This window comes from Streptomyces sp. NPDC039465 (assembly GCF_055639315.1).
This window is the reverse complement of sequence record NZ_JBVKAP010000005.1, coordinates 1-445605: the sequence shown is the minus strand read 5'-3', so window position 1 is coordinate 445605 and position 445605 is coordinate 1. Positions and strand designations below refer to the sequence as shown.

Here is a 445605-nt window from a genome sequence, read left to right as displayed (position 1 = left end):
AGGCGCCGTGGCACAGGGCGGTGTGGACGTACTCGTCGAGGTCGAAGGTGGTGACGACCACGACCCGGGTCTCGGCGGCGAGCAGGCGGGTGACCTCCAGGCCGTCGAGGCGGGGCATCCGGATGTCGGCGAGGACGACGTCCGGCCGGAGCGTGCGGGCGAGTTCGACGGCGGCCGTTCCGTCCGCGGCCTCGCCGACGACGGTCATGTCCGGCTGGGAGTCGAGGATCAGCCGGAAGCCGTTGCGTATGTCGTCCTGGTCGTCGGCGATCAGGATGCGGGTGGTCATGGGGTCCTTCCGGGAGCGGGGCCGAGGGCCGGGAGGGTGGCGGTGGTCCGCCAGTGGCCGTCGGCGGGGGCGGCTTCGAGGGTGCCGCCTAGTGCGCGGACCCGTTCGGTGAGGGCGAGCAGTCCGCTGCCGCCGCGCGGGCGGGTGGGTGCGGGGCCGGGCGGGATGTCGTTGGTGACGTCGAGCCGGACGTGGTGTCCCTGCCGGACGAGCGTGACGTCCACGCGGGCCGCGCCGGGGGCATGGCGGCGTACGTTGGTGAGCGCCTCGGTCACGATCCGGTGGACCGTGGCGGCGGCCTCGCGGGAGAGGGCGTCCGCGGCGTCCGGGGCGATGGTGAGCCGGGCCTCGGTGGCGCCGCTGTCACCGAAGCGCCGTACGAGGTCGTCGAGTTCGACGACGGTGGGCAGGGCCTCGCGGGCCGCGGGGGTTCCGGCGGCCCGCAGCATCGTCACCGTACGGTCGATCGACTCCAGGGCGGCGAGGCCGGCCCGCTCGATCCGTTCGAGGGCGGGCAGGACGGCGGCCGGGTCGTGTGCGGCCACGAAGCGGGCCGCCTGGGCCTGGGCGACGATGCCGCTGATGTCATGGGCGACGAAGTCGTGCAGGTCGTGGGCGAGGGTGAGTTGCTGGGTGCGGCGGGCGTCGTACACGGCCAGGCGTTCGCGGCGCTCACGCAGCCGGGGGTAGCCGCCCACGACGGCGGCGCCGAGCGTGGGCAGGGTCCAGAACGCGCCCATGCCGACGCGTTCCAGGAACGTGACGCCGGGCAGCAGGGGCTGAGTCCACAGCGCGAGCGCGGTGGCCGCGAGGCCGACGCCGAGACCCGCCTCCCGTATGGGAGCCCAGCGGAAGGCCGCCGCCTGGAGCGCGAGGAGAGCGGTGGCCGCCCCGAACAGCCAGCGCGAGCCGTCCTCGCCGGCGCCCTGCGCGTAGCCGAGCGCGGTGACGGCGAGGAGCGCGGCGGCCGCGGCGGCGCAGGCCCGGCCCGCGTGCCGGCGCCAAGCGCGGGGCCCGGCCGCCCCTGCGAGCAGAGCCGCGGCGGCGAGCGCGGCGGGCACGGCCACGTACGAACCGGCCGCGGCCACCCCCGCGCACGCGACGACGACCGCCGCCGTTCCCACCACCACGTCACGTCTCATCGGGCCAGCGTAGAGAGCGGGGCGCGGGCGCGGGCATCCGCCGATCGGCAGAGGCGGGCGCGCCGGGGCGCGCGGGGATCTGCCGGTCGGCCGATGGTGGCGCACCCCGCCCCCGGCGGAAGCTGATCACGTCAGAACGACAGCAGGAACCGCAGGTCAGCGACGAGCAAAGGGAGTTCGGCCGATGCGTCACTCGAAGATCACCTGGGGAGCGGCTCTGGGGACGGCCGCCATGGTGGGACTGCTCGCCTTCGGCGGCACCCCCGCGACGGCGACCCCCGCCGAGCCGACGGCGGCCACCGCGCGGAAGGCGGTGAAGGAGGCGAGCCTCACCGGCTCCGCCACGATGGACCGCGGCAAGGGCGGCGATCTCGTCACCTTCGCCTTCGACGCCCGTGGGTTCGCCCCGATCGAGGCCGGCGGCACCTCACGTGGCACGTTCCGCTTCAGCCACCACACCGCGGACGGCAAGAAGGGCGCGTGGTTCGAGGGCCGTATCGACTGTCTGCTCACCGGCGGCCCGGTCGCCACCGCCACCGGGGTCATCGAGCGCACCGACCATCCGGACCCGCGGATCGTGGGCAAGCGGGTCGGGTTCACGGTCTACGACGGCGGCAAGGGCGGCCGGCACGACCGGGTCGGCTACAGCTGGGCCATCGAGGACATCCCGGACGCGAACGTGCCGGTGTGTCTGAGCGCGGCGCCCTACGAGACCGCCAGGAGCGGCGACTTCACCGTCCGGCACGTCCTGCCGCCGACCCCGAAGGCCGACCGATGACCGCTCCTCACACCGGGCCGGAGCCGCCGCGCTGGGTCGTCCGTACGGCACAGGCGACCGCGCTGACCGTGCTGCCGAGCGGACTGTGGCGCCTGGCCGCCGCGTTCGGCATCGACACGGGCTTCACCGGCGGCTGGATGGCCGACGTACGGTTCGGCAGCTGGTTCTCGCTCTACATGATCGCGCTGACCCTGGTCGCCGAGGGCCTCGGGCTGCTCGCCCTCGGTCTGGTGCGGCCCTGGGGGCAGGTCTTCCCCCGCCGACTGCCGCTGGTGGGCGGGCGGCGGGTACCGACGGCGGTCGCCGTGGTCCCGGCGACCCTGGGAGCGAGCGTCCTGACCGTGCTGGGGGTGATGGGCCCCCTCGGCTGGAACGGCCCGGAGACCATGGGGCACCCCGACTCCCCCGACGGCATCGCGTACTGGGTGATGACCCTGTGCTATCTGCCGCTGGTGGCCTGGGGCCCGCTGCTCTTCGTGGTCACGTGGCACTACTGGCTGCGCCGCCGGCCCTCGCGCGGCCCGGCGGCGGCGTGACGCCGACGACGGTGCAGCAAAAAGGCCCCCGGGACGATCCGGGGGCCTTCTCATGTTCGTGTCGCCGTCGCTCAGACCGCCGAGCCGGCCTTCCACTGCGACCAGCTCATGTTCCAGCCGTTGAGGCCGTTGTCGGGCTTGATGGTGGCGTCCTTGGAGTTCTTGACGATCACGACGTCACCGACGATCGAGTTGTCGTAGAACCAGGCGCCGGGCTGGTTCGGGTCGTTGGCGCCCTTGGCGTCGTTCAGACCGACACAGCCGTGGCTGGTGTTGGTGGAGCCGAAGATCGAGTCCGGGCCCCAGTAGTTGCCGTGGATGAAGGTGCCCGACGTGGACAGCCGCATGGCGTGCGGGACGTCCTTGATGTCGTACTCACCCTTGCCGTCGTCGTCGGTGAAGCCGACGGTGGCGCCGTTCATCCGGGTCTCCTTGAACTTCTCGGAGATCACCATCTGACCGTTGTAGGTCGGGTTCTCCGGGGAGCCGGCGGAGATCGGGATCGTCTTGATCGTCTTGCCGTCCTGGGTGACCTTCATGGTCTTGGTGGCGACGTCGACGGTGGAGACCTGGTTGCGGCCGATCTTGAAGGTGACCGTCTTCTGCTGGACACCGAAGACGCCCTTGGCGCCCTCGACGCCGTCCAGGTTCAGCTTCAGCGTGACGGTCGAGCCCTCGGTCCAGTACTGGTCGGGGCGGAAGTCGAGCCGCTGGGAGTTGAACCAGTGGCCGACGACCTCCTGGCCGGTGCTGGACGACACCTTGATGCCGCTCTGGACGGCCTTCTTGTCGGTGATCGCCTTGTTGAAGTTGATCGACACCGGCATGCCGACACCGACGGTGGAGCCGTCCTCGGGCGTGAAGTTACCGATGAAGCTGTTGGCCTTGGAGACGGTGGTGAAGGAGGAGTTCTCGTGGGCCTCACGGCCGTCGGAGTCCTTGGCGGTGGCCGCGATCTTGTAGGCGGTGGCGCGGTCCAGCTGCTCGCTGGGCTTCCAGCTCTTGCTGTCGGCGGCCATCTCACCCTTGACGCTCTTGCCGTCGGCCGTGGTCATGGTGACCTGGGTGAGGGTGCCGTCGCTGACGGTGACCTTGGCGTCGTTGTTGATACCGGCGTTGTCGGCGCCGTTCTTGGGCGAGATGACTATTCGGGCCTTGGAGGTCTCCTGGGCGGCCGCCTCGTCGATCTGCGCCTGTGACTGCTTCGAGGCGTCGGCGGCCGCACTGCCGCCCTTGTCGCCGTCGCCCGTACAGGCCGAAAGCACCATCACGCCGCCGAGCAGCGCGGACGCGGCCACCAGGCCCCGCCGCTTGCTTGCCGTCATCACACGCTTCTCCATCGCTGCCGATTCCCTGCCATCTCTTTCCAACAACACCCATAACAACCCGAGCGGTTCCACATCTGGCCGAGATGTGGGGAACACCACTGAGCGACGCGCCCGTGCACCGGGGGGTTCCCGGTATACGCGCGGGGATGCCGAGGGAGCGGACGGGTCCCGGGCCGCGGCGCACCGCGGCGGGCCGGTGGGGCGCCCGGGGCCCGCCGCGGGTCGGCGTCGTGCCCTAGGAGCGGCCGGGATCCACGATCCCTTCGCCCTCGTCCTCTTCCTCCTCCTCATCTTCCTCGTCCAGGTCCCACTCCTGGGCGTCGGGGTCGTACTCGATCTGCTCGCTGCTCCAGGACGCCTGGGCGAGCTCGATCCCCGGCACCTCGCTGACCAGGTCGAACGGCTCGATCAGGTAGGCGAGCGCCTCCGCCTCGTCCTCGCGTACGGCGGAGCGGGCATGGGACCGCTCCTCCTCGGGCATGAAGTCGTCGTCCTCGATCCGGCCGATGGCGGCGGCGGTCAGCGCCTCGGTGTCCTCGATCTCGAGGACCACCTCCACCCGAAGCCGTACATAACGTGATGTCTCAGAAGTGCTCATACGTCGGAGCGTAGGCCGCGCGACGGTCGCGACTTTCCTGCGACCCGCTGAGTTCATTAGCATCGGCGGACACGCCAATTCCCGGTTGCCGTAAAGGGGATCGAATCTGTGTCTGTCGCTCGACGCCCCCTGTTGACCGCCACCGCCGCGGGCACCCTGCTCTGCGCCCTGTGGTTCGTGCCGTCGGCCAACGCCACGGACGAGGCCCGGACCGGGCATCAGCCGCGGACGGCGGCCGCGAGCGGGACGCAGCAGCTGAGACTGGCGGAGACGGGCTCGGTGAGCACGACCCCGTATCTGATCGGCGGGACCGCGTTCCTCGGGGTGGGAGCGGGGTTCGTGACGCTGGCGATGCGCCGGGCCGGCCGCCAGAGCTGACCGTACGAAGACGGCGAAAAGGGCCGCCCCCGGAGATCCGGGTGCGGCCCTTTCACGTCGGCGCGGGCGGCTCAGGCCAGTGGGCCGGTGACCGGCTCCACGGCCGCGAGCAGCTTGCCCTCCCGTACGAAGGCCTCGGCGGCGGCCAGGTCGGGGGCGAGGAAACGATCCGGCCCGGGGCCCTCGACACCGGCCGCGCGCAGGGCGGTGACGACGGCCTGGGTGGCGGGCGCGGGGGTGAGGCCGCGGCGGAGCTCGACGGCGCGGGTGGCGGCGTACAGCTCGACGGCGAGGATCCGGCTCAGGTTGCCGACGGCGGTACGCAGCTTGCGGGCGGCGGACCAGCCCATGGAGACGTGGTCCTCCTGCATCGCCGAGGAGGGGATGGAGTCGGCGGAGGCCGGGACGGCGAGCCGCTTCATCTCGCTGACCAGGGCGGCCTGCGTGTACTGGGCGATCATCAGGCCCGAGTCGACACCGGCGTCGTCCGCGAGGAACGGCGGCAGGCCGTGGCTGCGGTTCTTGTCGAGGAGCCGGTCGGTGCGGCGCTCGGCGATCGAGCCGAGGTCGGCGGCGGCGATGGCGAGGAAGTCGAGGACGTACGCGACCGGGGCGCCGTGGAAGTTGCCGTTGGACTCGACGCGCCCGTCGGGCAGGACCACGGGGTTGTCGACCGAGGAGGCGAGCTCGCGCTCGGCGACGAGGCGGGCGTGGGCCATGGTGTCCCGTCCGGCACCGGCGACCTGCGGGGCACAGCGCACGGAGTAGGCGTCCTGGACCCGGGGGGCCTCTTCCTCCTGGAAGTGGCCGGTGAGGCCGGAGCCCTTGAGGACGGCGAGCATGTTGGCCGCGGCGGCGCCCTGGCCCGGGTGGGGGCGGATGGCGTGCAGCTCGGGGCGCAGGACCTTCTCGGTGCCGAGGAGGGCTTCGAGGGTGAGCGCGGCGGTGACGTCCGCGGACTTGTAGAGGAGCTCGAGGTCGGCGAGGGCCATGATCAGCATGCCGAGCATGCCGTCGGTGCCGTTGAGGAGGGCGAGGCCCTCCTTCTCGCGCAGTTCCACGGGCGCGATGCCGTGGGCGGCGAGCAGCTCGCCGGCGGGGCGTACGGTCCCGTCGGGGCCCTCGGCGTCGCCTTCGCCCATCAGGGTCAGCGCGCAGTGGCTGAGCGGGGCGAGGTCGCCGGAGCAGCCGAGGGAGCCGTACTCGTGCACGACGGGCGTGATCCCTGCGTTGAGGACGTCGGCCATGGTCTGGGCGACGCTCGGGCGGACGCCGGTGTGGCCGGAGGCGACCGTCTTGAGCCGCAGGAACATCAGCGCGCGGACGACCTCGCGCTCGACGCGGGGGCCCATGCCCGCGGCGTGCGAGCGGACGATGTTGCGCTGGAGCTGGGCGCGCAGCTCGGGGCTGATGTGCCGGGAGGCGAGCGCGCCGAAGCCGGTCGAGACGCCGTACACCGGCTCGGGCTTGGCGGCGAGCGCGTCCACGATGCCTCGCGCGGCGGCGAGCGCGTCGAGGGCCTCCGGGGAGAGCTCGACCCGGGCGCCGTGGCGGGCGACGGCGAGGACGTCCTGTGCGGTGGTGCCGGTCGTCCCGAGCACAACTGTGTGCATATCCATATTCAGCAGCGTACGGATTGAATCCCAACGTGTCACTAGGTGTCCGTGTCACAAGTCCTTCAGCTGACGGACCCTTACGGCCGGACGGCCTTACGTCCCCGGCTCGCGCGGTCCGGGCTCAAGCGGCTCCACCACCGCGTCGCGGAAGCGGCGCCGGTCGCGGTGGGGCGGGGCGTCGGCGAGCCGGACGACCGAGCCGTCGCGGCCGGCCACCACCGGCTTCGAGGAGCGGGCGGCCTTGGCGCGGTACTGCGCCGCGTCCGCGAGGCGGAACAGCCGGCGGGCCGAGCGGAGCGGGCCGATCGGGTCACCGGTCGAGGCGATCCCGCAGGCCACCCCCTCACCGAGCTCCAGCTCACCTGCCCGTACGCACAGTTCGTCGGCGACCTTGACCACCTCGTCCGAGCTCGGGCCGACCGAGAGCAGGCAGAACTCGTCGCCGCCGAGCCGGGCCGCCAGCGCGCCCGGGAGCATGGCTCCGCACCGCGAGAGGACCGAGCCGAACCGTTCGAGCAGCCGGTCGCCGACCGCGTGGCCGTGGGTGTCGTTGACCCGTTTGAGGCCGTTCAGGTCGCAGACGACCAGGCTCACCACGGAACCGTCCGCGCGGTAGCGCTCGATCGCCTCGTCGAGCCGGGTGTCGACCGCGCGCCGGTTGGCGAGCCCGGTCAGCGGATCGGTGAAGGCGAGCCTGCGGACCTCCTCCAGGCGCTCGGCCTGCGCGATCCCGGCCGCGACCACGGACGCGAGGACGGTCGCGAAGTCCGCGTCGGCCCGGTCGAACACCGGCGCCCCGGCCGGCCGGGCCACGTACAGTTCGCCCCACGCCCGCCCGTGCAGCACGATCGGCGCGACCACGCAGCAGCCCCGGCCGCGGCGGCGCAGTGCAATCACGCGGTACCGGTCCAGGTCGCCGTCGGCGGTCTCCACCCAGGCGTCGGGCTCGCCGCCGCCGGCCCACTGCTCGTGCAGAAACTCGGTGATCTCGGGGAACTGATGCACCGGATAGGTCTCGGAGTCGGGGAACTCCTCCTCCCCCACCGCCCGCTCGCCCGCGTTGACCAGCACCTTCAGCCGGCCGAGCTCCCGCTCCCAGACGGACAGCGCCGCGAACGTCCCACCCAGCGCGTCCCTGGCCCCGAGCGCCGCGGCGCGCCAGAACTCACGCGGCGTGTGCGCCGCGGCAGTCGCCTGCGCCAGCGCCACCACGGCCCGCAGCCGAACATCCTCGCCCATTCCTACAGCTTAGGGAGGTTTCACCCGTTTTCCCTCGCGGGACGTCACCGTCCGCACCCAGTCACGGACAGTGACGCCGACACGGGCGGCTACGGGAGCGGGCTCACTCCCCCGGCCACTGCGGCTTCCGCTTCTCGTTGAAGGCGGCCACACCCTCCGCCCGGTCGCCCGAGAAGGCCACCGACCGCCAGGCCGCGTCCTCGACCTCGAGTCCGGCCCGCAGATCGAGCCCCTGCCCGAGCCGCATGGCCCGCTTGGCGGCGCGCAGCCCGACCGGGGAGTTGCCCGCGATCCGGCCGGCCAGTTCCAGCGCGGCGCTGCGGGCGTCCTCGGCGAGCTCGTCGACCAGGCCCAGCTCACGGGCCTCGGCCGCGGCCACCCGGCGCGCGGTGAAGACGAGTTCGGCGGCGCGCGCGGCCCCGACCCGGCGCGGCAGCAGCTGGGTGCCGCCGCCGCCGGGGATGACACCGACCGACACCTCGGGCAGTCCGACCACCGCGGTGCCGTCGGCCACGATCACGTCGCAGGCGAGCGCGAGCTCGAAGCCGCCGCCGAGCGCGAAGCCGTGCACGGCCGCGACGGTCGGCATCGGCAGTTCGAGGACGCCCGTGTAGGCGGAGCGCGCGGTGGGGCGCTGACGCACGAGCTCGGCGTCCGTGAGGGAGTTGCGCTCCTTCAGATCCGCGCCCACGCAGAACGCCCGGTCGTTGGACGAGGTGAGGACCGTGACCCGGACCGAGGGGTCGGCCGCCAGCGCGTCGCAGGCGGCGCCGATCGACCGGGCCATCTCGGTGGAGACCGCGTTCATCGCCTTGGGCCGGTCGAGCACCAGCTCCGCGACATGCCCGTCCCCGTGACGCCGTACCGCGACGAACTCACCAAAGCGCTGCTCGGACATGACCTCAGACCCTCCCGGTTAACGATGGTTCACCGGAAGCAGATCCTAGGTCGGCCGCCTCGTCAACAGCCAGGGCTCCACGACACCCAGTCCACGCACGGGCCGCTGCCACATCGGCTGGAGCGCGAAGCGGTACGAAGGGGGCGCCTCGCCCTCCTTCTCGGCCGCGGCGGCCTCCTCGGCCACCTGCGCCTCCGAGACCGGCGCGTCACCCGTGCGGGAGAGCTCCTCGGCGAACGCCCCGTCCACCAGGACCGCGTCCTTCGGCGCTATCGAGGTGAGCCGGCTGGCCAGATTCACGGTCGTGCCGAAGACATCGCCCATCCGGGTCGTCACGGTGCCGAAGGCGATGCCGACGCGCAGCGCGGGCATGGTCTCGTCGTGGGTGAGCGTCTCGATCAGCCGCAGCGCGATCTCGGCGGCCGTACCGGCGTCGTCGGCGCAGTACAGCACCTCGTCGCCGAGGGTCTTGATCAGCCGCCCGCCGTGCGCCGCGACCAGGTCGGCGCAGGTGGTCTCGAAGGCCTCGACCAGTTCGCCGAGCTCCTCCTCCTCCAGGCGGCGGGTGAGCCGGGTGAAGCCGACCAGGTCGGCGAAGCCGACGGCGAGCCGGCGGTCGACCATCTCCTCGTCGTCGGCGGCCTGCACGACCCGGCCGGTGGCGGCGGCGAGCTGGCGCCGCCACACATAGACCAGGAACTCCTCCAGCTCGGGCAGGAGCAGCTCGACCAGCGGATAGGTGACCTCGGTGCGGGTCATGCCGGGCTCGGGCGGCTCGGTCAGGCCCTCCAGGAACGAGTCGATCTGCCATTCGGCGAGCCGGGCGGTGGTCTGGCCGGTGGACCGGGCCACCTGCACCGCCATCGGCTCGCTCAGCAGTCCCGCCTCGACCAGACCGGCCAGCCGCCGCAGAGCCAGCACGTCGGCCTCGGTGAGCGCCTTGGCCTGGCCGATGTCGGCGAAGCCCATCGCCCGCCAGAACCGCGACGCCAGCTCCATCGAGACCCCGGCCGTACGCGCGGCCTGGAACGGCGTGTAGCGGCGCTCGGCACCGAGGATGAGCTGTTCGAGACGGATCGCCAGAGGGTCGTCCGTCGGCTCGGCCGTATGGTCGACAACATGGTGGGGGGTGGGATACGAGGGTGGCTCAGCCCCGCCCGAAGTCGTGTTGTCGACGGTCACCGGCCGCCTCCTGCCCGTTCCCTGCGCACTGCCCTGCCGATCTGTCGTGGATCGTCGTCCACGATACGGCAGGTGTGCCCTAGCTCACGTCCTGGTTCACCGCTCACATCCCGGTTCGGGCCACTGTGCGGCTGTGCGCGCACGGCCGGTCTCAGCCCTCCGCCCGCAGATGGACGATGTCGCCCGCGCCGACCGCCTCGGTGCCGCCGCCCTCGGTGGCGACGACCAGCCGGCCGTCCCCGTCGATGGCGACCGCGTCGCCGACCAGGGCGCGCTCCCCGGGCAGCTCGGCCCGCACGGCCCGGCCCAGGGTCGCGCAGCCGGCCGCGTACGCCTCCTGGAGCCCGGAGGCCGCCGGGTCGCCGTCCGCCGCGCTCCACTTCTCGTACCAGTGCTCCAGGGAGCGCAGCACGGCCCGCAGCAGGGTGTCGCGGTCGGTGGAGACGGCGTTCGCGAGGAGGAGGGAACCCGCGCCGGGGACGGGCAGCTCGTCCTCACCGAGGGTGACGTTGATGCCGAGGCCCACGACGATGGAGTCGGCGCCGACCCGCTCGGCGAGGATGCCGCCGGTCTTGCGCTCCTGGTCGCCGACGGTCACCAGCAGGTCGTTGGGCCACTTGAGGGTCATGTCGACACCGGCGGCCTTGGCGAGGCCGGCCGCGGCGGCCACTCCGGTCAGCAGCGGCAGCCAGCCCCAGCGGTCGGCCGGGACGTCGGGCTTGAGCAGGACGGAGAGGAACAGCCCGGAGCGCGGCGGCGAGACCCAGTCGCGGTCGAGCCGGCCGCGCCCGGAGGTCTGCTCCTCGGCGACCAGGACGGTGCCGTGGGCGAGCTCGTCGGCGCGTGCGGCCAGGTCGGAGTTGGTGGAGCCGGTGGTGGTCACCAGGTCGAAGGAGCTCCACAGTCCGTCCGGGCGGATCAGTGCGCGGCGCAGCGCGGAGGCGTTCAGCGGGGGCCGGTCGAGGTCGGACCAGCGGCTCTCGGGCGCATTCTGTGGCGTCATGCAAGCCAGCCTAGGTGTGGCAAACACCGCACTGCCGAACCGTATCCGCGCCACTACGCTACGGGTCAGTAGGCCATTCGTAGCCATCGAACCCCCGTGACCAGGCAGGGAGCCGCATCCCGATGTCCGAGCCGGCAATGCACCAAGAGATCGACATTCACACGACCGCGGGCAAGATCGCGGACCTGGAGCGCCGTATCCACGAGGCGACACACGCCGGCTCCGAGCGTGCCGTGGAGAAGCAGCACGCCAAGGGCAAGCTCACCGCGCGCGAGCGGATCGATCTGCTGCTCGACGAGGGCTCCTTCGTGGAGCTGGACGAGTTCGCCCGGCACCGCTCCACCAGCTTCGGCCTGGAGAAGAACCGTCCGTACGGCGACGGTGTCGTCACCGGCTACGGCACGGTCGACGGCCGTCCGGTGGCGGTGTTCTCGCAGGATTTCACCGTGTTCGGCGGAGCGCTCGGTGAGGTCTTCGGGCAGAAGATCATCAAGGTGATGGACTTCGCGCTGAAGACCGGCTGCCCGGTGATCGGGATCAACGACTCGGGCGGCGCCCGGATCCAGGAGGGCGTCATGGCCCTCGGTATGTACGGCGAGATCTTCCGCCGCAACACCCACGCCTCGGGCGTGATCCCGCAGATCAGCCTGGTGGTGGGACCGTGCGCCGGAGGCGCCGTCTACTCCCCCGCCATCACCGACTTCACGGTGATGGTCGACCAGACCTCGCACATGTTCATCACCGGCCCCGACGTCATCAAGACCGTGACGGGCGAGGACGTCGGCTTCGAGGAGCTGGGCGGCGCCCGGACGCACAACACCACCTCCGGTGTGGCGCACCACATGGCGGGTGACGAGAAGGACGCCATCGAGTACGTCAAGTCGCTGCTGTCGTACCTGCCGTCGAACAACCTCTCCGAGCCGCCGGCCTTCCCCGAGGAGGCCGACACGGCGGTGAGCGACGAGGACCGCGAGCTGGACACGCTGATCCCGGACTCCGCCAACCAGCCGTACGACGTGCACACGGTGATCGAGCACGTCCTGGACGACGGCGAATTCCTGGAGACGCAGGCGCTGTTCGCGCCGAACATCGTCACCGGCTTCGGCCGGGTCGAGGGCTTCCCGGTCGGCATCGTCGCCAACCAGCCGATGCAGTTCGCGGGCTGTCTGGACATCAACGCCTCGGAGAAGGCGGCGCGTTTCGTGCGCACCTGCGACGCCTTCAACATCCCGGTGCTCACCTTCGTCGACGTGCCCGGCTTCCTGCCCGGTGTCGACCAGGAGTACGGCGGCATCATCCGGCGCGGCGCGAAGCTGATCTACGCGTACGCGGAGGCGACGGTCCCGCTGATCACGGTCATCACGCGCAAGGCCTTCGGCGGCGCGTACGACGTCATGGGCTCCAAGCACCTCGGCGCGGACCTCAACCTGGCCTGGCCGACCGCGCAGATCGCGGTGATGGGCGCGCAGGGCGCGGTCAACATCCTGCACCGCCGCGCCATCGCCGAGGCGGGTGGCCCGGAGGAGACCGAGGCGACGCGGGCGCGGCTGATCCAGGAGTACGAGGACGCGCTGCTGAACCCGTACACGGCAGCCGAGCGCGGCTACGTGGACGCGGTGATCCGCCCGTCGGACACACGTGCCCAGGTGGTGAAGGGGCTGCGTCAGCTGCGGACGAAGCGGGAAAGCCTGCCTCCGAAGAAGCACGGCAACATCCCCCTGTAATCCGTCCCCCGCGGGCCTCCCGCAAAAGGCCCTTCTCCGGTGAGGAGTCGTTGTGATCAAGGTCGTTCGAGGTAATCCGACCCCGGAGGAGCTGGCCGCCGCACTCGCGGTGGTTCAGGCGCGGGCCGCGGCGACGGCGTCGTCCGCGGCCGGGGCGCCCGAAGTGCCGCAGGAGTGGTCGGCGCCCGCCCGGATCGCGCGGTACACCCGGCCCAGGCCGGGTCCGAGGTCATGGGCCAGGTCCTACTGGCCGGTCTGACCGATCGACGAAAAAGGAGGCCGGGCCCCGTGTGCGGGGGGCCCGGCCTCCTGGCCGTTCCGGAAGCGGCTCACAGGAGCGGGGCCACGGCCTCGGCCATGACGCGGTAGCCGGCGTCGTTGGGGTGCAGCCCGTCCTCGTAGGCGTAGGCGGGGTTGAGCGCGTCCGGGTCGGCGGGGTCGGCGAGTAGCCGGTGGAAGTCGACGACGGCGTCGAACTCGCCCGATTCCCTGATCCAGTCGTTGACCTCGGCGCCGGTCTTGGCGGAGTGGTGGCCCCAGTGGGTGGTGCCCTTGAAGGGGAGCACGGTGGCGCCGACGATCCGTACGCCGCGCGCGTGGGCCTGCCGGATCAGGGTGCGGTAGCCGGCGATCAGCTGCTCGGCGGTGACGACCGGCGCGGGCTTGTACGTGGGCTGGTCGTGGGCCTCGCTGTAGCCGAGGTCGTTGAGGCCTTCGAGCAGGACGACGGTGGAGACGCCGGGCAGGTCGAGGGCGTCGCGGTGGAAGCGGGCCGATGAGCGTTCGCCGTACCAGGCCGAGTCGTTGAGGACGAGGTTGCCGCCGATGCCGGCGTTGAGCACGGGCCGGTCGGTGAGGGCGGCCAGCGCGTCCGAGTAGCGGCGGTCGGCGCCGGGGGTGGAGCCGAAGCCGTCGGTGATCGAGTCCCCGAAGAGGACGACCGCGTCGGTACGGTCGGCGCCGCTCACGTCGATGCCGGCGAGGTAGTACCAGGACTGGGTGTGCTCGGTGAAGGGCTCTCCGGTGGTGTCGGCGAGCTGGTCGCCCTCGGCGCGGAAGGTGTCGGTGAAGCCCTGCGCGTGGAAGGTGGCGGGGCCGGTGGTGCCGTCGAGCTGGAGGGTGACGGTGACGGCGTCGAGGCGGGCGACGGGCAGGGCGACCGGGTCGCTGGTGAGCTGGCCGTGGGCGCCGACGGAGGCGGTGGTGCGGCCGCCGAAGGTGAGGGGGCGCGCGCCGGTGACGGCGGCGCCGCCCGCGCTGTGGCCGACGGTGGCGCCGCTGATGTGGAGGGGCGCGGTGCCGTAGGCGTTGGAGAGGCGGATACGGAGCTGGTCACCGGCGGCCGTGACGCGCACGATCTGGCGCAGGGTGTGGTCCGAGAAGCCCTCCTGGGACCAGTTGGGGGTGAAGCCGGTGGAGGGCAGCTGGGGGGACGCGGTCCAGGCGGCGGTCCAGGTGTTCATGTCGAAACTCCCTAATGGGTTAACTTTCCCGTTAAGATGGTTGGGACGCTAGCAGAGGATTCCGCTTTAACGGAACTGGAGACCCATTTGAGTGCATCGAAATCGGCCACGCCGGGGACGGTCCGCCCTGGTGGCCGTACCGCGAAGGTCCGCGCGGCGGTCCTCGAGGCCACCAGGGACGCCCTGGTGGCGCACGGCTTCCACGCCCTCCACCTGGACCGGATCGCGGCGGCGGCGGAGGTCGGGAAGACGACCGTCTACCGGCGCTGGGGCTCGCCGGTGGGCCTGGTCGCCGACCTCCTGCGGGACATGGCCGAGCAGTCCGTGCCGGCCTCCGACACGGGCTCCCTGGAGGGTGACCTGACCGCCAACGCCGACCTGGTGCGCCGCACGCTCACCGACCCCGCCTCGGCCCCGCTGTTCCACGCGGTGATCGCGGCCGCGGCCTGCGACGCCGACTGCGCGGCGGCCCTGAACGGCTTCTACACGACCCGCCTGAAGGAGTGGGCGCCGGTGGTCACCCGCGCCGCCGAACGTGGCGAGATCCCGGCGGCCACGGACGCGACGGAGCTCCTGCGGGCGGTCGCGGCGCCGCTGTACTACCGCTTCGCGATCAGCCACGAGCCCCTGACGGAGGACTCCGCCACCCGGGCGGTCCGGGCGGCCCTGACGGCGGCCCGGGCGGGTGTGTACGCCACGGGTACTACGCCGTGATTAGTCCCTTGGCACCGGTGCGCCTGAGTACGGGTACTCAGGCGCACCGGGCGCGCCGCCAGCAGGATCGATCACATGCTCTGGTCCGACCCGAAGAACGAGCCGCCGAAGGACATGCGCGACATGCAGGCGATGATGCGCCGCGCGGGCATCCTGCTGGCTTTGGCGATGGTGGTGGCGATGTTCGTGGCGGGCGTTCGCTGACGCGTCCGGCATTCGCCCGCCGGGCCGGTCGGCGGAACGGCCGGCCGAGGGGCCGGCAGCTGGGCCGCGGCCTTCGAAACCGTCACCCCGACGCCCTGGCCGCCCGCGCCGGGGCCTTCAGGCCCCGCGCGAACGCCGCCACCCGCCGTCGGCCCTGGTGCCGATTCCGTCGGCGGCCCGGGCCTGGATACCCTGCCTGACATGACTGCCGCCGCCCGCCGCCTCGTGCTCGCCTCCGCCTCGCCCGCCCGACTCGGTCTGCTGCGGCAGGCCGGGCTCGCACCCGAGGTGATCGTCAGTGGGGTCGACGAGGACGCGCTCTCCGCTCCGAGCCCGGCCGAGCTCGCGCTCGTCCTCGGTGAGGCGAAGGCCGCCGCCGTCGCCGCACGGCCCGAGGCCGCCGGGGCGCTCGTCATCGGGTGCGACTCCGTCCTCGAACTCGACGGTGAGGCGCTGGGCAAGCCCGCCGACGCCGAGGAGGCCACCGCCCGCTGGAAGTCGATGCGCGGGCGCTCCGGGGTCCTGCGGACGGGGCACTGCGTGATCGACACGGCCACCGGCCGCCGCGCCTCCGCCACCGCCTCGACCACCGTCCGCTTCGGCGAACCGACCGACGCCGAGATCGCCGCGTACGTCGCCAGCGGCGAGCCCCTCCACGTGGCGGGCGCCTTCACCCTCGACGGCCGCTCGGCCCCCTTCGTCGACGGCATCGACGGCGACGCGGGCAACGTGATCGGTCTGTCCCTGCCGCTCCTGCGGCGGCTCCTGGCCGAGCTGGGGACCCCGATCACCGATCTGTGGGTCTGAGCCCCGCTCAGACCCGGCGCGGCCCGGCCACGTCCAGCGCGTACAGGGTGCGCCCCTGCGCCACGTACAGCAGATCGCCGTCCAGGACCGGCCCGTGGACGGGTCCGCCGGGCATGGCGTGCCGCCAGACCATCTTCCCGGAGCGGCCGGCCAGGGCGTAGAGCGTGCCCTGGTCCGTGCCGAAGAGCAGCAGGCCCCCCTCCTCCTCGCCCGTCGGCGCCGTGGAGAGCCTCCCAGTGATCTGGCCGTCGGCGACGAACTTCCAGAGCCGGCCGCCGAACTTCCTGTTCACCGCGTAGAGCGCCTCCCCATACCGGAAGATCACCTGCTCCTCGACGATGGTCGGCGGCTCCTGGTCGACGTTCACGCTGTCGCCGTCCGCGGCGAACTCCCACCGCTCCCCGTCCGCGGTGAGCGGCTCGCACGCGACGCCGCGACGCGTGTGGAAGTAGAGATGCTTGTCAACCTCGGTGGCGGCGGAGGCCGTTCCGGCCGGCAGGGTGAGCGACGCCGACTCCTCGCCGTCCGGTACGGACAGGGTCCAGCGCTCCGGTCGCCCGCTCGGCGTCGCTTCCCCCAGGCCGTACAGCGCCACGGCGTCGCCCTCGTCCCACGCCAGGGCGGCGCCGTTCGGGTGTTTCTGCATCAGCTCGAGACCGTTGGCGCTCACGGCCGTGACCTTGTCGACGCCCGGGGCGCCGGTGACGACGAGGACGCGGCCGTCTCCCCGCTGGGGGAGCAGCCTGACGTCTTCTCCGGTGAACAACTCCGACCAGCGCTTCTCCCCCGACTCCCGGTCCAGGCCGTGCAGCTCCTTGTCCTCGGTCAGCGCCAGGACGATGTCGTCCTTGCGCTGCCGGGTCCGCCCCACGGCCACAGGCACCTGGGCCGGACCCACCCCGTCGCCGAGATCGACGGCCCATTCCAGTTCCTGCGAGTTCTGGCCCACCAGCGCGACCCTGCCCCGCTCGTCGCCGAAGGCGACGAAACCCCGCCCCGGCGCGGGCGGCGTGACGAGCGCGGCGTCGTGCGTGTACGTCCATGAGGGCGCCCGAAGCTCCTGGCCGGCGCGGCCACCGAGGCCCTGCCTCAGGGCCCAGGCCCCGCCGAGCAGCGCCGCCGAGAGGCCGACGCCACCGCCGAGCAGCGCCCGCCGGCTGATCCGCCTGGCCGGAGGGGAGGCGGCGGGCCGCGCGGGAGCGATCCGCGTCGGGGCGACCGGAGGCATGGGGGCCGTGGGCGCGGGGGCGGCGGGCGTCAGCACCCGCGTCGCCGCCTGGGACGACAGCGCCCGCAGCCTCCCCGACCGGCGCGTGACGTCCGCCAGTACCGGTCCCGGCAACCAGCTCTCCGCCCCGGCCGGACCCTCGCTCACCAGTTCCCGCGCCTCGGGCCGGTCGGCCGGATCCTTCGCCAGCATCCGGTGCACCACCCCCGCCAGCCGGGGCGGCAGACCCTCCAGGTCCGGTTCCTCGTGGACGACGCGGTACAGCAGCTCATATCCGGCCCCGGAGCCGAACGGGCCGCGCCCCATGGCCGCGTAGGCCACCACCGCCCCCAGCGAGAAGACATCGCCCGCCGACTCGACGGTCCGCCCCGACGCCTGCTCCGGCGGCATGTAACCGGGCGAACCGATCACCACGCCCGTACCGGTCAGCACGGTGTCGTCGGCCGCGCGGGCGATCCCGAAGTCGATCAGCAGGGGTCCTTCGGCGGCGAGCAGCACATTGGTCGGCTTGACGTCCCGGTGCACGAGTCCGGCGGCGTGGACGGTGACCAGCGCCTGGGCAAGACCGCCCAGCAGGCGGCGTACGGCCTCTTCGGGCAGCGGGCCGTGGGCGGCCACGGCGGCGCCCAGCGACGGCCCGGGGACGTACGCGGTGGCCAGCCAGGGCAGCGGCCCCTCGGTGTCGAAGTCGACGACCGGCACCATGCCCGGCCCGCTCACCGCCTGGCAGGCCCGCACCTCACGAGCGAACCGCTTCCTGAACCCGGGGGCGTCCGCCAGGTCCGGCCGTACGGTCTTGAGCGCGACGGCCCTTCCGTCGGCGGTCAAGGCGAGATACACCACCCCCATGCCGCCCTCACCCAGGCGGGCGAGCAACGGAAACGGGCCTATCTCCGCGGGATCCCCAGCACGCAGTGACTCCACAACACCCCCATGTGTCACCCTGGTTCTACCGCATGGAGGCGCAGCCCACGCCGCCTTCTAGGCGGGAGCGGCCCCCTCGGCCGCGGGGGGCGTCGATCCGGACGCCGGGCCGTCGTGGTCCGCGTCGGTCTCCCCGTACGCCACCAGGGTGAGCACGATCAGCCCCAGCACGACCATCATGAACGCGAAGGCCGCCCAGCCCACCAGCCCCACCGTCACCGCGCCGAGGATGCCGTGCACCACCGCGCAGCCGATCAGCAGTGCGCGGCTCGGACGGCCGGGACGGCGGTCGCGGACCCCTGCGAGCAGGCAGACCAGCGCGCACAGGGCGAGCAACACGCCCGAGACGATGCCGAGCGCCCAGGTGCCCGTCACCATCGCGTCGGGATCCAGGCCGTCGAGGGACATCGACTGGATCTCGACGAACCGGGCCATCACGGCGTTGAGGGCGACGATGCCCACCGCCTCAAGGAGCAGCACGAGCGCCGCCACGAGAGCTATCGGTCTGCGGGCCACGTGGGCCACCCCCTGAAACCTGCGTTACCAGCAGTACGGACGACAGCGCGCAGGCTACTAACGGGTAAACCTTGGGGCAAGGGTCCTGCGCGGCGCGATCCGATCGCCCTACGCTGGCAAAGAATCATTCGGCCATTCGTAGGGACTCCACAAAGAAACAGGAACGCCCGCTGGACGCCGCGACAGAGACCTTGGCCACACCGCAGGGTTACTGTGCCGTGCAGGAACCCTGCGTACCGTGGTGTGACAAGGGGTTTCACGAACGTGGCAAGCCGTGAATCACGCTCCGTGTGGGCAAGCTCACCATTGGGGACGGGTCGAAAGGCCGTGTCGGCAGTCCCTAAACTCAGCGTGTTCTGGGAAGTCATCGGCGCGGTGACCCGTCGAGCACCCTGGCTCGGGTGGATCCGGCCGGGGGTCCGGGGGCACGCCCCCTGGAAAAACACTGCAAGGAGGGAGCCATCGTGCGCAAGGTGCTCATCGCCAACCGTGGCGAAATCGCTGTCCGTGTCGCCCGTGCCTGCCGGGATGCCGGGATCGCCAGCGTAGCTGTCTACGCCGACCCGGACCGGGACGCACTGCATGTACGCGCGGCCGACGAGGCGTTCGCCCTGGGCGGTGACACCCCGGCGGCCAGCTACCTGGACATGGCCAAGGTGTTGCAGGCCGCGAAGGACGCCGGGGCGGACGCGATCCACCCGGGTTACGGATTCCTGTCCGAGAACGCCGACTTCGCACAGGCCGTGATCGACGCGGGTCTGACCTGGATCGGCCCGCCGCCGCAGGCCATCCGCGACCTGGGTGACAAGGTGGCGGCCCGTCACATCGCCCAGCGCGCCGGCGCGCCGCTGGTCGCGGGCACCCCCGACCCGGTCTCCGGCGCCGACGAGGTCGTCGCCTTCGCCGAGGAGCACGGCCTGCCGATCGCGATCAAGGCCGCGTTCGGTGGCGGTGGCCGCGGTCTGAAGGTCGCCCGGACCCTGGAAGAGGTGCCGGAGCTGTACGACTCGGCGGTCCGCGAGGCCGTCGCCGCCTTCGGCCGTGGCGAGTGCTTCGTCGAGCGGTACCTGGACAAGCCGCGCCACGTCGAGACCCAGTGCCTCGCCGACCAGCACGGCAATGTCGTGGTCGTCTCCACCCGTGACTGCTCGCTGCAGCGCCGCCACCAGAAGCTGGTGGAGGAGGCCCCGGCGCCGTTCCTCTCCGAGGAGCAGAACGCCCAGCTCTACGCCGCGTCCAAGGCCATCCTCAAGGAGGCCGGATACGTCGGCGCGGGCACCGTCGAGTTCCTCGTCGGTCTGGACGGCACGATCTCCTTCCTGGAGGTCAACACCCGTCTCCAGGTGGAGCACCCGGTCACCGAAGAGGTCACCGGCATCGACCTGGTCCGTGAGATGTTCCGGATCGCCGACGGCGAGGAGCTCGGCTACGACGACCCGGCCATCCGGGGTCACTCGTTCGAGTTCCGCATCAACGGCGAGGACCCGGGCCGTAACTTCCTCCCGGCCCCCGGCACCGTCACCACCTTCGACGCGCCGACCGGCCCGGGTGTCCGGCTGGACGCGGGTGTCGAGTCCGGTTCGGTCATCGGCCCGGCGTGGGACTCGCTGCTCGCCAAGCTCATCGTGACCGGTGCGACGCGTGAGCAGGCGCTCCAGCGGGCGGCGCGGGCGCTGGCCGAGTTCAAGGTGGAGGGCATGGCCACGGCCATCCCGTTCCACCAGGCCGTCGTCGTGGACCCGGCATTCACCGCGGACCCGTTCCGGGTGCACACGCGCTGGATCGAGACCGAGTTCGTCAACGAGATCAAGCCGTTCTCCACCGGTGCCGCCGAGGCGGAGGAGGACGAGGCCGGCCGCGAGACGATCGTCGTCGAGGTCGGCGGCAAGCGCCTCGAGGTGTCGCTGCCGTCCTCGCTGGGGATGACCCTGGCCCGTACGGGCCTGGCGGCCGGTGCGAAGCCGAAGCGCCGCGCGGCGAAGAAGTCCTCGTCGGCGGCTTCCGGCGACACGCTGACCTCCCCGATGCAGGGCACCATCGTCAAGGTGGCCGTCGAGGAGGGCCAGGAGGTCAAGGAGGGCGACCTGATCGTCGTCCTGGAGGCCATGAAGATGGAGCAGCCGCTGAACGCGCACCGCGCGGGCACGGTCAAGGGCCTGTCGGCCGAGGTCGGCGCCTCGGTCAGCTCGGGCGCCGCGATCTGTGAGATCAAGGACTGACGGTCGTAGCCGAAATACGCCGAGGGGCCCGTGGACCTGACCGTCCGCGGGCCCCTCTGCGTAGGGGCGATGGCATCCTGGAGGAGCCGGCGGGAGGAGGTCGGAACGATGACGGGTACGACAGGTGCGGCAGGCGCCGTGGCCGCGGTGCGGCCGATGCGCGCGGACGCCCGGCGTAATTACGAGCGTCTGGTGGACGAGGCCCGGGCCGCCTTCGCCGAGCACGGCACGGACGCGTCCCTTGAGGACGTCGCCCGCCGCGCGGGGGTCGGCATCGGCACGCTCTACCGCCACTTCCCCAACCGCCACGCGCTGATGAACGCCGTCTTCCAAGAGGCCCTGGCGTCGCTGGTCGAGCGCTCCCACGCACTGGCGGGCGCGGGCGAGCCGTGCCGGGCCCTGGTGGAGTGGCTACGCGACCTGATCACCCATGCAGGTGAGTACCGCGGCCTGGCCCCGGCGCTCATGTCGGCGTCGTACGACGAGAGTTCGGCGCTCTCGCAGTGCAGTGTGCCGCTGCGCGCGGCGGGCGAGCGGCTGCTGGCCCGGGCGCAGGAAGCGGGTGCCGTACGCCCGGACGTCTCGATCGGCGATCTGCTCCAGCTGACCAACGCGATCGCACTGGCGGCCGAACAGAACCCGGACGACCCGGCGTTGGCGGACCGGCTCCTCACCCTGACCCTGCGCGGCCTGAAGACCTGACCGTACGGCCCCGGCCGGTCCCGGCGCTCAGCGCCGCCGCAGGTCCGCCACCCGTACGGCGCCGCGGTCCTGGGGCGAGCCGTCGGCCAGGGTGGAGGCCGTGCTTCTGAGGGCGCCGGGGTGGCGGGCGCGCTGGCCCGGCAGCGGGACGTCCCGGCGGGGCTGGCGCCCCGGTGGGGCGGCGTCCGCCGGGCCCGTACCGGCGACCGCGATCTGTACGCCCTGGTCGGCCAGGGCCTGCAGTTCGGTGGCGGCGCGGTCGTCGTGGGCGGGAGGCTCGTCGGTGACCAGGCGGGTGATCACATCCGTGGGCACCGTCTGGAACATCGTGTCGGTGCCCAGCTTGGTGTGGTCGGCGAGGACCACGACCTCCGCGGCCGCCTGGACCAGCGCCCGGTCCACGCTCGCGGAGAGCATGTTGGACGTGGACAGGCCGCGCTCGGCGGTGAGCCCGCTCCCGGACAGGAAGGCCCGGGTGACCCGCAGGCCCTGCAGGGACTGCTCGGCCCCGCTGCCCACCAGCGCGTAGTTGGAGCCGCGCAGGGTGCCGCCGGTCATGACGACCTCGACGCGGTTGGCGTGGGCGAGGGCCTGGGCCACCAGCAGGGAGTTGGTGACGACGGTCAGTCCGGGCACCCGGGCCAGCCGCCGGGCCAGCTCCTGGGTGGTGGTCCCGGCGCCGACGACGATGGCCTCGCCCTCGTCGACCAGGCCCGCGGCGAGGTCGGCGATGGCGGTCTTCTCCGCTGTCGCGAGATGGGATTTCTGCGGAAAGCCGGACTCTCGCGTGAATCCGCCCGGCAGTACCGCACCGCCGTGCCGGCGGTCGAGGAGTCCTTCTGCCTCCAGTGCCCGCACGTCCCGCCGTACGGTCACTTCGGAGGTCTGGACGACGCGGGCGAGCTCACGGAGCGACACGGCCCCATTGGCTCGCACCATTTCGAGGATCAGTTGACGACGTTCTGCAGCGAACACGAAACTGACAGTAACCCCAGCAGCCGATACTTTTCAGCACTATGCGCCGAATAGGAGAAGTTATGCACAGCCGGGGCCGCCAAGTGGTATGGGCGACCCCGCACTTGTCCAGACTTGCCGGGGGTTCGTCGGGTTTTATCCGACGGTCACGCTTCCCCGGTCGCCTTACGGGTGTGCAACTGCCGTGCCACTTCCGCGATCGAGCCCGACAGGGAGGGGTACACCGTGAAGGCGTTTGCGATCTGCTCGACCGTCAGATTGTTGTCGACCGCGATCGAGATCGGGTGGATCAATTCGCTGGCGCGCGGCGCCACGACACAGCCGCCGACCACGATCCCCGTGCCCGGCCGGCAGAAGATCTTCACGAAGCCGTCCCGGATGCCCTGCATCTTGGCGCGCGGGTTGCGCAGCAGCGGCAGTTTCACGGACCGGGCCTCGATCTTGCCGGCGTCGACGTCGGCCTGGGTGTAGCCGACGGTGGCGATCTCCGGGTCGGTGAAGACGTTCGAGGACACCGTCTTCAGGTTCAGCGGCGTCACGGCGTCGCCGAGGAAGTGGTACATCGCGATCCGGCCCTGCATCGCCGCGACCGAGGCCAGCGCGAAGACACCGGTGACGTCACCGGCTGCGTAGACGCCGGGGGCGGTGGTGCGGGAGACCTTGTCGGTCCAGATGTGGCCCGAGTCCTTGAGCCGGACCCCGGCCTCCTCCAGGCCCATCCCGGCGGAGTTCGGGACGGCGCCGACCGCCATCAGGCAGTGGGTGCCGGAGATGACCCGGCCGTCGGAGAGGGTGACCTCGACGCGGTCGCCGACCCGCTTGGCGGCCTCGGCGCGGGAGCGGGCCATGACGTTCATGCCGCGGCGGCGGAAGACGTCCTCGAGGACGGCGGCGGCGTCCGGGTCCTCGCCCGGCAGCACGCGGTCACGGGAGGAGACGAGGGTGACGCGCGAGCCCAGCGCCTGGTAGGCACCGGCGAACTCGGCGCCGGTGACACCCGAACCGACCACGATGAGCTCCTCGGGGAGCTCCGCCAGGTCGTACACCTGGGTCCAGTTGAGGATCCGCTCGCCGTCGGGCCGGGCGTCCGGCAGCTCGCGCGGGTGGCCGCCGGTCGCGATCAGCACGGCGTCGGCGGTGAGGGTCTCCTCGGTGCCGTCGGCGGCGGTCACGACCACCTGGCGGGAGCCGTCCATGGCCTGCCGGCCCGACAGCCGGCCCCGGCCGCGCAGCACGCGTGCCCCCGCGCGCGTGACGGAGGCGGTGATGTCGTGGGACTGGGCGAGCGCGAGCCGCTTCACCCGTCGGTTGACCTTGCCGAGGTCGACACCGACGACACGGGCCGCCTGCTCCACATGGGGAGTGTCGTCCGCGACGATGATGCCGAGCTCCTCGTAGGAGGAGTCGAAGGTGGTCATCACCTCGGCCGTCGCGATCAGGGTCTTCGAAGGTACGCAGTCGGTCAGGACGGACGCTCCGCCGAGGCCGTCGCAGTCGACGACGGTCACCTCCGCGCCGAGCTGGGCGCCCACCAGGGCCGCCTCGTATCCGCCAGGTCCGCCACCGATGATCACGATCCGGGTCACGTGGGTTACGCCTCGCGCTCTCGTTCTGCCGGGGAGTGACCCCGCTGGGCGTGCAGTGCGTACTCCATTGTCCCGCACGCTTCAAGTGATCACGCCCCGGGGCCTCCATACGGGCCCGGCGGGCTTCGGCGAGCACCGGTCCGCCTCCCGTACCCTCGATCCCATGTCGCTCTACGCCGCGTACGCCGGCAACCTCGACGCGCGGCTGATGAGCCGCCGCGCACCGCATTCGCCGCTGCGCGGCACAGGATGGCTCAACGGCTGGCGGTTGACGTTCGGCGGCGAGCAGATGGGCTGGGAGGGCGCGCTCGCCACGATCGTGGAGGCACCGCGTTCACAGGTCTTCGTCGCGCTGTACGACATCGCGCCGATGGACGAGGACTCGATGGACCGCTGGGAGGGTGTCGGCCTCGACATCTACCGCCGGATGCGGGTCCGCGTGGACACCCTGGACGGCGAGGAGCCGGCCTGGGTGTACGTCCTCAACGGCTACGAGGGCGGGCTGCCGTCCGCCCGCTACCTGGGCGAGATCGCGGATGCCGCGGACTCGGCGGGCGCGCCCCACGACTATGTGATGGAGCTGCGCAAGCGGCCCTGCTGAACCGGGTCCGTACCCCCTACACTCGCCCCGGAAGCAGGGCGGAGGGAGCATCATGCCCACGTACCAGGTGTTCTTCACCGAGCAGGCGGCCGCGGCCCGTGACCGGCTCGACGACGAGCAGCGCGCGGCGTTCGACAAGGGCATCTCGCTGCTCGCCCGAGACCCGTTCCTGGACCTCTCCCGGCCCATAAGCGCCACCGGAGACGACCGCACGATCCGGCTCACCCAGAACATCCTCGTGGAGTACACGGTGAGCATGGGCCGATTGCTGATCTTCATCGTCGAGGTGTTCAACGACAAGGACGTCCTGGTCACGGACGCCAACGGCTGATCCCACCCGAGGTGGCGACGGCGTTCGTCGGATGCGACAAGACAACGATCGCATGTCCGTGGGCATCGTCATCTACGCGCGTAGGCATTCTCGGGCTACGCTCTTGCGCGTACAAAAAACCTCCCGGGGCCGACCCCGGGCCCCGGCCGGACCGATTCCGGGCAGGCCGGGACCACGCTCCTTCCCGAGGCGAGAGACTCAGTGAACGCATCTGCCACCCCGGACCACACCCTCGGCGACCCCCACGCCGCCGCCGACGCCGCCGCCGCGCGGCTGCGCGAGCTGACCGGTGCCGAGACCCACGACGTCGCCCTGGTGATGGGCTCCGGCTGGGCTCCGGCCGTCGACGCGCTCGGCGCACCCGAGGCCGAGTTCCCGGTGACCGAGCTGCCCGGCTTCCCGCCGCCCGCGGTCGAGGGCCACGGCGGCAAGATCCGCTCGTACAAGATCGGTGAGCGGCGCGTCCTGGTCTTCCTCGGCCGTACCCACTTCTACGAGGGCCGCGGCGTCGCCGCCGTCTCGCACGGCGTCCGCACCGCCGTCGCCGCCGGCTGCAAGACCGTCGTCCTCACCAACGGCTGCGGTGGTCTGCGCGAGGGCATGCGCCCCGGCCAGCCGGTGCTGATCAGCGACCACATCAACCTCACGGCGACCTCGCCGATCATCGGCGCGAACTTCGTCGACCTGACCGACCTGTACTCGCCGCGCCTGCGCGCGCTGTGCAAGGAGGTCGACCCCACCCTCGAAGAGGGTGTCTACGTGCAGTTCCCCGGCCCGCACTACGAGACCCCGGCCGAGATCAACATGGTCCGCGTGCTCGGCGGCGACCTGGTCGGCATGTCCACCGTCCTGGAGGCCATCGCGGCCCGTGAGGCGGGCGCCGAGGTGCTCGGCATCTCCCTCGTCACCAACCTGGCCGCCGGTCTGACCGGCGAGCCCCTCAACCACGAGGAAGTCCTCCAGGCCGGCCGCGACTCGGCCGCCCGGATGGGCGAGCTGCTCACGCGGGTTCTCGACCGCATCTAGCCGCACGCACGGCGACATACGGGGTACGGGTTACGGGGCAGGCCCCGCAAGCCGTACCCCGTACCCCTTCCCCGCACCACACCAGAGAGGCAGAACACCGTGCAGCAGCAGGACCTCATCGCCCGGGCCGAGGCGTGGCTGGCCGAGGATCCGGACAGCGAGACCCGCGAGGAGCTGGCCAAGCTCATCGAGTCCGGGGACACGGACGAGCTGGCCGCCCGGTTCAGCGGCACGCTCCAGTTCGGCACCGCCGGGCTGAGGGGCGAGCTGGGCGCCGGGCCCATGCGGATGAACCGTTCCGTCGTCATCCGGGCCGCCGCCGGTCTCGCCGCGTACCTCAAGGCGAAGGGGCAGACCGACGGGCTGGTCGTGATCGGCTACGACGCCCGCTACAAGTCGGCCGACTTCGCCCTGGACACCGCCGCGGTGATGGTCGGCGCCGGACTGCGCGCCGCCGTCCTGCCCCGCCCGCTGCCGACGCCGGTCCTCGCGTACGCCATAAGGCACCTGGGCGCCGCCGCCGGTGTCGAGGTGACCGCCAGCCACAACCCGCCGCGGGACAACGGCTACAAGGTGTACCTCGGCGACGGCTCGCAGATCGTGCCGCCCGCCGACGCGGAGATCGCCGCCGAGATCGACGCGATCGCCTCGCTGAAGGACGTGCCGCGCGCCACGGAGGGCTGGCAGACCCTCGGCGACGAGGTCCTGGAGTCGTACCTGGAGCGTACGGACGCGGTCCTGTCGGGCGGCTCCCCGCGCACCGCCCGGGTCGTCTACACGGCCATGCACGGCGTCGGCAAGGACGTCGTCCTCGCCGCGTTCGAGCGGGCCGGGTTCCCGGAGCCGGTGCTCGTGGCCGAACAGGCCGAGCCGGACCCGGCCTTCCCGACGGTCGCCTTCCCGAACCCGGAGGAGCCGGGCGCGATGGACCTGGCCTTCGCCAAGGCCCGCGAGGTCCGGCCGGACATCGTCATCGCCAACGACCCGGACGCCGACCGCTGCGCGGTGGCCGTCCCGGACAACGGCGACTGGCGGATGCTGCGCGGCGACGAGGTCGGCGCGCTGCTCGCCGAGCATCTGGTGCACAAGGGCGCGACGGGGGTCTTCGCCGAGTCGATCGTGTCGTCGTCGCTGCTCGGCCGGATCGCGGAGGCGGCCCGGCTCGGCTACGAGGAGACTCTGACCGGCTTCAAGTGGATCGCCCGCGTGGAGGGCCTGCGGTACGGCTACGAGGAGGCGCTGGGCTACTGCGTCGACCCGCAGGGCGTGCGCGACAAGGACGGCGTGACGGCGGCGCTGCTCGTCACCGAGCTGGCCTCGGAGCTGAAGGAGCAGGGCCGTACGCTCCAGGACCTCCTGGACGACCTCGCGGTGGCCCACGGCCTGCACGCCACGGACCAGCTGTCGGTGCGCGTCGAGGACCTGACCGTCATCGCGAACGCCATGCGCCGCCTGCGCGAGCACCCGCCGACGGCCCTGGCCGGCCTGACCGTCGTCACGGCGGAGGACCTGACCAAGGGCACGGAGACGCTCCCGCCGACGGACGGCCTGCGCTACTACCTGGAGGGCGACTTCAAGGCCCGCGTGATCGTCCGCCCGAGCGGCACGGAGCCGAAGCTGAAGTGCTACCTGGAGGTCGTGGTCCCGGTCGCCGACGCGAGCGAACTGGCCACGGCCCGCTCGACCGCCACAACGGTCCTGACGTCCGTCAAGCGCGACCTGGCGGCTGCGGCGGGCATCTGACGGCTTGGTCCCGCTGCCGCGCGCTGCGTGCCCGTACGGAGGGGTTCCGTACGGGCACGCGTGCGTGAAGGGGGGTGGCGGCGCGAGGGCGGGGGGCCTGCGCGGCCGTGCCTGCGCGGCCCCCGGGGCCGGTGGCGCCCGCGAGCGGCACGCGCGCGTGGGGCGGCGGGACGGCCCCCGGGCGCCCGTGCGGGCTTCCCTGCGCGGCCCCCTCAGGGAAGCCCCGCTGTGGGACGGGTGACGGCCCGTCCGGGCGCCACGCTCCCTCGGGCCGCGCGGCGACGGGCACGCGCGCGCCCGGACGGCGGGGCCCGCCGGGGACCGGCCGGCGCCACGCCCGCGAGCGGCACGCGCGCGTGGGACGGCGGAAGCGGCCCCCGGAGCGCCGCTCGTGGCGCCCTGGGCGGCCCCCGGCGGGGAAGCTCCGGCGCCGGGCCGACGGCCCGTCCCGGCGCCCGGCCCGTCAGGCCGCGCGGCGGGCCCGTACGCGACAGCGCTCGCGCGCGTTCGGGTGAGTGGGGGACGCCCGTGTGGGTGGAATCGCTACGGCAGGTGCCGCAACGCTTCGTGCGGCGTCCAGGGGGGCGCGTCAGGGTGACTCCCGCCCTTCGACGCCGAGTCCCTGGAGCCGCCTCCGTGACGCCGGTCATCACGCTCCGCCCCACCGTCCCGGCCTCCCGCAGGCCCGTGCCCCCGGGCGACGGCGGGGGCGGTGGCACGCCGGTCCGGGCGGTGCGGGGGGCGCTGCGGCACGCCGCGCCCGCGCTGCTGGGGTATCTCGCCGTACGGGCCCTGGGGCTGCTCGTGCTCGCCCGCTGGACGCATCTCAAGGGCCACGGCGTCTGGCCCGCGCTGGCCACCTCGTGGGACTCCCGCTGGTACCTGGAGATCGCCGACCGCGGCTACCAGGCCCACCTCGGCACCCTCCTCGACGACAACAACCTCGCCTTCTTCCCGCTCTACCCCGCCCTGATCAAGGCCGTCGCCGCCGTCACCCCCGGCTCGCGGGCCTCCGTCGGCCTGGTCATCGCGGTCGTCTGCTCGCTGGCCGCCGCCTGGGGGATCTTCGCCGTCGGCGACCGGCTGCACGGCCGCCGTACGGGGACGGTCCTCGCCGTCCTGTGGGGCGCCCAGCCGGTCGCCCTGGTCCAGTGGATGGGCTACACCGAGTCGCTGTTCACCGCCCTCACCGCGTGGGCGCTCTACGCGGCCCTGGACGGCCGCTGGCACGCCGCCGGCGCCCTCGCGGTCGCCGCGGGGCTGACCCGGCCCACCGGGATCGCCGTGGCCGCGGCGGTGACCGTCGCCGGGCTGCTGGCGGCGGCCCGCGGCGGCGGCCGCGCCCCGCTCCTCGCCGCGCTGCTCGCCCCGGTCGGATGGTTCGGCTACATCGGCTGGGTCGCCCTGCGCGTCGGCCGCTGGGACGGCTACTTCGCCGTCCAGAAGCTCTGGCGCAACGAGTGGGACGGCGGCACCCGCACCCTGCGCGAACTCCGCGACCACCTCGTCTACGGCCGCGATCCACAGCTCTTCCTCGCCATGGTCTCGCTGGTGCTGCTGGGATCCCTGTGCCTGTACGTACTGTGCCTGGCGGACCGCCAGCCCGCCGCGCTGCTGGTGTTCGGCGGGGTGCTGCTGCTGGTCGTCGTCGGCAGCGGCGGCGTCTACTTCCCCCGCGCCCGCTTCCTGCTCCCCGGCTTCCCGCTGCTGCTCCCCCTCGCCGTCGCCGTCGCCCGCGCCCGGCCGCACGTGGCGGCGCTGGTCCTGGGCGTGGCGGCGGTGACCTCGGCGTGGCTGGGCGGCTACATGCTGATGGTGTGGCCGGGGCCGCCGTGAGCGCGCTCCCGCGCGACCAGGTCGGGCGGCCCGGTCAGCCCGTGGCGAGGAGGACGACCAGCACCACCACGCCGGCGACCGCCGGGCCGATGACCTCGTACGCCCAGCGGATCTGCGCCTCGCCCTGCGCCTCGGGCCGCGAGGCGCTGCGCTCGGCGAGTTCGCGCAGGTCGGCGACGGCCCGGTCGGCCGGCGCCATCCGGGAGGCCGCGTCGGTGACGTCGACGTGGACGGACGTACGGCCGTGCGGGTCGTCCTGGGCGCGCTGGGTCTGCTTACGGGCGGCCCGCTTGCGCTGGCGCAGGGAGACCGGGATCGACCAGAGCTGGTACTTCTTGCCGTCCCGGGTGAGGACCTCGCTGGAGTATCCGGCGCGGACGTCGGCGACGGCGGCCCAGGGCAGCAGGATGTTCCGGAAGGGGTTGCGGATCCGCAGCCGGTCGTCGTTGGCGTAGACCGCCGGCCGGAGCGTGAACGCGACGATCAGCGGCACGACGATCAGCAGGACCGCGAGTGCGTGCCAGGGCGTACGGCCGTCGCCGCGGAGGAGGGCGTCGCCGCCGATCCAGGCACCGAGGGCGAGCAGCAGCACCCCTCCGGCGATCCCGAAGGGCGACCGGAAGACGCGGTCGGCGTGGGCCGGCTCGGAGGGCTGGGAGCTGGGCTGGGAGCTGCTCGTCATGCTGCCGATTCTGCCTCACGCCCCCGGGGGGACGAGATCGGCGTACAGGATGATGTTGTCGGGCCGGTGCCCGTCGACCAGGTCTCCGCCGCAGGTGATGAGCCGCAGTTCGGGGCGGGTCGTGTCGCCGTAGACCTTCTGGGTCGGGAAGGCCTTCTTGTCGACCTGCTCCAGCTCGCGGACGCGGAAGACGGCGGTGGTGCCGTCGGCGCGGCCGACGGTGATCTCGTCGCCGACCTTGATCCTGGAGACGTTCTTGAGGACGGCGGGGCCCTTCTCCGTGTCGAAGTGGCCGATGAGGACCGCCGGGCCGGTCTCGCCGGGCGTGACGCCCTTGTCGTACCAGCCGATGCGGTCGGCGTCCGCTACCGAGGGCACCTCGACGGTCCCGTCGGCGGCGAGCCCGAGGTCCAGGACAGGCCCGGTGTCGACCCCGGCGGCCGGGACCCGTACCCGTACCGGCTTCGACCTGGCCATCGGCGCGGCCGCGGCGGGCCGGGCCTTGGGCGGCGACGCGGAGGCGGTGGCCGCGATGTGCGCGGGCGGGGAGCTGGGCGCGGGCGCGGTCCCGGAACCGCAGGCGGTGAGGGAGGCCGTGGCGGCGAGGATGAGCGACGCGGCGGCGAGGCGGTACCTCATGGAGGGCTCCTGTACGAGCGGCGGGCCGCCGCAGGGATGCGACGGCCCGCCGGGGGTGGGGTGAGGGTGGTGCTCCTGCTCGGGTCAAGGGGCAGGCGGCGGGGCGCGCCCCGGGCCGGTTGGGGCCGACCGGGACGCGTGCCCCGCCGAGGGGGCCCGCGGCGGGGAGGGGAGTCCGTCACCGCGGCCCGACGGGGTGGGAGCCCGCCGGTTGACGGCGGGAGGGGAGCCCGCCGGTTGACGGCGGGAGGGGATCCCGCCGCCGGGGGTCCGGAAGGGCGCCGCGCCCTGCCGGGTACGGAAGGGTGCGGGAGCCCCGCCGGGGGTTCGGAGGGGCGCCACCGCCCTGCCGTGGTTACGGAAGGTCGGGAAGCCCCACCGGGGTTCGGAGGGCCCACCGTCCCGCCGCGGGTACGGAAGGGACGGGAGCCCCGCCGGGGTTACGGAAGGGGCGCGCGGCCCCTTCCGTACGTCCGATGCGTCAGCCGCGCGTGGCGGTCGCGCGGCGGCGCAGGGCGAGGAAGCCGAGGCCGGCCGCCGCGAGGGAGGCCGCGCCGGCGCCCGTGGCCACGAGGGCCGTGTTGTCGCCGGAGTCGGTGAGCTCGGCGCCCGCCGCGACGGCGCCACGCGGGACGACGGAGGTCTGGACGGCCGTGGTGGTGCCCTGGGCCGCGGTCTGGGTGGTCTTGGTGGAGGTGTTCTTGGCCGGGGCGCCCGCGCCCTCGGCGGACAGGTAGACGGCCGGGGCCTGCTTGGCCGCGGTGGTGACGTAGTTGCCGAACTTCTTGCCGTCGGGGGACAGGATCACCAGCGCGCCGCCGCCGAAGTCGAGGACCTGGTGCCGGCCGTTGCCCTTCAGGAACGGGTTGGCCACGGCGTCCGTCGCCCGCTTGCCGTCGTTGACGCCCCAGCGGCCGCCCGCGTCCTTGGCCAGGCGCACGTCCTTGCCGTTGGACAGGGCGTAGATGCCCGCCTTGCCACCGACGCTGTTGACGGCCCAGACGTGGGTCTTGCCGGCCGGGGTGAGCAGGAAGTACTCGCCGCCGTACACGGCCGCGCCGTGGCCGCCGTTGGCGTCGACGGTGCCGATGGAGGCGCCGTTGACGAAGGCGACCGCGCGGAACCCGGCGGTGCCGTTCTCGTAGACCTTGAGGACCGTGCCGTCGGCCATGTGCTCCGTGCCGACCAGCGCGCCCATGCCGCCGTGCAGCTGACGGGCGATCACCCGCGCGTCGGCCAGCAGGCGGATCTCGACGTTGTTGTAGGTCTTGATCTGACCCACCTTCAGCGAGAAGAGCTTGCGCTGGTCCTTGTGGATGTCGGCGCGCAGCTCGCCGGTGCCGCGGTCCTTGAAGACCTTGGCGCGCATGCCCTCCAGGAGGTCCTGCTCCTTGAAGAGCTCGTAGCCGCCCGGCTGCGGCTTCGCCGTGACGTCGCCGTCGCTGTTGATCGTGACCCACAGGCCCTTGTGCGCCTTGCCCTCGCCACCGCGCAGGGTGAAGATCACCGCGCCGCCCTCGATGATCTCGGCGAGGTAGTCCGGACCGTCGACCAGGTACACCTTGGCGGACAGGCCGTGGCCCAGGTTCACCTGCTTGACGAAGTTCCGCCCGTCGGCGGGCTTGGTCTCACCGGGCTTGGTCTCACCGGCCGTCTGCGCCGGCTTCTCGGCGGCGAACGCGGTGGCGGTCGTGGCCATCGGAGTCAGGGCGACGCCTGCGACGACGGCGGTGGCGATGGCGGTACGGAGGGCGAAACGCATGACGACTCCATGAAGCTCAGAAGTGGAAGGTGGTGGAGAGCCGCATGCCGCTTTCTCGTTCGGGTGGGGCCGGTGAGTTCGGCGGGCTGCACGAACAAAGTTATGGATCTTGTGTGTGGGCGGTGTCCGTGAGATGTCACAGGCGTGTGACAGGGCTCACGGAGGCCGTTACTCCGCTTCTGACCTGCCCGATCTCCCCTCCCGGACCGGCCGCCCACCTGCGGACCCGGGTGCACAGACGAGCACGGGGCTGTACAGGTCGCTACGCGCGTAGATATGCTCGACTGGTGACCATGCCCACCACTGCAACCGCAGCACATGCATTCGCCGACGTGACCGCGTCCGACAGTGCGCTGCGCCGCTTCCTCCACGGGCTGCCCGGCGTCGACGCCGTCGGCCTGGAAGCGCGCGCCGCGTCTCTCGGCACCCGCTCGATCAAGACGACGGCCAAGGCCTACGCCATCGATCTGGCCATCTCAATGATCGACCTGACGACGCTCGAAGGCGCGGACACCCCGGGCAAGGTCCGGGCGCTCGCCGCCAAGGCCGTCCACCCCGATCCGACCGACCGTACGACCCCGACGACCGCCGCCGTCTGCGTCTACCCGGACATGGTGGCCACCGCCAAGGCCGCCCTGAACGGCTCGGACGTCAAGGTCGCCTCCGTCGCCACGGCCTTCCCGGCCGGCCGCGCCGCGCTGCCCGTGAAGCTCGCGGACACCCGGGACGCCATCGCCGCCGGCGCCGACGAGATCGACATGGTCATCGACCGTGGCGCCTTCCTCGCCGGCCGCTACCTGGAGGTCTTCGAGCAGATCGCCGCCGTCAAGGCCGAGTGCGGGGACAAGGCCCGCCTCAAGGTGATCTTCGAGACCGGTGAGCTGTCGACGTACGACAACATCCGCCGCGCCTCCTGGCTCGGCATGATGGCCGGCGCCGACTTCATCAAGACCTCGACCGGCAAGGTCGCGGTCAACGCCACCCCCGCCAACACGCTCCTGATGCTGGAGGCCGTGCGCGACTTCCGCGCCCAGACCGGCGTCCAGATCGGTGTGAAGCCGGCGGGCGGCATCCGCAACACCAAGGAAGCGATCAAGTTCCTGGTGCTGGTCAACGAGACCGTGGGCCCGGACTGGCTGGACAACCACTGGTTCCGCTTCGGCGCCTCCAGCCTGCTCAACGACCTGCTGATGCAGCGTCAGAAGCTGGCGACCGGCCGTTACTCCGGCCCCGACTACGTGACGGTGGACTGATCGATCATGACTTTTGAGTACGCACCCGCGCCCGAGTCGCGCTCGGTCGTCGACATCGCGCCGAGCTACGGCCTCTTCATCGACGGCGAGTTCACCGAGGCCGCCGACGGCAAGGTCTTCAAGACCGTCTCGCCGTCCACCGAGGAGGTCCTCGCCGAGGTCGCCCAGGCGGGCGCCGAGGACGTCGACCGCGCGGTGAAGGCGGCCCGTAAGGCGTTCGAGAAGTGGTCGGCGCTGCCCGGCTCGGAGCGCGCCAAGTACCTCTTCCGGATCGCCCGGATCATCCAGGAGCGCAGCCGTGAGCTGGCCGTCCTGGAGACCCTGGACAACGGCAAGCCGATCAAGGAGACCCGCGACGCGGACCTTCCGCTGGTCGCGGCGCACTTCTTCTACTACGCGGGCTGGGCCGACAAGCTCGACCACGCGGGCTACGGCGCGAACCCGCGTCCGCTGGGCGTGGCCGGTCAGGTCATCCCGTGGAACTTCCCCCTGCTGATGCTGGCGTGGAAGATCGCCCCGGCGCTCGCCACCGGTAACACGGTCGTGCTGAAGCCGGCCGAGACGACCCCGCTCTCCGCGCTGTTCTTCGCGGACATCTGCCGTCAGGCGGGTCTGCCGAAGGGCGTCGTCAACATCCTCCCCGGGTACGGGGAGACGGGCGCGGCGCTGGTCGAGCACCCGGACGTGAACAAGGTCGCCTTCACCGGCTCCACGGCCGTGGGCAAGGCGATCGCGCGCCAGGTGGCGGGCACGTCGAAGAAGGTCACCCTGGAGCTGGGCGGCAAGGGCGCGAACATCGTCTTCGACGACGCGCCGATCGACCAGGCGGTCGAGGGGATCGTCACCGGCATCTTCTTCAACCAGGGCCAGGTCTGCTGTGCGGGCTCGCGCCTGCTGGTGCAGGAGTCGGTCCAGGAGGAGCTGCTCGACTCGCTGAAGCGGCGCCTGTCGACGCTGCGGCTCGGCGACCCGCTGGACAAGAACACCGACATCGGCGCGATCAACTCGGCCGAGCAACTGGCCCGTATCACCGCGCTCACCGAGCAGGGCGAGGCGGAGGGCGCCGAGCGCTGGTCCCCGGCGTGCGAGCTGCCGACGTCCGGCTACTGGTTCGCCCCGACGCTCTTCACCAACGTCACCCAGGCGCACACGATCGCCCGTGACGAGATCTTCGGCCCGGTGCTGTCCGTGCTGTCGTTCCGTACGCCGGACGAGGCCGTCGCCAAGGCCAACAACAGCCAGTACGGCCTGTCGGCGGGCATCTGGACGGAGAAGGGCTCCCGCATCCTCGCGGTGGCGAACAAGCTCCGTGCCGGTGTGGTGTGGGCCAACACGTTCAACAAGTTCGACCCGACCTCGCCTTTCGGCGGCTACAAGGAGTCGGGCTTCGGCCGCGAGGGCGGCCGTCACGGTCTGGAGGCCTACCTCGATGTCTGATGTGACTCGCCTCGGCGTCTTCAAGACCTACAAGCTGTACGTGGGCGGGAAGTTCCCGCGATCCGAGAGCGGCCGGGTGTACGAGGTGACCGACTCCAAGGGCAAGTGGCTGGCCAACGCCCCCTTGTCGTCCCGCAAGGACGCGCGTGACGCGGTCGTCGCGGCCCGCAAGGCCTTCGGCGGCTGGTCGGGCGCGACCGCGTACAACCGCGGCCAGATCCTCTACCGCATCGCCGAGATGCTGGAGGGCCGCCGCGAGCAGTTCGTGCGCGAGGTGGCGGACGCCGAGGGCCTGTCCAAGTCCAAGGCGGCGGCCGTCGTGGACGCGGCCATCGACCGCTGGGTCTGGTACGCGGGCTGGACCGACAAGATCGGCCAGATCGTGGGCGGCGCCAACCCGGTCGCGGGGCCGTTCTTCAACCTGTCGACCCCCGAGCCGACCGGTGTGGTGACGGTCCTGGCCCCGCAGGAGTCGTCGTTCCTGGGCCTGGTCTCGGTGATCGCCCCGGTGATCGCGACCGGCAACACGGTCGTCGTCGTCGCGAGCGAGAAGTCCCCGCTGCCCGCGCTGTCCCTGGGCGAGGTGCTGGCCACCTCCGACCTGCCGGGCGGTGTGGTCAACGTGCTGTCGGGCCGTACGGCGGAGATCGCCCCCTCGCTGGCGGCGCATCAGGACGTCAACGCGATCGACCTGACGGGGGCGGACGAGGCCCTCGCCAAGGAGCTGGAGATCGCGGCGGCGGACAATCTCAAGCGCGTGCTTCGTCCACAGCCTGTGGACTTCACCGAGGCCCCGGGCACACACCGCCTGACGGCCTTCCTGGAGACGAAGACGGTCTGGCACCCGACGGGCTCGCTGGGCGCGTCCGGCTCGGCGTACTGACCGGGCGTGAAGGCGCGAGAAGGCCCCGCGGGCGCTGCCCGCGGGGCCTTCTCGCGTCCGAGCGACGGACGGGCCGGGGACTGCGGCTGAACTGCCCCGGCCCGAGCGCGAGAGGGTCTACCCCAGCAGACCCGTCACCCCGCCCACCACGGGCAGGTCCTTGACCGCCGCACCCTCGGAGACAGGGCCGGTCGCCAGCGCCGTGCCGAGCGGCTGGAAGTCGGCGATCTGGGTGCTCAGCGTGTTGTCCAGCGGGTCCACCCCGGTCCTCGTCAGCGGGTCGAGCTGGAGGTCGGTGAGCGGACGGGTCACGTGCTGGACCGTTCCGGTCAGGGCCTGGCCGGCCGCGGTCGGGTCCACGCTGGTCAGCGGGGCGCCCGCCCCCTCCGCCGGTCCGGCGGCCTGCGGCTCGGCCTGGGCCCCCGCCGCGCCCAGGCCGAGGACCACACCGGCCGCCGTCACCATGAGGCCGGCCCGCAGCAGAGCGCGGGACGGGGGGTCGAAATACGCGTGACGAGCCATCAGGATCCTGTCGTCGAAATGCCGAGCGCTCGGTAATCGTGCGCACACCGAGAGTAGTTGAGGTGTGATGCTCGATACCAACCTTCCTCCGGAGGGGTCCCCTGCACGGGTCAATGGTTCACACTGGTGTCCCGTGAGTTCCCAAATCGCCCCGACCCGCGTCGTGCTGCTCGCGGGCCCCTCCGGCTCCGGAAAATCGTCGCTCGCCGCCCGCAGCGGCCTGCCGGTGCTTCGCCTCGACGACTTCTACAAGGAGGGCGCCGACCCGACGCTCCCTCAGGTGGAGGGCAGCGGCGACATCGACTGGGACTCCCCCGCGTCCTGGGACGCGGACGCGGCCGTCGCCGCCATAGCCGAACTGTGCCGCACGGGACGGACGAACATCCCGGTGTACGACATCGCCACCAGCTCGCGCGTCGGGCAGGAGGTGCTCGACATCGCGCGCACGCCGCTCTTCGTGGCCGAGGGCATCTTCGCCGCCGAGATCGTCGGGCGCTGCCAGGAGCTGGGGCTCCTCGCCGACGCGCTCTGCCTGCGCGGCCGCCCCTCCACGACCTTCCGCCGCCGGCTGCTGCGGGATCTGCGCGAGGGCCGCAAGTCGGTCCCGTTCCTGCTGCGCCGCGGCTGGCGCCTGATGCGCGCCGAGCGGGCCATCGTGGCCCGGCAGACCGCCCTCGGCGCCCACGCCTGCGCCAAGGAGGAGGCCCTGGGCCGCCTCGCCGCGGCCGCCGCCGGCCGCCACCGTACGCCCGTGGCCCGCTGAGCCCGGCCGCCGCACCGCGCACGACGCACGAAAGCGGGGCTGAACAGGTCCCCCCGGCCCGTCCAGCCCCGCTGTCGTTCTTCCCCCGTGTTTCCCCCGTGGGGATCCCCCGTGGGCCCGGCTCCCCCGTGAGCCCGGTCCCCCGTCGCCTCAGGCCACCAGCTCGCCGAAGGACTCTTCCTCGTCACGGCCGAAGCTGAGCACCTCGTCCTCGCGCAGCCGCCGCAGCGACCGCCAGATGCTCGACTTCACCGTGCCGACACTGATGTCCAGGATCTCCGCGATCTCCGGATCCGTACGACCCTCGTAGTAGCGCAGGACCAGCATCGTCCGCTGCAGTTCGGGAAGGCGGGCCAGCGCCTGCCAGAGCACCGCGCGCAGCTCCGTGCCACGCATCGCGTCGGTGTCGCCCGCCGTCTCCGGCAGCTCCTCCGTCGGGTACTCGTTGAGCTTGCGCCGCCGCCACGCGCTGATGTGCAGGTTCGTCATCGTGCGGCGGAGGTAGCCCCCCACCGCGGCCTTGTCGCTGATCCGGTCCCAGGCGCGGTACGTGGAAAACAGCGCGCTCTGGAGCAGGTCCTCGGCCTCGAAACGGTCACCGGTCAGGTGGTAGGCGGTGGCATACAGGGAGGCGCGCCGTTCCTGGACGTAGGCGGTGAACTCCGCCTCCGACCGGCTCGAACGCTCCCCCTGGACCTCCCCGTACGCCGCTCCCCCGTCAGTCACCGCGACCATGTAGGGCGCCTTGTACTGACGCCCGGCGCTGCGAACGCACCCCCGCCCGTTCACCGCGCCGGACTCCTTGGTGCTCCGGTTGACGTCGTGGAGACGCGTGACAACTGCGCTTGAGGTGGTGCTGTGCAGTGCGTTCATCTCGCGCCCCCCGTCGGTTGGAGTCTGCTTCGGTCCCTGTGCCAAAAAGCTTGCCCCGGGCAGTTCATAGCGGTGTCCGTCGACTGTCACAGACCTGTCACAGGGGGAGGTGTCGTGAGCACGTCGCTCCCTCAGTCGAAAACCGGCTCCCCCATGGGCCAGAATGGCGCTCGTGCCTTTCCTGTTGCTGATCGAGGACGACGACGCCATCCGCACGGCCCTCGAACTCTCCCTGTCCCGCCAGGGCCACCGTGTGGCCACCGCGGCGACGGGCGAGGACGGCCTGAAACTGCTGCGCGAGCAGCGGCCGGACCTGATCGTGCTGGACGTGATGCTGCCCGGCATCGACGGCTTCGAGGTGTGCCGTCGTATCCGGCGCACCGACCAGCTGCCGATCATCCTGCTCACCGCCCGCAACGACGACATCGACGTCGTGGTGGGCCTGGAGTCCGGGGCGGACGACTATGTCGTCAAGCCGGTGCAGGGGCGCGTCCTCGACGCGCGGATCAGGGCGGTGCTGCGGCGCGGCGAGCGGGAGTCCACGGACTCCGCGACGTTCGGGTCGCTGGTCATCGACCGGTCGGCGATGACGGTCACGAAGAACGGCGAGGACCTCCAGCTCACGCCGACCGAGCTGCGGCTGCTGCTCGAACTGAGCCGCCGGCCCGGCCAGGCCCTGTCGCGGCAGCAGTTGCTGCGGCTGGTGTGGGAGCACGACTACCTCGGCGACTCGCGTCTGGTGGACGCGTGTGTGCAGCGGCTGCGGGCGAAGGTGGAGGACGTGCCGTCCTCGCCGACCCTGATCCGTACGGTCCGTGGCGTGGGATACCGGCTGGACGTGCCTGCGTGAGCGCTGGTCCCGCCAAGAAAGGCATACTCGCGGGCCTCCGTTTCACCAGCCTGCGCCTGCGGCTGGTCGTGGTCTTCGCCCTGGTCGCGCTGACCGCCGCGGTCTCCGCGTCGGCGATCGCGTACTGGCTCAACCGGGAGGCCGTGCTCACCCGCACGCAGAACTCGGCGCTCAACGACTTCCGGCAGGAGATGCAGAACCGCGCGGCCACGCTGCCGGCCCGGCCCTCCGAGGACGACCTGCGGCGCACCGCCGAGCAGATGGCGGGCGACAGCGCGGGCTACAGCGTGCTGCTGCTCGGGGAGCGGGACGCCGGGAAGCCGATCATCGCGGCCTCGAACCCGGACGTCTTCACACTGGCGGACGTGCCCAAGGCGCTCCAGGACGCGGTGGAGACCAAGCGGGAGGTGACCGCGGCCAACGCGTACGAGTACCACCTCTTCTGGCTGCGCACCGAGCGCGGCAGGACGCCCTACCTGGTGGGCGGGACGCGGATCATCAACGGCGGCCCGACCGGCTACATGTTCAAGTCGCTGGAGCCGGAGCAGAAGGACCTCAACTCGCTCGCCTGGTCCCTGGGGATCGCCACCGGTCTCGCGCTGCTCGGTTCGGCGCTGCTGGCGCAGGCCGCGGCGACGACCGTGCTGCGGCCGGTGCACCGGCTGGGCGAGGCGGCCCGGCGGCTCGGCGAGGGCGAGCTCGAGACCCGGCTGCGGGTCTCCGGCACGGACGAACTGGCCGAGCTGTCCCGTACGTTCAACAGCGCCGCCGAGTCGCTGCAGAAGAAGGTCGCGGACATGAGCGCGCGGGAGGAGTCCAGCCGCCGGTTCGTCGCCGACATGTCGCACGAGCTGCGCACCCCGCTGACCGCGCTGACCGCTGTGACCGAGGTGCTGGAGGACGAGCAGGACAGCCTCGACCCGATGATCGCGCCCGCCGTGTCGCTGGTCGTCAGCGAGGTCCGGCGGCTCGGGGACCTGGTGGAGAACCTGATGGAGGTCACCCGCTTCGACGCGGGCACGGCCCGGCTCGTCCTGGACGACGTGGACGTCGCCGACCAGGTCACCGCCTGCATCGACGCGCGTGCCTGGCTGGACGCGGTGGACCTGGACGCCGAGCGTGGGATCGTGGCCCGGCTCGACCCGCGCCGCCTGGACGTGATCCTCGCCAATCTGATCGGCAACGCACTCAAGCACGGCGGGTCGCCGGTGCGCGTGTCCGTCCGTACGGAGTCCGTCGAGGGCGGCGAGGACGAGCTCGTCATCGAGGTACGGGACCACGGGCCCGGCATCCCCGAGGACGTACTGCCGCATGTCTTCGACCGGTTCTACAAGGCGAGCGCGTCCCGGCCGCGCTCGGAGGGGTCCGGGCTCGGCCTGTCCATCGCGATGGAGAACGCGCTGATCCACGGCGGTTCGATCACGGCGGCCAACTCGCCGGACGGGGACGGCGCGGTGTTCGTCCTGCGGCTGCCGCAGGACGCGTCCGGGATCGAGCGGGGCCTGCAGACCCGCAGCAGCCAGGGGGAAGAGGAAGGGGAGGCGCGGTGATCGCCCGTCGGGTCCGGCGTGGGGCCCTCGTACTGGCGGGGGCGGCCGTGTGCGCCGCCGTCGCCACCGGGTGCGGCATCAGGACGACGTCCGTACCGGTCGACGCGGGGGCGGCCCCGTCGCGGGTGCCGTGCAGCCTCTCCGGCAAGGAGATCGTCGCCCAGTCCCGCTCGGGGGTGCCGGTGCGGATCTATCTCGTGTGCGGCTCCCAGCTGGAGGCGGTGGAGCGGACGACGCCGGTGGGCGAGGAGCAGGCCGACAAGACCGCCCGGGGGCGGCTCGGGCTCGCCCAGGCGCTGATCGACGAGCTCCGCGCGGAGCCGTCGGACACCGAGCGCGAAGCCGGTTTCACCTCGTCGGTGAAGGGGTCGCTGACCGTCTCCCCGGGCCGCAAGGGCGATCCGGCGGGCACGCTGCGGCTGAGCCGCCAGCCCGAGGACCTGCCGCCCGCCGCGCTCTCCCAGATCGTCTGCACCCTCGCCGAGAGCACCGCGGTCACCGTGCGCAGAGCGGTCGTCCTCGGCGGTCCGGGCGACTACGCCCCGAACGGCTACGCCTGCACGCCCGCCCTGAAGGAGAGCCCGGAATCGGCGGCCCCGATGGTGAGCATGTCGCCGTCCGCGGCCCCTTAGGGGTGCGGCGGGCGGTGCGTGGGGCGTCACCCGCCTCTTACGGAACCGATCCCGCCGGTCGGCGCGTCTTGGGGGTCGTGCAGCGTCAAGGTTCGGGCGGCAGCGCCGTCATTCACTACCGCGTGGCGGGGTCCGTCCTCCTCCTCGCGCATCTGCTGCTCGTCGCCTGGCTGACGCTGCGCCCACTCGACGTCGCCTGGGTGGCGGGATCCAATCTGGAGCCGCTGGCCGGTATCAAGGCCGATCTCGCGCTGGGGCCGGTGGTGGCCGCCCGGCGGATCGGCGAGGGGCTGCTGCTGCTCGCGCCGCTCGGGGTGCTGCTGCCGCTCGCCGGCGGACGGCTGGACGTGTCGCCGTGGAGCTCGCTGACCCGGACCGTCGCGGCCGGGGCGCTGGTGTCCCTCGGTATCGAGCTCCTGCAGACCGGGGTGCCCGGGCGGGTCGTCGACGTGGACTCGCTGCTCCTGAACACGGCCGGGGTGGCGCTGGCGCACCTCGCCGTCGTACCCGCGTGGCGGAACCGGATGCGCCGCAGGGCCGTGCGCTCCTCCGCGGGGACCAGGCGGCGGCGTGGGACCGCCCTGCTGCGGGAGGAGTCCTCTCAGGGGTCGACCCCGACGATTCCCAGGGTCGGAATCGCACCGTAGAGCGACGCTTTGTCCGGGGCGCCGGAGCGAGTATGGAGTCATCGGGAGCCCGACGGAGCGGCTCCCGGACACTCGTAGAAGGAGCCCACCATGGCCGCACTTGTCCGCCCTCGCGAGGGACGAATGATCGGCGGAGTGTGCGCAGCGCTGGCCCGGCGTTTCGGCACCTCCGCGACGACGATGCGGGTGATCTTCCTGGTGTCCTGTCTGCTGCCCGGCCCGCAGTTCGTGCTCTACCTGGCGCTGTGGCTGCTGCTGCCCGCGGAGAAGAGCGCCTCGGCCGCCTGGTGACGCCCGGTGGCCGCGGGCAGCCGGAGGGGCACACGTCCGGTGTGACGTGTGCCCCGGTGGCCGGCTTGTGGCCGGTCAGCCGCCGAGCGGGAGACCGCCGAGCGGGAGACCGTTGAGACCGTTGGAGACCAGGCCGTTGATCGGCAGGCCGCCGATCAGCTGCTTGACCGGGCTGTTGGCGAGGGTCTGCGGCGCCGACTCGGCGAGCTGGCCGACCGCCCCCGGGAGAGCCTGGGCGCCGCTGTCGAGGGCGCCCTTGCCGGCGAGCAGGGAGTCGGGAGCGCCCGCGGGCAGCTTCTCGAGAATCTCGCCCCCGACGGGCAGGTTCTGGGTCACACCGCCCAGCGTGGAGGTGACGTCGGGCAGGGACGCGGCGTTGGCCGTGCCGGCGGCGGTGGCGGCGAAGGCGGCACCGAGGGCGGCGACACCGAGCGTCTTGGCGGCAGACTGCTTCATCGAGATTCGTCCTTGGGGGAATTCGGGGAATGATGAGCGGCTCAGCAAGCTAGTCAGCCCGTGGCCGCCCCGCAAACACCCTGAGGCGGCCGGGAGTCGTGTCTTCCGGCCGCCTCATTTGTTTTCTCCTCCGCCAGATCAGCCCAGGTCGGTGGTGGAAGCGCTGGTCGCAGCGGTCTGCCGGAACAGCCATTCGGATTTCAGCTCGGCGTAACCCGGCTTGATCACGTCATTGATCATGGCGAGGCGTTCGTCGAAAGGAATGAACGCTGATTTCATCGCATTGACTGTGAACCACTGCATGTCGTCGAGTGTGTAGCCGAACGTCTCGGTCAGCAGCTCGAACTCGCGGCTCATGCTGGTGCCGCTCATCAGCCGGTTGTCGGTGTTGACGGTGGCCCGGAAGTGCAGCCGGCGCAGCAGGCCGATGGGGTGCTCGGCGTAGGAGTCGGCGGCGCCGGTCTGCAGGTTGGAGGTGGGGCACATCTCCAGCGGGATGCGCTTGTCGCGTACGTACGCGGCGAGCCGGCCGAGAGTGATCGTGCCGTCGTCGGCGACCTCGATGTCGTCGATGATGCGGACGCCGTGGCCGAGGCGGTCGGCGCCGCACCACTGGAGCGCCTGCCAGATGGAGGGCAGGCCGAAGGCCTCGCCGGCGTGGATCGTGAAGTGGTTGTTCTCGCGCTTGAGGTACTCGAAGGCGTCGAGGTGGCGGGTGGGCGGGAAGCCCGCCTCGGCGCCGGCGATGTCGAAGCCGACGACGCCGAAGTCGCGGTAGCGGTTGGCGAGTTCGGCGATCTCCAGGGCGCGGGCGGCGTGCCGCATGGCGGTGAGGAGGGCGCCGACGCGGATGCGGTGGCCGCTCTCCCTGGCGCGGCGTTCGCCCTCGCGGAAGCCTTCGTTGACGGCTTCGACGACCTCTTCGAGGGTGAGACCCCGCTCCAGATGCTGTTCGGGGGCGTAGCGCACCTCGGCGTAGACGACACCGTCCTCGGCGAGGTCCTCGGCGCATTCGGCGGCGACGCGGACGAGGGCCTCGCGGGTCTGCATGACGGCGCAGGTGTGCGCGAAGGTCTCCAGGTAGCGCTCGAGCGATCCGGAGTCGGCGGCCTCGCGGAACCAGACGCCGAGCTTGTCGGGCTCGGTCTCGGGCAGGCCGTCGTAGCCCGTCTGCCGGGCGATCTCGATGATGGTGCCGGGGCGCAGTCCGCCGTCGAGGTGGTCGTGGAGCAGCACCTTCGGGGCGCGGCGGATCTGGTCCGCGGTGGGGATGTTGAGGGTCTGGCTCGTCATTTCGGCACTCTAGCCCCTACGCGCGTAGAGCGCCCCCTGTGGCGCAACTTGTCGATACGCAACAGTGACCAGGCGGACGGGTGGCGTACACCTGCGCTTCTGAGACTGTTCTGCCATGGCGCACTACGCACTCGTGGGGACGGCCGGGACGCGAACGCCCCGGCTGGGAAGGGCCGTACGGGCGGGCTCCCAGGCCGACGCGGTCGGCGGGGTGGTGCTGGTGCTCCCGGACGGCGAGACGGCCTCGGCGCGGCGGGCCTCGCCGCTGGCCCACGCGGCGGCGCTGCCGCTGGCCCGTTCGCTGGCGCGGGCGGGGGCCGCGGAGGGGCTGGTGGCGCATGTGGTGCGCTACCGGGGACGCGGCTGGAACGGCGCGGACGCCCAGCTCGCGGCGGACGCGTCCTGGGCGGCGTCGGAGGTGGTACGGCGCTACGGCGACGTGCCGCTCTGTCTGGCGGGGCACGGGATGGGGGCGCGGGCGGCGCTGCGGGCGGCCGGGCACACCGCAGTCAACTCGGTGCTCGCGATGGCGCCTTGGCTGCCGGAGGACGACGTGGCGGCGGAGCCCGAACCGGTGCGGCAGCTGGTGGGGCGGCGCGTGCTGGTCGTGCACGGCACGAACGACGCGCGGACCGACCCCGAGCTGTCGTTCCGCCTCGCCGAGCGGGCGAAGAAGGCCAATCGCGACACGTGCCGCTTCGAGGTCCACTCGGACGGCCACGCCTTGCGCCAGCACCACACGGAGGTCCTCGCCCTGGCCGCCGACTTCGTCCTGGGCGCCCTCTTCGGCCGGCCCTTCGCCCGCCCGGTGGCGGACGCCTTCGCGGCGCCGCCCCCGCTGGGTCTGCGCATGCCGCTGGCGGCGGGCTTCGGGCGGGCGCTGCGGCCGTAGGGTCCGCTCGGCCGGCCTCAGTCCGGGAGCAGCGTGCCGCGCTTGGAGAGCAGGAACTTCTTGAAGGCGGCCACCGGCGGGGTGTCGGGGTGGCCGTCGAGCCAGGCGACGCCGATCTCGCGGACCGCGCGGGGGGCCGTGACCGTCAGCTCGACGACGCCGGGGCGGGGGACGGCGGGCGGGGGCAGGAGGGCCACGCCGAGGCCGGCCGCGACCAGGCCGCGCAGGGTCTCCGCCTCCTCGCCCTCGAAGGCCACCCGCGGGGTGAAGCCCGCTTCGGCGCAGAGGTCGTCGGTGATGCGGCGCAGGCCGTAGCCGGGTTCCAGGGTGACGAAGGCTTCGTCGGCGGCCTCGGCGAGGCGGACCCGCTTGCGGGTGGCGAGGCGGTGGTCGTCCGGGACGACCAGGCGCAGGCGCTGTTCGTCGAGGCGGCGGGCGACCAGGTCGGGGGCGTCGGGCACCGGGGAGGTCAGGCAGAGGTCGAGGTCGCCGGCGCGCAGCCGTTCGATCATGGCCTCGCCGTAGTTCTGTACGAGCGTGAAGCGGATCCGGGGATGGTCGACCCGGAAGGCGCGGATGAGGCCCGGGACGGTCTCGGAGCCCATGGTGTGCAGGAAGCCGAAGGCGACCTTGCCGGCCGCCGGGTCGGCGTCGGCCCGTACGGAGTCGGCGGCCCGCTCGACCTCGGCGAGGGCGCGTTCCACGGAGGTGAGGAAGGTCCGGCCAGCCGGGGTGAGAGCAAGCGTGCGGCCCTTGCGGGCGAAGAGGCTGACCCCGAGGTCCTCCTCCAGGCGGACCATGGCGCGCGAGAGGGTCGACTGCGGCACGCCCATCTCCTGCGCGGCCCGGGTGACATGCTCGTGCCGGGCGACTCCGGCGAAGTAGGCGAGGCGAGGCGCGAGCAGCAGCCTCATGTCTTCTTCGTTACTGTTCGGTGACAGCCACTCCTGTGACCTGTACTCATGCGCCATGGGAACGATTAAAGCCGTTCCATGCATTGGACGCATCAGAATGCGGTGCCTACGGTCGACGTATGCCTGCTGCCAGTACCCAGGCGTCCACCGGCACGACCGTGGGCGCCGACCTCCGTCTTTCCCCCGGCCGCCCCGGCTACCGCCGGATGAGCTTCGCGCTCTTCGCCGCGGGGGTCGCCACCTTCGCCCTTCTCTACTCCACGCAGGCCCTGCTGCCCGCCGTCTCGGCCGAGTTCGGCGCGAGCGCGTCGGCGGCGTCCTGGACGGTCTCCGCCGCGACCGGCGCCCTGGCCCTGTGTGTGCTGCCTCTGAGCGCGCTGTCCGAGCGGTTCGGGCGGCGCACGCTGATGACCGCCTCGCTCGCGGTCGCGGTCGCCGTCGGTCTGCTGGTCCCGTTCGCGCCGAGCCTTGAGTGGCTGGTGGCGCTGCGCGCGGTGCAGGGCGCGGCGCTGGCGGGTCTGCCGGCCTCCGCGATGGCGTACCTCGCCGAGGAGGTGCGTCCCAAGGCGCTGATCGCCGCGATCGGGCTGTTCGTGGCGGGCAACTCCATCGGCGGGATGAGCGGGCGGATCGTCACGGGCTGGGTGGCCCAGCTGTGGGGGTGGCGTGCCGCGCTCGGCGCGGTGGGTGTGATGGCGCTGGTGTGCGCGGTGGTGTTCCGGCTGATGCTGCCGCGGGCCCGGCACTTCGCCCGGGGCTCGCTGAACCCGATGGCGCTGGTGCGGACGGTGCGGACGCATCTGGCCGATCCGCTGCTGCTGCGGCTGTACGCGATCGGCGCGCTGTTCATGACGGTGTTCGGCGCGGTGTACACCGTGATCGGCTACCGCCTGGTCGAGGCACCGTTCAACCTGCCGCAGGGCGTGGTCGGTTCGATCTTCCTGGTCTATCTGGTCGGTACGGTCTCCTCGGCCGCGGCCGGGCGGCTGGTGGGCCGGATGGGCCGGCGCGGAGCCCTCTACCTGGCCGTGGGCACCACCGCGGGAGGTCTGCTGCTGTCGCTGAGCGACGCGCTGGGGGCCGTACTGCTGGGCCTGGTCCTGATCACGGCGGGCTTCTTCGCCGGGCACGCGGTCGCCTCGTCCGCGGTGAGCCGGACGGCTACCTCGGGGCGCGCGCAGGCGTCGGCGCTCTACCAGTCCGCGTACTACCTGGGCAGCAGTGTGGGCGGCACGCTCGGCGCGGTCGCCTTCCACACGGGCGGCTGGGGCGGCACGGTCGCCCTCGGGCTGGTCGCGGTGGTCGGCGTCGTCTCGCTGACGCTGTACGGAACGCACGCCGCGCGGGTGCGCGAGCGCCGGCTGATGCCGGTGACCGCCGCCCGCTGATGCGGGGCCGGGTGGCCGGGGGGAATTCCGGCGTAAATCCCGCCTCGGCTACAACCATCCACCCCCTGTGCGCGTCCCACGCTCAGAGCGTCAACGCTCGCCGTGCACAGGGGAGTTGATCATCATGAACGTGATACGCCGCCGGGCGGGTGTCGCGCTCGGCCTCGCCGGTCTGGTCGTACCGCTGACCGTGGCCCTCGGCGCCGCACCCGCGCAGGCCGCTTCGTGCAACCTGTCGACGGGGCCGTACCAGAAGCAGGTGGAGAAGTTCCTCGGCCGGACGGTCGACGGGCGGCAGTCGGCCGCCGACTGCCGGGCCATCCAGTCCTTCCAACGGACCCACGGCATCACCCCGACCATGGGCTACGCCGGGCCGCTGACCTGGCAGACCATGAACACGATGCTGGCCCAGCGGGCGGCCGGCTCGAACCCCAACAAGGCGCGGGCGTGTCCCACCAACCGCGGCCGGATCGCCTGCGTGGACCTGACCCGGCAGCTCAGCTGGGTCCAGGACGGGGCCCGGCTGACGTACGGCCCGGTGCCGGTGCGTACGGGCAAGGACGGCACCGAGACCCGCATCGGCTCCAAGAAGATCTACTGGCGCAACATCAACCACTGGTCGACCATCTACAACGTACGCATGCCGTACGCGCAGTTCTTCGACGGCGGGCAGGCCTTCCACTCCACCACCAAGTCGATGTGGAACCCGCCGGGTTCCGGCGGCTGTGTGAACATGCGCGCGGCGGACGCGAAGGCGTACTGGAACCTGCTGCGCAACGGCGACGACGTGTACGTCTACGGGCGCAAGCCCGGCACCTGAGCGCCGTTGTCAGTCCCCTGCGGTAATTTCCCCTCACCGGTGCCGAGCGGCCGCCGGTGAGGGGCGACAGGGGTGACCCATGAGTGATCTGGCAACGTCCGCGGACCTTGAGTCCCAGCTGGAGAAGTACCGCACCGAGCTGACCGGTTACTGCTACCGCATGCTCGGCTCCGCCTTCGAGGCGGAGGACGCGGTGCAGGACACGATGGTCCGGGCCTGGCGAAGCCACGAGAAGTTCGAGGGGCGCTCCAGCCTGCGCTCGTGGCTGTACCGCATCGCCACCAACGTCTGCCTGGACGCGCTGAACGCGGGAAACAAGCGGGCCCGCCCGGTCGATCTGAGCGGCCCCTCCCCGCTGGCGCAGGCGGCCCTCAACCCGCTGCCGGAGAACACCTGGCTGGAGCCGGTCCCGGACGGGCGGGTGCTGCCCACGGTGGCCGACCCGGCGGAGACGGCGGTGGCCCGCGAGTCGGTCCGGCTCGCGTTCGTCGCGGCGCTCCAGCACCTGCCGCCCAAGCAGCGGGCGGTGCTGATCCTGCGCGAGGTACTGGCCTGGAAGGCGGCCGAGGTCGCCGAGCTCCTCGGCACCACGGTCGCCTCCGTGAACAGCGCCCTCCAGCGGGCGCGGGCGACGCTGGCCGAGACGGAGGGCCAGGTGCCCGACACCGCGGACCCGCTCGACGAGGAGCAGCGGCGGCTCCTGGAGCGGTACGTGACCGCCTTCGAGGGGTACGACATGGCGGCCCTGACCGCGCTGCTGCACGAGGACGCGGTGATGACGATGCCGCCGTTCGACCTGTGGCTCCAGGGGCACGACGACATCACCGGCTTCATGGTCACCTTCGGCGCGAGCTGCGCGGGGTCCAGGCTGGTGGCGACCGTGGCCAACGGCACGCCGGCGTTCGCGCACTACAAGCCGGACCCGGAGGGACCGGGTTTCGTGCCGTGGGCGCTTCAGGTCATCGACATCCGGGAGGGCGCGATCACCGGCATGCACTGCTTCCTGGACACCCAGCGCTGGTTCCCGCTCTTCGAGCTGCCGGACCGTCTGGAGGGCTAGGTGTATTGATCACGAGCGTTGTTGACAGTCGCGGGTCTTGATCATGGCGAAGACCTCCGGTGTGGTGGAGGTGTCTAGGCTCCACACCACACACGGAGGTCTTCGTGTCCCACCGTAATGCCCGGCTGCCCGTTCACGGGAGACGGATCCTGGTCGAACGTGTCCGCTCTGGCCGTCCGGTCGCGCACGTCGCGGCCGAAATGGGCATCTCACGGGCCACCGCCCACAAGTGCATGCGACGGTGGAAGGCCGAAGGCGAGGCCGGGCTCGTCGATCGCTCCAGCCGGCCACGCACGACACCGCACCGCACGTCCGATGTCCTCACCAGCAACACCGAGCGGACCGAGGCCCTGGCAGACTTCCTCCACACCTACAACCACCACCGCTGCCACACCGCACTGGACGGACACCCGCCCATCAGCCGCGTCAACAACGCTCCGGGTCAATACACCTAGGGCGGGTCCTGGAGCAGCAGCTCCTCCAGTCCGACGAGCCCGAGGATCAGCCTGAGACGCCCGTCGGCGCCGCGCAGCCGCAGGGTGTGGCCGAGGCGCTGGGCGGTCAGGCGGAGCCTGGCCAGGGCGTCGACGGCGGCGAGGTCGGCGTGCGTGAGCCCGCCGACCTCGCACACCACCTCGGTCGGATCACGTCCGGAGAGCCGGGCGGCGAGGTCGGCGCAGAGTGCGGGCACATCGGCGTGGGTGATCCGGCCGGAGAGCTGGAGAACGATCGGTTGTGTGGCTTCCACATACGGGAGACCCGCGCGAGGGCCGGAACTCATCGCGGGTGAACGGGACCGGGGCGGGTCCACCGGTCCCGTTCACCCGGGAGCCGAGGGCGTACGCCGTCAGGCGATGCGGTCCAGGACGATCGGGTTCGGGGTGAACGCCGTGCCCGCCGGGGCGACGTCGTAGGCGCCCTCCAGGGACTTCAGGGCGTAGTCGAACTTCTCCGGGGTGTCCGTGTGCAGGGTCAGCAGCGGCTGACCCGCGGTGACCGTGTCGCCCGGCTTGGCGTGGAGCTCGACGCCCGCGCCCGCCTGGACCGGGTCCTCCTTGCGGGCGCGGCCGGCGCCCAGGCGCCAGGCGGCGATGCCGACGTCGTAGGCGTCGAGGCGGGTGAGGACGCCCGAGGCGGGGGCGGTGACGACGTGCTGCTCGCGGGCGACCGGGAGGGCCGCGTCCGGGTCGCCGCCCTGGGCCGCGATCATCCGGCGCCAGACGTCCATCGCGGAGCCGTCGGCGAGCGCCTTGGCCGGGTCGGCGTCCTTGATGCCGGCCGCCTCCAGCATTTCGTGGGCGAGCGCGACCGTCAGCTCGACGACGTCGGCGGGGCCGCCGCCGGCCAGCACCTCGACCGACTCGCGGACCTCAAGGGCGTTGCCCGCGGTGAGGCCGAGCGGGGTGGACATGTCGGTGAGCAGGGCCACCGTCTTCACGCCGCTGTCGGTGCCGAGCGCGACCATGGTGGAAGCCAGCTCACGGGCGTCCTCGATGGTCTTCATGAAGGCGCCGGTGCCGACCTTGACGTCCAGGACGAGCGAGCCGGTGCCCTCGGCGATCTTCTTCGACATGATGGACGAGGCGATCAGCGGGATCGCCTCGACGGTGCCGGTGACGTCGCGCAGCGCGTACAGCTTCTTGTCCGCCGGGGCCAGGCCGTCGCCCGCCGCGCAGATCACCGCGCCGGTGGTGTCGAGCACGTGCAGCATCTCCTCGTTGGAGAGCAGCGCGCGCCAGCCGGGGATGGACTCCAGCTTGTCCAGCGTGCCGCCGGTGTGGCCGAGGCCGCGGCCGGACAGCTGCGGCACGGCCGCGCCGCACGCGGCGACGAGCGGGGCCAGCGGAAGGGTGATCTTGTCGCCGACGCCGCCGGTGGAGTGCTTGTCGGAGGTCGGGCGGGAGAGCGAGTCGAAGTTCATCCGCTCGCCGGAGGCGATCATCGCCGCGGTCCAGCGGGCGATCTCGGTGCGGTTCATGCCGTTCAGGAGGATCGCCATGTTGAGGGCGGCCATCTGGTAGTCGGCGACCTCGCCGCGCGTGTAGGCGTCGATGACCCAGTCGATCTGCTGGGGGCTCAGCTCGCCCCGGTCCCGCTTGGTACGGATCACGGAAATGGCGTCCATGGCATTCCTTCCGGCAATGAAGTACGTGCGTGCGCGACTCTACGCGCATAGAGGAGAAAAGGACCGGCGGCCCTTCCAACGGAGCGGAAGGGCCGCCGGGTTACTACCTGAGGTGATCCGGACCGAAGGCCTGCGGCAGCATCTCCGCCAGCGGCAGGATCCCCTTGGGGGTGTCCACGAGGAGTTCCGGGCCGCCGAACTCGTACAGCAGCTGCCGGCACCGCCCGCACGGCACGAGGATCTCGCCCCGGCCGTCCGCGCAGGTGAAGTGGGTCAGCCGGCCGCCGCCGGTGAGCTGGAGCTGCGAGACGAGACCGCACTCGGCGCACAGCCCGATGCCGTACGAGGCGTTCTCGACGTTGCAGCCGGTGACCGTCCTGCCGTCGTCGACCCGGGCGGCGGCGCCGACCGGGTAGCCCGAGTACGGCGCGTACGCCCGGGACATGGCGTCCCGCGCGGCCTCCCGCAGGGCCCCCCAGCCAGCGTCCGTCATTTGCCTTGGCCCTTCCGATACGGCAGACCGTCCGCCTTCGGCATCCTCAGCCGCTGCGCCGACAGGGCGAGGACCAGGAGCGTGGTGACGTACGGGGCCGCGTCCACGAACTGACTCGGGACCTGGTCGGTGAAGGCGTACCAGAGGTACAGACCCGCGGCCACGACCGCGGAGATCGCCGCGGCGAAGTACTTCTTCTTGTAGAGCTGCCACAGGACGACCAGCGTCAGCAGGATCGCGATCAGCAGCAGCATCGCGTGCACGTTCTCCGCGCCACCGCGCAGCTTGAGGCTGTCGGTGAAGCCGAAGAGCCCGGCACCCAGCGCCATGCCGCCCGGCATCCAGTTACCGAAGATCATCGCGGCGAGACCGATGTAGCCGCGGCCGCCGGTCTGGCCCTCCTGGTAGATACCGGTGGCGACGATGGCGAGGAACGCGCCACCGAGACCGGCCAGCGCACCAGAGACGGTGACGGCGATGTACTTGTACTTGTAGACGTTGACGCCCAGCGACTCCGCCGCGACCGGGTTCTCACCGCAGGAGCGCAGCCTCAGGCCGAAGGCCGTACGCCACAGCACCCACCAGGTGCCCGGGATGAGCAGCAGCGCGACCACGGTCAGCAGCGAGAGGCCGGTGACCAGACCGCCGAGGACCCCGGCGATGTCGGAGATCAGGAACCAGTGCTTGCTCTGGAGATCGGCGAGCCATTCGGACAGGCCCGGGATGGTGATCTCGGTGATTGCGTCGATGCGCGGGGACTGCTTGGAGGAACCGCCCTCGGCGTCGGCGAAGGTGAAGTTCGACAGGTAGCGGGTGGCACCGACGGCGAGGATGTTGATCGCCACACCGGAGACGATGTGGTTCACGCCGAAGGTGACGGTGACGATCGCGTGCAGCAGACCGCCGAGCGCGCCGCCGATGATGCCGAAGACGACACCGGTCCACGGACCCCACTGGAAGCCCGCCCAGGCACCGAACCAGGTGCCGAGGATCATCATGCCTTCGAGACCGATGTTGACCACGCCCGCGCGCTCGGCCCACAGACCGCCCAGACCGGCGAGGCCGATCGGCACGGCGAGTTCGAGGGCGCCGGAGACCTGGCCGACGGAGGTGAGGTCGTCGGCGCCGCTGATCACCCGGACCAGCGAGACCAGGGCGAGGCCGCCCGCGATGATCAGCAGGATCCAGGGCAGGGTGAGCTTGCGGCGGCCGCCGCCCTTCTTGGGCGCGGCGCTGGTCACCGAGACCGTGCTCGTGCTCTCGCTCATGCCGCAACCTCCTTGTCGGTCTTGATGGCGCCGCCGGCGGCCAGCTCCTCGCCGACCTTCTGCTGCTGGCGGCGGAGCCCGTAGCGGCGGACGAGTTCGTACGACACGACGACGGAGATCACGATCAGGCCCTGCATGATCGTGGCGATCTCCTTCTCGTAGCCGTGCTGGTCGAGGGAGGCCGAGGACTTGTCCAGGAAGGCGATCAGCAGCGCGCTGAAGGCGATGCCGATCGGGCTGTTGCGGCCGAGCAGGGCGATGGTGATTCCGGTGAAGCCCACGCCGGCCGGAAAGTCCAGGCTGTACGTGTGGGTCTCGCCGAGCAGCGTCGGCATGCCGGCGAGACCGGCGACCGCGCCCGAGATCAGCATCGAGGTGAGGATCATCTTCTTGGCGTCGACACCGCTGGCCTGGGCCGCGGACTCGCTGGCGCCGGTGGCGCGCAGGTCGAAGCCGAAGCGGGTGCGGTTGAGGACGAACCAGTAGAGGACACCGAGGCCGATGGCGACGAAGGTGAAGCCGTAGATCTCCCCGGCGCCCTCGCCCATCGACAGGCCCGGGAACCAGCCCGACTCGGCGATCTCGCCGGTGGTGAGGTTGTTGGAGCCCTCCGGCTGCTCACCGAAGTTCTTCGGCAGGATCAGATAGGCCACGAGCGCGGTCGCGATCGCGTTGAGCATGATCGTCGAGACGACCTCGCTGACGCCGCGGGTGGTCTTCAGGATGCCCGCGATACCGGCCCAGAACGCACCGACCAGCATGGCGACGAGCACGATGAGCAGGATGTGCAGCGGGCCCGGCAGCTCGATCGAGGCACCGACGAGCGCCGACAGCATGGCCGCGAGGCGGTACTGGCCGTCGACACCGATGTTGAAGAGGTTCATCCGGAAGCCGATGGCCACCGCGAGCGCCGCCAGGTAGTAGATACCGGCCTGGTTGACGATCAGCACCTGGACGTCGGTGTAACTGACCTGCTCGAACATGATGCGGTACGGCTCGATCGGGTTGGTTCCCGAGACGAGCAGCACCACGGTGGTGAGCGCGATGGCCACGACCAGCGCGACCACCGGGCCGGCCAGGCCCAGAATCAGCCGGTCCTTGTCGAATTTCTTCATCGGGCGTCACCGTCTTCCGGGTGCTCGAGGTGACCGGTGGCGGCGCCGGTCATGGCCGAGCCCAGCTCCTCCGGAGTGATCGTGGCGGGGTCCGCGTCGGCGACGAGCCGGCCGCGGAACATCACCCGCAGGGTGTCGGACAGGCCGATCAGCTCGTCGAGGTCGGCGGAGATCAGCAGGACCGCCAGGCCCTCGCGGCGTGCCTCGCGGATCCGGTCCCAGATCTGCGCCTGCGCGCCGACGTCGACGCCGCGCGTCGGGTGGGCGGCGATCAGCAGCTTGGGGGCGTGGCTCATCTCGCGGCCGACGATCAGCTTCTGCTGGTTGCCGCCGGAGAGGGAGGCCGCGGTGACCTCGATGCCGGGGGTGCGGACGTCGTACTCGCGCACGATCCGCTCGGTGTCCTTGCGGGCGGCCTTGAGGTCGAGGACGCCGCGGCGGGAGTTGGGCCGCTCGGTGACGTGGCCGAGGATCCGGTTCTCCCAGAGCGGGGACTCCAGGAGCAGGCCCTGGCGGTGCCGGTCCTCGGGGATGTAGCCGACACCGTCCTCACGCCGCTTGCGGGTGGAGGCGTGCGAGATGTCGTCGGTGTCGAGGGTGATGACACCGCCGTCGGGGTCGCGCAGGCCCATCAGCGCGTCGATGAGCTCGGTCTGACCGTTGCCCTCGACACCGGCGATGCCCAGGACCTCGCCCTTGTGGATGGTGAAGTTGATGCCGGCGAGGACCTCGCGGACGACTCCGTCGGGGTCGGTGGCGGTCAGCCGCAGGTTCTCGACCTTGAGCATCGGCACGTCGGTGACCGTCGACTCGCGGGTCTCGGGCGAGGGCAGCTCGCTGCCGACCATCAGCTCGGCGAGCTGCCTGGGCGTGGTGGTCTTCGGGTCGGCGGTGCCGACCGTCGTACCCCGCCGGATGACGGTGATGTCGTCGGCGACGGACAGCACCTCACCCAGCTTGTGCGAGATGAAGATGACGGTGAGGCCCTCGGCCTTGAGCTCGCGCAGGTTGTCGAAGAGCGCGTCGACCTCCTGCGGGACGAGCACCGCGGTGGGCTCGTCGAGGATGAGGATCTTGGCGCCTCGGTAGAGAACCTTGAGGATCTCCACACGCTGGCGGTCTGCGACGCCGAGGTCCTCGACGAGCGCGTCGGGGCGTACCCCGAGACCGTACGCATCGGAGATCTCAAGGATCTTCTTACGGGCCTTGGCGCCGATGCCGTGGAGCTTCTCGCCGCCGAGAACGACGTTCTCCAGGACGGTGAGGTTGTCGGCGAGCATGAAGTGCTGGTGCACCATGCCGATGCCGCGCTCGATGGCGTCGCCGGGGGTGGCGAAGGAGACCTGGGTGCCGTCGACGGTGATGGTGCCCTCGTCCGGCTTCTGCATGCCGTAGAGGATCTTCATCAGGGTCGACTTGCCGGCTCCGTTCTCACCGCAGAGGGCGTGAACGGTGCCCTTGCGCACGGTGAGGTTGATGTCGTGGTTGGCCACGACGCCGGGGAATCGCTTGGTGATGCCGTGGAGTTCTACGGCGGGGGGGCTGCTGGACGCGTTGATGACGCACTCTCCTTGGCCGAAAGGAGTGGGAGCGGGGGCAGGGCGGGGCGAAGTTATCGTGCCGGAGGAACGTCTACACGCGTAGCGCTGCCGGAATGTGAAAAGCGGGTGCGGAATGGGGCCGGGGCCCGGCTGCGGTGGAGTGCCACCGTGGCCGGGCCCGCGGGCTCAGGTCGTGACCTGCGTGTCCTTACGGAGCGGTCTTGACCTTGATCTTGCCGGCGACGATCTCGGCCTTGGCCTTCTCGACGGCGGCGATCAGGTCGGTCATCTTCTGGTACTCCGGGTTGGAGTTGGCCAGGCCGACGCCGTCCTTGTCGAGGCCGTAGCGGACCTCACCGGACTGCGGCTTGCCCTTCTTGACCGACTCGATCAGGTTGAAGACGGAGTCCGAGACGTCCTTGGTGACCGAGGTCAGGATCTTGGCCTTGTACTTGGCCAGACCCTTCTGGTTGTACTGGTCGGAGTCCACGCCGATGGCCCACTTGCCGGCGGTGGCGGTGGCCTCGATCGCGCCGGAGCCGGCGAGGCCCGCGGCGGCGTAGATCACGTCGGCGTTCTTGTCGAGCATGCCCTGCGCGGCGGCCTTGCCGAGGTCCGGCTTGGCGAAGCCGTCGAAGTTCGGCGGCTGGGTCAGGTACTGGGTGAGCACCTTCGCCTTGGGGTTGGTGTCGGTGACGCCCTGCTTGAAGCCCGCCTCGAACTTCTTGATCAGCGGAACCTCGACACCGCCGATGAAGCCGACCGTGCCGCTCTTGGACGCCTTGGCGGCGGCGACGCCGGCCAGGTAGGAGCCCTGCTCCTCGTTGAAGACGAGGTTGGCGATGTTCGGGCCGGTCTTCGAGGTGTCGTCGATCAGGCCGAAGGTGGTCTTGGGGTACTTCTTGGCGACCTTCTCGATGGCCGGCGCGTAGGCGAAGCCGACGCCGATGACCGGGTTGTTGCCGGCGCGGGCCAGCTCGGTGAGGCGCTGGACCTTGTCCGCGTCACCCTCGCCCTCGGACGGCTCGGCCTCGGCCCCCTTGATGCCGAGCTCGTCCTCGGCCTTCTTCAGGCCGGCGTAGGCGGCGTCGTTGAACGACTGGTCGCCACGGCCGCCGATGTCGTACGCGATGGCCGCCTTGGCCTGGCCGTCGGACCCGGCATCCGAGGAGGTCTTTCCGCCACAGGCGGTAGCAGTGAGGGCAAGCGCCGCGGAGGCGATGCCCACGGTCGTGATCCTGGTGATCCGGCGCAAGGGGAGGCTCCTTCAAACCTGACCGAAGCGCCTCTTCCGGCGCTGGTTTCGCGTGGATCGTAACGCGCGTAGATGTCAGATAAAGCCCCGTACGGAAGCTGTTATCGGATCGTCGCGAACGGCAGGTGTCAGAAATGTGTCGTGGCTGATTACCAATCGTTCACCGTTGGTCGCTGTCGATCAGCGCCGCCGCCGTGAAGAGCTCGACGCCCACCTTGATGGCGCGCTCGTCGGCGTCGAAATCACCGCAATGGAGGTCCCGCCGGGCCGTGTCGCCCGGCCTGCGCACGCCGAGCCGGGCCATGGCGCCGGGCACGTGCTCCAGATACCAGGAGAAGTCCTCGCCGCCGAGGCTCTGCTCGGTGTCCTCGATGGTGTGCGGCCCGCGCCGGGCGGCCATGGCGTCGCGCAGCAGCTCGGTGACGGCCGGGTCGTTGACGACGGGCGGGACGCCCCGGATGTAGTTGATCTGCGACTTGGCCTTGTGGAGGTTGGCGATCTCGTCGATGGCGGCGTGCACCAGGTCCGGGGCCTCGTGCCAGGCCGCGAGGTCCAGGCAGCGGACGGTGCCGGAGAGCTCGGCGTGCTGGGGGATCACGTTGCACGCGTGGCCGGCCTCGATCCGGCCCCAGGTCACGGCGAGGCCGGCGCGGGTATCGACCCGGCGCGACAGCAGGGCGGGGACCTCGGTGGCGACCTTGGCGGCGGCGGTGACGAGGTCGGTGGTCAGGTGCGGGCGGGCGCTGTGGCCGCCGGGGCCGTCGAGGGTGACTTCGAGCCGGTCGCAGGCGGAGGTGATGGCGCCGGGCCGCAGCCCGATCCGCCCGGCGTCGACCCGCGGGTCGCAGTGGACGGCGATGATCCGGCCGACCCCGTCGAGGACACCCGACTCGATGGCGTCGGGCGCGCCACCGGGCAGGACCTCCTCGGCGGGCTGGAAGATCAGCCGCACGGGGTGCCGGAGCAGCCCCTTGCCGTGCAGGTCGGCGAGGACGAGTCCGGCGCCGAGGACGGTGGTGGTGTGGATGTCGTGCCCGCAGGCGTGGGCGCGGTCCGGCATGGTCGAGCGGTACGGGGCGTCCGTCTTGGTGTCCGGGATGGGCAGGGCGTCGATGTCCGCGCGCAGCGCCAGCATGGGCCGCTCCCGGTCCCAGGTGCCGATGTCACACATGAGCCCCGTACCCGTGGCCAGAATCCGCGGGGCGAGCCCCGCGGCCTCCAGTCGGGCCTTGATCGCGGCGGTCGTACGGAACTCCTGGTTGCCGAGCTCGGGGTGCATGTGCAGGTCCCGGCGGAAGTCGATCAGCTCGGTGAGCAGGGGTTCGGTCAGGGTGCCGGTCAGGGGTGTGTCGCCGGGCAGGCCGGCGTCGGGCTCGCGGGACATCAACTGGTTCACCTGTTGAAGGGTACGGCGGGTCGGGGGCCAACTGTCCGTCGATCAACAAAAGTTCAGCCCGATAGGGGAAGAAAAGCGGTCGCGGGACGCATGACTTTCTCGCTGGGTGGGTACGCTGCCCCGACTTCGGCATCTTGCCCTGGACAGCGCGGCGTCCCTCTGTGCGCCTACCCCGTCCGCCTCGGGGCACCCACGACCTCCTTGGCCGCCAGGCGGTGTACATCTTGTGCCGCGGTGCCGGTGACTCCTTCCAGGAAGCCGCGTGCGCGGGGGGAGGCGGTGTGGCGTAGCCATTCGGGGGCGATTTCGCAGACCGCGATCCGTACGCCGGTGCCTTCCAGGGCGAGCGGGAGGGTGTGGACGACGGTGGAGGGGAAGCTGAGCACGGTGTGGCCGACCGGGCCGCGCCGGGCGATCAGTTCCAGGGGGAGTTCGGGGCGGACGATCTCCAGTCCGGTGTCGACGGCGATCCGGTGGAGTTTCTCCACGCCTTCGCGGCGGTGGGCGAAGTAGCGGGTCGCGCCGTGCGCCTTGGCGAGGGCGGCGACGGCGTCGGCGTACCGGTCGGGGTCGACGACGCCGGTCTCGACGAGTGAGGTGCCGACGAGGTCCGCGCCGCGGGTGAGGCGGGGTGGTCCGAAGCGGGCGCGGGTCCAGCGGAAGCCGTTGCGGGTGACGGTGGTGCCGGGGGGCGGCTCGACGGGGAGGGCCGTGAAGATCTCGACGGTGCGGCGGCGGCCGGGGGTGAGGCGGCGGCGGGCGAGGGCGCCGACGGGGGCGAGGGCGAGCTCGCGGGGGCCGCGGCTGCCGCGCCGGTGCCAGCGTACGAGCCGTTCGCGGCGGGCGAGCTGGCCGGCGAATTCCATGGTGGCGGTGCCGTCGTCGACGACGGTGATCCGGGTCGTACGGACGAGGGTCAGCAGGAGCTGGACGTAGCGGGAGAAGGGGTCGCCGATGACGATCCGTTCGGCCCGGTTCAGCTCGGGGACGAGCGCGCGCAGGGTGCGCAGGACGGCGCCGGTGCCGCCGCGGGCTTCCTGCCAGCGCACCGTCACGCCCTCGGCCCGGGCCAGCTCGGCCATGCGGCGGAGCTGGCCCCGGGACATCGGGTCGGTGGGGGGAAGGACCACGACGGTGATGTCCCGGCCGGGGGACGAGGGGGTGCGCTGGGCCGGGATGGCGGGGAGTGTCGAGGTGTGGGCCCATTCCAGGACGTTCAGGAGCTGGACGGGGCTCTCGACGAACGCCAGCTGGCCGGTCATGCCGCCACGAGGCCCTGGACCCGGCGGAGCTTCTTCATCGGGCCGAGCTCGGAGTCGTACACCTTCTTGATGCCGTCGCCGAGGGCGGTCTCGATGGTGCGGATGTCGCGGACGAGGCGGGTAAGGCCGCCGGGCTCGACGGAGGCGGCCTGGTCGGAGCCCCACATGGCGCGGTCGAGGGTGATGTGGCGCTCGACGAAGCAGGCGCCGAGGGCGACGGCGGCGAGGGTGGTCTGCAGTCCGGTCTCGTGGCCGGAGTAGCCGATCGGGACGTTCGGGTACTCCTCCTTGAGGGTGTTGATCACCCGCAGGTTGAGCTCCTCGGCCTTGGCCGGATAGGTCGAAGTGGCGTGGCAGAGCAGGATGTTGTCGCTGCCGAGGACCTCGACGGCGTGCCGGATCTGGCGCGGGGTCGACATGCCGGTGGAGAGGATGACCGTGCGGCCGGTGGCGCGCAGGGCGCGCAGCAGCTCGTCGTCGGTCAGGGAGGCGGAGGCGACCTTGTGGGCGGGGACGTCGAACTTCTCCAGGAAGGCGACGGCTTCGGTGTCCCAGGGGGAGGCGAACCAGTCGATGCCGCGCTTGCGGCAGTGCTCGTCGATCTTGAGGTACTCCTCCTCGCCGAACTCGACGCGGTGGCGGTAGTCGATGTAGGTCATCCGGCCCCAGGGGGTGTCGCGCTCGATGTCCCACTGGTCGCGGGGGGTGCAGATCTCCGGGGTGCGCTTCTGGAACTTCACCGCGTCGCAGCCGGCGTCGGCGGCGGCGTCGATCAGGGCGAAGGCGTTGCCGAGGTCGCCGTTGTGGTTGATGCCGATCTCGCCGGTGATGTAGACGGGGCGGCCGGGGCCCGCGGTTGAGGAGCCGAGGGTGCGCAGACGGGAGGTCATGGATCCGGGTTCCTTACGGGGTGTGGACTACAGGGGGGTGGGGGTGTGGGGGGTCAGGGGGCGGAGGAGGTGCTGAGGGTGGGTCCGAGGAGCCAGCCGGCGATCTCGCGGATGGCGCCGGCGCCGCCGGGGGTGACGGTGACGACCCGGGCCGCGGCCCGTACGGCGTCATGGGCGCTCGCGACCGCGACGGGCCAGCCGACCAGGGAGAAGCACGGCAGGTCGTTGACGTCGTTGCCGGCGTAGAGCACCCGCTGCGGGTCGACGCCGTACTCCTCGCACCAGTGCTTCAGGGCGAGGTCCTTGCGGTCGATGCCGTGCAGGACGGGGATGTGCAGCTTGCGGGCGCGGGCGACGACGACGGGGTTGCGCTCGGTGGAGAGGATGAGCAGGTGCAGTCCCGCGCGGCGCAGTGCGGCGATCCCGAGACCGTCGCCGCGGTGTACGGAGACCAACTCGCGGCCGTCGGAGTCGATGAGGACGCGGTCGTCGGTCTGGGTGCCGTCGAAGTCGAGGACGACCGCGTCGATGTCCTCGCGGGTCGGCGTCGCGGTGTGCGCGGGCCCGTCGAGGAGCGGGGCGAGGGCGCGGGCGCGCTCCAGGTCGTGCGGGTCGTCGATCTCCAAGGCGCGCGCCGGGTCGGTGGCGACCAGGGCGGTGCGGCCGAAGAAGCGGTGCTCGTGGCTGCGGAAGCCCTTGGCGTCCATGGCGTAGGCGGCGCCGGTCTCCAGGAAGTCCTGGGGGCGGTCCTGGCGGCGGGGGCGGTGGGCCTTGTCGTGGTTGACGCCGTGGGCGCCGTCCTCGGGCCGGCGCCAGACGAAGCCGTGGAAGGGGGCGACGGTGACGGCGGTGTCGGCGCCGTGCTCGGCGACCTCGGCGGCGACGCCGTCCACGTCCTCGCGGGTGAGGAAGGGGCTGGTGCACTGGACGAGGAGGACCACGTCGACCGGGCGCTTGTGCAGCGCCTCGAAGGCGTCCATGGCGTGCAGGACGGCCGACTCGCTGGTGGAGGTGTCGGTGGCGAGCTGGGCGGGGCGGTGGACGGCCTCGGCGCCGGCCGCGCGGGCGGCCGCGGCGATGGCCGGGTCGTCGGTGGTGACGACGACGTCGGTGACCAGGCGGGCGGCCCGGCAGGCGCGGACGGCGCGGGCGACGAGCGGGATGCCGCCGACGGGGGCGAGGTTCTTGGCGGGGACACCCTTGGAACCGCCCCTCGCGGGGATCACGGCGAGCACGGTCGTCATCAGAGTTCTCCCAGGCGGCGGATGAGGGGGGCCACGCGCTGGACGCCGTGCCGGTACGCGCCGCGTGCCAGGTCCCGGACCATGCGGCGTACGCCCGATGCGGGGGCGGCCGGCGTGGCGGCGTCGAGGCGGTGGCGGGCAAGGATGCCGGGCAGATAGCCGGGGGCGGTGGCGGGTGTGTAGTACGGGGCGAGCGGCGGCAGTTGGCCTTGGCCGCGCAGCTGGGCGACGCGGGCGCGGGCCGCGTCGAAGGCGGTGGCGTACGAGCCTTCCGCGGCGACGCCTTGGCGGGCGAGCCAGTCGGGGTCGGGCTCGGGGCGGTGGCCGCCGTCGAGCCGGTCCCAGGAGGTGAGCAGTCCCGAGCCGAGGAAGTGGTGGTTGCCGAGCGGCTCGCGGATCCCGAGGTCGGTGAGGATCGCGGTGGGGATGCGGCGGTGCAGGGCTTCCAGGGCGGCCGTGGAGGAGACGGTGACCAGCAGGTCGGTGCGGTCGAGGACCTCGCCCATGTGCCCGTAGACGAGGTGGAAGTTGGGCGGGGCCGCGATGCCTTTGACGAGCCGCTGGTAGGGGAGTTCCTCAAGATGCGTGGTGTGCTCGCCTGGCCTGGAGCGGAGTTTGAGGAGCACCTCGCGGTGCGGGTGGAGCCGGGCGTGCTCGACGAGGCGGCGCAGCAGGTACGTACGGTCGGCGCGGGATTCCGGTACGGACGGCTGCGCGGCGAAGACCACGGTGTCCCGGTCGGCCTTCGGGGCGTACGGGTCGCCGCCGAGGAAGGGCAGCGCGGCCTCGACGACCGAGGAGGCGTCGGCGCCCACGCCTTCGTACACCGCGCGGAAACGCTCGGCGTCGTGGCGGGAGTTGGCGAGGACGACGTCCGCGCCGTGCCGCAGGAGGAGTCCGTCGGCGAGCTTCTCGTAGACGACGCCGACATAGCCGGTGACGATCACGGGCCGGCCCTCGACGGGCTGTGCGGCCAGGCCCTGGAGCATGGCCTGGACGGTGCCGCCGACGAGGGCGAGGACCACGACGTCGTATCCGCCGTCCCGTACCGCGTGCAGGAACTCCCGCCCGGTCACCTCGCTCGGCGCCGCGACACCGGCCGCGACCTCGGCGAGCTGACGCGTGGTCGGGGTGGCCCGGCCGCGCAGCAGGAAGCCGGTCACCTCCGACTCCTCGGGGGCGATACGGCGAGCGGTGAGGGCGCCCCATTTCCACCGGGTGTCGGAGTCCGCGAGGACGGCGATCCGTGCGTGTTCGCTGGTACGTGATGGCACGTCGAGGACGTTAGAAAGGCATTCCGCTTCCTGGCCCAACTCGCCCACAACAAAGGATGAACAGCATCACTACACACCCTGAAAAAGCCAGGGATTCGCCCTGGAGTTCGCGCGGAACAAACGGGTTAACAGGTTCGACGCTCCGTATTCACCCACCATCCCTTTTCCGGTCAGGGTGAATGCCGGGGGGCGGCCTAGCGTCACGCGGGTGGTCAAGCTCTCCGTCGTCGTGCCGTTCTACAACGTGCAGACATATGCCCCCGACACTCTGCGAAGTCTGCGGGCCAACGCCCGCGACGACTTCGAGTTCCTGCTGGTCGACGATTGTTCGACGGATGGAACACCCGAACTCCTGCGGCGCGCCGAACGGGAAATCCCGCGCGCGGCCTTGATCAGACACGAGCGCAACGGCGGCCTGGCCACGGCCCGCAACACCGGGCTGGACGCGGCCCGCGGGCAGTACCTCACCTTCCTGGACGGCGACGACTGGCTGGCCCCCGGCCACTACGACCGGCTGGTCGCCGCCATGGACCGGCTCGGCTGCGACTTCGTCCGTACCGACCATGTGCGGTGCAAGGGCAGGGCGCGTACGGTCCATCGCGCCCCGGTGGGGCGGCGCGGCGAGGTGCTGGACCCGCGGGAAGCGATACTGCCGGCGCACCGCACGACCTCGGTGGACTACCCCTACGCCTGGGCCGGGATGTACCACCGGCGCCTCCTGGAGCGGGGGCTGCTGCACTTCACGGACGGGCTGCGGACGGCGGAGGACCGGCCGTGGATCTGGCGGCTGCACCGCGAGGCGGAGTCGTTCGCGGCGGTCGGCACGCTCGGGATCTTCTATCGCCGAGGGATCTCCACATCGCTCACACAGATTGGCGACATACGTCAGCTCGATTTCATCCGGGCATTCGACCAGGTACTCGAAGAAACGTCGCGGGATCCTGATTCCGAACGGCTGATGCCGAAAGCTGTGCGCACGTACTGTGCGATTATCGCCCACCATCTCGGGATGATGGACCGATACGAGCCGCAGGTGGCGAAGAAATTGCGGTCGTGGAGTGCGTCGGCGTTGAAACGGATGCCGCAGGACGCGCTGAAGGAGGCGCTGGCCGCGATGGACGCGGAGCGGGCGGCGAGGCTGCGGAAAGTGCGGCGCAGAGCGGTTTCGGCGGAGATCGCGGCATGAGTGCGGGGCCCCGGACGGAAATGATCACCGGCCGGCGGACGGACGGAAAGACGGACGGAAAGGCGGCACCACGGATGAGGACGACGCAGATCTTCTTCGCCTCCACGCTGTACGGCGCGGTCACCCTGGCCGCCGCGCTGGACAGCGGCTGCTTCGCCCCCGCCGACCGCCGGATGCTGCTGGTCAGCACCAACGGCCCGGTGCCCGAGACCGCCACCCCGCTCGACGAGATGCCCGGCTTCCAGCGGCTGCGCGGCCGGTTCGACACCGTCGTCTCGTGGAACGACACGATCGCGCCGCTCCATCCGTCGGGCTGGTCGCCGCGCCCGGACGACATCCCGCTGTGGGAGCGGCAGCTGCGGCTGCTGTGGGGCCTGGGCGACGACCGGGTCGAGCTCGCGGTGGAGTCCCTCCAGGTCGCCCCGGCCCTGTCGGTGGCCCAGCTCTTCCCGGACGCGCCGCTCGACGTGTATGCCGACGGTCTGATGAGTTACGGCCCCACCCGCAACAAGCTCGCCCCGCTGGTCGGCGAGCGGGTGCGGCGGGTGCTCCACCTGGATCTGGTGCCGGGCCTGACCCCGCTGCTGCTGGGCGAGTTCGGGGCGGTCCCCCGGCTCGTGCCGACCGAGGCCTTCACGAAGGTCGTCGCCGAACTGGCCCAGGACGAGGAGGAACGGGGTCTGGACGCCCCGGTCCTGCTGCTCGGCCAGTACCTCTCGGCGCTCGGCATCCTCTCCCCCGCCGAGGAGGAGGATCTGCACCTGCGGATGGTGCGCGGCGCGGTCGTCCTCGGCCACAGCCGCCTCCTCTTCAAGCCGCATCCCTCGGCCCCGGCGGCCTGGTCGAAGACGCTGGAGCGGGAGGCGCGGGCGCTGGGCGCCGAACTGACGGTCCTGGACCGGCCGGTGCTCGCCGAGGTCCTCTACCGTCAGCTGCGCCCCGCGCTGGTCGTCGGCTGCTTCTCGACGGCCCTGCTGACGGCGAGCACCTTCTACGGGATCCCGGTGGCCCGGATCGGCACGGGGATGCTGCTGGACCGGCTCACCCCGTACCAGAACAGCAACCGCGTCCCGGTCACCCTCGTGGACGCCCTGCTGCCCGATCTCAACGACCCGGCCGCCGTCACCGACTGGGCGCCACCGTCCGCGGCCCAGGTGCAGGAGCGGGTGGCGGGGCTCGTCGCCGCGGTCGGCTTCGCGATGCAGCCGCAGATCCGGGCGGATCTGCGCGGGGTGGCCGAGCGCCATCTGTCGGAGCGTCCGACCCCGCACACCTGGCGCTACTTCACCCGCCGCCGACTGACCGTCCTCGGCCTGCCGGGCGGCCTGCCGGTGCCGCGCCACGCGGCGGTCCGCAGGATGGCCCGCCGGGCGAGACGGCTGAAGAAGGCGGCGCTGGGGTAGAGGGGTCGGGGCCTGGCGTGAAGAGGGGCGCCCGACCTCGTGGCCGGGCGCCCCTCTGGTGTGCCTCAGGTCAGGCGCGGACCACCGGTTCCTGGAGCTCCGTCACCCACTTGGCCGGGTCCTCCGCGAACTCCAGGCAGAGTTCGCGGGCGTATCCAGCCGAGCGGTAGCCGTTGGTGTCGATCCAGGTCGCCAGGGTCTGGGCGGTCGGCAGGACGTCGTCCATCGACCCCCGGTGGACCACGGTCGCCGCCTGCTCGATGCCGGGCAGGACGACGACGTCGAAGTCCCCCTCGGCGCCCTCGGCGACCTGCAGACCCGCGTGGACGGTGATGCCACCGTCCGGGGCGTCCTCGTAGTACGCCAACCCGTTGCCGGTCGGGGTCACCCCGGCGGCCTCCAGGCGGCGGCACAGCTCCTCGTACAGCGGACCGATCACGGGCCCGACGTCCTCGGGCTCGTAGCTGGCGGCGAGCCCGGTCAGCTCGGCCAGCCGTACCGGCGGAACGCTCTTGATCACGACGTCGGTAGCGGACATGTGTCCCTCACTCTCGATCGCACGGAGCCTCGCCTCGACCTGGGCGAGCCCGGCGGCCGCGGCCGCCATCGCCGTCTCAAGCTCGGCGCGGCGCAGCCGCAGCATCCCGCGCAGCTCGTCCACGCCGAGCTCCTCGTCGAGGATCGACCTCACCTGCTCCAAGGTGAAGCCGAGGTCCTTGAGGGCGATGACGCGGTTGAGCCGGGCGAGCTGCCCCGCCTCGTAGAAGCGGTAGCCGGTGCGGGGGTCGCTGTGGGCCGGGCGCAGCAGTCCGATCGCGTCGTAGTGGCGCAGCATGCGGACCGACACACGGCCGTGGCGGGCGAAGTCTCCGATGGTGAACATGACGACTCCTACTGCACGGCCTCACACGGTGTGAGGGTCAAGCACCGGCCGTCGAGAGTTTGACGGCGAAGCCGAGGAAGAGGGCGCCGGCGGCCGTGGTGGCCCCCGCCGAGAGCCGCTTGCGGCTGCGGAACGCGGCCGCGAGCCGCGTCCCGCCGAAGATCAGCGTCGTCAGGTAGAGGAAGCTGCCGAGCTGGAGCAGCGTGCCGAGCAGCAGGAAGGAGAGCGCGGGGTAGGCGTATCCGGGGTCCACGAACTGCACGAAGAAGGAGATCAGGAAGAGGATCGCCTTCGGGTTGAGCAGGCTGATGATCAGCGCCCGCCGGTAGGGGCGTTCGACCCCGCCGGTGGCGGTCTCCGCGGGCTGCTCGCTCGCGGGCTCCGCGCGCCGGCGCCACATCGCCCAGGCCGCCCGCAGCATCCCGACGGCCATCCAGGTCAGATAGCCGGCGCCCGCGTACTTCACGATCATGAAGAGCAGCGGGGTCGTCTGGAGCAGCGAGGCCGCGCCCAGCGCGGCCAGGGTCATCAGGACCGTGTCGCCGGTGAACACCCCGGCGGCGGCCTTGTAGCCGGTCCGGGTGCCCTTGCGGGCGGCGACGGACAGTACGTACAGGGAGTTCGGCCCCGGCAGCAGAATGATGAGGACGAGGCCCGCGAGATACGTCGGCAGATCGGTGACACCCAGCATGGCCGGAGTCTCGCACAGGGCTCGGACAGCGCGCCGCCGTATTCCGCGATGCGGAATCCAATGACGCCGCGTCAGGAGGCACTGCCGGGATCCGGCTGGTCAGAAGGCGTCGCTCGGGACGTACGTGCCCCACACCTCCCGCAGCGCGCCGCACACCTCCCCCACCGTCGCCCGCGCCTTGAGCGCGGTCTTCATCGGGTACAGCACGTTGTCCGTGCCCCGCGCCGCCTCCTTGAGCGCCGCCAACGCCGCGTCCACGGCCGCCTGGTCGCGCTCGGCGCGCAGCCGTGCGAGCCGCTCGGCCTGCTGCGCCTCGATGGCCGGGTCCACCCGCAGCGGCTCGTACGGCTCCTCCACATCCGTGAGGAAGCGGTTGACGCCGACCACGACCCGCTCGCCGCTGTCGGTCTCCTGGGCGATGCGGTAGGCGTTGCGCTCGATCTCCTCCTTCTGGAAGCCGCGCTCGATCGCCGCGACCGCCCCGCCCAGGTCCTCGACCCGCGCCATCAGCGCGAGCGCCGCCGCCTCCACGTCGTCCGTCATGCGCTCGACGGCGTACGACCCGGCGAAGGGGTCGACGGTGGCGGTGACGTCGGTCTCGTACGCGAGGACCTGCTGGGTCCGCAGGGCGAGCCGGGCGCTCTTGTCGGTGGGGAGCGCGATGGCCTCGTCGAAGGAGTTGGTGTGCAGCGACTGGGTGCCGCCGAGGACGGCCGCGAGGCCCTGGACGGCCACCCGCACCAGATTGACCTCGGGCTGCTGGGCGGTGAGCTGGACCCCGGCGGTCTGGGTGTGGAAGCGGAGCATCAGCGACTTGGGGTCCTGGGCGGCGAACTCCTCCTTCATGACCCTCGCCCAGATCCGCCGGGCGGCGCGGAACTTGGCGACCTCTTCGAGCAGGGTGGTGCGGGCCACGAAGAAGAAGGAGAGGCGGGGCGCGAAGTCGTCGACGTCCATACCGGCGGCGACGGCCGTACGGACGTACTCGACGCCGTCGGCGAGGGTGAAGGCGATCTCCTGCGCGGGCGAGGCGCCGGCCTCCGCCATGTGGTAGCCGGAGATCGAGATCGTGTTCCACTTCGGGATCTCGGCCCGGCAGTAGCGGAAGATGTCCGCGATCAGCCGCAGCGAGGGCGAGGGCGGGAAGATGTACGTCCCGCGCGCGATGTACTCCTTGAGCACGTCGTTCTGGATCGTGCCGGTGAGCTTGTCCGCCTCGACGCCCTGCTCCTCGGCGACCAGCTGGTAGAGCAGCAGGAGCAGCGCCGCGGGGGCGTTGATGGTCATCGAGGTGGAGACCTTGTCCAGCGGGATCCCGTGGAACAGGATCCGCATGTCGTCGATCGAGTCGATGGCGACCCCGACCTTGCCGACCTCGCCGTGCGCGAGCGGGGCGTCCGAGTCGTGACCCATCTGGGTGGGCAGGTCGAAGGCGACGGACAGGCCCGTGGTGCCGTGGGCGATGAGCTGCTGGTAGCGGGCGTTGGACTCGACGGCGGTGCCGAAGCCCGCGTACTGACGCATCGTCCAGGGCCGACCGGTGTACATCGAGGGGTAGACGCCCCGGGTGAAGGGGTAGCCGCCGGGCTCGCCGAGCTTCTCGGCGGGGTCCCATCCCGCCAGGTCGCCGGGTCCGTAGACCGGTTCGACGGGCAGTCCCGACTCCGATTCGCGTGCCATGTAGCCTGCCTCCGCTCGCCACCGCTGCTGTGTCCGACCTGTTACTCAGCATGGGGCGCGGAGCGCAACCAAGCACGCCCGGCGAGCATCACTACGTACACACCGACCGTCCCGGGGGGGCACTGATGTACCGCAAGTCCGTCATGAAGAGAGCAGTCCTGGCCGCGGCAGCGGTGGCTCTGGCCACCGGCTGCACGGCGCAGGCCGCCGGCTCCACCGGCACGCCCTCGGCGTCCTCACCGGCCACGCCGCCCTCCGCCGCCGCGTCGGCCGAGTCCTCCGCGTCGCCCTCCGCGGAGCCGTCGGCGGAGCCCTCCGACGACAAGCCGTCCGCGTCGCCGTCGAGCGCGACGCCGACGCCGCAGTCGAAGGTCCTGATGAAGGACGGCGACGAGAGCGAGAAGGTCCGCGAGCTCCAGGCCCGGCTGCGCCAGATCGGCTACTTCGACCGCAGCCCCACCGCCTTCTACGGCTCGATGACCGGCGGCGCGGTCAAGGCGTTCCAGAAGAAGCGGGAGCTCCCGCAGACCGGTTCGGTGGACGAGATCACCTGGCAGAAGCTGCTCGGGATGACCCGTAAGCCGACCGCCGACGAGCTGAAGCCGTCCACCACCAACAAGCTGGACAAGCCCGACCCGCGCTGTCTGACCGGGCGGGTGCTGTGCATCAGCAAGGAGAGCCGCACGCTGGCCTGGATGATCGACGGCAAGGTCGTCTCGTCGTTCGACGTGCGCTTCGGCTCGGAGAACACCCCCACGCGTGAGGGCACGTTCAAGGTGGACCGCAAGGAGCGCACCTGGAAGTCGACGCTGTACCACACGCAGATGCCGTACTCGATGTTCTTCAGCCGGGGCCAGGCGGTGCACTACTCGGCGGACTTCGCGGCCCGTGGCTACGCCGGCGCCTCGCACGGCTGCGTCAACGTGCGGGACATGTCCAAGCTGGCGGAGGTCTTCAACCAGGTGAAGGTCGGCGACAAGGTCGTCGTCCACTGGTGATCTGAGCCAAGAGAGAGGGCGCGGGCGGGACCGGGGGAACGTGTCCCGCCCGCGCCATATGCGCGGAGCCGAAGGTACGGGGGGAACCTCGGCTCCTGCGCGGCCGATGACCAGTCGGCTCACTCAGTACTGCGTCACGGGGCGGAAAAACGTCACACCTCGTTGGCCAGAAAGTCGGCCGAATGTGAGCCGGGCAGGAAAACCGCAGGTCAGGCGCCGGAAGAGTGGCTCAGAAAACTTCCGCGGTGCTCGGCGCGGGGGCGATCGACGCCAGGGGCTCCTCGACCTCGGCCGGGACCTCCTGCGGGACCGGCTTGAAGGAGACCGCGGGCGCGGCGCCGCCGGTCCCGTCACCCTTCTCGCCGTCCGTGCCGCCGTCCGTGCCGCCGTCGCCCTTGCCGTCGTCGCCGCCGGTGCCGCCGGTGCCGCCGTCATCCTTCGTGGCGCCGAGCACCCGGTCGCAGAAACGTTTGACCGACTCATTGCCGGCCGCCGCCCTCAAATGGCGCCTGCGGTCGCCGTCGAGCTGGCCGTCGCGGAAGTCCTTGCAGGCCTTGACGGTCTTCCTGGCCACGTCGGCGTCGTCCCGGCCGCGCGTCGGCGACGACGTCCCCGGCTCGGGCTCTGCGGTCTTCCCGGTGCCGGTGGGGTCGTCCCCGCCCTGCTCCGGCCGTCCGGGCGAACCGGACGCGGACGGCGTGACGCTGTCGATGCCCGGCGGCTCCGGGGCGCGGCTCGGCCCGCCGGTGGGGTCCTGTGCGCCGACCGGCGGCGGCGTGGCCGCCGAGGACACGGAGGTGGCCGGCGCCCGCTCGCCGCCGAACGGCGTCGGCAGCACACCGGTGCTCGCGGCGACCGCGACACCGCCCACCGCGATTCCGGCGAGCGACGCGGCGAGACCCCAGCGCAGCGGGCGGGCCCAGCGCACCGGCCGCTCCGTACGGGCGGGCGGGGTGAGCTCGACGGCACCAAGGTCTGGGGCGCGGCCCGCGGCCGGGGTGCGGCCGCGGGCGGCCGATGCCGCCCGGAAGGCGGCCAGCGCCGCCCGCTCACCGGGGAGTTCCCCGGCTTCGACGATGTCGGGGCGCACCGCGTCCAGCGCCCGGGCGAGCCCTTCGGCCTGGTCACGGGCGTGGTCGTCGACGGGGTCGACGGACTCACCGCGCAGCAGCCGTTCTGCCGCGTCCTGGTCGAGCCATCTGTACCGCTCGTCGGCCATCACATGTCCTTCTGCGTCCGCGCCCGCGAATGCGTCACACCACCGGGGGCGGTGGCGCGCGCCCGGCGGCCGCGCTGCGATGGTACGGCTTCGAGCGCGGCGGGCTGCTGGCCGTCCGGGGCGGAGGGATCGGCCCCGAGCAGTTCGGCCAGCCGCTTCAGGCCCCGATGTGCGGCGGTACGTACGGCTCCGGGCCGTTTGCCCAGGGTGTGGGCGGCGCTCTTGGCGTCCAGGCCGACGACGACCCGCAGGACGACGGCCTCGGCCTGGTCCTGGGGCAGTTGGGCGATCAGATCCATGGTGCGGCCGGTGGCCAGGGCTTCCAGGGCCTCGTCCGCGGTGTCGGACTCGGCGGGCTTGTCGGTGAGTTCGGTCTCGTCGCCGCCGACCGCGGGGCGCCTGCCCCGCATCCGTATGTGGTCGAGGGCGCGGTTACGGGCGATACGGGCCGCCCAGCCGCGGAACCGGTCCGCGTCCCCGCTGAACCGGTCGAGGTCCCGGGCTATCTGCAGCCAGGCCTCGGAGGTGACGTCCTCGGCGTCCGCCTCGCCCACCAGCGTGCGTATGTAGCCGAGGAGCCGCGGGTGCACGGCGCGGTACACAGTACGGAAAGCGTCTTCGTCCCCGTCCTGTGCCGCGAGCACCGCGGCGGTCAGCTCCGCGTCGTCCCCCAGCACTCCCACAACCTGTCCGTCATCGCGGCTGGTCACCACCGCCGCGCTGCCCAGCGCGCAGCAGCACGCTACGTCCTTTCCGGGCGTCACGTCCATGTCTAGTACAACCTGCAACCTCGACCTGCCCCTGGGCGGTGTGACAGAAAACGCATCCATGGCGCTGAGTGGAGTACGGGGCCGTGCTGCGGCTCTGACGGATGGCGACCGGGGCCTCTCCTGTGGGGGGTGGCGGCCCCGGTCGTCTTCCATGAAGGCCCATTTCTGGAAAGACGCACCCCTAAACGTGATCCGCGCCACATTTGGCGTGTGAAGCGTGACGTAAAAGGCCCGTAAAACGCTGGGTGGTTCGGGGGCACACGCGAGGCGTGTGCGCCGGATACCAACTCCGTTGAAGGGTGGGGCATTTGAGCCCGCGTCGCAGGTCTCATGCGTACCGACCGCTCAGTCTGAAAAGACGCGCCTGGCTGACGCTGGGTGCCGTCGTGCTCGGCGGCGCCGGTGTGGTCACGGTCGCCATCGCCAGTCCGTCCGACGAACCGGTCGCGCAGGCGCCGTCCCCGCGCAAGGGCCAGGTCTTCGACTACGCCCTGCGCGGCAGCGGCGCCGAGCGCGAGCTGCCGTCCACGGAGACCAAGACGTTCTCCATGGTGGGCATCACCTGGGACTCGGTGAAGGCGAAGTTCGACGGCGAGGCGGAGGTGCGCACTCGGTCGATCGAGACCGGTGAGTGGACCGAGTGGAAGCAGCTGGAGAAGGCCGCCGACCTCACCGAGGGCGCGCCGGCCGGCGCGCGGGGCGCCACCGAGCCCGTCTGGGTCGGTCCCTCCGACGCCGCCGAGGCCCGGGTGATCGACGCCAACGGTTCGCGGATCCCGCTGCCGAAGGGCCTGGAGCTCACGCTGGTCGACCCCGGTCTGACCCCGCAGGAGGCCAAGGCGCCCGACGCGGTGACCGGCGCCGCCGAGGGCATGGAGCCCGCCGCGTTCGCCATGGAGGAGACGTCCACGCCGGCCGCGTCGCCGACGGGCTCGGCCACCGACACCCCGGCCGCGCCTTCCGCGTCGGAGGCGCCCGCCGCCGAGGCGTCCGCATCCGCTTCCCCGACCGCCTCGGCGTCCGCGACGGCGACCTCCTCGGCCCCGGCCGAATCGCAGGAGGAGCCCGCGCCGCAGGTTCCGACGGCTCTGCCGTCCACGACGGTCAAGCCGCCGATCATCTCGCGCGCGCAGTGGGGCGCCGACGAGACCAAGGTCGAGGACCCGGCGGAGTACATCGACAAGATCCAGGCGGTGTACATCCACCACACCACCGACAGCAACAACTACAGCTGCTCCCAGTCGCCTGCGATCGTCCGCGCGATCATGCTCTTCCACATACAGGGCAACGGCTGGAACGACCTCGGCTACAACTTCCTGGTCGACAAGTGCGGCCGGATCTTCGAGGGCCGGGGCGGCGGCACCGACCTGCCCGTCCGGGGTGCGCACACCTACGGCTTCAACTCGTACTCCACGGGCATCGCCCTGATCGGCAACTTCGAGGAGGCGAAGCCGACCAAGGCCGCGCTGGAGTCGGCCGCCCGGGTCGCCGCGTACAAGCTGGGGCAGTACGGCGTCTCCCCCACCGCCAAGGTCACGCTGACCCGGATCGAGACGAACCCGGACGGCACCACCTCCGAGGGCGCGGACGTCACCTTCAACACCATCTCCGGGCACCGCGACGCCTTCGCCACCGCCTGCCCGGGTGTGAACCTCTACAGCAAGCTCGGTGCGATCCGGGACTTCGCGTCCAAGCCCGGCCGCAACTCCGCGATCCCGACCACCGACTTCAACCGCGACGGCATCACCGACCTCGTCGCCGGTCTGCCGAAGACCGCCACCAGCTCCGGCCGGGTGACCGTGCTCCCGGGCACCACCGACGGCCCGAGCCACGAGGTCAAGAAGAACCTGGACCAGAACAGCGAGGGCGTCCCCGGCGCCTCGGTCGCCGGTGACCTCTTCGGCACCGGCAGCGCCTGGGGCGACATCAACGGCGACGGTTACGCGGACCTGGTCGTCGGCGCGCCCGGCAAGCGGCTCACCAGCACCCAGAAGAACAACGGCTCGGTCACCGTCCTCTACGGCCCCGGCCTGAACACCGGCGGGTACTACGGCATCCCCACCTCGCTGCGCATCGGCGAGGAGCGGCTCGGCACCGCCGTCACGGTCGGCGACTTCAACGCCGACGGCAAGGCCGACATCCTCGGCGTCGCACCGGGCAAGCCGGGCCGCTGGTGGGCCTGGAACCTGGCGAGCGGCCAGGTGCAGTACGGCTACCTGAACACCGCCGCGTACACCGCGGGCGTCGCCTACGCCTCGGCCGTCACCGGCGACTTCAACAAGGACGGGTACGCCGACGTCGCCGTCAACTACCGCGACCTCGCCTTCAAAGGCAAGCTGCTGTGGCTGAAGGGCTCGGCGACCGGCCTCCAGCGGGTCGGCATCCTGGACGCGCCCGGCGGCCGCGCGCTCGCCACGGGCGACGTCAACGGCGACGGCTACGCGGACGTGGTCGTGGGCCAGCCGTCCGGCGCCGAGTCGGGGCACGCCTTCACCGGCGGTGCGGTCACCACGGTCTTCGGCTCGTCGACGGGTCTCACCTCGCCGACCCGCAAGACCCTCGGGCAGGACTCGGCGAGCGTTCCCGGCGCGGGGACGGCCGGTGACGACATGGGCGCCTCGGTGTCCGTGGGCGATGTGAACCTCGACGGGTTCGGCGACATCCTGACCGGCGTTCCCGGCAAGGAGATCGTCAAGAACGGCACGCAGAAGGACGCGGGCTTCGTGATCCTCCTGCGCGGCGCGTCCACGGGCCCGACGGCGACCGGCTCGACCGCCTACGCCCAGGGCGCGGGCGGAGTCCCGGGCACGCCGGAGGCCGGCGACCGGCTGGGCTCGTCGGTGTCGCTGACCGACCTGTCCGGTTACCTGCGGGCGGACATCGCGATCGGCGCGGAGGGCGAGGACACGGCCAGCGGCACGATCCTCCAGATCGACAACAGCAGCGCGAGCGGCATCGTCACTTCCTCCGGCCGCTACTACGGCGCCCCGGAGCTGGGCGCCCCGACGGGCGTCCGCATCGGCCAGACGCTGATGCCGTAACCCACGGGCGGCGGCACAAGCAGTACGGCGAAGGCCGGGGTCCCCAATCGGGGGCCCCGGCCTTGGTCGTACGGGCCGGTCGAAAGGCCGGGCGTTGCCAGGCCGGGCGACGACGGCCGGCCGTGGGGGCGCGGCGGGGCGGCTGCGCGTCCGGCACGCCACCCGCGGCGCGCCGGCGCGTCAGGCCGTCCGCGCCCGGCGGGAGACGACCGCGCGGAGGACGCGGCGGCCCTCGACGGAGAGTTCGCGGGCGCGGCGCAGGCCGGTGGGGCCGTGGGCGACGGCGTCAAGGACGGACTGCTGGCGGCGGAGTTCGCCGGCGAGCAGCGGGCCCGCGGCGGCGCTCTCACCCGAGCGGCAGCGCTCGACGAGCGCCTCGCGCTCCTCCTCGGGCCCGGCGTCGAAGCGGGCGTGCAGCCCGAGCGCGGCGGCGGAGCAGCTGTCGGCCCATTCCCGCAGCGGCTCGGCCGCCCACGCGGCGGGCGCGGCGCCCAGCATCTTCCGTACCAGCGCGGCGCACTCACCCTCCCCGTCCCCGGACAGCGCGGCGCCCGCCTCGGTGAGGGTCTCGGTCCAGGCGGGCCCGCCGCCCCGGGCCACGGCCGCCCAGACGGGCCGCAGCACATCGGCGGCGTCGAGGTCGAGCAGGGGCAGGCAGCGGTCCAGGCAGGCGAGCCCGGAGGCGGCGAGACTCCGCTCGTCGGCCTGTGCGATCAGTTCCAGCAGGCTTCGGCTCGTTGCCGACGTCATGGGACGCCTCCCGTCGCGGACGCAGTACTTCCTCTTACTGCGCCGCGTGGCCGGAATGTGTCACAGCGTGGCCGGAACGGCACCTCCGGTCGCCTTGGTGTGCTGCATGGCCGGAAAGTTCCGGACCCTCACCCTCAGCGGACCCGGTCCGCCAAGGCGTCGAACTGCGACCAGCTCAGTGCCGGCTTCCGCGGATCCCACACTTTCTGGGAGAGCGCGGCCAGCGGCTTACGGATGCCCGCCGCCACTTGGTCCTGGGTCTGCGCCTGGGAGAGGTCGCACCAGACGGCGAGCCGGCCGCCGAGGATCTGGTCGGAGTAGCTCGCCGGGACGGCGGTGGTGCCGCGCAGGACCAGCGGGGTCCACTGCTCGTAGATGCGCCGACCGGTGGGGTAGGTGAACTCGTTGGGCTCGCCGAGCACGTAGTAGAGGTACTCGTCGTTGAGGTTCACCACCTGCCGGCCCTCGCGCAGGTACTCCAGCGGCGGCCGCGCCCCTATCTCCTTGCCCGTCCAGTACTCGACCTCGATGCCCTTGTCGGCGGTGACGACACCGCCGGGGAAGAAGCCGTCGTTCCAGGCCTTGGCCTTCTTGCCGGTGTCCGCGACGACGGCGGCGCGGTCGTTCAGCCAGCCCTCGGCGAGGTCCTGGACGCGGGCCTGAGCGCCGTACTTCTGCCGGGCGGCCTGGGCGAGCTGGGGGTAGGAGGCCTGCGGGTCGCGCACGGTCAGCGCCTGGTACTCGTCGGCGCCGACGTGGAACCAGCCGCCCGGGAAGAGTCCCGCGTACTCCCGCAGCAGATCGTCGACGATCCGGGCCGACTCGGGCTTGGAGATGTCGATGGCGCCCTGCCGCGGGGTGCCCTGGACGTTGCGCAGCTGGAGCTGGGGGTGGGCCTTGAGGACGGCGCCGAGGTGTCCGGGCGAGTCGATCTCCGGTACGACGGTGATGTGCAGGCTCTGGGCGAGGGCGAGGATCCGGCGGACCTCGGCCTTGGTGAGGTGCTGGGCGGAGACGACCTCGGGGTGGGAGTCGGAGGCGATCCGGAAGCCCTGGTCGTCGGAGAAGTGCAGACCGAACTGGTTGAGCTTGAGGTCGGCCATCTCGCGCAGCCGCGCCTCGATCCAGTCGGCGGTGAAGTGCTTGCGCGCGATGTCGAGGTTGAGCCCGCGCTGCGGCCGGTCGGGCCGGTCGGTGACGACGCCCTCGGGGACGGTCGCGCCCGACTTCAGGGCCTGCTTGACGGTCCGGGTGCCGTAGAAGACGCCGGCCTCGTCGGGACCGTTGATCCGGACGCGGTTGTCGCGGGTGGTGAGGGTGTACGACTCCGCGGGGCCGCCGCCGGAGGGGGTGAGGGCGAGCTCGACGTCACCGGCGCGGACGGGTTCGGCGCCGCGGTAGTCGATCTTGAGCTCCCGGGCGAGCAGCCGCCCCTCGTCGGCGAGCGCGTCGCTGCCCTCGGCCACGACGACGGCGCTGGTGGGGCCGGGCTTCCAGCCGGGGCCGCGGGCGGCCTCATGTGCCCGTACGGCCGGAACGGTGGCCGGGGCCTGGGAGAGGGCGTAGGTCCGGGTGGGGGTCGGAGTCGGGGTCGGGGTGGGCGTCGGAGACACCTGGGGCGAGGCGGGCGGGGCACTGGTGACACCGGCCGGCGGCGTACCGGCCCCCGCCGGGCCGCCGGAGCCGTTGCCGCAGCCCGTTGCAGTGACGGCGATCAGCGCGGCCGTCGTGACGGCCGCGCCGCATATTCGGCCGGTTCGCCGATGCGCGGAGTTCCACATCACTCGAAATACTCCCTCATCGGGCGATTGATCACCAACGGGCGATATACGCACGCATGGGGCAGGTGAACGTCCATTGCGGGGATCGAAACTCTCCCTTCCGGGTGAAAATCACGCATCCGTCGCACACGCGCTCCCGCCCGCCGATAGCGTTGCGGCACACTCACCCCACCCTTCCCAGCCGTTCAGCGGTTCGAGGAGCCCACGCTGTCCAGCGAATCCCACGCCGGCCACCTCTCCGGACCCCGTACCGGAACCGCCGCTCCCACGGCCATACCCAGCCAGACGCGCGGCGCCACCTCCCGTACCGGACTCGAACGGTTCAACACCGCCCCGCCCGGCGCCGCCGAGGCCGCCCTGCTCGCCTGCTGCGGCAGCCGCCGCTGGGCCCAGCGGCTCGCCGCCCACCGCCCCTACCCCACGCTCGATGCACTGCTCGCCGCCGCCGACGAGGCCAGCTACGACCTCTCGGCGCCCGACCTCGACGAGGCCCTGGCCGACGAGGCCTCCGCGGCCCCGCCCCCCGGCATCCCGGCGGCCGCGCTCACCGCGCTGCGCGCCGCGCACGCCGCGTACGAGAGCAGCTTCGGACACGCCTTCGTGATCAGCCTCGACGGCTACGCGCCGGACGAGCACCTGAACCAGGTGCTGGCGGGGATCCGATCCCGGCTCGGCAACGAACGGGACGAGGAGCGGGCGGTCGCCGCCGACGAGCTGCGCCGCCTCGCCCGCGCCCGCCTCGCCCACCTGGTCGCCGACGCCACCGGCCCCGGCGCGCCGGATAGCCCGTCCGTGCCTGTTTGATTGCCTGTTTGATCACACCTGTCGACCCCGAGTGAGCGAACCGACAACACGTCGCTACGATGGCCGGGGCCGGTGGACCGTACCCGGCCGGGCCAGACCGACAGAGAAGCCGGCCGGCCCTGATCCCCGCTCCCGGAGGGTTCTTCCGTGCCGGCTGGAACGCTGTACCGCGGCCGGGAAGGAATGTGGTCCTGGGTGGCTCATCGAGTCACCGGCGTCCTCATTTTCTTCTTCCTGTTCGTACACGTGCTGGACACCGCTCTCGTCCGCGTCTCCCCCGAGGCCTACGACGAAGTGGTCGCCACCTACAAGACGCCGATCGTCGCGCTCCTTGAGTACGGCCTCGTCGCCGCCATCCTCTTCCACGCTCTCAACGGCCTGCGCGTGATCGCCGTGGACTTCTGGTCCAAGGGCCCGCGCTACCAGAAGCAGATGCTCTGGACCGTCATGGGCATCTGGATCGTGCTGATGGCAGGTGCGCTGTACCCCGTGCTGGGCCACGCCGCCGCTGAAGTCTTCGGGAGCTGAGGCCAGACATGTCCGCTGACACCTCTTCCGCGATCGGGCCCGTCGAGGGCTCCGTCTACGACGTGGACAACCCCGCGCCGTACATCGAGGCCCCGCGCAAGCGCACCAAGAAGACCCCGCGCTCGACCCGCGGCAACTTCGAGATGGCCGCGTGGCTCTTCATGCGCCTCTCCGGCATCGTCCTGGTCGTCCTGGTCATCGGCCACCTGCTGATCCAGCTCGTCCTCGACGGCGGCGTCTCCAAGATCGGCTTCGCCTTCGTCGCCGGCCGCTGGGCCTCGCCGTTCTGGCAGGTCTGGGACCTGCTGATGCTGTGGCTGGCAATGCTGCACGGCGCGAACGGCCTCCGCACGGTCATCAACGACTACGCGGAGCGTGCCAACACGCGTCTGTGGCTCAAGGGCCTGCTGTACACCGCCACGGTGTTCACCATCCTTCTGGGCACGCTGGTGATCTTCACCTTCGACCCGAACATCCGCTAGGCACGGGGCTGAGGTAATCCACGTCATGAAGATCCACAAGTACGACACCGTCATCGTCGGCGCCGGTGGCGCCGGCATGCGCGCCGCCATCGAGGCGACGAAGCGCAGCCGCACCGCCGTCCTGACGAAGCTCTACCCCACCCGCTCCCACACGGGCGCCGCGCAGGGCGGCATGGCCGCCGCGCTCGCCAACGTGGAGGAGGACAACTGGGAGTGGCACACCTTCGACACGGTCAAGGGCGGTGACTACCTGGTCGACCAGGACGCCGCCGAGATCCTGGCGAAGGAGGCCATCGACGCCGTCCTCGACCTGGAGAAGATGGGCCTGCCGTTCAACCGGACCCCGAACGGCACCATCGACCAGCGCCGCTTCGGCGGCCACTCCCGCAACCACGGCGAGGCCCCGGTCCGCCGGTCCTGCTACGCCGCGGACCGCACCGGTCACATGATCCTCCAGACGCTGTACCAGAACTGCGTCAAGGAGGGTGTGGAGTTCTTCAACGAGTTCTACGTCCTCGACCAGCTGATCACCGAGGTCGACGGCGTCAAGAAGTCGGCCGGTGTGGTCGCCTACGAGCTGGCCACCGGCGAGATCCACATCTTCCAGGCGAAGGCCGTCATCTACGCCTCGGGCGGCACCGGCAAGTTCTTCAAGGTGACCTCCAACGCGCACACCCTGACCGGTGACGGCCAGGCGGCCTGCTACCGCCGCGGTCTGCCGCTGGAGGACATGGAGTTCTTCCAGTTCCACCCGACGGGCATCTGGCGCATGGGCATCCTGCTGACGGAGGGCGCCCGTGGTGAGGGCGGCATCCTCCGCAACAAGGACGGCGAGCGCTTCATGGAGAAGTACGCGCCGGTCATGAAGGACCTCGCGTCCCGTGACGTCGTCTCGCGCTCCATCTACACGGAGATCCGCGAAGGCCGTGGCTGTGGCCCCGAGGGCGACCACGTCTACCTGGACCTCACCCACCTGCCGCCGGAGCAGCTGGACGCCAAGCTCCCGGACATCACCGAGTTCGCGCGGACGTACCTCGGCATCGAGCCCTACACGGACCCGATCCCGATCCAGCCGACCGCGCACTACGCCATGGGCGGCATCCCGACCAACGTCGAGGGTGAGGTCCTGGCGGACAACACCACCGTCGTCCCGGGTCTGTACGCGGCCGGCGAGGTCGCCTGTGTCTCCGTGCACGGCGCCAACCGTCTGGGCACCAACTCGCTGCTCGACATCAACGTCTTCGGCAAGCGGGCCGGTATCGCCGCCGCCGAGTACTCGGCGAAGTCCGACTACGTCGAGCTGCCGGAGAACCCGGCGGCGTTCGTCGCCGAGCAGGTCGAGCGGCTGCGCAACTCCACGGGCACGGAGCGGGTCGCCGAGCTGCGCCGTGAGCTGCAGGAGACGATGGACGCCAACGTGATGGTGTTCCGTACCGAGCAGACCATCAAGACGGCCGTCGAGAAGATCGCCGAGCTGCGCGAGCGCTACCTGAACGTGTCCATCCAGGACAAGGGCAAGCGCTTCAACACGGACCTGCTGGAGGCCATCGAGCTGGGCAACCTGCTCGACCTGGCCGAGGTCATGGCCGTCTCGGCCCTGGCGCGCAAGGAGTCCCGCGGCGGTCACTACCGCGAGGACTACCCCAACCGCGACGACGTCAACTTCATGCGCCACACCATGGCGTACCGCGAGGTCGGCGACGACGGCTCCGAGACCGTCCGTCTCGACTACAAGCCGGTCGTCCAGACCCGCTACCAGCCGATGGAGCGTAAGTACTGATGGCTACCCCCGTACTGGACAAGGTGGAGAAGGACTCCGCAGCCTCTCCGTACATCACGGTCACCTTCCGGATCCGCCGCTTCAACCCCGAGATCTCGGACGCGGCGGTCTGGGAGGACTTCCAGATCGAGATCGACCCGAAGGAGCGCGTGCTCGACGGTCTCCACAAGATCAAGTGGGACGTCGACGGCACGCTGACCTTCCGTCGCTCGTGCGCGCACGGCATCTGCGGCTCGGACGCGATGCGGATCAACGGCAAGAACAGGCTCGCCTGCAAGACGCTGATCAAGGACATCAACCCCGAGAAGCCGATCACGGTCGAGGCCATCAAGGGCCTCACGGTCCTCAAGGACCTGGTCGTGGACATGGAGCCGTTCTTCCAGGCGTACCGGGACGTCATGCCGTTCCTGATCACCAAGGGCAACGAGCCCACGCGTGAGCGGCTCCAGTCGGCCGAGGACCGCGAGCGGTTCGACGACACCACCAAGTGCATCCTGTGCGCCGCATGCACGTCGTCCTGCCCGGTCTTCTGGAACGACGGCCAGTACTTCGGCCCGGCCGCGATCGTCAACGCGCACCGCTTCATCTTCGACTCGCGTGACGAGGCCGGCGAGCAGCGGCTCGAGATCCTCAACGACAAGGACGGCGTGTGGCGTTGCCGCACCACGTTCAACTGCACGGACGCCTGCCCGCGCGGTATCGAGGTCACCAAGGCGATCCAGGAAGTGAAGCGCGCGCTGATCACGCGTCGTTTCTGACGGGTTGTACGGCCGGAAGCCCGCTTCTGTACGCTCAGCGTCCAGAGGCGGGCTTTCCCGCGCTCGGACATCGGAGATCGGGGAGAAATGAGCGAGCCGAACCCGTACGCCTCGGACGGGGAGTACAAGTGGGGACCGACCCAGCCGCCCGGTACGCCGGGCTACGGCTACCCCAACCCCAGCCCCAACCCCGTGCCCGGCTACGGCTATCCGCAGCAGCCCGCGCCGCTGGGCCCCGGGGCCGGAGTTCCGGCGGCGGGCGGGGGGCCGCTGCTCTCCCTCGGTGACATCACCGTCATGGGCGACTCGATCGTCACGCCCGCGGGCACGATGCCGCTCAAGGGCGCGGTGTGGAACGCCACGGACATGTCCCGTACCGAGGAGAAGATGCCGACGGTCGCCATCGTCCTGGCCGTCATCTTCTTTATCTTCTGCCTGCTGGGTCTGCTGTTCCTCCTGATGAAGGAGAAGACGACGACGGGCTTCATCCAGGTGACGGTGACCAGCGGCGGCCGGCACCACTCGACGATGATTCCGGCGACCGGCCCGGACACGATCCACTGGGTGATGGGGCAGATCAACTACGCCCGCTCGCTGAGCATCTGAGACCTGAGACTGGGCCCTGGCAGGTCCTCAGGGAAGGTCTCAGGGCAGGTCTCAGGGGCGCCTCGGGGGTGCTCCCGGGTTCGCCGGGGGTGATCCCGGATGGGCCGGCGGGGTGATCGGCGGAAGACTTGTCGGCATGACGAACTCGCTGAGTCTTCACGCCCGTTGGGGCATGTTCGCGGCGGCCGGGGCCGCGCTCGTCGGTGTCGTGGGCACGATGGTCCCGGCCACCGCGGCGCCCCGTACCCCCGTCGCCGTGGAGTCGCCCCGGCACGACCGCCTGGACCGGGCGGCCCTGCGCGCCTCGATCGCGGGGCTGCCGACCCGGGTGGTGACCGGCGCGCTGGTGTCCGTGAGCGGCCGGGACGGACACTGGCGCGGGATCGCGGGCCCTTCCGTCCCCTCCCCGGACGCGCATGTACGCATCGGCAGCATCACCAAGCTGTTCACCTCCACCATCGCCCTCCAGCTCGTCGGCGAACGGAAGTTACGGATGGACTCGACGGTCCGGGAGGTGCTGCCCGGCGTCCTTCCGGCGGCATACGAGCGGGACATCACCCTGGAGCAGCTGCTCAGCCATACGAGCGGCATTCCGCAGCCCTCGTGCGTGGTCGAGGGCCCGCCCGAGGAGGTGGTGGCGGCCTCGCTGCGGTGCGGCACGCCGACGGAGCCCGGCAAGACCACGCAGTACAACGGCATCAACTACTACCTCGTCGGGATGATGATCGAGCGGGTCACGGGTCGTCCGTACCGGCAGGAGCTGCACGAGCGGATCCTGCGGCCGCTGCGGCTGCGGGACACCTCCCTGCCGGAGGCGCACGACACCTCGCTGCCCGCGCCGTTCTCCCGCGCCGCCGTCGTGCGCAGTCCGGACGACACGGAGCTCACGGACATCTCCGAGAAGATGAGCCCGTGGCCGTGGGCGGAGGGCGGCATGGTCTCCAACGCCCCTGATCTGACCCGGTTCATGACCGCGCTGATACGTGGCCGGCTGCTGCGGCCGGCCGAGCAGAAGCTGCTGTTCGAGATGCCTGAGGCGGCGGGGGCCAGGTTCAGCAAGGCCGGGATACAGCGGGCGCCTGTGGGCGGTGCGGTCGCCTGGGGCAAGTCGGGGTCGTACGGCGGGTACACCAACGGGGTGTTCGTGACGCGGGACGACAGCGGGGCGCTGGACCGGGTGCTGGTGTATTCGATGAATCCGACGGGCCGCGCGCCTCAGGGGAAGGAGCACTCGGAGCTGGACCACGTGATGAGGATCGCGGAGGCGGCGTTCCGGCGGCCGGGGCCTAGCGGAGCCGGGACTAGATCGGGCCGTGGCGGCGGTCGTCCTCCTCGGCCAGCAGCATGATGCGCCGCAGCATGGCGTTGAGCTGGGCGCGTTCGTCCCGGTCGAGGACGCCGAGCAGCCGTTCCTCCTCATGACCGAGGACGTCCATGGCGCCCAGCCACGTCGAGCGGCCGGACTCGGTGAGTTCGACGACGACCCGGCGGCGGTCGTGGGTGGACTGCGTGCGGCGCACGAAGCCGCGCCGCTCCAGGGCGTCGAGGCGGCCGGTGACGGAGGCGGGTGCGAGGTCGAGGTCGACGGAGAGTTCGGAGGGGGCGGCGCTGCCGCCGCGGCCGGCGAGCTTGTGGAGGGTGTCGAACTCGTGCCGCTCCAGGTCGAAGTCGGCGAGGGACTGTTCGCGCACGCGCCGCAGATGGACGGAGAGCTTCTTCATGCGGGTGACGGCGCCCTCGACGTCCGGGTCGAGGTCGGGCAGAACCGGCTTCCAGCGCGCCACGTGCTCGTCGGTCCAGTCGCGCGGGCCTTCGGTCTCCATGGATCCGATGGTACGTCGGGGGTCCTGGCGGGTGACGTACTTCGACACCGAATATTTCGTTGACGAATCATTTGGTAGCGAAATACTTTTGCCGCCATGCCGTCCACCACCGCACACCCGGTGCGTACCCGCCCCTTCCAACTCCTGCTCGCCGGGCGCACCCTCTCCCTCCTCGGCGACGCCGTCATCCCCACCGCGCTCGGCCTCGCCGTCCTGGAGGCCACCGGCTCCACATCGGCCCTCGCGCTGGTCCTGGCCTGCGCGATGGTGCCCAAGCTGCTCCTGCTGCCGCTGGGCGGGGTGGTCGGCGACCGCTTCAACGCGCGTACGGTCGCGCTCGTCACCGATCTCGTCCGGTGCGCCTGCCAGCTCCTGGTCGGCGCGCAGCTGCTCTCCGGGGCACCGGACCTGCGGGTGATCGCCACGGCCGGGGCGGTCGGCGGCGCGGCCGGGGCCTTCGCCATGCCGACGGCCTCCCCGCTGCTCAAGGGGGTCGTCGCCGAGGGGGCCCTCCAGCGGGCCAACGCGGCGATGGGGGTGGCCGAGAGCGCCACCCGGCTGGGCGGCCCGGCCTGCGCCGGGCTGCTGATCGTGACGGCCGGGCCGGGCTGGGCCTTCGTCCTGGACGCGGCGACCTTCGCCCTCTCGGCCGCGCTGCTCGTGGCCGTACGGGTCGAGCGCGTGCCGATCCCCCGCCGGTCGCTGGCGGCCGATCTCACCGAGGGCTGGCAGGAGGTCCGTGGCCGGGACTGGTACTGGACGAGCCTGATCGCCCATGCCGCGTGGAACGGCGCAGCGGCCGTGCTGATGACCCTCGGGCCGGCCCTTGTGCTGGCCGAACTCGGCGGTGAGACCACCTGGGTGGTGATGCTCCAGACCGGTGCGGTGGGCCTGCTGGCCGGTTCGCTGCTGGCCGGCCGGGCCCGCCCCCGGCGACCGGTCCTGACGGCCAATCTGGGCCTCGCGCTCTACGCAGCCCCGCTGCTCCTGCTGGCAGTCTCGGCCCCGGCGCCGGTGACGATCGCCGCGTACGGCCTCGCACAGGCCGGTCTCGGCTTCCTCTCGCCGGTGTGGCAGACGGCGGTGCAGCGCGCCTTCCCGCCCCACGCGCTGGCCCGCGTCACCTCCTACGACTGGCTGCTCTCCCTGGCGGCCATGCCGCTTGCCTACGTCCTGGCCCCGGCGGCCGCCTCGGCCTGGGGCCCGGAGGTGCCGCTGGCGGCCGCCGCGGTCCTGGTCGGCGGCTGCTGCCTGGCGACGGCCCTGGTGCCGGGGGTACGGCGGTTCGGCACCGGGTGATCCCTACGGGGCGGCGGGAGCGGCGAGGAAGTCGAGCAGAAGGGCCGTGGTCTCCTCGGGGCGCTCCAGGGAGGGGAGATGGCCCGCCCAGGGCAGCTCGACATGGCGGGCGGCAGGGAGGGTGGCGGCGAGGGTCTTGGCGATCTCACGGAAGTCGGAGGCGTCGTACGCGCCCGCGACGGCGAGGGTGGGGGCGGTGATGCGGGTGAGGTCGACGGCGGGCGCCACCTCCGCCTCGGCCTCAGGCTCCGGCTGCTCACCCTGCCGCTCCTGCGCCTCGGCGTCGGCGGCGAGCTGGATGTCGAAGGCGTGACGCTGCATCACCCGGACCTTCGCGCAGGCGTCGGCGTCCGCGTCCGGGCCGAGCCAGGTGTCCAGGTTGAGTTCGACCGCGCCGGACACGTCGTCTGCGTCGAAGAAGGCGTTCTCGCGGGCGTCGAAGGCGAGGAGCTCCGGGCCCGGTTCATGGCCGGGCATGCCCGCGCAGAGCAGGGCCAGGGCCGTCACCCGCTCGGGGTGGCCGGCGGCGAACTCCAGGGCGACCCGGCCGCCGAAGGAGGAGGCGACGACGGCCGCCCGGTCGACGCCGAGGGCGTCCAGCAGCTCCCGTACGTCCTCGGCGTCGCTGTAGTCCCCCGCGTCCGCGGGCGTTTCGCCATGGCCGCGGAAGTCGCAGCGCACCACGCGGTACCCGGCGTCCAGGAGGGGCTGCCACTGCGGGTCCCACATCCCGCGGTCGCAGACCGAGGAGTGCAGGAGGAGGACCGTGGGGCCGTCGCCGGCCATGTCATGAGAGAGCGTCACGCCCGTGATCGTAGGTGCCCGGCATCCGCCGGCGCCTGCGCTTTTCCACCCCGGCACCCCCGGACTTGAACACGTTCAAAGGAGGGTCTACAGTCAAGCACATCAACCTTTTGAACGCGTTCAAGGGAGGGTGGGGCATGGACCTCACTGTCGTCGCGTACATCGCCTACCTGCTCATCAGCGTGGCGTTGACCATCTGGGTGGCCCGGACCCTGAGCAGGAACGGCAAGATCTTCCTCGCGGATGTCCTGCACGGGAACGAGAAGCTCGCCGAAGCCGTGAACCACCTCCTGGTGGTCGGCTTCTACCTCGTCAACTTCGGCTTCGTCGCCCTCTACCTCAGCCAGGACGAGACGGTCGCCGACGCCCGCGGTCTCTTCGAGGCGCTGTCGGTGAAGCAGGGCGTGGTCCTGCTCGTCCTCGGCGTGATGCACCTCGGCAACGTCTACGTCCTCAACAAGATCCGCCGCCGGGGTGTGATGGAGCGCGAGCAGGTGCCGCCGGTGCCCCCGCAGGGCTGGACCGGTACGGGCCAGGGCCCCTGGGCCGCCCCCACCACCGGCGCGTGAGACAGCCGTGACCACCATGGCCCCGGGGACACCCGTCACGCCCGTCACCCGGCTCACGGTGCTCTACGACGCCCAGTGCCCGCTCTGCGTGCACGTGCGGGCCTGGCTGCTGCGGCAGCACCAGCTCGTCCCGATCGAGCTGGTGCCCGCCGGGTCCCAGGAGGCCCGCCGCCGCTTCCCCGGCCTCGACCACGACGCCACCCTGGCGGAGATCACGGTCATCGGCGACGCAGGCCAGATCTACCGGGGCACGTCCGCCTGGATCGTCTGCCTCTGGGCACTGGCCGAACACCGGCCCCGTGCCCACTGGCTGGCCACCCCCGCCGGGGCCCCGTTCGCCCGGGCGTGTGTGCTCGCCGCCGCCAAATGGCGCCAGGCCACGGCTCCGAGCTGCGCGGACGGGCGGTGCGGAGCACCGGCCGGGCACGGCTAGGCTCGGGCAGCGTGAAGGAAGAGAAGGAAGTGAAGGCGGCGGCGGCCGACAAGCCCGCCAAGGCGCCCAAGAGCGAGCAGACCCGCACCCTCATCCTCGAAACCGCGCTCCGGCTCTTCAAGGACCGCGGTTACGACAAGACGACCATGCGGGCCATCGCCCAGGAGGCCGGAGTCTCCGTCGGGAACGCCTACTACTACTTCTCCTCCAAGGAACACCTCGTCCAGGGGTTCTACGACCGGATCGCCGACGAGCACCAGGCGGCCGTCGCCGGAATCCTGGACAGCGACGAGAAGGACCTCGCGGCACGCATCCGCGGGGTCCTGCTCGGCTGGCTCGACATCGCCGAGCCGTACCACGAGTTCGCGGCGCAGTTCTTCAAGAACGCCGCCGACCCCGACAGCCCCCTGAGCCCCTTCTCCCCCGAGTCGGAGGGGCCGCGCGAGGCCGCGATCGACGTCCACCGCCGGGTCATCTCCGGCGCGTCCGTCAAGATCGATCCGGAACTCGCCGAGGCGCTTCCGCAGTTGCTGTGGCTCCAGCAGATGGGCCTGGTGCTGTTCTGGGTGTACGACCGCTCCGAAGGGTGCACCAACAGCCGCCGCCTGGTGGAGCGGCTGGCGCCGGTCTCGGCCCGGGCGATCTCGCTCTCCCGCTTCCGGCTGCTGCGGCCCCTGGTCAAGGAGACCCACGAACTCCTCGCGGACTTCATGCCGACGGCGGCGGGCATGGCGGCCTCCGGCAAGCCCAAGCGCTCCACGAAGAAGGCCTGACGGACCCGACGGCCCGCGTGCGTACGGCCCCGCTCACGTCTGGCGGGAGGCCAGCTCCACGAGCGTGATGTCGGACGGCGCCCCGACCCGTACGGGCGGCCCCCAGGCACCGGCGCCCCGGGACACGTACAGCTGGGTGTCGCCGTACCGCTCGAGTCCGGCGAGGGTCGGGTTGGCGAGATCGGCGATGAGATTGCCGGGCCACAGCTGTCCGCCGTGGGTGTGACCGGAGAGCTGGAGGTCGACGCCGTGGCGGACGGCGTCATGGATCACCACCGGCTGGTGCGCGAGCAGGACGGAGGCACGCGCCCGGTCCCGGTCCCCGAGCGCCTTGCCGAAGTCGGGGCCCTTGCCCTCGCTCTCCCCCGCGATGTCGTCGACCCCGGCGAGGTCGAACCCGCCGAGCTCGACCCGGTCGTTGCGCAGGGGCCGCAGCCCGAGCTCCCGGACGTGGTCGACCCAGGCGTCGGCGCCCGAGAAGTACTCGTGGTTGCCGGTGACGAAGTACGCCCCGTCCTTGGCCCTGAGCTGCGCCAGTGGCTCGGCGGCGGGCCCGAGGTTCTCGACGGTCCCGTCGACGAGGTCGCCGACGACGGCGATGAGGTCCGGCTGTGTGCCGTTGATCGTGTCCACGATCCGCTGGGTGTGGGCCCGCCCGAGGATCGGTCCGATATGGATGTCGGAGACCACGGCGATGCGGTAGCCGTGCACCCCGCGCCCGATCTTCGCGAGCGGCACGGTCACCCGCTTGACGCGGGGGCCGCGCAGCACCCCGTACGTCCCGTACGCCACGGTCCCGCCTGCGACGGCGGCGGCGCCCCCGCCGACGACCCGGGAGACGAAGAGCCGCCGGGAGAGGTGGGGCCGGGGGGAGTCGGACTCGGGGGCCGGGTCGGGGGCGGGGGCGGCCGGCTGCTCCGGTGGCGCCGGCGCTTCGGCGAGAGCCGCGGCCGGGCCGCCCGCGGTCGCCACGGAGGCGTCCGGGGCGGTGGGCGCCGCGACCACGGCGGAGGAGGTGACGGCGGCTTCAGGGCCGTCGGACCGCGACGGCACCGCTGCGCGCTCCGCCGTCGGCGCGCCCGCCACGGCTGCGGCCGCCGTCCCCGTCCCGGCTGCCGAGGCCCGGCGGTGGAGCCACCAGGTCAGGAGCGGGCGGACCGCCTCCCCCGCCACCAGGGCGAGGACCACGTACAGCAGCAGGGCGAGCCAGAGGTACCCGGGCCAGGCCACCGTCTGCTGGAGCCAGAAGGGGGCGCCCGCGCGGGCCGAGGTCAGCGCCGCGAGGGACAGCAGGGGCAGCACGATGACCGCGACCGTCCCTGCCTTGCGTGCCACGCTTCCGCGCGCCGTGACATCGCGCACCAGACGGCGCCAGACATACCAGTGGACCCCCGCCAGCAGGGCGAGCACCACGAGCAGCACGAGCAGGAAGAGCAGCACGTCCCGACACCCCTATCCGCGTTCGCGTCGTTCGCGTCGCAATGCGAGCACGCCACGCAACCCGATCACGCCGATCCCCGTCCCCAGGAGAAAGGACGTCACGGCGAGCAGCAGATGGACCCAGAAGTACCCGGTCGGGTCACCCGCGTCGTCGAAAGCGAGCCCGCTCCCGTTGGCCCACAGGTTCTTGACGAAAGTGATCCAGATGAACCAGCTCCACACCCCGAATGCGAGCAGGAACCAGGCGACGGGACGGGTGAGCTTCATGGGTTCAGTATCACCGGCCGGTGCGGGTGGGGTGCGGCGGGGTCGTGCGCCCGGCGCGTGCCCTGCGCCCGAGGGAAGTGGAGCCCAGACGTCCGCCACATACCGCCCCGCGGGGTTCGGTTCTTTGATCTCTCCCTGTACGTTCTCGACCGTGTCTGCCTTGAAAAAGACCGCTGTGACGGTCACCGCCGCCGCGCTGCTGCCTCTTCTCACCGCCGCGCCCGCCCTCGCCAGCCCCACGAAGCCCGGGGGCCCGGAAGACAAGCAGCCCAAGCCGCCGGCGGTCATGTCCACGGTCGGCGGCAAGCTCCTCGGGAAACCCGGCACCCAGGTGAATCTGGCCCCGGGCGTGCCGGTGCTGCCGAAGGAGCTGTCCGGCCGTTCGTGGATCGTCGCGGACGCCGAGACGGGTGACGTCCTGGCCGCGCACAACGCGCACTGGCGGCTGCCCCCCGCCTCGACCCTGAAGATGCTCTTCGCGGACACCCTGCTACCCAAGCTCCAGAAGAAGCAGACCCATACGGTCGCCCCGGCCGAGCTCGCCAATCTGGGCCAGGGGTCCAGCCTCGTCGGGATAAAGGAGAAGCTCTCGTACACCGTCCACGACCTGTGGCTCGGTGTCTTCCTGAAGTCCGGCAACGACGCCGTGCACGTCCTGTCCGCCATGAACGGCGGCGTCCCCAAGACGGTCAAGGAGATGAACGACCACGCCGCCGAGCTCCAGGCGCTGGACACGCACGTCGTGTCCCCCGACGGCTACGACGCCCCCGGCCAGGTCTCCTCCGCGTACGACCTCACGCTCATCGCCCGCAGCGGGATGCAGAAGCCGGACTTCCGGGAGTACGCCGCGACGGCGCGCGCGCAGTTCCCCGGGGAGCAGAAGCCCGGCAAGAAGCGCGAGACGTTCGAGATCCAGAACACCAACCGGCTGCTGACCGGCTCCCACGGCGTCGCCCCGTACCAGGGCATCGCCGGGGTGAAGAACGGCAGCACCACGCACGCCGGATGGACCTTCACCGGCGTGGCCGAGCGCGGCGGCAAGGTGCTGCTGGTGACCGTCATGAACCCGTCGTCCAAGGAGTCCTCCGCGGTCTACAAGGAGACGGCCCGCCTCCTCGACTGGGGCTTCGCGGCGTCCGGGAAGGTGAAGCCGGTCGGCGAGCTGGTGCCGCCGAAGTCGGCCCGTACGGGCGACGCCTCCAAGGGACCGGCGAAGGACGGCGACACCGCCCTGGCGAAGGCCTCGGCGGCGGAGAAGTCCGGCGGGATCGGGATCGCGCTCGGGATCTTCGGCGGGGTGCTGGTCGTCGTGGCCGGGGCGGTGCTGCTGGTCAACCGGAAGTGGCCGCTTCGCCGGGGCCGCTAGCGGTACGGGGCTCCTTGCGGTCCGTGGAGGAGCCCCCCTTGGAGGGCTCTTGGCCGCCCTCAGGGGGCCCCTGGCCCGCGGGGCTCTCCTCGGCGGTCTCCGCCCGTCCTGTGGCCGTCCACGCCGCGCAGAACAGCAGCAGCTTCGCGGTGAAGTTGATCCACAGCAGCAGGGCGACCGGCACGCCGAAGGCCCCGTACATCGACTTCGCCGCGACGCCCCGCATGTAGCCGCCGAGCAGCAGCTTCAGCAGTTCGAAGCCGACGGCGCCGATGAGCGCCGCCACCACGAGCCGGCGCCGCTCGGGATGGACGCCGGGCAGCAGCGTCAGGATGTAGAGCAGCATCAGGAAGTCGGCGAGGACGGCGACCAGCAGCGCGGCGATCTGGAGCAGGACGCCGCCCGCGCCGCCGCCCCCGATCCCCAGCCGGTCGGCGGTCCAGCCGACGGCGGTCGAGCCGAGCGCGGAGGCGGCCAACGAGGCGAGCGCGGTCGCGCCGAGCCCGACGAGCACGACGGCGTCCTTGGCCTTGCGTACGACCGGATTGCCCTCGTCCTCGTCGTCCTTGTCCCACACCGCGCGCAGACAGTCCCGCATCGAGCCGACCCAGCTGATGCCGGCGAAGAGCAGCACGGCACCGGCGACGAGGCCGACGGTCCCGGCGTTGGCGACCAGCGCGTCGATGTCGAGCTGTTCGGAGATGCCGGGCACCTGCTCGCCGATCTTCTGCTCGATGTCCTTGAGCTGGGCGTCGGTGAGCAGGGCGGCGCCGACGGCGGCTCCGACGGTGATCAGCGGGAAGAGGCCGAGGAAGCTGATGAACGTGATCGCGGCGGCGAGCCTGGTCCAGTGGACCCGGTCCAGGGTCTCGTAGGAGCGCCACGCGTGCGTGCGCATCAGCCGGGTGACGAGGGGTCCGACGACGGGGAGCTTGGTCAGCCAGTCCATGACGTACGCGTACCCCCTGTGCGGAAGACCAGTGTGCGGGTACCCCAGAATCGCAGGCAGGTGGCGAGTGCCATGCCGATGCCGAGTGCGGAGACCGTGTCGGCGCGGGCCGAGGTGAGGCCGAGGGCGTGGCGCGAGACCCCCAGGCACAGGAGCTGGACAAGGGCGCCGGCGGCGTTGACGCCGAAGAAGACGGCGTACTCCCGCAGGGCGACGTGGCGGCGCCGGTAGGTGCCGAGGGCGTTGCCGAGGTACGCGACGGTGCACCCGGCGAGGAAGGAGACGGCCTTCGCGGCGTACGGGTCCATGCCGAAAGGTCCGCGGAGCCAGACGAACAGCGCGAGATCGACTCCGTACGCGCACAGCCCCGTGGCGGCGAACCCGGCCACTTCACGCGCGCGTGGGGCTGCCCGGGCGTTTTCCGCCCCTTCACGCACGCGTGCCCCCGCCCGGCTGTGGGCCGCCCCTTCACACGCGCGTGCCGTCACAGGTCCGCGACCGCCATGCCGTACATCGCCGCCCACGCCACTCCGATGACGGCGATCGGCCGGTCGCGCAGGACGACGTCCTCGGGGGCGCCCGCGGTGCCCCGGTCGGCGAAGACGGCGTAGCGCAGCACGGCGAGGATGAAGGCGATCACCGACAGCTGGCGCCAGGGCAGCAGCGAGCCGTTGGCGGTGCCGCCGCTCTCCAGCGCCCACAGGCAGTAGCCGAGGACGGCGACGCCTGCGGCCAGCTGCCAGACGAAGCGGAGGTAGCCGGTTGTGTATTCGGTGAGCAGGGCGCGGGTGGCGCCCTTGTGGGAGGCGAGCTGGACGGCCTCCGAGTAGCGCTTGGCCGCGACCATGAACAGCGCGCCGAAGCCGGTGGTGATCAGGAACCAGCGGGAGAGCGGGATGCCGAGCGCCACACCGCCGATCATCGCCCGCATGAGGAACCCGGTGGTGACGACGGCGAGATCGACCACCAGGACGTGTTTCAGGCGGACGCAGTAGGCGAGTTGCATGACGAGGTAGCCGGTGAGCAGCGCGGCCGTCATGGGGTTGCACAGGACGGCCGCGGCGGCCGTGGCCGCGAGCCCGAGGAGCGCGCCGGTGGTGTACGCGAGGGGTACGGGGACGGTGCCGGCGGCGACGGGTCTGCGGCGTTTGACCGGGTGGGCGCGGTCGGCGTCGGCGTCCCGGGCGTCGTTGACGAGGTAGACGGCCGATGCGGCGGCCGTGAACAGGACGAACACCAGACCCAGTTGGCGTGCCGTCTCCAGGGATGCCAGTTCTCCGGCGGCTGCGGGCGCGGCGACGACGAGGGTGTTCTTGACCCACTGCCGGGGCCGGGCGGTGCGCAGCAGGCCGAGGGCGAGGGCCGCCGGGCCGCGCCGGGGCGGGTCGGGGTGGACGGCCCGCCGGGCGGGCCCGGAGGCTTCGAGCAGCGCCGTGCTGCGCTCAGACATGCGCGCCCCTCCCGCCGCCGTGCAGCCAAGGCCTGCCCAGGCCCGCGAGCGCGCCGCCCAGCAGGGCGCCGGCGGCCACGTCGGTCGGGTAGTGGACGCCGACGACGAGGCGGGAGAGGCACATCGCGGCGGCGAGCGGCGGGGCCAGGCGGCGGCCCAGCGGGCTCAGGGCGCCGAAGGCGACGGCCGCGGCGGCCGCCGAGGTGGCGTGCGAGCTGGGGAAGGAGTGGTGGCCGGCGGTCCGTACGAGGGGCTCGTAGGCGGCCGGTTCGGGGCGCGGGCGGCGTACCACCCGTTTGACGGCCATGCTGGTCAGATGCGCCGCGCCGATCAGGGCGGTGCCGCGCAGCCAGGCGGTTCGCCGCTCACCCCCGGCGGCGGCGCCGATCAGTCCGGCGCCGATCCACAGCGCCGCGTGCTCGCCGCTGAGCGACAGCGCGCGGGCGGCCGCGGCCACCTCCGGCCGCCGTCCGCAGCCGCGCAGCACGACGAGCAACCGCCGCTCGCGATCCGCGTACCGCATCTGCCACCCCTTCCGTCCTGTCGGCGTCCGGTGCGCGCCCAGGGACAGGGGCGAGAATGGCGCGGGTGCCCGCTCGCGGCACGGCTATCTTTCCTGACACTCCTTTAATCACCCATTTCGGCGAGCCTCGGGGCAAACCCGGCAATTACCTCAGTCATGCCGATACGGTCGCAACCATGGCTGCCGACACCCCTTCCGACGCGCTCCTGGACGCCGTCGAGGTCACCGGCTGGGGCCGTACGGCCCCCACCGTCGCCCGCGTCGTCCGCCCCCGCAGCTACACGGAGGTCGCGGCCGCCGTCCTCGCCTGCGGGGCCCGCGGCGGCATCGCCCGGGGCCTGGGCCGCGCCTACGGCGACGCCGCCCAGAACGCCGGCGGATCCGTCCTCGACATGACCGGTCTCGACCGCGTCCACACCATCGACGCGACCACCGGCACGGTCGTCTGCGACGCGGGGGTCAGCCTCCACCGGCTGATGGAGGTGCTGCTGCCGCTCGGCTGGTTCGTGCCGGTCTCCCCCGGTACGCGCTACGTCACCGTCGGCGGCGCCATCGGCGCGGACATCCACGGCAAGAACCACCATGTCTCGGGCTCCTTCTCCCGCCACGTACGCTCGCTCGACCTGCTCACCGCGGACGGCGCCGTCCGTACGGTCGCCCCCGGCACCGACCTCTTCGACGCCACCACGGGCGGCATGGGACTGACCGGTGTGATCCTGTCGGCCACCCTCCAGATGCACCCCGTCGAAACGGCGTTGATGTCGGTCGACACCGAACGCGCCACCGACCTCGACGACTTGATGGCCCGGCTCACCGCCACCGACCACCGCTACCGCTACTCGGTCGCCTGGATCGACCTGCTCGCGCGCGGCAGCGCCCTGGGCCGGTCGGTGCTCACCCGGGGGGAGCACGCGCCGTACGCCACGCTTCCGGCGCGCGCCCGGCGCGCTCCGCTCGCCTTCCGCACCGGCCGGCTGCCGTCCGCGCCCTCCGTCGTCCCGGAAGGACTGCTCGGCCGGACCACGGTCGGGCTCTTCAACGAGCTCTGGTACCGCAGGGCGCCCCGGCTGCGGACCGGGCAGCTCCAGCGGATCTCGACCTTCTTCCACCCCCTCGACGGCGTCCCGCACTGGAACCGCGTCTACGGCCGCGGCGGCTTCGTCCAGTACCAGTTCGTCGTCGGCCACGGCCAGGAGGAGACGCTGCGCCGGGTCGTCCGGCGCATCGCCCGCCGCGGCTGCCCGTCCTTCCTGGCCGTACTGAAACGGTTCGGCGCGGGCGACCCCGGCTGGCTCTCCTTCCCCATGCCCGGCTGGACCCTCGCCCTGGACATCCCTACGGGGATGTCGGGACTCGACTCGTTCCTCGACGAACTCGACGAGGACGTCGCGGGCGCGGGCGGCCGCGTCTATCTGGCGAAGGACTCGCGCCTTCGGCCCGAACTGCTGCACACGATGTACCCGAAGCTGCCCGCGTTCCTCGCCCTGCGGGCCGAGGTGGACCCGCGCGGGGTGTTCCGCTCGGACCTGTCCCGGCGCCTCGCCCTGTGACCCCCGAGATCCGGCTCTGTGAAGGAGATCCGCCGATGAAGGACGCCTTCGGCGCCCCCCAGTCCCTGCTCGTCCTCGGTGGCACGTCCGAGATCGGCCTCGCCACCGCGCGCCGGCTGATCGCCCGGCGCACCCGCACGGTCCTGCTCGCCGGGCGCCCCTCCCCCGCCCTGGAGTCCGCGGCCGAATCGCTGCGCGCCCTGGGCGCCGAGGTCCGCACCGTACCCTTCGACGCCCTGGACACCGCCGCGCACGAGGAGACCCTGGGGAAACTCTTCACCGACGGCGACATCGACATGGTGCTGCTCGCCTTCGGGGTCCTCGGCGACCAGGGCCACGACGAGGCCGATCCGCCCGCGGCCGTCCGGGTCGCCCAGACCAACTACACGGGCGCCGTCTCGGCCCTGCTGGTCTGCGCGCAGGCCCTGCAGGCGCAGGGGCACGGCTCGCTGGTGGTGCTGTCCTCGGTCGCCGGGGAGCGCGCCCGGCGGGCCAACTTCATCTACGGGTCGTCCAAGGCGGGCCTGGACGCCTTCGCCCAGGGCCTGGGGGACGCGCTGTACGGCACGGGGGTGCACGTGATGGTCGTCAGGCCCGGTTTCGTACGGACCAGGATGACCGCCGGTCTCGACGAGCCGCCGCTGACCACCACCCCGCACGCGGTGGCCACGGCGATCGAGCTGGGGCTGCGGCGCCGCTCGGAGACCGTCTGGGTGCCGGGGGCGCTGCGGGCCGTGATGTCGGCCCTGCGGCACGTGCCACGGCCGCTGTTCCGCCGGCTGCCGCTGTGAGGTGCCCGGCCCGCGGTCGCTAGGAGGCGGCGGGTGCGGGCGCGTCGACCGGGGAGCCCTGCGCCGGGACGCCCCCGGGGCGGCCGCCGCCGAACGCGTACGTGTGGAGCTTGCGCCACACCCCGTCCGGGCCCTGCTCGTAGAGCGCGAAGGAGGTGACCGACCAGGCGGCCTCGAACTCCGCCAGCTCTTCGTACGCCCGGTCCATCGCCTCCTCGGCGATGCCGTGCGCCACCGTCACATGGGGGTGGTACGGGAACTGGAGCTCGCGCACCAGCGGGCCGGAGGCGTCCCGGACCCGCTTCTGGAGCCAGGTGCAGGCCGCCGCGCCCTCGACGACCTGGACGTAGACGACGGGCGACAGCGGCCGAAACGTGCCCGTGCCGCTCAGCCGCATCGGGAAGGGCCGGCCGGCGGCCGCGACCGCGGCGAGGTGGGCCTCGATCGCGGGCAGGTCCGCGGCCGCCACCTCGGTCGGCGGCAGGAGGGTGACATGCGTGGGGATGCCATGGGCGGCGGGATCCCCGAAGCCCGCGCGCCGCTCCTGGAGCAGGCTGCCGTAGGGCTCCGGGACCGCGATCGAAACGCCGAGCGTTACGGTCCCCACGTCATTCTCCTCAGTGTCGGATGTCTGCGCAGCCGCCAGTGTGACGGCTGCGGCGCTCTTCCCGCCAGAGCCCTCGGGCCCGGCGCCGGACTCAGTGCTTGGCGGGCAGGAAGCCCACCTTGTCGTAGGTCTGCGCGAGGGTCTCGGCGGCGACCGCGCGGGCCTTCTCGGCGCCCTTGGCCAGGAGGGAGTCCAGCGTCTCCGGGTCGTCCAGATATTCCTGCGTACGGGCCCGGAAGGGGGTGACGAACTCCACCATGACGTCGGCGAGGTCCGTCTTCAGCGCACCGTACATCTTGCCCTCGTAGCTCTTCTCCAGCTCCGGAATCGTCGTACCGGTGAGGGTGGAGAGGATGGTGAGGAGGTTGCTGACGCCGGGCTTGTTCTCCGCGTCGAACCGGATCACGGTGTCGGTGTCCGTGACCGCGCTCTTGACCTTCTTGGCCGTCACCTTCGGCTCGTCGAGCAGGTTGATCAGGCCCTTGGGCGTCGACGCCGACTTGCTCATCTTGATCGTCGGGTCCTGGAGATCGAAGATCTTCGCGGTCTCCTTGACGATGTACGGCGCCGGGACGGTGAAGGTCTCGCCGAAGCGGGCGTTGAAGCGCTCCGCGAGGTCGCGGGTCAGCTCGATGTGCTGGCGCTGGTCCTCGCCGACCGGGACCTCGTTGGCCTGGTAGAGCAGGATGTCCGCGACCTGGAGGATCGGGTACGTGAAGAGGCCGACGGTGGCCCGGTCGGCGCCCTGCTTGGCGGACTTGTCCTTGAACTGGGTCATGCGGGAGGCCTCGCCGAAGCCGGTGAGGCAGTTCATGATCCAGCCGAGCTGCGCGTGCTCGGGGACGTGGCTCTGGACGAAGAGGGTGCAGCGCTCGGGGTCGAGACCGGAGGCGAGGAGCTGCGCGGCGGCGAGGCGGGTGTTGGCCCGCAGCTCGGCGGGGTCCTGCGGAACCGTGATCGCGTGCAGGTCCACGACCATGTAGAAGGCGTCGTGGGTCTCCTGCAGCGCGACGTACTGACGGATCGCACCGAGGTAGTTGCCGAGGTGGAACGAGCCCGCCGTGGGCTGGATTCCGGAGAGCGCGCGAGGACTGTCAGAGGCCATGCCCATCATTCTCTCAGGTACGGCGGACGGTTCGGGAACGGATCCCGGCCGACCGGTGTATCAAGAGTGTGAGGACGCGGGAGGGGGGCCTGATCGTCGATGAGGCCGCGGTGATCGCACGGGTACGCGCCGGGGAGCCGGAGGCGTACGCGGAGTTGGTGCACGCCCATACGGGCGTGGCGCTGAGAGCGGCCGTGGCGTTCGGGGCGGGGGCGGACGCGGAGGACGTGGTGCAGCAGGCCTTCATCAAGGCGTACTGCTCGCTGGGCCGGTTCAAGGACGGGTCGGCGTTCCGGCCGTGGCTGCTCCAGATCGTGGCCAATGAGACGAGGAACACAGTGCGCTCGGCGGCCCGCCGCAGGGCTGTCGCGGACCGGGAGGCGGGGCTGCTCGGCCCCGAGCCGCTGATACCGGAATCGGCGGATCCGGCGGTGGCGGCGCTGGAGCGGGAACGGCGGCTGCTGCTCACGGCGGCGCTGGAGGAGCTGGGTGAGGACCAGCGCCAGGTGGTGATCTACCGCTATCTCCTGGAGATGGACGAAGCGGAGACGGCGCAGGCGCTGGGGTGGCCGCGGGGCACGGTGAAGTCACGGCTGAGCCGGGCGCTGAAGAAGCTGGGCGGGCAGCTCGGCACCCTGAGGCCGGAGAGGCCTGAGGGGTCCAAGGGGTCGGAAGGGGGTGATGAGCATGGATGATCTTCCTCAGGAGCTGCGGGAGCTGGGGCGCCGGATGAAGGTGCCCGAGGTGTCCGGGGAGTCGATGGCCGAGCGGGTGCTGGCGCAGATACTGGCCGACGCCCTGCCGGCGCCGGTGGCGGAGCCGCCGGGGCGGTACGAGCGGCTGCGGCGCTGGGTGCGCCGGCGGTGGCGGGCGCTGACGGTGACGGTGTCGGGGGCGCTGGTGGTGCTGGTGCTCACGCCTCCGGTGCGGGCGACGGTGGCGGACTGGTTCGGCTTCGGCGGGGTGAAGGTGCGCTACGACCCGTCGGCGCCGCCGGTGCCGGGCGCGGCGGTGCCCGGCTGCGAGGACCCGGTGCCCTTGCGGGAGGCCGCCGCGCTGGCCGGGTTCGAGCCTCGGATACCGGCCGTGCTGGGCGAGCCGGACGCCGTGTCGGTGGCCCGGTCGGCGCCGGGACGGTCCGTGGTCGGCCTGTGCTGGACCGAGGGCGGCCGGACGATACGCCTGGACCAGTTCCCGGCGGAGCTGGATCCCGGCTTCGTGAAGACGGTGCGGGTGCAGCCGGAATGGGTCCGGCTGAGCGACGGCGGCACGGGCTACTGGTTCGCCGAGCCGCACCGGCTGGTCATCCCCATGACGGATGCCCGCGGTGAGATATGGACCCGTACGGAGCGGCCGGCGGGGCCGACGCTGCTGTGGACCGGGCCCGGTGGGGCGGGGCCGACGCTGCGGCTGGAGGGTGAGGAGTCGCTGGAGCGGGCGCGGCGGATCGCCGAGTCGGTCCGCTGACGTGCGGAGAGCCCGGCCGACGGCCGGACTCCCCGAGGGCGGCTAGGCCGGCAGGCCCGGGGCCGGGAAGGCGGCCATGAGGTCGGCCACCTCGGCGCGGATGGCGGCGATGGCCTCCTCGTCGCCGGTTCGGGAGGCGGTGACACCGCGGTCGATCCACTCCGCGACGGTCTCCATGTGGGCGGTGGTCAGACCGCGCGAGGTCAGGGAGGGGGTGCCGATGCGGATGCCGGAGGGGTCGAAGGGCTTCCGCGGGTCGTAGGGGACGGTGTTGTAGTTGACGACGATTCCGGCTCGGTCCAGGGCCTTGGCGGCGACCTTGCCGGGGACGTCCTTGGGGGTGAGGTCCATCAGGATCAGATGGTTGTCGGTGCCGCCGGAGACCAGGTCGAAGCCGCGGGCGAGGAGCGCGTCGGCGAGGGCCTTGGCGTTGGCGACGACGGAGTGGGCGTACTCCCGGAAGGAGGGCTGGGCCGCCTCGTGGAGGGCGACGGCGATCGCGGCGGTGGTCTGGTTGTGCGGGCCGCCCTGAAGGCCGGGGAAGACGGCCTTGTCGAGGGCCTTGGCGTGCTCCTCGCGGCACATCAGCATGGCGCCGCGCGGGCCGCGCAGGGTCTTGTGGGTGGTCGTGGAGATCACGTCGGCGTGGGGCACAGGTGAGGGGTGGGCGCCGCCCGCGATCAGTCCGGCGATATGCGCGACGTCGGCGACGAGGACCGCACCGCACTCGCGGGCGATCTCCGCGAAGGCCGCGAAGTCGATGGTGCGGGGCAGTGCGGTGCCGCCGCAGAAGATGACCTTCGGGCGCTCCTTGACGGCGAGTTCCCGGACCTCGTCGAAGTCGATCAGACCGGTGTCCTGGCGTACGCCGTACTGCACGCCGCGGAACCACTTGCCGGTGGCGGAGACGCCCCAGCCGTGGGTGAGATGGCCGCCCATGGGCAGGGCCATGCCCATGACGGTGTCGCCGGGCTCGGCGAAGGCGAGGTAGACGGCGAGGTTGGCGGGTGAGCCGGAGTAGGGCTGGACGTTGGCGTGGTCGACGCCGAAGAGGCTCTTGGCGCGCTCCACGGCGAGGATCTCGACCTGGTCGATGTTCTGCTGGCCCTCGTAGTAGCGGCGGCCGGGATAGCCCTCGCTGTACTTGTTCTGCAGGACGGTGCCGGAGGCTTCCAGCACGGCGTGGGAGACGTAGTTCTCGCTGGGGATGAGCCGCAGCGTCCGGGCCTGGAGCTGCTCCTCGGCGACGACGAGAGCGGCCAGCTCGGGGTCGGCCGCGGAGAGGGCGGGGTGCGCGGGCGGGGTGCTCATGGCGTTCCTCCGGGCGTGTCGGCGGATCCCGGGGCGCGGCGGTGAGTGCGGCGCCACGCGGGACAGGGTGCGGTCCCGCGGTGCCCAGGCGGGCGGCACCTCGTGTGGTCTGCCGCGCACGGCTCCCCCGGGGTCGCTTCCCCGTACGCCAGTCGCCGTGCGTGTTTCCAGCCTAGCGGGCGTGCCGTCACCGAGGTTTCTTCGTCCGGCATACGAGCGACGATAAGAAGTGGGCACCACATCCGCCCCAGGCCGCAGGATGAACGGAGATCCCGTGTCGAGAACAGAAGACGCGATCGCTTCGGCGGAGGCGCACAGCGCGCACAACTACCACCCGTTGCCCGTCGTCGTCGCGTCCGCGGAGGGCGCGTGGCTGACCGACGTGGAGGGGCGACGCTATCTCGACATGCTCGCCGGGTACTCCGCGCTCAACTTCGGGCACCGCCACCGCCGGCTGATCGACGCCGCCAAGGAACAGCTGGAGCGGGTGACGCTCACGTCGCGGGCGTTCCACCACGACCGGTTCGCCGAGTTCTGCGGGCGGCTCGCGCAGCTGTGCGACATGGAGATGGTGCTCCCGATGAACACCGGGGCGGAGGCGGTGGAGACCGCCGTGAAGACCGCCCGGAAGTGGGGCTACCAGGTCAAGGGAGTGCCGCCGGGCCAGGCGAAGATCGTGGTGGCGGCGAACAACTTCCACGGCCGCACGACGACGATCATCAGCTTCTCCACCGACCCCGAGGCCCGCGCGGACTTCGGCCCGTACACGCCGGGCTTCGAGATCGTGCCGTACGGCGATCTGACTGCGCTCGGCACCGCGATGAGCGCGAACACGGTGGCCGTGCTGCTTGAGCCGATCCAGGGCGAGGCGGGGGTGCTGGTGCCGCCGCCCGGCTATCTGGAGGGCGTGCGCCGGCTGACCCGTGAGCGGAACGTGCTGTTCGTCGCGGACGAGATCCAGTCGGGTCTGGGCCGGACGGGGAAGACGTTCGCGTGCGATCACGAGGGCGTCGTCCCGGACATGTACGTCCTGGGCAAGGCGCTGGGCGGCGGGGTCGTGCCGGTGTCGGCCGTGGTGTCGAGCGCCGAGGTGCTGGGGGTGTACCGCCCCGGTGAGCACGGGTCGACGTTCGGAGGCAATCCACTGGCATGCGCGGTGGCGCTGGAGGTGATCGCGATGCTGGAGACGGGTGAGTACCAGCAGCGGGCGGCCGAGCTCGGCGACCATCTCCACCGGGAGCTGGGGCTCCTGGTGGGCGGCGGGGCGGTGGAGGCGGTGCGCGGCCGTGGCCTGTGGGCCGGTGTGGACATCGCGCCGAGCCGGGGCACCGGCCGGGAGATCTCGGAGAAGCTGATGGACCGTGGGGTGCTGGTCAAGGACACCCATGGCTCGACGATCCGGATCGCGCCGCCGCTGGTGATCAGCAAGGAGGATCTGGACTGGGGCCTCGACCAGTTGAGGTCGGTCCTGGGCGGCTGAGTCCGCCCTGCCCGGCGCCCGCGCCGGGCAGGCAGGGCGGCCGGCTCATCCGTGGGCATGTACACGGGGGTTGGTCTTGACCCGGCCTGCGGCCCGCCCAGCTCAGGGACTACGTCAGAGAATGACGTGCGGCAGGAAGCGGGCGTATTCGTCCGTGACCGGCCCCGCCGACTCCCTGATGCCGAGCCCCGCCGCCTCGTCCTCGACGACCCACGCGCCGAGCACCACACGGTTGCCGTCGAAGTCGGGCAGCGGGGCCAGCTCCTGGTAGCAGCAGGCCTGTTCCCGGACGACGGGGGGCGCGCCGGCCTCGTGGAGGGTGACGCCGGCGCCCTCGCGGCCGAGCAGCGGCTTGGCGACGTAGCCGCCGGTCGCGGCCAGTTCGCGCGGGCCGTCGAGATAGGCGGCCAGCAGGTTCGGGTGGCCCGGGTAGAGCTCCCAGAGGATCGCGAGGAGCGCCTTGTTGGACAGCAGCATCTTCCAGGCGGGCTCGATCCAGCAGGTGGTGCCGGTGCCGCCGCCGTTGTCGAGGGTGTCCAGGACGTACGGGCCGAACCGGTCCGTGGTCAGCCACTCCCACGGGTAGAGCTTGAAGCAGCTGCGGATGAACCTCAGCCGCTCGTCGACGAAACGGCCACTGAGCTTGTCGAAGCCGATCCTCTCGACCGAGAGGGCCTCGGTGTCGAGCCCGGCCTGTTCGGCGGTCTCGCGCAGATACGCGACCGTCATCAGGTCCTCGCCGAGCTCGTCGCTCTCGGAGTGGACGAAGTGGACGGGCCCGGGCGGCAGCAGCGCGGCCTGCCGCTTCCAGGCGTCGACGAGCCGCTCGTGGAGGGAGTTCCACTGGTCGGCGCCGGGGAAGCGTTCCTCCATCCAGAACCACTGCGGGCTGGCCGCCTCCACCAGCGAGGTGGGGGTGTCGGCGTTGTACTCCAGCATCTTGGCCGGGCCCGTGCCGTCGTAGCGCAGGTCGAAACGGCCGTAGAGGGAAGGCACTTCGGCCCGCCGCCGCCAGGACTCGGCAACCAGCGAGGCGAGCCGCGGGTCGGTGATGCCGAGGTCGGCGAAGCGGTCCCGCTCGACGATGTGGGCGGCCGCCGCCAGACACATCACGTGCAGCTCCTCGACGACCTCCTCCAGCGCCTCGACCTCGGGGAGGCTGAAGGAGTAGTACGCGCTCTCGTCCCAGTAGGGACGCAGGGAGCCGTCCGGGTAGCGGGTGAGGGGGTAGACGAGCCCCTGCTCCTCGACGGTCTGCTGCCAGCCGGGACGGGGCTCGATGGTGTGCCGCTGCATCGGGGGTCGCTCAGCCGCCGCTGCTGCCGGAGCTGGAGCAGCCGAAGCCGCCCCGGTCGACGGCCTCCTTGTCGAAGCTGCCGCCCGAGACGGTGCCGCCGCTGTGGGAGCCGCCGTAGTAGTACCGGCCGGAGCTGCCGGAGCTGCTGGAACTGCTGGAACTGCTGTCGTCACACTTGTAGCTGGGCAGCACCTCGTACGAGAGAGGGTCCACGCAACGCTTGTCGGGCTCGGAGCCGCACGACGTGATCGTCAACGCGAGCATGCCCATTCCGCCGAGCACCACCGTGCTCGACCTCAGCCTGCGCATCTTCCGTGCCTCCCCGTCCCAGCGCCATCGAACGCCGGACAGACTAGAGGGCGGCTCCCGAAGCCGTTAACCCCGGTCCACCAACCCTTCACCAGCGACGCCGTTTCAGACGGCTTCGTGCGGTTTGCTCACCGCGGTGGCCTGATCAGCGGCTCGTCGTGCGCTCCGGGCTCCGGCGCCGCGAGGCCGCGCCCGCAGCCGGCCCCGCGTCTGCGGCCGGGGACCTCGGCAGGGCCAGGGCCAGGAGTGCCCCGAGGACCGAGGCGGCGCCGGCGAGGATCCCGGCGATGCGCAGGCCGTCGACGAGCGCGCCGGGGCCGGGGGATTCCCCGAGGCCGGCGTTGGCCACGGCGACCAGGACCGCGAGGCCGGCCGCGCCACCGATCTGCTGAGCGGTCGTGGCCAGCGCCGAGGCGACGCCCTGCTCGTGCGGGGCGACCCCGGAGGACGCCGCGACGAAGAGGGCCGGGAAGGCCGCCCCGCCGCCGATGCCCCACACGGCGATCCCCGGCAGCAGGGCCCAGAAGGATCCGCCGACCGACATCCCGAAGGCGAGCGCCCCGATGCCGGCCCCGTTGAGGACCATGCCGAGGAGCAGGGTCGTACGGACTCCGAACCGGCCCATCAGGGCGGGCCCGGTCCGCAGCCCGGCGATCACCGAGAGGACGGTGACGGGCAGAAAGGCGAGGCCGGCCTCGAGCGCGTCGTAGCGCAGGACGTTCTGGAGGTAGGTGGTGAAGAGGAAGTAGACGCCGTTGAGGGCGCTCTGGAACACGAGGATCACCAGCATCGAGGCGGCCTGCGCCCGGCGGGTGAGCAGCCGCAACGGTACGAGCGGGTCGCGTGAGCGGTGCTGGACCAGCAGGAACAGCCCGAGGAGGAGCACTCCGGCGAGGACCGCACCGCCGCCGGTCACGGTCGTCCAGCCCTCGTCGGGGCCGACGACCAGGCCGAGGACGACCAGCACGGAACCGGCGGTGGCGAGCAGGGCGCCCAGGACGTCGAACCCGCCCCGCTCACCGCCCTGGCCGTCGCGCGCCAGGAGGCCGAAGGCGGCGAGGAGCGCGGCCACCGCGGGCGGCGCCATCACGAAGAGCACCCAGCGCCAGCTGCCGTACTCGGTCAGGACACCACCGAGCAGCGCCCCGGCGGCCAGGCCGGCACTGCCGCCGGCCGCCCAGAACGCCAACGCCCTGATGCGGGCCGGCCCTTCGGTAAATCCGCTGGTGACCAGGGAGAGCGTGGCCGGGGAGACGAGTGCGGCGCCGAGCCCCTGGACCGCACGCGCAGCCACGAGCGTGCCCGGATCGCGGGCCAGGCCGCCGAGGACGCAGCCGGCGGCGAAGACGGCCAGGCCGAGGGCGAACATCCGCCGCCGGCCGAACCGGTCGACGGCCCGGCCACCGAGCAGCAGGAAGCCGCCGAAGCCGACGGCGTAGGCGCTGATGACCCACTGGAGGGAGCGCGGGGTGAAGCCGAGGCCCGACCCGATGTCGGGGAGGGCCACGTACACGATGTTGAAGTCGAGGGCCACCAGGAACTGGGTGAAGACGAGCAGGGCCAGCCTCAGCCCGGCCCGTGCGTCTGAAGCGGAATGCGTGGAAGCGGCGGACACGCCGAAGCACCTCTCAAGCACGACGGATCGATGTGAGTTCACAGCGATTTTCACGGCGTAGATTTACTACACGCCGTTCAGTAAAGGCACGCCGAACAGTAGCGCAACGCTGTAAGGTGTCAACCGTGGAAGATCAGGAAGTCCGCAGACCCAGTCGCCGGGAACGCCTGCGCGCCGAAACCGCCGCCGAGATCAAGGCTGTCGCGTTGCGGCTGATGGCCGACGGCGGACCGGACGCGATCACCCTGCGGGCCATCGCCCGCGAGATGGGCATGACGGCCGGCGCCATCTACGGCTACTACGCGACCCGGGACGACCTGGTCACGACGCTCGTCGCCGACGTCTACACCGCACTCGTCGACTCCACCGAGGCCGCCGCCCACGCACTGCCGCCGAGCGACCTGGCCGGCCGGATCCTGGCCTGGGCCACGGCGTTCCGCACCTGGAGCCTCGCCCACCCCGAGGGCTTCCGGCTGATCTACGGCGACCCCGTCCCCGGCTACCGGCAGCCGGCAGACAGTCCGGCGGCCGACGCCGGACGGCGCGCCTGCACCGGGCTCACCGGGCTGGTCGCGGGCGCCTGGCCGTACGCGGAGCCGCTGCAGGGCGACGGCGGCGCCGAGTGGGCCGACTTCCAGCCCGAGTTCGCGGAGTCGGTCCGTCACGACTTCCCCGACCTGCCGGCCGCCGCCGTGGCCCTCGCGATGCGGGTCTGGGGACGGATGCACGGCCTGGTGTCGCTGGAGATCTACGGGCATCTGCGCCCCCTGACGCACGAGCCCGCCTCGCTCTACGAGGCGGAAATGCGCGACCTCATCCGGTCCTTGGGCCTGACACCGGCCGGCTGACACCAGCCGCCGGTACGACGGCCCCTGCCGCCCGCCTACGGCCGGCGCCCCACACGGTCACGGCAGCACCCGGCACAGCGCGTCCAGCGCGCCCGCCCAGGCGCTGTCCGTCGGAGTGCCGTAGCCGACCACCAGGCGGTCGCGGTCCGGCGGGACCGACGGGTGGCGCAGCCGGTTGCAGCCCATCAGGGCGAGCCCCTGCCAGGCGGCCGCCTGGATCACGGTCCGCTCGGTGCCGGGAGGCAGCTCCAGGACGGCGTGGAGGCCCGCGGCGATGCCGGTGACCCGGATGTCCGGGGCGCGTCGCGCGAGGGCCGCCACGAGCTCGTCACGGCGGCGGCGGTAGCGCAGCCGCATCCCGCGTACATGGCGGTCGTACGAGCCCGAGGCCATGAACTCCGCGAGCGTCAACTGGTCCAGCGCGCTCGACATCCAGTCGACGCCGCCCTTCGCCTCCAGGACCTCCCCGACCATGCCCTCCGGCAGCACCATCCAGGCCAGCCGCAACGCCGGTGCGAGCGACTTGCTGGCGGTGCCGAGGTAGACGACCCGCTCCGGGTCCAGGCCCTGGAGCGCGCCGACCGGCTGGCGGTCGTAGCGGAACTCGCCGTCGTAGTCGTCCTCCAGAATCAGCCCGCCCGCGCCGCGCGCCCAGTCGACCGCGGCCGCGCGCCGGTCGGGGTGGAGAGTGCTGCCGAGCGGGAACTGGTGGGCCGGGGTCATCAGCACCGCGCCCACGCCCTTCATCGCGCCCAGTTCGTCCGTGCGGGTGCCACGCGCGTCGAAGGACAGGGCGGGCAGCCGCAGCCCGGCCTCGGTCAGGAGGTTCCAGTGGACGTCGAGGCCGTACGACTCGACGGCCACCTCCCGCACCTTCCGCGCCCGCAGCACCTTGGCCATCAGCGTCAGACCGTGCACGAAACCCGAGCAGAGGACGATCCGTTCGGGATCCGCGTGGACGCCGCGGGCCCGGGCCAGGTACTCGGCGAGGACCGTGCGCAGTTCGATCCGGCCGCGCGCGTCGCCGTAGCCGAAGGCGTCGTGCGGGGCGCTGGTGAGGGCCCGCCGGGACGCCTTGAGCCAGTCGGTGCGGGGGAAGGAGCCGACGTCGGGGAAGCCGGGGCGCAGGCTGTACGTGGGCCCGCCGGACGCCGGACGCGAACGGGGCGCCTGGGCCGCGGGCCGACGGGGCGCGGCGCGCGGGGCGACCCGGGTGCCGGAGCCCTGCCGGGCGGTGAGCCAGCCCTCGGCGACCAGCTCCGCGTACGCGTCGGCGACGGTGTTGCGGGCCACCCCCAGATCGGCGGCGAGGGAGCGGGAGGACGGCAGGCGGGTGCCGGGCGCGAGACGGCCGTTGCGCACGGCCTCGCGCAGGGCGCCCATCAGGCCCTTGCGCAGTCCCGGTCCGCGCAGTTCCAGATGGAGGTCCGCCCCGAAAGTGGCCCAGTCGTTTGCCATGGAAGTGGACCATACCCCTGAGCCACAACGCCCGTACGGTCGTGACCATGACGACGACGGAAACACGGACGTACGCCCCCGAGCACTCCCCCCGCCTTCCCCTCGCCCAGCTCGCCCCGGAGTTCTACCGGGCCATGGTCCGCCTGGAGGCGGCCGCGGCGAAGGGCCTCGACCCGGTCGTCTACGAGCTGGTGAAGATCCGGGCCTCGCAGATCAACCACTGCGCGTTCTGCCTCGACATGCACACGAAGGACGCGCTGGCGTCCGGTGAGTCGGTGGAGCGGATCGTCCAGTTGTCCGCCTGGGAGGAGTCGGAGCACTTCTACACCGAGAAGGAGCTCGCGGCCCTGGCGCTGACCGAGGCGATCACGGTCCTGACGGACGGCTTCGTACCGGACGAGGTGTACGCGCGCGCCGCCGCCCACTTCGAGGAGGCGGAACTGGCCCAGCTCATCGCCGCGATCACCACCATCAACGCCTGGAACCGGATCGGGGTCAGCACGCGGACGGTGCCGGGCCACTACACGCCGGGCATGTACAAGAGCTGACGCCCCGGCAGCCGAGACCAACGGAACGACACACACCGACCGAGAGGCCACGCACCCGTGCCTGCCCGAACCGACCGGCTGAGCGCCGACGTCTACCACGCGCTGGCCGCCGCGAGCACCGCGGCCAAGAAGGGCCTGGGCGACCCGGTCCTCGTCGAGCTGGTCATGCTCCGCGCCTCGCAGATCAACCGCTGCGCCTTCTGCGTGGACATGCATCTGACGCTCGCCCGCAAGAACGGCGTGAGCGAGCGGCGCCTGGATCTGCTCCAGGTCTGGGAGGAGACCGACGGCGTCTTCACCGCCCCCGAGCGGGCCGCGCTCGCGCTCACCGAGGCCGTCACCGTCCTCACCGACGGCTTCGTACCGGACGAGGTGTACGAGCAGGCCGCCGCCCACTTCGACGCGCCCGGCCTCGCCCATCTCATCGCCCTGATCACCGTGATCAACAGCTGGAACCGCATCATGGTCAGCCGCCGCACTCCTCCCGGGGAGCTGGTGTGGCAGTGACCGGTGTCGAGACGTTCCGCACGCTGCACCACGACCGGGCCCCCGGGGACCCGCTGATCCTGCCGGGCCCCTGGGACCCGCCCAGCGCACGCACCTTCGTGGCCGCCGGCTTCCCGGCCCTCGCGGTCCCCAGCGCCGGGGTCGCCGAGGCGCTCGGTTACGAGGACGGCGAGACCCCCGCCGACGAGATGTTCGCGGCCGTCGCGCGGATCGTCCGCGCGGTCGCCGTACCCGTCTCGGCGGACCTGGAGGACGGATACGGCCTCGCCCCCAAGGAGCTGGTGGAACGGACCCTGGAGAGCGGCGCGATCGGGATGAACCTGGAGGACTCCCGGCCCGGCGGGATCCTCAAGGAGCCGCGGGCGCACGCCGAGTGGCTCGCCGAGGTCCGGGCGGCGGCCGGTGACCGGCTCTTCCTCAACGCGCGCGTGGACACCTTCCTGCATGGCGGGAAGGACCCGGACGAGGCGATCGAACGGGCCCTGCTGTACCGCGCGGCCGGCGCGGACTGCGTCTACCCGATCATGGCCCCGCCGGAGCACTTCACCGCGCTACGGGCGGAGACCGACGTCCCCGTCAACGCCTTCACCCGGTCGAACGGTCCGACCCCGGCCGAGCTGGGCCGGCGCGGCGCCACCCGGATCACCTTCGGGCCGGGCCTGCTGCGCCGCTCGATGGTGGCACTCGGCGACATCGCCCGCGGCCTCGGCGGCGCCTGAGGGCGAGCCGGGGCCGCGCGTCCGGACATCCGGGGATCCGGCGCGTCCGGGCCGGGCTCAGTCCTCCTCGGGCTCGTCCTGGACGCGCAGCCCGCCGACCCACAGCGGCATCAGCCAGTGCGCGACGAGTGCCGCGAACAGGACCGGGAAGACCAGGCTTTCGACCCGCAGGCCGGCGAAGAGCGTGACCGCGCCGACGCCGACCGCCGTCCCGGCCAGCAGCCAGGTCATCACCTTGTGGGCGCGCGCCTGGACCGCGTCGCGCTCGGCGAGCTGGCGCTCGTCGAGGATCCGGCTGCGCAGTTCGAGCAGCCCGCGGGTGGCGCTGTTGAGGGCCCCGGTGAGGAACACCCACCCCACCATGCCCGTGAACAGGACGGCCAGGGACGGCACGAGGAGGACGTCGTACACGACACCGAGCCAGGCGGCGGCCGTCACCGCGGTCAGCAGGACGTGGGCGGCGACGACGGCCCGGCGGCGGGCGGCGGTGGCGTACAGGGGCGCCGCCGCGGGGTTGTTCATGAGCGCGTACATGCGCCGGTCGAAGCGCGTGGGCGTGTTCGCGGTCGTCGTGCTGGTCGTGGTCGTGGTGATCGTCATCGAGGTCTCCCCGTTGTGCAGCTACTCGCTTATGTATAAGAAGTACTACATCCGAGGGTAGGGGCGCAACAAAAGGCGCCGCCCCCGGCAGGCGGGGGCGGCGCTGAACTGCGCTCAGACGTATGCCCGATGGCGGTACGTCAGGATGCGACGGTGGATCAGATGAGGCCGAGGCCGCGGACGGCGTCGCGCTCCTCCACGAGCTCCTGCACCGAGGCGTCGATGCGGGTGCGGGAGAACTCGTTGATGTCCAGGCCCTGGACGATCTCGTACTTGCCGTCCTTGCAGGTGACGGGGAAGGAGGAGATCAGGCCCTCCGGGACGCCGTAGGAGCCGTCCGACGGGATGCCCATGGAGGTCCAGTCGCCCTCGGCGGTGCCGTTGACCCACGTGTGGACGTGGTCGATGGCGGCGTTGGCGGCGGAGGCCGCCGAGGACGCGCCACGGGCCTCGATGATCGCGGCGCCGCGCTTGGCGACGGTCGGGATGAAGGTGTCGGCCAGCCACGCCTCGTCGTTGACGACCTCGGCGGCGTTCTTGCCGGCGATCTCCGCGTGGAAGATGTCCGGGTACTGGGTCGCCGAGTGGTTGCCCCAGATGGTGAGGCGCTTGATGTCGGAGACGGCGGCGCCGGTCCGGGCGGCCAGCTGCGAGATCGCGCGGTTGTGGTCCAGGCGGGTCATCGCGGTGAACCGCTCGGCCGGCACGTCCGGGGCGGCGGCCTGGGCGATCAGGGCGTTGGTGTTGGCCGGGTTGCCGACGACGAGGACCTTGATGTCGTCCGCGGCGTGGTCGTTGATGGCCTTGCCCTGCGGCTTGAAGATGCCACCGTTGGCCGAGAGCAGGTCACCGCGCTCCATGCCCTTGGTGCGCGGGCGCGCGCCGACGAGCAGCGCGACGTTTGCGCCGTCGAAGCCGACGTTCGGGTCGTCGGTGATCTCGATGCCGCGCAGCAGCGGGAACGCGCAGTCGTCGAGCTCCATGGCGGTGCCCTCGGCGGCCTTCAGGCCCTGCGGGATCTCGAGGAGGCGCAGCTTGACCGGCACGTCCGCGCCGAGCAGCTGGCCGGAGGCGATGCGGAAGAGCAGCGCGTAGCCGATCTGGCCGGCCGCGCCGGTCACGGTGACATTCACGGGAGTGCGGGTCATGGCGATCTCCGTAAGACAGCTGGCGATGGGGGTCCCTGCCCCTGGTGCTGGACTCTCTCCTGATCGATCGGTGTCTCGACGTGAAGAGATATCCAGCGGTCAGGCTATCCGACCCGGGCCCTGTCCAACCCCCACCCCCTTGTGGGACGGCTCACTGCCGCCCGCTCCTTCACTTACTCGGCCGTGCATCCGCGTACGCCGGTGCTCAGCGTCGCGCAGGCCCGCGCCTGGGCGCCGGACGTCACCGCGACCATCGGGGTGTACGCGTCGGTGTCGCCGTCCACGACCCCGCTCTGGGTGCTGCGACCGGCGGTGATCCGTACGGTGTCGCCGGGCGCGGCGAGAGTGATACGGGCCCACGCGGCGCCACAGGTGCCGCTGTGCCGGACCTCGATCCGGGCGGGGCCCACGCGCGCGCTGCGGACGGTGGTGGCGAAGGCGCCGCCGCAGCCCATGTTCTCGGGGTCCTGGCCGGCGCAGTCGGGGCCCGCGCACTTGACGCCGGCCGGGAGTCGGGGGCTGGTGGCGGGGGCGGGCGAGCTGGGCGGGGCGGCCTTCGCGCCGCCGCGCGGGGCGCCGCCGAGGTCGGTGAGGAGGACGGCGGCGGCGATGACGAGAAGCGCGCCGACGACACCCGCGAGGAACATGGTGACCTTGCGGCGGTGTTGGGCGGCCGGGTCGGGGCGTGGCTGTGAGGCGGGCTCTGGGGCCGGGCCGGGGCCGGGGGGCCGGGCCGAGGACTCGGTGGAGACGGAGGGCGAGGGGAGGGGCGGCGGGGGCGGGGGCGGGCCGGGGAGCGACGCCGAGACCGTGGCCGCGGACGGGGAAGGGGAAGGGGAAGGGGAAGGCGACGGGGAGTTGGACGGGGATGCGGCGGCCGACCGGCTCCAGGCCCGTTCCGCGAGCTCCCACATGGTGCTCAGATGTACGGGGTTGGTCCCGGCGACCTCGGCGAGGGCGACGATCGCGGCCTTGGGCGGGAAGAGACGGCCGTTCAGATACCGCTCCCACGAGGTCCTGCTGTGCCCCGTACGGTCCGCCACGGCCGCCAGGCTCAGTCCGGTGCGGTCGACGAGCCTGCGCAACTGGCTCGCGAACTCCGTCACCTGTGGGTCGAGTTGCTCAGGCAGCGCTTTCCAACGAGGCATCGCTTCCCCCTGTCACCACCGTCACCGGTTTCGGCCACAGGATGACAGCCACGGACGCGGGCGCGCACCGGCGCATTCCGGCACAGGTTCCCGGAACGGTCACTTCCGTGCCACAGGGAGCTACGGACCTTGAAGCCAGTTGGCGCGTGCATGACCCTTGATCAGGACGGCGCCCGTCCTTCCTCGGGGGAGAGGACGGGCGCCGTCACCCAGGAGGGCGGACGTCAGGCTCGGGCGGCCAGCTTCCTCCGTAGACCGAGGTCAAGCGCGTCCAGGAACTGTTCCGTGGTCAGCCAGGGCGCGTCCGCCGCGATCAGCCGGGCCAGGTCCTGGGTCATCTGACCGCCTTCGACGGTCTCCACGCACACCTCCTCCAACGCCCGCGCGAAACCGGCCACCTCCGGTGTGGAGTCGAGCGCGGCGCGGTGCGCCAGCGCGCGGGTCCAGGCGAAGACCGAGGCGACCGGGTTGGTCGAGGTCTCCCGGCCCGCTTGGTGGCGGCGGTAGTGGCGGGTGACCGTCCCGTGCGCGGCCTCGGCGAGCAGGGTGCGGCCGTCGGCGGACATGAGGGTGGCGATCATCAGACCTGTGGAGCCGAAGCCGCGGGCGACGGCGTCGGACTGGACGTCGCCGTCGTAGTTCTTGCACGCCCAGACGTATCCGCCTTCCCAGGTGAGGGCGGCGGCGACCATGTCGTCGATGAGGTGGTGCTCGTACGTCAGCCCGCGCGCCTCGAAACCCTCGCGGAACTCGGCGTCGAACACCTCCTGGAAGAGGTCCTTGAACCGCCCGTCGTACTTCTTCAGGAGCGTGTTCTTCGTGGAGAGGTGGACGGGGAAGTCACGGGCGAGGCCGTAACGGAAGGTGGCGCGGGCGAAATCGCGGATGGAGTCGTCGAGGTTGAACATGGCGAGCGCCACGCCCGGTTCGGTGAACTCGTGTACCTCCGTCTCGACCGGCTCGGAGCCGTCCTTGGGGGTGAAGGTGAGGGTGAGCGTGCCGGGGCCGGGGATCTTCAGATCGCTGGCGCGGTACTGGTCGCCGAAGGCGTGCCGGGCGACCACGATCGGCCGCGTCCAGGCGGGTACGCGGCGGGGCACGTTCGCCATGATGATCGGCTCGCGGAAGCTGACCCCGCCGAGAATGTTGCGGAGCGTGCCGCCGGGGACGCGGTACATCGCCTTGAGGCCGAACTCCGCGACGCGGGTCTCGTCCGGGGTGATCGTGGGGCATTTGACGCCGACGCCGTACCGCTGAACGGCCGCGGCGGCGTCGGTGGTGACCTGGTCGCCGGTGGCGTCGCGGTTCTGGATACCGAGGTCGAAGTGGTCCAGCTCGACATCGAGGTACGGCAGGATCAGCCGGTCCCTGATGAACTGCCAGATGATGCGGGCCATCTCGTCGCCGTCCATCTCGACGACGGGCTGGGCGACCTTGATCTTGAGCATGAGGCGGTACGTCCTCTCGCGCTGCGGCTGGTACGGCAGCGAGCGGTCCTCCTCCGCCCCTGAGGCGTCAGGTCACCGTCACATGGAGGGCGTCCTCCAGGAAGGGGATCTCCAGCCAGGGCCGCGGCTGCACCATCAGCGAGAGCAGCACGATGATCACGCCCAAGAGCCCGTACGTGACCATGTCGGTGAAGCGGGAGCGGACCGCGAGCATGCCGACGGACGGCAGGGTACGGCGGAGTACGGCACCGGTGAGGAGAGCCACACCGATGAGCATCGTGCCGATCCGGAACGCCTGCGGGAAGGGAGAGGTCCCGACGATCAGCAGCCCGAGCGCGGTCATCCCGAGCACGGTGAGCAACGGCCACTGCCGCGCGGGCGCGGGCGCGTCCCCCGGGGCGGCCCGCCCGCCCCCTTCGGGCCGCGCGGTATCGGTCGTCACCCGCGGCGGCCGCCGCGACCGCCCCACGGCGCTGGCCCCGGAGGGCCGGGTTGCGCCACCGGCGGAGCCGTTGGCCCGGGAGGCGGCCCGAGCGCGCGCTTCGGCGGAGCCGCTGGCCCCGGAGGCGGCGCCCGCCTGATCGGTACCGGGCTCGCCGCCCGCGCCTGCTTCGCCGGTACGGGCGGAGGACGGGCCGCCCCCGGGGCCCGGGGCTGAGCCGCTGGCCCGGGAAGCGGCGCCCGGGCGCGGGGCGGGGCCGTTGGGGTGCACGGGATCGCCCTCGGCCGGAGCCGAGCCGCCGAGACGGTCCGCACCCGGCTCTTCCGCCTCCGGCGACCCGTCCCGGCCCGAGGCACTGGCCCCGGCGCTGTCGCCAGGCCCGCCCGACGCGGCGGCGTCGGTGTGGCCGTCACGCGCCGCGCCGGCCGCAGCCGAACTGTCGACGCCCTCCGCACCCGGCTCTTCCGCCTCCGGCGACCCGTTCCCGGACTCGCCGGAACGATTCCCGCGCGCCGCGTCGCCCGCGGCCGCAGCCGCAGCCGAACCATCCACCGCACCCGGCTCCGCCGCCTCCGGCGAGCCGTTCCGGCCCGAGGCACTGGCTCCGGCGCTGTCACCAGACCCGCCCGGCCCGGCGGCGTCAGTACGACCGTCGCGCACCGCGTCGCCCGCCTCGGCCGAGCCGTCGTCGCGACCCGCACCCGGCTCCACCGCGCCCGCGCCCTGCTCCGTCGCGCCGCCGCCGGGCAGCGCGCCGTCCCCGTCCTCGTTCGGCCGTACGCCCATCACGGGCACCCTTTCCGATTCAGCTCGCGGCAGCGGCCGCGCGCTCCGCCGCCTCGACGACGTTGACCAGGAGTTGCGCGCGGGTCATGGGGCCCACGCCGCCCGGGTTGGGGGCGACCCAGCCGGCCACCTCCGCGACGCCGGGGTGGACGTCGCCGACGATCTTGCCGTTCTCGTCGCGGCTGACGCCGACGTCGAGCACGGCCGCGCCCGGCTTGATGTCCTCCGGCTTGATCAGATGCGGCACACCCGCCGCCGCGACCACGATGTCCGCCTGCCGCAGATGCGCGGCGAGGTCGCGCGTACCGGTGTGGCACTGCGTCACCGTCGCGTTCTCCGACTTCCGCGTCAGCAGCAGCGGCATCGGCCGCCCGATCGTGATGCCGCGCCCGACCACGACCACATGCGCCCCGGCGATCTCCACACCGTGCCGGCGGAGCAGCGCCACGATCCCCGCCGGGGTGCACGGCAGCGGCCCGGTCTGGCCGATCACCAGGCGGCCCAGGTTGGTCGGGTGCAGCCCGTCCGCGTCCTTGGCCGGGTCCATCAGCTCAAGGACCCGGTTGGTGTCGATGCCCTTGGGCAGCGGCAGCTGCACGATGTAACCCGTGCACTGCGGGTCCTCGTTGAGCTCCCGGACGACCGCCTCGATCTCTTCCTGCGTGGCGGACGCGGGCAGTTCGCGCTGGATCGACGCGATACCGACCTGCGCGCAGTCGCGGTGCTTGCCCGCCACGTACTTCTGGCTGCCGACGTCCTCCCCGACGAGCAGCGTCCCGAGCCCAGGCGTGACGCCCCTGGCCTTGAGGTCTGCCACACGGGCGGTCAGATCGGACTTGATCGCGGCGGCGGTGGCCTTGCCATCGAGAATCTGGGCGCTCATACCCCCATACTCCCGGAAGACCCCCGCCTACTTCCAATTCGCCGTCACCGGACGGCACAGCCGCCCCGCCCCCAGGCGGAACGTGAGGTTGCACTTGCACAACACCGCGTCATATCGACTGGACAAAAAGTCGACGATAAGACCACGATGAGCGGCGCAGTGCCGCGGGCAGTGCCGGGGGGCAAACCGTTCAATTCTGTAAAGATCCTCCGCGCGGGCCGCGTCGTCCCCGCACAACCCACGGAGGAATCCAGCCATGAGCTTCGGCGACCCGAACAACCCGTACGGCCAGCAGCAGCAGCCGCAGCAGCCCGGTTACGGCTACCCCCAGGGCCAGCAGCCTGGCTACGGCTACCCGCAGGCTCCCCCGGTCCAGCAGCCGTACGGCGGCGGCTACCCGGGCGGCGCCATGGAGATGCCGGGCGGTGTGAAGGCGACGCGCGTGATGCTCTGGGTCATCGCGGCCTTCCAGATCCTCGGCGCGATCCTCGCGTTCGCGGGCGGCGCCATGGTCAAGTCCGAGCTGGAGAACTCCGGTGCGGGCGCCGATGCGGAGAACCTCGCCACCGGCCTCGTCGTGTTCGTCGGCATCCTGGCCCTGATCTTCGCCGCGATCTCCGTCACACTGGCGCTCAAGGTCAAGTCGGGCGGCAACGCCACCCGTATCTGCACGATCATCTACGGCGCGTTCATCGTCATCGGCGGCATCTTCCAGCTGCCGCTGGGCATCGTCTCCATCGCGCTCGGCGTGCTGATCATCGTCTTCGTCGCCAAGTCCGACGGCGCCGCCTGGTTCCAGCGCCCGCGCTACTGAACCGACGCCTCGCACGGCTGACACCGGAGGCCGTAACCCACCGCTCTGGGGCGGGGGTTACGGCCTCCGGCTTTTGTGCGTCCGCTCAGTGGAAGAAGTGGCGCGTACCCGTGAAGTACATCGTCACGCCCGCCTTCTTCGCCGCCTCGACCACCTGCTCGTCGCGGACCGAACCGCCCGGCTGCACCACGGCCTTGATCCCGGCCGCGGTGAGGATCTCCAGGCCGTCGGGGAAGGGGAAGAACGCGTCGGAGGCGGCGTACGAGCCGCGCGCCCGCTCCTCGCCCGCCCGCTCGACAGCCAGCTTCGCCGAGTCGACGCGGTTGACCTGGCCCATGCCGACACCGACCGAGGCGCCGTCCTTGGCGAGCAGGATCGCGTTGGACTTGACCGCGCGGCAGGCCCGCCAGGCGAAGGCGAGCTCGGCGAGCTCGGCGGCGGACAGGGCCTCGCCGGTCGCCAGCGTCCAGTTCGCCGGGTCGTCGCCGTCGGCCTGGAGGCGGTCGGTGACCTGGAGGAGCGCGCCGCCGTCGATCGGCTTGACCTCGACCGGGGCGGACGGGGCGCCCTCGGCGCGCAGGACGCGGATGTTCTTCTTCTTGGCGAGGATCTCGACCGCGCCGTCCTCGTAGCCGGGCGCCACGATGACCTCGGTGAAGATCTCGGCGACCTGCTCGGCCATCGCGACGGAGACCGGGCGGTTGACCGCGATCACTCCGCCGAACGCGGACAGCGGGTCGCAGGCGTGCGCCTTGCGGTGTGCCTCGGCGACGTCCGCGCCGACCGCGATGCCGCACGGGTTGGCGTGCTTGATGATCGCGACGCAGGGCTCGGAGTGGTCGTACGCGGCCCGGCGCGCGGCGTCGGTGTCCGTGTAGTTGTTGTACGACATCTCCTTGCCGTGCAGCTGCTCGGCCTCGGCGAGGCCGCCGGTGCCGTCGACGTAGAGCGCGGCGCCCTGGTGCGGGTTCTCGCCGTAACGCAGCACGTTCTCGCGCGTGTAGGTGGCGCCGAGGAAGTCGGGGAAGCTGCTGGTGTCGGCGGCGGCGTAGTCGTCGGCGAACCAGGCGGCGACGGCCACGTCGTACGCGGCGGTGTGCTGGAAGGCCTTGGCGGCGAACAGCTTGCGCAGCTCCAGGGTGGTGCCGCCCTCCTTGACCGCCTGGAGGACCGCGGCGTACGCGCCCGGGTCGGTGACGACCAGAACCGACGGGTGGTTCTTGGCGGCGGCGCGGACCATCGACGGGCCGCCGATGTCGATCTGCTCGACGCACTCGTCCGGGGTCGCGCCGGAGGCGACGGTCTCGCGGAACGGGTAGAGGTTCACGACCACCAGGTCGAAGGGCTCCACACCCAGCTCGGCGAGCTGCTCGCGGTGCGAGTCGAGGCGCAGGTCGGCGAGGATGCCGGCGTGCACGCGCGGGTGGAGGGTCTTGACGCGGCCGTCCAGGCACTCGGGGAAGCCGGTCAGCTCCTCGACCTTGGTGACCGGGACGCCGGCCGCGGCGATCTTCGCGGCGGTGGAGCCGGTGGACACGAGCTCGACGCCGGCCTCGTGCAGCCCCCGGGCGAGCTCCTCCAGCCCTGTCTTGTCGTAGACACTGATCAACGCGCGACGGATGGGCTTATTCACCGACATGAACCTTTCGTCCCTCAATGCGGTAGCCGTGCTGGGCCAGACGCCCCACGACCTCGACGAGCAGCGAGCGCTCGACTTCCTTGATGCGCTCATGAAGAGCGGCTTCGTCGTCCTCGTCCCGTACCTCGACCACGCCCTGGGCGATGATCGGTCCGGTGTCGACTCCGTCGTCGACGAAGTGGACTGTGCATCCGGTGACCTTCACGCCGTGCGCGAGCGCGTCCCGCACTCCATGGGCACCGGGAAAACTGGGCAGCAGGGCCGGGTGCGTATTGACGATCCGGCCGCCGAAGCGGGCCAGGAATTCCTTCCCGAGGATCTTCATGAAGCCGGCCGAGATGACGAGGTCGGGCGCGTACGCCGCGGTCGCCTCGGTCAGCGCGCGGTCCCACTCCTCGCGACTCGCGTGGTCCTTCACCTTGCAGACGAAGGTAGGCAGCCCGGCGCGCTCGGCGCGCTCCAGACCGGCGATGGCGTCGCGGTCGGCGCCGACGGCGACGATCTCGGCGCCGTACCCGTCGGGGTCGGCGGCGATGGCGTCGAGGAGGGCCTGCAGATTGGTACCGGACCCGGAGACCAGGACGACAAGGCGGGCGGCGGCCACGTGAACTCTTTCCGTGAAACGGCGACGTTGCGCGGTCGGACAGTGCGCGCTCGGGTTTCGTGTTTTCGTACGAGCGAATCGAGCCCCTCGATACGGGGAACTCTACGAACGGCCCGACCGTCAGCAACGATACCGGCACACCGAACGGCCCCCACGGGACGGGGGCCGGGCCGAGGGGTAGCGTCTGGGGGCAGGGCCGTTCCTGTACGGACGGACACGACGACACGAGACCCGGGTTTGCGCGGGGTCTGAGGGGAAGACGTTCACCACATGCCGGACCGACGCCGGGAACGCCAGTCCACGGACGACAACAATCCGTTCGCGCCGCCGCCGGAGGGGCAGCCGGACCAGCCGTGGCAGCCGCGGCGCCCGCAGGAGGGGGACTCCACGCAGCAGGGCTCCGGTGGGGGCCGTGGCCGCTGGAGTCCGCGCCAGCCGGGCCGCTCGTCCGACGGCTTCGGCCGCCGTCCGGAGCGCCAGGACCAGGGCCCCGGGGGCAGCCCCGACGGGCCCGGGCTGCGCTGGGACCCGACTGACCCGGCCCAGCGGCGGGCGCGGTACGCGCTGCTCGCGGGCATGTGGGCGTTCTTCTTCGCGATCTTCGACCTCTCGGAGATCGCGCTGCTGCTCGGCGCGCTCGCCCTCTACTGGGGCATCAGCTCGCTGCGCGCCAAGCCGAAGCAGCCGGCCGCCGCGGTCACCACCCCGCCTCCGCCGCCGGGCGGGACGCCCACGACGGCCCGCCCGCAGCGCACCGCCGCGATCAGCGGCCTGGTGACGGCGGGCCTGGCCCTCGCCATCGTGGCGGCGAGCTTCACGGTCCACATGGTCTACCGCGACTACTACACGTGCGTGGACGACGCCCTGACCAAGACCGGCCAGCTCTCCTGCAACGAGCTGCTCCCCGACCCGCTGCAGGACGTCTTCGGCGTCCAGGAGTAGGCGGGTACGGAGGCGCTCGCGGCGAGGGTCAGGGCGCCTCGGAGGGCTCCTGTGGGGGCTCCTCCGGCGGCGCGGGGAACTCGGGAGCCTCCGTCGGCGGTCCGGCCTGTGGCGGCTCGGACGGCTCCGGGGGCGCCTCCCACTGGGTCGGCAGGAAGCCGTACGGCTCGAAGGCCGGGTCCAGCTCCTCCGCCGTGAGCTCCTCCTCCCCCAGTCCGGCGAAGGGGGCGGCGAACGGAGCGGCGTACGCCCGCGCGTAGGGCGGGGAGCAGGCGGGGGCGTACGGCGGGACCGGGGGCGCGCCCGGCGCCGCGGCGGGCGCGGGGACCGGCGTGGGAGCCGCGAGGCGGCGCCGCAGACGCCGGCGGCGCCAAGCGTGCACGCAGAGCGCGCAGGGCAGGCCCACGGCCAGCGTCCACGCCGTCGCCGCCGCCCCCGTCTGCCACCACACCGGGCCGAAGGACGCGAGGCTCTGTCTGCCCAGCGGGCCGCCCGCCAGCGCTGCCGCCAGGGACACCGCCGCGCCGCACAGCACGGCGCCAAGCAGTGCGGCGAGCGCCGTCTCGCGCAGCTTGCGCGCCGGGGCGGCGGCCGTACGGTGGGCGAGCACCAGCCCGGCCGCGACCGGGATCCCGAGGGCCGCCCAGTGCTCCCAACCGCCCGGGCCGGGCCCCGGTGCGGCGGCGAGGAGCGGGAAGAGCGGAAGCGCCGGGGTGCCGCTCACGCCCAGCGGGGTCGCGACCGCGCCCGTACCGAGCGCGAAGCCGGGCCCCAGGCCGTACGCGGCCGCCCATACCGCCGCGTTCGGCAGCAGGACGAGACAGAGCAGCACCACCGCCACCCGCCCCGGCCAGTCCGCGGCGAGGGTGTCGAACGACGCCCGCGTCTCGCTCGCGTGCCACACCAGCGAGACGGCGACCAGCAGCGCACCGCTCGCGACCAGCGTCGCGAGGGCCGCGCCCGCGCCCCGTACCGCCGCCGTCATCCAGGTCCGCGCCAGGCCGACCCGCAGCCGGTGCGGGATCCGGCCGGGCAGCGGCCCCTGAGGCCGGCCGTGCGCGGTCCACACGCCTGTCGCGGCCGCCGCCAGGGTCACCAGGGGCAGCCTGAGAGCCGCGGCTGGCAGGTCCGGGGTTAGCGCCCCGCCCATCGCGTACACGACCGCCGCGGCGGCCACCAGCAGATACCCGGCGGACACCGCCAGCAGCGCCCCGCCGGTCGGCGGCCGGGGCCGCCCTTCGCCCGGGTCCAGGGAGTCCCGCGCGGCCCGGTGGGCCAGCCAGATGGGCAGGGCGAGCAGGAGCAGCGGAACGATCCCGAGTGGCGTGGGCGCGCCCGAGAGCGTGTCGGCCCGTACGAGCGTGACGCCATGGGCCAGCAGCCAGAGGGCCGCGGCGGCGCGCAGGGCCTCGCCGGGGCCGCTGTCGGGGTACGGCGAGCTGATCCACAGCACCGTCGCGACGACGGCCAGCGCACCGAGACCGAGCCCGGCGGCGATGGCGCCACGGACGAAGGACACGGCCAGCGCGGCCGAACGGCCGCCCTGCACCACGGGGTTCGGCGACAACGACGGGCTCTGTTCGGTCACTTGGCTCACGCGGACATGCTGCCAACGACACGCGCTTTTCTCCCGTAACAGGCAAACACCCGTTGTGTCGCTCAATATACGGTTATGTACTTTTTCGCCCAGTGCATCGCCGTGGGGAGCCGTCCATGAGCCGGACCCGTCCCTCCTCCTCCGCCCGCTCGCTGCCCTCCCCGAAGGAGCGCCGTCGACTGCGCGAGGCGAAGGCGTTGAGCGAGGAACAAGTGGCCGAGGCGGTGGGTGTCACCTGTGCCACGGTCCGGTCCTGGGAGACCGGCCGGACCACGCCCCGAGGCCGCAAGCTGCAGCTGTACGCGAGGCTGCTCACCGACGCCACCGTCGAGCCGTCAGAGCGGCAGCGTGATCGCTCCGACGGGCAGCCTGACCGTGCGAAACCGGCCACGGAGCCGTCCGTACCCGCGGCGGAAAGGACCCCCGCGGCGGAAAAGACCCCGGAGACCGCCGCCGAACCTACTGCCGAACCGACCGTCGAAGCCCCCGCCGTCAGCCCCTCCCCCGTACAGCCCCCGCCGCCGTCCCATCCGCCCGCACCGAAACCCGTGGCCGCCGCCCCGCTGCCCGAGGCGCGGGCCGCCGAGGTGCCCCGGCTCACCCCCGAGGAGGCCTTCGACGCGCTCTACGCACATGTCGCCCCCGGCCTCGTCCACCAGACCTTTCTGCTCACCGGCCGCCGCAGGCTCGCCCGGGAGGCCGTCGAGCACGCGTTCCATCTCGCCTGGCACCACTGGCCGGAAGTCGCCGTCGACCGCGACCCGGCGGGCTGGGTGCGGGCGGCCGCGCACGAGTACGCCATGTCCCCCTGGCACAGCTTCCGTCGCAGCCAGCGCCACCCCGACGCCGCGCCCACCGCCCCCTTCCGGCGGGAGCTGCTCGCTGCCCTGCTCGACCTGCCGCCGTCCTACCGCCGCACGCTGCTGCTCTACGACGGCCTCGGCCTGGATCTGCCCGACACTGCGGCCGAGACGGAGGCCAGCACCCCCGCCGCCGCGAGCCGACTGATCCACGCGCGCGAGGCGGTCGCCGAGCGGCTTCCGGAGCTAGGCGACCCGAAGGCGCTCCAACGGCGGCTGACGGCTCTGGTCACCGAGGGGCCGACCGCGACGATCGCGCCGCCCCGGAAGGTGCGCACCACCAGTGAGCGCAGGACCCGGATGTGGACGCGGGCCGCGATCGTCCTGACCACCGTGATCATCGGCGCGACGGGGTTCACCGTGACCACCGCGCCCACCCGGTACGTGCCGCCGCTGTCACCGGGTGCGACGGTCGGCGGCGTCCCGGTCCGCAGCGGCCCCGACCGGCTCACCTCCGAGGACCTCCAGCTGCGGGAGAAACTCCGCTCGGAGCCGATGAACGGCCCGGAGCGGCTGATCCCCGACCTCCAGTAGCCGTATCGGCCCAGGGCAAACGTGAGTGGGCCCGCACCCCGGTCTCCCGGGGCGCGGGCCCACTCACGTACGTCTCAGGAAGCTCAGCCCGCGAGGATCTCGCGCGCCAGCTTGGCCGTCTCGGTCGGCGTCTTGCCGACCTTGACGCCCGCGGCCTCGAGGGCCTCCTTCTTCGCCTGCGCGGTGCCGGAGGAGCCGGAGACGATGGCGCCGGCGTGGCCCATGGTCTTGCCCTCGGGGGCGGTGAAGCCCGCGACGTAGCCGACGACCGGCTTGCTCACGTTGGCCTTGATGAAGTCGGCCGCACGCTCCTCGGCGTCGCCGCCGATCTCGCCGATCATGACGATCAGGTCGGTGTCGGGGTCGGCCTCGAACGCCGCGAGGGCGTCGATGTGCGTCGTACCGATGACCGGGTCGCCACCGATGCCGACGGCGGACGAGAAGCCGATGTCACGGAGCTCGTACATCATCTGGTAGGTCAGCGTGCCGGACTTGGACACGAGACCGATGCGGCCGGGCTTGGTGATGTCGCCCGGGATGATGCCGGCGTTGGACTGGCCGGGGGTGATCAGACCCGGGCAGTTCGGGCCGATGATCCGGGTCTTGTTGCCCTTCGACTTCGCGTACGCCCAGAAGGCGGCGGAGTCGTGGACGGCGATGCCCTCGGTGATCACGACGGCCAGCGGGATCTCGGCGTCGATGGCCTCGACGACCGCGGCCTTCGCGAAGGCCGGCGGCACGAAGAGGACCGAGACGTTGGCGCCGGTCTTCTCCATGGCCTCGGCGACCGTGCCGAAGACGGGGATCTCGTGACCGTCGATGTCGACGGTGGTGCCGGCCTTGCGCGGGTTCACGCCACCGACGATGTTGGTGCCGTCACCCAGCATGAGCTTGGTGTGCTTCATGCCCGTGGCACCGGTCATGCCCTGGACGATGACCTTGCTGTCCTTGTTGAGGAAGATAGCCATGGCTGTGGTTTCCCCTGTCCCTTACTTCGCAGCCGCGAGCTCGGCGGCCTTGTCGGCCGCGCCGTCCATGGTGTCCACGCGCTGCACCAGCGGGTGGTTGGCGTCCGACAGGATCTTGCGACCCAGCTCGGCGTTGTTGCCGTCCAGACGGACGACCAGCGGCTTGGTGACCTCTTCGCCCTTGTTCTTCAGGAGCTCCAGGGCCTGCACGATGCCGTTGGCAACCTCGTCACAAGCGGTGATGCCACCGAAGACGTTGACGAACACGGACTTGACGTCCGGGTCGCCGAGGATGATCTCCAGGCCGTTCGCCATCACCTGGGCGGAGGCGCCGCCACCGATGTCCAGGAAGTTGGCCGGCTTCACGCCACCGTGGTTCTCACCGGCGTACGCGACGACGTCGAGGGTGGACATGACCAGACCCGCGCCGTTGCCGATGATGCCGACCTGGCCGTCGAGCTTGACGTAGTTGAGGCCCTTGGCCTTGGCAGCAGCCTCGAGCGGGTTGGCTGCGTCCTTGTCCTCGAGCGCCTCGTGCTCCGGCTGGCGGAAATCGGCGTTGGCGTCCAGGGACACCTTGCCGTCCAGGGCCAGGATGTCACCGGAGGCGACCTTGGCGAGCGGGTTGACCTCGACGAGGAGCGCGTCCTCGGCGATGAAGGTCTTCCACAGGGTCACCATGACCTCGGCGACCTTCTCGGCGACCTCGGCCGGGAACTTCGCCTGGGCGACGATCTCGCGGGCCTTCTCGATGCTGACGCCCTCGACGGCGTCGACCGGGACCTTCGCGAGGGCCTCGGGGGTCTTCTCCGCGACCTCCTCGATGTCCATGCCGCCCTGGACGGACGCCATGGCGAGGAAGGTGCGGTTGGTGCGGTCGAGGAGGTACGAGACGTAGTACTCCTCGAGGATCTCCGGAGCAGTCTCCGCGATCATCACCTTGTGGACCGTGTGGCCCTTGATGTCCATCCCGAGGATGTCCGTCGCGCGGGCGACGGCCTCGTCGGGGGTGGAGGCGAGCTTGACGCCGCCGGCCTTGCCACGGCCGCCGACCTTCACCTGCGCCTTGACGACCGACTTGCCGCCCAGCCGCTCGGTCGCCTCGCGGGCTGCCTCAGGCGTGTCGATGACTTCACCGGCCAGCACCGGTACACCGTGCTTGGCGAAGAGGTCCCTCGCCTGGTACTCGAACAGGTCCACGCGCGTCCGTCCCTTTTCAGTGGTATCGCGGTTCGTTGTCTGCGTGGGCGTGCCGCGGAGGGCAACGTGACTGCGCTGTCACTGAGGGAGGCGTACACGGTGTCCGTGGACGCGGCATGTCCGTCTCGCAGGTTATCCCCGTGGGCCGTAGGTCCCTAAATCGCAGATCACACCTGAGCGGTGATACCTGTCACAGATCATGCCGACGGCGGCGCCCCGACACCGCCGCGCCTGCGTGACCCCGGCCACAAAAGGTGGTACGGAATCCGTGCCGGAGGGGCCCGGCGCCGCCGCGGTTACGGATTTCGCAGCGCGTCGTACGGCATGTCCTGCCGGCGTGTCCTACTAATGAGTAGCCATGTCCGGAATGGGCAGGGGCCGCTTCTCGATCGCCGCCGCCATCACCTCGGGGAAGAGATCCGGGGTGCAGGCGAAGGCCGGCGCCCCCAGAGCGGCGAGGGCGGCGGCGTGCTCGCGGTCGTAGGCCGGGGCGCCTTCGTCCGAGAGGGCGAGCAGCGCCACGAACTGGACGCCCGAGGCCTTCATCGCCGCGACCCGCTTCAGCATCTCGTCGCGTATGCCGCCTTCGTAAAGGTCGCTGATGAGGACGACGACGGTGTCGGCGGGACGGGTGATCTGGGACTGGCAGTAGGCCAGCGCCCTGTTGATGTCCGTGCCGCCGCCGAGTTGGGTGCCGAACAGCACGTCCACCGGGTCATCCAGCTGGTCGGTGAGGTCGACGACGGCCGTGTCGAAGACGACGAGCCGGGTGGCGATCGAGCGCATCGAGGCGAGGACGGCGCCGAACACCGAGGCGTAGACGACGGAGGCGGCCATCGAACCCGACTGGTCGATGCAGAGGACGACGTCCTTCTTCACCGACTGCGCGGCCCGCCCGTATCCGATCAGCCGCTCCGGCACGACGGAGTGGTACTCGGGCAGGTAGTTCTTGAGGTTCGCCCGGATCGTGCGGTCCCAGTCGATGTCCCGGTGGCGCGGTCTGCTGACCTTGGCGCTCCGGTCGAGGGCGCCGGTGAGGGTGGCGCGCGTGCGGGAGGCGAGCCGCTTCTCCAGGTCCTCCACGACCTTGCGTACGACGATCCGGGCGGTCTCCTTGGTCGTCTCGGGCATGGCCTTGTTGAGCGAGAGCAGCGTGCCGACGAGGTGGACGTCCGCCTCGACGGCCTCCAGCATCTCCGGCTCCAGCAGGAGGGTGGACAGGCCGAGACGGTCGATGGCGTCGCGCTGCATGACCTGCACGACGGAGCTGGGGAAGTACGTACGGATGTCGCCGAGCCAACGGGCCACGGACGGGGCCGACGCGCCGAGCCCGGCCGAGCGGTCCCGGCCGCCCTGCCCGGTGCCGCCCCGGCGCTCGCCGTAGAGCGCGGTAAGCGCGCCGTCCATCGCCGCGTCCGTCCCGGACAGTGCGCGGCCCGTGCCGTCGGCCTCTCCCCCGCCGAGCACCAGCCGCCAGCGTCGCAGCCGCTCGTCCGGTCCGGTCATCGGCCCACCCCCACCAGGTCGTCGTCATCCATGTCGAGGTCATCCATGTTGAGCAGAAGCCGCAGCACCGGCAGGACGCCGTCGGCCCGTTCCTCGTCCAGGCCGGGCCCGAAGCCCGGAACACCGGCGGACGTACGGGCGGAGCCCGCGCCGGTGGCCGGGCCGCGGGCGACCAGCTCGCCCAGCGTCCGGCGGACTCCGGGCTCGTACGACGAGAAGGTGCGGCGCAGCAGCGGCAGTACGTCGGTGAACGCGTGCGCGGGCACGCCGGTCAGCCAGGCGTCGACGAGGCCGAGCAGGCGCTCGTCGTGGACCAGGAGCATGCCGCCGCCGGAGGCGCCACCGACGAAGCCTTCGATCCAGGCCGCCGCTTCGGCGGGCGGGGTGCCGGGCGAGAGGGCGAGCCCCATCAGCCGGGTGGCCTCGTCCTCGGCGAGGCGCCCGTCGTCCAGGAGCAACCGCGCCGCCCGGCCCCGTATCAGCCCGGGGACGCTGTCCCGGCCGGCGAGCCCGCGCAGTACGGCTCCCCAGCGGGCGGCGAGCTCGGCGCTGTCCGGCAGGAGTCCGATGGCGGTGTGCACGCCTTCCAGATGGCCGCGCATGTCGGCGGCCGCGTCGGTGTCGAGTGCGGTGCAGGCGGGGGGCAGTCCCACACAGATGCGCTGGGCGAGCCCGGCGGCGACCTCGGCGAGCGCGGCGGTGTCGGTGGACCGTACGTCGCCGTAGCGCAGGGAGCGGGCCAGGGCGGGCAGGGCCTGGGCGAGGTGCGCGACGTCGGTGTCGAGGGCGGCCCGGTCGGCGAGCGCGCGCATCACGACGGGCAGCGCCTGGGTGAGTTCGGCGAGCAGGCAGCGCTCGGCGAGGGCGGTGATGTCGGCGAGGGCGGTCGCGGAGGCGGCATCGGATGCCGCCTTGGCGGTGGCGGCGGAGAGCACGGTGGTGCCCCAGGCCCCGGCTTCGGCGATCTTCACATGGAGCTCCGGCTCCCAGCGCAGCCGCCAGCTCTCCCGGAAGGTGCCGGTGGAGCCGCGTCCGGCGGAGGGCTCTCCCCAGCCGACGCCGAGCAGTCGCAGCCGGTGCAGCAGCCTGCTGCGGGCGGCGTCCATGTCCTTGCGGAGGTCGAGGTCGAGCTCCTTCTCCAGGGCCTCCGGCTTGAGCCGGAGGCTTCGCTGGAGCCCGGCCAGATCGCGCTGGAGCGGGACGGCCGGGGCGTCCGGGGGCACTTCGCCCAGGACGTCCCCGATGATCAGCCGGTCCCGGACGAGATCGAGCGGCACGTCGGAGCCGTCGCACATCACGGCCCGTACGGCGTCGAGGGTCTCGCCGAGCCCCGCGAGGGGGCGGCCGCGCATGGTGGCGAGCGTCTCGGCGAGCCGTACGGCCTCGATGACATGGGCGGAGGAGACGAGCCGGTCCTCCTCGCGCAGGAGGCCGGCGACCTTGGTCATCCAGCGTTCGACGGGGCGGTCGGGGGCGGCGAAGAGATGGCCGTACCAGCCCGGGGAGTCGATGCCCGCGCCGTAGCCGGAGTGCCGGGCCAGCCTGCGGTGGGTCCAGGGGACCCAGGTGGTCTCCGCCTTGACCTTGGGCAGGCCTTTGAGCAGCGCGCGGTCGGCCGTGACCGCGGTGCGCCCGGTCAGCGCGGGCACGTGCCAGGCGCCGCAGACCACGGCGACGTCCTCGTCGCCGAACTCCTTGCGGGCGCTGCGCAGTTGGATCCGCATATGGGCTTCGCGAACGAGATCGCGCTGGTGGCCGCCGTGGCCGTAGGCCTCGCGGAGGGCTCCCATGGCGTCGGCGAGCGCGTCGAAGGGGGAGCCGGCGTCGCCGCTGCCCCGGTGTTCGATCACGTCCTCCCACCAGCGCTCGGGGTCGTCGTATCCGGCGGTCTCGGCGAGGACGCCGATCGGATCGATCCGTACGCCCTGGTCGGCCACCTCGTCCCCCTCCCCGTCGCCCCAGGTGGGGTCGAGGGCGAGGGAGTGGGCGGCGGGCAGGTCGATGAACCGTACGGCGGCCTTGTGGTCGAGCGCCCAGCGGATCGCCACCCATTCGGGGGAGAACTCTGCGAGCGGCCAGAACGCGGCCCGTCCCGGGTCGCCCACGGCGTGGGCGAGGAGCGCGACGGGCGGGCGCATCGCCTCGTCGGCGGCGAGCGGCAGCAGCGCGTCCCCCTCGGGCGGGCCTTCGACGAGGACGCAGGCGGGCTGCCGGGCCTCCAGGGCGGCGCGCACCGCGCGGGCGGAGCCGGGACCGTGGTGGCGGACCCCGAGGATCAGCGGCCCGGTGCGGCCGTCGGCGGCGGCCGTCATGCGCTCACCTCGCGGCAGGCGCGGTAGAAGTCCTTCCAGCCGTCGCGTTCGCGGACCACCGTCTCCAGATACTCCTGCCAGACGACCCGGTCGGCGGCCGGGTCGCGGACGACGGCGCCGAGGATGCCGGCGGCGACGTCGTCGGGCCGGAGGACTCCGTCGCCGAAGTGGGCGGCGAGCGCGAGGCCGTTGGTGACGACGGAGATGGCCTCGGCTGTGGACAGCGTCCCCGAAGGGGACTTGAGCTTGGTGCGGCCGTCGGTGGTGATGCCGTCGCGCAGCTCGCGGAAGACGGTGACGACCCGGCGGATCTCGTCGGTGCCCTCGGGTGAGGTCGGCAGGTCGAGCGAGCGCCCGAGCTGGTCGACGCGGCGCGAGACGATGTCGACCTCGGCATCGGGGGTGGCGGGCAGGGGCAGGACGACGGTGTTGAACCGGCGGCGCAGTGCGCTGGAGAGGTCGTTGACGCCGCGGTCGCGGTCGTTGGCGGTGGCGATCAGGTTGAAGCCGCGGACGGCCTGGACCTCCTGGCCCAGCTCGGGGATGGGCAGCGTCTTCTCGGACAGGATCGTGATCAGGGTGTCCTGCACGTCGGCGGGGATGCGGGTGAGCTCCTCGACGCGGGCGGTCATGCCTTCGGCCATGGCGCGCATGACGGGGCTGGGGACCAGGGCGTCGCGGCTGGGGCCGTGGGCGAGCAGCTGCGCGTAGTTCCAGCCGTAGCGGATGGCTTCCTCGGGGGTGCCGGCGGTGCCCTGGACGAGCAGGGTGGAGTCCCCGCTGACGGCGGCGGCGAGGTGCTCGGAGACCCAGGTCTTGGCCGTGCCGGGCACGCCGAGCAGGAGCAGGGCGCGGTCGGTGGCGAGTGTGGTGACGGCGACCTCGACGATGCGGCGCGGGCCGACGTACTTCGGGGTGATCACCGTCCCGTCGGGGAGCGTGCCGCCGAGGAGATAGGTGGCGACGGCCCACGGCGACATCTTCCAGCGGGCGGGCCTCGGCCGGTCGTCCGCGGCGGCGAGCGCCGCGAGCTCCTGCGCGAAGGCGTCCTCGGCGTGCGGCCGCAGGGCTTCGGCCCCGGTGTGCGCGGTGGTCTCGTCGGTTGTGGACACGGTCATGGAATCCCCCTCCAGATCGTTCGACCGGGTGTGGATCCCACCGTGCACCATGCCACTGACAACGGCCCGTCGTCGCAGGTCAGGGAGTGAAAAGCGGGGCCACGGGCGGAAGTTGCCCGGGGCCCCGCGTGAGAGGTCCGCGGCCGTCGCCGGCCGAGGCGCCTACTGCGCGATCGGGGAGACCGCGACGCAGCCGCCGGCCATGGCCTTGTCGCCGGTGGCCTCCTTGATGACCTTGCCCTTGTACATGATCTTGCAGGTGAGGTCGGCGGCCTCGAGGGACACGGGCATGACGGCCGGCGGCATGATGCCCTTGAGGGTGACGGTCTTCTTCCACGGCAGGGTGGGCTTGGCGGCCGACTCGATCTTCGGGTTCATGGCCTCGCCGCCACCGCCGTGGTACTCGATCGTCTCGACGGACTTGCCGGTGACCTCGTAGGTGACCTCGTAGTTCTCGTTCACGGCCTTGTCGACCTGGTCGGCGGCCTTGTCGGCGACCTCGGAGCAGGCGGTGAGACCGAACGCGAGACCGGCTGCGGCGACCGTGATCACTGCGGTGCGGATGGAGCGCTTCATGCGGGGTCCCCCTTGGTTCTGGCTGTCGACAGCGCAGCAAATCGTAAAGGGATGGCAAAGTCAAGGGCTCGGCGGGAGCGGCGAAATCGCAGGTCAGAGCGGATTGTCAGTGGCGCCCCGTAGCGTCGTGGCCATGAATCAGCAGGGGGTGCGCTGGACGGCGGAACAGGTGCTGGCTCTGGCTCCTGACGTCGCCTCACGCAGAGCGGGAAGCAAACTCGGCACGGCCGGCCCGTGGTCCGAAGCGGGCAGCAGCGGCGACGGCGCCGTGTGGGGCCTGTGCAAGGGCAGCGGAAGCAAGCCGTATCAGACGATCGTCGACACCACGGGCCCGGCGTACAAGTGCAGTTGCCCCAGCCGGAAGTTCCCGTGCAAGCACGCGCTGGGGCTGCTGCTGCTCTGGGCGGCCGGCGAGGACGCCGTGACGACCGTCCAGGACGGGGACGTTCCCGACTGGGCCGGGACGTGGCTGGAGGGCCGCCGCGAGCGGTCCTCCCCGAAGAAGAAGGAGACACCGGCCGGTGACGGTCCGGCCGCCGGGGCGGCGGACCCCCAGGCCGCACGCCGCAGGGCCGAGCGCCGGGCCGGCCGGATCACGGCCGGTGCGCAGGAGTTGGAGCAGCGGCTCGCGGACCTGCTGCGCGGCGGCCTCGCCTCGGCCGAGCGCGCCGGATACGGCCTGTGGGAGGAGACCGCCGCCCGCATGGTCGACGCCCAGGCGCCGGGACTGGCCGGGCGGGTGCGGGAGTTGGGGGCGATCCCGGGTTCCGGCCCGGGCTGGCCGGTACGGCTCCTCGAGGAGTGCGCCCTGATCCATCTCCTGGACCGGGCCTGGCTGGGCGTCGAGCGGTTGCCCGAGCCGCTCGCGGCGACCGTGCGCACCCGCGTCGGTCTCACCGCGCCGGTCGACGGCCCCTCGGTCCGGGACCAGTGGATGGTCCTCGCGCAGTACGACTCCGGAGACGGCCGGCTCACCACTCGTCGTATCTGGCTGTACGGGCGGACCGGCGGCCGGACCGCGCTGTTGCTGTCCTTCGGCGCCGCGGGCCGGGCGCCCCAACTGGCCCTTCCGGTCGGGGTGGTGATCGACGCCGAGATCACCCCGCACGCGGGGGCGGGGCAGCTGCGCGCCGAGTTGAGCGAGCGGTTCTCCGTTCCCGTCCCGATCGACTCCCCGCCGCCGGGCGGCCCGGTCGCCGCGGCCCTGGACTCGTACGGCCACGCGCTGCGCGACGACCCCTGGCTCGACTCCTGGCCGGTGACGCTCACGGACGTCATACCGGTGCCGGCGGACGGCGGCTGGCAGCTGGCCGACGCGGCCGGCGGGTCCGCCCTGCCGCTCACCGCGTCCCCGCACAGCCGGCCCGGGCTGTGGCGGCTGGTCGCCCTGTCGGGTGGCGGCCCGGTCACGGTCTTCGGGGAGTGCGGCCACCGCGGCTTCACGCCCCTGGCCGCCTGGTCCGCCGAGACGGCCGAGACGGTCGCGCTCACGTGAACGAACTGGAGGACCCGATGACCGCCACCACATCCTGGGAAGAGCTCGTCACCTCGGCCCTTCTCGGCACCGACCGCAGACCGCCGGCCGGCCCCGCGGCCCCGGGCCGGGACGCGCCCGCGGCCCTGCTGGACGCCGCCGCGCTGCACACCGTACGGCGCAGGGCGGGTCTGCGACCGGCGCCCGCCGCGCCCCTGCCCGAGCCCGCGCCGCACGATCCCCGCAAGCCGCTGCCCGAGGCGGCCCGGCACCGCCTCACCCAGCTGCTGGCGGGCCGCGCCGCGCCGTCCGGGGGGCGGCGCGGGGTGGCCCCGGACCTCGCCGAGCTGCTGCCGCAGTGGCTCGCCGCGGCCAACGACCACGGCTACCGCGCCCCGGCCTCCGCCCTGCCCGCCCTGCTGGACGCGGCCCGGGCCCGTACGGACCTGCGGCCGCAGGCGCTCGCCTTCGCCGGGCCGCGCGGGCTGTGGCTCGCCCGGCTCAACAGCGACTGGAAGTTCGCCCTGCGCGGCGGCTTCGGGTCCGCCCAGCCGGGTGGGCCTGACCATGGCGCGGCGCTGCCCACGCCCGACGACGGCGAGGCGGTGCGCCGCCTGTGGGACGAGGGGCTGTTCGCCGAGCGGGCCGCACTGCTGGGCTCCGTACGGGCCACGGACCCGGCCGCCGGGCTCGCCCTGCTCGCCGCCACCTGGGCCACCGAACGGGCCGAGGACCGGCTGATGTTCCTGGACTCGCTGCGGACGGGGCTGTCCGACGCGGACGAGCCGTTCCTGGAGCAGGCCCTCGCCGACCGCAGCCGCAACGTCCGCTCCACGGCGGCCGAGCTGCTGTCGGCGCTCCCCCACTCCGCGCTGGCCGCGCGCATGGCGCGCCGGGCCTGGTCCTGCGTCGGGCCGGACCGCTCAGGCGACGCGGCCGCGATCGTGGTCGAGGCGCCGCACGAGTGCGACGCGGCGATGCAGCGCGACGGGGTGATACCGAACCCGCCGTCCGGCCGGGGCGAACGATCCTGGTGGCTTGGCCAGTTGATCGAATCCGCGCCGCTGGCGACCTGGACGGCGCGGCTCGGCGGCCGTACGCCGGAGGAGATCGTCGCCCTGCCGGTCGGCGACGGCTGGCGGGACGAACTGCACGCCGGCTGGTGCCGGGCGGCGGTGCGGCAGCGGGACGCGGCCTGGGCCCGAGCACTGCTCGGCCCGCCGACGACACCGCCCGCGGCCGGGCCGGGCACGCAGTCCCTCGCCGAGCGGTCCAAGCTGCTGTCCGTGCTTCCGGCGGACGAGCGCTCCTTCTGGGTCGCGTCGTTCATCGCCGCCCACGGGCTGTCCGAGGCGTTCCAGCTCCTCGGGGTCTGCGCGGTGCCGTGGTCCGAGCCGCTGGGCCGGGCGGTCGTGGACGCCCTCGACATCGCCAGGGACGCGGGCAGCTACCCCTGGAGCTTCAGCGGGGTGATGGGCCTGGCGGAACGGTGCCTCGACCCGGGCGAGGCGGACCGTCTGGAGGTCCTCACCACCCTCCCCGACGAGCCCGAAGGGGCTTCGCCGGGCGCGGGCGGCTACTGGTCGGAGGCGTTCCAGCGGCTGGTGTCCACGCTGAGGCTCCGCGCGGCGATGCGGTCCGAGCTGGCACCCGACGGCTGACCGGGACCAGCGGGCGCGGGCGGCCCGGACGGGGCCGCCCGCGCCCGGCCGCGACCGGGCCGGGTGGGGCCTCGCCCGTGACCGGGGCTACGCCTCGGCGTTCTGGCGGACGTTGGCGTTGACCCAGTCCACGATCGACGTCGTCGTCGCGCCCGGAGTGAAGATCTCCGCGACGCCCTTCTCCTTCAGCGGGGCGATGTCCGCCTCCGGGATGATCCCGCCGCCGAAGACCTTGATGTCCTCCGCCTCGCGCTCCCGCAGCAGCTCGAGCACCTTCACGAAGAGGGTGTTGTGCGCGCCGGACAGGATCGACAGGCCGATGGCGTCCGCGTCCTCCTGGATCGCGGTGTCCACGATCTGCTCGGGCGTCTGGTGCAGCCCGGTGTAGATGACCTCCATACCGGCGTCACGCAGGGCACGTGCGATCACCTTCGCCCCGCGATCGTGGCCGTCGAGACCCGGCTTGGCGACCACCACGCGGATCGGACCGGTCACACCCATCACTGCCTCCGAATGCGTCCCCCGTACCTGATGCCGGGGAGGTGAACGAACGTTATCTACAGCATCCCGCAACCAGCCGTTTCGCGGTGGACACCGAGGGGGAAATCACACGTGGGACATGTTCGTCAGCGCCGTATCCCTCCGCGCGGGCCATCCGGCCCCACTCGGGACGGCCGCCAGGGCAGCCGCTAGCAGTCGCCGTACCACCGCGCCGTCCAGCCGCACGGCGCGGCGGTACGGCTCACTGGACTTCAAGGGCTCCCCTTTCCGTTCGGGAGGCCGGCGATGAGGTTCACCTTCTCCCTGCATCTCTCGATCGCCCTGCTGAAGGCGACCGCCCTGGAGCTGGCGGTCCTCGCGGGTCATGTGCTGCTCTACCCCACCGGCGTGATCCCGGAACGCCGCCCCGCCCCCGACACGCCCGGGACGACCGTCTCCCCCGGTCCCCCGCCCCGGCCACCGGTGGTCCTGCTCCACGGCTTCGTCGACAACCGCTCCGTCTTCGTCCTGCTGCGCCGCTCCCTCGCCCGGCACGGCCACCACCACATCGCGTCGCTCAACTACTCCCCTCTCACCGGCGACCTGCGCACGGCCGCCGCGCTGCTCGGCCGCCATGTCGAGGAGATCTGCGCCCGCACCGGCCAGCCACGCGTCGACATCGTCGGCCACAGCCTCGGCGGCCTGATCGCCCGCTACTACGTCCAGCGGCTCGGCGGCGACCGGCGGGTCCGCGTCCTGGTCACGCTCGGCACCCCGCACGCGGGTACGTCCGTCGCCCCGGCGGCCGGGATCCATCCCCTGGTCCGCCAGATGCGCCCCGGCTCGCCCGTCCTGCGTGAACTGGCGGCGCCCGCACCGCTGTGCCGCACCCGCTTCGTCAGCTTCTGGAGCGATCTCGACCAGATCATGGTCCCGGTCGAGACGGCCCGCCTGGACCACCCCGACCTGATCGTGCGCAACGTCCGGGTCAGCGGCATCGGTCATCTGGCGCTGCCGGTCCATCCGGCCGTCGCCGCCGGCATCCGCGAAGCCCTCACGGCGGACGAGTCCGCATCCGGTGCGCCGGGAGCCGCCTCGGTCGCCTGACACCACGTAGGGCTGAAGAAGGAGCCCGGCGCTGGCGTGTGTACGCCACTCGCATCGAACACCTGTCGAACGCAGGGCCAACACTCTGCCCACAGTCCGCCGAAAGGCGGCCGAATGCCCGTTTCCCGAGGGCGTAAAACCCGCGGAAGATTGTCGGTTGCGCATACCGCCGGGTACAGTCACGCCACTGCTTCCCCCTGGGACCCCCTCATGGGATGAGCCCAGACCGGTCCTGCTGCCGAGGCGAGAGAGAAGTTGGTGAACGACCAGCACCCCCACGCCGGGTACGTCGGAGACGACGCCTACACCACAGGCAGCTTCGCGACGGATCCGCTCTTCGGTGCCATGCCTGGCAGCCAGAACAGCTACGACCAGAGCAGTTACGACCAGAGCGGCTACGACGCCGGCCACAGCGGCCAGTACGACACCACGCAGTGGTCCGTCGGCCAGCAGTGGGACGTCGGCTCGTACGACACCTATGTCGCCCAGCAGCAGGTGTCGCCGCAGCAGTACGACACCACGGGGCAGTGGGACGCAGCGGCCTGGAACCAGGCAGGTCAGACAGGCCAGTTCGAGGCCGCGCAGTTCACCTCGTACGACACCACCGGCCAGTGGACCACTCCCACCTTCGAGACCGGTACGTACGACGCCACCGCCTGGAACTACCCGGCGCCCGAGCCTGAACCCGTCGTACCGCACCAGTACACCCCCGAGCAGGGCGGGCCGGAGTACCTCACCGAGCCCGAGTACACCGCCGAGTACGCCGGCGAGTCCGGCCCCGAGTTCCTCGACGCCGAGCCGCGTACCGAACTCCTCACCGAGGTCCCGCAGATGACGCAGGCCGATCCGGCCGGCGCCGCGGACCACCTCGGCGCGGACCATCTCGCCGAGACCATGACCGCGCCGGTCGTCTCCGCGTACTCGCCCGCCACGCAGCCGGCCGCCGCCCGCCCGGTGCGCCGCGCCGGTGGCAGCCGCGGCCGTCGCCGCACCCCCGCCAAGCGCTCCGCGCTCCTCACGGTCGCCGTCCCCTCCGCCTGCGTGATGGGCGTGGCCGGGATCGCCGCGGCGTCGGTGAGCGGGCTCACCAGCGGCACGACCGAGAAGAAGGACGACACGACGTCGCTGGCGGCCGCCGACCCGGCCTCCGTCAAGCCGGTCGCCGCCAACAGCCAGCTGGACACCCAGCTCGCCGCGCTCAGCGCCGACGCCCGCGACTTCGGCGACCGCGCGAGCCGCACGCAGGAGCGCATCGACCTCAAGGCGCGCCAGGAGGCGGAGCGCAAGAAGCGCGAGGAGGAGGCGGCCCGCAAGGAGGCCATGCGCCCCAAGTTCGTGCTGCCGGTCGAGCTGCACCAGCTCAGCGCGCGGTACGGGCAGGCCGGTGTCAACTGGATGTCCCTGCACACCGGTATCGACTTCCCCGTGCAGTACGGCACGCCGGTGATGGCCGCGACCGACGGCACCGTACGGACGCAGTGGAACAGCGCCTACGGCAACATGGCGATCGTGACGGCCAAGGACGGCACCGAGACCTGGTACTGCCACCTCAGCACCACGAAGATCCGTTCCGGCAAGGTGAAGGCCGGTGAGGTGATCGCCTACTCCGGCAACTCCGGCAACTCCACCGGCCCGCACCTCCACTTCGAGGTACGGCCGGGCGGCGGCGCGGCCATCGACCCGCTGCCGTGGCTGCGCAGCCATGGGCTCGACCCGACCGGCTGACAAGATCGCAGAAGAAGCAGACGAAAGGGGAGGCGGGCCCGTCCGGGCCCGCCTCCCCTTTCGTCTGCCGTTGGCTAGAGCTTCTCGACCGGCGCGTACCGCAGCAGCAGCCGCTTGGGCTTCTCGTCGCCGAAGTCGATGGTGGCCTGCGCGTCGGCGCCCACGCCGGTCACGGCCATGACGGTGCCCAGGCCGAACTGGTCGTGGGTGACCCGGTCACCGACCTGGAGGGCGATCACCGGCTTGTCGGTCGCGCGGCGCGTGGCGAAGCCCGAGGGGCCCGAGCGGGAGCGGGCCGAGGACAGCGAGGACGTGATCCCCGCGGTCGGCCCGGCGGGCTTGGCCATCCGGCCCGTCCGCTTCCACTCCAGATACGTCTCCGGGATCTCCTCCAGGAAGCGGGAGGCCGGGTTGTACGACGGCTGGCCCCAGGCGCTGCGCATCGAGGAGCGGGTCAGATAGAGCCGCTCGCGGGCGCGGGTGATCCCCACATAAGCGAGGCGCCGCTCCTCCTCCAGCTCCTTGACCTGGCCCAGCGCGCGCATGTGCGGGAAGACGCCGTCCTCCATGCCGGTCAGGAACACGACCGGGAATTCGAGGCCCTTGGCGGTGTGCAGGGTCATCAGCGTGATGACGCCGGAGCCGTCCTGGTCCTCGTCGGGGATCTGGTCGGAGTCGGCGACCAGGGCGACCTTCTCCAGGAACTCGGCGAGCGTGCCCGTACCGGCGCCTTCCGCGCCCTCGGCCTCCGCCCGCTCCTGCTCGAACTCCAGGGCCACGGCGGCGAGTTCCTGGAGGTTCTCGATCCGGGTCTCGTCCTGCGGGTCGGTGGAGGCCTGCAGCTCGGCGAGGTAGCCGGTCCGCTCAAGGACGGCTTCGAGCACCACGGCGGGGCCGGCGCCGGAGTCGACGATCGTGCGCAGCTCCTCCATCAGCGTGTTGAAACGCTTGACGGCGTTGGCGGAGCGGGCCGCCATGCCGTACGCCTCGTCGACCCGCTTCAGCGCCTGCGGGAACGTGATCTTCTCTCGCAGGGCGAGCGCGTCGATCATCGCCTCGGCGCGCTCGCCGATGCCGCGCTTGGGGACGTTGAGGATGCGGCGCAGCGGGACGTTGTCCTCGGGGTTGGCGAGGACGCGCAGGTAGGCGAGGACATCGCGGACCTCCTTGCGCTCGTAGAAGCGCACGCCGCCGACGACCTTGTAGGGCAGTCCGACGCGGATGAAGATCTCTTCGAAGACACGGGACTGGGCGTTCGTCCGGTAGAAGACGGCGACGTCACCGGCCTTCGCCTCGCCCGCGTCCGTGAGCCGGTCGATCTCGTCGGCGACGAACTGGGCCTCGTCGTGCTCGGTGTCGGCGACGTAGCCGGTGATCTGCGCGCCCGCGCCCGCGTTGGTCCACAGGTTCTTGGGCCGACGGGACTCGTTGCGCTCGATGACCGCGTTGGCGGCGGAGAGGATCGTCTGCGTCGAGCGGTAGTTCTGCTCCAGCAGGATCGTCGTCGCGTTCGGGTAGTCCTCCTCGAACTGGAGGATGTTGCGGATGGTCGCGCCACGGAAGGCGTAGATCGACTGGTCCGCGTCACCGACGACGCACAGCTCGGCAGGCTCCAGGTCCTCGTAACCGGTGCCGACCAGCTCCCGTACGAGGGTGTACTGGGCGTGGTTGGTGTCCTGGTACTCGTCGACGAGGACGTGGCGGAAGCGGCGGCGGTAGTGCTCGGCGACGTCCGGGAACGCCTGGAGCAGATGGACCGTCGTCATGATGATGTCGTCGAAGTCCAGGGCGTTGGCCTCGCGGAGCCGGGCCTGGTACATGCGGTACGCCTCGGCGAGGGTCTTCTCGAACCCGTCGGCGGCCTGGTCGGCGAAGGCCTCCTCGTCGATCAGCTCGTTCTTCAGATTCGAGATCTTGGCGCTGAAGGACTTCGGCGGGAACTTCTTCGGGTCGAGATCCAGATCGCGGCAGACCAGGGCCATCAGGCGCTTGGAGTCGGCGGCGTCGTAGATCGAGAACGAGGAGGTGAAGCCGAGCTTCTTCGACTCGCGGCGCAGGATGCGCACACACGCGCTGTGGAAGGTCATGACCCACATGGCGTTTGCGCGCGGGCCGACGAGCTGCTCGACACGCTCCTTCATCTCACCGGCGGCTTTGTTGGTGAAGGTGATCGCCAGTATCTGGCCGGGGTGGACGTTCCGGGTGGCCAGGAGGTGGGCGATGCGGTGGGTGAGGACCCGGGTCTTGCCGGAGCCGGCGCCGGCCACGATGAGCAGCGGGGTGCCGGTGTGGACGACGGCGGCGCTCTGCTGTTCGTTCAGCCCTTCGAGGAGCGCGGCGGCGTCCACGACGGTGCGCGGGGCGCCGTCGCGGTAGTACGCGTCGCGGGCCGGGGGCACGTCGAACTTGCCGTCGAAGAGGTCGTGCGGGACCTCCTCCGCGGCCGGGTCGTCGTCCTCGGGCGGGGGCGGGTGCTCCTCCGAGGTGCTGCTCCGGAGGTCCGTCAGGAAGCTGTCGTCAAAGAGGCTGCTCATCGCCTAACGAGTCTAGGCCGCCGCACTGACACCTCGGGGCGGTATCGCCGACCGCGGGACGGTCGGCCACCGCCCGTAACCGGAGGATGCGGTTCCAGTGACGGGCCGACGCCACCCTGTCAAAGGTCACGGAAATGTATCGGACATATCGAGCAACGTCCTTCACAGCAGCACCACAGGTTGGCTAGCGTGCCTGCCCAAGCGGCCCGAGAGACTCCACCGATGCTTCGCCGAACGGCCGCTCCGCACCGAACCTGGCTTCCCCGCACGGGAGTTCATGGGCCACGGAAGGAGATGCCGGCCTTGGCCTCGCATCGCAAGCCGCGCACCGCACGTACCACGCACTCCCCCGCCGTCGGGGTGACGACGGCCGCCCTCGCCTCGGTCACGCTGCTGTCCACGCAGGGCGCGGGTGTGGCGGGCGCCACTCCGGCGGCGCCGCCGAAGCCCACGGTCGAAGAGGTCCAGAAGAAGGTCGACGACCTCTACCGGCAGGCGGGCACGGCGACCCAGGAGTACAACCGGGCCAAGGAGGCCACCGACCAGCAGCGCCGTACGGTCGGCTCCCTGCTGGACGACGTCGCGCGGCGCGCGGAGGCCCTGAACACCTCTCGCCGGGCGCTCGGCTCGTACGCCGCGGCGCAGTACCGGACCGGCGCGGTCAGCCCGACGGCGGCCCTGATCTTCGCGGACAGCCCCCAGTCGTACTTCGACCAGACCCAGCTCATGGACCGGATGGCCGACCGGCAGGAGCAGGCCGTCGCGGACTTCCGGCGCGAGCAGGCCGCCACCGCCAAGAAGCGCGCCGAGGCGACGAAGAGCCTGGAGAGCCTCGCCTCCTCGCAGGCGAGGCTGCGGGCCAAGAAGCAGACCGTGCAGGGCAAGCTGACCGAGGCCCGCGCTCTGCTGGCGCGGCTGACGGCCGAGGAGCGGGCCCGGCTCGCCGAGCTGGAGCGCCGCCGCGAGGCGGAGGCCCGCCGCAAGGCCGAGGAGCAGGCCAAGGCGGAGGCCGAGCGCGCCCGCCGCGAGCGGGAGGCGGCCGAGCGGCCCAGCACCCCTGCCGCCCCCACGGCCCCGACGACGCCGGTGGCACCGGGGAGCGGCTACGCGACCAAGGCCGCCAAGGCCCTGGCCTTCGCCCGCGCCCAGATCGGCAAGCCGTACGTGTGGGGCGCCACGGGCCCGAGCTCGTACGACTGCTCCGGGCTGACCCAGGCGGCCTGGAAGGAGGCCGGCGTGGAGCTGCCCCGGACCACCTGGGACCAGGTGAAGGTCGGCACCCGGGTCGCCACCGAGGATCTCCGCCCCGGTGACCTGGTCTTCTTCTACGACGACATCAGCCACGTCGGCATCTACCAGGGCAACGGCACGATGATCCACGCGCCGAAGCCGGGGGCGAACGTCCGCGAGGAGTCCATCTACTACATGCCGATCTACGGCAGCGTGCGCCCGGCCTGAGTCCCGCTCCCCAGAGGCCTCGGTCGGGGATATATGAGTCGGCGCAGGGCCGCCTCGGCCGGGCCTCGGCGGCCGGCCCGCTCCAGGGCGTAGGCCCCGGCGACCGTGATCAGCCAGACGCCGACGGCGAACAGGGCCATGGTGGCGCTGCTCAGGTGCCGGCCGAGTCCGAGGCCCCAGGCGGCGAGGAGCGGGGCGAAGATCAGGGAGTGCGTGAGGTAGCAGGACAGAGAGCGCTTGCCGACCGCCGATATCGCGGTGACGGCGGTGGCCGCGCCTCCCGTGGTCCGTCCGGCCGCCCGGCGCCGCGTCCACCAGTGCGTGAAGAGGGCGATCGCGGCGACGTAGCCGATCCCCGCCGCGTTCCCGGTCACGTCGCGCAGGAGGGTGAGCACCCCCGTCTCGCTCTGCGCGTTGTCGGGCACGGACAGCGCGCCGATGTGGGCGAGCGCGGACGGCAGCGCGCCGAGCCAGCCGATGGTGACACCGATGACCGCCGTGCGGCGCAGCAGCGGCAGGTGGCGTCCGGGCTCTTCGAGCACGCGCCGCCGCGCGGCCCAGAAGCCGAGCAGGAAGACGACGTACGTACCGCCGACGAGGGCGGCGAGGGCGCCGCCGAAGGTGACGAACAGTCCCGTGGTCAGGCGGGTGCCCGCGGCGGCGAGCCAGCTGCTCTCGGCCCCGGCGTACGCCTCGACACCGGCCTCCGCGCCCGCGTCGCCCATGGTCCACAGGGTCCCGTCGAGCAGGGCGGCCACGACCGGGAGGGCGGTCACGAGCAGCAGCTGCGCGCAGGCGATGCCGATCCACCACTTCAGGGCGCGGTCGCTGCGCCGCAGGAACAGCCAGCCGAGGAAGAAGCTGAGCAGGCCGTAGTAGCCGAGGATGTCGCCGGCCATGAGGAGGGCGGAGTGCGCGAGGCCTATGACCAGCAGCCAGAGGCTGCGTCGGCGCAGGATGGCGACGGCGGTGCGCTCGGCGGCCCCGGCCGCGGTCTGGCGCAGGTAGAGCTGCGTCATGCCGTAGCCGAAGAGGAAGGCGAAGAGCGGATAGATCCGCATGTCCAGGACGGTGATCATGGTGAACTGGATGGCGCGGTCGGCCCATGAGCCGTCGACGGGGTGCCATCCGGAGGCGCCGTGCGGCGCCGCCCACAGATGGAACGCCGTGTTGGACAGGACGATGAGCAGCAGCATGATCCCGCGGGCGAGATCGGGGGCGAGCGCGCGCTCGTCGGGCCGCACGGCGCCGCGGGGCGACGGGACTTCTCTCGTCTCGACTGTCATGGCCTCACGTTAGGAAGGCCATGGGTAGGCGGACATCCGCCGTCCGTCGCGGGACGCACCGACCTTCGGATGACGATCGGCCCGTCCCCGCGCGACGAAAGACCTACCCGGCGAAGGTTTGTTCGCCCAGAGCGGCGGCGGTCACGTCCAGAGCGTGGCGATGAAGATGTTGGCCACGGTCAGCCCGCCCACCGCGCCGAACAGCCCCTTGTCCACCTTCTCCTCGTCCCGCTTCACATAGACGAGCGCCAGGATCACGACCAGGACGGCGAGCTTGATGCCGACCTTGAGGTTGTTCACGGTCTGGTCGTCCGCCTGGTTGAGGCCCACCAGCGCCACACCCGTGACCAGCATGGTCAGCGCGCCGTGCAGCATCGCCGGGGTGAAGCGGGCCGTGCCCGTGCTCATCGCCTTCATCTGCGTGAGGAAACCGCCGAGGAGGGAGGCGATGCCGATGATGTGCAGGGCGACGAAGACATTGATGAGTACGTCCATGAGGCGGAGCCTAGCCGGGCCCTTATCACCCCCCGTCGGGCAGGTGGGCCTCATTGGGCGCATCGGTCACAGCCGTACAGGAATCGGAGGTTCCGCTGTTCTGGCGGTCGTAAGGAAACGATCCCGCGCGTCCATCTGCGGCCAAGACCGAGCAAGCCTCCACCCGCCCGTGACTCCCGGCCTAGCGTCCTCCCGCACGTGGCCACTCCCCCGGGCCACACCCGTGACCGTAGGGAAAGGATGTGACCCGCCCTCGTGGCAGCGCATCGGAAACCCAAGCAGCGCCCGCTCGGCGGCCCGGCCGCCCGCACCGCCGCCACGCTCGCGCTCGCCGGCGCCGCGACCGCCACCGCCTTCGAGGGCTCCGTACACGCCGACCCCAGGCTCACCCCCGCGCAGGTCAAAGCGAAGGTCGACAGGCTGTACCAGGAGGCCGAGGAGGCGACGGAGAAGTACAACGGCGCCAAGGAGAAGGCGGACAAGGCCCGCGCCGCCTTCGACCGGCTGCGCGACGAGGCGGCCCGCCGTACGGACCGGCTCAACTCGCGCCGCAACGCGCTGGGGTCGATCGCCACCGCACAGTACCGCTCCGGCGGCATCGACCCATCCGTGCAACTGGCCCTCACCTCGAACCCGGACGAGTACCTGGAGCGCGCCGCGCTCGCCGACCGCGCCGGGGACCGACAGGCCGCCGCCATCGCCTCCGTACGCCGCGAGCTCACCGAGATCGGGCGGCTGCGCGCCGAGTCCAGGGAGCGGCTCGACGAGCTCCAGGCCAGGCAGGCCGAGCTGAAGACGCACAAGACGGCCGTGCAGGGGAAGCTGCGCGAGGCCGAGTCGCTGCTGGCCAGGCTCACCGCCGAACAGCGGGCGCGGTACGCGCGCGAAGGCGCCGGCGACGGACGGTCCCCGGCGGCGGACCGGGCCGGCCGCGGCGCCCCGCGCGGCGCCGTACCCGCCCCCAACTCCCGGGCCGCGCAGGCCGTCTCCTTCGCGTACGGGGCGCTCGGCAAGCCGTACGTATGGGGGGCGACCGGGCCCGATGCCTTCGACTGCTCCGGTCTGACGCAGGCCGCGTGGCGCTCGGCCGGGGTCTCCCTGCCGCGCACCACCTACACCCAGATCAACGCCGGCCGACGGATCTCGCGCTCCGAACTCGCCCCAGGTGACCTGGTGTTCTTCTACTCCGGCATCAGCCATGTCGGCCTGTACATCGGCGGCGGGCAGATGATCCACGCCCCGCGCCCGGGGGCACCGGTGCGGGTCGCGCCGCTCGACGAGATGCCGTTCGCGGGGGCGACCCGGGTCGCGTAGGGCGCTGTGGCGGGGCGCGCTACGCGCCGGTTCCCGTGCCCGGCTGTCCCAGCGTCTGCTGCCCCATGCGCCGGGTCAGCCACTCGAAGACCGGCCGGACCTGGCGCTGCCAGGTCGGGGTGGTGTGCGGGGCGTCCACCTTGCGTGCCTCGATGTACGTGGGCGGCTTCGACGCGTCGCGCAGCTCCAGGCCCTGGCGGTAGCCGTCGCGGCCCTTGCCGGTGAACAGCAGCGAGAGGCGGGGCGGGGTGGGCGCGGCCTTCAGGATGTTCAGGGGGTTGTTGTCGCGGCGCAGCTTCGGGTCCTTGGCGGTGAGCGCGTCCGGCTCGGCGGCGGGGTCGTTGTAGCCGTTCATCGCCACGGCCGCGCTGTAGCGGTCGGGGTGGGCGATGGCCAGCTTGGCGGCGCAGTGCGCGCCCGCCGAGTAGCCGGCGATGGCCCAGTCCGAGGCCTTGGCGGAGGCGCGGAAGTTGTCCACGACCATCTTGCGTACGTCGACCGTGAGCCAGGAGTCGGCGTTGACCTTGCCGGTGACGTTGGCGCAGCCGGTGTCCGCGTTGGGCAGCAGGTTGGTGCGCGGGGCGACCAGGATGAACGGAGCGACCTTGCCCTGCTTCATGAGCGGACCGAGCGTGTCGTTGGCGTGCAGGCTGCCGAACCACGCCTTCGGGGAGCCGGGGTAGCCGGACAGCACCTCGACGACCGGGAACGTCCGGTCCCGGTAGGCCGGGTCGTCGTACTGCGGCGGCAGCCACACGTACACCTCGGCCTTCACCCCGGAGACCTTGCCGTCGAGCGTGGTCTGCTGGACCCCGGCGCCCATCTTGGGGTCGGTGGCCGGGGTGAACGTCTGCCTCACCTTGGGCAGATCGGCGATCTTCTTCCCGCCCGTGCCGTCGGGGCCGAGGTCGGCGGCCTTGTCGACGTGGTTGGCCGTGCCCAGCAGGTCCGCCCAGGTGTCGTAGAGGCTGTTGGTGTTGTTCACCGCGACGAACACCACCAGGACCGCGGTGACCTGCGCGAACCCGACCATGAGGAGCCGCACCACGCCCCTGACGAACGCGGGGCCGCGCAGCCGGCTCCACAGCACCAGCGGCAGCAGGACCGCGATCACCGCGAGCACGATCGCGGTCACGAAGAAGGGGGTTCCAGTCAGGCTCATCACGAGGACTAAGAGGCCTCGGTCACCCGCTCGGTTGCCGCGACCGTGTACCAATTACCGCACGATTGCCCGACATCCGGCTGTTACAAAAGCCGGCCGTCCGACAAGCCGGCGGTCAGACCAGCCTTCGGGCCGTCGCCCAGCGCGTCAGCTCGTGCCGGTTGGAGAGCTGGAGCTTGCGGAGCACCGCCGAGACATGGGACTCGACCGTCTTCACGGAGATGAAGAGCTGCTTGGCGATCTCCTTGTAGGCGTAGCCCCGGGCGATCAGGCGCAGCACCTCCCGCTCGCGCTGGGTGAGCCGGTCGAGGTCCTCGTCGACCGGCGGGGCGTCCGTCGAGGCGAACGCGTCCAGCACGAAACCGGCCAGCCGGGGCGAGAAGACCGCGTCGCCCTCCTGGACCCGGAAGATCGAGTCGACCAGGTCGGTGCCGGTGATCGTCTTGGTGACATAGCCGCGTGCCCCGCCCCGGATGACTCCGATGACGTCCTCGGCGGCGTCCGAGACGGACAGCGCCAGAAACCGCACGGGGTGTTCGGCGGCGGCCATCAGGCTCGCGCATCGGCGCAGCACCTCGACGCCGCCACCGCCGGGCAGATGGACGTCGAGCAGCACGACCTCCGGGCGGGTCGCGTTGATCACCGTGACCGCCTGGTCGACGTCGGCGGCCTCCCCGACCACCTCGACACCGGTCACCTCGGTCCGGCCGATCTCGGCCTGGACGCCCGTACGGAACATCCGATGGTCGTCGACCAGCACCACACGGACCCGACGCTCCGTCGTCTCCTCGGTCATCCGTCCGCCCTCTCCATCTCAAGCTCCACTTCCGTACCCCCGCCGGGCACGGACCGCAGGCGGGCCGAGCCTCCGTTGCGCTGCATCCGGCCGATGATCGATTCTCGTACGCCCATCCGGTCGTCCGGCACCGCGTCCAGATCGAAGCCCGGCCCCCGGTCCCGGACGGAGACGAAGACCGTACGGCCCTCGACCTCCGCGTACACCTGCACCGCCCCGCCCTCGCCACCGTACTTCGCGGCGTTGACCATCGCCTCGCGCGCGGCCTGCATCTGTGCGGCCAGTTTCTCGTCGAGGGGGCAGTCGCCGACGACCACGACCTCCAGCGGGACGCCGTGCTTGTCCTCCACCTCGGCGGCGGCCCTTTTCACCGCCTCGGCCAGCGTCTCCGGTTCCTCGGCCTCGTCCTTGCCGGTGCCCTCCGGCTTGTAGAGCCAGTTGCGCAGCTCCCGTTCCTGGGCGCGGGCGAGCCGGCGCACCTCGCCGGGGTCTTCCGCGTTGCGCTGTATCAGGGTGAGCGTGTGCAGGACAGAGTCGTGGACGTGCGCCGCGACCTCGGCCCGCTCCTGGGCGCGGATGCGCATCGTCCGCTCCTCGGAGAGGTCCTGCGACATGCGCACCAGCCAGGGCCCGGCGAGCAGCGCGATACCGGCGAGGACGGCGATGGCGGCGGTCAGGGCCGTGCCGAGCTGGGCGGCCGAGCCGCGGACCACCATGAAGGCCGTCAGGCCCATGCCGACCAGGGCGACTCCGGCGAAGCCGCGGGCGAGCTGGAGGGTGCGGCGGCGGCGCGTGGACTCGGTCCAGCGGGCCCGGCGGGCGTTGTCCGCCTGCCGCCACACCAGGATCACGCCGACGCCGATCAGCAGGGTCGGCCAGATGTAGCGGTTGGCCCGGCTGCTCATGTCGACGTTGCCGACGAACACGATCGCGCCGATCATCAGCGCGATCAGGGCGAAGACCTGGCCCTTGTCGGGCTTGCGCAGTCTGCGTCGGCCGTCGGGGGTGACCTCGAAGACCGAGCGCGGCTGGGCCGCCCGGCCGCCGACGCCCAGCGGTACGACGATCCAGAAGACGGCGTACAGCAGCGCGCCGAGCCCCTCGGCGAGGAACAGCGCCAGGAACACGAACCGGACCCAGACCACGGGCAGCCCGAGGTGCCCGGCGAGCCCCCGCGCGACACCGCCGAGGAGCCGCCCGTCGGCGCTCCGGTAGAGCTTGCGCACGGGCGGGTCGTCGGTCTCGGGCGGACGGGCGGCGACTGGCATGCCCCGATCGTCACACGTCCGTACGGGCGAGGACATCAGGGTGCGCCCCTGACGCGACCCTGAGGCGCTGGGGGCGGTGCCGGCCGCCGGGCCCGCCGCCCGGCGGCCGCGTCTCGGTCGTGGCCGCGGGGCGCCGACCCGGGTCTCGGGTTCCGGTCTCGGGCTCGGGGCCCCGGGCCCGGGGTTTCGGTCCCGGGTCTCGGTCCCGGCCCTCGGGCTCGGGTCTCGGTCTCGGGCTCGGGTCTCGGTCTCGGGCTCGGGTCTCGGTCTCGGGCTCGGGTCTCGGTCCCGGCCCTCGGGCTCGGGTCCCGGCTCTCGGGCCCGGGTCTCGATCCCGGACCCCCGGCCCAGGTCTCGGGGTGAATATCAGGGACCGGCCAGGGTCCGGACGGGTGCCGTGCCGCGCTACAGCCCGTCACCATGGAGGCATGACGAGTACGACGCCCCCTCCCCCGGAGGCCCCGCCCGCCCCGCAGCTGCGGCGCACGCCGCGGCAGAAGGTCGTGGCGGGCGTCTGCGGCGGTCTCGGTCGGCACTACGACCTCGATCCGGTCTTCTTCCGGATCGTGATCGGTGTGCTGTCCGTGACGGGCGGCCTCGGCCTGATCTTCTACGGCTTCGCCTGGCTGATCCTGCCCGCCGAGGGAGAGGACGAGAACGAGGCCCGGAGGGTGCTCTCGGGCCGGGTCGACGGCGCGGCGCTGACCGCGATACTGCTGGCGCTCGTCGGTTGCGGGGTGTTCCTGACCATGCTCGGCAGCGGCGGCACGCTGGGCTTCGCCATGATGCTGGCCATCGCGGCGAGCGGCGCGGCCGTCTGGTCGCAGCGCCGCCGCCTGGTCACGGACCCGGAGGCCGCCGTGGACCCGGCGACCGCCCAGGCCGTGGCTGAGGCCCCGCCGGAGACGAAGGCGCCTCCGCCGCCCGAGAGCCCTTCGTGGTGGCGCGACCCCATCGTGAAGGACGGGACGACCGGGCCGGTCCCGGTCGGCTATCTGTGGGGCCCGCCGGGCGCGGCCGAGGCGGACGCGGCGGCGGCCACCCGTATCTCGAAGACCCCCGCCCCGCGCACCGCGCCCGTGCGCGGTCCGCGCTCGATCGGCGGTCTGGTGCTCGTCCTCGCGCTGGTCGCGGGCGCCCTCGGCACGACGCTGAGCTGGGACGCCCACCCGCTCGGCACCAGCCTGCAGATCGGTCTCGTCTCCGCGCTCGCGGTGTTCGCGTTCGCTCTGGTGCTCAGCAGCTTCCTGGGGCGTACGGGCTTCGGCACGGTCTTCATGACCGTGGTCACCGCCGTCCTGCTCGCCCTCGCGGCCGCCCTGCCCAAGGAGATCAGTACGGACTGGGCCCGTACGACCTGGAAACCGGCATCGGTCTCGGCGCTCCAGCCCCGCTACGAACTGGGGTCGGGCGTCGCCACGCTGGACCTCTCGGCGCTCGCCGTCCCCAAGGGCACCACGGTCGAGACGGTCGCGGAGGTCGGCGCCGGTCAGCTGCGGGTGGTCGTGCCGAAGAACGTCACGGTCACACTGCGCGCGGAGGCCGGCCTCGGCGATCTCCAGCTCCCGGGCGAGCCCCCCAACGACATCGACGTCGCCCCGGACCGGCAGGCGACCCGGACCCTCGCACCACCGTCCGGCGTCACCCCCGCGGGCACCCTCGACCTCACCCTTGAGGTCGGGCTCGGCCAGGTGGAGGTCACCCGTGCTGCTTCATGAGTTCCGCCCCGGCCGGCTGCTCGCCGGCGCCACCGGCCTCACCGTCGCGACACTCTTCGCGGGTGACGCGGCCGGCGCCTGGAACACCCCCGCCTACGCGGTCCTCCCTCTGCTGTGCGGAGGCCTCGGCCTGGCCGGCGTGGCGACCTGGATCGCCTACAGTCTGCGCCGCCGCTCGGCCAGGGCCGCGTCGACGGAGAACAGCGACGCCCCGGCGAGCACGAGCGGCAGCCAGGCCATGAGATAGGCGAGGTCGTTGCCGTAGTAATAGGGGTCGGTCTGCCAGCTGACGGTCAGCCAGAGGCTGAGCGAGATCAGCGCCCCACCGACGGCGGCGAGCCGCGCGAACAGTCCGATCAGCGTCCCGATCCCGACGACCAGTTCACCGACCGCGATCGCGTACCCGAAGGCGACCGGGTCCTTCAGCGCGAGGTCCACCAGCCACGGCACGGCCGAGCCGTCCCGGACGGACCGCATCATCTCCCCGATCGAGCCGGAGCCGCCGGCGGCCATGAAGGCACTGTCGGTGATCTTGTCGAGCCCGGCGTAGACGAAGGTCGCGCCAAGGAAGATCCGCAGTGGGAGGAGGGCGTACCGCGAGGCGGTGGCCTTCCACCCGCTCTGCCCGTCCCATCCGCCCCCGCTGCCGTACGTCGCCGTCGCCCGGTGCATCCGTGCTGCCATGGCAGGCCTGCCTCTCACGCCGCTGTCCGCCGCAGGTCCGATTCTGCCCGCGCCCCGTCGATTGGGATACGCGGGAAACCCACGCGTGGTTCAGCCCCGCCTCGGCACCCGCGCCCAGGCGTCGCCGACGAGCCCTTCCACCGGGGGCACGTCGATCCCGAAGGCCCGGAGCCGTTCGGCCACGTCGGTGACGGTGGTGCAGAGGCGGTGGGCGGCGACGAGGAGGTGTTCGAGGCAGACGGGTTCGTCCAGGGGGAGCCACCGGCCGTGGGGCGAGGCGTTGTCCCGCAGGACGATTACGGACTGCGTACTGGGCCGCTCGTCCGGGTACGTGGCGTCCTGGAGCTCCGCGCCAAGGGCGCGCAGCCGCTCGGCGATGGAGTGGACCGTATGGCCTTCGGTGGCCGCCACCATCCATGCATAGGCCGCCGGGATGGCTCGGCCCGCCTTCATGAACCCGTGGAGACCGTTGGGCGAGCGGCCCGGACTGGTTTGATGCCGTACGTAGAACAGCGCCTCGTCCTCGATGACTCTGCCCCGAGATGCGGCCAGCCCCAGGACGTGGAACCGCCTCCTGGCCTCCTCCACCGTCACACCGAGGGCGGCCGCCGCCGCCACGACTTGCACGGTGGACAGGTGCGGCCTCGCAAGGAGGGGGGTGGGATGGCGACCCCGTCCCAGACTCAGCAGCACCCTGTCCTCCTCCGTGAGCTCCGCCCAGGCTCCTCCCTCGGGGTCGGCCAGCCGCAGGCCCCGTACCCGTAGCGCGCGTGCCGCGCCTGCCACGGTCCACCCCTTGGCCAAGGCCACGGTCATCACAAAGCCGAGGGGCACCTCGGGGGCCTCCTCCCGGTCGCCATAGGGAATCCACAACCGGGTGAGCTGGGCCTCCTCCGCCGAGCTCAACCATTCGGGCTCGGACTGGGGCAACGCATCAACGGTCAGACCCAAGGCCATCAGCCGCTCCCGCGCCGCTCGCACCGTCACGCCCACGCGGTCGGCCACGATCGCCACATGGGCGAGCGGCACCGGGTACCGGGGATCGAGGCCCTTCTCCGACGCCCCCGACACCTCGTGGCGCGTGACCAACGTGACGTCCACGTCGTCGAGTTCATCGGGCAGTTCGTCATACGGCACCTCCACGCCCAGTGCCCGGAGCCGGTCACGTGTCTCCGCCAGGGTGTAGGCGAAACGCTGGGCCAGCGTGTTGAGGCTCAGCAACGTCACGGGCCGGTGAAGGTCCAGTACCTCGCGGTTGCGCAGTACGGCCGTCAGCAGCATGGCATCGGCGGGTGCAGGCGTGTCGTCGAATTCGGCCTCCTGCACCCGGTAGCCATGCGCCTGAAGGAGCAGGGCAGCCTCGTTCACCGTGCGGGAACGCAGATGGGCGAGCCGGTAGACGAAGGGCAGTCCGAGGCACAGCGGCTCCGCACCCTCCTTTTCGTGCGGCCACCGCCAGCGCACCATGTCCGCCGCTTCCAGATCCGTGCCTCTGGGCAGGTAGAAGCCCTGTTCCGCGAGGACAGCCCTGACCTCCTCAATGGTCATGCCGGTCTTGGCCGCCGCGGCGATGAGATGCGACGTCATGTCCACACGTGCAATCCAGGGGGCGAGACCGTTCAGCCGCTCGCTCAGCAACACACGAAGCCGCCTCCCGCTCGCCGACTCCGGTTCCAGCAGCGCCATACACGGCTCCGTGTCGAAGCCGAGGGCCGCCAGCTGGCGGACGGTCTCTCCCAGGGACAAGGAGTTTCTCGCGACGTGCGCCAGCACGCTGTCCGCGTGGATCCTGTCCCCAGGCCGCAGCCACGAGGAGACCCCTGCGGAGCTACCGCTGGTCATGGCGATGAGGGCCGCGGCCGGGATGGACAGAGGCCCGGGCGGAAGGGGCGAGGGCAGACCCAGCTCCCCCATGCGGTCCAGCACCCAGGAAAGGGGCTGGTGCAGATCCTGGGCGTAGGAGAGCACCGCGCCCGGGGCAGGCTGGTTGTCCCACACCATGCCCTCGGAATTGCGCATGGCGCCGAAGACGACCCCGTCCGAAGGAAACGCGGGGCGCAGCTCGGCCGATTCCAGGTCCGCCGGGCAGAGATCCCCGAGCGCAGCGCGCACGTCGGCGGGGAACAGGGCGGCGTAGCGCCACAGGGCGAGGTGCGCCGGCAGCCGTTCGGAGTGCGACGCCCCTCCCATGGGACCGTGCGGCGTACCCGGCGCACTCCCCCGCACCCACATCCCTGTCAGATACCGGTCCCCCGAGAAGTACCCCGTCCGCGCCAGCTCCGACGCACCCTTCCCCCGCCCCAACCGCGCGCCGCGTGTAATCAGGCCGCGGACGACCGCGTCCGCGACGAGCGGCTCCGCGTCCGCGACCTCGCCGAGCCAGCTCTCCGTCAGGACCTCGCTCTCCGCGAGCCGCTGCGCGGCCTTCCGCTTGCGCAGCATCGAGAACACCGTCTCGGCGATGTCGTCGACGACATGGCCGCGGTCCACGGAGAGTCTCGGCGCCGCCTTCTGGCCGCCTTCGACCCGCAGGGCCCGGCCCTTGAGGTTGACCACCGCGCCGCGCAGCTTCATCGGTTCGACCGGGCGGCGCTCGCCCGTACGCTCGTCGGTCGCGAACCAGCGGCCCTCGACCGCGATGCCGTCGACGAGCAGCGCACCGCCGTGCTCGCACCAGAAGACCTCGCCGTCCGGGTCCGGCACGATCGTGCCGCCGGCGTCGATGACCTTGCCGCCGCCGGTGTCGGGGCGGCTGCGGTACTCGTCCGGCTCCCATTCCTCGCGGTCCGTCCCGTACTCCGCCACGGTCTGGAACTGGGCGACGCCGAGCACCGACCGCAGCGCCTGCACGCAGGAGAACTCGGGCAGGTCGTCGCGGAGCCACCAGCGGATACGGGTGCCGCAGGTCGCGCCGTGGAAGTCCGTGCCCTCCTCGTGCGGCATCACCTGGAAGAGGTGGTCCGGGCCGGAGATCGTCACGCGCAGGGCGTCGCCTTCCGTGCCGTCCCGGCGCAGTTTGCGTGTCGTGACCTCGATCTCGTCGGCCAGCATGAAGTAGCTGAGCACGCCGATGCCGAAGCGGCTGTTCTCCTGGAAGGGGATGCCGCGGCGCTCCCAGTCGAGCTTCTCCTCCTGGAACGACGTGAGATGGGCCAGGCGAACGCCGCCCTGGGCGAAGGAGTAGAGCAGTTCGCCGCGGCCCATGCCGGAGCCGTTGTCGACGCAGTCGAGATATCTGCGGTTGCCTTCGGTGCCCTGGCGGAGCTCGATCCGGCCGGTCCACCGGCCGCCCTGGCCGCCCGAGGAGAGGGCCGCCTCGCGGGCGCGCCGGACCTGGCAGGCGTCCATGGCGTTCTGGTAGAGCTCGCGGACCGCGAGGTGCCGGTCGGGGTAGAGCTGTTCGCCGACGAGCAGTTCGCGGACGCGGGTTCCGTCGAGGCCGAAGCGGGTGGCGACGGGGAAGAACTTGTCCTTCTTGGTGACCGGGTCCTTCTCGGGGCGTACTTCGACACCGGACGCGCGGCTGGGCATCCGGGAAAGGCCCCGGACGGCGAGGTCGCTGCACAGCAGCCCGTCGAGCGATTTGGCGCGTTCCTGGAGCGCCACCATCAGGGCCTGGTGGCCGCATTCGGCGACCAGGCGCAGGGTGCCGCCGGCGTTCTCACCGGTGGGGATGTCCCAGCGGGCGCTCTCGATGGCCCGGCGGACATGGGCGAGCCCGATGCGGTCGCTGCCGCCGATGTGTTCGACGAGGACGGCGGGCATCTCGTACCGGTCGAGCGCCATCGTCTGGGCGGCGCACAGCAGCAGGCCGACGGTCTCGGGGCGGACCGCGGGGCCGGTGGGGGCGGCCAGCTGGGGCGGTTCGGCGAGGACGCCGCCGCCGTGCTGCATCGCCCGGAAGAGCCAGGAGACGAGCTGGGGTGTGCAGAGGTCGGTGAGTTCGTCCGTACCGGCCAGCATCGTCTTGAGGAACGCCAGCAGCGCGTCCGGGTGTTTGTGGGCGTCGCCGGGTCTCGCCCGGGTCTGGTGCAGCACCCAGGCCTCGACGACGCGCCGGTCGCGCAGCCGTCGGCGGGGGTCGGTGGTGGTGTCGGTCTGGCGGCGCAGGCGGGGGTACTGGACCCATTCGGCGCCCAGGTCCTTGTCGGCGCGGGAGACGAGCCGGACCCGGAAGCCGTGGAAGAGGGCGGGGGCCAGGGCGAGCAGGGCCGCCTCGGCCGGGGTGAAGGTGACCTCGTCGGGGAGGGAGGCGAGCAGGTCGGAGAGGCGGGCGGAGGCGCGCTGGTCGGCCTCGCGGTCGAGCCATGGGTCGTCGTCGAGGGCGGTGAGTTCCTTGGCCAGCCAGCTGTTGAGGGTGGCGAGGACGCGTTCCGCCTCTTCCCTGTACTCCTCGGCCTCGGCGCGGTCGGTGACGCGCCGCCAGGCCTCGTGGTCGCGCAGCCGCCGCGCGCGCTGCGCGGCCGGGTCGCGGCGGGCGGGCAGGACGGCGAAGCGGGGGCCGCCGAGCTCGCCGCTGAGCCGGGGGACCTGGCGGCGCGGCGGCCTCTGCTGCCGGGTCCGCAGGTCCTCCATGGCCTTCTCCAGGAGGTCGCGCAGCCGGTCGGCGGGCAGCTCGCCGGGGGCGTCGGCGAGGACTTCGCGCAGCGCCTGGGTGAAGAGGCTGTAGCGGCCGCCCGGTGCCGAGGCGTCCCCGGCGACGGCCGCCGTACTCTCCGGCTCGCACGCCATCAGGTAGCTGAGCCGGTCCGACCCGTCGGGCGGGTTCACCGGCGACTCCAGGGCGCTCGCCTCGTCGTCGACCAGCCGGTCCCGGCAGGCGTCCACGACGAACATCACCTGCTCCGCCTCGCTGCGCTCGGCCTGCGCGGCCCAGTCCCTGCCCAGCTCGACGTTGGTGGCGGGCAGGGTCTGGGCGCTGAGCAGGTCGACGGTGGAGTCGCCGCCGGCGAACCAGTGCCGGCCGTCGTGGTGGAAGCCGTGCCCGCTGAGGAACACCAGCAGGCGCTCGCCGCGGCCGGCGGAGGCGAGGAACTCGGTGATGCGCTGGATGAGTTCCAGGGCGGGCAGCGAGTCGCAGGCGCTCGCCTCGTCGATCGCGTAGCCCTGGTCGACGAGGGTGGCGCGGATGTCGCGGTACTCGTCGGTGAGGTAGCCGAGGTCGCGCCAGACGTCCGAGCGGTAGCGGGGGACGAAGAGCAGCAGGGCCCGGTGCGTTCTCATACGGGCGCGGTCCTTCCGGGCTCGTTCTCGGGCCGGCCGGGGTCAGCCGGCGTCCGGCCGTGCGGTGCCGAAGGTGAGCGTGACGGCGCCCTTGCCCTGGACCTCGCTGGTGCCGACGAGCTGGAAGCCTCCCTTGGCGGAGATCTCGAAGGAGACCTGGACCTGCTGGAGGGGGAAGGCGGATTCGGTCTGGGCGACGCGCTCGAAGATGCCGCGCAGGGCGGCGACGGAGGCCTCGACGCTGCGGGCGACCTCGTCCGTGGCGACGGATACGGAGGCCACCGCGGTGTTCCGCGCCCGGCGCCGCAGGCCCTTGGTGTCCGCGCCGCCGCCGGGAGCCTCGTCGGGTCCTCCGTCGACCGTGTCCGCGTCGACCAGGATCTCCAGCCGGGGTGCCGGGACGATCGTGGTCCTTGCTGCGTTCTGCCCCGTCATGTCCGTCACCGCGCCCCTCATTTCGTGCCACTTCCAGATCATCTGAAGGGTACTCACCTCAGGGAACCGGCAGGGCCACAAGCCGAAACCGCTACTCCGTCACATCGATGAGGACGCGGTTCGTCTCCACGCCCGCGGCGGTGACCACCCACACCTCCACGCGCCCCGGCTCGACGTCCACCGGCAGGGGCACCGTCAGGGCCGAGTCCGTCGGGTTGGCGAACCCGCCGGGGAGCGGGACCAGCGGGACCTGGGTGTGAACCGGGCCGATCCGGACGATCAGCCGGGTCAGACCGTCGGGGGTGGCGGCTCCCGGCGGGACGAAGCCGCTGCCACGGATCTCGATGTCGTCGCCGGTACGGATGGCGGCGTCCAGATCGCCCGCCTCCCGCGCGCGCACCACGGACAGGATCACGGGGCGGCTGCCTTCGGTGAACTTCCCGGCGAGGTACAGGACGGCGGAGAGGCCGATCAGCAGCGCCAGGGACCAGGGCGGGTCGGGCAGTTCGCCGGGCCGGCGGCCGAGCAGGACCGCCGTGTAGAGCAGCGCGACCGTGCTCGCGGCCAGGTACTGGACGTCGGTGAGGCTGGCGCTGCCGTTGTCGTCGCACAGGAGGTCGGCGCCGCGGGGCCGGGAGGCGCGGATCTTCTGCAGGCGGCGGGCCAGGATCCGTACGACGACCACGCGGCGTACGGCGACGGCGACGGCGCCCGTCACGGCGAGCACGGTCAGCAGGGCGGCTCCGCGGGCCGGTTCGAGTCCGGCGAGCAGCCGGTCGCGCTCAGCAGGGCCGGAGGCGGTGGCCAGGCGCAGTGCGAGGAGCAGCAGCGCGAAGACGGCGAGCAGCAGCCAGGACGCGGCGACCGCGCGGGAGGTGGAGAGCCGGTTGTCGTCGCCGATGAGCGGGGCGAGCAGGCCGCCGCGGGCGCGGTGGGCGCGGGCGGCCGCGGTGAGCGGGACGGCGGTCAGCAGGGCGGCCGCGAGCGTGGCGGTACGGGCGGGGGTCCAGCCTGCTCCTACGGCGGTGAGCGCCTGTCCGAGCAGCAGGGCGACGATGCCGCCCCACAGGGCGAGGAGGGTGCCGTGCCAGACCCGCCGGAGCCAGGCGGTGCCCGCCTCGCGGCCGCGGTCGGCGACCGTACGGGCGGACTGGCTGAGCTCGTCGGAGACCCACTGGCGGGAGGCGACCGGTGAGTGCGCGACCGCCGCGGGCACCCCCGTACCGACGGCCAGTTCGTCACGCCGGGCCAGGAACGCCGCGACGGCCCGCCGATGCCCCTCGCGTGCACCGTGCGCGCACTCGTCGCACTGTCTCGCCTCCTGCACCGTCACGGCGAACCTCTCCCTGGTCGTCGACAGGCCATCGACGGGCCATAGTCGGGCCGTCAACTTGCTGGTGATTCCAGGGAATTGTCCCGCACCTGACCACCCGATTCCGTGCTCGGGTACCGGGCCGAAGAGTGATTGGCCCGTCATCACATTGACGTAAAGGCCGCTTCTCCGACGGGATTACGACAGGAGTTCGGGTTCCGCGCGGCTGATCCGGCGCCACAGCGGCTGGTAGTTGATCCACGCCACCAGATCCGAACCGAGCTGCTCGCGGGTGGCCACGGCGTCACGGTGCTCGATGAGCACGGGCTTGCCCGCCGCCCGCGCGGCGAGCTGGACCTGGCTGCAGCGCTCCATCGCGATGAACCACCAGGCCGCCGCGTCGACGGAGTCGCCGACGGTCAGCAGGCCGCGGTTGCGCAGGACGATCGCCTTGTACGGGCCGAGCGCGGTGGCGATCCGGCGGCCCTCCTCCTCGTCCACGACGACCCCGGTGTAGCCGTCGTACAGCGCGTGGTCCTCGTAGAAGCCGCAGGCCCCCTGGGTGATCGGCTCGATCAGTTCGCCGAGGGCAGCCAGCGCCCGGCCGTGGAGGGAGTGGCAGTGGACGACGGCGACGACGTCGGGCCGGGCCCGGTGGATCTGGGCGTGCACGGCGAACGCGGCCTGGTTGACGTGGTCGCCGCCCTGGACGACCTGGCCCGCGCCGTTGACGAGGACGAGATCGCTCGCGGTGAGGTCGGCGAAGGGCGCCCCGAAGGGGTTCACCCAGTAGCAGTCGGCGTACTCGGGGTCGCGTGCGGTGATGTGGCCGGAGACGCCGTCCTCGTACCCGAACCGGCCGAAGAGCCGCAGCGCGCCGGCGAGCCGCTGTTTGCGGTGGGTCCGCTCGTCGGCGGCGGACTCATGGACGGGCGGCATCGCGAAACGCAGCTGGTCCACGGGGACGGGGGCCGGTATCTCGGTCATGGGCCGGAAGCTACCGCGCGGTACCACAGGTGAACAGAGGCGTGCGGGCATACGACGGCGCCGCCGTCCTCGGAGGGCGGCGGCGCCGTTCATGTCCGGCGGTCAGCCGGTCGGGACTACTCCCACTCGATGGTGCCCGGGGGCTTGCTCGTCACGTCGAGGACGACGCGGTTCACATCGGCGACCTCGTTGGTGATCCGGGTCGAGATCTTCGCGAGGACGTCGTACGGCATCCGCGTCCAGTCGGCCGTCATGGCGTCCTCGGACGAGACGGGCCGCAGCACGATCGGGTGGCCGTACGTACGGCCGTCGCCCTGGACGCCGACGGAGCGGACGTCGGCGAGCAGCACCACGGGGCACTGCCAGATGTCGCGGTCCAGGCCGGCCGCCGTGAGCTCCTCGCGGGCGATGGCGTCGGCCTCGCGCAGCAGGTCCAGGCGCTCCTTGGTGACCTCGCCGACGATCCGGATGCCGAGACCCGGGCCGGGGAAGGGCTGGCGCTGGACGATCTCCTCGGGCAGGCCGAGCTCCTGGCCGACCATCCGGACCTCGTCCTTGAACAGCTTGCGCAGCGGCTCGATGAGCTTGAACTCCAGGTCCTCCGGGAGTCCGCCCACGTTGTGGTGCGACTTGATGTTCGCGGTGCCGGTGCCGCCGCCGGACTCGACGACGTCGGGGTAGAGCGTGCCCTGGACGAGGAACTCCACCGGGTGGTCGTTCGGGGCCTCGGCGACGATCTCGGCCTGCGCCTGCTCGAAGACGCGGATGAACTCCCGGCCGATGATCTTCCGCTTCTCCTCGGGGTCGGAGACCCCGGCGAGCGCGGTGAGGAATCGCTCCTGCGCATCGACGACCTTCAGCGAGACGCCGGTCGCGGCGACGAAGTCCTTCTCGACCTGCTCGGTCTCGTCCTTGCGCATCAGACCGTGGTCGACGTATACGCAGGTGAGCTGGGAGCCGATGGCCTTCTGGACGAGGGCCGCGGCGACCGCGGAGTCCACACCCCCGGACAGGCCGCAGATGGCGCGCTTGGTGCCGACCTGCTCGCGGATGGCCGCGACCTGCTCCTCGATGACGTTGCCGGTGGTCCAGGTGGGCTCGATGCCGGCGCCGCGGTAGAGGAAGTGCTCCAGCACCTGCTGGCCGTAGGTCGAGTGCATCACCTCGGGGTGGTGCTGCACGCCGTACAGCTTCTTCTCGTCGTTCTCGAAGGCGGCGACGGGCACGACGTCCGTGGACGCGGTGACCGTGAAGCCCTCGGGAGCGGCGGAGCAGGCGTCGCCGTGCGACATCCACACGGACTGCTCGGCCGGGGTGCCCTCGAAGAGGGTGGAAGAGGTCTTGGTCACGTGCAGGGGCGTACGGCCGTACTCACGGGCGCCGGTGTTGTCGACGGTGCCACCGAGGGTCGTCGCCATCAGCTGGAAGCCGTAGCACATGCCGAAGACGGGAACGCCCGCCTCGAAGATCTCGCGGTCGAGGCGGGGGGCGCCCTCCGCGTACACGGAGGACGGGCCGCCGGAGAGGATGATCGCCTTCGGGTTCTTGGCCAGCATCTCGGCCACCGGCATGGTGGACGGGACGATCTCGCTGTAGACCCGGGCCTCACGGACTCGGCGGGCGATGAGCTGTGCGTACTGGGCGCCGAAGTCGACAACGAGGACCACGTCGGGGGTGGTGTCCGGGTTGGTGACGTCGGGCGCGGCAGCGGGAGTCGCTGATGACACTACGGCGGCCTTCCGGCGGTAGGGAGGATCCCCCGGAGGGGGCTATTTGTCGATTCTACCGGCGCGCCGGTGTCTCTTTTCGTCTCACCATCCGAACCCGGGTTGGCTCCGGCTCCCCGGGGCGGGCCATACTGTCGCCATGCGCACGCTCTCGACCTTCGTCTTTACCTATGGCACCGGCCCGTCCGGCTGCCATGGTCGAGCTGCTTGAGCAACTGACAAGCGACTTTCCAGGCGCCCCGGGCCGACAAGGCCCGGGGCGCTCTGTCGTTCACGGGCCGAGTCGCTCCAGGGCCCCGGAACCTCCGTACCGAAGGAGCCCCCCGTGACCACCACCCAGACCGAGAAGACCGGCGCCCGTACCGACGAGGCCGCGGCGCTGATCGGGGATGCGCGTGAGCGTATCGACGCGCTGGACGACCGGATCATCGGTCTGATCCAGGAACGTATGGCCGTCTCGGCCGTGATCCAGGAGGCCCGGATCTCCTCCGGCGGGCGGCGGGTGAACCTCAATCGTGAGATGGAGGTGCTCGGTCACTACCGGGACGCCCTCGGCAAGCCGGGTACGGCGCTGGCCATGACGATGCTGGAGCTGTGCCGGGGCCGGATCTGAGGCTTGCGCGGGCTTCTCTACGGATCTGAGTTCGGGCCCGCCCTCACCCGTACGGCGCGTGACCGGGCCCGGCGCGGCTTCGTTGGTCCCGTTGTCCGCACCAGCCAGGGGCGGGTCCGCACCACACCACGCGTGGCTCCGCTGGGGCGTGTGGCGTACCGCAAGTACGTCGTGGGACCTCGCCCCGGCGCGTGTGACCGGACGGCAGGGGACAGCAGCCCGGTCACCCAGAAAGGACGGTCGGTCCCGGGGACGCCCGGGGCCGGCCGCATCCGGTCCGGCAGGACCACCCATTCCAGTCCCCCGCGGCGCTTCCCCGGGCGCCGCTCCGAGGCACCCGCGCCACCCCGCCCGCCGGTGCCGACGGCCGAGGGCCCCGCGCACGGGATGTGCGCGGGGCCCTCTCTCGTCTCTCGTTCGTCCGCTGGTCAGACGCCCGGGGTACGGCGGCGGCGGGAGGCCAGGAACAGCGCGCCGCCGATCGCGAGGGCGGCCGCGGCGCCGCCCGCGACGATCAGCACGGTGGTGCCGGTCGAGGCGAGGCCGCCGGAGGTGGTGACGGTGGTGGTGGTGTCACCGGAGCCGGAGCCGCCGGCCGAGCCCGTGGCACCGCTCGTGGAGCCGGTCGTGGTGGAGCCGGTCGTGGTGCTTCCCTCGCTCTCGGAGGGGGTGGGGCTGGGACCGCCAGTGGTCGTGCCCGCGGTGGTGCCGGGCTTCACGTCGGGGTCGTTGACGACGAGCTCGGCGGTGTTGTTCGACCGGTCGGGGTCGAAGGGGACGATGTCCTGTACGGGCTCGTCGGGGTCCTCGGTGAACCCGCGCTTCAGATACACCTTGCCGACCGACTTGCCGGGCTTGTCGATCCTCAGCTCGAACGGGTACGGCATCGTGTGGCCGCTCTCCAGCATGCTGACCCCGCGGGTCTCGGTGAGCAGGCACCAGTAGTAGACGCCGCCCGTGCGGACCCACCTGCCGTTCTTGTCCCTGCCCTCGCACCGCTCGGGCGCCGCGGTGACCGTGACGTTCTCCGGGATCTCCACGATGTAGTGCGCGAAGGGCTCTTCGCTGAAGTACTGGATGCGGGCGGGGCCGTCGTTGCGGAACCTCAGCTCGGCCTTGACCGTCTCGCCGACGGCGCCGTGCGCCTGGGCGCCGGTGACCTGGAAGTCGGCGCTGTTCGCGACGCTGAAGTAGAAGTCCTGCCGCTGGTTCCACGGGTCCGGGTCGGGCAGCGACATCTTGGCGGCCGACACCTCCTTCAGGCGCAGCGCGGGGCCCTTCCCGGGGGTCATCTTGGCGGCCTTGCGGACGGTCTCGCGGTTCGCCGGGGTGTCCGGCTGGGCCACGTAGGAGAACTGCTCGAAGCTCGCCTCCCGCTGCACGGTGAGGGTCGGCGGGGCGTCCAGCGCGTACACCTTGCCCGGCTCGATCGGACCCTCGAAGTAGCAGACGGTCGTGCGCCGGAAGATGTCCGTCGAGTGCTGCCGGACGTCGCCGGACTCGCAGTTCGAGAACTGGTCGGGGAGGCTCAGGCCCTTCGTGCGGGTCATGTGGAGCATGACGGCTCCGACCGGCTCGCCGCCGACGTTGGTCAGGGCGATGGGGGCGGTCAGCCGCTCGCCGACCAGCGGCGAGTGCTTCAGCTCGAAGGGCTTCACCGCGAGGTCGGCGCCGCCGACGGTGACCTTCGCCTTGACTCCCACGCCCTCGGTCTCCGGGGCGTCGGAGGTGTACGTGATGTCGATCTCGCCGCTGTCACCGAGCTTGCTGCCCTTGGCCGCGGAGAGGTCCAGGGCACCCACGAGCCCGTTCTTCCTGACGTACGCGCCCTCGCACACCACGGTCGCGCCGGGGACGGTGACCTTGCACGGCTGGGGACCGCCCGCCGGGCTCACGTCGGCGATGCCGGCGAGGCCCCTGATGTCGAGCGTGATCCGGTAGGCGACCTTCCAGCGGTCCGCCTTCGTCTCGCGCAGGGCCAGCTGAAGCCGGGAGGTCCTCGGGTCGCGGCCCTCTGCGTACTGCGACAGCGCGACTTCGGCCGGTTCGACCAGTTCGAAGCGGGGGTCGTCGACCACGACGGCCTCGGCCGCCGCGGTGGAGAGCCCGACGGCCATCAAGGTCGCCGTCAGCAGAGCGGAGATGCGTTTCATGATCAGTCCGACCCGGCACGGGGGCTCCGGGTTGTACGCCACAAGATCACGGAATGAACACGGGGTGGACGACCCCGGGTGGACGAGGGGCCCCGTGGATCGTGTCGGATCCGCGGGGCCCCTCGTCCGCCTCTGCCTCGGTCAGCCCGTCGGCGCGGGCGGCCAGGACTTCGTCGGGCGGGCGCCGAGCGACGGAGCCGGAGGGCGCTCCGGGGTCTGCGGGGCGGATTCCGGAGCCTTCGGGGTCTCCGGGGTCGCCGCCGGTGTCCCCGGGGTCCCCGCTACGGACGACGCGGGCGATGTCGACGCGGGTGCCGACGGGGAGCTCGGTCCTGCGTCCGGGGACGCCGTGCAGGCCGTGCCGCCGACGGCCACAGCCGCCAGGGCGGCCAGCAGGCCGACCGTGCCGGGCAGGGAGCGCGGGCCCGGGGTCATCGGGCCGCGCGGCGGCGGGAGACGGCGATCACGATGGCGCCGGCCGCGAGGGCGAGCACCGCGCCGGCCGCGGCCATGGCCACGCTCGTACCGGTCGAGGCCAGGGCGCCCTGGGTCGTGACGGTCGTACCGGTCGTGGTCGTGCCGGAGGTGGCCGCGGTCGGGGACGGGGTGGGGCTCGGGGCGCTGTCGGCCTTGCCGTTCAGGACGATCTCCGCGGTGTTGTTGGCGGTGTTGGGGTCGAACGGCAGCTCCGGCTTGGCCGGGAGGGCGCCGCGTACGGTCACCGTGCCCGCGGCGTCCTTGACCACCTTCTCGATCGTCAGCTCGAACGGCAGGGGCTTGTCCGCGTCCTCCCGCACGATCGGCGAGAGCGGGCAGAGGTAGCGGGGCGCGCCGAGCGGGGTGGTGAGGGGCTCGCCGGAGGCGGAGACGGCGTTGCACTCCGCGGGCTTGCCGGTGACCTTGGCGCCCTCGGGGACGATGACGTCGACGACGCCGGCGGCGTCACCCGAGCGCTGGTTCCCGATCCAGGCCGGGCCCTTGTTGCGGAAGCCGATCTCGGCCTTGACCTTCTCGCCGACGCGGGGCTGCGCCACGTGCGCGCCGTGCACCGTGAAGTCCGCGGTGTTCCGGACCTGGATGGTCTCGTCCCGTACGTTGTCCGACGGCTCGAGGTCCTCGGCCAGCGGGGCGGCCGTCCGCTTGGTCAGGGTGAGGGCGCGGCCGGTGCCCTGGGCGGAGGCGCTCTGCGCCGGCTTGCGCTCGACGATGCTGTAGACGAAGTGCTCCTGGTAGGCGTGGGCGGCCGCCTTGAGCGTGAGCGGCTTCGACAGGACGTAGACCGCGTCCGGCTCGTACAGGCCGGGGAAGGAGCAGGTCATCTCGGAGTAGCCGGCCATCGGGAGGCCGTGGACGTCGTCGAGCTCGGCCTCGCGGTACTCGCAGTTGGAGAACCGCTCACGGATCTGCAGCCCGTGCGTGGGGCGCAGCGTGAGCCGTACGCCGTCGGCGGGCACCGTGCCCACGTTCGCGAACGCCACCGCGGCGGGCTGGGTCTCGCCCGGCTTCATCTCGGACTTCAGGTTCAGCGGCCGCATGACCAGATCGGCGCCGCCGACCGTCACCTTGGTCGAAAACGGGGTGAAGGTGGCGCCCTGCGCCGCGCCGGACACCTTGAGGGTGCCGGAGTAGGTCGGCTCGGAGCCCTCGGCGGCGGTGATCTTCAGCCGGGCGACCGTGCTGCGGCCCGGCCCGACGCCCGTGCCGGTGCACACGCCGGTGGTGCCGGTGAGCGTGCACTCCGGTCCGCCGGCCACGCGGTCGAACGTCACGTCGGCGATGTGGGCGAGCCCGGCGAGGTCGAAGGTGACGGTGTACGCGCCGGGGAAGGTGCCCGCGGCGTCCGTGCTCGGGTTGAGCACGGTGAAGTCGACGGTCTCCGTGTGCGGGGTGCCGCTCGTGGGGTACGGCCGCAGCACGACCCCGGACGGCCCGCCGAGCGTGAACTCGGGGTCGGCGGCGTACGCCGGGGCGGCGCCGAGGCCGACGGCGGCCAGCCCGGCCGTGGCGAGCGCGGCGACGGCCCCAAGGACCTTCGCGGGGAAACGACGTGACATCTGCGTACCTCTGGTCAGCTGGTGTGGGGGTGCGGCACACCCGTTCGACCCCGGTGCGGACGCAAAGGTTGCACAGCTGAAGATCACGAAATGGGCACGCGGACCGGCGCGGGAGGCGGTGTGACAGGCGCCACATAAAGATTCCGTGAGATTGGATGCAACCAATCCGCTTCCTCGCGGGTCATGCATGCGGAGCCAACGGCCCCGGTCTAGCCGGAAAGGCGCTGCACTCGGAGGGGGGTGCAGCGCCTTTCTTGTTCCGCGACCTAGGCGGGCTTCTTGGGCGGTACGACCGGCATCCCCAGGAACGGCAGTTTCAGCGCGCCGAAGGCCTCGGCCGGGACCGCGGGCGACTTCGGCTCGATCGGCGCCAGCCGTACATAGCCGGCGCCCTGCCTCGGCCGGGGGTCCTCCTCGCCCTTGTTGGGCCAGAAGGACATGGCCCGCTCGGCCTGCGCCGTGATCGTCAGCGACGGATTGACCCCGAGGTTCGCCGAGACCGCCGCGCCGTCGACGACCGAGATGCCCGGGTGGCCGTACAGCCGGTGGTACGGGTCGATGACGCCGTCGTCGGCGGTGGCGCCGATCGGGCAGCCGCCGAGGAAGTGGGCGGTGAGCGGGGTGCCCATCAGCTCGCCGATGTTGGAGCCCGCGAAGCCGTTGATCTCCTTGGCGAGGAGGGTGGCGGCCGTGGTCGCCTCGGGGATCTGGTTCGGGTTGGGGGCGCCGTGGCCCTGGCGCGCGGTGAGCAGGCCCTTCCCGATGCCCTTCGGCTTGCGGTACGTGGTCAGTGAGTTGTCCAGGGACTGCATGACCAGACCGATGATGGTCCGCTCGGACCAGCGGCGGTTGGAGAGCGAGCGGACCGCGAGCGTGGGGTGCTTGAGCATTTCGAGGAGCCAGTTGCGGACCCGGTGCGCGCCGTACGGCACCTGAAGGATGGTCATGCCGCCCATGGCGTTGGAGCCCTTGCCGTACCGCACGGGCTCGATGTGAGTGTTCTCGTCCGGGTGGATCGAGGAGGTGATCGCCACGCCTCGGGTGAAGTCGACCCGCGCCGCGCCGTGGCGCTTGCGGTAGCGCCGGTCGGTGGTCTGCGAGCCGACGAGCGCCTCGGAGTTGGTACGGGTCAGTTCGCCGAGCCGGGCCGGGATCCGGGGCAGGAGGCCGGAGTCCTTCATCCGGTGCAGCAGCGTCTGCGTGCCGTACGTCCCGGCCGCGACGACGACCCGCCGCGCCGTGAACGTCTTCCCCCGCCCCCTGCGCTTGTTGTCGGTGGGCAGCGTCCTGACCGCGTATCCGCCCCGCGAGTCCTCGGTGAGCGCCACGACCGAGGTCATCGGGTGGACGACGGCCCCGGCCTTCTCGGCGAGGTACAGGTAGTTTTCGTTGAGGGTGTTCTTGGCGCCGTGCCGGCAGCCCGTCATGCACTCGCCGCACTCGGTGCAGGCCCGCCGCGAGGGCCCCACGCCGCCGAAGTACGGGTCGTCGACCTCGCCGCCCGGCGCGGCCCTGACCTTGCCGTCGGCGTCGTCCCCGTCCCCGAAGAAGACGCCGACGGGGGCCATGTGAAAGGTGTCGCCGATGCCCATCGCCTCGGCCGTCGCCTTCAGATGCACGTCCGAGGGGGTGGTCGTCGGGTTGAGGCGGACGCCCAGCATCCGCCTGGCCTGGTCGTAGTACGGGGCGAGCTCGTCCTGCCAGTCCGTGATGTCCTTCCACTGCGGGTCGTTGAAGAACGGCGCGGGTGGTACGTACAGCGTGTTGGCGTAGTTGAGGGAGCCGCCGCCGACCCCCGCGCCGGCGAGCACCATCACATTGCCGAGCAGGTGGATGCGCTGGATGCCGTAGAGGCCGAGCGCCGGCGCCCAGAGGAAGTTCTTCAGGTCCCAGGAGTTCCTGGGCAGTTCGGTACGGGCGAAACGGCGGCCGGCCTCCAGCACGCCGACGCGGTAGCCCTTCTCCGTCAGCCGCAGGGCCGTGACCGAGCCGCCGAAACCGGAGCCGACGACGATGACGTCGTAGTCGTACGAACCGTCCTCGTCCTGATTCTGGGCAGGGGGTAGCGCGGTCATGGCTCTCCTCGTACGAAAAGGGACGGGTGGATCAGCGCAGGCGCAGGGCCTTCATCGCCTTCAGGGAGGCGCTCATGAACGCCGCGTACTTCTCGTCGTCCATCCCGAAGGCGGGCGCCAGCGGCATCAGCCGCTGCTGGGCGACGGTCTGGGCCTCGGTGTACTTGAGGATGCCCTCGGAGCCGTGCCGGCGGCCGAGGCCGGACTGCTTCATGCCGCCCATCGGGGACTGCACGCTGCCGTAGGCGGGCGCGTACCCCTCGTTGATGTTGACGGTGCCGGTGCGCAGCCGGGCGGCGACCGCGTGGCCGCGGCGCGCGTCGGTGGTCCACACGGAGGAGTTGAGGCCGTACGGCGTGGCGTTGGCCAGCTCGACGACCTCGTCCTCGTCGGTGAAGCGGTAGATCGACACGACCGGGCCGAAGGTCTCCTCGGAGCAGACCGCCATCGGGGCCTCGACGCCGTCGAGGATGGTCGGCTCGAAGAAGTACGGGCCGATGTCGGGGCGGGCGACACCGCCCGCGACGACCTTGGCGCCCTTGGCGACGGCCTCCTCGACGTGCCGGGTGACGGTCTCCAGCTGCCGCTCGCCGACGAGGGAGCCCATGTCGGCGCCGTACGCGAGGGAGTTGCCGAGCCGCATCGCCTTCGTACGGGCGGCGAAGCGGGCGACGAACGCGTCGGCGACGGACTCGTGGACGTACAGCCGCTCGATGGAGATGCAGAGCTGTCCGGCGGAGGAGAAGCAGGCCCGTACGGCTCCGGCCGCTGCCTGCTCGACGTCCGCGTCGCGCAGCACCAGCATGGCGTTCTTGCCGCCCAGTTCGAGGGAGACGCCGACCAGCCGGTCGGCGGCGCCCTTGGCGACCTCGCGGCCGGTGCGGGTGGAGCCGGTGAAGGAGACGTAGTCGGCGTGCTTGACGACCTCGGGGCCGACGACCGGGCCCTCGCCGAGGACAACCTGGAAGACCTCGGCCGGCAGCCCGGCCTCGACGAGCAGGTCCCTCGCCCAGAGCGCGGTCAGCGCGGTCTCGGTGTCGGGCTTCATGACGACGGCGTTGCCGGAGACGAAGGCGGGCAGGGCGTCGCCGACGGAGAGCTCCAGCGGGTAGTTCCAGGGGGCGATCTGGCCGACGACACCGCGCGGCTGGCGCAGTTCGGTGACCTTGGTGAGGGTCGGCACGACGCCCGTGTGCCGCTTGGGGCGCAGGTAGGAGGGGGCCTTGCGGCCGTAGTGGCGGGCGGCGACGGCGACGGCCTGGACCTCTTCGTGGGCGTGCAGCCGTGCCTTGCCGGTCTCCAGCTGGATCAGGTCGAGGATCTCGGCCTGCCGCTCCAGGACGAGGTCGTGGAATCGGAGCAGGACGGCCGCACGCGCGCGTACCGGCGTCGCCGCCCATGCGGGCTGGGCGGCACGCGCGCGGGCGAAGGCCTCGGCGACGTCCTCGGGCGTGGACTCGGGCAGTTCGGCCAGCTTCTCGCCGGTGAAGGGCGTGTGGTTGGCGGTCCGGCCGGAGCCGACGACGGCCTTGGTGAGCTGGGCGACCACTTCGGGCGTGACCACGTCGGCCGCGGTGCGCGCGCCTGCCGGGGCGGGGGCGAGGGGGTTCGTTCCGGGGGCGGCGATGGCCTGCGAGTCCGTCATGGGGGCGAGGGTATGCCGCATCCGGGCCTTTGGGTACCCGTCGGTAATGGCTTTCACGGGGTGCGCACAACCGCGCCAGCGATCACTGGCACATAAGCCCTGATCAGGGGCTCATGGCCGGTGCCGGGCCCCATGAAGGAGGCCCGGAACTCGGCCCCGGCGGCATTCGCGAGCGGTCGGGCGGGCGGTCAGGAGCTCTGGATCTTCAGGCCCTTCACGACCTCCGCGTACAGCGCCTCGCCGTCCTGCACGGCCTTGCCGGCGGCCGGCATCTTGACCCGCAGGTGCCAATACGTCTTGCCCTCGCCCTTGATCAGCAGCTCGTGGAAGCGGTAGCGCAGCGGGTCGGGCTCGCTCGCCGAGAACGGGGTCCAGTCGGTGACCACCTCGGACGCCGCCCTGCCCTGGTGCTGCACCGCCTTGACCGTGGACTTCGCGTCCTTCATCTCCGTACCGTCCCGGCCGCCTTTGCCATAGCGCGCCTTGCGCGCCTCCCCGTCCGCGCCAGGGTCGTCCGGGGTTCCCTTGGCCTCGGAGCGCCAGAAGGCGATCTCGAAGACGCCGCTGGGGTCGGCGAACCACACCGACCCGCCCTCTTCCGCCTGGAACCGCTTGTAGTCCTGAGGCACGGTCACCTGCGCCCGCAACAGCTCGTTCTCCGGACGCACCAGCCAACCGGGGGGCAGCTCGTCCCCGGCGAAGGGGTTGGCCAGCAGCAGGACGAGCGCGACGGCGACCGCGACGATCCCGCTCAGCAGCCCGTACAGCGCCTTGCGGCTCTGCCTGAGCACCGGCGGGATCCAGCCGCTCGCGGCGGGCGCGGACGCTCCGGCGGCGTACAGCGCGGTCGCGGCGAGTGCCTGCGGCGGCCGGGCGACGGACTCAAGGGTCTCGCGGATCTCCGGGGCGGCCGGCCGGGCCGCCGGGTCCTTGCGCAGCAGCCGCATCACGAGGGTGCCGAGCGCGCCGGTGCCGCGCGCCGGGGTCTGCGGCTCGGCGGAGAGCACCGCCTGGAGCGTGGCGGGGGTGTGCGAGCGGCGGAACGGCGACATGCCCTCCACCGCCGCGTACAGCACCACCCCGAGCGACCACAGGTCCGACTCGGGTCCGGGCCGCTGCCCGAGCAGCCGCTCCGGCGCGATGAACTCGGGCGAGCCGACGAAGGCCCCGGTCTCGGTCAGCCCCTGCTCGCCCTCGACCTGCGCGATGCCGAAGTCGGTCAGTACGACCCGGTCGCCCCGGCCGAGCAGGACGTTGTCGGGCTTGACGTCGCGGTGCAGCACCCCGGCCTCGTGGGCGGCGGTCAGCGCGCCGAGGACGGCGAGTCCGATGCGGGCGGCCTCGCGCGGATCGAGGGTGCCCTCCTGGAGGCGGGCGGCCAGCGACTGGCCGCGGACCAGCTCCATCACGATCCACGGCCGGCCATCCTCGACGACGACGTCGTGCATCGTCACGACGGAGGGGTGGTCGATCCGGGCGGCGGCGCGTGCCTCGCGCTGCATCCGCAGATGGACCGTGTCACGCTCCCGCTCGGAGAGCTGCTCCGGTACGCGGGGCTCCTTGATGGCCACGTCACGGTCGACGACCTCGTCGTGGGCGCGCCAGACCGTGCCCATGCCGCCGTGTCCGAGCCGGGACACGAGCCGGTAGCGGCCGCCGATCACCCGCCCGGCGCCGGGATCCGTCTGCGGCTGGGGTGTCGGTGCGGCGCCGCCCTGCCGCGGCAGGGCGGCGACGGCTTCCGTGGCCGGGTGCGGGTCCTGTCCGACCGCCGGTCGAGGCGGCTGGAGTCCGTAGCTGGTGGGCTCGCTCGCCCGTCCCCCGTCGTTGTTCATGGTCCCTATCCTGACGAACGGTGATCGCCGTTGTCAGCGGGGTTCTTGAGCGGATGCAGACCCGTGACACGCCGGAGCCGTGACACGCGCCCGTGCGAGGGCCAGGGGCCGGGGATCAGCCGCCCGGCGGCTTGAAGCTCTTCGTCATGGTGTCGAACTGCGTCCGGGTGGTGCCCCAGTCCGACGCCGGCGAGGACATGTAGAGCGCGTACTCGGTGCCGTCGTCCCCGTAGTAGACCTGGTCGATGGCCCGGCGCTTGCCCGGGTGGTTCTTCTTCTCGGTCCAGGTGAACTCCCACAGACAGGATTTGGTCTGGTCCCGGAAGGTGTTCTGGTCGAGCTTGTGCCGCTTGTAGTCGGGCAGCCGGTCCTTGAGGCTCTTCTCGACGTTGAGCATGTGCATGTACGGGTTCTCGAAGTCGGGCGACGTGTCGATGCTGATCCGGATGCGGTGCCGGCCGTTGTCGGGCGTGTAGTCGATCTGGTCGCCGTCCATCTGGCGCTTCCAGCCCTTGGGGACGAGCAGGCTGAAGCCCTCCGGGTCCTTGACCCGTTCCCAACCGGCCTTCGGCCCCGCCTTCTCCGCCTTCTCGGATGTGTCCGGGGAGGACTCGGAGCCGCCGGTACCTGCCTGGGTGCCGCGGCCGCCGCCGTCCGAGTACGTCATCGCGGCGAAGACCCCCGCACCCCCGATCGCGGCCGCGAGCACCGCCACCAGCACCGCCGTACGCCACCGGCCGCGCCGCGCACCGCCGTCCGTGGTCGCCGGTATGGACTCCGAGGGCGACAGCTTGGCCGTGGAGGAGGTGGTGGTGAAGGGCCGCCGGTCCTGCTCCGCGGGCCGCCGCGCGGGCGCGTGCGTCTGCGTGGTGTCGGGCGTACGGCCCTCCATCACGTCTCTGAACATCCGCTCGGCCTCGGCCGCCGTGGGCCGGTCCGCCGGATCCTTGCTGAGCAGGGCGGTGATGACCGGCGCGAGCGGCCCGGCCAGGACGGGGCGGTCCAACTCCTCGGTCACCACGGCCTGCATGGTCTCGATCGGCGAGGCGCGGCGGAACGGCGAGGTGCCCTCCACCGCCGCGAACAGCGTGGCGCCCAGCGACCACAGGTCGGAGGCGGGCCCAGGGTCGCCGCCCCGTACCCGCTCCGGCGCCAGATAGTCGATGGATCCGACGATCTCCCCGGTCCGGGTGATGGTCGAGTCGCCCTCGATGGCGGCGATACCGAAGTCGGTGAGCAGGACCCGGCCGTCCCGGGCGAGCAGGACGTTGGCGGGCTTGACGTCCCGGTGCAGGACACGGGCGTCGTGGGCGGCGCGCAGCGCGCGTAGAACGTGCAGTCCGATGCGCGCTGCCTCGCGGACCTCGATCGGGCCGGACTGCTTCATGGCGTCGCCGAGGGAGGGGCCGTCGACGTACTGCATGACGATCCACGGCCGGCTGTCGTGCTCCAGCACGTCGTGGACGGTGACGACGCCGGGGTGGGTGATACGGGCTGCGGCCCGCGCCTCCTTCTGCGTACGGGCGTGAAGGACGACCCGGTCGGCCTCGGAGACGTAACGGCCCGCCGTCAGTTCCTTGACCGCCACGATCCGGTGGAGGACTTCATCGTGGGCACGCCAGACACGGCCCATGCCGCCCTTGCCGATGGACTGGCCCAGTCGGTAGCGACCCGCCAGCAGCAGACCCTCGCCCGTGCTCTGTGAATGTTCCACTTGCCCCCGCCCGTTCCTTCGGATGCCAGGTTACGGAGGGGGGTACGGGCGGCGGAAGCTCGGGGCGGCCTTAGGTACCGCACTGTTACTGGCGAGGTGGCCGAGCCCCCTGAGGAGGGGGCGATTAGGGATGCTTCGGGGGTTGTTGAGCGGGTCGGGCTGTGTTCAGCGAGTGACGCGGTAGTGCTGGGTGGCCTGCTGGTAGATCTCCGAGACCTTGTCGCGCTGGCCCTCCGGGCCGATGACCTGGACGACGTGGTAGCGGCCCGCGACGATCATCGCGAGGTTGCGCACGAAGACCTCCCTGCCGCTGCTGTCCTGCCAGGTGAACTGCCCCTCTGCCATGGCCTGCTGCCCCACGTCGATCCGGCGCAGCCCGGAGGCGCTGGACCAGGAGGAGTCCCGCCAGGGCTGGAGCTCGCGCTCCTTGGTGCGCTGGTACGCCATGGGGTCGGCGCCGTTGGCCTGCACGGTGTCGCGGCCGGGGACGACGATCAGGGTGAATTCGCCCGCGTTGTAGCGGACTTGTCCGGCGTCGTTGATGGGGCTGCGCCGCCAGTCCTTGCCGACGGCGGTCTGGAAGCCCTCGGTGTCCTTGCGCAGGGTGTAACCGGCGGCGGGCGGCGGCCCGGTGACCGGTGCGGCGGGCGAGTTGGCCGTGCTGGGCTTGGCGGGCGTGCTGGGTGTGGTGTTCGCCGGGGCGCTGGGCTGCGCACCGGGCTGCTGCTGGGCCGGAGGCCTGCTGCCTTGTCCGTCCTGACCGCCCTGTTCACCGGACTTGGGCATGAACAGCATGGCGTACGCCACCGCTCCGGCCAGCAGAAGCAGGATCAGGAGCAGCAGGGTCCGGCCCAGGGACCGGGGGGCGCGTCCGGGCGCCTGCGGTCTGCCGGGGTTCTCCGGGCGGCTGTAGCCCTCGGAACGGCTGTAGGCGGCTCCGCCCCGCCCAAGCCCCTGAGATTCCTCGGACCCTGACGACCGGCGGGACGGGCGCGGCTGCCGGGTCTGGCGCGGTTCCTTGGTCTTGCGGTGGCGGTGCCGGCCTTGGGCCGCCGCCCCTCCCCCGCGCCGCTTGCGCACCAGCTCACCGCGGCGGCGCACGATGGGCAGCCGGGTGTCGTCGGCGGACGGCAGCGGTACGACGTCCGTACCCGCCTCGGGTTCGGGCGCCGAGCGGACGAGCGAGCGCAGCCAGCCGCGGAGCTCCTCGAAGTCGGGCCGTTCCGTGGGGTCCTGGCGCAGCAGCGACTCGACGACCGGGCGCAGGGGGCCGCACTCCTCGGCGAAGGCGGGCGGCTCGGAGCAGACCAGCTGGACGAGCTCGGCGGCATTCTCCTCCGGGTACGGCGCGTGGCCCTGGACGGCTCGGTAGAGCAGCGCGCCGAGGGCCCAGAGGTCGGTGGACGGGCCGATGGGCGGGGCGAGCTGCCAGTTCTCGTGGACGGGTCCGGCCTGTTCGGGCGCCCAGCGTTCGGTGACGGCTCCGACGACCATGATCCGGGCCTGCCGGGCTCGCTCGGCGGCGAGTGGGGTGGCCGGGCCGCGGTAGGGGGCCGGGGCGGGGCCTCCCGCGACGACCTCCTCCCAGCCGCCGGTGCTCACGGCGGGTCCGGGCGCAGGCGTGGCGCGGCGCTGGGCGTCGGCGCGCAGCGCGTCTCCGCCGCTGACGCTGTGCCAACTGCCGTCGGCGGCGGGGGCTGCCTCGCGCGGCTGGTAGCCCGCGGGCAGGGCGGGGCGGCCACCGCCCCCCGCCGGCACGGGCCGCGAGCCGTCCCGCCCGGCCGGTCCGTCGTGCCACGTCCCGGTGAGCAGCGCACGCGGCGTCCCGCCGCCGCGCGGCGGCGTGTCGTCCTCGCCGCCCCCGGAGCCGTACTCGGGCTCGTCGTCCTCGTCGTCGGCGGCCTGGGACCACCACTGCGGGTCGTAGCCGTCGGCGGCCCGCGCGGGCGGAGCCGGGGGGAGAACCGAGGTCTCGGCGTCGTCGGCGCGGACGTCGTCGACGCGGGCGGCGGCGCGGGCGCCCGCGCGGTAGGCGGCGATGGCGCCCGCGCGGGCCGCGCGCACGTCCGCCGTCGCCGGGGGCGCGGCCGGCTCGGGCCGGGCCCCGGGGACGAACGGACCGGCTGCGGACCCGTCGTCGTCCGGATCGGTGCCGAGGTCGCCTTCGGGTCCAGTGCCGACATCGGCTTCAGAAGCAGGGGCGACGTCGGGCTCGGGGACGGGGGCGTAGCCGCACAGCGCCTCTTCCGCCGCGCCCGCGGCGAGGCCGGTCAGGACGACCCGGCCGTCGTCGCAGACCAGGACCGTACGGGCGGTGATGTTGCGGTGCGTCCAGCCGTGCGCGTGCAGGGCGCGCAGCGCGGTGAGGACGTCGGCGCCTATCTCGGCGGCGCGGTACGGGCTCAGGGGCCGTTCGGCGAGGAGCGCCGCGAGGGGGCGGGCGGCGACGAGTTCACTCACTATCCACAGCGAGCCCCCCTCGGCGAACACGTCGAAGACCTGGTCGAGGCGGGGGTGGTCCGGGATCTGGGCCGCGGCCTGTGCGGCCTCTATGGCCCGTCGCACGGCCGGGTCCGTGGGGCGCCGGGTCGCCCGCCCCGGCGCACGCCGCGGCGGCGTGCGCCCGGCGGCTCCGTCGGCGTCGAGGACCTCGGCGTCCACGACCTCCGGCAGGGGCAGTTGGCGGACCAGCACTTCCTGGCCGCTGTAGGTGTCGAAGGCGCGCGTCTCGACGAGTTCGTACTCGTCGGAGGGCGGCAGCGGCAGGCGGTAGCGGTCGGCGAGCACCCGTCCCGCGTATTCGTCCACGTCGCCTCCCCACCAGCGCGCTGTCCCCCGACCCCGCGAGCCGTGCGGAACCCGTCATTTACGGTCCCGTGCAGGTCCGTTGTGGTTGCGCACCGCCCATGAGCTCTCACGATACGTGGCCCTACCCACCCGCGGTAAAGGGACGGGTGTTTTCCCCCGGCTCACGGGGGTGGTCCGTCAGGCCTTGGGCATGAAGGTGGTGGTGAAGGTCTGCCACGTCCCCTGCGTCGTGGCCGACTTCCACCGGGCGTCCTTGGCGGTGAACATCAGGCCGTACCCGAGCTTGCTGTTCACCACGAAGCCACGGTCGACCGACCGGTACCTCTCGCCGTCCTCGGAGAAGGTGAACACCCAGTCGGCCGTGGGCCAGCCGCGGTACTCCACCTTCTCTATGCGCTCCCGCTTGTATCCGGAACGGCGCATGAAGGCCTCCTGGGCCTGCCAGTCGGCGACCGGGTCGGCCTTGGGCGTGGAGGTCCAGCCGACGAGCAGACGCGCGTTGTCCGGGCCGGTGAACCGGGCGCCGGCCGCGCTGGTGGAGACGTACTTCCACCCCTTGGGCAGACCGATCGTGAAGCCCTGCGCGTGCCGGTACGTGGAGACGGCGGGGGCCGCCCCACCCGTGCCCGCCCTCGTCGCGGGCGCCAAGCTGGCGCCGCTGCCCTGGCCCGGCTTCTGGCCCTGACCGGCGGCGCCGCCCTCCGGGTCCTTGCCCGCGTCCTGGCCCTGGGTGCCGCCCTGGTCCTTGTCCGGGTTCTGCGCGGTGCCGCCGTCCTTGCCCTGGCCACCGCCGCGGGAGGCGGTGCTGCCCGCGGTCGCGGCCTGGCCGCCCTTGCCCTTGCCCTGTCCGCCGGTCTCGTCGTCCCCGCCCAGCGTGAGGTAGAGGACGGTGGAGAGCACGGCGAGGACGGCCACGACCGCGATGATGACGAGTGTGCGCCGGGGCACGACGTCGGTGATCGGCGCGCGCGGGGGCGCTGGCCGGGCCGGGCTGCCGTTGACCGGGGGCGGGGCCGGCTGCTTCTGCTCGGACTTAGCGGCGGCGGTCGCTGCGGTGGCGGCGGCCGCCGCGGCGTTCCGTACGGACTTCAGCGCACCGCGCATCCGCTCCGCGGCGAGGTCGGCGGCCTCCCTCGCCTTCTCCTTGGTGCGGTTCTCCGGCGGCGCGGGCGGGATCGGGGGCAGCGCGACGACCCTGGTCGCCTCCGGTGAGGGCTCGGGCGCGACGGCGGTCGGCTCGGGGGCGTGGATGACGGCGTTGAGCAGCACACGCGCGCCCGCGTCGTCGAGCCGCTCGGCGGGGTCCTTCGCCAGCAGGCCATAGATGACCTTCTCCAGCAGCGGACCGGCGTTTTTCGGCGGGTCGACCGGCTCGGTCATCACCGCGGTCAGCGTCGCGATCGCGGAGCCCTTGTCGTAGGGCGGGCTGCCCTCCACGCTCGCGTAGAGCAGTCCGCCGAGCGACCACATGTCGGCGGCGGGTCCGGGCTTGTGGCCACGTGCCCGCTCGGGCGAGATGTACGAGGGCGCGCCGACGAGCATGCCGGTCGAGGTGATGGACGGGTCGCCCTCGACCTGCGCGATGCCGAAGTCGGTGAGGACGACCCGGCCGTCCTCGGCGATCAGTACGTTGGACGGCTTCACATCGCGGTGCAGGATGCCCTCGCGGTGCGCCGAGCGCAGCACGTCGAGGATGGCGAGGCCGACCTCGGCGGCGCGGCGCGGGGTGAGGGTGCCGTCCTCGCGGACGGCCTCCGCGAGCGACTTGCCCTCGACGAGCTCCATGACGATCCACGGGCGGTCGTCCTCGTCGACGACGTCGTAGACGGTCACGGCGCCGTTGTTACGGATCCGGGCGATGGCCTTCGCCTCGCGCAGCGTACGGGTGATCAGCCGGCGCTTCTCGTCCTCGTCGATGCTGCTGGGGAAGCGCAGTTCCTTGACGGCGACGGTCCGTCCGAGCGTCTCGTCGACGGCCCGCCAGACGGTACCCATCCCGCCCCGGCCGAGCACGGCGCCCAGCCGGTAACGCCGGGCCAGCAACCGCCCTTCCGTGGTCACGACCCGCGCGGCCGGTACGGCGCCCGCGCTCTCCCTGCCACCTTGGGGCTTGGCGTCCTTGGGTGCGTCGGACTTGGGCGCGGTGGTCTTGGGCGCCGTGGTCTTCGGGGCGTCAGCCTTCGCGACGTCAGTCTTCGGCGACGCGCCGGGCTTCGGTGCGTCAGCCTTCGCCGCCTCCGCCTTGGGTGCGTCGGGCTTGATCGCGTCCGTCTTCGGGGCGTCCGTCTTCGGGGCGTCGGCCTTGGGCGGCTCCGCCTTCGTGAGCGCGGGCTTCGGCGCCTCGTCCGTCCCGGAGCCGGCGCCCGGCGTGGCGTCGGCCGGCGTGGCCTTGGGCTCACTGCCGCGGTCCCCGTCGGCCTCCGCGTCCGAGGGGCGCTTGGCGTCCGCCGCGGCGCCCCCGGCCGTACCGGGCCGCGTGGCCGGTTCCTTGGTCCGCTGCGCGGGGACGGCGTCCCCGTCGCGGTCGGCTCCGGCGGCCGCGCCGCCCCCCGGTTCGACGTCCGTGACTGCGTCCCGCCGAGGTTCCCGCGCCGTGTCCCGCGACTGCTCCGACTCCGACATGCGTCCCCTCTGCGATCCCTGAATCTTCGCCCGCGCCTGCCGCTTCCCGCGCGATGCGGTAACCCGCCCTGGAAGAGGGTCCATTGTCCCTCACCCCGGGGCAGGCACTGCTCCGGGGTCCGCACACCGACACGACGACCCGGGAGCGAACGGTTCCCACCATGCCACCACGAGGGACACAGGTCACCGCTCCACCGACGGCGCGCCTCCCCGGACGCCCCCCGCCCCGCACCTCCCTCCCCTCACCCCTCTGTCAGTCCTCTCGCTCAACACCCGTCCCATGGACGGCAGATGACACGGGCATACTCACGACCGACCGACCGACCGACCCGGGCGGGGTCTAGATCGGCACGATGTCCGGCGCCCCGAGCCGCGCCGCGTCGGCCGTCAGATCGTCCGGCTGCCGCTGCGACTCCCGCTCCGCCTCGACCCGCTTCTCGTAGTGGGCCACCTCCTTGTCGAGGTGCGCGGAGTCCCAGCCGAGGACCGGCGCCATCAGCTCGGCGCACTCCCGCGCGACCCGGGTGCCCCGGTCGAACGTCTCGATCGAGATCCGGGTGCGCCGGGTCAGTACGTCGTCCAGATGCCGCGCGCCCTCGTGGGAGGCGGCGTAGACGATCTCGGCGCGCAGATAGTCGTCGGCGCCGCTGAGCGGCTCCCCGAGGCCGGGGTCCTCGGCGATCAGCTCCAGCAGTTCGTCGGTCATCGATCCGTAGCGGTTGAGCAGATGCTCGACCCGGACCACATGGAGCCCGGTCCGCGCGGCGATCCGGGCCCTGGCGTTCCACAGCGCGTGGTAGCCCTCCGCGCCGAGCAGGGGTACGTCCTCGGTGACGCAGGCCGCGACCCGCTGGTCGAGCCCGTGCACCGCCTCATCGACGGCATCCTTGGCCATCACGCGGTAGGTCGTGTACTTGCCGCCGGCGACGACCACGACCCCGGGGACCGGGTGCGCCACGGTGTGTTCGCGGGACAGCTTGCTGGTGGCGTCCGACTCGCCGGCGAGCAGCGGGCGCAGCCCGGCGTACACGCCCTGGACGTCGTCACGGGTGAGCGGCACCGCGAGGACCGAGTTGACGTGTTCCAGCAGGTAGTCGATGTCGGCGCTGGAGGCCGCCGGATGGGCCTTGTCGAGGTCCCAGTCGGTGTCGGTGGTGCCTACGATCCAGTGGCGTCCCCACGGGATCACGAACAGGACGGACTTCTCCGTCCGCAGGATCAGTCCGGTGGTGGAGTGGATCCGGTCCTTGGGCACGACCAGATGGATGCCCTTGGAGGCCCGTACGTGGAACTGCCCCCGCTCCCCGATCATCGCCTGGGTGTCGTCGGTCCAGACCCCGGTGGCGTTGACGATCTGCTTGGCGCGGATCTCGTACTCCCCGCCCGCCTCGACGTCACGCACCCGGGCACCGACGACCCGCTCGCCCTCGCGCAGGAAGCCGACCACCCGCGCCCGGCTGGCCGCCTTGGCGCCGTAGGCCGCCGCGGTGCGGACGAGCGTGGTGACGAAGCGGGCGTCGTCCATCTGGGCGTCGTAGTACTGCAACGCTCCGACCAGCGCGTCCTTCTTCAGGCAGGGCGCCACCCGCAGGGCGTGACGGCGTGTGAGGTGACGGTGGACCGGCAGGCCCCGGCCGTGTCCCGAGGAGACCGACATCGCGTCGTAGAGCGCGACGCCCGATCCTGCGTAGAAGCGCTCCCAACCCTTGTGCTGCAAGGGGTAGAGGAAGGGGACCGGCTTCACCAGATGGGGTGCGAGCCGTTCGAGCAGCAGTCCGCGCTCCTTGAGCGCTTCCCGTACGAGCGCGAAGTCCAGCATCTCCAGATAGCGCAGGCCGCCGTGGATCAGCTTGCTCGACCGGCTGGACGTGCCCGACGCCCAGTCGCGCGCCTCCACGAGCCCGGTCGAGAGGCCTCTCGTCACCGCGTCGAGGGCGGTCCCGGCGCCCACCACTCCGGCGCCCACGACCAGCACGTCCAGTTCACCCTCGGCCATGGCCGCGAGCGCCTCCGCGCGCTGCGCGGGTCCCAGTGTCGCTGTCCTCACCGCTGCCTCCCGTCGTCCCCCATGTGGGTCGGGCTCACAGATTCGATTCTGGCTCCGCTCACCGACTTCAGCCACCGCCTGTGGATATCTCCGGGTCCCTGGGGGTGACGGGGACATCCACAACCGGACAACACTCGGTGCACTCGCGGCACCACAATGCCGCATATCGGTCATATTTACGCCTAGTCTGACATTGCGTTCGCCTCGTTCTGTCCACCGGGCTTGCGCGTCTCGTGCCCTCCGGCTACAGGGAAGGACGGCCCCACATGCCCGCCGACCTCGCCGTCATCGGTCTCGGCCACCTCGGACTACCGCTCGCCCAGGCCGCCGTAGCCGCCGGTATCGACACCATCGGCTTCGACACCGACCCGCGCGCCGTCTCCGAGCTCTCCGCCGGACGCCCGCCCGTCGACGGCTCCCTCACCGCCTCGGAGATCCGCCGGATGCTCTCGGGGGGCTTCCGGCCCACCACCAACCCGGCCGAGCTGGGCCGGGTCCGTACCGCCGTGATCTGCGCCCCCACCCCCCTCGGCGCGGACCGCACCCCCGACCTCACCGCCGTCGCCGACGCCGCCCGCGCCCTCGCCGCCCGGATGCGCCCGCACACGACCGTGCTGCTCGAATCCCCCGTCCACCCCGGCACCACCGAGGGGCTCCTGCGCACGCTGGTCGAGGAGGGCTCCGGGCTGCGGGCCGGCCGCGACTTCCATCTGGCGTACTCCCCCGGCCGTGTCGACCCCGGAAACCGCGGCCACGCCTACGCCACCACCCCCAAGGTCATCGGCGGTCTCACCCCCGCCTGCACCGAATCCGCCGCCGCCTTCTACGGCCGGCTCACCGACAAGGTGGTACGCGCGCGTGGCCCGCGAGAGGCCGAGACGGTCAAACTCCTGGAAACCAACTTCCGCCACGTCAACATCGCCCTGGTCAACGAGATGGCCGTGCTCTGCCACGACATCGGCGTCGACCTCTGGGACGTGATCCGCTGCGCCGAGACCAAGCCCTTCGGTTTCCAGGCCTTCCGCCCCGGCCCCGGCGTAGGCGGCCACGGCGTCCCCGTCGACACCATCGGCGCCCACCGGCCCCTCCGCCTGGTCGAGTTGGCGAGCCAGGTCAACGAACGGATGCCGCGCTACGTCATCCAGCGCTGCGCCACCCTCCTCAACGAGCACGGCAAGTCGGCCCGCGGCGCGCGCGTGCTGCTCCTCGGCATCACCTACAAGCCCGACCTCGCCGACTGTGAGGGCTCCCCCGCCCCCGAGATCGCCCGCCGCCTGATGGACCTGGGCGCGGCGGTCAGCTACCACGACCCGTACGTCGCGGACTGGCGCGTACGCGACCTCCCCGTGCCCCGCGCCGACTCCCTCTACGACGCCGCCGCCCACGCCGACCTGACCGTGCTGCTCCAGCACCACCGCACGTACGACCTCCAGGGCCTGGCGGTCAAGGCGCAGCTCCTGCTGGACACCCGGGGCGCCACCCCGGCGGGCGCGGCCCACCGCCTGTGACCGCCCACTCCTGCGGCATACGGAAGGGGCCCCGCACCTGCTGGTGCGGGGCCCCTTCCGTACAGCGGGATCTACGGCGTGATCAGCGGCTGTGCTGCGAGTCCGCGACGGTCACCTCGACGCGCTGGAACTCCTTGAGCTCGCTGTAGCCCGTGGTCGCCATCGCCCGGCGCAGCGCGCCGAAGAAGTTCATCGACCCGTCCGGGTTGTGCGAAGGGCCGGCCAAGATCTCCTCGGTCGTCCCGACGATGCCCAGGTCCACCAGCTTGCCGCGCGGCACGTCCTCGTGGACGGCCTCCATGCCCCAGTGGTGCCCCTTGCCGGGCGCGTCCGTGGCACGGGCCAGCGGGGAGCCCATCATCACGGCGTCGGCGCCACAGGCGATCGCCTTCGGCAGGTCACCCGACCAGCCCACACCGCCGTCGGCGATGACGTGCACGTACCGGCCGCCGGACTCGTCCATGTAGTCACGGCGGGCCGCGGCCACGTCGGCGACGGCGGTCGCCATCGGCACCTGGATGCCGAGCACGTTACGGGTGGTGTGCGCGGCACCGCCGCCGAAGCCGACCAGGACGCCCGCGGCGCCGGTCCGCATCAGGTGCAGGGCCGCGGTGTACGTGGCGCAGCCGCCGACGATGACCGGGACGTCGAGCTCGTAGATGAACTGCTTCAGGTTCAGCGGCTCGGCCGCGCCGGAGACGTGCTCGGCGGAGACGGTGGTGCCCCGGATGACGAAGATGTCCACACCGGCGTCGACGACGGCCTTGGAGAACTGCGCGGTGCGCTGCGGGGAGAGCGCGGCGGCGGTGACCACACCGGAGTCGCGCACCTCCTTGATGCGCTGCCCGATCAGCTCCTCCTTGATCGGCGCGGCGTAGATCTCCTGCAGACGGCGGGTGGCGGTGGCCTCGTCCAGCTCGGCGATCTCGTCGAGCAGCGGCTGCGGGTCCTCGTAGCGGGTCCACAGGCCCTCGAGGTTCAGCACACCGAGGCCGCCCAGCTCGCCGATGCGGATGGCGGTCTGCGGCGAGACGACCGAGTCCATGGGGGCGGCCAGGAAGGGAAGCTCGAAGCGGTAGGCGTCGATCTGCCAGGCGATCGAGACCTCCTTCGGGTCCCGGGTGCGCCGGCTCGGTACGACGGCGATGTCGTCGAACGCGTACGCCCTGCGGCCGCGCTTGCCGCGCCCGATCTCGATCTCAGTCACGATGTGTGGCCTTTCCCTCTACGTCTGCGCCTACCAGTATCCCCGACACACACAGGAGGGGCGGCCCCGGGAATCCCCGGTTCCGCCCCTCCACGCGCGTGTGGGTCCTTCTTACTACTTCCTGCTGTAGTTCGGCGCCTCGACCGTCATCTGGATGTCGTGCGGGTGGCTCTCCTTGAGACCCGCCGAGGTGATCCGGACAAACCGGCCCCGGTCCTGGAGCTCCGGCACGGTCCGGCCGCCGACGTAGAACATCGACTGGCGCAGGCCGCCGACCAGCTGGTGGACGACCGCGGAGAGCGGGCCGCGGAAGGGCACCTGGCCCTCGATGCCCTCGGGCACCAGCTTCTCGTCGGAGGCGACGCCCTCCTGGAAGTAGCGGTCCTTGGAGAAGGAGCGCTGCTCACCGCGGGACTGCATGGCGCCGAGCGAGCCCATGCCGCGGTACGACTTGAACTGCTTGCCGTTGATGAACATCAGCTCACCGGGCGACTCCTCGCAGCCCGCGAGCAGCGAGCCGAGCATCACCGTGTCGGCGCCCGCGACCAGGGCCTTGGCGATGTCGCCCGAGTACTGCAGACCGCCGTCGCCGATGACCGGGACACCGGCCGCCTTGGCGGCGAGGGAGGCCTCGTAGATCGCGGTGACCTGCGGAACGCCGATACCGGCGACCACGCGGGTCGTGCAGATGGAGCCGGGGCCGACGCCGACCTTGATGCCGTCCACACCGGCGTCGATCAGCGCCTGGGCGCCGTCGCGGGTGGCGACATTGCCGCCGATGACGTCCACCGACGCATTCGACTTGATCTTGGCGACCATCTCGCCGACCAGCCGGGAGTGGCCGTGCGCGGTGTCGACGACGATGAAGTCGACGCCCGCCTCGATCAGCGCCTGGGCCCGCTCGTAGGCGTCCCCGGCGACACCGACGGCCGCGCCGACGAGCAGCCGGCCCTCTTTGTCCTTGGCGGCGTTCGGGTACTTCTCGGCCTTGACGAAGTCCTTGACCGTGATGAGGCCCTTGAGCAGCCCGGCCTCGTCGACCAGCGGCAGCTTCTCGATCTTGTGGCGGCGCAGCAGCTCCATGGCGTCCACGCCGGAGATGCCGACCTTGCCGGTGACCAGCGGCATCGGGGTCATGACCTCGCGCACCTGGCGGCTGCGGTCCGACTCGAAGGCCATGTCGCGGTTGGTGACGATGCCGAGCAGCTTGCCCGCCGCGTCGGTCACCGGGACACCGCTGATGCGGAACTTGGCGCAGATCGCGTCGGCCTCGCCGAGCGTGGCGTCCGGGTGCACGGTGATCGGGTCGGTGACCATGCCGGACTCGGAGCGCTTCACCAGGTCGACCTGGTTGGCCTGGTCGGCGATGGAGAGATTGCGGTGGAGCACACCGACGCCGCCCTGACGGGCCATGGCGATGGCCATCCGGGACTCGGTGACCTTGTCCATGGCGGCCGAGAGCAGCGGGATGTTCACCCGCACGTTCTTGGAGATGTACGAGGAGGTGTCGATCTGATCCGGGGCCATGTCGGACGCGCCCGGCAGCAGCAGCACGTCGTCGTAGGTCAGCCCGAGTGTCGCGAATTTCTCGGGCACTCCGTCGACGTTTGCAGTCATGACACCTTCCCCAAATGGCCTTGATCGGTGCGGATGTCCATGCTAACGGGCTGCGAGGGTGTCTCATTCCACGATCAAGATCACTCAGCAGATTTGTGTGTTCGTACGTGTACGAGACGACGTACAGGTGGCCGCTACTGCTCCGCGAGGGCGCGCAGCCGGCTCAGTGCGCGGTGCTGGGCGACCCGCACCGCGCCCGGGGACATGCCGAGCATCTGACCGGTCTCCTCGGCGGTGAGCCCCACGGCCACCCGCAGCACCAGCAGCTCCCGCTGGTTCTCCGGGAGGTTCGCCAGGAGCCGCTTGGCCCACTCGGCGTCGTCGCTGAGCAGGGCGCGCTCCTCGGGGCCCAGCGAGTCGTCGGGCCGCTCGGGCATCTCGTCCGAGGGGACGGCGGTCGACCCGGGGTGCCGCATCGCGGCCCGCTGCAGGTCGGCGACCTTGTGCCCGGCGATGGCGAAGACGAACGCCTCGAAGGGGCGGCCGGTGTCCTTGTAGCGCGGCAGCGCCATCAGGACGGCGACACAGACTTCCTGCGCGAGGTCCTCGACGAAGTGGCGAGCATCACCGGGAAGCCGGTTCAGCCGCGTACGGCAGTAGCGCAGGGCGAGAGGGTGAACACGGGCCAGAAGATCGTGCGTGGCCTGCTCGTCGCCTTCGACGGCACGGTGAACGAGTGCACCGATCACCGTGGTCTCGTCGTCGCGCATCGCTCCATGGTGCCTTGACGCCCGCTCGTTCGTGGCATCGCGCCCACTGTTGTGCACCGAAGCGTTATGAGCAGGTGCGCCGGAACTCATCTCCTGCGCCCTCCCCTTCCGCTCGATCGACTCGTCCCCGAGGAACTCCACACCTCAAGGATGCGGCATCCGGGAGGGAAGTGACACAAGCCGTCGCCGCCTTGGGCCCCAGGGCCCGCCCCGCCCGCCCGACGACGGGCGGGGATCCGGCCGGTCATGCGGCTAGCGGACCAGGCCCCAGCGGAATCCGAGCGCGACCGCGTGCGCCCGGTCCGAGGCGCCCAGCTTCTTGAACAACCGCCGCGCGTGCGTCTTGACGGTGTCCTCCGACAGGAAGAGCTCGCGGCCGATCTCGGCGTTGGAGCGGCCGTGGCTCATGCCTTCGAGCACCTGGATCTCCCGCGCGGTGAGCGTGGGGGCCGCGCCCATCTCGGCCGAGCGCAGCCGCCGCGGGGCGAGCCGCCACGTCGGGTCGGCCAGCGCCTGGGTGACGGTCGCGCGCAGCTCGGCGCGGGACGCGTCCTTGTGCAGATAGCCGCGGGCACCGGCGGCCACGGCGAGCGCCACGCCGTCCAGGTCCTCGGCGACCGTGAGCATGATGATCCGGGCGCCGGGGTCGGCGGAAAGCAGCCGGCGGACGGTTTCCACACCACCCAACCCGGGCATGCGCACGTCCATCAGAATCAGATCCGAGCGGTCCGCACCCCAGCGGCGGAGTACTTCCTCGCCGTTGGCCGCGGTGGTCACGCGCTCGACGCCGGGCACGGTCGCGACCGCGCGGCGAAGCGCCTCTCGGGCAAGCGGGGAGTCGTCGCAGACGAGGACGGATGTCATGGCCGCCCTCCGCAGCTGATGCGCGTCACCTTGAGCCTCCAGGGCTGGTACGTATCGTCACCTGTGCGGTTGACGCTCTCGGACACCTGCCCGATCGCTTGTTCTTTCAACCGCCTCCGCACTCTCAACGATGGTCACTCGAAAGAGTTACGGGTCGGACGGCAGCCTTCGGCACTCTATGTGAGGGAGCGTATGCAGAGCAGAGCGTCGCAGGTCATCCATCCTCGATGTCAAGCTATGCCCCATTTAGCCTGACTTCTTTCCATTTCGCGGTGTCTGCGACTAGATTCGCAATGAGTCATATTTACATCTACTTAGACAGTAGTTGTACGGTCGGAACGGACCCATCAGCCGTCCGCCGGCCACCGCCGGACCCGTCGGCCCACCGTTGGCCCCAGCTATCAGCCATCCACCCGCCTATCCGTTCAGCACGGTTTCAAGGGGACAAGCGCAATGGCAGATTTCTCCCGCCTTCCCGGACCCAACGCCGACCTGTGGGACTGGCAACTCCTCGCAGCCTGCCGCGGAGTGGACAGTTCCCTGTTCTTCCACCCCGAGGGAGAGCGCGGCGCTGCACGGAGTGCGCGTGAGAACTCGGCGAAAGAGGTCTGCATGCGGTGCCCGGTCCGCGCGGAGTGCGCGGCGCACGCACTCGCCGTACGGGAGCCGTACGGCGTGTGGGGCGGCCTCACCGAGGACGAACGCGAGGAACTCATGGGACGGGCGCGCAACCGCCTGGTCACGGCGAGCGCATCGAGCGCGGCCGGCGCGGGGCGCACCTGAAGGAACGTTTCTGCACAACGCCTGGACACGTATGCCTGAACAGCGGCCGGCCCGCCGCGCGTGGGGAGCGGGCGGTGGGCAGGGGTGTGACGTGCGGACCGGGAGGGGTTTTACGCGCGCGTAGCCGCGAGGATGAGCTGGTCGAGGGTGGCCGCGACGGCCGGGACCTGGGCGAGGTCCGGCAGGGTCAGGGCGACGATCTCGCGCTCCACGGCCGGTTCGACGGCGACCGTCCGGGCGCCACGGGGGCGTACCGACTCGATCGCGAGCCGGGGCAGTACGGCCACGCCGAGTCCGGCGGAGACCAGTCCGACCACGGCCGGGTAGTCGTCGGTGGCGAAGTCGATGCGGGGGGTGAAGCCCGCGTTCTCGCAGACGTCCACGAGCTGGCGGCGGCAGCGCGGGCAGCCCGCGATCCAGGACTCCTCGGCCAGTTCGCCGATGGCGACGGCGTCCGCGTCGGCCAGCCGGTGGCCCTCGGGGACCAGGCCGACGAGACGGTCGGCGAGCAGGGGGCGGACGACCAGGTCGTCCCATTCGGTGGCGTTGGTGCCGTAGCGGAAGGCAAGGGCCACGTCGCAGTCGCCCTCGCGGAGCATCTCGACCGACCGGGGCGGCTCCGCCTCGACCAGGGAGACCCGGGTGCCCGGGTGGGCGGCGCGCAGGGCGGCGAGGGCGGTGGGCACGAGCGTGGAGCTGCCGCTGGGGAAGGAGACCAGCCGGACCCGGCCGGCCCGCAGGCCCGCGATGGCGGCGACCTCCTCCTCGGCGGCGGTGAGTCCGGCGAGGATGCCCGCGGCGTGCCGTACGAGGGCCTCGCCGGCCTGGGTAAGGCGCATCTCGCGGCCGGTGCGGATCAGCAGGGGGGTGCCGGCGGAGGTTTCGAGGGCCTTCATCTGCTGGCTGACGGCGGGCTGGGTGCAGCCCAGCTCGCGCGCGGCGGCGGAGAAGGAGCCGGTGGCGGCGACAGCGCGCAGGACACGGAGATGACGAGCCTCGATCACCCTTTGAGCATAAGTGAAGCTTGGGCATCTCGGCGAATACCCAGAGGAATCTTTGAGCCAAGGCCGCTGAGGGGTCACTTAGAGTGCCGGTCATGAAGGTACTGAGCGTCAACGTCGGACAGGCCAGGGCGGCGGAGTACACCGATGCCCCCGGCGGGAGGACGGGCATCGACAAGCGGCCGGTCGAGGGGTCCGTACGGGTGGTGGTGCCTGGGCCCAGCGGGGCCGGGGGGAGCGGGATCGTCGGGGACAACGTCTGCGACCTGCGCTTCCACGGCGGTACGGACCGCGCCGTGACCGCCTTCGCCCGGGAGGACCTGGACGCCTGGGAGCGCGAGCTGGAACGGCCGCTGGCCAACGGCGGGTTCGGCGAGAACCTCACCACCACCGGCCTCGATGTGAACGGCGCTCTGATCGGCGAGCGCTGGCGGGTCGGCTCGGGCGTCATCCTGGAGGTGTCCGGCGGACGCATCCCCTGCCGGACCTTCGCGGGTTTCCTCGGTGAGAAGGGCTGGGTGCGGCGGTTCACGCAGGCGGGCCGGCCGGGCGCGCTGCTGCGGGTGATCGAGCCGGGCGAGCTGACGGCGGGCGACCCGGTCGAGGTCGTGCACCGTCCCGACCACGGCATCACGGTCTCCCTGCTGCACCGGGCCGCCACGACCGAGCGCTCGCTCCTGCCCGGCACGCTGGTGGCGGCCGAGTGGATGGAGTCCGGGCTCCTGGACGTCGCGCGGTCGTACGCGGACAAGTACGGCTCGTAGCGGCTTCTCGCCGCCCCCTGCCGGCCGTACGGGCCCGCGCGCGGTGGGCGTTACCGTGCCGCATATGACGACTGCACTGATTACGGGAGCGACGGCCGGCATCGGCGCCGCCTTCGCGCGGCGCCTCGCGGCGGACGGACATGACGTGGTGCTGGTGGCCCGCGATGCGAAGCGGCTGCGCGAGCAGGCCACCGAACTGCACGACCGGCACGGCGTGGAGGCGGAGGTCCTGGTCGCCGATCTCGCGGAGGAGGAGGGGATCGCGGCCGTGGAGGCGCGGCTCTCCGACACCCGCCGGCCGGTGGATCTGCTGGTGAACAACGCCGGGTTCGGCAACAAGGGCCGGTTCCTGGAAGTGTCCATGGCCGACGAGTTGAAGATGCTGAAGGTGCACTGCGAGGCCGTGCTGCGGCTGACGTCCGCGGCGGCGGAGGCGATGCGGGAGCGGCGCCGGGGCGGTGTGGTCAACGTCGCGTCGGTGGCGGCCTTCGTGCCGCGTGGCACGTACGGCGCCTCCAAGGCCTGGGTCGTGCAGTTCACCCAGGGCGCGGCGCGGGACCTGGCGGGCAGCGGGGTGCGGCTGATGGCGCTGTGCCCGGGGTTCGTACGGACCGAGTTCCATCAGCGGGCCGGGATGGGGACGGACAACATCCCCGGCTGGCTGTGGCTGGACGCCGACAAGCTGGTCGGGGCCGCGCTGACCGATCTGGCGCGGGGCAAGACGCTGTCGATCCCGGACCCGCGGTACAAGGCGCTCATGGGTGTGGTGAAGCTGGCCCCGCGCGGCCTGCTCGGCGGGGTGAGCTCGAAGGCGGGGCGTAAGTACGGCCCGAAGTAGCGGCGGCGGCAGGGGTTTCGGGGGCCTACGGGGCGGGGTCGAGGGCCAGTGCGGTCGTCGTTCCGTCCTGCCAGGTCACCTCGATCGTGGCGCCGTCGATCCGGACCGTGGCGAGGGTGGCGACCGGGGCGGGGTCCGGCTCCGCGGTGAGGGAGGCGAGCGCGACGAAGAGCGCTCGGGGGCCGGTGACCGTGCCGTGCAGGGCGGCGGTGCGCGAGCGGGGGCCCTGGAGGGTGGAGCCGGTGTCCATCTCGACCGTTTCGGTGCGCCAGGCGTAGCCGTGGACGGGGTGGAGCTGGGCGGTGGGGCCGCCGGGGGTGGTGGCCCAGCCGGTCTGGCGCACGGGGGTGCGTTCGGGGGCGCCGGTGACGAGATGGGCGCGGACTTCTGCGCGTCCGTGGGCCAGGGTCGCCGACAGGATCTGGATGCCGCGCAGCGGGGAGTGGCGGGAGGCTGCCCAGCCGGGGCCGGTGCCGTGCGGGGTGGCCGGGCCGCGGGTGGTGACCTTGCCGCCGACGACCAGGGCGAAGTGGTTGTCGGCCTGGTCGCCGGGGGTGGTCGGGCCGGTGCGGGTGGAGTAGGCGAAGCGGGCGTAGAGGGGGTCGTCGGTGCGGTCGCGGCCTGGGGCCGGGGTGGCGCCTGGGTTGCTGCCGTGGTTGTGGAGCCGTACGAGACCGTCGGCGGCGGTGGACTGGATGAGCAGGCCGGGGGCGGCGAGGGGGGTGACGGCGTCGGCGGTCTCGGCGGGAAGGGGCTGTTCGGGGGCGGTCCAGGCCGGGTGGCCGGGCGGCAGCAGGAGGCCGAGGAACCCTTTGGCCGCCCAGTAGGGGGAGGCCGGGCCGGAGTAGCTCTGGACGACGGGGGCGTACGGGCCGTGCCAGCCGAGGGTGAACAGGCCGCGCTCGTCGGTGGCGCCGCGGTCGAGGAAGTGGCGCAGGGTGCCGGAGGCGAGGCGGCGGGTGGCGCCGGGGGTGAGCGGGGTGTGGCCGGTGAGGGCGCCCAGCCAGGGGGCGGCGGCCGCGGCGAAGCGGTAGGTGAGCGAGCGGCCGTACGGGAGCGGGGAGCCGTCGGCGTCGAAGAGCCGGACGTATCCGTCGAGTTGGGCGCGCAGCCGGGGGCCGTAGCGGTCCAGGAGCTCCTGGTCCCCCGCGAGGTGGGCGTGGAGGACGGGGTAGAAGTGCAGGGCCCAGGCGTTGTAGTGGTCGAAGGCGCGGTTGTCGCCGTCGCTGTACCAGCCGTCTCCGGCGTACCACTGCTCGATCCGGTCGAGGGAGCGTTCGAGCGTACGGGCGGCGCGGTCGGTCTCGATGCCCGCGTCGAGCAGGAAGCCCGCGACCGTGAGGCCGAAGAGCCACCAGTTGTTGTCGACCGGTGAGGGGTCGAGGGCGGGCAGCAGCCAGTCGACGGCCTGTTGGCGGGTGCGGTCGTCGAGGGTGTCCCACAGCCAGGGGCGGGTGAGGCGCAGGCCGAGGGCGAGGGAGGCGGACTCGACGACGGCCTGGCGTACGTCGGCCATCAGGGGCCAGGCGTCGGGGGTGGCGGGCGCGCGGCCGTCGCCGGGGCCGGGGTCGGTGCCCGCGGCGAGGCCTTCGGCGTAGCGGGCGAGGTGGCCGTGGGGGTCGTCGCCGGAGGCGCCCGCGACGCGCAGGGCGGCGAGGAGGAACGTACGGGCGTGGCCTTCGAGCCCGTCGGAGCGGGGGCCGGACCAGCTGGGGCGGGGGCCGGGGAGGGCGATCAGGCCGTGGCGCGGGGAGGCGTAGGGGCGTACGGCCAGCAGGAGTTGGTCGGCTGCGGTCTCCCAGTGGGCGCGGGTCCAGCCGGTGTAAGGACTCAGCACACGGTTCTCGGGTGGCGTGGGCATGATGCTCCCCTGGAGGCGGCCTGCTGCGTCGCCGGAATCATGAACACGGTTCTGATCGAGCGTCAATGGATCGGACCGAATGATCGAAGCACCCATCGTTCGATCAGCTTGGATTAGGGTCTGGCTACCCGGGACGACGCTCGACCGGGCCACCACACTGCGAGGGGGCTTCCGCCGTGCGCGAGAGTGCTGCTGAACGTCACGACCGTCTGCTGGCCCTGGTGCGGGAGCGCGGTACGGCGCGGGTCTCGGAGCTGGCCGCGCAGCTCGGCGTCTCGCCCGTCACCGCACGCCGCGACGTGGAGGCGCTGGCCGGCCGGGGCCTCCTCGACCGGGTGCACGGGCAGGTCTCCTGGCCGGGCCCGCAGGGCGACCCGGGCCGGACCCGGGCCGGCGAGGGGCTGGTGCTCGGGCTGCTCGCGCCCTCCTCCACCTACTACTTCGCCGAGGTGATCAAGGGGGCGCACGAGGCGGCGGCGCGGGTGGGGGCGCGGCTGATCCTGCGCATCTCCGACTACCGGCCGCAGGAGGACCGGGCCGGTACCGAGGGCCTGCTGGCGGCGGGCGCCCAGGGCGTGCTGGTCGCGCCGGGGTGGCGGGGGCCGGAGGACAGGGCCGCGTACGGCGACTGGCCCGCCGAACTGCCCGTACCGGCCGTGCTCCTGGAGCGGCGGGCCGCGCCCGGCTCACCGCTGGACGGGCTCGACCGGGTGGCGTCCGACCATGGGCACGGGGTGCTGCTCGCCGTGCGGCACCTGGTGGGCATGGGACACCGGACGCCGCTGCTGGTGGCCCGCTCGGACAGCCCGACCGCGCTCGCGGTGCGCGCCGGGTACACCGACGCGCTGGCGGCGCTGGGGCTGCGGGCGCCGGGGCCGGTGGTCGGTTCGGTGCCGGCCGAGCGGGAGCCGGAGCGGTTCGAGGAGGCCGTCCGCACGGTGCAGTCGGCGGTCGCCTCGGGAGCGGTGACGGCGGCGCTCGTGCACAACGACGTGGACGCGATCCGGATGGTGCAGCGCCTGGCCGAGCTGGGCGTGCGGGTGCCCGGGGACCTGGCCGTGATCGCGTACGACGACGAGGTCGCGGCCCTGGCGGACACCCCGCTCACGGCGGTGGCACCGCCCAAGCACCAGGTGGGGCGGCACGCCACGGAGCTGCTGATCGAGCGGCTGACGGGGGAAGGCGAGGGCGACGGGGAGACGCCCCGGCGGCATCTGTCGCTGCTGCCGCGGCTGCGGATCAGGGCCTCCTGCGGGGCGGCCGCGCCACTCTGATCGGTCTGTGCGGGGGCCGGTCGGACCGCTCTGATCGATCTGAGCTTTTTTCGATCAATCAATCGTTCGCTCTTGACTTCGGTCATGTCTGGTTCAAGGATCGCGGCCAACCACCCGCCCTTCCTCAGGAGCCGTGCTGTGAACCGTAGTTGGAGCAGCAGTTGGAGCAGAACGACCCGTGCCGTGGCCGCCACCGCCACCGCTCTCGCCGTACTGACGGCCTGTGGCGGCGGCGGGGACGACACCTCCGCCCAGGGGACCGACGGCAAGCCCGTGACCATCACCTTCTGGGGGTGGGCCAAGGGCTCCAAGGAGGTGGTGGACGCCTTCAACGCCTCGCACACGAACATCCGGGTGACGTTCGAGGAGATCCCCTCCGGCAACGCCGGCGGCTACGCCAAGATCTCCAACGCCGTGAAGGCCGGCAACGCACCCGACCTGGTCTCCATCGAATACCCGTCGCTGCCCGAGTTCGTCAGCGCCGGCTCTCTCAAGGACATCGGCGCCCACTTCACGGAGGACGACCGGAAGAAGCTGCTGCCGCAGGCCGTCGACCTCACCACCCTCGGCGGCAAGACGTGGGCCGTCCCCTTCGACGCCACGCCGCAGGTCTTCTACTACCGCAAGGACCTCTTCGCGGCGTACGGCATCGAGGTCCCCAAGACCTGGGACCAGTTCAAGACCGCCGCCGAGAAGGTGAAGAAGGCCGATGCCAAGGCCCGGATCGCCACCTTCTTCCCGGACGACCCGACCACCTTCGAAGCGATGGTCTGGCAGGCCGGCGCCCAGTGGTTCAAGGCCGAGAACGACACCTGGAAGGTCGACACCACCGACCCGGCCACCACCAAGGTCACCGCCTACTGGCAGGGCCTCCTCGACGCCGGGCTCGTCCACAACAACGCCTCCTTCAGCCCCGAATGGACCGGCTCGCTGAAGAACGGCGGCACGATCGGCTACCTCGGCGCGTCCTGGGGAGCGGGCGTCCTCAAGGGCACGCTGCCCGAGCAGAGCGGCAAGTGGGCGGCCGCCCCGATACCCACCTGGGACGGCAAGCCCGCCAGCGGCATGCTCGGCGGCTCCACCTTCGCCGTGACGAAGGGCAGCCGGAAGGCCGCCGCCGCAGTCGAGTTCGCGAAGTGGATGGCCACGACGGAGGACGGCGTCAAGGCCCGGATCGCCTCCGGCACCTCCAGCGCCTTCCCGGCCGCCACCGCCCTGCGGCCGGTCGCCAAGGAGGTCTTCGACACCCGCTTCTACGGCGGCCAGGACCTCTACACCCTCTTCGAGCAGGCCGGCGCCTCAATCCGTACGGACTGGGCCTGGGGCCCGACCACCGGCACCACCAACACCGCCGTCAAGGACCGGTTCGGCAAGGTCAAAGGCGGCGGCGCCACCCTCGCGGAGGGGGTGAAGGCCGGTCATGACGCGACCGTCGCCGAGCTGACCAAACGCGGCCTGAAGGTCAAGGGCTGACGGCGATGAAAGCCCGCACCCGCGCCGCCACCGTCCTGCTCACCCCCTTCTTCACCCTGTTCACCGCGGTGCTGGTGGTGCCGATCGGATACGCGGTCTGGCTCAGCCTCTTCACCGAGAAGCAGTCGGGGCTGGGCTTCGGCGGATCCGAGACCGCCTTCAGCGGCCTCGACAACTACCTGGCCGCGCTGGGTGACCGGGCCTTCCTCGACGGCTTCGGCGTACTGCTCGCCTACTGCCTCCTCTACATCCCGCTGCTGCTCGCCGGCGCCCTCGCCCTCGCGCTGCTCCTCGACTCCGCCCTCGCCCGCGCCCGCCGCTTCTTCCAGCTCGCGCTCTTCCTGCCGCACGCCGTCCCCGGCATCATCGCGGCGCTGATCTGGGTCTACCTCTACACACCCCAGCTCTCCCCCGTCGTACGCGCCATGGAGGCCGGTGGCATCGGCTTCGACTTCTTCTCGCCCTCCGGCACCCTCCCCTCCGTGGTCAACATCGCGCTGTGGGAATGGCTCGGCTACAACATGGTGATCTTCTACGCGGCGCTCCAGGCCATCGACCGGTCCGTCCTCGAAGCGGCGACCGTGGACGGCGCCGGGTCCTGGCGGATCGCCTTCAGCGTCAAACTCCCCCTCATCCGCGCCTCGCTCGCGATGGTCGCGCTCTTCACCGTCATCGGCTCGCTGCAGCTGTTCACCGAGCCGCTGATCCTCAACAAGGGCACCGGGTCCGCCGTCAGCTCCACCTGGACCCCGAACATGTACGCCTACAGCGCCGCCTTCGACCGCAACGACTACGGGCTCGCGGCCGCCGCCTCCGTACTCCTCGCGCTCACCGCCGCACTGCTGTCCTTCGCGGTCACCCGCGTCACGGGGAGGAGGGCCAAGACCGCATGACACCCCGCCGCGCCACCCACCGCCTGCTGTCACGGGCCGCCGTCAACGGATCGCTGCTCCTCGCCGTCGTCTACATGCTCTTCCCCCTCGTCTGGCTCGTCACCGCCGCCACCAAGGACGCCGGGGGCCTGCTCGCCGGGGACTCCTTCTCCTTCGAGGGCTTCGACCTCGGCGGCAACCTCACCCGGCTCGCCGCGTACGGCGACGGCGTCTACTTCCGGTGGTACCTCAACAGCCTGCTCTACGCGGGCGGCGGCGCCCTCGCCTGCGCGCTGATCAGCGTCGCCGCGGGCTACGCCTTCGACAAGTACGACTTCCCGGGCAAGGAGAAGCTGTTCGGGCTCGTCCTGCTGGGGGTGCTCGTCCCCACCACGGCGCTGGCCCTGCCCATGTACCTGCTCGCCAGCGAGGCCGGGATCGTCAACACCTACTGGGCCGTCCTCGTCCCAGTCCTCGTCAACCCCTTCGGGGTCTATCTCGCCCGGGTCTTCAGCGCCGGCTACATCCCCGACGAGGCCCTGGAAGCCGCCCGTATCGACGGCGCCGGCGAGCTGCGCGCCTTCTGGTCCATCGGGCTGCCCATGGTCATGCCCGGTTTCGTGACCGTCTTCCTCTTCCAGTTCACCGCCATCTGGAACAATTTCTTCCTCCCCCTGGTGATGCTGTCGGACCAGAAGCTCTTCCCGCTGAGCCTTGGCCTGTACGCGTGGAACAGCAACGCCCACGCCGAACCCGGCTTCTACCCCCTCGTCGTCACCGGTTCGCTGCTCGCCGTCGTCCCCCTCGTCGTCGCCTTCGTCTCGCTCCAGCGCCACTGGAAAGCCGGTCTCACCGCCGGCAGCGTCAAGTGAGGAGCTGCGGATCTCCACCATGCACCACACCACTGACAACCGGCCCGCCGTGCTGCTCGTGATGGGCCCGGACATCGCCGACCGCCTGTTCACCGACGCCCACCGGGCCCGTCTGGCCACGCTGGCCCGTACCGACCCGGAGCTCGTCGCCCACGACCTCGACTCGCCCGCGCTCGCACCCGCCCTCGCCACGGCCGACGCGCTGCTCACCTGCTGGGGCGCGCCCCCGCTGACCGCCGAGGTCCTCGACCGGGCGCCCCGGCTACGGGCCGTGATCCACGCGGCCGGCTCCGTCAAACACCACATCACCGACGCCTGCTGGCGGCGCGGCCTCACGGTCACCTCCGCCGCAGCCGCCAACGCCCTGCCGGTCGCCGAGTACACGCTCGCCACGATCTTGCTGGCCGGCAAACGGGTCCTGCCCGCCGCCCACCGCTACCGCGAACTGCGCACCGGCCACGACTGGCGCCGCGAACTGGACGACGCCGGCAACTACGGCCGTACGGTCGGCATCGTGGGCGCGTCCCGGATCGGCCGCCGCGTCATCGAACTGCTGCGCCCGTTCGACCTGACGGTCCTGCTCCACGACCCGTACGTCACCGCCGCCGAGGCCGAGACGCTCGGCGTCCACCTCGCCTCCCTCGACACCCTGTGCGCCCGCAGCTCGGTGGTCTCGGTGCACGCGCCCCAACTCCCGGCCACATACCGCATGATCGGCCCCCGCCAACTGGACCTCATGCGCCCGGGCACCACCCTCATCAACACCTCCCGCGGCTCCCTCCTCGACGAACCCGCGCTCCTCCCCCACCTCACCTCGGGCCGCCTCCACGCGGTCCTGGACGTCACGGACCCGGAACTCCCACCGGCCGACTCGCCGCTGTACGACCTGCCGAACGTGCTGCTGACGCCGCATGTGGCGGGGTCGCTGGGGAACGAGCTGCACCGGATGGCGGACTGGGCGCTGGACGAGCTGGAGCGGTTCGGGAGGGGGGAGGGGTTCGCGGATCCGGTCAGGGCGTCAGATCTGACGCGCTCGGCGTAGGGCGGCGACGACCAGGGGAACCGTGCCCGGTTCGGCCCGGAGCAGCTCCGGCAGGGCGTTGACCCACCAGCTCACCATCATGGCCCGGCCCAGGAACACCCGCGCGTCGGCCGGTTCGGCGTGGGACGCCACGGCCGCGTAGGCGCGCCCGGCGGCGTCCTCGTCACTCGCGTGGATCAAGAACAGAGCCACGCGTTCGGCCTCGTCGAACCGGCCCGCGGCAGCGAGCTCGCCGGCCAGCCAGGCCAGCCGGTCCGGCGCTTCGTGGACCGGGGAACACCCCACGACAACCTTCCTCGCCTCCTCCCAGTCGCCGACCGCCGCGAAGGCCGCCGCGACGGCGGGCACCTCCTCGGGCGCGCACGGCGCCGCGAGGAGCCGGTCGAGGGCGTCGGCGACGACCGGATCGTCGACGCCGTACGCCCCGCCCGCGACCAGCGCCGGGACCAGCGCCGCGGCCACACGCCGGTCCGTGCGCGGCAGCTCACCGGCCTCGTCCCGGGCCTCCCCGAGCACCTCGTCCGCCTCCTCGTCCCGGCCCCCGGCCCGCAAGGCCAAGGCGACGGCCGCCAGTCCCGAAACGCGCCCGTGGACATCGGCGCAGGCGCGGACCAGGCGCCTCGCCCGTACGAACTCCCCCGCCTCGACGAGCAGCTCGGCGACACCGGTGCGCACCCTCGGCTCGTGCTCGGATGTGGTGGCCTGCCCGACCAGCGCCTCCGCGCGAGCCGGCTCCCCCGCCCGTACGTATCCCTCCGCCAGGGCCAGCGCCGCGCTCGGCCAGGGGTCCTGCCCCGCACAGAGATCCAGCAGCCCGGCGGCCCGTTCGACCTGCCCCGCGGCGGTCAGCACCCGGATCCAGCAGTGCGCGTCCCAGGCTGTGGGCGACCAGGTGCGACGCCGCTCGGGCGGGCCGTAGGCGTCCTCCATCAGCGCCATGGCGTCCTCGGTGTGCCCGGCGTCGGCGAGGGCCTCGGACACCGACTCCACATCGTCCACACCCACCGGGGACAGCTCGGACCGGGCCACGGACTCGGCATGCGTCAGCACCTCGTGCGCACGGCCCTCCTGCCCCGCTTCTCCCAGAGCACGGCCGATCGTGATCAGCGTATGGATCCGCAGGTCGATGTCGTCGAGCCGGTCCGCGAGAGCGAACGCGGTGTCGAAGTCGCCGGCCTGCGCATGTCCCTCAGCCACACACGCGCGCCCAGCCCCTTGGGCGCGCGTTCCGGTCAGCAAGTCGGCCAGGGCTTCGCCCCGCTCCCGCTCGCCCCCCGCGACCAGCAGTCCGGCGAGTTCTGCCAGCGCGTACTCCTGGGTGTTCTCACGCAATTCCGCCCAGATCAGCCGTACCGCCCGGTCCGGGTCGCCGGCCCGCGCGATGCTCAAGGCGATGGCCTCCCACGCCCTCTCCCTCAGATGCCGTTCGGTGAGGAGAGGCACGAGCAGCGCGGCCCGGTCCGGTTCGCCCGCCTCGGCAAGGGTCGTCGCGGCCTCCACCGGATCGGCCGTCTCCGCGGCGGCCGCCTGCGCCTCGTCGAACAGTTCCCGGGCCCGCGCGGGCGACTCCGGGCGCAGCGTCTCGGCGACCCCGGCCAGGACCACCGCCCTCAGCTCGGGTTCGACCTCACGCGCCAGCTTCACCGCCTCGTCCCGGTGCCCCTTGCCCGCCATGTCACGCGCGATCTCGTACATCACCCGCGCGTGCGCCTCACGGGAACGCAGTCCGCGGCGCGCCGTCAGCGCCCACACGTACTCCCCGGCGCGCGCCACAGTCGTACCGATCGTGACCAGGCCCTCCTCGCGCAGCCCCGGCCCGCCCGCCCTCCGTACGTGCTCCTCCGTCTCCCGGAGCAGCGCGAAGGCCCGCTCGTGCGCGCCGTGCCGGACAAGCTCATCGGCGACTCCGATCAGCGCCAGGTGGCGCTCGGACAAGAGAAACAGGCTGCGTGCCAGCGCCTCGGCCCGGGCCGTCCGTCCGAGCGCCGCCCAGGCCACGGGGAGGGCACCGGGCACGGCTCCGTTGCGGTGACGGAGTTCCTCCCGCTTCATGGCGAGCCGGAGCAGGAGCCGCAGGTCGGTCGCTCCGCGCGCGATGGCGCATTCGCCGGTGTCCCGCAGCTGGCCCAGAGCCATCGCGTCCCCGCCCGTCGCCTCCAGCAGCCGGTCGTGCCGTACGGCGTCCAGTGCGCACGCCGTCATCCGCTCCAGATCGCCGTCCGACCGCAGCAACGAGAAATAGCCGCGCAGCAGATACTCCGGCGTGGCCTGCGGCCAGCCCCGCTCGCGCCAGTCCGCCGCCCAGGTGTGCAGCCTGCCCCGGAAGCGGGCGAGCTCCCGCGCGCCGAGCATCTCCCGTGCCTGGACCTGGAGTTCCTCGTGCGCCAGCAGGTAGGCCTCGCCCCGGGTGGCGAAGGTGCGGCCCGGGCCGGTGCGCAGGATGTCGCGTACGTGGTACGGCACCGCGTCCGTCAGTTCCGCCAGGTCGTCCGCCGTCAGGCCGCCGCCCGCGGCCGCGAGCAGGGCCAGCAGGTCGTACTCCAGACCGCCGGCCCCGAGCAGCCGTTTGAGTTCGCGTTCGGCCTCGGCGCGGATCGCGTGGGCGTACGGGGACGGCTCCAGGATCCGGACCGCTTCGGGGGCGCGAAGCGGGTGGTCGCGCGGGACGTCGCCGGGCAGGGGCGGGTTCAGGCGGCCGGCCACCACGGTCCGTAACGCCGTGGGGAGCAGGCTCGCGATCGAGTGCGCGTCCGGGCCCGTCGTCACGCCCCGGTCCTCGTCCAGGCCGTCGACCAGCAGGACCAGCCGTTCGCCGCGGCGCGCGCAGGCCTGGGCCGCCTCCCCGTACAGGCGGAGCAGATGGGCCTCGCGGGTGGCGGCGGTGAGCAGTGCCGGGAGGCCCTCGCCGACGATTTCGGCGAGCTGTTCCAGGACGACGTCGACGAAGGCGACGACGTCGTTCTGCATGCCCAGGCGCGCCGTGATGAAGAACGGCACCACCCGCACGCCCTTCGGCGGGTGCAGGGCGAACCACGCCATCAGGGCCGTCTTGCCCGCCCACGCCCCGGCTCGCCACCAGGCGTACGACGGGCCCGAGTCGGCCAGACAGAAGGCCGCGAGCTCCGCCAACTCGCGCTCGCGTCCGATCAGTTCGGGCGGGGCGATGCGGCGGACCTGTTCCCCGTACGCCGAGCGGACCCGTGGCGGGCCCAGGGTCAGGTGGTTGTGGTCGCCGGTGACGACGACGCCCGCGTCCCGGCCCACCGCGACCGACTGTCTCCCCCGTGCCTGCTGCATGGCGCCATGATGCCAAGGCCCCGGAAGAGTGCGCGGCCTAAAATGGACGTATCCCACCCGGTCCGGGAGGCGTCATGAAATTCGCACAAATAATCGATTGCAAGACGCATCACTTCGACGACCTGAACCAGCTCATGGACAAGTGGGTCGCCCAGACGAAGGGCAAGCGGACCGCCACCCACAGCCTGGTGGCCAAGGACCGTTCCGACGCCTCCCACGTCGTGGAGATCGTCGAATTCCCGTCGTACGAAGAGGCGATGAAGAACTCCCAGCTCCCCGAGACGGACCGCATCTTCCGGGAGATGGTCGCGCTCTGCGACGAGGAGCCGACCTTCACGGACCTCGACGTCGTACGGGACGAGCAGCTGCTCAAGACCACGGCCCAGCGGTTCTTCGAGCTGGCCGGCACGAGGGGCGAGCTTCCCCCGCTCGACGAGGTCTTCGCGGAGAACTACCACGACCACGACCCGACCAACCCCCAGGACGTCATCGGTATGGACGCCATCCGCCGTGAGGTCGAGATGTGGCGCGGCGGGTTCGACTTCGAGTTCACCGTCGAGGACCAGATCGCCGAGGGCGACCGGGTCTGCACGCGCTGGACCTGGAACGGCCTGCACAAGGGCGAATTCATGGGGGTCGAGTCCACCGGCAAGAAGGCCTCCATGACCGGCGTCGTCATCCACCGCTTCACCGTGGACGGCAAGATCATCGAGGGCTGGTGGCAGTACGATCTGCTCGGGCTCATGGAGCAGCTCGGCGCGGTTGAAGCGTGAACGAAGCCTGCCGACGCCTGGCGGAGCCTGCCGAAGCCTGAAACGAAGCGGCCCCCGTCCCCACAACAGGGGACGGGGGCCGCTCAGAGCTCAGAGCTCAGAGCTCACAGAGAGCGTCAGTGCGAGTGACCGTGGCCGTGGCCGTGGCCCGCGTCCGCCGACTCCTCTTCCTTCTTCTCGACGACCAGGGTCTCGGTCGTGAGCAGCAGGGAGGCGATCGACGCGGCGTTCTCCAGCGCGGAGCGCGTGACCTTGACCGGGTCGATGACGCCGGCCTTCACCAGGTCGCCGTACTCGCCGGTCGCGGCGTTGAAGCCGTTGCCCTTCTCCAGCTCCGCCACCTTGGAGGTGATGACGTAGCCCTCGAGGCCGGCGTTCTCGGCGATCCAGCGCAGCGGCTCGACGGCGGCGCGGCGGACGACGGCGACACCGGTGGCCTCGTCGCCCTCCTTGCCGAGGTTGCCCTCGAGCACCTTGACGGCGTGGACCAGGGCGGAGCCACCACCGGAGACGATGCCCTCCTCGACCGCGGCGCGGGTCGCGGAGATGGCGTCCTCCAGACGGTGCTTCTTCTCCTTCAGCTCCACCTCGGTGGCGGCGCCGACCTTGATCACGCACACGCCGCCGGCCAGCTTCGCGAGGCGCTCCTGGAGCTTCTCGCGGTCCCAGTCGGAGTCGGTGGACTCGATCTCGGCCTTGATCTGGTTGACGCGGCCCTGCACGTCCGCGGAGTTGCCGCCACCGTCGACGATGGTGGTGTCGTCCTTGGTGATGGTCACGCGGCGGGCGGTGCCCAGCACGTCCAGACCGGCCTGGTCGAGCTTGAGGCCGACCTCCTCGGCGATGACGGTGGCACCGGTGAGGGTGGCCATGTCGCCGAGCATCGCCTTGCGGCGGTCGCCGAAGCCCGGGGCCTTGACGGCCACGGCGTTGAACGTGCCACGGATCTTGTTGACGACCAGGGTCGACAGGGCCTCGCCCTCGACGTCCTCGGCGATGATCAGCAGCGGCTTGCTGGAGCCGGCCTGGATGACCTTCTCCAGGAGCGGCAGCAGGTCCTGGATCGAGGAGATCTTGCCCTGGTGGATCAGGATGTACGGGTCGTCGAGGACGGCCTCCATACGCTCCTGGTCGGTCACCATGTACGGCGAGAGGTAGCCCTTGTCGAAGGCCATGCCCTCGGTGAAGTCGAGCTCCAGGCCGAAGGTGTTGGACTCCTCGACGGTGATGACACCGTCCTTGCCGACCTTGTCCATCGCCTCGGCAATGAGCTCGCCGACCTGCTGGTCCTGCGCGGAGAGCGCGGCCACAGCGGCGATGTCGGCCTTGTCCTCGATGGGACGGGCGGTCGCCAGAAGCTCGTCGGAGACGGCCTTGACCGCCGCGTCGATGCCCTTCTTCAGGGCGGCCGGGGAGGCGCCGGCGGCGACGTTGCGCAGACCCTCGCGGACCAGCGCCTGGGCGAGCACGGTGGCGGTGGTGGTGCCGTCACCCGCGATGTCGTTGGTCTTGGTCGCCACCTCCTTCACCAGCTGGGCGCCGAGGTTCTCGTACGGGTCCTCGATCTCGACCTCACGGGCGATCGTGACACCGTCGTTGGTGATGGTGGGAGCGCCGAACTTCTTGTCGATGACGACGTTGCGGCCCTTGGGGCCGATCGTCACCTTGACCGTGTCGGCAAGCTTGTTGACGCCGCGCTCGAGGGCGCGACGGGCGTCCTCGTCGAACTTCAGAATCTTCGCCATGGGAGCGTTTCAGTCCTCTTCTGATACGAACAGCGCCCCGGGCGCCCGGATATGAGTCAGGGAGCCAGGGGCGCAGTTCAAAGCATCTGCTTCGGGTGAATTACTTCTCGACGATCGCGAGCACGTCGCGAGCCGAGAGGACGAGGTACTCCTCGCCGTTGTACTTCACCTCGGTGCCGCCGTACTTGCTGTACAGCACGATGTCGCCGGTCTTGACGTCGAGCGGCAGGCGCTCGCCGTTCTCGAAGCGGCCCGGGCCCACGGCCAGGACGACGCCCTCCTGGGGCTTCTCCTTGGCGGTGTCCGGGATGACCAGGCCAGAGGCGGTGGTCTGCTCGGCGTCGAGCGGCTGGACCACAATGCGGTCCTCGAGCGGCTTGATGGCAACCTTGGAGCTGGTGGTCGTCACGATCCGACCTCCCCCTTCGGAGATCACGGGGTTGACTGTCTGAGGTGGCGACCAGGTGGATCCGTCGTCGCGGGTGCCGGACCTGCCCGTCGCTGTGTTGGCACTCTCCAGTGGGGAGTGCCAGAGCCGAGACTATGACCGCGATTAGCACTCGGTCAAGCGGAGTGCCAATTCACCACCCGCGAGCCGTCGCGGCCAACCCCAAGGAACCGTCTTCTCAGACGTAGTCCTCCAGCCTGGCCACGGCGTACCCCTTCGCCGTGACGGTCTTCATCACCTGGCGGATCATGTCCGGCATCGTGCCCTTCCAGTCCTCTCGGCCCCGGAAATGCGTGAGGATGATGTCGCCGGGGTGCAGGTCGCGGTCCCACTCGCGCCATTCCATCCGGTCCGGGAACGCCTCGGCCGCCCACAGCGGCACGGCCTTGATCCCGCAGGACTTGGCGGCGCGCAGGGTGGCCTCGTTGTAGTTGCCGTACGGCGGCCGGAAGAGGGGCGGCCGCGTGCCGTACCGCTTCTCGATCTTGTCCTGCTGCCCGCAGATCTCCCGTTCCTGCTGCTTGTACGAGAGCGCGGGCATGTAGCGGTGGTTGAGCGTGTGGTTGTGCAGCGCGACCCCGGCGTCCCCCATCCTCTTGAAATAGCCGTAGTCCTCCTTGATCAGGTAGTCGCTGAGGAAGGCGCTGTAGGGGATCTGCAGCTCGGACATCATCCGCAGCAGCGCGGGGTCCTTCTCCGCGCCGTCGTCGATCGTCAGGAAGACGACCTTCTCCTTGGTCGGCACGGTGGTGAAGACGGGCGGCAGGCCCTCGCCGGCGGTCTCGAAGCCCTTGCGGGTGGTGATGGTCGGCTTGACGGCGGGCGGCGGGGGCGCGGTCAGCGGGGTTTTGGTGAGGCCCCACTTCTTGGCGGCGAGCGCGCGGGCGGCCTGCGCGCGCCGGGTCCGCTCGACATACGCGGCCAGGGCTCCGGCCGCGCCGCGCGCCTGCTGGGGCTGACCGGCGGCGGGCGTCGCGGGCCCGGCCGCACCGGCGCCCGGGGCCCCCTCCTCGGTGGAGTCGGCGCAGGCCGCGCCGAGGGCGGCGATCAGCGCGGCGGCGAGGGCCACCCGGACCCGCCGCCCCCGACGCGCATGCGGATTTCGTACGGGAATACAACCCTCTGCACCGTTTTGTCGTACTAGCTGCATGGGGTCGCATCCTGTCAGCGCCGAACGCCGGAAGAACGCCGACACCGCCGCCGTACAGCGCACCATCCCCCGCCTGGCCCACAATGGGCCGCGTGACCGATCTTGCCGCCTTCCACGCCCTGCTCACGCCCGAGGGCCAGACCCTGCTGGCCGTCCTGCGGGACTACGACCCCGCGCAGGAGCTGGCCGTCGCCTCCCGGCTGCGCCGCGAGCACCCGGCCGAGCTGGTCACGGCGGCGCTCGGGCAGGCCCGGCTGCGGCAGCGCGCGGTGGCGAAGTTCGGCGCCGAGGACGCGTACCGCATGTACTTCACGCCCCATGGCGTCGAGCAGTCGACCCGGGCGACGGTCGGCACGTACCGCGCCGCGCGCTTCAAGGAGCTCGGTGTGCGCGGGGTCGCGGATCTGTGCGGCGGCATCGGCGGCGACGCCCTCGCCCTGGCCCGGGCCGGGATCTCCGTCCTCGCGGTGGACCGGGACCCGCTGACCGCCGAGGTGGCCCGGGCGAACGCCGAGGCGCTCGGTCTCGCCGAGCTGATCGAGGTGCGCTGCGCGGATGTGACGGAGATCGACACCGCGCCGTACGACGCCGTCTTCGTGGACCCGGCGCGGCGCGGCGGACGCGGCCGGATCTTCGACCCGGAGGCGTACTCACCCCCGCTCTCCTGGGCCATCGGGGCCGCTCGCACCGCCCCGCACGCCGCCCTGAAGATCGCCCCCGGTGTGCCGCACGAGGCGGTCCCGGACGACGCCGAGGCGGAGTGGATCTCGGACGGCGGGGACGTGAAGGAGGCGGTGCTGTGGTTCGGCACCCGCCCAGGCGGCCGGCGCGCCACCCTCCTGCCGTCCGGCGCGAGCCTGGTGGGCCGCGGCCTGCCCGATCCCGCGGTCCGGTCCGTGGGCCGCCACCTCTACGAGCCGGACGGCGCCGTCATCCGCGCCCATCTGGTCGCCGAGGTGGCCGAGGAACTCGACGCCGGGCTGATCGACGAGACCATCGCCTACATCACCGCCGACGAGCTGCGCCCGACGCCCTACGCCACCGCCTACGAGATCACCGACGAGCTCCCCTTCAACCTCAAGCGGCTCAAGGCACTGCTGCGCGAGCGCGAGGTCGGCCATCTCACCGTGAAGAAGCGCGGCTCGGCGGTCGAACCGGAGGAGCTGCGCCGCAAGGTGAAGCCGAAGGGCCCGAACGCCGCCACCGTCTTCCTGACCCGGGTGGCCGGGGCGCCGACGATGCTGATCGGACGGCCTGCCCAGCCATGACGCTGCACCCCGAAGGCATACTCACCAGCGGGCCACTCGCACATCTCGTGGGGCTCGCGGCGGCCGGCGCGGACCCCCTGGAGTGGGAGGTGCTGCGCTACCGGCGGGTGGTCCGGACGGAGTACTGGGACGCGCACTGGCGCCATCCCGCCCAGCCGCTCGCCTCCCAGCTCGACTATCTGGCCGAGACGTTCACGGAGGACTTCTTCGCGAGCTGCCCTCAGAGTGCCCGGCGGGCCTGGACGGCGGCCGCGGCCCCCAAGTCCGTGCCCGCGTTCATGACCGAACTGGCCATGCTGCTGCGGCTGGCCGACCGCGAGGACGCGTCGTACGAGGAGGTGCCGCTTGCCCAGTGGGAGGTTCGGGCCCGCTTCCCGCTCCTGCTCGACCTCGACACCTGGGCGTACGACGGTGAGTACGCCTCCTACGAGGAGAGTGTGCGGGCGTTCGTCGACAACGAGCACCCCTTCTGCGACGGGGAGGTGGTGCCCCGCCTCACCCAGGCCACCGACGCCCTGACCCTCTGCGGCCGCTCGCCCGCCTTCGCCGCCGCCTTCCGTACGTACGCGCCCGCCGCCGATCCGGCCACCCTCGCCGCCCTCGCGCGGGTGACCTTCACCCATCTGTCGGAGCACCATGTCTGAGCTGCCGTACACGGTCCTCAAGGACGACCCGTTCCCCGAACTGTTCGCGGGCCCCAGTCAGGTGGTGACCAGCGCCGACGGGGAGTGGATCGCGGTCTCGTCGCTGAACCACCGGGCCAGCAGGGTGGCCGTGTACCGCGCCGCCGACCTCTCCTGCGCTCATCTGCTGACGTTCACGAAGGACGCCGAGTCGATCGCCTTCCACCCCACGCTTCCGCTGCTCGCCGTCGGGCTCGACAACTACGACGAGTACGACCGCGAGGGCGGGCTCACGCTGCTCGAACCGGCCACCGGGCACCGCGTCGACTTCGACGACCCCCGGTGGGGCATCGACCCGGTCCGCTGGGTCGACGACCGCACGCTCGAACTCGACCTCTTCGCCATCGACTCCCGCACCTACCCCGGCGAGCATCTGACGGGCCGGTACGTCATCGAGCGCGACGACTGGCTCGGGCTCACACCCGACTCCCTCGACCTCACCACCCTCGACGTGCTCCCGTACGCCGAGCCGCCCGAGGCCCCCTGGGAGGACCCGAAGGACACCCTGCGGCTGCTCGCCGAGCGCTTCGGCAGGACCTACGACGGCCCGGGCGGCGTCACGGACGTCGCCGGACTGAGCGACGGGCGCACCCTCGCCACCCGCGCCGGCGCCCTGGTCGAGTGCTGGTCCGCCGAGGGCACCCTGCTCTGGTCGGCGCCCGCGCCCACGGGGCAGAGGGGCCGGCGCCTCCACGTCTCGTCCGACGAGCGCACCGTACGGATCCTGGTCCCCGGCGAGGACCACCGCTTCCGCACGGACATCGTGAACGTCTCGCTCACCGACGGAACCGTCCTCGGCAGCGTCTCGGTGCCGTTCGCGGCCGCCCTCGCCGTCCGGACGACCGACGGGGCCTTCGCCGTCCGCGACACCTTCGACCGGAGCATCGACGCCCCGGACCCCGAGGGCCCCAACACCCGCGTCTACCGCGCCGACGGCACGTACACCGGAGGGTTCGACGCCGTGCGGTACGCCGTGAGTCTCGTCGACGTACGGCGCTGCCCGCTGCTGCTCTGCGCGGCCGGGGCGGGCCTGGCGTCCCTGGCGCCGGACGGGTCCCTCACCCAGCACTTCGCGCTCGACGGGCTGTTCCCCTGGCGCGGGGTATACGTCGAGGACGGCGCCGGCCCCGGCCTCGTCCTGGCGGTCCAGCACAACCACACCGGCCACGCGCTGGTCCGCCGGGCCTTCCCCGGCGGGGAGGTCCTGTGGACGCACCCGCTGGACGCTCAGCCGGTCGGTGTGGACGCCCACGACGGCGTCGTCCACATGGTCGGCACGGCCGGGGAGCTGCTCTCCCTGGACGCGGTCGACGGCCAGGTCCAGGGCCGCCGCCCGGTGCCGCCGTACCACGCGTCCTGTCTGAGTGTGGCGCCCGACGGTACAGTCCTGGTCGGGACGGTGTCCGGGCCGGTCCTCCGGTACCGCGCGACGAGGGGGCGTCAGACGTAGTCCTCCAGGCGGGCCACGGTGAAGCCCTGCTCCTGGATGTGGCGGAGCATGTTGGCGGTCATCTCGGTCATCGTCGTCCCCTTGAGCTCGGACGGGCCGCGGAAGTGGGCCAGGATGATGTCGCCGGGGTGCAGCTTCTTGTCGCCGCGCTGGTACTGCATGTTCGTGATCTGCATGGACTCGCGCCACAGCACGATCGCCTCGACGCCGCACCGGCCGGCGGCGGCGCGGGTGTCCTCGTTCCAGTTGCCGTACGGCGGGCGCATGAGGCGCGGGGTGGTGCCGTACTCCTTGGCCAGCTTGGTCTGCTGCCCGCAGATCTCGCGCTGCTGGGCGGCGGCGCCGAGGGTGCGCAGATTGGGGTGGCTCAGGGTGTGGTTGGCGACGCCGTTGCCGAGCTGCTGGAGTGGCTTGAAGTAGCCGTAGTCGGGGCGTATCGCCGAGTCGGTGAGGAACATCGTCACCGGGATCTTCAGCTCGCGCATCATCTCGACGAACTTCGGGTCCTTCTCGGCCCCGTCGTCGATGGTGATGAAGACGACCTTGTCCTTGGTGGGTATGTCGCTGATCACCGGGACCGGGCCGGCGCCGCCTGTCCTGACCGGCTTGGTCTTCGGCGGGGCGGGCGGTGCGGCCAGCGGCTTGAGGCCCCACTTGCGGTACGCGGCCGCGGTGTCCGGCGCCGATTCGGGGGCCTTGCCCCCGGCGGCGGGCGCCGAGGCCGAGGTCGAGGCCGACGGGGTGGGTGCCGCGCCCACCGGGTCCACCGAGCCCTGGAGCCCGACCGAGCAGCCCGTCATGACCAGGGCGGCGGCGAGCGCCGCCCCCACGTACCGCTTGCGCACCTGTGAAACCCGCCGTCCGAACGCCTGAACCCATCCTGCGGAGAGGAGGACGGCTCATTCGAACGCGTGGTTGCCTGCGGAGGCGGGTCAGTCACCCGTCCCATGGGACTCGAAGCGCCAGCGGTGCACCGGACGCGTGATCAGGTCGGCGGCCGGTTCGGGCAGTTCCGGCAGTTCGGCGTCGAGCGGCGCGTCCCACCAGGTGAGGACGAGAACGCGGTCCTGCGGCGCCGAGAAGAGCTCCCGGCGCAGCGGCTCGGCCGCGAGCTCCTGGGCCCGCGCCCACTCCAGGAGTTCGGCGCCACGGCCCTGCACCGCGCGCGCCTCCCACATCAGGGCCACCGTCGTCACGAGTACAGGTTCTCCTTGCTGATCTCGTGCACGTGGTCGTGGCTGTGGTTGCCGGGGACGTGCGGGTCGGTCACCGGCAGCGAGGAGTCCGCGGACAGCTCCAGGTCGGAGGCGGGGCGGTTGCGGGCCACCATCTCCGCGCCGAGCGCCGCGACCATCGCGCCGTTGTCGGTGCACAGCCCCGGCCGGGGCACCCGCAGCCGGATGCCGGCCCGCTCGCACCGCTCCTCGGCGAGCGCCCGCAGCCGCGAGTTGGCGGCCACGCCGCCGCCGATCATCAGATGGTCGACGCCCTCGTCCTTGCAGGCCCGTACGGCCTTGCGGGTGAGCACGTCCACGACCGCCTCCTGGAAGGAGGCGGCGACGTCCCGTACGGGCACCTCCTCGCCCGCCGCCCGCTTGGCCTCGATCCAGCGGGCCACGGCGGTCTTGAGGCCGGAGAACGAGAAGTCGTAGGCGGGGTCGCGGGGGCCGGTCAGGCCGCGCGGGAAGGCGATCGCCTCGGGGTCGCCCTCCTTGGCGAGCCGGTCGATGACCGGGCCACCGGGGAAGCCGAGGTTCAGCACCCGCGCGATCTTGTCGAACGCCTCGCCCGCCGCGTCGTCGATCGTCGCGCCCATGGGGCGTACGTCGGCGGTGATGTCGGGCGCGAGCAGCAGCGAGGAGTGCCCGCCGGAGACCAGCAGGGCCATCGTCGGCTCGGGCAGCGGGCCGTGTTCGAGCTGGTCGACACAGATGTGCGAGGCGAGGTGGTTCACCCCGTAGAGCGGCTTGTTCAGCGCGTACGCGTACGCCTTGGCCGCCGAGACGCCCACGAGCAGCGCGCCCGCGAGGCCGGGACCGGCGGTGACGGCGATGCCGTCGAGGTCCTTCGCGGAGATCCCGGCCTGCTTGAGGGCGCGCTCGATGGTGGGGACCATCGCCTCCAGGTGGGCGCGCGAGGCGATCTCGGGGACCACGCCGCCGTAGCGGGCGTGGGTGTCGACGCTGGAGGCGACGGCGTCCGCGAGCAGGGTCGTGCCGCGCACGATGCCGACACCGGTCTCGTCGCACGAGGTCTCGATGCCGAGTACGAGCGGTTCGTCAGCAGCCATCAGTCAGTCTCTTCTGTTCCTTGAACGGTCAGTCGCATCACGAGCGCGTCGACGTTGCCCGGCTGGTAGTAGCCGCGCCGGAAGCCGATGGGCTCGAAGCCGAAGCGCTCGTACAGCTTCTGCGCCCGGGTGTTGTCCACACGGACCTCCAGGAGCACTTCCTCGCACTCGAAGGCCGTGGCGTACTGCAGCAGATCGGTCAGGAGCCGGGCGCCGAGGCCCGTGCCCCACTGGTCGCGGGAGGCCGCGATGGTCTGTACGTCGCCGAGTCCGCCGGCCGCCGCGAGGCCCGCGTATCCGACGATCCGGCCGGTGCCGTCCTCGGCGACGACATAGCGCCGGGAGGCGGCCGGGCCGCGGGCGTGCGCGAGCTCGGACCAGAACATCCCGGCGGACCAGGCGTCCTCGGGGAAGAGGTCGTGTTCCAGCTCCAGCACCGGTGCGATGTCCCACCAGCGCATCTCGCGCAGCTCGGCGGCCGTACGGGTCACGAGGGGGTGACCACCTTGTAGTTCTTCGGCACCTGCGCGTCGGGGCGGCGCAGGTAGAGCGGGAGGGGCTCCAGGAATGATTCTCCGGCCTTCAGCCGCTCGGCGGCGAGCGTGGCGAGGGCCGCCGCGGACTGGTGCTCGGGGGCCCGGGCGTCGGGAAAGACGTCGGGGTAGAGCACGGCTCCCGCGCCGACCGCCGGGAGGCCGGCGACCTGCTCGGCGATGTCCGCGGGCCGGTCGACGGCCGGTTCGCCGACCCGGGTGCGGAAACCTTCGTACCGTGCCCAGTAGACCTCCTTGCGGCGCGCGTCCGTCGCGACGACGAACGGCTCCTCGATGCCGGAGGCGTACGCCAGACCGTCGAGGGTGCACAGGCCGTGCACGGGGACGCCGAGGACCGAGGCGAAGGTGGTGGCGGTCACCAGGCCGACCCGCAGGCCCGTGTACGGGCCGGGGCCGACACCGACGACGACGCCCGTGACCTGGTCGAGCGTGCGTCCGGCCGCGGTGAGGACGCGGTGGACGGAGGGCAGCAGCAGTTCCCCGTGCCGGCGTGCGTCGACCTGACTGGATTCGGCGACGACGGACTCACCGTCGTGGAGGGCGACGGTGACGGCGGGTGTGGCGGTATCAACGGCGAGCAGGAGCACGCGAACAGCCTACGGCTCCACGGCCCCAGGCACGCCGCCCCGCCCCTGTCGGCCCCGGCTGCTACCGTCACCACGGGTACATACGTCTGAGAGGTGGACACCGTGGCAAGGAGCAGCTCGGGATTCGTGGCCGGGCTCACCGTGGCGGCGATCGCCGCGGTCTCTTTCCTCGCCTACCAGGCGTCGGCCAGCGTGCCGGCGGATCTGTCGGCGAAGCCGATGACCCCGGCGGCCCCGCCCGCCCCGTCGGCCGGCGGACCGCGCAAGCCGGTCAAGGACCCGCTGGCGGTCCCCGCGAAGTCGGGCTCCGGCCAGCGGGTGGTCTACGGACTCGCCGACCGGCGGGTGTGGCTGGTGGACGGCTCCAACCGCGCGACGCGGGCGTTCAGTGTCATGCCGAGCACGGTCAGCCCGAAGCCCGGGACGTACGCGGTGACCTCCCGGTCCGGGCTGGTGCGCGGGTCGGACGGGGTGCAGGTCGAGCACGTGGTGCGGTTCGCCAGCGTCGACGACGTCCCGATCGGGTTCAGCGCGGCCGTGGACGGCACGCTCGCCAGCCCGGATCCGAAGCGCCGCACCGGCGGCGTGCGGATGAAGCGGGCCGACGGCGACGCGCTGTGGTGGTTCGCGACGATCGGCTCGAAGGTGGTCGTCGTCCCGTAGGTGGGACACATCCCCCGATCGGGCTACGCGGCGTCGCGCCGCGGCTCACGCTCCTCGGTGACCTCGTCGGCCTCGGTCTTCCGCGGCGGCGTCGACACCGCGCTGGCCGCCGCGCAGGCCGCCAGCAGATCCGTCATGGACACCGCGGACACCGCCCGCGGGGACGGGGGCGTGCGCGTTTCACGGTCACGCTCGGATGCCGGCATGGATGCCTCCTGAGGCTCCGGGGGCAGGCGTGGTTAGGTAGACCTAACCAGCTTGTAGGACCATGTCACCACGCTTCGTACGACCGGCGCAACATCTTGCCGACGTCTTGTCGGAACGTACGGCACCCAAGGGGCCCTAGACCAGCGTGAGGTCCTCGGTGGACCAGCGGCTGCCCAGGCCGCGCAGGGTCACCGTGCGCCGGTCGTCGTCGGTGTCGCCCACCACGCGGTGGATCAGCACGTGCAGCCGCTCCTCGGACAGGTCCTCGACCTTGCCGTCGCCCCACTCCACGACCACCACCGACTCGGGCAGCGAGACGTCCAGGTCGAGGTCCTCCATCTCGTCGAGACCGCCGCCGAGGCGGTACGCGTCGACATGGACCAGGGCCGGGCCGCCGGTCAGGGAGGGGTGGACCCGGGCGATGACGAAGGTCGGCGAGGTGACCGCGCCCCGCACGCCGAGGCCTTCGCCGAGGCCACGGGTGAGGGTCGTCTTCCCGGCGCCGAGCTCGCCGGTGAGCATCACGAGATCGCCCGGGCGGAGCAGTTTCGCGAGACGCCGTCCGGTCTCCTGCATCTGCTCGGGCGAGTCGACGGCGAAGGTGGCCTCAGTGGCCTGGCTCTGCGGTGCTTCCATACGAGCCAACGTTAGTCGCTGCCGGTACGGCCCCGACCCGCACGAGCAGGTCCGCGAGCCGGTCGGTCACCGCCTCCGGGTGCTCCAGCATCACCAGATGGCCGGCGTCGGGGACGATGACCAGCTCGGCGTCGGGCAGCAGATCGGCGATGGCCTCGGTGTGCGAGCTCGGCGTGACCAGGTCGCGGTCGCCGGCCAGGGCGAGCGCGGGCACCTCCTGGAAGATGTCGAGCGCGTCGGCCTTGTCGTGCTCGGTGAAGGCCGGGTAGAACTCCGCGACCACGTCGATCGGGGTCGACTCGATCATCCGCTCGGCGAACCGCGCGATGGCCGGGTCCACGTCCCGGGACGAGAACGAGTACCTCTTGATCAGCCCGGCGAACAGGTCGGCCGTGGCGCGGCGGCCCCGCTCGACCAGCTCCGCCTGCGAGCCGAGGGCCCGCAGTACACCGGGCAGGACACGCCGTACGGCGTTGACCCCGGCGACCGGCAGACCGTAGTTGACCTCGCCCAGCCGCCCGCAGGACGTCCCGACGAAGGCGACGCCGACGACCCGGTCCCGGATCAGCTCGGGGTGCTGGTCGGCCAGGGCCATCATCGTCATGCCGCCCATCGAATGGCCGACCAGGACGAGCGGGCCGGTGGGCGCGGCGGCGTCGATGACCGCCTTCAGGTCGCGGCCGAGCCCGTCGATGGAGACCGGCACCCCGGCCGGGCCCTGCTGCGCCACGCCGCGGGCCGAGCGGCCGTGGCTGCGCTGGTCCCAGTGGACGGTACGGACCAGGCCGCGCAGGGCGGCGCGCTGGAAGTGCCAGGAGTCCTGGTTCAGGCAGTAGCCGTGGCTGAAGACGACGGTGACGGCGGCGGGCGCCTTGCGCCCGAAGAGCCGGCGCCGACGCGGGCCGGGGACCTCCGCCTCGACCTCGTCGACCTCGTAGTACAGCTCGGTGCCGTCGTCCGCGACGGCCCGGCCGGGCGTGCCGCGCAGGGCGCCGTACGGTCCTGCCGCGTCGAGGGCGAGCCGGGCCTTGCGGCGGATCCCCCGGCCGACGGTGAGCCGCTCGATGGCGACGCCCGCGGCGGCCCCGGCGGCGATCACACCTATCGCGGCGCCTGCGAGGCCCGCGCGGCGCCAGTTGTCGGTGGCGGCGGCGACGATCTCCCCCGTACTGGTCTCGCTCACTCCCGCTCCCTACTGATCCAGGACCTCATTCAGTTCGTTCAGTTCAGTTCGGTTCGTTCGCTTCGTCGAGCTCATTCAGATAAACACGCGGAACCCTCGAACCGATCCTGGTGACGATCTCGTACGCGATGGTGTCGGCGGCCCGCGCCCAGTCCTCGGCCGTCGGCTCGCCCCGGTCCCCCGGTCCGAACAGCAGGGCTTCGGTGCCCGGCGCGGGCGTGTCGCCGCCGAGGTCGACCACGAACTGGTCCATGGCGACGCGCCCGGCGACCGTACGGACCTTGTCGCCGACCAGCACAGGGCCGCGCCCGGAGGCGTGCCGGGGGATGCCGTCCGCGTAGCCGACGGGCACCAGACCGAGCGTGGTCTCGCGCTCGGTGACGTAGTGATGCCCGTAACTGACGCCATGACCCGCGGGGGCCTGCTTCACCAGCGCGACGCTCGCCGCGAGGGTCATGACCGGGCGCAGGCCGAAGTCGGCCGGGGTGCCGATCTCGGGGCTGGGCGAGATGCCGTACATCGCGATACCGGGCCGGACCAGGTCGAAATGGGTCTCGGGGAGGGTGAGCGTCGCCGGGGAGTTGGCGAGGTGCCGTACCTCCGGCTCGACGCCCTCCTTCTCCGCGTACGCCAGCATCGTGCGGAAGACCTCCAGCTGGGCGGCGATGGAGGGGTGGCCGGGCTCGTCGGCGCAGGCGAGGTGCGACCAGACGCCGGTGACCTGGACCAGGCCGTCCTGCTGCGCCTTCAGCGCCTCGCCGACGAGCTCGGCCCAGTCGGCGGGCTGACAGCCGTTGCGGCCGAGGCCGGTGTCGGCCTTGAGCTGGATCCGGGCCCGCTTGCCGGTGGCGCGGGCGGCCTCGGTGACCTCGCGCAGCGCCCACAGGCCGCTGACGGTCATGTCGAGGCCGGCCTCGATCCCGGCGTCCCAGGGGTCGCCGGGCGTCCACAGCCAGCACAGGATCCGCGCGTCCCGCAGCCCGGCGGCGCGCAGGGCGAGTGCCTCGTGCGGGGTGGCCGTACCGAGCCAGGTCGCGCCGGCCTGGAGGGCGGCGCGGGCACACCGGACGGCCCCGTGTCCGTACGCGTCCGCCTTGACGACGGCCATCACCTGGGTGCCGGGCGCGACCCGGGCGCGCAGCGTGCGGACGTTGGCACGCAGCGCACCGAGGTCGATCTCGGCGCGGGCTCGCGGGGGCGGCGGTGTCTCAGTCATCGCGCCCAGTGTCTCAGGTGTCAGCCACCGGGCCGTGTGCCCCAGATGTAGACCCGGTCACCCTTGTGCAGCACGCCCCGGAGTTTCTTGGCGTCCTTGTGGCGCAGAGTGACGCAGCCACGACTGCCGCCGGAGCTGTAGATGTTGTCGTAGACGCCGTGGAGGGCCTGGCCGCCGCTGAAGAACTGGCTGTAGGGCATGGGGACGTTGTAAGGGGCGTGTCGGGGCGGGATTAGCCCATGCGGGGCGGGGTCGGGGTGGCCTGGGCGCCCCTGCTCGCGCCTTGAGCCGGGGCCTGCTCCGGGACCGGCGCGCCCGCGCCGCCTCCGTTGGACCGGCCCGAGGCCAGGCCCGGGGTTGGCCCGGTTGCCGGCCCCGGGGGCCAAGGGCCTACTTCGTCACATCCCGCCACGCACCCGGCAGCGCCGCCGCGACGTCCTGTGCCGAGACGGGCGCGCCCGAGGAGGCGCGGCGGGCCGCGAGGCCGTGGAGGTAGGACGCGGTGGAGGCCGCGTCCGCAGGGCGCAGGCCCGCCGCGAGGAGGGAGCCGGCGAGGCCGGAGAGGACGTCGCCGGAGCCGGCCGTCGCCAGCCAGTGCGTGCCCGTGGGGTTCGCCCGTACCGCCGCCCCGCCGTCCGGGGACGCCACCAGCGTCGTCGAGCCCTTGAGCAGCACCGTCGCGCCGTACCGCGCCGCCAGCTCCCGTACCGCCCGCAGCCTCCCCGCCTCCACCTCGTCCCGTGACACCCCGAGCAGCGCCGCCGCCTCCCCCGCGTGCGGGGTGAGCACGGTGGGGGCGCTGCGGGCCCGGACGACCGCGGCGTCCAGGTCCCGCAGCCCGTCCGCGTCCACCAGCACCGGCACGTCCGAGGCCAGTACGTCCGCCACCCCCGGCGCGTCGCCGAGCCCCGGCCCGACCACCCACGCCTGGACCCGGCCCGCCTTGGCCGGCGGCCCGTCGTGGACCAGGGTCTCCGGGAAGCGCCCGATCACCGCGTTCCCGGCCGGGCCCACGTACCGCACGGCACCCGCCCCGCCCCGCAGCGCCCCGGCCACGGCGAGGACGGCGGCGCCGGGGTAGCGGGCGGACCCGGCGACGACGCCCACCACTCCGCGCCGGTACTTGTCGCTCGACGCCGTCGGCACCGGCAGCATCCGGGCCACGTCCTCGTGCTGGAGCGCCTCGACGTCCGGTACGGACGGCAGATGGTCGTCGAGCCCGATGTCGACGAGGCGTACCGCCCCCGCGTACTCCCGCGCCGGGTCGATCAGCAGCCCGGGCTTGTACGTGCCGAAGGTGACCGTCGCGTCCGCCCGCAGCGCCTCCCCCGTCACCTCCCCCGTGTCCGCGTCCACGCCGCTCGGCAGATCGACGGCGACCACGAACGCGTTGGAGCCGCGGGCCGCCCGCGCCACCGGCAGCGCGTCGGGGCGCAGCCCGCCGCGGCCGCCGATGCCGGTGATGCCGTCGAGGACGAGGTCCGCGGTGGCGAGGACCTGGAAGGGGTCGTCGGTCACCCGCCCGCCGGCCCGGTGGAGCGCGGCCAGTCCGCCTTCGTGGGCGCGGGAGCCGAGCAGGACCGCCTGGACCCCGGCGCCGCGCCGGGCGAGCCGCGCCCCGGCGTACAGCGCGTCGCCGCCGTTGTCGCCGCCGCCGGCGAGGACGACGACCCTGGCGCCGTACACCCGCCCCCGGCCGAGCAGCGCGCAGCAGGCCGCGGCGAGCCCGGCCGCCGCCCGCTGCATCAGCGTGCCCTCCGGCAGCTTCGCCATGAGTTCGGCCTCTGCGGCCCGTACGGTCTCGACGCGATGAGCGGTACGCATGGGCCGAGTCTGCCGCAGAACCGGCCCGTTCACGATCACGCCGACGGGCGCCCGCTCTGACTGCGCGCCCGCGCTCACGCCTCCGCGAGTACGCCCGGGCGTCCGCGCCTGTGCTTACACGTCCGGTGCGGCTAGGCGCGCAGCACTCACGCCTCGGCGATCACGATGCCGCACCGACGCCCGCTCAGGCCCGCCCCCGCGCTGAAGCGCCCTGGCGGACGCCGAGTTCCTCGACGCCGGCGGAGCCGCTGGGCGCACGCCACCGCGGCGCGCGGCGGGGGCGGGCGGCCCGGCGCCCACACGTGGCTCCGCCCGCGCCCGCGCTCACGCCTCCGCGATCACGACCGCGGACGCCACCCCCGCGTCATGGCTGAGCGACACATGCCAGTTCCGTACGCCCAGCTGCTCGGCCCGTGCCGCCACCGAGCCGCGTACCCGCAGCCGGGGCTGCCCCGACTCCTCGACGTACACCTCCGCGTCCGTCCAGTGCAGACCGGGCGGCGCGCCCAGCGCCTTCGCCAGGGCCTCCTTCGCCGCGAACCGCACCGCGAGCGACGCCGGTCCACGCCGCTCGCCGCTCGGCAGGAGCAACTCGCTCTCCACGAAGAGCCGTTGCAGCAGCCCCGGCGTCCGTTCCAGCGACGCGGCGAAGCGGTCCACCTCGGCCACGTCGATTCCCACCCCGATGATCATTCGCCCCTTGCTCCACTCACTCCACCGTCACGGATTTCGCCAGATTGCGCGGCTGGTCCACCTCGTTGCCACGGGCGGTCGCCAGTTCGCAGGCGAAGACCTGCAACGGCACGGTAGCGACCAGGGGCTGGAGCAGCGTCGGCGTGGCCGGGATCCGGATGAGGTGGTCGGCGTACGGCTCGACCGAGGTGTCGCCCTCCTCCGCGATCACGATGGTCCGCGCCCCGCGCGCCCTGATCTCCTGGATGTTGGAGACGATCTTGTCGTGCAGGACGGACCGGCCGCGCGGGGAGGGGACGATGACGACCACCGGCAGGTCCTGTTCGATCAGCGCGATCGGACCGTGCTTGAGCTCGCCCGCCGCGAAACCCTCCGCGTGCATGTAGGCGAGCTCCTTGAGCTTGAGCGCGCCCTCCAGGGCGACGGGGTGGCCGACGTGCCGGCCGAGGAAGAGGACGGTGTTCTTGTCGGCGAGGGAACGGGCCAGGGCCCGTACCGGCTCCATCGTCTCCAGGACCCGCTCCACCTCGTCGGCGATCTTCGCGAGGTCCCGGATGACGGCGTGGATCTCGTCGCCCCACTGGGTGCCCCGGACCTGCCCGAGATACAGCGCGACGAGGTAGCAGGCCACGAGCTGGGTGAGGAACGCCTTGGTGGAGGCGACCGCGACCTCCGGTCCTGCGTGCGTGTAGAGCACGGCGTCGGACTCGCGCGGAATGGTCGAGCCGTTGGTGTTGCAGATGGCGAGCACCTTCGCGCCCTGCTCGCGGGCGTGCCGCAGCGCCATCAGGGTGTCCATGGTCTCGCCGGACTGGGAGATGGCGACGACGAGGGTGCGCCCGCCGAGGATGGGGTCCCGGTAGCGGAACTCGCTGGCGAGCTCCACCTCGCAGGGGATCCGGGTCCAGTGTTCGATGGCGTACTTGGCGATCAGCCCGGCGTGGAAGGCGGTGCCGCACGCCACGATCACGACCTTGTCGGCCTCGCGCAGCACCGCGTCGGGGATGCGGAGCTCGTCCAGGCTGAGCCGGCCGCTCGCGTCGATCCGGCCGAGGAGGGTGTCGGCGACCGCCTTGGGCTGCTCGGCGATCTCCTTGAGCATGAAGTAGTCGTAGCCGCCCTTCTCGGCGGCCGAGGCGTCCCAGTCGACGTGGTACGAGCGGACGTCGGCGGCCGCGCCGTCGAAGTCGGTGACGGTGACGCCGTCCCGGCGCAGCTCGACGACCTGGTCCTGGCCCAGTTCGATCGCGCTGCGGGTGTGGGCGATGAACGCGGCGACGTCGGAGGCGAGGAAGTACTCGCCCTCGCCGACCCCGACGACGAGGGGGGAGTTGCGGCGGGCGCCGACCACCACGTCGGGGTCGTCGGCGTGCACGGCGACGAGCGTGAAGGCGCCCTGGAGCTGCCGGCACACCAGCCGCATCGCCTCCGCCAGGTCCCCGCAGGACGAGAAGGACTCGGCGAGCAGATGCGAGACGACTTCGGTGTCGGTCTCGGAGGCGAGGATGTGGCCGCGCTCTTCGAGCTCGTCGCGGAGCGCGGCGAAGTTCTCGATGATGCCGTTGTGGACGACGGCGACCCGGCCGGCGTTGTCGAGGTGCGGGTGCGCGTTGGCGTCCGTCGGCGCGCCGTGGGTGGCCCAGCGGGTGTGCCCGATGCCGGTGGATCCGGTCGGCAGGGGCCGGTCCACCAGCTCCTTCTCCAGGTTGACGAGCTTGCCCGCCTTCTTCGCCGCGGCCAGCCCGCCGTCGACGAGCACCGCGACCCCGGCCGAGTCGTAGCCCCGGTACTCGAGCCGCTTGAGACCCGCGATCACCACATCGAGCGCCGACTGCCCGCCGACGTACCCCACGATTCCGCACATGTCCGGCAGCCTACGACCCGTCGGCCCGGCTCACCTCAGCTTGGCGGCCTGCGCGTCGAGGACGTCCAGCGGCTCGGCGACCGGCCCGCCGGAGGGGCTGACCGTGGAGTAGGTGGCGAGGTGGTTGCGGACCTGCGACGCCATGACCTTAGAGATCACCGGCTCGCCGGCCACCTCGCTCGTCACGGTCCAGGCGAGTCTCGAGCGACCGGCCATGACCATCGGCTCCACCTTGACGACCTTCGTCGTCTCACCCATCAAGGTGAGCGTGAAGCCGCCGGCGCACGCCTCGGTGGAGGTACGCAGCGCCCGGAAGGCCTCCTGGGCGCCGGTGCCGTCGTACGAGGCGAGCCCGACGGAGGTGACCGGCGCCTCGAGCGCGGCGCGAGCGGCCTCCTCCGGCGAGGCCGTGGCGGTCTGGACCGACCCTTCGGCGATCTTCACGCGCGCGGTGGCGCCCGGCTTGCCGATGGCGACCATGGACATGGCGTGGGCCAGCGGCTTGCAGGCGGGCTTGTCCGTGACGACCGCACTCCCCGGCACGACATCCGCCGCCCCGCCCTTCGCCACGGTGAACCTCGGAGGAAGGTCCGCCTTCACGACGGCCCGCTCCTCCAACTCCACCCCACTCAACGCCCTGACCCCGCCCGCCCCTTTGCCCTTGGCGTCCCCGCTTTCCGCACCCTGGCCCGTACAGGCGGTGGCCGACAGGGCGCAGCAGACGGCGGCCGCGGAGAGGGCGGCACGACGGACGAGGGAGGTTCTCATCGGGTTTCCTCGGTTTCCGTGGTGGGACACGTGATCGAGCCAGTTGATCACGCACCGCCGGGAAAACCGGTCGATATCGCCCATCGCGTCGGGTGCGTCGGGTGTACGCCACGTGACCGAGCACACGACCCACAATTCCCGGTCACCCCCGACAATGTCCTTGTGATCACCTCGCCGCCACGAAGCCGCAAGACGGAGACGTCCCCGTACGTCGACCTCACCCGTGCCGAGTGGAGCGCGCTGCGCGACAAGACGCCGCTGCCCCTCACCGCCGAGGAGGTCGAGCGGCTGCGTGGGCTGGGGGACGTCATCGACCTCGACGAGGTGCGGGACATCTATCTGCCGCTGTCGCGGCTGCTCAATCTGTACGTGGGGGCCACCGCCAATCTGCGCGGGGCGCTCAACACCTTCCTCGGTGACGCGGGCAACGGGCACGGCACCCAGCAGGGCACCCCCTTCGTCATAGGCGTCGCCGGATCCGTCGCCGTCGGGAAGTCGACCGTCGCCCGGCTGCTTCAGGCGCTGCTCGCCCGCTGGCCCGAACACCCGCGGGTGGAGCGGGTCACCACCGACGGGTTCCTCTATCCGATGGAGGAGCTCAAGCGGCGCGGGCTGATGTCGAGGAAAGGTTTCCCCGAGTCCTACGACCGGCGCGCGCTGACCCGGTTCGTCGCCGACATCAAGGCGGGCAAGGACGAGGTCACCGCCCCGGTCTACTCCCACCTCATCTATGACATCGTCCCCGGCGAGCGGCTCGTCGTCCGCCGCCCCGACATCCTCATCGTCGAGGGGCTCAACGTCCTCCAGCCGGCTCTGCCCGGCCAGGACGGCCGGACCAGGGTCGGCCTCGCCGACTACTTCGACTTCAGCGTCTACGTGGACGCGCGCCCCGAGGACATCGAGCGCTGGTACCTGAACCGGTTCCACAAGCTGCGGGAGACCGCCTTCCAGAACCCGTTCTCGTACTTCCGCAAGTACACCCAGGTCTCCGAGGAGGAGGCCCTCGACTACGCGCGCACGATGTGGCGGACCATCAACAAGGTCAATCTCCTGGAGAACGTGGCTCCCACGCGCGGACGTGCGACGCTCGTCGTACGCAAGGGTCCGGACCACAAGGTCCAGCGGCTGTCGCTGCGCAAACTCTGAGGAGCCAGGACGTGCTGCACCTCCGCCTGATCGTCCCGGCCGACCGCACCGACGAGGTCGTCCGGACGATCGAGAAGACCGTGGGCACGACGCATCTCGCCGTCGTGCCGGGTGCCGCCCGCAACCCCTCGGGGGATCTGGTCCTGTGCGACGTCGCCCGCGAGGCCGGGGACGAACTCCTCGGCTCACTACGGGCGTTGGGCATCGACAAAACGGGTTCGATCGCCGTCGAGAACATCGACCTGAGCATCTCCAAACGCGCGGAGAAGGCCGAGGAGGAGGCCCCGGGCGAAGGCGCCGACGCCGTGCTATGGGAGCACCTTCGGGACGCGACGCACGAAGAGTCGACCCTGAGCATCACCTACGTGGCGTTCCTGGCCGTCGCCACCATGCTCGCCGCGTGTGGCGTGATGCTCGACAACGCGATCCTGATCGTGGGCGCGATGGCGGTCGGGCCCGAGTTCGGCCCGCTGGCGGGCATCTCCACCGCACTCGTGCAGCGCGCCCCGCGCCTGGCGTGGCGCTCGCTGACGGCCCTGCTCGTCGGCTTCGCCGCGGCGATGCTGCTCACCGCGGGCTTCGCCTGGGTCCTGGACCAACTCGGCCTCTTCGAGAAGGCGATGGTCGAGGCGGAGCGCCCGAACACGGCCTTCATCTACCAGCCGGACTGGATGTCGTTCGTGGTGGCGCTGCTGGCCGGCGTCGCCGGCACCCTCTCGCTGACCTCCGCCAAGTCCGGCGCCCTGATCGGCGTCGCCATCTCGGTGACCACGGTCCCCGCGGCGGCCAACGCGGCGGTCGCCTTCAGCTACCGGGACTACGGCCAGACCTGGGGTTCGACCGGGCAGCTCCTGGCCAACCTGGGCGGCATCGTGCTCGCGGGCACGATCACGCTGCTGCTCCAGAAGGCGCTCTGGGCGACCCAGAAGCGCGCCTAGAAACGCGCCTGCGTACGGGAATGGGCCGGGCGCACCCCGCGAGGTACGCCCGGCCCGTTGCCGCGAAGAGCGTCTAGCCGAGCGCCGACTTCACCACGTCGGCGAGGCGGCCGGCCACGGTCCGCGCCTGCTCGATGTCGGCGGCCTCGACCATGACCCGTACCAGCGGCTCCGTACCCGACGGCCGCAGCAGCACCCGCCCGGTCGTGCCGAGCTCGCGCTCCGCCTCCGCCACCGCCGCGCCCAGGTCGGCCGAGGTCTTCACCCGCGACTTGTCGACGTCGGGGACGTTGATGAGGACCTGCGGCAGCCGCTCCATCACGCCGGCCAGGTCGGCCAGCGACCGGCCGGTCGCCGCGATCCGGGCCGCCAGCATCAGACCGGTCAGCGTGCCGTCGCCGGTGGTGGCGTGGTCCAGGACGATGACGTGCCCGGACTGCTCGCCGCCGAGCGCGTAGTCGTTCTCCTTCATCGACTCCAGGACATACCGGTCGCCGACGGCGGTCTGGACGAGCTGGAGGCCCTCGCGCTCCATGGCCAGCTTGAAGCCGAGGTTCGACATGACCGTCGCGACGACGGTGTCCCCGCGCAGCGTGCCCGCCTCGCGCATGGCGAGGGCGAGGACGGCGAGGATCTGGTCGCCGTCGACCTCCTGGCCGGCCGCGTCCACGGCGAGGCAGCGGTCGGCGTCACCGTCGTGGGCGATGCCGAGGTCCGCGCCGTGCTCGACGACGGCGGCCTTCAGCAGCTCCAGGTGGGTCGAGCCGCAGCCGTCGTTGATGTTGAGGCCGTCGGGCGTGGCACCGATGGTGACGATCTCGGCCCCGGCCCGGGTGAACGCCTCGGGCGAGACCCGGGCGGCCGCGCCGTGCGCCTCGTCGAGGACGATCTTCAGGCCGTCGAGGCGGTTCGGCAGGACGGAGATGAGGTGGTCGACGTACTTGTCGAAGCCCTCGTCGTAGTCGCGGACCCGGCCGACGCCCGCACCGGTGGGACGGTCCCAGGGGGCGCCGGTGCGGTGCTCCTCGTAGACGGTCTCGATCCGGTCCTCCAGCTCGTCGGCGAGCTTGTGGCCGCCGCGGGCGAAGAACTTGATGCCGTTGTCGGGCATGGCGTTGTGGCTCGCGGAGAGCATCACGCCGAGGTCGGCTCCGAGCGCACCGGTGAGGTACGCCACCGCCGGGGTGGGCAGCACGCCGACGCGCAGCACGTCCACGCCCGCGCTGGCCAGGCCGGCCACGACGGCGGCCTCCAGGAACTCTCCCGACGCACGCGGGTCCCGGCCGACCACGGCGGTCGGCCGATGTCCCTCAAAGGTCCCCGCCTCGGCGAGCACGTGCGCCGCCGCGACCGACAGACCGAGCGCCAGCTCCGCCGTCAGATCCGCGTTGGCGACACCGCGCACGCCGTCCGTGCCGAAGAGTCGTCCCACAGCTGTCCTCCGAAAATGCTCCGAAAATGCAGGCCTCCAAGGCTTCGTGTGCCCCGAGGTCGTGGAAAGACGTACGCCCCGGCAGCACGGAGGTGCCGCCGGGGCGTACGTGAAATGCAGGCCGAGCAGGCGATTTAGCGCTTGCTGTACTGCGGGGCCTTACGGGCCTTCTTGAGACCGGCCTTCTTGCGCTCGACCGCACGGTCGTCGCGGGAGAGGAAGCCGGCCTTCTTCAGCGCCGGGCGGTTGTTGTCGACGTCCGCCTCGTTCAGCGCACGGGCCACGCCGAGGCGCAGGGCGCCGGCCTGGCCGGAGACGCCGCCACCCGAGATACGGGCGATGACGTCGTAGCGGTTGTCGAGCTCGAGCACCTTGAAGGGCTCGTTGACTTCCTGCTGGTGCACCTTGTTCGGGAAGTAGTCCTCGAGGGTGCGACCGTTGATCTTCCACTTGCCGGTGCCCGGAACGATCCGGACGCGGGCGATGGCGTTCTTGCGACGGCCCAGGCCGGCGGCCGGCTGCGGGTCGCCGAAGCGGGACGCGAGGGACTCCGAGGTGTACTCACCCTCGACGGGGACCTCGGACTCGAAGGTGGTGACCTCGGCGTAGGTCTCCTCGCCCTCGATGGGGTTCTCAACAGTGGTCTCGGCCACGATGCTCCTCAGATTCTGTTTCGTCTTAGGGGGTGGCCGGAATTACTGCGCGACCTGGGTGATCTCGAACGGGACCGGCTGCTGGGCAGCGTGCGGGTGGTTCTCGCCCGCGTAGACCTTCAGCTTCGAGAGCATCTGACGGCCCAGGGAGTTCTTCGGGAGCATGCCCTTGACGGCCTTCTCGACGGCCTTCTCGGGGTTCTTGTCCATCAGCTCGTCGTAGCGGACGGAGCGCAGACCACCCGGGTAACCGGAGTGGCGGTACGCCATCTTCTGGGTCCGCTTGTTGCCGGACAGGTGCACCTTGTCCGCGTTGATGATGATGACGAAGTCACCAGCGTCAACGTGCGGCGCGTAGATCGGCTTGTGCTTGCCCCGGAGAAGGGTGGCGGCGGTGGTGGCCAGACGGCCCAGGACGATGTCCTGCGCGTCGATGATGTGCCACTGGCGCGTCACATCGCCGGGCTTGGGGCTGTACGTACGCACGGTCGTAGCCTTCGCTTCTTCAGTGAGTGGTCCTGACAAGGCCACCCGGACGATGCACGACAGCCCTGGCAGTGCGACGGGGACGCAACCCGTGCACATGCCGCTGGTCATCGGCCCGGTGGACCGGCGTAAGGGCCTCTCACGTGAGATAGAGCAAGCCAATACGCATAACAAAGCAGAAGCGTACCCGGGCTCCCCCGGGCGGGTCAAAACGGGTTGCGCACGACCGACCGCGCCGCCTCACGGCGCGCCGAGCGCCCGGGCGAGCGCCTGGGCTTGGTTGCGGGTGTACCCGCCGGTGATCTGGGCGCTTCCCCCGGACAGCCGCTCCAGCACCATGATGTTGCTCACCAGCCGGTCCTTGCCGAGCACGAAGGCCAGCTGGTTGCGCGGCTCGCTCTGCCCCGCGACCTTCCCGGTCAGCTCGGCGAAGGCCTGCGCGTCCTTGTCCTGGAAGGTGATCTGCACCTCCCAGGTGCCGGAGGTCGACGCCTCCACCACCTGTATCTCCCGAAGGCGGTCGACGCTCATTCCGCCGGAGTCCCTGGCCACCACGCACTTGTCCCTGTTGTCCGAAGTGAACGAGAGCCCCTCGGGCGGCGGCGACTCGCCCGCCGGCAGCTGCGCCCCGGGCCGGTCGGGGAAGCACACGCCCTGGCGCACGCTCTCCACCTCCATGATCCGCAAGGGCTGCTCGGGCGCGCCGGGCGCGGCGGTGGCGCCGCTCTCCCACGGCCGTACGACGGCCAGGACGACCCCGGCGGCCGCGACGGCCACCCCGGACGCCACCGGCCACCAGGGCCGCCGGGCGCCGCGCGTGGCCGGTGCCGCGGCCCCGGGGAGCGCCCCGCCACCGAGCGGCGACGTCGGCCCGGGAGCCGGTACGGGCCCCGTCGCCGCGTCCGGGTCCACCCGCCGGCGTGCCTCCTCGACCGCCCGCAGCCGCTCGTCGCGGTGGAGCTCGATCGCCTCGGTCCAGGCCGGGCTCAGCCACGCCCGGCGGGCGTCGGCAGCCCCGTCCAGCCGCCGCGAGCAGTACGCCAGCAGCGCGGCGGGAGTGGGGCGGTCGGCCGGGTCGGGGGCGAGGCAGGGCAGCACGAGCGGCGCCAGTTCCTCGGGCAGCCCGGTGACGTCCAGGTCGTTCGTGGCCGCCCGTACCAGCTGCTCGATCGCCGGGCCGGCCCCGCCGCCGACGTACGGCGCCCGGCCCACGGCCAGGTGGAAGAGCGTCGCCCCCAGCGAGAACACGTCCGACGCCGTGGTCGTCGGCTCGCCCCGGGCCTGCTCGGGGGAGGCGTACGCGACGGTCCCGAGCGCCGCGTCGGTGCGCGTCACGTCATGGGCCTGCGAGATCCCGAAGTCGATCACCCGGGGCCCGTCGAGCGGCAGCAGCACGTTGGACGGCTTCACGTCCCGGTGCACCAGACCGGCCGAGTGCAGCGAGACCAGGGCCTCGGCCATGCCGGCCGCCACCCAGTACAGCGCCCGGGGCTCCAGCGGCCCACACCGCTCCACGAGCTCCTTGAGCGACGGCGCGGGCACGTACTCGGTCGCCATCCAGGGGACCGCCCCCGAGGCGTCGGCGTCCACCACGCTCGCGGTGTAGACGCCCTTCACCCGCTGGGCGAGGCCGACCTCCCGGGCGAACCGCCGACGGTCGTCCTCGCCGTACGTGAGCAGCGTCTTGACCGCCACCAGCCGCCCGCCCGGCGAGCGCGCCAGAAAGACCCGACCCATCCCGCCGCCGGCCAGCTCCGCGAGCACGGTGAACGGCCCGAACTTCTCCCCCGGCTGCATACGCCACCCCCGGCGGGCACCTTACCCACGGGCGCCCCGGCGCACGCCGGTTCCCGGCCGCTCGGCTCAGCGGGCCCGCTCGACGCGCCGCTCGTCCCAGACCGGCTCGCTCGTCTCCCGTACGACCCCGTCGGAGCCGAAGACCAGATAGCGGTCGAAGGACTTCGCGAACCAGCGGTCGTGGGTGACCGCGAGGACCGTGCCCTCGTACGACTCCAGGCCGTCCTGGAGGGCCTCGGCCGACTCCAGGTCGAGGTTGTCCGTCGGCTCGTCCAGGAGCAGCGCGGTGGTGCCGGCCAGCTCCAGGAGCAGGATCTGGAAGCGGGCCTGCTGGCCGCCGGAGAGCTTCTCGAAGGACTGGTCGCCCTGACGCTCCAGCTCGTAGCGGCGCAGCACCGACATCGCCCCGCCTCGGTCCTTGGCGTGCTCGGTCCACAGGATGTCGACGAGCGAGCGGCCCCTCAGCTCGGGGTGGGCGTGCGTCTGGGCGAAGTGCCCGGCGACCACTCGTGCGCCCAGCTTCCAGGTGCCCGTGTGGGCCACGTCCTCCCCGGCCAGCAGCCGCAGGAAGTGCGACTTGCCCGAACCGTTCGAGCCCAGGACCGCCACCCGCTCCCCGTAGAAGATCTCCAGGTCGAACGGCTTCATCAGCCCCGTCAGCTCCAGGCCCGCGCAGGTCACCGCCCGTACGCCCGTACGGCCGCCGCGCAGCCGCATCCGGATGTCCTGCTCGCGCGGGGGCTCCGGCGGCGGCCCCGCCTCCTCGAACTTCCGCAGCCGGGTCTGCGCCGCCGCGTACCGGGAGGCCATCTCATGGCTGACCGCGGCCGCCTGCCGCAGGTTCACCACCAGCTTCTTGAGCTGCGCGTGCTTCTCCTCCCAGCGCCGCTTCAGCTCCTCGAACCGCGCGAACCGCTCCCGACGCGCCTCGTGGAACGTCCCGAAGCCGCTGCCGTGCACCCAGACGTCGCTGCCCGCGGGCCCGGGCTCCACCGCGACAATCTTCTCGGCGGCGCGGGCGAGCAGCTCCCGGTCGTGGGAGATGAACAGCACGGTCTTACGGGTCTCCCGCAGCCGCTCCTCCAGCCACCGCTTGCCGGGCACGTCGAGATAGTTGTCCGGCTCGTCCAGGAGCAGCACCTCGTCGGAGCCGCGCAGCAGCGCCTCCAGGACCAGGCGCTTCTGCTCACCGCCGGAGAGCGTGCGGACCTCCCGGAACTGCGCCTTGTCGTACGGCACGCCCAGCGCCGCCGTCGTGCAGATGTCCCAGACCGTCTCGGCCTCGTAGCCCTGCGCCTCCGCCCAGTCGCTGAGCGCCTGCGCGTACGCCATCTGCGCGGCCTCGTCGTCCACGGTCATGATGCGGTGCTCGGCCTCGTCGACCGCCTTCGCCGCCTCCCGTATCCGCGGCTGCGCGACCGAGACCAGCAGGTCACGGACCGTACGCTCGTCCCGCACCGAGCCCACGAACTGCGGCATCACGCCCAGCCCGCCGCTGACCGTGACCGAGCCGCCGTGCGGCTGGAGCTCCCCGGAGATCAGCCGCAGGAGGGTCGTCTTGCCGGCGCCGTTGGCGCCGACCAGGGCTACGACGGAGCCCTCCCCGACCCGGAAGGAGGCGTCCGCGAGCAGCACCCGCCCGTCCGGAAGGTAGTACTCGAGGTGCGCGGCTTCGACATGTCCCATGCTGCGCATTGTCGCCGCAGGCCCGGCCCCCACCCAACCGGTTTAGGATGCGCGGCATGAGCTTTGGGGGACCGCAGGAGCCGCAGCAGCCGGGACAGCAGCACGGACAGCAGCCGTTTCAGCAGCCGAACAGTTTTCCGTCACACCAGCCGCAGCAGCCGTTCGGGACGCACACCCCGGACTGGGGCGCGCTCGCCGACGCCTCCGCGGCCCGCAACCGCCGTAAGCGCTGGCTGCTGATCGGCGGCGGCGCCCTGGCCACCGCGGCGATCGCCGCGATCGTCGCGACCGCCGTCGTCTCCTCCAACAGCTCCCCCGGCAAGGGCGCCCAGGACAAGAACGCCACCGCCCTGTCCAGCGACACCGCGCTGCCGAGCGACACCACCCAGCCGCAGCCGTCCTTCTCCTCGGTGGCTCCCCCGCCCCCGCCGAACCCGAGGGACTTCATCGCCACTGACAAGAAGGACCGCGCCCCGCTGAGCGCCGACTCCCTCTTCCCGGGCAAGAAGCTCACCATGAACGGCCGCGTCTACCAGAAGGGCGCGACCTCCTCCACGACCAACTGCGCCTCCGTCACCCAGGGCGCCCTCGGCGGCGTACTGCAGCGCAACGGCTGCGACCGGGTCATCCGGGCCACGTACGAGAAGGACGGCGTGGCGATCACCGTCGGCGTCGCCGTCTTCCCCACCGAGGCCCAGGCCCTCAAGGCGAAGGAGCAGGCCAGCGGCGGTGTCGCCCCGCTCGCCGGCGGCGGCGTCGACGACTTCTGCCGCGCCACGGTCTGCCTGCGCCGGGCCAACGCACTCGGCCGGTACGCCTACTTCACCCAGGCCGGGTTCACCAACGGCAAGAAGGTCACCAAGGGCGACAAGGCCGTCTTCACCACCAGCGACGACCTCGCCGCCTTCACCTTCAACCAGATCTGGGCCCGGGGCCGCGCCCAGGCGTCAGCCGCAGCCACCGCACCCGCCGCCTGACCCGGCGACCGGCAGCGTCCGCTTGTTACGGGCCTCCAGGTTCCGGGCGGCCAGCAGCTCGTCGGCCGGGTAGCCGACCTCCTCCAGGGTGAGCCCGTGGGGCCGTACGACATGCACGGCCGAGTCCCGCACACCCGCCGCGAGGACCTTCCCTGGCCACTCGACCGGCCGGTGCCCGTCCCCGACGAAGAGCAGCGCGCCGACGAGCGAGCGGACCATGTTGTGGCAGAAGGCGTCCGCCTTCACGGTCGCCTCCAGGATCCCGCCCGGCCGCCGCTCCCAGCGCAGCTCCTGGAGGGTCCGGATGGTGGTGGCGCCCTCGCGCTTCTTGCAGTACGCGGCGAAGTCGTGCTCGCCGACGAGCCGCTCGGCGGCGGCGTTCATGGCGTCCATGTCGAGCGGCCAGTCGTGCCAGAGCACATGGCCGCGCAGCAGCGGGTCGACACCGCCGGGGTTGTCGGTGACCCGGTAGGCGTAGCGCCGCCAGATCGCCGAGAAGCGCGCGTTGAAGCCGGCCGGGGCCTCGGCGACCTTCCAGATCCGTACGTCGTGCGAGAGCCGCCCCGCCAGCCGCCGCAGCAGCTTGTCCTGGTGCTCGGCCCACACCTCTTCGGGCAGATCGACATGGGCGACCTGGCCGCGGGCGTGCACCCCGGCGTCGGTCCGCCCGGCGACGGTCAGCTCGTACGTCTCCTTGGACCGGGTCACCGTCCGCAGGGCGTCCTCGATGTCGCCCTGCACGGTCCGCTGGCCGCGGGCCTGCTTGGCCCAGCCGGAGAAGTCCTTGCCGTCGTACGAAAGATCCAGCCGCACCCGTACGAAGCCGGGCTTCACCTCATCGCTCACGCGATCCATCCTCTCAAGCAGATCAAGCGGAACGGGCCCGCCCCCCGAGGGGGACGGGCCCGTTCACCAGCCTTCAGAACGCGATCAGGCGTCCTTGGACTCCGCGGCCGGGGCCTCGGCGGCCTCGTCCTTGGTCTCCTCGGCCTTGGCGGCCTCGTCGGCCTCCTTGACGGCGCGCTTGGTGGCGGCCTCGGCCTCGGCGACGGTCGCCTTCTTCGCGATCTCGCCCTCGACCAGCTCGATCACGGCCATCGGGGCGTTGTCGCCACGACGGTTGCCGACCTTGGTGATGCGGGTGTAGCCACCCGGACGCTCGGCGTAACGCGGAGCGATCTCGGTGAAGAGCGTGTGGACGACGCCCTTGTCCGTGATGGTCTGCAGCACCAGGCGACGGTTGTGGATGTCGCCCTTCTTCGCCTTGGTGATCAGGCGCTCGGCGACCGGACGCAGGCGGCGGGCCTTGGCCTCGGTCGTGGTGATGCGGCCGTGCTCGAAGAGCGACTTCGCCAGGTTGGCGAGAAGCAGCTTCTCGTGCGCGGCGCTGCCGCCCAGACGGGCTCCCTTGGTGGGACGCGGCATGGTGTTTCTCCTCGTGATCTGCACCGGCCGTACGAGGTACCGATGTCAGTGTCCGAGCGGGCGGTTACCCGTCGGAGATCCGGGACAGCCCCGTCAGGGGCGGTCCCGGAGGGGGCGCGGGGCTGAGTCGATTGACGGCTCCGCCGTGTGTGCGCGATCAAGCACAGCGCACCCGCACCCGAGTACGGACCGTGAGGCCCGAGCTCTTAGTACTGCTCGGTCTCGACGAACCCGGCATCCGCGTCGTCGTCGGCGCCGAAGGCGTCGGCGGCGGCGGTCGGGTCGAATCCGGGCGGGCTGTCCTTGAGGGCCAGGCCCATGCCGGCCAGCTTCGCCTTGACCTCGTCGATCGACTTCGCACCGAAGTTGCGGATGTCGAGCAGGTCGGCCTCGGAACGGGCGACGAGCTCACCCACGGAGTGGATGCCCTCACGCTTGAGGCAGTTGTACGACCGAACGGTGAGCTCGAGCTCCTCGATCGGCAGCGCCAGGTCGGCGGCGAGGGCGGCGTCCGTGGGGGACGGGCCCATGTCGATGCCCTCGGCGTCGATGTTGAGCTCGCGGGCCAGACCGAACAGCTCGACCAGGGTCTTACCGGCGGACGCCATGGCGTCACGCGGGCGCATGGCCTGCTTGGTCTCGACGTCGACGATCAGCTTGTCGAAGTCGGTGCGCTGCTCGACTCGGGTCGCCTCGACCTTGTAGGTGACCTTGAGCACGGGGCTGTAGATGGAGTCGACCGGGATACGGCCGATCTCCTGGCCCACCTGCTTGTTCTGCACGGCGGAGACGTAGCCGCGACCGCGCTCGACGGTCAGCTCCATCTCCAGCTTGCCCTTGCCGTTGAGCGTGGCGAGGACCAGGTCGGGGTTGTGCACCTCGACACCGGCCGGCGGGGCGATGTCGGCGGCGGTGACCAGACCCGGGCCCTGCTTGCGCAGGTACATCACGACCGGCTCGTCGTGCTCCGAGGAGACGACCAGCTGCTTGATGTTGAGGATGAGGTCGGTGACGTCCTCCTTGACGCCCGGCACGGTGGTGAACTCGTGCAGGACACCGTCGATACGGATGGACGTGACGGCCGCACCCGGGATCGAGGAGAGGAGCGTACGACGCAGGGAGTTGCCGAGCGTGTAGCCGAAGCCCGGCTCCAGCGGCTCGATGACGAACCGCGAGCGGTACTCGTCGACGACCTCTTCGGTCAGCGAGGGACGCTGAGCGATCAGCATGTTGTGAATCCTTCAGTCATGGACACCCACTATTTGATGTCCTGAGACACCGGGCGGAGCCCGATGGTGTTACGTGCAAGGGTACGGGCGGTACGCCCCCGAAGAGCCGTACCGCCCGAAAGTCCTGCTCCAGCAGCCGTGCGTCAGACGCGGCGGCGCTTCGGCGGACGGCAGCCGTTGTGCGGCGTGGGGGTGACGTCCTGGATCGAGCCGACCTCGAGGCCGGTGGCCTGGAGGGAGCGGATCGCGGTCTCACGGCCGGAGCCGGGACCCTTGACGAAGACGTCGACCTTGCGCATGCCGTGCTCCTGCGCGCGGCGGGCGGCCGACTCGGCGGCCATCTGCGCGGCGAAGGGGGTGGACTTGCGCGAGCCCTTGAAGCCGACGTGGCCGGCGGAGGCCCAGGAGATCACGTTGCCGGACGGGTCCGTGATCGAAACGATGGTGTTGTTGAACGTGCTCTTGATGTGCGCGTGGCCGTGAGCGACGTTCTTCTTTTCCTTGCGGCGCACCTTCTTGGCAGCGCCCTGACGACCCTTGGGGGGCATCTATATCTCCTACGGGAGGTGGTCGGTCCTACAGCGAAGACCGCGTGGTCAAGCGTCCGCTGAGGACTACTTCTTGCCCGGCTTCTTCTTACCGGCGATGGCGCGACGCGGGCCCTTGCGGGTACGGGCGTTCGTGCTGGTGCGCTGACCGTGGACCGGCAGGCCACGGCGGTGGCGCAGACCCTGGTAGCAGCCGATCTCGACCTTGCGGCGGATGTCGGCCTGGATCTCGCGGCGGAGGTCACCCTCGGTACGGAGGTTGGCGTCCACGTACTCGCGGATCTTGACCAGGTCCTCTTCGGCCAGGTCACGAACGCGGGTGTTCGGGTTCACGCCGGTGGAGGCGAGGATCTCCTTGGACCGGGTGCGCCCGATACCGAAGACGTAGGTGAGTGCGATCTCCACGCGCTTTTCGCGCGGGATGTCGACACCGGAAACGCGTGCCATTCAATGGCTCCTGTGTGATCGGGGGTCTTCCGCAAAGCCGGTCCCGACTGCCGTATGAGGTACAGATCGGGTCCCCGGCCCCCGCCGGAGGTGTCGTCAGCCGTGGAACACGGCCCGACGGGCTCTGCGTATGTACGTATTACTTGCGTCGCGCGATGAACTGCGAGGTGCAGGTCGGCGTGCGTCAGCCCTGGCGCTGCTTGTGGCGCAGGTTGTCGCAGATGACCATGACCCGGCCGTGACGGCGGATCACCTTGCACTTGTCGCAGATCTTCTTGACGCTCGGCTTGACCTTCATGGGATGTGAGGTTCTCCGGGTCAGTGCCACCACCCCGCCGGAGCGGATGCCCCGCCGCGGGTGCGACAAGATCTACTTGTAGCGGTAGACGATCCGGCCACGCGTCAGGTCGTACGGAGAAAGCTCCACGACGACCCGGTCATCCGGGAGGATGCGGATGTAGTGCATCCGCATCTTGCCGCTGATGTGCGCGAGGACCTTGTGACCGTTCTGGAGCTCCACCTTGAACATGGCGTTCGGGAGGGACTCGATCACGGTGCCCTCGATTTCGATGGCACCTTGCTTCTTGGCCACGCTTCGCCTTTCGAATCGGCTACCTTGATCGACTCCCGCAGCCGTGTGCGGACACACGGGTACACGAGAGCCGACGCATCAGTCTACGTCAGGGCCCTGGAAAAGACGAATCCGAGAAGTTTGCCCAGCGTAGAAGATTTTTAAGCGAGGGCTATGCCAGCGGGTCCGGCGCGGCGGTGATGCCCAGCTCGGCGAGCTTCGCCTTGCCTCCGTCGACCGCCGTCAGGACCAGCGGGCCCTCTTCCGTCAGGGCCACCGAGTGCTCCCAGTGCGAGGACCAGGTGCCGTCGGTGGTGATGACGGTCCAGTCGTCCTCCAGCACCTCGGTGCGGGGCGTGCCCAGCGAGACCATCGGCTCGATCGCCAGACAGAAGCCGGGCACGAGCTTGGGGCCCTTGCCGCGCTTGCGCGCGACGTAGTTCAGCAGGTGCGGGTCCATGTGCATCTCGGTGCCGATGCCGTGGCCGCCGTAGTCCTCGATGATTCCGTACTTGCCGCCGCCGGGCTTCGGCTGGCGGCGGATGTACGTCTCGATGGCGCGGGAGATGTCGACGAGGCGGTTGCCGTTCTTCATCGCGGCGATGCCGGCCCACATCGACTCCTCGGTCACCCGGGACAGCTCGATGAGCTCCGGAGCGTGACCGTCACCCACGAAGGCGGTGTACGCGGCGTCGCCGTGCCAGCCGTCGACGATCGCGCCGCAGTCGATGGAGATCACGTCGCCGTCCTTGAGGACGGTCTTGTCGTCCGGGATGCCGTGGACGACGACCTCGTTGACCGAGGTGCAGATGGTGGCCGGGAAGCCGCCGTACCCGAGGAAGTTCGACTTCGCGCCGTGGTCGGCGATCACCTTGCGGGCGACCTCGTCCAGGTCCTTGGTGGTGGCGCCGGGCACCGCCGCCTCACGGGTCGCCGCATGGATGGCGGCGACGACCAGTCCCGCCTCGCGCATCTTCGCGATCTGCTCGGGGGTCTTGATCTGCACCATTGGGGCGGGCGCCTTTCCATCGGGGGGTTTCGTGCGTGGGACACATCAACGATACGGCCGCGGCGCCCCTGGGGGGCACCGCGGCCGTATCCGTAACAGCTGTCGGGCTCAGGCGGAGGCCTGGTCCTTCTGCAGGGCCTCCATGGCCCGCGCCGTGACCTCGTCCACCTTGCCGAGCGCGGAGATCGTGACGACCAGGCCCTGGGCCTTGTAGTAGTCGATGATCGGCTCGGTCTGGGTGTGGTAGACCTCCAGGCGCTTGCGGACGGTCTCCTCGGAGTCGTCGTCGCGCTGGTACAGCTCGCCGCCGCAGGCGTCGCAGACACCCTCGGTCTTCGGCGCGGAGTACGTGACGTGGAAGACATGCGCGCTGTCGTTGCGGCAGATGCGGCGGCCCGCGATCCGCTTCACGACCTCGTCCTCGGGGACCTCGAGGTCCAGCACCGCGTCGAGCTTCATGGACTCGGACTCGAGCATCGCGTCGAGCGCCTCGGCCTGGGCGACGTTCCGCGGGAAGCCGTCGAGCAGGAAGCCGTTCACGGCGTCCGACTGCTCCATGCGGTCCTTCGCCATCCCGATGGTGACCTCGTCGGGCACCAGCTCACCGGCGTCCATGTACGACTTGGCCTTGAGGCCCAGCTCCGTACCCTGACTGATGTTGGCGCGGAACAGGTCGCCCGTGGAGATGTGCGGGATGGCCAGGTTCTTGGCAAGGTACGCGGCCTGCGTACCCTTGCCGGCCCCGGGCGGTCCGACGAGGACGATTCGCATCAGCGGAGGAACCCTTCGTAATTGCGCTGCTGGAGCTGGCTCTCGATCTGCTTCACGGTCTCCAGGCCCACACCCACGATGATGAGAATGCTCGTCCCACCGAACGGGAAGTTGGCGTTCGCGCCACCGAAGCCTGCCAACGCCATCGTCGGCACAAGAGCGATCAGACCCAGATACAGCGAGCCCGGCCAAGTGATCCGGTTGAGCACGTAGCTCAGATACTCGGCAGTAGGTCGACCAGCCCGGATACCCGGGATGAAGCCACCATACTTCTTCATGTTGTCGGCGACTTCCTCGGGGTTGAACGAGATCGCCACATAGAAGAAGGCGAAGAACACGATCAGGAGGAAGTACGTGGCGATGTAGTAGGGGTGGTCACCCTTGACGAAGTGGGCTTCGATCCAGGTTTTCCAGCCCGCGGTCGAGCTGGAGAACTGCGCGACCAAGGCCGGGATGTAGAGCAGCGACGAGGCGAAGATGACGGGAATCACACCCGCCTGGTTCACCTTGAGCGGGATGTACGTGGACGTACCGCCGTAGGACCTGCGGCCGATCATGCGCTTCGCGTACTGCACCGGGATGCGGCGCTGGGCCTGCTCGACGAAGACGACCAGGGCGACCATCACGAAGCCGATGAGGATGACCGTGCCGAACTCGATCCAGCCCTTGGCGAGCTTGCCGCTCTCCTTGATGGCCCACAGGGCGCCCGGGAAGCCGGCGGCGATCGAGATGAACATCAGGATGGACATGCCGTTGCCGATGCCGCGGTCGGTGATGAGCTCACCGAGCCACATGACGACGGCCGTTCCGGCGGTCATCGTGATGACCATCGTGGCGGTGATGAAGATCGACTGGTCGGGGACGACCTGGTCCGCGACGGTGCAGCCGCTGAACAGCGCGCCGGTACGGGCGGTGGCCACCAGACCCGTGCCCTGGAGGATCGCCAGCGCGACCGTCAGGTAACGCGTGTACTGGGTGATCTTGGCCTGGCCGGTCTGGCCCTCCTTCTTGAGGGCCTCCAGGCGCGGGATCACCACGGTGAGGAGCTGCAGGATGATGCTCGCCGTGATGTACGGCATGATGCCGAGCGCGAAGATCGTGATCTGCAGCAGCGCTCCGCCACTGAACATGTTCACCAGACCGAAGAGGCTGTTGTTGCCCTGGCTGGCCTGGTCGACACACTGCTGCACCGCTTTGTAACTGACACCGGGGACCGGGATGTGGGCCCCGAGCCGGTACAGCACGATGATGCCGAGTGTGAAGAGCAGCTTCTTGCGCAGGTCGGGCGTCTTGAACGCCCGGGCGAACGCGGTGAGCACGGTGCCTCCTGCGACCCCCGCGCTATGCGTCAGAGGTGACGGTCTTGAGGTTCGACGAATAGATACCGGTCATGAAAACCGTGCGGGCATACCGCACGGAGCATAGACGTGCACGCCACCTTACCGGCGACCATGCCCCCCTAGGAACGACCAACCGGGGATGCCCCTTTTGGGAGGCATCCCCGGTCGGATGTTCAGGCCATCGAGTCGTCTCAGACGAGCTCGGTGACGGAGCCGCCGGCGGCGGCAATCTTCTCCTTGGCGGAGCCGGAGACGGCGTCGACCGTCACCTGCAGCGCCACGGAGATCTCGCCGGTGCCAAGCACCTTGACGAGCTGGTTCTTACGAACCGCACCCTTGGCGACCAGATCGGCCACCGTGACCTCGCCACCCTGCGGGTAGAGCGCGGCCAGCTTGTCCAGGTTGACGACCTGGTACTCGGTGCGGAACGGGTTCTTGAAGCCCTTCAGCTTCGGAAGACGCATGTGGAGGGGCATCTGGCCACCCTCGAAGCGCTCCGGAACCTGGTAACGGGCCTTCGTACCCTTGGTACCACGACCAGCGGTCTTACCCTTGGACGCCTCACCACGACCCACACGGGTCTTGGCGGTCTTGGCGCCCGGGGCAGGACGGAGGTTGTGGGCCTTCAGCGGGTTGTTCTCCGCCATGTCAGTCAACCTCCTCAACCGTCACGAGGTGGCGGACGGTGTGCACCATGCCGCGGAACTCGGGGCGGTCCTCCTTGACAACCACGTCGTTGACCTTCTTCAGGCCAAGCGAACGCAGGGTGTCGCGGTGGTTCTGCTTGCTACCGATGTACGACTTCGTCTGCGTGATCTTGAGGCGGGCCATCAGACACCCGCCCCGGCACGCGCACGAAGCAGAGCCGCGGGAGCGACGTCCTCGAGGGGCAGACCACGGCGAGCCGCGATCTCCTCGGGACGCTGCAGGCCCTTGAGGGCCGCCACGGTCGCGTGCACGATGTTGATCGCGTTGTCGGAGCCCAGGGACTTCGACAGGATGTCGTGAACGCCGGCGCACTCGAGCACGGCACGCACCGGGCCACCGGCGATAACACCGGTACCGGGGGAAGCCGGCTTGAGCAGGACGACGCCCGCGGCCTTCTCACCCTGAATCGGGTGCGGGATGGTGCCCTGGATACGGGGGACCTTGAAGAAGTGCTTCTTGGCCTCCTCAACACCCTTGGCGATGGCGGCCGGCACCTCCTTGGCCTTGCCGTAACCGACACCCACGGTGCCGTCACCGTCGCCCACCACGACCAGCGCGGTGAAGCTGAAGCGACGACCACCCTTCACAACCTTGGCGACACGGTTGATCGCGACAACGCGCTCAACGTAAGCGGTCTTCTCGGCGGCAGCTGCGCCGCCGTCACGGCCCTTCCGGTCCCGCCGCTCGCCGCCACCGGCACCGCTTCCGCGGCGCTGGGGTCCAGCCATTGGAATTACCTCTCTTCGTTTTCCGCTGAGCTACGGAACCGGCTCAGAACTTCAGGCCGGCTTCGCGGGCGGCGTCCGCCAGGGCGGCGATGCGCCCGGCGTACCTGTTGCCGCCACGGTCGAACACGACAGACTCGATGCCGGCAGCCTTGGCACGCTCGGCCACGAGCTGGCCGACCTGCTTCGCCTTCGCCGACTTGTCGCCTTCGCCGCCGCGGATGGACGAGTCCAGGGTGGACGCCGACGCGAGCGTGTGACCCGCGAGGTCGTCGATGACCTGAGCCGTGATGCCGCGGTTGGACCGCGTGACGACCAGGCGCGGACGCTCGGTCGTACCCGCGATCTTCTTGCGGATGCGGATGTGGCGACGCTTCAGAGCAGCGCCCTTGTAGGCCTTGCCCTTGGCAATCTTCACGCCGTATGCCATGGCTTACTTACCAGCCTTTCCGACCTTGCGGCGGATGACCTCACCCGCGTACTTCACGCCCTTGGCCTTGTAGGGGTCGGGCTTGCGAAGCTTGCGGATGTTCGCGGCGACCTCGCCGACCTTCTGCTTGTCGATGCCCTCGACCGAGAACTTGGTCGGCGACTCGACCTTGAAGGAGATGCCCTCGGGGGCCTCCACCAGGATCGGGTGGCTGTAGCCGAGCTGGAACTCCAGGTTGGAGCCCTTCGCGGCGACGCGGTAACCGACACCGCTGATCTCGAGCGCCTTCGTGTACCCCTGGGTCACACCGGTGATCATGTTGGCCACCAGCGTGCGGGACAGGCCGTGGAGGGCCTTGTTCTGACGCTCGTCGTTCGGACGAGTGACGTTCAGAACGCCGTCCTCACCCTTAACGATCTCGATCGGCGCGGCGACGGTGTGCGTGAGGGTGCCCTTGGAACCCTTCACGGTGACCGTACGGCCATCGATGGTGACGTCCACACCGGCGGGAACCTGGATGGGGAGCTTGCCAATACGCGACATTAGCTATTCCTCCGTTCCCGACTACCAGACGTAGGCGAGGACTTCCCCACCCACGCCCTTCTTCTGCGCCTGCTGGCCGGTCAGGAGACCGTGGGACGTGGAGATGATCGCCACGCCCAGGCCGCCGAGAACCTTCGGCAGGTTGGTGGACTTCGCGTAAACCCGCAGACCGGGCTTCGAGATCCGCTTGATGCCCGCAATGGAGCGCTCACGGTTCGGACCGAACTTCAGCTCGAGAACGAGGTTCTTGCCAACCTCGGCGTCCTCGACCTTCCAGCCGGTGATGAAGCCCTCCTGCTGGAGGATTTCCGCGATGTGAGACTTGATCTTGCTGTGCGGCATCGACACGGAGTCGTGGTATGCCGAGTTCGCGTTCCGCAGACGCGTAAGCATGTCTGCGATCGGATCAGTCATGGTCATGAATTGGCCTTCGGCCTCTCTCGCCGGGGTTTCCTGTATGCGCCATCCCTCTCCCCGCTCAGAGGCGGGACGGGTGCGGTGCGGGGACCTACGGCGTAGTAAGTCGGTCAGGGCGGCGGACGCCCAACCCCACAAGCCTACGGCATGTGGAGAAGGGCACCCGCCGACCGGATGCTTACCGAGAGCCCGGTATCAACCCAAGTGGGTTGTTACCAGGAGCTCTTGGTCACGCCCGGCAGCTCGCCACGGTGAGCCATCTCACGAAGGCACACGCGGCACAGGCCGAACTTGCGGTACACGGAGTGGGGGCGGCCGCAGCGCTGGCAGCGCGTGTACGCACGCACACCGAACTTGGGCTTGCGGGCAGCCTTCGCGATGAGAGCCTTCTTCGCCATCTCGCTTACGCCTCCTTGAACGGGAAGCCGAGGTGACGGAGAAGGGCACGGCCCTCGTCGTCGTTGGTCGCCGTGGTGACCACGGTGATGTCCATACCCCGGACGCGGTCGATCTTGTCCTGGTCGATCTCGTGGAACATGACCTGCTCCGTGAGACCGAAGGTGTAGTTGCCACGGCCGTCGAACTGCTTGGGGGACAGGCCGCGGAAGTCGCGGATGCGCGGCAGCGCGAGCGACAGGGTGCGGTCCAGGAACTCCCACATGCGGTCGCCACGGAGCGTGACGTGGGCACCGATCGGCTGACCCTCACGCAGCTTGAACTGCGCGATGGACTTGCGGGCCTTGGTGACGGCCGGCTTCTGACCGGTGATCGTGGTGAGGTCGCGGATGGCGCCCTCGATCAGCTTGGAGTCGCGGGCGGCGTCGCCCACACCCATGTTGACCACGATCTTGACGAGGCCGGGAACCTGCATGACGTTCTCGTAGGAGAACTCCTCACGCAGCTTGCCCGCGATCTCCTCGCGGTACTTCGTCTTCAGACGCGGAGTGGTGGTGGTAGCCATCAGATGTCCTCACCCGTCCGCTTGGCAACGCGGATCTTGTTGCCTTCGTCGTCGAAGCGGTAACCGACGCGCGTGACGACCTTGTTGCCGTCCTTCTCCACGACGAGCTGAACGTTGCTCACGTGGATCGGGGCCTCGGTGGTCACGATGCCACCGGTCTGCGAACCGCGAGCGGTCTGACCGGCCTTGGTGTGCTTCTTGACCCGGTTGACACCCTCGACCAGGACACGGTCCTCGCGGGGGAAGGCCGCGATGACCTTGCCCTGCTTGCCCTTGTCCTTACCGGTGATGACCTGGACCAGGTCGCCCTTCTTGATCTTCATGCTTACAGCACCTCCGGCGCGAGCGAGATGATCTTCATGAACTTCTTCTCGCGCAGCTCACGGCCCACGGGGCCGAAGATACGGGTGCCGCGAGGGTCGCCGTCGTTCTTCAGAATGACGGCGGCGTTCTCGTCGAAGCGGATGTACGAGCCGTCCTGGCGGCGGCGCTCCTTGACGGTGCGAACGATGACCGCCTTGACGACGTCACCCTTCTTCACGTTGCCACCGGGGATCGCGTCCTTGACGGTGGCGACGATGACGTCACCGATGCCCGCGTAGCGGCGACCGGAGCCACCGAGAACACGGATGCAAAGGATCTCCTTGGCACCAGTGTTGTCGGCGACACGCAGTCGCGACTCCTGCTGGATCACGTCTATCTCCTGTTTGTCTGCCGGTTCCCGGCCGGGGCTGATTGCTCAGCCCCGGCCGAGCCTGGCGGAACTGACCTGAGGAGAAACCTCAGGTGATTACTTGGCCTTCTCGAGGATCTCGACGACGCGCCAGCGCTTGGTCGCCGACAGCGGACGCGTCTCCATCAGGAGGACGCGGTCGCCGACGCCGGCAGCGTTCTGCTCGTCGTGCGCCTTGAGCTTGTTCGTACGGCGGATGACCTTGCCGTACAGGGCGTGCTTCACGCGGTCCTCGACGGCGACGACGACGGTCTTGTCCATCTTGTCGCTGACGACCAGACCCTCACGGGTCTTGCGGAAACCGCGCTCGTTCGTCTCAGTCACATTCTTCTCGCTCATCAGGCGCTCTCCACCGTCTCGATGCCCAGCTCACGCTCGCGCATCAGGGTGTAGATCCGGGCGATGTCCTTACGGACGGACTTGAGCCGGCCGTGGTTCTCGAGCTGCCCGGTCGCCGCCTGGAAGCGGAGATTGAACAGCTCTTCCTTGGCCTCGCGAAGCTTGGCAACAAGCTCCTCGTTGCCCAGCTCGCGCAGCTCGGACGCCTTGGTTCCGGCCGACATCACAGCTCACCTGCCTCGCGCTTAACGATCTTGCACTTCATCGGCAGCTTGTGGGCCGCACGGGTCAGGGCCTCGCGCGCGATCTTCTCGTTCGGGTAGGACAGCTCGAACATCACCCGGCCCGGCTTGACGTTCGCGATCCACCACTCGGGAGAACCCTTACCGGAACCCATGCGGGTCTCGGCGGGCTTCTTCGTGAGCGGACGGTCCGGGTAGATGTTGATCCAGACCTTGCCGCCACGCTTGATGTGGCGGGTCATCGCGATACGAGCGGCCTCGATCTGGCGGTTCGTCACGTACGCCGGGGTCAGCGCCTGGATGCCGTACTCGCCGAACGCAACCTGCGTGCCACCCTTGGACATACCGCTGCGCTTCGGGTGGTGCTGCTTGCGGTGCTTGACCCTACGGGGGATCAGCATTTCGGTCAGGCCTCCGTTCCGGTGCTCTCAGCCGGAGCGGCGGCAGCGGCCTCGGCCTTGGGGGCCTCGGCAGCAGCAGCCTGCTGCGGCTTACGACCGCGACCGCCACGCTCGCCACCGCGGCCACCGCGGCCGGCCGGACGGTCAGCGCCGCCACGGGCCGGGCGGTTGCCCGCACGGGCAGCAGCGTTCTCGGCGCGGACCTCGGCGATGTTCTTGACGTCGCCCTTGTAGATCCAGACCTTCACGCCGATGCGGCCGAAGGTGGTCTTGGCCTCGAAGAAGCCGTACTCGACGTTCGCGCGCAGCGTGTGCAGCGGCACACGACCCTCGCGGTAGAACTCCGAGCGGGACATCTCGGCGCCGCCGAGACGGCCGCCACACTGGATCTTGATGCCCTTGGCGCCGGCCTTCATGGCGGACTGCATGCTCTTACGCATGGCCCGACGGAAGGAGACGCGGGAGGACAGCTGCTCGGCAACGGCCTGGGCCACGAGCTGAGCGTCGACCTCGGGGTTCTTGACCTCGAGGATGTTCAGCTGGACCTGCTTGCCGGTGAGCTTCTCGAGGTCGCCGCGGATGCGGTCGGCCTCGGCGCCACGGCGGCCGATGACGATGCCGGGACGCGCGGTGTGGATGTCCACCCGCACGCGGTCACGGGTGCGCTCGATCTCAACCTTCGAGATGCCGGCGCGCTCCATGCCGGACGTCATCATCCGACGGATGGCGACGTCTTCCTTGACGTAGTCCTTGTACAGCTTGTCGGCGTACCAGCGCGACTTGAAGTCGGTGGTGATGCCGAGCCGGAACCCGTGCGGGTTTACCTTCTGGCCCATTACCGGGTTCCTTCCTTGCTGCTGACGACCACGGTGATGTGGCTGGTCCGCTTGCGGATCCGGTAGGCACGGCCCTGAGCACGCGGACGGAACCGCTTCAGGGTCGGGCCCTCGTCGACGTACGCCTCGCTGATGTACAGCGAAGAGGCGTCCGTGTGGTCGTAGTTGTGCGCGGCGTTGGCGATGGCGCTGTCCAGCACCTTGCCGACCGGCACGCTCGCGGCCTGCGGGGCGAAACGCAGGACCGCCTGAGCCTCCGTGGCGTCCATGCCACGGATGAGGTCCACCACGCGGCGGGCCTTCATGGGCGTGACGCGGATGTACCGCGCCTGGGCCCTGGCTTCCATGGTTGTCCCTTCGGTGTTAGTCATAGTCGATTCCACCCCGCCTTAGCGGCGCTTCGACTTCCGGTCGTCCTTGACGTGACCCCGGAAGGTGCGCGTCGGCGAGAACTCGCCGAGCTTGTGGCCGACCATCGACTCGGTGACGAACACCGGGATGTGGGTCTTGCCGTTGTGCACCGCGATCGTGTGGCCGAGCATGGCCGGGACGATCATCGAGCGGCGGGACCAGGTCTTGATGACGTTCTTGGTGCCGGCTTCGTTCTGGGCGTCCACCTTCTTTACGAGGTGGTCGTCGACGAAGGGCCCCTTCTTGAGACTGCGCGGCATCTAAACCCGCTCCTAGCGCTTCTTGTTCGTCTTGCGGCGGCGGACGATGTACTTGCTGCTCGCCTTCTTGGGAGAACGAGTACGACCCTCCTTCTGACCCCACGGGGAGACCGGGTGGCGACCACCGGAGGTCTTGCCCTCACCACCACCGTGCGGGTGGTCAACCGGGTTCATCGCCACACCGCGAACGGTCGGGCGAACGCCCAGCCAGCGCTTACGGCCGGCCTTGCCCCAGTTGATGTTCGACTGCTCGGCGTTGCCGACCTCGCCAATGGTGGCGCGGCAGCGGACGTCGACCAGGCGGATCTCACCGGACGGCATGCGCAGGTGGGCCATCTGGCCCTCCTTGGCGAGCAGCTGCACGGAGGCACCCGCGGAGCGGGCGAACTTGGCGCCACCACCGGGACGGAGCTCGATCGCGTGGATCGTGGTACCGACCGGGATGTTGCGCAGCGCCAGGTTGTTGCCGGGCTTGATGTCGGCCGTGGGGCCGTTCTCGACCCGGTCACCCTGCGACAGGCCACGCGGGGCGATGATGTAGCGCTTCTCGCCGTCCACGTAGTGGAGCAGCGCGATGCGCGCGGTGCGGTTCGGGTCGTACTCGATGTGAGCGACCTTGGCCGGCACGCCGTCCTTGTCGTGACGACGGAAGTCGATCACGCGGTAGGCACGCTTGTGGCCACCGCCCTGGTGACGGACGGTCACACGACCGGTGTTGTTACGGCCGCCCTTGCTGTGCAGGGGGCGGACCAGCGACTTCTCCGGCGTGGACCGCGTGATCTCGACGAAGTCGGCGACGGAGGAGCCACGGCGGCCCGGCGTCGTCGGCTTGTACTTGCGGATTCCCATTTCTCAGTCCTCGTCCGATTCCGGACGACTCGACCGCCGTCAGGCGGTCGGGCCGCCGAAGATGTCGATACGGTTGCCCTCAGCAAGGGTCACGATGGCGCGCTTGGTGTTGGCGCGCTTGCCGAAACCGGTGCGGGTGCGCTTGCGCTTGCCCTGACGGTTGATCGTGTTGACCCCGGTGACCTTGACCGAGAAGACCGCCTCGACGGCCTGCTTGATCTGGGTCTTGTTGGCGCCGGGCGCGACGATGAACGTGTACTTGTTCTCGTCCAGCAGGGCGTAGCTCTTCTCCGAGACAACCGGCTTGACGAGAATGTCGCGCGGGTCCGAGAAGGTCTTGCTGGTGACGACGGCCTCAGTCATCAGGCGTCGCTCCCTTCGGTCTCAGCGGTCTGGGGGCCAGACACGAAGGACTCGAGGGCGGCCTTGGTGAAGACCACGTCGTCGGAGACGATCACGTCGTACGTGTTCAGCTGGCCCGGCTCCAGGATGTGAACCTGGGGCAGGTTGCGGGCGGAGAGCCACGCGGCCTCGTCGGAGCGCTCGGCGACCAGGAGCAGGTTCTTGCGCTCCGAGATCTTGCCGAACAGCGTCTTGGCAGCCTTGGTGGAGATCGCGCCCTCGACCACGCCGGTGACGACGTGGATGCGGGAGTGACGCGCCCGGTCCGAGAGGGCACCGCGCAGGGCGGCGGCCTTCATCTTCTTCGGGGTGCGCTGCGAGTAGTCACGCGGCACGGGGCCGTGGACGACGCCACCACCGGCGAACTGCGGGGCGCGGGTCGAACCCTGACGGGCGCGGCCGGTGCCCTTCTGGCGGTACGGCTTCTTGCCGCCACCGCGGACTTCGCCACGGGTCTTGGTCTTGTGCGTGCCCTGGCGGGCAGCGGCCAGCTGGGCGACGACGACCTGGTGGATCAGCGGAACGCTGGTCTTCGCGTCGAAGATCTCCGCGGGGAGCTCGACGGTCCCGGCCTTGTCGCCTGCCGGCGAAAGGATGTCAATGGTGCTCATCGGTTACCTCAGGCCCCCTTGGCCGCGGTACGGACCAGGACGAGGCCGCCGTTCGGACCGGGGACCGCGCCCTTGATGAGCAGCAGACCCTTCTCCGCGTCAACGGCGTGGACGGTCAGGTTCTGGGTGGTGACCCGCTCGTTGCCCATGCGGCCCGCCATGCGGAGGCCCTTGAACACGCGGCCCGGGGTGGCGCAGCCACCGATGGAACCGGGCGAGCGGTGCTTGCGCTGGGTGCCGTGTCCGGCGCCCAGGCCACGGAAGTTGTGGCGCTTCATGACACCGGCGAAGCCCTTGCCCTTGCTCTTGCCGGTGACGTCGACCTTGACGCCCGCCTCGAAGACCTCAGCGGTGATCTCCTGGCCGAGGGTGTACTCGGAGGCGTCAGCGGTGCGGAGCTCCACCAGGTGGCGGCGCGGGGTGACGTCGGCCTTGGCGAAGTGGCCCTTGAGGGGCTTGTTCACCTTGCGCGGGTCGATCTCGCCGAAGGCGATCTGGACCGACTCGTAGCCGTCGATGTCGTTCGTGCGGACCTGGGTGACGACATTGGGCCCAGCCTTGACGACGGTCACCGGGACAACCCGGTTGTTCTCGTCCCAGACCTGGGTCATGCCGAGCTTCTCGCCCAGGATGCCCTTGATGTTCTTAGCCATCTCGCGCGTCACCTCAGAGCTTGATCTCGATGTCAACGCCCGCCGGCAGGTCGAGGCGCATGAGCGAGTCAACCGTCTTCGGCGTGGGGTCGAGGATGTCGATGAGGCGCTTGTGCGTGCGCATCTCGAAGTGCTCGCGCGAGTCCTTGTACTTGTGCGGCGACTTGATGACGCAGTACACGTTCTTCTCAGTGGGCAGCGGCACCGGGCCCGCGACCGACGCACCAGTGCGGGTCACCGTCTCGACGATCTTCTTCGCCGAGGAGTCGATGACCTCGTGGTCGTAGGCCTTGAGCCGGATGCGGATCTTCTGTCCCGCCATGGCTACTCAGTAGTCCTGTCTCTCGTAACGCTCTGGAACCCGATCGGCTGTGCGCGATGACACTGCCTTCCTCCGACCCACGCGGTCGGGCGTGTCGCAGTCCCTCTACGAAGAATTCCCGAAGGATTTCCCAACCAAGGGGTGCGGGCCTGATGACCGCGTGCCGGGGGAGAAACACCCACCGGGTGCCTGGTCGGCACCCCGCTGACGCTTCCCGGAAGATTCCCGTACGTCCGTCCCTATAGGGACGACGAGTACTGTGGGACTCGCTTCCGGTCCTCCCGGCGGGAGACGCGCAGCATCGGCACTCAACCGAGCAACCCCGACAGTCTGCCATACGGGGCCATCCGGCCGCCAATCGGGGCGGAAGACTGTACCCCACGTCACGTGTGGGTACACGCGGGGGCACCGACGGTGCGTCGGAGCACGCGCCGGGCAGGGACACGATGTGCGCACCAGTGACGAGATCTACCACCGGGTCCTGTGGGATCCCCGCTTCGATCCGGACCGGTTCGTGATGGGGATCGGCGAGCGGGGCGCACCGCCCGCGAGGATGCCGCTGGGCGACTTCGAGCCCGGTGGGGAGATCCCCTGGCACCGGGTGCTGTTCTTCGAGGCGGACGGCGAGGTCGTCTGGGACCGGGCCGCGGGGGTGGACCGGATGGACGAGACCGGGGCGGGGCGCGTGCCGGGGGCCGTGGTGCCGCGGCGGGAGGGGCCGGCCGAGGTGCTCGCCGTGCGGCCCACGTCCCGTACGGCGCTCGCCTGGCTTCCGCCGGACCGGCTGTGGCCGCTCATCCAGCACATCCGGCGGGACCACGACCGCCAGATCCACCGCTGGCCGCCGCACGTCAACGTCCTCTTCGGCTTCGTACCGGAGTCCGACTTCCCGCGGGCCGCCCCGCTGCTGTCCGCCGCGGCCGCCGAGACCCCGCCGTTCACGGCGCGGCTGGAGGGCGTGCACTGGTTCGGCCACCGGGACGACGCCACGGTCTGGCTCGACCCGGCCGCCGCGGGCGACGCGCCCTGGGCACGGCTGCGCCAGGCGCTGGAGTCCCGCTTCCCGCTGTGCGTGGGGCGCTCCGCGGGCTTCACCCCGCATCTGTCCCTGGGCCGGTCCCGCGATCCCCAGCGGCTCGCCGCCCACTGCGAGGACCTGCTGGCCCCCGCGTCGGTCCGGATCACCGAGCTCGTCCTGCTCTCCCGCCGCGCGGACGAACCGATGAGGGTACGGGCGACGCTGGCCCTGGGCAGCGGTGAGCTGCGGTGGACACCCGAGGACTCCTGAGCCGGAAGTGACGCGAAATCCGCGTTCCTGAGGCAACCACCTCCTCTTTCCGACCGTCTAGAAGAGCGCGGCCCGGCCCCTCGACCGGTCTGGGCCGCGCCTTTGGGGATCAGGGGTAACGCAGCAGGGGGGCGTGGTCACGCCGGACGCTGCGGGGGAAGCGGACGGAGCTGGCGTACAAGTGAAGAAGACACCTGTGTCCGGGCTGCGTGCTGCCCTGCGGCGCCGCAGCGTGCTCGCGTCCGCCGCCGCGCTCGGCGTGGCCGGCCTCGCCGGGTGCTCGGTGCCCGCCCCGCGGCGGCGCGGCCCGGTGGCCGATCCCGCGCCGGGGCTGCCGATCGCCAGCGCCCGCCACGCACAGCTGATGCAGATAGCCGCCCACCCGGACGACGACCTGTACTTCATGAACCCGGACACGCAGCGGATGCTGGACGCCGGGATACCCCTGGTGTCGGTCTACGTCACCGCCGGCGAGCACGACGGCAAGAACCACATACCGGGGAAGCCCGACACCCCCGCCGACCAGCCCGCCTACTCCTCCGCCCGGCACCAGGGCCTGCGCCAGGCGTACGCGACGCTCCTCGGACTCGACAAGTTCGCCCCCTGGCACAAGGGCGTGGTGACGCTAGCCGGGGACCGCAAGGCCGAGATCAACACCCTCACCAACGGCACCCGCCGGGTCGAGCTGATCTTCCTCAATCTGGCGATGCACGCCCCCCGCCGCTACATGGCCCTGCCGGCTCTGTGGAAGGACCGGGCGCTGGGCCTGCGGACCGTCGTCGCCGCCGACTCCCCCGTCCGCCGCGCCGACACCTACGACTACGACCAGCTCATCAACGTGCTGGTCGGGCTGATGGAGCGGTACCGGCCGACCGTGATCCACACGCTGGACCCGGACCCGGACATCCAGCACAGCGACGAGGCGACCCGCAAGAAGGACAGCGAGCAGCCCGGCTACTCCGACCACGGCGACCACACTGCCGTCGCCTGCTTCAGCTGGGCCGCGATGGTCCGCTGGGTCGCCGACGCCAGCGCCGGCGGCGGTACGGTCCCGGCCTTCGCCGCCACCGCCTTCCGCGGCTACTACAACCGGCACTGGCCCAAGAACCTCCCGCCGCAGACCCTCAAGGAGAAGGCGGCGCACCTCGTCCCGTACGGCGGCGATCCGGCCTGGCAGTGCGGCAACGCCTCGGGCTGCGGCGACTACATGGTCGGCGGCACCCGCCCGCTCACCAACAAGAAGGGCTGGGTGCGGGCCACCCACTACCGCTACCCGAGCGCCGGACCGGTCGCCGCGACCGAGACGGACGGGCGCCTGTCGGTCTACGGCGTCCTCGGGCTGCGCGCGGTGCGCTGGCGGGAGACGGAACCGGGCAGCGGGCAGTGGACCGAGCCGGACGACCTCGGCGGCGGGCCGCTGGCGCCCGCCCTGGGCGCGGCGACCCTGGGGGACGGGCGGAAGCTGCTGTTCGGGCTGCGGTTCGAGGCCCTCGGCGGTCACGGCGGCGCCAACAAGCGCGAGATCGTCTGCCTGGAGCAGCGCTCCCCCGGTGGCGCCTTCCTGCCGTGGAAGGGCCTCGGCAATCCGGAGCGCGGCGCCGACCGGGGCCGGCGCATCGGTGTGCCGGTGGCCGTGGCGGGCTCCGACGGCCGGATCCATCTCTTCGTCCGCAACGCCGACAAGGGTGTCTCCACGCGCGTACGGGACACCTCGGGTGTCTGGGGCGGCTGGCGCGACCTGGGCGGCGAGGAGATCCAGGACGGGCTGTGCGCGGTGGTCGACGCGGCCGGGCTCGTCCATGTCTTCGCGGCCGGGCGTGAGTCCGTGCACCGCTGGTCGCAGAAGACCGCGCAGGGGCCGGTGGAGTTCGCCTCCGACGCGGGGCTGCCGGTCTCCGGCGACCCGGTCGCCGCGGTCCCGTCCGGGGACTCGCTGGCGCTGTTCTACCGGCGCCCGGCGACCAAGGAACTCGCCTCGGTCCGGGTCGGCGGCGGCTCTTCGCCCGTCACGCCGTTCGACGGGTACGGGCCGGTGGCCGCGGCGGCGGTGCCGGGCGGGACCGTCCTCCTCGGCAAGGATCTGCGGGGCCGCGTCCAGCTGCGCCAGGACGGCCGGCTGCACACCCGTACCCAGGGGACCGTGGCGCTGGAGACCGCCGCCCTGCATGTGCGCGGCAGGTCGGTCACGGCCGTGGGTCTCGGTCCGGACGCCCAGCCGTGGGCGTGGGCACCGGCGTCGGGGACGGCCGGCTGACGTCCTTCGCCTGGTCGGCCAGGCATGCGAAAGGGCCCCGCACCTCTCGGTGCGGGGCCCTTTGCTTGGTGCTCAGCGAGCTACCAGGTCAATCACCAGGAAATTACTTGGTGATCTTGACGACCTGGCCGGCGCCCACGGTCCGGCCACCCTCACGGATGGCGAACTTCAGGCCCTCCTCCATGGCGACCGGCTGGATCAGCTGGACGGTCATGGAGGTGTTGTCGCCCGGCATGACCATCTCGGTGCCCTCGGGGAGGGTCACGACGCCGGTCACGTCCGTGGTACGGAAGTAGAACTGCGGGCGGTAGTTGTTGAAGAACGGCGTGTGGCGGCCACCCTCGTCCTTGGACAGGATGTAGGCCTGCGCCTCGAACTCGGTGTGCGGCGTGACCGAACCCGGCTTGATGATGACCTGGCCGCGCTCGACGTCCTCGCGCTTGATGCCACGGAGGAGCAGACCGACGTTCTCACCGGCCTGGCCCTCGTCGAGCAGCTTGCGGAACATCTCGATACCGGTGACCGTGGTGGTGGTCTTCTCTTCCTTGATACCGATGATGTCGACGGTCTCGTTGACCTTCAGGACACCACGCTCGATACGACCGGTGACGACGGTGCCACGACCGGTGATCGTGAAGACGTCCTCGATCGGCATCAGGAACGGCTTGTCGACGTCACGCTCGGGCTGCGGGATGGACTCGTCGACGGCCTTCATCAGACCGAGGAGCTTGTCCGCCCACTCCTTGTCGCCCTCGAGCGCCTTGAGCGCCGAGACGCGGACGACCGGCAGGTCGTCGCCCGGGAACTCGTACTCGGTGAGGAGCTCACGGACCTCGAGCTCGACGAGCTCCAGGATCTCCTCGTCGTCCACCATGTCGGCCTTGTTCAGGGCGACGACGATGTACGGAACGCCGACCTGGCGGGCCAGGAGCACGTGCTCCTTGGTCTGCGGCATCGGGCCGTCGGTGGCGGCGACCACGAGGATGGCGCCGTCCATCTGCGCCGCACCCGTGATCATGTTCTTGATGTAGTCCGCGTGACCGGGGCAGTCAACGTGCGCGTAGTGACGCGACTCGGTCTGGTACTCGACGTGCGCGATGGAGATGGTGATACCGCGCTGGCGCTCCTCAGGAGCCTTGTCGATCTGGTCGAAGGCCGAGGCCTCGTTCAGGTCCGGGTACGCGTCGTGCAGCACCTTGGTAATGGCGGCCGTGAGGGTCGTCTTACCGTGGTCGATGTGACCGATGGTGCCGATGTTGACGTGCGGCTTAGTCCGCTCGAACTTCGCCTTCGCCACTGGGGTCCTCCTGTGGAGTGGTTCTGAACGCCTTGCTTCATCGGCGCCAGGTGATCTTTGCTGGAAAGCCCGGGGCCCGGGGCACCCCGCCACTGTTGTAGCGGAATGCCCCAGCAGGCTCCGGAGTCAAGCCTAAAGCGTGAACTCGGGTGAGTTACTCGCCCTTGGCCTTCGCGATGATCTCCTCGGCGACGTTCCGCGGAACCTCGGCGTAGGAGTCGAACTGCATCGAGTAGCTTGCGCGACCCGACGTCTTGCTGCGGAGGTCGCCGACGTAGCCGAACATCTCCGAAAGCGGCACCAGACCCTTGACGATCCGGGCGCCCATGCGCTCCTCCATGGCCTGAATCTGACCACGGCGAGAGTTGATGTCGCCGATGACCTCACCCATGTAGTCCTCGGGCGTGGTGACCTCAACGGCCATCATCGGCTCGAGCAGTACGGGGCTGGCCTTGCGCGCGGCCTCCTTGAAGGCCTGCGAACCGGCGATCTTGAACGCGAGCTCGGAGGAGTCGACCTCGTGGTAGGCGCCGTCGATGAGGATGACGCGAACGCCAGTCATCTCGTAGCCGGCCAGGATGCCGAACTGCATGGCCTCCTGCGCACCCGCGTCCACCGAGGGGATGTACTCCTTGGGGATGCGGCCACCGGTGACCTTGTTCACGAACTCGTAGGAGGCGTCGCCGCCCTCGATCGGCTCGATCGCGATCTGCACCTTGGCGAACTGACCGGTACCACCGGTCTGCTTCTTGTGGGTGTAGTCCACGCGCTCGACGGCCTTGCGGATCGTCTCGCGGTAAGCGACCTGGGGCTTGCCGACGTTGGCCTCGACCTTGAACTCACGGCGCATACGGTCGACCAGCACCTCGAGGTGCAGCTCGCCCATACCACCGATGATGGTCTGGCCGGTCTCCTCGTCCGAGTGGACCTGGAAGGAGGGGTCCTCCTCCGCGAGACGCTGGATGGCGACACCCAGCTTCTCCTGGTCACCCTTGGACTTGGGCTCGATGGCGACCTGGATGACCGGGGCCGGGAAGTCCATGGACTCCAGGATGACCTGGTCCTTCTCGTCGCACAGCGTCTCACCGGTCGTGGTCTGCTTGAGACCCATGACGGCGATGATGTCGCCCGCGCCCACCGAGTCGATCTCCTCACGCTTGTTCGCGTGCATGCGGTAGATCTTGCCGATGCGCTCCTTCTTGCCCTTCACGGAGTTCATCACGGCGGTGCCGGACTCCAGGCGGCCCGAGTAAACCCGGACGAAGGTGAGCTTGCCGAGGTGCGGGTCGCTCATGATCTTGAACGCCAGCGCCGACAGCGGCTCGTCGTCGGACGGCTTGCGCTTGACGACGACGTCCGCGTCCTTGACGTCGTGGCCCTCGATGGCCTCGACGTCCAGGGGCGACGGCAGGTAGCGGATGACCGCGTCGAGCAGGGGCTGAACGCCCTTGTTCTTGAACGCGGTACCACAGAACACCGGGGTGACCGTGGTGTCGCTGGACTTGCCGGAAGCGATCGTGATGCGGCGGATGGCCGCGTACAGCTGCTCCTCGGAAGGCTCCTGGCCCTCCAGGTACAGCTCCATGATCTCTTCGTCGTTCTCGGCGACCGTCTCGAGCAGCTTGCCGCGCCACTCGTCGGCGGCCTCGGTGTGCGTGGCCGGGATGTCGACGACGTCGTACATCTCACCCTTGGCGGCTTCGGCGGACCAGACCAGGGCCTTCATACGGACCAGGTCGACAACGCCCTTGAAGTCAGCCTCGGCACCGATCGGAAGCTGCATGACGATCGGGGTCGCGCCGAGGCGGTCCGAGATCATGTCGACGCAGCGGTGGAACTCCGCGCCGGTCCGGTCGAGCTTGTTGACGAAGCAGATGCGGGGCACGCCGTAACGGTCGGCCTGACGCCAGACCGTCTCGGACTGCGGCTCGACACCGGCAACACCGTCGAACACGGTCACGGCGCCGTCGAGGACGCGGAGCGAACGCTCCACCTCGACGGTGAAGTCCACGTGACCGGGGGTGTCGATGATGTTGATGGTGTGATCGACGTCCTCGAGCGGCCAGTGACAGGTCGTCGCGGCGGACGTGATCGTGATGCCGCGCTCCTGCTCCTGCTCCATCCAGTCCATCGTGGCGGCGCCGTCGTGGACTTCACCGATCTTGTACGAAACACCGGTGTAGAACAGGATGCGCTCGGTGGTCGTCGTCTTGCCCGCGTCGATGTGAGCCATGATGCCGATGTTGCGCACCTTGGCCAGGTCAAGCGAAGTGGTAGCCATAAGGCTTCAGTCTTCTCTCGGTCTCGATGTGGGTGCGACTACCAGCGGTAGTGCGCGAAGGCCTTGTTGGACTCGGCCATCTTGTGCGTGTCCTCACGCTTCTTGACCGCAGCGCCGAGACCGTTGGAGGCGTCGAGCAGCTCGTTCATGAGGCGTTCGGTCATGGTCTTCTCGCGGCGGGCGCGGGAGTAACCCACGACCCAGCGCAGCGCGAGGGTGGAGGCGCGACCGGGCTTGACCTCGATCGGCACCTGGTAGGTGGCGCCACCGACACGGCGGGACTTGACCTCGAGCGCCGGCTTGACGTTCTCGAGGGCGCGCTTCAGCGTGATGACCGGGTCGTTGCCGGTCTTCTCGCGGAGGCCTTCCATGGCGCCGTACACGATCCGCTCGGCGGTGGAGCGCTTGCCGTTCAGCAGGATCTTGTTGATGAGCGAGGTCACCAGAGGAGAGCCGTAGACCGGGTCGATGATGACCGGGCGCTTCGGGGCGGGGCCCTTACGAGGCATTCTTACTTCTCCTTCTTGGCGCCGTAGCGGCTGCGGGCCTGCTTGCGGTTCTTGACACCCTGGGTGTCGAGGGAACCGCGGATGATCTTGTAGCGAACACCCGGCAGGTCCTTCACACGGCCACCACGCACGAGCACGATGGAGTGCTCCTGCAGGTTGTGTCCCTCACCCGGAATGTAGGCCGTGACCTCGATGCCGGAGGTCAGACGCACACGCGCGACCTTCCGCAGGGCCGAGTTCGGCTTCTTCGGGGTGGTCGTGAACACACGCGTGCAGACGCCGCGGCGCTGAGGGGAACCCTCGAGTGCGGGCGTCTTGTTCTTCTCGACCTTGTCCTGCCGGCCCTTACGGACCAGCTGCTGGATCGTAGGCACTACTTCTCCGGTTTCTGTGTGCCGTGTAGTAAAGCTAACCTGGAACGTTGCCGACCCACGCGGTCGGGTGTGTCGAATGCTGCGGATCCCCGCCCGAAGGCGAAAAGGGCGCAGATTACGGCGGCCGTTGGCGACTCGCCGTGCGGTTGAAGACACGCACGCGAGCCCAGGCACACCCCAGGCACAAGGTCTGAGCGTACCTATCGCATGGACTCCGGTCAAAACAAATGCCCGCGCGCAGCGGGGCCCGGCCGACCTCGGCAGACGCGCCCGGGACGCGGTTCCGCCGGGGGCGTCAGACCGCGTCGTCGTCCGGTGCTCCCGGTGCCGGGCGGCGGGTGGCGGACGGGTCGCGCCGGGGCCGGGGCAGACCGCTGAGCCTCGGGATGGTGGGCACCTTCGACCGGCGGCTCTTGGGGACGAAGCCGGGCGGGGTGCTCCGTGGGCCCTCCGAGGCCCCTGTGGCGTCCGTGGCGTCCGTGGCGGACGGGGCGTGGGGTGCGGAGGTGTCGCCGCCTTCCCCGGGCCCCGTGGCGGCCTCCCCGACCGGGGCGGAAAGGGACTCCCCCGGGCCCGCCGGGCCTGCCGGGCCTGCCGGGCCGCTGTCGGCGCGGTCGCCCGGGGGGCCCGTCGGCGTACGTCCCTTGGGGAAAGGGATGACGGCGGCCTGGCCGGGGATGCGGTCGACGAGCCGCAGCGTGCGGGCAGGCGTCAGCCGGGCCTCCTCCAATGCGGGAGTGAAGTGCGCGGCGGCGTCGCGCCAGCCGTTGGCGTACGCGCTGAACTCGCGTCGCTCGATCTCCTCGCGGAGCACCACGGCGACCTCGTCGGGGGCGTGGTCCTCCAGCAGTCTGCCGAGTAAGGCGAGGAGGCCGGGGACGTCGTCCGGCGGTATCCGTGCGTCCTCCCCGCCCGACGGATGATCCTCGACCGAGGTGGGACCCGGTGCGCCGTCGGCGGCGTCGGCGGCGTCGCGACTGTCGCCCGAGGGCAGGGAGCGCTCGTTGCCCTCGGCCATGCGTATTTCTCTCTCGCGTCCCATCGCTGCCAATCCCGCCCATGGCGTCGGAGGCACACTTCGGCGACGCGTCCGGCCTGGCGGCGCCGGCGTGTGCGGCTCTCTTGGGGGGTGTACAGCCTGTGTGAGTGTGGGGGACAGGCCGTGACAGTTTACTGGGACGCGAGGGAGGCGGCCGTTCCGGACGCCCTTCCCCGACGCAGCGCTCGGGGCGGGGAGCGTCCGGCGCGTGAGAAGCGGAGCGGTCGGTCCTTGCGCGCGGAGCGGTCGGCCGGAGCGGTCAGTCCTTGGCGAGGGACTCGCGGCGGACCGGGGACGCGGACAGGAACTGGCCCGCGACCTTGATGAACATCTCCCGCTGGTCGGCCGGCACGCCGAGCCCGGCCGCGGCCTCCTCCAGCGTCATCCGGCGCTCCCCCGCGACGGCCGGGGACGCCGCGGCGACCTGCGGCAGCGGCAGGTCGTCCTCGGTGAGCCGTCCGGACCGGATGAGCATGTCCCGCACCGGCACGTCCAGTACGTGCGCGAGACGGCGGGTCGTCTCCAGGTCCGGCATGCTCTGCCGCTGCAGCAGGCGGGTGATGGCGGCGCGGTGCACCCCCGCTTCGTCCGCGAGGCGGGACTTGCCACCGCCGCGCGGGCTGTCGATGTCGTAGCCGCGACGGCGAATCAATTCCTCGATCCAGGCGGCGAACTGTTCCAGATCACTGGCGGTCATGGCTGGTCGCCTCCCTCCAAAGCGATGCCCACCTTATCGCGCTTGCGCGCACGGAATTACGTGCTGCTGCGCGCGCACGGTGTCGATTTTGCGAAGGTGACGGAGTTTTGAGTTGCGTGCGAGCGCGCAACGTGTCAGTGTGCGTGTTCGCAACCGCCTTTCGAGGCGGTACGAGCCGTCCGATCGCCGCCCGAGACAGGAGCGCCGTCATGCCGTCTGCCCCAGCCCTGCCGTTGTCCGAGGTCGTGGAGTTCTTCGGCTGGCGGGCCGCCGCCGCATGCTCGGGACTGCCCCCGCAGGTGGTCTTCAGCAAGCGGGAGACAGAGGCCCGGCCTGCGCTGATGGCCTGTGAGCGGTGCCCGGTGGTGCGTCGCTGCGAAGAGGCCGTGGCCCCGGCGGAGAGCTTCTTCGACGGGGTGAGCGCCGGGCGTCTGTGGCGCAACGGCCGTCCGGTCGTCCTCAACGACGCCCGGCGGCGAGCCCGCGGCGCGGCGTGACGACCACCCCGCCAGTTCGTTGCGCCTGCGCGCGCATGCCATGTGAACCGTACGACCCCGCGTGCGCACGGAATGACTGAATACGTATCAACGACTACGCCAGCGGCTCGCTCCACAACGCCCTGTGACGTAGACGCGTCTCGTACGGGTCCTGCCGCGCCGGCCGACTTCACGTCCGCTTCACCATTGCCACACCTGCCGCACCTGGGAGGCATCTTGTTCACACCAGTCGCATCCGCATCAGCAGCACCTGAGACCACTTCTGTTCCCCTGCCTTCCCCGTCCGACGCGAAGAACGACGTGAAGAACGACGCGAAGACCGTCCGGGACGCCGCGCTGTGGATCGAGGCGCTCCTCAAGCAGTTCCCCGAGCTGCTGACCGAGCTGGCCCCGGGCCGCCCGTCCGCCGCCCCCGGCGAGCGGCGCGCGCCCTCCCCCGAGCTCGACCGGCGCATCCGCGAGGAGCGGCGGGACTCCCTCCTCGCCCAGCAGCGGCACGGCACGGCCGTACCGGGATACTCGGCCGCCCCGCTGCGCCTCCATGTCTCCGACGCCATCCGGGACATCACCGACGGGGTGATCGAGCTGGACGAGGCCGTCCACGACAAGCTCGGCCTGGGCCGTCCGCGCCACGCGCGCGTGCCCCAGCGGCTGATGCGGATCGCCGGCCTCCTTGCCCAGGTCGCCGCCCATCCGGCGCTGGCCACGCACGTACGGGACGAGTCCCGGCGGATGGCCCGGCGGTGCGCCCGGGTGCTGGGCGACTCGGAGACGATGGTCCGGGTCCAGGGCCGCTGCCCGTGGTGCGACTCGGTCTCCCTGCGGGCGTTCCCGGCGCGTCGCGCGGTGCTGTGCGTGAATCCGGCGTGCCGCTGCGCCGACGAGGAGTGCGACTGCCGTACGGATCCGGCGTACCGGCACGTATGGCACGAGGGCGACTGGGAGGCTCTGGCGGGCGCCGCCGGGGCGGACCGCGCCGAGATCGACGCGTCGATGGACGAGTCCGCCACCCCCCTGCGTCCGCACGAAGGAGCCCGCCGATGACGATCCTCGCCGCCGACACCCTGATCAACGGCGCGCTCGCCGCCACGGAGGCGGGAGTGGTGCCCGCCACGATCCGTAAGTGGGTTCAGCTGGGGCACCTCGCACCGGCCGGACGTCAGGGCCGGGCGCAGCTGTACCGGCTGGAGGACGTGTTCGCCGCGGAGCGTGCCACGCGCCGCAGGCCCGGCCCCGCGGCGAAGGCCACCGGCTGACGGCGCCGGGCCCCGGGAGAGACAGGAACTGTACGTACGAGAAGAGGCGGTCGCCCCGAGGGGCGGCCGCCTCTTTCGTATGCCATGCGGTCCCGATCTCACGGTCCTGCGTCCCCTTCCGGTCGTATGTGCACCACCCGCGCGCCCCCGGGGTCGGGCCGGCTCGACCCGATGTGGGCGACCGCCTCCTGCCAGCCGCCGGTGAACCCGCGCATCTCCGCCTCGACGGCGATGCGCGCACCGACCTTGCCGACGACGGCGGTGAGGGTCCGGGCCATGTCTCCTGTGTATGTCCCGGCCTCCCCCGCTTCCGCCGCGACCTCCACGGCGGCCGCGACCACATCGGTCAGCCGCTCATGAGCACTGCCGGCACTCCTGACCACGCGCACCTGCCGTTCCCTGTCCGCACAACGAGCTGACATCGACTCACCGCACCTATCGAATCTCTGTTCGAAGTATCGAGAGTAACGCCCCGTGGCCGCGCGACACCACTCCAAAGACATATGCCGCGTGCGCTCTCGCGCGCACTAGTTGCGCTCTCGCACGATCTGAATCACAATAGGTGCAGCGGCGGAGCTGTGCCCGCATCCCTCCAGGGCCCCTCTCCGCCGCCTCGCGTCCGGGCGGTGCCCCGCAGGCCCCGCGCGCCGGCGGCCGGCTCCCTCCCCAGGCCGCCGCCAGCGCGCCGCGTGCGCCGCGGGCACCGCCCGTACGCCGTCAGCCCCCGTACGAACAGGAGTGATTCCCCGTCATGAGCTCAGCCCCGAGCACCTTCCCCGATGTGGAGGCCATCGTCGTGGACCTCCTCTCCGACCGTCCGGAGCTGGCGGGCGCGATCGTGGACGAGACCCCGCCGGCCGGCTTCAACGGCACCCAGCGGGCCGTGATCGTCTCCCGCCGCGGCGGCGCCTGGATCGACGATCTCCACATCGACCGGCCCATGATCGAACTCGAGGTGTACGGCCCCGACAAGACGGCCGCGCACGTCCTGGCCAACGCGGCCCGCGCGGTGCTGCTGCAGAGCGCCGGCACCGCGTTCGGCACCTCGGTCATCACCGACGTCGCCGAGGCGGACGGCCCTCGCTGGCTGCCCGACTACGTCTACACCGCCGCGAACCGCTACCTCTGCGTGATCCAGCTCTCCGTCCGTACGGTCTGACGCCCCGCCCGTACGCCACGGACCGTACGGGCCCTCTGCCGGCCCGTACCCCACAGACCAGGCCTCGCCGATCCCGGCGGGGCCTTTGCCGTACCCACGGCACCCACCGATGCACCACACCATCCCTTTGAAGGAGCACAACATGGCAGGCAACTCCGCGTCCGAGATCCGCGTCGCAGGCACCGGACGCGTCCTGGTCGCCCCGCTGAACGCCCCCCTCCCGACCACCTTCTCCGCCAACCCCTCCGCGGACTGGGGCACCGGCTGGGTGGACCTCGGGTACACCACGACCGACGGCGTGACCTTCGCCAAGAAGGACAAGCTCGACCCGGTCGAGACGTGGCAGTCGATCAGCCCGGCCCGGTTCGTCTACTCGGACCGTGACCTGACGCTGAAGTTCTCGATGCTGCAGTTCAACGAAGACACGCTGCCCTTCTTCATGGGCGGCAGCAAGGCCGACATCGTCTCCGGCGGCACCACCAACCCGGGCGTCTTCACCTTCGACGTCCCGGACGGTCCGACCTTCGACGAGCGCGCCCTTGGCCTGGAGTTCACCGACGGCAAGGACGTGACGTACCGCTTCGTCATCCCGCGCGGCCAGGTCACCGCCACCGACGACATCAAGCTCGCCCGCAAGGCGGCCGCGTCGCTCGGTGTCACCTTCACCGCGCTGTCGGCCGGTGACGGCGAGCCGCTCGCCACCTTCGTCATGAAGGACCCGGCGTACGCGGCCGCGGCCGGCGCCTAAGCACCGCCCCGCCGGGCGGGAGCTCTCACGGCTCCCGCCCGGCGCACAGCTCCATGTGCACGAACTTCACATCTGAGTCCCAGAGATACGGAGACATCCCATGGCCTCGTTCAACGTCAACGCCGCCCGCGCCCAGCGCCTGGAGGCCCTCGGCCAGCGCTGGTCGTTCGAGCTGGACGGCGACACCTTCGAACTGCCCACCGAGCTCTCGCGCGCGACGGCCAAGGGGCTGCGCCGGCTCGACGACGACGATGTGGACGGTCTGCTGAAGCTGCTGCTCGGCGAGGAGCAGTTCACCCGCTTCGAGAAGCACAACGTCACGATGCAGGACATCGGCGCGATCCTGAACGCCTACAGCAAGGAGACCGGGCTCGGCCTGGGGGAAGACTGAGCCTCGACGAGTTCGTCACCGAACACGCCGAGGCCCTTGAAGCCGATCTGCTGCGCCACTACGGCGTGGACCTGCTGGACTGGTACCGCGGCGAGCTGTCCACCCGACGGCTCTCGGTGCTGATCAAGCACATGCCCCGGGACAGCGCGCTGCTGAGCGAGACCGACGGCGAGGCCGCGGAGTGGTCCACCTCGGACTACCTGCTGGCAGCGGTCGTCGACCACCTGGCAGCCGCCAACTGGATGTTCGCCTCCGTCCACTCGGACGAGGACTCCGAGCCGCCGGAGCGCCCGGTGCCGGTACCGAGGCCGGGTGACGCGTCGGCCGATGCGACCCCGGCTCCGTCGGCTCCGCAGCCGGCCGCGGAGCCGGAACAGCCGAGCGCGCTGGAACTGGCGGGCTTCTTCAGCTGAAGACGGTGGCCAGGAGTACGGCGACGGTGACCAGTACCGCCAACGCCGCCTGGAAGGCATAGCCGAGCTTTGTCTCCCGGGTGGCGAGGTACTGGGCCGACGCCGCATCCGTCGGCTTCTGTGGATCGAAGACGAGCCTGAAGGTCTGCCCCACCTCGGGGACCGGCTTGGGGCTGTTGATCCTTACGGCCATCGGGGTCCCGTTTTCCTGCTGGAACGTGCACCGGACGTAATGGACGGTGATCCCGCTCGTCCTGATGTGCTCCCGGCAGACGGCCTCGGTCTCCACCCCGCGCCGCTTCAGCCGGTTGTCACGCAGTTGTCGCGGCAGGGATACCAGGACCAGTGCCGCCAGCGGAAGACAAAGGAACCCGATGGCCGCAGAGGCGACCGCAGGACCCGACATCGCCAGATTCATGAAACCCCCGAACACGCCCGCCCCACTGGAACCGCGCGCAGTCTACAACTCACGCCACGTACGGGAGGACCCAAGTGGCCGAGGATTTCATCACAGAAGCAGAACTAGAAAAGAAGCTGGCCGAGCACGGCATCGAGAAGGAGACGAAGGGTGTCACGACATCCAAGGACGTCTCCGAGAAGATCGATGCCGCGATCAACGCGCACAAGGCCGAACTGAAGAAAGCGGAGGACGACAAAAAAGCCGAGGAAGAAAAACCGGTCAAGGACTGGACCTGGTGGGTCCCCACCGAGCTCAACTTCCTCAAGTCGGAGATGACGAGCCTCAAGGCCGAGCTCGTGCCGATCGTCACCGGCTGGGCGATCTTCAATGCTGCCTTCCCGTCGTTCTGGAGCTTGGAAGAGCTCATGAAGAACAAGTACGGGTGGGACTACAGCGAAAACGGCTTTCTCATGCGTCCCAGTACCGCGGCGAGACGGGAACAGGAGAGGGAAAGGGCCGAGCAGGAACGGATGGGGGCCGAGCTCGCCCGCCAGGCGGACCAACGGCGCGAGAGCCTGCCGCCCGAGCAGCGGTGGGAATCCCCGGAGGAGCGTCTCCAGCGGCGGGACGAAGAACGACGGCGGGCCGAGGAAGCACGACGTGCCGAGGAGGAACGGCAGCGAGCCGCTCGCAACACACCGCCCGGCGACGGAGGCGATCCCCCTCCCACTCGACCCGCCGGACGTCCCACCCCCACCCCACCTGCCGGAGGTCCCGCCGGACGCACCCCGCCCGCCGGAGGCCGTACGCCGCCCCGGACACCCCGCCCGGCCTCCGACCCGGTACGTCCTGTCGGCGACGGCGCTCGCGCGGCGACCGGGCCCATTCAGGGGGCGACCCGCGCCGTGAACGACTTCACCCGGGCCGGGGACGGCGCAACTCGCACCACCGGCTAATCCACAGAAACCTGGTGGCCCATGTCTCTCGTCAGCTCTCTCGGCAGAGCGTCCAATTCATTCAAGGATTTCCAGTCAAAAGCAACTGCCACCGACCGCGCGCTCAGCGGACTCCGCAGCAGCGCCACCCGCGGTGAGCAGGGCCTCAAGAACATACGGAGCGCCGCACAGGGCTCCACGCGTGAACTGAACAACCTCAAGTCCGCCGCCGACAAGGCCGACAAGTCCCTAGCGAAGGCCGGGAAGACCGGCACCACAAGCGGCAGTCAGATCGGCAATTTCAAGAAGGGCGCCGACAACGCGTCCAAGGGAATGAACGGCCTCAACAAGTCCATGAAGGGCAACATCTTCGCCCGCCTCATGGAACTGTTCATGCCGCTCATCGAGAAGGTGGTCGAGATGGCCACCCGCTCGAAGACCATGCAGAAGGTCCTTCAGGTCGCCTTCGACGCGATCAAGAAGGTCATCAGCACGGTCATGAAGGCCGTCGGCCCGATCATGAAGGCGGCCGGCAAGCTGATCAAGACGGTCTGGGACGGCATCAAGAAGGCGATCACGGTCGTCGTCAACGCCGTGTCCAAGGTGATCAGCACGACGTTCAACGCCATCAAGAAGGTCATCACCTCGGTGATGAACGGCGTGAAGTCCGTGATCTCCACCGTCTGGAACGGCATCAAGAACATCATCATGCCGGTCGTGAACTGGATCAAGGACGTCGTCCCGAAGGCCTTCACGGCCGTGAAGGACAAGCTGTCCAGCATCTGGGGCGGCCTGAAGGACATCGCGGGCAAGGCGTTCGACAAGATCAAGGGCGCCGTGAAGGGCCCGATCAACGCCGTCATCGGGCTGATCAACGGCGCGATCGGCAAGCTCAACGGCATCAAGGTCTCGATTCCCGGCTGGGTCCCCTTCGTCGGCGGCAAGACCTTCGGCGTCAGCCTGCCGAAGATCCCGCAGCTCGCCCAGGGTGGTGTCGTCCAGCCGCGCCGCGGCGGTGTCCACGCCATCGTCGCCGAGGCCGGTGAGGCCGAGGCCGTGCTGCCGCTGTCCAAGCTGGACCGGCTGCTGCGCCACACGGCCCGCGCCGCTCGCGCCCAGGCGGTCAACGCCGGTGCGGGCGCCACGCACGGCTTCCAGATCGAGCACTACTACGAGGCGTCCTCCAGCGACCTGCGGGAGACCGCCTCCGCCCTGCTGTTCCTGTCGAAGGCCCGCGGATGAGTACCGCCCTGGTCGTCTCCGTGAACCGGGCGATGCCCCACCTGCGGGGGCTGCCCAACGCCGCGAAGCTGTTCCAGGGTCATGTGCGCGCAGCCACACGGGCGTTGAACGCCTACCGCAGCGGCGTCACCCGAGGCACCTCCGCCGTCGACCGCGTCCGCTCCTCCGCCTCCTCCGCCGCCACCCAGGTCCAGCAGATCAAGGCCCGGGCCGACGGCGCCGGCCAGTCCCTCACCAAGGTCGGCCGGACCGCCGGCAGCGCCGGGACGCAGCTCAAGGGCGGCGCCGGCAAGGCCAAGGGTGCAGCGGCCCCGCTGAAGTCGGTGGCGTCCGGTGCGGGTTCGTTCGGCAAGATCGCCGGGCTCCTCGGCAAGGCCACCGGGCCCATCTCCCGGATCATGTCCGTCCTCGGCACCGGCCTCACCCTCGCGGCCGGCGTCATGACCGGCATCAACGTCGCCATGCGCGCCAACCCGCTCGGGTTCCTCGCCGGGCTGATCGTCCCCCTCCTGGCGGCGATCATCACCTACGCCGTGAACACCGAGACCGGCCAGAAGATCATGAAGCAGGTCTTCGACCACGTCCTGAAGATCTTCCAGGAGATCATCAAGTTCCTGGGCCCGGTCGTCACCTTCTACGGCACGATCATCGGCACCTACTTCAAGGCCATGGGCGTCATCATGACGACCGTCGTCGAGGTCGTCGGCGCCGCCGTCTCCGGTGACTTCGGCAAGGCCAAGGGCGGCATCTCCCGGGCCACCGAGGCGCTCAGCAACCTCGTCCGGCGGCCCTGGAACGCGTTCAAGACCGCGATCCAGCCCACCCTGGACTGGATCACCAAGAAGATCCCCGAGCAGTTCACCAAGGTGAAGGACGCCACGTCGAACACCCTCGGCGGCATCGGCGACTTCATGTCCACCGGCCTGCAGACGCTGGCGGGCGTGATCACCGGCCCCATCAAGGGCCTGATCGCCTTCGCCAACTGGGTCATCGACGGACTCAACAGCCTCAGCGGTGAGTTCTTCGGCAAGAAGTTCGGCGTCGAGCTCGACAAGATCCCGCAGCTGGCCGAGGGCGGCATCGTCGACCCCTCGCGCGACAACGCCTCCGCCGTACGGCCGCTGTCCTCGCTGGACCGGCTGCGACCCGCCGAGGCCGCGCACCGGGCGCGCGGCGCCATCCGCCCCCCGTCCCACCGCGCCCGGCTGCACACGTACCGCGAACCGGAGGGCCGCAGCGCCCTCGCCATCGCCGAGGACCTGCTGTTCCTGCACCGGACCGCGGCTTGACCGCGGCCTGAGCGCGGCCTGATGAAAGTGAGGTGACGGCCCGTCATGGCCGAGACCACAATCGCATACACGGACGAGACCGCACCCGGCTCACTGATCACCCGCGACGGGCAGATCCAGTGGGCCGGACTGCTGATGGGCCCCGGCACTCCGTACGAGATCGACCGTTCCGGCATCACCGGCTGGGACGACCTGCCCACCCTCGACACGGGTGACGTGCCCCGCCCCGACCAGCACGGCGCCTGGCCCGGCGCCGTCTGGGCGCAGCCCCGGCTCGTCACCGCCACCGTCTGGCTGGCGCCGGCCACCGTCGCCCAGGCGCTGGAGACCAGCCTCGCCTTCCGCGCGGCCACCGGCCCCGAGGGCGGCGAGCGCTGGCTCGCGGTGCGGCTGCACGGCGAGACCCTGGCGGTACGGGCCCGGGTCAGCCGCCGGGTCGTGCCGCAGGACCGGGCGTACGTCCGGCAGGGCCTGGGCAAGGCCAGCCTGCAGTGGACGGCGACCGACCCGCGCCGCTTCAGCACCACGCTGCGCGAGGGCCAGGCCGTCCTGCCGGTGCCCGAACCCGGTCTGAGCTGGGACAACGAGACCGGCAGCGGGCTGTCGTGGCCGCTGGACTGGGGCGGCGACGCCGAGGCCGGCAGTTTCACCGCCGTCAACGAGGGCGGCGCGGCCACGCACCCGCTGATCGAGTTCCGCGGTCCCGTACGCCGCCCGACGCTGAGCCGGCTCAGCGACGGCCGCCAGCTCCAGTACGACATCGCGCTCGGCGCGGGTGAGGTCCTCACCGTCGACACCGAGGCGGGCACGGTCCTGCTCAACGGCACGGCGTCCCGGCTCTACACGGCGTCCCCGGCCTCGACGCCCGAGCAGCTGTTCCGGCTGGAGCCCGGGCGTACCTCGCTCGCCTTCCGCTCCAACGACGCGACACCCGACCCCCGGGCCTCGGTCACGGTCCGCTGGCGCGACTCCCACTGGTGACCGGCCCCGCAGCACCGACTTCCCGCACCGCATATTCCAGGAGGACCTCATGCCCGTACGCAGCGCATGGCTGATCAACCGCACCACGACCGAGTCCGGCCAGTCCCGCACCGACACCCGGCTCGCCCCCACCGGCACCATGGCCCCCACCGGCGCCCTGACCAGCGCCTCCGGCATCATCCCGGGGTCGAAGGACGGCCGGTACATCATGGACGCCCTGTACGTCTACGGTGACACCGCCGGGATGACCGCGAACGTCGCCCCGGGCCGGGCCGTCATCCAGGGCCCCGCCGCGGCCGGCGCCTACCCGGTCGTCCTCACCGACTACACCCAGATCACCTTCGACGACGGCGACGCCAACAACCCGCGCGTCGACCTGGTCCTGCTGCGGGTGTACGACGCCCAGTTCGACCCGGTCTCCGGGCGCACCGAGGCCGTCCTGGAGATCCTCAAGGGCGCCCCCGAGCCCAACCCCAAGCCGCAGCCGGTCCCGGACGGCGCCCTGGCGCTGGCCCAGGTCAACGTCCCGGCCGGCGCGTCCGTCGGCACCGGCGGTCTGGACTGGACGAAGGCCGTGTACGACCTGCGCCACACCACCGTGGCGGCGGGCGGCATCCTCGCCGAGTCCTGGAACCGCGACACCAAGGGCGGCTACACCGGCCAGTACCGCGACAACGCCACCCAGCTCCAGCGCTGGGACGGCACCCGCTGGGTCTCCTACCCGCGGCACATCGGCGGCATCGCCCCGCAGGGCACGCTGGCGAACGGTGAGTACGTCGGCCAGTACCGCGACGAGGGCGGCAAGCTGCAGCGCTGGGACGGTACGGTCTGGCGCCCGATCGTGCCCGCGACCGGCTGGGCGTACAACAACGACGGCGGCTACTGCAAGTCCGTCACCTGGGTGGAGACGATCACCGACACCACCGGTCCGGGCATCTCGGCCTCGTTCACCACGCCGGTCTCCGGCGCGGTGCTTGTCACCGTCGGGTACCACGGCAGCAGCCCGGTCGACGCCGGCTGGTCCCGGATGTCGGTCAACATCCGGCTGAACGGCGCCGTCGTCGTCCCCGCCGACGAGGAGCGGGCCGCCATCGCGACCGGCAAGATGGGCATGTCCGTGATGCACACCTTCCGCATCACCGGCCTCAAGCCGCACACCGTCTACGACGCCGTCGGCGCGTACATCTCGTCGGCCACCAGCAACAACGCCTGGATCGACAACCGGTTCATCCGCGTCGACCCGATGCTGTGAGCCGCCCCATGAGCCGAGCCGTCATCACGCCCGCTTACCGGGCGATCTTCTGCGACCTGCGCACCGACCAGGTCCTCGACGTCCTGCCGCTCACGGAGGCCAAGTACGACGACTTCATCGGCAAGTCGGGATCGCTGTCCGCGACCGTCCCGCTGCCCGAGCCCGCCCTCGCCGCGCGCGCCAAGGAAGCTCTCCAGCCCGGCCGTACCGCGGTCTGGCTGGAGCGGGACGGGGACATCTGGTGGGGCGGGGTGCTGTGGACCTGCACCCCCGCCACCGACGAACAGGGCCGGATGACCGTGCAGTTCCAGGCGGGCACCTTCGACTCGTATCTGGACCACCGGATCCTCTCGGCCGATGTGATGCTCGTCCAGGCCGACCAGTTCGACATCGCCCGCTCCCTGGTGGCGCACGCCCAGGAACAGGAGGGCGGCGACATCGGCATCAGCCTGGGCGCCGAAATGTCCGGCGTACGCCGCGACTTCGCGGCCGGCTACACCGCGCTGGCCCGGGTCAGGGAGCTACTCGACAAGCTCGCCCAGCTGGCCGACGGCTTCGAGTGGCGGATCCACTGCTACCGCGACGGCCAGGGCCGCCGGGTCAAGCGGCTCCAGCTGGGCCATCCGCGGATCGAGTCCAGCCAGGCCGACATCGTCCTGGATCATCCGGGCTCGATCCTGACGTACAGCCTGCCCACGGACTCCACCGTGCAGGCGAACGTCTGGGTGGCCCGCGGTGAGTCGGACAACACCGACCAGGCGAAGGACTCCGTGCCGCTCACGGTCATGGAGTGGGACCAGGCCGATCTGGTCGGTGGCTGGCCGCGGCTCGAGCGCACCTCGGACCACAGCGGGGTCAAGAACACGGCCACCCTGAGCTCCCTGGCCAAGGCCGAGCTGGCGCGCCAGCGCCGTCCTGAGCTCATCCCGGAACTGACCGTCGTCCTCGACGGCCGGATCACGCCCGCGCTGCTGGGCGCCCGGATCCGGCTGCGGATCCGGGACCTGTGGCACCAGGAGGGGCTCGACACGCAGTACCGCATCGTCGGCCTCGCCGTGAATCCTCCGCAGCGCACCAAGCCGGAAACGGCCACGCTCTACCTGGAAGGGGTGTAACCCTTGGCGATCATCCCCACCGATCTGCTGGACCGCATCCGCACCCTGGAACGGCAGATCCGGGAGCTGATGGGCAGCGCCAACACCACACCGGCCCTCAACCAGATCAATGACGGCGAGGTCGTCATCGGTGACGGCGGCCGGCTGCGGGTCCGTACCGCCGACGGCGAGGACCTGATCCACATGGGCCGGGTCCAGCCGGACCGCGGCCCGGACAAGCCGCAGCAGGGCCTGATGATCCGCCGGGACGACGGCTCGCTGGCCCTGACCGTGCGGACCGCGGCCCCCGAGCAGCTGGACACCCAGCCGGTGCAGATCTTCGACCGGCGGGGCAACGTCGTCGTCGCCGACGACGCCGCCCAGCGCGGGCTCGCCCGCCCGTACCTCCCCTATCCGCTGCCCCGGCCGGTCGACCAGGCCCGCTGGGAGTCCACCGGCAACATCGACTGGACCACGCTCTACAGCGGTCCGGCCATCTCCCAGCATCCGCGGCTGTACGCCCGGATCGCCGTCCAGGGCAGCGCGGGCGCCGAGGTCCGCCTCCTCGTCGACGGCTCCCCGCTGGGGCCCGTCGGCGGTCCCGGCGCGGACCTGGAGTTCACGGAGTCCCTGGGCGCCGGCTTCAGCGCGACGGTCACCTTCGAGGTCCAGGCGAAGGTCGCGGCGGCGGGCGACACGGTCCGCTGCCGCCCGCTCGCGCTGTACGGCGTCCAGTCCTGATCCCGGGTCCCGCCCCGCGGACCGTACTTCCGCGGACCGCACCCTCCCCGCCCGGCGCCACGCACCCGCGTGGCGCCGGGCACCCCACCGGACCGAGGACCGGTCCGCCGGGGCGGGACCCGCCCCCCTTCAGCCCGCGCCTCCGTCGGCCAGGCACCGCACCCGAACCTGTGAAGGAGACCCTCCGTGCTCCCCCCGTCCATTCCCACCGTCCGTGTCAGCGCCCGTTACCTGACCCCGGACGGCACCCCCATGAGCGGATCCGTCGAGTTCCGCCCGCCGTCCCTGCTCACCCACTCCACCGCCGACGTCTTCGTCGGCGGCCCGACCGTCGCCCGGCTCGACGGGGAGGGCCGCATCAGCGTGGTGCTGCCCGCCACCGACGCCCCCGGCTGGAACCCGGTCGACTGGACGTACCAGGTGACCGAGAAGCTCGGCGGCCTCGGCCGCATCCGGTCGTACCAGATCGCCCTGCCGGCCTCCCAGCCGACGGTCGACCTGGCCGACTCGGCCCCCGCCGACCCCAACACCCCGAACTACGTCGCCGTCCCCGGTCCACCCGGGCCCGCCGGCCAGATGGGCCCGGCCGGTCCGGCCGGCCCGGTCCGCTCCGTCAACGGGCGTACGACCCCTGACATCACCCTCACCGCCACCGACGTCTCGGCCGTCGCCGCGAACAAGGTCGGCGTGGCCGGCGGTGTCGCGGCCCTCGGCCCCGACGGCAAGGTGCCGGCCGCGCAGCTGCCGGCCACCGGCGGCGCGGTCGCCTCGGTCAACGGGCACACCGGCGTGGTCAACCTCACCGCGGCGGAGCTCGGCGCGCTGACCCCGGCGGCCGGTGACCTCCGCTACCTGGGCATCAACGCGGCCCCGGTCAAGACCGTCAACGGCCAGGCGGGCGCGGTCCAGCTGACCGCCGCCGACGTCTCCGCGGTCGCGGCGGACGCCGGAGTGCTGCTCACCGGCGACCAGACGGTCAACGGCGCCAAGACCTTCGCCACGCCTCCGTCGACCGCCGCGAACCCGACGACCGCGAACCAGCTGGCCCGGCGCGGCTACGTGGACGCGGTCTCGGCCGCGGGCACCTGGTCGCCGGCGTCGATGGGCTTCTCGGGCTGGGCGTTCGACCCGGCGGCGTCCTCGGCCAACTCGGTGCAGTACTGCATCAACGGCTGGATCTACCTGATCGGCATCCCGCTGCACTCGGCCACCACCGTCAAGAACGTGGTGTTCTACGTGCCCGGGTACGTGGGCGGCACCCTCGCCGCCACCTCCTTCGCCGGTCTGTACACCAGCGCCGGTGTGAAGGTCGGCCAGACAGGGGCGCTGAACACGGCCCTGTCCGCGACCGAGGGCAGGACGTTCGTCCTGCCGCTGACCGCCCAGTACAACGCCGCCCCCGGCAGCTACTGGGTGGCCCTGCTGGTCAACGGCCCGAGCCCGAACACCAACGGCCCCGCCTTCATGCGCGGCGCCTCCATGGGCGAGGCGCCCGGCGGTAGCGCCCGGATGCCCGGTGCGTTCATCCGCCACGGCCGGCTCCCCACCACCGGCCAGACCGCGCTGCCCGCGTCGTTCACCCCGTCCACCGTGATCGCCGACTCCAACGCCATCTGGGCCGCGCTGTCCTGACCGTTCCCTCCATCGCACCACCGCCCCGTGCCGGCCGACCGGCACGGGGCGTTTTCGTTCTCCGAAAGGAGCCTCCTATGGCCACTCCCCTGACCGCCGACCAACTCCTCGCCGCGCTGCGCGCCGAGGGCGTCACCGTCGTCGAACACGAAGGCTGGCGCACCCACAACCGCAACCACATCGGCGCCTGGGGCCCGGTCAACGGCGTGATGATCCACCACACCGTCTCCAGCGGCACCGAAGCCTCCGTCGAGCTCTGCTACAACGGCTACGACCAGCTGCCCGGGCCGCTCTGCCACGGCGTCATCGCCAAGGACGGCACCGTTCACCTCGTCGGCAACGGCCGCGCCAACCACGCCGGCGGCGGCGACCCGGACGTCCTCAAGGCCGTCATCGCCGAGAGCTACGGCGAGAAGCCGCCGGCCACCAACGAGCACCAGGGCAGCGCAGGAGCCGTCGACGGCAACGCCCGCTTCTACGGCTTCGAGTGCATCAACCTGGGCGACGGCGCCGACCCCTGGCCGGCCGAGCAGCTCGACGCGATCGAGCGGGCGTCGGCGGCGATCTGCCGCGCCCACGGCTGGGGCGCCAAGTCCGTCATCGGCCACCTGGAGTGGTCGGACCACAAGAGCGACCCGCGCGGCTTCACCATGCCCTCGATGCGCAACCGGATCGCCACCCGCCTCGGCGCCGCCCCCACCAAGGCCACGACGGCCGGCACCACGCCGCAGGCCCGGGAAACCCCCCGCTACCAGCCGTTTCCCGGCCGCGACTTCTTCACCGGCGCCACCAGCTCCCCGGTGATCACCGCGATGGGACGCCGACTGGTCGCCGAGGGCTGCTCGGCGTACGGCGTCGGGCCCGGCCCCCGCTGGACCGACGCCGACCGGCGCAGCTACGCCAAGTGGCAGCGCAAGCTCGGCTTCCGCGGCTCCGACGCGGACGGCATCCCCGGCCATGCCTCCTGGAACGCCCTCAAGGTCCCGTACACCCGCTAAGGAGCCCCCCATGTCCGATGCCGCCAAGCGCACGGCCCGCACGATCCTGCAGACCGCGGTCGCCATCGCGGTCGTCCTGCCGGCCGTCGTCGACGCCTCCGGCGTCCCGGCCAGCCTCCCGTGGGTCGCCGGGGCGCTCGCCGTCGCGGGCGCGCTGAGCCGTGTGATGGCGCTGCCGGTCGTGCAGCGACTGCTGCCGTCCTGGCTCCGCAGCGAGGACCCGTCCGCCGCCACGTCCCCGGGAGCCGCGGATGACCGAGTCTGATCCGGGCGACCCGGTCACCGTCGCGCTGGAACTGGAACGGCTGCGCGGCACGCTGGAGGCCGGGTTCGCCCGGGTCGACGGCCAGCTCGCGTTGCTCGTGCAGCGCAGCGACCAGACCGACAAACAGCTCGCCGACCACGAGGTCCGCCTCGACGCCCTGGAGCGCTCACGCTGGCCGCTGGCCAGCGTCACCGCGCTGGTGGCGAGCGCCGGGCTGATGCTCGGCCTCTGGCAGGCCGCCGGCCGCTGAACACGCCGAAGGGCGGCCACCCCGGCTTCGGGGTGACCGCCCTTCGGTCAAGCTGCTCGCTTACTGGTTGTACGGACCGTAGTCGTAGTCCTCCAGCGGAACGGCCTGGCCGGAGCCGGTGCCGAACGGCGAGTAGTCGATGTCGTCGTAGCCGACGGCCGAGTACATCGCGGCCTTGGCCTCCTCGGTCGGCTCGACCCGGATGTTGCGGTAGCGGGACAGACCCGTACCGGCCGGGATGAGCTTACCGATGATGACGTTCTCCTTGAGGCCGATCAGGGAGTCCGACTTGGCGTTGATCGCCGCGTCGGTCAGAACCCGGGTCGTCTCCTGGAAGGACGCCGCCGACAGCCACGACTCGGTGGCGAGCGAGGCCTTGGTGATACCCATCAGCTGCGGACGGCCGGAGGCGGGGTGACCGCCCTCGGTGACCACACGACGGTTCTCGGTCTCGAAGCGCGAGCGCTCCACGAGCTCGCCCGGCAGCAGCTCCGCGTCGCCGGACTCGATGATCGTCACGCGGCGCAGCATCTGCCGGATGATGATCTCGATGTGCTTGTCGTGGATCGACACACCCTGCGAGTTGTAGACCTTCTGGACCTCGCCGACCAGGTGGACCTGGACGGCCCGCTGGCCGAGGATGCGCAGCACGTCGTGCGGGTTGGTGGCACCCACGGTGAGCTTCTGGCCCACCTCGACGTGGTCGCCCTCGCCCACCAGCAGACGGGCACGCTTCGAGATCGGGTACGCCGTCTCGTCGGTGCCGTCGTCCGGGGTGACGACGATCTTCTTGGTCTTCTCGGTCTCCTCGATCCGGATGCGGCCGGCCGCCTCCGAGATCGGGGCGACACCCTTGGGCGTACGAGCCTCGAAGAGCTCGACGACACGGGGCAGACCCTGGGTGATGTCGTCACCGGCCACACCACCGGTGTGGAAGGTACGCATCGTCAGCTGGGTACCGGGCTCACCGATGGACTGGGCGGCGATGATGCCGACCGCCTCACCGATGTCGACCAGCTTGCCGGTGGCCAGCGAGCGGCCGTAGCAGAAGGCACAGGTGCCGACGGCCGACTCACAGGTCAGGACCGAGCGGGTCTTGACCTCCTCGACACCGGCCTGGACCAGCGCGTCGATGAGCACGTCGCCGAGGTCCACGTTGGCCGGGGCGATGACCTTGCCGTCGATGACGACGTCCTCGGCCAGCATCCGGGCGTAGACGGAGGTCTCGACGTCCTCGGTCTTGCGCAGGACACCGTCCTCGCCCTTGACCGCGATCTTCAGCTTCAGACCGCGCTCGGTGCCACAGTCCTCCTCGCGGATGATCACGTCCTGCGAGACGTCCACCAGACGACGGGTCAGGTAACCCGAGTCGGCGGTACGCAGGGCGGTGTCGGCGAGACCCTTACGGGCACCGTGGGTCGAGATGAAGTACTCGAGCACGGAGAGGCCCTCACGGAACGAGGCCTTGATCGGACGCGGGATGGTCTCGTTCTTCGCGTTCGACACCAGACCACGCATACCGGCGATCTGCCGCATCTGCATCATGTTTCCTCGGGCACCCGAGTCAACCATCATGAAGATGGGGTTCGTCTTGGGGAAGTTCGCGTTCATCGCCTCGGCGACCTCGTTGGTCGCCTTGGTCCAGATCGCGATGAGCTCCTGCGTGCGCTCTTCCTTGGTGATCAGACCGCGCTCGTACTGCTTCTGGACCTTCTCGTCCTGCGCCTCGTACCCGGCGACGATCTCCTTCTTCGCCTCGGGAACGACGACGTCGGAGATGGCCACGGTGACACCGGAACGGGTCGCCCAGTAGAAGCCCGCCGCCTTCAGGTTGTCGAGCGTCGCCGCCACGATGACCTTGGGGTAGCGCTCGGCGAGGTCGTTGACGATCTCGGAGAGCTGCTTCTTGCCGACGGAGTAGTCGACGAACGGGTAGTCCTCGGGCAGCAGCTCGTTGAAGAGCGCGCGGCCCAGGGTCGTCCGCAGACGGAACGAGTCACCCTGCTGCCACTCGGGCTCGCCCTCCTCGGCGACCGGGGGAACCCAGCCGCGCGGCGGGACGGTGCCGATCGGGAAGCGGATGTCGACCTTCGCCTGGAGCGAGAGCTCCCGGGCGTCGAACGCCATGATCGCCTCGGCGGTGGAGCCGAAGGACCGGCCCTCGCCCTTGACCTCGCGCTCCTCCTCGTCCGTGGTGAGGAAGAAGAGGCCCAGCACCATGTCCTGGGTAGGCATGGTGACGGGACGGCCGTCGGCCGGCTTGAGGATGTTGTTCGAGGACAGCATCAGGATGCGGGCCTCGGCCTGCGCCTCCGCGGAGAGCGGCAGGTGGACGGCCATCTGGTCACCGTCGAAGTCCGCGTTGAACGCGGTGCAGACGAGCGGGTGGATCTGGATGGCCTTGCCCTCGACCAGCTGCGGCTCGAAGGCCTGGATGCCGAGGCGGTGCAGCGTGGGCGCACGGTTGAGCAGCACCGGGTGCTCGGCGATGACCTCTTCGAGGACGTCGTACACGACGGTGCGGCCACGCTCGACCATGCGCTTGGCCGACTTGATGTTCTGCGCGTGGTTCAGGTCGACCAGGCGCTTCATCACGAACGGCTTGAAGAGCTCCAGCGCCATGGCCTTGGGCAGACCACACTGGTGCAGCTTCAGCTGCGGGCCGACGACGATGACGGAACGCGCCGAGTAGTCGACTCGCTTACCGAGCAGGTTCTGACGGAATCGACCCTGCTTACCCTTCAGCATGTCGCTGAGGGACTTCAGCGGGCGGTTGCCGGGGCCCGTGACCGGGCGACCACGACGGCCGTTGTCGAACAGCGCGTCGACGGCCTCCTGCAGCATCCGCTTCTCGTTGTTCACGATGATCTCGGGGGCACCGAGGTCAAGGAGACGCTTGAGGCGGTTGTTGCGGTTGATCACACGGCGGTACAGGTCGTTCAGGTCGGAGGTCGCGAAGCGGCCACCGTCCAGCTGCACCATCGGACGCAGGTCCGGCGGGATGACCGGCACGCAGTCGAGCACCATGCCCTTGGGGCTGTTGCTGGTCTGCAGGAACGCGGAGACGACCTTGAGGCGCTTGAGCGCACGGGTCTTCTTCTGGCCCTTGCCGGTACGGATGATCTCGCGGAGGCGCTCGGCCTCCTCGTTCAGGTCGAAGGACTCCAGGCGCTTCTGCAGCGCCGCGGCACCCATCGAACCGTCGAAGTACGTGCCGAAGCGGTCACGCAGCTCGCGGTAGAGGAGCTCGTCGCCCTCCAGGTCCTGGACCTTGAGGTTCTTGAAGCGGTTCCACACCTCGTCGAGACGGTCGATCTCGCGCTGCGCACGGTCACGCAGCTGCTTCATCTCACGCTCGGCGCCCTCGCGCACCTTGCGGCGCACATCGGCCTTGGCACCCTCGGCCTCGAGCTCGGCCAGGTCGGTCTCGAGCTTCTTGGCGCGGGCCTCAAGGTCGGCGTCGCGGCGGTTCTCGATCTGCTGACGCTCGACGGAGACGTGAGCCTCCAGCGACGGCAGGTCACGCGTACGGCGCTCGTCGTCGACGAACGTGATCATGTACGCGGCGAAGTAGATGACCTTCTCGAGGTCCTTCGGCGCCAGGTCCAGCAGGTAGCCCAGACGCGACGGGACGCCCTTGAAGTACCAGATGTGGGTGACGGGAGCGGCCAGCTCGATGTGGCCCATCCGCTCACGGCGCACCTTGGCGCGGGTGACCTCGACGCCACACCGCTCACAGATGATGCCCTTGAAGCGGACACGCTTGTACTTGCCGCAGTAGCACTCCCAGTCCCGGGTCGGACCGAAGATCTTCTCGCAGAAGAGTCCGTCCTTCTCGGGCTTGAGGGTGCGGTAGTTGATGGTCTCCGGCTTCTTGACCTCGCCGTGGGACCACTGTCGGATGTCGTCCGCGGTGGCCAGGCCGATCCGCAGCTCGTCGAAGAAGTTGACGTCGAGCACTATGCGTCAATCCCTCTCAGGGTTGAGTCTCAAATGGTCTGATGGGGGTCCCGGGGTCGGTGGGGGGCTCGTTACCAAGCCCCCCACCGGACTCCCGTCAGACCTCTTCGACGCTGCTCGGCTCGCGCCGGGACAGGTCGATACCGAGCTCCTCCGCTGCGCGGAAGACGTCCTCGTCGGTGTCGCGCATCTCGATGGACATGCCGTCCGAGGACAGCACCTCCACGTTGAGGCACAGGGACTGCATCTCCTTGATGAGCACCTTGAAGGACTCGGGGATGCCGGGCTCAGGGATGTTCTCGCCCTTGACGATGGCCTCGTAGACCTTCACGCGGCCGGTGACGTCGTCGGACTTGATGGTCAGCAGCTCCTGGAGAGCGTAGGCGGCTCCGTAAGCCTCGAGCGCCCACACCTCCATCTCACCGAATCGCTGGCCACCGAACTGGGCCTTACCACCCAGCGGCTGCTGGGTGATCATCGAGTACGGACCGGTCGACCGGGCGTGCAGCTTGTCGTCGACCAGGTGGTGGAGCTTGAGGATGTACATGTACCCGACCGAGATCGGGTCCGGGAACGGCTCGCCGGAGCGGCCGTCGAACAGGCGCGCCTTGCCGGACGGGAGCACCATGCGCTCGCCGTCGCGGTTCGGGATGGTGTGCTGGAGCAGACCGGCCAGCTCGTCCTCGCGGGCACCGTCGAAGACCGGGGTCGCGACGTTGGTGCCGGGGGCGACCTGGTCGGCGCCGATCGCCTGGAGGCGCTGGGCCCACTCGTCGGCGAGGCCGGAGACGTCCCAGCCGCGGCTGGCGAGCCAGCCGAGGTGGATCTCCAGGACCTGTCCCGGGTTCATTCGGGACGGGACACCCAGCGGGTTGAGGATGATGTCGACCGGGGTGCCGTCCTCGAGGAACGGCATGTCCTCGATCGGGAGGATCTTGGAGATGACACCCTTGTTGCCGTGACGGCCGGCGAGCTTGTCACCGTCGGTGATCTTGCGCTTCTGGGCGACGTAGACGCGGACCAGCTGGTTCACGCCCGGGGGAAGCTCGTCGCCCTCCTCGCGGTCGAAGACGCGGACGCCGATGACCTTGCCGGTCTCGCCGTGCGGCACCTTCAGCGAGGTGTCACGGACCTCACGGGCCTTCTCACCGAAGATCGCGCGGAGCAGGCGCTCCTCCGGGGTCAGCTCGGTCTCACCCTTCGGGGTGACCTTGCCGACCAGGATGTCGCCGGCGACGACCTCGGCACCGATCCGGATGATGCCGCGCTCGTCCAGGTCCGCGAGGACCTCCTCGGAGACGTTCGGGATGTCCCGGGTGATCTCCTCGGGGCCGAGCTTGGTGTCACGGGCGTCGACCTCGTGCTCCTCGATGTGGATCGAGGAGAGGACGTCGTCCTGCACGAGGCGCTGCGACAGGATGATCGCGTCCTCGTAGTTGTGACCCTCCCACGGCATGAACGCCACGAGCAGGTTCTTGCCGAGCGCCATCTCACCGTTCTCGGTGGCCGGACCGTCGGCGAGGACCTGGCCCTCGATGACCCGGTCGCCCTCGGAGACGACGACCTTCTGGTTGACCGAGGTGCCCTGGTTGGAGCGGGAGAACTTCGCGACGCGGTACGTGGTGTACGTGCCGTCGTCGTTGGCGACGGTGATGTAGTCGGCCGAAACCTCCTGGATCACACCGTCCTTCTCGGCCTTGATGACGTCACCGGCGTCGGTGGCACAGCGGTACTCCATACCGGTACCGACGAGCGGGGCCTCCGACTTAATCAGCGGCACCGCCTGACGCATCATGTTCGCGCCCATGAGGGCACGGTTGGCGTCGTCGTGCTCGAGGAACGGGATCATGGCGGTCGCGACCGACACCATCTGGCGCGGCGAGACGTCCATGTAGTCCACGTCCGACGGGGAGACGTAGTCGACCTCGCCGCCACGGCGGCGGACCAGGACACGGGCCTCGGTGAACTGCAGGTCGTCGTTGAGCGCGGCGTTGGCCTGCGCGATGACGAAGCGGTCCTCCTCGTCGGCGGTCAGGTAGTCGACCTCGTCGGTGACCTGGCCCTCGACGACCTTGCGGTACGGCGTCTCGACGAAGCCGAACGCGTTGACGCGGCCGTACGAGGCGAGCGAACCGATCAGACCGATGTTCGGGCCTTCGGGGGTCTCGATCGGGCACATACGTCCGTAGTGGGACGGGTGCACGTCTCGGACCTCGAAGCCGGCCCGCTCACGGGACAGACCACCGGGACCCAGCGCCGAGAGACGACGCTTGTGCGTCAGACCCGACAGCGGGTTGTTCTGGTCCATGAACTGCGACAGCTGGCTGGTGCCGAAGAACTCCTTGATGGAGGCGACGACCGGCCGGATGTTGATCAGGGTCTGCGGCGTGATCGCCTCGACGTCCTGGGTGGTCATGCGCTCACGCACGACGCGCTCCATACGAGCCAGACCCGTACGGACCTGGTTCTGGATGAGCTCGCCGACGTTACGCAGACGACGGTTGCCGAAGTGGTCGATGTCGTCGGTCTCGACGACGATCTGCGAACCGTTCTCGCCGACCGTCTCGGTCTCGCCCGCGTGGAGCTTCACCAGGTACTTGATGGTCGCGATGATGTCGTCGGTGGTGAGGACACCCGCGTCCAGCGGCTCGTCGGCGCCGAGCTTCTTGTTCACCTTGTAGCGGCCGACCTTCGCGAGGTCGTAGCGCTTCGGGTTGAAGTAGAGGTTCTCGAGCAGCGTCTGAGCGGCCTCGCGCGTCGGGGGCTCGCCCGGACGCAGCTTGCGGTAGATGTCGAGCAGCGCGTCGTCCTGGCCCTGGGTGTGGTCCTTCTCCAGGGTGGCGCGCATGGACTCGTACTCGCCGAACTCCTGCAGGATCTGCTCGGTGGTCCAGCCGAGCGCCTTCAGCAGAACGGTGACGGACTGCTTGCGCTTGCGGTCGATGCGGACACCGACCATGTCGCGCTTGTCGATCTCCATCTCCAGCCAGGCACCCCGGGACGGGATGATCTTGGCGGAGAAGATGTCCTTGTCGGACGTCTTGTCGATGGAGGAGTCGAAGTAAACACCCGGCGAGCGGACGAGCTGCGACACGACGACACGCTCGGTGCCGTTGATGACGAAGGTGCCCTTGTTCGTCATGAGCGGGAAGTCGCCCATGAAGACCGTCTGAGACTTGATCTCGCCGGTCTCGTTGTTGGTGAACTCGGCGGTCACGAAGAGCGGGGCGCCGTACGTGAAGTCACGGTCCTTGCACTCGTCGATGGAGTTCTTCGGCGGCTCGAAACGGTGGTCGCGGAAGGTCAGCGACATCGACCCGGAGAAGTCCTCGATCGGCGAGATCTCCTCGAAGATCTCCTCAAGACCGGACTTCCTGGGGACGTCCTGTCCCGACTCAAGAGCTGCCTCGACACGAGCCTTCCAGGCGGCGTTCCCGAGCAGCCAGTCAAAGCTCTCGGTCTGCAGCGCGAGGAGGTTCGGAACCTCGAGGGGCTCCTTGATCTTTGCAAAGGAGATGCGCAGCGGGGCGGTGCTGGCGCCGTTGTTCGTATTGGTCGAGGCGTTGCGCGAGGCGGCCAAGAGGGGGTCCTTCCGAGGGCTCGGACTCACTACGCGCGTACCGGTCCCTAGCGGGGCACGGAGACAAACGTTCCTGATTTTGATCAAAAGACCAGGTCAGGGCCGTTCGGCCAACGATGCTCTTGCGAGGGGATGCCCCTGGTGACGGGCAGGGGGCAGCTAACAGGCAGCGCAAAGGGTCAGTGTAGCCACTTGGCCCACTGATGTCCAGGGCGAGTTCCTCAAGACCCTCGTTGTTCTCAACTCCGCGGTACCTCGCGCCGTGTGGCGCACATCGATACTGCCCGTTCGGTCGTCGATCCATGCCTCGGATACGGATCGTTGTGACGACGCGTCCTGAGAATTGCGCGCTGCGTGCGGTTCGTCAAGGCCCCCCGGCTGGCGGGGCGCACGGCGAAGATCACCATACTCCGCCCGGCGGCGGGCGCAAGACAGCCACCACCTACGTCCCCGGATACGCCGAAGGGCGACCACCCGGATGGGTGATCGCCCTTGGCAAGCGCCTGTACGGCGCTCAGGAAGAGTCAGCAGACTCGCGAGGTCTTACTTGACCTCGACGGAGGCGCCGGCGCCCTCGAGGGCCTCCTTGGCCTTGTCCGCGGCGTCCTTCGCGACCTTCTCGAGGACCGGCTTCGGGGTGCCGTCGACGAGGTCCTTGGCCTCCTTCAGACCCAGGGAGGTCAGCTCACGCACGACCTTGATGACCTGGATCTTCTTGTCACCGGCGCCGGTGAGGATGACGTCGAACTCGTCCTTCTCCTCGACGGCCTCGGCGGTGGCGGCCGGGCCCGCGGGGCCGGCGACGGCGACGGCCGCAGCGGCGGTGACGTCGAACTTGTCCTCGAACGCCTTCACGAACTCGGAGAGCTCGATGAGGGTCATCTCCTCGAACTGCGCGAGCAGGTCTTCCTGAGAGAGCTTCGCCATGATGGGCGATCCTTCCACTAATTCGGCAGGTGCCGGATGTACATGTGAGGCGGGCGTACGTTCGGCCCGCTGCGACCCGCGCCGCCTAGGCGGCGCTGATCATTGCGCGAGCCGAATTACTCGGCACCGCCCTGCTCGGCGAGCTTGACGCGAAGCGCCTCCGCGGTGCGGACGAACTTCGACGGCAGCGCCTGGAAGAGCGAGGCAGTCTGGGACTGCTTGCCCTTGAAGGCACCGGCCAGCTTGCTGAGCAGAACCTCGCGGGACTCGAGGTCCGCAAGCTTCTTGATCTCGTCGGCGGACAGCGCCTTGCCGTCAAGGACACCGCCCTTGATGACGAGGTTGGGGTTGTCCTTGGCGAAGTCACGAAGACCCTTGGCCGACTCCACCGGGTCACCGGTGATGAAGGCAGCGCCCGTCGGACCGGTGAACTGGTCGTCGAGCGTGGTGATCCCGGCCTCGTTGGCCGCAATCTTGGTCAGCGTGTTCTTCACCACGGCGTACTGGGCGTTCTCACCGAGCGAACGGCGCAGCGTCTTGAGCTGGGCCACGGTGAGACCCCGGTACTCGGTCAGCACGACGGCGCTCGAGCTCTGGAACTTGTCCTTGAGCTCGGCTACCGCGGCAGCCTTGTCGGGCCTTGCCATAGAGCGTCGGCCTCCTTCCGGGTGATGAGGACCGCTCAGAAGGGGCTAACAAAACAAAACGCCCCGGGCGCAGGCGCACGGGGCTCAGCTCAACCGAGTCATACGATCCGGGAACTTTTCCACTGTCACCTGCGCGGGTCGTTCGCATCTCAGCGAATCCTTCGGCCACCGCACCCTCACGGGCACAGCAACGACCAGCGGTCTTTGGCTTCGATGGAACTGTACGCGATGACGCCGATCCGAAGCAAATCGGGCGAAGGCCCTGGTAGGAGCCGTGGGAGTTTTCCCGAAAGACACAGCACGACGGGCCTCCCACGCCCCGTGAGGGGGCGGAAGGCCCGTCGTGGCCACTCAGCGAGCCATAGGGGCTCAGACCGCGGCCGGGTCCTCCTCGACGAGGAGGTTGCGGGTGCGGTTGGAGTCCAGCGGGATGCCGGGACCCATCGTGGTGGTGAGGGTCGCCTTCTTGATGTAGCGGCCCTTCGCGGCGGACGGCTTCAGGCGGAGGATCTCCTCCAGCGCGGCCGCGTAGTTCTCGACCAGCTTCGTGTCATCGAAGGAAACCTTGCCGATGATGAAGTGGAGGTTCGAGTGCTTGTCGACACGGAACTCGATCTTGCCGCCCTTGATCTCGTTCACAGCCTTGGCGACATCGGGGGTGACGGTGCCGGTCTTCGGGTTCGGCATCAGACCACGGGGGCCGAGGACGCGGCCGAGGCGGCCGACCTTGCCCATGAGGTCCGGGGTGGCGACGACGGCGTCGAACTCGTTCAGGCGCTGGCCCTTGGAGATCTCGTCGATGAGCTCGTCGGAGCCGACGATGTCGGCGCCCGCGGCACGCGCGGCCTCGGCACGGTCACCGGTCGCGAAGACCAGGACCCGGGCGGTCTTACCGGTGCCGTGCGGAAGGTTCACGGTGCCACGGACCATCTGGTCGGCCTTGCGCGGGTCGACACCCAGGCGGAAGGCGACCTCGACGGTGCCGTCGAACTTGGTGGCTGCGGTTTCCTTGGCGAGACGGACGGCCTCGAGGGGGGCGTAGTTACGCTCCCGGTCGATCTTGGCGTCCGCGCCGCGGAGAGCCTTGCTGCGCTTCACTTCTTCTCCTGTGCAGTAACACCATGCGGCTGCCGCCGCGTGGCAGGTGTGGAGTCGTGGTGCGGACCAGCGCTGGTCCTACCACAAGGTCACAAGGGGGGTGATCAGCCCTCGACCGTGATGCCCATGGAACGGGCGGTGCCGGCGATGATCTTCGACGCGGCGTCCAGGTCGTTGGCGTTCAGGTCGGGCAGCTTGACCGAGGCGATCTCGCGGACCTGGTCGGCCGTGAGCTTGGCGACCTTGGTCTTGTGCGGCTCGCCGGAGCCCTTGTCCACACCTGCGGCCTTGAGGATCAGCTTGGCGGCCGGCGGAGTCTTCGTGATGAAGGTGAAGGAACGGTCCTCGTAGACCGTGATCTCCACCGGCACGACCATGCCACGCTGCGACTCGGTCGCGGCGTTGTAGGCCTTGCAGAACTCCATGATGTTGACGCCGTGCTGACCCAGCGCGGGGCCGACCGGCGGCGCCGGGTTGGCGGCGCCGGCGTTGATCTGGAGCTTGATAAGCCCCGTGACCTTCTTCTTCTTGGGAGGCATTGCTCTCTCCGGGTCCTAGTGAGAGTTTTCAGCCGGCCACCCGGTCATCCGGATGGAGGCATACCGCACAACGATAACGGGTATAGGTGCGCGGCTAAAAACCGAGCAGGTCAGAGCGGCTACAAGAGCCACTCTGACCTGGTCGGAAACCTGTGAGCGTCAGTTCTTCTGGATCTGGTCGAAGCTGAGCTCGACCGGGGTCTCGCGACCGAAGATCTCGACGAGGCCCTTGACCTTCTTCGAGTCGGCGTTGATCTCGTTGATCGTGGCCTGGAGGGTGGCGAAGGGACCGTCGGTGACGGTGACCGAGTCGCCGACCTCGAAGTCCAGGACCTGGACCTCGACCTTGCGGGCCGGAGCCGGCTTGCCCTCGGCCTCGGCGGCCTCGCGGGCGGCCTTCTCCTCGGCCTCCGGGGCGAGCATCTTGACGATCTCGTCCAGGGTCAGCGGGTACGGGTCGTAGGCGTTGCCCACGAAGCCGGTGACGCCGGGCGTGTTGCGGACGACGCCCCAGGACTCGTTCGTCAGATCCATCCGGACGAGCACGTAGCCGGGCAGCTTGTTCTGCCGGACGTTCTTGCGCTCGCCGTTCTTGATCTGGACGATCTCTTCCTCGGGCACCTCGGCCTGGTAGATGAACTCCTCGACGTTCAGCGAGACGGCGCGCTGCTCCAGGTTGGCCTTCACGCGCTTCTCGTAGCCCGCGTAGGTGTGGATGACGTACCACTCGCCGGGCAGGCCGCGGAGCTCCTCGCGCAGGGCGGCGATGGGGTCGACGGGAGCGGCGGGCTCCTCCTCGGCCTCTTCGGCCTCCTCGTCGAGCTCGACCTCGGCCTCGGCCTCGGCGTCCTCGTCGGAGTCGGCCTCGGGCTCGACGTCCTCGTCCTCGATGTGGAGCGCGGCCTCCTCGGCCGCCTCGCCCGCAGCGGCGTCAGCAGCTTCGGCCTGGTCCTCGTCGGCCGCCTCCACGATGTCGATCTGGTCCTCGATGGACTCGGCCGACTCGTTGGCGTCGTTCAGGTTCGGGTCAGACACGGTGGCTGCTTCTTCCTGCGATACAGATGGGGTGGAACATGCGAAAAGGGGCGCCCGCGGGGGCGCCCTCCGCGGGAATCAGCCGAAGACGGACTTGACTGCTTCCTGGAAGCCCAAGTCAATCACGGTCACAAGACCGATCATGATGACAACGAAGACAATCACTACGGTGGTGTAGGTCGTCAGCTGGCTACGAGTGGGCCAGACGACCTTGCGGAGCTCGGCGACGATCTGCCGGTAGAAGAGCGCGAGACGGCCCAGGGGGCCCTTCTTTCCGCGCTTACCGCCCTTGCGGGCCTTCTTCTTGGACTCCGGAGCTTCGTCCTCGGCATCAGGCATGTCGATGGAGCCTACGGCGTCCGTCACGATCTCTCACCTGATTCCGGGTCGTGGCCGTGCCGCGCCCGGGGTGGAGCCGCACGGCGGTGCAATGAAGTACGTACATGCGCACACAACCTGGCGGTGTGTGTAGCAGGGCCGGAGGGACTTGAACCCCCAACCGCTGGTTTTGGAGACCAGTGCTCTACCAATTGAGCTACGACCCTTTGCGGTGTCCCCCAACCTACCCCATCCGGAGATGTGGTCTGTGCGGGCCAACGACCAGTGAGTGTACGTGTTCAGGGCGCGAACGTCGAACAGATAGCACCGCTGACCGCCGATGTCCGTTCCTGTCCGCTCCTCGAAACCTGTGTGCCGGGTGAGAAGAGGGTCTGGGACGATGGCCGTATGAGCGCTGCTACCTCTCCCACCGAGCGCCGGGTCTCCGCCCGCATCGGCGCGATCTCCGAGTCCGCGACCCTCGCCGTCGACGCCAAGGCGAAGGCCCTCAAGGCCGCCGGCCGTCCGGTGATCGGCTTCGGCGCCGGTGAGCCCGACTTCCCGACCCCCGACTACATCGTCGAGGCCGCCGTCGAGGCCTGCCGCAACCCGAAGTACCACCGCTACACGCCCGCCGGCGGGCTGCCCGAGCTGAAGAAGGCCATCGCCGAGAAGACGCTGCGCGACTCCGGCTACGAGGTCGACCCGGCGCAGGTCCTGGTGACCAACGGTGGCAAGCAGGCCATCTACGAGGCGTTCGCCGCGATCCTCGACCCGGGTGACGAGGTCATCGTCCCGGCTCCGTACTGGACGACGTACCCCGAGTCGATCCGCCTCGCGGGCGGTGTCCCGGTGGAGGTCGTCGCCGACGAGACCACCGGCTACCGCGTCTCGGTGGAGCAGCTGGAGGCGGCCCGTACGGAGAAGACGAAGGTCGTCCTCTTCGTCTCCCCGTCCAACCCGACCGGCGCGGTCTACAGCGAGGCCGACGCCCGCGCGATCGGCGAGTGGGCCGCCGAGCACGGTCTGTGGGTGCTGACCGACGAGATCTACGAGCACCTGGTCTACGGCGACGCGACCTTCACCTCGCTGCCCCAGCTCGTGCCGGCGCTGCGCGAGAAGTGCATCGTCGTCAACGGTGTCGCCAAGACGTACGCGATGACCGGCTGGCGTGTCGGGTGGATCATCGGCCCGAGGGACGTCGTGAAGGCCGCGACCAACCTCCAGTCGCACGCCACCTCCAACGTCTCCAACGTGGCGCAGGTGGCCGCGCTGGCCGCCGTCTCCGGCGACCTGGACGCCGTCGCGGAGATGCGCAAGGCCTTCGACCGCCGCCGCCAGACGATCGTGAAGATGCTGAACGAGATCGACGGCGTGGTCTGCCCGACCCCCGAGGGCGCGTTCTACGTCTACCCGTCGGTGAAGGGCCTGCTCGGCAAGGAGATCCGGGGCAAGCGCCCGGCGACCTCGGTGGAGCTCGCGGCGCTCATCCTCGACGAGGTCGAGGTCGCGGTCGTCCCGGGCGAGGCCTTCGGCACGCAGGGCTACCTGCGTCTTTCGTACGCGCTGGGCGACGAGGACCTGGTGGAGGGCGTGTCCCGGATCCAGAAGCTGCTGGCCGAGGCCCGCGACTGACCTACGGATTTTCGTATGTGGGGCCCCTGGTTCTTCGGAACCAGGGGCCCATTCTTGCGTTCGAGCAAGGTCCCGATCGGGGAAAGGGGCTGCCGTACGCCGGACGGGTGCGGCAAGATCCTGCAATGGCGCAACATCGCGATCTCAGTCTTCTGCCCAAGGCACATCTGCACCTGCACTTCACGGGCTCGATGCGGCCCACGACCCTGATCGAGCTCGCCGACAAGTACGGCGTTCATCTGCCCGAGGCCCTGAGCAGCGGTACGCCGCCGAAGCTGCGGGCGACCGACGAGCGGGGCTGGTTCCGTTTCCAGCGGCTCTACGACATCGCCCGGTCGTGCCTGCGGGAGCCGGACGACATCCGGCGGCTGGTGCGGGAGGCGGCCGAGGAGGACGTACGGGACGGGTCCGGCTGGCTGGAGATCCAGGTCGACCCCACGTCGTACGCCCCGCTCCTCGGCGGACTGATCCCCGCCCTGGAGATCATCCTGGACGCGGTGGAGTGCGCCTCCCGCGAGACCGGGCTCGGGATACGGGTCCTCGTCGCGGCGAACCGGATGAAGCACCCGCTGGACGCCCGGACGCTGGCGCGTCTCGCCGTGCGCTACGCGGACCGGGGTGTGGTGGGCTTCGGGCTCTCCAACGACGAGCGGCGGGGCCTCGCCCGCGACTTCGACCGCGCCTTCGCCATCGCCCGGGAGGGCGGCCTGCTGGCGGCCCCGCACGGCGGTGAGCTGACCGGCCCGGCGTCGGTACGGGACTGCCTGGACGATCTGCGGGCGGCGCGGATCGGGCACGGTGTACGGGCGGCGGAGGACCCGCGACTGCTGCGCAAGCTCGCCGAGAAGGGCGTGACCTGCGAGGTCTGTCCGTCGTCCAACGTGGCTCTGGGGGTGTACGAGCGGCCGGAGGACGTGCCGCTGCGGACCCTCTTCGACGCGGGGGTGCCGATGGCGCTGGGCGCGGACGACCCGCTGCTGTTCGGCTCGCGGCTGGCGGCGCAGTACGAGCTCGCCCGCCGCCACCACGGTTTCACCGACGCCGAGCTGGCCGAGCTGGCGCGGCAGTCCGTACGGGGCTCGGCGGCGCCGGAGCCGGAGAAGAACAAGCTGCTCGCCGGCATCGACGACTGGCTGGCCGGCTAGTCGGCTAGCTGAGCCCGCGCAGCAGGGTGCGGGCGATCGACGCGGCGAAGGTATCGAGGTCCTGCGGGGGCTCCTTGCCGACGGTGGCGTCGTAGGCGAAGGCCCGCTGTACGCAGGCGCCGAGCAGCAGGGAGGCCGCGGCGAAGGTGTCCGCGTCTGCCCGGATGCGGCCGGCGGCGCGTTCGGCGCGCAGATAGGCGTCGAGGCGCTCGATGGGGGTGTGCGGGCCGGTGCCGAGCTCCCGCAGGGCTTCGTCGTGGCGGGCCTTGAGCCGGGTCTCGGCGAAGAGCGAGGCGCCGATCGGGAAGCTCTCGGCGTAGAAGCGCGCGGCCTGGCGGGCGACCTCGGTGAGGTTCTCCTCGACGCCGCGCTCCCCCGGGTCCGCGGCGAGCCGGTCGAGGAGCGGGGTGAGCTCGGGCAGCCGCTCGCGCAGCACGGCGACGAAGAGCTCCTCCTTGCTCGCGAAGTACTTGTAGAGCGCGGCCTCGGAGCAGTCGGCCGCCCGCGCGATCTCCTTGGTGGTCGTACGGGCCAGTCCGACCGTGAGCCACAGCTGATGGGCCGCGTCGAGGATCCGCTCCCGGGTGGGCTTCATCTCCGGCTGCTCCGTCCGCGCTTGACGACAGGTGGGTGAGTACTCACCCTAGGGGGTGAGTGAGCACTTACCAACCCGTAGATTCACCTGTAGATCCACCTGGAAGAGGTGTGCGATGGAACTGACCGTTTTCGGCGCGACCGGCGGCGTCGGGCAGCAGATCGTCCGGCAGGCGCTGGAGGCGGGGCATCAGGTGACGGCGGTGGTGCGCGACCCCGCGCGGTTCACCGTGACCGGCCCGCGCCTCGAGGTGTTCCGGGCGGATCTGAAGGACCCGCGGGAGCTGCGCCGGGCGGTCGCCGGGCGGGACGCGGTGCTCTCGGGTCTGGGCGCGCCGGGGCGGAAGACGGACGGGATCACGACCCGGCTGACCCGTGCGGTGGTCGGGGCGATGGAGGCGGAGCGGGTCCGGCGGCTGGTGGTGGTCAGCGCGGCCCCGGTGATCACGACGCCCGCGGACGAGCCGCTGATCGACCGGATGTTCGTGGCGGTGGTGCGGGCGGCCCTGAAGGAGGTCTACGCCGACCTGCGGGTGATGGAGGGCGAGCTGGCCACGAGCGCGACGGACTGGACGGCCGTACGGCCGCCGAGACTCACCGACGGCCCGCGGACCGGTGTCTACCGCAAGGCCGTCGGCGCCAATCCGCGCTCCGGGCGGAGCATCGCGCGCGCGGACGTGGCCCACGCGATGCTGGCGCTGCTGGACGACCCGGCGGCCCTCAAGCAGGGCGTCGGGGTCGCCTACTGATCCTCTGCCGGGCGGGCGTCTCTAGATCTCGACGCCGACCGTCACCGGCTCGTTGACGAGCGTGATCCCGAAGGCGTCGCGGACCCCGGCGACGACCTCGCGGGCGAGGGCGAGGAGGTCCTCGGTGGTGGCCTCGCCGCGGTTGGTGAGGGCGAGGGTGTGCTTGGTGGAGATACGGGCCGGGCCCGAGCCGTACCCCTTGGTGAATCCGGCCTTGTCGATCAGCCAGGCGGCGGAGGTCTTCACCAACCCCTCCCCCGCCGGGAAGGCGGGCGGGGTGACGCCGTCGCCGAGGCGGTCGCGGACCCGGCCGAGGAAGTCCTCGTACTGCCCGGCGTCGAGGATCGGGTTGGTGAAGAAGGAGCCGGCCGACCAGGTGTCGTGGTCCTCGGGGTCCAGGACCATGCCCTTGCCGGCGCGGAGCCTGAGCACCGTCTCGCGGGCGGCCGCGGCGGGCACCCGGTCGCCGGCCTGGACTCCGAGGGCGCGGGCGGTCTCGGGGTACTTCAGCGGCGCGGAGAGCCCTCCGGCGTCCTCCAGCGCGAAGCGGACGCGCAGGACGACATAGCGGTCGGGGTGCTCCTTGAAGCGGCTGTGGCGGTAGGAGAAGGCGCACTCGGCGTTGGTGAGCGTGACCGTCTCGCCCGCCCGGCGGTCGTAGGCGACGACCTCCGTGATGGTGGCGGAGACCTCCTGGCCGTACGCCCCGACGTTCTGGATCGGGGTGGCACCGGCCGAGCCGGGGATGCCGGCGAGGCACTCGATGCCGGCGAGCCCGGCCTCGACCGTGCGCGCGACGGCGTCCGTCCAGACCTCGCCCGCGGCCAGCTCCAGGGCCGTGCCCTCCAGCCGGAAGCCCTTGGTCGCGATGCGCAGGGCGGTCCCGTCGAAACCCTTGTCGCCGATGACCAGGTTGGACCCGCCGCCGATGATCAGCAGGGGCGTCCCGGCGTCGTCGGCCTCGCGGACGACGGCGATCACTTCGTCATCGGTGGTGGCCGTGACGAGCCGGCCGGCGGGGCCGCCGAGCCGGAAGGTGGTCAGGGGAGCAAGGGGGGCGTCGTGGAGTTCCTGCACGCGCTCAAGAGTACGGGGCGGCACCGACAGCGCCGCCCCGTCCACGTCGTGCCGGCGCTCAGGCGAGCCTGACCACCGCGCGGGACATGCCCAGCACCTTCTGGCCCGCCGAGGTCGCCGTCAGGTCGACCCGCACCCGCTGGTCGTCCAGCTTGGCCGCGACCTTGGCGCTGACCTCGATGAGCGCGCCCTTGTCGTCGTTGGGCACGACCACGGGCTTGGTGAAGCGCACGCCGTACTCGACGACCGCGCCCGGGTCGCCGGTCCAGTCCGTGACGACGCGGATGGCCTCGGCCATGGTGAACATGCCGTGGGCGATGACGTCGGGAAGCCCGACCTCGACGGCGAACTTCTCGTTCCAGTGGATCGGGTTGAAGTCGCCGGAGGCGCCCGCGTACTGGACGAGTGTGGCGCGAGTCACGGGGAAGGACTGTGCCGGCAGTTCGGTGCCGACCTCGACGTCGGCGTAAGCGATCTTCGCGGTCATGTTCAGGCCCCCTCTGCCGTGGGCTCGGCCGCGCGGGCGACGAGCTTGGTCCAGGCGGTCACGACGTGCTCACCGGACTCGTCGTGCACCTCGCCCCGGATGTCCAGGATGTCGTTTCCGGCCATCGACTTGATCGCCTCGATGGTGGAGGTGACGGTCAGCCGGTCTCCGGCCCGTACGGGACGGACGTACGCGAACTTCTGGTCGCCGTGCACCACACGGCTGTAGTCCAGCCCCAGCTGAGGGTCTTCGATCACCAGCCCGGCCGCCTTGAACGTGATCGCGAACACAAAGGTCGGCGGAGCGATCACATCGGGGTGTCCGAGCGCCTTGGCGGCTTCCTGATCGGTGTAGGCGGGATTCGTGTCTCCCACCGCCTCGGCGAACTCCCGGATCTTCTCCCGGCCGACCTCGTACGGCGCGGTGGGCGGATAGCTCCGCCCCACGAAGGACTGGTCGAGGGCCATGGACTCGCTACCTCCTGAAAAAAATGACGGCGACAAACGACACGAGGCCGCCCCCTGATGGGGACGGCCTCGTGATCGAGCCTGGTTAACGCGTTTCGCGGTGCGCGGTGTGCGAGTTGCAGCGCGGGCAGTGCTTCTTCATCTCAAGACGGTCCGGGTTGTTACGCCGGTTCTTCTTGGTGATGTAGTTCCGCTCCTTGCACTCCACGCAGGCCAGCGTGATCTTCGGGCGGACGTCGGTGGCAGCCACGTGAGTGCTCCTTGACGGACGGATGGACGGATGAACGCAAGAAAGAGTAGCCGATCGATGGACCGACCCAGCAATCGGCTACTGTGTGTAGCGGTGACCGGACTTGAACCGGTGACACAGCGATTATGAGCCGCTTGCTCTACCGACTGAGCTACACCGCTTTGATGCAGGATCCCCTCACCCGAAGGTGAGGTTCCCCGACACCAGAGCCCCAATACGGAATCGAACCGTAGACCTTCTCCTTACCATGGAGACGCTCTACCGACTGAGCTATTGGGGCGAGCGATGAAGACATTACACGGTCGGATACCCATCGCCCAAATCCGTTTCGCGACCACTCTTCCGTCGCCCCTGGGAAGCCCGCCCCTGCCCGCCGCCCGCGGGTCGCCCGGCCGCCGCCCGGAGGTCATCCGACAGACGTCACGTACGCCCCGTACGCCACTCGTGGCCTCACCGGTACGACTATTGCGCTCCTCCTCGATGCCCGGTCGGGGCGCCCCTAGGCTCGAACCACGCTCGTGATCTTGCACAGAACGCCCGAGCCCCACAGGAGCGCGATGTCCGCCGACAGTCAGCAGCCGCAGCCCCCGGACGACCGTGCCGCCACGACCGCGGACACCACCTCGCTGCTGCTCTGCGGCGCCCGCCTGACCGACGGGCGGACCGTCGACGTACGGCTCGCCGCGGGACGGATCGAGGCCGTCGGCACCGCGGGCAGCCTCACGGCCGTCGGCGCCCGGGTGGACCTCGCCGGATATCTGCTGCTGCCGGCCCCCGCGGAGCCGCACGCCCACGCCGACACCGCGCTCAGCGCCGACTTCCCAGGACCCGTCTCGTACGCCACCGAGGAGGTCCAGCGGCGGGCCACCGAGGCCGCGCTGTTCCAGCTCGGTCATGGCGCGACCGCCCTGCGGGCGCAGGTGCGGATCGACGACGTGCAGGAGGTCGGCCCTCTGGAGGCGGTCCTGCAGGCCCGGCGCTCGCTGCGCGGGCTGGTCGACCTGACGGCGGTCGCCATGCCCCGGCTGCTGACCGGGATGGCCGGGGCGGACGGGCTGGCCATGCTGCGCGACGCGGTCAAGATGGGGGCGGGCGTGGTGGGCGGCTGCCCTGACCTGGATCCCGACCCGGCCGGGTACACGGAGGCGGTCCTGGAGATCGCCGCCGAGCACGGCTGCCCGGTCGATCTGCACACGGACGGTGACGATCCGGCGCGGCTGGCCCGGCTCGCGGCGATGGCGGGCGGCCTGCGGCCCGGCGTGACGATCGGCCCGTGCGCCGGTCTCGCCCGGCTGCCCTCGGACGTCGCAGCCCGGGCGGCGGACCAGCTGGCGGCGGCCGGCGTGACCGTGGTATGCCTCCCCCAGGGCGGCTGCGGGGGTACGGAGCTGCGGGGCACCGCGCCCGTACGGCTGCTGCGCGCGGCCGGTGTGCGGGTGGCGGCGGGCAGCGGGGCGCTGCGGGACGTGTCGAACCCGGTGGGCCGCGGGGACCCCCTGGAGGCCGCGTATCTGCTCGCCTCGCAGAGCGGGATGTCGACGGCGGAGGCGTACGGGGCGGTGAGCGCGGCCTCACGGGCGGCCATGGGGCTCGCGGAGGTCCGGGTGGAGGCGGGCTTTCCCGCCGAGCTCCTCGCGGTGCGCGGCGAGCGGCTCTCGGGCGTCCTCTCGCTCGCCTACAGCCGGATCGTGGTGCACCGGGGCCGCGTGGTGGCCAGGACCAGCGCGGTGCGGGAGTACTGCGACTCGGCGGCGGCGCTGGACCTGCCGCGCCAGAGCCGCCCGGAGACAGGCCCCTGAACGGCCGCTTCCTGCGCGGTTTTCGCCGTGGCGACGTACGGTCGTGAGCATGCGCATTGTCATCGCTGGAGGACATGGTCAGATCGCGCTGCGCCTTGAGCGGCTGCTCTCGGCGAGCGGACACGAGGTCGCGGGCCTGATCCGCGAACCGGCCCAGGCCGACGACCTGCGGCAGGCGGGCGCCCAGCCGATCGTCATGGATCTGGAGTCGGCCTCGATCGAGGACGTGACAGGCGCCCTGGCGGGCGCGGACGCGGCGGTCTTCGCGGCGGGCGCGGGCCCGGGCAGCGGCACCGAACGCAAGGACACGGTGGACCGGGCCGCCGCACAGCTCTTCACCGAAGCGGCGGAACGGGCGGGCGCCCGGCGCCTGATCATGGTCTCGTCGATGGGCGCCGACGCGAACCGCGAGGGCGACGAGGTCTTCGACGCCTATCTGCGCGCCAAGGGCGCCGCCGACGAGTACGTACGGGCCAAGCTGGGCCTGGACTGGACGGTGTTGCGGCCCGGCATCCTCACCGACGACGCGGGCACGGGGCTGGTCCGGCTGGGGGCCTCCACGGGCCGTGGGCCGATCCCCCGGGACGACGTGGCGGCGGTGATCGCCGAACTCCTGGAGACCCCCGCGACGGCCGGGCTGACCCTAGAGGTGGTCGGCGGGTCGATCCCGGTCGCGGTGGCGGTCAAGGACGTGGCGGGCAACTGACCGAGTCGTATCGCACCGCGAGGAACGAGAAAACCCCCGCTCACTGCGTTTCCGCAGATGGACGGGGGTCTCACTCGCGTGGCGGCGCCAGGATTCGAACCTGGGTAGGCTAAGCCGACGGATTTACAGTCCGCTCCCATTGGCCACTCGGGCACACCGCCATGGGATCGCTGCCGGGAGGTCCGCTTGTGGGCGGTGCTCCGTGGCAACGACGTAAACGATACCCGATGCCCGGGGGTGCTTCGCCACCGGATTGATCAGCGCCCGGGGCGGGTGTGGGTGGCTAGGCTTTGCGGTGGTGGTGCGGGCAGCCCGTCGCGCCGCCACGCAACCTCTACGCACCCGATACAAGGAGCCACAGGACATGGCCGACTCCAGTTTCGACATCGTCTCGAAGGTCGAGCGGCAGGAGGTCGACAACGCCCTCAACCAGGCGGCGAAGGAGATCTCGCAGCGCTACGACTTCAAGAACGTCGGGGCTTCGATCTCCTGGTCCGGCGAGAAGATCCTGATGGAGGCGAACTCCGAGGAGCGGGTCAAGGCCATCCTCGACGTCTTCGAGACCAAGCTGGTCAAGCGCGGGATCTCGCTGAAGGCGCTGGACGCCGGCGAGCCGCAGCTGTCGGGCAAGGAGTACAAGATCTTCGCCACGATCGAGGAGGGCATCTCCCAGGAGAACGCCAAGAAGGTCGCGAAGATCATCCGTGACGAGGGCCCGAAGGGCGTCAAGGCGCAGGTGCAGGGCGACGAGCTGCGGGTCAGCTCCAAGAGCCGGGACGACCTGCAGACCGTCCAGCAGCTGCTGAAGGGCAAGGACCTGGACTTCGCGATCCAGTTCGTGAACTACCGCTGACCCCCGCCGGCTCCGGCGGGACCTCGGGCGTCTTCGGGGGCGGACGCGGCTTGGCCGCTCCGCCCCCGCCCTGTGCCCGCGCCCGCGAACCCGCAGGGATGCGGTGTCCGAATTCCGCCAGCTTCGGTGGGCGGCGCGGTCGCACACTGGGATCTGAGCGAGGACGCGGGAAGGAGCGGATCATGACGGTGTACACGGTCGTCGACGGGCCTCTGGGCGAGATGCTGCTGGTCGGCGAGGTGACCGAGGACGGCGGGACCGCCCTGGTCTCGCTGTCGCTGCCCAGGCAGAAGGGCGCCGCCGTCGTCCAGGACGGCTGGCTGCGCGCCCCGCGGGCCTTCGAGGAGATCGCCGCCCAGCTGGGCGACTACTTCGCCGGGCGGCGGACACGCTTCGACATCGCGTACGCCGGCGGCGGCAGCGACTTCCAGCGGCGGGTCTGGCAGGCGCTGGAGGAGATCCCCTACGGAGCCACCGTCTCGTACGGCGAGATCGCCCGGCGCGTCGGGTCCTCCGGGGCGGGGGTGCGGGCCGTGGGGACCGCGATCGGGCGCAATCCACTGCTGGTCGTGCGGCCCTGCCACCGGGTGATCGGGGCCGACGGGAGCCTTCGGGGGTACGCGGCCGGGCTGGAGCGCAAGGAGCGGCTGCTCGGCCTTGAAGGCGCGCTCGCGCCGTGACCGAGGGGCTGTTCCCGGTCGAGCGGGCGCGGACGGAGGTCGCTCCCGGCGCCGTGCACGTGCCCGGCTGGCTGTCCGCCGAGCGGCAGCGAGAGCTGGTCGCGGCCTGCCGGGAGTGGGGGCGCGGTCCCGTGCCGTTCCAGCACACCGTGCTGCCGGGCGGGGGCGTGATGTCCGTACAGACCCTCTGCCTGGGCTGGCGGTGGGAGCCGTACCGCTATGTGCCGGGCGCGGCCCTACTTCCCGCGTGGCTCGCGGAGTTGGGGCGGGAGGCGCTGGTCGCGGCCTACGGGGAGCACAGCGGTTACGCGCCGGACACCGCGCTGGTGAACTTCTACGAAGCCGGTGCCGGCGCGAAGATGGGCATGCACCGGGACCGGGAGGAGCGCTCCGGCGCCCCGGTGGTTTCGCTGAGCCTCGGCGACACCTGCGTGTTCCGGTTCGGGAACACCGAGACCCGTGGACGGCCGTACACCGATGTGGAGTTGGTCTCCGGCGATCTGTTCGTCTTCGGCGGGCCTTCGCGGTTCGCGTACCACGGGGTCCCGAAGGTGTACGGCGGGACGGCCGACCCGGCCCTGGGGCTGGCCGGGCGGCTGAACATCACCCTGCGCGAGACCGGGCTCTCCTGACGCCCTGGCGGGCGGCCGGCGGGAGTCAGCGGGAGCGGGAGTGGCCGAACAGGATCCGGTACGCGATCAGGAGCACGAGCGCGCCGCCGACGGCGGATATCCAGGTGGCGCCGTCGTAGAACTGGGCGTTGATCGGGCGGTCGAGGAAGCGGGCGGAGATCCAGCCGCCGACGAACGCGCCGGCGACGCCGACGAGGGTCGTGCCGATCAGGCCGCCCGGGTCACGGCCCGGGAGCAGGACCTTGGCGATGACGCCCGCGAGCAGCCCGAGAACGATCCAGCCGATGATGCTCATGCCGTGAACCTGCCTTTCCGTGGCCTTGCGTGCGGTGCTGCCCTGGAGGACGCACGCGGTCGGGTGCGTGGTTGCGGTGGTCAGTAGGGTGCGGTCCATGACACAGGAGCTGCGCCGGTCGCTGGGCGTGTTCGACGCGGTCGTCGTGGGCCTCGGGTCGATGGTGGGCGCCGGGATCTTCGTGGCGCTGGGGCCGGCGGCGCAGGAGGCCGGGTCCGGGCTGCTGCTCGGCCTGGCGCTGGCCGCCGTGGTGGCGTACTGCAACGCCATGGCGTCGGCCCGGCTGGCCACGCGCCATCCGAAGTCGGGCGGTACGTATGTGTACGGTCGCGAACAGCTCTCTCCTTTCTGGGGGTATCTGGCCGGCTGGAGCTTCGTCGTCGGCAAGACCGCGTCGTGCGCGGCGATGGCGCTGACCGTCGGGGCGTACGTGTGGCCGGGACAGGCGCACGCGGTGGCCGTCGCCGCGGTGGTGGCACTGACCGCCGTGAACTACCGGGGGGTTCAGAAGTCGGCGCTGCTGACCCGGGCGATCGTGGCGGCCGTGCTGGCCGTTCTGGCGGCGGTGGTCGTCTCCTCCCTGTCGTCGGGGCGCGCCGACGCCGGACGGCTGGCGCTCGGCGGGGACGTGTCGGTGGGCGGGGTGCTCGGGGCGGCGGGGCTGCTGTTCTTCGCCTTCGCCGGATACGCGCGCATCGCGACCCTGGGCGAGGAGGTGCGGGACCCCGCCCGGACCATTCCGCGCGCGATTCCACTGGCGCTCGGGATCGCGCTGGTCGTCTACGCGGCTGTGGCTGTCTGTGTCCTCTCGGTCCTGGGCCCGCAGGCGCTGGGGGGGTCGGTGGCGCCGCTCGCCGATACGGCGCGGGCGGCGGGGGCGCACTGGCTCGTGCCGGTGGTGCGGGTGGGCGCGGCGGTGGCCGCGCTCGGCTCGCTGCTTGCGCTGATCCTCGGGGTGTCCCGTACGACGCTGGCGATGGCCCGGGACGGCCATCTGCCGACCGCCCTGGCCGCCGTGCACCCCCGCTTCCGCGTACCGCACCGGGCGGAGCTGGCGGTGGGGCTGGTCGTCGCGGTGGTGGCGGCGACGGCGGACGTGCGCGGGGCGATCGGTTTCTCGTCGTTCGGCGTGCTCGTGTACTACGCGATCGCGAATGCCTCGGCCTGGACGCTGGGTGGCCGGGGCCGGGTGTCGGCGGCGGTCGGTCTGGTGGGGTGCGGGGTGCTGGCGTGCGCACTGCCGTGGGAGTCGGTGGCGGCGGGCGGGGGCGTCGTGGCCGTGGGCGCGGCGCTGTTCGCCCTACGACGGCGCTGAGGCCGGGGCCGCCGCCGCCTCACCGCGGGGTCATATCCGGGCGAGGGCCGCGTAGTCGGGCCAGGGCAGGGCCGACTCGACGTCGTCGTCGGGTCCGTACTCCAGGCACGGCTCGTCGTCGGCGAGCCGGTCAAGCAACTGCTCGATCTCGGTCATGCGTTCATGGTGGACCACGGCACTGACAATCGGCCGTGGACGACCTGCGGGGCGCGGCCGCCGAAGGCCGCGTCGGCCTAGCGTGCCGCGAACGGCTGGTCGGTGGGCACGATCTCCTTGCCCAGCGGCAGCAGCGAGACGGGGATCAGCTTGAAGTTCGCGATGCCCAGCGGGATGCCGATGATGGTGACGCACAGGGCGATGCCGGTGAAGACATGGCCGAGCGCCAGCCACCAGCCCGCCAGGATCAGCCAGAGCACGTTGCCGAGGCAGGAGGGCGCGCCCGCGTCGCGGCGGTCGACGACGGTGTAGCCGAAGGGCCACAGGGCGTAGAGGCCGATCCGGAAGGCGGCGACGCCGAACGGGATGCCGATGAGCGTGATGCACAGCAGCAGGCCGGCGACGATGTAGCCGAGGAACATCCAGAAGCCGCACAGCACGAGCCAGATGACGTTGAGGATGGTTTTCACGGGCGGCCTGCCATCTGCTCGAGTCGGGAGATGCGCTCCGCCATCGGCGGATGCGTGGAGAACATTCTGGAGAGGCCCTGCCCCGGCCGGAAGGGGTTCGCGATCATCATGTGGCTCGCGGTCTCGAGCTTGGGCTCGGGCGGGAGCGGCAGCTGCTTCGTCCCGGCCTCCAGCTTGCGCAGGGCGCTGGCCAGGGCCAGTGGGTCGCCGGTGAGCTGGGCGCCGGACGCGTCGGCCTCGTACTCCCGCGAGCGGCTGATCGCGAGCTGGATGACGGAGGCCGCGATCGGGCCCAGGATCATGATGAGGAGCATGCCCAGCAGGCCGGGGCCCTCGTCGTCGTCGGAGCGGCCGATCGGGATGAGCCAGGCGAAGTTCACCAGGAAGAGGATGACGGAGGCGAGGGCGCCGGCGACCGAGGAGATCAGGATGTCGCGGTTGTAGACATGGCTGAGCTCATGGCCGATGACCCCGCGCAGCTCACGCTCGTCGAGGATGCGCAGGATCCCCTCCGTGCAGCAGACGGCGGCGTTGCGGGGGTTGCGGCCGGTGGCGAAGGCGTTCGGCGCCTGGGTCGGTGAGATGTAGAGCCGGGGCATCGGCTGGCGGGCCTGGGTCGACAGCTCCCGGACCATCTTGTAGAGGCCGGGGGCCTCGAATTCGCTGACCGGGCGGGCGCGCATGGCTCGCAGCGCCAGCTTGTCGCTGTTCCAGTAGGCGTACGCGTTGGTTCCCAGCGCCACGACGAGCGCGACGATCAGGCCCGTACGGCCGAAGAAGCTGCCGATGAGGATGATGAGTGCGGACAGTCCGCCGAGGAGTACGGCGGTCCTCAGCCCGTTGTGCCGGCGGTGCACGGTACGCCCTCCAAGTGGTGCGGCAGGGGGACCCTTTGCCTGGTGCTGGTCCAGCCTTCAGTGGACCCTCCCGTACTGGTCAACGCCAGGCGAGAGGTGCGGGTTCCCTTGCACGCGCCGGAGGCGGCGTGAGCCGTACGGGTGAATCAGTGTTGGGCGGGGAGACGGTTCGTCGTCAGAACAGCGTCTTCGCCGCGAAGCGGAGGACCAGCTGGGGGTAGCCCGACAGCACGACGCCCGCGACGGCGGTCAGCACGATCGCCAGGGTGAGCGGCGCGGGGGCCCGGTGGCGGCGGGGCTCGGCGCCCTCGGCAGGGACAGTGACCGGTGCCGGGGCGCGGAAGAGGATCGCGGTCCACTGCAGGTAGTAGTAGAGCGCGATCACGACGTTCACGCCCATGACGACGGCGAGCCAGCCGAGGCTCGCGTCCACCGCCGCCGAGAAGACCGTGACCTTGGCGAAGAGGCCGATGATGCCGGGCGGCAGTCCGGCCAGGTTGAGCAGGAAGAAGCCCATGGTCAGCGCGGTCAGGGGCCGGGTGGCGTACAGGCCCCGGTAGTCGGAGACGCGGTTCTGGGGGTGCGTACGGGCGACCAGGGCGGCGACGGCGAAGGCGCCCAGGTTCACGACGGCGTACATCAGGGCGTACGCGACGGTGGAGCCGATCTGGTCGTCGCCGGAGTACGCGGCGGCGGCGATCGGCACCAGGAGGTAGCCGGCCTGGGCCACGGAGGACCAGGCCAGCAGGCGGACCGCGCTCCACGCGCGCGTGGAGACCTGGCGCAGGGCGGCCACGTTGCCGACGGTCATGGTGAGCGCGGCGAGCACGGTCAGGGCCGGGCCCCACACGTCGGCGTAGAGGGGGAAGGCGATGACGGTCACGAGGATGAGGCCGGAGAAGCCGACCGCCTTGCCGACGACGGAGAGGTACGCGGCGACCGGCAGCGGTGCGCCGACGTAGGTGTCCGGGACCCAGAAGTGGAAGGGCGCGGCCGCGGTCTTGAAGGCGAAACCGACGAGGGTCAGCGCCACGCCCACCTGGGCCAGGGTCTCCAGCTGGGCGGGGACGTCGTCCAGGCGCTGGGCGATCTCGGTGAGGTGGAGCGTGCCGGTGGCCGCGTAGACGAAGCTGACGCCGAGCAGCATCACGGCGGTCGCGGTGACCGAGGAGAGGAAGAACTTCAGGGCCGACTCGCTCGACATCCGGTCGCCGCGCTTGAGGCCGACCAGCGCGAAGGCGGGCAGCGAGGCGACTTCGAGGGCGACGACCAGGGTCGCGAGGTCCCGGGAGGCGGGCAGCAGCGCGGCGCCCGCGGCCGAGGACAGCAGCAGGAACCAGAACTCGCCGGCGGGCAGCTTGTCCCGGGTGTCGGAGAGGGAGAGGAGCGCGGTCAGCAGCGCGCCGCCGAGGACCAGGAACTGGATGACGACGGCGAAGTGGTCGGCGGTGTAGCTGCAGACGTCGGGGGCGGTGGTGAGGCAGAAGGTGGAGCGGTCGCCCGTGCGCAGCGGCGCCAGCAGCAGGATCGAGGCGGTGAGACCGGCGATCGACGCCCAGCCGAGGAGCTGCTTGCGGCTGTCCGGCAGGAAGAGGTCGGCGACCAGGACGATCAGGCCGACCACCGCGGCGAGGGTGGGCGGCGCGATCGCGAGCCAGTCGACGGACTGGACGAGGCCCGCGGCAATGGGGGTCACGACTTTCCTCCCGCGAGGAGCTTCTGCACGGCCGGGTCGGTGAGGCCGAGGAGGACCGCGGGCCACAGTCCGGCGAGGACGGTGAGGGCGACCAGCGGCGTCCAGGCGGCGAACTCGTAGCCCTGGACGTCGGCGAGCCGCGGCTGGTCGGCGGTGGGCCGGGGGCCCATGCAGACCCGGCGTACGACGACGAGCAGATACGCGGCGGTGAGCAGGGTGCCGAGGGCGGCGATCGCCGTGAAGGTGACGAAGGCGGGGCGGCTGAGGCCCGGGGCGGGGTCGAAGGCGCCGAACATCGCGAGCATCTCGCCCCAGAACCCGGCGAGGCCAGGCAGTCCGAGGGAGGCGACGGCCCCGAAGACGAGCAGGCCGCCGAAGCGGGGGGCGCGGCCGTAGAGCGCGGCGCCGCCGCTGCCGGCGAGCGCGTCGATGTCGGTGGTGCCGTACCGGTCCTTCAATGCGCCGACCAGGAAGAAGAGCAGGCCGGTGATGAGGCCGTGGGCGATGTTGGCGAAGAGCGCGCCGTTGACGCCGGTCGGGGTCATCGAGGCGATGCCGAGGAGGACGAAGCCCATGTGGCCGACGGAGGAGTACGCGATCAGCCGCTTGAGGTCGCCCTTGGCGCCGGGGCGGGCCAGCGCGAGGCAGGCGAGCGATCCGTAGATGATGCCGGCGACCGCGAAGGCGGCGAGGTACGGCGCGAAGACGTGCATGCCGTCGGGGGTGATCGGCAGGGCGATCCGGACGAATCCGTACGTACCCATCTTCAGCAGGACGCCGGCGAGGAGGACGGAGCCGACGGTCGGGGCGGCGGTGTGGGCGTCCGGGAGCCAGCTGTGCAACGGCCACATCGGAGTCTTCACCGCGAGGCCGATCCCGATCGCGAGAACGGCGATGACCTGCACGGATGTGGTGATGTCACGGCCGTTGTCAGTGGCGAGTGCCACCATGTCGAACGTGCCTGCTTTTAGTCCGATCAGGAGCAGGCCGAGCAGCATGACGACGGAACCGAGCACCGTGTAGAGGATGAACTTCCAGGCGGCGGCCTGCCGCTGGTCACCGCCCCAGCGGGCGATGAGGAAGTACATCGGGATGAGCACCATCTCGAAGGCCAGGAAGAACAGCACCAGATCGAGGACGGCGAAGGTCGCCAGCGTGCCGGACTCGAGGACGAGCAGCAGGGCGACGAAGGCCTTGGGGGAAGGCCCGCTCGGCATCTTGAAGTAGCTGTAGAGCGCGCAGAGGAAGGTCAGCAGCGCGGTCAGGACCAGAAGGGGGAGGGAAATGCCGTCGACACCGAGGTGGAGCCGCACGTCGAGTGCGGGGATCCATTTGATGTCCGTGGTGGCCTGCATCGTCGACGGTTGGTCGTGGTCGAAGCCGAGGGTGAGGACGATCGCGGCGGCGAGCATGACGCCGGTGACGGTCACGCCGTGGCGCAGCACGGCCTGGTCGGGGGACTTCCCCTTCAGCCCGGGCGGGGCGGGCAGGAGGGCGGCCGCGGCGCCGATGAGCGGGCCGGCGACGAGGAACGCCAGAAGGAACTGCATCACGGATTCGCTGATATCGATCACGGCTCACGCTCCGGCGGCTACGAGTACGGCGGCGATCGCCAGGACGACGGAGCCGGCGAGCAGGGCGCTGAGGTAGGTCTGCACGTTGCCGGTCTGGGCGGCGCGGACGGCCCGTCCCAGCCAGTTGGTGCCGGTGCCGGCGCCGTTGACGTAGGTGTCGACGACTTCGCGGTCGAGGAAGCGGACCAGTGAGGCCGCGGCCAGGACGGGGCGTACGAACAGCGCGGTGTAGACGGCGTCGAGATGGAAGCCGTCGGCGGCGTGGCGGTGGAGGGGGCCGAGCAGCGGGCGGCCCGGGTCCGTGGGGCCGGCCGCGGGGTGCGGCAGCTGGAGCGCCTCCGCCTCGACCAGGGCCGGTTCGGCGTCCGGGTGGGCGACGGTCTCCGGGGCCGCGGGGCCGGCCGGGAGGCGGGCGGCCTTGACGGAGAGGGAGCGCCAGACGGCGTAGGTGACCAGTCCGCCGACGAGGGCGATGCCGGTGCCCAGGACCGCGGTGACGGCGGTCGGGGTGAGGGCGTGGCCGTCGAACCAGTCGTCGAGGCGGACGACGGCCAGGCCGAAGGCGAGGGAGGGGATGGCGAGCACCCACAGGACGGTGTTCATGGCGAGCGGCTGGCGGCCGTGGTCGGGGGCCGCGGGTCCCCGGCCGCGGAAGGCGAGCAGCCACAGGCGTGTCGCGTAGGCGGCGGTGAGGAGGGCGGTGAGCAGACCGGCGACCAGGACGGTCCAGCCGGCGCCGGCGGGGGCGACGGTGCGGTCGCCGAGGGCGGTGTGCTCGGCGGCGACGAGGACGGCTTCCTTGGAGAAGAAGCCGGCGAACGGCGGGATCGCGGCGAGGGCGAGCAGGGCGACGGTCATCGTCCAGTACGCGTCGGGGATCCGCCGGGTGAGGCCGCTCATCCGGGACATGGCGGTCAGGGAGTTGGTGCCGGCGGCGTGGATGATCACGCCGGCGGCGAGGAAGAGGAGCGCCTTGAACGCTCCGTGGGACAGGAGGTGGAAGACGGCGGCGCCAGGGTCGCCGACGGCCAGGGCACCGGCCATGTAGCCGAGCTGACCGATGGTCGAGTAGGCGAGGACGCGCTTGATGTCGTCCTGGGCGAGGGCGGCGAGCGCAGAGCCGACCATCGTCACGGCGGCCATCACGGCGAGCACGGTCAGGGCCGCGGTGGAGGCGGCGAAGAGGGGCAGCAGCCGGGCCACGAAGTAGATACCGGCGGCGACCATCGTCGCGGCGTGGATCAGCGCCGAGACGGGGGTGGGGCCGGCCATCGCGTCCGGGAGCCAGGTGTGCAGCGGGAACTGCGCGGACTTGCCCGCCACGCCGGCGAGGAGGAGCAGCGCGATCAGCGTGGGGTGGTCCAGGCCGTCCCTGCCGACGGCGCCGAGGATGCCGGAGATCCGGAAGGTGCCGGTGTCGGCGGCGAGCGCGAACAGACCGATCAGGAAGGGGACGTCGCCGAGCTTGGTGACCAGGAAGGCCTTGAGGGAGGCGGCGCGTGCTTCAGGCGTCTCCCAGTAGTGGCCGACGAGGAAGTACGAGCAGATGCCCATGATCTCCCAGCCGACCAGCAGCACCATCAGGTCGCCGGAGTAGACGACGAGCAGCATCGCGGAGGTGAAGAGGGAGACCAGCGCGGCGTATGAGGGGTAGCGCGGGTCGTCGCGGAGGTAGCCGGTCGAGTAGATCTGCACGCAGGAGGCGACGACGGCGACGAGGACGGCGACGAGGGCGGCGAAGCCGTCGATGTGCAGGGCCAGGTCGATGGGGACCGAGCCGGTCGGGGTGAGCCGGGTGGCCGCGGCGATGGTCTCGTCGCCGCCTTGGCGGGCGGCGACGAGGACGGCGAGCACGGCCGCGGCCAGGGTCGGCAGGACGGCCAGGGGGCGGACGAAACCGGGGGCGCGGCGGCCGAGCAGCAGGCCGGCGGCGGCACCCAGGAAGGGAAGGAGGGGGACGAGGACGGCGAGGGTCGTGGTGGTCACGCGGTGGCCTCGGCCTTCTCCCCGGCCGCCGTGTCGGGGCCGGCCGGCTCGGTGGGGTCGTCCGCGCCGGGGACCTCGGTCGTGTCGCGGAGTTTGTCGATGTCCGAGGTGCCGCGGTTGCGGTAGACCATCAGGACGATCGCCAGGCCGATGCCGATCTCGGCGGCGGCGATGGCGATGGTGAAGAGGGTCAGCGCCTGGCCGGTGTGGAGGGTGTCCCGGAGCCAGACGTCGAACGCGACCAGGTTGAGGTTGACGGCGTTGAGCATCAGCTCGACGGACATCAGGACCAGGATCGCGTTGCGGCGGGCGAGGACTCCGTAGAGGCCGACGCAGAAGAGCAGGGCGGCGAGGACCGCGGGATAGGCGAGGTGCATCAGCGCTTCCCCTCCTGGGCCGGGCCGGACTCCGGGCGGTCCTTGCGGGAGAGCACGATCGCGCCGACCAGCGCGGCCAGCAGGAGGACGGAGAGCGCCTCGAACGGCAGCACCCAGTGCCGGAAGAGGATCTCGCCGGACACCTTGGTGGCGCCCTGGGCCGGGCCGTCCAGGTCGATCCAGGTCGTACGGAAGGCGTCGACGACCACCCACACCAGGGCGGCCGCGGCGGCCAGGGCGACCGCGAGGGCGGCTACGCGGTTTCCGGAGTCGGCGTCCGGGGAGCGGCCGATGGGGGCCTTGGTGAGCATGAGACCGAAGAGGAGGAGGACCACGACGGAACCGACGTAGATCAGCACCTGCACCCAGGCGATGAACTCGGCCGTGAGGAGGAGGTATTCGACGGCGAGGCCGCCGAGCGCCACCACCAGCCAGAGGGCGGCGTGCACCAGCTGCTTGGTGGTGACGGTCACCGCGGCCGCGGCCAGGGTGACGAGACCGACGAGGAGAAACGCGATCTCGACGCCGGTCGGGGAGAGGAAGCCTTGGGCTTCGGCTGCGAGGACGGGGTTCACGACTCCCCTCCCGGCGGGGCCTCTTCGGTGGACTGCTGGGCCGGCCCGGTGGGCGCCTGCTCGGCCTCCGCCTCGGCCTCGGCCTGGGCGGCGGCGAGCTTCTCGGCCGTCTTGCGGGCCGCGGCGAGCTCCTTCGGCTCCTCGGCCCCCGGGTCGAGCGCGGGCGGGGCGGGGACGGTCCACATCCACTCGCGGAGCTTGTCGCGCTCATGGGTGAGCTCGTGGATGTCGGTCTCGGCGTACTCGAACTCCGGCGACCAGAACAGCGCGTCGAAAGGACACACCTCGATGCAGATACCGCAGTACATGCAGAGCGAGAAGTCGATGGCGAAGCGGTCGAGGACGTTGCGGCTGCGCTCGCGGCCACCGGGGGTGGCGGCCGGGACCGTCTCCTTGTGGGAGTCGATGTAGATGCACCAGTCGGGGCATTCACGGGCGCAGAGCATGCAGACCGTGCAGTTCTCCTCGAACAGGCCGATCACACCGCGGGTGCGGGGCGGGAGTTCGGGCTGGACGTCGGGGTACTGCGCGGTGTGGCTCTTCTTCGTCATCGTGCGCAGGGTGACGGCCAGGCCCTTGGCCAGGCCGCTGCCGGGAATGGGGGACATGGCTACATCACCACCTTGACGACGCCGGTGAGGGCGATCTGGGCGAGGGCGAGGGGGACGAGGGTCGTCCAGGCGAGCTTCTGCAGCTGGTCCTCGCGCAGCCGCGGGTAGCTCACCCGCAGCCAGATCACGACGAAGGCGAGCACGGCGGTCTTGAGCAGGGTCCAGACCCAGCCCAGGCCCTCCCCGCCGAACGGGCCGTGCCAGCCGCCGAGGAAGAGGACGGTGGTCAGACCGCACAGGACGACGATGCCCGCGTACTCGGCGAGCAGGAAGAGGGCGAAGCGCAGGCCGGTGTACTCGGTGTACGCGCCGAAGATGATCTCGGAGTCGGCGACCGGCATGTCGAACGGCGGGCGCTGGAGTTCGGCGAGGCCGGCCACGAAGAAGACCAGGGCGCCCACGATCTGCCAGGGCAGCCACCACCACTCGAAGGCGTTGAGGATGCCGGGGAGCGAGACCGTGCCGGCGGCCATGGCGACGGAGGCGGCGGCGAGCAGCATCGGCAGCTCGTACGCGAGGAGCTGAGCGGCGGTCCGCAGACCGCCGAGGAGGGAGAACTTGTTGGCCGAGGCCCAGCCCGCCATGAGCGAGCCGAGCACGCCGACGCCCATGACGGCGAGCGCGAAGAAGACACCGGCGTCGATGACCTGACCGACCGCGCTCTCGCTCGGGCCGATCGGGATCACGATCAGTACGAGGAGGTACGGGAGCAGGGCGACGGCGGGGGCGAGCTGGAAGACGCGGCGGTCGGCGTTGGCCGGGACCACGTCCTCCTTCTGCGCGAACTTCACGCCGTCCGCGACGAGCTGGGCCCAGCCGTGGAAGCCACCCGCGTACATGGGGCCGAGGCGGCCCTGCATATGGGCCATGACCTTGTGCTCGGTCTGGCCGATCACCAGGGGCAGGACGAGGAACACGGCGAAGATGACGATCAGCCGAAGGGCGACGTCGAGTGCGTCGTTCACGCGAGATCGCCTCCGGTGGTGTTGTCGGATCCGGTCGTGCCGTCGGGGTCGGTGTCGGGGGTGGGCTCGGGCGCGGGGCGACGCTCGGCGGTGGGCTCGGGCTCGGGGGCACGCTCGGCGGTGGGCTCGGGCTCGGGGGCACGCTCGGCGGTGGGCTCAGGCTTGGGCCGGTCGGCCGGTTCGGGCTCGGGCTGGGGCTGGGCAGCCCGCTCGGGAGCAGGCTTCGCCTCGACCTTGTCGGTCGGCTCGGGCGCGGGCTTCCCCTCGGCCTCGTCGGCCGGGGTGCCCGAGGGCTCCTCCGGTGGCTTGGCCGGCGCCTCGTCCGGCTGAGGGGCCTGCGGCCGGTCCGTCGCCGGGGTGGCCTCGTCGAACGCCGGGCGCGCGTGGTGCCAGGGCGCGTCGCTGCTCCGGGGGGCCTTCGGCGGGGCCGCGGGCGTAGCGGGCTCCGGGGCCGTTTCGGCGGTCTGGCTCGCCGAGCCCTGGGAGGCGGTGCGCATCCGGCGCGGCGGGCGGGGCGGGGTCTCGGCCTGTGGGGCGTCCGCGCCGGTGGCGGCCGCGGGTGTCCCGGCCGTCTGGCTCGCCGAGCCCTCGCCGGCCGTGCGGGTGCGGCGGGCCGGACGCTCACCGGGTGCCGCGCCGGTGGCGGCCGCGGGTGTCCCGGCCGTCTGGCTCGCCGAGCCCTCGCCGGCCGTGCGGGTGCGGCGGGCCGGACGCTCGCCGGGGGCCGCGCCGGCGCCGGCGCCGGACGCGCGGGCGGCGCGGGCCGGACGGGCCGGGGCAGGCGGCAGCTGGCCCTTGAGGGGGCCCCAGTCGTTCGGGTCGGGGACGCCGGGCGGCAGCATCTGGCGGCGCTTGGGGCCGCCGTCGTGGGACTCGCCGGGTTCCTTGGCACCCGGCCAGGCCTTGGCGACCCGGGCCGCGAGGACGAAGTCCTTGCGCAGCGGATGGCCCTCGAAGCCCTCCGGCAGCAGCAGGGGCTCCAGGTGGGGGTGGCCGGTGAAGGTGACGCCGAACATCTCGTACGTCTCGCGCTCGTGCCAGCCGGCGCCCGCGTAGAGGTCCACGGCGCTCGGCAGGGCGGGGGCGGCGTGCGGGACGGTCGTACGGACGAGGAGGCGGCGGACGCGGCCGCCTTCGAGGGCGACGACATGGGCGCAGACCCGGAAGCCGGTGCCCGGTTCGTCGACGGCGCTCAGCCAGTCGAAGTAGGTGCAGCCGAGCTTGTCGCGGGCGGTCTCCAGGGCGGCGATCCAGGAGCCGACGGGCACGTCGACGGTGAGCAGGTCGTAGGCCCGCTCGGCCGTCGCCTCCGCGCCGAAGATCTCGGTGACGGCCTCGGGCAGGGTGTCGTACGCGTTCACCGCGCACCCCCCGTCCCAGGGGTAGGCTGCTCCGTCGGCGGGGTGACCAGGCCGCTGGTCAGCTGCGCCACCGACGGGCCGTTCGCGTACCGCTCGCCGAGCGACTCGCGGGCGATCTTCTCCTGGAGCTTGAGGATGCCCTGGAGCAGCGCCTCGGGCCGGGGCGGGCAGCCGGGGACGTAGACGTCGACGGGGATGATCTGGTCGACGCCCTTGGTGACGGAGTACGAGTCCCAGTAGGGGCCGCCGCAGTTCGAGCAGGCGCCGAAGGAGATCACGTACTTGGGCTCGGGCATCTGCTCGTACAGACGCTTGACCGCCGGGGCCATCTTGTCCGTCACCGTGCCGGAGACGATCATCAGGTCGGCCTGACGCGGCCCGGGCGCGAACGGGATCACGCCCAGCCGGATGAAGTCGTGTCGGGCCATCGACGCGGCGATGAACTCGATGGCGCAGCAGGCGAGGCCGAAGTTGAAGACCCACAGGCTGTAGCGGCGGCCCCAGTTCAGGACCACCTTCATCGGCTCGGGGGCCAGCCGGGACAGCACACCCAGCCGCTGGGGCTCGGGCAGGTCCACGGGGGCCGGAGTCACGTCCATGTCAGGACGCCCTTCTTGTACGCGTAGAGCAGTCCCACGGCCAGGAAGCCGAGGAAGATGAACATCTCGACCAGCGTCGTGGCGCCGTATCCGGCCGCGGCGAAGACGGTCGCCCAGGGGAAGAGGAAGATCGAGTCGACGGCGAAGATCACATACAGAAACGCGTAGACGTAGTAGCGGACCTGGGTGTGGGCCCAGCCCTCGCCGACGGGGTCGACGCCGCATTCGTACGTGAGGAGTTTCTCCGGGGTCGGGACGACGGGCCGCAGCAGGCGCCCGGCGCCGAAGGCCACGGCGACGAAGAGCACGCCGAGGACGGCGAGCAGTCCGACGACGGAATAGCCCTCGAAATAGTCAGCGGCGATCACCGCCGCGGAAACGTCCCCTGAGGGAACGTCCCCCGCGGGAATGCCCCCTGAGGGAATGCCCGCCGCGGGAATGTCCGCTGCGAGTGCGGTCGGTTCGGTCGTTTCCCGCACGTCCGTTCCTCGCTCCCTGGGCCCGTTCGCCGATATGTACGGACGGGAGTCTAGGGCCTGTTAAAGGGCCCGTAAGCAGCCCGTCCACGGAGCGGGTGGGGTTATCCCCACTTCGCCCCACCCATGAACCCCATGGTGTCCCGATCTTCGGCCCGGCAGGCTTGACGCCATGACCGAGACCACCGACACCGTGGGCCGGGTCGGCGACGACCGCTCCCGGCCGCTTCCGCCCGTGCGCACCGCCTTCGGGCGGCACACCTGGAAGGAAGCGGCGTACCTCCTGTCCAACCTGCCGGTCGTCCTGCTCGGTTTCGTCTATGTGGTCGTCATGGTCGCCACGGGCGTGGCCCTGGCCGTGACGGTGATCGGTCTGCCCCTGCTCGCCGTCGGCCTGACCGGGGCCCGCGGCCTCGGCCGCGCCGAGCGGAGCCGGGCCCGGCTGCTGCTCGGCGTGGAGGTCGAGGAGCCGAGCCCGCTGCCGCCGCCCGCCGGGGGCGGGTTCTTCCCGTGGCTGTGGACCCGGCTGAAGGACCCGGTCGGCTGGCGGACCGTGCTGTTCGCGTTCGTCCGGCTGCCGTGGGGCGTACTGACCTTCGCGCTCACGCTGGTGTGTCTCATCCTGCTCCCCCTGCTGCCCATTGTCGTGCGGGGCCTGGCGAGCGCGGACCGGGCGATGGTGCGCGGCCTGCTGTCGCCCTCCGACGAGCTGGAGCGGCGGATCGCGGAGCTGGAGTCGGACCGGGGCGTGGTCGTCGACACGGCCGCCGCGGACCTGCGGCGCATCGAGCGCGACCTGCACGACGGCGCGCAGGCCCGGCTCGTCGCCCTCGCCATGGGGCTCGGCCTCGCCAAGGAGAAGCTCCTGGAGGACCCGGAGGCGGCCGCGGCCATGGTGGACGAGGCCCACGGCGAGGTGAAGCTGGCGCTCCAGGAGCTGCGGGACCTGGCCCGTGGCATCCATCCGGCGGTCCTGACCGACCGCGGCCTGGACGCGGCGCTCTCGTCCGTCGCCTCGCGCTGCACGGTCCCGGTGCGGGTGACCGTCGACCTGGCCGAGCGGCCGGCCGAGGCGATCGAGGGCATCGCCTACTTCACCGTCTCCGAGCTGCTCCAGAACGTCTCCAAGCACTCCCGGGCGCGCAGCGCCTCGGTGGAGGTGTGGCGGACGAAGGACCGGCTGCTGCTCCAGGTCAGCGACGACGGGCGGGGCGGGGCGCGGCTCGACGGCGGTACGGGCATGGCGGGGCTCGCCGAGCGGCTGGGCGCGGTCGACGGGCTGTTCGTCCTGGAGTCGCCGGAGGGCGGCCCGACGACGGTCACGGCCGAGCTCCCCTGGCGGCCCCGGCACCCGGCACGGGACCGGTAGCCCTGCCCGTACCCCCGCCCGGTAGGGAAAACCCCCGGGCCAAGAGGGATACGGCCCTCATGGCCGCCGGACGGCCGCCTCGACGAACCTTGTACCGAGCACGGAACCGAGCACACCCCGCTCACCCCACTCACCCCCGGCAGAACGGAAGACACGACGATGGCCACGGCTTACGGACCGGCACCGGACACCCGGCTCTCACGCGTGCCCGCGGCGCTGCGCGCGCCGATCGAGGGCCGCACCTGGCGTGAGTTCGCGTACGTCCTGACGGGGCTGCCGCTCTCCGTGGCCTTCTTCTGCCTCGCCGTCTCCTTCACCGCCCTCGGCCTCGGTCTGGTCGTCACCTTCCTGGGCATCCCGCTGCTGGCCGCCACGCTCGCGATGTGCCGGGGCTTCGGCGCCGTGGAGCGGGCCCGCGCGCGCGGGCTGCTCGGTGTGGACGTCGCCGCCCCGGCCCCCGTGGTCAACCGCCACGGCGGCACCATGTCCTGGGTCGGCGGCGTCCTCAAGAGCGGGGCGTCGTGGCGGCATCTGCTCTACGCGGTGCTGCACATGCCGTGGGCGACCTTCACCTTCTCGGTCACGGTGGCCTTCTACACGTACGGCTGGGGGCTCTTCACGTACCCGCTGTGGCGCTGGGTCTTCCCGGCGTACGCGGACGTGGAGGGGATCCAGCTGTACGGCGACGGCACCCGCAACTTCATCCTCGACTCGCCCTTCGAGCAGGCGGTGACCAGCCTGGTCGGACTGGTCGTCGTGGTGGTGGCGCCGTGGCTGGTGCGCGGCATGGTCCAGATCGACCGGCTGATGGTGTCGGGGCTCCTCGGGCCGTCCCGGCTGGCCAGCCGGGTCTCGGAGCTGGAGTCGGACCGGGGTGTCGTGGTCGACACCGCCGCCGCGGACCTGCGGCGCATCGAGCGCGACCTGCACGACGGCGCGCAGGCCCGGCTGGTCGCCCTCGCCATGGATCTGGGGCTGGCCAAGGAGAAGCTGACCGAGGACCCCGAGGCCGCGGCGCGGATGGTGGAGGAGGCGCACGGCGAGGTCAAGACGGCCCTTCAGGAGCTGCGCGACCTGGCCCGGGGCATCCATCCGGCGGTTCTGACCGACCGTGGCCTGGACGCGGCGCTCTCCTCGGTGGCCTCCCGCTGCACGGTCCCGGTCGCGGTCGAGGTGGATCTGCCCTCCCGCCCGGCCCCGGCGATCGAGGGGATCGCCTACTTCACCGTCTCCGAGCTGCTCCAGAACGTCTCCAAGCACTCCGGGGCCCGCCGGGCCTGGGTGGAGGTGTGGCGGACGGAGGACCGGCTGCTGCTCCAGGTCAGGGACGACGGCCGGGGCGGCGCCGACCTGACGGGCGGCAGCGGTCTGGCGGGGCTCGCGGAGCGGCTGGGCGCGGTCGACGGGATTCTCGCGGTGGACTCCCCGGCGGGCGGCCCGACGACGGTCACGGCGGAGCTCCCCTGGCGCGGCTGACCGCCCACGCCTCCCCCATGCCCGGGGCCCGAGCGTGTCCGGATCTGTTCGGCGGCGGGGCCGCGGGACGATCGCCGGGCTGGGATGCTGGAAGGAAAGCAGTCCAGTACACCGGAGCATGGGGGACGGAACGTCGTGGAAAACAGGGTGCGGGTGGTCATCGCCGAGGACTCGGTACTGCTCCGGGAGGGCCTGACCCGCCTTCTGACCGACCGTGGTCATGATGTGGTCGCGGGCGTCGGGGACGGAGATGCCCTGGTCAAGACCGTGAGTGAGCTGGCCGACCAGGGCGAGCTGCCGGATGTGGTGGTCGCGGACGTACGGATGCCGCCGACGCACACGGACGAGGGCGTCCGGGCCGCGGTGCGGCTGCGCCAGGACCATCCGGGGCTGGGGGTGCTGGTCCTGTCGCAGTACGTGGAGGAGCGTTACGCCACCGAGTTGCTGGCCGGATCCAGCCGCGGGGTGGGCTATCTGCTGAAGGACCGGGTCGCCGAGGTCCGGGAGTTCGTGGACGCGGTGGTGCGGGTGGCCACCGGCGGTACGGCCCTGGACCCGGAGGTGGTCGCGCAGCTGCTGGGCCGCAGCCGTAAGCAGGACGTCCTGGAGAGGCTGACCCCCCGGGAGCGGGAGGTCCTCGGTCTGATGGCCGAGGGGCGGACGAACTCCGCGATCGCCCGCCAGCTGGTGGTGAGCGACGGCGCCGTCGAGAAGCACGTCAGCAACATCTTCCTGAAGCTGGGGCTCTCCCCCAGCGACGGGGACCACCGCCGTGTGCTTGCCGTATTGACCTATCTCAACTCATAGTCAACCGCCGCCGAAAACCTGACACTCTGTCAGATGGCGGCGTGTCGCGAGGAGTTTCGCAGCGCGTCACGAGGGAGTGGATGTAGGACAGAAGGACCAGCGGGGAGTGTCTGACGATCAGCATCCGGGGGGCTAACAGAACATGGCAAACCAGGGCATCACAGCGTCTCAAAAGTGCGTCCAGCATCTGAGCGGCCCAGGGAAGGCGACCCTTACCGACGTAGGGTTGACCTTGGAGCGACCGGTGAGCCGGCCGCAGCCCAGCCGCCTCGAAGGAGGTCCAGTTCAGTGACCAGCCAGGTCAGTAGCCCAGCCGAGCACGCAGACGAGGCTGACGGGGCCGGCGAGGCCCTGGTGGGGGGGCCGCGCAGACCCGCCGGCGACAAGGAAGTACGCCATCTGGACCGGGTGATCATCCGCTTCGCGGGTGACTCCGGTGACGGTATGCAGCTGACAGGTGACCGTTTCACGTCGGAGACGGCGTCCTTCGGGAACGACCTGTCGACGCTGCCGAACTTCCCCGCCGAGATCCGGGCCCCCGCAGGCACCCTGCCGGGTGTCTCCTCGTTCCAGCTGCACTTCGCCGACCACGACATCCTCACCCCGGGCGACGCGCCGAACGTCCTGGTCGCCATGAACCCGGCGGCCCTCAAGGCGAACATCGGCGACGTACCCCCCGGCGGCGAGATCATCGTCAATACGGATGAATTCGCCAAGCGGGCCATGGCCAAGGTCGGGTACGACACGTCCCCCCTGGAGGACGGCTCGCTGGACGGCTACCGCGTCCATCCCGTGCCGCTGACCACACTGACGATCGAGGCGCTCAAGGAGTTCGGCCTCTCCCGCAAGGAGGCCGAGCGGAGCAAGAACATGTTCGCGCTGGGTCTGCTGTCGTGGATGTACCACCGGCCGACCGAGGGCACCGAGCGGTTCCTGCGGCAGAAGTTCGCGAAGAAGCCGCAGATCGCCGAGGCGAACGTGGCCGCCTTCCGCGCGGGCTGGAACTTCGGCGAGACCACCGAGGACTTCGCGGTCTCCTACGAGGTCGCCCCCGCCACCGCCGCCTTCCCCACCGGCACGTACCGCAACATCTCCGGGAACCTCGCCCTGTCCTACGGGCTGATCTCCGCGTCCCGCCAGGCGGACCTGCCGCTCTACCTGGGCTCGTACCCGATCACCCCCGCCTCGGACATCCTGCACGAGCTGTCCAAGCACAAGAACTTCGGCGTGCGGACCTTCCAGGCCGAGGACGAGATCGCCGGCATCGGGGCGGCCCTCGGCGCCGCCTTCGGCGGCTCCCTCGCCGTCACCACCACCTCCGGCCCCGGTGTCGCGCTGAAGTCCGAGACCATCGGCCTGGCCGTCTCCCTGGAGCTGCCGCTGCTCGTCGTGGACATCCAGCGCGGCGGCCCCTCGACCGGACTGCCGACCAAGACCGAGCAGGCCGACCTGCTCCAGGCGATGTACGGCCGCAACGGCGAGGCGCCCGTGCCGATCGTGGCGCCGAAGACCCCGGCGGACTGCTTCGACGCGGCCCTGGAGGCGGCCCGGATCGCCCTGACCTACCGCACCCCGGTGTTCCTGCTCTCGGACGGCTATCTCGCCAACGGCTCCGAGCCCTGGCGGATCCCCGACGTGGACAGCCTGCCCGACCTGCGGACGCAGTTCGCCACCGGGCCCAACCACACGCTGGCCGACGGCACCGAGGCATTCTGGCCCTACAAGCGCGACCCGCAGACCCTCGCCCGGCCGTGGGCCGTGCCCGGCACCCCCGGACTCGAACACCGCATCGGCGGGATCGAGAAGCAGGACGGCACCGGCAACATCTCCTACGACCCGGCCAACCACGACCTCATGGTCCGCACCCGCCAGGCCAAGGTCGACGGCATCGAGGTGCCCGACCTCGACGTCGACGACCCGGACGGCGCCGGCATGCTCGTCCTCGGCTGGGGATCGACGTACGGGCCCATCACCGCCGCCGTACGCCGGCTGCGCCGCGCGGGCATCCCCGTCGCCCAGGCCCATCTGCGCCACCTCAACCCGTTCCCGGCCAACCTCGGGGAGGTCCTCGGCCGCTACGACAAGGTCGTGGTGCCAGAGATGAACCTCGGCCAGCTCGCCACCCTGATCCGGGCGAAGTACCTCGTCGACGCGCACAGCTACAACCAGGTCAACGGCATGCCGTTCAAGGCCGAGCAGCTCGCCGCGGCTCTCAAGGAGGCCATCGATGACTGAGTCACTCCTCTCCCTGGTGCCCAAGGCCGAGGCGAAGCAGTCCATGAAGGACTTCAAGTCGGACCAGGAGGTGCGCTGGTGCCCGGGGTGCGGTGACTACGCCGTCCTCGCGGCCGTGCAGGGCTTCATGCCCGAGCTGGGCCTCGCCAAGGAGAACATCGTCTTCGTCTCCGGCATCGGCTGCTCCTCCCGCTTCCCGTACTACATGAACACCTACGGGATGCACTCCATTCACGGCCGCGCGCCGGCCATCGCCACGGGCCTGGCGTCCTCCCGCCGCGACCTGTCCATCTGGGTCGTCACCGGCGACGGCGACGCCCTGTCCATCGGCGGGAACCACCTCATCCACGCCCTGCGGCGCAACGTCAACCTCAAGATCCTGCTCTTCAACAACCGGATCTACGGGCTGACCAAGGGGCAGTACTCCCCCACCTCCGAGGTCGGGAAGATCACCAAGTCGACCCCGATGGGCTCGCTCGACGCGCCCTTCAACCCGGTCTCCCTGGCGCTCGGCGCCGAGGCGTCCTTCGTCGCCCGGACCGTCGACTCCGACCGCAAGCACCTCACCGAGGTCCTGCGGCAGGCCGCCGACCACCCCGGCACCGCCCTCGTCGAGATCTACCAGAACTGCAACATCTTCAACGACGGCGCCTTCGAGGTCCTCAAGGACAAGGAGCAGGCGCAGGATGCCGTGATCCGGCTGGAGCACGGGCAGCCGATCCGGTTCGGCGCCGACGGCGCCAAGGGAGTGGTCCGCGACCCCGCCACCGGCGATCTCCAGGTCGTCCCGGTCACCCCCGCCAACGAGGCGAGCGTGCTGGTCCACGACGCCCACAGCGCCAGCCCCACAACCGCCTTCGCGCTCTCCCGGCTCGCCGACCCCGACACGCTCCACCACACCCCCATCGGGGTGTTCCGCAGTGTCGTACGGCCCGTGTACGACACGCTCATGGCCGACCAGCTCGACACCGCCGTGGAACAGAACGGCAAGGGCGACCTCGCCGCCCTGCTCGCCGGCAACGACACCTGGACGGTCGTCGGCTAGCGGTCTTCCCGAGGGCTCGTCGGGCACGCCGCCCGGCGGGCCCTCACTTCTTCTCCGCCGCCGCCTTGTACTGCCCCAGGAACCGGGGCACGCCCCGCTGGATCCGGTGCATGAACAGCCCCGACTCGTGCTGGAACAGCATGCTGTTGGTGCCGCTGAAGGCGATCGTCTTCGCGAGACCCTGATACGTCATGGTGCGCAGCCTGCGGCGCAGCGCGCCCCGGTCGGCCACCAGTCCGTCGGCGGTCAGCAGCCGCATCCCCTCGGCCGCGTACAGCACGGCGTCGTACGCCTCCAGCGCGAAACGCTCGATCCCGGCCGTCGCCGGCAGCCGCCAGCGGGTGCGGTACGCGGCGGTGAACTGCCTGGCGGAGGGGAGCGCCGCCGGATCGGTGTAGGTCGTGCCGAAGAGCCACCCCTCGCCGGCCGCCCCCGCCACCGCCGTGAACTCCGGGCTCAGGGCGTACTCGGCGGCCCCGCACAGCCCCGTGAACCCCTGCGCCCGCAGGGCCTTGGCGCACAGGGCGGCCCGGCGTGGGGAGTCGCCCGCGTACACCACCGCGTCCGGGGAGGTGGCGAGCGCGGCGCGGACCGCCGGGGCGAAGTCGTCGGTGCCGGCGTCGACCGGGTGGGAGGTGACCGTGCCCTCGGACGGCGGCGCGGTCTTCATGGTCTTCGCGATCCGCCAGCTGTACGTGCCACCCGCCCTGTCCTCGACGATCGCGGTCCGCCGGGCCTTGCGCTTGGTCATGTAGTAGACGAGCGGGACGGTGAGCATGTCGTGGCCGGGGCGCAGCTCGAAGTAGGTGGGGCCGTCGGTCTGTCCGTCGATGTCGATCTGGTTGACGCCCGCCACGAGGTTCATCAGGACCAGCAGGTGTTTGTGGTACTCGGCGGCGGTGGCGGTGACCGTCTGGGCCGTGGCCGGTCCGAGGACCGCCAGGACCGCGCGGTCCTGGGCGAAGGCGCGGGCCGCCGCGAGGGCCCGTCCGGGGTCGCCGCCGTCGTCGCGGACCTTCAGCGCCAGGTCGAAGGGCCGGTCCTGGCGGGAGTTGAAGGTCTCGACCGCGAGCCGTGCGCCGCGTTCCTGCGCCGTGCCGTCCGCCCGGCGCGGTCCGCTCAGGTCGGTCTGGACGCCGATGGCGTACGTGGAGCGCGGGCCCCCTCCGCCGCCCGCGCCGGCACCGGCCGGCGGGCGGTTCACCAGCCAGGCGGTCACGCCTCCGGCGGCGACGACGGCGGCCGCAGAGCCCAGCACGAGCAGCCGCCGCCGTGAGGGCGGGCCGCCGCCCGTGCCGGGGTCGACGATGACGGTCTGCTCCAGGACCGGCAGGTCGAGCACGCGGGTGGAGCGGTGGGCGATCAGCGAGGAGACGGCGGGCGGCAGCCAGTCCCCGGCGGGCCCCTCGGGCCGGTCCGGGACGGCGCCGAGGGAGGCGCGCACCTCGTGGGCGGTGGGGCGGGCCGCCGGGTCCTTGGCGAGGCAGGCCCGGATCAGGCCGAGCAGCGGCCGCGGTACGCCGTCGAGGTCGGCCTCCTCGTGGACGGTGCGGTAGACGACCGCGGCGACCGTGCCCGTACCGAAGGGCCGTCGTCCCGTGGCCGCGTGGGCGAGGACGCAGCCGAGCGAGAAGACGTCGCTGGGCGGGCCGACCTCGCCCGCTCCGGCGGCGCGGGCCTGTTCCGGGGAGAGGTAGCCGGGCGAGCCGATCATCGCGTCGGTGGCGGTCAGGGCGGTCGCCCCGGCGGCCCGGGCGATCCCGAAGTCGATCAGGCGCGGGCCGTCGAGGGCGAGGAGGACGTTGCCGGGTTTGACGTCCCGGTGGACGAGTCCGGCCTCGTGCAGGGCGGCCAGTGCCTCGGCGAGCCGTACGCCCAGGGCGCGGACGGCCTCCTCGGGCAGCGCGCCGTACAGCCCGACCGCCTCGGCCAGCGAGGGCCCGGGGACGAACTCGGTGGCCAGCCAGGGCTCCCGGGCCTCCGGGTCGGCGCCGATGACCCGGACCACCCAGCGGCCACTGATCCGTTCGGCGATCCGCGCCTCGCGGCGGAAGCGGGCCCGGAAGCCGGGGTCGGCGGCGTGTTCGGCACGGATGAGCTTGAGCGCGACGAGGGCGCCGCCGCCGGAGCGGGCGAGGTAGACGACGCCCATGCCACCCGCGCCGAGCCGGCGAAGGAGCCGGAACCCGGCGATCACCGACGGGTCGGCCGTACGCAGGGGCTGCACGCGTCACGTCCGCCGGGTGGTGGGCGGCCCGGCGGGGGCGAATTCGAGCGGCTTGTAGCGGCCGCCCTCCACGACGTACATGAAGGTGCCCACGCCGCGCAGGTCGCCCGTCTCGTGGTCGAAGACATAACCGCCCATGACTCCCTCGTACTTCACCTTGCGCAACACGGGGGTGAGGGTGGTGCGGTCGGGGCGCTTGCCGCCCTTGGCGGCCTTCACCACCTCCTGGATCAGGAGGTTGACGACGTCGTAGGCCTCACCCGCGTAGTACGCGGGGCCGGTGCCGTACGTCGCGCGGTGCGCGGCGACGAAGGCCGCGGCTTCCTTCCTGGTCGTGGGGTCGACGGCGGGTGCGCCGAGGATCCAGCCCTCGGCCGCCTCCCCGGCCTCCTTGAGGAACTGGGGTCCGAAGACGTGCTGGCCGGCCACCTTCATGCCGGTGAAGCCGAGGTCCTTCAGAGCGCGGGCGGCGAGGACGGCGCTGGGGGTGAGTCCGCAGTGGACGTACGCGTCGATGCCGTCGGCCGTCATCCGGGCGAGCACGGACTTGTAGTCGGTGAGGCCGCCGGGGACCACCCGGGGGTACGGGACGATCTCGCCTTGGCGGAAGGCGAAGTTGGCGCCGCCGATGTACTGCCAGGCGTAGGTGTCGTCGGTGCGTTCCTGGAGGATGCCGGGCCGGCGGCTGCGGGTCTTGGCCTGGACGTAGTAGGCGAGGTACATGCCCGCGAAGGGGTGCGGCGGGCAGGCCCGCAGGATGGTGCGCCCTTGGCTCTCGCTATTGCTGGTGAGCAGGTTGAGCCCGGCGGAAACCGTGATCAGCGGGACGCGGGCCTCGTCGTAGACGGGGAGCGCCTCCTGCGAGGTGTAGTCGGAGGTGGAGCCGAGCACGCCGAGGACGTCGGGGTCGGTGGTGAGGCGGCGGGCGGCGGCGGCCGCGCGGTAGCGGTCGCCGGCGTCGTCGGAGACTTTCAGTTCGAGGGTGAAGGGCTTGTCGGCGCGGGCGTTGAAGCGGTCGACCGCGAGGCGGGCGCCGCGTTCCTGGGCGATGCCGAGGTCCTTGGCGGGCCCGGTCAGGTCGGCCTGGACGCCGATGATCCAGCGCTGCTTCTTCGGCGGCGGCGCGGTCTTCGTACCGCCGTCGTCCTTCAGGGCGGTCCAGATGCCGACCCCCGCGGCGGCGGCGAGCGCCACCGACCCGCCGATCAGGAGGAACTTCCGTCTGCCGACGGCCTGGGTGCCTTCGCCGGCGTGCGTGGGCTCGATGTCGGGCAGGGCGAGCATGCGGGCGGAGCGTTCGGCGATGGTCCGGACGACGGGGGCGGGCAGCCAGTCGGCGGCCGTGTCGGGGGTGTCCTCGGTGAGGAGGGCGGTGACCTGCTCGGCGGTGGGCCGGTCGGCGGGGTTCTTGGCGAGGCAGGCCCGCAGCGGATCGAGGAGTGCCTCGGGCACGCCGACCAGGTCGGGTTCGTCGTGGACGGTGCGGTACAGCAGGGCGTCGACGGCGCCCGAGCCGAAGGGCGGGCGGCCGGTCGCCGCGAAGGCGAGCAGGCAGCCGAGCGCGAAGACGTCGCTGGCCGGGCCGATCTCGTCGGCGCGGGCCTCGGCCTGTTCGGGAGCGAGGAAGCCGGGGGTGCCGACGACCATGTCGGTGGCGGTGAGCGCGGTCTCCTCGGCGGTCCGGGCGATGCCGAAGTCGATCAGGCGCGGGCCGTCGACGGCGAGCAGGACGTTGCCGGGTTTCACGTCGCGGTGGACGAGACCCGCGGCGTGTACGGCGGCGAGGGCGCGGGCGATCGCCCCGCCGGTGATCCGTACGCTGCGGGCCGGCAGCGGACCATGGGCCCGTACGGCCTCGCCGAGCGAGGGGCCGGGGACGAAGGCGGTGGCCAGCCAGGGCTTGGGGGCCTCCGGGTCGGCGCCGGTGACGGGGACGGCCCAGGGGCTGGAGACCCGGCGGGCGGCCTCGACCTCGCGCCGGAAGCGGGTGCGGAAGTCGGGCTGGTCGGCCTGGTCGGCGTGGGTGACCTTCACCGCGGCGAGTTCACCGCCGTCCGTACGGCCGAGGTAGACGACGCCCATGCCGCCCGCGCCGAGCCGGCCGAGGAGGCGGTAGGCGGCGATCACGGAGGGGTCGGAGGCGAGGAGCGGCTGGACGGCGCCGGGTTCACGCTCGGGCGGAAGCGGCGGCGGGGGCGGGGGCGGGGTGGCGCCGGGAGTGGGCGCGGGCGGGGACGCGTCGGGCTCGCGCTCGGGCGGCGGCGGAGGTGGGGCGGCAGGGCTCATGACTGGGCCTCCAGCTGGGTCTCTGCCCGCTCGACCATGGTGACCAGGGCCTGGACCTGGGCGTGGTCGATCTCCTTCTCGACGTGGCCGGGGGCGCCCTTGGCGACGACGGCGACCGTGACCTGGGAGACCCGGGACTGGTACCAGGCGTATTTCTGGGGCCCGTCGAAGGCGTCGCTGTGGTACTTGCCGCCTTCGCCGAGCGAGTCGGCCGCGGTGTAGTTGCCACCGACTCCGAAGGGGTTGCCGAGCGAGATGAGGCCGCTGATGCGCTCGCCGTCGCGCAGCCGCTGGGCGGGGCAGCGCAGCGCCTCCTCCAGCGTCTGGGCCATCTCCCAGTCGGCGTCGGTCACGGTGCGGTGGACGGTGACGGTGGCCGAGACCCGCAGCGGGCCCTTGCCGGCCGCGGCGGGGATCTCGCTGTAGGCGGTGACGCTGTGGAGCACGGTCGCGGGGCGGGTGCCGGTCTCCCAGGTGCACTGTGCGCTCAGGACGGGCCAGTAGCCGGGGGCGCTGTGGTGCGGGCGGCGTGCCACGTAGTCGGGGCCCCAGGACTCCGGGCCCGCGACGATGGCGAGGGCGAGCCGCCGGGCGTCGGCCTCGGTGCGGGGCGCGCGGGCGGGGTCGGGGGTGAAGTCCAGCCGCCTCGGGGTGGGGTTCGTGGTCGGGCTCGCGCTCGGCCGGGCGGAGGCGCTCGGAGCCGGCGAACTCTTCGGTCGGGCGTCGTCATTGCCGCCCGGCCCGGAGCCGGTACAGCCGGTGAGGATCAGTCCGCCCGCCAGTAAGGCGCAGCAGGAGCGCAGCACTCTTCCGTATCCGTACGTCACAGGTCCCCCACGCACGCTCACACTTTCCCCGAGTGGTGACCAGATCGTACGCGCCTGGGGGTCAACGGGCGCTGGTTACCGGGGCATTGGGATCAATTGGTGACGCTGGCCGCGCGCGCCCGGTCGTCCGCTCGGGCGGCCTGCACGGGGGGACCCGGCGCTCGGTCAGGTCTGGAGGGTCTGGGCGAGGGAACACTTTCCAAAAGTTAGCGCCACACGTACGGTAAGTGGAGCACGCAAGGCCAAACCACGGAAACAGAACCGAACGGGAGCACCCCACCATGAGCATCGTCGTCACCGGAGCCACCGGACAGCTCGGCCGTCTCGTCGTCGACGAGCTGCTCGCCACCGTCCCCGCCGACCGCGTCGCCGCCGTCGTCCGGGACAAGGAGAAGGCCGCCGCCCTCGCCGAGCGCGGGGTCGAGCTGCGCGTCGCCGACTACTCCCGGCCCGAGACGCTGGCCGACGCCTTCGAGGCCGGCGACCGGGTCCTGCTGATCTCCGGCAGCGAGGTCGGGCAGCGGGTGGCGCAGCACGCCGCCGTGATCGCCGCGGCCAAGGCGGCGGGCGTCGCCCAGCTCGCGTACACCGGCGTCCTCGGCGGCCCGGAGGCCGACTTCCGCCTCGCCGACGAGCACAAGGAGACCGAGCGGCTGATCCTGGAGTCCGGCCTGCCGTACACCTTCCTGCGCAACGGCTGGTACACCGAGAACTACACCGAGCACCTCGCCCCGGTCCTCCAGCACGGCGCCGTCGTCGCCAGCGCGGGCGAGGGCCGGGTGGCCTCCGCGCCGCGCGCCGACTACGCGGCCGCCGCGGCGGCCGTACTGACCGGCGAGGGCCATCTCCACCAGGTCTACGAGCTGAGCGGCGACACCGCCTGGTCCTTCGCCGAGTACGCGGCCGAGGTCGCGCGGCTCTCCGGCAAGGAGATCGCCTACCAGGACGTACCGGCCCAGACCCATCTGTCGGTCCTCACCGGCGCGGGCGTCCCCGAGGCCTTCGCGGAGATCCTCGTCGACGTGGACGCCGCCGTACGCCGCGGCGCGCTGGCCCGGCGCAGCGGCGACCTGACCCGGCTGATCGGCCGCCCGACCACCCCGCTCGCCGAGACGATCGAGGCGGCGCTGCGGACCGCCTGACCCGCCCCGGTCGTGACCGTGGGCCGCCGTCGGGCCGTCCGACCGCCGCCCGGTCATGACCGTATTGCGGTACGGACATGACAGCCCGCCCTGTGCGGCGCTACCTTCGACAGGACAGGCGCGCGGCACAGGGCAGGAGGTTCGGTGAAGACACAAGGAGAGACCCGGGCAGGGTTGTTGTACGGGATCGGTGCCTACGGAATGTGGGGCCTGGTCCCGCTCTTCTGGCCGCTCCTCAAGCCCGCCGGGGCCATCGAGATCCTCGCCCACCGGATGGTCTGGTCCCTCGCCCTCGTGGGCCTCGTGCTGCTCGCGCTGCGCCGCTGGGGCTGGGTGCGGGAGCTGCTGCGCAGCCCCGCCAAGCTCGGCCTGATAGCCCTCGCCGCGGCCGTGATCACGGTCAACTGGGGCGTCTACATCTGGTCCGTGAACACCGGCCGGGTCGTCGAGGCGTCGCTCGGCTACTTCATCAATCCGCTCGTCACGATCGCGATGGGCGTCGTGCTCCTGAAGGAGCGGCTGCGGCCGGCCCAGTGGGCCGCCGTCGGCATCGGCTTCGCGGCCGTGCTGGTGCTCGCCGTCGGGTACGGGCAGCCGCCCTGGATCTCGCTGACGCTGGCCCTGTCCTTCGCCATCTACGGCCTGGTGAAGAAGAAGGTCAACATCGGCGGCCTGGAGTCGCTGGCCGCGGAGACCGCGATCCAGTTCCTGCCCGCGCTCGCCTACCTGCTGTGGCTCGGCGCCCAGGGCTCGATCACCTTCGGCACCGAGGGCCCGGGCCACGCGGCCCTGCTCGCCGCGACCGGCCTGGTCACGGCCGCGCCCCTGGTCTGCTTCGGCGCGGCGGCGATCCGGGTCCCGCTGTCCACGCTGGGCCTGCTCCAGTACCTGGCCCCGGTCTTCCAGTTCCTCCTCGGCGTCGTCTACTTCCACGAGGCGATGCCGCCCGAGCGCTGGGCCGGCTTCTCCCTGGTCTGGCTCGCCCTCACCCTCCTGACCTGGGACGCCCTCCGCACGGCCCGCCGCGGCCGCACAGAGGCGGCCCGCCTGGCCGCCGAGGCGGCGACGGCCGGGGCGGCGAAGCCACGGACGGAGGCACGGGCACCGGAGGTCAAGGCGCGCTAAGACTGGACCCGCAATTCACCAGAAGGTGAGCTGTGGACTGCACGCGGGGCACTCTTAGCGCGCCTCCCGGTCTGCCAGGCAGATCCGCGGCACGGCACCGGAGCGGGCGCGGTACTCGTGGATGGCCTCGATCATGTCGCGTGCGGCCAGGGCCAGGTGGCGTGCGTACGACCACGGCCCGAGCGCGCCGCCTGCGGGGCCGTCCGCCTTGAGCTGCTGCCAGGTCTCCACGACGGCGGCGGCGCGCGGTGAACGCTCCGCCGCGGGAATCTCTTCGACACCGAGGACCATCGTCGCGAACTCCACCGCCTCGGCGACACGGTCGGCGAGTGTCGACTTGGAAGTACGCGCCAGGGAGCCGATCCGCCATGGCCTGGGCACGGTCCCAGTAACGCCAGGCGGTCCCGGTGTCGCCGCGTAGGGCGGCGGTGTATCCGGCCTCGAAGGTGAGCGCTCCTGCAACCGCGAGTACATCGTCGTGGGCGTCGGGCAACAGCGGCTCCAGATAGGCGAGCGTCTCCGAGCACACGGAGTCCGCGGCGTCGAAGTGGTTCGGCCCCGAGTCGCGGTGAGCCTGCGCCATCAGCCACGCGGACACACCCATGACGTGGGGGTCCTCGGACTGCTGGGCGGCGACCATGCTGCGCTCGGCCACCCGCCAGAGGAGGCCGACGTCCGGCTGGTAGGCCAGGAAGAACTGCGACAGCGCGTAGACCTCCGCGAGGACGGCTTGGGCGGAGCGCCGGCCTGAGGGGGTCTCGGCTCGTTTGACGGCCACCTGTGCGTCGCGGATCAGGTCGGGCAGCAGAACACCGATGACCTCACGGTGGTTCGGTGACGCGTGACGGGCCGACCACGCGCGGGCCAGACGGGCGGCGAGGTGTTCCGCGGCGGGGGCAGGCCGGTCCGCCAGATGGGGGAAGGCGTTGACGGCCTCCCGCACGGCGGCGAGCCGTGGATGCCCTGGGCCGACGAACAGCTCGGCGCGCATGTCCGGGCGTCCCGTCAGATCGGCGAGGTCACGCACCCGGAGCGCCTCCGCGACGGCGAGTACGGTTTCGATGCCGGGTGGCTGGAGCTGACCGTTCTCCACCCGCTTCACCCAGGACAGTGATCGTCCGAGCAGTCCGGCCATCACCGTGCGGCTCATTCCGCGTCGCTCGCGGAGGATCTGCATTCTCTGCCCGAACACCAGCGGGTTGGCGAACGGGTCCGGGGTAGCGTCAGATGACACGGCCTCGCCCCTCTCCGATCAGCTCGACGCTGCCAGCCTAGGAGGCGCCGCCTATCCTGTGGGGCCTTTGGACAGACGGATGGCCCCTCCCGCCCAGACCGAGGGCGGGAGGGACACGTCCGGTCCGCGTCCGAGGCCCGCTACGCCGCCGTGCGTTCCGGGACGGGCTCCACCGACGGGGCGACCGGCTCGGCCGGGCGGGGGCGGGTGCGCAGGCCCATGGCCGTGAGGAGGGCGCCGAGGAGGACCATGGCCACCGGAACCACCAGGGCCGCGCGGAAGGCGGTCATCGGGTCGGAGGTCGCGCTCAGGCCGTAGACCGCGGTGACGGCCGAGATGCCGACCGCCGAGCCGAACTGGGTGGCGGTGGTGAGCAGGCCGCTGGCCAGGCCCTGTTCCTCCTCGTCGACGCCGTCGGTCGCGGCGATGGTGAGGGGGCCGTACACGACGGCGAAGGCCAGGCCGTTGAGTACCAGCAGCGGGAACATCGCCGCGTACGTCCAGTCCGAGCCGATCCGCAGGAACACGACGTACGTGACGGCCGCGAGGACGAAGCCGCCGAAGGCGACCTTGGCGTTGCCGAAGCGGTTGACCAGGCGCGGGGTGAGGGTGGGGGCGAGGATCGCGTCCACGCCCATCACGATCAGCGCGAGCGCCGTCTCGAAGGACGACCAGCCGCGCAGCTCCTGAAGGTAGAGCGTGACCACGAACTGGAAGCCGAAGAAGGCTCCGACGAAGAGCATCATGCCGAGGTCGGCGCGGACGGTCGCGGCCTTGCGCAGGAAGCCGAGCCGCACGAGCGGGTTCTTCGCGCGCCGCTCGATGGCGACGAACAGGCCGGTGAGCAGCAGCCCCGCGGCGAACGCGCCGACCGTCAGCTCCCAGGAGGCCAGACCGTGTTCGAGCCGGACGATGCCAAAGGCGAGCAGGAGCATCGCGCCCGACGCGGTCACCGCGCCGCCCAGGTCGAAGCCGCCCGCGCCGGGGGCGGGCCGGGCCTCGGCTGGGAGGAGCTTGAACGCGGCCAGCAGGACAGCGCCCGCGAGGATCACCGGAGCGAAGAAGACCCAGCGCCAGCCGAGTTGGGTGAGCAGTCCGCCGATGACCAGGCCGAGCGAGAAGCCGCCCGCCGCGGTGCCGGCGAAGACCAGCAGGGCCTTGTTGCGCTCGGGCCCCTCCGCGTACGAGGTCGTGATGATCGACATCGCGGCCGGGGTCATGAAGGCGGCCGCCACGCCGGTGACGAACCGGGCCACGATCAGCATCCAGCCCTCGGTGGCGAAGCCGCCGAGCCCGGAGAAGAGCATGAAGACGGTGAGCCAGGTCAGGAACATCCGGCGGCGGCCGAGAAGGTCGGCCGCGCGGCCGCCGAGGAGGGTGAAGCCGGCGTAGCCGAGGACGTACGCGCTCAGCACCCAGACCGCCGTCCCGGTCGGCAACCCCAGGTCGGATCTGATCGAGGGCACGGCCACGGCGAGCATGGCCACGTCGATGCCCTCCAGGAAGATCGTGCCGCAGAGGACGAGGAGGAGCGCCCAGGCGCGTGCGGACAGGGTCGGGTTCTGGGGCATGGGTGTCTCCGTGAAAGGGCGTACAGGAATGGGGGGGTTACCCGACCGCCGGTCGGTTCTCTCTTGTAACCACCTGCATCCTGCGGCACCATCGGGAGGCATGGAAGAAGGCACTTTGAAGGAACCGAGTCACTGCGAAGGCACCTATGGGGAGGGCCTGTACGGCGACACCGACCCCTTCCAGTGGGACACCCGGGAGGACTGCGAGGTCCGCCAGATCCTCGACCGGGTGGCGGACAAGTGGTCCTTGCTGGTCATCGCGCTGCTCGACCGCCGCCGTCTGCGCTTCACGGAGCTGCGCCGGGAGATCGACGGCATCAGCCAGCGCATGCTGACGGTGACCCTGCGTCAGCTGGAGCGCGACGGTCTGGTGAAGCGGACCGTGCACCCGGTGGTGCCGCCGCGGGTGGAGTACGAACTCACCCCGCTCGGCGGCACGCTGCACACGACGATCCGCTCGCTGGTGACCTGGACCGAGGTCCACCAGAACGAGATCGCGGCGGCGCGTGCGCGGTACGACCAGCGCGAGGCGGCGGAAGCGGCGCTGGCCACGGCCTGAAAGGCCGGCCTCGGTGACCCGCAGGGCACGCGATCCGGTCGTTGTCCGCCTGCGGCGCCCCCTCTGACCAGGCGTCACACAGCCCCGGTGCGCAGCCGCGTACCGGGGCTTTCGCATGAACGTCCGGTAAACGGACTTGCCTGACCGGTTTCCGCCCTTGACGGTAAGTCAAACTCTCCCTGAACATTCAGCACGCACACCGCGCACTGCACACGTACAGCTCCAACGCCCCGCGACACCGCCGTCGTGGGGCGTCTCGCACGTTCCGTCCCATCCCCGTACGGAATTCCGGAGCCCCCACATGACACTCTCCGTTCCGAGACGTTCCGCGGCCATAGCGGCGCTCGCCCTCGCCGGGCTGATAGCCACGGCCGCCCCCGCCGCCACCGCAGCACCGGCCGCCCCGGTGGCCACCACAGCCGCCACGACCACCGCCGCCGCGCCCGACATCCCGCTCGCCAACGTCAAGGCGCACCTCAACGACTTCCAGTCCATCGCCACTGCCAACGGCGGCAACCGCGCCCACGGCCGCGCCGGCTACAAGGCGTCGATCGACTTCGTGAAGGCCAAGCTGGACGCGGCCGGGTTCACCACCACCGTCCAGCAGTTCACCACCAGCGGCGCCACCGGCTACAACCTGATCGCCGACTGGCCCGGCGGCGACGCCAACCAGATCGTCATGGCCGGCGCCCACCTCGACTCGGTCTCCTCGGGGCCCGGGATCAACGACAACGCCTCCGGCTCGGCGGCGGTCCTGGAGACCGCGCTCGCCGTCTCCCGCGCGCAGTTCAAGCCCGCGAAGCACCTGCGGTTCGCCTGGTGGGGCGCGGAGGAGCTGGGCCTGGTCGGGTCGAAGTACTACGTGAACAACCTGCCGACCACCGAGCGGTCAAAGATCTCCGGCTATCTCAACTTCGACATGATCGGCTCGTCGAACGCGGGCTACTTCGTCTACGACGACGACCCGACGATCGAGAAGACGTTCAAGGACTACTTCGCCGGCATCGGCGTCGCCACCGAGATCGAGACCGAGGGCGACGGCCGCTCCGACCACGCCTCGTTCAAGAACGTCGGCATCCCGGTCGGCGGTCTGTTCACCGGCGCGAGCCGTACGAAGACCAGCGCCCAGGCCCAGAAGTGGGGCGGCACCGCCGGGCAGGCCTTCGACCGCTGCTACCACTCCTCGTGCGACACGACGGCGCAGATCAACGACACCGCCCTGGACCGCAACAGCGACGCGATCGCCCACGCCATCTGGTCCCTGTCGGCCGGCACCACCCAGCCGCCCGGTGAGACGTACGAGAACACCGCCGACGTCGCCATCCCGGACAACGGCGCGGCCGTCACCTCCACGGTCACCGTCTCCGGGCGTACGGGCAACGCCCCGGCCACCCTCAAGGTCGGCGTCGACATCATCCACACCTGGCGCGGTGACGTGGTCGTCGACCTCGTGGCGCCGGACGGGACCGTCTACCCGCTGAAGCCGTTCAGCTCAGGCGACTCGGCCGACAACATCCAGACGACGTACACCGTGAACGCCTCCAGCGAGGTCGCCAACGGTGCCTGGAAGCTGCGCGCCCAGGACAAGGCGGCCCAGGACACCGGCTACATCAACGCCTTCCGCCTCACCTTCTGAGGCCTTCTGAGGCCTTCTGAGCCGGAGGCATCCCACAAAAACCCGCGGGGCCCCGCCGTGCCGGAGGAGGCGCGGCCGGGCCCCGCGCTCAACGCGTGGCCGATCCGGGCTACTTGCCCGCGTCGGCGGCCTTCACCAGCGCGTCCTTGGTGACCGCGCCGACGTAGACGGTGCCGTCGTCGGTGAGGAGGGCGTTGACCAGGCGCGTCTTGAAGACCGTGCCCGAGCCGAACTTCCCGCTCACCTTGTCGCCGAGGGCGTTGAGGAACGCGTCGGCCTCCGGCGGCAGTTCGCCCTTCTCCGGCATCTTGGCGGCGCCTTCGGCGCCCGGGGCCTTGATCCGGGCGATCGTGGTCCAGCCCTCGCCGAGGACGTTCAGGCCGCCGCCCTTGAGCTCCGCCAGGCCCTCGGGGGCCTTCTCGGCCTCGCGGGCCGCCTGCGCGCCGTCGTCCTCGGTGACCTTCGCGCCCTTGGGCGGCGTGAAGTCGAAGGTGGAGGCGGCCGGCTTGGCGTAGTCGATCTTGGTGAAGCCCGCGTCGACCACCGGCTTGCCGCCGTCCGTCGACTTGAGGGTGAACTTCAGCGGCACACCCTTCTCGGCATCCACCGCCACCTTGATCGACTCGATCGTCGAGCCGCTCTGCTTGGGCTTGATCACCAGCTGGTACGCGTCACGGCCGGCCACCCGCGCCGTGCCGTCGACCGTCACCGACGTCGTCCCGTCGACGGCCTTCAGGGCCTCGTCGGCGAGGTCCTTCGGGGTGGAGGGCAGCTTCCCGGGCAGCTCCCTGCCCGCGTCACCCTTGCCGCCCTTCGCGCCGTCCTTGCCCGGGCCCGCGGGCTCCTTGGCGTGGTAGACCTCGTTCGACTTGCTGTCGTACGCCCAGACCTCGTCGCCGTTGTGGATCAGGCTGTACTCGTCGCCCTCGCCCAGCAGGGCCAGCCGCTGCCGGTCCGGGCCGTCGGCGGCCACCCGCAGCGTGTGCGTACCGGAGGTGAGCTCGGTGAGCTTGTCCTGCGGGGCCGCGGACGAGGAGGAGCCCGCCGGGCCGCCGGCCAGGCCGCCGAGGCCCGCGAGCGAGGGCAGCCCCAGGTCCGTGCTGATCTTCACCGTGCCGGAGAGCTGCTGGACGTCCGACGCGGCGATCTTCTCAATGAGTTCCTGTGCGCTGATCTTCGGCAGCTCGGGGTCGCCGGACGCGGCCAGTGCCGGGACGAGCCCGATGGTCGCCGCGGCCACCGAGGCCACCGCGACGGGGACGACGTAGCGCGCCGCCTTGCGGCGCCCCGCCTCCGTGGTGTGCGTGCTGTCGTTCGGTGCCATCGTGTGCCCTACCTCCGTGGTCGATGACATCCATCTCACCAAAGCGGGCGGGCGGAAGCGTCAGCCCCCGGAAGCAACTTCACGTACTGCTTCGGGATGACCCGACCCTGAGACGCCTCCGCTGCAGGGCCAGGGCGCCCGGGTGGCAGGCCCGGTCAGCCCGCGCGGTGCACCACCGCGTCACACAGCTCCTCCAGCGCCGCCTTCGCGTACCCGTCGGGCATCGGCGCCAGCAGCGCCCGCGCCTCCTCCGCGTACCGCACGGTGTCCCGGCGGGCCTGCTCCAGGGCCGGGTGCACCCGCAGCCGGCGCAGGGCCTCCGCGTGCCGGGCGTCGTCGCTCAGATCGCCGTCGAGGAGCTCGACGAGCGCCACGTCCTCGGGACGGCCGTGAGCCTCCGCCTGGGCCCGCAGGTAGAGCACCGGCAGCGTCGCAATGCCCTCGCGCAGGTCGGTGCCCGGGGTCTTGCCGGACTCGTGGGAGTCGGAGGCGATGTCCAGGACGTCGTCGGCGAGCTGGAAGGCGACGCCGAGCCGCTCGCCGTACTGGGTGAGCACGTCGACGATCCGCTCGTCCGCGCCGGACATCATCGCGCCGAACCGGCAGGAGACGGCGACCAGCGAGCCCGTCTTGCCGGCGAGGACCTCGAGGTAGTGGTCGACCGGGTCCCGTCCGTCACGCGGCCCAGCCGTCTCCAGGATCTGGCCGGTCACCAGACGTTCGAACGCCTCGGCCTGGATCCGGACCGCGTCGGGGCCAAGATCCGCCAGGATGTGCGAGGCCCGCGCGAAGAGGAAGTCACCCGTCAGGACGGCCACCGAGTTGCCCCAGCGGCTGTTGGCGCTGGGCGCGCCCCGTCGTACGTCCGCCTCGTCCATGACGTCGTCGTGGTACAGCGTCGCCAGGTGGGTCAGCTCGACCACCACGGCCGAGGGCACGACACCCGGCGCGTAGGGGTCGCCGAACTGGGCGGCGAGCATCACGAGCAGCGGACGGAAGCGCTTGCCCCCGGCGCGCAGCAGGTGTTGCGCGGCCTCGGTGATGAAGGGGACACCACTCTTGGTGGCATCGAGCAGCCCTGCCTCGACAGCTGCCAATCCGGTCTGGACATCGGCCTCAAGAGCCTGGTCCCGCACGCTCAGCCCGAACGGCCCGACGACGGTCACGAGGGGATCTCCTGTCTGCTGACGATCACACGGATTGTCGATGTGTCGCTGGATTCACTCAAGTCAGCGTATCCGGTCGCCTTTCGATCACCATGGGCGCCTTCCCGCCTCCACCGGTATGTTCGTGATCAACTCATACGACCAGGAGTAAGGCTTTTGTCCCGAACAGCGACCGACGCCGAAGCGAACGGCGGGCAGCCTCCGCCCGACGTGGCCCCGGGCTCGGCCGCCTCCGTCTCGGCCGCCGCGATCGGCCTGACGCCGGGCCTGTCGCAGTACGTCCTGGGCCGGCGTCACCTGACCGGACCAAAGCACGCCGCCGAATTCCCCGTCCACTGAGGTCCCGCCATGCGCATTCGCACCGACTTCCCGTACGAGACCACCCGCGAGGACCTGCGCATCCCCCTGCCCGACGGCACCCTGCTCTACGCGCGCGCGTGGCGGCCGGTCACCAAGGAGCCCGTCCCGGCGCTCCTGGAGTACCTCCCCTGCCGGCTGAGCGACTGGACCGCGCCCCGCGACTGGCAGCGCCACCCTTGGTACGCGGGCCACGGCTACGCCTCCGTCCGCGTCGACGTACGCGGCCACGGAAACAGCGAGGGCAGGCCCGGCGACGAGTACGACGCCCTGGAGCTGGCCGACGGCGTCGCGGTGGTGAACTGGCTCGCCGGGCAGCCCTGGTGCAGCGGCAAGGTGGGCATGTTCGGGACCTCCTGGGGCGGCTCCAACTCGCTCCAGATCGCCGCGCTCGCCCCCGAGCCGCTGAAGGCCGTGGTCACGGTCTGCTCGACCGACGACCGCTACGACAACGACGTCCACTACCTGGGCGGCTCGGTCCTCGCCGTGGACATGCACGCCTGGGCGGCGACCATGCTGGCGTTCACCGCCCGGCCCCCGGACCCGCAGTTCGCCGGCCCCGGCTGGCGCGAGATGTGGCTGACACGGCTCGCCGCCGTGGACCCGCTCATCCACACCTGGCTCGCCCACCAGACGCGCGACGCCTACTGGAAGCACGGCAGCGTCTGCGAGGACCACTCCGCGATCCGGGCCGCCGTGCTGGCCGTGGGCGGCTGGCACGACCCGTACCGCGACACGGTCCTGCGGCTCGTCGAGCACCTCCCCCACGACCGGGTACGGGGACTGATCGGCCCCTGGTCCCCGCAGTACCCGGACCGGGGCCTGGCGTCGGGACCGGCGATCGGGTTCCTCCAGGAGACGCTCAGATGGTGGGACCACCATCTCAAGGGGCGCGACACGGGCATCATGTCCGAGCCGCTCCTGAGGTCCTGGATCAGCGACTCGCACCCGCCGGCGACGGTGTACGACGAGCTGCCCGGCCGCTGGGTCGGCGACGAAGCCTGGCCCTCGCCCCACGTCACCCCGCTCACCTACGCGCTCCAGGGCCCGCCCGTCCGCGTCCGCTCCCCACAGCGGACCGGCCTGGACGCCGGCCGTTTCCTCCCCTTCGGCAACGACGCCGACCTGCCCCCTGACCAGCGCACCGAGGACGCCCTCTCGGCCTGCTTCGACTTCCCCGTCCCCGAGGGCGCGCCCGTGCGGATCCTCGGCCGCCCGCGCGTGCGCCTGGCGCTCACACCGCACGCCCGGACGGGGCAGATCGTCGCCCGGCTCTGCGACGTGGCGCCGGACGGCTCGTCCACCCTGGTCACCCGCGGCGCCCTGAACCTCGCCGCCCGCCACGGCCGGGACCGGGCCGAGCCGTGCCGGCCCGGCCAGAGCGAAGAGGTCACCTTCGACCTGAGCGGCATCGGCCACTCCTTCCCGCCCGGCCACCGCATCCGGCTCGCCCTCTCCTCCGCGTACTGGCCCTGGATCTGGCCCCAGCCGGACGCCGAGGGATTCACCCTCGCCCCGACCGCCTGCGCGCTGACGCTGCCCGTCCGAGCCGCCGGCGACCAGGAGGCCGCGATCGCCTTCGAGGAGCCCGAGCAGTCCGCGCCGCTCGGCGTCAGCTACCCGGCCACCCTCGACGAGCCGCGTCCCGAGCGGCTGGTCGTCCGGGACGTGGCGAAGGGCCTGTGGCGCCTGGAGGTCGACCCGCGCTACGGCGGCACCCGGGTCTATCCGGACGGCCTCGAATTCACCGAGGAGGCTCTGGAGTCGTACACGATCCAGGAGGACGACCCGCTCTCCGCCCGCACCCGCTCCGAGTGGACGATCCGGCTGCACCGCCCCGAGCTGGCCTGGGACGTACGGATCGAGACCCGCTCGGAGATCTCCTGCACCGCCGACGCCTTCCTGACCTCGAACGAGCTGGTGTGCAAGGAGGGCCGGGAGGTGGTCTTCCACCGCACCTGGGAGAAGCGGATTCCCCGTACGGCCGGGTGAGGCGACCCACTTCCAGGGGCTCTGCCGCCACCCGGTGCGGCCGACGTAACGTGTCCCTCACACCCGTGGAAAGCGAGGCAGGCACCGATGTCCGAGCAGAGCCCGCTCGACCTGGCCGAGGGCGACCCCTTCGGCCCGCACAACCTTCCGTACGGCGTCTTCTCCACCGCCGACGAGCCGGGACGGCGCCGGCTCGGCGTCCGCATCGGCGGTCATGTGCTGGACGCCGGGGCCGCGGCGCACGCCCTGGGCTCCCCGTACGCCACACTGCTCGCACAGCCCAGCCTGAACCCGCTGCTGGCCGCCGGGCGCACCGCCTGGCGCGATGTGCGCCGTGCGCTCACGGCGTGGGTGACCGTGCCCGCGCACCGCCCGGACATAGAGCCGCTGCTGCACCCGCTGGACGCGGTCACCCTGCACCTGCCGTACGAGGTCTCCGACTACGTCGACTTCTACGCGAGCGAGCACCACGCCACCAACGTCGGCCACATCTTCCGCCCCGACGGCGAGCCGCTCACCCCCAACTGGAAGCACCTGCCGATCGGTTACCACGGCCGCGCCGGTACGGTCGTGGTCTCCGGCACGGAGGTCGTACGCCCCTCGGGCCAGCGCAAGGCCCCCACGGACCCGGCGCCCGTCTTCGGCCCGTCGGTCAAGCTCGACATCGAGGCGGAGGTCGGCTTCCTCGTCGGCACCCCCTCCGAGCTGGGCAGGCCGGTCGCCCTCGGCGACTTCCGCGACCACGTCTTCGGGCTGACGCTGCTCAACGACTGGTCCGCGCGGGACATCCAGGCCTGGGAGTACGTGCCGCTCGGCCCGTTCCTCGGCAAGTCCTTCGCCACCTCCGTCTCCGCGTGGGTGACCCCGCTGGAGGCCCTGGACGCCGCCCGGATCGACCCACCGGTGCGCGACTTCCCGCTGCTGCCGTACCTGGACGACTCCGGCGACGACGAGCCCGGCGGCTTCGACCTGCGGATCACCGTCCGGATCAACGGCGAGGTGGTCTCCGAGCCGCCGTTCTCCACGATGTACTGGACGGCCGCCCAGCAGCTCGCCCATATGACGGTCAACGGCGCCTCGCTGCGCACGGGCGACCTGTACGGCTCCGGCACGGTCTCCGGCCCCGACGTCCACCAGCGCGGCTCACTCCTCGAGCTGACGTGGAACGGCCGCGACGCGCTTGAACTGCCCACCGGCAAGCGGACGTTCCTGGAGGACGGTGACGAGGTCACCCTCACCGCCTGGGCGCCCGGCCCGGACGGCACCAAGGTCGCACTGGGTGAGGTGACCGGCCGGATCGCGCCGGCCGCCGGCTGATCCACCGGCCATGCGTCAGGGCCCGGCCCCCGAGGGGGCCGGGCCCTGTGCGTGCGGGCGGCGGGGTCAGCGGACGAAGACGCTCGCCTGGCCCGCCAGATCGAGGAAGTACTGCGGCGCGAGACCGAGGACCAGGGTCACCGCCACCCCCACCCCGATCGTCGTCATCGTCAGCGGCGACGGCACGGCGACCGTCGGGCCGTCCGCCTTCGGCTCGCTGAAGAACATCAGCACGATGACCCGGATGTAGAAGAACGCGGCCACCGCCGAGGAGAGCACACCGACCACCACCAGGGCTCCGGCGCCGCCCTCCGCCGCGGCCTTGAAGACCGCGAACTTGCCGGCGAAGCCGGAGGTCAGCGGGATACCGGCGAAGGCGAGCAGGAACACCGCGAAGACCGCCGCGACCAGCGGCGAACGCCGCCCGAGTCCGGCCCACTTGGACAGGTGCGTGGCCTCGCCGCCCGCGTCCCGGACGAGCGTGACGACCGCGAACGCGCCGATCGTCACGAAGGAGTACGCGCCCAGGTAGAACAGCACCGAGGAGACCCCGTCGGGGGTGGCCGCGATGACGCCGGCGAGCAGGAAGCCGGCGTGGGCGATCGAGGAGTAGGCGAGCAGCCGCTTGATGTCGGTCTGGGTGATGGCGACGATCGCCCCGCCCAGCATGGTGACGATGGCGACGGCCCACATGACCGGGCGCCAGTCCCATGTGAGGCCCGGCAGCACCACGTACAGCAGGCGCAGCATCGCGCCGAACGCGGCGACCTTGGTGGCGGCGGCCATGAAGCCGGTCACCGGGGTCGGGGCGCCCTGGTAGACGTCCGGGGTCCACATGTGGAACGGCACCGCGCCCACCTTGAACAGCAGGCCCGTCAGCACCATCGCGAAGCCGATGAGCAGCAGCGCGTCGTTGCCCATGGTGGCGGCGAGCGCCGGGTCGATCGCGGTGACGTTCCCGTCGACGACGTCGGCGATCGTGGCGTACGAGACGGAGCCCGCGTAGCCGTAGAGCAGGGCGATGCCGAAGAGCAGGAACGCGGACGAGAAGGCGCCGAGGAGGAAGTACTTGACCGCGGCCTCCTGCGACATCATCCGCTTGCGGCGGGCGACGGCGCACAGCAGGTAGAGCGGGAGCGAGAAGACCTCCAGGGCGACGAAGAGCGTCAGGAGGTCGTTGGCCGCGGGGAAGACCAGCATGCCCGCGACGGCGAAGAGCGCCAGCGGGAACACCTCGGTGGTGGTGAACCCGGCCTTGACGGCGGCCTTCTCCTGCTCGCTGCCCGGTACGGCGGCGGCCTCGGCGGCGAAGGAGTCGACGCGGTGGCCGTGGTCGGCCGGGTCGAGGCGGCGCTCGGCGAAGGTGAAGACCGCGACGATCGAGGCCAGCAGGATCGTGCCCTGGAGGAAGAGGGCGGGCCCGTCGACGGCGATGGCGCCCATCGCGGCGATCTGCGCCTTGGTGGAGCCGTATCCACCGGCCGCGAGGCCCACGACGGCGGCGAAGCCGGCGGCCAGCGCGACCACGGTCAGGAAGACCTGGGTGTGGTAGCGCCCGCGGCGCGGCACGAAGGCCTCGACGAGGACGCTGAGGACGGCCGCGCCGACGACGATGAGGACGGGTGCCAGCTGGGCGTACTCGATCTTCGGTGCGGTGATCTTGCCGATCGGTTCGGCGGCTGTCGTCCACAGGCTGTGGACAGCTGTTGCGCTCACTTGGCCGCCTCCACCTCGGGCCGGGGGTCCTTCTGCTGTACGTCGGACATGGTGTGCCGTACGGCCGGATTGACGATGTCCGTCAGCGGCTTGGGATAGACGCCGAGGAAGATCAACAGGGCGATCAGCGGGACGATCACGGTCAGCTCACGCGGCCGCAGGTCCGGCAGGGACCGCACCTCCTCCTTCACCGGGCCGGTCATCGTCCGCTGGTACAGCACCAGGGTGTAGAGCGCGGCGAGCACGATGCCCGTGGTGGCGACGATGCCGGCCACCGGGTAGCGGGCGTACGTGCCGACCAGGACGAGGAACTCGCTGACGAACGGCGCGAGTCCGGGCAGCGACAGCGTCGCCAGACCGCCGATCAGGAACGTGCCGGCGAGCACCGGCGCGACCTTCTGCACCCCGCCGTAGTCGGCGATGAGCCGCGAGCCGCGCCGCGAGATCAGGAATCCGGCGACCAGCATCAGCGCGGCCGTCGAGATGCCGTGGTTGACCATGTAGAGCGTCGCGCCGCTCTGGCCCTGGCTGGTCATCGCGAAGATGCCCAGGATGATGAAGCCGAAGTGGGAGATCGAGGCGTAGGCGACCAGCCGCTTGATGTCCCGCTGGCCGACCGCGAGCAGCGCGCCGTAGACGATGCTGATCAGCGCGAGCACGATGATCGCGGGCGTGGCCCATGTGCTGGCCTCGGGGAAGAGCTGGAGGCAGAAGCGGAGCATCGCGAACGTGCCGACCTTGTCGACCACGGCCGTGATGAGCACGGCGACCGGTGCGGTCGCCTCGCCCATGGCGTTGGGCAGCCAGGTGTGCAGCGGCCACAGCGGCGCCTTCACCGCGAAGGCGAAGAAGAAGCCGAGGAACAGCCACCGTTCGGTGCTGGTCGCCATCTCCAGCTGCCCGTTCGCCCGAGCCTGGGCGATCTCGGTGAGGGAGAAGTTCCCCGCGACGACGTACAGGCCGATCACCGCGGCCAGCATGATCAGGCCGCCGACCAGGTTGTAGAGCAGGAACTTGACCGCCGCGTACGACCGCTGGGCCGCCGCGTTCTCGTCCGAGCCCGCGTGGGCGCGGTCCCCGAAGCCGCCGATGAGGAAGTACATCGGGATGAGCATGGCCTCGAAGAGGATGTAGAAGAGGAAGACGTCGGTGGCCTCGAAGGAGAGGATCACCATCGCCTCGACCATCAGGATCAGGGCGAAGAAGCCCTGGGTCGGCCGCCAGCGGCTGCTCTTCGTCTCCAGGGGGTCGGCGTCGTGCCAGCCGGCCAGGATCACGAACGGGATCAGCAGCGCGGTGAGCGCGATGAGCGCCACCCCGATGCCGTCGACCCCGAGCTCGTACCGGACCCCGAACTCCTTGATCCAGGCGTGGGATTCGGTGAGCTGGTAGCGGTCGCCGCCGGGCTCGAACCGTACGGCGACGGTCGCGGCGAGGACCAGCGTGGCGAGCGAGAAGAGCAGCGCCAGCCACTTGGCGGCGGTACGGCGGGCGGCGGGGACGGCGGCGGTGAGGATCGCACCGATCGCCGGGACCGCCGCCGTCACCGTAAGGAGCGGGAAGGACATGAATTACACCGCCCTCATCAGCAGGGTCGCGGCGATCAGCACCGCAGTACCTCCGAACATCGAGACCGCGTAACTGCGGGCGTAGCCGTTCTGCAGCTTGCGCAGCCGGCCGGAGAGGCCCCCGACCGAGGCCGCGGTGCCGTTGACCACCCCGTCGACCAGGGAGTGGTCGACGTACACGAGGGAGCGGGTGAGGTGCTCGCCGCCGCGGACCAGGACGATGTGGTTGAAGTCGTCCTGGAGCAGGTCGCGTCGGGCCGCCCGGGTGAGCAGCGAGCCGCGCGGGGCGGTGACCGGGACGGGCCGGCGCCCGTACTGGAGGTAGGCGAGGGAGACGCCGATCACCATGACCGCGACGGTGGCGGAGGTGATGGCTCCGGCGCTGATCGGCGGGTGGCCGTGCTCGAAGTCGGTCACCGGCTTCAGCCAGTTCACGAACCGGTCGCCGATGCCGAAGATGCCGCCCGCGAACACCGACCCGAAGGCCAGCAGGATCATCGGGATCGTCATGGACTTCGGCGACTCGTGCGGGTGCGGCATCTCACCGGGCTTCGCCTCGACGCCGGGCTCGATGCCGGGCGCCGTGGCCGGGTCGGGCGCGGGCTGCCAGCGCTTCTCGCCGAAGAACGTCAGGATCATCACGCGGGTCATGTAGTACGCGGTGATGGCCGCGCCCAGCAGGGCGACCGCGCCGAGGATCCAGCCCTCGGTGCCGCCCTTGGCGAACGCCGCCTCGATGATCTTGTCCTTGGAGAAGAAGCCGGACAGGCCCGGGAAGCCGATGATCGCGAGGTAGCCGAGACCGAAGGTGGCGAAGGTGATCGGCATGTACTTCCGCAGGCCGCCGTACTTCCTCATGTCGACCTCGTCGTTCATGCCGTGCATGACCGAACCCGCGCCGAGGAAGAGCCCGGCCTTGAAGAAGCCGTGGGTCACCAGGTGCATGATCGCGAAGGCGTAGCCGATCGGGCCGAGCCCGGCGGCCAGGATCATGTAGCCGATCTGCGACATCGTCGAGCCGGCCAGCGCCTTCTTGATGTCGTCCTTGGCGCAACCGACGATCGCACCGAACAGGAGCGTGACCGCGCCGACCACCACGACCGCGAGCTGCGCGTCGGGGGCGCCGTTGAAGATCGCCCCGGAGCGGGTGATCAGATACACGCCGGCGGTGACCATCGTGGCGGCGTGGATGAGGGCCGAGACCGGGGTCGGGCCCTCCATCGCGTCCCCGAGCCAGGACTGCAGCGGCACCTGGGCCGACTTGCCGCAGGCGGCGAGCAGCAGCATCAGACCGATCGCGGTCAGCATGGCCTCGGATGTGTCGCCCGTGGACGCGAGGACCGGCCCGAAGGCAAAGGTCCCGAAGGTGGTGAACATCAGCATGATCGCGATGGACAGGCCCATGTCGCCGACCCGGTTGACCAGGAAGGCCTTCTTCGCGGCGGTCGCCGCCGAGGGCTTGTGCTGCCAGAAGCCGATGAGCAGGTACGAGGCGAGACCGACGCCCTCCCACCCGACGTACAGCAGCAGGTAGTTGTCGGCGAGGACCAGGAGGAGCATCGCCGCGAGGAAGAGGTTCAGATAGCCGAAGAAGCGGCGCCGGCGCTCGTCGTGCTCCATGTACCCGACCGAATACAGGTGGATCAGCGAGCCGACGCCGGTGATGAGCAGGACGAAGGTCATCGACAGCTGGTCGAGCTGGAAGGCGATGTCCGCCTGGAAGCCCTCGACCGGGATCCAGCTGTAGAGCGTCGAGCGGAGCGTCCGCTCCTCGGCGCCGCGGCCGAGCATGTCGGTGAAGAGGACGAGGCCGATGACGAAGGAGGCCGCCGCGAGCAGCGTGCCGATCCAGTGCCCGGTCTTGTCCAGTCTCCGCCCGCCGCACAGCAGGACGGCGGCTCCGAGGAGAGGCGCCGCGACGAGCAGCGCGATCAGGTTCTCAGCGTTTTCCACGGTTCAGCCCCTCACAGCTTCATCAGGCTGGCGTCGTCGACCGAGGCCGAGTGGCGGGCACGGAACAGCGACACGATGATCGCGAGCCCGACCACGACCTCGGCGGCGGCGACGACCATCGTGAAGAAGGCGATGATCTGGCCGTCGAGATTGCCGTGCATCCGGGAGAAGGCGACGAACGCGAGGTTGCAGGCGTTGAGCATCAGCTCGACGCACATGAAGACCACGATCGCGTTCCGCCTGATCAGCACCCCGGCCGCGCCGATGGTGAACAACAGAGCCGCGAGATACAGGTAGTTGACCGGATTCACCGCGAGGCCTCCTCTTCGTCCCGGTCCCGGCCGAGGCGCTCGCGCGAGCGCCGCTCCAGTGCCTTGAGGTCTTCGATCGCCTCGCTGGACACGTCCCGGATCTGGCCGCGCTTGCGCAGGGTGTTCATCACGGTCAGCTCGGCGGGGGTGCCGTCGGGCAGCAGACCGGCGATGTCCACGGCGTTGTGCCGGGCGTAGACACCGGGCGCGGGCAGCGGTGGCACGTGCGTGCCCTCGCGTACGCGCTGCTGGGACAGCTCGCGCTGGGTGCGCGCCCGCTCGGTGCGCTCCCGGTGGGTGAGCACCATCGCGCCGACCGCGGCGGTGATCAGCAGGGCGCCGGTGATCTCGAACGCGAAGACGTACGTGGTGAAGATCCGGCGGGCAATGCCCTCGACGTTGCCGCCGGCGTTGGCCGCGCCCAGGCCGGTGAAGGTGGTCAGCGAGGCGTTGCCGATACCGGCGGCGAGCAGGATGCCGAAGCCGAGCGCACAGGCCGCAGCCCACCAGCGCTGCCCCTTGAGGGTCTCCTTCAGCGAGTCCGCGGCGGTGACACCGACCAGCATGACGACGAAGAGGAAGAGCATCATGATCGCGCCGGTGTAGACGACGATCTGGACGACGCCCAGGAAGTACGCGCCGTTGGCCAGGTAGAAGACCGCGAGGATGATCATGGTCCCGGCGAGGCAGAGGGCGCTGTGCACCGCCTTGCGCATCAGGATCGTGCACAGGGCGCCGATGACGGCGACCGTCCCCAGGACCCAGAACTGCACGGCCTCGCCGGTCGAGGTGGCGGAGGCGGCGAGGGTGATCGCGCTCATGCGTCGACCTCCTCGCCCTTCTCGCCCTTGCTCGTCGCGACCTGCTGAACCGTGCCGGCCGCGGCCTCGGTGACCAGCCCCCGGTAGTAGTCCTGCTCGTCCATGCCGGGGAAGATCGCGTGCGGGGTGTCGACCATGCCCTCGTCGAGACCGGCGAGGAGCTGCTCCTTGGTGTAGATGAGGTTCTCGCGGGAGCTGTCGGCGAGTTCGAAGTCGTTCGTCATCGTCAGCGCGCGCGTGGGGCAGGCCTCGATGCACAGGCCGCACAGGATGCAGCGGGCGTAGTTGATCTGGTACACCCGGCCGTAGCGCTCCCCCGGGGAGTAGCGCTCCTCGTCGGTGTTGTCCGCGCCCTCCACGTAGATGGCGTCGGCCGGGCAGGCCCAGGCGCACAGCTCGCAGCCGACGCACTTCTCGAGCCCGTCCGGGTGCCGGTTGAGCTGATGCCGACCGTGGAATCGCGGGGCCGTCGTCTTCTGCTGCTCCGGGTACTGCTCGGTCATCCGCTTCTTGAACATGGCCTTGAAGGTCACGCCGAAGCCGGCAACCGGGTTCTGGAAATCAGACACCGTCCGTCTCCTTTCCATCACTCGCAGTAGCAGTATCGGGGGCGCCACTGCCAATCAGCTCGCGCTGGTGGCGCGGCCGCCGGCGCGGGACCGGCGGCAGGCTCTGACCGGGCAGCGGCGGTACGGGAAAGCCGCCGGCCATCGGGTCGAAGGCGGCCGGCGGGGTGTCCGCGGGCGCGGCCTTCTTCGCCTTCTTGTCGCGGAAGACATCGGCGACGAAGGAGATCACCAGGACCGTGAGGACGGCTCCGGCGACGTAGAGCACGATGTCCTGGAAGGCGTAGTTCTCGTTGCGCAGCGCCCGTACGGTCGCCACCAGCATCAGCCAGACCAGGGAGACCGGGATGAGGACCTTCCAGCCGAGCTTCATCAGCTGGTCGTAGCGGACGCGGGGCAGCGTGCCGCGCAGCCAGATGAAGAAGAACAGCAGCAGCTGGACCTTGAGGACGAACCAGAGCATCGGCCACCAGCCGTGGTTCGCGCCCTCCCAGAAGGTGGAGAGGGGGTACGGGGCGCGCCAGCCGCCGAGGAAGAGGGTGACCGAGACGGCGGAGACGGTGACCATGTTGACGTACTCGGCCAGCATGAACATCGCGAACTTGATGGAGCTGTACTCGGTGTTGAAGCCGCCGACGAGGTCGCCCTCGGACTCCGGCATGTCGAAGGGGGCGCGGTTGGTCTCGCCGACCATCGTGACGATGTAGATGATGAAGGAGACCGGCAGCAGCAGCACGAACCAGCGTTCCTGCTGCGCCTCGACGATGGCCGAGGTCGACATCGACCCGGAGTAGAGGAAGACCGAGGCGAACGCGGCTCCCATCGCGATCTCGTAGGAGATCATCTGGGCGCAGGAGCGCAGGCCGCCGAGGAGCGGGTACGTCGAGCCGGACGACCAGCCGGCCAGCACGATGCCGTAGATGCCGACGGAGGCGATCGCGAGGACGTAGAGCATCGCGATCGGCAGGTCGGTGAGCTGCATCGTGGTGCGGTGGCCGAAGATCGAGACCTCGTTGCCGGCCGGGCCGAACGGGATCACCGCGATCGCCATGAAGGCGGGGATCGCGGCGACGATCGGGGCGAGGACGTACACCACCTTGTCCGCGCGCTTGACGATCACGTCCTCCTTGAGCATCAGCTTGACGCCGTCCGCGAGGGACTGGAGGAGGCCCCAGGGGCCGTGCCGGTTGGGGCCGATGCGCAGCTGCATCCAGGCGACGACCTTGCGCTCCCACACGATGGAGAAGAGCACGGTCACCATCAGGAAGGCGAAGCAGAAGACCGCCTTGATCAGCACGAGCCACCAGGGGTCGCGGCCGAACATGGACAGGTCCTCCGCGGCGAGGACGCCGTACGGGACCTCGGCGACGTGGGTGAGGGCGGTCATGCGCGCACCTCCGGTACGGGGGCGGCCGGGGCGGCGCCCGGCCTGACGACGTGGACGGGTGCGTCGCCGCACGGACGGGTCCGGCGGGCGGCCGGGGCCACGAGGCGGGCGGTCATGCCTCCACCTCCGTCGTGGCCTTCGCGCCGATCCGGACCACGTCACCGGGGCGTGCCCCGAGGTCGGACAGCACGCCGCCGCCGACCGAGTTCAGCGGGAGCCAGACCACCCGGTCGGGCATCTCGGTGACCTGGAGCGGCAGTTCGACCGAGCCGGCCGGGCCGCTGACCGCGAGGGTGTCGCCGTCCTTGACGCCGGTCTCGGCGGCGGTGGCGGCGGAGAGCCGGGCGGTCGCGGCGTGCCGGGTGCCGGCCAGGGCCGCGTCGCCCTCCTGGAGGCGGCCCTGGTCGAGCAGGAGCCGGTGGCCGGCGAGGACCGCCTCGCCCTCGGCGGGGCGGGGCGGCTGCTGGCCCGGCTCCACGGGCTCGGCGGCCCGTACGCCGCCCCAGGCACCGAGCCGGTCCATCTCCTGGCGCAGGGACCTGAGGTCCGGCAGCCCGAAGTGGACGTCCATCGCGTCGGCGAGCATGTGCAGCACACGGGCGTCGGACGGGGCGAGCGGGCGGGTCATGTGCTCGGGCTTGAGCGCCGCCTCGAAGAGCCGGGCCCTGCCCTCCCAGTTGAGGAACGTGCCGGACTTCTCGGCGACCGCGGCGACCGGCAGGACCACGTCGGCGCGGTCGGTGACCTCGCCGGGCCGCAGCTCCAGGGAGACCACGAAGGCCGCGTCGAGCGCCTCACGCGCGCGTGCCGGGTCGGGCAGGTCCGCGACCTCCACCCCGGCGACGAGCAGCGCGCCCAGTTCGCCGGTGGCCGCGGCCTCGACGATCTGGCCGGTGTCGCGGCCGTAGCGGTGCGGGAGTTCGGCGATCCGCCAGGCGGTGGCGGTCTCCTCACGCGCGCGGGGATCGGTGGCGGGGCGGCCGCCGGGCAGCAGCGACGGCAGCGCGCCCGCCCAGGCCGCGCCGCGCTCGCCGGCCCGGCGCGGGATCCACACCAGTGCGGCGCCGGTCGCGTTCGCGGCCCGTACGGCGGCGGTGAGGGCACCCGGTACGCCGGCCAGCCGCTCGCCGACGACGAGGACCGCGCCGGGCCGCCGCAGCGCCTCGGCGGCGTCCGCGCCGGGGCCCTCCAGGCCGGTGCCGGCGGCCAGGGCGTCCAGCCATTCGGTCTCGGTGCCGGGCGCGGCGGGCAGCAGGGTGCCGCCCGCCTTCTCCAGGCCGCGGGTGGCGAAGGCGGCGAGACCGTAGGTCCTCTGGCCCTTCTTGCGCCAGGCCTTGCGCAGCCGCAGGAAGACGCCGGGCGCCTCCTCCTCGGACTCGATCCCGGCGAGCAGGACGGCCGGCGCGTTCTCCAGGGCGGTGTACGTGACGCCGGAACCGTCGAGGTCGAGGCCGTGTCCGGCGACCCGGGCCGCGAGGAAGTCGGCCTCCTCGCTGGAGTGCACCCGGGCCCGGAAGTCGACGTCGTTGGTGTCGAGGGCGACCCGGGCGAACTTGGCGTACGCGTAGGAGTCCTCGACGGTCAGCCGGCCGCCGGTGAGCACGCCCGTACGGCCGCGGATCAGTCCGCGGGCGGCCGCCTCCAGCGCCTCGGGCCAGCTCGCCGGTGCCAGGACGCCGTCCGCGCCGCGGACCAGCGGGGTGGTGAGCCGGTCGCGCGCTTGCGCGTAGCGGAAGCCGAAGCGGCCCTTGTCGCAGATCCACTCCTCGTTGACCTGCGGGTCGTCGGCGGCGAGCCGGCGCATGACCTTGCCGCGGCGGTGGTCGGTGCGGGTGGCGCAGCCGCCCGCGCAGTGCTCGCAGACGCTGGGCGAGGAGACCAGGTCGAAGGGGCGGGAGCGGAAGCGGTACGCCGCCGAGGTCAGAGCGCCGACCGGGCAGATCTGAATGGTGTTGCCGGAGAAGTACGACTCGAACGGGTCGCCCTCGCCGGTGCCGACCTGCTGGAGCGCGCCCCGCTCCAGGAGTTCGATCATCGGGTCGCCGGCGACCTGGTTGGAGAAGCGGGTGCAGCGGGCGCACAGCACGCACCGCTCGCGGTCGAGCAGCACCTGTGTCGAGATGGGTACCGGCTTCTCGAACGTCCGCTTGCGGCCCTCGAAGCGGGACTCGGCCTGGCCGTGGGAGAGGGCCTGGTTCTGCAGCGGGCACTCGCCGCCCTTGTCGCAGACGGGGCAGTCCAGCGGGTGGTTGATGAGCAGCAGCTCCATCACGCCGTGCTGGGCCTTCTCGGCGACCGGGGAGGTCAGCTGCGACTTGACCACCATGCCGTCGGTGCAGGTGATGGTGCAGGAGGCCATCGGCTTGCGCTGGCCCTCGACCTCGACGATGCACTGGCGGCAGGCGCCGGCCGGGTCGAGGAGCGGGTGGTCGCAGAAGCGGGGGATCTCGATGCCGAGCTGTTCGGCGGCGCGGATGACGAGCGTCCCCTTGGGGACGGTGGTCTCGATGCCGTCGATGGTCAGCGTGACGAGGTCCTCGGGCTTCGCCGCCGCCGCGCCGCCGCCGGCGGGACCGGACGTGGTGACGGTCATGCGTTCACCTCCACATGGGTGTCGGCCCAGGCGGTCGACTTGGCGGGATCGAAGGGGCAGCCACGCCCGGAGATGTGCTGCTCGTACTCCTCGCGGAAGTACTTCAGCGAGGAGAAGATCGGGGACGCGGCGCCGTCGCCGAGGGCGCAGAACGACTTGCCGTTGATGTTGTCGGCGATGTCGTTGAGCTTGTCGAGGTCGGACATGTGCCCCCGGCCCGCCTCGATGTCGCGCAGCAACTGCACCAGCCAGTAGGTGCCTTCACGGCACGGGGTGCATTTGCCGCAGGACTCGTGGGCGTAGAACTCCGTCCAGCGGGTGACGGCCCGCACGACGCAGGTGGTCTCGTCGAAGCACTGGAGGGCCTTGGTGCCGAGCATGGAACCGGCGGCGCCGACGCCCTCGTAGTCGAGCGGGACGTCGAGGTGTTCGTCGGTGAACATCGGGGTGGAGGAGCCGCCGGGGGTCCAGAACTTCAGCCGGTGGCCGGAGCGCATCCCGCCGCTCATGTCGAGGAGCTGGCGCAGGGTGATGCCGAGCGGGCCCTCGTACTGGCCGGGGTGGGCGACATGGCCGCTGAGCGAGTAGAGCGTGAAGCCGGGGGACTTCTCGCTGCCCATCGACCGGAACCACTCCTTGCCCCGGCTCAGGATCGCGGGAACCGACGCGATGGACTCGACGTTGTTCACCACGGTGGGGCAGGCGTACAGACCGGCGACCGCGGGGAAGGGGGGACGCAGCCGGGGCTGGCCGCGCCGGCCTTCCAGCGAGTCCAGCAGTGCGGTCTCCTCACCGCAGATGTACGCGCCCGCGCCCGCGTGCACGGTCAGTTCGAGGTCGAGACCGCTGCCGAGGATGTCCCTGCCGAGGTAGCCGGCTTCATACGCCTCGCGTACGGCCTCGTGCAGGCGCCGCAGGACGGGGACGACCTCGCCGCGCAGATAGATGAAGGCGTGCTGGGAGCGGATCGCGTAGCAGGCGATCACGATCCCCTCGATGAGGGAGTGCGGGTTGGCGAAGAGGAGCGGGATGTCCTTGCAGGTCCCGGGCTCCGACTCGTCGGCGTTGACCACGAGGTAGTGCGGCTTGCCGTCGCCCTGGGGAATGAACTGCCACTTCATTCCGGTGGGGAAGCCGGCGCCGCCGCGGCCGCGCAGACCGGAGTCCTTGACGTAGGCGATCACCTCGTCCGGGGTCATGGCGAGGGCCTTCTTCAGTCCCTCGTAGCCGTCGTGGCGCTGGTAGGTGTCGAGGGTCCAGGAGTCGGGCTGGTCCCAGAACGCGGAGAGGACCGGGGCCAGCAGCTTCTCCGGGCTGCTGTTGTTGATCTCGGCTGCCAACGTCATTCCTCCCCCACCTCGGTTCCGTTGTCGCGTGGTTCGCTGTCGCGGGCCTCGGCGCGCGGGTGGACGACCCGGGGGGCGAGGGGTTCGCCCTTGGCGAGCTTGAGCCCGACCAGGGAGGCGGGGCCCGCGCCGCCGGTCGCCTCGACGGCGCCGGGGCGCTCGTCGGGGAAGCCGGCCAGGATCCGCGCGGTCTGCTTGTACGTGCACAGCGGGGCGCCGCGGGTCGGTTCGACGGGGCGGCCCGCGCGCAGGTCGTCGACGAGCTGCTTGGCGGACTCGGGGGTCTGGTTGTCGAAGAACTCCCAGTTGACCATCACCACGGGGGCGAAGTCGCAGGCCGCGTTGCACTCGATGTGTTCGAGGGTGACCTTGCCGTCGGCGGTCGTCTCGTTGTTTCCGACGGCGAGGTGCTCCTTCAGCTCCTCGAAGATGGCGTCGCCGCCCATGACCGCGCACAGCGTGTTGGTGCAGACCCCGACCTGGTAGTCGCCCGAGGGCCTGCGCCGGTACATCGTGTAGAAGGTGACGACGGCGGTGACCTCGGCCGTGGTGAGGTCCAGCATCTCGGCGCAGAAGCGGATGCCGGTCCGGGAGACGTACCCCTCCTCCGACTGGACCAGGTGCAGCAGGGGCAGCAGCGCGGAGCGGCTGGAGGGGTAGCGGGCGATGACGTCCTTGGCGTCGGCCTCCAGCCGCGCGCGGACGTCCGCCGGGAAGTCGGGTGCGGGCAGCTGGGGCATCCCGAGACTGGTGTGTCCGTCCGTCATCGGTCGACGCCTCCCATCACGGGGTCGATGGAGGCGACGGCGACGATGACGTCGGCGACCTGGCCGCCCTCGCACATCGCCGCCATGGCCTGAAGGTTGGTGAAGGACGGGTCGCGGAAGTGGACCCGGTAGGGGCGGGTGCCGCCGTCGGAGACGACATGCACGCCGAGCTCGCCCTTGGGCGACTCGACGGCGGCGTACACCTGGCCGGGCGGGACCCGGAAGCCCTCGGTGACCAGCTTGAAGTGGTGGATCAGGGCCTCCATGGAGGTGCCCATGATCTTCTTGATGTGGTCGAGGGAGTTGCCGAGGCCGTCCGGGCCGAGCGCGAGCTGCGCGGGCCAGGCGATCTTCTTGTCGGCGACCATGACCGGGCCGGGCTCCAGCCGGTCCAGGCACTGCTCGACGATCCGCAGCGACTGGCGCATCTCCTCCAGGCGGACGAGGAAGCGGCCGTAGGCGTCGCAGCTGTCGGCGGTGGGCACGTCGAACTCGTAGTTCTCGTAGCCGCAGTACGGGTCGGTCTTGCGCAGGTCGTGCGGGAGACCCGCCGAGCGCAGGATCGGGCCGGTGGCGCCCAGCGCCATGCAGCCGGTGAGGTCGAGGTAGCCGACGTCCTGCATACGGGCCTTGAAGATGGGGTTGCCGGTGGCGAGCTTGTCGTACTCCGGCAGGTTCTTCCTCATGGTCTTCACGAACTCGCGCACCGCGTCGACCGCGCCGGGCGGGAGGTCCTGGGCGAGGCCGCCGGGGCGGATGAAGGCGTGGTTCATCCGCAGGCCGGTGATCAGTTCGTACAGGTCCAGGATCAGCTCGCGGTCCCGGAAGCCGTAGATCATGATCGTGGTGGCCCCGAGCTCCATGCCGCCGGTGGCGATGCACACCAGGTGCGAGGAGAGCCGGTTGAGCTCCATCAGCAGGACGCGGATGACGGTGGCGCGGTCCGGGATCTGGTCGGTGATGCCGAGCAGCTTCTCCACGCCCAGGCAGTACGCCGTCTCGTTGTAGAACGAGGTGAGGTAGTCCATGCGCGTGACGAAGGTGGTGCCCTGCGTCCAGTTGCGGAATTCGAGGTTCTTCTCGATGCCGGTGTGGAGGTAGCCGATGCCGCAGCGGGCCTCGGTGACCGTCTCGCCGTCGATCTCCAGGATGAGCCGGAGCACGCCGTGCGTGGACGGGTGCTGCGGTCCCATGTTGACGACGATCCGCTCGTCGTCGGCCTTGGCCGCGGACTGGACGACCTCGTCCCAGTCGCCGCCGGTGACCGTGTAGACGGTCCCCTCGGTCGTCTCGCGGGAAGAAGCAGAAGGAGTGGTCACGAGTACGACCTCCGCTGGTCCGGAGCCGGGATCTGGGCGCCCTTGTACTCGACGGGGATCCCGCCGAGGGGATAGTCCTTGCGCTGCGGGAAGCCCTGCCAGTCGTCCGGCATCATGATCCGCGTGAGGGCCGGGTGGCCGTCGAAGATCAGACCGAAGAAGTCGTAGGTCTCCCGCTCGTGCCAGTCGTTGGTCGGATAGACCGCGACGAGCGACGGGACGTGCGGGTCGCTGTCCGGGGCGGCGACCTCCAGGCGGATCAGCCGGCCGTGGGTGAGCGAGCGCAGGTGGTAGACGGCGTGCAGCTCGCGGCCCTTGTCGCCGAGGTAGTGGACGCCGGAAACGCCCGTACACAGCTCGAAGCGGAGGGCGGGGTCGTCCCGCAGGGTCCGGGCGACCCGCACGAGGTGCTCGCGCGCGATGTGGAAGGTGAGCTCGCCGCGGTCGACGACGGTCTTCTCGATCGCGTTCTCGGGGACGAGCCCCTGCTCCTCAAGGGCGCCCTCGAGCTCGTCGGCGACCTCGTCGAACCAGCCGCCGTACGGACGGACGGCGGGCCCGGGCAGCCGGACGGAGCGGACGAGGCCGCCGTAGCCGGAGGTGTCGCCGCCGTTGTTGGCGCCGAACATCCCGCGCTGAAGGCGGACCTCCTCGCCGTGGTCCCCGCGCTGACCGGGAAGGTTCTGCGCGCTGAGGTCCTTCTCGGGATTGGGCGTCTCGTCGCTCACCGTGTCACCTCGCTCGCTTCTTCGCCCGCGCTGGGGGTACCGCCCGCCGAAGGCAGGGGGAGCAGAGGCGCTGCATTCGTCGTCATCTGCGGCCCGGCGGCCGCGCGTGCGTCGCTCACCGCAGCAGCCCCTTCATCTCAATGGTGGGCAGGGCCTTCAGCGCCGCTTCCTCCGCCTCCCGGGCCGCTTCCCTGGCGTTCACGCCGAGCTTGGAGCCCTGGATCTTCTGGTGGAGCTTGAGAATCGCGTCGATCAGCATCTCCGGGCGCGGCGGGCAGCCCGGCAAATAGATGTCAACAGGGACAATGTGATCAACACCCTGCACAATTGCGTAATTGTTGAACATTCCGCCGGAAGATGCGCAAACCCCCATGGAGATCACCCACTTGGGGCTCGGCATCTGGTCATAGACCTGGCGCAGGACGGGCGCCATCTTCTGGCTCACCCGGCCCGCCACGATCATCAGGTCGGCCTGGCGCGGTGAGCCGCGGAAGACCTCCATACCGAAGCGCGCCAGGTCGTAGCGGCCGGCGCCGGTGGTCATCATCTCGATGGCGCAGCAGGCGAGGCCGAAGGTCGCGGGGAAGACGGACGCCTTGCGCACCCAGCCCGCGGCTTGTTCGACCGTCGTCAGCAGAAAGCCGCTCGGCAGTTTCTCTTCGAGTCCCATGAGTGTGCCTCTCAGCCCCTCAGTCCCATTCCAGGCCGCCGCGCCGCCACACGTACGCGTAGGCGACGAAGACGGTGAGCACGAAGAGCAGCATCTCCACGAGCCCGAAAAGCCCCAGGGCGTCGAAGGTGACAGCCCAGGGATAGAGGAAGACGATCTCGATGTCGAAGACGATGAAGAGCATCGCCGTCAGGTAGTACTTGATCGGAAAGCGGCCGCCTCCGGCCGGTGTGGGTGTCGGCTCGATACCGCACTCATAGGCCTCGAGCTTGGCCCGGTTGTACCGCTTCGGACCGATAAGCGTGGCCATGACCACGGAGAAGATCGCAAACCCTGCGCCGAGGGCACCGAGCACGAGGATGGGCGCGTACGCATTCACGCTCCTCGCTCCTTCCAGTCGTCCTTGACCGTTGGACCGCACCAGGCATGTCGCGTGCCACCTCGCGAAGATCGTGCACATGTGAGGCAGTTCACAAGCCCGACGCGGTGCATCCTATGCCTGTCGGTCTGTGATCTGCGACACGGGGTACCGGACGTAGTTTGTGATCTCCACCACCCGACGAAGGATCATGAAGTCGGATGAGCGGTGATCTTCATACGTGAAGTACCCAGGCGCTTACCAGACGTGACATTCGGGGGTGTTACCGCTGGTCGGGGCGGTGTTGCCCTACCAAGAGATGTGGGCTACAGGCAAATTCGCATGGGAGCCCGCCGGGTGATAGAGGGCTCTCCTCACTCATGCGAGGGGCCCGGCGGACGGAGGTGGACGCGTGCGCGCGTTCACGAGACCCCGGGGCCCGGGCGGGGCGGGGCGGGCCGTGGCCATTCTGTGACCTGCGCCACGTGCGCCCACCGCCCTCAAGAACAGGGCTTGGCCATCCGTGTGAAGCAGTGGTAAGCGCGGCTCAATTCGGACCTTTCGCGGAAAACCCGTGATCAAGGCCCTGAAGGGGCGTGCCCGAATTGCCCGTTACGGCGTCAATAAGGGCGCCAGAGAAGCGGATTAGATGGTTCCGGACGTAACTGTGGCGCAACACACGTTTCTTGAAGGGAACCGCACCGCCCTGATAGCGGTTGTTCTCATGTCCCACACCGCTCACATACCCAGCCACCGGAAGCCCCGCCGCAGCGCCTCGAAGCTCGCGCTCCGGGCCGGAGTTGCCGGTGGCGTCCTCAGCACCATCGCGGTGGCCGGTGCTGCCGGGCCGGCGAATGCCGAGCCGGTGACCGAGACCATCGAGATGCCCGTCCTCGGCTTCGACCAGGACGCGGCGAGCACCGTCGCCGCCTCCGTGGCCGCGTCGGCCGAGGCGACCCAGCAGGTCGCCCTGGACCAGGACCTGCTGGCCCTGGAGAACGCCGCCGCCGCCAAGGCCGCCGCCGAGGCCAAGAAGGCCAAGGCCGAGGCCGACCGCAAGGCCGAGGCCGAGAAGAAGGCCGAGGAGAAGGCCCGCGCCGAGGCGCAGGAGCGCGCCTCCCGGTCCTCCGAGCGCACGACGCTCTCGGCGTCCTCCGGCTCCTCCTCCGACGACTCCGTCAACGAGACCGTGGCCTCCGGCTCCGCCGCCGCCGTGGTGGCGTTCGCCCGCGCCCAGGTCGGCGACGCGTACGTGATGGGCAGCACCGGCCCCAACTCGTGGGACTGCTCCGGGCTCGTCCAGGCCGCCTACCGCCAGGCCGGCATCGACCTGCCGCGGGTCTCCGGCGACCAGTCCAGCCGCGGCCAGTCGGTCTCGCTGGACAACCTCCAGCCCGGCGACATCCTCTACTGGGGCAGCCGCAGCAACTCGTACCACGTGGCGATCTACGTGGGCGGCGGCAAGTTCGTCGGCGCGCAGAACCCGAGCACCGGTGTCGTCGAGCGCTCGCTCGACTACGACCGCCCCTCCGGCGCGGTCCGGGTCCTCTGATCCGGTCCCTCACACCATGACGAAGGGCCGTCACTCCTCGGGGGAGCGACGGCCCTTCGTCCGTGGCGGCTACCGGCCGCGGAACGCCTCGATCAGGCGGGCGTAGCTGTCGCCGCCGTGCCCGGCCGCCACCGCGCCCTTCATCAGCTCCAGGTGCAGCCGGGGCAGCCGGGAGTCGATGCCCCGGTCCTCGCCCGCGTGCAGCAGATGCCCGATGGCGGCGACCTGGACGTCGATGGTGGCGTCGTCGCCGGGGTAGACGCCGGTGTCGATCTGGTCGGCGTACCCGGTCATGAACCACGAGACGGTCCGCAGCCAGCGGTTGGCGACCTCCGTGAACTCCTTGGCGGGCACGCCGTCCGCGCCGACCAGGGCGGTGGCGTGCAGCCAGCCGCCGAAGACCGACCACATCAGGCCGAGGAGTCCGGCGTCGTAGAGCGAGGCGAGGCCCGCGTCGGCGCCGAGGTCGACCGGGTCGCCGAGCACGGCCAGGGCGTCACGGTGCGCGGCCAGCACCTCGGGGGCGCCGCTGTAGAGGATCATGTTGGCGCTGTCGCCGATGCCGGGCGGGGTCGTCATGACGGCGCCGTCCAGGTACGCGAAGCCGTGGCCGGCCGCCCAGGCGGCCTCCTCGCGGGCCTGCTCGGGCGAGCCCGTGGTCAGGTTGACCACCGCCCGGCCGGACAGCGCCGCGACCACCGGGGCCAGCAGGTCGCGTACGGCGGGGTAGTCGAGGACGCAGACGACGACCAGCTCGCTCGCGGCGACGGCCTCGCCGACCGTCGCCGCGCGTACGGCGCCCCGCTCGACGAGCGCGTCGGCCTTCTCGGGCGTGCGGTTCCAGACGGTGGTGGGGTGCCCGGCGGCGAGGAAGGCCGCGGCGAGCGCCGATCCCATCTGCCCCAGCCCGATGACGGTGACCTTTTCGCGTGCCATGTCCCTTGACTCCCTTTATCCAACGGTTCCTTGCGCAAGATCCACGCTCTCAGGGAGGCGAGGGCCGATGACAGTGGCAGGACTGCCCATCCACGCAAAATTCCTGCCGTAGGGTCGGGCCATGAGCGCTGGAACCGTCGCCGTCGCCGTCGTCCAGGATGAGGGCGCCGCCCCTGGGATGCCCCTCTGGGAGCTGTACGAACTGTCGATCGCGTGCGCCGTCTTCGGCATCCCGCACCCGCTCGCCGACCCGTGGTACGAGCTGCGCCTGTGCGGCCTGGGGGCACCTGCCACCGGGCCCGGCTTCTTCCTGCGTACGGAACACGGCCTGGACGCTCTCGTGGGCGCGGACACGGTCATCGTGCCGTCCGTCCCGGACTCCGTCGTCGAGGAGGGCCACGAGGTCCCCGCGGAGCTCGTGGCGGCGCTGCGCGAGGCCGCCGCGGCCGGGGCCCGGATGGTGTCCCTGTGCACGGGCGCCTTCGCGCTGGCCGCCGCCGGGCTCCTGGACGGGCGCCGGGCCACCGCCCACTGGCAGCACACGGCCCAACTGGCCGCGCGCCATCCGAAAGTGATCGTGGACGACTCGGTGCTCTACACCGACGAGGACAACGTCCTCACCAGCGCCGGTGCCACCGCCGCCCTGGACCTGTGCCTGCATCTGGTCCGCCGCGACCTCGGCGCGTCCGTCGCCAACCAGCTGGCCCGCAGCATGGTCGTACCGGCGCACCGCACCGGCGGGCAGGCGCAGTTCATCGCGGCGCCGCTGCCGCCGAGCGACGACGACAGCCTCGGGCCCGTCCTGCAGTGGGCCACCGAGCACCTGGACGAGCCGCTGACGGTGGAGGAGCTGGCCCGCCGGGCGCGGCTGAGCACCCGCACCTTCCACCGCCGGCTCCAGGAGGCCACCGGCACCACCCCGCTCCAGTGGCTGCTCCAGCAGCGGGTGGCGCGGGCCCAGGCGCTGCTGGAGTCCACCGATCTGCCGGTGGAGCGGATCGGCGGACTCAGCGGGCTCGGCACGGCGGCGAACCTGCGCCACCACTTCACCCGCAGCGTCGGGGTCTCCCCGACGCACTACCGGCAGAGCTTCCGGGGGCCGCTCAGGCCTTCGGGGCGACCTTCGACAGGCCATTGATGATGCGGTCCATCGCGTCGCCGCCGGTCGGGTCGGTCAGGTTGGCGAGCATCTTCAGCGTGAACTTCATCAGGACCGGGTGGGTCAGACCGCGCTGCGTCGCGATCTTCATGATCTTCGGGTTGCCGATGATCTTCACAAAGGCGCGGCCCAGCGTGTAGTACCCGCCGTAGGTGTCCTTGAGGATCTTCGGGTAGTTGTGCAGCGCCAGTTCACGCTGGGCCGGGGTGGCCCGGGCGTGCGCCTGCACGATGACGTCGGCGGCGATCTGGCCGGACTCCATGGCGTACGCGATGCCCTCGCCGTTGAACGGGTTGACCAGGCCGCCCGCGTCACCGACCAGGAGCAGGCCCTTGGTGTAGTGCGGCTGGCGGTTGAACGCCATCGGCAGGGCCGCGCCGCGGATCGGCGTCGTCATGTTGTCCGGGGTGAAGCCCCAGTCCTCCGGCATGGAGGCGCACCACGCCTTGAGGACCTCGCGCCAGTCCAGCTCGCGGAAGGCGGAGGAGGAGTTGAGGATGCCGAGGCCGACGTTGGACGTGCCGTCGCCCATGCCGAAGATCCAGCCGTAGCCGGGCAGCAGCCGGTCCTGCGGGCCGCGCCGGTCCCACAGCTCCAGCCAGGACTCCAGGTAGTCGTCGTCGTGGCGGGGCGAGGTGAAGTACGTACGGACGGCGACGCCCATCGGGCGGTCCTCGCGCCGGTGCAGGCCCATGGCGAGCGACAGCCGGGTGGAGTTGCCGTCGGCGGCGACGACGAGCGGCGCGTGGAAGGTCACTTCACGCTTCTCGTCGCCGAGCTTGGCGTGCACGCCGGTGATCCGGCCGGTGCGGTCGTCGACGATCGGCGCGCCCACGTTGCACTGCTCGTACAGCCGCGCGCCGCCCTTCTGGGCCTGCCGGGCCAGCTGCTCATCGAAGTCGTCGCGCTTGCGGACCAGGCCGTAGTCCGGGTACGAGGCGAGGTCGGGCCAGTCCAGTTGGAGCCGGACACCACCGCCGATGATCCGCAGGCCCTTGTTCCGCAGCCAGCCGGCCTCTTCGGAGATGTCGATGCCCATCGCCACGAGCTGCTTGGTGGCGCGCGGGGTCAGTCCGTCGCCGCAGACCTTCTCGCGGGGGAAGGCGGTCTTCTCCAGGAGCAGGACGTCGAGCCCGGCCTTGGCGAGGTAGTACGCGGTCGTGGAGCCGGCCGGGCCTGCCCCGACGACGATCACATCCGCGGTGTGTTCGGAGAGGGGCTCGGTCACGTCGGGTCTCCCGAAGGCTCGATAAGGGGTGCCCAATCGGCACGGAACATGTGCAGTCTATGCAGCGAGAGAGATCATGAATCGGAAGGGCCGCCTGATGACCAGCACGACGACTTCACCTTCCCGGCCGCTGCCCGCCGTAGGGCTGCGTGTCCCCACCGACGAGGACGCCCACGCCTGGCACCGCGTCTTCGACGACCCGGACGTCATGGAGTTCCAGGGCGGCCCGGCCGAACTCTCCGTCTACGAGGAGTTCACCGCCCGCCAGCGGCTGCACGACGCCCGGTTGGGCTTCTGCCTGTGGACGCTGCTCGACGCGGACGGCGAGGTCGTCGGCTTCACCGGCGCCCAGCCCTGGCCCGAGGAGAAGGCCTGGGGCCCGGTCGGCGAGATAGAGATCGGCTGGCGTCTTGGGCGCGCGCACTGGGGCCGCGGGTATGCGACGGCGGCCGCGGCCGCGACGGTCGAGCGGGTCAGGGCGGCGGGCCTGACCCAGGTCTGCGCGATGATCGACGCCCGCAACGCCCGCTCGGTTGCGGTGGCGGAGCGCCTCGGCATGCGGCTGGCGGAGGAACTGCGCACCCCCGGCGGGAATCCGGCCCTGCGGTACGTCCTGGACCTTTGAGGCGTCGGCTTCCAGGACATCAGGTCAGAAGACGGACAGGCCGGTGAGGGTGGTGAAGCGGTCCAGCGCCGCGACGCCCGCCACGGAGTTCCCGCGCGCGTCAAGGCCCGGGCTCCACACGGCGAGCGTGCAGGTGCCGGGCACGACGGCGACGATCCCGCCGCCGACACCGCTCTTGCCGGGCAGCCCGACACGGTAGGCGAACTCCCCTGCCGCGTCGTACGTCCCGCAGGTCAGCATCACGGCGTTGATCTGCTTGGCCTCGCTGCGGGTCAGCAGCCGTGAGCCGTCGGCGCGCAGCCCGTGCCGGGACAGGAACCGGGCGGCCAGGGCGAGGTCGGCGCAGCTCATCTCGATCGAGCACTGCCAGAAGTAGTGGTCGAGGAGGGCGGGCACGGGGTTGTCGATGTTGCCGTACGAGGCCATGAAGTGGGCCACGGCGGCGTTGCGGTCGCCGTGGTCGTGCTCGGAGGCGGCGACCTCGGCGTCGAAGCCGACGTCGGGGTTGCCGCTCTCCTGCTGGAGGAAGGTCAGCAGTTCGCTGCTCGCGTCGCCGGTCAGGGTCTGCAGCCGGTCGGTGACGACGAGCGCGCCCGCGTTGATGAACGGATTGCGCGGGATGCCGTTCTCGTACTCCAGCTGCACCAGCGAGTTGAAGGGGTTGCCGGAGGGCTCCCGGCCCACCCGGTCCCAGACGCTGTCGCCGCCCTCGGCCAGGGCGAGGGCGAGCGCGAAGACCTTGGTGATGGACTGGGTCGAGAACGGCACCTGCCAGTCCCCGACCCCGTACACCGTGCCGTCCAGGTCGGCGAGGGCCATCCCGAACCGCCGCGGATCGACGCCGGCGAGGGCCGGGATGTACGCGGCGGGCGTACCGCTGCCGACCAGCGGGGCGACGTCCTCGGCGATCCGCTCCAGCACCGACTGGTAGTCCACTACGCGTCCTTGAAACCCCGGTGCATGGCGACGACCCCGCCGGTCAGGTTGCGCCAGGCCACCTTCGACCAGCCGGCCTTCCGCAGCAGCCCGGCCAGCGAGGGCTGGTCCGGCCAGGACTGGATGGACTCGGCGAGGTAGACGTAGGCGTCCGGGTTGGAGCAGACCGTACGGGCCACCGGCGGCAGCGCGCGCATCAGGTACTCCTCGTAGACCGTCCGGAACGGCGCCCAGGTCGGGTGCGAGAACTCGCAGATCACCACGCGCCCGCCGGGCTTGGTCACCCGATACAGCTCGCGCAGCGCCCCTTCCGTGTCCTGGACGTTGCGCAGGCCGAAGGAGATCGTCACCGCGTCGAAGACACCGTCACGGAAGGGCAGCTTCGTGGCGTCGCCGGCCGTCAGCGGCAGCCACGCGTGGCGCTTCTTGCCCTCCCGGAGCATGCCGAGGGAGAAGTCGCACGGCACGACGTACGCCCCGGTCGCCGCGAACGGCAGGGAGGACGTACCCGTACCCGCCGCCAGGTCCAGGACCTTCTCGGCCGGGCGGGCGCCGACCGCCTTGGCGACCTCCTTGCGCCACCGCCGGGCCTGGCCGAGCGAGATGACATCGTTGGTGAGGTCGTACTTGGCCGCGACGTCGTCGAACATCGAGGCGACTTCGTGCGGCTGCTTGTCCAGGGATGCTCGGGTCACCCAGCCATTGTGGCAGCCGCCCCTCGGGGACTCCCGGGAGCCCTGTCCGCCGAAATTGCCTTTCAACCTTTTCCAGCGCCCCGGACTCAAGGAGGGGTGACAGTCAGGCCTGACGTCGGACACCAAGAGATGGACACAGAAGGGGGCTCGATGCCCGCACCGCACGGCTCGGACGGATTCGAGGAGTTCGCCCGCGCCGGTCAGCAGCGGCTGTACCGCACGGCGTATCTGCTCTGCGGCGACGCGGAGACCGCCCGTGATCTCACCCAGACCACCCTCGCCAAGCTGTTCCAGCACTGGCGGAAGGTGGCGGCGGCCGATCATCCGCACGCCTACGCGAAGACGGTACTGACCCGTACCTTCCTCGCCGAGCGGCGGCGCCGGCTGCGCGACCTGCTGGCGTTCACCACGACCGGCGGGCTCGCTCCGGCCCCCGTGGCGGCCCACGCCGATCTGCGGGTCACGCTGCTCGCCGCGCTCGCGGAGCTGCCGCCACGGGCCCGCGCGATGGTCGTCCTGCGGTACTGGGAGGACCTGAGCGTGGAGACCGTCGCCTCGCTCCTGCGCTGCAGCGAGGCGACGGTCAAGAGCCAGTGCTCCCGCTCGCTCGCCCGGCTGCGCGAACGCCTCGGCGAAGCCCATCTCTACGCCACCGACCACCACGCCACCGGAAGCTGAGGCCCACCGTGGACGACGAAACGATCGTCAAGGACGCCATGGACCGCACGACCGACGACCTGCCGCCCCTGCCCGACCTCGTACCGCTCGCGATCCGCCAGGGCCGCGGGCGCATCGCCCGTACCCGGCTGGCCGTGGTCGCGGGCAGCTTCGCCACCGTGACGGCGGCGGCGCTCGGGCTGACCCTGCTGCCCGGCGCGGGCTCCGAGGCGACGACGCCCGCCGCGCCGCCGGCCGCGTCGCCCTCGCCCTCCGCGTACCGCACACCGGTCACCCTGGAGCCGACGCCCGGCCAGAAGCCGCCGGAGCAGGTGGCCGACGCGGAGCGGCAGCGTCTGGCCGACTTCCAGCAGCGGGCGGCGGCCCTCCTCGACGAGCTGCTGCCGGACTCCGTCACGGACGTCCGGCCGGTGGCGGACCATGTGCGGCAGTACCGCATCACCGCGGGCGGGCGAACCTTCCCGCTGCTCCTGTCCGTACGGCCCTCCGACGAACAGCAACAGCCCTGCCCGACCGTCCAGGACAAGCGGATGACGTGCTCGGTCGTGGACCTCGGCGGCGGGCGCAGCGCCCAGGCCCTGACGATGGCGATGGACGGGCCCGGCACGTTCGGCTCGGAGGTGTCCCTGCGCCACGGCCGCAGCCGGGTTTCGCTCTCCGTGACCCCGTCCGAGCAGACGAAGACACAGCCGGCCGTCTCGAGTCCGGTCACCACCGACGCGCTGCTCACCGTCCTGCGGGACGCGCGCTTCACGGACCTGCTCACGTACGCGGACGAGCATCCGGTCCAGAAGAAGGACACCTCGGTCGTCGGAGGCTGACGGCAGGCCGGTGGCGCGCCCAGGTCACCGCCTGCGGTGCACCAGCCGCCCTGCCAGCACCGTCGCCACACAGCAGGCCGCGCCCCGCTCCAGCAGGGCCGCCTCGTCGGGCGCGTCGAAGACCGCGAAGTCGGCGCGCCCGCCGACGGCCAGCGGCCGCTGGATCGAGCCGGCCAGGTCGTAGCCCTCGACGAACGGGTCCAGGCTCGGGCCTTCCAGGAGGATGCCCGGGCCGCCGAGGTACGAGACCGCCTCCAGGCCCACGCGGGCCACCGGAGCCGCGAGGAGCGGATCGCCGGCCCTGATGGCGACCGCGGTGGTGCCGTGCCGCAGCATCTGCTGAAGTCCCCGCCGCACACTGCCCGCCCGGCGGCCCGGGTCCCGCTCCAGCTCCGCCGCCAGGTCACCGAGGGACTCCGGCCGCAGCATCTCGGTGCCGAGCTCGCCGGCCTCGCGGGGGTCGGGGAAGTAGCAGCGCCTGAGCAGCCAGACCGCGTGCCACTGGCGCAGCCCGGGGGTGAGCACCCCGGGCCACTCCCTCACCCGGGCCGCCGGATGGGCGGCCGTCAGCTCGCCGCGCGGCCCGAAGGCCGCGATCCGGTCGCCGTCGACGAGGACCGCCCCGCCGGGCACCGGCTCGGCACCCACCGGCAGCAGCAGGTCCGCCGTGTGAAGTGTCAGCAAGGCGGGGTCAGTTGGCGCTGAGGAGCTTCAGCTCCGGGTGGGCCGTGCCGCCCTCGATCGCCGTGGAGGAGATGTGCGAGACCACGCGTTCGTCGACCGGGTCGTTCGCCGGGTCGTCGTGCACGACGATGTGCTCGTAGGTGGTCGTGCGCTGCGCCGGGACGCGGTCCGCCTTGCGGATCAGGTCCATGATCTCCTGGCGGTTGGAGCGGTGCTTGGCACCGGCCGAGGAGACGACGTTCTCCTCCAGCATGATCGAGCCCAGGTCGTCGGCGCCGTAGTGCAGCGCCAGCTGGCCGGCCTCCTTGCCGACGGTCAGCCAGGAGCCCTGGATATGGGCGACGTTGTCCAGGAACAGCCGGGCGATCGCGATCATCCGCAGGTACTCGAAGACCGTGGCCTGCGTGCGGCCCTTGAGGTGGTTGTTCTCGGGCTGGTACGTGTACGGGATGAAGGCCCGGAAGCCGCCCGTCCGGTCCTGCACGTCACGGATCATGCGCAGGTGCTCGATGCGCTCGGCGTTCGTCTCGCCGGTGCCCATCAGCATCGTGGAGGTGGACTCCACGCCCAGCCGGTGGGCGATCTCCATGATCTCCAGCCAGCGCTCGCCGCTCTCCTTGAGCGGGGCGATGGCCTTGCGCGGCCGCTCGGGCAGCAGCTCGGCGCCGGCGCCGGCGAAGGAGTCCAGACCGGCCGCGTGGATCCGGCGGATCGCGTCCTCGGCCGACACCCCGGAGATACGGGCCATGTGCTCGACCTCGGACGCGCCGAGGGAGTGGATGACCAGCTGCGGGAACGCCTTCTTGATGGCGGAGAAGTGCTCTTCGTAGTACTCGACGCCGTAGTCGGGGTGGTGGCCGCCCTGGAACATGATCTGGGTGCCGCCCAGTTCGACGGTCTCCGCGCAGCGGCGCAGGATGTCGTCGAGGTCGCGGCTCCAGCCCTTCTTGGTGTCCTTGGGGGCCGCGTAGAAGGCGCAGAACTTGCAGGCCGTCACACAGACGTTGGTGTAGTTGATGTTGCGCTCGATGATGTACGTCGCGATGTGCTCCGTACCGGCGTACCGGCGGCGGCGTACGGCGTCGGCGGCCGCGCCCAGGGCGTGCAGCGGGGCGTGGCGGTAGAGGTCGAGGGCCTCTTCGGGGGTGATCCGCCCACCCTCGGCGGCGCGGTCAAGGACGGACTGAAGGTCGGCCTTCTCGGTCACCGGATGTACCTTTCGGCGGGTCTGCGGACGGTCCGAACCAGCCTACGCCAGCCCCTTCGGTCCTTTTCGGGCCCCCTCACCGGGACCGTTCCAGTGTCGCCCGCGGGTTGCCGGCGCGTGCCTCGTCGGAGGTGTACGTCAGCTTGCCACCGGTCAGTGCCAGCTTCACGGTGTGCTTGTCGCCGGTGCAGGTGTTGCCCGCCTTGTCGCTGGCGGTGCCTTCCGCGACCAGCTCCCGCTCGGTGACCTCGCGCAGGACGAGGTTGTCCTCGCAGGAGAAGTTGCCGAGCGCGTCGAACTGGTTGACCGTGCCGACCTTCTGACCCGTACTGCCCCGGGTGAGGACGACGGTGAAGGTGCCCGCCTGGAGTTCGCTGCCCGCGAGGGTCACCTTGAAGGGGCCCTTCCAGGTGCCGATGTACGCGGCGGGTACGGCGCCGGGCTTCTCTGCGGTGTCGGTCTTGGTGGCGGCCGGGGGCGGGGTCGAGCCGGTGCCGCCCGCCCTGTTCGCGTCCGTGCGGCCGGGCAGCAGGTCGAAGAGGAACAGGCCGCCGAGCGTCACCGCCGCCATCGACCCGGCGACGGCGAGCGCGACGGTGCAGCTGAGCCGCCGGCCCTGGCGGGGCCCGCGCTCCGAGCTGGTGGTGAGGGAGACCGACACCCGGCCGTGCCCCTGGGCGGTGTCCTCGCCGGCACGGGGCGCGGGGACGGGCCCGTACGGCCCCGGATCGGTCAGGTACGGCCCGGTGGCCGCCGCACCGCTCGTCGGCGGGCCGGAGGCGTACTGCCCCGAGGTGTACGGGTCCGCGGGCTCCACGGGCGGGCCGAAGACCCCGATCGCCGGGCTGGTGAACGGCACCGGCCCGGAGGCGGACGGTTCGGCCGCGGCCGGTTCCAGGTCGAGGAGGCGGACGGCGTCCAGGCTGACCTGTTCCACCAGCGGTCCGGGCAGCCAGCCGCCCTGGATCACCGCGGCGGCGCCGCCGGGCGCGAGGACGCGGGCGATCTCCTCGGTCGCGGGCCGCGCGGCCGGGTCCTTGGCGAGGCAGCGCACCACCAGCTCCCGCAGCTCGCCGCCGAGCAGCCCGGCCTCCCCGAGCTCCGGCTCCTCGTGGACGACCTTGTAGAGCAGCGCCGCGGACGAGTCGCCGGGGAAGGGGGCGCCGCCGGTGGCGGCGTAGGCGAGGACCGCGCCGAGCGAGAAGACGTCGGCGGCGGCGGTCGCGTCGGTGCCGAGGATCTGCTCGGGGGCCATGTAGCCCGGGGAGCCGACGGAGACGCCGGTGGAGGTGAGCGAGGCGGTGCCCTCGGTGGCGCGGGCGATGCCGAAGTCGATGAGCCGGGGGCCGTCCAGGGCCAGCAGCACGTTGGACGGCTTCACGTCGCGGTGGACGAGCCCCAGGGCGTGGACGGCGGTCAGCGCCTCGGCGAGCCCGGCGCCCAGGGCCCGTACCGTCGGCTCGGGCAGCGGGCCGTGCTCGGTGACGGCCTGGCTCAGCGGCGGTCCGGCGACATAGCCGGTGGCCACCCAGGGCACGGGCGCGTCCGGGTCGGCGTCCAGGACGGGCGCGGTCCAGGCACCGCCGACGCGCCGGGCGGCGGCCACCTCGCGGCGGAACCGGGCCCGGAACTGCTCGTCCAGCGCGAAATGCGGATGGACGACCTTCACGGCGACCGTACGGCCGCCCTCGCTGCGGGCGAGGTAGACGCGGCCCATGCCGCCCGCCCCGAGCCTGCCGAGCAGCCTGTAGGCGCCGATGGTCCGCGGTTCGCCGGCTTCCAGCGGCTGCATGTGCTTCCCCCTGCTCCCGCTCCTGAGTCAGTTCAGCAGCGTAGAGCCCCGCGTGGGGCGGATCACGGGGATTGGTCGCCCGGCCGGGCCAACCGATCCGGGCCGCCGCCACTCTTCGGTTCCGTAATCACCCCCCTTGTCCTGGAACCCCGACTCGGAGTCACTGCCATGAAACGCCTCACCAAGGCCCTCATAGCCACCGTCGCCCTCGGCTCTGTCGTGCTGGTCTCGGGCTGTTCGGGCGAGGGGGACCCGGTCTCCTTCGACGGCCCGAGCGTCTCGCCGCCCGCGCCCGGCAAGCCCCCGACGGGCAAGGCGAAGGAGGCCGCCGCCAAGACGGTGATGCCCACCGGCCCCAAGGCCGACTTCCGCACCCAGAACACCCTCGACGACGGCACCAAGATCGGTGTCACGACGCTGCGCGGCGAGAAGTCCGGCTTCACGGGCAAGGTCTGGGTCTGGGCGCCCAAGCAGTATTTCGACCCGAAGTACGCGAACAGCGGATTCCCCGTCCTGATCGCCCTGCCGGGCGGAAACGGCTATCCCAACAACTACTGGATGGGTACGGACCTGAAGCTGCAGAGCAGCATCAGCCGGTGGGCGGAGGAGGGAAAGAGCCTTCCGTTCATCGTCGTGATGCCTGTTCTCAACCCGGACGCCGACCACTACTACGACGGCAGTGATATTCCGGGGCAGCCCAAAATGGGCACCTGGATGGCCGAGGACGTCCCGGATTTCGTACGAGCGAATTTCCGTACGTTCGCCGCGCGGGACGGCTGGGCCTTCATGGGTTCGTCGTCCGGCGGCTTCGTGGGCCTCAAGTCCGTGCTGAAGCACCCCGACAAGTTCAAGGCGGTCATCGCCTCGGGCCCGGACACCGTGCCGGACTCGCCGCTCTGGGCGGGCCATGAGGCCGAGAAGCAGGCCAACAACCCGGAGAAGCTGGCCAAGGCGCTCGCCGCCACCCCGGGCGGCAAGGACAAGGACGTCTACGTGGCCTTCCAGATCGGCACGAAGGAAGGCGGCCTGTCCAATCTGAAGAAGTTCATGAAGAACTACACCAAGGGCCCGGTGAAGACCCGCCTCCAGGTCATCGAGGACGGCTCGCACAACGCCCGTACGTATGTGAAGGGCATGGGGGACGGCTCGATCGAGTGGATCAGCAAGCAGATGCAGGCCCCGATCCCCGCGTCGTAGCCCCGGTCAGGGAGTCATCGCGCCGAGCAGTTCGACCCGTACGTCTGCGGGGTAGCCCGTCGTCGGACCGGTCCGGCGGGCGAACTCCCGTACGCCGGCGAGCTGCTCGGCGCCGAAGCGGAAGTCCAGGGTGGTGAAGTAGCGCTCCAGGAGCTCCGCGTCGAAGGACTCCCAGCGGGCCGCCTGCTCGGAGACCTTGGTGACCTCCTCCAGGGAGAGGTCCCGCGAGGCGAGGAACGCCTCGTGGACCTTCCGTACGACCTCCGGCTCACGTGCCAGATAGTCCTTGCGGGCGGCCCACACGGCGAAGACGAACGGCAGCCCGGTCCACTCCTTCCACATCAGCCCCAGGTCATGGACCTGGAGGCCGAGCCGGGGCGCGTCGTGCAGCGAGGCGCGCAGCGCCGCGTCGCCGATCAGCACGGCCGCCTCGGCCTCCTGCATCATCAGGCCGAGGTCGGGCGGGCACGTGTAGTAGTCGGGTGTCACGCCGTACCGCTCGGCGAGCAGCAGCTGCGCGAGACGTACGGACGTGCGCGAGGTGGAGCCCAGTGCGATCCGCGCCCGGTCCAGGTCCTCCAGCGGGCGCTGGGAGACGATCACGCAGGACATGACCGGGCCGTCGCAGCCGACCGCGATGTCGGGGAAGGCCACGAGATCGTCGGAGTTGCGCAGGTACTCCACGAGGGTGACCGGGCCGATGTCGAGATCTCCGGCGATCAGCCGCTCGCTCAGCTTCTCCGGGGAGTCCTTGGTCAGCTCCAGGTCGAGCAGCGTCCCGGTGCGGGCCAGGCCCCAGTAGAGGGGCAGGCAGTTCAGGAACTGGATGTGGCCGACCCTGGGCCGGGTCCTGGCTCCGCCGACGGTGAAAGATTTGTCCACATCGTGAGGCTAGACCCCGCGAGGGCCCCGACATCGTTGGGGGGCCTGCGATCCGCGGTTGTCCGGCGTTCGCACGATCTTCGCCGGCACATCGTCAGCGCATCAAGGGTGCATCAAACGTACGGGTGACGTGATCTTTCCCTCTACCGCTTCCGACACCCTGCGTGCTACGCTCAACGCAAGTTGCAGTTTGGTTTCCCTTGCAGTACAGAGCCTGCGGAGCATGTGACCCGCAGGCTTTTGTAGTTTTCAGACTTGTTTCAGGTTCTGGAGCAGGGCAACCCTTTGGCCCAAGGAGGGCTTATGGCTACCGGAACCGTCAAGTGGTTCAACGCTGAAAAGGGCTTCGGCTTCATCGCCCAGGACGGCGGCGGCCCGGATGTCTTCGTCCACTACTCCGCGATCAACGCGTCCGGGTTCCGCTCCCTCGAGGAGAACCAGGTCGTGAACTTCGACGTCACGCAGGGCCCGAAGGGTCCGCAGGCGGAGAACGTCACCCCGGCCTAAGGTGCCCGGGTCGGCGATCGTCAGCTGATAGCAGTACCCAAGGAGCCCCGTCCACGCCTCGTGCGCGGAACGGGGCTCCTGCCTTTTGTTTTGCGGGATTCTCCCGGTCGCGCGCCTTGGGTTGTGTGGCCTTGGTTGCGGGGGACGCGCCGGTCGCTGGATGATCCTGGGCGTGATGGGGGCACGCCGGTCGCGCCGGTTATCCGTGTGGTTGGTCGTGGTCGGCGCCGCGGCCGTCGTCGGGGCGACCGTCTGGGTCGCCTCCCATCTGAAAGCCGGGCAGTCCGCGACGGACGTCGCCACCCTGGTCGGCGTGCCGATCGGCCTGACCGGCCTCGTCGTCGCCCTCATCAGCCTCCGCGCCACCCTGGCCACCCTCGGCCAGCCCGCCGACGCGGCCGCCGCCGCCCGGTCCGCGGCGACCACGCTCGCCGGACAGATCCGGGCCGCCGAGGCCGAGCAGTGGAAACGGCTGGTCGGCGGCGATGTCGAGCGGATCAATCTGCACTACAGCCTGCATGCGAACGCCGACCCCGCGGCGGCGCTCGCCCCCACACCGGCCGGCCGGCTCTACACGAAACCGGACGGCGCGGCCGGCGCGCCGCTGCCGGACATCACCGCCTTCTACCGCGGCACCCGGCCCGCCCGCCTGGTCGTCACCGGGGCGCCCGGCGCCGGGAAGACCGTGCTCGCCCTGGAGCTGATACTGGGGCTGCTGAAGAGCCGGGCCGACACCGACCCCGTACCCGTGCGGCTCTCCCTCGCCGAGTGGGACATGCACGCGCTGCCCCGCCTGAAGGACTTCGTCGCCGACCATCTCGTCCACGCCCTCGACTGGCACCCCAAAAGGGCCCGCCAGCTCATCGACCACGGCATGGTCCTGCCGGTCCTCGACGGCCTCGACGAGATGGACGCCACCCTCAGCCACGCGGGCACCGCCCTCCTGGACGCCGACGGCCACCCGCTGCCCGACCCGGCCGCGCCCCGCGCCCGGGCCGCCCTGGACCGGCTCAACGCCTACCAGGACGCCACCGACCGCGGCCCGCTCGTCGTGACCTGCCGCAGCGCCCACTACGACGCCCTCCCGGAGGAGGACCGGCTGCGCACGGCCGCCCAGGTCCGGGTGGACGCCGTCGGCCGCGACGACGCCGCCGCGTACCTGGAGCGCCGCAGCGCGGGCTCCCCCCGCTGGCAGCCCCTGCTCCGGCATCTGCGAACCGACCCGGCCGGGACGCTCGCCCAGTCGCTGTCCACGCCGTGGCGGCTCTCCCTCACCGCCGTCGTCTACCGCCGCCAGGGCGACCCGGGCGAGCTGCTGCACCACGCCACCCCGGCGGACCTCGACGACCACCTGCTGGCCCGGCTCATCCCGGCGGCCACCGACCTGGCGCCGAACCCGCGGGGCTACAAGGCGAAGGACGTGCACCGCTGGCTCGCGTATCTGAACAAGGCGACCCTGCCGGACCCGGCCACCGCGGGGCCCGGCGCGGCGATGGGCACGGATCTGGTGCTGCACCGGCTGTGGTCGCTGGAGGGCCGCAGGGACGTACGGATCATGGACGGGCTGATGACCGCGCTCCTCGTGATGGCGCCGGTGCTGGCGCTGCGGATCGCCCTGACCCCGGACGCCTTCTGGCAGCTGAACCCGGACATCGAGGTCCCGTACCTCGCCTCACGCGTCCTGCTGTTCACCGCCATCGCCGCCCTCGTAGTGGCGTTCGGCCGCTCCGGTCCCGCCACCGAGTCGCCCCGGCGCACCCACTGGGAGCGGCTGCGGACCGCCGAGGGGCTCGGCCAGGTCTCCGTCGGGCTCCTGCTGGGCGCCGTGGCCGGAGCCTTCGTCGGCGTCCTCTCCGTCCTCGCGGACGCGGTGAACGGCGATCTGGAGCTCTCCCTCAGAACGACCCTGCTGATCGGGATCGTGCCGGGGACGGTCAGCGGCATGCTGCTCGCCCTGGGGGGCGCGCTGAGCCACAACCCCTCGGAGATGTCCGGACCGCGCGGCCTGATCCGCGACGACACCCGCAACGCCCTCGCCGTGGCGCTGCCGTACGGAGTGGGGCTCGGCGCGCTGAGCACGGCCGCCCATGGGGCCGCCGTGGGCGTCTCGCTCGGCATGGCCGCGCTCGTGGGGCTGGTGCTCGCGGTCGGGGCCGCCTCCCGGCGGTACGCCGTGTTCCTGTTCTGCGCCGCCCCGCGGCTGCCGCTGCGGCTCGGCGCGTTCATGGACTGGGCTTGCGAGGCCGGGCTGCTGCGGCTGTCCGGTCCGGCGTACCAGTTCCGGCACCGGGAGCTCCAGGCCTGGCTGGCCCGCAACCCCAGCCCGCCCTGACCGCTCATGTTCCCGAAGGCCCGTACGAGCTCCTCGATCCGGTCGGCGTACCGCCGCCTCTCCCGTACGGTGTCGCGCAGGGCGGTGTACGAGACCGTGGTCCCCTTGCCACGCAGGGCCGCCCGCCCCACCGGCATGACGGGAAACGTCACCCCCGCTGACCTCCGCGCTCATCCCCGCTACCGTCGATGACCATGGCGAGGCGGACGATCACCGTGCACCATGTGCGGGCCGTGCTGCGCGGGGCCCGGCGGCGGGGCCTGGACACAGCGCCGCTGCTCCAGGCCGCCGGCATCCCCCCGCTGCTCCTCGGCGACGACCGGGCGCGGGTGACCCCCGATCAGTTCGCGCTGCTGTTCCGCGCGTTGTACCGCGCCACGGACGACGAGTTCCTCGGCCTCGGCTCCGCGCCCAGCCGGCCCGGCACGTTCGCGATGATGTGTCACGCCTCGCTGGGCTGCCGGGACCTCGGCGCGGCGATCGCCCGCGGCACCGACTTCTACCGGCTGTTCCCCGGCGGGCCCGATCTGAGCCTGCGACGGCAGGGCTCGGAGGCGCTGTTCGTCATACGCAACGACCTGCGGCGGGACGAGGACCGCTTCCTCGCCGAGTGTCTGGTCATCATCTGGCACCGGCTGTGCAGCTGGCTGGTGGGCCGCCGGATCCCGCTGCTGCGCGCCGGATTCGGCTATCCGCCGCCGCCGCACAAGGACGAGTACGAGGAGCTGTTCGGCTGTCCGGTCCACTTCGGCGCCCCGGTCACCGGGGCCGCGTTCGAGGCGCACTGGCTGGCGGCGCCGCTGGTACGGGACGAGGAGGAGCTGGCCGGTATGCTGCGGCGCTCGCCGTTCGAACTGCTGAGCCGCCGCGCGTACGGCACGACGACGGGCGAGCAGGTCCACCGGGCACTGGCCCAGGCGCTGCGGGCCTCGCCCCGGCTGCCGTCCCTGGGCGATCTCGCGGCCCGGCTCGCGGTCAGCCCGGCCACGCTGCGCCGCCGGCTCCAGGAGGAGGGCACCTCGTACCAGCGGCTCAAGGACACGGTCCGGCGGGACGCGGCGATCGCCGGCCTGGCGGAGGGCCGCGAACCGATCGCGGCGATCGCGGCGCGGCTCGGCTTCTCCGAGGACACGTCCTTCCACCGGGCGTTCCGCCGCTGGACGGGGACGACACCGGGGGCGTACCGGGGGCGGTGAAGGGGGCCGCGCGCACGAGCACACGGGGCCCCTTCGGTCACACCGCGTCAGGCTGCCAGATGACCCGGTCGGCGTAGACGTGGGCGGTGGGCGACAGGCGGTACGAGCCGACCCCGGCGGCCTCGGCGAGCACCCAGCCCTTCCCCTGGTAGGCGGTGGGGGCACCCTCTCGGGGCACCGCGCACCGGCCGGTGTCCGTGACGACGGTCCGCCTCGCCGGCACGTCCAGGGTGTGGGTGCCCGGCCCGTTCGGACAGGGGTGGAACTCCTGGCTTCGTACGTACTCCAGGCGGACCCTGACCGTCGCCTTGCTTCCGCCCTGGTTGGTGACCTTGAGGGCGAAGGAGACGCGCTCGGCCTCGACGCGCGTACACACCCTCCAGACCACCGCTCCCGGTCCCGCGAACGGGGCACTGCAGCGGCTGTCCTCGCCCAGGGTCCCCTTCTCCAGCCCCGGTGACTCCGCAGGGGCCGGGCCGCCGGGGGCGGCAGAGGTCACGTCGGCCGGTGGCCGAGGAGTGTTGCTTTCCGGGGAGGTCGTGGCCTTCTTCTCGCCGTCGGGCTCCATCACGGCCGTGGTGACGACGACCGCCGTGACGGCGGCGACCGCCGCGAGCGCGGCGCTCAAGGAACTCTTGAGCCATCCGGGCCGGTCGCGCCTCGGCCGCGTGCGGCTCCCGGCCGCCGGAGTCGGCTCCGCGCCACGGTCGAGCTCGCCCTCGGTGCCGGGCCCGAGAGGGAGGCCTGCGCCCTCGACGTCGTCGGCGAACCCCTCACTCGCGGGGGCCTGCAGACAGGCACCGGCCCTCTTCCTCCACCCCTTGTGTTCCATCAGCTGCCTCTGCAGATGGTCCACCCTTTCGGCCAGCCGCATCAGATCGGCGGCGTCAGGGCCGGGCAGTCGCAGGACCCGTACGACGTCCCGGGTCAGTGCCACGCCCGGCAGCGCCGCCTGGCCCTTCCAGATCTGCTCACGACCGCTCAGCCACCTCGAGACCCGTCCCTGGTCGATGCCCAACCCGTTGACGAGCACTTTCTGCGGCCGCCCGTCGAGCGCACCCCTGACCTTCTGGGACCAGGCGTCGAGGGCATCGGCGAAATCCCCCGCCAGCTCCTCGAACGCCCCGCCCTGCTCCTCTTCCACCTCGGACACCCCTCGCCTGATTGCACTTCAACGCTGAAACCGCTGGTCATGAGCGGTGCAAGGTGCGCTGCATCATGCACCGCGCCGACGCCCCTGGCTCCGCCCAACTCCCCCCGGCACTCTCGATTGTGACGGCGCGCCGATCATGCCGCGCCGTAACCCACGAGCCCCTGAAGCGCGAGAGGAACACACCGTGATTCGAACGAAGGTTCGCACCGGCCGTATCGGGTCGACCCTCCTGGCCGCGGCACTGCTCGGCGTCGCGACGCCCACCCTGCTGCCCGCGAGCGAGGCACAGGCCGCCCCGACCGGCCGGGTGTGCCTGTTCCAGGACAAGGAGGGCGCCAACGGCGCCGGTCACGTGGCCTGGGCTGTCCGTAACCCCCAGAACACCGGCCACTGGATCTGGGGCGCGACGGAGGGCGTCGGCGGCGCCTCCTACATCCGGCCCGGCGCGCCGAACGGCAGCTGGATCAAGGGCGGTACGTGGACGCAGCTCCGCGGCAGCATCAGCCTGGCCCGCTACGACGCCTACCGGTGCATCAACACCGCCGGCGGCAACCTCCAGGCCGCCCAGCGAACGTACAGCCAGATGAAGGCGAACGGCTACGCCGTGCTGACCAACAACTGCCTCACCAAGTCGCTCGCGATCTTCCGCAGCTACAGCCCTGCCCTGACCAGCACCTACCTGCCCGACGGCAAGAACAAGGCGCCCAACTACTACTTCACGACCTCGCTGAACAACTCCCGGGGCTGGGAAGCGGCCCGCAGCTACTGACCGGCCCGGCCTGTCAGCGATCTGCGACGTCATCGAACCGAACCACGAAAGGAACGACCACCATGTGCCAGCGATGCAAGGGCGACGGCAAGTGCACCACCTGCGGCGGCTCCGGATACAACTTCGGCGCCAAGTGCGGCAGCTGCCGGGGAAGCGGCGACTGCAAGGCGTGTGACGGCCGCGGCTGAGCACCCCTGAACCGGGGCGGGCAGGGGCTCCGGCTCCTGCCTCTCCGCGATCCCTCACGGCCCGCCGCTCGTCGCGGCGGGCCGTGCCTGCGTACCCCGGTCAGTGAAGCTGAGCATCCCGGTCAGCGCCGTACCTACCGGCCAGTCACTACGGTCTCCCCCATTCCCACCCCCACGTCCGTTGGGAGAGCCGCAATGCGTGTACGCACCCGGGTGCTGGTCTGTCTGGCCGCGCTCGCCCTCTCGGCAGCCCTGCCGCCGGCCACCGCCACCGCCACCGCCACCGCCTCCGCCGAGGAGACCGGTCGGCCCGGCGAGCTCGTCTCCGTGCGGGAGTCCGCCTTCCATCCGCTGCCCGGTCAGCCCACCCTCACCAAGGCCTGGAAGATCCACTACCGCTCGACGAGCGCAACCGGCGCCCCCAACACCGTCTCCGGGACCGTGATCGTCCCGCAGGACGGCCGCACCGGCCCGCGCCCCCTGATCACCTATGCCGTCGGCACCGTCGGACTCGGCGACTCCTGCGCGCCGAGCAACGGCTTCCCCACGGGCACCACCGCGGAGGCCAACCTCATCCAGCAGCTCACCTGGCGCGGCTGGGCCGTCGTCGTCACCGACTACGAGGGCCTCGGCACCCCCGGCGAGCACACCTACACCGCCGGCCGCGCCGCCGGGCACGCCGTCCTCGACGCCGCGCGGGCCGCGATCCGACTGCCCGAGGCGGGCCTGTCGGCGGACCCCCCCCGTCGGGATCATGGGCTATTCGCAGGGCGGTCAGGCCGCTGGCTGGGCGGCGGAGCTGCACGGCTCGTACGCCCCCGAGCTGGCGGTGAAGGGCACGGCCACCGGCGGTGTGCCGGCCCGCCTCGACCGGCTGGCGGCCGTGCACGACGGCTCGTACGGCTCCGGGCTGCTCTTCATGGCGGCCGCCGGGCAGGACGCGGCCTTCCCCGAGCTGAAGCTGGACTCGTATCTGAACCCGGCCGGCAAGGCCCTCATCGGCTTCTTCCGCGACAACTGCGTCGCCGTCGACACGACCGTCGGCTCCTTCAAGAAGATCTCCGACCTGACGCTCCGCAACCCGCTCGAAACGCCGGAGTGGCAGAGGCGGCTGCACGAGTCCGACCTCGGCACCCGCACGCCGGACCACCCGGTGTACCTGTACCACGCGCTCGGCGACGAGCTGATCCCGTACGCACAGGGCAAGCAGCTGCGCGCGGACTGGTGCGGCCGGGGCGTGAACGTGCGCTGGCGCACGATCGTGCTCGGTGAACACGTCTCCGGGGTGATCACGGAGGCGTCGGCGGCCCAGAACTGGCTGGCCGACCGGTTCGCGGGCGAACCCACGACCGGCGACTGCTGACGGGACGGGGGCGGGGCCCGTACGGCGGGAGGCCGTGCGGGTCCGTCCCGTCAGCCCTGAGCCTTGATGTGGTCCATCACCCGCTGGAACTCCACCGTCGGCGAGAAGTCGATGAACTCGCTGTCCTCCAGCGCCTCCGGAACGTGGCCGGGCGCCCAGTAGACCGCCTGCCCGGTCTCGTAGACCTGCTCACCCGACGCGGTCGTCATCTTCACCTTGCCCGAGACGATGTAGGCCCAGTGCGGGCACTGGCACCGGTCGTCGGGCAGGCCCTTGAGCGCGGGCCCCATGTCCGTGCCCTTGGGCAGGGTGATGAACGCGACGCACATGTCTCCGCCGAGCTCCTTCATACGGACTTCCACACCGTCGCCTTCGACCTCGATCGGAGCGTCGGCGCGTGAGGTTGCTGTCATGGCGTACCCCTTCCTCTGGTGGGTGACAGGGCACCCCTTCCAGCTTCGGCCCGGCCACGCCGCGCCGCGACCTCTACGCTGGAACGTATGACCGAGCGCAAACCCCCCGGCGTGAGCTTCGAGTCATTCGTGGACAGGCAGATCCGCGAGGCGGAGCAACGCGGCGACTTCCGGCGGCTGCCCGGCTTCGGCAAACCGCTCGCCGACGACACCGCGCCCTACGACGAACTGTGGTGGATCAAGGGCAAGCTGCACCGCGAGGGCGCGGCCGTGCTGCCGCCCGCGCTGGCCCTGCGCAAGGAGGCCGAGGACGCGGTGGAGGAGATCGCCGGGGCCGGTACGGAGGCGCGGGTACGGCACATCCTGACGACGGTCAACGCGAAGATCGAGGCGGCCCTGAGGCGCCCGCCGCCGGGACCGCCGCTGAACGTCACGCCGTTCGACGTGGAGGCGACGGTGGCGCGGTGGCGGGCGGAGCGGTCTGCGCCGGGGTCTGTGCCGCGGTCTGCGCCGCCCAGGTGAAACGGCCCGGCAGCCGGGCCCGTCCACGGCCGTTCGGCTCCCTTCGGGGCCTCTTCGGTGGCCCACTGGGAGGAGAGCCACCGTGACGAAGAAGTGCCGATGAGGAGTGCTGATGAAGACCGCTGAGCTGCTGACGGACGCGTTCGGCCGCATCCAGGAGGCGGTCCACGCGGCCGTCGAGGGCCTCTCCCCGGACGAACTGGCCACCCGGCTCGACCCGGACGCCAACTCGATCGCCTGGCTGGTGTGGCATCTGACCCGCATCCAGGACGACCACGTCTCCGACGTGGCCGACGAGGAGCAGCTGTGGTTCAGCGACGACTGGGCCGGCCGCTTCGAACTCCCCTTCCCCAAGAAGGCGACGGGCTACGGCCACTCCAGCAAGCAGGTCGCCAAGGTCCGGTCCTCCGAAGACCTCCTGCTCGGCTACTACGACGCCGTCCACGCCCGCAGCCTCACCTACGTCCACGATCTGACCAACGCCGACCTGGACCGCGTCGTGGACGAGGCCTGGTCACCCCCGGTGACCCTGGGAGTCCGCCTGATCAGCGTCATCGCAGAAGACCTCCAACACGCGGGCCAGGCGGCCTTCATCCGCGGCGTCCTGGAGCGGGCCTGAGGGGCGTGGCCCTGCTCCTGACGGGGGGCGGACTCCCCCGCTCAGACCCCCACGGCCCACCGCACGGCAGCCACCCCGCCCAGAACCACCGGAGGCACCGCCCACCACTGCCCCATGACCCGCCGCACGGCGGGCAGAACGGTGATCAGCAGGGCGAGCGCGCTCGCCGCGAGGGTGAGCACACACGACAGGACGATTCCCGCGCGCGCGTCGTCGTCCCAGCTCCCTGAGGGCCGGATCGTCAGTGCGGTGTACAGGAACCACGCGGCGATCAGCTGAAGAACCAGCAGCGGCACGGCAAAGACCCACCGCAGACAGCCTTCGTCCTCGGTCGCTCGGGTTGCTTCGGGGCGGTCCGGCATCAGCGCAGTGCTTCCCTTGCCTCATCGAGGTTGTTGCTGAAGCCCCGACCGTACGCCTGGGCGTCGGACTGATCCCAGTAGGGCCCTCCGTTGTACCGAGCCGCGAGTTCCTGGTACTGGGCCGCCGTCAATTCCTCCGGCGGCACGTGCGCGAAATCGCTTTCCGCCTTGAGCTGCGCCAGGTACTCGGCCGCGATGAAGATGTTCTGCCGGGGGTCCTGAAGGGACTCCTCGACCACAGCCCGCTGTTGTTCGGTGAGGTTCTGGGGGTCGTAGCCAAGTACTTCGGCACCCCTTCGCACCTGAATGGCGATGGGCCCGAACGACGTCTCGTCAGGGCTTCCGCCGAGTCGCCACGGAAGGTTCTCAGGCAGTACGGGGCTCAGTCCCCAGGGAGCTTCGGCCTGTTGGCGGAGGGTGTCCGTGATGTCGTCCAGGAGTCCGGGCTGGCCACCGATCTCCTGCCAGGCGATCCCGGCGACCATGTCCGCGGGCAGGCCGGAGTTCTTGGCCGCCGCTTGGATGATCTCTCTGTTCGTGGCGATCCACTCCCGGCGGTCCTCGCTCGACGAGGGCGGCACCCAGTAGCTTGACCGCGCATCCGGAAGGGAAGCCAGCTGCGTTCGGATGTCGCGGAGCGAGGGCGACACCGGGCTGTCCCCGAACGCGGCGGTGTAACCCTGCTTGGGTGCGCTGCCGGGCAGACGGGTGAGGGGGCTGCCGCTCGCCTCCTGAGCCTCGCGCCGCATGGAGGCCATCGACGCGAAGAAGTCCACACGTTCGACGAAGCCCAGGCGGAACTCAGGCAAGAGCTCATAGGCCTGCTTCAGGCCGTGCACACAGGCGTCGCGGGCTTCCTTCTCCGTCGTCTTCGCAAGGTGGAACTCACTGCCGGCGGCATCGCGCAGCCGGTTGGCACGGTCCATGATGTCGTCGACATCCATGGTGAGCTCCGCGAAGAAGTCGAGGACACCGGTCGTTGCCCGCATGTCCTCCCATTGGCGCATGGGTTCCGCGTTCTGTGCCGCGCGAGTGACCGCCATCCCTTTGGTGCCGATCAGATCGGCGAGAACTGCTTCGTTCGCGGTTCCGTTGGAATAGTGAATCTTGGCGATCCTCAAGGCCCAGGCGTAGGAGCGGAGGGCGCCCGCGGCGCCGGCATAGCCGTCCGCAATGTCCTTCATGAGCTTGCGCGCCTCCCCGAGTCGCGCTGCGTAGTGCTGGCTGCCGTCGCTGTGCTTTAAGTCCTCTTGCGCATCACCCCGCGGACCTCCGCCCTGTCATTGTCCGAAAAGGACATGCGGTTCGGCGACAGAAAATCCACGGCGGACCGCTGCCCACCCCTCCCCCCGGCGGCCGGGGCCGGGTGAGGGCGGGGCCGGGGGGTAGGGGGCCGGGTCACGCGTCGGGGTTCTTGCCCTCGGCCGTCTTCTTGATGCGGTCGATCTGGAGCTTCGCCAGGGCGTTGTAGTCGGGCTCCTTGGTGAACTTGCCGTCGCCCTGGACGTTGATCAGCAGGCTGCCCAGGCGCATGATCACCTCGGTGTCCTCCTCGCCCTTGAACGCCTGGGTCTCCTCCGCGCCCGCGTCGATCTCCAGGTCCTTGGAGCTCGCGCCGGCCTTCTTGCGCTCCTCGGTGACCAGGGCCTTGAAGGTCGCGGTGGCGTCGTCGGGCGTCGCGAAGGCGATGATGCCGAAGTTGATGTCGCCCTCGCCGTCGACGTTGTCGCCCTTGTCGTCCACGACGTCGAACTCGGTCGCGCCGATCGTGGAGAGCCCGCCGCAGTTGGACTCCGTGTGCTCCTCGCACTGGCGCACGGCCCGCTCGCCCGTGGCGATCTCGATGTCGTCGGCCTCGTAGGGCTTCGGGGCGCTGGCCTTGCTGGGGAGCGCCGTGCGGACCATGTCCGGCGTGAACGTGATCGGCGGCTGCTCGTCGGTGCCGCGGAAGGCGTCCATGCCGTCGTCACTGCCGCATGCCGTCAGCGCCGTCACCAGCGCGGCACCCACCGCTATCCCCCGTACTGCCTTGAACACCGTCAACCCCTCTGCTTCGAATGATCACTTGACGTGCACACCTAAGCGCATGGAGGCACCGCACGCCAAATGCATCACTCACTCCTCACCGCCTTCGTACATCGCGTCGATCTCGGCGGCGAAGTCCCGCGCGATCGCCGACCTGCGCAGCTTCAGACTGGGCGTCATATAGCCGCCCAATTCCGTGAAATCGGCGGTCAGGACGGTGAACCGGCGGATCTCCTCCGCCCGCGACACCAGCCTGTTCGCGTCGTCCACCGCCCGCCGCAGCCCCGCCAGCAGGTCCTCGTCCGTCACCAACTCCTGCGGCGACAGCCGCTCCTTGTGCTTCATCCGCCGCCAGTGGGCCAGACCGTCCGGATCGAGGGTGATCAGCGCGGTGACGTACGGGCGGTTGTCGCCGACCACCAGACACTGCGCGACCAGCGGATGCGCGCGCAGCCAGTCCTCCAGCGGGGCCGGGGGCACGTTCTTGCCGGCCGAGGTGATGACGATGTCCTTCTTGCGGCCGTTGATCGTGAGGTGGCCCTCGTCGTCGAGCACGCCCAGGTCGCCGGTGGCCAGCCAGCCCTCCTCCAGGGCGGGCGGTGTCACCTGGCCGCGCTGCGCGTCCCAGTAGCCGCCGAAGACATGGCCGCCGCGCAGCAGCACCTCACCGTCGTCGGCGATCCTGACGCCCGTGCCCGGCAGCGGCAGGCCGACCGTGCCCGCGCGGGGCCGCAGCGGCGGGGTGACGGTCGCGGCCGCGGTGGTCTCCGTCAAGCCGTACCCCTCGTACACCTCGATGCCCGCGCCCGCGAAGAAGGTGGTCAGGCGCGGCCCGAGAGGCGACCCGCCGCAGATCACGTACCGAACCCGGCCCCCGAGGGCGGCCCGGATACGGCGGTAGACCAGCGGGTCGTAGAGCGCGCGGGCGGCCCGTAGCGGGAGCGGGGGTTCGGGGCCTTCGCCGTGGCCGGCCGCCCGGCGCAGCCGCCCGTAGCGCTGGGCGACCCGCGCGGCGCGGTCGAACGACGCGGCCCGCCCCATGCGTTCGGCGGTGGCGCGGCCGGTGTTGTAGACCTTCTCCAGGACGTACGGGATGGCGGCGAGGAAGGTCGGCCGGAAACCGGCGAGATCGGCGAGGAGGTCCCCGGTCTCGATCGACGGCGCGTGCCCGAGCCGGACCCGCGCCCGTAAGCAGCCGATGGCGACCATCCGCCCGAAGACGTGCGCCAGCGGCAGGAACAGCAGCGTGGAGGCCGGCTCCTTGCTGACCGCCCTGAAGACGGGGTGGAGGAGGGCGACGGCGTTGTCGACCTCCGTGAGGAAGTTGCCGTGGCTCAGGGCGCAGCCCTTGGGGCGGCCAGTGGTGCCGGAGGTGTAGATGAGGGTGGCGAGATGCTCGGGGCCGAGCAGGGCGCGGCGCGCGACGACGACCGCGTCCGGGACCCGCGCGCCCGCGCGGCGCAGGCTGTCCAGGGCGCCGGTGGAGAAGACCCACAGATGGGCGAGGCCGGGGAGCTGGCGGCGTTCGACGCTGATCAGCCGGGCCTGTTCGGCGTCCTCGACGACGCAGGCGACGGCGCCGGAGTCCTGGAGGATCCAGCGGGCCTGGAACGCGGACGCGGTGGGGTAGAGGGGGACGGTGACAAGCCCGGCGGCCCAGGCGGCGAAGTCGAGCAGGGTCCACGCGTAGCTCGTACGGGCCATGATGGCGAGCCGGTCGCCGGGGCGCAGGCCCTCGGCGATCAGGCCCTTGGCGACGGCCCGCACGTCGGCCGCGAACTCGGCGGCGCTCATGTCGGCCCAGGAGCCGTCCTCCTGGCGGCGGGCGACGGCGACGGCTTCGGGGTCGGCCCGGGCGTTGTGGAAGGGGATGTCCGCGAGCGAGCCGAGTCTGGGCGGGGGGACGAGCGGCGGTACGGACACCTCCCGCACCCGGCCGCCGGAACGGACGATGCGCGGCTCGGGGGCGGCGGGGAAGCAGTCCGGGGGTCTGTACGGGGACCCGGCCGGGGGTCCCTCCGGGAATCCGGCCGGGGATCTCCCCGGCGGCACGTCCGCGGGTCCCTCCGAGAATCCGGCCCGCGGTCTGTGCGGGGACCCGGCCGGGGGTCCCTCCGGGAATCCGGCCGGGGACCTGTGCGGCGGCACGTCCGGAGATCCCTCCGGGGATCTCCCCGGCGGCCCCTCCGGGGACCCGTCCGGACCGGGGGCTCTGGCGGCGACGGACACGTGCGGCTCCTCGGTCGTCGAAGTGACTTGAGGTCGTACGTCGTTGCGTGCTGAGCGGCGCGGAAACAGGCGCCTCGGCGCCCGTCCTGACTCCGGAGTAAGGCTACGGCCCCGAGCGGCCGTTGGGACCAGATCAGAGGGGAACGGTCAGCTCGGCGACCAGCGCCGCCCGTCCATCAGGTTGCCCAGACCCGCCCACGCGAAGTTCATCAGCGTCGCGGCCGCCTCCTTGGCCGTGATCCCCGGGGTCTCGTTGGCCCAGCCCGCCAGGGACTCCGCCGCGCCGACCAGCGCCTGCGCGAGCCCGGCCACGTCCCGTTCGGCCAGGTCCGGCGCGCGAAGGGGGGCCGTCGCAGTCTCGCGCGCCGTCGCCCCGATGAGGCTGGTCACGAACGCCACGACCTCCCCGCGCAGAGCGACGACCTCCGCGGCGAACGGCTCCCCGGTCGTACGCGCCTGGCGGTGCAGGACCGACCAGCCGTCCGGGTGCTCGGCGGTGTGCGTGAAGAAGGCCGCGAGCCCCGCCCACAGCTGACGGTCCGCCGGCAGCCCCGGCTCGACCGCGCCGCGTACCGCGTCGAGCAGCGCGGCCGCCTCACGCCGGATGCAGGCGGTGAAGAGCTGTTCCTTGGAGTTCAGGTAGAGGTAGACCAACGGCTTCGACACACCGGCGAGTTCGGCGATGTCGTCCATCGAGGCGGCCCGGTAGCCGCGCCTGCCGAAGGTCTGCACGGCGGCGTCCATCATCTGCTGCTCGCGCACCTCGCGCGGCATCCGCTTGGCCTTCGTGGCACCCACCCGTGACATCCTTCCGCCCCTGCCGCCCCTCGCGGACCGTACTGCTCCGCAGTGGTCGCCACCCTACGGCGCCCACCACGCGCGCGTGCCCCCTGCCCGTCGGGGCAGGGGGCACGACCAGGCTGTTCAGGCCGCCGGGCGGGGTCAGGCGGTGGCCGGAACCGTCACCTTCTGCTCGACCTCGCGGGCGTCGAAGTCGTCGACCGGCGACGAGGACGCGGCGTTGTACGCGTCGTGGTCGAGGATCTTCTCGCGGGCGGCGACGACGACCGGGACGAGCGCCTGGCCGGCCACGTTCGTGGCGGTCCGCATCATGTCCAGGATCGGGTCGATCGCCATCAGCAGACCCACACCCTCCAGCGGCAGACCCAGCGTGGAGAGGGTCAGCGTCAGCATGACCGTGGCACCGGTCAGACCGGCGGTGGCGGCGGAGCCGACGACCGAGACGAAGGCGATCAGGAGGTAGTCCTGGATGCCGAGCTGCACGTCGAAGATCTGCGCGATGAAGATCGCGGCGAGCGCCGGGTAGATCGCGGCGCAGCCGTCCATCTTGGTGGTGGCGCCGAACGGGACGGCGAAGGAGGTGTACTCCTTCGGGACGCCGAGGCGCTCGGTGACCTTGACCGTGACCGGCATGGTGCCGACCGAGGAGCGGGAGACGAACGCCAGCTGGATCGCGGGCCAGGCGCCCTTGAAGAACTGGATCGGGTTGACCTTGGCGACCAGTGCGAGCAGCAGCGGGTAGACGCCGAAGAGGACCAGCGCGCAGCCGATGTAGACGTCGGCGGTGAAGGTCGCGTACTTGCCGATCAGGTCCCAGCCGTAGTCGGCGATGGCGAAGCCGATGAGGCCGACGGTACCGATCGGGGCGAGCCGGATGACCCACCACAGGGCCTTCTGCAGCAGCTCCAGGACGGACTCGCTGAAGGTGAGGATCGGCTTGGCCTTCTCGCCGAGCTTCAGCGCGGCGACACCGGCGACGGCGGCCATGAAGACGATCTGCAGGACGTTCAGCTCGGTGAAGGGGGTGATGACGTCCGTCGGGATGATCCCGGTGAGGAAGTCGATCCAGGTGCCTTCCTTCTTCGGCAGCTTGCCGTCCTGCGGCGTGAGGCCGGTGCCGGCGCCCGGGTTGGTGAGCAGGCCGATCGCGAGGCCGATGGCGACCGCGATCAGCGACGTGATCATGAACCAGATCAGGGTCTGGGTCGCCAGCCGGGCGGCGTTGTTGACCTTCCGCAGATTGGTGATCGACACCAGGATCGCGAAGAAGACGAGCGGCGCGACGGCCAGCTTCAGGAGCTGGACGAAGATGTCACCGATCTGGCCGAGGGTGTCCTTCAGCCAGCTGACGTCCTGGCTGCGGGCCAGCCAGCCGAGCAGGACGCCGAGCGCCAGACCGGCCACGATCTGGGCCCAGAAGGGGACCTTGGGTATGCGGGAACCGGAGCCGGACGGCTTCTCGGTCGTGGCGGACGCGGGGTTCGCGGACACGAACACACTCCAGATGTGCGTATCGGGGTCGTACGGGACGGGTGCGGCGCCCGCGCGCTCGAAGGGCGACGCCGCTGCATGATGCCGGGTCTAGACCTCGCGGCAACAGACCGCGGACATACAGCGGCACAGATCGACATGCAGGCGCGCCACGAGCGGGATGCTCACGGCTTCGGGGCGGCGCACTGCTGTCTTCATGCCGAGTACGTTAACACTTGAACTTTGAGAACCTCAAAGCTCTTCTTTGGGTCCGAGGTGGCCGGGAATCACCCCACGGAGGCCGGAAAACGCCGAAACCCCGGGCTCGGTGCGCTCATGCACCGAGCCCGGGGCCCGTACGGATGTGAGGAAGCTTACGCCGCCCTTAAGCGGGGCTCCCGTAGGAGGAGCCCCCTCAGGCGGGGCTTCAGACGCCGTCCTCCTGGGAGCGGCTGGCCTCCAGGCGCGTCTTCGCGCGGTCGACCTTGGTCGCGATCTGCTCGGACATCGCCTCGCGCTGCTTGCGCAGCAGGACGAAGCTGAGTGGAGCGGAGATCACCACGGCGAGCACGAGCACCCACAGGAGGTTGGAGTCGCCGAGCCCGCGGGGCAGCACACCGAGGTAGACCAGGCCCCACAGCGCGACGAAGCAGCCGGCGAAGACGCCGAGGCGCATGAGGGTGTACCGGAGCGTGGCGGCGCCCGTCCCGTTGTCGGACACGTCGGCCCCTTTCTCTTCTGCCGGGTCCCGCTTGCCGGGTTCCGATGGCTTGGATGGTTCGGATCCAGTGAAACACGTACCGAAAGGGATCAATTCAGCGGGAGCAGCATGGTGATGTCGTCGCGGTCGTCGCCCTCGGCCACCCGGATCGCGCCGGGCACCCGCCCGACCTCCTTGTAGCCGCACGCCGCGTAGAAGCGGTCCACACCGGTTCCGCCGCGGCAGGTGAGCCGGATCGCGTCGATGCCGTCGAAGTCCCGGGCGGCGGCCTCGGCGGCGGCCATCAGCTCACGCCCGTACCCCTTGCCCTGGTGGCGGGGGTGGATCATGACCGTGTACAGCCACACCCAGTGCCGCATCAGACGGTGGGTGTTGTACGTGAAGAAGGCCGTGGCGGCCACGGCGCCGTCCTCGTCGTACCCGGCCAGGAGCCGGGTGCGGCCCTCGGTCATCGCCGTGAGGTGCTTGATCCACTCGGGGCGTATGTCGTCGGGGACGACCGGCGGCACGAAGCCGACGGACCCGCCCGCGTTGGAGACGTCGGTCCACAGCGCGACCACGCCCTCGGTGAGGGCGCGGTCGACGGGCGGGTCGAGACGGAAGGTGAGGGACATGCGGGACGGCCCTCGTCAGAGGCGCATCGGCTGCGGCGACTCGCGCAGGGCGGCGTCCGGGCCGGGGTACTCGCGGATGATCTCGTAGCGGGTGTTGCGCTCGACGGGGCGGAAGCCGGCGTCGCGGATCAGGTCGAGCAGGTCCTCGCGGGAGAGCTTGTTCGGCGTGCCGTAGTTGTCGGCGTCGTGCGTGATCTTGTACTCGACGACCGAGCCGTCCATGTCGTCGGCGCCGTGCTGGAGGGCGAGCTGCGCGGTCTGCACGCCGTGCATCACCCAGAAGACCTTGACGTGCGGGACGTTGTCGAACAGCAGCCGCGAGACGGCGAAGGTCTTCAGCGCCTCCGCGCCGGTGGCCATCGTCGTGCGCGCCTGGAGCCTGTTGCGGACCTTGCCGTCCTGCATGTCGACGAAGTCGTGCTGGTAGCGCAGCGGGATGAAGACCTGGAAACCGCCGGTCTCGTCCTGGAGTTCACGCAGCCGCAGCACGTGGTCGACGCGGTGCCGGGGCTCCTCGATGTGCCCGTACAGCATCGTGCTCGGGGTCTTCAGACCCTTCTCGTGCGCGAGGCGGTGGATGCGCGACCAGTCCTCCCAGTGGGTGCGGTGGTCGACGATGTGCTGGCGGACCTCCCAGTCGAAGATCTCCGCGCCGCCGCCGGTGAGCGACTCCAGACCGGCTTCGATGAGCTCGTCGAGGATGTCGGAGGCCGACATGCCGGAGATCGTCTCGAAGTGGTGGATCTCGGTGGCGGTGAACGCCTTGAGCGAGACGTTCGGGAGCGCCTTCTTCAGCTCGGAGAGGGAGCGGGGGTAGTAGCGCCAAGGGAGGTTGGGGTGGAGCCCGTTGACGATGTGCAGCTCGGTGAGGTTGTCGTTCTCCATCGCCTTGGCGAGGCGGACGGCCTCCTCGATGCGCATCGTGTACGCGTCCTTCTCGCCCGGCTTGCGCTGGAACGAGCAGTAGGCGCACGACGCGGTGCACACGTTCGTCATGTTGAGGTGGCGGTTGACGTTGAAGTGGACGACGTCGCCGTTCTTACGGGTCCGGACCTCATGGGCCAGGCCGCCGAGCCAGGCCAGGTCGTCGGACGCGTACAGAGCGATGCCGTCCTCGCGGCTCAGCCGCTCTCCGGAACGGACCTTCTGCTCCAGCTCGCGCTTGAGTCCCGCGTCCATCTGCGGCCGCCTCCCATTTTCTGACGAATTCAGGCTCCACCCACCGTACTCTCAGCCCTCCTCGGGCAGATCTCCGACCCGGTTCTCCCACTTGGTGGAGAGCACGATGGTCGTACGGGTCCGGGAGACGCCCTTGGTGCCGGAGAGGCGGCGGATCGTCTTCTCCAGGCCGTCGACGTCGCTGGCCCGGACCTTGAGCATGAACGAGTCGTCACCGGCGATGAACCAGCAGTCCTCGATCTCGGCGAGGTCCTTCAGCCGGCGCGCCACGTCCTCGTGGTCGGCGGCGTCGGAGAGCGAGATGCCAATCAGGGCGGTGACACCGAGACCGAGCGAGGCGGCGTCGACGGTGGCGCGGTAGCCGGTGATGACTCCGGCGGCCTCCAGTCGATTGATGCGGTCGGTGACGGAGGGCCCGGAGAGCCCGACGAGCCGGCCGAGCTCGGCGTACGAGGCCCTGCCGTTCTCCCGCAGAGCCTGGATGAGCTGCCTGTCAACGGCGTCCATATGCCTGAAGCCTTCCATTGTCCAGCAATACCGCGAGTTTAGGTGTAGAATCAAAGGTACACAGGGCCGACACCCTGTGAATCATTCAGTTGATCAAAGACGATCTTTCAGGAGTGACCTCACCGTGTACACGATCGAGATGGCCTACGCCCACATGCGCTCGCTGCAGGAGCTGGCCAACCGCTCGCGTGCCCACCAGCCGGCCGCCGCCCACCGCGTCGACAAGACCCGCAAGCCCGGCCGCTCCAAGAAGCGCTAATCCGCCTGAGAGCCACCCAGCTCTCCCTTCCAGCGGCGGTACAGGCCGTGCGGCACACCTGCCGCGTCGAGCACCCGCCCGGCGACGAAGTCCACCAGATCCTGGATGTGCGTCGCCCCCGCGTAGAACGCCGGAGAGGCGGGCAGCACCACGGCGCCCGCCTCGTCCAGCGTCACCAGATGCCGCAGCGTCTGCCCGTTCAGCGGCGTCTCCCGGACCGCGACGATGAGCGTCCTTCGCTCCTTGAGCATCACGCTCGCGGCCCGCTGGAGCAGATCCTTCGACAGCCCGAGCGCCAGACCCGCCACGGCGGCGGTGGACGCGGGCACGACGATCATCCCCTTGACGGGGTACGAGCCGGAGGACGGCCCGGCGGCGAGGTCCCCGGCCGCCCAGTAGCGCACGTCGCCGACGTCCACCCGGAACGTGTCCGGCTTCCCGTCGGCCCCCCGAGCCAGCCAGTTCGTCAGATCGTCCCGCCAGTGCGCGTCCCGGAAGGCGATCCCCGTCTCGTCGAGCAGCGTCAGCCGCGAGGCCCGCGACACGACGAGATCGACACTCTCCCCCGCCTCCAGCAGCCCCCGCAGAACGGCGGCGGCATAGGGCGTCCCGGACGCCCCCGACACTCCGACGACCCAGGGACGACGCTGCTCTGTAACCGGCTCCACGTCGCCGAGCCTATCCGGCGGCGCGGCGGCGGAACCGAGTAAGGGGCCCCGTCCGTTCCAGGGGTGAACGTATTCACCGCAGGGGGGCTGCGATGACGGGTACGAAAGCCGAGCGGTGGCGCACGGCCGACCGGGCCAGGGCAGCGGCCAAAGTGATGCTGGTCTGGGTCGCGCTGCTGTGGCTCCTCGAGGCGGCCGACATGGCGAGCGGACACGCGCTGGACACCTTCGGGATCGTCCCCCGCGATCCGGACGAGCTCGTGGACGTCGTCCCGAGCGCCTTCATCCACTTCGGCTTCGCCCACGTCGCCGCCAACAGCGTCCCCCTGCTGATCTTCGGCTTCCTCGCCGCGCTCGGCGGTATACGGCACTTCCTCACCGTCTGCGCGGTGATCGTCGTCGCCGACGGCCTGGGCGTCTGGCTGATCTCCCCCTCCCACACGAACACGGCGGGCGCCTCCGGCCTGATCTTCGGCCTCTTCGGCTACCTGGTGGTCCGCGGCTTCGTGGAACGCAAGCCCCTGGGCATCGTGGTCGGCGTCCTGGTCGCGGCGGTCTGGGGCGGCTCGATCCTGCTCGGCATCTCCCCCACGAACACATCGGTGAGCTGGCAGGGCCACCTGGTGGGCCTGGTGGCGGGGGTGTGCGCGGCGTTCCTCTTCCGCGCGACCCGCGGGCGGGGCGCCCTGCCCTCCTGAGGGGGTTGCCCCCGCGATGCCCCTGGTTCTGCCCTCGCGGACCTGGACCGCTCGACCGCGCCGTGAGGAGACTGCGGGGGCACCTGTCGTGACGCCACGCCTTCCGGAGCGGCCATGTTCATGCAACGAGACCGAGGATCAGCCGAGGCGGCGCCGGGCCGCGGCCGCGAGCAGCGGGCGCCCGTGTTCCGGGATCACGTCCATGGACCCGGGCACCCGCAGCACCTCACGCCCGCCGGCCTGCTCGCACTACAGCGCAGCGCCGGCAACGCGGCGGCCGTCCGCGCGCTAGGCCGGCAGCGTGAGATCCAGCGGATGGAAGCCGACGGCGAGCAGGACAGCCAGGCGCGGTACCGGATCCAGATCCAGACGAGCAAGACCGCCCGCACCCACCACCTCGACTACTGGAACCTCGGGTTCGGCCACGCCTGGGTCGCCCTCTACAAGGAGCAGGGCGGACAGGAGACGTGGAAGTCCTACGGCTTCTTCCCCGCCGAGGAGGTCCCCCACAACAAGCCCTTCACCTCGGTCAAGGGGCAGGTCAAGAGGAACCACGACAACCCGGACAACGCGACGTCCAAACTCACCGCGACGCTCACGGAAGAGCAGTACAACAACGCGAGGGAGTTCATCCGGGCGAACGAGGGCCGCTCCTACAACCTGGCCACGTTCAACTGCACCACGTTCGCCCGTGCGGTCTTCCAGGCCGCGACGGGTGAGTCCGCCCCCGGCCTGGGTCTCCCGCTGCTCGAGAACCCGAACACCCTGCAAGACTCGATCAAGCGGCGCAACGACAAGAGCGGCGCACCTCGCAAGGGCGAGAACATCAACGCGGGCGTGGGTTCGAACTCGGACTACGACTCGGACAGCAGTTCCGACGAAAGCTGGAGCAGTCCTCTGGGCGGGTTCCGGCAGATGGGCGCGCCCGAAGATCCGGCTCAGCAGCCCGCGCCGCCGGCCCAACCGACCCCCGGGCGCTTCGAGATCGACTGAGCCGCTCCGCCGGTGCGCGGCCGACGCCACAGCCCGCCCCGGCGGTCAGACGGTCAGACCCCGCACCACCAGGTCGATCAGGGCGCACAGGAAGAGCGAGATGCCGATGAAGCCGTTCGTCGTGAAGAACGCGCGGTTCAGGCGGGACAGGTCGTGCGGCTTCACGATCGTGTGCTCGTAGCAGAACGCCGCCGCCACTATCACCAGACCGGTCCAGAAGAACGCACCCGCCCCGGTGGCCAGGGCGTACCAGGCCAGCAGGGCAGTCGTCACGACGTGGCACCCCCGCGCCCCCCACAGCGCCGCCGGGATCCCGAAGCGGGCCGGGACCGACATGACGCCCTCGGCGCGGTCGGCCTGGACGTCCTGGCAGGCGAAGATCAGGTCGAAGCCGCCGATCCAGACCCCGACCGCGAGCCCGAGGATCACCGCGTCCCACGACCACGAGCCGGTGACCGCGAGCCATGCGCCGATCGGCCCTATGGCCTGCGCCAGACCGAGGATCGCGTGCGGGAAGTTGGTGAAGCGCTTGCCGTACGGATAGACCACCATCGGGATCACGGCGAGCGGCGCGAGCGCCAGGCACAGCGGGTTCAGCAGCGCGGCGGCCCCGAGGAACACGACGACGGCGATCCCCGCCCCCGTCCACGCGGACCGTACCGACACCGCGCCGGTCACCAGCTCGCGGCCGGCCGTACGCGGGTTACGGGCGTCGATCTCGCGGTCGATGATCCGGTTGCAGGCCATCGCGAACGTCCGCAGGCCCACCATGCAGACGGTGACCAGCAGCAGCGTGACCCAGTCGATCCTCCGGTCGGCCTGGAACATCGCCGTCAGCGTGGCGATGTACGCGAAGGGCAGCGCGAAGACCGAGTGCTCGATCATCACGAGCCGCAGGAAGGCCGGCACACCTCCGCTCGCGCGGAGAGGCTGTTTCGCGCTGCCGTCGCCAATAATGGCATCGCCGCTCACAGCCCGTACTCCTTCCAGCGGCGGTCCACCAGCGCCGCCGTCGCCGGGTCGGACTCGACCATGTCCGGCCAGCCGCCGTAGCGGGTGTAGCCCTCCTCGGGCAGCTTCTTCGTCGCGTCGATGCCGGCCTTGCCGCCCCAGAACTGCTGGTACGAGGCGTGGTCCAGGTGGTCCACCGGCCCCTCGACCACCGTCAGGTCGCGGGAGTAGTCCGTATTGCCCAGCGCCCGCCAGGACACTTCGTGCAGGTCGTGGACGTCGCAGTCGGCGTCGACCACGATGATCAGCTTGGTCAGCGACATCATGTGCGCGCCCCAGATGGCGTGCATGACCTTCTGCGCGTGCTTCGGGTACTTCTTGTCGATCGAGACGATCGCGCAGTTGTGGAAGCCGCCCGACTCGGGCAGGTGGTAGTCCACGATGTCCGGCACGATGATCTTCAGGAGCGGAAGGAAGAAGCGTTCCGTCGCGCGGCCCAGCGGGCCGTCCTCGGTCGGCGGGCGGCCCACCACGATCGACTGGAGCAGCGGGCGCTTGCGCATGGTCACGCAGTCGATCTTCAGCGCGGGGAACGGCTCCTGCGGGGTGTAGAAGCCGGTGTGGTCGCCGAAGGGGCCCTCCGGGAGCGTCTCCCCCGGCTCCAGCCAGCCCTCGATGACGACCTCGGCGTTGGCCGGGACCTGGAGCGGCACGGTCTTGCAGTCGACCATCTCGATGCGCTTGCCGGCGACGAACCCGGCGAAGAGGTACTCGTCGATGTCGCCGGGCAGCGGCGCGGTCGACGCGTACGTCACCGCGGGCGGGCAGCCGAAGGCGATCGCGACCGGCAGCCGCTCGCCGCGCTTGGCGGCCACCGCGTAGTGGTTGCGGCTGTCCTTGTGGATCTGCCAATGCATCCCGATGGTGCGCTTGTCGTGCCGCTGGAGGCGGTAGAGCCCGAGGTTGCGTACGCCCGTCTCGGGGTGCTTGGTGTGGGTGAGGCCCAGGTTGAAGAAGGAACCGCCGTCCTTCGGCCACGTGAAGAGGGCCGGAAGCCGGTCCAGGTCGACGTCGTCACCGGTCAGGACCACCTCCTGGACCGGGGCGTCCTTGATCTTCTTCGGCGGCACATGGACCATCGAGCCCAGCTTGCCGAACGCCTCCCGGACGCCGACGAACCCCTGCGGCAGCTCCGGCTTGAGCAGCCCGCCGATCTTCTCGCTGATCTCGCCGTACGACGTGAGACCCAGCGCCTTCAGGAGCCGGCGGTCGGTGCCGAAGACGTTCATCGCCAGCGGCATCGCGGAGCCCTTGACGTTCTCGAAGAGGAGGGCGGGACCACCCGCCTTGTTCACTCTGTCGACGATCTCCCCGACCTCCAGGTACGGGTCGACTTCGGCCTTGATGCGCTTGAGGTCGCCTTCGCGCTCCAGGGCCCGGAGCAGCGAGCGGAGATCGTCGTAAGCCATGGGGTCAAGTATCGGTCACGGGCTACGCTGGACCTGTCACCGGGGCCGACGAAGCGTGCCTCGCCATTGCTTCCAGGGGGCTGTCCCACATGCTCAGGGCGCTGATGTACATCCTGCCGCTGGCGCTGACGATCTACGCCTTCATCGACTGCCTCAACACCCCCGAGGACGAGGCCAAGCACCTCCCCAAGATCGCCTGGATCTTCATCATCCTGCTGTTCTGGGTCGTCGGCCCGATCGTCTGGCTCGCGGCCGGCAAGCTGCGCCACGCCCCCGCCGGAGGCCGCACCCCCTCGGAGTGGCACCGCAACCACCGGCACGAGTGGGTCGCCCCCGACGACAACCCCGAGTTCCTGAAGTCCCTCAAGGACGAGAACAAGAAGGACGAGGCCGTCCTCAAGGACTGGGAGGCCGATCTGCGCCGCCGCGAGGAGGAGCTGAAGAAGCGGGAGCAGGACCCCCAGCGCGAACAGGACGGCAAGCGCGAACAGGACGGCGACAAGGGGCAGTGATCGAGCTCCGGCTCCTGGTCACCTTCGAGAAGGTCGCCACCGTCCTCTCCTTCACCCGCGCCGCCGCCGAACTGCGGTACGCCCAGTCCAGCGTGACCAGCCAGGTCCGCACGCTGGAGTCCTCGCTCGGCGTGGAGCTCTTCGAACGCCTCGGCAGCCGCATCCGGCTCACCGAGGCCGGTGAGCGGCTCCTGCCGTACGCCCACCGGATCATCGAACTGTCCGAGGAGGCGCGGGCCGCGGTCGTGGAGACCGAGGAACCGGCCGGCACGATCGCGGTGGGCACGATGGAGTCGCTGACCTCCTACCGGCTGCCGCCGCTCCTGGAGCTCTTCCACCACCGCTATCCGAAGGTCCAGTTGTCGCTGCGCCCCACCCTCGGCGACGAGACCCGGCAGGCGCTGCGCCAGGGGACGTACGACATCGGCTTCCTGATGGAGCCGGAGACGGAGCACCCGGGCCTGGAGAGCGAGGTACTGGCCGAGGAGCCGCTGGTCCTGGTGGCCTCGCCGCGGCATCCGCTGGCGGGGCGTACGGATCTGACACCGGCGGACCTCGCGGCGGCGCAGCTGGTGGGGACCGAGCCGGGATGCCCGTACCGCGACCTGTTCGAGGCGGCGCTGAGCGAGTGGTCCCCGCCGTTCATGGAGTTCGGCACGATCGAGGCGACCAAGCGGGGCGTGGCGGGCGGCCTGGGTATCGCCCTGGTGCCCCGGATCACCGTCTCCGAGGAGTTGGCGTCCGGGACCCTGGTGGAGCTGGACTGGAAGGTGCCCTTCACGCTCTTCACGCAGATCGCGTGGCGGCGGGGGAAGCGGCTTCCGGCGCATGTGCGGCTGTTCGTGGAGCAGGCGCGACGGCTGGTGTCCGAGCAGCAAGGGTGACCTTCAGGCTCGCCAGGACGATCAGCGGGACGCCGAGCGCCTGGACGAGGCCGATGTGGTGCCCGTACACCGCCCAGTCGGCGAACATCGCGACGGCGGGGTAGGTGAAGGCGAGCACGGCGATCTTCGCGGTGGGCAGCTTCTGGTAGGCCGCGTACATCAGGACGTACATCAGCCCCGTATGAACGAGCCCAAGCCCGACAAGCCAGCCCCACCCGGCGCCGACCTCCGACATGGCCCCGAAGTCGGCGAAGGGCAGCAGCAGCGGAAGCCCGACGAGGACCTGGACGAGGGCGACGAGATGCGGCCGGACGCCGGTGATCCGCTTGGTGACGATCGTCGACAGCGCGTAGAGCACGGCGGCGGCGAGCGCGAGCCCGAGACCCCTGAGCGAGGCGGTGTCCCCGGGCCGTATGCCGGACACGAGCACAAGGCCGACGAAGGCCACCCCGAGCCAGCCGAACCTGGCGGCGGTGATCCGCTCCCGGAAGAGGACGGCCCCGAAGACCACGAGGAAGAACGGCTGGGTGTGGTAGACGACGGTGGCGAAGGAGATCGAGGTCGCCTCGTACGCCTCGAACAGGAACACCCAGTTGAAGACGATGAACACCCCACCGAGCGCGGCGAGCCCCAGCTTCCTCGGCGTGAACCCGTGCCCGGTGAAGTACCCCCGGGCGAGGCTGTACACCCCGAGGGCGACGGCCCCGAAGAGGCACCGGAAGAACACCACGTTGAAGGGCGCCGCCCCGGACTCGACGACGAAGATGCCGAGGGTGCCGGAGAGCACCATGGCAAGGGTCAGTTCGACGGTTCCCCTGGTCTCGATTCTCATACCGACGACGCTACGAACGGCCCGGTGGCGGGTCCACGAGCCAGCGGGGCGTCCTCCCGATGGGGCCATCGGCGGAGCCGATGACGTGAGGCGGACCAGTCATCAGCCGCTCGGCGAGGACGATTCCGGACCGATCGTTCGCGCTACGGGTACGGGTGCAACCACGGCAGTTGGGTCATGGTGACGTAGAAGCTGAAGGCTGCGACGAGAGCGGACGTCAACCGGCGCCAACAGCCGAACTCCTTGCGCCGCACGCCACCTATGGCGACGCCCGTCGACAGGAGGGACAGAACCGGTAGGAGCCACCAGACTCTGCCAACGGCCACACATCCGAGCGCCAGAGCCAGCGCGCACAGTCCGAGCCCCCAGAGGAATCCAGCCCAGTTGTACGCCTTGAGGGCCTTGGTCTCCCAGCCCGCCTCCACCTGGGAGAGGTCGTTTCCGGTCACATTTCCAGCGGCAGCCACCTTGGCCTCATGGGGCATCCCTTGAACTGTCTGCGCGTGGGCATACACGACTCCCAGCGTCGCCCCAACGAACAGGAACACGGCAGCCGAGCCGCACACGACTCCGGCCCTGTCCGAGGTCCATGCCGCGAAATGGAGCTGCTTGCCGGTGAATTCGCCATCGAGCGGCACCGCCACCAGCGACATGCTGACAGCCGCCAGGAGTGATGTGACGACAGGAACACTTGAGCCCATCGCACCGAAAATGTTGGGATAGCTCTTGACCTCGGTCACGGCAACCTCACATGAGCGGATGTCCGCATTGCGGGCAGTCAGTGACCTGGTGATTGTCTGAGATGTGGTGCTGTTGCTGCGTGTTCGAGCATCCCTTGTACGGGACCCCCTGGATCTCGTGCATATTGTGCGGCATGTCGCAATAGAGCGTCACGGCACTCGCGGAAGGAAGGTCGGACAGGCGAGACAGAAAGCGGATGTTCGCCACCCATTCGGTCACACGGTTGATGCCGTATGCAATATCAGGCCGACCATCATCGTCGGCGTGAAATCCGTGGATGAAGTAGTTTCCGTCGTCGCCCACCCAAGCTGCCGTAGGGATTGCGTACTCCTGCAGATAGGGCTCGATTTGTTCGACAAATCCTCGGGTGAAGTCCTCGACCGAGGACGGGCCGTCAACCTGCCCGAAGAACATGCCCACCGTTCCTCCTCCACTCGTCTCCCGCCGGCTCACTGCACAGCCCTCACCGCACCAGAAAGGCCCACACGGCCGTGCGGGGCAACCCAGTGAAGCCATCTGGCTCAGCGATGGGCCGCATGAACGGCGCACCCGGTCCGGAGAACGCGGGGGACCCTCACGGCGCTGAAGGAGTGGGCGGCGCGCCGCGACCGCCGGCGCGCCGCCGACCGGCAGATCACGGGAGCGCGCCGCATCGTGCCCCTCACGCCCGGAGTCGACGCCGCACACATCGCCCCCGACGCGCCGCGCCTCCTACTCGAACTCGACGACACCGGCACGTGGGTCCCGGTCGGTGTCGCCGCGAACGCCGGCGAGGCAGCCGCCTTCCTGGACGCCCACCGCTAGGGCTTGTCAGGCCGATCACGGCACTGGCTAGGGTGTGCGAGCGGGTCGAAAGTGAGCGCGAACGAACGACAAGTAAGGCGGGCTCAGCGTGAAGTCCTGGAGTTCTCGGCGTCGAGCTGTCGTTGCCGTGACCGCCCTCGCCCTGGTCCTGGCAACAGCCGGTGGCTGCTTGGCCGTTCTGAACGAGCAGCCCGAGAGCATCGAACGCACGCGGATCGCCGGTACGTGGACCGGCTACGGCGGTGCCCGGGTGGAACTGCACGCGGATGGGCGGTTCGAGATGTCCGGCATTCCCCGCAGCGCCATCACCTTCAGCTTCATCGAGCCTCCCCAGGGCAACGGGAAGCTGTCAGGGAGCGGGACATGGGCGCCCGCGAGAGATGGCGACAGGGTGGACAGCATCCTCCTGCACGTCGACGCCGGCGGGTCGTTCTCCGCAGCGACGGAGACCGAGGAGCTGGGAGTGGCGGCGAGCGGTGAGATCCCGGTGCTCTACTTCTCCACGAGCGCCGACAAGTGGTACGGGTACGAGATCCGCAAGACCGGCACATAATCGGTCAAGCCCTAGTCAGTCGGCGCATGGCAGGGGCAGCCGCACAGGAGGTGGCGGACTTCCGGTACGCCCGTCTCCCGAGGGACCCCGTCCCGACAGCGGTCGTGGCGGCCGACCACACAGCGCGGTGACCGGAATGCCGGCTCGGGATCGGACACGCTCACCGCACCGGCGACCTCCGGTGTCATCCACCAGCCGTCTCCCGCACGATCGCGGTGCGGACCGCCGTGCCCGACGTCGAGGACGCAGACCGCGCCTGCCCACACCGACCGTACAACCTCCGCGACGGCGTACATAGACCGCCGGACCCCGCAGCGGCTCACCGGGCGCCCCCCGCGTGGATGTTCCGCTGATCGACGTCCACCCCGACCGTGGCCAGCCACAACGCCCGTCGGCGCCGCCGCTGTACCGCGGCCAGGTAGGGGCGCTCCAAGGGTGACCGGGCGCCGTCGGGGAGCGTCGTCTGCTCCTGGGCATACGGAGACCGGCGGGCCAGGACCGGTGCCGCAGGATTGCGTGGTCGGCGGTGGCTGCGGGCGGCCGGGCGTGGGCGGTGCCTGCCGGTGGGTGGCAGGGTCAGGATCAGCAGCCACATCAGTAAGCAGACGATAGGGTTCCGCACGTCATCAACTCCCTTGGTAGTTGGTGGCCATGCCCCGGGAGGTCTAGCCACCTCGCCGGGGTCTTCGTGTCACGTGAGCCTACGAGACATGTATAGCTCTGCATAGCTCACCAGTGGTTCGCACAGGTCTTCGATGCTTACGTTGGTCGGGTGACCGACCGAAGCCAGATCCCCGAGTTCGACCCGCAGGGCCCCCAGCTGGTGTACGTCGCGGTGGCCGACCACATCGCCGCCCGTATCGCGGCCGGTGAGCTGACCCCAGGCGCCCGCCTGCCCGCCGAGCGAGACCTCGCCGAGGAGTACGGCGTCGCCTACCTGACAGTCCGTCGCGCGGCCCGGGTCCTGCGCGAGCGAGGCCTGATCCTGACCGTGCACGGCAAGGGCACGTTCGTCGTCGATCCGCTCCCGACGGACGAGAGCCACCAGCAGGTGTGACGCCCCCGGCCCGCCGGGGAAGAGTCCCCTCGTGGACCGAGAACAGGCACGGCGGTGGCTCGACACCGCGCTCGACGAGGCCCGCGCCGGGCTCGCCGAAGGAGGCATCCCCATCGGCGCTGCCCTCTACGCCGCCGACGGGACACTGCTCGGGCGGGGGCGCAATCGGCGCGTGCAGGACGGGGACCCGTCGTCGCACGCGGAGACCGCCGCCTTCCGGGCGGCCGGGCGGCAGCGGTCGTACCGGGGGACGACCATGGTGACGACCCTCTCCCCCTGCTGGTACTGCTCCGGGCTCGTGCGGCAGTTCGGGATCTCGCGGGTGGTCGTCGGGGAGGCGGAGACCTTCCACGGCGGGCACGACTGGCTGGCAGAGCACGGGGTCGAGGTCCTGGTGCTCGATGATCCCGAATGTGTCGACCTCATGCGGGAGTTCGTCGAGAAGCACCCCGCCCTGTGGAACGAGGACATCGGTCATGAGTGAAGCGAGCCTTCCCACCATCGACCTCAGCCGCGATCCCGCCCCGCAGCTGCCCGCCGGCGACCGCGCCCTGCGCGAGGCCGGGTTTCTGCTGGTCACCGGGCACGGCGTCGACCCGGACCTGCGGGCGGCGATCCGGGACGTCGCCCGCAGGTTCTTCCACCTCCCGGCCGCCGTCAAGGAGCCGTACGCCGTGCGCGTCGGCGGGCGCGGGTGGCTCGGGCCGGGGGCCGAGGCGAACGGGTACGCGGAGGGCACGGTCACCCCGCCCGACCTCAAGGAGTCGCTGTCCTTCGCGGCCGACGAGCCGACCGGCGATCCGGCCGTGGACGCCGAATGGTTCCTGCCGAACACCTGGCCCGCCGAGGTGCCCGAGCTGAAACCGCTCATCCGGACGTACCTCGCGCAGATGCGGGCCCTGTCGGACCGGGTTCTCGATCTGCTCGGCGTCGCCCTCGGCGAGGAGCGGGACTTCTTCACCCGGCACACCCGGCACCCCACGTTCGGCTTCAACATCAACTGGTACCCGGGCCGGGAGCGGACGGGCGAGCCGGAGCCGGGCCAGTTCCGGATCGGGCCGCACACCGACTTCGGCACGGTCACGATCCTGGACCGGCAGGCGGGCAAGGGTGGCCTTCAGGTGTTCACCGACGCCGGCGGATGGCAGGACGCGCCCTTCGACCCCGCCGCCTTCACCGTCAACATCGGTGATGTGATGGCCGGTTGGACGGGTGGACGCTGGCGTTCCGGGCGGCACCGGGTGCTCCCGCCGCCCGCCGACGCGCCCGCCGAGGAGCTGATGTCGCTCGTGTACTTCTACGAGTGCGACCCCGGGACCACCATCCACGGGATCGACTCCCACGCCTACCTCCGGGCCCAGCTCGACGCGATCGCCACGGAGTGAGAACGTCCGCGCAACAGAGTCGAAAAGCCTGCCGCTTTCCCAACACACCGTCGATATCCTGGAGTTGACTGTGCCGGGGGTGACGGGGCGTGGACAGAGAGCTGTACGGCCGCGAGGCGGTCTTCCAGGAGGCCGGGCTCGCGGCGCGGCTCATCGGGCTGTCCCCGTACCGCTATGGCCGCACCGCGTACGAACACCCCGACGACCCGCCCGTCACCGTCTTCACCGGCGGCCGCGGCATGGGCAAGACCGCCCTGCTCAAACAGATCCGCAACGCCTACCGCGGCGGCACCCCGCTCGCCCTGATCGACTGCGCCCACATCGAACCGCCCGCCGACCACGGCCCCGGCTGGAACCCGCTCACCGGCGCGCTCGCCGAACTCGCCGTCCAGCTCGCCCCACGCATCCACAGCGCCAAACCCATCCAGTTCCCCCGGCTCTCCCTCGGCCTCGTCGCCGTCGCCTCCATCGGCTGGTCCCAGGAGGACGACGAACGCGCCCGCCGCGACCTCCAGCGCCTCGGCCCGGTCCTCGCCACCGTCGACGCCACCAAAGGCGCCGCCGCCACCTGGGTCACCAAAGTCCTCGCCAAACTCGCCGCCAACGCCGCCGAATCCACCGCCCCGCTCGCCGGACTCCTCGCCGAAGCCACCGTCGAAACCGTCCTCGAAGAGGTCTTCGGCCGCTTCCAGCAGAAGTCCGACGCCTGGTACGGCTCGTACCGCAACGCCGGCGGCCGCGGAAAAGCCGGCCTCCAGCAACTCGCCATCGACTTCGAACAGGGCGGCCGCCGCCGCACCGAGGCCGAGGACTTCCTCGTCGGCGCCCTCGTCGAGGACCTCGGCCGCGCCTACACCGGACTGACCCGCCGCGGCACCCGCCGCGGCCGCCCCCTCGTCCTCCTCGACAACGCCCACCTCCCCCTCGGCCGCCGCCTCGTCGAACCACTCCTGCGCGAACGCGCCACCGGACGCCGCGACCAGATCATCGTCATGGCCTCCTCCCGCGTCCGCGACCACGCCGGACTGCGCCACGCCACCCGCCTGCGGCTGCCCGAGACCGCCCACCGCGCCGCCTGCCCCCGCGGCACCGACATCACCTCCGGCATCCTCGCCGTGGAACTGACCCCGCTCAGCCCCACCCACACCCAGCGCGCCTTCGACCGCCACGACCCCGCCGGCCGCACCCCCGCCGAACTCGCCCGCGCCGTCCACCGCCTCACCGGCGGCCGCCCGCTCGGCGTCACCCTCCTCAGCCGCGCCGCCGGCGAAGCCCCCGCCCGGCTCCGCCCCACCCTCACCCCCGGCGCCCTCCTCGACCTCACCGTTGAACTACGCGAGGACGCCCCGCCCAGGCCCGTCGCCGCCACCCTCCTCGGCGAACTCCTGCCCGGCCTGCGCCCCGACCCGCTCGCCGTCCTCGCCGCCGCCCACGACGAGGAGTCCGCCCGCACCCTCGCCCGGACCCGGCTGCGCGGCGAATCCCTCGACGGCGACCTCGTCCTGCGCGTACGGGACCTGCTCCACGCCGACGACTGGCCCAGCGGACCGAGGCACTTCGTCGGCGACCTGCTGCTGCGCGCCCTGCTGCTGCACCGGCTGCGCTTCCACGACGCCGACCACCCCGCCTACACGGCCTGGCGCGCGGTCCACGAAACCCTCCACGGCCTCTACGGCCCCGACCCCGGCCCGTACCGCCTCCACCAGGACCTCGCGCTCGGCCGCACCGAAGACGCCGTGACCCGGCTACGGCTCGACTTCCCCCAGCCCGACATCGTCGACTGGCTGGGCCGGCTCAAGTTCATCGCCTCCGCGCCCCACCCGCGCGAACAGCACCGCACCGGAGCGGACCCGCGCCGCGCCGTCGCCCTCGGCCAGGACGTGCCGGCGCTGCCCCCCGGCGTCGCGGACGACGCCGCCGAACTCCACCTCTCCCTGCGGCGGCTCCTGCACGCCGTATGGCTGCTGACCGATCCGCTCGCCCTGCCGGACGACGACGTCGTGGAACGGATGGCGCACGAACTGCGCCAGCTCTCCGGACGCCACCGCACCGGCAGCAGTCCGCTGTGGGACGCGGCCACCCACTGGCCGAAGGACATCCGCGCCTGGCGGGGCCTCACCGTGCCGCCCGGCAGCGAGGACGGAGCCTGAGCACCCATGCCCAACCGGCTGCGCTACCGCGTCTTCTACACCGTCCGGCAGAAGGTCGTCACCTCCCTGATCACCCTCGCCCTCGCCGTCGGCGCCACCCTCTACGTCATCGACACCGCCAACAACCCGGAGGACCGTTCCTGCGCCCCCGGCGTGGCCCGCCCCGAGGGCAGCACCGAATGCGTCGGCGTCAACGGCACCGGACACGACTTCGGCGTCCCCGCCCTACGGGACGTCGCCACCGCCATCGCCCGCGAGAACGCCACCCTCGGCAGCGGCGACCACGTCACCGTCGCCATCCTGCTACCGATCACCTCCACCGACGCCGGCATGAGCGGCAAGGTCCTCCACGAGCTCCAGGGCGCCTTCGCCCAGCAGTACCGCGCCAACCACGAATCCAACGACCAGAAGCCCCGCATCCGCCTCGTCCTCGCCAACACCGGCAAGAACAACGCCCACTGGCGCACCACCGTCGACCAGCTGAAGGGAATGACCGGCGCCCCGGACCAGCTGCGCGCCGTCTCCGGCGTCGCCACCAGCTCCACCGAGATACGCGACGCGGTCACCGAACTCACCAAAGCCGGGCTCGCCGTCGTCGGCACCACCATCACCGCCGACGACATCGCCAACGGCCCCGGCCGCAACCACTTCCCCGGCCTCGCCCGGGTCTCCCCCACCAACGGCGACGAGGCCCGCGCCCTCGCCGCATTCGGCAAGGTCGACGCCGCCAAGGCGATCCTCGTCCAGGACACCCGCACCGGCGACCACTACACCGACACCCTCAAGTCCGCGTTCGCCGCCTCCCTCAAGGGCAAGGCACCCTACGAACCGCAGCTGTTCACCTCACCCGCCGACATGACCGAGGAAGGCACCACCGCCAACACCTTCCGCCAGATCACCCACCTCATCTGCGACACCACCGCCGAGACCGTCTTCTTCGCCGGCCGCCACACCCAGCTGCGCCAGTTCATCAACGCGCTGGGCGCCCGCGGCTGCAAGAGCCGCGCCTTCACCGTCCTCACCGGCGACGAGGGCTCCTACCTCGGCGGCGACAAGAAACTCGACCGGGCGGCCCTGCGCGCCAAGGTGACCGTCCGCTACGCCTCGCTCGCCCACCCCGACGCCTGGAAGCCCGTGCCCGGCAGACCCGTCCCCACCACGGGCGGCTCCACCGCCGCGTACGACACCTTCGTCACCACGCTCGCCCGCGCCGCCCGCGCCCCCGCCGGCCCGATCGGCCCCCTCGCGCTGGCCGACGGCCAGTCGATCGTCGCGTACGACGCCATGGCGACGGCCGTCCACGCCATCCGCCAGGCCACCCCGACCGGCAGCACCCTGCCGGAGCTACGCGACGTCGGCGCCCAGTGGCCCCAGGTCAAGGGCTCCCTGCGGGTGGAGGGCGCGAGCGGCTGGATCTGCCTGGACAACTACGGCAACCCGCACAACAAAGCGGTGCCGATCGTGGAGCTCGCCCTCGACGGCAGCCAGCGCTTCGTCCAGATGGCCTGGCCGGAGGGCCACCCCCCGAAGGACAACTGCCTCCCACCGGGAAAGAGCTGACCACACTCGCGCGGAGTCACGGCTCCCAGCGCGGCCAGCGCGCCTCCTCGCGTTCGTACGTCTCGCGCAGCTCGCGCCACCGCTCCGGCGTCCACGTCAGCCAGTCCGTGGGCCGGCCCTCCAGCGCGGACTCCAGCAGCTCGAAGTGGTGGTGCCAGCCCGCCAGGCAGTCCAGGCGCAGCTGGTCGGAGCCCTGGAACTCGTTGGTGAAGCGCAGGACCGTACCGCCGTCCCGGGCCGGTTCCAGATGGAAGCGGATCCGGCCGTGCGGCTCCTCGACGGTGTACTCGGCGACATACTCGGGGTCCCACGCCGTGACCCGGCCGGAAGTCACCGTCTCGCTGTTCAGCCAGCGCAGCGTCACCGCTCCGCCGAGCCGTGGCTCCAGCGGATCGGCCGCCGCGAGCCACTGCGGAAGCCCTTCCGGAGTGGCCACGGCGGCCCACACCCGCACCATCTCGTGCGGCAGGCTCAGCACGTACCGCAGCACATGCGTGTCACCTCGGGTCTCACTCGCACCGCGGGGTATCGCTTCGGCGGCCATACCTCCAGCGTCACGCGAACCGCCCCGGGACGCGAGCCGGGGCTCAGACGCCCGCGTAGGAGTGCATGCTGTTCACGAAGATGTTGACGCCGTAGTAGTTGAAGAGGAAGCAGCCGAAGGCGATCAGCGCGATGTACGCGGCCTTGCGGCCCTTCCAGCCGGCCGTCGCGCGGGCGTGCAGGTACGCGGCGTAGGCGACCCAGGTGATGAAGGCCCAGACCTCCTTGGCGTCCCAGCCCCAGTAGCGGCCCCACGCGTCACCGGCCCAGATCGAGCCCGCGATGATCGTGAACGTCCACAGCGGGAACGTCGCCGCGTTGACCCGGTACGCGAACTTGTCCAGCGTCGCCGCGGACGGCAGCCGCTCGAGGACCGAGCGGGCGAAGGCGCCGGGCTTCCCGCCGTTCGCGATCTTGTTCTCGTAGGAGTCGCGGAAGAGGTAGAGCAGGGTGCCGACGGCCCCCAGGTAGAGCACCGAGCCGCAGAAGATCGCGGTCGAGACGTGGATCCACATCCAGTAGGAGTCGAGCGCGGGAACGAGCTGGTCGCTCTCGGTGTAGAGCACGGTCGTGGCGACGCCCAGGTCCAGCAGGACGGTCGTCACCAGCGGCAGACCGATCCAGCGGACGTTCTTCTTCGCGACCAGGAAGCCGAGGTACACGCCGACCGCCACCGTGGAGAAGGTGGTGGAGAACTCGTACATGTTGCCCCAGGGGGCGCGCTGCACGGACAGCGCCCGGGCGACGACTCCGGCGGCCTCCAGCAGGAACGCGAGCGCGGTGAGCGAGACGGCGATCCGCCCGTACAGGTCGCCCTTGACGGTGCCGCCGGCCGCGCCGGGGCCGTCGGGGACCTCGCGCCGGCCAGCGGCGGCGCGGGTGACCACCTTCGGCTTCTCGAGGACGGCGGTGGAGCCGGCCTGCCCCTTCACCTGGACGGTGACCGGGGCGGCGGCGGTGGCCGCGGGGGCGGTCAGGGCGGCGGCGGTACGGCCCACCTTGCTGCGGCTGCCGAAGACCCACTCGGCGATATGGGCGAGGAAGGCGAGGGTGTAGACGGCCATCGAGGAGTAGATGAGCGTGTTGCTCATCTGCGCCAGGCTCTCGTTGGTCGCGGCGGCGATGATCACTTCTCATGCCCTTCGGCAGGAACGGCTGCTTCGTCGGCTTCGGATTCGTCGGCTTCGGATTCGGATTCTTCTGGGACGTCCGGGGCGGTGGGCGCCTCGGCGTGGAGCGTGAGGGCCAGCTCGCCCAGCTCCTCGGGCAGCCGGGCGGACTCGCTGCGGCCGAGACCGGCCATCTCGACGACGGTCACGCCGTCGGCGCCGCGCACGGCCCGGACCCAGATCCGGCGCCGCTGGATGAAGAGCGAGCCGGCCAGGCCCGCGATCGCGGCGATCGCCCCGGCGAGCGCGAGGCCGTTGCCGGGCTGCTGGGAGATCTGGAAGCTGGCCCACTCCTTGATCTCCTTCTCGAAGGTGATCGAGCCCGCCCCGTCCGGCAGCGTCATGGTCTCGCCGGGGATCAGCCGCTGGGCGACCTGCCCGTTCTCACCGACCGTGAACTGCTTCATCTTGCTGGTGTCCAGCTGGTACACGTTCTGCGGCAGACCGCCGTCGACCCGCAGGTCGCCGGTGTAGCCGGTGACCGCCATCACGGGGAAGTCCAGGGCCGGGAACTGCGAGAACATGTTGCCCTGGCCGGCCCCGGCGAAGGTCGGCACGAAGAACGCCTTGAAGCCGAGCTGGGTCTTCTTGCCGGTCTTCGGGTCGCGGTAGCCGTCCATCACCTTGATCGCGCCGGTGGAGGTGATGTTGTTGTCGATCGGCAGCAGCGGCACGGCGCCCTTGAAGACGACCTTGCCCTTGCCGTCCTTGACGGTGACGACCGGCGCGTAGCCGTGGGCGATCAGATACACCTTCGAACCGTCGACGTTCAGCGGCTCGTTGACCCGGATGACGGCCTTCTTCTGCGCCTCGCCCGGCTTGCCGTAGGTGACGGCGGCCTCGAACGTACGCGGGGTGCCGCGCTGCGGCCCGGACCGCTCGTACGTGCCGGTGAACTTGTCCAGGTCGAAACTGAACGGCACGAGCTCGTCCGTGCTGAACAGCGACCCGGACTTGAAGTCGTCGTACTGCGTGAGCGTGTTGGAGAAGGCGTCGCCCTCGACGATCAGCTTGCCGCCCTCGGACTTGAAGAGCTGTCCGGTGGCGAAGGCGACCAGCATCACGATCAGGGCGATGTGGAAGAGGAGGTTGCCCGCCTCCCGCAGATAGCCCTTCTCGGCGGCGACCGCGTCACCGTCGGCATGGGCGCGGAAGCCCCGCTTCTTCAGCAGCGCGAGGGCCGCCTCGCGGATCTGCTCCGGCTCGGTCTCGCTGCGCCAGGTGGTGTACGCGGGCAGCCGGGTCAGGCGGCCGGGTGCGCCCGGGGGGCGGCCGCGCAGCTGGCCGACGAACTGCCAGCTGCGGGGCACGATGCAGCCGATGAGGGAGACGAACAGCAGGATGTAGATCGCGGAGAACCACACCGAGCCGTAGACGTCGAAGAGCTGGAGCTTCTCGTAGATCGGCGTGAGGGTCTCGTGGGCGTCCTTGAAGGTCTGCACCTTCAGCTCGTCCACGCTGTTCTGCGGGACGAGGGAGCCGGGGATCGCGCCGAGGGAGAGCAGGAACAGCAGGATCAGCGCGACCCGCATGGAGGTCAGCTGCCGCCAGAACCAGCGGATCCAGCCGACGACGCCGAGCGTCGGACCGCCGATCGCGCTCTCCTCGCGGGGCACGGTGGACAGCTGGGCCCCGGCCTCACCGAGATCGTGCGCCCCCTCGGCCTCCGTCCGCGCGTCGCTCTCACTCATGGAAGCCCTGCTCGTGGCAGCCTTGCTCATCGAATCGGCCTTGCTCATTGGTACTCAGATCCCCACCGTGAAGCCGTCGGCCCAGCTCTGCATGGTCTGCACCAGCGTGTCCCACACACCTGTGAGAAGCAGCAGGCCCGTCGCGATCATCATCACTCCGCCGATCCGCATCACCCACGCGTAGTGCTTCTTCACCCAGCTGAAGGCGCCGAGCGCCTTACGGAAGGCGACGGCCGCGACGACGAAGGGCACACCGAGGCCCAGGCAGAAGGCGACCATCAGTATCGCCCCGCGGCCGGCGCTGGCCTCGCTGAAGGCGAGCATGTTCACCGACGTGAGGGTCGGGCCGAAGCAGGGCGACCAGCCGACGCCGAAGAGCACGCCGAGGACCGGCGCGCCGGCGAGTCCGGCGGTCGGCCGCTTGTGGAAGCGGAACTCGCGCTGGGTGATCCAGGGCATCAGGCCCATGAAGAGCAGACCCATGAGGACCATCAGGACACCGGCGACCTTGGAGAGGATCTCCCGGTGGCCCAGGAGGCTCGTGCCGAAGTTGCCGAAGAGGGCGCCGCCGGAGACGAAGACCGCGGTGAAGCCGAGCACGAACAGGCTCGCCCCGGCGACCATCCGGCCGCGGCGGGCCTCGGCCAGGTCGGTGCCGCTGACGCCGGTGACGTAGCTGAGGTAGCCGGGCACGAGCGGCAGCACGCAGGGCGAGAAGAACGAGACCAGACCGCCGAGGACGGCGATCGGCAGCGCGAGCATCATCGCTCCGCTGTAGACGGTCTCGTTGCGGCCGAATTCGTCGGCGGCCGCCGCGGCGAGGGTCAGCACGCGATCACTTCTCCGCGACCAGCGGGTCGATCAGCTGGCGGAGCTTGGTTTCATTGAGGGCCATCAGGGCCCGTCCCGCGATCTTTCCGTCCTTGTCGAGGACGATCGTGGAGGGAATACCGGCCGGATTGAGGCTGCCCTTGGGGAAGCCGTTCACGATCAGCTTTCCGGCCGGGTCGTACAGGCTGGGGTACGTGATGCCGTAGTCCTTCTCGAAGGCGACGGCAGGCTGCTTGTTGGGGTCGCGGGTATTGATCCCGACGAACTCCACGCCCTTGGCCTTGAGCTCCTTGGACACCTTGGCGAAATGCGGCGCCTCGGCCCGGCACGGCGGGCACCACGATCCCCAGAGGTTCAAGACGACGACCTTGCCCTTGAGGTCGGCGACATCGAGCGGCTTGCCGTCGAGGGTCTCGCCGGCAAGCTTGTTGGGGGCCTTGCGCTCGCCCTTGGCGACGGTCTCGACACCGCCCGTACTGGCGACGAAGTTGGTGTCTCCGCCTCCGCCGGACTTGCCGTTGCTGTCCGAGCTGCAGGCCGTCAGGGCAAGGGCGGCCGAGAGGGCTCCGACGGCGAGCAGGGTGCGTCGGGGGGCGCGGCTAAGGCTCATGTGAAAAGTTTCGCATGGGCGTTCCACGGATCTTGGCCGCCCCCCTCGGTGCCCGTAAAGCCCCTTGTCAAGCACGACTAAACGGCGCGCAGGAAGCCGTTCCAGCCGCCGGCCGGTGTTTGTCCGACGTCGAGCGTACGGAGCTTGGCGAGGATCTTCGGGTCCTGTACGTCCAGCCAGTCGACGAACTGCCGGAACGAGACCAGCCTCACATCCTTCTTCCCGGCCATGCCCTTCAGGGCCTCCTCGACGGCGTCCATGTAGATGCCGCCGTTCCACTGTTCGAAGTGGTTGCCGATGAAGAGCGGCGCGCGATTGGACTCGTACGCGCGCGTGAATCCGGCGAGATACGCCTCGGTGGCCTGCTTGCGCCAGCCCGGAAAACGCGAGGGCATGCCCTGGGTCGAATTCTTGGACTGATTGGCGAGCATGTTGTAGTCCATCGAGAGCACCTCGAAGGAGTGGCCGGGGAAGGGGACGGCCTGCAGCGGCAGGTCCCAGATGCCCTGGCGTTTGCCGGGCCAGCGCTGGAGGCCGCCGGGCGAGCTGGCGTCGTAGCGCCAGCCGAGCTTCTTGGCGGTGGGCAGCAGCTTGTCCTGGCCGAGCAGGCAGGGGGTGCGGGCGCCGACGAGTTCCTTGCGGTAGTCGAAGGGGAGCGGGTCGAGGTCGCGCCAGCCGGTGCTGGTCTTCCACTCGGTGACAAACTTCACCGCCTGGTCGATCTCGCTCTGCCAGTCGGCGGAGGACCAGTTGCCGACGGAGCCGCGGCCGCCGCAGAAGTGGCCGTTGAAGTGCGTGCCTATCTCATGGCCGTCGAGCCAGGCCTCGCGGACGCAGGCGAGCGTCCGCTTGATGTTCTCGTCCTTGAGGTAGCCGATGTCGGAGGCGCCTATGCCGTTGTTCGGCGGGCGGTAGAGGGTCTTCTTCGACTCGGGCAGGAGGTAGAGCCCGGAGAGGAAGAACGTCATCGCGGCGCCGTGGTCCTTGGCGAGCTTCAGGAAGCGGGGGAAGAGGCCGTTGCCGACCTCGCCGGCGCCGTCCCAGGAGAAGACCACGAACTGCGGGGGTGTCTGGCCCGGTTCGAGCGGGACGGGCCGCTCGGGCTGGTGCGGCTGCTTGCCGGTGTCGGCGGTGGAACCGTCCCCGAGGGGTCGGCCGTCCGAAGAGGGAGAGGGGCTCGTCCGGTCACCCTTGCCTTGACCAGTTTGCCCGGATCCTCCCTTTTCGCCCTTATCTGTGGAGATGCAGCCCGCGATCCCGATCGCGGCCGCGGCTCCAGCACCCGCACCGAGCAGGCCCCTTCGACTGATCCCGCGCATATCGTCCCCATTCGCGATTTGTCATTCAAACCGGCAATAGGTGAGATGCGGGAACGGACCTACAGGTTCCGGATATAAGAACAAACTTTCAGGGGCGGCCGTATGACATCCCGTCAACGACCGCCCCTGAATGAAGTTGGGCCCCTCGGACCCCACGGCCCCGCGGGCCCCGCGCCGCTCAGGCGCCGAAGGCCTTCGCCCTCCCCTTCACGGGCTTCGCACCCGCCAGCAGATGCGGCGGCACCAGATCACGCGCCGGCTCGCTGTACCCCACCGACACGATCTTGTTGCCCTCGTACGTGAACGTCGTCAGCGACGCCAGCGTGCACTGCCGCCGACGCGGGTCGTGCCACAGCCGCCGCCGCTCCACGAAACTGCGCACGATCCAGATCGGCAGCTGATGACTGACACAGACCGCCTCGCGCCCACGGGCCGCGTCCCGCGCCGCGTCCAGCGCACCCATCATCCGCACGACCTGCTCGACGTACGGCTCGCCCCACGACGGCCGGAACGGATTGGTCAGATGCTTCCAATTGCCCGGCTTGCGCAGCGCGCCGTCCCCGACCCCGAAGGTCTTCCCCTCGAAGACGTTCCCGGCCTCGATCAGCCGCTCGTCGGTGTCCACGGTCAACCCGTGCGCCTTCGCGATCGGCGCCGCGGTCTCCTGCGCCCGCTCCAGCGGCGAGGCGTTCACATACGTGATGTCGCGGTCCGCCAGATGCTCGGCCACCCGGTCGGCCATCTGCCGGCCGAGCTCGGACAGGTGGTAACCCGCCCGCCGCCCGTACAGGACGCCGTCCGGGTTGTGCACCTCGCCATGGCGCATCAGATGCACGACGGTGATGTCACTGCCGCTCATGCGGTGGCCTCCGCCGCGGCACGAGCGGCGGCGGGCAGCGCGCCGGCGATCTTCTCGACGGCCCGCTCGTCGTGCGCGGTCGACACGAACCACGACTCGAACGCCGACGGCGGCAGATACACACCGTTCGACAGCATCGAGTGGAAGAAGGCGGTGAAGCGGAACGACTCCTGCCGCTTGGCGTCGTCGTAGTTCACGACCTCGTCCTCGGTGAAGAAGACCGAGAACATGTTGGACGCCCTCTGCAGCCGGTGCGCGACGCCCTCCTTGCTCAGCGCCTCCGTCACCAGCCCCTGGATCTGCGCCGACACCGCGTTCACCTTCTCGTACGCGGCCTCGTCCAGCAGCCGCAGCTGCGCCAGACCCGCCGCCGTGGCGACCGGGTTCCCCGACAGCGTGCCCGCCTGGTAGACCGGGCCCGCCGGAGCCAGATGCGCCATGACATCCGCCCGGCCACCGAAGGCCGCGGCCGGGAAGCCACCGCCCATGACCTTGCCGAAGGTCATCAGATCCGGCTTCACCCCGTCCACGCCGTACCAGCCCGCACGCGACGTACGGAAACCCGTCATCACCTCGTCCGAGATGAACAGCGCGCCGTTCTCGGCACAGATCTCCTTCAGACCGGCGTTGAACCCGTCCTGCGGCGGCACCACACCCATGTTGCCCGGCGACGCCTCCGTGATCACACAGGCGATCTCCCCCGGATGCGCGGCGAAGGCGGCCCGCACGGCCTCCAGGTCGTTGTACGGCAGCACCACCGTGTCCCCGGCCTGCGCACCGGTCACCCCGGGCGTGTCGGGCAGCGCGAACGTGGCCAGACCCGAACCGGCCGCGGCCAGCAGCGCGTCCACATGCCCGTGGTAGCAGCCGGCGAACTTGATCACCTTGGCGCGCCCGGTGAACCCGCGCGCCAGCCGGATCGCGGACATCGTCGCCTCGGTACCGGACGACACCAGTCGGACCTGCTCGACCGGCTCAATCCGTCCGACGATCTCCTCGGCCAGCTCGACCTCGCCCTGCCCGGGCGTACCGAAAGACGTGCCGCGCGCCACGGCGGTCTGGACGGCGGCGATCACCTCGGGGTGGGAATGGCCGAGGATCATCGGCCCCCACGAGCAGACGAGGTCGACATACTCACGGCCGTCGGCATCGGTGAGGTACGGACCGGTGCCGGACACCATGAACCGGGGCGTACCGCCCACGGCCCGGAAGGCACGCACCGGTGAGTTCACGCCGCCGGGCGTCACGAGGGACGCGCGGTCGAAAAGCGTCTGTGAGACTGGGGCTTCGTATGAATACGGCACTTTGGTCCTGACCTGCGAGTACGGATTGACGGCCGCAGAACGGCGACGGCATGGGCTTCCGGTACGCCCGCCTCTCACGACGGGGCGGCCGGCCTCCGCGTCTGCGAAAATGAGGCGTCATAGGGAAAGCTCATGAATCCATGGTGTCAGAGGCCAGGACGTTCTTGCGGACAGGTGTTTCACTGCACGAGCGTGGGGGAGGTCACTGTCACGATGATCGGGTTGCGCGGCGGGGGCCGTGTTGCCTAAAAAGCAGTCGGGTGGAGATATGCATCGCGGTGGCGGACTGGGCGAGGGGACCGACGACCTGGGTCCCGAGCCTGCCCGGCGGGGGAAGCACCGACGACGGACGGACGAGCCCACGGGAAGCAGGAGTGGCCGGTTGGGCGTGACCTACAAATACTTCGGAGCCCCCGACGGCGCCACCGCGGCCCGCGTCCCGATCTCGATGCGCCCCGAGGAACTGGGCGGCGACGAGCTCGGCATGGGCGGCATGTTCACCAAGATCAAGCCCGAGACCATAGCCGCGATGGTCCTCACGGGCATCCAGGGCATGCCCCTGCACCGCGTCCCGCCCCTGGAACTGGTCGTCCTCCACCCCGACTACGCCGTCGTCAAACTCCCCATGACGGTCGTCGACCCCCTGCGCGACATCGGCGAGGAATCGGTCGGCGCGGCCGCCTTCATCTGGTCCACGGTCCCCGACCGCGGCGGCCCCCGCGACGCCTTCAACGTCTACCAGCTCCTCCACGAGTGGCAGGACTTCTCCGTCCGCCTCCACGAGGCGGGCCACCAGCCGTACTGCCTGGTCTGGCCCTGACCCGCGGCGCCGGGCAGGAGCGCGCCACGCGGGGTGCCGGGCCGCGCGTACCCGGCGGTAGTCGGGAAAAGTGGTGCGGAGAAAAAGCCCGGGGCGTGTCGAGAACGCGCCGTCGGCTCCGACGTCTCCGGTGAGAGTCGCCCGCACGGGGCGACGGCGCATCCCAAGGGAGCGAAGCCATGAAGTACCTCGTGATGGTGCAGGGCGCCCAGGCGGACTACGACGCGATGAACGGAAAGGGCTCCGCGCACAGCCCCGCCTGGAGCGAGAAGGACCTGGAGGCGATGTTCGCCTTCATGGGCGAGATCAACAACGACCTCGCCGAGACCGGGGAACTCGTCGACGGGCAGGGACTCGTCGAACCGGCGCGGACCCGCTTCGTCAGCCTCGACGCCGACGGACGGCCGGTCGTCACGGACGGGCCGTACGGGGAGACCAAGGAAGTGCTGGCCGGATACTGGGTGCTCGACTGCGACAGCCTGGAACGGGTCACGGAGATCGCGGCGCGGGTCGCACGGTGCCCGGTGCCGGAGGGAAGCACGGACTACCCGGTGGTGATCCGGCCGATCGACGAGTCGGGTCGCGGCGAGGTCTGACCGATGACGGCTGACCGATGACCGACGGCCGATGACCGATGACCGATGGCGGACGGGCGCTGACCGATGACGGATGTCCGATGGCGGATGACGGATGACGGACGGGCGCTGACAGATACGCGACGCTGACAGTCGACATCTGTCATCCACCCTCCGACATCCCGGATCCGCCCCATGCCGAACGACCGCCTCCACCAGGTCGAGGACCTGCTGCGTCTGCACGCGCCGCAGGTCCTCGGCGCGCTCGTGCGCCGGTACGGGCACTTCGACGCCGCCGAGGACGCCGTACAGGAAGCCCTGCTCGCCGCCGCGCGGCAGTGGCCGTCGGCCGGGGTGCCGGACAACCCCCGCGGCTGGCTGATCAAGGTCGCCTCGCGCCGGCTCGCGGACGCGCTGCGCGCCGAGGACGCGCGGCGGCGACGCGAGGAGACGGCGCTGCGGCTCACACCCCGCGACGCGTTCACCGCGCCCGCGCCGGGCGAGAACCGGGGCCCCTCCGAGGACGACACCCTGACGCTGCTCTTCCTGTGCTGTCACCCCGAGCTGACCCCGGCCGCGCAGGTCGCGCTGACCCTGCGCGCCGTCGGCGGGCTGACCACGGCGGAGATCGCCCGTGCGCATCTGGTGCCGGAGGCGACGATGGCGCAGCGGATCAGCCGGGCGAAGGCGCGGCTGCGCGGTGAGCCGTTCCGGCAGCCCGGCCCGGAGGACCGGGACCAGCGGCTGGCGGCCGTGCTCCAAGTGCTGTACCTGATCTTCAACGAGGGCTATACGGCGACGTCGGGGCGGGCTCTGCACCGGGACGATCTGGCCCGTGAGGCGATCCGGCTGACCCGGGCCGTACGTCGGCTGCTGCCGCGGGAGGGGGCGGTGACGGGGCTGCTGGCGCTGATGCTGCTGACCGAGGCGCGCAGCGGCGCGCGGACAGGGCCGGACGGTGAGCTGGTGCCGCTGGACGAGCAGGACCGTTCGCGCTGGGACCGGGCGGCGATCGCGGAGGGGACGGCGCTGGTGGAGGAGGCGCTGTCGGAAGGGCCGGCGGGGGCGTATCAGTTGCAGGCGGCGATCGCGGCGCTGCACGACGAGGCGGGGCGGGCCGAGGACACGGACTGGCCGCAGATCCTCGCGCTGTACGACCTGCTGGTGGAGCGGGCGCCGGGGCCGATGGCGGAGCTGGGGCGGGCGGTGGCGGTGGCGATGGTGCACGGGCCGCGGGCGGGGCTCGCCGAGGTGGCGCGGCTGGAGGGGCGGCTTGCGGAGCATCACCGGCTGGCGGCGGTGCGGGCGCATCTGCTGGAGCGGGCCGGTGACCGGGAGGCGGCGCGGGAGGCGTATGAGGTGGCGGCGGCGCGCACGCTCAGTGTGCCGGAGGCGCGTTATCTGCGGCGGCGGGCGGCGCGGCTGGGCTGACGCCCCGTCAGAGGCGGGCATGATGACAGGCAGACAAACCGGACAATCCTATCTGGGAGGGTGTCAGCCGTGTTCACCGAGCATCGCGCACAGGACGAGCACATGCAGATCGGCGAGGTCGCCGCGCGGACCGAGATGTCGCTGCGCACCATCCGCCTCTACGAGGACAGCGGTCTGGCCGTTCCGTCGGCCCGTTCGCAGGGTGGTTTCCCGCTCTACACCGAGAGCGATGTGGCCCGGCTGATGCTGATCCGCCGGATGAAGCCGCTGGGTTTCGCCCTCGACGAGACCCGGGAGCTGCTGGCGGCGATGGACCGGCTCGACTGCGGTGCGGAGCTCGACCCGGACGAGCGGGAGGTGCTGCTCGGCCGGGTCGAGCGGTACGAGCGGGCCGCCGCCCAGCGGGTGGCGGATCTGCGGGCGCAGCTGGCGAGGGCGGAGGAGTTCGCGGACGCGTTGCGGGCGAGGCTCCTCGCTCCGGCCGTACGCGGCTAGTTGTCGGCCGGGGCGGTTTGGAGGGCCGCGGCGACGGTGTGGAAGAAGTGGGCGTGCGCGGTGGGGCTCGGCGGGGTTTCCGGGTTCCAGGGCGTCACGCGCGCGTGGGCGGTCAGGGCGCTCCAGGCGGGGTAGGCGGTCAGCGCGTCGGTCTGGACGGCGTTGGCGCGGCTGTCGAGGAGGACGAGGCCGGGGCGGAGGTCGGCGGCCCGGTCCCAGTCGGTGGTGAGCCAGCTCGCGCCGGCGCCGGGTCCTGGTTCGGCGAGCGGGACGCCGAGGGCCAGCAGGTGGGCCAGTTCGGGCCAGGCGTGCGGGCGGGCCAGATGGACCTGGTCGGGGCCCGCGCCGGAGAGCGCGAGGACACGTACGGAGGGGTTGGCCGCGGCTGCGGCGCGTACGGCCTGTTCGCCGGCGTCGAGGTCTCGCGCGCGGGGGGCCGCGGCATCGTGGCCGCCCAGCGCGGCGGCCAGTTCGCCGAAGCGGTCCAGGATGTCCCCGAGGGGCAGTTCGGCCCCGACGGAGAGGGTCAGGAGGGGGACGCCGAGACGTTCGGCGGTGGCCTCGTCGAGGGCGTAGGCGCTTTTGCCGTCGTACGTGACGTCGACGACGAGGTCGGGCCGTACGGCGTCCAGCTCGTCGTCCCGAAGGGCCCGCCCGGGCCCCAGATAGGGGACGCCGGCCTCGGTCAGAGTCCCGGCCTTGACCGGGTCGGGCGCGGAGCCGTCGTGGCCGGAGCCGTACACCGCCACCGGCCGTATGCCCGCGTCCTCGAGGGCGGCTCCGGCCCTTACGTAGGCCGCCACCCGCTCCGGCTTGCGCCGCAGCCATAATGCCGTGCCCCTGTCGTCCGTGAATTCCCATGGTCCGGCGTGTGTCACGCGCTGCTCCCTCCCGGCGGGGCCACTGCTTTTTCGGACACCTTGGTGCGGTTCGGCGGACCGCACAAGGGCGCAGGCGTGCGCCCCCTGGTGGTGGAGGCGCACGCGGGCCCGGCTGTCAGACCCCCGCCCTAGAGTGCGGACATGGAGATCACCCTGGGAACGGTACGGATCGAGCCGTGGTCGGATTCCGAGCAGGACTTCGCGCTGCTCCAGGCCGTCAACGCACCGGAGTTGATGGACCATCTCGGTGGCCCGGAGTCGGACGAGCGGCTGGTCGAGCGCCACCGGCGGTACGTGAAGCTGAGCGCGGACCGGACGTGGGCGGGGCGGATGTACCGGGTGGTGCTGCTCCCGGAGGAGGCCGTGGTGGGCACCATCGGGTTCTGGGAGCAGACCTGGGACGGGGAGGCGGTGTACGAGACGGGGTGGACGGTGCTGCCGGGGTTCCAGGGCCGGGGGATAGCGACGGCGGCGACGCGGGCGGTGGTCGAGGCGGCCCGGGCGGCGGCGAAGCACCCGTACCTGCACGCGTTCCCGTCGGTGGACAACGCCGCGTCGAACGGCGTGTGCCGCAAGGCCGGGTTCACGCTGCGCGGTGAGCGGGTCTTCGAGTATCCGCCGGGGAATCCCCTGCGCTGCCACGACTGGCGGCTCGACCTGGGTACCACGGTGTCCACCGGCCCCGCGGTGTCTAGGTGAGCTTCTTGTCGAAGTTGAAGGCGGCGATGGTGAGGTGTTCGCGGTGGTAGAAGCGGTGCGCGTCGGTGCGGTGGGTTCCGGAGTCCAGGTTGAGGTGGTGGCAGCCGGCCGCGCGGGCGTGGGTTTCGAGGTGGGCGAGGAGGTGGTGGCCGACGCCGGTGGAGCGGGCGTGGGCGGCGGTGACGAGGTCGTCGACGTAGAGCTTGCGGATCTGGCTGGTGTTGTCGACGATCCGCCAGCCGGCCGCGCCGACGCAGCTGCCGTCGTCGGCGTACGCGGCGGTGAACCGGAGCCCCTGGGGGTGGCCCTTGGCGTAGATGTCGCGGAAGAGGTCGTCGGTGAGGTGGGGGCGTAGTTCGCGCAGGACCGGCAGGAGGTCGTCGTGGAGGCGGGGGTCGCCGGGCTCAAGGTCGATGATCTTCATATCGGCACGCTACCGGGGTATCCCCTGCTGCCGCAGGTGAGTTGACGGGCGGGACACCGGCGTGGGGGTGCGCCGCCCCAATTGCCTGGCTGGCGCGGCGCGGTCGATGACATGCTGACGGCGTGAACGGACCGGAGATCCAGATCAGTTTCGCTCCCGACCTGCACCTGTTCGTACCGGCGGACCGCCGCGGCGGGCGCACCGCCCTGAGGACCGACGGCGCGTCCACGCTCGGCCATGTCGTCGAGTCGCTGGGCGTACCGCTGACGGAGGCGGGCCGGCTCCTCGTCGACGGCCGTGCGGTGGCCGTCTCGCACATTCCGGCGGCGGGCGAGAGCGTCGAGGTGTACGGCGTCGAGCGGCCGCAGCAGGTGCCGGGCGCCCCGCTGCGTTTCCTCCTGGACGTCCATCTGGGCACGCTGGCACGGCGGTTGCGGCTGCTCGGTGTGGACGCGGCGTACGAGAGCGAGGACATCGGCGACCCGGCGCTCGCGGCGCTCTCCGCCAAGGAGCGGCGCGTGATGCTGTCCCGGGACCGGGGGCTGCTGCGCCGCCGTGAGCTGTGGGCGGGGGCGTACGTGTACAGCGACCGCCCCGACGACCAGCTGCGTGACGTCCTGGAGCGGTTCGCGCCGCGCCTGGCGCCGTGGACCCGCTGCACGGCGTGCAACGGAGAGCTGGCGGACGCCGACAAGGACTCCGTACGGGGGCAGTTGCACCAGGGCACCGAGCGTTCGTACGACGTGTTCGCGCAGTGCGCGGCGTGCGGGCGCGTCTACTGGCGGGGGGCGCACCACGCCCGGCTGGAGGCGATCGTCGAGGACGCGCTGCGCGAGTTCGGCGACGCGCAGGTCTGACCGGCCGGCCCCGGAGTTCGGTGGCGTCAGGCGAGTATGTGGCGGAGATAGGCCTGCGGGTCGGCGAGGTAGCGGCGCCAGTGGTCGACGAGGGCGAGCTCCTTCCAAGCCACGCGGCGCATGCCGTACGGGCCGATCTCGATGATGTCCGCGCCGGGCAGGGCGGTGAGCAGCGGGGAGTGGGTGGCGCAGATGATCTGGCCGCCCTTCTTGACCAACTGGTCGATGTGGCCGAGCAGTTCGAGGCAGGAGGCGAAGGAGAGGGCGGCTTCGGGCTCGTCCATCACGTAGAGGCCGGGCTGGAGGAACTTCCCCCGGAACGCGGCGAGGAAGCCTTCGCCGTGGCTGACCTGGTCAGGGGCGAAGCCTTCCCGGTCGAGGGCGTCGAGGGCGGTCTCGGCCCGCAGGAAGAAGCCTTTGCGTGCGGCGCGGTTGCCGAGCATGCGGCGGCCGCGGGGGGCCGCGTCGAAGCGTATGCGCTCTCCGAGGGCGGACTTGCCGCGCTGGGTGGCGTAGCGCCAGTCGAGAGAGCCGCCCCAGGAGTCCAGCCCGAAGCCTTCGGCCAGGGCTTCGGCGAGGGTGGACTTGCCGGAGCCGTTCTCGCCGACGAGGAAGGTGACGGGGGCGGTGAAGTGCAGCCCTTCGGTGAGGAGCTGGCGCACGCAGGGCACCGACCAGGGCCACTCCTCCTGGGCGTCCTCCGGGTCGTACGGCGACAGATGGGCGTATGCGCGTTCGACGATCACCTGTCGAGTGTCGCAGCGGGGTCTGACAATCCGGTCGAGCCCGGTCGGGACGGACGGGCCGCGGGGGCGGCGTCAGAAGACGTACGGGTCGCCGGTCGCCGGGACGAGAACCTCGTGGCGGTGGTTGGCCGGGTCCCGGTCGGTCGCGCCGCCGTTCCACACGGTGTCGATGCGCACGGTCACCTCGTGCGGGGCGCCGGTGGACCGTAGGTCGAGGGCGAGTTCGCGCTGCGCACCGTCCACGGTCAGGGCGCCCGTGCCGCACAGGAGCGCCCGGTCGCCGGCCCGCAGGCAGCCGGGCGGCAGCTGCTGGTCGGGGGCGAGGGGCTGGGAGAACTCCAGCCGCACGGTCAGGTCGGCGAGGGCGGCCGGGCCGTGGTTGCGGCTGGTGAGCCAGACGCCGAGCCGCCCGTCCCAGAGGGAGGCGTGCCCGTGGTGGGCGACGTCGGCCTCGGGGGCGATGGCCGGGTCGGTCCGGTCGGTCCGGTCGGTCCGGTCGGCGGGCGCGGCGCCGGCCGCGGTGGTCGTCACCGTCACGGCGGCGACGGCCGCCGCGAGGAAAGCACTACGCAGGACACTCATGCCCTGAAGATACCGACCCCATCCCATTTCTTCGCATATTTCCTGATGAACTGTCAGCCCGCGCGGCGCGACCTCCCGACCCGCCGTCCGCCGAGCGCGCCTATCCTGACCGCATATCGACCACACGCGCGAGGAGCACGCCATGACTGCCGCCGGGAACAGGATCGCCGTCGTCACCGGAGCGAGCAGCGGCATCGGCGCCGCGACCGCCCGGCAGCTCGCCGCGGCCGGCTACCGCGTGGTCCTCACCGCCCGCCGCAAGGACCGCATCGAGGCCCTGGCCGCCGAGATCAACGAAGCCGGCCACCAGGCCACCGCCTACGCCCTCGACGTCACCGACCGCGAGGCCGTACAGGCCTTCGCCTCCGCCTTCCGCACGATCGCCGTACTGGTCAACAACGCCGGCGGCGCGCTCGGCGCGGACCCCGTGGCCACCGGCGACCCGGACGACTGGCGCCAGATGTACGAGACGAACGTCATCGGCACCCTGCACGTCACCCAGGCCCTGCTCCCCGCCCTCACCGCGAGCGGCGACGGCACGGTCGTGATCCTCTCCTCCACGGCGGCCCACGCCACCTACGAAGGCGGCGCCGGTTACGTCGCCGCCAAGAACGGCGCCCGCGTCCTCGCCGAGACCCTCCGCCTGGAGATCGTCGGCACCCCGGTCCGGGTGATCGAGGTCGCCCCCGGCATGGTCAAGACCGAGGAGTTCGCGACGACCCGCTTCCGCGGCGACGCGGAGAAGGCCGCGAAGGTCTACGCGGGCGTGGCGGAGCCCCTCACCGCGGACGACGTCGCCGACACGATCACCTGGGCCGTCACCCGCCCGCCCCACGTCAACATCGACCTCCTGGTGGTCCGCCCTCGCGCCCAGGCCTCGAACACGAAGGTCCACCGCGAGCTGTGATCCGTACGCGGGAAGGGGCCGCCCCGGCCGGGGCGGCCCCTTTCTCCATGAGACCTGTGGGCGTCAGCCCTTCACGCAGATGACCTGCTTCAGCTGCGCGACCACCTCGACCAGGTCCCGCTGCTGCTCCATCACCTTCTCGATCGGCTTGTACGCACCCGGGATCTCATCCACGACGCCGGCGTCCTTACGGCACTCCACACCCCGCGTCTGCTCCTCCAGGTCCCGCACCGTGAAGCGCCGCTTCGCTTCACTCCGGCTCATCTTCCGGCCCGCGCCGTGCGAGGCCGAGTTGAAGGAAGCCTGGTTGCCGAGACCCTTCACGATGTACGAACTGGTGCCCATCGAGCCCGGGATGATCCCGTAGTCGCCGGAGCCGGCCCGGATCGCGCCCTTGCGGGTGACCAGCAGGTCCATGCCTTCGTACCGCTCCTCCGCCACGTAGTTGTGATGGCAGGAGATGATCGGATCGAAGCTGACCTTGGCCTTGCGGAACTCCCGGCGGACGACCTCCTGGAAGAGAGCCATCATGACGGCGCGGTTGTACTTCGCGTACTCCTGTGCCCAGAAGAGGTCGTTCCGGTAGGCCGCCATCTGCGGGGTGTCCGACACGAAGACCGCCAGATCGCGGTCCACGAGCCCCTGGTTGTGCGGCAGCTTCTGCGCCTCGCCGATGTGGTACTCGGCGAGTTCCTTGCCGATGTTCCGCGACCCGGAGTGCAGCATCAACCAAACAGAACCGGTCAAATCAATACAAAACTCGACATAGTGGTTGCCGGCTCCTAGCGTTCCCATCTGCTTTTCGGCCCGTTCATGACGGAACTTGACCGACTCCGCAATCCCGTCGAACCGCGCCCACAGGTCGTCCCACCCCGCCCTCGGGAACTGGTACAGCCGCGTCGGATCCACCATCTCCCGGTGCATCCCCCGCCCCACCGGAATCGCCTGCTCGATCTTCGACCGCAGCCGCGACAGATCCTCCGGCAGGTCGTTCACCGTCAGCGACGTCTTCACCGCCGACATCCCGCAGCCGATGTCCACCCCGACCGCCGCCGGGCACACCGCGCCGTGCATCGCGATCACCGAGCCGACCGTCGCGCCCTTGCCGTAATGCACGTCCGGCATCACGGCCAGGCCCTTGATCCACGGCAGCGTCGCCGCGTTTCGCAGCTGCTGCATGGCCCCGTCGTCGACCGCGGCGGGATCGGTCCACATCCGGATGGGCACCTTCGCGCCCGGTATCTCTACGTACGACATACTTCCTCAATTCCCCCGAAAAGCCTGATAACGCAAAAACCGGCTCCAAGGTCCGCATAGGTGACGACGGACCGGCATCGACGGCTGCGCGTGCGATACACATTGTGTCCACCGGCCGCCATCCGACGGCAACGAGTTTTTGGGCAGAAGGGAGCCTGGGACCGTGCAGCGAAAGGCGTACGCACCCGGTCTGGCGGCACTCGCCGCGGCGTTCACCGCCGGCGTCACCGGCTGCAGTGCCGGGGCGGGGACCGACGGCTCCGCGATCGATGCCAAAGCCGGGCCAGTCGCCCCCGCCGCGGCCCCCGGCAAGTACCGCACACTGTTCGAGCCCTGTGGCTCGGTCCAGCGGACCACCCTCAGCGACCTGCTTCCCGGCGCCGCCGGGCTGCCCGAGGACCAGCAGGCGCGGATCTACCGGGGCGCGGCGGCCGTCACGTACGACACCGACCGCCGGGTCGGCTGCACGTGGAAGGCGGACTCTCCCGACGCCTCCCACCAGCTGAAGCTCGACTTCGAGCGGGTGGTCTCCTACGACGCCGCCGTCAGCGACGACGACCGTGCGCAGGCCGTATACGCGCGTAAGCAGGTCGCGGCCGCTCTGCCCGCGCCGGCGAGCTCGGCGGCGAACACGCCCGCCGCTCCCTCGGGCACGCCCTCCGGGGCCCCCGCGAAGGCGAGTACGGCTCCTTCCGCGCCGGCCTCCTCCCCGTCGGGGACCGGGACCGGGCTCGGTCTGGAGCCGCGGGTGCTGGAGGGGCTCGGTGACGCAGCGTTTCTGAACGATGTACTGGCCGGGGCGGGATCGGGCGCGCAGCAGCGCACGGTCAGCGTGGTGTTCCGCACATCGAACGTGATCGTGACCGTCGAGTACGTGGCGCAGCCGACGGCCCCCACGGGGCTCCCGGACAGCAAGGAACTGCAGGACAAAGCGCAGGGTCTGGCCCGGAGCCTGGCCGAGCGCTTCAACGAGTAGGCCCGGCCGGTCGGCCGGCGGTCGGCGGCCGAGGCGGCCGCGGGCCACGTAACGTGTCCGGACAGAACCGACGACGCCCGGCGGCGCCGGGCGACGACAGCAGAAGAACGCGACGCCGCACGGCACCGGACGACCCGAAGCGACCAAGCACCCGAGTGACGACTGAAGGAACCATGCACCGATCAGCCCCGCGACTCACCCGCATACTCGCCTGCGCGGCCGTCCCCGTGATGCTCGCCGTGGCCGGCTGCTCGTCGGACTCCGACGGCAAGGACGGTCAGGCCTCCGGGGGGAAGGCCCCTTCGGCCGCCGCGTCGTCCGCCGCTCCCGGTGGCGGTGTCACGGAGAAGCCGAAGCCGAGTGTCGCCCCGGCGAAGTACGCCAAGCTGCCCTCGGCCTGTCAGGCGATCGCCGCCAAGACGATCGAGGACCTGGTGCCGAAGGTGAAGACGAAGGCGGGCACGCCGGGCAAGTCGAGCAATCCGGCCAACCGCGGTGGCTGCTCCTGGAACGGTCTGGAGGACAAGGGCGTCGACGGGTCGCAGTACCGCTGGCTCGATGTGTCGCTCTTCCGTTACAACTCCGACCCGGTGCTGGGCAGCGGTGACCAGCGTGCCAAGGAGAGCGCCGAGAAGGAGATCGCCAAGTTGAAGGCGACTCCGGGCGCGTCGGAGATGCGGACGTCGCCGGCGAACGGCATCGGGGACGAGGCGACCGCGGTGGCGTACGACACGAAGAAGACGGATGAGGAGTTCAAGTACGCGACGATCGTGGCGCGTACGGCCAACGCCGTGGTGGTGCTCTCGTTCAACGGCGCCGGGTACGCCGGTGACGGCGCTCCGGGTGAGAAGGCGATGATGGAGGGTGCGACGAAGGCGGCGAAGGAGGCGGTCGCGGCGATCGCGGCCGCCAACAAGTAGCGCCGAGGAGCGGCATAAGGGCGCAAGACGCCCAACGTCCGGCGTGCGGCAGGCTTTTGCGGAGCCCGTCCCTCCCCCCGAGGGTCGGGCTCCGTACACGTGTGCCACGCTGTGCTCGCTGGATGTCGACAACGGGAGGGGATCGCGGGTGGCCGCGACGCAGCTGACACGCACGCACCGGATACTCATCGGCGTCGTGGTCGCGGGAGCTTTGATCATCGCCGCGATCGGTTTCGCGGGGTCGTACTCCGCTGTGCGTGATCTCGCGGAGAAGAAGGGCTTCGGCGACTTCTCCCTGGTCTTCCCCATCGGTATTGATGCCGGTATCTGTGTGCTGCTGGCGCTGGACCTGCTGCTGACGTGGATGCGGATCCCCTTCCCGCTGCTGCGTCAGACGGCGTGGCTGCTGACGGCGGCGACGATCGCGTTCAACGGTGCGGCCGCGTGGCCCGACCCGCTGGGTGTGGGGATGCACGCGGTGATTCCGGTGCTGTTCGTGGTGTCGGTCGAGGCGGCGCGGCATGCGGTCGGGCGGATCGCCGATATCACGGCGGACAAGCACATGGAGGGTGTGCGGCTGACCCGCTGGCTGTTGTCGCCGGTGCCGACGTTTCGGCTGTGGCGGCGGATGAAGCTGTGGGAGCTGCGTTCGTACGAGCAGGTCATCAAGCTGGAGCAGGATCGGCTGATCTATCAGGCGCGGTTGCAGGCGCGGTTCGGGCGGGCGTGGCGGCGCAAGGCGCCGGTGGAGGCGTTGATGCCGTTGCGGCTGGCGAAGTACGGGGTGCCGCTGGCCGAGACGGCTCCGGCGGGGCTGGCGGCGGCGGGGATCGAGCCGGTGCTGTTGCCGCCGAATCCGGCGGCGGCGCGGGATACTCAGGACGCGCCGGCTCTGCAGGCGGGGCAGTCGGGGGCGGAGGCTTCGGGGCGGCGTGAGGCCGGTCATGAGCTTCCGGGGGGTCCGCAGGCGCAGCCGCACCCCGAGGAGGGGGAGGACGTGGTGGTGAATCACGAGTCTCCGTGGTTCCAGGCGCCGCAGATGCCGCAGGTGGCGTACGAGGGGCAGTACGCCCCGACGTACGTGGAGGGTCTGGAGCCGACGCCGGTGATGATCCCGGCGGGGCCTGAGGATGTGCCGGGGGCGCAGGAGGCGGCTCAGGCCACGATTCCGGGGCCGCGGATGGAGGCGGGTCCGGTGTCGCAGGCGGACGCGGACGAGTTCGCGGAGCTGGCGTATCCGGTGTACCGCGACTATGTGCATCAGCATGGTGCGTTCCCGAGCAATGAGCAGCTCGACATCATCCTTGTCGATGTCCATGGGATACAGCATCCGCTCAGTGCCACGCTGCTGCGGCGGCTGACGCCGATGTTCCGGCAGCGGTTCGAGTCGGAGCTGGAGGCGGACCACATCGCGTGAGCCTGCCGGTGCCGGGCGGTGGGCGGGCCTGGGGGTGGGGTCAGGCCTTGGCGGCGCGCTTTTTGGTGGTTTCGCTGTAGAGGGCGAGTGCGATGCCGAGGACGGCGAGGGCGATGTAGCCGGGGGTGGGGATGTCCCACCATTTCTGGAGCAGGCCCCAGGGTCCGTCTCCGAAGAGCCGTCCGCCGGCGCCGAGGACCCCTTGGACGCCGAGGACCCAGCCGATGATGGCGATCAGTTCGTTCTTCATGTCTCCACGGTCCCCCGTGGGCGGTGTGGTTTCGTCGTGCGCACGGCCGAATGGCAGGTAGTCCGAAGGATGCATTCGTGGTTGTACGGGGGATGCGAAAAGGGGCCGTCACCGGGTGGTGGCGGCCCCTTTCGCGCGTTGGCGGGGGTTATGCGGCGCCGAGGAGCGTGCGCACGCGGTCCGCGCCGACGGCGAGGAGCAGGGTGGGCAGGCGCGGTCCGGTCTCGCGGCTGACGAGGAGCTTGTAGAGCAGGGCGAAGAAGGAGCGCTGGGCGACCTTCAGCTCGGGGGTGGGCTTGGCTTCGGGGTCGAGGCCGGCCATCACCTTCGGTACGCCGTAGACGAGGGTGGTGAGGCCGTCGAGGGACCAGTGGGTGTCGAGGCCTTCGAGGAGGAGTCGCAGGGAGGTGCGGGCCTCGTCGTCGAGGGAGTCGAGGAGTTCGGTGTCGGGCTCGTCGCGGACGATGGTGCGCTGGTCGGCCGGGACCTGGGTGGTGATCCAGTTCTCGGCGCGGTCCAGGCGGGGGCGGACTTCGTCGAGGCTGGTGACCGGGTTGTCCGGGTCGAGGTCGGTGAGGATGCGCAGAGTCTGCTCGTCGTGTCCGGTGGTGATGTCCATGACGGAGGCGAGTGTGCGGTACGGGAGCGGGCGCGGGGTGCGCGGGAGCTCGCCGGCGGCGGTGCGGGCGGCGCGGGAGTAGGCGGCGGCGTCGGCGGGCAGGACGGTGCCGTCCTGGACCTTGGCCTCCAGCTTGTCCCATTCGTCGTAGAGCCGCTGGATCTCCTGGTCGAAGGCGATCTTGAACGACTGGTTGGGCTTGCGGCGGGCGTAGAGCCAGCGCAGCAGCGGCGCTTCCATGATCTTCAGGGCATCGGCGGGGGTGGGGACGCCGCCGCGGGAGGAGGACATCTTGGCCATGCCGGAGATGCCGACGAAGGCATACATGGGTCCGATGGGCTGGACGCCGTCGAAGATCTCGCGGACGATCTGGCCGCCGACGACGAAGGAGGAGCCGGGTGAAGAGTGGTCGACGCCGGAGGGCTCGAAGATGACGCCTTCGTAGGCCCAGCGCATGGGCCAGTCGACCTTCCAGACCAGCTTGCCGCGGTTGAACTCGTTCAGCGCGACGGTCTCGCCGAAGCCGCAGGCGGTGCAGGTGTAGACGAGTTCGGTGGTGTCGTCGTCGTAGGAGACGACGGTGGTGAGGTCCTTCTCGCAGCGGCCGCAGTAGGGCTTGTACGGGAAGTAGCCAGCGGCGCCCTGGGAGCCGTCGTCCTCGGCGGCGGCGCCGGAGCCTTCGGCGGCCTCGAGCTCGGCTTCGTCGACGGGCTTCTGCGACTTCTTCGCGGGGGCCTTCTTGGTGCGGTACTGGTCGAGGATGGCGTCGATGTCGGCGCGGTGCTTCATGGCGTGCAGGATCTGCTCGCGGTAGGCGCCGGCGGTGTACTGCTCGGTCTGGCTGATCGGGTCGTACTCGACGCCGAGCTCGGCCAGGGACTCGACCATGGCGGCCTTGAAGTGCTCGGCCCAGTTCGGGTGCGGGGAGCCGGCCGGGGCGGGTACGGAGGTCAGGGGCTTGCCGATGTGCTCGGCCCAGGACTCGTCGACGCCCTGGACGCCGCCCGGCACCTTGCGGTAGCGGTCGTAGTCGTCCCAGGAGATGAGGTGGCGGACCTCGTATCCGCGGCGGCGGATCTCGTCGGCGACCAGGTGCGGGGTCATGACCTCGCGGAGGTTGCCGAGGTGGATGGGGCCGGAGGGGGAGAGTCCGGAGGCGACGACGACCGGTTTGCCAGGCGCACGTCGCTCCGACTCGGCGATGACCTCGTCCGCGAAACGGGAGACCCAGTCGGTCTCGGTGCTGCTCTGAGCCACGGTCGGCACGTCCTTGAGTGATCGGGATTCTCGAAGCTTGTGTACGTCATTCTCCCAGACGGAAGGAGTCCTCCGAAGGTTGTCCACAGTGGGGTGATCCACGTCGGGGAGTTGCCCGGCGAGTTGTCCACAGGCCGGGAAAACACCTTGCTGGCCCGTGGGACACTTGACAAGCGATATACACCGACGACTGATCTACAGGAACGGAAGCTCATGGCCTCGGTCCCTTCCCTCGCTTCGACCGTTGAGCAGCGCCTCGCGGCGGCCCTCTCGGCAGCTCTGCCGGAGGCCGGTGCCGCCGACCCTCTGCTGCGACGTAGCGACCGGGCCGACTTCCAGGCGAACGGCATCCTGGCGCTGGCGAAGAAGGCGAAGGCGAACCCCCGGGAGCTGGCGGCGAAGGTTGTCGAGGGGATCGGGACGGGTGAGCTGCTGAAGGAGATCGAGGTCTCGGGCCCCGGCTTCCTGAACATCACGGTCTCGGACCGGGCGATCGTGGAGACGCTGGCCGCGCGGTACGCGGACGGTGACCGGCTGGGTGTCGGGTATGCCGAGCAGCCGGGTACGACGGTGATCGACTACGCGCAGCCGAATGTGGCGAAGGAGATGCACGTCGGGCACCTGCGGTCGGCGGTGATCGGTGATGCGATGACCCGGATCCTGGAGTTCAGCGGTGAGCAGGTCGTCCGGCGCCATCACATCGGTGACTGGGGCACGCAGTTCGGCATGCTCATCCAGTATCTGATCGAGCACCCGCACGAGCTGGACCACGACTCCGGCGAGGAGGTCTCCGGCGAGGAGGCCATGTCCAATCTGAACCGGCTGTACAAGGCGTCGCGGGCGCTGTTCGACTCCGACGAGGAGTTCAAGGCGCGTTCGCGTGACCGGGTGGTGGCCCTGCAGTCCGGTGACGAGCAGACGCGTGCGCTGTGGCAGCGGTTCGTGGACGAGTCGAAGATCTACTTCTACTCGGTCTTCGACAAGCTGGACATGGAGATCCGCGACCCGGACGTGATCGGTGAGTCCGGGTACAACGACATGCTGGACGAGACGTGCCGGCTCCTGGAGGAGTCGGGTGTGGCCGTGCGGTCGGAGGGTGCGCTGTGCGTGTTCTTCGACGATGTGAAGGGTCCGGACGGCAAGCCGACCCCGCTGATCGTGAAGAAGTCGAACGGCGGGTATGGCTACGCGGCCACCGACCTGTCGGCGGTCCGGGACCGGGTGCGGAACCTGAAGGCGTCGACGCTGCTGTATGTGGTGGACGCGCGGCAGTCGCTGCACTTCCGGATGGTGTTCGAGACCGCGCGTCGGGCGGGCTGGCTGAACGACGAGGTCAAGGCCGTCCAGCTGGCGTTCGGCACGGTCCTCGGCAAGGACGGCAAGCCGTTCAAGACCCGTGAGGGCGAGACGGTGCGGCTGGTGGACCTGCTGGACGAGGCGGTCGACCGGGCGACGGCGGTGGTGCGGGAGAAGGCCGAGAAGGTGGGCCTGAGCGAGCAGGAGATCGTCGAGAACGGCCGGTATGTCGGGATCGGCGCGGTGAAGTACGCCGACCTGTCGACGTCCGCCGCCCGGGACTACAAGTTCGATCTGGACCAGATGGTGTCGCTGAACGGCGACACATCCGTCTACCTGCAGTACGCGTACGCCCGTATCCAGTCGATCCTGCGCAAGGCGGGCGGCGCCCGGCCGGTGGCGCACCCGGAGCTGGAGCTTGCTGCGGCGGAGCGGGCGCTGGGGCTGCACCTGGACGGCTTCGGTGAGCTGCTCGCGGATGTCGCCGCGGAGTACGCCCCGCACAAGCTGGCGGCGTATCTGTACCAGCTGGCGTCGCACCTGACGACGTTCTACGACCAGTGCCAGGTGCTGAGCGCGGACAACGCGCCGGAGGTCGTGGAGAACCGGCTGTTCCTGGTGGACCTGACGGCCCGGACGCTGCATCAGGGCATGGCGCTGCTGGGCATCCGTACGCCCGAGCGTCTCTGACGCCTTCCGGCTTCGGTGGGGGTGTGTCCGGCGGTCGCGCCGGGCGCACCCCCTCGGCTTTTCCCCGGCTTCTCCTCGGCTTTTCCCTCGGCTTTCACCTCAGGGGGTGGGAGGTGCGGCCGGACACCTCGTCGATCTCCTTGTGTGCCTTCTGCAGGAGCTGGGAAGCGAGTTCCATGAGGGCGCGCGCCCCGGCGATCTCCTCCCCGACGCGCAGCTGTTCGGGGTCGGAGGGGTGGCGGTTGGCGGTGCCGTGGGAGCGGAATTCGGTGCCGTCGGCGAGTCTGACCATGGCGGCCGCCCGTGTCCTGTCGCCCTCTTCCTTGAATTCCATGTCGATGTGCCATCCGACGATTGTCTGCATGAGGGACCACCTCCAGCGGTACTCCTTCCAGGGTGCGCCGGGAGCCCGCAGATCACCACAGCGCACCCGCGCCCCCATTACTTACCAATAGGTAAGTACCCCACTAAATAGTCGGTACTTGTCGGCCTCACCGCGTGGGGCAAAGATCGACTCATGCCTGAGAACACGCCCGAGAACACGCCTGAGAACACGCCCGAGACGACCCTCGCCGCCCCGACCGACGTCTCCGTCCTCGGTCTCGGCCTGATGGGCACCGCCCTCGCCGCCACGCTGCTGTCCGCCGGCCACCGCCTCACCGTCTGGAACCGCACCGCCGCCAAGACCGGCCCGCTGACCGCGCAGGGCGCGCTCCCGGCCGGCTCCCCGGCCGAGGCGGTCGCGGCGAGCCCGCTGGTGATCGTCTGCCTGTCGACCAACGACAGCGTCACCGAGACGCTCGCCGGCCTCGACCTGACCGGCAAGACCCTGGTGAACCTCACCAACGGCACTCCGGAGCAGGCCCGTTCGATCGCCGGGTGGGCGACGAAGGCGGGCGCCGCGTACATCGACGGCGGGATCATGGCGGTCCCGCAGATGATCGGGGGCCCGGCCGCGTACGTCCTCTACAGCGGTGACGAGGAGGCCTACGAGGCACACCGGCCGACGCTGGCGACCTTCGGCGGCACGCGCTGGGTCGGTACGGATCCGGGCCGCGCGGCCCTGCACGACCTGGCGCTGCTGACCGGTATGTACGGCATGTTCCTGGGGGTCGCCCAGGCCTTCGCCCTGATCCGCTCGGAGTCCATCCCGGCCGCCGAGTTCGCCGGACCGCTCCAGGAGTGGATCACGGCGATGCTCGGGGCCGTACCGGACCTGGCCACGGCGATCGACACGGAGCAGCATCTGACCGATGTGTCGAACCTCGCCATGAACCGGGAGGTCCTGCCCAACTTCACGGACACCTTCCGCGCCCAGGGCGTCGACCCCGGCTTCTTCGTCCTCCTCGCGCCGCTGCTGGACCGCGCGGTGGAGGAGGGCCACGGAGCCGACGGCCTGTCCCGTCTGGTGACGATGCTGGGGCAGTGACCTGGGGGCCCTAGACCCGGCCGCCGCAGATCACGTCGTACGGCCTGCCGATGCCGATCGTCAGCTGCATGGGGTCGTCGGTGCCGGCCGGGCACTGCTCCTTCTCCTTGACGAGGGCGAGGACCTTGAGGACGCCGCTGCCGCCGGAGGCGCAGGGCACCTCCTGGGCCTGCGAGGTCACACAGTCGCCCTTCACCAACTGGCCGCCGCCGGCGCCCGCGTCGCCGGGGTGGTCACCGGAGAGATTGCGTCCGCAGACGGTGTTGGTGGGGATGCCGCCACCCTTGCCGCTGCCGCCGTAGGAGACCTTGACCTGGACGATCAGGTCGGTGCCGGGCGGGCACTGGACGGAGTCGGCGAGGAAGCTCGCCTCCTTGATCTCCAGGGCCTTGAAGGTCGCGCCGGAGTCGTCGCAGTCGAGGGCCTTGATCCCGTCGGGCCGGTCTTCCGGGTCGGGTCCGCCACAGTCACCGACCTTCCAGGAGGCGGCCTTGCCGCCGGAGGAGCCCGACGAGCCCGATGACGACGACGATGACGAGGACGAGTCGTCGCCGAACAGCTGGGACGCGCCGTAGCCGAGGCCGAGGATCACGGCGAGTGTCAGCAGGGCCGAGAGGCACCCTGCGCTCCTGCGGGCGGGCGGTGGTGTGGGGCCTTGAGTGACCATGGTGCTCCTCCTCCTGGGGCCGGACGACGGGCGACGCACGGACGGGGACGCGGCATGAACACCTCACGGTTGCGGCCGATGACGGTTCGTGACCCGCGCCCCCACCCGCACCCCCGGCCCCGCCCCCGCACCGCACCGCCCGCGCCTCCGGACTGTCGCAAAAGCCCCACGACACCACCGCCCCCAGCCCTCACACTCGTGCCCATGCTGTGTCACCACGCATGTCCCGAGGGCACCTGGGAGTCGGTCTTCTCCTTACCCGACCGGCGTCTGTGGCCGGGGGTCCGCTGCTACCGCGGCTTCCGGTTCGCACTCCCCCAGCCCCGCCGCCGCCTTGAGGTCCCGAACGGTTCCGTGACGCTGATGCTGGGCTTCGGGTCCCGCCTGGACCTCCATGGAGCCACGGAAACGGGCTCGTACCACTCCCTGCTGGCCGGTCTGCGGACCGGGCCGGTGATCGGGGAACACGACGGCCGCCTGCACGGCGTGGAGATCATCCTCTCGCCGTGGGCGGCCTTCGCGCTGTTCGGGGCCGCGCTCGCGGACACCCCCCGGTAACGCCGCCGACCCCACCGACATCCTCGGCCCGCGCGTCCGCAGGCTCACCGAGCGGCTCGCCGAGACCCCGACCTGGCCCGAGCGGTTCGCCCGGCTCGACGCCACGCTGCTGCGCTGGTCGGCCACGGGCCGGCCGCACGCCCCCCAGGTGGCCTGGGCCTGGGAGGAGTTGCGCCGCACCGGCGGCACCGCGCCGCTCGACGCGCTCGCCGCCCGCTCCGGCTGGAGCAAACGCCAGTTCCACCACCACTTCGTCCAGCAGATCGGTACGACACCGAAGACCGCCGCCCGGATCCACCGCCTCGGCCGCGCCCTGCGGCTGCTCGCCACCGACCTGTCGTACGCGCGGACCGCGGCGGCCTGCGGATTCTTCGACCAGACCCATCTCAACCGGGAGTTCACGGCGATGACCGGGCTGACGCCGGGCCGCTTCCGCGCCGACCGTACGAGCGGCGCGGGCGCCCCCGGCGAGCAGGACCGGCTGCGCGGCGAGGTCACGAGCGTGCTGCTGCCCCACCCGGCCTGAGGCCGACGGCGGACCCGCTCCGAGGCCGTGGCGGCGCTTCCCGAGGTGCGCAGGCCACCCGGAGCACCCACCCGGACCACCCGCAGGACCCAGGCCCCAAGGCCGCAGATTTCTCCAATACGCCGCCCCACCCCCGTGCCACGCTCACCCCTCGACCGCACCCGACAGCGCCCAACCGCTCCACACAAGGGGGACCCATGCGTTTCTGTGTGCTCGGGCCGATCATCGTCCACGACGGGCCGCGCCGCGTCACACCCCGCGGCGGCAAACAGCACGCGCTCCTCGCCGTACTCCTCGCCCGCGCGGGCTCCGTGCTCTCCAGGGACGCCCTCATCGACGCCCTCTGGGCACCCACACCCCCGCCGTCCGCCGCCGACATGCTGCGCTGGCACATCCACAAACTCCGCCGCCTCCTCGGCGAGGCCCGCGTCCTCACCTGCCCCACCGGCTATCTGCTCCACCCCGGCCCGGACGAGATCGACGCCCAGCGGTTCGAGGCGGCCTGCTCCCGCGCCCGCCGCCTCCTCGACGAGGACGCCGCCCACGACGCCGGTACGGTCCTTCAGGACGCGCTCGCCCTGTGGCACGGCCCGGCCTACGGCGAACTCGACATCCCCCTGGTCCGCGGCGAGACGCTCCGCCTCCACGAACTCCGCCTCGCCGCCTGCGAGCTGCTCGCCCACGCCGACCTCGCCACCAGCCAGGACACCACCGCCGCGGCCCGGCTGCGCCCCCTGGTCGCCGACCACCCCTTCCGCGAACGCTTCCGCGCCCAGCTGATGGTGGCGCTCTACCGCTCCGGCCGGCGCGCCGAGGCCCTGGACGTCTTCCACGACGGCCGCCGCCTCCTCGACGAGGAACTGGGCCTCGGCCCGGGCCCCGAACTGCTGCGCCTCCAGCAGTCCATCCTCACCGGGCAGAACGTCCCGGCCGCCACCTGAGATTCAGGCGACGGCCGGGACCAGCGACCTCTCCCGTACCACCGAGCTGCCGGGGACTAGCAGTTGCGCACCTTGTACACCGGCGTCCAGCTGCCGACCTTGTCGTAGCTACGGGCGCCGGGCGTCGTGTAGATCAGCGTCCCGGAGCTGTTGTACATCTTGGCGCGGGTACCGGACGACTGGTTGTTGTCCCAGGACCCGTCCCCGCTCCACGGGATGTTGTAGCTGCCGCAGGTGTACATGTTGATCTGGCTGCCGGTGAAGTTTGTCCCGCTGTACGCGCAGAAGCGCAGGTACTGGCAGGCCGCCAGGGTCCCGACCGGGTCGCTGAGATCACGCGCGTACATCTCGCCCGGCACGACGACCGTCAGTTCCCCACCCGGGAACGCGATCTTGTTCGGCGCGGTCTGCACCCCGCCCGTGCGCTGCTTGTACGCGTCCACCTGGGCCTGGAGCCCCTCGGCCTGCCCGGCGCTCAGCCCGGCGCTCCTGGCCTGCGCCTGGAACCCGGGCGTGGTCGCGGCGCCCGCGGCACCCGCGGTGGCGAGCCCGCCGACGAGGACGACGAAGATTCCCGCGAGCGCGGTGACGAGCCGAGCGATCCCCCGGAAAGTGCGTTGCTGTGTCACAGAAGTGCCTTCCCTCTCTCGAACTGCCGAATGGTGCGGTCCGAACAGAGGGAAGGCTCTCAGCGGCGCGTTGTACGCCCGTTGTGGCGGTGTTGTGCCCCCGTTGTGCGCGGGGCCTCGGCGCCTCTCGGCGTCAGAGCTTCTGAGCCACCTCGGTCGCCCAGTAGGTGAGGATCATCTGCGCACCGGCGCGCCGGATCCCGGTCAGGGTCTCCAGGATCGCCCGGTCCCGCTCGATCCAGCCCTTCTCGGCGGCGGCCTCGATCATCGCGTACTCACCGCTGATCTGGTACGCGGCGACGGGGACGTCCACGGCCTCGGCGACCTTCGCCAGCACGTCCAGGTACGGGCCCGCGGGCTTGACCATGACCATGTCGGCGCCCTCCTCGAGGTCGAGGGCGAGCTCCCGCATCGACTCCCGGAGGTTGGCGGGGTCCTGCTGGTACGTCTTGCGGTCGCCCGTCAGCGAGGAGCCGACGGCTTCCCGGAAGGGGCCGTAGAAGGCGGAGGAGTACTTCGCGGTGTAGGCGAGGATCGACACGTCCTCCTTGCCGATGGTGTCCAGGGCGTCCCGGATGACACCGACCTGGCCGTCCATCATCCCGGAGGGGCCCACGACATGGACGCCCGCGTCGGCCTGGACCTGTGCCATCTCGGCGTACCGCTCCAGCGTGGCGTCGTTGTCGACGCGTCCGTCGGCGTCCAGGACACCGCAGTGCCCGTGGTCGGTGTACTCGTCCAGGCACAGGTCCGACATGATCACGAGCTCGTCGCCGACCTCGGCCTTCACGTCCCGGATCGCGACCTGGAGGATCCCGTCGGGGTCCGTCCCCGCGGTCCCGGCCGCGTCCTTCTTCGCGTCCTCCGGCACGCCGAACAGCATGATCCCGGAGACTCCGGCCGACACGGCCTCCACGGCCGCCTTCCGCAGGGTGTCCCGGGTGTGCTGCACGACACCGGGCATCGCGGCGATCGGTACCGGCTCGCTGATCCCCTCCCGTACGAACGCGGGAAGGATCAGATCGGCCGCGTGCAGCCGCGTCTCGGCGACCATGCGCCGCATGGCGTACGTCGTCCGCAGCCGCCGCGGCCGCGCACCGGGAAAGGATCCGTACGAGTTCATACGCTCGAGGCTACGCCCGCGTGAGGGGTGCACTTACCGACACCTTGTTGCCCGGGCGGACGGCGTAACGCACCGGGGTGCGGGACCCCAGAAGGCCCCGCACCCCGATCAACGCGTCACTACGTCGTACGCCGACGCCGCGCGCCCGGCCTGCGCTCGCTCGGCCGTGTCACCGGATCCCCCGCCTCCAGCGCCGCCTCGCGGCGGCGGATGCCGAAGTCCGCCAGCGCCTCCGCCAGCTTGTGGACCGACGGCTCGGGCGACAGGACGTCGACCCGCAGGCCGTGCTCCTCCGCCGTCTTCGCGGTCGCCGGGCCGATGCAGGCGATGACCGTCACGTTGTGCGGCTTGCCGGCGATGCCGACCAGGTTGCGCACCGTGGAGGAGGAGGTGAACAGAACGGCGTCGAAGCCACCGCCCTTGATCGCCTCGCGGGTGTCCGCCGGCGGCGGCGAGGCCCGTACGGTCCGGTAGGCGGTGACGTCGTCGACCTCCCACCCGAGCTCGATCAGGCCCGCGACCAGCGTCTCCGTGGCGATGTCGGCGCGCGGCAGGAACACCCGGTCGATCGGGTCGAAGACCGGGTCGTAGGGCGGCCAGTCCTCCAGGAGGCCCGCCGCGGACTGCTCCCCGCTGGGCACCAGGTCGGGCTTGACGCCGAAGTCGATCAGTGCGGCGGCGGTCTGCTCGCCGACCGCGGCGACCTTGATGCCCGCGAAGGCACGGGCGTCGAGCCCGTACTCCTCGAACTTCTCCCGGACCGCCTTGACGGCGTTGACCGAGGTGAAGGCGATCCATTCGTAGCGGCCCGTCACCAGGCCCTTGACCGCGCGCTCCATCTGCTGGGGCGTGCGCGGCGGCTCGACGGCGATGGTCGGGACCTCGTGCGGCACGGCCCCGTACGACCGCAGCTGGTCGGAGAGCGACGCCGCCTGCTCCTTCGTCCGCGGGACGAGGACGCGCCACCCGAACAGCGGCTTCGACTCGAACCACGACAGCTGGTCGCGCTGGGCGGCGAGGCTGCGCTCCCCGACCACGGCTATCACGGGCTGGTGCCCGTCCGGGGACGGCAGCACCTTCCCCTGCTTGAAGACCTGCGCGATGGTGCCGAGCGTCGCGGTCCAGGTCCGCTGCCGGGTGGTCGTACCGGCCACGGTCACCGTGAGCGGGGTGTCCGGCTTACGGCCTGCCGCCACCAGCTCTCCGGCGGCCGCGGCGACCGCGTCCAGGGTGGTCGAGACGACGACGGTCCCGTCGGAGGCGCCGACCTCGGTCCAGCAGCGGTCGCTGGCCGTGCGGGCGTCGACGAAGCGCACGTCGGTGCCCTCGGCGTCCCGCAGCGGCACACCCGCGTAGGCGGGGACGCCCACCGCGGTGGCGACACCGGGCACGACCTCGAAGGCGATGCCCTCGGCGGCGCAGGCGAGCATCTCGGCGCCGGCGTTGCCGTCGAGGCCGGGGTCGCCGGTCACCGCACGGACGACCCGCTTGCCGCCCCGCGCGGCCTCCATGACAAGATTGGCCGCGTCCCTCAACACAGGGACACCGGCGGCCTTTGACGCATCGTCAACAACCGTCAGCTCAGGCGTGCTCACGCCTGGGCGTGCATGGACGCGTACGACGTCGAGGACATCCGGCTCGGCGATCAGCACGTCCGCGCCCGCGAGCGCCTCGACGGCGCGCAGCGTCAGCAGTCCGGGGTCGCCCGGTCCGGCGCCCAGGAACGTGACGTGCCCGTGTGCGGGGTACGTCGGGGTAGCAGTGGTGGGGCTGGTGGGGCTCAAAGTGCTCGCTCCCCCATAAGACCGGCCGCACCCTTGGCGAGCATCTCGGACGCGAGTTCGCGACCGAGCGCGATGGCGTCGCCGTGCGACGTGGGTACGGGACCGGTGGTGGACAGCTGCACCAGCGTGGAGCCGTCGGTCGTGCCGACGACGCCGCGCAGGCGCATTTCGGTGACAACCTGTCCGTCGGCCAGCAGGTCGGCCAGCGCACCCACAGGTGCGCTGCAGCCGGCCTCCAGGGCGGCGAGCAGGGATCGCTCGGCGGTCACGGCGGCCCGGGTGTGCGGGTCGTCGAGCTCGGCGAGCGCGGCGATGAGGGCGGCGTCGGAGGCCACACACTCGATCGCCAGGGCCCCCTGGCCGGGGGCGGGCAGGACGGAGTCGACCGACAGGTAGTCGAGCGACAGGGAGCCGGTGAGCTCCGCCGCCGTGCCGATGCGGTTGATTCCGGCCGCGGCGAGTACCACCGCGTCCAGTTCACCGCTGTGTACGTAGCCGATCCGGGTGTCGATGTTGCCCCGGATGGGCACGGTCTCGATCCGCAGGCCGTGGCTGCGCGCGTACGCGTTGAGCTGGGCCATGCGCCGCGGCGAGCCGGTGCCGATCCGGGCGCCCTGGGGCAGCCGGTCGAGCGTCAGGCCCTCGCGGGCGATCAGTACGTCGCGCGGGTCCTCGCGCTTGGGGATCGCGGCCAGTGCCAGCTCGGGGTGCTGGGTGGTCGGCAGGTCCTTCAGCGAGTGCACGGCGAAGTCGACCTCGCCCGCGAGCAGCGCGTCGCGCAGGGCGGCGACGAACACACCGGTGCCGCCGATCTGTGCGAGATGCTCACGGGAGGTGTCCCCGTACGTGGTGATCTCCACGAGCTCGACGGGCCGTCCGGTCAGCTGCCGTACGGCGTCGGCCACCTGCCCGGACTGGGCCATGGCCAGCTTGCTGCGCCTGGTCCCGAGCCTCAGTGCCCTCTCGGTCATACTCGCCCTCGGTTCTTGACATCGGCGTCATTCAGGTCGGCCCGGGAGACGGAGGCGACCGCCTCCGGGTCGAGGTCGAAGAGTGTCCGCAGCGCGTCGGCGTACCCGGCGCCGCCGGGCTCGCTGGCCAGCTGCTTGACCCGCACGGTCGGGGCGTGCAGGAGCTTGTCGACGACGCGGCGCACGGTCTGGGTGATTTCGGCGCGCTGGCGGTCGTCGAGGTCGGGGAGGCGGCCTTCGAGGCGGGCGACCTCGCCCGCGACGACGTCGGCGGCCATGGTGCGCAGGGCGACGACGGTCGGGGTGATGTGCGCGGCGCGCTGGGCGGCGCCGAAGGCGGCGACCTCGTCGGAGACGATGGAGCGGACCTGGTCGACGTCGGCGGCCATCGGCGCGTCGGCGGAGGCCTCGGCGAGGGACTCGATGTCGACGAGCCGGACGCCGGCCATGCGGTGGGCGGCGGCGTCGATGTCGCGGGGCATGGCCAGGTCGAGCAGGGCGAGGGGGGCCGTACGGCCGCGCATGGCGGTCTCGACGGCCTCGCCGGTCAGGACGAGGCCGGTGGCGCCGGTGCAGGAGACGACGACGTCGGCACGTGTCAGCTCGTCGCCGACGGCGGCCATCTCGACGGCCCGGGCGGCCACGCCGGTGGAGCCGGGCTCGGTGAGGATCTGTACGAGCCGCTCGGCGCGGGCGGCCGTGCGGTTGGCGATCACGATCTCGGAGACCCCGACACGCGCGAGCGTGGCGGCGGCCAGCGAGGACATCGAACCGGCGCCGATGACCAGGGCCTTCTTGCCCTTGGCCCATTCGGCGACGTCGGCGCAGTCTGTGCCGTCTACGAGCCGCTCAAGTCCGAAGGTGACGAGCGACTGTCCGGCGCGGTCGATGCCGGTCTCGCTGTGGGCGCGCTTGCCGACCCGCAGGGCCTGCTGGAAGAGGTCGTTCAGGAGCCGCCCGGCGGTGTGCAGTTCCTGGCCGAGGGCGAGGGCGTCCTTGATCTGGCCGAGGATCTGGCCCTCGCCGACGACCATGGAGTCCAGACCGCAGGCCACCGAGAAGAGGTGGTGGACGGCCCGGTCCTCGTAGTGCACATAGAGATACGGAGTGAGCTCTTCCAGGCCGACGCCGCTGTGCTGGGCGAGCAGCGTGGACAGCTCGGCGACACCGGCGTGGAACTTGTCCACGTCGGCGTAGAGCTCGATGCGGTTGCAGGTGGCCAGGACGGTGCCCTCGGCGGCCGGTTCGGCGGCGAGGGTGTCCTGGAGCAGCTTGGCCTGGGTGTCCGGGGCGAGCGAGGCGCGCTCGAGGACACTGACGGGGGCGCTGCGGTGGCTGAGACCGACGACGAGGAGGCTCATGCCGGCATCACGGCGGGGATGTCCCCGTCGGGTCCCTTCCGGTTGGCGCCGGGGGCGGCGCCGCGGACGGCGGGGGGTACGGCGGCCTCGGCGGCGCCCGCTTCCTCGCCGGCCTTGCGCTGCTCGTGGAAGGCGAGGATCTGCAGCTCGATGGAGAGGTCGACCTTGCGCACGTCGACGCCGTCCGGCACGGCGAGCACGGTCGGCGCGAAGTTGAGGATCGAGGTGACTCCGGCGTTCACGAGCCGGTCGCAGACCTGCTGGGCCACGCCGGCCGGGGTGGCGATGACGCCGATGGAGACGCCGTCCTCTTCGATGATCTTCTCGAGGTCGTCGCTGTGCTGGACGGGGATCCCGGCGACCGGCTTGCCGGTCATGGCGGGGTCGGCGTCGATCAGGGCCGCGACGCGGAAGCCGCGGGAGGCGAAGCCGCCGTAGCCGGCGAGCGCCGCGCCGAGGTTACCGATACCGACGATGACGACGGGCCAGTCCTGGGTGAGGCCGAGCTCGCGGGAGATCTGGTAGACGAGGTACTCGACGTCGTAGCCGACGCCGCGGGTCCCGTACGAGCCGAGGTAGCTGAAGTCTTTGCGGAGCTTGGCGGAGTTGACCCCCGCGGCGGCCGCGAGTTCCTCGGAGGAGACCGTGGGTACGGATCGCTCCGAGAGCGCGGTCAGGGCGCGCAGATACAGCGGAAGCCGGGCGACGGTAGCCTCAGGGATTCCTCGGCTACGGGTCGCCGGTCGGTGAGTTCGGCCAGTTGCCACGGTGCTCCTGCGGGATGAGCGAGGCTGGCGGCCATGTGTCCCAGGACCGCCCCGTCGAATGCAGGCTATGTCTTTGTGAACGCGTGCACAAAGATGGTGTCCGGTTTGTCCGGGCAAAGTGACCGGGGTCACGCGGCGGGTTCGCGCCAACAGGGAACCAAGGACCGCGTCAGCCCGTTGAAGAGCCGAAGGGGGCAAAGCCGTACACACTCCTCACAGATACGCCCCCGAATCCCAGCAAAACGTCCTCGATGGTAACCGCCTTTCGGGTCATGCCCCCAGTTCACGCCTGAGGCGGGCCGGGTCCACCCGCCAGAAGGTGTGCTGCTCGCCGTCGACCAGGACGACCGGAATCTGCTCCCAGTAGGCCCGGTACAGCTCCTCGTCCTGGGTGATGTCCTTCTCCTCCCAGACGGCTCCGGTCTCGGCGCAGACCTCCTCGATCACGACGCGCGCGTCGTCACACAGATGGCAGCCGGGCTTGCCGAGGAGCGTCACCGTCCGCGGCCCCGCGGGGCGGTCGGTCGCCGCTGTCTTCTTCTTCATGCGCCACACCATGCCGACCATTCTGCGCCCAGGGCCGACGGGCTCCCCTTATCTCCAGCTTGCTCCGGATAAGCCGGTTTAACAGCGTGGTCGCGGAGAGTTCACGCGACGGCATCCCCAGCGGTCGGGAAGGACCGAACAGACTGGCTATGCTCACGCTATGGCCGCACTGGGATGGCTCACCCCCCGTAGGCGCTCCGCCACCGCGCGCAGCGTGCTGGCAGGCGAGGCCGCCGCCGAGGCGGCGCGTAAGACGTCGCAGGAGCTCCAGGACCTCCAGGAGACCGCCGCCCGGCCGGAGCCGGCAGCGGAACCGGCCTTCCCCGTGGTCGGCGACGTCCACGCGGCCGCCTTCTTCGACCTGGACAACACCGTCATGCAGGGCGCCGCGATCTTCCACTTCGGCCGTGGCCTGTACAAGCGGAAGTTCTTCCAGCGCCGCGAGCTGGCCCGGTTCGCCTGGCAGCAGGCGTGGTTCCGGCTGGCCGGCGTCGAGGACCCCGAGCACATGCAGGACGCCCGCGACAGCGCCCTGTCCATCGTCAAGGGACACCGCGTCTCCGAGCTGATGTCGATCGGCGAGGAGATCTACGACGAGTACATGGCCGACCGCATCTGGCCCGGCACCCGCGCCCTCGCCCAGGCGCACCTCGACGCGGGCCAGAAGGTCTGGCTGGTCACGGCCGCCCCGGTGGAGACGGCCACGATCATCGCCCGCCGCCTGGGCCTGACCGGCGCGCTGGGCACCGTCGCCGAGTCCGTCGACGGCGTCTACACCGGCAAGCTCGTCGGCGAACCGCTGCACGGCCCCGCCAAGGCCGAGGCGGTCCGCGCCCTGGCTGCGGCCGAGGGCCTGGACCTGGCCCGCTGCGCCGCCTACAGCGACTCGCACAACGACATCCCGATGCTCTCGCTGGTCGGGCACCCATACGCGATCAACCCCGACACCAAGCTGCGCAAGTACGCCCGGGCCCGTGAATGGCGGCTGCGCGACTACCGCACCGGCCGCAAGGCGGCCAAGGTCGGCATCCCGGCGGCCGCGGGCGTCGGCGCGCTCGCGGGCGGCACGGCGGCCGCGGTCGCCCTGCACCGCCGCCGTCGCTGACCGTCCGCCTTCACCACAGGCCGACGCACCCCGCCGCGCGCCTCGGCACCCCGGGGCGCGGCGGGGTCACCCGTACGTGGTCGAACACCGCCGCACGCGACTGCGGACAGCCATTCCCCTCGTCCTACCCAGGCGTGGTGTGCGTCAGTCGCGCCTCTACCACTCGGGCACAACAGATCAGCCGGGTATGCAGATCGCGAAGTAATCCGATCAATAACCGATCAGCAAGTGCGACTTGATACGTCGTCAAGAGGTAACAGAAGCGACGGAATCGATGATTTGAGCAACTGGGTGTAGCGCTGCCTGTACGAAGCGTTATTCTCCTCAGACGCATGCCGGAACCCACACGTCGCCACGACGGGTGAACGGTCCCGTACTGCACGTGATGGAAGCTCTGCCTCTGGGAGTCCCGTGTACCCACACGTCGGGGTTGACGCCTCGGGCCTGGCTACGCTGCGCGCAACGGTCCTCGACCACCTGCGCGGCTTCGTCCCCACCGCGTACGCCGTCCCCGCCTTCGCCGCGCCTGTACCGGCCGGTCCCTGCTATGCCCTCGCCGACGGCGGTGCCGCGGTCGGCAGACGCGGTGGCCGGGGCGGGTCCGGCACCTCGACCACCGCCCGCCGTCCCACCGCGGACAGTGACAGCGCGCGCATGATGGACCTCGTCGAGCGCGCCCAGGCGGGCGAGGCCGAGGCCTTCGGCCGGCTGTACGACCAGTACAGCGACACCGTCTACCGCTACATCTACTACCGCGTGGGCGGCAAGGCGACGGCGGAGGATCTCACCAGCGAGACCTTCCTGCGCGCCCTGCGCCGCATCTCCACCTTCACCTGGCAGGGCCGCGACTTCGGCGCCTGGCTGGTCACGATCGCCCGCAACCTGGTCGCCGACCACTTCAAGTCGAGCCGCTTCCGGCTGGAGGTCACCACCGGCGAGATGCTCGACGCCAACGAGGTCGAGCGCAGCCCGGAGGACTCCGTCCTGGAGTCCCTCTCCAACGCCGCCCTCCTCGAAGCGGTCCGCCGCCTCAACCCCCAGCAGCAGGAGTGCGTCACACTCCGCTTCCTGCAGGGCCTCTCGGTCGCCGAGACCGCCCGTGTGATGGGAAAGAACGAGGGCGCCATCAAGACCCTCCAGTACCGGGCCGTGCGCACCCTGGCACGGCTCCTCCCGGACGACGCCCGCTGACCCCAACTCACCGTCGGTGACGCCTCGATGACGCACTGGTCCGATCATCTTTCGCGCGTAACCCAAGTGCCGCGCCGCTCGTTGTGCGGGATGCAGGCTCCCTGTGGTCACGTCTTGTCCACTGCCACTCACTCGATCGTGTGGATGTGCTCAAGACATGCAACCTTCCGGATCCCCCGGGGAGTCGACCGTGACGACGAGAGGAGGTGCCGCCAGTGATCGCGAACGTATCGGCGCACCGGCGGGCGAACGCCTTCGCCCAGTCCCTGGAGGATCGGACGCCCCAGGGCACGGCGGCCGAGCAGACCGACGCGACGGCCGAACCGGCCGAGCGGACGAGGCTGTTGGCCCTGGCGACCGGTCTCGGCGAGCTGCCGAAACCGGAAATGGACCCCGAGGTCAAGGTGGTGCAACGAGCCCAGCTCGTGGCCGCCATGGAAGCGATGCTCGCGGAAGGGGGTGCGTCCGCGGGACCTACGGTGCCGGAGCAGCGGACGGCCGGGCGGGGTGCCCACCGGGCCTCCCCGCTGCGGAAGTTGCGCCCCCGCTCCCGCTGGTCGAAAGGGCTGGCGGCCGGCGGTCTCACCGTCGGTGTGGCCGCCGGTGCCTTCAGCGGAGTGGCCGCTGCCAGTTCCGACGCCCTTCCCGGTGACTCCCTCTACCCGCTGAAGCGGGGCATGGAGGACATCAAGCTGGGAATGGCCGACGACGACGCGGACCGCGGCGGGATCTATCTCAACCAGGCGTCCACCCGGCTCAGCGAGGCCCGCAGGCTCATGGAGCGGGGCCGCGCCGGTGACCTCGACCAGGACCACGAATACCTGGGCGAGATCCGACGTGCACTCAACGGCATGCAGCACGACGCCTCCGAAGGCCACCGGCTGCTCCGCCAGGCGCATCAACGCGACGGGACCCTCGGCCCGATCGCCACGCTGAACTCCTTCGCCGAGGCCCACCGCACGACCTGGGCCGGGCTGCGCGACCGGCTGCCCGTGCAACTGGCCGACGTCGGCAACAAGGTGAGTTCGGTCTTCGACGCCATAGACCAAGAGGTCGACCCGCTCCGGTCCCAGCTTCCGGTCCTGCCGGAGAAGACCGCCGGCGGTGGCAGCGGCGTCCCGGGCGCCACCCGGGACGCGACCGGCAGCGGTACGGGACGGCAGTCCCCCTCCGCACCGGTAGGCCCGTCCGTCGAAGGGACCCAACCCCGTCCCTCCGGCTCCGGTTCGAGCAGCCCGGCGGACGACGGACTGCTCGGCGGCGACACGGGCGGCCTGCTCGACCGGCCTGCCCCGGGCACGCCCTCGGTCCCCACGGGCCAGGAACCGCTGCCACCGGCGCCGGACGTCACGATCCCGCCGGTGCTGCCAGGGCTCATCGGCGGCCTCGGCATCGACGGCGAGGACATGAAGGACTGACGCGAAGTGGGGTGCTCTCCCGGCCGGGAGAGCACCCCACCGTCAGAAGAAGACCGACCTCCGCTGCACCAGCAGCTTGTAGAGCGTGTGCTGGATCTGCTCGCGGACCTGGTCCGTCAGATTGAACATCAGCATCGGGTCCTCCGCCGCCTCCGGCGGATAGCCGTCCGTCGGGATCGGCTCACCGAACTGGATCGTCCACTTCGTCGGCAGCGGCACCGCCCCGAGCGGCCCCAGCCACGGGAAGGTCGGCGTCAGCGGGAAGTACGGGAAGCCCAGCACCCGCGCCAGCGTCTTGGCATTGCCGAGCATCGGGTAGATCTCCTCCGCGCCGACGATCGAGCACGGCACGATCGGCGCCCCGGCCCGCAGCGCCGTCGAGACGAAACCGCCGCGCCCGAAACGCTGGAGCTTGTAGCGCTCGCTGAACGGCTTCCCGATGCCCTTGAAGCCCTCCGGCATCACACCGACGACTTCACCGCGGGTCAGCAGCCGCTCCGCGTCCTCCGCGCACGCCAGCGTGTGACCGGCCTTGCGCGCCAGCTCGTTGACCACCGGCAGCATGAAGACCAGGTCCGCCGCGAGCAGCCGCAGATGCCGGCCCGCCTGATGGTTGTCGTGGACGGCGACCTGCATCATCAGCCCGTCCAGCGGCAGCGTCCCCGAGTGGTTGGCCACGACCAGCGCCCCGCCCTTGGACGGGATGTTCTCGATGCCCTTCACCTCGACCCGGAAGTACTTGTCGTACAGGGGCCGCAGCAGCGACATCAGGACCTGGTCGGTGAGCTCCTCGTCGTAGCCGAACTCGTCGACCTCGTAGTCGCCCGTGACACGCCGCCGCAGGAACGCCAGGCCCCCGGCGAGCCGCTTCTCCCAGCCGCCGCCCCCAGCGGGCGCCTGGGCCCCCGCGGCGGGCTGCGACGCGTCCTGGAGGGCCGGCTCGGCGCTCTGCTGCCCTGGCAGCGGGCTCACGGGCGCGACGGGATCGCCCTTGCGCCTGCCGCCCGCCCCGGGCCGCCGGCGCGAGGAACGCGGCGCACCCGCGCGCGACCTGTCGTCGTCGAACGGAATGACCTTGGCGTCCGCCATCGTGCCCGCGCTCCTTATTCGGCGCTCTGTGTGCTCTGAGTGGTGTGGGTCGCCCGCCCGAGGTCGGCCGGACGGGAGGCGGCCGTACGGCGGGTTACCAGCGGCGAGGCCGCGATCCGGTCGACCGTCGCCGCCAGGGCCTCCGGCGGCAGCAGGCCCGGCCCGCGGCTGCGCGCGAAGTCCGCGAAGGTCTCCGCGGTCGTGTACGAGGGGGTGAAGCCGAGGGTCTCGCGCATCTGCACCGTGCTGACCACCCGGCCGTGGGTGAGCAGACGGATCTGCTCGGGCGAGAAGTCCGTCATCCCGACCGTCCGCAGCGCCGAACCGACCCAGGTGACCGCCGGCAGCAGGACGGGCACGGTCGGCCGCCCCAGCCGCCGCGAGCACTGCGAGAGCAGCAGCACGCCGTCGCCGGCGATGTTGAAGGTGCCGCTGTTCAGCGTGGCGCGGCGCGGCTCGTGGGCGGCGAGGCGCAGGACGTTGATGACGTCGTCCTCGTGGACGAACTGGAGCCGGGGGTCGTAACCGAAGACGGTCGGCATGACCGGCAGTGAGAAGTAGTCGGCGAGCGGGGAGTCCGCGCAGGGCCCGAGGATGTTCGCGAAGCGCAGCACGCACACCGCGACGTCGGGCCGGCGCCGGGCGAAGCCCCGGACGTAGCCCTCGACCTCGACGGCGTCCTTGGCGAACCCTCCGCTCGGCAGCGACTTGGGCGGGGTGGTCTCGGTGAAGACGGCCGGGTCGCGGGGCGCGGAGCCGTAGACGCTCGTGCTGGACTTCACCACCAGCCGCTTGACGCCCGGACACTTCTGGCAGGCACCGAGCAGCTGCATGGTGCCGATGACGTTGGTCTCCTTGACCACGGCGCGGCCGCCGGCGCCGAGCGGGGTGCCGGTGACGTCCATGTGGACGACGGTGTCGACGTCGTACTCGGCCAGGACCTTGGCGATGGTGGGCTGGCGGATGTCCGCGCGGACGAAATCGGCGCCGCCGAGATGGCGCTCGGGCGTCACGGCGTCCACACCGATGACCCGGTCGACCTCCGGATCCCGCAGGATGCGCCGTACGAATCGGCCGCCGAGCGTACGGGCCACTCCGGTGACGAGCACGACTTTGCCCAAGATCAGCGCCTTCCCTTCGGTCCCGTAAGGGTCACCGTAGCGGGTGGATGTTGCGCTGACATGACTGTGCGGGCCTCTTGGCGGGACTTTGCGCCCCTTTGCCGCCCTGGGCCCGCGAGCGGGGCCCGGATCCCCGATGACCGGCAGGGGTCACCGGAATGCGCCACGGGCCCCCCACCGGATGGTGGGAGGCCCGTGAATGCCACACGTACAGCTGTCGCTTACTTCTTGTTGCGACGCTGAACGCGGGTGCGCTTGAGCAGCTTGCGGTGCTTCTTCTTGGCCATCCGCTTACGCCGCTTCTTGATAACAGAGCCCACGACTACCCTCGCTCACTTCTCGGAACACCCCCGCATCAGCGGGGATCTCGGTGCGGGGCGTCTGGGCCCACACGACCTACGTCGGCCTAGCCTACCGGGCCGAGCGCCGAGCTTGTAATCCGGGGGCGAGAGGGGCTCCCGGCTATGCGGTCTCCACCCCCACAAAAGACTCTCGGAGGTACTCGTGCACCGCTTGCTCCGGGACCCGGAAGGACCTGCCCACCCTGATCGCCGGCAGATGACCACTGTGCACCAATCGGTACACGGTCATCTTCGACACGCGCATCACCGAGGCGACTTCCGCCACGGTCAGGAACTTGACCTCGTTGAGAGGCCTCTCGCCAGCAGCCATGACCCACCTGTACCTTCCGCACACGACGCCCACCGGCTTCCCCTCCGGTGACTCTTCGTCGCTGTGCGCTCACGCTCCAGACTAGGGGCGGGTGGTACGAGTGGGGAAGAGGAGCAGCCATCGGCCGTTTACTGTGACAGACACGCTCGATTGAGTACATAGCGAGTAAGCGGTCGGTAGTAATCAGACCGCACAGCGTCATCAAGCGGAACGGCGACAGACACCCGCCCCTCCGCCTCCCCGACGAACAGCGCCGGATCGTCCGTATCGGCGACGCCGATGGCCTCAATACCCAGCTGACCTGCCCCGCAGACCCAGCCATGGTCCCCGACGACCAGCTCCGGCAGCGGCCAGCCACCGTCCAGGACGCCCTCCAGAGCGGTCCTAACCGGCAGCGGTGAGTGGGTGTGCGCCCCGGTCTCGCGCCGGGCGCTCGGAGGGCCGGGTTCCCGGACGAGTGCGACTCCCCGTACGTAGTCGAGGTTGTACGTGCGTAGCCCGAACCGGGTCGTTATGTCGACACATCTCCCCTGCGCGGGTGTGAGAACAAGACATCCCGCCGCCGACAAAGCGTCTGCAAGATCGGCGTAGAAACCGAGCAGCCGGTGCGGATGCCCGGTTCCGAACAGCACCGGTCCACGCCGCGCGGCCACCTCCGCCAGCCGCTCCGCGAACGCGTCGAGCGCGCTCAACGTCCGCTCGGGATCGATGACATCCGGCCCGGAGACATGCCCCGGGTCGTCCGAGACCCCGCACTTGTCGGCCATCAGGGCCATCACGTCCCGCTCGCCCCACCCCCATTCGGGGTCGAGCCCGAGCGTGACCCGCGGATCGCGCGCGGCGAAGAGCCGGTAGCTCCGCAGGCTCTCCTCTCGCGAGGTGGCGACGGTCCCGGCCAGCCTGGCCGCCAGCAAGTGCGCGCGCAGCGCACCGGTGCTCAACACCCTCCGATGCTGCCGGAGCACGGGCGGCGGTGGGCCGGAACCCGCGCCGCACCGCACAGTTGGCGTAATGCCACCGGCCCGGCGGCGGCGGACCCCACGACAGCCCTACGACAGCCTTACGGCAGCAGCCCGCGCAGCGGGAACGCCGCCCGGCGGGTCGCCAGCACCGCCTGGTCCAGGCGGTCGGCCGGGTCGTAGCCCCCCTCCCACTCCCGCCAGGTCACCGGCCACCTCCCGTCCGTCATCCGCCGGGGCGCCGGCTGCCGCGTCCGCGCGTACACCTCGTCGCGCCAGGACTCCGGGATCATGGACGCCGGCTCCACCTGCCGGTGCCCGGCGATCCCGACCAGATGCGTCCACGACCGCGGTACGACATCCACCACCGCGTACCCGCCCCCGCCCAGCGCCACCCACCGCCCGTCGGCGTACTCGTGGGCGAGGGAGTGGCAGGCCAGCTGCACGGCGCGCTGCGCGTCCAGCGACACCGCCAGATGCGCCAGCGGGTCCTCGAAGTGGGTGTCGGCGCCGTGCTGGGTCACCAGCACCTGGGGCCGGAAGTCGGCCAGCAGCTCCGGTACGACGGCGTGGAAGGCCCGCAGCCAGCCCGCGTCGCCGGTCCCGGCCGGCAGCGCCACGTTCACCGCGCCGCCCTCGGCGGGGCCCGTCGCCCCGGTCTCCTCGGGCCAGCCCGTCTGCGGGAACAGCGTCCGCGGGTGCTCGTGCAGCGACACGGTGAGGACCCTGGGGTCCTCCCAGAACGCCGCCTGCACCCCGTCGCCGTGGTGGACGTCCACGTCCACGTACGCGACCCGCTCCGCGCCCAGCTCCAGGAGCCGGGCGATGGCGATCGCCGCGTCGTTGTAGATGCAGAACCCCGACGCCGACCCGGGCATGGCGTGGTGCAGCCCGCCCGCGAAGTTCACGGCGTGCTGGGCCTCGCCCCGCCAGACGGCCTCCGCGGCCCCGACCGACTGCCCGGCGATCAGCGCGGACACCTCGTGCATCCCCGCGAACGCCGGATCGTCGACCGTCCCCAGGCCGTACGCCTGCTGAGCCGCCGCCGGGTCCGCCGAGGCGGCCTTCACGGCGTCGACGTAGTCCTGGCGGTGCACGAGCCGGAGCGTGGAGTCCCCGGCCGGCTTGGCAGCCACCACCTCGACGGCCCGGTCGAGCTCGTAGGCCCGTACGAGCCCCATGGTCAGCGCCAGCCTGACCGGGTCCATCGGGTGGCTGGGACCGAAGTCGTACCCCGTGACAGCTTCATCCCACATCAACAGTGCGCGGCCGCTCATGCCCGCCACCGTATCGGGCCGGTTGAACGCCGAACGACGTGGCGTACACCACGGTCACCAACACCAACACCATCGGCACGAGCATCGCCCCGCGGTAGCTCCAGGCGTCCCCGAGCGCCCCGACGAGCGGCGACCCGATCAGGAAGCCGACGTAGTTGAAGACATTCAGCCGCGCCACGGCCGCGTCACTGTCCCCGGGGAAGAGCCGCCCGGCCGCCGCGAAGGTCTGCGGCACGAGCACGCTCAGCCCCAGCCCGAGCACCGTGAACCCGACCATCCCCACCCAGGCCCCCGGCGCCACGGCCACGACCGCGAACCCGACCGCCGCCAGCACGGCCCCGCCGCGCACGACGACCGCGGCACCCAGCCGCCGTACACCGAAGTCCCCGACGGCCCGCCCGAGCAGCGTCGTCACCATGTACGCGTTGTAGGGGACGGTCGCCAGCTCCTCCGAGCTGCCGAGCACGTCCTGCAGATACTTCGCGCTCCAGTTCGCGACGGTGGAGTCCCCTATGTACGCGAAGGTCATGACGAGACACAGCGGCAGCAGCAGCTTGAACGACACCCCGGCGCCAGACTGACGCCCCTGTGCGGAGGGATGGGGCGAACCGTCCACGTACCAGCGGCTGGCCGCCAGCACGGCCGGTACGAGGACGGCGACGACGGGCAGATACGACACGAACAGCGCGAGATCCCAGTGCGCCCCCGCCCACGCGAGGGACGCCCCGGCGATCCCACCGAGGCTGTACGCGGCGTGGAAGCCGAGCATGATGCTGCGCCCGTACGACCGCTGGAGGCTCACCCCCAGCATGTTCATGGCGGCGTCCAGGGCACCGACGGCCAGACCGAACACCCCGAGCGCCACGGCCACGTGCCAGAGCTCGGTGCCGGCCCCGACGCCGAGCAGCGCGAGCAGCACGAGCGGCTGGGCCCACCGCAGGACCGCACTGGGCGCGATCCGCCGCACGGCCTTCTCGGTGAGGACGCTCGCCACGCCGGCCAGGATCGGCACGGCGGCCAGGAAGGCGGGCAGCAGTGCGTCGGATATCCCGTACCGGTCCTGAATGGCGGGGATGCGCGTCACGAGCAGCGCGAAGGTCACCCCTTGCACGAAGAAGCTGCCCGCCAGGGCGCCTCGCCCCCGCCGCAACCGCGCGTCTGTCATGCCCACCGTCATGGCGGCACAGCGTAAGCCGCTCCTCTACCCATGGGTAGGTGGATCACACGGTCAATGTCCGGCGGGTTGGGGCCTGGAGAGGAGGTCGAGGAGGTCCGCCATCTCGGTGAAGTGCCCGCGCGCGCCGGGGAGTCGGTCGGCGGGCGTCATGGCCGTGAAGCCGTACACGTCCATCCGGGCGGCGTGCGCGGCCTGTACCCCCAGCCGGCTGTCCTCGACGACGACGCACCGCTCGGGCGCGACCCCCATACGGGCGGCCGCGTGCAGGAAGAGATCCGGCGCGGGCTTCCCCCGTCCGACGTCCTCGGCGCTGAAGATGTTCTCGTCCCGAAACCACCGGTCGAGCCCGGTCTTGCGGTGCCCGACCCGGATCCGCTCATGGCTCCCGGAGGACGCGACGCAGTATGGCACCCCGTCGGCCACGAGCTTGTCGAGTACGTCGGTCACGCCCGGCACAGCCTCCAACTCACGCTCGAACGCGGCGAAGGTGCGGGCGTGCAGGATGGAGTCGAACTCCTCCGGCAGCCGCTGCCCGGTCCGCTCCCCGATCAGATCGTGCACGCGGTGCACGGCGGCGCCCATGTAGTCACGGAGGGAGTCCTCGTACGTGGTGGGGTGCCCGAGCTCGGTGAGATATCCGGCGAGGATGGTATTGGCAAGGGGCTCACTGTCGACGAGGACACCGTCGTTGTCGAAGATGACCAGTTCATAGCGCATTCAGCCACCCTAGACGCCGCATTTTCGAGATGGGTGGTGAACGCAGAAAAGCCCCGCACCATAAGGTGCGGGGCTTTCCCACAATGATTGTTCGGCGGCGTCCTACTCTCCCACAGGGTCCCCCCTGCAGTACCATCGGCGCTGAAAGGCTTAGCTTCC

432 protein-coding genes, 4 tRNA genes, 1 rRNA gene, 4 pseudogenes and 1 riboswitch (1 of these 442 only partly in view) are annotated in these 445605 nt (G+C 71.2%); of the genes and pseudogenes, 167 read left to right on the top strand and 274 right to left on the bottom strand.

What is annotated here, in order from left to right; translation table 11 throughout:
- Positions 1 to 289, bottom strand: the 5' end (the start) of a protein-coding gene (locus ACZ7LT_RS20015; RefSeq protein WP_471237363.1) for a response regulator. It extends 347 nt beyond the left edge of the window; the window shows 289 of its 636 coding nt (coding positions 1-289); its start codon is at positions 287 to 289; its stop codon lies off the left edge, out of view.
- Complete coding sequence (locus tag ACZ7LT_RS20010; protein ID WP_471237362.1) at positions 286 to 1431, bottom strand: sensor histidine kinase; 1146 nt, start codon at positions 1429 to 1431, stop codon at positions 286 to 288. Before ACZ7LT_RS20010 ends, ACZ7LT_RS20015 begins: the two co-directional genes overlap by 4 nt.
- Before the next feature lie 184 nt (positions 1432 to 1615).
- Here ACZ7LT_RS20010 and ACZ7LT_RS20005 point away from each other — a divergent pair, with 184 nt between their 5' ends.
- Both ACZ7LT_RS20005 and ACZ7LT_RS20000 read left to right on the top strand, forming a co-directional pair.
- The gene (locus tag ACZ7LT_RS20005) at positions 1616 to 2209 is read left to right on the top strand and encodes a hypothetical protein (protein ID WP_471237361.1); all 594 of its coding nucleotides are present in this window, start codon (positions 1616 to 1618) and stop codon (positions 2207 to 2209) included.
- The gene (locus tag ACZ7LT_RS20000) at positions 2206 to 2745 is read left to right on the top strand and encodes a hypothetical protein (RefSeq protein ID WP_471237360.1); all 540 of its coding nucleotides are present in this window, start codon (positions 2206 to 2208) and stop codon (positions 2743 to 2745) included. Before ACZ7LT_RS20005 ends, ACZ7LT_RS20000 begins: the two co-directional genes overlap by 4 nt.
- Before the next feature lie 71 nt (positions 2746 to 2816).
- Here ACZ7LT_RS20000 and ACZ7LT_RS19995 read toward each other — a convergent pair whose 3' ends face one another.
- Positions 2817 to 4085, bottom strand: a complete 1269-nt coding sequence (locus ACZ7LT_RS19995; protein WP_471237359.1) for a L,D-transpeptidase — start codon at positions 4083 to 4085, stop codon at positions 2817 to 2819.
- Positions 4086 to 4308: 223 nt separating this feature from the next.
- Entirely contained in the window at positions 4309 to 4671 is a 363-nt protein-coding gene (locus tag ACZ7LT_RS19990) for a hypothetical protein (protein WP_471237358.1), read from the bottom strand.
- A gap of 108 nt (positions 4672 to 4779) precedes the next feature.
- On the opposite strand from ACZ7LT_RS19990, the gene ACZ7LT_RS19985 reads away from it, so the two are divergent.
- Positions 4780 to 5049 (top strand): LAETG motif-containing sortase-dependent surface protein, encoded by a 270-nt coding sequence (locus tag ACZ7LT_RS19985; RefSeq protein WP_471237357.1) that lies wholly within the window; start codon positions 4780 to 4782, stop codon positions 5047 to 5049.
- 71 nt (positions 5050 to 5120) lie between these two features.
- Here ACZ7LT_RS19985 and hutH read toward each other — a convergent pair whose 3' ends face one another.
- The 5 genes from hutH to ACZ7LT_RS19960 all read right to left on the bottom strand — a co-directional run bounded on the left by hutH (position 5121) and on the right by ACZ7LT_RS19960 (position 10987).
- On the bottom strand, positions 5121 to 6662 hold the full coding sequence (hutH, locus tag ACZ7LT_RS19980) for a histidine ammonia-lyase (RefSeq protein WP_471237474.1): 1542 nt from the start codon (positions 6660 to 6662) through the stop codon (positions 5121 to 5123).
- A gap of 96 nt (positions 6663 to 6758) precedes the next feature.
- Entirely contained in the window at positions 6759 to 7904 is a 1146-nt protein-coding gene (locus ACZ7LT_RS19975; protein WP_471237356.1) for a GGDEF domain-containing protein, read from the bottom strand.
- Positions 7905 to 8007: 103 nt separating this feature from the next.
- On the bottom strand, positions 8008 to 8802 hold the full coding sequence (locus ACZ7LT_RS19970) for an enoyl-CoA hydratase/isomerase family protein (RefSeq protein WP_471237355.1): 795 nt from the start codon (positions 8800 to 8802) through the stop codon (positions 8008 to 8010).
- A 45-nt stretch (positions 8803 to 8847) separates the two neighbouring features.
- Positions 8848 to 9984 carry an adenylate/guanylate cyclase domain-containing protein gene (locus ACZ7LT_RS19965; protein WP_471237354.1) on the bottom strand — a complete coding sequence of 379 codons (1137 nt, stop codon included), beginning with the start codon at positions 9982 to 9984 and terminating at the stop codon, positions 8848 to 8850.
- A gap of 151 nt (positions 9985 to 10135) precedes the next feature.
- Positions 10136 to 10987 (bottom strand): biotin--[acetyl-CoA-carboxylase] ligase, encoded by an 852-nt coding sequence (locus tag ACZ7LT_RS19960; RefSeq protein WP_471237353.1) that lies wholly within the window; start codon positions 10985 to 10987, stop codon positions 10136 to 10138.
- Positions 10988 to 11109: 122 nt separating this feature from the next.
- Between ACZ7LT_RS19960 and ACZ7LT_RS19955 the strand changes: the two genes are divergently transcribed.
- Complete coding sequence (locus ACZ7LT_RS19955) at positions 11110 to 12711, top strand: acyl-CoA carboxylase subunit beta (protein ID WP_471237352.1); 1602 nt, start codon at positions 11110 to 11112, stop codon at positions 12709 to 12711.
- Between the two features lie 52 nt (positions 12712 to 12763).
- Positions 12764 to 12970 (top strand): acyl-CoA carboxylase epsilon subunit, encoded by a 207-nt coding sequence (locus ACZ7LT_RS19950; RefSeq protein ID WP_471237351.1) that lies wholly within the window; start codon positions 12764 to 12766, stop codon positions 12968 to 12970.
- 70 nt (positions 12971 to 13040) lie between these two features.
- On the opposite strand, the gene ACZ7LT_RS19945 is transcribed toward ACZ7LT_RS19950, so the two are convergent.
- Entirely contained in the window at positions 13041 to 14174 is a 1134-nt protein-coding gene (locus tag ACZ7LT_RS19945) for an SGNH/GDSL hydrolase family protein (protein WP_471237350.1), read from the bottom strand.
- 36 nt (positions 14175 to 14210) lie between these two features.
- Here ACZ7LT_RS19945 and ACZ7LT_RS19940 point away from each other — a divergent pair, with 36 nt between their 5' ends.
- The 3 genes from ACZ7LT_RS19940 to ACZ7LT_RS19930 all read left to right on the top strand — a co-directional run bounded on the left by ACZ7LT_RS19940 (position 14211) and on the right by ACZ7LT_RS19930 (position 15899).
- Entirely contained in the window at positions 14211 to 14888 is a 678-nt protein-coding gene (locus ACZ7LT_RS19940) for a TetR/AcrR family transcriptional regulator (protein WP_471237349.1), read from the top strand.
- A 75-nt stretch (positions 14889 to 14963) separates the two neighbouring features.
- Positions 14964 to 15092, top strand: coding sequence for a morphogenic membrane protein MmpB (gene mmpB / locus ACZ7LT_RS19935; protein ID WP_471237348.1), 129 nt, complete (start codon positions 14964 to 14966; stop codon positions 15090 to 15092).
- Positions 15093 to 15293: 201 nt separating this feature from the next.
- A complete protein-coding gene (locus tag ACZ7LT_RS19930; protein WP_471237347.1) occupies positions 15294 to 15899 on the top strand; it encodes a nucleoside triphosphate pyrophosphatase in 606 nt (201 codons plus the stop codon).
- 7 nt (positions 15900 to 15906) lie between these two features.
- Here ACZ7LT_RS19930 and ACZ7LT_RS19925 read toward each other — a convergent pair whose 3' ends face one another.
- Together ACZ7LT_RS19925 and ACZ7LT_RS19920 are read right to left on the bottom strand one after the other, a co-directional pair.
- On the bottom strand, positions 15907 to 18051 hold the full coding sequence (locus tag ACZ7LT_RS19925) for a protein kinase domain-containing protein (protein WP_471237346.1): 2145 nt from the start codon (positions 18049 to 18051) through the stop codon (positions 15907 to 15909).
- Positions 18052 to 18108: 57 nt separating this feature from the next.
- Positions 18109 to 18567 (bottom strand): hypothetical protein, encoded by a 459-nt coding sequence (locus tag ACZ7LT_RS19920; protein WP_471237345.1) that lies wholly within the window; start codon positions 18565 to 18567, stop codon positions 18109 to 18111.
- Between the two features lie 464 nt (positions 18568 to 19031).
- On the opposite strand from ACZ7LT_RS19920, the gene ACZ7LT_RS19915 reads away from it, so the two are divergent.
- Both ACZ7LT_RS19915 and ACZ7LT_RS19910 read left to right on the top strand, forming a co-directional pair.
- Positions 19032 to 20786 carry an acetyl/propionyl/methylcrotonyl-CoA carboxylase subunit alpha gene (locus tag ACZ7LT_RS19915; protein WP_471237344.1) on the top strand — a complete coding sequence of 585 codons (1755 nt, stop codon included), beginning with the start codon at positions 19032 to 19034 and terminating at the stop codon, positions 20784 to 20786.
- 156 nt (positions 20787 to 20942) lie between these two features.
- A complete protein-coding gene (locus ACZ7LT_RS19910) occupies positions 20943 to 21488 on the top strand; it encodes a TetR/AcrR family transcriptional regulator (protein ID WP_471237473.1) in 546 nt (181 codons plus the stop codon).
- Between the two features lie 27 nt (positions 21489 to 21515).
- Here ACZ7LT_RS19910 and ACZ7LT_RS19905 read toward each other — a convergent pair whose 3' ends face one another.
- Together ACZ7LT_RS19905 and ACZ7LT_RS19900 are read right to left on the bottom strand one after the other, a co-directional pair.
- On the bottom strand, positions 21516 to 22427 hold the full coding sequence (locus tag ACZ7LT_RS19905) for a DeoR/GlpR family DNA-binding transcription regulator (RefSeq protein WP_471237472.1): 912 nt from the start codon (positions 22425 to 22427) through the stop codon (positions 21516 to 21518).
- 182 nt (positions 22428 to 22609) lie between these two features.
- Positions 22610 to 24049, bottom strand: coding sequence for an NAD(P)H-quinone dehydrogenase (locus ACZ7LT_RS19900; RefSeq protein ID WP_471237343.1), 1440 nt, complete (start codon positions 24047 to 24049; stop codon positions 22610 to 22612).
- A 163-nt stretch (positions 24050 to 24212) separates the two neighbouring features.
- On the opposite strand from ACZ7LT_RS19900, the gene ACZ7LT_RS19895 reads away from it, so the two are divergent.
- The 5 genes from ACZ7LT_RS19895 to ACZ7LT_RS19875 all read left to right on the top strand — a co-directional run bounded on the left by ACZ7LT_RS19895 (position 24213) and on the right by ACZ7LT_RS19875 (position 29586).
- Positions 24213 to 24650: a gamma-glutamylcyclotransferase family protein gene (locus tag ACZ7LT_RS19895; protein WP_028797884.1), complete on the top strand. Its 438-nt coding sequence runs from the start codon at positions 24213 to 24215 to the stop codon at positions 24648 to 24650.
- A 52-nt stretch (positions 24651 to 24702) separates the two neighbouring features.
- Entirely contained in the window at positions 24703 to 24981 is a 279-nt protein-coding gene (locus ACZ7LT_RS19890) for a type II toxin-antitoxin system RelE family toxin (protein WP_471237342.1), read from the top strand.
- 201 nt (positions 24982 to 25182) lie between these two features.
- A complete protein-coding gene (locus ACZ7LT_RS19885) occupies positions 25183 to 26007 on the top strand; it encodes a purine-nucleoside phosphorylase (RefSeq protein WP_471237341.1) in 825 nt (274 codons plus the stop codon).
- A 99-nt stretch (positions 26008 to 26106) separates the two neighbouring features.
- Complete coding sequence (locus tag ACZ7LT_RS19880; RefSeq protein WP_471237340.1) at positions 26107 to 27750, top strand: phospho-sugar mutase; 1644 nt, start codon at positions 26107 to 26109, stop codon at positions 27748 to 27750.
- A gap of 636 nt (positions 27751 to 28386) precedes the next feature.
- The gene (locus ACZ7LT_RS19875; RefSeq protein WP_471237339.1) at positions 28387 to 29586 is read left to right on the top strand and encodes a hypothetical protein; all 1200 of its coding nucleotides are present in this window, start codon (positions 28387 to 28389) and stop codon (positions 29584 to 29586) included.
- A 34-nt stretch (positions 29587 to 29620) separates the two neighbouring features.
- Here ACZ7LT_RS19875 and ACZ7LT_RS19870 read toward each other — a convergent pair whose 3' ends face one another.
- From ACZ7LT_RS19870 to ACZ7LT_RS19860, 3 genes are all read right to left on the bottom strand, one after another.
- On the bottom strand, positions 29621 to 30268 hold the full coding sequence (locus tag ACZ7LT_RS19870; RefSeq protein WP_471237338.1) for a PH domain-containing protein: 648 nt from the start codon (positions 30266 to 30268) through the stop codon (positions 29621 to 29623).
- Positions 30269 to 30283: 15 nt separating this feature from the next.
- Entirely contained in the window at positions 30284 to 30907 is a 624-nt protein-coding gene (locus tag ACZ7LT_RS19865) for a class F sortase (protein WP_471237337.1), read from the bottom strand.
- Between the two features lie 481 nt (positions 30908 to 31388).
- The gene (locus ACZ7LT_RS19860) at positions 31389 to 32669 is read right to left on the bottom strand and encodes a hypothetical protein (RefSeq protein WP_471237336.1); all 1281 of its coding nucleotides are present in this window, start codon (positions 32667 to 32669) and stop codon (positions 31389 to 31391) included.
- Between the two features lie 293 nt (positions 32670 to 32962).
- Here ACZ7LT_RS19860 and deoC point away from each other — a divergent pair, with 293 nt between their 5' ends.
- From deoC to ACZ7LT_RS19845, 3 genes are read left to right on the top strand one after another with little or no spacing between them, the layout of a single operon-like run.
- Entirely contained in the window at positions 32963 to 33922 is a 960-nt protein-coding gene (gene deoC / locus ACZ7LT_RS19855) for a deoxyribose-phosphate aldolase (RefSeq protein WP_471237335.1), read from the top strand.
- Between the two features lie 6 nt (positions 33923 to 33928).
- Positions 33929 to 35359 (top strand): aldehyde dehydrogenase family protein, encoded by a 1431-nt coding sequence (locus tag ACZ7LT_RS19850; protein WP_471237334.1) that lies wholly within the window; start codon positions 33929 to 33931, stop codon positions 35357 to 35359.
- Complete coding sequence (locus ACZ7LT_RS19845; protein ID WP_471237333.1) at positions 35352 to 36242, top strand: aldehyde dehydrogenase family protein; 891 nt, start codon at positions 35352 to 35354, stop codon at positions 36240 to 36242. Before ACZ7LT_RS19850 ends, ACZ7LT_RS19845 begins: the two co-directional genes overlap by 8 nt.
- A 117-nt stretch (positions 36243 to 36359) precedes the next feature.
- On the opposite strand, the gene ACZ7LT_RS19840 is transcribed toward ACZ7LT_RS19845, so the two are convergent.
- Positions 36360 to 36764, bottom strand: a complete 405-nt coding sequence (locus ACZ7LT_RS19840; RefSeq protein ID WP_471237332.1) for a hypothetical protein — start codon at positions 36762 to 36764, stop codon at positions 36360 to 36362.
- A 67-nt stretch (positions 36765 to 36831) separates the two neighbouring features.
- Here ACZ7LT_RS19840 and ACZ7LT_RS19835 point away from each other — a divergent pair, with 67 nt between their 5' ends.
- Positions 36832 to 37527 carry an ATP-binding protein gene (locus ACZ7LT_RS19835; RefSeq protein WP_471237331.1) on the top strand — a complete coding sequence of 232 codons (696 nt, stop codon included), beginning with the start codon at positions 36832 to 36834 and terminating at the stop codon, positions 37525 to 37527.
- Between the two features lie 150 nt (positions 37528 to 37677).
- Here the strand turns inward: ACZ7LT_RS19835 and ACZ7LT_RS19830 are convergent, their stop codons facing one another.
- A complete protein-coding gene (locus tag ACZ7LT_RS19830) occupies positions 37678 to 38400 on the bottom strand; it encodes a SigE family RNA polymerase sigma factor (RefSeq protein WP_471237330.1) in 723 nt (240 codons plus the stop codon).
- 172 nt (positions 38401 to 38572) lie between these two features.
- Between ACZ7LT_RS19830 and afsQ1 the strand changes: the two genes are divergently transcribed.
- The 5 genes from afsQ1 (at position 38573) to ACZ7LT_RS19805 (ending at position 42370) form a co-directional block, all read left to right on the top strand.
- Positions 38573 to 39250 carry a two-component system response regulator AfsQ1 gene (gene afsQ1, locus ACZ7LT_RS19825; RefSeq protein WP_189204646.1) on the top strand — a complete coding sequence of 226 codons (678 nt, stop codon included), beginning with the start codon at positions 38573 to 38575 and terminating at the stop codon, positions 39248 to 39250.
- On the top strand, positions 39247 to 40800 hold the full coding sequence (locus ACZ7LT_RS19820) for an ATP-binding protein (RefSeq protein ID WP_471237329.1): 1554 nt from the start codon (positions 39247 to 39249) through the stop codon (positions 40798 to 40800). The genes afsQ1 and ACZ7LT_RS19820 overlap by 4 nt, the downstream gene beginning before the upstream one ends.
- Complete coding sequence (locus ACZ7LT_RS19815; RefSeq protein WP_471237328.1) at positions 40797 to 41432, top strand: hypothetical protein; 636 nt, start codon at positions 40797 to 40799, stop codon at positions 41430 to 41432. Before ACZ7LT_RS19820 ends, ACZ7LT_RS19815 begins: the two co-directional genes overlap by 4 nt.
- Before the next feature lie 77 nt (positions 41433 to 41509).
- Complete coding sequence (locus ACZ7LT_RS19810) at positions 41510 to 42079, top strand: VanZ family protein (RefSeq protein ID WP_471237327.1); 570 nt, start codon at positions 41510 to 41512, stop codon at positions 42077 to 42079.
- 90 nt (positions 42080 to 42169) lie between these two features.
- Complete coding sequence (locus ACZ7LT_RS19805; RefSeq protein WP_471237326.1) at positions 42170 to 42370, top strand: PspC domain-containing protein; 201 nt, start codon at positions 42170 to 42172, stop codon at positions 42368 to 42370.
- 75 nt (positions 42371 to 42445) lie between these two features.
- On the opposite strand, the gene ACZ7LT_RS19800 is transcribed toward ACZ7LT_RS19805, so the two are convergent.
- Together ACZ7LT_RS19800 and ACZ7LT_RS19795 are read right to left on the bottom strand one after the other, a co-directional pair.
- Complete coding sequence (locus tag ACZ7LT_RS19800; RefSeq protein ID WP_471237325.1) at positions 42446 to 42826, bottom strand: ATP-binding protein; 381 nt, start codon at positions 42824 to 42826, stop codon at positions 42446 to 42448.
- A gap of 138 nt (positions 42827 to 42964) precedes the next feature.
- The gene (locus ACZ7LT_RS19795) at positions 42965 to 44119 is read right to left on the bottom strand and encodes an adenosine deaminase (protein WP_471237324.1); all 1155 of its coding nucleotides are present in this window, start codon (positions 44117 to 44119) and stop codon (positions 42965 to 42967) included.
- Positions 44120 to 44234: 115 nt separating this feature from the next.
- Here ACZ7LT_RS19795 and ACZ7LT_RS19790 point away from each other — a divergent pair, with 115 nt between their 5' ends.
- Entirely contained in the window at positions 44235 to 45011 is a 777-nt protein-coding gene (locus ACZ7LT_RS19790; RefSeq protein WP_471237323.1) for an alpha/beta hydrolase, read from the top strand.
- A gap of 17 nt (positions 45012 to 45028) precedes the next feature.
- Here ACZ7LT_RS19790 and ACZ7LT_RS19785 read toward each other — a convergent pair whose 3' ends face one another.
- Positions 45029 to 45982 (bottom strand): LysR family transcriptional regulator, encoded by a 954-nt coding sequence (locus tag ACZ7LT_RS19785; protein WP_471237322.1) that lies wholly within the window; start codon positions 45980 to 45982, stop codon positions 45029 to 45031.
- A gap of 62 nt (positions 45983 to 46044) precedes the next feature.
- Here ACZ7LT_RS19785 and ACZ7LT_RS19780 point away from each other — a divergent pair, with 62 nt between their 5' ends.
- From ACZ7LT_RS19780 to ACZ7LT_RS19765, 4 genes and pseudogenes are all read left to right on the top strand, one after another.
- A complete protein-coding gene (locus ACZ7LT_RS19780; protein WP_471237321.1) occupies positions 46045 to 47313 on the top strand; it encodes an MFS transporter in 1269 nt (422 codons plus the stop codon).
- A gap of 124 nt (positions 47314 to 47437) precedes the next feature.
- Entirely contained in the window at positions 47438 to 48133 is a 696-nt protein-coding gene (locus tag ACZ7LT_RS19775; protein ID WP_471237320.1) for a L,D-transpeptidase family protein, read from the top strand.
- 79 nt (positions 48134 to 48212) lie between these two features.
- Positions 48213 to 49193 carry a sigma-70 family RNA polymerase sigma factor gene (locus tag ACZ7LT_RS19770; protein ID WP_471237319.1) on the top strand — a complete coding sequence of 327 codons (981 nt, stop codon included), beginning with the start codon at positions 48213 to 48215 and terminating at the stop codon, positions 49191 to 49193.
- A gap of 104 nt (positions 49194 to 49297) precedes the next feature.
- A pseudogene (locus ACZ7LT_RS19765) lies at positions 49298 to 49504 on the top strand (helix-turn-helix domain-containing protein); the annotation flags it as partial.
- A gap of 140 nt (positions 49505 to 49644) precedes the next feature.
- On the opposite strand, the gene ACZ7LT_RS19760 reads toward ACZ7LT_RS19765, so the two are convergent.
- The 12 genes from ACZ7LT_RS19760 to ACZ7LT_RS19705 form a co-directional block, all read right to left on the bottom strand.
- Positions 49645 to 49941, bottom strand: a complete 297-nt coding sequence (locus ACZ7LT_RS19760; RefSeq protein WP_471237318.1) for an STAS domain-containing protein — start codon at positions 49939 to 49941, stop codon at positions 49645 to 49647.
- A 99-nt stretch (positions 49942 to 50040) separates the two neighbouring features.
- On the bottom strand, positions 50041 to 51318 hold the full coding sequence (locus tag ACZ7LT_RS19755; protein WP_471237317.1) for a thymidine phosphorylase: 1278 nt from the start codon (positions 51316 to 51318) through the stop codon (positions 50041 to 50043).
- Between the two features lie 103 nt (positions 51319 to 51421).
- The gene (locus ACZ7LT_RS19750; RefSeq protein ID WP_471237316.1) at positions 51422 to 51811 is read right to left on the bottom strand and encodes a cytidine deaminase; all 390 of its coding nucleotides are present in this window, start codon (positions 51809 to 51811) and stop codon (positions 51422 to 51424) included.
- The gene (locus ACZ7LT_RS19745; protein ID WP_471237315.1) at positions 51808 to 53079 is read right to left on the bottom strand and encodes an ABC transporter permease; all 1272 of its coding nucleotides are present in this window, start codon (positions 53077 to 53079) and stop codon (positions 51808 to 51810) included. Before ACZ7LT_RS19745 ends, ACZ7LT_RS19750 begins: the two co-directional genes overlap by 4 nt.
- Complete coding sequence (locus ACZ7LT_RS19740; protein ID WP_471237314.1) at positions 53076 to 54194, bottom strand: ABC transporter permease; 1119 nt, start codon at positions 54192 to 54194, stop codon at positions 53076 to 53078. The genes ACZ7LT_RS19745 and ACZ7LT_RS19740 overlap by 4 nt, the downstream gene beginning before the upstream one ends.
- Complete coding sequence (locus ACZ7LT_RS19735) at positions 54191 to 55753, bottom strand: ABC transporter ATP-binding protein (protein WP_471237471.1); 1563 nt, start codon at positions 55751 to 55753, stop codon at positions 54191 to 54193. The genes ACZ7LT_RS19740 and ACZ7LT_RS19735 overlap by 4 nt, the downstream gene beginning before the upstream one ends.
- 190 nt (positions 55754 to 55943) lie before the next feature.
- Entirely contained in the window at positions 55944 to 56990 is a 1047-nt protein-coding gene (locus ACZ7LT_RS19730) for a BMP family lipoprotein (RefSeq protein ID WP_471237313.1), read from the bottom strand.
- Between the two features lie 160 nt (positions 56991 to 57150).
- The gene (locus ACZ7LT_RS19725; protein WP_471237470.1) at positions 57151 to 58374 is read right to left on the bottom strand and encodes an amidohydrolase; all 1224 of its coding nucleotides are present in this window, start codon (positions 58372 to 58374) and stop codon (positions 57151 to 57153) included.
- Positions 58375 to 58553: 179 nt separating this feature from the next.
- Positions 58554 to 59648: a hypothetical protein gene (locus ACZ7LT_RS19720; protein WP_471237312.1), complete on the bottom strand. Its 1095-nt coding sequence runs from the start codon at positions 59646 to 59648 to the stop codon at positions 58554 to 58556.
- On the bottom strand, positions 59645 to 60538 hold the full coding sequence (locus tag ACZ7LT_RS19715; RefSeq protein WP_471237311.1) for an N-acetylneuraminate synthase family protein: 894 nt from the start codon (positions 60536 to 60538) through the stop codon (positions 59645 to 59647). Before ACZ7LT_RS19715 ends, ACZ7LT_RS19720 begins: the two co-directional genes overlap by 4 nt.
- A 53-nt stretch (positions 60539 to 60591) precedes the next feature.
- Positions 60592 to 61782, bottom strand: a complete 1191-nt coding sequence (locus ACZ7LT_RS19710) for a cytidylyltransferase domain-containing protein (RefSeq protein ID WP_471237310.1) — start codon at positions 61780 to 61782, stop codon at positions 60592 to 60594.
- Positions 61782 to 63056, bottom strand: coding sequence for a DUF6716 putative glycosyltransferase (locus ACZ7LT_RS19705; RefSeq protein WP_471237309.1), 1275 nt, complete (start codon positions 63054 to 63056; stop codon positions 61782 to 61784). The genes ACZ7LT_RS19710 and ACZ7LT_RS19705 overlap by 1 nt, the downstream gene beginning before the upstream one ends.
- Before the next feature lie 208 nt (positions 63057 to 63264).
- Here ACZ7LT_RS19705 and ACZ7LT_RS19700 point away from each other — a divergent pair, with 208 nt between their 5' ends.
- Together ACZ7LT_RS19700 and ACZ7LT_RS19695 are read left to right on the top strand one after the other, a co-directional pair.
- Positions 63265 to 64242, top strand: coding sequence for a glycosyltransferase family 2 protein (locus ACZ7LT_RS19700; RefSeq protein ID WP_471237308.1), 978 nt, complete (start codon positions 63265 to 63267; stop codon positions 64240 to 64242).
- A gap of 74 nt (positions 64243 to 64316) precedes the next feature.
- Positions 64317 to 65645, top strand: a complete 1329-nt coding sequence (locus ACZ7LT_RS19695) for an alpha-2,8-polysialyltransferase family protein (RefSeq protein ID WP_471237307.1) — start codon at positions 64317 to 64319, stop codon at positions 65643 to 65645.
- A 70-nt stretch (positions 65646 to 65715) separates the two neighbouring features.
- Here the strand turns inward: ACZ7LT_RS19695 and ACZ7LT_RS19690 are convergent, their stop codons facing one another.
- From ACZ7LT_RS19690 to ACZ7LT_RS19680, 3 genes are all read right to left on the bottom strand, one after another.
- A complete protein-coding gene (locus ACZ7LT_RS19690; protein ID WP_471237306.1) occupies positions 65716 to 66528 on the bottom strand; it encodes a MerR family transcriptional regulator in 813 nt (270 codons plus the stop codon).
- Positions 66529 to 66565: 37 nt separating this feature from the next.
- A complete protein-coding gene (gene leuE / locus ACZ7LT_RS19685; protein WP_471237305.1) occupies positions 66566 to 67219 on the bottom strand; it encodes a leucine efflux protein LeuE in 654 nt (217 codons plus the stop codon).
- A gap of 99 nt (positions 67220 to 67318) precedes the next feature.
- Complete coding sequence (locus tag ACZ7LT_RS19680) at positions 67319 to 68899, bottom strand: acyl-CoA mutase large subunit family protein (RefSeq protein WP_471237304.1); 1581 nt, start codon at positions 68897 to 68899, stop codon at positions 67319 to 67321.
- A 143-nt stretch (positions 68900 to 69042) separates the two neighbouring features.
- On the opposite strand from ACZ7LT_RS19680, the gene ACZ7LT_RS19675 reads away from it, so the two are divergent.
- The gene (locus ACZ7LT_RS19675) at positions 69043 to 69897 is read left to right on the top strand and encodes a L,D-transpeptidase family protein (protein WP_471237303.1); all 855 of its coding nucleotides are present in this window, start codon (positions 69043 to 69045) and stop codon (positions 69895 to 69897) included.
- A gap of 229 nt (positions 69898 to 70126) precedes the next feature.
- On the opposite strand, the gene ACZ7LT_RS19670 is transcribed toward ACZ7LT_RS19675, so the two are convergent.
- Positions 70127 to 71116: a hypothetical protein gene (locus ACZ7LT_RS19670; RefSeq protein ID WP_471237302.1), complete on the bottom strand. Its 990-nt coding sequence runs from the start codon at positions 71114 to 71116 to the stop codon at positions 70127 to 70129.
- Positions 71116 to 71793: an RNA polymerase sigma factor gene (locus ACZ7LT_RS19665; protein WP_471237469.1), complete on the bottom strand. Its 678-nt coding sequence runs from the start codon at positions 71791 to 71793 to the stop codon at positions 71116 to 71118. Before ACZ7LT_RS19665 ends, ACZ7LT_RS19670 begins: the two co-directional genes overlap by 1 nt.
- 479 nt (positions 71794 to 72272) lie before the next feature.
- On the opposite strand from ACZ7LT_RS19665, the gene ACZ7LT_RS19660 reads away from it, so the two are divergent.
- A complete protein-coding gene (locus tag ACZ7LT_RS19660) occupies positions 72273 to 74927 on the top strand; it encodes an FG-GAP-like repeat-containing protein (RefSeq protein ID WP_471237301.1) in 2655 nt (884 codons plus the stop codon).
- Between the two features lie 180 nt (positions 74928 to 75107).
- On the opposite strand, the gene ACZ7LT_RS19655 is transcribed toward ACZ7LT_RS19660, so the two are convergent.
- Entirely contained in the window at positions 75108 to 75677 is a 570-nt protein-coding gene (locus ACZ7LT_RS19655) for a hypothetical protein (protein WP_471237300.1), read from the bottom strand.
- A 134-nt stretch (positions 75678 to 75811) separates the two neighbouring features.
- Complete coding sequence (locus ACZ7LT_RS19650; protein ID WP_471237468.1) at positions 75812 to 77458, bottom strand: beta-N-acetylhexosaminidase; 1647 nt, start codon at positions 77456 to 77458, stop codon at positions 75812 to 75814.
- A gap of 207 nt (positions 77459 to 77665) precedes the next feature.
- Here ACZ7LT_RS19650 and ACZ7LT_RS19645 point away from each other — a divergent pair, with 207 nt between their 5' ends.
- From ACZ7LT_RS19645 to ACZ7LT_RS19615, 7 genes are all read left to right on the top strand, one after another.
- On the top strand, positions 77666 to 78262 hold the full coding sequence (locus tag ACZ7LT_RS19645; RefSeq protein WP_471237467.1) for a 2-oxo-4-hydroxy-4-carboxy-5-ureidoimidazoline decarboxylase: 597 nt from the start codon (positions 77666 to 77668) through the stop codon (positions 78260 to 78262).
- A gap of 147 nt (positions 78263 to 78409) precedes the next feature.
- Positions 78410 to 78790 (top strand): succinate dehydrogenase, cytochrome b556 subunit, encoded by a 381-nt coding sequence (gene sdhC / locus ACZ7LT_RS19640; RefSeq protein WP_078513386.1) that lies wholly within the window; start codon positions 78410 to 78412, stop codon positions 78788 to 78790.
- A gap of 8 nt (positions 78791 to 78798) precedes the next feature.
- A complete protein-coding gene (locus ACZ7LT_RS19635) occupies positions 78799 to 79272 on the top strand; it encodes a succinate dehydrogenase hydrophobic membrane anchor subunit (RefSeq protein WP_471237299.1) in 474 nt (157 codons plus the stop codon).
- A gap of 25 nt (positions 79273 to 79297) precedes the next feature.
- Complete coding sequence (gene sdhA / locus ACZ7LT_RS19630) at positions 79298 to 81052, top strand: succinate dehydrogenase flavoprotein subunit (protein WP_471237298.1); 1755 nt, start codon at positions 79298 to 79300, stop codon at positions 81050 to 81052.
- Complete coding sequence (locus tag ACZ7LT_RS19625) at positions 81052 to 81810, top strand: succinate dehydrogenase iron-sulfur subunit (RefSeq protein WP_471237297.1); 759 nt, start codon at positions 81052 to 81054, stop codon at positions 81808 to 81810. The genes sdhA and ACZ7LT_RS19625 overlap by 1 nt, the downstream gene beginning before the upstream one ends.
- Before the next feature lie 87 nt (positions 81811 to 81897).
- On the top strand, positions 81898 to 82416 hold the full coding sequence (locus ACZ7LT_RS19620) for a hypothetical protein (protein ID WP_471237296.1): 519 nt from the start codon (positions 81898 to 81900) through the stop codon (positions 82414 to 82416).
- A 136-nt stretch (positions 82417 to 82552) separates the two neighbouring features.
- Complete coding sequence (locus ACZ7LT_RS19615) at positions 82553 to 83764, top strand: serine hydrolase domain-containing protein (RefSeq protein ID WP_471237295.1); 1212 nt, start codon at positions 82553 to 82555, stop codon at positions 83762 to 83764.
- Here the strand turns inward: ACZ7LT_RS19615 and ACZ7LT_RS19610 are convergent.
- Entirely contained in the window at positions 83718 to 84239 is a 522-nt protein-coding gene (locus ACZ7LT_RS19610) for a MarR family winged helix-turn-helix transcriptional regulator (RefSeq protein WP_471237294.1), read from the bottom strand. The two genes, ACZ7LT_RS19615 and ACZ7LT_RS19610, sit on opposite strands and share 47 nt — an antisense overlap.
- A gap of 96 nt (positions 84240 to 84335) precedes the next feature.
- Here ACZ7LT_RS19610 and ACZ7LT_RS19605 point away from each other — a divergent pair, with 96 nt between their 5' ends.
- Entirely contained in the window at positions 84336 to 85538 is a 1203-nt protein-coding gene (locus tag ACZ7LT_RS19605; protein ID WP_471237293.1) for an MFS transporter, read from the top strand.
- A gap of 3 nt (positions 85539 to 85541) precedes the next feature.
- On the opposite strand, the gene ACZ7LT_RS19600 is transcribed toward ACZ7LT_RS19605, so the two are convergent.
- Entirely contained in the window at positions 85542 to 86342 is an 801-nt protein-coding gene (locus ACZ7LT_RS19600) for an alpha/beta fold hydrolase (protein WP_471237292.1), read from the bottom strand.
- A 137-nt stretch (positions 86343 to 86479) separates the two neighbouring features.
- Between ACZ7LT_RS19600 and ACZ7LT_RS19595 the strand changes: the two genes are divergently transcribed.
- Genes ACZ7LT_RS19595 through ACZ7LT_RS19585 form a run of 3 tightly spaced genes read left to right on the top strand, consistent with a single transcriptional unit; the run spans position 86480 to position 88117 of the window.
- Positions 86480 to 86911, top strand: coding sequence for a hypothetical protein (locus ACZ7LT_RS19595; RefSeq protein ID WP_471237291.1), 432 nt, complete (start codon positions 86480 to 86482; stop codon positions 86909 to 86911).
- A gap of 16 nt (positions 86912 to 86927) precedes the next feature.
- Entirely contained in the window at positions 86928 to 87344 is a 417-nt protein-coding gene (locus ACZ7LT_RS19590) for a thiol-disulfide oxidoreductase DCC family protein (RefSeq protein ID WP_471237466.1), read from the top strand.
- The gene (locus ACZ7LT_RS19585; RefSeq protein ID WP_471237290.1) at positions 87317 to 88117 is read left to right on the top strand and encodes a TetR/AcrR family transcriptional regulator; all 801 of its coding nucleotides are present in this window, start codon (positions 87317 to 87319) and stop codon (positions 88115 to 88117) included. The genes ACZ7LT_RS19590 and ACZ7LT_RS19585 overlap by 28 nt, the downstream gene beginning before the upstream one ends.
- A gap of 33 nt (positions 88118 to 88150) precedes the next feature.
- Here the strand turns inward: ACZ7LT_RS19585 and ACZ7LT_RS19580 are convergent, their stop codons facing one another.
- Together ACZ7LT_RS19580 and ACZ7LT_RS19575 are read right to left on the bottom strand one after the other, a co-directional pair.
- Complete coding sequence (locus ACZ7LT_RS19580) at positions 88151 to 89557, bottom strand: metallophosphoesterase (protein ID WP_471237289.1); 1407 nt, start codon at positions 89555 to 89557, stop codon at positions 88151 to 88153.
- 12 nt (positions 89558 to 89569) lie between these two features.
- Complete coding sequence (locus ACZ7LT_RS19575; protein WP_471237288.1) at positions 89570 to 89824, bottom strand: SCO4848 family membrane protein; 255 nt, start codon at positions 89822 to 89824, stop codon at positions 89570 to 89572.
- Between the two features lie 151 nt (positions 89825 to 89975).
- Here ACZ7LT_RS19575 and ACZ7LT_RS19570 point away from each other — a divergent pair, with 151 nt between their 5' ends.
- The gene (locus ACZ7LT_RS19570; RefSeq protein WP_471237287.1) at positions 89976 to 91190 is read left to right on the top strand and encodes a D-alanyl-D-alanine carboxypeptidase family protein; all 1215 of its coding nucleotides are present in this window, start codon (positions 89976 to 89978) and stop codon (positions 91188 to 91190) included.
- Here ACZ7LT_RS19570 and ACZ7LT_RS19565 read toward each other — a convergent pair.
- The 4 genes from ACZ7LT_RS19565 to ACZ7LT_RS19550 form a co-directional block, all read right to left on the bottom strand.
- Positions 91156 to 92139: a YihY/virulence factor BrkB family protein gene (locus ACZ7LT_RS19565; protein ID WP_471237286.1), complete on the bottom strand. Its 984-nt coding sequence runs from the start codon at positions 92137 to 92139 to the stop codon at positions 91156 to 91158. The two genes, ACZ7LT_RS19570 and ACZ7LT_RS19565, sit on opposite strands and share 35 nt — an antisense overlap.
- Entirely contained in the window at positions 92127 to 92528 is a 402-nt protein-coding gene (locus ACZ7LT_RS19560) for a GtrA family protein (RefSeq protein ID WP_471237285.1), read from the bottom strand. The genes ACZ7LT_RS19565 and ACZ7LT_RS19560 overlap by 13 nt, the downstream gene beginning before the upstream one ends.
- A gap of 95 nt (positions 92529 to 92623) precedes the next feature.
- Positions 92624 to 93589, bottom strand: coding sequence for a decaprenyl-phosphate phosphoribosyltransferase (locus ACZ7LT_RS19555; protein WP_471237284.1), 966 nt, complete (start codon positions 93587 to 93589; stop codon positions 92624 to 92626).
- Complete coding sequence (locus tag ACZ7LT_RS19550; protein ID WP_471237283.1) at positions 93582 to 94112, bottom strand: phosphatase PAP2 family protein; 531 nt, start codon at positions 94110 to 94112, stop codon at positions 93582 to 93584. Before ACZ7LT_RS19550 ends, ACZ7LT_RS19555 begins: the two co-directional genes overlap by 8 nt.
- A 176-nt stretch (positions 94113 to 94288) precedes the next feature.
- Between ACZ7LT_RS19550 and ACZ7LT_RS19545 the strand changes: the two genes are divergently transcribed.
- On the top strand, positions 94289 to 95662 hold the full coding sequence (locus ACZ7LT_RS19545; RefSeq protein WP_471237282.1) for an FAD-binding oxidoreductase: 1374 nt from the start codon (positions 94289 to 94291) through the stop codon (positions 95660 to 95662).
- Between the two features lie 35 nt (positions 95663 to 95697).
- Positions 95698 to 96453 (top strand): decaprenylphospho-beta-D-erythro-pentofuranosid-2-ulose 2-reductase, encoded by a 756-nt coding sequence (locus ACZ7LT_RS19540; RefSeq protein ID WP_471237281.1) that lies wholly within the window; start codon positions 95698 to 95700, stop codon positions 96451 to 96453.
- 19 nt (positions 96454 to 96472) lie between these two features.
- Here the strand turns inward: ACZ7LT_RS19540 and ACZ7LT_RS19535 are convergent, their stop codons facing one another.
- A complete protein-coding gene (locus ACZ7LT_RS19535) occupies positions 96473 to 97060 on the bottom strand; it encodes a 2'-5' RNA ligase family protein (protein WP_471237280.1) in 588 nt (195 codons plus the stop codon).
- A gap of 91 nt (positions 97061 to 97151) precedes the next feature.
- Complete coding sequence (trpS, locus tag ACZ7LT_RS19530; RefSeq protein ID WP_471237279.1) at positions 97152 to 98165, bottom strand: tryptophan--tRNA ligase; 1014 nt, start codon at positions 98163 to 98165, stop codon at positions 97152 to 97154.
- A 68-nt stretch (positions 98166 to 98233) separates the two neighbouring features.
- On the opposite strand from trpS, the gene ACZ7LT_RS19525 reads away from it, so the two are divergent.
- Positions 98234 to 98860 (top strand): RNA polymerase sigma factor, encoded by a 627-nt coding sequence (locus tag ACZ7LT_RS19525; RefSeq protein WP_471237278.1) that lies wholly within the window; start codon positions 98234 to 98236, stop codon positions 98858 to 98860.
- Positions 98853 to 99632: a hypothetical protein gene (locus tag ACZ7LT_RS19520; RefSeq protein WP_471237277.1), complete on the top strand. Its 780-nt coding sequence runs from the start codon at positions 98853 to 98855 to the stop codon at positions 99630 to 99632. The genes ACZ7LT_RS19525 and ACZ7LT_RS19520 overlap by 8 nt, the downstream gene beginning before the upstream one ends.
- Positions 99633 to 99674: 42 nt before the next feature.
- On the opposite strand, the gene ACZ7LT_RS19515 is transcribed toward ACZ7LT_RS19520, so the two are convergent.
- Complete coding sequence (locus ACZ7LT_RS19515) at positions 99675 to 100943, bottom strand: serine hydroxymethyltransferase (protein ID WP_471237276.1); 1269 nt, start codon at positions 100941 to 100943, stop codon at positions 99675 to 99677.
- Between the two features lie 75 nt (positions 100944 to 101018).
- Positions 101019 to 101109: riboswitch (ZMP/ZTP riboswitch) on the bottom strand.
- A gap of 108 nt (positions 101110 to 101217) precedes the next feature.
- Between ACZ7LT_RS19515 and rocD the strand changes: the two genes are divergently transcribed.
- Positions 101218 to 102423: an ornithine--oxo-acid transaminase gene (gene rocD / locus ACZ7LT_RS19510; RefSeq protein ID WP_471237275.1), complete on the top strand. Its 1206-nt coding sequence runs from the start codon at positions 101218 to 101220 to the stop codon at positions 102421 to 102423.
- Between the two features lie 114 nt (positions 102424 to 102537).
- Here the strand turns inward: rocD and ACZ7LT_RS19505 are convergent, their stop codons facing one another.
- From ACZ7LT_RS19505 to ACZ7LT_RS19495, 3 genes are all read right to left on the bottom strand, one after another.
- Positions 102538 to 103719, bottom strand: a complete 1182-nt coding sequence (locus ACZ7LT_RS19505) for a glutathionylspermidine synthase family protein (RefSeq protein ID WP_471237274.1) — start codon at positions 103717 to 103719, stop codon at positions 102538 to 102540.
- Positions 103720 to 103729: 10 nt separating this feature from the next.
- On the bottom strand, positions 103730 to 104029 hold the full coding sequence (locus tag ACZ7LT_RS19500) for a hypothetical protein (RefSeq protein ID WP_471237273.1): 300 nt from the start codon (positions 104027 to 104029) through the stop codon (positions 103730 to 103732).
- A gap of 145 nt (positions 104030 to 104174) precedes the next feature.
- Positions 104175 to 105644, bottom strand: coding sequence for an MFS transporter (locus ACZ7LT_RS19495; protein ID WP_471237272.1), 1470 nt, complete (start codon positions 105642 to 105644; stop codon positions 104175 to 104177).
- 125 nt (positions 105645 to 105769) lie between these two features.
- Here ACZ7LT_RS19495 and ACZ7LT_RS19490 point away from each other — a divergent pair, with 125 nt between their 5' ends.
- Positions 105770 to 106492 carry a TetR/AcrR family transcriptional regulator gene (locus ACZ7LT_RS19490; RefSeq protein ID WP_471237271.1) on the top strand — a complete coding sequence of 241 codons (723 nt, stop codon included), beginning with the start codon at positions 105770 to 105772 and terminating at the stop codon, positions 106490 to 106492.
- A gap of 57 nt (positions 106493 to 106549) precedes the next feature.
- On the opposite strand, the gene pdxR is transcribed toward ACZ7LT_RS19490, so the two are convergent.
- Entirely contained in the window at positions 106550 to 107950 is a 1401-nt protein-coding gene (gene pdxR / locus ACZ7LT_RS19485; RefSeq protein WP_471237270.1) for a MocR-like pyridoxine biosynthesis transcription factor PdxR, read from the bottom strand.
- A 47-nt stretch (positions 107951 to 107997) separates the two neighbouring features.
- Between pdxR and ACZ7LT_RS19480 the strand changes: the two genes are divergently transcribed.
- The 3 genes from ACZ7LT_RS19480 to ACZ7LT_RS19470 are packed head-to-tail and all read left to right on the top strand — an operon-like array spanning position 107998 to position 109724.
- Entirely contained in the window at positions 107998 to 108498 is a 501-nt protein-coding gene (locus ACZ7LT_RS19480) for a carboxymuconolactone decarboxylase family protein (RefSeq protein ID WP_471237269.1), read from the top strand.
- A 57-nt stretch (positions 108499 to 108555) separates the two neighbouring features.
- Positions 108556 to 109005 (top strand): carboxymuconolactone decarboxylase family protein, encoded by a 450-nt coding sequence (locus tag ACZ7LT_RS19475; RefSeq protein WP_471237268.1) that lies wholly within the window; start codon positions 108556 to 108558, stop codon positions 109003 to 109005.
- Positions 109002 to 109724: an isocitrate lyase/PEP mutase family protein gene (locus ACZ7LT_RS19470; protein WP_471237465.1), complete on the top strand. Its 723-nt coding sequence runs from the start codon at positions 109002 to 109004 to the stop codon at positions 109722 to 109724. The genes ACZ7LT_RS19475 and ACZ7LT_RS19470 overlap by 4 nt, the downstream gene beginning before the upstream one ends.
- Before the next feature lie 57 nt (positions 109725 to 109781).
- Here the strand turns inward: ACZ7LT_RS19470 and ACZ7LT_RS19465 are convergent, their stop codons facing one another.
- From ACZ7LT_RS19465 to ACZ7LT_RS19440, 6 genes are all read right to left on the bottom strand, one after another.
- Positions 109782 to 110324: a hypothetical protein gene (locus tag ACZ7LT_RS19465; protein ID WP_471237267.1), complete on the bottom strand. Its 543-nt coding sequence runs from the start codon at positions 110322 to 110324 to the stop codon at positions 109782 to 109784.
- A 158-nt stretch (positions 110325 to 110482) separates the two neighbouring features.
- Positions 110483 to 111472 (bottom strand): malate dehydrogenase, encoded by a 990-nt coding sequence (locus tag ACZ7LT_RS19460; RefSeq protein ID WP_471237266.1) that lies wholly within the window; start codon positions 111470 to 111472, stop codon positions 110483 to 110485.
- A gap of 173 nt (positions 111473 to 111645) precedes the next feature.
- On the bottom strand, positions 111646 to 112620 hold the full coding sequence (locus tag ACZ7LT_RS19455) for a helix-turn-helix domain-containing protein (RefSeq protein WP_471237265.1): 975 nt from the start codon (positions 112618 to 112620) through the stop codon (positions 111646 to 111648).
- A 224-nt stretch (positions 112621 to 112844) separates the two neighbouring features.
- On the bottom strand, positions 112845 to 114068 hold the full coding sequence (locus ACZ7LT_RS19450) for an NADP-dependent isocitrate dehydrogenase (RefSeq protein ID WP_471237264.1): 1224 nt from the start codon (positions 114066 to 114068) through the stop codon (positions 112845 to 112847).
- 67 nt (positions 114069 to 114135) lie between these two features.
- The gene (locus ACZ7LT_RS19445; RefSeq protein WP_471237263.1) at positions 114136 to 115296 is read right to left on the bottom strand and encodes a DUF3017 domain-containing protein; all 1161 of its coding nucleotides are present in this window, start codon (positions 115294 to 115296) and stop codon (positions 114136 to 114138) included.
- Between the two features lie 19 nt (positions 115297 to 115315).
- Positions 115316 to 116179 (bottom strand): bifunctional methylenetetrahydrofolate dehydrogenase/methenyltetrahydrofolate cyclohydrolase, encoded by an 864-nt coding sequence (locus ACZ7LT_RS19440; RefSeq protein ID WP_189204829.1) that lies wholly within the window; start codon positions 116177 to 116179, stop codon positions 115316 to 115318.
- A 256-nt stretch (positions 116180 to 116435) separates the two neighbouring features.
- Between ACZ7LT_RS19440 and ACZ7LT_RS19435 the strand changes: the two genes are divergently transcribed.
- Positions 116436 to 116993 (top strand): hypothetical protein, encoded by a 558-nt coding sequence (locus ACZ7LT_RS19435; RefSeq protein WP_471237262.1) that lies wholly within the window; start codon positions 116436 to 116438, stop codon positions 116991 to 116993.
- Between the two features lie 85 nt (positions 116994 to 117078).
- On the opposite strand, the gene purH is transcribed toward ACZ7LT_RS19435, so the two are convergent.
- A complete protein-coding gene (purH, locus tag ACZ7LT_RS19430) occupies positions 117079 to 118632 on the bottom strand; it encodes a bifunctional phosphoribosylaminoimidazolecarboxamide formyltransferase/IMP cyclohydrolase (protein WP_471237261.1) in 1554 nt (517 codons plus the stop codon).
- Positions 118619 to 119236 (bottom strand): phosphoribosylglycinamide formyltransferase, encoded by a 618-nt coding sequence (gene purN, locus ACZ7LT_RS19425; protein WP_471237260.1) that lies wholly within the window; start codon positions 119234 to 119236, stop codon positions 118619 to 118621. The genes purH and purN overlap by 14 nt, the downstream gene beginning before the upstream one ends.
- Positions 119237 to 119506: 270 nt before the next feature.
- On the opposite strand from purN, the gene ACZ7LT_RS19420 reads away from it, so the two are divergent.
- A complete protein-coding gene (locus tag ACZ7LT_RS19420) occupies positions 119507 to 120178 on the top strand; it encodes a hypothetical protein (RefSeq protein ID WP_471237259.1) in 672 nt (223 codons plus the stop codon).
- Between the two features lie 28 nt (positions 120179 to 120206).
- Here ACZ7LT_RS19420 and ACZ7LT_RS19415 read toward each other — a convergent pair whose 3' ends face one another.
- Complete coding sequence (locus ACZ7LT_RS19415; protein ID WP_471237258.1) at positions 120207 to 121775, bottom strand: cell division protein PerM; 1569 nt, start codon at positions 121773 to 121775, stop codon at positions 120207 to 120209.
- Positions 121776 to 121891: 116 nt separating this feature from the next.
- Between ACZ7LT_RS19415 and ACZ7LT_RS19410 the strand changes: the two genes are divergently transcribed.
- Entirely contained in the window at positions 121892 to 123169 is a 1278-nt protein-coding gene (locus tag ACZ7LT_RS19410; protein ID WP_471237257.1) for a helix-turn-helix domain-containing protein, read from the top strand.
- A gap of 83 nt (positions 123170 to 123252) precedes the next feature.
- Here ACZ7LT_RS19410 and sucD read toward each other — a convergent pair whose 3' ends face one another.
- The 6 genes from sucD to ACZ7LT_RS19380 all read right to left on the bottom strand — a co-directional run bounded on the left by sucD (position 123253) and on the right by ACZ7LT_RS19380 (position 130849).
- Positions 123253 to 124137, bottom strand: a complete 885-nt coding sequence (sucD, locus tag ACZ7LT_RS19405) for a succinate--CoA ligase subunit alpha (RefSeq protein WP_471237256.1) — start codon at positions 124135 to 124137, stop codon at positions 123253 to 123255.
- Positions 124138 to 124158: 21 nt separating this feature from the next.
- Positions 124159 to 125337: an ADP-forming succinate--CoA ligase subunit beta gene (sucC, locus tag ACZ7LT_RS19400; RefSeq protein ID WP_471237255.1), complete on the bottom strand. Its 1179-nt coding sequence runs from the start codon at positions 125335 to 125337 to the stop codon at positions 124159 to 124161.
- Between the two features lie 345 nt (positions 125338 to 125682).
- On the bottom strand, positions 125683 to 126843 hold the full coding sequence (locus ACZ7LT_RS19395; RefSeq protein ID WP_471237254.1) for a VWA domain-containing protein: 1161 nt from the start codon (positions 126841 to 126843) through the stop codon (positions 125683 to 125685).
- Complete coding sequence (locus ACZ7LT_RS19390; protein WP_471237253.1) at positions 126840 to 129155, bottom strand: DUF5682 family protein; 2316 nt, start codon at positions 129153 to 129155, stop codon at positions 126840 to 126842. Before ACZ7LT_RS19390 ends, ACZ7LT_RS19395 begins: the two co-directional genes overlap by 4 nt.
- Positions 129152 to 130273 (bottom strand): ATP-binding protein, encoded by a 1122-nt coding sequence (locus ACZ7LT_RS19385; RefSeq protein ID WP_471237252.1) that lies wholly within the window; start codon positions 130271 to 130273, stop codon positions 129152 to 129154. The genes ACZ7LT_RS19390 and ACZ7LT_RS19385 overlap by 4 nt, the downstream gene beginning before the upstream one ends.
- Positions 130274 to 130435: 162 nt before the next feature.
- Positions 130436 to 130849, bottom strand: a complete 414-nt coding sequence (locus ACZ7LT_RS19380) for an MmpS family transport accessory protein (RefSeq protein ID WP_471237251.1) — start codon at positions 130847 to 130849, stop codon at positions 130436 to 130438.
- Positions 130850 to 130982: 133 nt separating this feature from the next.
- Between ACZ7LT_RS19380 and ACZ7LT_RS19375 the strand changes: the two genes are divergently transcribed.
- Together ACZ7LT_RS19375 and ACZ7LT_RS19370 are read left to right on the top strand one after the other, a co-directional pair.
- Complete coding sequence (locus tag ACZ7LT_RS19375) at positions 130983 to 132344, top strand: SWIM zinc finger family protein (RefSeq protein ID WP_471237249.1); 1362 nt, start codon at positions 130983 to 130985, stop codon at positions 132342 to 132344.
- Positions 132345 to 132361: 17 nt separating this feature from the next.
- Positions 132362 to 133984, top strand: a complete 1623-nt coding sequence (locus ACZ7LT_RS19370; RefSeq protein ID WP_471237248.1) for a DUF5691 domain-containing protein — start codon at positions 132362 to 132364, stop codon at positions 133982 to 133984.
- A gap of 87 nt (positions 133985 to 134071) precedes the next feature.
- Here the strand turns inward: ACZ7LT_RS19370 and ACZ7LT_RS19365 are convergent, their stop codons facing one another.
- Positions 134072 to 134485, bottom strand: a complete 414-nt coding sequence (locus tag ACZ7LT_RS19365) for a cobalamin B12-binding domain-containing protein (protein ID WP_471237247.1) — start codon at positions 134483 to 134485, stop codon at positions 134072 to 134074.
- A 285-nt stretch (positions 134486 to 134770) separates the two neighbouring features.
- Here ACZ7LT_RS19365 and ACZ7LT_RS19360 point away from each other — a divergent pair, with 285 nt between their 5' ends.
- Complete coding sequence (locus ACZ7LT_RS19360) at positions 134771 to 135571, top strand: esterase/lipase family protein (protein ID WP_471237246.1); 801 nt, start codon at positions 134771 to 134773, stop codon at positions 135569 to 135571.
- 258 nt (positions 135572 to 135829) lie between these two features.
- The gene (locus tag ACZ7LT_RS19355; RefSeq protein WP_471237245.1) at positions 135830 to 137296 is read left to right on the top strand and encodes a M23 family metallopeptidase; all 1467 of its coding nucleotides are present in this window, start codon (positions 135830 to 135832) and stop codon (positions 137294 to 137296) included.
- 74 nt (positions 137297 to 137370) lie between these two features.
- On the opposite strand, the gene pcrA is transcribed toward ACZ7LT_RS19355, so the two are convergent.
- Positions 137371 to 139830, bottom strand: a complete 2460-nt coding sequence (gene pcrA / locus ACZ7LT_RS19350) for a DNA helicase PcrA (protein WP_471237244.1) — start codon at positions 139828 to 139830, stop codon at positions 137371 to 137373.
- Positions 139831 to 140124: 294 nt separating this feature from the next.
- Here pcrA and ACZ7LT_RS19345 point away from each other — a divergent pair, with 294 nt between their 5' ends.
- Positions 140125 to 141288: a C40 family peptidase gene (locus ACZ7LT_RS19345; protein ID WP_471237242.1), complete on the top strand. Its 1164-nt coding sequence runs from the start codon at positions 140125 to 140127 to the stop codon at positions 141286 to 141288.
- On the opposite strand, the gene ACZ7LT_RS19340 is transcribed toward ACZ7LT_RS19345, so the two are convergent.
- Positions 141264 to 142574 (bottom strand): DUF418 domain-containing protein, encoded by a 1311-nt coding sequence (locus ACZ7LT_RS19340; protein WP_471237241.1) that lies wholly within the window; start codon positions 142572 to 142574, stop codon positions 141264 to 141266. The two genes, ACZ7LT_RS19345 and ACZ7LT_RS19340, sit on opposite strands and share 25 nt — an antisense overlap.
- A 141-nt stretch (positions 142575 to 142715) precedes the next feature.
- Positions 142716 to 143069 (bottom strand): hypothetical protein, encoded by a 354-nt coding sequence (locus ACZ7LT_RS19335; protein ID WP_471237240.1) that lies wholly within the window; start codon positions 143067 to 143069, stop codon positions 142716 to 142718.
- Between the two features lie 255 nt (positions 143070 to 143324).
- Here ACZ7LT_RS19335 and ACZ7LT_RS19330 point away from each other — a divergent pair, with 255 nt between their 5' ends.
- Positions 143325 to 144383 (top strand): C40 family peptidase, encoded by a 1059-nt coding sequence (locus ACZ7LT_RS19330; RefSeq protein WP_471237239.1) that lies wholly within the window; start codon positions 143325 to 143327, stop codon positions 144381 to 144383.
- Positions 144384 to 144402: 19 nt separating this feature from the next.
- Here ACZ7LT_RS19330 and ACZ7LT_RS19325 read toward each other — a convergent pair whose 3' ends face one another.
- The 3 genes from ACZ7LT_RS19325 to ACZ7LT_RS19315 all read right to left on the bottom strand — a co-directional run bounded on the left by ACZ7LT_RS19325 (position 144403) and on the right by ACZ7LT_RS19315 (position 147609).
- Positions 144403 to 145545: an alpha/beta hydrolase gene (locus ACZ7LT_RS19325; protein WP_471237238.1), complete on the bottom strand. Its 1143-nt coding sequence runs from the start codon at positions 145543 to 145545 to the stop codon at positions 144403 to 144405.
- A gap of 115 nt (positions 145546 to 145660) precedes the next feature.
- Positions 145661 to 146341 carry a LuxR C-terminal-related transcriptional regulator gene (locus ACZ7LT_RS19320; protein WP_471237237.1) on the bottom strand — a complete coding sequence of 227 codons (681 nt, stop codon included), beginning with the start codon at positions 146339 to 146341 and terminating at the stop codon, positions 145661 to 145663.
- Positions 146338 to 147609 (bottom strand): PspC domain-containing protein, encoded by a 1272-nt coding sequence (locus ACZ7LT_RS19315; protein ID WP_471237236.1) that lies wholly within the window; start codon positions 147607 to 147609, stop codon positions 146338 to 146340. The genes ACZ7LT_RS19320 and ACZ7LT_RS19315 overlap by 4 nt, the downstream gene beginning before the upstream one ends.
- A 428-nt stretch (positions 147610 to 148037) precedes the next feature.
- Here ACZ7LT_RS19315 and ACZ7LT_RS19310 point away from each other — a divergent pair, with 428 nt between their 5' ends.
- A complete protein-coding gene (locus tag ACZ7LT_RS19310; protein WP_471237235.1) occupies positions 148038 to 149327 on the top strand; it encodes a PspC domain-containing protein in 1290 nt (429 codons plus the stop codon).
- Positions 149328 to 149483: 156 nt separating this feature from the next.
- Here the strand turns inward: ACZ7LT_RS19310 and ACZ7LT_RS19305 are convergent, their stop codons facing one another.
- The 6 genes from ACZ7LT_RS19305 to guaA form a co-directional block, all read right to left on the bottom strand.
- A complete protein-coding gene (locus ACZ7LT_RS19305) occupies positions 149484 to 149999 on the bottom strand; it encodes a DoxX family protein (protein WP_471237464.1) in 516 nt (171 codons plus the stop codon).
- Positions 150000 to 150101: 102 nt separating this feature from the next.
- Positions 150102 to 155234, bottom strand: coding sequence for a wHTH domain-containing protein (locus ACZ7LT_RS19300; RefSeq protein ID WP_471237234.1), 5133 nt, complete (start codon positions 155232 to 155234; stop codon positions 150102 to 150104).
- A 42-nt stretch (positions 155235 to 155276) separates the two neighbouring features.
- The gene (locus ACZ7LT_RS19295) at positions 155277 to 155669 is read right to left on the bottom strand and encodes a Pepco domain-containing protein (RefSeq protein ID WP_471237463.1); all 393 of its coding nucleotides are present in this window, start codon (positions 155667 to 155669) and stop codon (positions 155277 to 155279) included.
- 91 nt (positions 155670 to 155760) lie between these two features.
- The gene (locus ACZ7LT_RS19290; protein ID WP_471237233.1) at positions 155761 to 157002 is read right to left on the bottom strand and encodes a hypothetical protein; all 1242 of its coding nucleotides are present in this window, start codon (positions 157000 to 157002) and stop codon (positions 155761 to 155763) included.
- A gap of 177 nt (positions 157003 to 157179) precedes the next feature.
- Positions 157180 to 157968 (bottom strand): class II aldolase/adducin family protein, encoded by a 789-nt coding sequence (locus ACZ7LT_RS19285; protein WP_471237232.1) that lies wholly within the window; start codon positions 157966 to 157968, stop codon positions 157180 to 157182.
- 116 nt (positions 157969 to 158084) lie between these two features.
- Entirely contained in the window at positions 158085 to 159695 is a 1611-nt protein-coding gene (gene guaA, locus ACZ7LT_RS19280) for a glutamine-hydrolyzing GMP synthase (RefSeq protein WP_471237231.1), read from the bottom strand.
- A 325-nt stretch (positions 159696 to 160020) separates the two neighbouring features.
- Between guaA and ACZ7LT_RS19275 the strand changes: the two genes are divergently transcribed.
- On the top strand, positions 160021 to 160308 hold the full coding sequence (locus ACZ7LT_RS19275; protein WP_471237229.1) for a chorismate mutase: 288 nt from the start codon (positions 160021 to 160023) through the stop codon (positions 160306 to 160308).
- A 428-nt stretch (positions 160309 to 160736) separates the two neighbouring features.
- Here ACZ7LT_RS19275 and ACZ7LT_RS19270 read toward each other — a convergent pair whose 3' ends face one another.
- The 9 genes from ACZ7LT_RS19270 to ACZ7LT_RS19230 all read right to left on the bottom strand — a co-directional run bounded on the left by ACZ7LT_RS19270 (position 160737) and on the right by ACZ7LT_RS19230 (position 179261).
- Positions 160737 to 162461 carry a hypothetical protein gene (locus ACZ7LT_RS19270; RefSeq protein WP_471237227.1) on the bottom strand — a complete coding sequence of 575 codons (1725 nt, stop codon included), beginning with the start codon at positions 162459 to 162461 and terminating at the stop codon, positions 160737 to 160739.
- 431 nt (positions 162462 to 162892) lie between these two features.
- Positions 162893 to 164515, bottom strand: coding sequence for a COG1361 family protein (locus tag ACZ7LT_RS19265; RefSeq protein WP_471237226.1), 1623 nt, complete (start codon positions 164513 to 164515; stop codon positions 162893 to 162895).
- 266 nt (positions 164516 to 164781) lie between these two features.
- The gene (locus ACZ7LT_RS19260; protein ID WP_471237225.1) at positions 164782 to 166590 is read right to left on the bottom strand and encodes a GMC oxidoreductase; all 1809 of its coding nucleotides are present in this window, start codon (positions 166588 to 166590) and stop codon (positions 164782 to 164784) included.
- 31 nt (positions 166591 to 166621) lie between these two features.
- Entirely contained in the window at positions 166622 to 168235 is a 1614-nt protein-coding gene (locus tag ACZ7LT_RS19255) for a succinic semialdehyde dehydrogenase (protein ID WP_471237224.1), read from the bottom strand.
- 188 nt (positions 168236 to 168423) lie between these two features.
- Positions 168424 to 170070, bottom strand: coding sequence for a serine/threonine-protein kinase (locus ACZ7LT_RS19250; RefSeq protein ID WP_471237223.1), 1647 nt, complete (start codon positions 170068 to 170070; stop codon positions 168424 to 168426).
- A 115-nt stretch (positions 170071 to 170185) separates the two neighbouring features.
- Positions 170186 to 171784, bottom strand: coding sequence for a serine/threonine-protein kinase (locus ACZ7LT_RS19245; protein WP_471237222.1), 1599 nt, complete (start codon positions 171782 to 171784; stop codon positions 170186 to 170188).
- Between the two features lie 165 nt (positions 171785 to 171949).
- A complete protein-coding gene (locus ACZ7LT_RS19240; protein ID WP_471237221.1) occupies positions 171950 to 174592 on the bottom strand; it encodes a protein kinase in 2643 nt (880 codons plus the stop codon).
- Positions 174593 to 174769: 177 nt separating this feature from the next.
- On the bottom strand, positions 174770 to 177214 hold the full coding sequence (locus ACZ7LT_RS19235; protein WP_471237220.1) for a serine/threonine-protein kinase: 2445 nt from the start codon (positions 177212 to 177214) through the stop codon (positions 174770 to 174772).
- Between the two features lie 340 nt (positions 177215 to 177554).
- Positions 177555 to 179261 carry a glycerol-3-phosphate dehydrogenase/oxidase gene (locus tag ACZ7LT_RS19230; protein ID WP_471237219.1) on the bottom strand — a complete coding sequence of 569 codons (1707 nt, stop codon included), beginning with the start codon at positions 179259 to 179261 and terminating at the stop codon, positions 177555 to 177557.
- A 266-nt stretch (positions 179262 to 179527) separates the two neighbouring features.
- On the opposite strand from ACZ7LT_RS19230, the gene ACZ7LT_RS19225 reads away from it, so the two are divergent.
- Positions 179528 to 180769 (top strand): nucleotide sugar dehydrogenase, encoded by a 1242-nt coding sequence (locus ACZ7LT_RS19225; protein ID WP_471237218.1) that lies wholly within the window; start codon positions 179528 to 179530, stop codon positions 180767 to 180769.
- Between the two features lie 82 nt (positions 180770 to 180851).
- Here ACZ7LT_RS19225 and ACZ7LT_RS19220 read toward each other — a convergent pair whose 3' ends face one another.
- The 4 genes from ACZ7LT_RS19220 to ACZ7LT_RS19205 all read right to left on the bottom strand — a co-directional run bounded on the left by ACZ7LT_RS19220 (position 180852) and on the right by ACZ7LT_RS19205 (position 185167).
- Positions 180852 to 181976 carry a GuaB3 family IMP dehydrogenase-related protein gene (locus ACZ7LT_RS19220; RefSeq protein ID WP_019888831.1) on the bottom strand — a complete coding sequence of 375 codons (1125 nt, stop codon included), beginning with the start codon at positions 181974 to 181976 and terminating at the stop codon, positions 180852 to 180854.
- A 114-nt stretch (positions 181977 to 182090) separates the two neighbouring features.
- Positions 182091 to 183593 carry an IMP dehydrogenase gene (gene guaB, locus ACZ7LT_RS19215; RefSeq protein WP_471237217.1) on the bottom strand — a complete coding sequence of 501 codons (1503 nt, stop codon included), beginning with the start codon at positions 183591 to 183593 and terminating at the stop codon, positions 182091 to 182093.
- A 134-nt stretch (positions 183594 to 183727) separates the two neighbouring features.
- Positions 183728 to 184303, bottom strand: a complete 576-nt coding sequence (locus ACZ7LT_RS19210; protein WP_355105227.1) for a sigma-70 family RNA polymerase sigma factor — start codon at positions 184301 to 184303, stop codon at positions 183728 to 183730.
- Positions 184304 to 184555: 252 nt separating this feature from the next.
- A complete protein-coding gene (locus tag ACZ7LT_RS19205; RefSeq protein ID WP_003948568.1) occupies positions 184556 to 185167 on the bottom strand; it encodes a response regulator transcription factor in 612 nt (203 codons plus the stop codon).
- A 453-nt stretch (positions 185168 to 185620) separates the two neighbouring features.
- Between ACZ7LT_RS19205 and ACZ7LT_RS19200 the strand changes: the two genes are divergently transcribed.
- Positions 185621 to 185950 carry a WhiB family transcriptional regulator gene (locus ACZ7LT_RS19200; protein WP_019888827.1) on the top strand — a complete coding sequence of 110 codons (330 nt, stop codon included), beginning with the start codon at positions 185621 to 185623 and terminating at the stop codon, positions 185948 to 185950.
- A gap of 110 nt (positions 185951 to 186060) precedes the next feature.
- Here ACZ7LT_RS19200 and ACZ7LT_RS19195 read toward each other — a convergent pair whose 3' ends face one another.
- Positions 186061 to 186954, bottom strand: coding sequence for a LysR family transcriptional regulator (locus ACZ7LT_RS19195; protein ID WP_471237216.1), 894 nt, complete (start codon positions 186952 to 186954; stop codon positions 186061 to 186063).
- Between the two features lie 92 nt (positions 186955 to 187046).
- Here ACZ7LT_RS19195 and ACZ7LT_RS19190 point away from each other — a divergent pair, with 92 nt between their 5' ends.
- Positions 187047 to 187715: an MOSC domain-containing protein gene (locus tag ACZ7LT_RS19190; RefSeq protein WP_471237215.1), complete on the top strand. Its 669-nt coding sequence runs from the start codon at positions 187047 to 187049 to the stop codon at positions 187713 to 187715.
- 64 nt (positions 187716 to 187779) lie between these two features.
- Positions 187780 to 188553 carry an SDR family NAD(P)-dependent oxidoreductase gene (locus tag ACZ7LT_RS19185; protein WP_471237214.1) on the top strand — a complete coding sequence of 258 codons (774 nt, stop codon included), beginning with the start codon at positions 187780 to 187782 and terminating at the stop codon, positions 188551 to 188553.
- Positions 188554 to 188578: 25 nt separating this feature from the next.
- Here the strand turns inward: ACZ7LT_RS19185 and ACZ7LT_RS19180 are convergent, their stop codons facing one another.
- Complete coding sequence (locus ACZ7LT_RS19180; RefSeq protein WP_471237213.1) at positions 188579 to 190414, bottom strand: DUF2264 domain-containing protein; 1836 nt, start codon at positions 190412 to 190414, stop codon at positions 188579 to 188581.
- 176 nt (positions 190415 to 190590) lie between these two features.
- On the opposite strand from ACZ7LT_RS19180, the gene ACZ7LT_RS19175 reads away from it, so the two are divergent.
- From ACZ7LT_RS19175 to ACZ7LT_RS19155, 5 genes are all read left to right on the top strand, one after another.
- On the top strand, positions 190591 to 191688 hold the full coding sequence (locus ACZ7LT_RS19175; RefSeq protein WP_471237212.1) for a LacI family DNA-binding transcriptional regulator: 1098 nt from the start codon (positions 190591 to 190593) through the stop codon (positions 191686 to 191688).
- Positions 191689 to 191826: 138 nt separating this feature from the next.
- On the top strand, positions 191827 to 193161 hold the full coding sequence (locus ACZ7LT_RS19170; protein ID WP_471237211.1) for an ABC transporter substrate-binding protein: 1335 nt from the start codon (positions 191827 to 191829) through the stop codon (positions 193159 to 193161).
- 5 nt (positions 193162 to 193166) lie between these two features.
- Complete coding sequence (locus tag ACZ7LT_RS19165; protein WP_471237210.1) at positions 193167 to 194054, top strand: carbohydrate ABC transporter permease; 888 nt, start codon at positions 193167 to 193169, stop codon at positions 194052 to 194054.
- The gene (locus ACZ7LT_RS19160) at positions 194051 to 194905 is read left to right on the top strand and encodes a carbohydrate ABC transporter permease (RefSeq protein ID WP_471237209.1); all 855 of its coding nucleotides are present in this window, start codon (positions 194051 to 194053) and stop codon (positions 194903 to 194905) included. The genes ACZ7LT_RS19165 and ACZ7LT_RS19160 overlap by 4 nt, the downstream gene beginning before the upstream one ends.
- 19 nt (positions 194906 to 194924) lie before the next feature.
- Positions 194925 to 195947, top strand: a complete 1023-nt coding sequence (locus tag ACZ7LT_RS19155) for a hydroxyacid dehydrogenase (RefSeq protein ID WP_471237208.1) — start codon at positions 194925 to 194927, stop codon at positions 195945 to 195947.
- On the opposite strand, the gene ACZ7LT_RS19150 is transcribed toward ACZ7LT_RS19155, so the two are convergent.
- The gene (locus ACZ7LT_RS19150; RefSeq protein ID WP_471237207.1) at positions 195924 to 199244 is read right to left on the bottom strand and encodes a tetratricopeptide repeat protein; all 3321 of its coding nucleotides are present in this window, start codon (positions 199242 to 199244) and stop codon (positions 195924 to 195926) included. The genes ACZ7LT_RS19155 and ACZ7LT_RS19150 overlap by 24 nt on opposite strands.
- A gap of 74 nt (positions 199245 to 199318) precedes the next feature.
- Between ACZ7LT_RS19150 and ACZ7LT_RS19145 the strand changes: the two genes are divergently transcribed.
- A complete protein-coding gene (locus ACZ7LT_RS19145) occupies positions 199319 to 200017 on the top strand; it encodes an ester cyclase (protein ID WP_471237206.1) in 699 nt (232 codons plus the stop codon).
- 116 nt (positions 200018 to 200133) lie between these two features.
- On the opposite strand, the gene groL is transcribed toward ACZ7LT_RS19145, so the two are convergent.
- From groL to ACZ7LT_RS19130, 3 genes are all read right to left on the bottom strand, one after another.
- Positions 200134 to 201762 carry a chaperonin GroEL gene (gene groL / locus ACZ7LT_RS19140; RefSeq protein WP_471237205.1) on the bottom strand — a complete coding sequence of 543 codons (1629 nt, stop codon included), beginning with the start codon at positions 201760 to 201762 and terminating at the stop codon, positions 200134 to 200136.
- Positions 201763 to 201862: 100 nt separating this feature from the next.
- A complete protein-coding gene (groES, locus tag ACZ7LT_RS19135; RefSeq protein WP_017239619.1) occupies positions 201863 to 202171 on the bottom strand; it encodes a co-chaperone GroES in 309 nt (102 codons plus the stop codon).
- 217 nt (positions 202172 to 202388) lie between these two features.
- Entirely contained in the window at positions 202389 to 203360 is a 972-nt protein-coding gene (locus ACZ7LT_RS19130) for a polysaccharide deacetylase family protein (protein WP_471237204.1), read from the bottom strand.
- Positions 203361 to 203443: 83 nt separating this feature from the next.
- On the opposite strand from ACZ7LT_RS19130, the gene ACZ7LT_RS19125 reads away from it, so the two are divergent.
- From ACZ7LT_RS19125 to ACZ7LT_RS19115, 3 genes are read left to right on the top strand one after another with little or no spacing between them, the layout of a single operon-like run.
- Complete coding sequence (locus ACZ7LT_RS19125) at positions 203444 to 204628, top strand: THUMP-like domain-containing protein (RefSeq protein WP_471237203.1); 1185 nt, start codon at positions 203444 to 203446, stop codon at positions 204626 to 204628.
- Positions 204625 to 205272, top strand: a complete 648-nt coding sequence (locus tag ACZ7LT_RS19120; protein WP_471237202.1) for a hypothetical protein — start codon at positions 204625 to 204627, stop codon at positions 205270 to 205272. Before ACZ7LT_RS19125 ends, ACZ7LT_RS19120 begins: the two co-directional genes overlap by 4 nt.
- Positions 205265 to 206761, top strand: coding sequence for a hypothetical protein (locus tag ACZ7LT_RS19115; protein ID WP_471237201.1), 1497 nt, complete (start codon positions 205265 to 205267; stop codon positions 206759 to 206761). The genes ACZ7LT_RS19120 and ACZ7LT_RS19115 overlap by 8 nt, the downstream gene beginning before the upstream one ends.
- Here the strand turns inward: ACZ7LT_RS19115 and ACZ7LT_RS19110 are convergent.
- The 5 genes from ACZ7LT_RS19110 to tsaB all read right to left on the bottom strand — a co-directional run bounded on the left by ACZ7LT_RS19110 (position 206752) and on the right by tsaB (position 210192).
- Positions 206752 to 207606, bottom strand: a complete 855-nt coding sequence (locus tag ACZ7LT_RS19110; RefSeq protein ID WP_471237200.1) for a polysaccharide deacetylase family protein — start codon at positions 207604 to 207606, stop codon at positions 206752 to 206754. The genes ACZ7LT_RS19115 and ACZ7LT_RS19110 overlap by 10 nt on opposite strands.
- An 87-nt stretch (positions 207607 to 207693) precedes the next feature.
- Positions 207694 to 207939: a hypothetical protein gene (locus ACZ7LT_RS19105; protein ID WP_471237462.1), complete on the bottom strand. Its 246-nt coding sequence runs from the start codon at positions 207937 to 207939 to the stop codon at positions 207694 to 207696.
- Between the two features lie 14 nt (positions 207940 to 207953).
- Positions 207954 to 209051 (bottom strand): tRNA (adenosine(37)-N6)-threonylcarbamoyltransferase complex transferase subunit TsaD, encoded by a 1098-nt coding sequence (gene tsaD, locus ACZ7LT_RS19100; protein ID WP_471237199.1) that lies wholly within the window; start codon positions 209049 to 209051, stop codon positions 207954 to 207956.
- Positions 209051 to 209512, bottom strand: coding sequence for a ribosomal protein S18-alanine N-acetyltransferase (rimI, locus tag ACZ7LT_RS19095; RefSeq protein WP_471237461.1), 462 nt, complete (start codon positions 209510 to 209512; stop codon positions 209051 to 209053). Before rimI ends, tsaD begins: the two co-directional genes overlap by 1 nt.
- Before the next feature lie 26 nt (positions 209513 to 209538).
- Complete coding sequence (gene tsaB, locus ACZ7LT_RS19090) at positions 209539 to 210192, bottom strand: tRNA (adenosine(37)-N6)-threonylcarbamoyltransferase complex dimerization subunit type 1 TsaB (RefSeq protein ID WP_471237198.1); 654 nt, start codon at positions 210190 to 210192, stop codon at positions 209539 to 209541.
- A gap of 102 nt (positions 210193 to 210294) precedes the next feature.
- On the opposite strand from tsaB, the gene ACZ7LT_RS19085 reads away from it, so the two are divergent.
- Positions 210295 to 210855, top strand: a complete 561-nt coding sequence (locus ACZ7LT_RS19085) for a hypothetical protein (RefSeq protein WP_471237197.1) — start codon at positions 210295 to 210297, stop codon at positions 210853 to 210855.
- 23 nt (positions 210856 to 210878) lie between these two features.
- Here ACZ7LT_RS19085 and ACZ7LT_RS19080 read toward each other — a convergent pair whose 3' ends face one another.
- The 9 genes from ACZ7LT_RS19080 to ACZ7LT_RS19040 all read right to left on the bottom strand — a co-directional run bounded on the left by ACZ7LT_RS19080 (position 210879) and on the right by ACZ7LT_RS19040 (position 219246).
- The gene (locus tag ACZ7LT_RS19080; RefSeq protein ID WP_471237196.1) at positions 210879 to 211061 is read right to left on the bottom strand and encodes a hypothetical protein; all 183 of its coding nucleotides are present in this window, start codon (positions 211059 to 211061) and stop codon (positions 210879 to 210881) included.
- 136 nt (positions 211062 to 211197) lie between these two features.
- On the bottom strand, positions 211198 to 211698 hold the full coding sequence (tsaE, locus tag ACZ7LT_RS19075) for a tRNA (adenosine(37)-N6)-threonylcarbamoyltransferase complex ATPase subunit type 1 TsaE (protein WP_471237195.1): 501 nt from the start codon (positions 211696 to 211698) through the stop codon (positions 211198 to 211200).
- Complete coding sequence (locus tag ACZ7LT_RS19070; RefSeq protein ID WP_471237194.1) at positions 211670 to 212881, bottom strand: alpha/beta fold hydrolase; 1212 nt, start codon at positions 212879 to 212881, stop codon at positions 211670 to 211672. Before ACZ7LT_RS19070 ends, tsaE begins: the two co-directional genes overlap by 29 nt.
- A 43-nt stretch (positions 212882 to 212924) precedes the next feature.
- Positions 212925 to 214097 (bottom strand): alanine racemase, encoded by a 1173-nt coding sequence (gene alr / locus ACZ7LT_RS19065; protein ID WP_471237193.1) that lies wholly within the window; start codon positions 214095 to 214097, stop codon positions 212925 to 212927.
- 20 nt (positions 214098 to 214117) lie between these two features.
- Positions 214118 to 214483, bottom strand: coding sequence for a L,D-transpeptidase (locus ACZ7LT_RS19060; RefSeq protein ID WP_471237192.1), 366 nt, complete (start codon positions 214481 to 214483; stop codon positions 214118 to 214120).
- 4 nt (positions 214484 to 214487) lie between these two features.
- Positions 214488 to 215921, bottom strand: coding sequence for an NAD(P)H-hydrate dehydratase (locus ACZ7LT_RS19055; RefSeq protein ID WP_471237191.1), 1434 nt, complete (start codon positions 215919 to 215921; stop codon positions 214488 to 214490).
- A 324-nt stretch (positions 215922 to 216245) separates the two neighbouring features.
- Positions 216246 to 216614, bottom strand: a complete 369-nt coding sequence (locus ACZ7LT_RS19050; RefSeq protein ID WP_471237190.1) for a holo-ACP synthase — start codon at positions 216612 to 216614, stop codon at positions 216246 to 216248.
- A gap of 16 nt (positions 216615 to 216630) precedes the next feature.
- On the bottom strand, positions 216631 to 218478 hold the full coding sequence (glmS, locus tag ACZ7LT_RS19045; RefSeq protein ID WP_471237189.1) for a glutamine--fructose-6-phosphate transaminase (isomerizing): 1848 nt from the start codon (positions 218476 to 218478) through the stop codon (positions 216631 to 216633).
- 30 nt (positions 218479 to 218508) lie between these two features.
- Positions 218509 to 219246 (bottom strand): hypothetical protein, encoded by a 738-nt coding sequence (locus ACZ7LT_RS19040; protein WP_471237188.1) that lies wholly within the window; start codon positions 219244 to 219246, stop codon positions 218509 to 218511.
- Positions 219247 to 219408: 162 nt separating this feature from the next.
- Here ACZ7LT_RS19040 and coaA point away from each other — a divergent pair, with 162 nt between their 5' ends.
- The gene (coaA, locus tag ACZ7LT_RS19035) at positions 219409 to 220392 is read left to right on the top strand and encodes a type I pantothenate kinase (RefSeq protein WP_471237187.1); all 984 of its coding nucleotides are present in this window, start codon (positions 219409 to 219411) and stop codon (positions 220390 to 220392) included.
- Positions 220393 to 220403: 11 nt separating this feature from the next.
- Positions 220404 to 221330: a DUF389 domain-containing protein gene (locus tag ACZ7LT_RS19030; RefSeq protein ID WP_471237186.1), complete on the top strand. Its 927-nt coding sequence runs from the start codon at positions 220404 to 220406 to the stop codon at positions 221328 to 221330.
- 73 nt (positions 221331 to 221403) lie between these two features.
- On the opposite strand, the gene glmM is transcribed toward ACZ7LT_RS19030, so the two are convergent.
- The 5 genes from glmM to ACZ7LT_RS19005 form a co-directional block, all read right to left on the bottom strand.
- Positions 221404 to 222762 (bottom strand): phosphoglucosamine mutase, encoded by a 1359-nt coding sequence (glmM, locus tag ACZ7LT_RS19025; RefSeq protein ID WP_471237185.1) that lies wholly within the window; start codon positions 222760 to 222762, stop codon positions 221404 to 221406.
- 134 nt (positions 222763 to 222896) lie between these two features.
- Positions 222897 to 223415: a 30S ribosomal protein S9 gene (gene rpsI, locus ACZ7LT_RS19020; RefSeq protein WP_019888777.1), complete on the bottom strand. Its 519-nt coding sequence runs from the start codon at positions 223413 to 223415 to the stop codon at positions 222897 to 222899.
- Positions 223416 to 223457: 42 nt separating this feature from the next.
- Positions 223458 to 223901 carry a 50S ribosomal protein L13 gene (gene rplM, locus ACZ7LT_RS19015; RefSeq protein WP_019888776.1) on the bottom strand — a complete coding sequence of 148 codons (444 nt, stop codon included), beginning with the start codon at positions 223899 to 223901 and terminating at the stop codon, positions 223458 to 223460.
- 240 nt (positions 223902 to 224141) lie between these two features.
- Positions 224142 to 225698 carry a serine/threonine-protein kinase gene (locus ACZ7LT_RS19010; RefSeq protein WP_471237184.1) on the bottom strand — a complete coding sequence of 519 codons (1557 nt, stop codon included), beginning with the start codon at positions 225696 to 225698 and terminating at the stop codon, positions 224142 to 224144.
- Positions 225699 to 225764: 66 nt separating this feature from the next.
- On the bottom strand, positions 225765 to 227393 hold the full coding sequence (locus ACZ7LT_RS19005) for an ABC-F family ATP-binding cassette domain-containing protein (protein WP_471237183.1): 1629 nt from the start codon (positions 227391 to 227393) through the stop codon (positions 225765 to 225767).
- A 47-nt stretch (positions 227394 to 227440) separates the two neighbouring features.
- Between ACZ7LT_RS19005 and ACZ7LT_RS19000 the strand changes: the two genes are divergently transcribed.
- Positions 227441 to 228361 (top strand): hypothetical protein, encoded by a 921-nt coding sequence (locus ACZ7LT_RS19000; RefSeq protein WP_471237182.1) that lies wholly within the window; start codon positions 227441 to 227443, stop codon positions 228359 to 228361.
- On the opposite strand, the gene truA is transcribed toward ACZ7LT_RS19000, so the two are convergent.
- The 31 genes from truA to rpsJ all read right to left on the bottom strand — a co-directional run bounded on the left by truA (position 228332) and on the right by rpsJ (position 245544).
- Positions 228332 to 229207, bottom strand: coding sequence for a tRNA pseudouridine(38-40) synthase TruA (truA, locus tag ACZ7LT_RS18995; RefSeq protein ID WP_471237181.1), 876 nt, complete (start codon positions 229205 to 229207; stop codon positions 228332 to 228334). The genes ACZ7LT_RS19000 and truA overlap by 30 nt on opposite strands.
- A gap of 84 nt (positions 229208 to 229291) precedes the next feature.
- On the bottom strand, positions 229292 to 229786 hold the full coding sequence (rplQ, locus tag ACZ7LT_RS18990; protein ID WP_471237180.1) for a 50S ribosomal protein L17: 495 nt from the start codon (positions 229784 to 229786) through the stop codon (positions 229292 to 229294).
- 206 nt (positions 229787 to 229992) lie between these two features.
- Positions 229993 to 231015, bottom strand: a complete 1023-nt coding sequence (locus tag ACZ7LT_RS18985; protein WP_003956430.1) for a DNA-directed RNA polymerase subunit alpha — start codon at positions 231013 to 231015, stop codon at positions 229993 to 229995.
- A gap of 143 nt (positions 231016 to 231158) precedes the next feature.
- Entirely contained in the window at positions 231159 to 231563 is a 405-nt protein-coding gene (gene rpsK, locus ACZ7LT_RS18980; protein WP_003956432.1) for a 30S ribosomal protein S11, read from the bottom strand.
- 66 nt (positions 231564 to 231629) lie between these two features.
- Complete coding sequence (gene rpsM, locus ACZ7LT_RS18975; RefSeq protein ID WP_146481856.1) at positions 231630 to 232010, bottom strand: 30S ribosomal protein S13; 381 nt, start codon at positions 232008 to 232010, stop codon at positions 231630 to 231632.
- Between the two features lie 184 nt (positions 232011 to 232194).
- Positions 232195 to 232308: a 50S ribosomal protein L36 gene (gene rpmJ / locus ACZ7LT_RS18970; RefSeq protein ID WP_003956441.1), complete on the bottom strand. Its 114-nt coding sequence runs from the start codon at positions 232306 to 232308 to the stop codon at positions 232195 to 232197.
- Positions 232309 to 232380: 72 nt separating this feature from the next.
- On the bottom strand, positions 232381 to 232602 hold the full coding sequence (gene infA / locus ACZ7LT_RS18965) for a translation initiation factor IF-1 (protein WP_003956442.1): 222 nt from the start codon (positions 232600 to 232602) through the stop codon (positions 232381 to 232383).
- 151 nt (positions 232603 to 232753) lie between these two features.
- Positions 232754 to 233590 (bottom strand): type I methionyl aminopeptidase, encoded by an 837-nt coding sequence (gene map, locus ACZ7LT_RS18960; protein WP_471237179.1) that lies wholly within the window; start codon positions 233588 to 233590, stop codon positions 232754 to 232756.
- 108 nt (positions 233591 to 233698) lie between these two features.
- Positions 233699 to 234361 carry an adenylate kinase gene (locus tag ACZ7LT_RS18955; protein WP_471237178.1) on the bottom strand — a complete coding sequence of 221 codons (663 nt, stop codon included), beginning with the start codon at positions 234359 to 234361 and terminating at the stop codon, positions 233699 to 233701.
- Positions 234361 to 235680 carry a preprotein translocase subunit SecY gene (gene secY / locus ACZ7LT_RS18950; protein ID WP_471237177.1) on the bottom strand — a complete coding sequence of 440 codons (1320 nt, stop codon included), beginning with the start codon at positions 235678 to 235680 and terminating at the stop codon, positions 234361 to 234363. The genes ACZ7LT_RS18955 and secY overlap by 1 nt, the downstream gene beginning before the upstream one ends.
- A 212-nt stretch (positions 235681 to 235892) precedes the next feature.
- The gene (rplO, locus tag ACZ7LT_RS18945) at positions 235893 to 236348 is read right to left on the bottom strand and encodes a 50S ribosomal protein L15 (RefSeq protein WP_019888767.1); all 456 of its coding nucleotides are present in this window, start codon (positions 236346 to 236348) and stop codon (positions 235893 to 235895) included.
- 1 nt (position 236349) lies between these two features.
- Positions 236350 to 236532 carry a 50S ribosomal protein L30 gene (rpmD, locus tag ACZ7LT_RS18940; RefSeq protein WP_017949649.1) on the bottom strand — a complete coding sequence of 61 codons (183 nt, stop codon included), beginning with the start codon at positions 236530 to 236532 and terminating at the stop codon, positions 236350 to 236352.
- Complete coding sequence (rpsE, locus tag ACZ7LT_RS18935; RefSeq protein WP_019888766.1) at positions 236532 to 237137, bottom strand: 30S ribosomal protein S5; 606 nt, start codon at positions 237135 to 237137, stop codon at positions 236532 to 236534. The genes rpmD and rpsE overlap by 1 nt, the downstream gene beginning before the upstream one ends.
- A 43-nt stretch (positions 237138 to 237180) precedes the next feature.
- Positions 237181 to 237564: a 50S ribosomal protein L18 gene (gene rplR, locus ACZ7LT_RS18930; RefSeq protein WP_471237176.1), complete on the bottom strand. Its 384-nt coding sequence runs from the start codon at positions 237562 to 237564 to the stop codon at positions 237181 to 237183.
- A 3-nt stretch (positions 237565 to 237567) separates the two neighbouring features.
- Positions 237568 to 238107, bottom strand: a complete 540-nt coding sequence (rplF, locus tag ACZ7LT_RS18925; protein WP_365991346.1) for a 50S ribosomal protein L6 — start codon at positions 238105 to 238107, stop codon at positions 237568 to 237570.
- Positions 238108 to 238128: 21 nt separating this feature from the next.
- Entirely contained in the window at positions 238129 to 238527 is a 399-nt protein-coding gene (gene rpsH, locus ACZ7LT_RS18920; RefSeq protein WP_019888762.1) for a 30S ribosomal protein S8, read from the bottom strand.
- Between the two features lie 209 nt (positions 238528 to 238736).
- Positions 238737 to 238922: a type Z 30S ribosomal protein S14 gene (locus ACZ7LT_RS18915; protein WP_003956452.1), complete on the bottom strand. Its 186-nt coding sequence runs from the start codon at positions 238920 to 238922 to the stop codon at positions 238737 to 238739.
- Between the two features lie 5 nt (positions 238923 to 238927).
- On the bottom strand, positions 238928 to 239485 hold the full coding sequence (rplE, locus tag ACZ7LT_RS18910; protein ID WP_019888759.1) for a 50S ribosomal protein L5: 558 nt from the start codon (positions 239483 to 239485) through the stop codon (positions 238928 to 238930).
- A complete protein-coding gene (rplX, locus tag ACZ7LT_RS18905) occupies positions 239485 to 239808 on the bottom strand; it encodes a 50S ribosomal protein L24 (protein ID WP_019888758.1) in 324 nt (107 codons plus the stop codon). The genes rplE and rplX overlap by 1 nt, the downstream gene beginning before the upstream one ends.
- A 2-nt stretch (positions 239809 to 239810) precedes the next feature.
- Positions 239811 to 240179, bottom strand: a complete 369-nt coding sequence (gene rplN / locus ACZ7LT_RS18900) for a 50S ribosomal protein L14 (RefSeq protein ID WP_003956455.1) — start codon at positions 240177 to 240179, stop codon at positions 239811 to 239813.
- Positions 240180 to 240275: 96 nt separating this feature from the next.
- The gene (gene rpsQ / locus ACZ7LT_RS18895) at positions 240276 to 240557 is read right to left on the bottom strand and encodes a 30S ribosomal protein S17 (protein WP_019888756.1); all 282 of its coding nucleotides are present in this window, start codon (positions 240555 to 240557) and stop codon (positions 240276 to 240278) included.
- Positions 240557 to 240781, bottom strand: coding sequence for a 50S ribosomal protein L29 (gene rpmC, locus ACZ7LT_RS18890; RefSeq protein WP_031076670.1), 225 nt, complete (start codon positions 240779 to 240781; stop codon positions 240557 to 240559). Before rpmC ends, rpsQ begins: the two co-directional genes overlap by 1 nt.
- On the bottom strand, positions 240781 to 241200 hold the full coding sequence (gene rplP, locus ACZ7LT_RS18885) for a 50S ribosomal protein L16 (protein WP_015035580.1): 420 nt from the start codon (positions 241198 to 241200) through the stop codon (positions 240781 to 240783). Before rplP ends, rpmC begins: the two co-directional genes overlap by 1 nt.
- Before the next feature lie 5 nt (positions 241201 to 241205).
- Positions 241206 to 242036: a 30S ribosomal protein S3 gene (gene rpsC, locus ACZ7LT_RS18880; RefSeq protein ID WP_019888753.1), complete on the bottom strand. Its 831-nt coding sequence runs from the start codon at positions 242034 to 242036 to the stop codon at positions 241206 to 241208.
- Positions 242036 to 242383 carry a 50S ribosomal protein L22 gene (rplV, locus tag ACZ7LT_RS18875; RefSeq protein WP_030685471.1) on the bottom strand — a complete coding sequence of 116 codons (348 nt, stop codon included), beginning with the start codon at positions 242381 to 242383 and terminating at the stop codon, positions 242036 to 242038. Before rplV ends, rpsC begins: the two co-directional genes overlap by 1 nt.
- Positions 242384 to 242425: 42 nt before the next feature.
- Entirely contained in the window at positions 242426 to 242707 is a 282-nt protein-coding gene (gene rpsS / locus ACZ7LT_RS18870; RefSeq protein ID WP_030567256.1) for a 30S ribosomal protein S19, read from the bottom strand.
- A gap of 12 nt (positions 242708 to 242719) precedes the next feature.
- The gene (gene rplB / locus ACZ7LT_RS18865) at positions 242720 to 243556 is read right to left on the bottom strand and encodes a 50S ribosomal protein L2 (protein ID WP_471237175.1); all 837 of its coding nucleotides are present in this window, start codon (positions 243554 to 243556) and stop codon (positions 242720 to 242722) included.
- 39 nt (positions 243557 to 243595) lie between these two features.
- Entirely contained in the window at positions 243596 to 243919 is a 324-nt protein-coding gene (gene rplW, locus ACZ7LT_RS18860) for a 50S ribosomal protein L23 (protein ID WP_019888749.1), read from the bottom strand.
- On the bottom strand, positions 243919 to 244569 hold the full coding sequence (gene rplD, locus ACZ7LT_RS18855; RefSeq protein WP_019888747.1) for a 50S ribosomal protein L4: 651 nt from the start codon (positions 244567 to 244569) through the stop codon (positions 243919 to 243921). Before rplD ends, rplW begins: the two co-directional genes overlap by 1 nt.
- 8 nt (positions 244570 to 244577) lie before the next feature.
- Positions 244578 to 245222 (bottom strand): 50S ribosomal protein L3, encoded by a 645-nt coding sequence (gene rplC, locus ACZ7LT_RS18850; RefSeq protein ID WP_019888746.1) that lies wholly within the window; start codon positions 245220 to 245222, stop codon positions 244578 to 244580.
- A 13-nt stretch (positions 245223 to 245235) separates the two neighbouring features.
- Positions 245236 to 245544: a 30S ribosomal protein S10 gene (gene rpsJ, locus ACZ7LT_RS18845; RefSeq protein WP_003948644.1), complete on the bottom strand. Its 309-nt coding sequence runs from the start codon at positions 245542 to 245544 to the stop codon at positions 245236 to 245238.
- A 448-nt stretch (positions 245545 to 245992) separates the two neighbouring features.
- Here rpsJ and ACZ7LT_RS18840 point away from each other — a divergent pair.
- Both ACZ7LT_RS18840 and ACZ7LT_RS18835 read left to right on the top strand, forming a co-directional pair.
- Positions 245993 to 246823 (top strand): annotated as a pseudogene (locus ACZ7LT_RS18840) (RNA repair domain-containing protein); the annotation flags it as partial.
- Between the two features lie 190 nt (positions 246824 to 247013).
- The gene (locus ACZ7LT_RS18835; RefSeq protein WP_471237174.1) at positions 247014 to 249086 is read left to right on the top strand and encodes a PIG-L family deacetylase; all 2073 of its coding nucleotides are present in this window, start codon (positions 247014 to 247016) and stop codon (positions 249084 to 249086) included.
- 103 nt (positions 249087 to 249189) lie between these two features.
- Here the strand turns inward: ACZ7LT_RS18835 and tuf are convergent, their stop codons facing one another.
- The 6 genes from tuf to ACZ7LT_RS18805 form a co-directional block, all read right to left on the bottom strand.
- Positions 249190 to 250383 carry an elongation factor Tu gene (gene tuf / locus ACZ7LT_RS18830; protein ID WP_471237173.1) on the bottom strand — a complete coding sequence of 398 codons (1194 nt, stop codon included), beginning with the start codon at positions 250381 to 250383 and terminating at the stop codon, positions 249190 to 249192.
- Between the two features lie 154 nt (positions 250384 to 250537).
- Complete coding sequence (gene fusA / locus ACZ7LT_RS18825; protein WP_471237172.1) at positions 250538 to 252664, bottom strand: elongation factor G; 2127 nt, start codon at positions 252662 to 252664, stop codon at positions 250538 to 250540.
- Positions 252665 to 252702: 38 nt separating this feature from the next.
- Positions 252703 to 253173: a 30S ribosomal protein S7 gene (rpsG, locus tag ACZ7LT_RS18820; protein ID WP_019888740.1), complete on the bottom strand. Its 471-nt coding sequence runs from the start codon at positions 253171 to 253173 to the stop codon at positions 252703 to 252705.
- 2 nt (positions 253174 to 253175) lie between these two features.
- A complete protein-coding gene (rpsL, locus tag ACZ7LT_RS18815; protein WP_003948652.1) occupies positions 253176 to 253547 on the bottom strand; it encodes a 30S ribosomal protein S12 in 372 nt (123 codons plus the stop codon).
- A 295-nt stretch (positions 253548 to 253842) separates the two neighbouring features.
- A complete protein-coding gene (locus ACZ7LT_RS18810; RefSeq protein ID WP_471237171.1) occupies positions 253843 to 254565 on the bottom strand; it encodes a hypothetical protein in 723 nt (240 codons plus the stop codon).
- A gap of 280 nt (positions 254566 to 254845) precedes the next feature.
- A complete protein-coding gene (locus ACZ7LT_RS18805; RefSeq protein WP_471237170.1) occupies positions 254846 to 255283 on the bottom strand; it encodes a helix-turn-helix domain-containing protein in 438 nt (145 codons plus the stop codon).
- Positions 255284 to 255492: 209 nt separating this feature from the next.
- Here ACZ7LT_RS18805 and ACZ7LT_RS18800 point away from each other — a divergent pair, with 209 nt between their 5' ends.
- From ACZ7LT_RS18800 to ACZ7LT_RS18790, 3 genes are all read left to right on the top strand, one after another.
- On the top strand, positions 255493 to 255780 hold the full coding sequence (locus ACZ7LT_RS18800; RefSeq protein WP_471237169.1) for a WhiB family transcriptional regulator: 288 nt from the start codon (positions 255493 to 255495) through the stop codon (positions 255778 to 255780).
- Positions 255781 to 256080: 300 nt separating this feature from the next.
- Positions 256081 to 256824 (top strand): hypothetical protein, encoded by a 744-nt coding sequence (locus ACZ7LT_RS18795; protein ID WP_471237167.1) that lies wholly within the window; start codon positions 256081 to 256083, stop codon positions 256822 to 256824.
- Positions 256821 to 257036, top strand: a complete 216-nt coding sequence (locus ACZ7LT_RS18790; RefSeq protein WP_471237166.1) for a MerR family transcriptional regulator — start codon at positions 256821 to 256823, stop codon at positions 257034 to 257036. Before ACZ7LT_RS18795 ends, ACZ7LT_RS18790 begins: the two co-directional genes overlap by 4 nt.
- Positions 257037 to 257134: 98 nt before the next feature.
- Here the strand turns inward: ACZ7LT_RS18790 and ACZ7LT_RS18785 are convergent, their stop codons facing one another.
- Complete coding sequence (locus ACZ7LT_RS18785; protein WP_471237165.1) at positions 257135 to 257419, bottom strand: hypothetical protein; 285 nt, start codon at positions 257417 to 257419, stop codon at positions 257135 to 257137.
- Between the two features lie 368 nt (positions 257420 to 257787).
- Here ACZ7LT_RS18785 and ACZ7LT_RS18780 point away from each other — a divergent pair, with 368 nt between their 5' ends.
- The 4 genes from ACZ7LT_RS18780 (at position 257788) to ACZ7LT_RS18765 (ending at position 259747) form a co-directional block, all read left to right on the top strand.
- Positions 257788 to 258195 carry a hypothetical protein gene (locus ACZ7LT_RS18780; RefSeq protein ID WP_471237164.1) on the top strand — a complete coding sequence of 136 codons (408 nt, stop codon included), beginning with the start codon at positions 257788 to 257790 and terminating at the stop codon, positions 258193 to 258195.
- Between the two features lie 142 nt (positions 258196 to 258337).
- Positions 258338 to 258943 carry a phage tail tube protein gene (locus tag ACZ7LT_RS18775; RefSeq protein WP_471237163.1) on the top strand — a complete coding sequence of 202 codons (606 nt, stop codon included), beginning with the start codon at positions 258338 to 258340 and terminating at the stop codon, positions 258941 to 258943.
- Positions 258944 to 259043: 100 nt separating this feature from the next.
- On the top strand, positions 259044 to 259334 hold the full coding sequence (locus ACZ7LT_RS18770) for a hypothetical protein (protein ID WP_471237162.1): 291 nt from the start codon (positions 259044 to 259046) through the stop codon (positions 259332 to 259334).
- A 65-nt stretch (positions 259335 to 259399) separates the two neighbouring features.
- Positions 259400 to 259747 carry a hypothetical protein gene (locus tag ACZ7LT_RS18765; protein WP_471237161.1) on the top strand — a complete coding sequence of 116 codons (348 nt, stop codon included), beginning with the start codon at positions 259400 to 259402 and terminating at the stop codon, positions 259745 to 259747.
- Here ACZ7LT_RS18765 and ACZ7LT_RS18760 read toward each other — a convergent pair.
- On the bottom strand, positions 259740 to 260165 hold the full coding sequence (locus ACZ7LT_RS18760; protein WP_471237160.1) for a hypothetical protein: 426 nt from the start codon (positions 260163 to 260165) through the stop codon (positions 259740 to 259742). The two genes, ACZ7LT_RS18765 and ACZ7LT_RS18760, sit on opposite strands and share 8 nt — an antisense overlap.
- A gap of 74 nt (positions 260166 to 260239) precedes the next feature.
- On the opposite strand from ACZ7LT_RS18760, the gene ACZ7LT_RS18755 reads away from it, so the two are divergent.
- From ACZ7LT_RS18755 to ACZ7LT_RS18705, 11 genes are all read left to right on the top strand, one after another.
- A complete protein-coding gene (locus ACZ7LT_RS18755) occupies positions 260240 to 261103 on the top strand; it encodes a hypothetical protein (protein ID WP_471237159.1) in 864 nt (287 codons plus the stop codon).
- A 21-nt stretch (positions 261104 to 261124) separates the two neighbouring features.
- The gene (locus ACZ7LT_RS18750) at positions 261125 to 262324 is read left to right on the top strand and encodes a phage tail protein (RefSeq protein WP_471237158.1); all 1200 of its coding nucleotides are present in this window, start codon (positions 261125 to 261127) and stop codon (positions 262322 to 262324) included.
- A complete protein-coding gene (locus ACZ7LT_RS18745) occupies positions 262321 to 263613 on the top strand; it encodes a tape-measure protein (RefSeq protein WP_471237157.1) in 1293 nt (430 codons plus the stop codon). The genes ACZ7LT_RS18750 and ACZ7LT_RS18745 overlap by 4 nt, the downstream gene beginning before the upstream one ends.
- 45 nt (positions 263614 to 263658) lie before the next feature.
- On the top strand, positions 263659 to 264594 hold the full coding sequence (locus tag ACZ7LT_RS18740) for a phage distal tail protein (RefSeq protein WP_471237156.1): 936 nt from the start codon (positions 263659 to 263661) through the stop codon (positions 264592 to 264594).
- A 49-nt stretch (positions 264595 to 264643) separates the two neighbouring features.
- Positions 264644 to 265846, top strand: coding sequence for a hypothetical protein (locus ACZ7LT_RS18735; protein WP_471237155.1), 1203 nt, complete (start codon positions 264644 to 264646; stop codon positions 265844 to 265846).
- Positions 265847 to 265854: 8 nt separating this feature from the next.
- Positions 265855 to 266961: a hypothetical protein gene (locus ACZ7LT_RS18730; protein ID WP_471237153.1), complete on the top strand. Its 1107-nt coding sequence runs from the start codon at positions 265855 to 265857 to the stop codon at positions 266959 to 266961.
- A 3-nt stretch (positions 266962 to 266964) separates the two neighbouring features.
- A complete protein-coding gene (locus ACZ7LT_RS18725) occupies positions 266965 to 267681 on the top strand; it encodes a hypothetical protein (RefSeq protein ID WP_471237152.1) in 717 nt (238 codons plus the stop codon).
- A 186-nt stretch (positions 267682 to 267867) separates the two neighbouring features.
- Complete coding sequence (locus ACZ7LT_RS18720; RefSeq protein ID WP_471237151.1) at positions 267868 to 269313, top strand: phage tail protein; 1446 nt, start codon at positions 267868 to 267870, stop codon at positions 269311 to 269313.
- A 77-nt stretch (positions 269314 to 269390) separates the two neighbouring features.
- A complete protein-coding gene (locus ACZ7LT_RS18715) occupies positions 269391 to 270311 on the top strand; it encodes a peptidoglycan-binding protein (RefSeq protein WP_471237150.1) in 921 nt (306 codons plus the stop codon).
- Between the two features lie 10 nt (positions 270312 to 270321).
- Positions 270322 to 270576 (top strand): hypothetical protein, encoded by a 255-nt coding sequence (locus ACZ7LT_RS18710; RefSeq protein WP_471237149.1) that lies wholly within the window; start codon positions 270322 to 270324, stop codon positions 270574 to 270576.
- The gene (locus ACZ7LT_RS18705) at positions 270563 to 270826 is read left to right on the top strand and encodes a hypothetical protein (protein ID WP_471237148.1); all 264 of its coding nucleotides are present in this window, start codon (positions 270563 to 270565) and stop codon (positions 270824 to 270826) included. The genes ACZ7LT_RS18710 and ACZ7LT_RS18705 overlap by 14 nt, the downstream gene beginning before the upstream one ends.
- A gap of 60 nt (positions 270827 to 270886) precedes the next feature.
- Here the strand turns inward: ACZ7LT_RS18705 and ACZ7LT_RS18700 are convergent, their stop codons facing one another.
- The 9 genes from ACZ7LT_RS18700 to ACZ7LT_RS18660 all read right to left on the bottom strand — a co-directional run bounded on the left by ACZ7LT_RS18700 (position 270887) and on the right by ACZ7LT_RS18660 (position 283157).
- Positions 270887 to 274786 carry a DNA-directed RNA polymerase subunit beta' gene (locus ACZ7LT_RS18700; protein ID WP_471237147.1) on the bottom strand — a complete coding sequence of 1300 codons (3900 nt, stop codon included), beginning with the start codon at positions 274784 to 274786 and terminating at the stop codon, positions 270887 to 270889.
- 97 nt (positions 274787 to 274883) lie between these two features.
- Positions 274884 to 278366, bottom strand: coding sequence for a DNA-directed RNA polymerase subunit beta (gene rpoB, locus ACZ7LT_RS18695; RefSeq protein WP_471237146.1), 3483 nt, complete (start codon positions 278364 to 278366; stop codon positions 274884 to 274886).
- Positions 278367 to 278909: 543 nt separating this feature from the next.
- The gene (gene rplL / locus ACZ7LT_RS18690) at positions 278910 to 279293 is read right to left on the bottom strand and encodes a 50S ribosomal protein L7/L12 (protein WP_471237145.1); all 384 of its coding nucleotides are present in this window, start codon (positions 279291 to 279293) and stop codon (positions 278910 to 278912) included.
- A 116-nt stretch (positions 279294 to 279409) separates the two neighbouring features.
- Positions 279410 to 279940 (bottom strand): 50S ribosomal protein L10, encoded by a 531-nt coding sequence (gene rplJ / locus ACZ7LT_RS18685; protein WP_019888708.1) that lies wholly within the window; start codon positions 279938 to 279940, stop codon positions 279410 to 279412.
- 369 nt (positions 279941 to 280309) lie between these two features.
- Complete coding sequence (gene rplA / locus ACZ7LT_RS18680; protein ID WP_471237144.1) at positions 280310 to 281038, bottom strand: 50S ribosomal protein L1; 729 nt, start codon at positions 281036 to 281038, stop codon at positions 280310 to 280312.
- 104 nt (positions 281039 to 281142) lie between these two features.
- A complete protein-coding gene (gene rplK, locus ACZ7LT_RS18675; protein ID WP_399614372.1) occupies positions 281143 to 281577 on the bottom strand; it encodes a 50S ribosomal protein L11 in 435 nt (144 codons plus the stop codon).
- Positions 281578 to 281736: 159 nt separating this feature from the next.
- Positions 281737 to 282612, bottom strand: a complete 876-nt coding sequence (nusG, locus tag ACZ7LT_RS18670; protein ID WP_471237142.1) for a transcription termination/antitermination protein NusG — start codon at positions 282610 to 282612, stop codon at positions 281737 to 281739.
- A gap of 78 nt (positions 282613 to 282690) precedes the next feature.
- Entirely contained in the window at positions 282691 to 282978 is a 288-nt protein-coding gene (secE, locus tag ACZ7LT_RS18665) for a preprotein translocase subunit SecE (RefSeq protein ID WP_019888703.1), read from the bottom strand.
- 106 nt (positions 282979 to 283084) lie between these two features.
- Positions 283085 to 283157, bottom strand: a tRNA-Trp gene (locus tag ACZ7LT_RS18660).
- Positions 283158 to 283338: 181 nt separating this feature from the next.
- On the opposite strand from ACZ7LT_RS18660, the gene ACZ7LT_RS18655 reads away from it, so the two are divergent.
- Together ACZ7LT_RS18655 and ACZ7LT_RS18650 are read left to right on the top strand one after the other, a co-directional pair.
- Positions 283339 to 284565 carry a pyridoxal phosphate-dependent aminotransferase gene (locus ACZ7LT_RS18655; protein ID WP_471237141.1) on the top strand — a complete coding sequence of 409 codons (1227 nt, stop codon included), beginning with the start codon at positions 283339 to 283341 and terminating at the stop codon, positions 284563 to 284565.
- A gap of 125 nt (positions 284566 to 284690) precedes the next feature.
- Entirely contained in the window at positions 284691 to 285710 is a 1020-nt protein-coding gene (locus ACZ7LT_RS18650) for an adenosine deaminase (RefSeq protein WP_471237140.1), read from the top strand.
- Between the two features lie 4 nt (positions 285711 to 285714).
- On the opposite strand, the gene ACZ7LT_RS18645 is transcribed toward ACZ7LT_RS18650, so the two are convergent.
- Positions 285715 to 286305 (bottom strand): TetR/AcrR family transcriptional regulator, encoded by a 591-nt coding sequence (locus ACZ7LT_RS18645; RefSeq protein WP_471237139.1) that lies wholly within the window; start codon positions 286303 to 286305, stop codon positions 285715 to 285717.
- Positions 286306 to 286420: 115 nt separating this feature from the next.
- Here ACZ7LT_RS18645 and ACZ7LT_RS18640 point away from each other — a divergent pair, with 115 nt between their 5' ends.
- Positions 286421 to 287053 (top strand): NAD(P)-dependent oxidoreductase, encoded by a 633-nt coding sequence (locus ACZ7LT_RS18640; protein ID WP_471237138.1) that lies wholly within the window; start codon positions 286421 to 286423, stop codon positions 287051 to 287053.
- A gap of 21 nt (positions 287054 to 287074) precedes the next feature.
- On the opposite strand, the gene ACZ7LT_RS18635 is transcribed toward ACZ7LT_RS18640, so the two are convergent.
- From ACZ7LT_RS18635 to ACZ7LT_RS18610, 6 genes are all read right to left on the bottom strand, one after another.
- Positions 287075 to 288130 carry a UDP-N-acetylmuramate dehydrogenase gene (locus tag ACZ7LT_RS18635; RefSeq protein ID WP_471237137.1) on the bottom strand — a complete coding sequence of 352 codons (1056 nt, stop codon included), beginning with the start codon at positions 288128 to 288130 and terminating at the stop codon, positions 287075 to 287077.
- Between the two features lie 58 nt (positions 288131 to 288188).
- The gene (locus tag ACZ7LT_RS18630; protein ID WP_471237136.1) at positions 288189 to 288617 is read right to left on the bottom strand and encodes a MaoC family dehydratase; all 429 of its coding nucleotides are present in this window, start codon (positions 288615 to 288617) and stop codon (positions 288189 to 288191) included.
- Between the two features lie 2 nt (positions 288618 to 288619).
- Positions 288620 to 289084: an FAS1-like dehydratase domain-containing protein gene (locus ACZ7LT_RS18625; protein WP_471237135.1), complete on the bottom strand. Its 465-nt coding sequence runs from the start codon at positions 289082 to 289084 to the stop codon at positions 288620 to 288622.
- 85 nt (positions 289085 to 289169) lie between these two features.
- Positions 289170 to 289334 carry a 50S ribosomal protein L33 gene (gene rpmG / locus ACZ7LT_RS18620; protein WP_003956487.1) on the bottom strand — a complete coding sequence of 55 codons (165 nt, stop codon included), beginning with the start codon at positions 289332 to 289334 and terminating at the stop codon, positions 289170 to 289172.
- A gap of 88 nt (positions 289335 to 289422) precedes the next feature.
- Positions 289423 to 289495: transfer RNA gene (locus ACZ7LT_RS18615), tRNA-Met, on the bottom strand.
- A gap of 46 nt (positions 289496 to 289541) precedes the next feature.
- Positions 289542 to 289614: transfer RNA gene (locus tag ACZ7LT_RS18610), tRNA-Thr, on the bottom strand.
- A gap of 277 nt (positions 289615 to 289891) precedes the next feature.
- Between ACZ7LT_RS18610 and ACZ7LT_RS18605 the strand changes: the two genes are divergently transcribed.
- Both ACZ7LT_RS18605 and ACZ7LT_RS18600 read left to right on the top strand, forming a co-directional pair.
- Entirely contained in the window at positions 289892 to 291133 is a 1242-nt protein-coding gene (locus ACZ7LT_RS18605) for an amidohydrolase family protein (RefSeq protein ID WP_471237134.1), read from the top strand.
- A gap of 49 nt (positions 291134 to 291182) precedes the next feature.
- Complete coding sequence (locus tag ACZ7LT_RS18600) at positions 291183 to 291839, top strand: SDR family oxidoreductase (RefSeq protein WP_471237133.1); 657 nt, start codon at positions 291183 to 291185, stop codon at positions 291837 to 291839.
- A gap of 79 nt (positions 291840 to 291918) precedes the next feature.
- Here ACZ7LT_RS18600 and ACZ7LT_RS18595 read toward each other — a convergent pair.
- Positions 291919 to 292000, bottom strand: a tRNA-Tyr gene (locus tag ACZ7LT_RS18595).
- A 203-nt stretch (positions 292001 to 292203) separates the two neighbouring features.
- On the opposite strand from ACZ7LT_RS18595, the gene ACZ7LT_RS18590 reads away from it, so the two are divergent.
- From ACZ7LT_RS18590 to ACZ7LT_RS18580, 3 genes are all read left to right on the top strand, one after another.
- Positions 292204 to 292692, top strand: a complete 489-nt coding sequence (locus ACZ7LT_RS18590; RefSeq protein ID WP_471237132.1) for a YajQ family cyclic di-GMP-binding protein — start codon at positions 292204 to 292206, stop codon at positions 292690 to 292692.
- 182 nt (positions 292693 to 292874) lie between these two features.
- Entirely contained in the window at positions 292875 to 293372 is a 498-nt protein-coding gene (locus ACZ7LT_RS18585) for a methylated-DNA--[protein]-cysteine S-methyltransferase (protein ID WP_471237131.1), read from the top strand.
- Positions 293369 to 294004, top strand: coding sequence for an alpha-ketoglutarate-dependent dioxygenase AlkB family protein (locus tag ACZ7LT_RS18580; RefSeq protein ID WP_471237130.1), 636 nt, complete (start codon positions 293369 to 293371; stop codon positions 294002 to 294004). Before ACZ7LT_RS18585 ends, ACZ7LT_RS18580 begins: the two co-directional genes overlap by 4 nt.
- A 25-nt stretch (positions 294005 to 294029) precedes the next feature.
- On the opposite strand, the gene ACZ7LT_RS18575 is transcribed toward ACZ7LT_RS18580, so the two are convergent.
- Complete coding sequence (locus tag ACZ7LT_RS18575) at positions 294030 to 294299, bottom strand: GlsB/YeaQ/YmgE family stress response membrane protein (RefSeq protein WP_471237129.1); 270 nt, start codon at positions 294297 to 294299, stop codon at positions 294030 to 294032.
- A 97-nt stretch (positions 294300 to 294396) separates the two neighbouring features.
- Here ACZ7LT_RS18575 and ACZ7LT_RS18570 point away from each other — a divergent pair, with 97 nt between their 5' ends.
- The gene (locus ACZ7LT_RS18570) at positions 294397 to 295614 is read left to right on the top strand and encodes an APC family permease (RefSeq protein ID WP_471237128.1); all 1218 of its coding nucleotides are present in this window, start codon (positions 294397 to 294399) and stop codon (positions 295612 to 295614) included.
- A 30-nt stretch (positions 295615 to 295644) separates the two neighbouring features.
- Here ACZ7LT_RS18570 and ACZ7LT_RS18565 read toward each other — a convergent pair whose 3' ends face one another.
- The 13 genes from ACZ7LT_RS18565 to ACZ7LT_RS18505 form a co-directional block, all read right to left on the bottom strand.
- A complete protein-coding gene (locus ACZ7LT_RS18565; protein ID WP_471237127.1) occupies positions 295645 to 295770 on the bottom strand; it encodes a hypothetical protein in 126 nt (41 codons plus the stop codon).
- Positions 295771 to 295847: 77 nt separating this feature from the next.
- On the bottom strand, positions 295848 to 296240 hold the full coding sequence (locus ACZ7LT_RS18560; RefSeq protein WP_471237126.1) for a YccF domain-containing protein: 393 nt from the start codon (positions 296238 to 296240) through the stop codon (positions 295848 to 295850).
- On the bottom strand, positions 296237 to 297097 hold the full coding sequence (htpX, locus tag ACZ7LT_RS18555) for a zinc metalloprotease HtpX (protein WP_471237125.1): 861 nt from the start codon (positions 297095 to 297097) through the stop codon (positions 296237 to 296239). Before htpX ends, ACZ7LT_RS18560 begins: the two co-directional genes overlap by 4 nt.
- Before the next feature lie 175 nt (positions 297098 to 297272).
- Positions 297273 to 298793 (bottom strand): NADH-quinone oxidoreductase subunit N, encoded by a 1521-nt coding sequence (locus ACZ7LT_RS18550; RefSeq protein ID WP_471237124.1) that lies wholly within the window; start codon positions 298791 to 298793, stop codon positions 297273 to 297275.
- Positions 298790 to 300343 (bottom strand): complex I subunit 4 family protein, encoded by a 1554-nt coding sequence (locus ACZ7LT_RS18545; protein ID WP_471237460.1) that lies wholly within the window; start codon positions 300341 to 300343, stop codon positions 298790 to 298792. Before ACZ7LT_RS18545 ends, ACZ7LT_RS18550 begins: the two co-directional genes overlap by 4 nt.
- A gap of 27 nt (positions 300344 to 300370) precedes the next feature.
- A complete protein-coding gene (locus tag ACZ7LT_RS18540; protein ID WP_471237123.1) occupies positions 300371 to 302353 on the bottom strand; it encodes an NADH-quinone oxidoreductase subunit 5 family protein in 1983 nt (660 codons plus the stop codon).
- Positions 302350 to 302730 carry an NADH-quinone oxidoreductase subunit NuoK gene (gene nuoK, locus ACZ7LT_RS18535; protein ID WP_471237122.1) on the bottom strand — a complete coding sequence of 127 codons (381 nt, stop codon included), beginning with the start codon at positions 302728 to 302730 and terminating at the stop codon, positions 302350 to 302352. The genes ACZ7LT_RS18540 and nuoK (ACZ7LT_RS18535) overlap by 4 nt, the downstream gene beginning before the upstream one ends.
- On the bottom strand, positions 302730 to 303305 hold the full coding sequence (locus ACZ7LT_RS18530; protein WP_471237121.1) for an NADH-quinone oxidoreductase subunit J family protein: 576 nt from the start codon (positions 303303 to 303305) through the stop codon (positions 302730 to 302732). The genes nuoK (ACZ7LT_RS18535) and ACZ7LT_RS18530 overlap by 1 nt, the downstream gene beginning before the upstream one ends.
- The gene (locus tag ACZ7LT_RS18525; RefSeq protein WP_471237120.1) at positions 303302 to 303913 is read right to left on the bottom strand and encodes a NuoI/complex I 23 kDa subunit family protein; all 612 of its coding nucleotides are present in this window, start codon (positions 303911 to 303913) and stop codon (positions 303302 to 303304) included. Before ACZ7LT_RS18525 ends, ACZ7LT_RS18530 begins: the two co-directional genes overlap by 4 nt.
- A 2-nt stretch (positions 303914 to 303915) precedes the next feature.
- Positions 303916 to 304881: a complex I subunit 1/NuoH family protein gene (locus ACZ7LT_RS18520; RefSeq protein ID WP_471237119.1), complete on the bottom strand. Its 966-nt coding sequence runs from the start codon at positions 304879 to 304881 to the stop codon at positions 303916 to 303918.
- Entirely contained in the window at positions 304878 to 306242 is a 1365-nt protein-coding gene (locus tag ACZ7LT_RS18515; RefSeq protein ID WP_471237118.1) for an NADH-quinone oxidoreductase subunit C, read from the bottom strand. Before ACZ7LT_RS18515 ends, ACZ7LT_RS18520 begins: the two co-directional genes overlap by 4 nt.
- On the bottom strand, positions 306239 to 306841 hold the full coding sequence (locus ACZ7LT_RS18510) for an NADH-quinone oxidoreductase subunit B (RefSeq protein WP_471237117.1): 603 nt from the start codon (positions 306839 to 306841) through the stop codon (positions 306239 to 306241). The genes ACZ7LT_RS18515 and ACZ7LT_RS18510 overlap by 4 nt, the downstream gene beginning before the upstream one ends.
- On the bottom strand, positions 306832 to 307251 hold the full coding sequence (locus tag ACZ7LT_RS18505) for an NADH-quinone oxidoreductase subunit A (protein WP_471237459.1): 420 nt from the start codon (positions 307249 to 307251) through the stop codon (positions 306832 to 306834). Before ACZ7LT_RS18505 ends, ACZ7LT_RS18510 begins: the two co-directional genes overlap by 10 nt.
- Before the next feature lie 238 nt (positions 307252 to 307489).
- Here ACZ7LT_RS18505 and ACZ7LT_RS18500 point away from each other — a divergent pair, with 238 nt between their 5' ends.
- The 5 genes from ACZ7LT_RS18500 (at position 307490) to ACZ7LT_RS18480 (ending at position 314249) form a co-directional block, all read left to right on the top strand.
- Positions 307490 to 308686, top strand: coding sequence for a sensor histidine kinase (locus ACZ7LT_RS18500; RefSeq protein ID WP_471237116.1), 1197 nt, complete (start codon positions 307490 to 307492; stop codon positions 308684 to 308686).
- Positions 308687 to 308845: 159 nt separating this feature from the next.
- Positions 308846 to 310162 (top strand): sensor histidine kinase, encoded by a 1317-nt coding sequence (locus ACZ7LT_RS18495; protein WP_471237115.1) that lies wholly within the window; start codon positions 308846 to 308848, stop codon positions 310160 to 310162.
- Between the two features lie 147 nt (positions 310163 to 310309).
- The gene (locus ACZ7LT_RS18490) at positions 310310 to 310969 is read left to right on the top strand and encodes a LuxR C-terminal-related transcriptional regulator (RefSeq protein WP_471237458.1); all 660 of its coding nucleotides are present in this window, start codon (positions 310310 to 310312) and stop codon (positions 310967 to 310969) included.
- Positions 310970 to 311257: 288 nt separating this feature from the next.
- The gene (locus ACZ7LT_RS18485; protein WP_471237114.1) at positions 311258 to 313204 is read left to right on the top strand and encodes a 2-oxoacid:acceptor oxidoreductase subunit alpha; all 1947 of its coding nucleotides are present in this window, start codon (positions 311258 to 311260) and stop codon (positions 313202 to 313204) included.
- Positions 313197 to 314249, top strand: a complete 1053-nt coding sequence (locus ACZ7LT_RS18480; protein WP_471237113.1) for a 2-oxoacid:ferredoxin oxidoreductase subunit beta — start codon at positions 313197 to 313199, stop codon at positions 314247 to 314249. The genes ACZ7LT_RS18485 and ACZ7LT_RS18480 overlap by 8 nt, the downstream gene beginning before the upstream one ends.
- A gap of 43 nt (positions 314250 to 314292) precedes the next feature.
- Here the strand turns inward: ACZ7LT_RS18480 and ACZ7LT_RS18475 are convergent, their stop codons facing one another.
- The 3 genes from ACZ7LT_RS18475 to ACZ7LT_RS18465 are packed head-to-tail and all read right to left on the bottom strand — an operon-like array spanning position 314293 to position 319604.
- Positions 314293 to 316476 carry a bifunctional serine/threonine-protein kinase/ABC transporter substrate-binding protein gene (locus tag ACZ7LT_RS18475; RefSeq protein ID WP_471237112.1) on the bottom strand — a complete coding sequence of 728 codons (2184 nt, stop codon included), beginning with the start codon at positions 316474 to 316476 and terminating at the stop codon, positions 314293 to 314295.
- Positions 316477 to 316479: 3 nt separating this feature from the next.
- Positions 316480 to 318762 (bottom strand): bifunctional serine/threonine-protein kinase/ABC transporter substrate-binding protein, encoded by a 2283-nt coding sequence (locus ACZ7LT_RS18470; protein WP_471237111.1) that lies wholly within the window; start codon positions 318760 to 318762, stop codon positions 316480 to 316482.
- The gene (locus ACZ7LT_RS18465) at positions 318759 to 319604 is read right to left on the bottom strand and encodes a hypothetical protein (protein ID WP_471237110.1); all 846 of its coding nucleotides are present in this window, start codon (positions 319602 to 319604) and stop codon (positions 318759 to 318761) included. Before ACZ7LT_RS18465 ends, ACZ7LT_RS18470 begins: the two co-directional genes overlap by 4 nt.
- A gap of 266 nt (positions 319605 to 319870) precedes the next feature.
- On the opposite strand from ACZ7LT_RS18465, the gene ACZ7LT_RS18460 reads away from it, so the two are divergent.
- Both ACZ7LT_RS18460 and rarD read left to right on the top strand, forming a co-directional pair.
- Positions 319871 to 320731 (top strand): SDR family oxidoreductase, encoded by an 861-nt coding sequence (locus tag ACZ7LT_RS18460; RefSeq protein ID WP_471237109.1) that lies wholly within the window; start codon positions 319871 to 319873, stop codon positions 320729 to 320731.
- 144 nt (positions 320732 to 320875) lie between these two features.
- Complete coding sequence (rarD, locus tag ACZ7LT_RS18455; RefSeq protein WP_471237108.1) at positions 320876 to 321856, top strand: EamA family transporter RarD; 981 nt, start codon at positions 320876 to 320878, stop codon at positions 321854 to 321856.
- 54 nt (positions 321857 to 321910) lie between these two features.
- Here rarD and ACZ7LT_RS18450 read toward each other — a convergent pair whose 3' ends face one another.
- The 3 genes and pseudogenes from ACZ7LT_RS18450 to ACZ7LT_RS18440 form a co-directional block, all read right to left on the bottom strand.
- Positions 321911 to 322237, bottom strand: a complete 327-nt coding sequence (locus ACZ7LT_RS18450; protein WP_471237477.1) for a hypothetical protein — start codon at positions 322235 to 322237, stop codon at positions 321911 to 321913.
- Between the two features lie 697 nt (positions 322238 to 322934).
- Positions 322935 to 322991: pseudogene (locus ACZ7LT_RS18445) on the bottom strand (hypothetical protein); the annotation flags it as partial.
- 239 nt (positions 322992 to 323230) lie between these two features.
- On the bottom strand, positions 323231 to 324661 hold the full coding sequence (locus ACZ7LT_RS18440) for an MFS transporter (protein ID WP_471237107.1): 1431 nt from the start codon (positions 324659 to 324661) through the stop codon (positions 323231 to 323233).
- A gap of 100 nt (positions 324662 to 324761) precedes the next feature.
- Here ACZ7LT_RS18440 and ACZ7LT_RS18435 point away from each other — a divergent pair, with 100 nt between their 5' ends.
- A complete protein-coding gene (locus ACZ7LT_RS18435) occupies positions 324762 to 325220 on the top strand; it encodes a winged helix-turn-helix transcriptional regulator (RefSeq protein WP_471237106.1) in 459 nt (152 codons plus the stop codon).
- A gap of 301 nt (positions 325221 to 325521) precedes the next feature.
- Positions 325522 to 326856, top strand: coding sequence for a M28 family peptidase (locus ACZ7LT_RS18430; protein WP_471237105.1), 1335 nt, complete (start codon positions 325522 to 325524; stop codon positions 326854 to 326856).
- Positions 326857 to 326965: 109 nt separating this feature from the next.
- On the opposite strand, the gene ACZ7LT_RS18425 is transcribed toward ACZ7LT_RS18430, so the two are convergent.
- Both ACZ7LT_RS18425 and ACZ7LT_RS18420 read right to left on the bottom strand, forming a co-directional pair.
- The gene (locus tag ACZ7LT_RS18425; RefSeq protein ID WP_471237104.1) at positions 326966 to 328180 is read right to left on the bottom strand and encodes a LolA family protein; all 1215 of its coding nucleotides are present in this window, start codon (positions 328178 to 328180) and stop codon (positions 326966 to 326968) included.
- A 155-nt stretch (positions 328181 to 328335) separates the two neighbouring features.
- A complete protein-coding gene (locus ACZ7LT_RS18420) occupies positions 328336 to 329346 on the bottom strand; it encodes a polyprenyl synthetase family protein (RefSeq protein ID WP_471237103.1) in 1011 nt (336 codons plus the stop codon).
- A gap of 156 nt (positions 329347 to 329502) precedes the next feature.
- Here ACZ7LT_RS18420 and ACZ7LT_RS18415 point away from each other — a divergent pair, with 156 nt between their 5' ends.
- The 3 genes from ACZ7LT_RS18415 to fahA all read left to right on the top strand — a co-directional run bounded on the left by ACZ7LT_RS18415 (position 329503) and on the right by fahA (position 333012).
- Positions 329503 to 329685, top strand: coding sequence for a hypothetical protein (locus ACZ7LT_RS18415; protein ID WP_471237102.1), 183 nt, complete (start codon positions 329503 to 329505; stop codon positions 329683 to 329685).
- Positions 329686 to 329694: 9 nt separating this feature from the next.
- Entirely contained in the window at positions 329695 to 331695 is a 2001-nt protein-coding gene (locus ACZ7LT_RS18410) for a CocE/NonD family hydrolase (protein ID WP_471237101.1), read from the top strand.
- Between the two features lie 87 nt (positions 331696 to 331782).
- Complete coding sequence (gene fahA / locus ACZ7LT_RS18405; RefSeq protein WP_471237100.1) at positions 331783 to 333012, top strand: fumarylacetoacetase; 1230 nt, start codon at positions 331783 to 331785, stop codon at positions 333010 to 333012.
- A gap of 66 nt (positions 333013 to 333078) precedes the next feature.
- Here the strand turns inward: fahA and nuoN are convergent, their stop codons facing one another.
- From nuoN to ACZ7LT_RS18335, 14 genes are all read right to left on the bottom strand, one after another.
- Positions 333079 to 334728 carry an NADH-quinone oxidoreductase subunit NuoN gene (gene nuoN, locus ACZ7LT_RS18400; RefSeq protein WP_471237099.1) on the bottom strand — a complete coding sequence of 550 codons (1650 nt, stop codon included), beginning with the start codon at positions 334726 to 334728 and terminating at the stop codon, positions 333079 to 333081.
- Positions 334725 to 336296: an NADH-quinone oxidoreductase subunit M gene (locus ACZ7LT_RS18395; protein ID WP_471237098.1), complete on the bottom strand. Its 1572-nt coding sequence runs from the start codon at positions 336294 to 336296 to the stop codon at positions 334725 to 334727. Before ACZ7LT_RS18395 ends, nuoN begins: the two co-directional genes overlap by 4 nt.
- Positions 336297 to 336299: 3 nt before the next feature.
- On the bottom strand, positions 336300 to 338249 hold the full coding sequence (gene nuoL / locus ACZ7LT_RS18390) for an NADH-quinone oxidoreductase subunit L (RefSeq protein WP_471237097.1): 1950 nt from the start codon (positions 338247 to 338249) through the stop codon (positions 336300 to 336302).
- An 11-nt stretch (positions 338250 to 338260) separates the two neighbouring features.
- Positions 338261 to 338560, bottom strand: coding sequence for an NADH-quinone oxidoreductase subunit NuoK (nuoK, locus tag ACZ7LT_RS18385; RefSeq protein ID WP_019888630.1), 300 nt, complete (start codon positions 338558 to 338560; stop codon positions 338261 to 338263).
- On the bottom strand, positions 338557 to 339381 hold the full coding sequence (locus tag ACZ7LT_RS18380) for an NADH-quinone oxidoreductase subunit J (protein ID WP_471237096.1): 825 nt from the start codon (positions 339379 to 339381) through the stop codon (positions 338557 to 338559). The genes nuoK (ACZ7LT_RS18385) and ACZ7LT_RS18380 overlap by 4 nt, the downstream gene beginning before the upstream one ends.
- Positions 339378 to 339968: an NADH-quinone oxidoreductase subunit NuoI gene (nuoI, locus tag ACZ7LT_RS18375; RefSeq protein ID WP_471237095.1), complete on the bottom strand. Its 591-nt coding sequence runs from the start codon at positions 339966 to 339968 to the stop codon at positions 339378 to 339380. The genes ACZ7LT_RS18380 and nuoI overlap by 4 nt, the downstream gene beginning before the upstream one ends.
- Positions 339943 to 341334, bottom strand: coding sequence for an NADH-quinone oxidoreductase subunit NuoH (gene nuoH / locus ACZ7LT_RS18370; protein ID WP_471237094.1), 1392 nt, complete (start codon positions 341332 to 341334; stop codon positions 339943 to 339945). The genes nuoI and nuoH overlap by 26 nt, the downstream gene beginning before the upstream one ends.
- Positions 341335 to 341446: 112 nt before the next feature.
- Positions 341447 to 343927, bottom strand: coding sequence for an NADH-quinone oxidoreductase subunit G (locus ACZ7LT_RS18365; RefSeq protein ID WP_471237093.1), 2481 nt, complete (start codon positions 343925 to 343927; stop codon positions 341447 to 341449).
- Positions 343924 to 345273: an NADH-quinone oxidoreductase subunit NuoF gene (nuoF, locus tag ACZ7LT_RS18360; protein ID WP_471237092.1), complete on the bottom strand. Its 1350-nt coding sequence runs from the start codon at positions 345271 to 345273 to the stop codon at positions 343924 to 343926. Before nuoF ends, ACZ7LT_RS18365 begins: the two co-directional genes overlap by 4 nt.
- Complete coding sequence (gene nuoE / locus ACZ7LT_RS18355) at positions 345270 to 346040, bottom strand: NADH-quinone oxidoreductase subunit NuoE (RefSeq protein WP_471237091.1); 771 nt, start codon at positions 346038 to 346040, stop codon at positions 345270 to 345272. Before nuoE ends, nuoF begins: the two co-directional genes overlap by 4 nt.
- On the bottom strand, positions 346037 to 347359 hold the full coding sequence (locus tag ACZ7LT_RS18350; protein WP_471237090.1) for an NADH-quinone oxidoreductase subunit D: 1323 nt from the start codon (positions 347357 to 347359) through the stop codon (positions 346037 to 346039). The genes nuoE and ACZ7LT_RS18350 overlap by 4 nt, the downstream gene beginning before the upstream one ends.
- Positions 347356 to 348087, bottom strand: coding sequence for an NADH-quinone oxidoreductase subunit C (locus ACZ7LT_RS18345; RefSeq protein WP_471237089.1), 732 nt, complete (start codon positions 348085 to 348087; stop codon positions 347356 to 347358). Before ACZ7LT_RS18345 ends, ACZ7LT_RS18350 begins: the two co-directional genes overlap by 4 nt.
- 115 nt (positions 348088 to 348202) lie before the next feature.
- A complete protein-coding gene (locus tag ACZ7LT_RS18340; protein WP_471237088.1) occupies positions 348203 to 348757 on the bottom strand; it encodes a NuoB/complex I 20 kDa subunit family protein in 555 nt (184 codons plus the stop codon).
- Positions 348758 to 348776: 19 nt separating this feature from the next.
- On the bottom strand, positions 348777 to 349136 hold the full coding sequence (locus ACZ7LT_RS18335) for an NADH-quinone oxidoreductase subunit A (protein WP_030494815.1): 360 nt from the start codon (positions 349134 to 349136) through the stop codon (positions 348777 to 348779).
- Positions 349137 to 349839: 703 nt separating this feature from the next.
- Here ACZ7LT_RS18335 and ACZ7LT_RS18330 point away from each other — a divergent pair.
- Positions 349840 to 350667 carry a C40 family peptidase gene (locus ACZ7LT_RS18330; protein ID WP_471237087.1) on the top strand — a complete coding sequence of 276 codons (828 nt, stop codon included), beginning with the start codon at positions 349840 to 349842 and terminating at the stop codon, positions 350665 to 350667.
- A gap of 69 nt (positions 350668 to 350736) precedes the next feature.
- Here the strand turns inward: ACZ7LT_RS18330 and ACZ7LT_RS18325 are convergent, their stop codons facing one another.
- Positions 350737 to 351603: an NAD(P)-dependent oxidoreductase gene (locus ACZ7LT_RS18325; protein ID WP_471237086.1), complete on the bottom strand. Its 867-nt coding sequence runs from the start codon at positions 351601 to 351603 to the stop codon at positions 350737 to 350739.
- Positions 351604 to 351724: 121 nt separating this feature from the next.
- Between ACZ7LT_RS18325 and ACZ7LT_RS18320 the strand changes: the two genes are divergently transcribed.
- Complete coding sequence (locus tag ACZ7LT_RS18320; RefSeq protein ID WP_471237085.1) at positions 351725 to 352741, top strand: GlxA family transcriptional regulator; 1017 nt, start codon at positions 351725 to 351727, stop codon at positions 352739 to 352741.
- Here the strand turns inward: ACZ7LT_RS18320 and ACZ7LT_RS18315 are convergent.
- The gene (locus tag ACZ7LT_RS18315; protein ID WP_471237084.1) at positions 352707 to 353990 is read right to left on the bottom strand and encodes a geranylgeranyl reductase family protein; all 1284 of its coding nucleotides are present in this window, start codon (positions 353988 to 353990) and stop codon (positions 352707 to 352709) included. The genes ACZ7LT_RS18320 and ACZ7LT_RS18315 overlap by 35 nt on opposite strands.
- Before the next feature lie 97 nt (positions 353991 to 354087).
- On the opposite strand from ACZ7LT_RS18315, the gene ACZ7LT_RS18310 reads away from it, so the two are divergent.
- Entirely contained in the window at positions 354088 to 354615 is a 528-nt protein-coding gene (locus ACZ7LT_RS18310; RefSeq protein WP_471237083.1) for a GNAT family N-acetyltransferase, read from the top strand.
- 24 nt (positions 354616 to 354639) lie between these two features.
- On the opposite strand, the gene ACZ7LT_RS18305 is transcribed toward ACZ7LT_RS18310, so the two are convergent.
- On the bottom strand, positions 354640 to 355551 hold the full coding sequence (locus ACZ7LT_RS18305; protein WP_471237082.1) for a glutaminase: 912 nt from the start codon (positions 355549 to 355551) through the stop codon (positions 354640 to 354642).
- Positions 355551 to 356246 carry a demethylmenaquinone methyltransferase gene (locus ACZ7LT_RS18300; protein ID WP_471237081.1) on the bottom strand — a complete coding sequence of 232 codons (696 nt, stop codon included), beginning with the start codon at positions 356244 to 356246 and terminating at the stop codon, positions 355551 to 355553. The genes ACZ7LT_RS18305 and ACZ7LT_RS18300 overlap by 1 nt, the downstream gene beginning before the upstream one ends.
- Positions 356247 to 356396: 150 nt before the next feature.
- On the opposite strand from ACZ7LT_RS18300, the gene ACZ7LT_RS18295 reads away from it, so the two are divergent.
- Both ACZ7LT_RS18295 and ACZ7LT_RS18290 read left to right on the top strand, forming a co-directional pair.
- The gene (locus ACZ7LT_RS18295; RefSeq protein WP_471237080.1) at positions 356397 to 356924 is read left to right on the top strand and encodes a SigE family RNA polymerase sigma factor; all 528 of its coding nucleotides are present in this window, start codon (positions 356397 to 356399) and stop codon (positions 356922 to 356924) included.
- Between the two features lie 8 nt (positions 356925 to 356932).
- Entirely contained in the window at positions 356933 to 357745 is an 813-nt protein-coding gene (locus ACZ7LT_RS18290) for a hypothetical protein (protein ID WP_471237079.1), read from the top strand.
- A gap of 24 nt (positions 357746 to 357769) precedes the next feature.
- Here the strand turns inward: ACZ7LT_RS18290 and ACZ7LT_RS18285 are convergent, their stop codons facing one another.
- The 3 genes from ACZ7LT_RS18285 to ACZ7LT_RS18275 all read right to left on the bottom strand — a co-directional run bounded on the left by ACZ7LT_RS18285 (position 357770) and on the right by ACZ7LT_RS18275 (position 361428).
- A complete protein-coding gene (locus ACZ7LT_RS18285) occupies positions 357770 to 358429 on the bottom strand; it encodes an amidohydrolase family protein (RefSeq protein WP_471237078.1) in 660 nt (219 codons plus the stop codon).
- 7 nt (positions 358430 to 358436) lie between these two features.
- On the bottom strand, positions 358437 to 359636 hold the full coding sequence (gene mqnC, locus ACZ7LT_RS18280; protein WP_471237077.1) for a cyclic dehypoxanthinyl futalosine synthase: 1200 nt from the start codon (positions 359634 to 359636) through the stop codon (positions 358437 to 358439).
- 76 nt (positions 359637 to 359712) lie between these two features.
- A complete protein-coding gene (locus ACZ7LT_RS18275) occupies positions 359713 to 361428 on the bottom strand; it encodes a serine/threonine-protein kinase (protein WP_471237076.1) in 1716 nt (571 codons plus the stop codon).
- Between the two features lie 168 nt (positions 361429 to 361596).
- Here ACZ7LT_RS18275 and ACZ7LT_RS18270 point away from each other — a divergent pair, with 168 nt between their 5' ends.
- Entirely contained in the window at positions 361597 to 362625 is a 1029-nt protein-coding gene (locus ACZ7LT_RS18270) for an alpha/beta hydrolase (protein ID WP_471237075.1), read from the top strand.
- Between the two features lie 6 nt (positions 362626 to 362631).
- Here the strand turns inward: ACZ7LT_RS18270 and ACZ7LT_RS18265 are convergent, their stop codons facing one another.
- Complete coding sequence (locus ACZ7LT_RS18265) at positions 362632 to 363507, bottom strand: menaquinone biosynthetic enzyme MqnA/MqnD family protein (protein WP_471237074.1); 876 nt, start codon at positions 363505 to 363507, stop codon at positions 362632 to 362634.
- 303 nt (positions 363508 to 363810) lie between these two features.
- Between ACZ7LT_RS18265 and ACZ7LT_RS18260 the strand changes: the two genes are divergently transcribed.
- The 3 genes from ACZ7LT_RS18260 to ACZ7LT_RS18250 all read left to right on the top strand — a co-directional run bounded on the left by ACZ7LT_RS18260 (position 363811) and on the right by ACZ7LT_RS18250 (position 367542).
- The gene (locus ACZ7LT_RS18260) at positions 363811 to 364014 is read left to right on the top strand and encodes a cold-shock protein (protein WP_003967102.1); all 204 of its coding nucleotides are present in this window, start codon (positions 363811 to 363813) and stop codon (positions 364012 to 364014) included.
- Positions 364015 to 364219: 205 nt separating this feature from the next.
- Entirely contained in the window at positions 364220 to 366346 is a 2127-nt protein-coding gene (locus tag ACZ7LT_RS18255) for an NACHT domain-containing protein (protein WP_471237073.1), read from the top strand.
- Positions 366347 to 366540: 194 nt separating this feature from the next.
- The gene (locus ACZ7LT_RS18250; protein ID WP_471237072.1) at positions 366541 to 367542 is read left to right on the top strand and encodes an AraC family transcriptional regulator; all 1002 of its coding nucleotides are present in this window, start codon (positions 366541 to 366543) and stop codon (positions 367540 to 367542) included.
- A 37-nt stretch (positions 367543 to 367579) separates the two neighbouring features.
- Here the strand turns inward: ACZ7LT_RS18250 and ACZ7LT_RS18245 are convergent, their stop codons facing one another.
- Positions 367580 to 368695, bottom strand: coding sequence for a hypothetical protein (locus ACZ7LT_RS18245; RefSeq protein ID WP_471237071.1), 1116 nt, complete (start codon positions 368693 to 368695; stop codon positions 367580 to 367582).
- Between the two features lie 184 nt (positions 368696 to 368879).
- Here ACZ7LT_RS18245 and ACZ7LT_RS18240 point away from each other — a divergent pair, with 184 nt between their 5' ends.
- From ACZ7LT_RS18240 to ACZ7LT_RS18230, 3 genes and pseudogenes are all read left to right on the top strand, one after another.
- The gene (locus tag ACZ7LT_RS18240) at positions 368880 to 369464 is read left to right on the top strand and encodes a Tat pathway signal protein (protein ID WP_471237070.1); all 585 of its coding nucleotides are present in this window, start codon (positions 368880 to 368882) and stop codon (positions 369462 to 369464) included.
- Between the two features lie 62 nt (positions 369465 to 369526).
- Complete coding sequence (locus ACZ7LT_RS18235) at positions 369527 to 369652, top strand: hypothetical protein (protein ID WP_471237069.1); 126 nt, start codon at positions 369527 to 369529, stop codon at positions 369650 to 369652.
- A 195-nt stretch (positions 369653 to 369847) separates the two neighbouring features.
- A pseudogene (locus ACZ7LT_RS18230) lies at positions 369848 to 371015 on the top strand (lipase family protein).
- 50 nt (positions 371016 to 371065) lie between these two features.
- Here the strand turns inward: ACZ7LT_RS18230 and ACZ7LT_RS18225 are convergent.
- Positions 371066 to 371428 carry a cupin domain-containing protein gene (locus tag ACZ7LT_RS18225; protein ID WP_471237068.1) on the bottom strand — a complete coding sequence of 121 codons (363 nt, stop codon included), beginning with the start codon at positions 371426 to 371428 and terminating at the stop codon, positions 371066 to 371068.
- An 87-nt stretch (positions 371429 to 371515) separates the two neighbouring features.
- On the opposite strand from ACZ7LT_RS18225, the gene ACZ7LT_RS18220 reads away from it, so the two are divergent.
- Both ACZ7LT_RS18220 and ACZ7LT_RS18215 read left to right on the top strand, forming a co-directional pair.
- The gene (locus ACZ7LT_RS18220) at positions 371516 to 371950 is read left to right on the top strand and encodes a DnaJ family domain-containing protein (protein ID WP_471237067.1); all 435 of its coding nucleotides are present in this window, start codon (positions 371516 to 371518) and stop codon (positions 371948 to 371950) included.
- Positions 371951 to 372062: 112 nt separating this feature from the next.
- Complete coding sequence (locus tag ACZ7LT_RS18215) at positions 372063 to 372569, top strand: mycothiol transferase (protein WP_471237066.1); 507 nt, start codon at positions 372063 to 372065, stop codon at positions 372567 to 372569.
- A 41-nt stretch (positions 372570 to 372610) separates the two neighbouring features.
- Here ACZ7LT_RS18215 and ACZ7LT_RS18210 read toward each other — a convergent pair whose 3' ends face one another.
- The 10 genes from ACZ7LT_RS18210 to ACZ7LT_RS18165 all read right to left on the bottom strand — a co-directional run bounded on the left by ACZ7LT_RS18210 (position 372611) and on the right by ACZ7LT_RS18165 (position 382477).
- Entirely contained in the window at positions 372611 to 372931 is a 321-nt protein-coding gene (locus ACZ7LT_RS18210) for a hypothetical protein (RefSeq protein WP_471237065.1), read from the bottom strand.
- Entirely contained in the window at positions 372931 to 374115 is a 1185-nt protein-coding gene (locus tag ACZ7LT_RS18205; RefSeq protein ID WP_471237064.1) for a hypothetical protein, read from the bottom strand. The genes ACZ7LT_RS18210 and ACZ7LT_RS18205 overlap by 1 nt, the downstream gene beginning before the upstream one ends.
- 214 nt (positions 374116 to 374329) lie before the next feature.
- The gene (locus tag ACZ7LT_RS18200; protein ID WP_471237063.1) at positions 374330 to 374968 is read right to left on the bottom strand and encodes a hypothetical protein; all 639 of its coding nucleotides are present in this window, start codon (positions 374966 to 374968) and stop codon (positions 374330 to 374332) included.
- Positions 374969 to 375046: 78 nt separating this feature from the next.
- Complete coding sequence (locus ACZ7LT_RS18195; RefSeq protein WP_471237457.1) at positions 375047 to 376909, bottom strand: AMP-dependent synthetase/ligase; 1863 nt, start codon at positions 376907 to 376909, stop codon at positions 375047 to 375049.
- 423 nt (positions 376910 to 377332) lie between these two features.
- A complete protein-coding gene (locus ACZ7LT_RS18190) occupies positions 377333 to 377983 on the bottom strand; it encodes a TetR/AcrR family transcriptional regulator (protein WP_471237062.1) in 651 nt (216 codons plus the stop codon).
- Between the two features lie 144 nt (positions 377984 to 378127).
- Complete coding sequence (locus ACZ7LT_RS18185; RefSeq protein WP_471237061.1) at positions 378128 to 379477, bottom strand: dicarboxylate/amino acid:cation symporter; 1350 nt, start codon at positions 379475 to 379477, stop codon at positions 378128 to 378130.
- A gap of 406 nt (positions 379478 to 379883) precedes the next feature.
- Positions 379884 to 380177, bottom strand: coding sequence for a DUF4229 domain-containing protein (locus ACZ7LT_RS18180; RefSeq protein WP_471237060.1), 294 nt, complete (start codon positions 380175 to 380177; stop codon positions 379884 to 379886).
- Between the two features lie 89 nt (positions 380178 to 380266).
- Positions 380267 to 380791 carry a GNAT family N-acetyltransferase gene (locus tag ACZ7LT_RS18175; RefSeq protein ID WP_471237059.1) on the bottom strand — a complete coding sequence of 175 codons (525 nt, stop codon included), beginning with the start codon at positions 380789 to 380791 and terminating at the stop codon, positions 380267 to 380269.
- Between the two features lie 15 nt (positions 380792 to 380806).
- Positions 380807 to 381970: an aminofutalosine synthase MqnE gene (mqnE, locus tag ACZ7LT_RS18170; RefSeq protein ID WP_471237058.1), complete on the bottom strand. Its 1164-nt coding sequence runs from the start codon at positions 381968 to 381970 to the stop codon at positions 380807 to 380809.
- A gap of 51 nt (positions 381971 to 382021) precedes the next feature.
- A complete protein-coding gene (locus ACZ7LT_RS18165) occupies positions 382022 to 382477 on the bottom strand; it encodes an Lrp/AsnC family transcriptional regulator (protein ID WP_030495192.1) in 456 nt (151 codons plus the stop codon).
- 124 nt (positions 382478 to 382601) lie between these two features.
- On the opposite strand from ACZ7LT_RS18165, the gene ACZ7LT_RS18160 reads away from it, so the two are divergent.
- On the top strand, positions 382602 to 382736 hold the full coding sequence (locus ACZ7LT_RS18160; RefSeq protein WP_471237057.1) for a hypothetical protein: 135 nt from the start codon (positions 382602 to 382604) through the stop codon (positions 382734 to 382736).
- On the opposite strand, the gene ACZ7LT_RS18155 is transcribed toward ACZ7LT_RS18160, so the two are convergent.
- The gene (locus ACZ7LT_RS18155; protein ID WP_471237056.1) at positions 382733 to 383404 is read right to left on the bottom strand and encodes a UbiX family flavin prenyltransferase; all 672 of its coding nucleotides are present in this window, start codon (positions 383402 to 383404) and stop codon (positions 382733 to 382735) included. The genes ACZ7LT_RS18160 and ACZ7LT_RS18155 overlap by 4 nt on opposite strands.
- A 92-nt stretch (positions 383405 to 383496) precedes the next feature.
- Here ACZ7LT_RS18155 and ACZ7LT_RS18150 point away from each other — a divergent pair, with 92 nt between their 5' ends.
- Positions 383497 to 384102, top strand: a complete 606-nt coding sequence (locus ACZ7LT_RS18150; protein ID WP_471237055.1) for a rhomboid family intramembrane serine protease — start codon at positions 383497 to 383499, stop codon at positions 384100 to 384102.
- 114 nt (positions 384103 to 384216) lie between these two features.
- Positions 384217 to 385095, top strand: coding sequence for a hypothetical protein (locus tag ACZ7LT_RS18145; RefSeq protein WP_471237054.1), 879 nt, complete (start codon positions 384217 to 384219; stop codon positions 385093 to 385095).
- Positions 385096 to 385140: 45 nt separating this feature from the next.
- On the opposite strand, the gene mqnP is transcribed toward ACZ7LT_RS18145, so the two are convergent.
- Both mqnP and ACZ7LT_RS18135 read right to left on the bottom strand, forming a co-directional pair.
- On the bottom strand, positions 385141 to 386049 hold the full coding sequence (mqnP, locus tag ACZ7LT_RS18140) for a menaquinone biosynthesis prenyltransferase MqnP (RefSeq protein WP_471237456.1): 909 nt from the start codon (positions 386047 to 386049) through the stop codon (positions 385141 to 385143).
- Between the two features lie 14 nt (positions 386050 to 386063).
- A complete protein-coding gene (locus ACZ7LT_RS18135) occupies positions 386064 to 387515 on the bottom strand; it encodes a menaquinone biosynthesis decarboxylase (protein WP_471237053.1) in 1452 nt (483 codons plus the stop codon).
- Between the two features lie 89 nt (positions 387516 to 387604).
- Between ACZ7LT_RS18135 and ACZ7LT_RS18130 the strand changes: the two genes are divergently transcribed.
- Both ACZ7LT_RS18130 and ACZ7LT_RS18125 read left to right on the top strand, forming a co-directional pair.
- On the top strand, positions 387605 to 388027 hold the full coding sequence (locus tag ACZ7LT_RS18130; RefSeq protein WP_471237051.1) for a PLD nuclease N-terminal domain-containing protein: 423 nt from the start codon (positions 387605 to 387607) through the stop codon (positions 388025 to 388027).
- Positions 388027 to 388911 carry a LysR family transcriptional regulator gene (locus ACZ7LT_RS18125; RefSeq protein WP_471237455.1) on the top strand — a complete coding sequence of 295 codons (885 nt, stop codon included), beginning with the start codon at positions 388027 to 388029 and terminating at the stop codon, positions 388909 to 388911. The genes ACZ7LT_RS18130 and ACZ7LT_RS18125 overlap by 1 nt, the downstream gene beginning before the upstream one ends.
- Here the strand turns inward: ACZ7LT_RS18125 and ACZ7LT_RS18120 are convergent.
- From ACZ7LT_RS18120 to ACZ7LT_RS18110, 3 genes are all read right to left on the bottom strand, one after another.
- Positions 388814 to 389743 (bottom strand): DMT family transporter, encoded by a 930-nt coding sequence (locus tag ACZ7LT_RS18120; RefSeq protein ID WP_471237050.1) that lies wholly within the window; start codon positions 389741 to 389743, stop codon positions 388814 to 388816. The two genes, ACZ7LT_RS18125 and ACZ7LT_RS18120, sit on opposite strands and share 98 nt — an antisense overlap.
- A gap of 143 nt (positions 389744 to 389886) precedes the next feature.
- Positions 389887 to 390483, bottom strand: a complete 597-nt coding sequence (locus ACZ7LT_RS18115; RefSeq protein WP_471237049.1) for a hypothetical protein — start codon at positions 390481 to 390483, stop codon at positions 389887 to 389889.
- Positions 390484 to 390490: 7 nt separating this feature from the next.
- On the bottom strand, positions 390491 to 390904 hold the full coding sequence (locus tag ACZ7LT_RS18110; RefSeq protein WP_471237048.1) for a hypothetical protein: 414 nt from the start codon (positions 390902 to 390904) through the stop codon (positions 390491 to 390493).
- A 162-nt stretch (positions 390905 to 391066) separates the two neighbouring features.
- Here ACZ7LT_RS18110 and ACZ7LT_RS18105 point away from each other — a divergent pair, with 162 nt between their 5' ends.
- Positions 391067 to 391288: a DUF6087 family protein gene (locus ACZ7LT_RS18105; RefSeq protein WP_471237454.1), complete on the top strand. Its 222-nt coding sequence runs from the start codon at positions 391067 to 391069 to the stop codon at positions 391286 to 391288.
- A gap of 169 nt (positions 391289 to 391457) precedes the next feature.
- Positions 391458 to 391841: a hypothetical protein gene (locus ACZ7LT_RS18100; RefSeq protein WP_471237047.1), complete on the top strand. Its 384-nt coding sequence runs from the start codon at positions 391458 to 391460 to the stop codon at positions 391839 to 391841.
- 319 nt (positions 391842 to 392160) lie between these two features.
- Here the strand turns inward: ACZ7LT_RS18100 and ACZ7LT_RS18095 are convergent, their stop codons facing one another.
- Positions 392161 to 392463, bottom strand: coding sequence for a hypothetical protein (locus ACZ7LT_RS18095; protein WP_471237046.1), 303 nt, complete (start codon positions 392461 to 392463; stop codon positions 392161 to 392163).
- A gap of 150 nt (positions 392464 to 392613) precedes the next feature.
- On the opposite strand from ACZ7LT_RS18095, the gene ACZ7LT_RS18090 reads away from it, so the two are divergent.
- From ACZ7LT_RS18090 to ACZ7LT_RS18070, 5 genes are all read left to right on the top strand, one after another.
- Positions 392614 to 392898 carry a GntR family transcriptional regulator gene (locus ACZ7LT_RS18090; RefSeq protein WP_471237045.1) on the top strand — a complete coding sequence of 95 codons (285 nt, stop codon included), beginning with the start codon at positions 392614 to 392616 and terminating at the stop codon, positions 392896 to 392898.
- Between the two features lie 31 nt (positions 392899 to 392929).
- Positions 392930 to 393382, top strand: coding sequence for a nucleoside deaminase (locus ACZ7LT_RS18085; protein WP_471237044.1), 453 nt, complete (start codon positions 392930 to 392932; stop codon positions 393380 to 393382).
- Positions 393375 to 394283, top strand: a complete 909-nt coding sequence (locus tag ACZ7LT_RS18080) for an isopenicillin N synthase family dioxygenase (RefSeq protein ID WP_471237043.1) — start codon at positions 393375 to 393377, stop codon at positions 394281 to 394283. The genes ACZ7LT_RS18085 and ACZ7LT_RS18080 overlap by 8 nt, the downstream gene beginning before the upstream one ends.
- An 89-nt stretch (positions 394284 to 394372) precedes the next feature.
- Entirely contained in the window at positions 394373 to 396433 is a 2061-nt protein-coding gene (locus ACZ7LT_RS18075) for a hypothetical protein (RefSeq protein WP_471237042.1), read from the top strand.
- 6 nt (positions 396434 to 396439) lie between these two features.
- Positions 396440 to 397993, top strand: coding sequence for an ABC transporter substrate-binding protein (locus ACZ7LT_RS18070; protein WP_471237041.1), 1554 nt, complete (start codon positions 396440 to 396442; stop codon positions 397991 to 397993).
- A 16-nt stretch (positions 397994 to 398009) separates the two neighbouring features.
- On the opposite strand, the gene ACZ7LT_RS18065 is transcribed toward ACZ7LT_RS18070, so the two are convergent.
- From ACZ7LT_RS18065 to hemL, 8 genes are all read right to left on the bottom strand, one after another.
- The gene (locus ACZ7LT_RS18065) at positions 398010 to 398537 is read right to left on the bottom strand and encodes an SRPBCC domain-containing protein (protein ID WP_471237040.1); all 528 of its coding nucleotides are present in this window, start codon (positions 398535 to 398537) and stop codon (positions 398010 to 398012) included.
- Positions 398538 to 398580: 43 nt separating this feature from the next.
- Positions 398581 to 399666 carry a c-type cytochrome biogenesis protein CcsB gene (ccsB, locus tag ACZ7LT_RS18060; protein WP_471237039.1) on the bottom strand — a complete coding sequence of 362 codons (1086 nt, stop codon included), beginning with the start codon at positions 399664 to 399666 and terminating at the stop codon, positions 398581 to 398583.
- Positions 399663 to 401396 carry a cytochrome c biogenesis protein ResB gene (gene resB, locus ACZ7LT_RS18055; RefSeq protein ID WP_471237038.1) on the bottom strand — a complete coding sequence of 578 codons (1734 nt, stop codon included), beginning with the start codon at positions 401394 to 401396 and terminating at the stop codon, positions 399663 to 399665. Before resB ends, ccsB begins: the two co-directional genes overlap by 4 nt.
- A gap of 54 nt (positions 401397 to 401450) precedes the next feature.
- On the bottom strand, positions 401451 to 402224 hold the full coding sequence (locus ACZ7LT_RS18050; RefSeq protein WP_471237453.1) for a cytochrome c biogenesis CcdA family protein: 774 nt from the start codon (positions 402222 to 402224) through the stop codon (positions 401451 to 401453).
- A 7-nt stretch (positions 402225 to 402231) separates the two neighbouring features.
- On the bottom strand, positions 402232 to 402837 hold the full coding sequence (locus ACZ7LT_RS18045; RefSeq protein WP_471237037.1) for a TlpA family protein disulfide reductase: 606 nt from the start codon (positions 402835 to 402837) through the stop codon (positions 402232 to 402234).
- Between the two features lie 77 nt (positions 402838 to 402914).
- Positions 402915 to 404156, bottom strand: coding sequence for a polysaccharide deacetylase family protein (locus tag ACZ7LT_RS18040; protein WP_471237036.1), 1242 nt, complete (start codon positions 404154 to 404156; stop codon positions 402915 to 402917).
- A gap of 178 nt (positions 404157 to 404334) precedes the next feature.
- On the bottom strand, positions 404335 to 405015 hold the full coding sequence (locus ACZ7LT_RS18035) for a histidine phosphatase family protein (protein ID WP_471237035.1): 681 nt from the start codon (positions 405013 to 405015) through the stop codon (positions 404335 to 404337).
- Positions 405012 to 406319: a glutamate-1-semialdehyde 2,1-aminomutase gene (gene hemL / locus ACZ7LT_RS18030; protein ID WP_471237034.1), complete on the bottom strand. Its 1308-nt coding sequence runs from the start codon at positions 406317 to 406319 to the stop codon at positions 405012 to 405014. The genes ACZ7LT_RS18035 and hemL overlap by 4 nt, the downstream gene beginning before the upstream one ends.
- Positions 406320 to 406587: 268 nt before the next feature.
- On the opposite strand from hemL, the gene ACZ7LT_RS18025 reads away from it, so the two are divergent.
- The 4 genes from ACZ7LT_RS18025 to ACZ7LT_RS18010 all read left to right on the top strand — a co-directional run bounded on the left by ACZ7LT_RS18025 (position 406588) and on the right by ACZ7LT_RS18010 (position 409640).
- Complete coding sequence (locus tag ACZ7LT_RS18025; protein WP_078513375.1) at positions 406588 to 407139, top strand: hypothetical protein; 552 nt, start codon at positions 406588 to 406590, stop codon at positions 407137 to 407139.
- Between the two features lie 179 nt (positions 407140 to 407318).
- Entirely contained in the window at positions 407319 to 407735 is a 417-nt protein-coding gene (locus ACZ7LT_RS18020; protein ID WP_471237033.1) for a YciI family protein, read from the top strand.
- A gap of 174 nt (positions 407736 to 407909) precedes the next feature.
- Entirely contained in the window at positions 407910 to 409145 is a 1236-nt protein-coding gene (locus ACZ7LT_RS18015; RefSeq protein WP_471237032.1) for an RNA polymerase sigma factor, read from the top strand.
- A 102-nt stretch (positions 409146 to 409247) separates the two neighbouring features.
- Positions 409248 to 409640, top strand: a complete 393-nt coding sequence (locus tag ACZ7LT_RS18010; RefSeq protein WP_471237452.1) for a MerR family transcriptional regulator — start codon at positions 409248 to 409250, stop codon at positions 409638 to 409640.
- Here ACZ7LT_RS18010 and ACZ7LT_RS18005 read toward each other — a convergent pair.
- Positions 409637 to 410443 carry a substrate-binding domain-containing protein gene (locus ACZ7LT_RS18005; protein WP_471237451.1) on the bottom strand — a complete coding sequence of 269 codons (807 nt, stop codon included), beginning with the start codon at positions 410441 to 410443 and terminating at the stop codon, positions 409637 to 409639. The two genes, ACZ7LT_RS18010 and ACZ7LT_RS18005, sit on opposite strands and share 4 nt — an antisense overlap.
- 219 nt (positions 410444 to 410662) lie before the next feature.
- Here ACZ7LT_RS18005 and ACZ7LT_RS18000 point away from each other — a divergent pair, with 219 nt between their 5' ends.
- A complete protein-coding gene (locus ACZ7LT_RS18000) occupies positions 410663 to 411220 on the top strand; it encodes a GNAT family N-acetyltransferase (RefSeq protein WP_471237031.1) in 558 nt (185 codons plus the stop codon).
- Here ACZ7LT_RS18000 and ACZ7LT_RS17995 read toward each other — a convergent pair.
- Entirely contained in the window at positions 411213 to 411644 is a 432-nt protein-coding gene (locus tag ACZ7LT_RS17995; RefSeq protein WP_471237030.1) for a GNAT family N-acetyltransferase, read from the bottom strand. The two genes, ACZ7LT_RS18000 and ACZ7LT_RS17995, sit on opposite strands and share 8 nt — an antisense overlap.
- Positions 411645 to 411766: 122 nt before the next feature.
- Here ACZ7LT_RS17995 and ACZ7LT_RS17990 point away from each other — a divergent pair, with 122 nt between their 5' ends.
- Complete coding sequence (locus tag ACZ7LT_RS17990; RefSeq protein ID WP_471237029.1) at positions 411767 to 412501, top strand: Mut7-C RNAse domain-containing protein; 735 nt, start codon at positions 411767 to 411769, stop codon at positions 412499 to 412501.
- A gap of 26 nt (positions 412502 to 412527) precedes the next feature.
- Here the strand turns inward: ACZ7LT_RS17990 and ACZ7LT_RS17985 are convergent, their stop codons facing one another.
- Together ACZ7LT_RS17985 and ACZ7LT_RS17980 are read right to left on the bottom strand one after the other, a co-directional pair.
- Positions 412528 to 413247, bottom strand: coding sequence for an AAA family ATPase (locus ACZ7LT_RS17985; protein WP_471237028.1), 720 nt, complete (start codon positions 413245 to 413247; stop codon positions 412528 to 412530).
- A gap of 72 nt (positions 413248 to 413319) precedes the next feature.
- Positions 413320 to 413829, bottom strand: coding sequence for a hypothetical protein (locus ACZ7LT_RS17980; protein ID WP_471237027.1), 510 nt, complete (start codon positions 413827 to 413829; stop codon positions 413320 to 413322).
- 142 nt (positions 413830 to 413971) lie between these two features.
- Between ACZ7LT_RS17980 and ACZ7LT_RS17975 the strand changes: the two genes are divergently transcribed.
- Positions 413972 to 414736: an SDR family NAD(P)-dependent oxidoreductase gene (locus tag ACZ7LT_RS17975; RefSeq protein WP_471237026.1), complete on the top strand. Its 765-nt coding sequence runs from the start codon at positions 413972 to 413974 to the stop codon at positions 414734 to 414736.
- 63 nt (positions 414737 to 414799) lie between these two features.
- Here ACZ7LT_RS17975 and ACZ7LT_RS17970 read toward each other — a convergent pair whose 3' ends face one another.
- Positions 414800 to 415993 carry an RtcB family protein gene (locus tag ACZ7LT_RS17970; RefSeq protein ID WP_471237025.1) on the bottom strand — a complete coding sequence of 398 codons (1194 nt, stop codon included), beginning with the start codon at positions 415991 to 415993 and terminating at the stop codon, positions 414800 to 414802.
- Between the two features lie 163 nt (positions 415994 to 416156).
- On the opposite strand from ACZ7LT_RS17970, the gene ACZ7LT_RS17965 reads away from it, so the two are divergent.
- The 3 genes from ACZ7LT_RS17965 to ACZ7LT_RS17955 all read left to right on the top strand — a co-directional run bounded on the left by ACZ7LT_RS17965 (position 416157) and on the right by ACZ7LT_RS17955 (position 419306).
- Positions 416157 to 416969 carry a DUF3558 domain-containing protein gene (locus tag ACZ7LT_RS17965; protein ID WP_471237024.1) on the top strand — a complete coding sequence of 271 codons (813 nt, stop codon included), beginning with the start codon at positions 416157 to 416159 and terminating at the stop codon, positions 416967 to 416969.
- 173 nt (positions 416970 to 417142) lie between these two features.
- Positions 417143 to 417889: a DUF3558 domain-containing protein gene (locus ACZ7LT_RS17960; RefSeq protein ID WP_471237022.1), complete on the top strand. Its 747-nt coding sequence runs from the start codon at positions 417143 to 417145 to the stop codon at positions 417887 to 417889.
- 148 nt (positions 417890 to 418037) lie between these two features.
- Positions 418038 to 419306, top strand: coding sequence for a DUF2637 domain-containing protein (locus ACZ7LT_RS17955; RefSeq protein WP_471237021.1), 1269 nt, complete (start codon positions 418038 to 418040; stop codon positions 419304 to 419306).
- Between the two features lie 40 nt (positions 419307 to 419346).
- On the opposite strand, the gene ACZ7LT_RS17950 is transcribed toward ACZ7LT_RS17955, so the two are convergent.
- Both ACZ7LT_RS17950 and lysS read right to left on the bottom strand, forming a co-directional pair.
- Positions 419347 to 419556, bottom strand: coding sequence for a hypothetical protein (locus tag ACZ7LT_RS17950; RefSeq protein WP_471237020.1), 210 nt, complete (start codon positions 419554 to 419556; stop codon positions 419347 to 419349).
- Between the two features lie 148 nt (positions 419557 to 419704).
- On the bottom strand, positions 419705 to 421441 hold the full coding sequence (lysS, locus tag ACZ7LT_RS17945; protein WP_471237019.1) for a lysine--tRNA ligase: 1737 nt from the start codon (positions 421439 to 421441) through the stop codon (positions 419705 to 419707).
- A gap of 204 nt (positions 421442 to 421645) precedes the next feature.
- On the opposite strand from lysS, the gene argS reads away from it, so the two are divergent.
- A complete protein-coding gene (gene argS / locus ACZ7LT_RS17940) occupies positions 421646 to 423418 on the top strand; it encodes an arginine--tRNA ligase (protein WP_471237018.1) in 1773 nt (590 codons plus the stop codon).
- 94 nt (positions 423419 to 423512) lie between these two features.
- Here the strand turns inward: argS and ACZ7LT_RS17935 are convergent, their stop codons facing one another.
- Positions 423513 to 423782, bottom strand: coding sequence for a DUF1876 domain-containing protein (locus ACZ7LT_RS17935; RefSeq protein ID WP_471237017.1), 270 nt, complete (start codon positions 423780 to 423782; stop codon positions 423513 to 423515).
- Positions 423783 to 423935: 153 nt separating this feature from the next.
- On the opposite strand from ACZ7LT_RS17935, the gene ACZ7LT_RS17930 reads away from it, so the two are divergent.
- On the top strand, positions 423936 to 424847 hold the full coding sequence (locus ACZ7LT_RS17930) for an NAD(P)-dependent oxidoreductase (RefSeq protein WP_471237016.1): 912 nt from the start codon (positions 423936 to 423938) through the stop codon (positions 424845 to 424847).
- A 10-nt stretch (positions 424848 to 424857) separates the two neighbouring features.
- On the opposite strand, the gene ACZ7LT_RS17925 is transcribed toward ACZ7LT_RS17930, so the two are convergent.
- The gene (locus ACZ7LT_RS17925; protein ID WP_471237015.1) at positions 424858 to 425514 is read right to left on the bottom strand and encodes a hypothetical protein; all 657 of its coding nucleotides are present in this window, start codon (positions 425512 to 425514) and stop codon (positions 424858 to 424860) included.
- Positions 425515 to 425718: 204 nt separating this feature from the next.
- On the opposite strand from ACZ7LT_RS17925, the gene ACZ7LT_RS17920 reads away from it, so the two are divergent.
- The 3 genes from ACZ7LT_RS17920 (at position 425719) to ACZ7LT_RS17910 (ending at position 427539) form a co-directional block, all read left to right on the top strand.
- A complete protein-coding gene (locus ACZ7LT_RS17920; RefSeq protein WP_471237014.1) occupies positions 425719 to 426072 on the top strand; it encodes a hypothetical protein in 354 nt (117 codons plus the stop codon).
- A 148-nt stretch (positions 426073 to 426220) separates the two neighbouring features.
- A complete protein-coding gene (locus tag ACZ7LT_RS17915) occupies positions 426221 to 426598 on the top strand; it encodes a helix-turn-helix domain-containing protein (protein WP_471237013.1) in 378 nt (125 codons plus the stop codon).
- Positions 426599 to 426795: 197 nt separating this feature from the next.
- Positions 426796 to 427539: an AfsR/SARP family transcriptional regulator gene (locus ACZ7LT_RS17910; RefSeq protein ID WP_471237012.1), complete on the top strand. Its 744-nt coding sequence runs from the start codon at positions 426796 to 426798 to the stop codon at positions 427537 to 427539.
- Positions 427540 to 427595: 56 nt separating this feature from the next.
- Here ACZ7LT_RS17910 and ACZ7LT_RS17905 read toward each other — a convergent pair whose 3' ends face one another.
- The 7 genes from ACZ7LT_RS17905 to ACZ7LT_RS17875 form a co-directional block, all read right to left on the bottom strand.
- Positions 427596 to 428168, bottom strand: a complete 573-nt coding sequence (locus ACZ7LT_RS17905) for a peptidase inhibitor family I36 protein (RefSeq protein WP_471237011.1) — start codon at positions 428166 to 428168, stop codon at positions 427596 to 427598.
- Positions 428169 to 428301: 133 nt separating this feature from the next.
- The gene (hemB, locus tag ACZ7LT_RS17900) at positions 428302 to 429291 is read right to left on the bottom strand and encodes a porphobilinogen synthase (RefSeq protein WP_471237010.1); all 990 of its coding nucleotides are present in this window, start codon (positions 429289 to 429291) and stop codon (positions 428302 to 428304) included.
- A gap of 119 nt (positions 429292 to 429410) precedes the next feature.
- Positions 429411 to 431075, bottom strand: a complete 1665-nt coding sequence (locus tag ACZ7LT_RS17895; RefSeq protein WP_471237009.1) for a bifunctional uroporphyrinogen-III C-methyltransferase/uroporphyrinogen-III synthase — start codon at positions 431073 to 431075, stop codon at positions 429411 to 429413.
- Positions 431072 to 432046, bottom strand: coding sequence for a hydroxymethylbilane synthase (hemC, locus tag ACZ7LT_RS17890; protein ID WP_471237008.1), 975 nt, complete (start codon positions 432044 to 432046; stop codon positions 431072 to 431074). The genes ACZ7LT_RS17895 and hemC overlap by 4 nt, the downstream gene beginning before the upstream one ends.
- Positions 432043 to 433407 carry a glutamyl-tRNA reductase gene (locus ACZ7LT_RS17885; RefSeq protein WP_471237007.1) on the bottom strand — a complete coding sequence of 455 codons (1365 nt, stop codon included), beginning with the start codon at positions 433405 to 433407 and terminating at the stop codon, positions 432043 to 432045. Before ACZ7LT_RS17885 ends, hemC begins: the two co-directional genes overlap by 4 nt.
- On the bottom strand, positions 433404 to 434174 hold the full coding sequence (locus ACZ7LT_RS17880) for a redox-sensing transcriptional repressor Rex (protein ID WP_471237006.1): 771 nt from the start codon (positions 434172 to 434174) through the stop codon (positions 433404 to 433406). The genes ACZ7LT_RS17885 and ACZ7LT_RS17880 overlap by 4 nt, the downstream gene beginning before the upstream one ends.
- A gap of 270 nt (positions 434175 to 434444) precedes the next feature.
- The gene (locus tag ACZ7LT_RS17875; RefSeq protein WP_471237005.1) at positions 434445 to 434720 is read right to left on the bottom strand and encodes a glutaredoxin family protein; all 276 of its coding nucleotides are present in this window, start codon (positions 434718 to 434720) and stop codon (positions 434445 to 434447) included.
- 160 nt (positions 434721 to 434880) lie between these two features.
- Here ACZ7LT_RS17875 and ACZ7LT_RS17870 point away from each other — a divergent pair, with 160 nt between their 5' ends.
- From ACZ7LT_RS17870 to ACZ7LT_RS17860, 3 genes are all read left to right on the top strand, one after another.
- On the top strand, positions 434881 to 435825 hold the full coding sequence (locus ACZ7LT_RS17870; protein ID WP_471237004.1) for an HAD family hydrolase: 945 nt from the start codon (positions 434881 to 434883) through the stop codon (positions 435823 to 435825).
- A gap of 411 nt (positions 435826 to 436236) precedes the next feature.
- Positions 436237 to 437016, top strand: a complete 780-nt coding sequence (locus ACZ7LT_RS17865) for an ECF subfamily RNA polymerase sigma factor, BldN family (protein WP_471237003.1) — start codon at positions 436237 to 436239, stop codon at positions 437014 to 437016.
- Positions 437017 to 437231: 215 nt separating this feature from the next.
- Complete coding sequence (locus tag ACZ7LT_RS17860; RefSeq protein WP_471237002.1) at positions 437232 to 438434, top strand: DUF5667 domain-containing protein; 1203 nt, start codon at positions 437232 to 437234, stop codon at positions 438432 to 438434.
- 42 nt (positions 438435 to 438476) lie between these two features.
- On the opposite strand, the gene ACZ7LT_RS17855 is transcribed toward ACZ7LT_RS17860, so the two are convergent.
- From ACZ7LT_RS17855 to rrf, 9 genes are all read right to left on the bottom strand, one after another.
- On the bottom strand, positions 438477 to 439523 hold the full coding sequence (locus ACZ7LT_RS17855; RefSeq protein WP_471237001.1) for a lysophospholipid acyltransferase family protein: 1047 nt from the start codon (positions 439521 to 439523) through the stop codon (positions 438477 to 438479).
- 14 nt (positions 439524 to 439537) lie between these two features.
- Positions 439538 to 440644 (bottom strand): NAD-dependent epimerase/dehydratase family protein, encoded by a 1107-nt coding sequence (locus ACZ7LT_RS17850; RefSeq protein ID WP_471237000.1) that lies wholly within the window; start codon positions 440642 to 440644, stop codon positions 439538 to 439540.
- Between the two features lie 221 nt (positions 440645 to 440865).
- Positions 440866 to 440964, bottom strand: a complete 99-nt coding sequence (locus ACZ7LT_RS17845) for a 30S ribosomal protein bS22 (protein WP_003948845.1) — start codon at positions 440962 to 440964, stop codon at positions 440866 to 440868.
- 142 nt (positions 440965 to 441106) lie between these two features.
- Positions 441107 to 441316 (bottom strand): helix-turn-helix domain-containing protein, encoded by a 210-nt coding sequence (locus tag ACZ7LT_RS17840; protein ID WP_040875176.1) that lies wholly within the window; start codon positions 441314 to 441316, stop codon positions 441107 to 441109.
- A gap of 128 nt (positions 441317 to 441444) precedes the next feature.
- Entirely contained in the window at positions 441445 to 442260 is an 816-nt protein-coding gene (locus ACZ7LT_RS17835; protein ID WP_471236999.1) for a phosphatase, read from the bottom strand.
- Positions 442261 to 442376: 116 nt separating this feature from the next.
- Positions 442377 to 443552, bottom strand: a complete 1176-nt coding sequence (locus ACZ7LT_RS17830) for an acetoin utilization protein AcuC (protein WP_471236998.1) — start codon at positions 443550 to 443552, stop codon at positions 442377 to 442379.
- Positions 443521 to 444717 carry an MFS transporter gene (locus ACZ7LT_RS17825; protein ID WP_471236997.1) on the bottom strand — a complete coding sequence of 399 codons (1197 nt, stop codon included), beginning with the start codon at positions 444715 to 444717 and terminating at the stop codon, positions 443521 to 443523. The genes ACZ7LT_RS17830 and ACZ7LT_RS17825 overlap by 32 nt, the downstream gene beginning before the upstream one ends.
- 63 nt (positions 444718 to 444780) lie before the next feature.
- Positions 444781 to 445446: an HAD family hydrolase gene (locus ACZ7LT_RS17820; protein ID WP_471236996.1), complete on the bottom strand. Its 666-nt coding sequence runs from the start codon at positions 445444 to 445446 to the stop codon at positions 444781 to 444783.
- Positions 445447 to 445535: 89 nt separating this feature from the next.
- A 5S ribosomal RNA gene (gene rrf, locus ACZ7LT_RS17815) occupies positions 445536 to 445605 on the bottom strand; the annotation flags it as partial.

Bases quoted from the DNA above. Each gene is read 5' to 3' on its own strand.
- ACZ7LT_RS18010 (WP_471237452.1), top strand. From the start codon at position 409,248: ATGCAGATCGGCGAGGTCGCCGCGCGGACCGAGATGTCGCTGCGCACC.
- ACZ7LT_RS20000 (WP_471237360.1), top strand. From the start codon at position 2,206: ATGACCGCTCCTCACACCGGGCCGGAGCCGCCGCGCTGGGTCGTCCGT.
- ACZ7LT_RS19870 (WP_471237338.1), bottom strand. From the start codon at position 30,268: ATGACGAGCAGCTCCCAGCCCAGCTCCCAGCCCTCCGAGCCGGCCCAC.
- ACZ7LT_RS18020 (WP_471237033.1), top strand. From the start codon at position 407,319: ATGAAGTACCTCGTGATGGTGCAGGGCGCCCAGGCGGACTACGACGCG.
- rpmJ (WP_003956441.1), bottom strand. From the start codon at position 232,308: ATGAAGGTCAAGCCGAGCGTCAAGAAGATCTGCGACAAGTGCAAGGTG.
- ACZ7LT_RS18735 (WP_471237155.1), top strand. From the start codon at position 264,644: ATGCCCGTACGCAGCGCATGGCTGATCAACCGCACCACGACCGAGTCC.
- ACZ7LT_RS19465 (WP_471237267.1), bottom strand. From the start codon at position 110,324: ATGACGATCACCACGACCACGACCAGCACGACGACCGCGAACACGCCC.
- ACZ7LT_RS18145 (WP_471237054.1), top strand. From the start codon at position 384,217: ATGTTCATGCAACGAGACCGAGGATCAGCCGAGGCGGCGCCGGGCCGC.
- ACZ7LT_RS18780 (WP_471237164.1), top strand. From the start codon at position 257,788: ATGAGCTCAGCCCCGAGCACCTTCCCCGATGTGGAGGCCATCGTCGTG.
- ACZ7LT_RS19960 (WP_471237353.1), bottom strand. From the start codon at position 10,987: ATGACGCCACAGAATGCGCCCGAGAGCCGCTGGTCCGACCTCGACCGG.
- ACZ7LT_RS19335 (WP_471237240.1), bottom strand. From the start codon at position 143,069: ATGGACGTACTCATCAATGTCTTCGTCGCCCTGCACATCATCGGCATC.
- rpsH (WP_019888762.1), bottom strand. From the start codon at position 238,527: ATGACCATGACTGATCCGATCGCAGACATGCTTACGCGTCTGCGGAAC.
- ACZ7LT_RS19205 (WP_003948568.1), bottom strand. From the start codon at position 185,167: ATGACATCCGTCCTCGTCTGCGACGACTCCCCGCTTGCCCGAGAGGCG.
- ACZ7LT_RS18320 (WP_471237085.1), top strand. From the start codon at position 351,725: ATGAGCGCTGGAACCGTCGCCGTCGCCGTCGTCCAGGATGAGGGCGCC.
- rpsJ (WP_003948644.1), bottom strand. From the start codon at position 245,544: ATGGCGGGACAGAAGATCCGCATCCGGCTCAAGGCCTACGACCACGAG.
- nuoE (WP_471237091.1), bottom strand. From the start codon at position 346,040: ATGACGGACGGACACACCAGTCTCGGGATGCCCCAGCTGCCCGCACCC.
- ACZ7LT_RS19115 (WP_471237201.1), top strand. From the start codon at position 205,265: ATGTCTGAGCTGCCGTACACGGTCCTCAAGGACGACCCGTTCCCCGAA.
- pcrA (WP_471237244.1), bottom strand. From the start codon at position 139,830: ATGAGCAGCCTCTTTGACGACAGCTTCCTGACGGACCTCCGGAGCAGC.
- ACZ7LT_RS19455 (WP_471237265.1), bottom strand. From the start codon at position 112,620: ATGCCTCGTTGGAAAGCGCTGCCTGAGCAACTCGACCCACAGGTGACG.
- ACZ7LT_RS19575 (WP_471237288.1), bottom strand. From the start codon at position 89,824: ATGAAGCTCACCCGTCCCGTCGCCTGGTTCCTGCTCGCATTCGGGGTG.
- rplE (WP_019888759.1), bottom strand. From the start codon at position 239,485: ATGGCTACCACCACCACTCCGCGTCTGAAGACGAAGTACCGCGAGGAG.
- ACZ7LT_RS17825 (WP_471236997.1), bottom strand. From the start codon at position 444,717: ATGACAGACGCGCGGTTGCGGCGGGGGCGAGGCGCCCTGGCGGGCAGC.
- ACZ7LT_RS19225 (WP_471237218.1), top strand. From the start codon at position 179,528: ATGCCCGCCGACCTCGCCGTCATCGGTCTCGGCCACCTCGGACTACCG.
- ACZ7LT_RS18715 (WP_471237150.1), top strand. From the start codon at position 269,391: ATGGCCACTCCCCTGACCGCCGACCAACTCCTCGCCGCGCTGCGCGCC.
- deoC (WP_471237335.1), top strand. From the start codon at position 32,963: ATGCCCACCACTGCAACCGCAGCACATGCATTCGCCGACGTGACCGCG.
- ACZ7LT_RS18430 (WP_471237105.1), top strand. From the start codon at position 325,522: ATGACACTCTCCGTTCCGAGACGTTCCGCGGCCATAGCGGCGCTCGCC.
- ACZ7LT_RS19180 (WP_471237213.1), bottom strand. From the start codon at position 190,414: ATGCCCACGCCACCCGAGAACCGTGTGCTGAGTCCTTACACCGGCTGG.
- ACZ7LT_RS18210 (WP_471237065.1), bottom strand. From the start codon at position 372,931: ATGCCGGACCGCCCCGAAGCAACCCGAGCGACCGAGGACGAAGGCTGT.
- ACZ7LT_RS18250 (WP_471237072.1), top strand. From the start codon at position 366,541: ATGGCGAGGCGGACGATCACCGTGCACCATGTGCGGGCCGTGCTGCGC.
- ACZ7LT_RS18645 (WP_471237139.1), bottom strand. From the start codon at position 286,305: ATGAAGCCCACCCGGGAGCGGATCCTCGACGCGGCCCATCAGCTGTGG.
- ACZ7LT_RS19460 (WP_471237266.1), bottom strand. From the start codon at position 111,472: ATGACCCGCACTCCCGTGAATGTCACCGTGACCGGCGCGGCCGGCCAG.
- ACZ7LT_RS19745 (WP_471237315.1), bottom strand. From the start codon at position 53,079: ATGAGCGAGAGCACGAGCACGGTCTCGGTGACCAGCGCCGCGCCCAAG.
- ACZ7LT_RS19970 (WP_471237355.1), bottom strand. From the start codon at position 8,802: ATGTCCGAGCAGCGCTTTGGTGAGTTCGTCGCGGTACGGCGTCACGGG.
- ACZ7LT_RS18395 (WP_471237098.1), bottom strand. From the start codon at position 336,296: ATGTCCTTCCCGCTCCTTACGGTGACGGCGGCGGTCCCGGCGATCGGT.
- ACZ7LT_RS18440 (WP_471237107.1), bottom strand. From the start codon at position 324,661: ATGCCCCAGAACCCGACCCTGTCCGCACGCGCCTGGGCGCTCCTCCTC.
- sdhA (WP_471237298.1), top strand. From the start codon at position 79,298: ATGAAGATCCACAAGTACGACACCGTCATCGTCGGCGCCGGTGGCGCC.
- ACZ7LT_RS18955 (WP_471237178.1), bottom strand. From the start codon at position 234,361: ATGCGAATCGTCCTCGTCGGACCGCCCGGGGCCGGCAAGGGTACGCAG.
- ACZ7LT_RS19050 (WP_471237190.1), bottom strand. From the start codon at position 216,614: ATGATCATCGGGGTGGGAATCGACGTGGCCGAGGTGGACCGCTTCGCC.
- ACZ7LT_RS18425 (WP_471237104.1), bottom strand. From the start codon at position 328,180: ATGGCACCGAACGACAGCACGCACACCACGGAGGCGGGGCGCCGCAAG.
- ACZ7LT_RS18070 (WP_471237041.1), top strand. From the start codon at position 396,440: ATGCCCAACCGGCTGCGCTACCGCGTCTTCTACACCGTCCGGCAGAAG.
- ACZ7LT_RS19375 (WP_471237249.1), top strand. From the start codon at position 130,983: ATGAATCAGCAGGGGGTGCGCTGGACGGCGGAACAGGTGCTGGCTCTG.
- ACZ7LT_RS18470 (WP_471237111.1), bottom strand. From the start codon at position 318,762: ATGAGCCCTGCCGCCCCACCTCCGCCGCCGCCCGAGCGCGAGCCCGAC.
- ACZ7LT_RS19710 (WP_471237310.1), bottom strand. From the start codon at position 61,782: ATGACGACCGTGCTCGCCGTGATCCCCGCGAGGGGCGGTTCCAAGGGT.
- ACZ7LT_RS19450 (WP_471237264.1), bottom strand. From the start codon at position 114,068: ATGCTCAAGATCAAGGTCGCCCAGCCCGTCGTCGAGATGGACGGCGAC.
- ACZ7LT_RS19945 (WP_471237350.1), bottom strand. From the start codon at position 14,174: ATGAACACCTGGACCGCCGCCTGGACCGCGTCCCCCCAGCTGCCCTCC.
- ACZ7LT_RS18130 (WP_471237051.1), top strand. From the start codon at position 387,605: ATGCTCAGGGCGCTGATGTACATCCTGCCGCTGGCGCTGACGATCTAC.
- ACZ7LT_RS19595 (WP_471237291.1), top strand. From the start codon at position 86,480: ATGGACCTCACTGTCGTCGCGTACATCGCCTACCTGCTCATCAGCGTG.
- hutH (WP_471237474.1), bottom strand. From the start codon at position 6,662: ATGCACACAGTTGTGCTCGGGACGACCGGCACCACCGCACAGGACGTC.
- ACZ7LT_RS19105 (WP_471237462.1), bottom strand. From the start codon at position 207,939: ATGTGGGAGGCGCGCGCGGTGCAGGGCCGTGGCGCCGAACTCCTGGAG.
- leuE (WP_471237305.1), bottom strand. From the start codon at position 67,219: ATGCTGGGTGTCACCGATCTGCCGACGTATCTCGCGGGCCTCGTCCTC.
- ACZ7LT_RS18640 (WP_471237138.1), top strand. From the start codon at position 286,421: ATGGAACTGACCGTTTTCGGCGCGACCGGCGGCGTCGGGCAGCAGATC.
- ACZ7LT_RS18015 (WP_471237032.1), top strand. From the start codon at position 407,910: ATGCCGAACGACCGCCTCCACCAGGTCGAGGACCTGCTGCGTCTGCAC.
- ACZ7LT_RS19550 (WP_471237283.1), bottom strand. From the start codon at position 94,112: ATGCGGTACGCGGATCGCGAGCGGCGGTTGCTCGTCGTGCTGCGCGGC.
- ACZ7LT_RS19540 (WP_471237281.1), top strand. From the start codon at position 95,698: ATGAAGGACGCCTTCGGCGCCCCCCAGTCCCTGCTCGTCCTCGGTGGC.
- ACZ7LT_RS19545 (WP_471237282.1), top strand. From the start codon at position 94,289: ATGGCTGCCGACACCCCTTCCGACGCGCTCCTGGACGCCGTCGAGGTC.
- ACZ7LT_RS19385 (WP_471237252.1), bottom strand. From the start codon at position 130,273: ATGACCGTGTCCACAACCGACGAGACCACCGCGCACACCGGGGCCGAA.
- ACZ7LT_RS19695 (WP_471237307.1), top strand. From the start codon at position 64,317: ATGAGGACGACGCAGATCTTCTTCGCCTCCACGCTGTACGGCGCGGTC.
- ACZ7LT_RS18500 (WP_471237116.1), top strand. From the start codon at position 307,490: ATGACCGAGACCACCGACACCGTGGGCCGGGTCGGCGACGACCGCTCC.
- ACZ7LT_RS19295 (WP_471237463.1), bottom strand. From the start codon at position 155,669: ATGACGGGGCAGAACGCAGCAAGGACCACGATCGTCCCGGCACCCCGG.
- ACZ7LT_RS17925 (WP_471237015.1), bottom strand. From the start codon at position 425,514: ATGGTCACTCAAGGCCCCACACCACCGCCCGCCCGCAGGAGCGCAGGG.
- ACZ7LT_RS19845 (WP_471237333.1), top strand. From the start codon at position 35,352: ATGTCTGATGTGACTCGCCTCGGCGTCTTCAAGACCTACAAGCTGTAC.
- ACZ7LT_RS19590 (WP_471237466.1), top strand. From the start codon at position 86,928: ATGGCCCCGGGGACACCCGTCACGCCCGTCACCCGGCTCACGGTGCTC.
- ACZ7LT_RS19445 (WP_471237263.1), bottom strand. From the start codon at position 115,296: ATGGGCGTACGGCCGAACGAGGACGGGGACGGCGCGCTGCCCGGCGGC.
- ACZ7LT_RS19255 (WP_471237224.1), bottom strand. From the start codon at position 168,235: ATGACGGACTCGCAGGCCATCGCCGCCCCCGGAACGAACCCCCTCGCC.
- ACZ7LT_RS18705 (WP_471237148.1), top strand. From the start codon at position 270,563: ATGACCGAGTCTGATCCGGGCGACCCGGTCACCGTCGCGCTGGAACTG.
- ACZ7LT_RS18600 (WP_471237133.1), top strand. From the start codon at position 291,183: ATGCGCATTGTCATCGCTGGAGGACATGGTCAGATCGCGCTGCGCCTT.
- ACZ7LT_RS19615 (WP_471237295.1), top strand. From the start codon at position 82,553: ATGACGAACTCGCTGAGTCTTCACGCCCGTTGGGGCATGTTCGCGGCG.
- ACZ7LT_RS19390 (WP_471237253.1), bottom strand. From the start codon at position 129,155: ATGACGGCCGCCGCCGACGGCCGCACCGGGCCGCTGATCCTCGGGGTC.
- ACZ7LT_RS19420 (WP_471237259.1), top strand. From the start codon at position 119,507: ATGCCGGACCGACGCCGGGAACGCCAGTCCACGGACGACAACAATCCG.
- ACZ7LT_RS19185 (WP_471237214.1), top strand. From the start codon at position 187,780: ATGACGACTGCACTGATTACGGGAGCGACGGCCGGCATCGGCGCCGCC.
- rplV (WP_030685471.1), bottom strand. From the start codon at position 242,383: ATGGAAGCCAGGGCCCAGGCGCGGTACATCCGCGTCACGCCCATGAAG.
- ACZ7LT_RS17920 (WP_471237014.1), top strand. From the start codon at position 425,719: ATGCTGTGTCACCACGCATGTCCCGAGGGCACCTGGGAGTCGGTCTTC.
- ACZ7LT_RS18330 (WP_471237087.1), top strand. From the start codon at position 349,840: ATGTCCCACACCGCTCACATACCCAGCCACCGGAAGCCCCGCCGCAGC.
- ACZ7LT_RS17885 (WP_471237007.1), bottom strand. From the start codon at position 433,407: ATGAGCCTCCTCGTCGTCGGTCTCAGCCACCGCAGCGCCCCCGTCAGT.
- ACZ7LT_RS18225 (WP_471237068.1), bottom strand. From the start codon at position 371,428: ATGACAGCAACCTCACGCGCCGACGCTCCGATCGAGGTCGAAGGCGAC.
- ACZ7LT_RS18065 (WP_471237040.1), bottom strand. From the start codon at position 398,537: ATGGCCGCCGAAGCGATACCCCGCGGTGCGAGTGAGACCCGAGGTGAC.
- ACZ7LT_RS18435 (WP_471237106.1), top strand. From the start codon at position 324,762: ATGGAAGAAGGCACTTTGAAGGAACCGAGTCACTGCGAAGGCACCTAT.
- ACZ7LT_RS18275 (WP_471237076.1), bottom strand. From the start codon at position 361,428: ATGCAGCCGCTGGAAGCCGGCGAACCGCGGACCATCGGCGCCTACAGG.
- ACZ7LT_RS19260 (WP_471237225.1), bottom strand. From the start codon at position 166,590: ATGACCGCGCTACCCCCTGCCCAGAATCAGGACGAGGACGGTTCGTAC.
- rplL (WP_471237145.1), bottom strand. From the start codon at position 279,293: ATGGCGAAGCTCTCTCAGGAAGACCTGCTCGCGCAGTTCGAGGAGATG.
- ACZ7LT_RS19410 (WP_471237257.1), top strand. From the start codon at position 121,892: ATGAGCCGGACCCGTCCCTCCTCCTCCGCCCGCTCGCTGCCCTCCCCG.
- ACZ7LT_RS18730 (WP_471237153.1), top strand. From the start codon at position 265,855: ATGAGCCGAGCCGTCATCACGCCCGCTTACCGGGCGATCTTCTGCGAC.
- ACZ7LT_RS18205 (WP_471237064.1), bottom strand. From the start codon at position 374,115: ATGAAGGACATTGCGGACGGCTATGCCGGCGCCGCGGGCGCCCTCCGC.
- ACZ7LT_RS19120 (WP_471237202.1), top strand. From the start codon at position 204,625: ATGACGCTGCACCCCGAAGGCATACTCACCAGCGGGCCACTCGCACAT.
- ACZ7LT_RS20005 (WP_471237361.1), top strand. From the start codon at position 1,616: ATGCGTCACTCGAAGATCACCTGGGGAGCGGCTCTGGGGACGGCCGCC.
- ACZ7LT_RS18565 (WP_471237127.1), bottom strand. From the start codon at position 295,770: ATGACCGAGATCGAGCAGTTGCTTGACCGGCTCGCCGACGACGAGCCG.
- ACZ7LT_RS19565 (WP_471237286.1), bottom strand. From the start codon at position 92,139: ATGGACTGGCTGACCAAGCTCCCCGTCGTCGGACCCCTCGTCACCCGG.
- ACZ7LT_RS18175 (WP_471237059.1), bottom strand. From the start codon at position 380,791: ATGTCCCTCACCTTCCGTCTCGACCCGCCCGTCGACCGCGCCCTCACC.
- ACZ7LT_RS19790 (WP_471237323.1), top strand. From the start codon at position 44,235: ATGGCGCACTACGCACTCGTGGGGACGGCCGGGACGCGAACGCCCCGG.
- ACZ7LT_RS19715 (WP_471237311.1), bottom strand. From the start codon at position 60,538: ATGACCTCCCGTCTGCGCACCCTCGGCTCCTCAACCGCGGGCCCCGGC.
- rplW (WP_019888749.1), bottom strand. From the start codon at position 243,919: ATGACTGAGGCCGTCGTCACCAGCAAGACCTTCTCGGACCCGCGCGAC.
- ACZ7LT_RS18525 (WP_471237120.1), bottom strand. From the start codon at position 303,913: ATGTCCCCCATTCCCGGCAGCGGCCTGGCCAAGGGCCTGGCCGTCACC.
- ACZ7LT_RS18340 (WP_471237088.1), bottom strand. From the start codon at position 348,757: ATGGGACTCGAAGAGAAACTGCCGAGCGGCTTTCTGCTGACGACGGTC.
- rplX (WP_019888758.1), bottom strand. From the start codon at position 239,808: ATGAAGATCAAGAAGGGCGACCTGGTCCAGGTCATCACCGGTAAGGAC.
- ACZ7LT_RS19860 (WP_471237336.1), bottom strand. From the start codon at position 32,669: ATGCGTTTCGCCCTCCGTACCGCCATCGCCACCGCCGTCGTCGCAGGC.
- ACZ7LT_RS18545 (WP_471237460.1), bottom strand. From the start codon at position 300,343: ATGCAGTTCCTTCTGGCGTTCCTCGTCGCCGGCCCGCTCATCGGCGCC.
- ACZ7LT_RS18120 (WP_471237050.1), bottom strand. From the start codon at position 389,743: ATGAGAATCGAGACCAGGGGAACCGTCGAACTGACCCTTGCCATGGTG.
- ACZ7LT_RS19775 (WP_471237320.1), top strand. From the start codon at position 47,438: ATGAACGTGATACGCCGCCGGGCGGGTGTCGCGCTCGGCCTCGCCGGT.
- ACZ7LT_RS19300 (WP_471237234.1), bottom strand. From the start codon at position 155,234: ATGAGAACGCACCGGGCCCTGCTGCTCTTCGTCCCCCGCTACCGCTCG.
- hemC (WP_471237008.1), bottom strand. From the start codon at position 432,046: ATGACCGAGAGGGCACTGAGGCTCGGGACCAGGCGCAGCAAGCTGGCC.
- rpmD (WP_017949649.1), bottom strand. From the start codon at position 236,532: ATGGCCCGCCTCAAGATCACGCAGACGAAGTCGTACATCGGTAGCAAG.
- sucD (WP_471237256.1), bottom strand. From the start codon at position 124,137: ATGGCTATCTTCCTCAACAAGGACAGCAAGGTCATCGTCCAGGGCATG.
- ACZ7LT_RS19125 (WP_471237203.1), top strand. From the start codon at position 203,444: ATGGGCCGCGTGACCGATCTTGCCGCCTTCCACGCCCTGCTCACGCCC.
- ACZ7LT_RS19770 (WP_471237319.1), top strand. From the start codon at position 48,213: ATGAGTGATCTGGCAACGTCCGCGGACCTTGAGTCCCAGCTGGAGAAG.
- ACZ7LT_RS18215 (WP_471237066.1), top strand. From the start codon at position 372,063: ATGAAGACCGCTGAGCTGCTGACGGACGCGTTCGGCCGCATCCAGGAG.
- ACZ7LT_RS18045 (WP_471237037.1), bottom strand. From the start codon at position 402,837: ATGAGCCTTAGCCGCGCCCCCCGACGCACCCTGCTCGCCGTCGGAGCC.
- ACZ7LT_RS19605 (WP_471237293.1), top strand. From the start codon at position 84,336: ATGCCGTCCACCACCGCACACCCGGTGCGTACCCGCCCCTTCCAACTC.
- ACZ7LT_RS17820 (WP_471236996.1), bottom strand. From the start codon at position 445,446: ATGCGCTATGAACTGGTCATCTTCGACAACGACGGTGTCCTCGTCGAC.
- rpsS (WP_030567256.1), bottom strand. From the start codon at position 242,707: ATGCCGCGCAGTCTCAAGAAGGGGCCCTTCGTCGACGACCACCTCGTA.
- ACZ7LT_RS19865 (WP_471237337.1), bottom strand. From the start codon at position 30,907: ATGAGGTACCGCCTCGCCGCCGCGTCGCTCATCCTCGCCGCCACGGCC.
- ACZ7LT_RS19395 (WP_471237254.1), bottom strand. From the start codon at position 126,843: ATGACCGGACCGGACGAGCGGCTGCGACGCTGGCGGCTGGTGCTCGGC.
- rplJ (WP_019888708.1), bottom strand. From the start codon at position 279,940: ATGGCAAGGCCCGACAAGGCTGCCGCGGTAGCCGAGCTCAAGGACAAG.
- ACZ7LT_RS18770 (WP_471237162.1), top strand. From the start codon at position 259,044: ATGGCCTCGTTCAACGTCAACGCCGCCCGCGCCCAGCGCCTGGAGGCC.
- ACZ7LT_RS18775 (WP_471237163.1), top strand. From the start codon at position 258,338: ATGGCAGGCAACTCCGCGTCCGAGATCCGCGTCGCAGGCACCGGACGC.
- ACZ7LT_RS19995 (WP_471237359.1), bottom strand. From the start codon at position 4,085: ATGGAGAAGCGTGTGATGACGGCAAGCAAGCGGCGGGGCCTGGTGGCC.
- ACZ7LT_RS18590 (WP_471237132.1), top strand. From the start codon at position 292,204: ATGGCCGACTCCAGTTTCGACATCGTCTCGAAGGTCGAGCGGCAGGAG.
- ACZ7LT_RS17875 (WP_471237005.1), bottom strand. From the start codon at position 434,720: ATGAAGAAGAAGACAGCGGCGACCGACCGCCCCGCGGGGCCGCGGACG.
- ACZ7LT_RS17960 (WP_471237022.1), top strand. From the start codon at position 417,143: ATGCACCGATCAGCCCCGCGACTCACCCGCATACTCGCCTGCGCGGCC.
- ACZ7LT_RS19655 (WP_471237300.1), bottom strand. From the start codon at position 75,677: ATGACGTCGGCAACGAGCCGAAGCCTGCTGGAACTGATCGCACAGGCC.
- ACZ7LT_RS18790 (WP_471237166.1), top strand. From the start codon at position 256,821: ATGACGATCCTCGCCGCCGACACCCTGATCAACGGCGCGCTCGCCGCC.
- ACZ7LT_RS17855 (WP_471237001.1), bottom strand. From the start codon at position 439,523: ATGGCGGACGCCAAGGTCATTCCGTTCGACGACGACAGGTCGCGCGCG.
- ACZ7LT_RS19690 (WP_471237306.1), bottom strand. From the start codon at position 66,528: ATGTTCACCATCGGAGACTTCGCCCGCCACGGCCGTGTGTCGGTCCGC.
- ACZ7LT_RS19380 (WP_471237251.1), bottom strand. From the start codon at position 130,849: ATGAAGCGCTCCATCCGCACCGCAGTGATCACGGTCGCCGCAGCCGGT.
- ACZ7LT_RS18165 (WP_030495192.1), bottom strand. From the start codon at position 382,477: ATGGACGCCGTTGACAGGCAGCTCATCCAGGCTCTGCGGGAGAACGGC.
- argS (WP_471237018.1), top strand. From the start codon at position 421,646: ATGGCCTCGGTCCCTTCCCTCGCTTCGACCGTTGAGCAGCGCCTCGCG.
- ACZ7LT_RS17975 (WP_471237026.1), top strand. From the start codon at position 413,972: ATGACTGCCGCCGGGAACAGGATCGCCGTCGTCACCGGAGCGAGCAGC.
- ACZ7LT_RS19955 (WP_471237352.1), top strand. From the start codon at position 11,110: ATGTCCGAGCCGGCAATGCACCAAGAGATCGACATTCACACGACCGCG.
- ACZ7LT_RS19250 (WP_471237223.1), bottom strand. From the start codon at position 170,070: ATGAACAACGACGGGGGACGGGCGAGCGAGCCCACCAGCTACGGACTC.
- ACZ7LT_RS19635 (WP_471237299.1), top strand. From the start codon at position 78,799: ATGTCCGCTGACACCTCTTCCGCGATCGGGCCCGTCGAGGGCTCCGTC.
- ACZ7LT_RS18260 (WP_003967102.1), top strand. From the start codon at position 363,811: ATGGCTACCGGAACCGTCAAGTGGTTCAACGCTGAAAAGGGCTTCGGC.
- ACZ7LT_RS18410 (WP_471237101.1), top strand. From the start codon at position 329,695: ATGCGCATTCGCACCGACTTCCCGTACGAGACCACCCGCGAGGACCTG.
- ACZ7LT_RS19650 (WP_471237468.1), bottom strand. From the start codon at position 77,458: ATGTGGAACTCCGCGCATCGGCGAACCGGCCGAATATGCGGCGCGGCC.
- ACZ7LT_RS17950 (WP_471237020.1), bottom strand. From the start codon at position 419,556: ATGAAGAACGAACTGATCGCCATCATCGGCTGGGTCCTCGGCGTCCAA.
- ACZ7LT_RS19360 (WP_471237246.1), top strand. From the start codon at position 134,771: ATGAGGTTCACCTTCTCCCTGCATCTCTCGATCGCCCTGCTGAAGGCG.
- guaB (WP_471237217.1), bottom strand. From the start codon at position 183,593: ATGACTGCAAACGTCGACGGAGTGCCCGAGAAATTCGCGACACTCGGG.
- ACZ7LT_RS19930 (WP_471237347.1), top strand. From the start codon at position 15,294: ATGACTGCCGCCGCCCGCCGCCTCGTGCTCGCCTCCGCCTCGCCCGCC.
- ACZ7LT_RS19160 (WP_471237209.1), top strand. From the start codon at position 194,051: ATGACACCCCGCCGCGCCACCCACCGCCTGCTGTCACGGGCCGCCGTC.
- ACZ7LT_RS18310 (WP_471237083.1), top strand. From the start codon at position 354,088: ATGACCAGCACGACGACTTCACCTTCCCGGCCGCTGCCCGCCGTAGGG.
- ACZ7LT_RS17980 (WP_471237027.1), bottom strand. From the start codon at position 413,829: ATGAGTGTCCTGCGTAGTGCTTTCCTCGCGGCGGCCGTCGCCGCCGTG.
- ACZ7LT_RS18985 (WP_003956430.1), bottom strand. From the start codon at position 231,015: ATGCTGATCGCTCAGCGTCCCTCGCTGACCGAAGAGGTCGTCGACGAG.
- ACZ7LT_RS17970 (WP_471237025.1), bottom strand. From the start codon at position 415,993: ATGTCGTACGTAGAGATACCGGGCGCGAAGGTGCCCATCCGGATGTGG.
- ACZ7LT_RS18080 (WP_471237043.1), top strand. From the start codon at position 393,375: ATGAGTGAAGCGAGCCTTCCCACCATCGACCTCAGCCGCGATCCCGCC.
- ACZ7LT_RS19080 (WP_471237196.1), bottom strand. From the start codon at position 211,061: ATGCCGGCATCCGAGCGTGACCGTGAAACGCGCACGCCCCCGTCCCCG.
- ACZ7LT_RS19310 (WP_471237235.1), top strand. From the start codon at position 148,038: ATGACGAGTACGACGCCCCCTCCCCCGGAGGCCCCGCCCGCCCCGCAG.
- ACZ7LT_RS18570 (WP_471237128.1), top strand. From the start codon at position 294,397: ATGACACAGGAGCTGCGCCGGTCGCTGGGCGTGTTCGACGCGGTCGTC.
- ACZ7LT_RS19800 (WP_471237325.1), bottom strand. From the start codon at position 42,826: ATGAAGCAGTCTGCCGCCAAGACGCTCGGTGTCGCCGCCCTCGGTGCC.
- ACZ7LT_RS19370 (WP_471237248.1), top strand. From the start codon at position 132,362: ATGACCGCCACCACATCCTGGGAAGAGCTCGTCACCTCGGCCCTTCTC.
- ACZ7LT_RS19675 (WP_471237303.1), top strand. From the start codon at position 69,043: ATGAAGAGAGCAGTCCTGGCCGCGGCAGCGGTGGCTCTGGCCACCGGC.
- ACZ7LT_RS18750 (WP_471237158.1), top strand. From the start codon at position 261,125: ATGTCTCTCGTCAGCTCTCTCGGCAGAGCGTCCAATTCATTCAAGGAT.
- ACZ7LT_RS19670 (WP_471237302.1), bottom strand. From the start codon at position 71,116: ATGGCCGACGAGCGGTACAGATGGCTCGACCAGGACGCGGCAGAACGG.
- ACZ7LT_RS19270 (WP_471237227.1), bottom strand. From the start codon at position 162,461: ATGAAACGCATCTCCGCTCTGCTGACGGCGACCTTGATGGCCGTCGGG.
- ACZ7LT_RS18150 (WP_471237055.1), top strand. From the start codon at position 383,497: ATGACGGGTACGAAAGCCGAGCGGTGGCGCACGGCCGACCGGGCCAGG.
- mmpB (WP_471237348.1), top strand. From the start codon at position 14,964: ATGCTCTGGTCCGACCCGAAGAACGAGCCGCCGAAGGACATGCGCGAC.
- ACZ7LT_RS19505 (WP_471237274.1), bottom strand. From the start codon at position 103,719: ATGCAGCGGCACACCATCGAGCCCCGTCCCGGCTGGCAGCAGACCGTC.
- ACZ7LT_RS18040 (WP_471237036.1), bottom strand. From the start codon at position 404,156: ATGCGCGGGATCAGTCGAAGGGGCCTGCTCGGTGCGGGTGCTGGAGCC.
- ACZ7LT_RS18575 (WP_471237129.1), bottom strand. From the start codon at position 294,299: ATGAGCATCATCGGCTGGATCGTTCTCGGGCTGCTCGCGGGCGTCATC.
- ACZ7LT_RS19210 (WP_355105227.1), bottom strand. From the start codon at position 184,303: ATGCGCGACGACGAGACCACGGTGATCGGTGCACTCGTTCACCGTGCC.
- ACZ7LT_RS17840 (WP_040875176.1), bottom strand. From the start codon at position 441,316: ATGGCTGCTGGCGAGAGGCCTCTCAACGAGGTCAAGTTCCTGACCGTG.
- ACZ7LT_RS18365 (WP_471237093.1), bottom strand. From the start codon at position 343,927: ATGACCGTCACCACGTCCGGTCCCGCCGGCGGCGGCGCGGCGGCGGCG.
- ACZ7LT_RS19750 (WP_471237316.1), bottom strand. From the start codon at position 51,811: ATGACGGACGCTGGCTGGGGGGCCCTGCGGGAGGCCGCGCGGGACGCC.
- ACZ7LT_RS18325 (WP_471237086.1), bottom strand. From the start codon at position 351,603: ATGGCACGCGAAAAGGTCACCGTCATCGGGCTGGGGCAGATGGGATCG.
- hemB (WP_471237010.1), bottom strand. From the start codon at position 429,291: ATGAACTCGTACGGATCCTTTCCCGGTGCGCGGCCGCGGCGGCTGCGG.
- nuoF (WP_471237092.1), bottom strand. From the start codon at position 345,273: ATGACGTTGGCAGCCGAGATCAACAACAGCAGCCCGGAGAAGCTGCTG.
- rplQ (WP_471237180.1), bottom strand. From the start codon at position 229,786: ATGCCGCGTCCCACCAAGGGAGCCCGTCTGGGCGGCAGCGCCGCGCAC.
- ACZ7LT_RS19365 (WP_471237247.1), bottom strand. From the start codon at position 134,485: ATGGGTGTGACCGGTCCGATCCGCGTGGTGGTCGCCAAGCCGGGTCTC.
- rplB (WP_471237175.1), bottom strand. From the start codon at position 243,556: ATGGGAATCCGCAAGTACAAGCCGACGACGCCGGGCCGCCGTGGCTCC.
- ACZ7LT_RS19555 (WP_471237284.1), bottom strand. From the start codon at position 93,589: ATGTCTGAGCGCAGCACGGCGCTGCTCGAAGCCTCCGGGCCCGCCCGG.
- ACZ7LT_RS19200 (WP_019888827.1), top strand. From the start codon at position 185,621: ATGGCAGATTTCTCCCGCCTTCCCGGACCCAACGCCGACCTGTGGGAC.
- ACZ7LT_RS19480 (WP_471237269.1), top strand. From the start codon at position 107,998: ATGACGACGACGGAAACACGGACGTACGCCCCCGAGCACTCCCCCCGC.
- ACZ7LT_RS19890 (WP_471237342.1), top strand. From the start codon at position 24,703: ATGCCCACGTACCAGGTGTTCTTCACCGAGCAGGCGGCCGCGGCCCGT.
- ACZ7LT_RS19235 (WP_471237220.1), bottom strand. From the start codon at position 177,214: ATGTCGGAGTCGGAGCAGTCGCGGGACACGGCGCGGGAACCTCGGCGG.
- ACZ7LT_RS19130 (WP_471237204.1), bottom strand. From the start codon at position 203,360: ATGCAGCTAGTACGACAAAACGGTGCAGAGGGTTGTATTCCCGTACGA.
- ACZ7LT_RS17910 (WP_471237012.1), top strand. From the start codon at position 426,796: ATGCGTTTCTGTGTGCTCGGGCCGATCATCGTCCACGACGGGCCGCGC.
- ACZ7LT_RS18270 (WP_471237075.1), top strand. From the start codon at position 361,597: ATGAAACGCCTCACCAAGGCCCTCATAGCCACCGTCGCCCTCGGCTCT.
- rplP (WP_015035580.1), bottom strand. From the start codon at position 241,200: ATGCTGATCCCCCGTAGGGTCAAGCACCGCAAGCAGCACCACCCGAAG.
- ACZ7LT_RS19610 (WP_471237294.1), bottom strand. From the start codon at position 84,239: ATGGAGACCGAAGGCCCGCGCGACTGGACCGACGAGCACGTGGCGCGC.
- rpsK (WP_003956432.1), bottom strand. From the start codon at position 231,563: ATGCCCCCCAAGGGTCGTCAGGGCGCTGCCAAGAAGGTGCGCCGCAAG.
- ACZ7LT_RS18295 (WP_471237080.1), top strand. From the start codon at position 356,397: ATGCCCGCACCGCACGGCTCGGACGGATTCGAGGAGTTCGCCCGCGCC.
- ACZ7LT_RS19805 (WP_471237326.1), top strand. From the start codon at position 42,170: ATGGCCGCACTTGTCCGCCCTCGCGAGGGACGAATGATCGGCGGAGTG.
- ACZ7LT_RS18760 (WP_471237160.1), bottom strand. From the start codon at position 260,165: ATGAATCTGGCGATGTCGGGTCCTGCGGTCGCCTCTGCGGCCATCGGG.
- ACZ7LT_RS19795 (WP_471237324.1), bottom strand. From the start codon at position 44,119: ATGACGAGCCAGACCCTCAACATCCCCACCGCGGACCAGATCCGCCGC.
- ACZ7LT_RS19500 (WP_471237273.1), bottom strand. From the start codon at position 104,029: ATGCGCAGGCTGAGGTCGAGCACGGTGGTGCTCGGCGGAATGGGCATG.
- resB (WP_471237038.1), bottom strand. From the start codon at position 401,396: ATGAGTGAGAGCGACGCGCGGACGGAGGCCGAGGGGGCGCACGATCTC.
- ACZ7LT_RS18915 (WP_003956452.1), bottom strand. From the start codon at position 238,922: ATGGCGAAGAAGGCTCTCATCGCGAAGGCTGCCCGCAAGCCCAAGTTC.
- ACZ7LT_RS19000 (WP_471237182.1), top strand. From the start codon at position 227,441: ATGAGCTTTGGGGGACCGCAGGAGCCGCAGCAGCCGGGACAGCAGCAC.
- ACZ7LT_RS18810 (WP_471237171.1), bottom strand. From the start codon at position 254,565: ATGGCCGAGGGCAACGAGCGCTCCCTGCCCTCGGGCGACAGTCGCGAC.
- mqnE (WP_471237058.1), bottom strand. From the start codon at position 381,970: ATGGACGCGGGACTCAAGCGCGAGCTGGAGCAGAAGGTCCGTTCCGGA.
- nuoI (WP_471237095.1), bottom strand. From the start codon at position 339,968: ATGGAAAGGAGACGGACGGTGTCTGATTTCCAGAACCCGGTTGCCGGC.
- ACZ7LT_RS18625 (WP_471237135.1), bottom strand. From the start codon at position 289,084: ATGGCCCTCGACCAGTCCTTCGTGGGGCGGAGCTATCCGCCCACCGCG.
- fahA (WP_471237100.1), top strand. From the start codon at position 331,783: ATGTCCGAGCAGAGCCCGCTCGACCTGGCCGAGGGCGACCCCTTCGGC.
- rplO (WP_019888767.1), bottom strand. From the start codon at position 236,348: ATGGCGGAGAACAACCCGCTGAAGGCCCACAACCTCCGTCCTGCCCCG.
- rplC (WP_019888746.1), bottom strand. From the start codon at position 245,222: ATGGCTAAGAACATCAAGGGCATCCTGGGCGAGAAGCTCGGCATGACC.
- rpsG (WP_019888740.1), bottom strand. From the start codon at position 253,173: ATGCCTCGTAAGGGCCCCGCCCCGAAGCGCCCGGTCATCATCGACCCG.
- ACZ7LT_RS19990 (WP_471237358.1), bottom strand. From the start codon at position 4,671: ATGAGCACTTCTGAGACATCACGTTATGTACGGCTTCGGGTGGAGGTG.
- ACZ7LT_RS18745 (WP_471237157.1), top strand. From the start codon at position 262,321: ATGAGTACCGCCCTGGTCGTCTCCGTGAACCGGGCGATGCCCCACCTG.
- rpsE (WP_019888766.1), bottom strand. From the start codon at position 237,137: ATGGCTGGACCCCAGCGCCGCGGAAGCGGTGCCGGTGGCGGCGAGCGG.
- ACZ7LT_RS18380 (WP_471237096.1), bottom strand. From the start codon at position 339,381: ATGAGCGCGATCACCCTCGCCGCCTCCGCCACCTCGACCGGCGAGGCC.
- ACZ7LT_RS20010 (WP_471237362.1), bottom strand. From the start codon at position 1,431: ATGAGACGTGACGTGGTGGTGGGAACGGCGGCGGTCGTCGTCGCGTGC.
- ACZ7LT_RS17935 (WP_471237017.1), bottom strand. From the start codon at position 423,782: ATGCAGACAATCGTCGGATGGCACATCGACATGGAATTCAAGGAAGAG.
- tsaE (WP_471237195.1), bottom strand. From the start codon at position 211,698: ATGGAAGCACCGCAGAGCCAGGCCACTGAGGCCACCTTCGCCGTCGAC.
- pdxR (WP_471237270.1), bottom strand. From the start codon at position 107,950: ATGGCAAACGACTGGGCCACTTTCGGGGCGGACCTCCATCTGGAACTG.
- ACZ7LT_RS19755 (WP_471237317.1), bottom strand. From the start codon at position 51,318: ATGGACGCCATTTCCGTGATCCGTACCAAGCGGGACCGGGGCGAGCTG.
- ACZ7LT_RS17830 (WP_471236998.1), bottom strand. From the start codon at position 443,552: ATGAGCGGCCGCGCACTGTTGATGTGGGATGAAGCTGTCACGGGGTAC.
- ACZ7LT_RS18510 (WP_471237117.1), bottom strand. From the start codon at position 306,841: ATGGACGTGACTCCGGCCCCCGTGGACCTGCCCGAGCCCCAGCGGCTG.
- rpsQ (WP_019888756.1), bottom strand. From the start codon at position 240,557: ATGAGCGAGAAGAATGTGACTGAGACGAACGAGCGCGGTTTCCGCAAG.
- ACZ7LT_RS19005 (WP_471237183.1), bottom strand. From the start codon at position 227,393: ATGCGCAGCATGGGACATGTCGAAGCCGCGCACCTCGAGTACTACCTT.
- ACZ7LT_RS18655 (WP_471237141.1), top strand. From the start codon at position 283,339: ATGAGCGCTGCTACCTCTCCCACCGAGCGCCGGGTCTCCGCCCGCATC.
- ACZ7LT_RS19285 (WP_471237232.1), bottom strand. From the start codon at position 157,968: ATGACCGAGATACCGGCCCCCGTCCCCGTGGACCAGCTGCGTTTCGCG.
- ACZ7LT_RS19680 (WP_471237304.1), bottom strand. From the start codon at position 68,899: ATGGCACGCGAATCGGAGTCGGGACTGCCCGTCGAACCGGTCTACGGA.
- ACZ7LT_RS19040 (WP_471237188.1), bottom strand. From the start codon at position 219,246: ATGAGAACCTCCCTCGTCCGTCGTGCCGCCCTCTCCGCGGCCGCCGTC.
- ACZ7LT_RS18220 (WP_471237067.1), top strand. From the start codon at position 371,516: ATGACCGAGCGCAAACCCCCCGGCGTGAGCTTCGAGTCATTCGTGGAC.
- ACZ7LT_RS18235 (WP_471237069.1), top strand. From the start codon at position 369,527: ATGTGCCAGCGATGCAAGGGCGACGGCAAGTGCACCACCTGCGGCGGC.
- ACZ7LT_RS19785 (WP_471237322.1), bottom strand. From the start codon at position 45,982: ATGGCGCATGAGTACAGGTCACAGGAGTGGCTGTCACCGAACAGTAAC.
- fusA (WP_471237172.1), bottom strand. From the start codon at position 252,664: ATGGCTACCACTTCGCTTGACCTGGCCAAGGTGCGCAACATCGGCATC.
- ACZ7LT_RS19625 (WP_471237297.1), top strand. From the start codon at position 81,052: ATGGCTACCCCCGTACTGGACAAGGTGGAGAAGGACTCCGCAGCCTCT.
- ACZ7LT_RS19850 (WP_471237334.1), top strand. From the start codon at position 33,929: ATGACTTTTGAGTACGCACCCGCGCCCGAGTCGCGCTCGGTCGTCGAC.
- ACZ7LT_RS18630 (WP_471237136.1), bottom strand. From the start codon at position 288,617: ATGACCGCGAAGATCGCTTACGCCGACGTCGAGGTCGGCACCGAACTG.
- purH (WP_471237261.1), bottom strand. From the start codon at position 118,632: ATGTCGGTGAATAAGCCCATCCGTCGCGCGTTGATCAGTGTCTACGAC.
- ACZ7LT_RS19835 (WP_471237331.1), top strand. From the start codon at position 36,832: ATGCTCGATACCAACCTTCCTCCGGAGGGGTCCCCTGCACGGGTCAAT.
- ACZ7LT_RS19520 (WP_471237277.1), top strand. From the start codon at position 98,853: ATGGATGATCTTCCTCAGGAGCTGCGGGAGCTGGGGCGCCGGATGAAG.
- ACZ7LT_RS18710 (WP_471237149.1), top strand. From the start codon at position 270,322: ATGTCCGATGCCGCCAAGCGCACGGCCCGCACGATCCTGCAGACCGCG.
- glmS (WP_471237189.1), bottom strand. From the start codon at position 218,478: ATGTGCGGAATCGTGGGGTACGTCGGCGGGCAGTCGGCGCTCGATGTG.
- ACZ7LT_RS19165 (WP_471237210.1), top strand. From the start codon at position 193,167: ATGAAAGCCCGCACCCGCGCCGCCACCGTCCTGCTCACCCCCTTCTTC.
- rplR (WP_471237176.1), bottom strand. From the start codon at position 237,564: ATGGCATACGGCGTGAAGATTGCCAAGGGCAAGGCCTACAAGGGCGCT.
- ACZ7LT_RS19840 (WP_471237332.1), bottom strand. From the start codon at position 36,764: ATGGCTCGTCACGCGTATTTCGACCCCCCGTCCCGCGCTCTGCTGCGG.
- rpmC (WP_031076670.1), bottom strand. From the start codon at position 240,781: ATGTCGGCCGGAACCAAGGCGTCCGAGCTGCGCGAGCTGGGCAACGAG.
- ACZ7LT_RS19265 (WP_471237226.1), bottom strand. From the start codon at position 164,515: ATGTCACGTCGTTTCCCCGCGAAGGTCCTTGGGGCCGTCGCCGCGCTC.
- ACZ7LT_RS19830 (WP_471237330.1), bottom strand. From the start codon at position 38,400: ATGAACGCACTGCACAGCACCACCTCAAGCGCAGTTGTCACGCGTCTC.
- ACZ7LT_RS19010 (WP_471237184.1), bottom strand. From the start codon at position 225,698: ATGCAGCCGGGGGAGAAGTTCGGGCCGTTCACCGTGCTCGCGGAGCTG.
- ACZ7LT_RS18135 (WP_471237053.1), bottom strand. From the start codon at position 387,515: ATGGCTTACGACGATCTCCGCTCGCTGCTCCGGGCCCTGGAGCGCGAA.
- ACZ7LT_RS19740 (WP_471237314.1), bottom strand. From the start codon at position 54,194: ATGAAGAAATTCGACAAGGACCGGCTGATTCTGGGCCTGGCCGGCCCG.
- ACZ7LT_RS19150 (WP_471237207.1), bottom strand. From the start codon at position 199,244: ATGCAGCAGGCACGGGGGAGACAGTCGGTCGCGGTGGGCCGGGACGCG.
- nuoK (WP_471237122.1), bottom strand. From the start codon at position 302,730: ATGCACCTCGCCTATCCCGCGGTCCTCGCCGCCCTGCTCTTCTGCGTC.
- ACZ7LT_RS19895 (WP_028797884.1), top strand. From the start codon at position 24,213: ATGTCGCTCTACGCCGCGTACGCCGGCAACCTCGACGCGCGGCTGATG.
- ACZ7LT_RS19905 (WP_471237472.1), bottom strand. From the start codon at position 22,427: ATGGTGCGAGCCAATGGGGCCGTGTCGCTCCGTGAGCTCGCCCGCGTC.
- ACZ7LT_RS19190 (WP_471237215.1), top strand. From the start codon at position 187,047: ATGAAGGTACTGAGCGTCAACGTCGGACAGGCCAGGGCGGCGGAGTAC.
- tsaD (WP_471237199.1), bottom strand. From the start codon at position 209,051: ATGGCTGCTGACGAACCGCTCGTACTCGGCATCGAGACCTCGTGCGAC.
- map (WP_471237179.1), bottom strand. From the start codon at position 233,590: ATGGTGCAGATCAAGACCCCCGAGCAGATCGCGAAGATGCGCGAGGCG.
- ACZ7LT_RS18650 (WP_471237140.1), top strand. From the start codon at position 284,691: ATGGCGCAACATCGCGATCTCAGTCTTCTGCCCAAGGCACATCTGCAC.
- ACZ7LT_RS18585 (WP_471237131.1), top strand. From the start codon at position 292,875: ATGACGGTGTACACGGTCGTCGACGGGCCTCTGGGCGAGATGCTGCTG.
- ACZ7LT_RS18000 (WP_471237031.1), top strand. From the start codon at position 410,663: ATGGAGATCACCCTGGGAACGGTACGGATCGAGCCGTGGTCGGATTCC.
- ACZ7LT_RS19320 (WP_471237237.1), bottom strand. From the start codon at position 146,341: ATGACCGAGGAGACGACGGAGCGTCGGGTCCGTGTGGTGCTGGTCGAC.
- ACZ7LT_RS19345 (WP_471237242.1), top strand. From the start codon at position 140,125: ATGCCGGCCTTGGCCTCGCATCGCAAGCCGCGCACCGCACGTACCACG.
- nuoH (WP_471237094.1), bottom strand. From the start codon at position 341,334: ATGACCGCCCTCACCCACGTCGCCGAGGTCCCGTACGGCGTCCTCGCC.
- ACZ7LT_RS19305 (WP_471237464.1), bottom strand. From the start codon at position 149,999: ATGCACCGGGCGACGGCGACGTACGGCAGCGGGGGCGGATGGGACGGG.
- ACZ7LT_RS18740 (WP_471237156.1), top strand. From the start codon at position 263,659: ATGGCCGAGACCACAATCGCATACACGGACGAGACCGCACCCGGCTCA.
- ACZ7LT_RS19910 (WP_471237473.1), top strand. From the start codon at position 20,943: ATGCGCGCGGACGCCCGGCGTAATTACGAGCGTCTGGTGGACGAGGCC.
- rplD (WP_019888747.1), bottom strand. From the start codon at position 244,569: ATGAGCACCATTGACATCCTTTCGCCGGCAGGCGACAAGGCCGGGACC.
- ACZ7LT_RS19055 (WP_471237191.1), bottom strand. From the start codon at position 215,921: ATGCGTACCGCTCATCGCGTCGAGACCGTACGGGCCGCAGAGGCCGAA.
- ACZ7LT_RS18025 (WP_078513375.1), top strand. From the start codon at position 406,588: ATGCATCGCGGTGGCGGACTGGGCGAGGGGACCGACGACCTGGGTCCC.
- rplK (WP_399614372.1), bottom strand. From the start codon at position 281,577: ATGCCTCCCAAGAAGAAGAAGGTCACGGGGCTTATCAAGCTCCAGATC.
- ACZ7LT_RS18035 (WP_471237035.1), bottom strand. From the start codon at position 405,015: ATGAGCGGCAGTGACATCACCGTCGTGCATCTGATGCGCCATGGCGAG.
- ACZ7LT_RS19325 (WP_471237238.1), bottom strand. From the start codon at position 145,545: ATGAGCCTGACTGGAACCCCCTTCTTCGTGACCGCGATCGTGCTCGCG.
- ACZ7LT_RS19155 (WP_471237208.1), top strand. From the start codon at position 194,925: ATGCACCACACCACTGACAACCGGCCCGCCGTGCTGCTCGTGATGGGC.
- groL (WP_471237205.1), bottom strand. From the start codon at position 201,762: ATGGCGAAGATTCTGAAGTTCGACGAGGACGCCCGTCGCGCCCTCGAG.
- ACZ7LT_RS19515 (WP_471237276.1), bottom strand. From the start codon at position 100,943: ATGAGCACCCCGCCCGCGCACCCCGCCCTCTCCGCGGCCGACCCCGAG.
- ACZ7LT_RS18495 (WP_471237115.1), top strand. From the start codon at position 308,846: ATGGCCACGGCTTACGGACCGGCACCGGACACCCGGCTCTCACGCGTG.
- ACZ7LT_RS19620 (WP_471237296.1), top strand. From the start codon at position 81,898: ATGAGCGAGCCGAACCCGTACGCCTCGGACGGGGAGTACAAGTGGGGA.
- ACZ7LT_RS17995 (WP_471237030.1), bottom strand. From the start codon at position 411,644: ATGAAGATCATCGACCTTGAGCCCGGCGACCCCCGCCTCCACGACGAC.
- ACZ7LT_RS19780 (WP_471237321.1), top strand. From the start codon at position 46,045: ATGCCTGCTGCCAGTACCCAGGCGTCCACCGGCACGACCGTGGGCGCC.
- rpsM (WP_146481856.1), bottom strand. From the start codon at position 232,010: ATGGCACGCGTTTCCGGTGTCGACATCCCGCGCGAAAAGCGCGTGGAG.
- trpS (WP_471237279.1), bottom strand. From the start codon at position 98,165: ATGGCCTCTGACAGTCCTCGCGCGCTCTCCGGAATCCAGCCCACGGCG.
- ACZ7LT_RS19315 (WP_471237236.1), bottom strand. From the start codon at position 147,609: ATGCCAGTCGCCGCCCGTCCGCCCGAGACCGACGACCCGCCCGTGCGC.
- ACZ7LT_RS18800 (WP_471237169.1), top strand. From the start codon at position 255,493: ATGCCGTCTGCCCCAGCCCTGCCGTTGTCCGAGGTCGTGGAGTTCTTC.
- ACZ7LT_RS18805 (WP_471237170.1), bottom strand. From the start codon at position 255,283: ATGACCGCCAGTGATCTGGAACAGTTCGCCGCCTGGATCGAGGAATTG.
- ACZ7LT_RS19975 (WP_471237356.1), bottom strand. From the start codon at position 7,904: ATGGGCGAGGATGTTCGGCTGCGGGCCGTGGTGGCGCTGGCGCAGGCG.
- rimI (WP_471237461.1), bottom strand. From the start codon at position 209,512: ATGCGCTGGTGGGACATCGCACCGGTGCTGGAGCTGGAACACGACCTC.
- ACZ7LT_RS17870 (WP_471237004.1), top strand. From the start codon at position 434,881: ATGGCCGCACTGGGATGGCTCACCCCCCGTAGGCGCTCCGCCACCGCG.
- ACZ7LT_RS18460 (WP_471237109.1), top strand. From the start codon at position 319,871: ATGAGCATCGTCGTCACCGGAGCCACCGGACAGCTCGGCCGTCTCGTC.
- ACZ7LT_RS18605 (WP_471237134.1), top strand. From the start codon at position 289,892: ATGTCCGCCGACAGTCAGCAGCCGCAGCCCCCGGACGACCGTGCCGCC.
- alr (WP_471237193.1), bottom strand. From the start codon at position 214,097: ATGACTGAGACACCGCCGCCCCCGCGAGCCCGCGCCGAGATCGACCTC.
- ACZ7LT_RS18480 (WP_471237113.1), top strand. From the start codon at position 313,197: ATGACTGAGTCACTCCTCTCCCTGGTGCCCAAGGCCGAGGCGAAGCAG.
- ACZ7LT_RS19725 (WP_471237470.1), bottom strand. From the start codon at position 58,374: ATGTCCCGCGAGCCCGACGCCGGCCTGCCCGGCGACACACCCCTGACC.
- ACZ7LT_RS19435 (WP_471237262.1), top strand. From the start codon at position 116,436: ATGAGCTTCGGCGACCCGAACAACCCGTACGGCCAGCAGCAGCAGCCG.
- rplF (WP_365991346.1), bottom strand. From the start codon at position 238,107: ATGTCGCGTATTGGCAAGCTCCCCATCCAGGTTCCCGCCGGTGTGGAC.
- ACZ7LT_RS19940 (WP_471237349.1), top strand. From the start codon at position 14,211: ATGGTTGGGACGCTAGCAGAGGATTCCGCTTTAACGGAACTGGAGACC.
- ACZ7LT_RS19720 (WP_471237312.1), bottom strand. From the start codon at position 59,648: ATGACCGGCCAGCTGGCGTTCGTCGAGAGCCCCGTCCAGCTCCTGAAC.
- rpsC (WP_019888753.1), bottom strand. From the start codon at position 242,036: ATGGGCCAGAAGGTAAACCCGCACGGGTTCCGGCTCGGCATCACCACC.
- ACZ7LT_RS19440 (WP_189204829.1), bottom strand. From the start codon at position 116,179: ATGAGCGCCCAGATTCTCGATGGCAAGGCCACCGCCGCCGCGATCAAG.
- ACZ7LT_RS17930 (WP_471237016.1), top strand. From the start codon at position 423,936: ATGCCTGAGAACACGCCCGAGAACACGCCTGAGAACACGCCCGAGACG.
- ACZ7LT_RS19340 (WP_471237241.1), bottom strand. From the start codon at position 142,574: ATGACAGTCGAGACGAGAGAAGTCCCGTCGCCCCGCGGCGCCGTGCGG.
- ACZ7LT_RS19145 (WP_471237206.1), top strand. From the start codon at position 199,319: ATGAAATTCGCACAAATAATCGATTGCAAGACGCATCACTTCGACGAC.